Annotated in this window: 402 protein-coding genes, 6 tRNA genes, 1 other RNA gene and 1 pseudogene; 186 read left to right on the forward strand and 224 right to left on the reverse strand. The window is 57.3% G+C overall.

All coding sequences use genetic code 11. The features are described from left to right. Both KF767_02730 and KF767_02735 read right to left on the reverse strand, forming a co-directional pair. Positions 1 to 1,173, reverse strand: a 1,173-nt coding sequence (locus tag KF767_02730; protein ID MBX3016779.1) for a HAMP domain-containing histidine kinase, incomplete at its 3' end; no start/stop codon positions are given. Positions 1,174 to 1,249: 76 nt separating this feature from the next. After that, on the reverse strand, positions 1,250 to 2,158 hold the full coding sequence (locus KF767_02735; protein MBX3016780.1) for a hypothetical protein: 909 nt from the start codon (positions 2,156 to 2,158) through the stop codon (positions 1,250 to 1,252). A 244-nt stretch (positions 2,159 to 2,402) separates the two neighbouring features. Between KF767_02735 and KF767_02740 the strand changes: the two genes are divergently transcribed. Next, positions 2,403 to 3,140: a response regulator transcription factor gene (locus KF767_02740; protein MBX3016781.1), complete on the forward strand. Its 738-nt coding sequence runs from the start codon at positions 2,403 to 2,405 to the stop codon at positions 3,138 to 3,140. Positions 3,141 to 3,147: 7 nt separating this feature from the next. On the opposite strand, the gene KF767_02745 is transcribed toward KF767_02740, so the two are convergent. Then, complete coding sequence (locus tag KF767_02745; GenBank protein MBX3016782.1) at positions 3,148 to 4,176, reverse strand: hypothetical protein; 1,029 nt, start codon at positions 4,174 to 4,176, stop codon at positions 3,148 to 3,150. Positions 4,177 to 4,411: 235 nt separating this feature from the next. On the opposite strand from KF767_02745, the gene KF767_02750 reads away from it, so the two are divergent. Continuing rightward, positions 4,412 to 6,688 (forward strand): hypothetical protein, encoded by a 2,277-nt coding sequence (locus KF767_02750; protein MBX3016783.1) that lies wholly within the window; start codon positions 4,412 to 4,414, stop codon positions 6,686 to 6,688. On the opposite strand, the gene KF767_02755 is transcribed toward KF767_02750, so the two are convergent. The 3 genes from KF767_02755 to KF767_02765 are packed head-to-tail and all read right to left on the reverse strand — an operon-like array spanning position 6,682 to position 8,947. Continuing rightward, a complete protein-coding gene (locus KF767_02755; protein ID MBX3016784.1) occupies positions 6,682 to 7,152 on the reverse strand; it encodes a hypothetical protein in 471 nt (156 codons plus the stop codon). The two genes, KF767_02750 and KF767_02755, sit on opposite strands and share 7 nt — an antisense overlap. Positions 7,153 to 7,164: 12 nt before the next feature. Continuing rightward, positions 7,165 to 8,169 carry a M23 family metallopeptidase gene (locus tag KF767_02760; GenBank protein MBX3016785.1) on the reverse strand — a complete coding sequence of 335 codons (1,005 nt, stop codon included), beginning with the start codon at positions 8,167 to 8,169 and terminating at the stop codon, positions 7,165 to 7,167. A 19-nt stretch (positions 8,170 to 8,188) separates the two neighbouring features. Beyond that, complete coding sequence (locus KF767_02765; protein ID MBX3016786.1) at positions 8,189 to 8,947, reverse strand: Stp1/IreP family PP2C-type Ser/Thr phosphatase; 759 nt, start codon at positions 8,945 to 8,947, stop codon at positions 8,189 to 8,191. 147 nt (positions 8,948 to 9,094) lie between these two features. Here KF767_02765 and KF767_02770 point away from each other — a divergent pair, with 147 nt between their 5' ends. From KF767_02770 to KF767_02780, 3 genes are all read left to right on the forward strand, one after another. Continuing rightward, positions 9,095 to 10,084, forward strand: a complete 990-nt coding sequence (locus tag KF767_02770; protein ID MBX3016787.1) for an energy transducer TonB — start codon at positions 9,095 to 9,097, stop codon at positions 10,082 to 10,084. Positions 10,085 to 10,269: 185 nt separating this feature from the next. Further along, the gene (locus KF767_02775; protein ID MBX3016788.1) at positions 10,270 to 13,002 is read left to right on the forward strand and encodes a pyruvate dehydrogenase; all 2,733 of its coding nucleotides are present in this window, start codon (positions 10,270 to 10,272) and stop codon (positions 13,000 to 13,002) included. Further along, positions 13,002 to 13,742, forward strand: coding sequence for an alpha/beta hydrolase (locus tag KF767_02780; protein ID MBX3016789.1), 741 nt, complete (start codon positions 13,002 to 13,004; stop codon positions 13,740 to 13,742). The genes KF767_02775 and KF767_02780 overlap by 1 nt, the downstream gene beginning before the upstream one ends. 33 nt (positions 13,743 to 13,775) lie before the next feature. Here the strand turns inward: KF767_02780 and KF767_02785 are convergent, their stop codons facing one another. Continuing rightward, positions 13,776 to 14,198, reverse strand: a complete 423-nt coding sequence (locus KF767_02785) for a hypothetical protein (GenBank protein MBX3016790.1) — start codon at positions 14,196 to 14,198, stop codon at positions 13,776 to 13,778. Positions 14,199 to 14,470: 272 nt separating this feature from the next. After that, on the reverse strand, positions 14,471 to 15,160 hold the full coding sequence (locus KF767_02790; protein ID MBX3016791.1) for a class I SAM-dependent methyltransferase: 690 nt from the start codon (positions 15,158 to 15,160) through the stop codon (positions 14,471 to 14,473). Between the two features lie 27 nt (positions 15,161 to 15,187). Here KF767_02790 and KF767_02795 point away from each other — a divergent pair, with 27 nt between their 5' ends. From KF767_02795 to KF767_02825, 7 genes are all read left to right on the forward strand, one after another. Continuing rightward, the gene (locus KF767_02795) at positions 15,188 to 15,841 is read left to right on the forward strand and encodes an HAD-IA family hydrolase (protein ID MBX3016792.1); all 654 of its coding nucleotides are present in this window, start codon (positions 15,188 to 15,190) and stop codon (positions 15,839 to 15,841) included. 114 nt (positions 15,842 to 15,955) lie between these two features. Then, positions 15,956 to 17,686, forward strand: a complete 1,731-nt coding sequence (locus KF767_02800) for an ABC transporter ATP-binding protein (GenBank protein ID MBX3016793.1) — start codon at positions 15,956 to 15,958, stop codon at positions 17,684 to 17,686. 163 nt (positions 17,687 to 17,849) lie between these two features. Next, a complete protein-coding gene (locus KF767_02805) occupies positions 17,850 to 19,064 on the forward strand; it encodes a hypothetical protein (protein ID MBX3016794.1) in 1,215 nt (404 codons plus the stop codon). Between the two features lie 252 nt (positions 19,065 to 19,316). Beyond that, positions 19,317 to 20,111 (forward strand): trypsin-like serine protease, encoded by a 795-nt coding sequence (locus KF767_02810; GenBank protein MBX3016795.1) that lies wholly within the window; start codon positions 19,317 to 19,319, stop codon positions 20,109 to 20,111. Then, entirely contained in the window at positions 20,108 to 20,668 is a 561-nt protein-coding gene (locus tag KF767_02815; protein MBX3016796.1) for an NAD(P)H-dependent oxidoreductase, read from the forward strand. Before KF767_02810 ends, KF767_02815 begins: the two co-directional genes overlap by 4 nt. 27 nt (positions 20,669 to 20,695) lie before the next feature. Then, a complete protein-coding gene (locus tag KF767_02820; protein ID MBX3016797.1) occupies positions 20,696 to 21,268 on the forward strand; it encodes a hypothetical protein in 573 nt (190 codons plus the stop codon). A gap of 166 nt (positions 21,269 to 21,434) precedes the next feature. Continuing rightward, complete coding sequence (locus KF767_02825) at positions 21,435 to 22,109, forward strand: hypothetical protein (GenBank protein MBX3016798.1); 675 nt, start codon at positions 21,435 to 21,437, stop codon at positions 22,107 to 22,109. 67 nt (positions 22,110 to 22,176) lie between these two features. On the opposite strand, the gene KF767_02830 is transcribed toward KF767_02825, so the two are convergent. After that, a complete protein-coding gene (locus tag KF767_02830; GenBank protein MBX3016799.1) occupies positions 22,177 to 22,851 on the reverse strand; it encodes a hypothetical protein in 675 nt (224 codons plus the stop codon). 255 nt (positions 22,852 to 23,106) lie between these two features. Between KF767_02830 and lexA the strand changes: the two genes are divergently transcribed. The 5 genes from lexA (at position 23,107) to KF767_02855 (ending at position 30,389) form a co-directional block, all read left to right on the forward strand. Beyond that, on the forward strand, positions 23,107 to 23,814 hold the full coding sequence (lexA, locus tag KF767_02835) for a transcriptional repressor LexA (protein ID MBX3016800.1): 708 nt from the start codon (positions 23,107 to 23,109) through the stop codon (positions 23,812 to 23,814). Between the two features lie 336 nt (positions 23,815 to 24,150). Continuing rightward, on the forward strand, positions 24,151 to 24,831 hold the full coding sequence (locus KF767_02840) for a recA protein (GenBank protein MBX3016801.1): 681 nt from the start codon (positions 24,151 to 24,153) through the stop codon (positions 24,829 to 24,831). Between the two features lie 152 nt (positions 24,832 to 24,983). After that, entirely contained in the window at positions 24,984 to 26,270 is a 1,287-nt protein-coding gene (locus KF767_02845; GenBank protein ID MBX3016802.1) for a hypothetical protein, read from the forward strand. Next, entirely contained in the window at positions 26,254 to 29,553 is a 3,300-nt protein-coding gene (locus KF767_02850) for an error-prone DNA polymerase (GenBank protein MBX3016803.1), read from the forward strand. The genes KF767_02845 and KF767_02850 overlap by 17 nt, the downstream gene beginning before the upstream one ends. A gap of 359 nt (positions 29,554 to 29,912) precedes the next feature. Next, complete coding sequence (locus KF767_02855; protein MBX3016804.1) at positions 29,913 to 30,389, forward strand: hypothetical protein; 477 nt, start codon at positions 29,913 to 29,915, stop codon at positions 30,387 to 30,389. 67 nt (positions 30,390 to 30,456) lie between these two features. Here the strand turns inward: KF767_02855 and KF767_02860 are convergent, their stop codons facing one another. After that, positions 30,457 to 31,734 (reverse strand): polysaccharide deacetylase family protein, encoded by a 1,278-nt coding sequence (locus KF767_02860; protein MBX3016805.1) that lies wholly within the window; start codon positions 31,732 to 31,734, stop codon positions 30,457 to 30,459. 276 nt (positions 31,735 to 32,010) lie between these two features. Here KF767_02860 and KF767_02865 point away from each other — a divergent pair, with 276 nt between their 5' ends. Beyond that, positions 32,011 to 32,673, forward strand: coding sequence for a hypothetical protein (locus tag KF767_02865; GenBank protein ID MBX3016806.1), 663 nt, complete (start codon positions 32,011 to 32,013; stop codon positions 32,671 to 32,673). 15 nt (positions 32,674 to 32,688) lie between these two features. Here KF767_02865 and KF767_02870 read toward each other — a convergent pair whose 3' ends face one another. From KF767_02870 to KF767_02905, 8 genes are all read right to left on the reverse strand, one after another. Continuing rightward, positions 32,689 to 33,330, reverse strand: a complete 642-nt coding sequence (locus KF767_02870; protein ID MBX3016807.1) for a hypothetical protein — start codon at positions 33,328 to 33,330, stop codon at positions 32,689 to 32,691. Then, positions 33,327 to 34,118, reverse strand: a complete 792-nt coding sequence (locus tag KF767_02875; protein ID MBX3016808.1) for a 1-acyl-sn-glycerol-3-phosphate acyltransferase — start codon at positions 34,116 to 34,118, stop codon at positions 33,327 to 33,329. Before KF767_02875 ends, KF767_02870 begins: the two co-directional genes overlap by 4 nt. A gap of 3 nt (positions 34,119 to 34,121) precedes the next feature. Next, entirely contained in the window at positions 34,122 to 35,135 is a 1,014-nt protein-coding gene (locus KF767_02880; protein ID MBX3016809.1) for a threonylcarbamoyl-AMP synthase, read from the reverse strand. Between the two features lie 7 nt (positions 35,136 to 35,142). Beyond that, on the reverse strand, positions 35,143 to 37,704 hold the full coding sequence (locus KF767_02885; protein ID MBX3016810.1) for a hypothetical protein: 2,562 nt from the start codon (positions 37,702 to 37,704) through the stop codon (positions 35,143 to 35,145). Continuing rightward, positions 37,691 to 38,356 (reverse strand): ABC transporter ATP-binding protein, encoded by a 666-nt coding sequence (locus KF767_02890; GenBank protein ID MBX3016811.1) that lies wholly within the window; start codon positions 38,354 to 38,356, stop codon positions 37,691 to 37,693. The genes KF767_02885 and KF767_02890 overlap by 14 nt, the downstream gene beginning before the upstream one ends. 16 nt (positions 38,357 to 38,372) lie before the next feature. Then, positions 38,373 to 39,008, reverse strand: a complete 636-nt coding sequence (locus KF767_02895; GenBank protein ID MBX3016812.1) for an arylesterase — start codon at positions 39,006 to 39,008, stop codon at positions 38,373 to 38,375. Positions 39,009 to 39,072: 64 nt separating this feature from the next. Further along, entirely contained in the window at positions 39,073 to 39,432 is a 360-nt protein-coding gene (locus KF767_02900; GenBank protein MBX3016813.1) for an RNA-binding protein, read from the reverse strand. A 286-nt stretch (positions 39,433 to 39,718) separates the two neighbouring features. Next, complete coding sequence (locus KF767_02905; GenBank protein MBX3016814.1) at positions 39,719 to 40,201, reverse strand: peptidylprolyl isomerase; 483 nt, start codon at positions 40,199 to 40,201, stop codon at positions 39,719 to 39,721. Positions 40,202 to 40,395: 194 nt separating this feature from the next. On the opposite strand from KF767_02905, the gene KF767_02910 reads away from it, so the two are divergent. From KF767_02910 to KF767_02925, 4 genes are read left to right on the forward strand one after another with little or no spacing between them, the layout of a single operon-like run. After that, a complete protein-coding gene (locus tag KF767_02910) occupies positions 40,396 to 40,875 on the forward strand; it encodes an HNH endonuclease (protein MBX3016815.1) in 480 nt (159 codons plus the stop codon). Positions 40,876 to 40,877: 2 nt separating this feature from the next. Further along, positions 40,878 to 41,357, forward strand: a complete 480-nt coding sequence (locus tag KF767_02915) for a GNAT family N-acetyltransferase (GenBank protein MBX3016816.1) — start codon at positions 40,878 to 40,880, stop codon at positions 41,355 to 41,357. A gap of 30 nt (positions 41,358 to 41,387) precedes the next feature. Continuing rightward, the gene (locus KF767_02920) at positions 41,388 to 43,037 is read left to right on the forward strand and encodes a hypothetical protein (GenBank protein MBX3016817.1); all 1,650 of its coding nucleotides are present in this window, start codon (positions 41,388 to 41,390) and stop codon (positions 43,035 to 43,037) included. 35 nt (positions 43,038 to 43,072) lie between these two features. Beyond that, on the forward strand, positions 43,073 to 44,374 hold the full coding sequence (locus tag KF767_02925) for an MFS transporter (protein ID MBX3016818.1): 1,302 nt from the start codon (positions 43,073 to 43,075) through the stop codon (positions 44,372 to 44,374). Between the two features lie 14 nt (positions 44,375 to 44,388). Here KF767_02925 and KF767_02930 read toward each other — a convergent pair whose 3' ends face one another. Continuing rightward, entirely contained in the window at positions 44,389 to 46,269 is a 1,881-nt protein-coding gene (locus KF767_02930; GenBank protein MBX3016819.1) for a hypothetical protein, read from the reverse strand. A gap of 51 nt (positions 46,270 to 46,320) precedes the next feature. Here KF767_02930 and KF767_02935 point away from each other — a divergent pair, with 51 nt between their 5' ends. After that, a complete protein-coding gene (locus tag KF767_02935) occupies positions 46,321 to 48,201 on the forward strand; it encodes a PAS domain-containing protein (GenBank protein MBX3016820.1) in 1,881 nt (626 codons plus the stop codon). Next, a complete protein-coding gene (locus KF767_02940) occupies positions 48,198 to 49,364 on the forward strand; it encodes an acyl-CoA dehydrogenase family protein (GenBank protein MBX3016821.1) in 1,167 nt (388 codons plus the stop codon). The genes KF767_02935 and KF767_02940 overlap by 4 nt, the downstream gene beginning before the upstream one ends. Before the next feature lies 1 nt (position 49,365). Here KF767_02940 and KF767_02945 read toward each other — a convergent pair whose 3' ends face one another. After that, a complete protein-coding gene (locus KF767_02945; protein ID MBX3016822.1) occupies positions 49,366 to 50,217 on the reverse strand; it encodes an SDR family oxidoreductase in 852 nt (283 codons plus the stop codon). A 156-nt stretch (positions 50,218 to 50,373) separates the two neighbouring features. Between KF767_02945 and KF767_02950 the strand changes: the two genes are divergently transcribed. The 4 genes from KF767_02950 to KF767_02965 all read left to right on the forward strand — a co-directional run bounded on the left by KF767_02950 (position 50,374) and on the right by KF767_02965 (position 55,001). Then, a complete protein-coding gene (locus KF767_02950) occupies positions 50,374 to 52,092 on the forward strand; it encodes a hypothetical protein (GenBank protein ID MBX3016823.1) in 1,719 nt (572 codons plus the stop codon). An 83-nt stretch (positions 52,093 to 52,175) separates the two neighbouring features. Then, positions 52,176 to 53,750 carry a hypothetical protein gene (locus KF767_02955; GenBank protein ID MBX3016824.1) on the forward strand — a complete coding sequence of 525 codons (1,575 nt, stop codon included), beginning with the start codon at positions 52,176 to 52,178 and terminating at the stop codon, positions 53,748 to 53,750. 53 nt (positions 53,751 to 53,803) lie between these two features. Beyond that, positions 53,804 to 54,658, forward strand: coding sequence for a sulfite exporter TauE/SafE family protein (locus KF767_02960; GenBank protein ID MBX3016825.1), 855 nt, complete (start codon positions 53,804 to 53,806; stop codon positions 54,656 to 54,658). Continuing rightward, positions 54,648 to 55,001 carry a DUF1634 domain-containing protein gene (locus KF767_02965; protein MBX3016826.1) on the forward strand — a complete coding sequence of 118 codons (354 nt, stop codon included), beginning with the start codon at positions 54,648 to 54,650 and terminating at the stop codon, positions 54,999 to 55,001. The genes KF767_02960 and KF767_02965 overlap by 11 nt, the downstream gene beginning before the upstream one ends. Here the strand turns inward: KF767_02965 and KF767_02970 are convergent. After that, a complete protein-coding gene (locus KF767_02970; GenBank protein MBX3016827.1) occupies positions 54,998 to 55,330 on the reverse strand; it encodes a hypothetical protein in 333 nt (110 codons plus the stop codon). The genes KF767_02965 and KF767_02970 overlap by 4 nt on opposite strands. Before the next feature lie 68 nt (positions 55,331 to 55,398). On the opposite strand from KF767_02970, the gene KF767_02975 reads away from it, so the two are divergent. Further along, positions 55,399 to 56,262 carry a hypothetical protein gene (locus KF767_02975; protein MBX3016828.1) on the forward strand — a complete coding sequence of 288 codons (864 nt, stop codon included), beginning with the start codon at positions 55,399 to 55,401 and terminating at the stop codon, positions 56,260 to 56,262. On the opposite strand, the gene KF767_02980 is transcribed toward KF767_02975, so the two are convergent. Next, the gene (locus KF767_02980; GenBank protein ID MBX3016829.1) at positions 56,259 to 56,675 is read right to left on the reverse strand and encodes a hypothetical protein; all 417 of its coding nucleotides are present in this window, start codon (positions 56,673 to 56,675) and stop codon (positions 56,259 to 56,261) included. The genes KF767_02975 and KF767_02980 overlap by 4 nt on opposite strands. Continuing rightward, positions 56,672 to 57,160, reverse strand: a complete 489-nt coding sequence (locus KF767_02985; protein ID MBX3016830.1) for a YiiD C-terminal domain-containing protein — start codon at positions 57,158 to 57,160, stop codon at positions 56,672 to 56,674. The genes KF767_02980 and KF767_02985 overlap by 4 nt, the downstream gene beginning before the upstream one ends. Before the next feature lie 64 nt (positions 57,161 to 57,224). Between KF767_02985 and KF767_02990 the strand changes: the two genes are divergently transcribed. The 4 genes from KF767_02990 to KF767_03005 are packed head-to-tail and all read left to right on the forward strand — an operon-like array spanning position 57,225 to position 63,123. Beyond that, complete coding sequence (locus KF767_02990) at positions 57,225 to 59,021, forward strand: DEAD/DEAH box helicase (GenBank protein ID MBX3016831.1); 1,797 nt, start codon at positions 57,225 to 57,227, stop codon at positions 59,019 to 59,021. Positions 59,022 to 59,053: 32 nt separating this feature from the next. Beyond that, a complete protein-coding gene (locus KF767_02995; protein MBX3016832.1) occupies positions 59,054 to 60,322 on the forward strand; it encodes an amino acid permease in 1,269 nt (422 codons plus the stop codon). Positions 60,323 to 60,370: 48 nt separating this feature from the next. Next, on the forward strand, positions 60,371 to 62,425 hold the full coding sequence (locus KF767_03000) for a hypothetical protein (protein ID MBX3016833.1): 2,055 nt from the start codon (positions 60,371 to 60,373) through the stop codon (positions 62,423 to 62,425). Between the two features lie 17 nt (positions 62,426 to 62,442). Beyond that, a complete protein-coding gene (locus KF767_03005; GenBank protein ID MBX3016834.1) occupies positions 62,443 to 63,123 on the forward strand; it encodes a response regulator transcription factor in 681 nt (226 codons plus the stop codon). On the opposite strand, the gene KF767_03010 is transcribed toward KF767_03005, so the two are convergent. Further along, the gene (locus tag KF767_03010) at positions 63,120 to 63,455 is read right to left on the reverse strand and encodes a DUF1904 domain-containing protein (protein ID MBX3016835.1); all 336 of its coding nucleotides are present in this window, start codon (positions 63,453 to 63,455) and stop codon (positions 63,120 to 63,122) included. The two genes, KF767_03005 and KF767_03010, sit on opposite strands and share 4 nt — an antisense overlap. An 80-nt stretch (positions 63,456 to 63,535) precedes the next feature. Between KF767_03010 and KF767_03015 the strand changes: the two genes are divergently transcribed. Beyond that, positions 63,536 to 64,066 carry a hypothetical protein gene (locus tag KF767_03015; GenBank protein MBX3016836.1) on the forward strand — a complete coding sequence of 177 codons (531 nt, stop codon included), beginning with the start codon at positions 63,536 to 63,538 and terminating at the stop codon, positions 64,064 to 64,066. Beyond that, positions 64,063 to 64,488, forward strand: coding sequence for a thioredoxin TrxC (trxC, locus tag KF767_03020; protein ID MBX3016837.1), 426 nt, complete (start codon positions 64,063 to 64,065; stop codon positions 64,486 to 64,488). Before KF767_03015 ends, trxC begins: the two co-directional genes overlap by 4 nt. Here trxC and KF767_03025 read toward each other — a convergent pair. Continuing rightward, entirely contained in the window at positions 64,485 to 64,853 is a 369-nt protein-coding gene (locus KF767_03025; GenBank protein MBX3016838.1) for a hypothetical protein, read from the reverse strand. The genes trxC and KF767_03025 overlap by 4 nt on opposite strands. A gap of 116 nt (positions 64,854 to 64,969) precedes the next feature. Further along, positions 64,970 to 65,275, reverse strand: coding sequence for a hypothetical protein (locus tag KF767_03030; protein MBX3016839.1), 306 nt, complete (start codon positions 65,273 to 65,275; stop codon positions 64,970 to 64,972). 84 nt (positions 65,276 to 65,359) lie between these two features. Between KF767_03030 and KF767_03035 the strand changes: the two genes are divergently transcribed. The 3 genes from KF767_03035 to KF767_03045 are packed head-to-tail and all read left to right on the forward strand — an operon-like array spanning position 65,360 to position 68,153. Then, the gene (locus tag KF767_03035) at positions 65,360 to 66,340 is read left to right on the forward strand and encodes an NAD(P)-dependent alcohol dehydrogenase (protein ID MBX3016840.1); all 981 of its coding nucleotides are present in this window, start codon (positions 65,360 to 65,362) and stop codon (positions 66,338 to 66,340) included. After that, positions 66,337 to 67,773, forward strand: coding sequence for a hypothetical protein (locus tag KF767_03040; protein MBX3016841.1), 1,437 nt, complete (start codon positions 66,337 to 66,339; stop codon positions 67,771 to 67,773). Before KF767_03035 ends, KF767_03040 begins: the two co-directional genes overlap by 4 nt. A 14-nt stretch (positions 67,774 to 67,787) precedes the next feature. Further along, the gene (locus KF767_03045; protein MBX3016842.1) at positions 67,788 to 68,153 is read left to right on the forward strand and encodes a hypothetical protein; all 366 of its coding nucleotides are present in this window, start codon (positions 67,788 to 67,790) and stop codon (positions 68,151 to 68,153) included. Here KF767_03045 and KF767_03050 read toward each other — a convergent pair. Further along, a complete protein-coding gene (locus KF767_03050) occupies positions 68,150 to 69,175 on the reverse strand; it encodes a serine hydrolase (GenBank protein MBX3016843.1) in 1,026 nt (341 codons plus the stop codon). The genes KF767_03045 and KF767_03050 overlap by 4 nt on opposite strands. A 255-nt stretch (positions 69,176 to 69,430) precedes the next feature. Between KF767_03050 and KF767_03055 the strand changes: the two genes are divergently transcribed. The 4 genes and pseudogenes from KF767_03055 to KF767_03070 all read left to right on the forward strand — a co-directional run bounded on the left by KF767_03055 (position 69,431) and on the right by KF767_03070 (position 73,858). Beyond that, on the forward strand, positions 69,431 to 70,459 hold the full coding sequence (locus KF767_03055; protein MBX3016844.1) for a hypothetical protein: 1,029 nt from the start codon (positions 69,431 to 69,433) through the stop codon (positions 70,457 to 70,459). Positions 70,460 to 70,489: 30 nt separating this feature from the next. Continuing rightward, a complete protein-coding gene (locus tag KF767_03060; GenBank protein MBX3016845.1) occupies positions 70,490 to 72,460 on the forward strand; it encodes a hypothetical protein in 1,971 nt (656 codons plus the stop codon). A 130-nt stretch (positions 72,461 to 72,590) separates the two neighbouring features. Continuing rightward, a pseudogene (locus tag KF767_03065) lies at positions 72,591 to 73,092 on the forward strand (ClbS/DfsB family four-helix bundle protein). Between the two features lie 46 nt (positions 73,093 to 73,138). Next, positions 73,139 to 73,858 carry a hypothetical protein gene (locus KF767_03070; protein ID MBX3016846.1) on the forward strand — a complete coding sequence of 240 codons (720 nt, stop codon included), beginning with the start codon at positions 73,139 to 73,141 and terminating at the stop codon, positions 73,856 to 73,858. A 9-nt stretch (positions 73,859 to 73,867) separates the two neighbouring features. Here KF767_03070 and KF767_03075 read toward each other — a convergent pair whose 3' ends face one another. Both KF767_03075 and KF767_03080 read right to left on the reverse strand, forming a co-directional pair. After that, on the reverse strand, positions 73,868 to 74,407 hold the full coding sequence (locus KF767_03075) for a 3'-5' exonuclease domain-containing protein 2 (protein MBX3016847.1): 540 nt from the start codon (positions 74,405 to 74,407) through the stop codon (positions 73,868 to 73,870). 45 nt (positions 74,408 to 74,452) lie between these two features. Next, positions 74,453 to 74,998, reverse strand: a complete 546-nt coding sequence (locus tag KF767_03080; GenBank protein ID MBX3016848.1) for a hypothetical protein — start codon at positions 74,996 to 74,998, stop codon at positions 74,453 to 74,455. Positions 74,999 to 75,176: 178 nt separating this feature from the next. Between KF767_03080 and KF767_03085 the strand changes: the two genes are divergently transcribed. Continuing rightward, positions 75,177 to 75,617: a nuclear transport factor 2 family protein gene (locus tag KF767_03085; protein MBX3016849.1), complete on the forward strand. Its 441-nt coding sequence runs from the start codon at positions 75,177 to 75,179 to the stop codon at positions 75,615 to 75,617. An 89-nt stretch (positions 75,618 to 75,706) separates the two neighbouring features. Here KF767_03085 and KF767_03090 read toward each other — a convergent pair whose 3' ends face one another. Beyond that, positions 75,707 to 76,342 carry a methyltransferase domain-containing protein gene (locus KF767_03090; GenBank protein MBX3016850.1) on the reverse strand — a complete coding sequence of 212 codons (636 nt, stop codon included), beginning with the start codon at positions 76,340 to 76,342 and terminating at the stop codon, positions 75,707 to 75,709. Between the two features lie 425 nt (positions 76,343 to 76,767). Here KF767_03090 and KF767_03095 point away from each other — a divergent pair, with 425 nt between their 5' ends. The 3 genes from KF767_03095 to KF767_03105 all read left to right on the forward strand — a co-directional run bounded on the left by KF767_03095 (position 76,768) and on the right by KF767_03105 (position 78,449). Further along, entirely contained in the window at positions 76,768 to 77,037 is a 270-nt protein-coding gene (locus tag KF767_03095; protein ID MBX3016851.1) for a hypothetical protein, read from the forward strand. A gap of 350 nt (positions 77,038 to 77,387) precedes the next feature. Continuing rightward, entirely contained in the window at positions 77,388 to 77,711 is a 324-nt protein-coding gene (locus KF767_03100) for a hypothetical protein (GenBank protein MBX3016852.1), read from the forward strand. A gap of 75 nt (positions 77,712 to 77,786) precedes the next feature. Further along, a complete protein-coding gene (locus KF767_03105) occupies positions 77,787 to 78,449 on the forward strand; it encodes a zinc ribbon domain-containing protein (protein MBX3016853.1) in 663 nt (220 codons plus the stop codon). Positions 78,450 to 78,606: 157 nt separating this feature from the next. Here KF767_03105 and KF767_03110 read toward each other — a convergent pair whose 3' ends face one another. The 6 genes from KF767_03110 to KF767_03135 form a co-directional block, all read right to left on the reverse strand. Next, positions 78,607 to 79,323: a hypothetical protein gene (locus KF767_03110; protein ID MBX3016854.1), complete on the reverse strand. Its 717-nt coding sequence runs from the start codon at positions 79,321 to 79,323 to the stop codon at positions 78,607 to 78,609. Between the two features lie 3 nt (positions 79,324 to 79,326). Next, complete coding sequence (locus KF767_03115; GenBank protein MBX3016855.1) at positions 79,327 to 81,150, reverse strand: DUF1998 domain-containing protein; 1,824 nt, start codon at positions 81,148 to 81,150, stop codon at positions 79,327 to 79,329. Beyond that, positions 81,140 to 84,307, reverse strand: coding sequence for a hypothetical protein (locus KF767_03120; protein MBX3016856.1), 3,168 nt, complete (start codon positions 84,305 to 84,307; stop codon positions 81,140 to 81,142). Before KF767_03120 ends, KF767_03115 begins: the two co-directional genes overlap by 11 nt. Beyond that, positions 84,304 to 86,217, reverse strand: a complete 1,914-nt coding sequence (locus tag KF767_03125; GenBank protein MBX3016857.1) for an ATP-dependent helicase — start codon at positions 86,215 to 86,217, stop codon at positions 84,304 to 84,306. Before KF767_03125 ends, KF767_03120 begins: the two co-directional genes overlap by 4 nt. Beyond that, positions 86,214 to 87,647 carry a DNA cytosine methyltransferase gene (locus KF767_03130; protein ID MBX3016858.1) on the reverse strand — a complete coding sequence of 478 codons (1,434 nt, stop codon included), beginning with the start codon at positions 87,645 to 87,647 and terminating at the stop codon, positions 86,214 to 86,216. The genes KF767_03125 and KF767_03130 overlap by 4 nt, the downstream gene beginning before the upstream one ends. Positions 87,648 to 87,799: 152 nt before the next feature. Further along, positions 87,800 to 88,216 carry a hypothetical protein gene (locus KF767_03135; GenBank protein MBX3016859.1) on the reverse strand — a complete coding sequence of 139 codons (417 nt, stop codon included), beginning with the start codon at positions 88,214 to 88,216 and terminating at the stop codon, positions 87,800 to 87,802. Positions 88,217 to 88,754: 538 nt separating this feature from the next. On the opposite strand from KF767_03135, the gene KF767_03140 reads away from it, so the two are divergent. The 3 genes from KF767_03140 to KF767_03150 all read left to right on the forward strand — a co-directional run bounded on the left by KF767_03140 (position 88,755) and on the right by KF767_03150 (position 91,731). After that, positions 88,755 to 89,807 (forward strand): hypothetical protein, encoded by a 1,053-nt coding sequence (locus tag KF767_03140; GenBank protein ID MBX3016860.1) that lies wholly within the window; start codon positions 88,755 to 88,757, stop codon positions 89,805 to 89,807. 981 nt (positions 89,808 to 90,788) lie between these two features. Next, positions 90,789 to 91,394, forward strand: coding sequence for a hypothetical protein (locus KF767_03145; GenBank protein MBX3016861.1), 606 nt, complete (start codon positions 90,789 to 90,791; stop codon positions 91,392 to 91,394). Between the two features lie 85 nt (positions 91,395 to 91,479). Beyond that, positions 91,480 to 91,731, forward strand: a complete 252-nt coding sequence (locus tag KF767_03150) for a hypothetical protein (protein MBX3016862.1) — start codon at positions 91,480 to 91,482, stop codon at positions 91,729 to 91,731. A gap of 588 nt (positions 91,732 to 92,319) precedes the next feature. On the opposite strand, the gene KF767_03155 is transcribed toward KF767_03150, so the two are convergent. Further along, positions 92,320 to 92,409 (reverse strand) — tRNA-Ser (locus KF767_03155). Positions 92,410 to 92,597: 188 nt separating this feature from the next. On the opposite strand from KF767_03155, the gene KF767_03160 reads away from it, so the two are divergent. The 5 genes from KF767_03160 (at position 92,598) to KF767_03180 (ending at position 97,937) form a co-directional block, all read left to right on the forward strand. Beyond that, positions 92,598 to 93,461 (forward strand): purine-nucleoside phosphorylase, encoded by an 864-nt coding sequence (locus KF767_03160; GenBank protein MBX3016863.1) that lies wholly within the window; start codon positions 92,598 to 92,600, stop codon positions 93,459 to 93,461. Beyond that, a complete protein-coding gene (locus KF767_03165; protein ID MBX3016864.1) occupies positions 93,458 to 94,804 on the forward strand; it encodes an amidohydrolase in 1,347 nt (448 codons plus the stop codon). Before KF767_03160 ends, KF767_03165 begins: the two co-directional genes overlap by 4 nt. Then, entirely contained in the window at positions 94,786 to 95,439 is a 654-nt protein-coding gene (locus KF767_03170) for a class II aldolase/adducin family protein (protein ID MBX3016865.1), read from the forward strand. The genes KF767_03165 and KF767_03170 overlap by 19 nt, the downstream gene beginning before the upstream one ends. Next, the gene (gene mtnA, locus KF767_03175; protein MBX3016866.1) at positions 95,436 to 96,386 is read left to right on the forward strand and encodes an S-methyl-5-thioribose-1-phosphate isomerase; all 951 of its coding nucleotides are present in this window, start codon (positions 95,436 to 95,438) and stop codon (positions 96,384 to 96,386) included. The genes KF767_03170 and mtnA overlap by 4 nt, the downstream gene beginning before the upstream one ends. 144 nt (positions 96,387 to 96,530) lie before the next feature. Next, positions 96,531 to 97,937: a response regulator gene (locus KF767_03180; protein ID MBX3016867.1), complete on the forward strand. Its 1,407-nt coding sequence runs from the start codon at positions 96,531 to 96,533 to the stop codon at positions 97,935 to 97,937. A 32-nt stretch (positions 97,938 to 97,969) separates the two neighbouring features. Here the strand turns inward: KF767_03180 and KF767_03185 are convergent, their stop codons facing one another. Beyond that, the gene (locus KF767_03185; protein MBX3016868.1) at positions 97,970 to 98,950 is read right to left on the reverse strand and encodes a fumarylacetoacetate hydrolase family protein; all 981 of its coding nucleotides are present in this window, start codon (positions 98,948 to 98,950) and stop codon (positions 97,970 to 97,972) included. Between the two features lie 28 nt (positions 98,951 to 98,978). Beyond that, positions 98,979 to 99,548: an outer membrane beta-barrel protein gene (locus KF767_03190; GenBank protein MBX3016869.1), complete on the reverse strand. Its 570-nt coding sequence runs from the start codon at positions 99,546 to 99,548 to the stop codon at positions 98,979 to 98,981. A gap of 78 nt (positions 99,549 to 99,626) precedes the next feature. Here KF767_03190 and maiA point away from each other — a divergent pair, with 78 nt between their 5' ends. Continuing rightward, positions 99,627 to 100,289 (forward strand): maleylacetoacetate isomerase, encoded by a 663-nt coding sequence (gene maiA, locus KF767_03195; protein MBX3016870.1) that lies wholly within the window; start codon positions 99,627 to 99,629, stop codon positions 100,287 to 100,289. On the opposite strand, the gene KF767_03200 is transcribed toward maiA, so the two are convergent. From KF767_03200 to fabG, 12 genes are all read right to left on the reverse strand, one after another. After that, positions 100,286 to 100,765, reverse strand: a complete 480-nt coding sequence (locus tag KF767_03200) for a hypothetical protein (GenBank protein ID MBX3016871.1) — start codon at positions 100,763 to 100,765, stop codon at positions 100,286 to 100,288. The genes maiA and KF767_03200 overlap by 4 nt on opposite strands. A gap of 131 nt (positions 100,766 to 100,896) precedes the next feature. Further along, the gene (locus KF767_03205; protein ID MBX3016872.1) at positions 100,897 to 102,054 is read right to left on the reverse strand and encodes a trypsin-like peptidase domain-containing protein; all 1,158 of its coding nucleotides are present in this window, start codon (positions 102,052 to 102,054) and stop codon (positions 100,897 to 100,899) included. Next, complete coding sequence (locus KF767_03210) at positions 102,024 to 102,902, reverse strand: protoheme IX farnesyltransferase (GenBank protein ID MBX3016873.1); 879 nt, start codon at positions 102,900 to 102,902, stop codon at positions 102,024 to 102,026. The genes KF767_03205 and KF767_03210 overlap by 31 nt, the downstream gene beginning before the upstream one ends. Before the next feature lie 106 nt (positions 102,903 to 103,008). Beyond that, positions 103,009 to 103,368 carry a cytochrome C oxidase subunit IV family protein gene (locus tag KF767_03215; GenBank protein MBX3016874.1) on the reverse strand — a complete coding sequence of 120 codons (360 nt, stop codon included), beginning with the start codon at positions 103,366 to 103,368 and terminating at the stop codon, positions 103,009 to 103,011. Positions 103,369 to 103,370: 2 nt separating this feature from the next. Then, positions 103,371 to 104,048 (reverse strand): cytochrome c oxidase subunit 3 family protein, encoded by a 678-nt coding sequence (locus KF767_03220; GenBank protein ID MBX3016875.1) that lies wholly within the window; start codon positions 104,046 to 104,048, stop codon positions 103,371 to 103,373. Beyond that, positions 104,038 to 105,621, reverse strand: a complete 1,584-nt coding sequence (gene ctaD, locus KF767_03225) for a cytochrome c oxidase subunit I (protein MBX3016876.1) — start codon at positions 105,619 to 105,621, stop codon at positions 104,038 to 104,040. Before ctaD ends, KF767_03220 begins: the two co-directional genes overlap by 11 nt. A 12-nt stretch (positions 105,622 to 105,633) precedes the next feature. Then, entirely contained in the window at positions 105,634 to 106,590 is a 957-nt protein-coding gene (gene coxB, locus KF767_03230) for a cytochrome c oxidase subunit II (GenBank protein MBX3016877.1), read from the reverse strand. Between the two features lie 19 nt (positions 106,591 to 106,609). Beyond that, complete coding sequence (locus tag KF767_03235) at positions 106,610 to 107,437, reverse strand: SCO family protein (protein MBX3016878.1); 828 nt, start codon at positions 107,435 to 107,437, stop codon at positions 106,610 to 106,612. A gap of 4 nt (positions 107,438 to 107,441) precedes the next feature. Next, positions 107,442 to 107,972, reverse strand: a complete 531-nt coding sequence (locus KF767_03240) for a c-type cytochrome (GenBank protein MBX3016879.1) — start codon at positions 107,970 to 107,972, stop codon at positions 107,442 to 107,444. Between the two features lie 306 nt (positions 107,973 to 108,278). Beyond that, positions 108,279 to 109,094 carry an alpha/beta hydrolase gene (locus KF767_03245; protein MBX3016880.1) on the reverse strand — a complete coding sequence of 272 codons (816 nt, stop codon included), beginning with the start codon at positions 109,092 to 109,094 and terminating at the stop codon, positions 108,279 to 108,281. Between the two features lie 31 nt (positions 109,095 to 109,125). Continuing rightward, positions 109,126 to 110,181, reverse strand: a complete 1,056-nt coding sequence (locus tag KF767_03250; GenBank protein MBX3016881.1) for an alpha/beta fold hydrolase — start codon at positions 110,179 to 110,181, stop codon at positions 109,126 to 109,128. Beyond that, entirely contained in the window at positions 110,181 to 110,921 is a 741-nt protein-coding gene (gene fabG / locus KF767_03255) for a 3-oxoacyl-ACP reductase FabG (GenBank protein ID MBX3016882.1), read from the reverse strand. Before fabG ends, KF767_03250 begins: the two co-directional genes overlap by 1 nt. Before the next feature lie 195 nt (positions 110,922 to 111,116). Between fabG and KF767_03260 the strand changes: the two genes are divergently transcribed. Both KF767_03260 and KF767_03265 read left to right on the forward strand, forming a co-directional pair. After that, positions 111,117 to 112,115, forward strand: coding sequence for a ketoacyl-ACP synthase III (locus tag KF767_03260; protein ID MBX3016883.1), 999 nt, complete (start codon positions 111,117 to 111,119; stop codon positions 112,113 to 112,115). Next, positions 112,115 to 113,602: a long-chain fatty acid--CoA ligase gene (locus KF767_03265; protein MBX3016884.1), complete on the forward strand. Its 1,488-nt coding sequence runs from the start codon at positions 112,115 to 112,117 to the stop codon at positions 113,600 to 113,602. Before KF767_03260 ends, KF767_03265 begins: the two co-directional genes overlap by 1 nt. Positions 113,603 to 113,645: 43 nt before the next feature. Here KF767_03265 and KF767_03270 read toward each other — a convergent pair whose 3' ends face one another. Beyond that, positions 113,646 to 114,158, reverse strand: coding sequence for a DUF1993 domain-containing protein (locus KF767_03270; protein MBX3016885.1), 513 nt, complete (start codon positions 114,156 to 114,158; stop codon positions 113,646 to 113,648). A 133-nt stretch (positions 114,159 to 114,291) separates the two neighbouring features. On the opposite strand from KF767_03270, the gene bamE reads away from it, so the two are divergent. Further along, entirely contained in the window at positions 114,292 to 114,735 is a 444-nt protein-coding gene (gene bamE / locus KF767_03275) for an outer membrane protein assembly factor BamE (GenBank protein MBX3016886.1), read from the forward strand. A 3-nt stretch (positions 114,736 to 114,738) separates the two neighbouring features. Here bamE and KF767_03280 read toward each other — a convergent pair whose 3' ends face one another. The 5 genes from KF767_03280 to KF767_03300 are packed head-to-tail and all read right to left on the reverse strand — an operon-like array spanning position 114,739 to position 120,273. After that, on the reverse strand, positions 114,739 to 115,353 hold the full coding sequence (locus KF767_03280) for a hypothetical protein (GenBank protein MBX3016887.1): 615 nt from the start codon (positions 115,351 to 115,353) through the stop codon (positions 114,739 to 114,741). After that, positions 115,350 to 116,396 (reverse strand): hypothetical protein, encoded by a 1,047-nt coding sequence (locus KF767_03285; GenBank protein ID MBX3016888.1) that lies wholly within the window; start codon positions 116,394 to 116,396, stop codon positions 115,350 to 115,352. Before KF767_03285 ends, KF767_03280 begins: the two co-directional genes overlap by 4 nt. A gap of 20 nt (positions 116,397 to 116,416) precedes the next feature. Continuing rightward, positions 116,417 to 119,116, reverse strand: a complete 2,700-nt coding sequence (secA, locus tag KF767_03290; protein MBX3016889.1) for a preprotein translocase subunit SecA — start codon at positions 119,114 to 119,116, stop codon at positions 116,417 to 116,419. Between the two features lie 49 nt (positions 119,117 to 119,165). Further along, entirely contained in the window at positions 119,166 to 119,699 is a 534-nt protein-coding gene (locus KF767_03295) for a tRNA (cytidine(34)-2'-O)-methyltransferase (protein MBX3016890.1), read from the reverse strand. Continuing rightward, positions 119,671 to 120,273: a gamma-glutamylcyclotransferase gene (locus tag KF767_03300; GenBank protein ID MBX3016891.1), complete on the reverse strand. Its 603-nt coding sequence runs from the start codon at positions 120,271 to 120,273 to the stop codon at positions 119,671 to 119,673. The genes KF767_03295 and KF767_03300 overlap by 29 nt, the downstream gene beginning before the upstream one ends. A 158-nt stretch (positions 120,274 to 120,431) precedes the next feature. Between KF767_03300 and KF767_03305 the strand changes: the two genes are divergently transcribed. The 4 genes from KF767_03305 to KF767_03320 all read left to right on the forward strand — a co-directional run bounded on the left by KF767_03305 (position 120,432) and on the right by KF767_03320 (position 124,128). Further along, positions 120,432 to 120,770 (forward strand): P-II family nitrogen regulator, encoded by a 339-nt coding sequence (locus tag KF767_03305; GenBank protein ID MBX3016892.1) that lies wholly within the window; start codon positions 120,432 to 120,434, stop codon positions 120,768 to 120,770. A 94-nt stretch (positions 120,771 to 120,864) separates the two neighbouring features. Next, positions 120,865 to 122,277 carry a type I glutamate--ammonia ligase gene (gene glnA / locus KF767_03310; protein MBX3016893.1) on the forward strand — a complete coding sequence of 471 codons (1,413 nt, stop codon included), beginning with the start codon at positions 120,865 to 120,867 and terminating at the stop codon, positions 122,275 to 122,277. A gap of 104 nt (positions 122,278 to 122,381) precedes the next feature. Next, entirely contained in the window at positions 122,382 to 122,771 is a 390-nt protein-coding gene (locus KF767_03315; GenBank protein ID MBX3016894.1) for a glycine cleavage system protein H, read from the forward strand. 244 nt (positions 122,772 to 123,015) lie between these two features. Next, the gene (locus tag KF767_03320) at positions 123,016 to 124,128 is read left to right on the forward strand and encodes a glycoside hydrolase family 5 protein (protein MBX3016895.1); all 1,113 of its coding nucleotides are present in this window, start codon (positions 123,016 to 123,018) and stop codon (positions 124,126 to 124,128) included. 11 nt (positions 124,129 to 124,139) lie between these two features. Here KF767_03320 and pstB (KF767_03325) read toward each other — a convergent pair whose 3' ends face one another. From pstB (KF767_03325) to pstS, 5 genes are all read right to left on the reverse strand, one after another. Next, entirely contained in the window at positions 124,140 to 124,916 is a 777-nt protein-coding gene (pstB, locus tag KF767_03325; protein ID MBX3016896.1) for a phosphate ABC transporter ATP-binding protein, read from the reverse strand. Between the two features lies 1 nt (position 124,917). After that, the gene (gene pstB, locus KF767_03330) at positions 124,918 to 125,679 is read right to left on the reverse strand and encodes a phosphate ABC transporter ATP-binding protein (GenBank protein ID MBX3016897.1); all 762 of its coding nucleotides are present in this window, start codon (positions 125,677 to 125,679) and stop codon (positions 124,918 to 124,920) included. After that, positions 125,676 to 126,566, reverse strand: a complete 891-nt coding sequence (gene pstA / locus KF767_03335; protein ID MBX3016898.1) for a phosphate ABC transporter permease PstA — start codon at positions 126,564 to 126,566, stop codon at positions 125,676 to 125,678. The genes pstB (KF767_03330) and pstA overlap by 4 nt, the downstream gene beginning before the upstream one ends. Beyond that, positions 126,539 to 127,402, reverse strand: coding sequence for a phosphate ABC transporter permease subunit PstC (pstC, locus tag KF767_03340; protein ID MBX3016899.1), 864 nt, complete (start codon positions 127,400 to 127,402; stop codon positions 126,539 to 126,541). Before pstC ends, pstA begins: the two co-directional genes overlap by 28 nt. 99 nt (positions 127,403 to 127,501) lie before the next feature. Then, entirely contained in the window at positions 127,502 to 128,581 is a 1,080-nt protein-coding gene (gene pstS, locus KF767_03345) for a phosphate ABC transporter substrate-binding protein PstS (protein MBX3016900.1), read from the reverse strand. A 234-nt stretch (positions 128,582 to 128,815) separates the two neighbouring features. Between pstS and KF767_03350 the strand changes: the two genes are divergently transcribed. Together KF767_03350 and KF767_03355 are read left to right on the forward strand one after the other, a co-directional pair. Continuing rightward, positions 128,816 to 129,247, forward strand: a complete 432-nt coding sequence (locus tag KF767_03350) for an NUDIX domain-containing protein (GenBank protein ID MBX3016901.1) — start codon at positions 128,816 to 128,818, stop codon at positions 129,245 to 129,247. Between the two features lie 10 nt (positions 129,248 to 129,257). After that, entirely contained in the window at positions 129,258 to 130,064 is an 807-nt protein-coding gene (locus KF767_03355; GenBank protein ID MBX3016902.1) for a methyltransferase, read from the forward strand. Positions 130,065 to 130,138: 74 nt separating this feature from the next. Here the strand turns inward: KF767_03355 and KF767_03360 are convergent, their stop codons facing one another. The 5 genes from KF767_03360 to KF767_03380 form a co-directional block, all read right to left on the reverse strand. Further along, positions 130,139 to 131,173, reverse strand: coding sequence for an HTTM domain-containing protein (locus tag KF767_03360; GenBank protein ID MBX3016903.1), 1,035 nt, complete (start codon positions 131,171 to 131,173; stop codon positions 130,139 to 130,141). A gap of 4 nt (positions 131,174 to 131,177) precedes the next feature. Beyond that, positions 131,178 to 131,939: a hypothetical protein gene (locus KF767_03365; protein MBX3016904.1), complete on the reverse strand. Its 762-nt coding sequence runs from the start codon at positions 131,937 to 131,939 to the stop codon at positions 131,178 to 131,180. Positions 131,940 to 132,018: 79 nt separating this feature from the next. Then, entirely contained in the window at positions 132,019 to 132,576 is a 558-nt protein-coding gene (locus KF767_03370) for a hypothetical protein (GenBank protein ID MBX3016905.1), read from the reverse strand. Positions 132,577 to 132,662: 86 nt separating this feature from the next. Next, on the reverse strand, positions 132,663 to 132,983 hold the full coding sequence (locus KF767_03375) for a hypothetical protein (GenBank protein ID MBX3016906.1): 321 nt from the start codon (positions 132,981 to 132,983) through the stop codon (positions 132,663 to 132,665). 34 nt (positions 132,984 to 133,017) lie between these two features. After that, positions 133,018 to 133,263, reverse strand: a complete 246-nt coding sequence (locus KF767_03380) for a hypothetical protein (protein ID MBX3016907.1) — start codon at positions 133,261 to 133,263, stop codon at positions 133,018 to 133,020. Between the two features lie 167 nt (positions 133,264 to 133,430). On the opposite strand from KF767_03380, the gene KF767_03385 reads away from it, so the two are divergent. Further along, a complete protein-coding gene (locus KF767_03385) occupies positions 133,431 to 133,709 on the forward strand; it encodes an Hpt domain-containing protein (protein ID MBX3016908.1) in 279 nt (92 codons plus the stop codon). Positions 133,710 to 133,728: 19 nt separating this feature from the next. Here the strand turns inward: KF767_03385 and KF767_03390 are convergent, their stop codons facing one another. From KF767_03390 to KF767_03405, 4 genes are read right to left on the reverse strand one after another with little or no spacing between them, the layout of a single operon-like run. Further along, a complete protein-coding gene (locus tag KF767_03390; protein ID MBX3016909.1) occupies positions 133,729 to 135,384 on the reverse strand; it encodes a response regulator in 1,656 nt (551 codons plus the stop codon). Positions 135,385 to 135,390: 6 nt separating this feature from the next. Beyond that, complete coding sequence (locus KF767_03395; GenBank protein MBX3016910.1) at positions 135,391 to 135,978, reverse strand: chemotaxis protein CheB; 588 nt, start codon at positions 135,976 to 135,978, stop codon at positions 135,391 to 135,393. A gap of 1 nt (position 135,979) precedes the next feature. After that, positions 135,980 to 136,801 (reverse strand): protein-glutamate O-methyltransferase CheR, encoded by an 822-nt coding sequence (locus KF767_03400; protein ID MBX3016911.1) that lies wholly within the window; start codon positions 136,799 to 136,801, stop codon positions 135,980 to 135,982. Continuing rightward, positions 136,798 to 140,307: a response regulator gene (locus tag KF767_03405; protein ID MBX3016912.1), complete on the reverse strand. Its 3,510-nt coding sequence runs from the start codon at positions 140,305 to 140,307 to the stop codon at positions 136,798 to 136,800. Before KF767_03405 ends, KF767_03400 begins: the two co-directional genes overlap by 4 nt. A 189-nt stretch (positions 140,308 to 140,496) precedes the next feature. On the opposite strand from KF767_03405, the gene KF767_03410 reads away from it, so the two are divergent. Further along, complete coding sequence (locus tag KF767_03410; protein ID MBX3016913.1) at positions 140,497 to 141,108, forward strand: hypothetical protein; 612 nt, start codon at positions 140,497 to 140,499, stop codon at positions 141,106 to 141,108. Between the two features lie 60 nt (positions 141,109 to 141,168). Here the strand turns inward: KF767_03410 and KF767_03415 are convergent, their stop codons facing one another. Together KF767_03415 and KF767_03420 are read right to left on the reverse strand one after the other, a co-directional pair. Continuing rightward, a complete protein-coding gene (locus KF767_03415; GenBank protein MBX3016914.1) occupies positions 141,169 to 141,567 on the reverse strand; it encodes a hypothetical protein in 399 nt (132 codons plus the stop codon). 58 nt (positions 141,568 to 141,625) lie between these two features. Continuing rightward, positions 141,626 to 142,060, reverse strand: coding sequence for a hypothetical protein (locus tag KF767_03420; GenBank protein ID MBX3016915.1), 435 nt, complete (start codon positions 142,058 to 142,060; stop codon positions 141,626 to 141,628). Positions 142,061 to 142,220: 160 nt separating this feature from the next. Between KF767_03420 and KF767_03425 the strand changes: the two genes are divergently transcribed. The 3 genes from KF767_03425 (at position 142,221) to KF767_03435 (ending at position 143,620) form a co-directional block, all read left to right on the forward strand. Beyond that, positions 142,221 to 142,475 carry a GlsB/YeaQ/YmgE family stress response membrane protein gene (locus tag KF767_03425; protein ID MBX3016916.1) on the forward strand — a complete coding sequence of 85 codons (255 nt, stop codon included), beginning with the start codon at positions 142,221 to 142,223 and terminating at the stop codon, positions 142,473 to 142,475. A gap of 2 nt (positions 142,476 to 142,477) precedes the next feature. Then, positions 142,478 to 142,984 carry a DNA starvation/stationary phase protection protein gene (locus KF767_03430; protein ID MBX3016917.1) on the forward strand — a complete coding sequence of 169 codons (507 nt, stop codon included), beginning with the start codon at positions 142,478 to 142,480 and terminating at the stop codon, positions 142,982 to 142,984. 132 nt (positions 142,985 to 143,116) lie between these two features. Further along, positions 143,117 to 143,620: a hypothetical protein gene (locus KF767_03435; protein MBX3016918.1), complete on the forward strand. Its 504-nt coding sequence runs from the start codon at positions 143,117 to 143,119 to the stop codon at positions 143,618 to 143,620. Here the strand turns inward: KF767_03435 and KF767_03440 are convergent. From KF767_03440 to KF767_03450, 3 genes are read right to left on the reverse strand one after another with little or no spacing between them, the layout of a single operon-like run. Next, entirely contained in the window at positions 143,609 to 144,592 is a 984-nt protein-coding gene (locus tag KF767_03440; GenBank protein MBX3016919.1) for an alpha/beta hydrolase, read from the reverse strand. The genes KF767_03435 and KF767_03440 overlap by 12 nt on opposite strands. Before the next feature lie 3 nt (positions 144,593 to 144,595). Next, positions 144,596 to 144,988 (reverse strand): hypothetical protein, encoded by a 393-nt coding sequence (locus KF767_03445; protein MBX3016920.1) that lies wholly within the window; start codon positions 144,986 to 144,988, stop codon positions 144,596 to 144,598. Positions 144,989 to 145,024: 36 nt separating this feature from the next. After that, a complete protein-coding gene (locus tag KF767_03450) occupies positions 145,025 to 145,957 on the reverse strand; it encodes a hypothetical protein (GenBank protein ID MBX3016921.1) in 933 nt (310 codons plus the stop codon). A gap of 237 nt (positions 145,958 to 146,194) precedes the next feature. On the opposite strand from KF767_03450, the gene KF767_03455 reads away from it, so the two are divergent. Both KF767_03455 and KF767_03460 read left to right on the forward strand, forming a co-directional pair. Beyond that, positions 146,195 to 146,443: a DUF899 family protein gene (locus KF767_03455; GenBank protein MBX3016922.1), complete on the forward strand. Its 249-nt coding sequence runs from the start codon at positions 146,195 to 146,197 to the stop codon at positions 146,441 to 146,443. After that, positions 146,440 to 146,805: a nuclear transport factor 2 family protein gene (locus KF767_03460; protein MBX3016923.1), complete on the forward strand. Its 366-nt coding sequence runs from the start codon at positions 146,440 to 146,442 to the stop codon at positions 146,803 to 146,805. Before KF767_03455 ends, KF767_03460 begins: the two co-directional genes overlap by 4 nt. On the opposite strand, the gene KF767_03465 is transcribed toward KF767_03460, so the two are convergent. From KF767_03465 to rpsU, 8 genes are all read right to left on the reverse strand, one after another. Next, positions 146,806 to 147,291 carry a hypothetical protein gene (locus tag KF767_03465; GenBank protein ID MBX3016924.1) on the reverse strand — a complete coding sequence of 162 codons (486 nt, stop codon included), beginning with the start codon at positions 147,289 to 147,291 and terminating at the stop codon, positions 146,806 to 146,808. Between the two features lie 63 nt (positions 147,292 to 147,354). Further along, positions 147,355 to 150,048: a hypothetical protein gene (locus KF767_03470; protein ID MBX3016925.1), complete on the reverse strand. Its 2,694-nt coding sequence runs from the start codon at positions 150,046 to 150,048 to the stop codon at positions 147,355 to 147,357. Positions 150,049 to 150,292: 244 nt separating this feature from the next. Then, entirely contained in the window at positions 150,293 to 151,078 is a 786-nt protein-coding gene (locus KF767_03475; protein ID MBX3016926.1) for a hypothetical protein, read from the reverse strand. A gap of 26 nt (positions 151,079 to 151,104) precedes the next feature. Next, positions 151,105 to 151,181 (reverse strand) — tRNA-Ile (locus KF767_03480). 147 nt (positions 151,182 to 151,328) lie between these two features. Continuing rightward, on the reverse strand, positions 151,329 to 153,158 hold the full coding sequence (gene rpoD / locus KF767_03485) for an RNA polymerase sigma factor RpoD (protein ID MBX3016927.1): 1,830 nt from the start codon (positions 153,156 to 153,158) through the stop codon (positions 151,329 to 151,331). A gap of 7 nt (positions 153,159 to 153,165) precedes the next feature. Beyond that, a complete protein-coding gene (dnaG, locus tag KF767_03490) occupies positions 153,166 to 155,133 on the reverse strand; it encodes a DNA primase (GenBank protein ID MBX3016928.1) in 1,968 nt (655 codons plus the stop codon). A 47-nt stretch (positions 155,134 to 155,180) separates the two neighbouring features. Further along, on the reverse strand, positions 155,181 to 155,627 hold the full coding sequence (locus tag KF767_03495; protein ID MBX3016929.1) for a GatB/YqeY domain-containing protein: 447 nt from the start codon (positions 155,625 to 155,627) through the stop codon (positions 155,181 to 155,183). A 96-nt stretch (positions 155,628 to 155,723) separates the two neighbouring features. Then, entirely contained in the window at positions 155,724 to 155,924 is a 201-nt protein-coding gene (gene rpsU / locus KF767_03500; protein MBX3016930.1) for a 30S ribosomal protein S21, read from the reverse strand. A 96-nt stretch (positions 155,925 to 156,020) separates the two neighbouring features. On the opposite strand from rpsU, the gene tadA (KF767_03505) reads away from it, so the two are divergent. From tadA (KF767_03505) to KF767_03520, 4 genes are all read left to right on the forward strand, one after another. Beyond that, complete coding sequence (gene tadA / locus KF767_03505) at positions 156,021 to 156,503, forward strand: tRNA adenosine(34) deaminase TadA (protein MBX3016931.1); 483 nt, start codon at positions 156,021 to 156,023, stop codon at positions 156,501 to 156,503. Positions 156,504 to 156,627: 124 nt separating this feature from the next. Then, positions 156,628 to 158,445: a response regulator gene (locus KF767_03510; protein ID MBX3016932.1), complete on the forward strand. Its 1,818-nt coding sequence runs from the start codon at positions 156,628 to 156,630 to the stop codon at positions 158,443 to 158,445. A gap of 30 nt (positions 158,446 to 158,475) precedes the next feature. Further along, on the forward strand, positions 158,476 to 159,246 hold the full coding sequence (locus tag KF767_03515; protein MBX3016933.1) for a patatin-like phospholipase family protein: 771 nt from the start codon (positions 158,476 to 158,478) through the stop codon (positions 159,244 to 159,246). A gap of 65 nt (positions 159,247 to 159,311) precedes the next feature. Further along, positions 159,312 to 160,004 (forward strand): hypothetical protein, encoded by a 693-nt coding sequence (locus KF767_03520; GenBank protein ID MBX3016934.1) that lies wholly within the window; start codon positions 159,312 to 159,314, stop codon positions 160,002 to 160,004. Between the two features lie 138 nt (positions 160,005 to 160,142). Here KF767_03520 and KF767_03525 read toward each other — a convergent pair whose 3' ends face one another. The 4 genes from KF767_03525 to KF767_03540 form a co-directional block, all read right to left on the reverse strand. After that, positions 160,143 to 160,400: a hypothetical protein gene (locus tag KF767_03525; GenBank protein MBX3016935.1), complete on the reverse strand. Its 258-nt coding sequence runs from the start codon at positions 160,398 to 160,400 to the stop codon at positions 160,143 to 160,145. A gap of 398 nt (positions 160,401 to 160,798) precedes the next feature. Beyond that, positions 160,799 to 161,779, reverse strand: a complete 981-nt coding sequence (locus KF767_03530; GenBank protein ID MBX3016936.1) for a DUF1566 domain-containing protein — start codon at positions 161,777 to 161,779, stop codon at positions 160,799 to 160,801. Positions 161,780 to 161,805: 26 nt separating this feature from the next. Beyond that, on the reverse strand, positions 161,806 to 168,033 hold the full coding sequence (locus KF767_03535; protein MBX3016937.1) for a tail fiber domain-containing protein: 6,228 nt from the start codon (positions 168,031 to 168,033) through the stop codon (positions 161,806 to 161,808). Further along, the gene (locus KF767_03540; protein ID MBX3016938.1) at positions 168,030 to 168,641 is read right to left on the reverse strand and encodes a hypothetical protein; all 612 of its coding nucleotides are present in this window, start codon (positions 168,639 to 168,641) and stop codon (positions 168,030 to 168,032) included. Before KF767_03540 ends, KF767_03535 begins: the two co-directional genes overlap by 4 nt. Positions 168,642 to 168,862: 221 nt before the next feature. On the opposite strand from KF767_03540, the gene KF767_03545 reads away from it, so the two are divergent. Beyond that, positions 168,863 to 169,513: a M15 family metallopeptidase gene (locus KF767_03545; protein MBX3016939.1), complete on the forward strand. Its 651-nt coding sequence runs from the start codon at positions 168,863 to 168,865 to the stop codon at positions 169,511 to 169,513. Positions 169,514 to 169,517: 4 nt separating this feature from the next. Here the strand turns inward: KF767_03545 and KF767_03550 are convergent, their stop codons facing one another. From KF767_03550 to KF767_03575, 6 genes are all read right to left on the reverse strand, one after another. Continuing rightward, positions 169,518 to 170,285 carry an MBL fold metallo-hydrolase gene (locus KF767_03550; GenBank protein MBX3016940.1) on the reverse strand — a complete coding sequence of 256 codons (768 nt, stop codon included), beginning with the start codon at positions 170,283 to 170,285 and terminating at the stop codon, positions 169,518 to 169,520. Next, positions 170,282 to 171,052 carry a hypothetical protein gene (locus KF767_03555; protein MBX3016941.1) on the reverse strand — a complete coding sequence of 257 codons (771 nt, stop codon included), beginning with the start codon at positions 171,050 to 171,052 and terminating at the stop codon, positions 170,282 to 170,284. The genes KF767_03550 and KF767_03555 overlap by 4 nt, the downstream gene beginning before the upstream one ends. Before the next feature lie 3 nt (positions 171,053 to 171,055). Beyond that, entirely contained in the window at positions 171,056 to 172,579 is a 1,524-nt protein-coding gene (locus KF767_03560; protein MBX3016942.1) for a SpoVR family protein, read from the reverse strand. A 4-nt stretch (positions 172,580 to 172,583) separates the two neighbouring features. After that, positions 172,584 to 173,678, reverse strand: coding sequence for a DUF444 family protein (locus KF767_03565; protein ID MBX3016943.1), 1,095 nt, complete (start codon positions 173,676 to 173,678; stop codon positions 172,584 to 172,586). Between the two features lie 11 nt (positions 173,679 to 173,689). Further along, a complete protein-coding gene (locus KF767_03570; protein ID MBX3016944.1) occupies positions 173,690 to 175,762 on the reverse strand; it encodes a serine protein kinase in 2,073 nt (690 codons plus the stop codon). Positions 175,763 to 175,914: 152 nt separating this feature from the next. Next, positions 175,915 to 176,538 (reverse strand): hypothetical protein, encoded by a 624-nt coding sequence (locus KF767_03575; protein MBX3016945.1) that lies wholly within the window; start codon positions 176,536 to 176,538, stop codon positions 175,915 to 175,917. Positions 176,539 to 176,589: 51 nt separating this feature from the next. Between KF767_03575 and KF767_03580 the strand changes: the two genes are divergently transcribed. Continuing rightward, a complete protein-coding gene (locus KF767_03580) occupies positions 176,590 to 177,411 on the forward strand; it encodes a hypothetical protein (GenBank protein MBX3016946.1) in 822 nt (273 codons plus the stop codon). Here KF767_03580 and KF767_03585 read toward each other — a convergent pair. Further along, the gene (locus KF767_03585) at positions 177,354 to 179,210 is read right to left on the reverse strand and encodes a tetratricopeptide repeat protein (protein ID MBX3016947.1); all 1,857 of its coding nucleotides are present in this window, start codon (positions 179,208 to 179,210) and stop codon (positions 177,354 to 177,356) included. The genes KF767_03580 and KF767_03585 overlap by 58 nt on opposite strands. Positions 179,211 to 179,679: 469 nt before the next feature. Here KF767_03585 and KF767_03590 point away from each other — a divergent pair, with 469 nt between their 5' ends. After that, positions 179,680 to 180,249, forward strand: a complete 570-nt coding sequence (locus KF767_03590; GenBank protein ID MBX3016948.1) for a polyhydroxyalkanoate synthesis regulator DNA-binding domain-containing protein — start codon at positions 179,680 to 179,682, stop codon at positions 180,247 to 180,249. A 103-nt stretch (positions 180,250 to 180,352) separates the two neighbouring features. On the opposite strand, the gene KF767_03595 is transcribed toward KF767_03590, so the two are convergent. Next, positions 180,353 to 181,510, reverse strand: a complete 1,158-nt coding sequence (locus KF767_03595; GenBank protein MBX3016949.1) for a hypothetical protein — start codon at positions 181,508 to 181,510, stop codon at positions 180,353 to 180,355. Between the two features lie 141 nt (positions 181,511 to 181,651). Next, the gene (gene lpoB, locus KF767_03600; protein ID MBX3016950.1) at positions 181,652 to 182,257 is read right to left on the reverse strand and encodes a penicillin-binding protein activator LpoB; all 606 of its coding nucleotides are present in this window, start codon (positions 182,255 to 182,257) and stop codon (positions 181,652 to 181,654) included. Between the two features lie 123 nt (positions 182,258 to 182,380). Between lpoB and KF767_03605 the strand changes: the two genes are divergently transcribed. After that, positions 182,381 to 182,896 carry a JAB domain-containing protein gene (locus tag KF767_03605; protein ID MBX3016951.1) on the forward strand — a complete coding sequence of 172 codons (516 nt, stop codon included), beginning with the start codon at positions 182,381 to 182,383 and terminating at the stop codon, positions 182,894 to 182,896. Positions 182,897 to 182,971: 75 nt separating this feature from the next. Beyond that, entirely contained in the window at positions 182,972 to 184,555 is a 1,584-nt protein-coding gene (locus KF767_03610) for a hypothetical protein (protein MBX3016952.1), read from the forward strand. Here the strand turns inward: KF767_03610 and KF767_03615 are convergent. From KF767_03615 to KF767_03650, 8 genes are all read right to left on the reverse strand, one after another. Further along, positions 184,552 to 185,739, reverse strand: a complete 1,188-nt coding sequence (locus tag KF767_03615) for an alginate export family protein (protein MBX3016953.1) — start codon at positions 185,737 to 185,739, stop codon at positions 184,552 to 184,554. The two genes, KF767_03610 and KF767_03615, sit on opposite strands and share 4 nt — an antisense overlap. Before the next feature lie 255 nt (positions 185,740 to 185,994). Beyond that, positions 185,995 to 186,651, reverse strand: coding sequence for a hypothetical protein (locus tag KF767_03620; GenBank protein MBX3016954.1), 657 nt, complete (start codon positions 186,649 to 186,651; stop codon positions 185,995 to 185,997). An 81-nt stretch (positions 186,652 to 186,732) separates the two neighbouring features. Next, positions 186,733 to 188,703: a HAMP domain-containing histidine kinase gene (locus tag KF767_03625; GenBank protein MBX3016955.1), complete on the reverse strand. Its 1,971-nt coding sequence runs from the start codon at positions 188,701 to 188,703 to the stop codon at positions 186,733 to 186,735. 19 nt (positions 188,704 to 188,722) lie between these two features. Further along, positions 188,723 to 189,877 carry a hypothetical protein gene (locus KF767_03630; GenBank protein ID MBX3016956.1) on the reverse strand — a complete coding sequence of 385 codons (1,155 nt, stop codon included), beginning with the start codon at positions 189,875 to 189,877 and terminating at the stop codon, positions 188,723 to 188,725. Then, complete coding sequence (locus KF767_03635) at positions 189,868 to 190,338, reverse strand: sigma-70 family RNA polymerase sigma factor (GenBank protein ID MBX3016957.1); 471 nt, start codon at positions 190,336 to 190,338, stop codon at positions 189,868 to 189,870. Before KF767_03635 ends, KF767_03630 begins: the two co-directional genes overlap by 10 nt. A 92-nt stretch (positions 190,339 to 190,430) precedes the next feature. Next, positions 190,431 to 191,474 (reverse strand): rod shape-determining protein, encoded by a 1,044-nt coding sequence (locus tag KF767_03640; protein ID MBX3016958.1) that lies wholly within the window; start codon positions 191,472 to 191,474, stop codon positions 190,431 to 190,433. A gap of 161 nt (positions 191,475 to 191,635) precedes the next feature. After that, positions 191,636 to 193,273 (reverse strand): glycerol-3-phosphate dehydrogenase/oxidase, encoded by a 1,638-nt coding sequence (locus KF767_03645; GenBank protein MBX3016959.1) that lies wholly within the window; start codon positions 193,271 to 193,273, stop codon positions 191,636 to 191,638. An 8-nt stretch (positions 193,274 to 193,281) separates the two neighbouring features. Next, positions 193,282 to 193,758 (reverse strand): hypothetical protein, encoded by a 477-nt coding sequence (locus tag KF767_03650; GenBank protein ID MBX3016960.1) that lies wholly within the window; start codon positions 193,756 to 193,758, stop codon positions 193,282 to 193,284. A 68-nt stretch (positions 193,759 to 193,826) separates the two neighbouring features. Here KF767_03650 and KF767_03655 point away from each other — a divergent pair, with 68 nt between their 5' ends. After that, positions 193,827 to 194,546 carry a haloacid dehalogenase-like hydrolase gene (locus KF767_03655; protein MBX3016961.1) on the forward strand — a complete coding sequence of 240 codons (720 nt, stop codon included), beginning with the start codon at positions 193,827 to 193,829 and terminating at the stop codon, positions 194,544 to 194,546. 114 nt (positions 194,547 to 194,660) lie between these two features. Here the strand turns inward: KF767_03655 and KF767_03660 are convergent, their stop codons facing one another. The 6 genes from KF767_03660 to KF767_03685 all read right to left on the reverse strand — a co-directional run bounded on the left by KF767_03660 (position 194,661) and on the right by KF767_03685 (position 200,479). Beyond that, positions 194,661 to 195,983 carry an aminopeptidase P family protein gene (locus KF767_03660; GenBank protein ID MBX3016962.1) on the reverse strand — a complete coding sequence of 441 codons (1,323 nt, stop codon included), beginning with the start codon at positions 195,981 to 195,983 and terminating at the stop codon, positions 194,661 to 194,663. Between the two features lie 48 nt (positions 195,984 to 196,031). Beyond that, on the reverse strand, positions 196,032 to 197,015 hold the full coding sequence (locus KF767_03665; GenBank protein MBX3016963.1) for a patatin-like phospholipase family protein: 984 nt from the start codon (positions 197,013 to 197,015) through the stop codon (positions 196,032 to 196,034). Further along, the gene (locus KF767_03670; GenBank protein ID MBX3016964.1) at positions 197,008 to 197,766 is read right to left on the reverse strand and encodes a TlyA family RNA methyltransferase; all 759 of its coding nucleotides are present in this window, start codon (positions 197,764 to 197,766) and stop codon (positions 197,008 to 197,010) included. Before KF767_03670 ends, KF767_03665 begins: the two co-directional genes overlap by 8 nt. Next, positions 197,742 to 198,593, reverse strand: coding sequence for a polyprenyl synthetase family protein (locus KF767_03675; protein ID MBX3016965.1), 852 nt, complete (start codon positions 198,591 to 198,593; stop codon positions 197,742 to 197,744). The genes KF767_03670 and KF767_03675 overlap by 25 nt, the downstream gene beginning before the upstream one ends. Positions 198,594 to 198,863: 270 nt before the next feature. Beyond that, positions 198,864 to 199,085, reverse strand: a complete 222-nt coding sequence (locus tag KF767_03680) for an exodeoxyribonuclease VII small subunit (GenBank protein ID MBX3016966.1) — start codon at positions 199,083 to 199,085, stop codon at positions 198,864 to 198,866. 11 nt (positions 199,086 to 199,096) lie between these two features. After that, complete coding sequence (locus tag KF767_03685) at positions 199,097 to 200,479, reverse strand: exodeoxyribonuclease VII large subunit (GenBank protein MBX3016967.1); 1,383 nt, start codon at positions 200,477 to 200,479, stop codon at positions 199,097 to 199,099. Between the two features lie 339 nt (positions 200,480 to 200,818). Here KF767_03685 and KF767_03690 point away from each other — a divergent pair, with 339 nt between their 5' ends. The 5 genes from KF767_03690 to KF767_03710 all read left to right on the forward strand — a co-directional run bounded on the left by KF767_03690 (position 200,819) and on the right by KF767_03710 (position 205,176). Continuing rightward, entirely contained in the window at positions 200,819 to 201,217 is a 399-nt protein-coding gene (locus KF767_03690; GenBank protein MBX3016968.1) for a hypothetical protein, read from the forward strand. A gap of 378 nt (positions 201,218 to 201,595) precedes the next feature. Then, positions 201,596 to 201,709: non-coding RNA, 6S RNA (gene ssrS, locus KF767_03695), on the forward strand. A gap of 168 nt (positions 201,710 to 201,877) precedes the next feature. Further along, the gene (locus tag KF767_03700; GenBank protein ID MBX3016969.1) at positions 201,878 to 203,737 is read left to right on the forward strand and encodes a hypothetical protein; all 1,860 of its coding nucleotides are present in this window, start codon (positions 201,878 to 201,880) and stop codon (positions 203,735 to 203,737) included. Next, entirely contained in the window at positions 203,728 to 204,315 is a 588-nt protein-coding gene (locus KF767_03705; GenBank protein ID MBX3016970.1) for a hypothetical protein, read from the forward strand. Before KF767_03700 ends, KF767_03705 begins: the two co-directional genes overlap by 10 nt. Positions 204,316 to 204,372: 57 nt before the next feature. Next, positions 204,373 to 205,176 carry an alpha/beta hydrolase gene (locus tag KF767_03710; GenBank protein MBX3016971.1) on the forward strand — a complete coding sequence of 268 codons (804 nt, stop codon included), beginning with the start codon at positions 204,373 to 204,375 and terminating at the stop codon, positions 205,174 to 205,176. Here the strand turns inward: KF767_03710 and KF767_03715 are convergent. Continuing rightward, positions 205,090 to 205,776 carry a hypothetical protein gene (locus tag KF767_03715; GenBank protein ID MBX3016972.1) on the reverse strand — a complete coding sequence of 229 codons (687 nt, stop codon included), beginning with the start codon at positions 205,774 to 205,776 and terminating at the stop codon, positions 205,090 to 205,092. The two genes, KF767_03710 and KF767_03715, sit on opposite strands and share 87 nt — an antisense overlap. A gap of 155 nt (positions 205,777 to 205,931) precedes the next feature. Between KF767_03715 and KF767_03720 the strand changes: the two genes are divergently transcribed. After that, on the forward strand, positions 205,932 to 209,819 hold the full coding sequence (locus KF767_03720; GenBank protein MBX3016973.1) for a hypothetical protein: 3,888 nt from the start codon (positions 205,932 to 205,934) through the stop codon (positions 209,817 to 209,819). A 38-nt stretch (positions 209,820 to 209,857) separates the two neighbouring features. Here KF767_03720 and KF767_03725 read toward each other — a convergent pair whose 3' ends face one another. The 7 genes from KF767_03725 to KF767_03755 form a co-directional block, all read right to left on the reverse strand. Further along, the gene (locus KF767_03725) at positions 209,858 to 210,307 is read right to left on the reverse strand and encodes a hypothetical protein (protein MBX3016974.1); all 450 of its coding nucleotides are present in this window, start codon (positions 210,305 to 210,307) and stop codon (positions 209,858 to 209,860) included. 459 nt (positions 210,308 to 210,766) lie between these two features. After that, on the reverse strand, positions 210,767 to 211,342 hold the full coding sequence (locus KF767_03730) for a NifU family protein (protein MBX3016975.1): 576 nt from the start codon (positions 211,340 to 211,342) through the stop codon (positions 210,767 to 210,769). Beyond that, positions 211,339 to 212,532, reverse strand: a complete 1,194-nt coding sequence (locus KF767_03735; GenBank protein MBX3016976.1) for a SufS family cysteine desulfurase — start codon at positions 212,530 to 212,532, stop codon at positions 211,339 to 211,341. The genes KF767_03730 and KF767_03735 overlap by 4 nt, the downstream gene beginning before the upstream one ends. Positions 212,533 to 212,572: 40 nt before the next feature. After that, entirely contained in the window at positions 212,573 to 213,808 is a 1,236-nt protein-coding gene (gene sufD, locus KF767_03740) for a Fe-S cluster assembly protein SufD (protein ID MBX3016977.1), read from the reverse strand. After that, positions 213,805 to 214,596, reverse strand: coding sequence for a Fe-S cluster assembly ATPase SufC (gene sufC, locus KF767_03745; protein MBX3016978.1), 792 nt, complete (start codon positions 214,594 to 214,596; stop codon positions 213,805 to 213,807). The genes sufD and sufC overlap by 4 nt, the downstream gene beginning before the upstream one ends. Before the next feature lie 39 nt (positions 214,597 to 214,635). After that, positions 214,636 to 216,105 (reverse strand): Fe-S cluster assembly protein SufB, encoded by a 1,470-nt coding sequence (sufB, locus tag KF767_03750; GenBank protein MBX3016979.1) that lies wholly within the window; start codon positions 216,103 to 216,105, stop codon positions 214,636 to 214,638. Next, positions 216,098 to 216,541 (reverse strand): Rrf2 family transcriptional regulator, encoded by a 444-nt coding sequence (locus tag KF767_03755; protein ID MBX3016980.1) that lies wholly within the window; start codon positions 216,539 to 216,541, stop codon positions 216,098 to 216,100. Before KF767_03755 ends, sufB begins: the two co-directional genes overlap by 8 nt. Positions 216,542 to 216,744: 203 nt before the next feature. On the opposite strand from KF767_03755, the gene KF767_03760 reads away from it, so the two are divergent. Beyond that, on the forward strand, positions 216,745 to 217,158 hold the full coding sequence (locus KF767_03760; GenBank protein MBX3016981.1) for an OsmC family protein: 414 nt from the start codon (positions 216,745 to 216,747) through the stop codon (positions 217,156 to 217,158). Positions 217,159 to 217,223: 65 nt separating this feature from the next. Continuing rightward, complete coding sequence (locus KF767_03765; GenBank protein MBX3016982.1) at positions 217,224 to 217,988, forward strand: hypothetical protein; 765 nt, start codon at positions 217,224 to 217,226, stop codon at positions 217,986 to 217,988. Positions 217,989 to 217,990: 2 nt separating this feature from the next. Here the strand turns inward: KF767_03765 and KF767_03770 are convergent, their stop codons facing one another. Further along, positions 217,991 to 219,535: a hypothetical protein gene (locus KF767_03770; protein MBX3016983.1), complete on the reverse strand. Its 1,545-nt coding sequence runs from the start codon at positions 219,533 to 219,535 to the stop codon at positions 217,991 to 217,993. A gap of 335 nt (positions 219,536 to 219,870) precedes the next feature. On the opposite strand from KF767_03770, the gene KF767_03775 reads away from it, so the two are divergent. The 9 genes from KF767_03775 to KF767_03815 all read left to right on the forward strand — a co-directional run bounded on the left by KF767_03775 (position 219,871) and on the right by KF767_03815 (position 231,264). Continuing rightward, complete coding sequence (locus KF767_03775) at positions 219,871 to 220,647, forward strand: hypothetical protein (GenBank protein MBX3016984.1); 777 nt, start codon at positions 219,871 to 219,873, stop codon at positions 220,645 to 220,647. A 94-nt stretch (positions 220,648 to 220,741) separates the two neighbouring features. Then, positions 220,742 to 221,479, forward strand: coding sequence for a protein TolQ (gene tolQ / locus KF767_03780; protein ID MBX3016985.1), 738 nt, complete (start codon positions 220,742 to 220,744; stop codon positions 221,477 to 221,479). Positions 221,480 to 221,485: 6 nt separating this feature from the next. After that, positions 221,486 to 221,911, forward strand: coding sequence for an ExbD/TolR family protein (locus KF767_03785; GenBank protein MBX3016986.1), 426 nt, complete (start codon positions 221,486 to 221,488; stop codon positions 221,909 to 221,911). A gap of 4 nt (positions 221,912 to 221,915) precedes the next feature. Beyond that, positions 221,916 to 222,707: a TonB family protein gene (locus KF767_03790; GenBank protein ID MBX3016987.1), complete on the forward strand. Its 792-nt coding sequence runs from the start codon at positions 221,916 to 221,918 to the stop codon at positions 222,705 to 222,707. Positions 222,708 to 222,796: 89 nt separating this feature from the next. After that, positions 222,797 to 224,191, forward strand: coding sequence for a Tol-Pal system beta propeller repeat protein TolB (gene tolB, locus KF767_03795; GenBank protein MBX3016988.1), 1,395 nt, complete (start codon positions 222,797 to 222,799; stop codon positions 224,189 to 224,191). Continuing rightward, positions 224,184 to 226,607, forward strand: a complete 2,424-nt coding sequence (locus KF767_03800; GenBank protein ID MBX3016989.1) for a hypothetical protein — start codon at positions 224,184 to 224,186, stop codon at positions 226,605 to 226,607. Before tolB ends, KF767_03800 begins: the two co-directional genes overlap by 8 nt. Positions 226,608 to 226,751: 144 nt before the next feature. Then, positions 226,752 to 227,258, forward strand: a complete 507-nt coding sequence (locus KF767_03805) for a peptidylprolyl isomerase (GenBank protein MBX3016990.1) — start codon at positions 226,752 to 226,754, stop codon at positions 227,256 to 227,258. Between the two features lie 166 nt (positions 227,259 to 227,424). After that, complete coding sequence (locus tag KF767_03810) at positions 227,425 to 230,346, forward strand: hypothetical protein (protein MBX3016991.1); 2,922 nt, start codon at positions 227,425 to 227,427, stop codon at positions 230,344 to 230,346. Positions 230,347 to 230,457: 111 nt separating this feature from the next. Beyond that, complete coding sequence (locus KF767_03815) at positions 230,458 to 231,264, forward strand: hypothetical protein (GenBank protein MBX3016992.1); 807 nt, start codon at positions 230,458 to 230,460, stop codon at positions 231,262 to 231,264. 89 nt (positions 231,265 to 231,353) lie between these two features. Here KF767_03815 and KF767_03820 read toward each other — a convergent pair whose 3' ends face one another. Together KF767_03820 and KF767_03825 are read right to left on the reverse strand one after the other, a co-directional pair. Next, positions 231,354 to 232,133, reverse strand: coding sequence for an OmpA family protein (locus KF767_03820; GenBank protein ID MBX3016993.1), 780 nt, complete (start codon positions 232,131 to 232,133; stop codon positions 231,354 to 231,356). Then, a complete protein-coding gene (locus KF767_03825) occupies positions 232,117 to 232,881 on the reverse strand; it encodes a flagellar motor protein (protein ID MBX3016994.1) in 765 nt (254 codons plus the stop codon). The genes KF767_03820 and KF767_03825 overlap by 17 nt, the downstream gene beginning before the upstream one ends. 74 nt (positions 232,882 to 232,955) lie before the next feature. Here KF767_03825 and KF767_03830 point away from each other — a divergent pair, with 74 nt between their 5' ends. From KF767_03830 to mtgA, 3 genes are read left to right on the forward strand one after another with little or no spacing between them, the layout of a single operon-like run. Further along, positions 232,956 to 233,573: a phosphatase PAP2 family protein gene (locus KF767_03830; GenBank protein ID MBX3016995.1), complete on the forward strand. Its 618-nt coding sequence runs from the start codon at positions 232,956 to 232,958 to the stop codon at positions 233,571 to 233,573. Then, positions 233,555 to 234,571 (forward strand): SDR family oxidoreductase, encoded by a 1,017-nt coding sequence (locus KF767_03835; protein MBX3016996.1) that lies wholly within the window; start codon positions 233,555 to 233,557, stop codon positions 234,569 to 234,571. Before KF767_03830 ends, KF767_03835 begins: the two co-directional genes overlap by 19 nt. Further along, on the forward strand, positions 234,568 to 235,524 hold the full coding sequence (gene mtgA / locus KF767_03840) for a monofunctional biosynthetic peptidoglycan transglycosylase (GenBank protein MBX3016997.1): 957 nt from the start codon (positions 234,568 to 234,570) through the stop codon (positions 235,522 to 235,524). The genes KF767_03835 and mtgA overlap by 4 nt, the downstream gene beginning before the upstream one ends. Positions 235,525 to 235,585: 61 nt before the next feature. Here the strand turns inward: mtgA and KF767_03845 are convergent, their stop codons facing one another. After that, a complete protein-coding gene (locus KF767_03845) occupies positions 235,586 to 236,323 on the reverse strand; it encodes a heme-binding protein (protein ID MBX3016998.1) in 738 nt (245 codons plus the stop codon). A 106-nt stretch (positions 236,324 to 236,429) separates the two neighbouring features. On the opposite strand from KF767_03845, the gene KF767_03850 reads away from it, so the two are divergent. Then, positions 236,430 to 236,867, forward strand: coding sequence for a MarR family transcriptional regulator (locus KF767_03850; GenBank protein ID MBX3016999.1), 438 nt, complete (start codon positions 236,430 to 236,432; stop codon positions 236,865 to 236,867). A 4-nt stretch (positions 236,868 to 236,871) separates the two neighbouring features. Here KF767_03850 and KF767_03855 read toward each other — a convergent pair whose 3' ends face one another. The 8 genes from KF767_03855 to KF767_03890 form a co-directional block, all read right to left on the reverse strand. After that, positions 236,872 to 237,642, reverse strand: coding sequence for an ABC transporter permease (locus tag KF767_03855; GenBank protein MBX3017000.1), 771 nt, complete (start codon positions 237,640 to 237,642; stop codon positions 236,872 to 236,874). Next, positions 237,639 to 238,577, reverse strand: a complete 939-nt coding sequence (locus KF767_03860) for an ABC transporter ATP-binding protein (GenBank protein ID MBX3017001.1) — start codon at positions 238,575 to 238,577, stop codon at positions 237,639 to 237,641. Before KF767_03860 ends, KF767_03855 begins: the two co-directional genes overlap by 4 nt. Beyond that, positions 238,577 to 240,397 (reverse strand): translational GTPase TypA, encoded by a 1,821-nt coding sequence (typA, locus tag KF767_03865; protein MBX3017002.1) that lies wholly within the window; start codon positions 240,395 to 240,397, stop codon positions 238,577 to 238,579. Before typA ends, KF767_03860 begins: the two co-directional genes overlap by 1 nt. 56 nt (positions 240,398 to 240,453) lie before the next feature. Beyond that, complete coding sequence (dusB, locus tag KF767_03870; protein MBX3017003.1) at positions 240,454 to 241,560, reverse strand: tRNA dihydrouridine synthase DusB; 1,107 nt, start codon at positions 241,558 to 241,560, stop codon at positions 240,454 to 240,456. Positions 241,561 to 241,578: 18 nt separating this feature from the next. Beyond that, the gene (locus tag KF767_03875) at positions 241,579 to 244,020 is read right to left on the reverse strand and encodes a tail fiber domain-containing protein (protein MBX3017004.1); all 2,442 of its coding nucleotides are present in this window, start codon (positions 244,018 to 244,020) and stop codon (positions 241,579 to 241,581) included. Next, complete coding sequence (locus KF767_03880; protein ID MBX3017005.1) at positions 244,017 to 244,589, reverse strand: hypothetical protein; 573 nt, start codon at positions 244,587 to 244,589, stop codon at positions 244,017 to 244,019. The genes KF767_03875 and KF767_03880 overlap by 4 nt, the downstream gene beginning before the upstream one ends. A 153-nt stretch (positions 244,590 to 244,742) precedes the next feature. Continuing rightward, positions 244,743 to 245,876: an alpha/beta hydrolase fold domain-containing protein gene (locus KF767_03885; protein MBX3017006.1), complete on the reverse strand. Its 1,134-nt coding sequence runs from the start codon at positions 245,874 to 245,876 to the stop codon at positions 244,743 to 244,745. Next, positions 245,876 to 246,478, reverse strand: coding sequence for a nitroreductase family protein (locus KF767_03890; GenBank protein MBX3017007.1), 603 nt, complete (start codon positions 246,476 to 246,478; stop codon positions 245,876 to 245,878). Before KF767_03890 ends, KF767_03885 begins: the two co-directional genes overlap by 1 nt. A 31-nt stretch (positions 246,479 to 246,509) precedes the next feature. Here KF767_03890 and KF767_03895 point away from each other — a divergent pair, with 31 nt between their 5' ends. After that, complete coding sequence (locus tag KF767_03895) at positions 246,510 to 247,010, forward strand: hypothetical protein (protein MBX3017008.1); 501 nt, start codon at positions 246,510 to 246,512, stop codon at positions 247,008 to 247,010. 3 nt (positions 247,011 to 247,013) lie between these two features. Here KF767_03895 and mltG read toward each other — a convergent pair whose 3' ends face one another. From mltG to KF767_03920, 5 genes are read right to left on the reverse strand one after another with little or no spacing between them, the layout of a single operon-like run. Continuing rightward, on the reverse strand, positions 247,014 to 248,102 hold the full coding sequence (gene mltG, locus KF767_03900; GenBank protein MBX3017009.1) for an endolytic transglycosylase MltG: 1,089 nt from the start codon (positions 248,100 to 248,102) through the stop codon (positions 247,014 to 247,016). After that, positions 248,099 to 249,619, reverse strand: a complete 1,521-nt coding sequence (locus KF767_03905; protein MBX3017010.1) for a succinylglutamate-semialdehyde dehydrogenase — start codon at positions 249,617 to 249,619, stop codon at positions 248,099 to 248,101. Before KF767_03905 ends, mltG begins: the two co-directional genes overlap by 4 nt. Next, positions 249,616 to 250,659 (reverse strand): arginine N-succinyltransferase, encoded by a 1,044-nt coding sequence (locus KF767_03910; GenBank protein MBX3017011.1) that lies wholly within the window; start codon positions 250,657 to 250,659, stop codon positions 249,616 to 249,618. Before KF767_03910 ends, KF767_03905 begins: the two co-directional genes overlap by 4 nt. Beyond that, positions 250,656 to 252,011 carry a M20/M25/M40 family metallo-hydrolase gene (locus KF767_03915; protein ID MBX3017012.1) on the reverse strand — a complete coding sequence of 452 codons (1,356 nt, stop codon included), beginning with the start codon at positions 252,009 to 252,011 and terminating at the stop codon, positions 250,656 to 250,658. The genes KF767_03910 and KF767_03915 overlap by 4 nt, the downstream gene beginning before the upstream one ends. After that, complete coding sequence (locus tag KF767_03920) at positions 252,012 to 253,397, reverse strand: aminotransferase class III-fold pyridoxal phosphate-dependent enzyme (protein MBX3017013.1); 1,386 nt, start codon at positions 253,395 to 253,397, stop codon at positions 252,012 to 252,014. A gap of 98 nt (positions 253,398 to 253,495) precedes the next feature. Here KF767_03920 and KF767_03925 point away from each other — a divergent pair, with 98 nt between their 5' ends. The 4 genes from KF767_03925 to KF767_03940 are packed head-to-tail and all read left to right on the forward strand — an operon-like array spanning position 253,496 to position 256,402. Then, positions 253,496 to 254,299 carry a hypothetical protein gene (locus KF767_03925; GenBank protein MBX3017014.1) on the forward strand — a complete coding sequence of 268 codons (804 nt, stop codon included), beginning with the start codon at positions 253,496 to 253,498 and terminating at the stop codon, positions 254,297 to 254,299. 41 nt (positions 254,300 to 254,340) lie between these two features. Further along, a complete protein-coding gene (gene bamD / locus KF767_03930; GenBank protein ID MBX3017015.1) occupies positions 254,341 to 255,090 on the forward strand; it encodes an outer membrane protein assembly factor BamD in 750 nt (249 codons plus the stop codon). Between the two features lie 18 nt (positions 255,091 to 255,108). Continuing rightward, positions 255,109 to 255,840, forward strand: coding sequence for a tetratricopeptide repeat protein (locus tag KF767_03935; protein MBX3017016.1), 732 nt, complete (start codon positions 255,109 to 255,111; stop codon positions 255,838 to 255,840). Positions 255,841 to 255,883: 43 nt separating this feature from the next. Then, a complete protein-coding gene (locus KF767_03940; protein ID MBX3017017.1) occupies positions 255,884 to 256,402 on the forward strand; it encodes a hypoxanthine phosphoribosyltransferase in 519 nt (172 codons plus the stop codon). Positions 256,403 to 256,494: 92 nt separating this feature from the next. On the opposite strand, the gene KF767_03945 is transcribed toward KF767_03940, so the two are convergent. Together KF767_03945 and KF767_03950 are read right to left on the reverse strand one after the other, a co-directional pair. Then, the gene (locus tag KF767_03945) at positions 256,495 to 257,679 is read right to left on the reverse strand and encodes an HmuY family protein (protein MBX3017018.1); all 1,185 of its coding nucleotides are present in this window, start codon (positions 257,677 to 257,679) and stop codon (positions 256,495 to 256,497) included. A 2-nt stretch (positions 257,680 to 257,681) separates the two neighbouring features. Continuing rightward, positions 257,682 to 259,730 carry a TonB-dependent receptor gene (locus tag KF767_03950; protein MBX3017019.1) on the reverse strand — a complete coding sequence of 683 codons (2,049 nt, stop codon included), beginning with the start codon at positions 259,728 to 259,730 and terminating at the stop codon, positions 257,682 to 257,684. A 71-nt stretch (positions 259,731 to 259,801) separates the two neighbouring features. Here KF767_03950 and KF767_03955 point away from each other — a divergent pair, with 71 nt between their 5' ends. The 16 genes from KF767_03955 (at position 259,802) to KF767_04030 (ending at position 272,027) form a co-directional block, all read left to right on the forward strand. Then, positions 259,802 to 260,215, forward strand: a complete 414-nt coding sequence (locus KF767_03955; GenBank protein ID MBX3017020.1) for a hypothetical protein — start codon at positions 259,802 to 259,804, stop codon at positions 260,213 to 260,215. 38 nt (positions 260,216 to 260,253) lie between these two features. Further along, on the forward strand, positions 260,254 to 260,766 hold the full coding sequence (locus tag KF767_03960; GenBank protein MBX3017021.1) for a transposase: 513 nt from the start codon (positions 260,254 to 260,256) through the stop codon (positions 260,764 to 260,766). After that, on the forward strand, positions 260,763 to 261,032 hold the full coding sequence (locus KF767_03965; protein ID MBX3017022.1) for a hypothetical protein: 270 nt from the start codon (positions 260,763 to 260,765) through the stop codon (positions 261,030 to 261,032). The genes KF767_03960 and KF767_03965 overlap by 4 nt, the downstream gene beginning before the upstream one ends. Positions 261,033 to 261,377: 345 nt before the next feature. Next, positions 261,378 to 261,572 (forward strand): hypothetical protein, encoded by a 195-nt coding sequence (locus tag KF767_03970; GenBank protein ID MBX3017023.1) that lies wholly within the window; start codon positions 261,378 to 261,380, stop codon positions 261,570 to 261,572. A gap of 55 nt (positions 261,573 to 261,627) precedes the next feature. Continuing rightward, a complete protein-coding gene (locus tag KF767_03975) occupies positions 261,628 to 261,819 on the forward strand; it encodes a hypothetical protein (protein ID MBX3017024.1) in 192 nt (63 codons plus the stop codon). A 9-nt stretch (positions 261,820 to 261,828) separates the two neighbouring features. After that, on the forward strand, positions 261,829 to 262,341 hold the full coding sequence (locus tag KF767_03980) for a prepilin peptidase (GenBank protein ID MBX3017025.1): 513 nt from the start codon (positions 261,829 to 261,831) through the stop codon (positions 262,339 to 262,341). Further along, positions 262,338 to 262,631, forward strand: coding sequence for a hypothetical protein (locus tag KF767_03985; GenBank protein ID MBX3017026.1), 294 nt, complete (start codon positions 262,338 to 262,340; stop codon positions 262,629 to 262,631). Before KF767_03980 ends, KF767_03985 begins: the two co-directional genes overlap by 4 nt. Position 262,632: 1 nt before the next feature. Then, positions 262,633 to 263,283 carry a hypothetical protein gene (locus tag KF767_03990; protein MBX3017027.1) on the forward strand — a complete coding sequence of 217 codons (651 nt, stop codon included), beginning with the start codon at positions 262,633 to 262,635 and terminating at the stop codon, positions 263,281 to 263,283. 38 nt (positions 263,284 to 263,321) lie between these two features. After that, complete coding sequence (locus KF767_03995) at positions 263,322 to 263,822, forward strand: hypothetical protein (GenBank protein MBX3017028.1); 501 nt, start codon at positions 263,322 to 263,324, stop codon at positions 263,820 to 263,822. A gap of 12 nt (positions 263,823 to 263,834) precedes the next feature. Beyond that, positions 263,835 to 264,740, forward strand: coding sequence for a Flp pilus assembly protein CpaB (gene cpaB, locus KF767_04000; GenBank protein ID MBX3017029.1), 906 nt, complete (start codon positions 263,835 to 263,837; stop codon positions 264,738 to 264,740). Positions 264,741 to 264,873: 133 nt separating this feature from the next. Continuing rightward, positions 264,874 to 266,394, forward strand: a complete 1,521-nt coding sequence (locus KF767_04005) for a pilus assembly protein (protein MBX3017030.1) — start codon at positions 264,874 to 264,876, stop codon at positions 266,392 to 266,394. After that, the gene (gene tadA / locus KF767_04010; GenBank protein MBX3017031.1) at positions 266,394 to 268,619 is read left to right on the forward strand and encodes a Flp pilus assembly complex ATPase component TadA; all 2,226 of its coding nucleotides are present in this window, start codon (positions 266,394 to 266,396) and stop codon (positions 268,617 to 268,619) included. The genes KF767_04005 and tadA (KF767_04010) overlap by 1 nt, the downstream gene beginning before the upstream one ends. Further along, on the forward strand, positions 268,619 to 269,506 hold the full coding sequence (locus tag KF767_04015) for a type II secretion system F family protein (protein MBX3017032.1): 888 nt from the start codon (positions 268,619 to 268,621) through the stop codon (positions 269,504 to 269,506). Before tadA (KF767_04010) ends, KF767_04015 begins: the two co-directional genes overlap by 1 nt. A gap of 50 nt (positions 269,507 to 269,556) precedes the next feature. Then, positions 269,557 to 271,221 (forward strand): RHS repeat protein, encoded by a 1,665-nt coding sequence (locus tag KF767_04020; GenBank protein MBX3017033.1) that lies wholly within the window; start codon positions 269,557 to 269,559, stop codon positions 271,219 to 271,221. A gap of 18 nt (positions 271,222 to 271,239) precedes the next feature. Continuing rightward, entirely contained in the window at positions 271,240 to 271,641 is a 402-nt protein-coding gene (locus KF767_04025; GenBank protein MBX3017034.1) for a hypothetical protein, read from the forward strand. Positions 271,642 to 271,811: 170 nt separating this feature from the next. Further along, the gene (locus KF767_04030) at positions 271,812 to 272,027 is read left to right on the forward strand and encodes a hypothetical protein (protein ID MBX3017035.1); all 216 of its coding nucleotides are present in this window, start codon (positions 271,812 to 271,814) and stop codon (positions 272,025 to 272,027) included. On the opposite strand, the gene KF767_04035 is transcribed toward KF767_04030, so the two are convergent. From KF767_04035 to KF767_04045, 3 genes are read right to left on the reverse strand one after another with little or no spacing between them, the layout of a single operon-like run. Then, positions 272,024 to 272,311, reverse strand: a complete 288-nt coding sequence (locus tag KF767_04035; protein MBX3017036.1) for a hypothetical protein — start codon at positions 272,309 to 272,311, stop codon at positions 272,024 to 272,026. The two genes, KF767_04030 and KF767_04035, sit on opposite strands and share 4 nt — an antisense overlap. Positions 272,312 to 272,328: 17 nt before the next feature. After that, positions 272,329 to 272,721: a response regulator gene (locus KF767_04040; GenBank protein ID MBX3017037.1), complete on the reverse strand. Its 393-nt coding sequence runs from the start codon at positions 272,719 to 272,721 to the stop codon at positions 272,329 to 272,331. A 14-nt stretch (positions 272,722 to 272,735) separates the two neighbouring features. Further along, entirely contained in the window at positions 272,736 to 273,023 is a 288-nt protein-coding gene (locus tag KF767_04045) for a hypothetical protein (GenBank protein MBX3017038.1), read from the reverse strand. A 96-nt stretch (positions 273,024 to 273,119) separates the two neighbouring features. Here KF767_04045 and KF767_04050 point away from each other — a divergent pair, with 96 nt between their 5' ends. Next, positions 273,120 to 274,700, forward strand: a complete 1,581-nt coding sequence (locus KF767_04050) for a hypothetical protein (GenBank protein ID MBX3017039.1) — start codon at positions 273,120 to 273,122, stop codon at positions 274,698 to 274,700. A 6-nt stretch (positions 274,701 to 274,706) separates the two neighbouring features. Here KF767_04050 and KF767_04055 read toward each other — a convergent pair whose 3' ends face one another. The 5 genes from KF767_04055 to KF767_04075 all read right to left on the reverse strand — a co-directional run bounded on the left by KF767_04055 (position 274,707) and on the right by KF767_04075 (position 279,389). Then, positions 274,707 to 276,134 (reverse strand): hypothetical protein, encoded by a 1,428-nt coding sequence (locus KF767_04055; GenBank protein ID MBX3017040.1) that lies wholly within the window; start codon positions 276,132 to 276,134, stop codon positions 274,707 to 274,709. Further along, positions 276,131 to 276,529 (reverse strand): hypothetical protein, encoded by a 399-nt coding sequence (locus KF767_04060; protein ID MBX3017041.1) that lies wholly within the window; start codon positions 276,527 to 276,529, stop codon positions 276,131 to 276,133. Before KF767_04060 ends, KF767_04055 begins: the two co-directional genes overlap by 4 nt. A 214-nt stretch (positions 276,530 to 276,743) precedes the next feature. After that, on the reverse strand, positions 276,744 to 278,399 hold the full coding sequence (gene groL / locus KF767_04065) for a chaperonin GroEL (protein MBX3017042.1): 1,656 nt from the start codon (positions 278,397 to 278,399) through the stop codon (positions 276,744 to 276,746). A 31-nt stretch (positions 278,400 to 278,430) separates the two neighbouring features. Beyond that, positions 278,431 to 278,736, reverse strand: a complete 306-nt coding sequence (groES, locus tag KF767_04070) for a co-chaperone GroES (protein MBX3017043.1) — start codon at positions 278,734 to 278,736, stop codon at positions 278,431 to 278,433. Positions 278,737 to 278,897: 161 nt separating this feature from the next. Beyond that, entirely contained in the window at positions 278,898 to 279,389 is a 492-nt protein-coding gene (locus tag KF767_04075; protein MBX3017044.1) for a hypothetical protein, read from the reverse strand. 237 nt (positions 279,390 to 279,626) lie between these two features. Here KF767_04075 and KF767_04080 point away from each other — a divergent pair, with 237 nt between their 5' ends. Next, positions 279,627 to 280,880, forward strand: coding sequence for a hypothetical protein (locus tag KF767_04080; protein ID MBX3017045.1), 1,254 nt, complete (start codon positions 279,627 to 279,629; stop codon positions 280,878 to 280,880). Here KF767_04080 and KF767_04085 read toward each other — a convergent pair. Beyond that, positions 280,877 to 281,350, reverse strand: coding sequence for a hypothetical protein (locus KF767_04085; protein ID MBX3017046.1), 474 nt, complete (start codon positions 281,348 to 281,350; stop codon positions 280,877 to 280,879). The genes KF767_04080 and KF767_04085 overlap by 4 nt on opposite strands. 260 nt (positions 281,351 to 281,610) lie before the next feature. Between KF767_04085 and KF767_04090 the strand changes: the two genes are divergently transcribed. Next, entirely contained in the window at positions 281,611 to 282,093 is a 483-nt protein-coding gene (locus KF767_04090) for a PilZ domain-containing protein (GenBank protein MBX3017047.1), read from the forward strand. Here the strand turns inward: KF767_04090 and argR are convergent. From argR to argC, 5 genes are read right to left on the reverse strand one after another with little or no spacing between them, the layout of a single operon-like run. Then, positions 282,079 to 282,546 carry an arginine repressor gene (argR, locus tag KF767_04095; protein ID MBX3017048.1) on the reverse strand — a complete coding sequence of 156 codons (468 nt, stop codon included), beginning with the start codon at positions 282,544 to 282,546 and terminating at the stop codon, positions 282,079 to 282,081. The genes KF767_04090 and argR overlap by 15 nt on opposite strands. A gap of 10 nt (positions 282,547 to 282,556) precedes the next feature. After that, entirely contained in the window at positions 282,557 to 283,507 is a 951-nt protein-coding gene (argF, locus tag KF767_04100) for an ornithine carbamoyltransferase (GenBank protein ID MBX3017049.1), read from the reverse strand. Beyond that, the gene (gene argB, locus KF767_04105) at positions 283,500 to 284,357 is read right to left on the reverse strand and encodes an acetylglutamate kinase (GenBank protein ID MBX3017050.1); all 858 of its coding nucleotides are present in this window, start codon (positions 284,355 to 284,357) and stop codon (positions 283,500 to 283,502) included. Before argB ends, argF begins: the two co-directional genes overlap by 8 nt. Then, positions 284,354 to 285,550, reverse strand: a complete 1,197-nt coding sequence (gene argJ, locus KF767_04110; protein MBX3017051.1) for a bifunctional glutamate N-acetyltransferase/amino-acid acetyltransferase ArgJ — start codon at positions 285,548 to 285,550, stop codon at positions 284,354 to 284,356. Before argJ ends, argB begins: the two co-directional genes overlap by 4 nt. Then, positions 285,547 to 286,641, reverse strand: coding sequence for an N-acetyl-gamma-glutamyl-phosphate reductase (argC, locus tag KF767_04115; protein ID MBX3017052.1), 1,095 nt, complete (start codon positions 286,639 to 286,641; stop codon positions 285,547 to 285,549). The genes argJ and argC overlap by 4 nt, the downstream gene beginning before the upstream one ends. Before the next feature lie 107 nt (positions 286,642 to 286,748). Between argC and KF767_04120 the strand changes: the two genes are divergently transcribed. Further along, positions 286,749 to 287,972 carry an argininosuccinate synthase gene (locus KF767_04120; GenBank protein ID MBX3017053.1) on the forward strand — a complete coding sequence of 408 codons (1,224 nt, stop codon included), beginning with the start codon at positions 286,749 to 286,751 and terminating at the stop codon, positions 287,970 to 287,972. Further along, entirely contained in the window at positions 287,972 to 289,348 is a 1,377-nt protein-coding gene (gene argH, locus KF767_04125) for an argininosuccinate lyase (protein MBX3017054.1), read from the forward strand. Before KF767_04120 ends, argH begins: the two co-directional genes overlap by 1 nt. Here argH and KF767_04130 read toward each other — a convergent pair. Further along, positions 289,302 to 290,462, reverse strand: coding sequence for a hypothetical protein (locus KF767_04130; GenBank protein MBX3017055.1), 1,161 nt, complete (start codon positions 290,460 to 290,462; stop codon positions 289,302 to 289,304). The two genes, argH and KF767_04130, sit on opposite strands and share 47 nt — an antisense overlap. A 47-nt stretch (positions 290,463 to 290,509) precedes the next feature. Then, positions 290,510 to 291,460 carry a GNAT family N-acetyltransferase gene (locus tag KF767_04135; GenBank protein MBX3017056.1) on the reverse strand — a complete coding sequence of 317 codons (951 nt, stop codon included), beginning with the start codon at positions 291,458 to 291,460 and terminating at the stop codon, positions 290,510 to 290,512. A 105-nt stretch (positions 291,461 to 291,565) separates the two neighbouring features. Here KF767_04135 and KF767_04140 point away from each other — a divergent pair, with 105 nt between their 5' ends. Then, the gene (locus KF767_04140) at positions 291,566 to 292,471 is read left to right on the forward strand and encodes a hypothetical protein (protein MBX3017057.1); all 906 of its coding nucleotides are present in this window, start codon (positions 291,566 to 291,568) and stop codon (positions 292,469 to 292,471) included. Here the strand turns inward: KF767_04140 and KF767_04145 are convergent. The 5 genes from KF767_04145 to KF767_04165 all read right to left on the reverse strand — a co-directional run bounded on the left by KF767_04145 (position 292,466) and on the right by KF767_04165 (position 298,225). Next, on the reverse strand, positions 292,466 to 293,614 hold the full coding sequence (locus tag KF767_04145; protein ID MBX3017058.1) for a GNAT family N-acetyltransferase: 1,149 nt from the start codon (positions 293,612 to 293,614) through the stop codon (positions 292,466 to 292,468). The two genes, KF767_04140 and KF767_04145, sit on opposite strands and share 6 nt — an antisense overlap. Positions 293,615 to 293,650: 36 nt before the next feature. Next, positions 293,651 to 294,442 carry a polyphosphate polymerase domain-containing protein gene (locus KF767_04150; GenBank protein MBX3017059.1) on the reverse strand — a complete coding sequence of 264 codons (792 nt, stop codon included), beginning with the start codon at positions 294,440 to 294,442 and terminating at the stop codon, positions 293,651 to 293,653. Next, positions 294,442 to 295,584: a hypothetical protein gene (locus tag KF767_04155; GenBank protein ID MBX3017060.1), complete on the reverse strand. Its 1,143-nt coding sequence runs from the start codon at positions 295,582 to 295,584 to the stop codon at positions 294,442 to 294,444. Before KF767_04155 ends, KF767_04150 begins: the two co-directional genes overlap by 1 nt. A gap of 121 nt (positions 295,585 to 295,705) precedes the next feature. Then, on the reverse strand, positions 295,706 to 297,538 hold the full coding sequence (locus KF767_04160; GenBank protein ID MBX3017061.1) for an HlyD family efflux transporter periplasmic adaptor subunit: 1,833 nt from the start codon (positions 297,536 to 297,538) through the stop codon (positions 295,706 to 295,708). Positions 297,539 to 297,541: 3 nt separating this feature from the next. Then, positions 297,542 to 298,225 carry a DUF4956 domain-containing protein gene (locus tag KF767_04165; protein MBX3017062.1) on the reverse strand — a complete coding sequence of 228 codons (684 nt, stop codon included), beginning with the start codon at positions 298,223 to 298,225 and terminating at the stop codon, positions 297,542 to 297,544. A 260-nt stretch (positions 298,226 to 298,485) separates the two neighbouring features. On the opposite strand from KF767_04165, the gene KF767_04170 reads away from it, so the two are divergent. The 4 genes from KF767_04170 (at position 298,486) to KF767_04185 (ending at position 304,418) form a co-directional block, all read left to right on the forward strand. Continuing rightward, positions 298,486 to 300,267, forward strand: coding sequence for a hypothetical protein (locus KF767_04170; GenBank protein ID MBX3017063.1), 1,782 nt, complete (start codon positions 298,486 to 298,488; stop codon positions 300,265 to 300,267). Position 300,268: 1 nt separating this feature from the next. Next, positions 300,269 to 301,654 (forward strand): hypothetical protein, encoded by a 1,386-nt coding sequence (locus KF767_04175; protein ID MBX3017064.1) that lies wholly within the window; start codon positions 300,269 to 300,271, stop codon positions 301,652 to 301,654. Positions 301,655 to 301,660: 6 nt separating this feature from the next. Then, a complete protein-coding gene (locus tag KF767_04180) occupies positions 301,661 to 303,238 on the forward strand; it encodes a hypothetical protein (GenBank protein ID MBX3017065.1) in 1,578 nt (525 codons plus the stop codon). 190 nt (positions 303,239 to 303,428) lie between these two features. After that, positions 303,429 to 304,418 (forward strand): serine hydrolase, encoded by a 990-nt coding sequence (locus KF767_04185; protein MBX3017066.1) that lies wholly within the window; start codon positions 303,429 to 303,431, stop codon positions 304,416 to 304,418. Here the strand turns inward: KF767_04185 and KF767_04190 are convergent, their stop codons facing one another. After that, on the reverse strand, positions 304,419 to 304,898 hold the full coding sequence (locus tag KF767_04190; protein ID MBX3017067.1) for a GreA/GreB family elongation factor: 480 nt from the start codon (positions 304,896 to 304,898) through the stop codon (positions 304,419 to 304,421). Between the two features lie 91 nt (positions 304,899 to 304,989). Here KF767_04190 and KF767_04195 point away from each other — a divergent pair, with 91 nt between their 5' ends. The 4 genes from KF767_04195 (at position 304,990) to KF767_04210 (ending at position 309,581) form a co-directional block, all read left to right on the forward strand. Further along, positions 304,990 to 305,652, forward strand: coding sequence for a response regulator transcription factor (locus KF767_04195; protein MBX3017068.1), 663 nt, complete (start codon positions 304,990 to 304,992; stop codon positions 305,650 to 305,652). Beyond that, a complete protein-coding gene (locus tag KF767_04200; GenBank protein ID MBX3017069.1) occupies positions 305,633 to 306,790 on the forward strand; it encodes a HAMP domain-containing histidine kinase in 1,158 nt (385 codons plus the stop codon). Before KF767_04195 ends, KF767_04200 begins: the two co-directional genes overlap by 20 nt. A gap of 80 nt (positions 306,791 to 306,870) precedes the next feature. Then, a complete protein-coding gene (locus tag KF767_04205; GenBank protein MBX3017070.1) occupies positions 306,871 to 308,166 on the forward strand; it encodes a putative DNA modification/repair radical SAM protein in 1,296 nt (431 codons plus the stop codon). Continuing rightward, on the forward strand, positions 308,163 to 309,581 hold the full coding sequence (locus tag KF767_04210; GenBank protein ID MBX3017071.1) for a UdgX family uracil-DNA binding protein: 1,419 nt from the start codon (positions 308,163 to 308,165) through the stop codon (positions 309,579 to 309,581). The genes KF767_04205 and KF767_04210 overlap by 4 nt, the downstream gene beginning before the upstream one ends. Before the next feature lie 6 nt (positions 309,582 to 309,587). Here KF767_04210 and KF767_04215 read toward each other — a convergent pair whose 3' ends face one another. The 9 genes from KF767_04215 to KF767_04255 all read right to left on the reverse strand — a co-directional run bounded on the left by KF767_04215 (position 309,588) and on the right by KF767_04255 (position 314,276). After that, a complete protein-coding gene (locus KF767_04215; protein ID MBX3017072.1) occupies positions 309,588 to 309,974 on the reverse strand; it encodes a DUF3037 domain-containing protein in 387 nt (128 codons plus the stop codon). Further along, positions 309,961 to 310,734, reverse strand: a complete 774-nt coding sequence (locus tag KF767_04220) for a hypothetical protein (GenBank protein ID MBX3017073.1) — start codon at positions 310,732 to 310,734, stop codon at positions 309,961 to 309,963. Before KF767_04220 ends, KF767_04215 begins: the two co-directional genes overlap by 14 nt. A 55-nt stretch (positions 310,735 to 310,789) precedes the next feature. Beyond that, positions 310,790 to 311,608, reverse strand: coding sequence for a universal stress protein (locus KF767_04225; protein ID MBX3017074.1), 819 nt, complete (start codon positions 311,606 to 311,608; stop codon positions 310,790 to 310,792). Continuing rightward, the gene (locus KF767_04230; protein ID MBX3017075.1) at positions 311,608 to 312,000 is read right to left on the reverse strand and encodes a hypothetical protein; all 393 of its coding nucleotides are present in this window, start codon (positions 311,998 to 312,000) and stop codon (positions 311,608 to 311,610) included. Before KF767_04230 ends, KF767_04225 begins: the two co-directional genes overlap by 1 nt. Before the next feature lie 10 nt (positions 312,001 to 312,010). After that, positions 312,011 to 312,418, reverse strand: coding sequence for a CBS domain-containing protein (locus KF767_04235; protein ID MBX3017076.1), 408 nt, complete (start codon positions 312,416 to 312,418; stop codon positions 312,011 to 312,013). A 137-nt stretch (positions 312,419 to 312,555) separates the two neighbouring features. Next, complete coding sequence (locus KF767_04240; GenBank protein ID MBX3017077.1) at positions 312,556 to 312,954, reverse strand: hypothetical protein; 399 nt, start codon at positions 312,952 to 312,954, stop codon at positions 312,556 to 312,558. 57 nt (positions 312,955 to 313,011) lie between these two features. Then, the gene (locus tag KF767_04245) at positions 313,012 to 313,518 is read right to left on the reverse strand and encodes a hypothetical protein (GenBank protein MBX3017078.1); all 507 of its coding nucleotides are present in this window, start codon (positions 313,516 to 313,518) and stop codon (positions 313,012 to 313,014) included. 91 nt (positions 313,519 to 313,609) lie between these two features. Beyond that, positions 313,610 to 313,685 (reverse strand) — tRNA-Asn (locus tag KF767_04250). Positions 313,686 to 314,199: 514 nt separating this feature from the next. After that, positions 314,200 to 314,276: transfer RNA gene (locus KF767_04255), tRNA-Arg, on the reverse strand. Positions 314,277 to 314,512: 236 nt separating this feature from the next. Here KF767_04255 and KF767_04260 point away from each other — a divergent pair. Beyond that, positions 314,513 to 314,605 (forward strand) — tRNA-Ser (locus KF767_04260). 7 nt (positions 314,606 to 314,612) lie between these two features. Here the strand turns inward: KF767_04260 and KF767_04265 are convergent. Beyond that, positions 314,613 to 315,152 (reverse strand): hypothetical protein, encoded by a 540-nt coding sequence (locus tag KF767_04265; GenBank protein MBX3017079.1) that lies wholly within the window; start codon positions 315,150 to 315,152, stop codon positions 314,613 to 314,615. A gap of 500 nt (positions 315,153 to 315,652) precedes the next feature. On the opposite strand from KF767_04265, the gene KF767_04270 reads away from it, so the two are divergent. The 6 genes from KF767_04270 to KF767_04295 all read left to right on the forward strand — a co-directional run bounded on the left by KF767_04270 (position 315,653) and on the right by KF767_04295 (position 318,865). Continuing rightward, the gene (locus KF767_04270) at positions 315,653 to 316,159 is read left to right on the forward strand and encodes a hypothetical protein (GenBank protein MBX3017080.1); all 507 of its coding nucleotides are present in this window, start codon (positions 315,653 to 315,655) and stop codon (positions 316,157 to 316,159) included. A gap of 268 nt (positions 316,160 to 316,427) precedes the next feature. Beyond that, the gene (locus KF767_04275) at positions 316,428 to 316,733 is read left to right on the forward strand and encodes a hypothetical protein (protein ID MBX3017081.1); all 306 of its coding nucleotides are present in this window, start codon (positions 316,428 to 316,430) and stop codon (positions 316,731 to 316,733) included. Then, on the forward strand, positions 316,730 to 317,398 hold the full coding sequence (locus KF767_04280) for an SUMF1/EgtB/PvdO family nonheme iron enzyme (GenBank protein MBX3017082.1): 669 nt from the start codon (positions 316,730 to 316,732) through the stop codon (positions 317,396 to 317,398). The genes KF767_04275 and KF767_04280 overlap by 4 nt, the downstream gene beginning before the upstream one ends. A gap of 40 nt (positions 317,399 to 317,438) precedes the next feature. Then, positions 317,439 to 317,747 carry a hypothetical protein gene (locus KF767_04285; protein ID MBX3017083.1) on the forward strand — a complete coding sequence of 103 codons (309 nt, stop codon included), beginning with the start codon at positions 317,439 to 317,441 and terminating at the stop codon, positions 317,745 to 317,747. After that, on the forward strand, positions 317,744 to 318,085 hold the full coding sequence (locus tag KF767_04290) for a hypothetical protein (GenBank protein MBX3017084.1): 342 nt from the start codon (positions 317,744 to 317,746) through the stop codon (positions 318,083 to 318,085). Before KF767_04285 ends, KF767_04290 begins: the two co-directional genes overlap by 4 nt. Before the next feature lie 3 nt (positions 318,086 to 318,088). Then, positions 318,089 to 318,865 (forward strand): DNA alkylation repair protein, encoded by a 777-nt coding sequence (locus KF767_04295; protein ID MBX3017085.1) that lies wholly within the window; start codon positions 318,089 to 318,091, stop codon positions 318,863 to 318,865. Positions 318,866 to 318,871: 6 nt separating this feature from the next. Here KF767_04295 and KF767_04300 read toward each other — a convergent pair whose 3' ends face one another. The 8 genes from KF767_04300 to KF767_04335 form a co-directional block, all read right to left on the reverse strand. After that, the gene (locus KF767_04300) at positions 318,872 to 319,795 is read right to left on the reverse strand and encodes an S-adenosyl-l-methionine hydroxide adenosyltransferase family protein (GenBank protein ID MBX3017086.1); all 924 of its coding nucleotides are present in this window, start codon (positions 319,793 to 319,795) and stop codon (positions 318,872 to 318,874) included. A gap of 103 nt (positions 319,796 to 319,898) precedes the next feature. After that, positions 319,899 to 320,612, reverse strand: coding sequence for a hypothetical protein (locus KF767_04305; protein ID MBX3017087.1), 714 nt, complete (start codon positions 320,610 to 320,612; stop codon positions 319,899 to 319,901). A 347-nt stretch (positions 320,613 to 320,959) separates the two neighbouring features. Further along, a tRNA-Phe gene (locus KF767_04310) sits at positions 320,960 to 321,035 on the reverse strand. Positions 321,036 to 321,090: 55 nt separating this feature from the next. Further along, positions 321,091 to 322,260 carry a cystathionine gamma-synthase gene (locus tag KF767_04315; protein MBX3017088.1) on the reverse strand — a complete coding sequence of 390 codons (1,170 nt, stop codon included), beginning with the start codon at positions 322,258 to 322,260 and terminating at the stop codon, positions 321,091 to 321,093. Beyond that, entirely contained in the window at positions 322,257 to 323,234 is a 978-nt protein-coding gene (locus tag KF767_04320; protein MBX3017089.1) for a cysteine synthase family protein, read from the reverse strand. The genes KF767_04315 and KF767_04320 overlap by 4 nt, the downstream gene beginning before the upstream one ends. Positions 323,235 to 323,236: 2 nt before the next feature. Beyond that, positions 323,237 to 323,473, reverse strand: a complete 237-nt coding sequence (locus KF767_04325) for a hypothetical protein (protein ID MBX3017090.1) — start codon at positions 323,471 to 323,473, stop codon at positions 323,237 to 323,239. A gap of 48 nt (positions 323,474 to 323,521) precedes the next feature. Further along, positions 323,522 to 323,941 carry a hypothetical protein gene (locus KF767_04330; protein ID MBX3017091.1) on the reverse strand — a complete coding sequence of 140 codons (420 nt, stop codon included), beginning with the start codon at positions 323,939 to 323,941 and terminating at the stop codon, positions 323,522 to 323,524. Continuing rightward, the gene (locus KF767_04335; GenBank protein ID MBX3017092.1) at positions 323,929 to 324,663 is read right to left on the reverse strand and encodes a type II secretion system F family protein; all 735 of its coding nucleotides are present in this window, start codon (positions 324,661 to 324,663) and stop codon (positions 323,929 to 323,931) included. Before KF767_04335 ends, KF767_04330 begins: the two co-directional genes overlap by 13 nt. Before the next feature lie 132 nt (positions 324,664 to 324,795). Here KF767_04335 and KF767_04340 point away from each other — a divergent pair, with 132 nt between their 5' ends. Next, complete coding sequence (locus KF767_04340; protein ID MBX3017093.1) at positions 324,796 to 324,984, forward strand: hypothetical protein; 189 nt, start codon at positions 324,796 to 324,798, stop codon at positions 324,982 to 324,984. Positions 324,985 to 325,200: 216 nt separating this feature from the next. Here KF767_04340 and KF767_04345 read toward each other — a convergent pair whose 3' ends face one another. Genes KF767_04345 through KF767_04370 form a run of 6 tightly spaced genes read right to left on the reverse strand, consistent with a single transcriptional unit; the run spans position 325,201 to position 329,824 of the window. Next, positions 325,201 to 326,016, reverse strand: a complete 816-nt coding sequence (locus KF767_04345; protein MBX3017094.1) for a hypothetical protein — start codon at positions 326,014 to 326,016, stop codon at positions 325,201 to 325,203. Then, a complete protein-coding gene (locus KF767_04350; protein MBX3017095.1) occupies positions 326,000 to 326,776 on the reverse strand; it encodes an MCE family protein in 777 nt (258 codons plus the stop codon). Before KF767_04350 ends, KF767_04345 begins: the two co-directional genes overlap by 17 nt. A gap of 9 nt (positions 326,777 to 326,785) precedes the next feature. After that, on the reverse strand, positions 326,786 to 327,517 hold the full coding sequence (locus tag KF767_04355) for an ABC transporter permease (protein MBX3017096.1): 732 nt from the start codon (positions 327,515 to 327,517) through the stop codon (positions 326,786 to 326,788). A gap of 44 nt (positions 327,518 to 327,561) precedes the next feature. Further along, a complete protein-coding gene (locus KF767_04360) occupies positions 327,562 to 328,323 on the reverse strand; it encodes an ABC transporter permease (GenBank protein ID MBX3017097.1) in 762 nt (253 codons plus the stop codon). Then, entirely contained in the window at positions 328,320 to 329,051 is a 732-nt protein-coding gene (locus tag KF767_04365) for an ABC transporter ATP-binding protein (protein ID MBX3017098.1), read from the reverse strand. Before KF767_04365 ends, KF767_04360 begins: the two co-directional genes overlap by 4 nt. Continuing rightward, a complete protein-coding gene (locus KF767_04370; protein ID MBX3017099.1) occupies positions 329,048 to 329,824 on the reverse strand; it encodes an ATP-binding cassette domain-containing protein in 777 nt (258 codons plus the stop codon). Before KF767_04370 ends, KF767_04365 begins: the two co-directional genes overlap by 4 nt. An 87-nt stretch (positions 329,825 to 329,911) precedes the next feature. On the opposite strand from KF767_04370, the gene mdh reads away from it, so the two are divergent. The 9 genes from mdh to KF767_04415 are packed head-to-tail and all read left to right on the forward strand — an operon-like array spanning position 329,912 to position 339,071. Continuing rightward, positions 329,912 to 330,856, forward strand: coding sequence for a malate dehydrogenase (gene mdh, locus KF767_04375; protein MBX3017100.1), 945 nt, complete (start codon positions 329,912 to 329,914; stop codon positions 330,854 to 330,856). Between the two features lie 58 nt (positions 330,857 to 330,914). Then, positions 330,915 to 332,081 carry an ADP-forming succinate--CoA ligase subunit beta gene (gene sucC / locus KF767_04380; protein MBX3017101.1) on the forward strand — a complete coding sequence of 389 codons (1,167 nt, stop codon included), beginning with the start codon at positions 330,915 to 330,917 and terminating at the stop codon, positions 332,079 to 332,081. 2 nt (positions 332,082 to 332,083) lie between these two features. Then, a complete protein-coding gene (gene sucD / locus KF767_04385) occupies positions 332,084 to 332,953 on the forward strand; it encodes a succinate--CoA ligase subunit alpha (GenBank protein MBX3017102.1) in 870 nt (289 codons plus the stop codon). Positions 332,954 to 332,966: 13 nt separating this feature from the next. Continuing rightward, positions 332,967 to 333,392, forward strand: a complete 426-nt coding sequence (ndk, locus tag KF767_04390; protein ID MBX3017103.1) for a nucleoside-diphosphate kinase — start codon at positions 332,967 to 332,969, stop codon at positions 333,390 to 333,392. 11 nt (positions 333,393 to 333,403) lie between these two features. Further along, a complete protein-coding gene (locus KF767_04395; protein ID MBX3017104.1) occupies positions 333,404 to 334,612 on the forward strand; it encodes a class I SAM-dependent RNA methyltransferase in 1,209 nt (402 codons plus the stop codon). Between the two features lie 30 nt (positions 334,613 to 334,642). Beyond that, positions 334,643 to 335,398: a tetratricopeptide repeat protein gene (locus KF767_04400; GenBank protein MBX3017105.1), complete on the forward strand. Its 756-nt coding sequence runs from the start codon at positions 334,643 to 334,645 to the stop codon at positions 335,396 to 335,398. A 3-nt stretch (positions 335,399 to 335,401) separates the two neighbouring features. Next, a complete protein-coding gene (locus tag KF767_04405; protein MBX3017106.1) occupies positions 335,402 to 336,550 on the forward strand; it encodes a helix-turn-helix domain-containing protein in 1,149 nt (382 codons plus the stop codon). Beyond that, on the forward strand, positions 336,547 to 337,857 hold the full coding sequence (locus KF767_04410; GenBank protein ID MBX3017107.1) for a glycosyltransferase family 39 protein: 1,311 nt from the start codon (positions 336,547 to 336,549) through the stop codon (positions 337,855 to 337,857). Before KF767_04405 ends, KF767_04410 begins: the two co-directional genes overlap by 4 nt. Continuing rightward, the gene (locus KF767_04415; GenBank protein MBX3017108.1) at positions 337,854 to 339,071 is read left to right on the forward strand and encodes a hypothetical protein; all 1,218 of its coding nucleotides are present in this window, start codon (positions 337,854 to 337,856) and stop codon (positions 339,069 to 339,071) included. Before KF767_04410 ends, KF767_04415 begins: the two co-directional genes overlap by 4 nt. On the opposite strand, the gene KF767_04420 is transcribed toward KF767_04415, so the two are convergent. Further along, entirely contained in the window at positions 339,038 to 339,307 is a 270-nt protein-coding gene (locus KF767_04420) for a (2Fe-2S)-binding protein (GenBank protein MBX3017109.1), read from the reverse strand. The two genes, KF767_04415 and KF767_04420, sit on opposite strands and share 34 nt — an antisense overlap. Positions 339,308 to 339,404: 97 nt before the next feature. On the opposite strand from KF767_04420, the gene KF767_04425 reads away from it, so the two are divergent. After that, a complete protein-coding gene (locus KF767_04425) occupies positions 339,405 to 340,022 on the forward strand; it encodes a 3'-5' exonuclease (GenBank protein MBX3017110.1) in 618 nt (205 codons plus the stop codon). Between the two features lie 32 nt (positions 340,023 to 340,054). Here KF767_04425 and KF767_04430 read toward each other — a convergent pair whose 3' ends face one another. The 3 genes from KF767_04430 to KF767_04440 form a co-directional block, all read right to left on the reverse strand. Next, positions 340,055 to 341,677, reverse strand: coding sequence for an NAD+ synthase (locus KF767_04430; protein ID MBX3017111.1), 1,623 nt, complete (start codon positions 341,675 to 341,677; stop codon positions 340,055 to 340,057). 32 nt (positions 341,678 to 341,709) lie between these two features. Then, a complete protein-coding gene (locus tag KF767_04435) occupies positions 341,710 to 342,096 on the reverse strand; it encodes a DUF2203 family protein (GenBank protein ID MBX3017112.1) in 387 nt (128 codons plus the stop codon). A gap of 146 nt (positions 342,097 to 342,242) precedes the next feature. After that, on the reverse strand, positions 342,243 to 343,055 hold the full coding sequence (locus KF767_04440) for a hypothetical protein (GenBank protein MBX3017113.1): 813 nt from the start codon (positions 343,053 to 343,055) through the stop codon (positions 342,243 to 342,245). Between the two features lie 91 nt (positions 343,056 to 343,146). Between KF767_04440 and KF767_04445 the strand changes: the two genes are divergently transcribed. Further along, the gene (locus KF767_04445) at positions 343,147 to 344,163 is read left to right on the forward strand and encodes a hypothetical protein (protein ID MBX3017114.1); all 1,017 of its coding nucleotides are present in this window, start codon (positions 343,147 to 343,149) and stop codon (positions 344,161 to 344,163) included. On the opposite strand, the gene KF767_04450 is transcribed toward KF767_04445, so the two are convergent. The 9 genes from KF767_04450 to rplU all read right to left on the reverse strand — a co-directional run bounded on the left by KF767_04450 (position 344,160) and on the right by rplU (position 350,934). Then, positions 344,160 to 344,687 carry a hypothetical protein gene (locus KF767_04450; protein ID MBX3017115.1) on the reverse strand — a complete coding sequence of 176 codons (528 nt, stop codon included), beginning with the start codon at positions 344,685 to 344,687 and terminating at the stop codon, positions 344,160 to 344,162. The genes KF767_04445 and KF767_04450 overlap by 4 nt on opposite strands. Next, positions 344,687 to 346,042 (reverse strand): 30S ribosomal protein S12 methylthiotransferase RimO, encoded by a 1,356-nt coding sequence (gene rimO / locus KF767_04455; GenBank protein MBX3017116.1) that lies wholly within the window; start codon positions 346,040 to 346,042, stop codon positions 344,687 to 344,689. Before rimO ends, KF767_04450 begins: the two co-directional genes overlap by 1 nt. Further along, positions 346,039 to 346,701: an outer-membrane lipoprotein carrier protein LolA gene (locus tag KF767_04460; GenBank protein ID MBX3017117.1), complete on the reverse strand. Its 663-nt coding sequence runs from the start codon at positions 346,699 to 346,701 to the stop codon at positions 346,039 to 346,041. Before KF767_04460 ends, rimO begins: the two co-directional genes overlap by 4 nt. A gap of 25 nt (positions 346,702 to 346,726) precedes the next feature. After that, complete coding sequence (locus KF767_04465; protein MBX3017118.1) at positions 346,727 to 347,245, reverse strand: phosphoribosyltransferase; 519 nt, start codon at positions 347,243 to 347,245, stop codon at positions 346,727 to 346,729. Positions 347,246 to 347,481: 236 nt separating this feature from the next. Beyond that, positions 347,482 to 347,955: a 23S rRNA (pseudouridine(1915)-N(3))-methyltransferase RlmH gene (locus tag KF767_04470; protein MBX3017119.1), complete on the reverse strand. Its 474-nt coding sequence runs from the start codon at positions 347,953 to 347,955 to the stop codon at positions 347,482 to 347,484. Further along, positions 347,956 to 348,972, reverse strand: a complete 1,017-nt coding sequence (gene nadD / locus KF767_04475; protein MBX3017120.1) for a nicotinate (nicotinamide) nucleotide adenylyltransferase — start codon at positions 348,970 to 348,972, stop codon at positions 347,956 to 347,958. After that, the gene (gene obgE, locus KF767_04480; protein MBX3017121.1) at positions 348,973 to 350,007 is read right to left on the reverse strand and encodes a GTPase ObgE; all 1,035 of its coding nucleotides are present in this window, start codon (positions 350,005 to 350,007) and stop codon (positions 348,973 to 348,975) included. It abuts the gene before it with no gap. 66 nt (positions 350,008 to 350,073) lie between these two features. Next, a complete protein-coding gene (gene rpmA, locus KF767_04485) occupies positions 350,074 to 350,346 on the reverse strand; it encodes a 50S ribosomal protein L27 (protein ID MBX3017122.1) in 273 nt (90 codons plus the stop codon). Between the two features lie 12 nt (positions 350,347 to 350,358). Continuing rightward, a complete protein-coding gene (rplU, locus tag KF767_04490) occupies positions 350,359 to 350,934 on the reverse strand; it encodes a 50S ribosomal protein L21 (protein ID MBX3017123.1) in 576 nt (191 codons plus the stop codon). Positions 350,935 to 351,238: 304 nt separating this feature from the next. Between rplU and KF767_04495 the strand changes: the two genes are divergently transcribed. Then, a complete protein-coding gene (locus KF767_04495; GenBank protein MBX3017124.1) occupies positions 351,239 to 352,093 on the forward strand; it encodes a hypothetical protein in 855 nt (284 codons plus the stop codon). 2 nt (positions 352,094 to 352,095) lie between these two features. Beyond that, positions 352,096 to 352,731: an HAD family phosphatase gene (locus tag KF767_04500; protein MBX3017125.1), complete on the forward strand. Its 636-nt coding sequence runs from the start codon at positions 352,096 to 352,098 to the stop codon at positions 352,729 to 352,731. A gap of 2 nt (positions 352,732 to 352,733) precedes the next feature. Here the strand turns inward: KF767_04500 and KF767_04505 are convergent, their stop codons facing one another. Beyond that, positions 352,734 to 353,201 carry a hypothetical protein gene (locus KF767_04505; GenBank protein MBX3017126.1) on the reverse strand — a complete coding sequence of 156 codons (468 nt, stop codon included), beginning with the start codon at positions 353,199 to 353,201 and terminating at the stop codon, positions 352,734 to 352,736. A 114-nt stretch (positions 353,202 to 353,315) separates the two neighbouring features. Between KF767_04505 and KF767_04510 the strand changes: the two genes are divergently transcribed. Further along, a complete protein-coding gene (locus KF767_04510) occupies positions 353,316 to 353,696 on the forward strand; it encodes a TM2 domain-containing protein (protein ID MBX3017127.1) in 381 nt (126 codons plus the stop codon). Here KF767_04510 and KF767_04515 read toward each other — a convergent pair. Together KF767_04515 and KF767_04520 are read right to left on the reverse strand one after the other, a co-directional pair. Beyond that, positions 353,693 to 353,899: a hypothetical protein gene (locus KF767_04515; GenBank protein MBX3017128.1), complete on the reverse strand. Its 207-nt coding sequence runs from the start codon at positions 353,897 to 353,899 to the stop codon at positions 353,693 to 353,695. The two genes, KF767_04510 and KF767_04515, sit on opposite strands and share 4 nt — an antisense overlap. A 147-nt stretch (positions 353,900 to 354,046) precedes the next feature. After that, positions 354,047 to 355,573: an Rne/Rng family ribonuclease gene (locus KF767_04520; GenBank protein MBX3017129.1), complete on the reverse strand. Its 1,527-nt coding sequence runs from the start codon at positions 355,571 to 355,573 to the stop codon at positions 354,047 to 354,049. A gap of 52 nt (positions 355,574 to 355,625) precedes the next feature. Here KF767_04520 and KF767_04525 point away from each other — a divergent pair, with 52 nt between their 5' ends. Beyond that, positions 355,626 to 356,681 carry a type IV pilus twitching motility protein PilT gene (locus KF767_04525; GenBank protein ID MBX3017130.1) on the forward strand — a complete coding sequence of 352 codons (1,056 nt, stop codon included), beginning with the start codon at positions 355,626 to 355,628 and terminating at the stop codon, positions 356,679 to 356,681. Here KF767_04525 and KF767_04530 read toward each other — a convergent pair. Continuing rightward, the gene (locus KF767_04530) at positions 356,678 to 357,076 is read right to left on the reverse strand and encodes a hypothetical protein (protein ID MBX3017131.1); all 399 of its coding nucleotides are present in this window, start codon (positions 357,074 to 357,076) and stop codon (positions 356,678 to 356,680) included. The genes KF767_04525 and KF767_04530 overlap by 4 nt on opposite strands. 47 nt (positions 357,077 to 357,123) lie before the next feature. Between KF767_04530 and deoC the strand changes: the two genes are divergently transcribed. The 6 genes from deoC (at position 357,124) to KF767_04560 (ending at position 363,387) form a co-directional block, all read left to right on the forward strand. After that, the gene (gene deoC / locus KF767_04535; protein ID MBX3017132.1) at positions 357,124 to 357,798 is read left to right on the forward strand and encodes a deoxyribose-phosphate aldolase; all 675 of its coding nucleotides are present in this window, start codon (positions 357,124 to 357,126) and stop codon (positions 357,796 to 357,798) included. Beyond that, entirely contained in the window at positions 357,798 to 359,117 is a 1,320-nt protein-coding gene (locus tag KF767_04540) for a thymidine phosphorylase (GenBank protein MBX3017133.1), read from the forward strand. Before deoC ends, KF767_04540 begins: the two co-directional genes overlap by 1 nt. A 98-nt stretch (positions 359,118 to 359,215) precedes the next feature. Continuing rightward, positions 359,216 to 359,647, forward strand: a complete 432-nt coding sequence (locus KF767_04545) for an NfeD family protein (GenBank protein MBX3017134.1) — start codon at positions 359,216 to 359,218, stop codon at positions 359,645 to 359,647. 13 nt (positions 359,648 to 359,660) lie between these two features. Beyond that, complete coding sequence (locus KF767_04550; protein MBX3017135.1) at positions 359,661 to 360,581, forward strand: SPFH/Band 7/PHB domain protein; 921 nt, start codon at positions 359,661 to 359,663, stop codon at positions 360,579 to 360,581. A 4-nt stretch (positions 360,582 to 360,585) separates the two neighbouring features. Next, positions 360,586 to 361,962, forward strand: coding sequence for an FAD-dependent oxidoreductase (locus KF767_04555; GenBank protein ID MBX3017136.1), 1,377 nt, complete (start codon positions 360,586 to 360,588; stop codon positions 361,960 to 361,962). A gap of 180 nt (positions 361,963 to 362,142) precedes the next feature. After that, the gene (locus KF767_04560; protein ID MBX3017137.1) at positions 362,143 to 363,387 is read left to right on the forward strand and encodes a S8 family serine peptidase; all 1,245 of its coding nucleotides are present in this window, start codon (positions 362,143 to 362,145) and stop codon (positions 363,385 to 363,387) included. 36 nt (positions 363,388 to 363,423) lie between these two features. Here KF767_04560 and KF767_04565 read toward each other — a convergent pair whose 3' ends face one another. Further along, positions 363,424 to 364,173: a hypothetical protein gene (locus KF767_04565; protein ID MBX3017138.1), complete on the reverse strand. Its 750-nt coding sequence runs from the start codon at positions 364,171 to 364,173 to the stop codon at positions 363,424 to 363,426. A gap of 166 nt (positions 364,174 to 364,339) precedes the next feature. On the opposite strand from KF767_04565, the gene KF767_04570 reads away from it, so the two are divergent. From KF767_04570 to KF767_04590, 5 genes are all read left to right on the forward strand, one after another. Then, a complete protein-coding gene (locus KF767_04570) occupies positions 364,340 to 364,831 on the forward strand; it encodes a hypothetical protein (GenBank protein ID MBX3017139.1) in 492 nt (163 codons plus the stop codon). A gap of 122 nt (positions 364,832 to 364,953) precedes the next feature. Beyond that, on the forward strand, positions 364,954 to 366,243 hold the full coding sequence (gene asnS / locus KF767_04575; GenBank protein ID MBX3017140.1) for an asparagine--tRNA ligase: 1,290 nt from the start codon (positions 364,954 to 364,956) through the stop codon (positions 366,241 to 366,243). A 19-nt stretch (positions 366,244 to 366,262) separates the two neighbouring features. Further along, positions 366,263 to 367,822 carry an acyl-CoA carboxylase subunit beta gene (locus tag KF767_04580; protein MBX3017141.1) on the forward strand — a complete coding sequence of 520 codons (1,560 nt, stop codon included), beginning with the start codon at positions 366,263 to 366,265 and terminating at the stop codon, positions 367,820 to 367,822. Positions 367,823 to 367,832: 10 nt separating this feature from the next. Beyond that, positions 367,833 to 369,332 carry an acetyl-CoA carboxylase biotin carboxylase subunit gene (gene accC / locus KF767_04585; protein MBX3017142.1) on the forward strand — a complete coding sequence of 500 codons (1,500 nt, stop codon included), beginning with the start codon at positions 367,833 to 367,835 and terminating at the stop codon, positions 369,330 to 369,332. 9 nt (positions 369,333 to 369,341) lie between these two features. Continuing rightward, positions 369,342 to 369,869, forward strand: coding sequence for an acetyl-CoA carboxylase biotin carboxyl carrier protein subunit (locus KF767_04590; protein ID MBX3017143.1), 528 nt, complete (start codon positions 369,342 to 369,344; stop codon positions 369,867 to 369,869). Between the two features lie 28 nt (positions 369,870 to 369,897). Here KF767_04590 and tatC read toward each other — a convergent pair whose 3' ends face one another. The 4 genes from tatC to KF767_04610 form a co-directional block, all read right to left on the reverse strand. Continuing rightward, positions 369,898 to 370,665, reverse strand: a complete 768-nt coding sequence (gene tatC, locus KF767_04595; GenBank protein ID MBX3017144.1) for a twin-arginine translocase subunit TatC — start codon at positions 370,663 to 370,665, stop codon at positions 369,898 to 369,900. Beyond that, positions 370,662 to 371,066 carry a twin-arginine translocase TatA/TatE family subunit gene (locus KF767_04600; protein ID MBX3017145.1) on the reverse strand — a complete coding sequence of 135 codons (405 nt, stop codon included), beginning with the start codon at positions 371,064 to 371,066 and terminating at the stop codon, positions 370,662 to 370,664. The genes tatC and KF767_04600 overlap by 4 nt, the downstream gene beginning before the upstream one ends. A gap of 54 nt (positions 371,067 to 371,120) precedes the next feature. Beyond that, positions 371,121 to 371,747 (reverse strand): hypothetical protein, encoded by a 627-nt coding sequence (locus KF767_04605; protein ID MBX3017146.1) that lies wholly within the window; start codon positions 371,745 to 371,747, stop codon positions 371,121 to 371,123. A 242-nt stretch (positions 371,748 to 371,989) separates the two neighbouring features. Next, positions 371,990 to 374,605 (reverse strand): insulinase family protein, encoded by a 2,616-nt coding sequence (locus KF767_04610; protein ID MBX3017147.1) that lies wholly within the window; start codon positions 374,603 to 374,605, stop codon positions 371,990 to 371,992. Positions 374,606 to 374,622: 17 nt separating this feature from the next. Between KF767_04610 and hemW the strand changes: the two genes are divergently transcribed. The 4 genes from hemW (at position 374,623) to KF767_04630 (ending at position 379,244) form a co-directional block, all read left to right on the forward strand. Beyond that, the gene (hemW, locus tag KF767_04615) at positions 374,623 to 375,819 is read left to right on the forward strand and encodes a radical SAM family heme chaperone HemW (GenBank protein ID MBX3017148.1); all 1,197 of its coding nucleotides are present in this window, start codon (positions 374,623 to 374,625) and stop codon (positions 375,817 to 375,819) included. A gap of 87 nt (positions 375,820 to 375,906) precedes the next feature. Continuing rightward, positions 375,907 to 376,422: a nucleotide exchange factor GrpE gene (grpE, locus tag KF767_04620; protein MBX3017149.1), complete on the forward strand. Its 516-nt coding sequence runs from the start codon at positions 375,907 to 375,909 to the stop codon at positions 376,420 to 376,422. Beyond that, the gene (locus tag KF767_04625) at positions 376,422 to 377,438 is read left to right on the forward strand and encodes a DnaJ domain-containing protein (GenBank protein MBX3017150.1); all 1,017 of its coding nucleotides are present in this window, start codon (positions 376,422 to 376,424) and stop codon (positions 377,436 to 377,438) included. The genes grpE and KF767_04625 overlap by 1 nt, the downstream gene beginning before the upstream one ends. Before the next feature lie 57 nt (positions 377,439 to 377,495). Next, positions 377,496 to 379,244: a penicillin-binding protein activator gene (locus tag KF767_04630; GenBank protein ID MBX3017151.1), complete on the forward strand. Its 1,749-nt coding sequence runs from the start codon at positions 377,496 to 377,498 to the stop codon at positions 379,242 to 379,244. On the opposite strand, the gene KF767_04635 is transcribed toward KF767_04630, so the two are convergent. Then, positions 379,241 to 380,194, reverse strand: a complete 954-nt coding sequence (locus KF767_04635) for a hypothetical protein (GenBank protein ID MBX3017152.1) — start codon at positions 380,192 to 380,194, stop codon at positions 379,241 to 379,243. The two genes, KF767_04630 and KF767_04635, sit on opposite strands and share 4 nt — an antisense overlap. A gap of 215 nt (positions 380,195 to 380,409) precedes the next feature. Here KF767_04635 and KF767_04640 point away from each other — a divergent pair, with 215 nt between their 5' ends. The 4 genes from KF767_04640 to KF767_04655 all read left to right on the forward strand — a co-directional run bounded on the left by KF767_04640 (position 380,410) and on the right by KF767_04655 (position 384,540). Continuing rightward, positions 380,410 to 380,793: a TraR/DksA family transcriptional regulator gene (locus KF767_04640; protein ID MBX3017153.1), complete on the forward strand. Its 384-nt coding sequence runs from the start codon at positions 380,410 to 380,412 to the stop codon at positions 380,791 to 380,793. A 156-nt stretch (positions 380,794 to 380,949) separates the two neighbouring features. After that, on the forward strand, positions 380,950 to 381,306 hold the full coding sequence (locus KF767_04645) for a TraR/DksA C4-type zinc finger protein (GenBank protein MBX3017154.1): 357 nt from the start codon (positions 380,950 to 380,952) through the stop codon (positions 381,304 to 381,306). A gap of 255 nt (positions 381,307 to 381,561) precedes the next feature. Beyond that, complete coding sequence (gene lon / locus KF767_04650; GenBank protein ID MBX3017155.1) at positions 381,562 to 383,976, forward strand: endopeptidase La; 2,415 nt, start codon at positions 381,562 to 381,564, stop codon at positions 383,974 to 383,976. Positions 383,977 to 384,168: 192 nt separating this feature from the next. Then, positions 384,169 to 384,540 (forward strand): hypothetical protein, encoded by a 372-nt coding sequence (locus KF767_04655; GenBank protein MBX3017156.1) that lies wholly within the window; start codon positions 384,169 to 384,171, stop codon positions 384,538 to 384,540. Between the two features lie 138 nt (positions 384,541 to 384,678). Here the strand turns inward: KF767_04655 and KF767_04660 are convergent, their stop codons facing one another. From KF767_04660 to KF767_04670, 3 genes are read right to left on the reverse strand one after another with little or no spacing between them, the layout of a single operon-like run. Then, the gene (locus KF767_04660; GenBank protein ID MBX3017157.1) at positions 384,679 to 385,170 is read right to left on the reverse strand and encodes a hypothetical protein; all 492 of its coding nucleotides are present in this window, start codon (positions 385,168 to 385,170) and stop codon (positions 384,679 to 384,681) included. Further along, positions 385,170 to 388,370 carry a hypothetical protein gene (locus tag KF767_04665; GenBank protein MBX3017158.1) on the reverse strand — a complete coding sequence of 1,067 codons (3,201 nt, stop codon included), beginning with the start codon at positions 388,368 to 388,370 and terminating at the stop codon, positions 385,170 to 385,172. The genes KF767_04660 and KF767_04665 overlap by 1 nt, the downstream gene beginning before the upstream one ends. A 28-nt stretch (positions 388,371 to 388,398) precedes the next feature. Beyond that, positions 388,399 to 388,602, reverse strand: a complete 204-nt coding sequence (locus KF767_04670) for a hypothetical protein (GenBank protein MBX3017159.1) — start codon at positions 388,600 to 388,602, stop codon at positions 388,399 to 388,401. A 791-nt stretch (positions 388,603 to 389,393) separates the two neighbouring features. On the opposite strand from KF767_04670, the gene KF767_04675 reads away from it, so the two are divergent. The 3 genes from KF767_04675 to KF767_04685 all read left to right on the forward strand — a co-directional run bounded on the left by KF767_04675 (position 389,394) and on the right by KF767_04685 (position 394,572). Beyond that, complete coding sequence (locus KF767_04675; GenBank protein MBX3017160.1) at positions 389,394 to 390,575, forward strand: tail fiber domain-containing protein; 1,182 nt, start codon at positions 389,394 to 389,396, stop codon at positions 390,573 to 390,575. Between the two features lie 186 nt (positions 390,576 to 390,761). Continuing rightward, entirely contained in the window at positions 390,762 to 393,095 is a 2,334-nt protein-coding gene (locus KF767_04680; protein MBX3017161.1) for a DUF1588 domain-containing protein, read from the forward strand. A gap of 7 nt (positions 393,096 to 393,102) precedes the next feature. After that, positions 393,103 to 394,572, forward strand: a complete 1,470-nt coding sequence (locus tag KF767_04685; protein ID MBX3017162.1) for a DUF1552 domain-containing protein — start codon at positions 393,103 to 393,105, stop codon at positions 394,570 to 394,572. A 75-nt stretch (positions 394,573 to 394,647) separates the two neighbouring features. On the opposite strand, the gene KF767_04690 is transcribed toward KF767_04685, so the two are convergent. Further along, the gene (locus tag KF767_04690) at positions 394,648 to 395,139 is read right to left on the reverse strand and encodes a hypothetical protein (GenBank protein MBX3017163.1); all 492 of its coding nucleotides are present in this window, start codon (positions 395,137 to 395,139) and stop codon (positions 394,648 to 394,650) included. A 307-nt stretch (positions 395,140 to 395,446) separates the two neighbouring features. Between KF767_04690 and sugE the strand changes: the two genes are divergently transcribed. Further along, positions 395,447 to 395,770 (forward strand): quaternary ammonium compound efflux SMR transporter SugE, encoded by a 324-nt coding sequence (sugE, locus tag KF767_04695; GenBank protein ID MBX3017164.1) that lies wholly within the window; start codon positions 395,447 to 395,449, stop codon positions 395,768 to 395,770. 31 nt (positions 395,771 to 395,801) lie between these two features. Here sugE and KF767_04700 read toward each other — a convergent pair whose 3' ends face one another. From KF767_04700 to KF767_04710, 3 genes are read right to left on the reverse strand one after another with little or no spacing between them, the layout of a single operon-like run. After that, positions 395,802 to 396,266 (reverse strand): hypothetical protein, encoded by a 465-nt coding sequence (locus KF767_04700; GenBank protein ID MBX3017165.1) that lies wholly within the window; start codon positions 396,264 to 396,266, stop codon positions 395,802 to 395,804. Beyond that, positions 396,263 to 397,240 (reverse strand): endonuclease/exonuclease/phosphatase family protein, encoded by a 978-nt coding sequence (locus KF767_04705; protein ID MBX3017166.1) that lies wholly within the window; start codon positions 397,238 to 397,240, stop codon positions 396,263 to 396,265. The genes KF767_04700 and KF767_04705 overlap by 4 nt, the downstream gene beginning before the upstream one ends. 10 nt (positions 397,241 to 397,250) lie before the next feature. Continuing rightward, positions 397,251 to 397,895 (reverse strand): hypothetical protein, encoded by a 645-nt coding sequence (locus tag KF767_04710; protein ID MBX3017167.1) that lies wholly within the window; start codon positions 397,893 to 397,895, stop codon positions 397,251 to 397,253. Positions 397,896 to 398,069: 174 nt separating this feature from the next. Here KF767_04710 and KF767_04715 point away from each other — a divergent pair, with 174 nt between their 5' ends. After that, positions 398,070 to 399,272, forward strand: coding sequence for a patatin-like phospholipase family protein (locus KF767_04715; GenBank protein MBX3017168.1), 1,203 nt, complete (start codon positions 398,070 to 398,072; stop codon positions 399,270 to 399,272). Between the two features lie 58 nt (positions 399,273 to 399,330). Here the strand turns inward: KF767_04715 and KF767_04720 are convergent, their stop codons facing one another. From KF767_04720 to KF767_04750, 7 genes are read right to left on the reverse strand one after another with little or no spacing between them, the layout of a single operon-like run. Continuing rightward, positions 399,331 to 400,866, reverse strand: a complete 1,536-nt coding sequence (locus KF767_04720; protein ID MBX3017169.1) for an NADH-quinone oxidoreductase subunit N — start codon at positions 400,864 to 400,866, stop codon at positions 399,331 to 399,333. Beyond that, complete coding sequence (locus KF767_04725) at positions 400,866 to 402,461, reverse strand: NADH-quinone oxidoreductase subunit M (protein MBX3017170.1); 1,596 nt, start codon at positions 402,459 to 402,461, stop codon at positions 400,866 to 400,868. The genes KF767_04720 and KF767_04725 overlap by 1 nt, the downstream gene beginning before the upstream one ends. 19 nt (positions 402,462 to 402,480) lie before the next feature. Then, positions 402,481 to 404,415, reverse strand: a complete 1,935-nt coding sequence (nuoL, locus tag KF767_04730; GenBank protein ID MBX3017171.1) for an NADH-quinone oxidoreductase subunit L — start codon at positions 404,413 to 404,415, stop codon at positions 402,481 to 402,483. A 3-nt stretch (positions 404,416 to 404,418) separates the two neighbouring features. After that, on the reverse strand, positions 404,419 to 404,745 hold the full coding sequence (nuoK, locus tag KF767_04735; protein ID MBX3017172.1) for an NADH-quinone oxidoreductase subunit NuoK: 327 nt from the start codon (positions 404,743 to 404,745) through the stop codon (positions 404,419 to 404,421). Continuing rightward, complete coding sequence (locus KF767_04740) at positions 404,732 to 405,253, reverse strand: NADH-quinone oxidoreductase subunit J (protein ID MBX3017173.1); 522 nt, start codon at positions 405,251 to 405,253, stop codon at positions 404,732 to 404,734. Before KF767_04740 ends, nuoK begins: the two co-directional genes overlap by 14 nt. Positions 405,254 to 405,265: 12 nt before the next feature. Then, the gene (locus KF767_04745) at positions 405,266 to 406,420 is read right to left on the reverse strand and encodes an NADH-quinone oxidoreductase subunit H (protein MBX3017174.1); all 1,155 of its coding nucleotides are present in this window, start codon (positions 406,418 to 406,420) and stop codon (positions 405,266 to 405,268) included. A gap of 3 nt (positions 406,421 to 406,423) precedes the next feature. Beyond that, a complete protein-coding gene (locus KF767_04750; protein ID MBX3017175.1) occupies positions 406,424 to 406,753 on the reverse strand; it encodes an NADH-quinone oxidoreductase subunit A in 330 nt (109 codons plus the stop codon). Between the two features lie 137 nt (positions 406,754 to 406,890). Between KF767_04750 and mfd the strand changes: the two genes are divergently transcribed. Next, on the forward strand, positions 406,891 to 410,424 hold the full coding sequence (gene mfd, locus KF767_04755) for a transcription-repair coupling factor (GenBank protein ID MBX3017176.1): 3,534 nt from the start codon (positions 406,891 to 406,893) through the stop codon (positions 410,422 to 410,424). Positions 410,425 to 410,427: 3 nt separating this feature from the next. On the opposite strand, the gene KF767_04760 is transcribed toward mfd, so the two are convergent. After that, the gene (locus KF767_04760) at positions 410,428 to 411,180 is read right to left on the reverse strand and encodes a hypothetical protein (protein ID MBX3017177.1); all 753 of its coding nucleotides are present in this window, start codon (positions 411,178 to 411,180) and stop codon (positions 410,428 to 410,430) included. A 61-nt stretch (positions 411,181 to 411,241) separates the two neighbouring features. On the opposite strand from KF767_04760, the gene KF767_04765 reads away from it, so the two are divergent. Further along, a complete protein-coding gene (locus KF767_04765) occupies positions 411,242 to 413,011 on the forward strand; it encodes a glycoside hydrolase family 3 protein (protein ID MBX3017178.1) in 1,770 nt (589 codons plus the stop codon). Positions 413,012 to 413,332: 321 nt separating this feature from the next. On the opposite strand, the gene atpD is transcribed toward KF767_04765, so the two are convergent. Together atpD and atpG are read right to left on the reverse strand one after the other, a co-directional pair. Beyond that, the gene (gene atpD / locus KF767_04770) at positions 413,333 to 414,736 is read right to left on the reverse strand and encodes a F0F1 ATP synthase subunit beta (GenBank protein ID MBX3017179.1); all 1,404 of its coding nucleotides are present in this window, start codon (positions 414,734 to 414,736) and stop codon (positions 413,333 to 413,335) included. Between the two features lie 34 nt (positions 414,737 to 414,770). Then, positions 414,771 to 415,570 (reverse strand): ATP synthase F1 subunit gamma (gene atpG, locus KF767_04775; GenBank protein ID MBX3017180.1); only part of this gene is annotated, 800 nt, incomplete at its 5' end.

The raw sequence follows: 415,570 nt of genomic DNA on the forward strand, positions 1-415,570 counted from the left end.
AAGGCCGAGACCACTTCCCCGTTCGCCCATCGTGCCAAGCTGGGGCTGGGTCATTGTTTCAAGAAGAGCCTCATCGACCCCGGTCCCGCCGTCCTGAATGCGCCATTCGACACGGTTTCCACGACGCGCTGTCGAGATCACGATACGCCCCCCTCGAGGAGAAAATTTAATCGCGTTCGTGAGTAAATTGAGCAGAATTTGATAGGTCACGCTTTCAAAGTGACCACGCAGGACATGTACGGCCTCGATCCCATCGACGACGAGCACGATCTTCTTCTCTGCGATGCGTGACTCCAGCCACGGTAAGATTTTATCCAAGCAGTCCTGGAGACGAACTTCCGCCATACGCGAATCTAAAACGAGGGCCGACAAGTCCATATTCTCTACATTATTGATGATCTCTTTCGCCGAGGCTTGTGCCGTCTCGATCTGCTGAATCTCCCTTTCCGCGCCCAAACCGCGCATCTTTAAGCTGCGCAAGGCCAGTAAGGAATGCACGATAGGGGCCTTCAGGTCATGGGTCAAAATGCGAACGTAATACTCCTTCTCGGCCTTCTGGCGCTTCACATCTTGCACGCGCGACGTCCAAAAGATCGAGAACAGAAGCGAGTTCAGGACGATAATGATATAAACGGTGCTTTCGACCAAGGGGCGAACACCTTCGATCGCCATGACGTGCACACGATAACTTCCATAAAATTCGCCCATGAAAGGGTAGTAAGGGCTAAAGAAGGCGAAAAGCGACAGACCGATCGAAAGCATCAACCAACCCGGATGCCTGGGGAAGAACATCATCAGCGAAATGATGAAGATCGAAAGTGCAGACAAATTCACGCCCGAGTCCGGTCCGAGAAAGCAAACGATCCAAAGGATGGCGCCATAACTGCAAATCACCGAAGCCGCATCCAGATACAAAAATCTCACTGGGAGTCCGCGGCCCCAATAAGTCAGCCCCATTCCAAAAAACAAAAAGTTCGCCCAAAGGACGGTCCAGTCCCCTCTCAGCTTCAGATAGAAGAAGAACGAGCACCCCAAAGAAATGAGGCTCGTCGACAACATGATCAACTGTAGAAGTTCGCGCTGGATTTTTAGGGATTCGGAGTTCTCCCCACCTAAGTCGTCAACAAGATCACGCAGAGATTCAACGAATTTCCGTGGAGTCAGAGTTTTCATATTTCAATTATGAACCGGAGAAACCCTGGAGTCGAGAGTTCGAGGGCGCCCTCGAACTCTGCAAGTTGAAGGTGAGTTACGGCAGCTGACTCGCCACGGTCGCGAGATCGAAACCGATGATCGCATCGAAGTCCGAGGTCGTCGGCATCGTGGTGTTGTTCGTCACGGTCAATCCAAATCCCGACGGCGCCGTATTGATCGAGCCGCAACCCGACGAAGTCGTATCGATATCGTCGGCCAAGACGCAGCCCGCTCCCGCATCCGCTGTTCCCCCGGGAACGGTGATACCCGTCGAGACACAGGAACCCGAACTATCACGCTCAACATCGAAATACAGCGCGGTGCCATCGGTCCGGCCGAAGAAGTGGCAGAGACCATTCCAGTTGTTCACCTCGGTGGTCCCGAAGTAGTAAGACATTTCAAGTGCCGTCCGATTCGCGATCGCACGGGTCGTCGTGATGTCCGAACCCGAACGCGCGACACTCCACACTTCCGCAATATTGCCCGCGATGTCCGCCTTCGCGATCATCACCATTCCGCTCGTCGCGGAATTCGAGATCGTCCGCATCATATAAAAATGAGTCGCCGTCTTTCCGTAGGCCGCCTTCTGCGTTCCCGCCCCCCCCGAGATATTCTCCCAGCAACTGAAATAGAAATCCTCGGTGTGCCCCCCCAACGAGAACGTCGCTTTATTCGAGGCGGATGCTTCACCGGCGAAGCACTCCGGCACCGTCTCGAAGCGGGCCTCCATCGAATTAATCGTATCATCGAGTTGCTTAACGTTCCTACGGTAGTAGGTCACGCCCGAGCAACCCGCGACCCCGTTCGCTTCGCAGTCGTTAAAAAAGCGCTCCTGAATCCAGCCCTTAAATGAAGCGTAGTCAGAGATCGCCGTCATCAGACGTACCTCGCCGAACGGCATGAACGACGTCGCCGTCAACCCCGCCGGAGTGCTGTCCGCCACGATCTTGTCGATCGAAGGCATGCCACTATCAAACTTCGGCTTACTTGCATTATCGCTTTTCTGCGAACAGGCGGCGATTGCGAACACCCCCACGCACGGGACCATCCATTTCAGCGACTTCTTCAAAACCTCATGCAACATATATTACCCCTTTCGGCAAAAACAGTGTCGGAGAGCCTTACAAGCAAGTGAACTCATCAAATTTTGAGAGTCTGCGGCGAAGACCAAAGTCCAAACTTAACTAACTCTAAAGGAAAATTTTCAGTTGCATTCGACCTCGTGCTTCGGCTGCAATGACTTGATGGACTTGAACTCCCCCCCCGTAAACACAGCACGTATTCTTTGGTTCGAAGACGATGTTCGTTTCGTCGAACAGCTGCAGCCTCATCTGTCGACTCACTTTCAGATCGATCATGTCTGCGAATTCAATGAGGACGCACCTCCGTCGGATGGCTATGACGCGGCCCTGGTGGATCTTTCATTGCTGAAGGAAAATTCAAGCCAGCTCGTCGTTGAAAAATTGCGGGCGAAGGGTTTTTGCGGGGCGATTTTAGTGCTGTCGTCCGACGAAAGTGTCGCTACGAAAGTGAGATTCCTACGCCAAGGGATCAACGACTATCTCTGGAAAACCATGGAGATCCCGGAACTTCAGGCGCGCATCCAGAACGCGATTGAGCTTCAATCGTCATCTAAGCTGAGGACCCACGAAGTTTCGCGTTCGGGATTGACGCTCGATCTCGTCACTCAAAAAGCGCATCTGGGCGGACAAATATACGTCCTGACACGCGTGGAATTTCGTTTTTTGCATCTGCTGCTGACGCACCACGGCGAATTAATCCCCGTGTCCGAGCTGGCTCATAAAGTTTGGGATTTGAATTACGTCGATCGCGGTGCGCAGGATACGTTGGCATGGAAGCTCAATAAGAAACTGAACGATTGGAATCTACGAATTCGCCGCACCGGCGACATCTTCAGACTGGTCCCAAAGGACCAGCCTCACTGAAAAGCCATCAAGAGAAGTAGTAAGCGCCGATATACACGGCTTCGTTCGTCTCGGTGTCGATGATGAGAACCGCGCTGCCGTCGCTGTCGCTCGCCGACCAGTTCAGCAAGTAGACCTTCACGGTCGGGCGCTTGTTATCGAGGTACTGTGCGAGTTGCTCGACGTATTTGAAGAGCGGAGCGTATTCGGCCTCCAGCTGCGCTTTCTCGGCGGGAGTCTCGGCCTCGTTCAGGCGGTCTTTCGCGATGCCGATGACCGTCGCGAGCGCGCGCTCGGCGAACGACTGACCTTTCGAGGCTTTCGTGAACTGCGTGACCTCGATGTCGCTGAAATCGGTGTTCTGGGGCAGGATCAACGAACCGACGACCTCTTGGATCTGCTCTTTCGAGGGAACCTTATTGAAGCGCAGGGTTTCGAACTGCACGGTCGCTTGATCGTAGTCCGCGTCGTTTCCGAGGTTCGGAGCCAGCGCATTGTACTCGGCCGAGATGTCGGCCATCAGCTCGGTCTCGATTTGGTTCGGATCATTTCTCAAAGACTTCAGCGTGCAAGAAGCCGAAGCGTCTTTCGCATGACCGTACAGGCGCTTCGTGACCGACTCGACCTGCATATCGTCGCCCTTCATGATGAAGGTCATCGTGGTGGTATAGCCAAGGTCGGGCCAGCTGCGCGCGCCTTTGCGTTCGTAGGTTTCGGTGAACGTGAGCGTGTCGCCCGCGGTGACGGTCTCCCAAGTCTCGGTTCCGCCCGAGCTCGTCGCATTGTCAACGCCTTGACCTAAACGCACCGACAGATCGTCGCGGGTTTCGTTCGAGTAAGCGACGAAAGAGACGACGTTGCTTTTCGTCCATTCGCTGTAGCCCAGGTTCACGACGACCTTTTCGCCGTTTTTCAGGGAGTAAATATCGCAAGTGCCGACCGCGTAAACGCCAAACATCCGATCCACGACGGGATCGCCGTAACGGGCGTTCGAAGTTTGGGCAAAGGCCGTTAGGGACAGAGACATCACGACAAAACCGAGGGCTTTCAAAGTCATGTTGGGCTCCTAAAAGAGTGGTGTTTGCGGCCTCCGCTTACCAAGCCGATTTCACAGGGTCGTGTGAGCATTCCCTCGCTGGAAAAAATGACAGGGCATCCTCCTTGCTTAGATCCCCAGCGTCACGAACCCGGGAACAAGCCTGGCGGCGGCGGGACGACCTCCCGACGCCCCAAAACGTCCCTCGTCCAAAGCTTTGACGAGGATCTGGGCGCGCGCACGAAAGGACGAGCCGATGAAGTCGAAGCTTTTGAATCTGAGCCTGTCGTTGACCATGGTCCTGACCGCCGCTCTACACGGACCCTCGGCCCATGCGCAAAGCCTGCTCGACGACACCGTCGACCTGGGCGCGGTTTCGGGCAGCGACAACAAAGCGGGCACGATCAAACTGCCGAAGCTTCCCGATCCCCGTCCCACCATCACCGAGCCGATCAAAGAAGAGCCGAAGAAGCCCGTGACGCCCCCGGCGGCGGCCACGGCGATCAGCGCGACCCCCACCAAGCCCGGACAGATGGCCGCGGTCACGACGTCGTTCCCCGGGATCTCATGTTCGCTCGTCGACAATCGCCCGCACCAGGAAATCCTCGCGGCGATCAACAAACTTCAGGCCGCGGTCCGCCCGCCCGAAGAATGTAAGGACAACGCCGACCTCGCCCGCGCGCAACAGGACACGCAGTCGCTCGCGGCTTCGGTCGGCGCGCTGCAAGCGTATTGGGAAAATCCGGATCTGCTCGCCCAGTCGAACCAGATCACGAATTTCCAAGGCCATATGGAGACCGTCATCCGCGGCATCGAACGTCTGGGCAGCAACATCTCGTCCAACGCTTTGCTCGATAGCCAGTGCGGCCAGAAACTCACCAGCGCCGGCGACGTTTTCGTCGCGTTCACGGATCTGATCAGCGCCTTCGCGCCGTTCGCGCTCATCGGCGCGTCCATGAATCCGTCGCTGAAAGTCGCCCTTCCTTATATTTTGGGAATCACGGGCGCGGGCAGCGCCGCGAAGATCGGGAATAAAATCCTGAAAGAGCAGGCCATCGAGATCGGCCGCCCCGAAGTGCGTAACGCCGTTCTGCAAAACGTCTGCGAATACATCAAGATCAGCGAGAAAGTTCGCTTCCTGAAACTCGCGCAAAGCGGACAATTGGAAACCGTCACGCGCGAACTGCAAACGCGCGGACAGGACCGCCTGAAACATCTGTACAGCGCGCAAGGTGCGCGCGTTCGTCTGCTGATGAGCGTTCGCGACCAAGCGGCCGGCAACCTGGACAACGTCCAGAAAGAGCTCACCCGCGACGAGCGCACGATGTCGGGCGTACTCGCGCAATTGAAAGACAGTCCCCCGGCCTCTTACGTCTGTAACCTGACGAAGACCGTACTCGCACGCGCCGCGAGCGAAACCGAGTTCCCCGGTCGCGCGATCGGGAACTTCCGCCGCACGCTGGAGCTGCAAACCCAAACCTCGATGGAGCAAACGATCCTGCTCGAAAGTGAACAGAGCTTGCGCCAGGATTTCGCCGCGCAAGCGAACCTGGGCATGAACGCCGCGACCTGCGCCGAGATGGGGAATTCATACCTGACGGCGATCTCGAAAATCCTGATCCAGAATCGTGAGCTGATCCGCGAGCTGCGTTCATCGTTGAATCAAGAGCTGTCGAAGAACGATCCCGCGTTCCGTCAGTTCCTGTCGAACGAGGCCGCCGCGAAGGGCGAAGTCGAAACCGCGAAAAAGATCTCGCAGATCATGACAATGCTTTCGCAAGAAAACGCCGTCATCGACAAAGTCGAGATGCACAGCCAGATGCTGAGCCTGAAGCGCGCGCTGTTCTCACCGTCGGATTCCATGCGCTCGAGCTGGGTGAATTTCTTCGCCGTGATCGAACCTTTCGGGCTGGTGAACGAAGTCGGATCGCCCGCCTTCGAATGGCTGCGCTTCATCGAGAACCAGCAGGCGCAGATGATGAACGTCTTCAAAACCGAATTCGATCAACTGCAACACGAAGCTTACATGAGCACGCCCGCGGGCCGTGGCGATTTCTACCGCCGGGACGCGAACGGTCAGATCATGAAGGATAAATTCGGCTATCCGGTTCGTCTCGGCCAATACGAGATCAACCAGCGCTTCATCGACGACATCAAAGCGTCCCAGCAGCTGAGCGCGCTGACCGCGATCAAGATGCCGCAAGGTTCAACCGTGCAGAAGCGCGCCTGCCAGCGATTGGAAAACGTGTGGCTCGCGTGGGCGGCCGCGATGGATCATTTGGCGGCGCAAGAGTTCTTCTGCTCGCAGATCTCGAACCTGTTCGACGCGGATACCGATCGCAAACTGATCCAACGCTGCGAAGGCGTCGTGCGCATCACGGGCGAGCAAATGCGTCCTTCGGATCTGGCCGCGCAACGCACCCGCATCGCGCAGAAGGGCCAGCGCGACCAGGCGCTTTTGATCAATCAACGGATGAAGGACTTGAGCTGCGAAATGCCGAACCCGCTGCAAGCGATGTACGGGATTCAGTGAGCGGACAAACCTGACCACTCGGCGATCCGATTCGCCGAGGGGAACAGCAGGAGCTGCCCCAGGATCGTGATCCCGCAAAGGATCGCCACGGCCAAGATGTCGCCCGTATTCATGGTCATGATCAGACCCATGAGTCCCAGCGACTCCAGAACCGCCATACGGATCAAGAACGGAACCATGAACGCCGAAATCGCCTGCCCCGGACGCTTCTCTATAGGGAGCGTCGGGATATAGTGGCGATTGTACGAGATGATCCGTTGGGAGAGCCCGAAGCCCAAAGCGATGATGACGAGCGCGATCAGGATCAACATCCGCGAGCGCGGATCGTGGATGAAAGACTCCGAGATGGACTCATCCTTCACGAGCAGATAACCGACCACGATGTACATGAGCATCGAGTAAACGAGCGCGCCCCAGATGATGAGCGCGCGACGGGCACCGGGATGATTGCGGATCGCTTCCACGGAAAAACTCCCTTATTCGTCGAGGATGTAGAGCATCGGATTGCGGGGCATACCATTCACGCGCACTTCGTAGTGCAAGTGGGGTCCCGTCGAACGACCCGAGCTGCCGACGCTCGCGATGACGTCCCAACGCGAAACGCGCTGACCGACTTGAACGTAGGCTTGCGACAAGTGACCGAAGCGCGTGGTCACGCCGTAACCGTGATCGATGGTCACGAGCTTACCGTAACCGTCGTCGTAACCGGTGTAGGAAACGACGCCGTCACCGGGAGCGAAGACCGGCGAGCCGGGCGCCGCCGCGATATCGATCCCCGCGTGGAAGGCGGGCTTTCCGCTGAAGGGCGAGATGCGGTAACCGTAACGCGAAGTCGACCAACCCCGCGCGGGCCGGATGTTCGGCGTCGCCGACAAAAGGCTCTGACGTTCGGACAGGACTTCCCACAGATCGATCACGCTTTGTTCGCGGAGCGAAGTCTCTTGAATCGCTTTGTCGATACGAATCGCGAGGACCTGGTAGTCGCGACCGGGCTGGGTCGAAAGTTCGCCGCGCAACTCGTTGAGGGGCTTTTTCTGCGCGAACTCGGCGTCCTCTTTTTCCAGCTCGTGCAGCGGCGGGCGATTCGCCATGGGCTGCTCGAAGTCTTCGACCTCTTGATTCGGCGCGGGCTGGGCGCCCATCGACAAATTGAGGTTACGGTCTTCGGAATCGATGTTCGTGATCAGTTTCAGCTTCGTCGTGAAGGACTTCACGCGCTCGAGCGAGTTTTCCAGTGAGCTGACTTTACTTTCGATGACTTGCAGCTGACCGATCATCTGCGCGTTTTCGGCTTTCAAACGTTTGTTCTCGACGGATTGGGCGAGCAGTCCCACGTAGTCGACGACGCCCGCGACGATCACGAGGGCACAGATGCCCGCGACAAGTCCCAGGACCTTGATGCCATTCGCCGAAATGACCCACTTGCGCGTGGGCTCCAGCTCGTTGGTCATGACCCATAGGGTGAGTTTTTTCTTTTCCATTACGGTGTCCCCGAAAATTCTAGAAGAAGGACAACAAAAGTACGGTGACGTTGTCCTCGCCGCCCGCTTCCAACGCTCGGTTGAGAAGTTCGTTAACGGCGGCATCGCGCTCGCGCGAGCCCATGGTTTCGCTCATCAATTCGTCGCTGATCATTCCCGAAAGTCCGTCTGAACACAAAATGAACTGATCGCCTTTTTGCAGAGGACGCTCTAAAACGTCGGGCATGACTTCGCGCTCATAACCGACGCTACGCGTAATCACGTTTCTGCCTACGAATTGTTTCACTTGGTCTTCGCGGATGAGTCCGGCGCGCAGCTGCTCGTTCACCAGCGAGTGATCTTCCGTCACCTGCCACAAGTGCGGTTTGCGGTACAGATAAGCCCGCGAATCGCCGACGTTTCCGATGAACAAAGAATTGCCCTGGTGGTACGCCATGACCATGGTCGTGCCCATTCCCGACAGCTGAGTTTCGCGGGCGGCGCGGTCGAAAATGCGGTGGCTGGACTCTTCGTAAGCTTTTTGGATGAGGTCCCGGGGAGTCATCCCGCGGTTGCGGAACTCCGAGACCACGTACTCCACGCTCTGGACCGCGAGCTGGCTGGCGACCTCGCCGCCGGAGTGCCCGCCCATGCCGTCGGCCACGACAAAGAGGCCGATCTCTTTATTGATCAGAAAGCTATCCTGATTGGATTCACGGCGAAGGCCCTTGTCCGTCCGGCACCAGACGTCGAATTTCAAACTCACAAATCCCAGCGTAGGTGGTTCCGCACCGGACATCAAGCATTTGGGCGACTGGACCAATGTCGGTTCGCTGGGCGCTCACGTCCGACGGTTTGCGTATCGAAAAGTTGTCCCAAAAATTGTCGTCGAAATTTCATCGATTTTGACTCGAAATCCACGCGGGTTCTGCCGATCAAGGAAGTGATGAAGACGTTTTCCCTCTCGCGCACCCAAAAAGCCATCCTTCTGTCGCTGGCTTTGCACTTGCTGTTGGTCCTGACCGTTTACGTGTCGGGCCTGCAAACCGAGCCGGCGCGGGAAGTGATCACGATGGAGATCGTCGAGACGCCCCCGCCCGCCGCCCCGGCGGTCGCGGAACCCACGGAAAAAGTCCAAGCGAAGAAACCGCAGCCGAAAGACGATACCCAAAAAATCGTCGACCAAGCGGACAAAGCTTTGAACGACGAGATCGATCCGAACGCGCGCTTTCTTTCGAAAAACAATCAGCGCGTGGAAAAACAGACCGTGGCGAAAAATCGCGGTGAATTCCAAAACCGCGCCACCCAAGGACCGCAAGGTAAAGAGGGCTCCGACAAACCCGCGAATCCGATGGACCGTTTTCTTCCGCAATTCGACGCCGTGAAAGCGGTCGCCGATCATGCGGAACGTGAAAAGCAATACGAAGAAGACGCGGAAGCGCTGATGGCGCAAGCGCAGAAACAGAAGAAGGCCGAGGTCGCCGAAGCCCAAGCGAAACGCGATGCGGGCACGGGAAACGACTCCACCAAAGGCAGCGACACCAGTCAGACCCTCGATTACATCAAAGATTTGGATCCGGGACTCGAAACGCTTTTGAGCTCGAAGGAATTCAAATTCTATACGTACTTCTCGCGCGTGCGGACGCAGCTGAATCAGCATTGGACGCCCAAAGTCCGCTCGAAAGTCAGCCAGATGTACAAAAAGGGCCGCCGAATCGCCGCCAGCGACGACATGATCACGCGCTGCTTGGTCACGCTGGATCGCTCGGGCAAACTCGTCAAAGTTCAAATCATCGGCAATTCCGGCGTCATCGAGCTGGATGAAGCCGCCGTCGAGGCGTTCCGCTCTGCGGCGCCCTTCCCGAATCCCCCGTCTGGCATGGTCGACGGCGATGGGACGATCAAAATCCGCTGGGATTTCATTCTCGAGGCCTAATCCTCTGCGCCACATAGGGCGATTTGCTTTGGCGCCAGCCTTCCCTTCGAGTAATTATTCGACTTTCGATTCCGCACCTGTGAGGAGTAACGCAAATGGCAAAGACCACCCCGACTTCGAATCTTGAGTCTCAACGCGAGGTTTTGGAAAGCATCGCCCGTCGCGCGCACTACCTGGCGACCCAGATGATTTACCAAGCCAATCACCGCGACGACAAAGAAAAGGGCGACCCCAAAGTCGGTGGTCACGTTTCGGCGAGCGCCTCGGCGCTGCACATCCTGGGCGCGCTTCACCTGGTCACGCGCACCGGTTTCGACCACATCGCGAACAAACCGCACGCCTCGCCCTCGGATCACGCTTACCACTACCTGCTCGATCTGTTCTTGAATCAAGACCTGTCGAAGGTTTCGCTCGAAGACGCGAACACCGCAATGATGGGGCTGCGCAAGTTCTCGCAAAATGGCGAGCCCGTGTTCCAATCCTATCACTCGGCCTATGATTCGGATCACCACAACTTCTTCCCCTCGGGCACCGTCGGCATCCCGCCGGTCAACGCCGGCTACCTGGCGCTCGCTTACCGTTACGCGAAAGATCACGGCTACAACGTGCCCGACGCGCACTTCTGGGCGATCATCGGCGACTCCGAGTTCCGTGAAGGCTCGCTCTTCGAGGCGATCCCCGATTTCGCCGAGCGCGAGCTCGGGAACCTGACCTGGATCGTCGACTACAACCGCCAGTCGCTGGACGGTCACCGCATCTCGAACAAAAAGATCATGGATGGATCGGATGCCGACCGCATCGAGCGCACCATGCGCGCGAACGGCTGGGACGTGATCCAGGTCCGTCACGGCGCCCTTCGCCAAGCCCTGTTCAAGAAACCGGGCGGCGACGCCTACCAGAATTTCCTCGAGAACGAACTCGAGGATTACGAACTGCAAGCGCTGCTGCTCGTCCAGGACATGAAGGCGCTGAAAAAAGGCATCGCGAAAGAGCACGCGAACATGAAGAAGTTCCTCGACTCCGTTTCGGACGAAGAGCTTTACAAATCGCTGCGCGACTTCGGCGCGCACGACATGATCATCATGGCGAACGCGCTCGAAGAATCGAAAAAGAATCCGCGTAAACCCACGCTCATCGTCGCGCACACATTGAAGGGCTGGAACCTGAAGATGGCCGCGGCGCCCGGGAACCACTCGGCGCTCCTGCAAGACGAAGAGATGGAAGAGCTGCGCAAACGCCAGGGCATCACCGGCGACGCTTTGTTCGCGCGTTTCGACGCGAAATCGGCGGAAGGCAAATACCTGAAAGAGCGCGGCGAAAAGCTCTACTCCGAGATCAAAGCGCAGAACCAGCTGCGCGCCGAGAACGAAGAGTTCTTCCGGCAAAAGCTCGGTGAGTTCGGCGAAATTCCGCCGAGCCTCGAGATCTCGACCAAAATGGCGAGCTATCCCCACACGCAGTGGATGCTGGGACAGTTGACCGCGAAGCTGACCCGGATCGCGAATACGCCGCTCAACGAAAAAGAACTGAAGCAAGGCCAGAAGGCCCTGCCCGATTCCGAAAAGCCGTGGAAGACGCCCGGCGAGCTGCTGGTTTCGATGGCGCCCGACGTGGGAACTTCGACGAACCTGAACCCCGCGATGGACGGAAAGATCTTCGGCGCCCCCGTGGTGCAGGACTTCGAGGCAGACCTCGGCGTGAAGGACAACAAACTTCCCGACCTCGTTCCCGGCGAAGACCCTTCGGATCGTTACATCCGTTTCGAGATCGCGGAAGCGAACGTCATGTCCTGCGTGGGCAGCTTCGGTCGCCTGCGTGACACGCTCGGCATCCCGATCATGCCTTTGATGACCGTCTACGACTTCTTCATCAAACGCGCGCTGGATCAGTACTTCTACAACCTGTATTGGAAATCGAGCTTCATCCTGGTGGGAACGCCCTCGGGCGTGACCCTGTCGCCGGAAGGCGCGCAGCACGGCTGGAAGTCGGACATTCAGATCCCGAACCAGATCACGTGGGAACCTTTCTTCTGCCAAGAGCTCGACTGGATTTTGTCGGACGCGGTGAAACGCCACATGACCTACGACAACGTGGGACGTAACGGCGTTCTGATCCGCGGCGTGACCCGCGGCGTGGAGCAGAAGGACATGATGCTGCACTTGAAACGCCAACTGCGTTTCAAACAGGATCAGTCCCAAGCCTTGGGCCGTGCGGAGTTCCTGCTGAACGGCGCCGCGAACGAAGCGGACGTTCCGGCGGTGGACGAAGCGACGATCCTGTCGACCTTGCGTGAAGAAGTGCTCGCGGGCGCCTACTACTTGGTGGATTACCGCGGCTACGCGGGCTACGAGCCCGGCGACAACGTCGTGAACGTCTTCGCCATGGGTTCGATGTGCACCGAAGCGCTGAAGGCGTCCGAGGCGCTCCTCGCCCACGGCATTTACGCGAACGTCATCGTCGTGACCTCGTCGGATCTGCTGTGCGGAATCCAGGCTCACGAAAACGACTACGCTTACCTGAAAAACAATTTGGGCGTGAACGGCGATCTGATCGCGCATCCGACCGAACAGCTGAACGGACACGAGTTCGTGACCGTCGCCGGTCGCCGCGTGCCGATCGTCAGCGTCGCGGATGGCGAAGCGGGTCTGCTCGACAACTTGGGCTCCATCGTCGGCGTGAAACAAGAGTCGCTCGCGGTGCGCAAGCACTCGAAGTGCGGACGCCCGAAAGACGTCTACGCGTATCACCACATCGATGCGGCGGCGGTCGTGGAAGCCTGCGGTAAAGTCCTCAGCGAAACGGCTTTGGAAAACGTGCAGGTCAGCCAGGCTGTGCTCGGCGAAGTTCGCGCGGCGGCGGGACAAAATCCCGGCCAGTGGACCGACCTGTGGCCCCAGCGCGCCGAGAATCAGCACTAATGTTGTCCCTCAGTTTCGGAGCCGAGTTTCATCCGGCTCCGAAAAAGCTCTATCAAGAAACGATCCTGTTCATCCCGTTTTACGGCGGGAAGAAACCGCAGATCCGTCGTCATGTGGAGTTCGCGAATGAGCTTGGCTTCGACGCGGTCGACGTCGAGATGGACACGAGCGTCCTCGGCTTTCCGAACCGCGTGATCTCGTCGCAACGCGGTCTCGGCTACAAACACGTCTGGGCCGATCAGGTCGAGCAGCTCTTGAACGAGATCCCCGGACGTAAAATCGTGTTCGCTTTTTCGAACCCCAGCTCGGGCGCGATCGAAGCCTTAGGGCGTCGCCGCGCGGTCGACGTCGCGGCCCTGATCTGCGACGGCGGTCCCACCGCGCGCTACTGGGATTCCCTCGTGAAATACTACACCAGCGAAACGCCACTCCCGATCTTGCCGGCACGCTGGGCGGCCGCGACGCTGCTCACGCCGCTGTGGTCGTTGAACGCGCGCGGAACCCTGGCCGAGGATTTGGCGAAGCTGCCGCAGGGATTTCCGGTCTTGTCGATTCGCGGCTGGAAGGATCACCTGATCCCGCCGAAACACATCGACGAGGTCTTCGAGCCCCATTTGAATTTGAACTGGCGTAAATTGAGCCTACCCGAAGCGGGTCACCTGAACGGTCTGCGCGACTTTCCCGAGGACTACATCCCGCCCGTCCGCGACTTCCTCATCGAAGTCGCGCGGCCGGTTTAGCGATCTTCATTCGCCTGGTCTACTGGGCGATCTTCATTCGCCTTTAAAAACAAGTTTTCCCGATTTGCCTTTGCAGGAGCCGAAAGGGGTCAGGTCCGTTCCGCTGAGCTCCAAGGTCTCGTCGGTGCGCGCGGCTTCGAAACGGTTCAGCACGTAAGTCGGCATGGCGCCCGAGCACGCGGTCCAGCTACCGCTCGCGAACTCCGCCGACAGGATGTTGCCGTCCATCTGCACGATGCCTTCGATGGTGATCTCGCAACCGTCTTTCACCAGCACCGCGCTGATCAGGTCGCCGCTGATCGAAAGGCCGACGGTCTCGTAACGCTTCTCGCCCATGGTGCCGTCATCGCAAGGCACGGAATCAAGAGTCCAATCGCCGTCGACATCGACGGGCGCATTCGCCCAAGAGATTGCGGGAAGGGTCAGCAGAGCCAAAATCCAGACGCGGAAACGCATGAAAATGTCCTTTCGATTTGCAAACGTACCGATTCGGCAATGACTCGAAAGGATTGGCAACAAAAATCAGAAGCCTCTGCTGCCCCCTGCGACACCAAAATCAAGGAGTGAGCGAAAAGAATAGAAGTTTCCCATTTCTGCGAGGCACGGCCCTCCAGGCCTCGCCGCAGATGAATACGCCATCCTGGCGCTGCGGAGGCCTCCCATAAATGGGAAACTTCTATTCTTTTCGCTCAGCCGAAATCTGGTTTTCGCAGGGGGCAGCAGAAGCTTCAGAACAGCTTGCGCGAGACGGCCATCCCGTCGGAGCTCGGGATCATGAAAGTCTCGTAACGAGCGGGCGTCATGACACGCGCAAGGTAGCCACGCATGACCTGCACTTGCTTCGCCGAAAAGCGATCATCGCCTTCTTGCTGAGCATCGGGCTGAAAGACCGCGCCGCGCAGAAAGACGTTGTCCGCGACGACGAGCGCGCCGGAACGAAGGTTCTTTTCGGCCCAATCCAGATCGTTTTGGTATTCGGCTTTCGCGCCGTCCAGAAAGATTCCGTCGAAAGGACCGAGGGATTCGAGCGTCGCTTTGGCCGCGCGCGAGTCGCCCTCCACCAAGTGCAGACGCCCGCTGAGCTCCGGGGCGGCGAACAGCTCTTTCAAGAAGCGGCAACGATCGGGCGACTTCTCGATCGTCCACACCTCACTGCCCTCCGCGAGCGTAGAGAGAAGGCACAGCGCCGAATAGCCGGTCAGCGCACCGACCTCCACCCATTTCGCGGGTTTCAGATGCGCGCCCGTGAGCTTCAATGCTTGCGCGAACATCGCCATCTCGGCTTCGCCCAGCGACATGAAGCCGACCTCGGTGCGCGCGGCTTCTTCTTTCGCCCGCCGCATGAGGTCCGGAAACCGCCAGGGCTGAGGGAAATCCTGATGAAACTGCGCGATCAAATCGGAAGTGACACGGTCCATGGGCGCACAGTAGCCTCCCTGGCTAGGATGATCAAACACCTCGTCTTCGATTTGGACGGCACTTTGGCCGACACCCTGCCCGAAATCCATGCGACGGCCGACGCCTTGGCGGTCGCACGGGGCTTTCGCCGTCCGACACTTGAGGAAACCCGCCACGGCATCGGTTACGGCGGACGGACTCTGCTCTGCAATCTGTTCGGTTTCCAGAAGAACTCGCCCGAGCTCCAAGCCGCCTATGACGAGTTCCTCGGTTTTTATGACGAAATCTCTGGGACGACCGCGACACTTTATCCGGGTGTCGATCAATTTTTACGAGAATGGCGCGGCGGTCTTTCCATCATCACGAATAAGCCCGGCAAACCCGCCGCGAAAGTCATCCGTTTCACGGGACTCGATGCGCACCCTTGGTCGGTCGTCATCCACGGCGAAAGTTTCCCGAAGAAAAAACCCGACGCGCTTCCTTTCACCGAGTGCTTTCAGCGCGTCGGCGTGGCGCCCGAAGAGGTCCTCGTCATCGGCGACAGCGATGCTGACGTTTTAGGAGCCCAGGCCTGTGGCGCGAAGTCCTTGGCCGTCAGCTTCGGGTATATGAACTTGCCCGAGCTCGAGGCCCTGAGACCTGACGGCATCCTCCATCGTTACGAGGATCTTCCGGGTGAAATTCGGCGCCTCTCGCGGTAAGAATTCTCGGTTTTTATAAGGCTCATAACGCCCCGCCAAGATTCTGCCTAAAATGAGCGCAAACGCCCTCCCTATTCTTTGACTTGGCCCCCGGGAAATTGCAGTCTGCCGCGCATGACTAAAGCCTCGCCGAACCTGATTGATGTTAAAAACCTGTCCATCGATTTTGCGACCGAAAACGGTCTCGTGAAAGCGGTGAGGAACGTCTCGTTCAGCATTCCGCGCGGCAAGACCCTGTCGATCGTCGGCGAGTCGGGTTCGGGAAAGTCCGTCACCTCGCTCGCGCTCATGCGTCTTTTGCCTTCGCCCCCGGCGCTCATCCGCAGCGGCGAAGTTCTGCTCGACGGCGAAAATTTGCTCAACGTCAGCGAGTCGCGCATGTGCGACATCCGCGGCAAAAAAATGTCGATGATCTTCCAAGAGCCGATGACCTCGCTGAACCCGGTTTATTCGATCGGCAATCAGCTCGTCGAAACTTTGATTCAGCACGAAAAGATGACGAAGAAGGAAGCTTGGGCGCGTGGCATCGAGCTGCTCCACAACGTCGGCATTCCGAAGCCGCAAGAACGCATGGAGTGGTATCCCCACCATATGTCCGGTGGACAGCGCCAGCGCGCGATGATCGCGATGGCGATCGCCTGCAATCCCAGCCTGCTGATCGCCGATGAGCCGACGACCGCGCTCGACGTGACGATCCAGAAACAGATCCTGAAGCTGCTGGCGGACCTGCAACAGCAGTACAACATGAGCCTGCTCTTCATCACCCATGACTTGGGTGTCGTCGCGGACATCGCGGATGAAGCGCTCGTCATGTACCGCGGTGAAATTGTCGAGCAAGGCAAAACCGCGAAGCTCTTCAACCAGCCCGAGCATCCCTACACCAAGGGGCTGCTGGCGTGCCGTCCGGCGCTCGACAAAAACCCCGAACGTTTGCCCGTCCTCGCGGACTTCATGAACGACGACGGCAGCGAAAAGACTGCGCGCGAAACTCGTCTGGAAGTGAAATCGAAAGCCGAAAAACCCAAAGACGAGGGCTCCACCCTGCTGCAAGTGCGCGGCGTGAAAACGCTCTTCCCCGCGAAGCACGGCTTCTGGGGCAACGTGAAGTCGTACACTCACGCCGTCGACGGCGTCGATCTCGACATCAAGAAAGGCCGCACACTCGGCCTGGTCGGCGAATCGGGTTGCGGCAAGACCACGCTCGGTCGCTCGATCCTGCGCTTGATCGAACCCACCGAGGGCGAAATCATCTACAACGGCACCGACGTCACGAAGCTCTCGAAGACCGACATGCGCGAAATGCGCCGGAAGATGCAGATCGTCTTCCAAGATCCCTTCGCTTCGCTGAACCCGCGGATGTCGATCGCCTCGATCCTGAAAGAGCCGCTCGAGATCCACAAAATCGGCGACGGCGAAAGCGAGCGCACCGACCGCGTCGCGGAGCTGATGCGTGTCGTGGGTCTCAAACCCGAAATGCTGAGCCGTTATCCGCACGAGTTTTCGGGCGGGCAGAAACAGCGGATCGGCATCGCGCGCGCGCTCGCGGTGAACCCCGAATTCATCATCTGTGACGAGTCCGTGTCGGCGCTCGACGTCTCGATCCAGGCGCAGATCCTGAACTTGTTCCTGGATCTGCAAGAGCAGTTCAACCTGACCTACGTTTTCATTTCCCACGATCTCGCGGTCGTGAAGTTCATCGCCGACGAAGTCGCCGTTATGTACAACGGCAAGATCGTCGAGCGAAACACCGCGCTCGGCATTTATGAAAATCCGCAGGATCCCTACACCAAGAAGCTCCTCGACGCGATTCCGAAGGGGATCCCGAAGGATCTGCTCTCGCACTAATCCCGTCACAGATTTTTCAAGGCGCTGTCTAACTTTCCGCGAGGTGAACTCGCGGTGATTGACAGCGCGGGCGCCAACTCGAAAAGGGCGCGCGACCGTCTCGGCTCAACGTTTGCTCTTAGCTTTCTTCGCTCGGATCTGGGGAGATCTTGAGGGGGCTCAAGTGAAGCAACGTGGGGTCAGCATCCTTGGCTTAGCGGCCTGTTCTTTATTCTTTCAAAACTGCGGTCGGTCGTTCGAGTTCATCGATCCGGTGGCGAAATCCGAACTCCTTACCCAACGCTCGGTCTTTCAGGGGAAAGCGACCTACATCTATCTTCATAAAGCACCCAAGCTTCGCGCGCTCGAAGACCGCAATGATCTCGATACCGAAGGCGAAATCCCCGTCACCGGCCCGAACGGCGAAGGCGTGATCATCATCACCGAGCCCGGCGTTTTCGGACCGGGTTCCGGAGTCATTCCGGTAGGAGCCGGCAGCGCCATGGGTGAGGTCTCGGTGGTGGATGGGGTCGCACGCGGCCCCAACTGGTATGTGCCCCCGCCCGTGGTGACGATCACCACCACTCCCGGCCCAACGAACGGCGGCGGCGAGGCCAACATCGCGGCGCTCTTCGGTGCTTTCATGGGCATGATCGGCGCGATGGGAAATGCACCTTCCGGAAATACCGTCACGAACTATCAATCCTACGCGCCCACGAACAATTCGGGCGGCGGCGGCGTGAACTGCGCGGCGAATGATACCCACTGCCAGGAGTTCGGAATTCCCATGTGCGCGGATCGCAACAACGTTGAATCCGATCCGAACTATTGGGCGGGCAAATGCCACTCGCCGCTTTTGATCGCGTTCAACGAGGATCACGACGAGTTCCGCAGCTTCGAGCTCACGAACCCCGTGACCGATGGTCGCTGGTTCGACATCGCGGGCGCGCGCGCAAAACCCGCGCCGCACACGAAGTTGAAGATCAGCTGGCTCAAGAAAAAATCCTATCTGTTCATCACGCTGCCGAACGCCGCGGGCGAGGTGAAAGGCGTCGACGAACTCTTCGGCAACAATACGCGCGGTCCCGATGGCCGGTTCGCGCCGAACGGCTACGAAGCGCTCCGCAAATTCGACGAAAACGGCGATGGCTACATCTCGGCGAAAGATTCCATCTTCCCTCGATTACGTCTGTGGAACGACGAAAACGCCGACGCCATCGCGACCCCGGACGAGCTCCTACCGCTCGCCGACCGCCAAGTCGAAGTCATCGACCTGCACTACAACGCCCGCTACATCGAAGCCGATCGCTACGGCAATCTGACGGCCCTGAAAAGCGCGATCCGCACCTCGGACGGCCGCCTCCATCTGCTCTTCGACCTCTGGTTCCGGGTCCCGTAGGGTACCACGTACCGCGTGCGGTACGTGGTACCTTCTGGAAGGTACCTGCTACCTTCCGGAAAGTACGTGGTACCCTTCCTGCAGTTCCGGGGCACGGACGTTGAGAGATCGAACGGAGCGCGGGTGGCGCACCGGTATGGGAAATTCTTCCCCGATTGTCGACGTCCGTAACAGGGAGTCGCTATGGGTTGGGGTTCTTGGGGTGCGCTCGGGTTCGGGCTGGTTTTGAGTGGATCCGCACATGGGATCATCATGGGCCAGATCGTGAATCCGCAAGACCGGATCGCGCGTTCGACCGTGATGCTGCTGCATACGGGATTCATGGAGACCGGACGCGGGCTCTGCTCGGGCACGTTGGTCGCGCAGGATCTGGTCATGACCGCCGCTCACTGCGTGGTGAATCTCGAGAACGGCGAGCCCTATCCCGCCTCGCGCTTCCGCATCTACTTCGGAAACTTCCACCGCGCCGAAGACGGTACCCACGACTGGATGGAGTCGCGCGCCCGTGACGTGCGCCAAGTGATCCCGCACGAGGGTTACAAAATTCCCTATGGCGGAGGCGATCTTCACGATATCGCGCTCGTGCGTTTGAAGGACGAGGCCCCCTCGGACTTCGAACCGGCGACACTGCTGACGGACCTGTCGGTCTTGGGCGAAAAGCAACCGGTCACCATCGCGGGCTTCGGCAACATCAAATACTACGGAGATCCCTCCGAGCCGCGCTCACGTTTGCTGCGTTCGTTCAAAACCTTCGTGCACAGCGCGCGCGATGAAAAGACCGGCATGGTGACGTTCGTTCGCCCGACCACGATCCGCACCAATGACGAGTACCGTCTGGCCGTGGGCGGCATGGCCGGCGGAGATTCGGGCGGACCGGGCTTTGTCGAAGTCGGCAACGAGCTTCTCGTCTTCGGGGTGGCTTCGGGCTACCGCGACGATTTCGCCTCGTATGAAAACGTCCCGACGCATCTGGAGTGGCTGCGTGAAACCGCGCGCCGCCTTCAGAGTTGCCTTGCTCCGCAATCGGGCGCACATTGCGCTCCATGAGCAAACCCAAGATTTCGGTCCTCGTCGGTAGCCTTCGCAAAGAATCCATCGCCCGCAAGATCGCGCTCAAAGTCATCGAGCTCAATCGCGACGCGGGCGATTTCGAAATCCTGAACATCGGCGATCTGCCGCTCTACAATGAAGATCTCGAAACCGAAAAGAAAGAGCCCAACTCGTGGCTCGAGTTCCGCGCGGCGCTGAAGAAAAGCGACGGCGTTTTGTTCGTCACCCCCGAGTACAACCGCAGCCTGCCGGGCTGCTTGAAAAACGCGATCGACGTGGGCTCGCGGCCCAAGGGCGACAACGCCTGGGCGAACCTGCCGGTCGCGGCCATCAGCCACAGCCAGGGCTCGATGGGCGGCCTCGCTTCCCACTTGCAGCTGAAAGCGCTGCTCCCTACCCTGAACACCTTCTTGATGCCGCAACCCGAGATGTACCTGGCAAATTCCGGCAAGCTGATGGACGAAAAAGGCGATTTCGCGGACCCGAAAAGCCTCGCGCTCGTCCAGAAGTTCTCGGAGTCGATGCTGAAGTGGTTTGAGCGCTTCCGTAAATAGAGCCCGGAACTTGCACTCCACCGCGCCATGCGGAATCAAATGCGACTGGTCTTGCTGATCGTGCTTTTCTTCGTGAACCCTTTGCGGGCGGCGGAGCCCGTTAAAATCTCGGCGCGAAATCCCGAGGTCCTCGCCAGCTACGCCGAGGCCGCGGAAATGCGTACTCAGCTCAAGTCGCTTTCCCCCAAGCTCCAACGGGTCTGCGGCGATCTGCTCGAAACCCAGCTCCGCATGCACAATGAGACCGACAACTGGAAGATGTACTCGCTGTATGAGGTCTTCGAGCGCGAGGCCCTGATGACCGGCCCCCTTCAGCGCGTCCCCACGATCACCGAGCTCGCGGGCGCCATTCCGAAGTACACCGCCTACCGCCCCATGAAGACCAAACAAGTTCCCATCCCCGCGCTTTTGAAAAACGGCTCGATCCTGATCGCCGACAAAGGCGTCGCCTGCGGACCGGACCCTCTCGCCCTGACGAAGGGCGCCTACTTCATGAAATGCGGCGCCTATTTGATCGGGAGCGGCCTGATGAAGACCCAGGCGCTCGCGGTGAAATCCTGTAAGGGCATTCGTGTCCTTGTGAACGCCGATCTTGAATAAAGGACCTGTCTAAGATTTTGACAGCGACTCCCGCGCCATGTCCCCGGGCGGGCGGATTCCATACTTCCTCCACTTTTTCACCGATAAATCCCGCTGATTGCGTGCATCAACTTGGCACGCCCGCTGCACTAAGAGGTGTTGGACTCAATATTTTTAGGAGGCACCCATGGTGCGGTATTGGAAATCAGAAAACCCCGTGTGGCATTACGTTCAGATCGGACTCGTGATTTCGTTCTTCGCCGTCGTGCTGTCTTCGGGACTCGCGGCCTGCGGTAAGAAATCGAGCGATGGCGATACGAACCTCAACGTGGGATCACTCACGAGCGACGGTTACGCGGTGAGCTCGAACACCACTTTGAGCGGTTATCCCGTGAGCCTGACGATCTCGAACATCCAGCCCACCGGCACCGGTCATATCAATAACCAATGTTACTGGAACGGGTATCAGCAAGTCTGTAATCAACAGGCCAACTGCTATAATCAGTACGGTCAGTACATCTGCGGTGGCAACATCGGCGGATACAGCTCTCTGATCTTCACCGTCCAGATCAACGGTCAGTCGCAGCAACTGAGCGCCGCGATGAATACCAACGGTGGTTACACTCAACGGAGCAGTGCCCAAGTCGGTGGTTTCCAGGTTCTGTACCAAGCCGCTTGCTACACGACGGACTGCGCGGATGTCGCACTGGAAGTCGTCATCGGCGGTACTCACGACTACCGTCAAATCGGAATTCGTCGCAGCAACTCGCAGGGCAAGATCGTGAAACTCGGCGAATGGCAGCTCACTTGGAACACGCTCTCGAGCCGCTCCATCCAACAAATGATGACGGAACTGCAATAAGTCAGGGCTTCATCGCAAAACAAAAAAACCCGAACCGGCTGCGGTTCGGGTTTTTGTTTTTAAGAGCTTAGCTCGGATTGACCTGGAAATTTCCCGGCGTCGAGGGCGCCCCGGCGGGATCGGCGGGGATCATCCCCTTCTGGCGCTCGAGATCGTCGACCATCTCGATCATGATCAGATACGAGATCGGCATCGTGACGAGCAGACCAATCATCAGGCACAGCGCGCCCGCGATGTTCAGCAGCACGATGAAGCTCATCATTCCGCACACGCGCCACCAGTTGCCCGTGACGAGATCGTACGACGCCTTCACCGCCGCCACGCCGTCCAGATCGCGCTTCACCTGCACGACGGTCGTCAGCGACAACATCACCCAGAGCCAGATCCCCGGAATGATCAAAAAGATGAAACCCATGACGATCGCGATCATCACGATCAGCGCCGCCAAAATGACGTGGATCAGGCGATTCATATTCTGGAACGCCCACAGGAAATCCGCGAACTCGAACTGCTGACCGCGACGCAAACGCATCAGGCACGCGATGTAACCGACGCCGATCAAAGCATTGATCGCCCAGCCCAGAAACGGGAGCGAACCCGTGGCCATCACCCCGATGAGCATCACCAGGCTGAGGCCCGCGACAAGCGCGATTTGCCCTTTGATGCTGTTCCAACCCCGATCGAAAAGCTGACCCAACGTGAGTGGAGAAGCGGCCGGACTGACGGCGTTCATGGTCGACATCGAAGAACTCCTTGAGAAGGTGATCCCACGCGTTTAACCGCTTGCGACGCGTGAATCAAGAACCACGGAGATTCACCGCAAGTCTTTGAAATCGGTGAAGACTCGGTAAACCTGAGGTTTCACGCCTCGCCCCACCAAGACCGAAGCCCAAGACTTGCGAAAATGCTTTTGACTTACACAGAATTTACACTGTACGTTCAGTGTAAGTCGCGACGGGCATTTCCCCGCGACCGATGATGGAAAGGACGCGTTGGAATGAAGAAGCCCCTCCCCCCGCTGACGGAAAAAGAAAAAGGCGTCCTGGCCATGATCGAAGCGAGCCTCGCCGACAACGGCATCTCGCCCTCCTACCAAGAGATCCGCGATCATTTCGGATTCGCCTCGTTCAACTCGGTTCAGAATTATCTGAAGCAGCTGACGAACAAAGGCTACATCCAGATTCCGTCGCACCAGAAGCGCGCGATCGTGGTGCTTCACTCAGCGAACGCGGTTCAAGAAAGCATCCGCACGCAGCGCGCACAGTCCGCGCCCGCGCCGCGCGAACGCAATGAACCGCGCTCGGTCGAAGCCTGTGAGCTGCCGCTTCTCGGCAAAGTCGCCGCCGGTCTTCCGATCGAGGCGATGACGGACAACGAATTTATCGATGTGCCGCTCTCGCTTGTACGCAATCCGCAGAAAACCTTCGCCCTGCAGGTCTCCGGTCAGTCGATGATCGAAGACGGCATCTTCGACGGGGACTTGATCCTCGTGCAGAAGCAGACCACCGCCTCCAATGGCGAAATCGTGGTCGCCACCGTCGACGGCGAATCGACGGTCAAACGTTTCTACTTCCAGAACAGTCCCGGCCGCTCGGAAAAGCAGGTTGAACTGCGACCCGCCAACTCCACCATGAAAACGATGTGGTACGCACCTCATCTCGTCAAAATTCAAGGCGTAGTCGTCGGACTCATCCGGAAGTTTTAGAGACTGCCCTCAAAAGCCAGCTGACTGCGTTGCCGCGTCGTCGACGTGCGCGGACGGCGAGTCCTTTCGGTACGCCTTCCTCCTTGCGCCTTGCATCTGGCTTTTGAGGTCAGTCTCTAGCAATGAAAGTCACATAAAAAAATTTGGGTCTCATGAAGAGGCCTCACCCACGCGGGTGTGATGCGGTCGACACGAGTTCTCGGACTCGTGAAGGCCGACTTGCGTTCGCCAAACCCGATCACCAAGGAGGGAGTCATGAATGAAGGTCTTGTGGAAAAACCGGTGGATGTTGTGGACACACTTTCAAAACGATCCGTTCCCGCGAAAGACGCGCGCATGGCGGAACTGCGGGAAGAGCTCGGCGATCTTCTCCGCGGGGTCGATCAGCTGCAGCCTCCGGACGGTCTTTCGACCGGGGTGGAGGTCTTCGACGATTTCCTTCTCTGGCGCGGGATTCCGAAAGGCGATCTCAGTCTTTTTCTGGGGCGACCGGGGACGGGGGCCACCAGCTTGTGGCTCAAGACGGCGCAGAAAATCCACGCGCAAAAGAAGTGGGTCGCGTGGGTGAACTCGGATTGGGATCTTTTGCCGAACTCGCCGCTGGCGCGGGAGCTGCGACTCGACCGACTGCTCGTCGTGAAAAAGCCGAAAGAGAATCAACAATTGTTCTGGATCCTGCAGGAGCTCATTTCGAGCTCGCTCTTTGAAATGGTGGGTTGCCATTTACCCGAAGCGCTTCTGCGCAACCACCAACTGCAAAAACTCAAAAAACTCGCGCGCGTGCATCACGTCGCGCTGGTGCTCGTCTCGCACGCGAAGAACTGGTCCGTGAATCCCATCTTCGGCTTGGTGATCGAGTGCGGCCGCGAGTACTTCACGGTCCGTCGCGCGCTCCACCGTCCGACGCCGTTTACGGTCAGCGGCGGCATGGTTCATTCGGACCTCTTGGGGCAACTGCGCGCCGTACTCGGGGCACCACTAAAATCGGCACCGCCCCGAGCCCTAGCCCCCGTCTAAGTCAACCCCTCCGGCACGGTCGCTGGAGTTCAAAAAGGCGCGTTCCTGAACGCGCTTGAAGCCAAGGATGATTTTATGAACAAGGTGAGAACATGCGAACGCTCTGTCTTGATATATCCCCGGTCGAACAAGCCTGCGCGGCGGAAGCCTTTTTGGTCCTCTCGCCTCGTGTTCAGTTTCGTCTTCCTCATTTTATTTTTGTTGATCTTGAGTCAACCGCTGGGCTCCTGGGTGGAGAAGATCGGGCTCTGAACCGCGCGCTGGAAATCGCCCTTGCTTTGGGAGCGAGGGCCCCGCGAGCGGCGATCGCTGATCACCCCGCCCTCGCGCAAGTGCTCGCGGTGGGTGGACGGGATTCCATTTCCCCTCCCGGCGAAGACGCCGCAACGCTCAAGCGTCTGCCCCTCCCCGTCTTGACCGAGTACGAAGGCCTGAAACCCTGGCCCCAGCGCCGCCGCATCGAACACATCGTCGAGTTCTTCGAGTCCCTGGGACTGCGGCAGATCGACGGGATCTGGGACCTGACTTTATCGTCGTTCCGCGAACGCTGGGGCGAAACCGGCGTCCTCTTGTGGAAGCGCCTGCACGGACAGGACGGCCAGGTGCTGTCGCCGCTCCTGCCGACGGAAGGTTTTCAAGCCTACGCCTATTTCGACGATTCCGTGGGACTGCTGCACTTGCTGCGCACACGCTTAGATGAGCTGCTGAGTTTTCTTTTTCTGCGCCTGGAAGGCCAGGGGCGTTTCGCGCGCCGGCTGGAGCTGATCCTGCACTGCGAGTATTCGAACGCGCGGCACTCGATCGTTATCGAGCCCGTCTCGCCGAATCGCGATCTGAAACTGTTCCAAGATCTGCTCTTCGCGAAGGTTGAAGGGGTCGACCTGCTGAACCCCATCCGGGAATGCGAACTTCTGCTCGAGGACGTTCCCGAAAAAGTCGAACAGATGGATTTCTTCGAACCGCGCGACACCAGCGAAGACCGCTGGCAAAGACTCATCAGCTTCGCGCAGCAGTCGCAGATCGAAGTCGGTTTTCTGGAGCTCGTCCCGCAGCATTTCCCCGAGAACAGCTACCACCTGAAGCCCGATTGGCCGCGCGTGCTCGAAGCCCGCGATCACATCGAACGCGACGAAGCCGCGATCCAGGTGAAATCCGTTTACGCCAAGGCGCTGCTGAATACCCCGCGCCCGACCCTTCTGCTCGATTCGCCGAAAGAACTGACGAAGGGCGAACTGCGCCGCTTTCGTAAGCTGAGCTTTTTCCCGACCGAACGCCTCGAAGCCTCGTGGTGGTCGCGGCTGCGCGACGCCCTGAAGAGCGAGGGGCAAAAGGCCGCCGATCGCGATTACTATTTCGCGGTCTCCGACGCGGGCGAGCTCGTGTGGATTTACCAAGATCACCAATCGAAGAGCTACTTCCTGCATGGCTACTTCGACTGACGGGGCCGTGGCCCCTTTGAGTCCGACCGCCTCCGGCGCGATCGCCCACCGTGAAGGAACACTTGCGCCGGTCGCGCGGCCCGTGCGCTTCATCGAGCTCATGGCCCGTTCGAACTTCTCGTTCCTGCAGGGCGCCTCGCATCCCAATGAAATGGTCGAGCAGGCGATCCGCGAGGATTACGAAGGGATCGCGCTGTGCGACCTGAACGGCCTTTACGGCGTCGTGCGCGGCCACCATACCGCGTCCGAGCCGTCGCTGTTCGTCGCCTCGGTTTCGCCGAAAGAAAGCTTCCGGTATTTGGTCGCTTCGGAGCTCACGCTCGTGGACGGCACCTCGATCGCGTTCATGCCGATGACGTTCGAAGGCTACTCGAATCTGTGCCTGCTTTTGACGATCGGCAAACGCAATGTCGCGAAGTACTTCTCCGAAATCACCCTCGAGCAGGTCGAAGCCCACGCGGCGGGACTGCTCGCCTTTCCGCTGCCCCCCTTCAACGTCGAACGCTTCGAGCATTTGCGCCGCATCTTCGGGGATCGTCTTTATTTGCCGGTGTGGCGGGATCTGACCTGGGAGTCGCTCGAGTTCGGCCGGCAGGCGTTCGAGCTCGAGCGCACGCACGAGGCGCAACTTTTCGTGACCCAACGCCCGTTCATGCATACGCCCGAACGCAAACGCCTTTTCGACGTCCTGACCTGCATCCATCACCACACGACGATCGGAGAGGCCGAGCAGACGCTCATCCAGAACTCCGAGCGTTATCTGCGCCCCCTCGCCGACCTCGCCGTCCTTTGGCGGGATCGTCCGGACCTGCTCGAAGAAAGCGTCGAGATCGCCAAACGCGTCGACTTCAAACTCACGGACATCAAATACCAGTACCCGCACTCGAAAATCCCCGCCGGGATGACCGCGACGACCTATATGCGCCACCTGGTCGAAGAGGGCGCCCGGCGCCGCTTTCCGAAAGGAGTCACGCCCGAAGTGCGGCATCAGATCGATCACGAACTCGAGATCATTCGCGACCTCGCTTACGAGGACTACTTCCTGACCGTGTACGAGATCTGCGAGTTCGCGCGCGAGAAAGGCATTTTATACCAGGGCCGCGGCAGCGCCGCGAACTCGGTCGCCTGCTTCTGCCTGGGTTTGACCGCCGTGCATCCCGAAAAGGTGGGACTGCTTTTCGAGCGCTTCATCTCGCGCGAGCGCCAGGAGCCCCCCGACATCGACATCGACTTCGAGCACGAACGCCGCGAAGAGGTGATCCAGCACATTTACCGCACTTACGGCTCCGAACACGCGGCGATGGTCTGCACCGTCATCCGGTTCAAATCCCGCCTCGCGATCCGCGAGGTCGCGAAGGTCCTCGGCATTCCGCTCTCCACCGTCAACGCCATGGTGAAGTTCATGGGCCGGGACGGCATGCGCCGCCTGGTCGCGGACGAAAGCCTCCACGAGAAATTCAAAATCGAGAAATGGCGCTGGCTCGCGATGCTGCAGCTAACCCAAGAGATCAAAGGTTTCCCCCGCCACCTCGGCATCCACACGGGCGGCTTCTTGATCACGCAAGAGCCGATCACGCGCATCGTGCCCGTCGAGAAAGCGACGATGGACGGTCGTTACGTCATCCAGTGGAACAAGGACGACATCAACGACATGAAGCTCATGAAAATCGACGTTCTGGGGCTCGGTATGCTCTCGGCGCTGCGCCGTTGTCTGGAGCTTTTGCGGACGCACAAAAATTTCCGCGGCGATCTTGCCGAGCTGCCGTCCGAAGATCCCGCGACCTACGACATGATCTGCAAGGCCGACACCGTGGGCGTCTTCCAGATTGAGTCGCGGGCGCAGATGCAGACGCTCCCACGGCTGCAACCCCGCAATTTCTACGACCTCGTGATCGAGATCGCGCTCGTGCGGCCCGGCCCGCTTCAGGGCGGCATGGTGCACCCCTACCTGCGGCGCCGCAAAGGCCTCGAAAAACCGACCTACGCCGTGAAAGAGCTCGAACCCGTGCTCCGGCGCACTCTCGGCGTCCCGATCTTCCAGGAGCAGGTCATGCAGATCGCGGTCGCCGCCGCGGGCTTCACCCCGGGCGAGTCGGACGAACTGCGCCGGATCATGTCGCGGGCCTGGCGCCAGGAAGGAACGATGGAGGGCGTGCGCGGCCGTCTGTTCCGCGGTATGGCCGAAAAAAACATTCCGCAGTCCATGGCCGAGCAAATCTACCAAACCATCGAAGGCTTCGCGAACTACGGCTTTCCCGAAAGCCACTCGGCGAGCTTCGCGCTGCTCGCCTACGCGAGCTGCTACATCAAGTGCCACCATCCGGACGTCTTCACCTGCGCGCTTCTGAACTCGCAGCCGATGGGCTTTTATCCGCCGCGCGTTTTGATCCGCGAAGCGCAAAAAAGCGGCGTGAAGTTCCTGCCCCTCGACATCCAAACGTCGGACGTCGAGTACCGACTGCTGTCGCGACCGCGAGAGGCCGAGGGCTACCGCGCGCCCGAACGCCCCCCGCGCCTTGATCACCTCGACGACATCCGGGTGGGCTTCATCGGCCTGTCCGCTTTTCCCCGCGAGTGGATGGAAAAGATCGTGAGTGAGCGGCACGCACGCGGACACTACCTGTCGCTCGAAGATTTCGTGCGCCGGCTGGAAATGCCGCGCCCCCTACTGGCGAAACTCGCGCGGGCGGGCGCCTTCCAATGCTGGGGGCTCGAACCCCGCCGTCTTTTGTGGCAGATCGAAAGCCTGTCGCTGGATCCGCAGAGTTTTCTGTGGGGCCAGGCGAAGGAAAATCCCGACGACCGCGAAACCGAATTGCCCTTCGAGTCCAATTGGGACCGCATGGCGCGCGAATACGAAAGCTCGGGCTATTCGCTGGACACGCATCCGCTCGGCATCTTGCGCGCCGGAATCAATGCCCGCAGCGAACAGCTGCGCGCCCGTCGGCTCATCCCGTTTTCGGATTCACGCGACCTCGAGCGTGACCGCAGCGGTTTGAAGGTGCGGGTCGCCGGCATGATCGGCGTGACCCAGCGCCCGCCCACCGCGAAGGGGATGTGCTTCATCACGCTCGAAGACGAATTCGGCTTCATGAATATCGTGATCCCGCCCGACGTCTACCAAAGGGACCGGCACACGGTCTACTCGAACGGTTTTCTGGAGGTCCAAGGCCGACTCGAAAAAACCGGCGACGGCCTCGTCAACCTGCGCGCCGAGCGGGTGTTCCTGTTGCGGATCGAGACCACAACCCCCGAGCTCGATCACAGCTCACGACATTGGTAAGGCATGGTGGTGAGCATTGAAAAAGTCACCCTTTCCGTGTTGCAAAAATCTATTTCCGGAGAATGAAGAAGCCCTCTCTTTTCGGTTGGGTGGGACCTCCGCAGCGCCCGGACGGCGTAAGACTCTGCGGTGAGGCCAGGAGGGCCGTGTCCCAGCCAAGCGAAAAGAGAGGGCTTGTTCATTCACGCCGAGATCGAGTTGCAACACGGAAAGGGTGCAGCTCTGAGCTGTCGAACCCACCGACACCCCTGAAAAGAAATCCCGGCCTCCCCGCCCGGCCCCGCGCCGTTTCGTTCCCGCAGCCGTAAAAGCCGGTCCCGTCCTTGCTTTGTTCCGGCGCAGCTATGGGGAGTACAACAATGAAAGCATCGCTTTTCGCGGTCGGATTGCTGTTGGCGTCAGGGGTGGCGCACGGACAAGCACTGACCAAAGAGGAATATGAGGCTTTCCACCTGAAACGCGTCGCCGCGGTGAACTGCGCGACGCAATCGGGTGGACGCATCATCTTGAAATCGTCCGATCAGGGACGCCGCTACAACCTGCTCTTCGCCCGCAAGGCGCACGAGCAGCCGCGGATGATCGTGCGGGGCGCGCGTTGCGAGGACTTCGGTCCCCGCAACTGGGGCCTGCACTGCATGAATGACGAGAAGAAGACGCTCTTCCACTTGTCGGTCACCGGTTACTATCTGCAAAAGCCCGACGGTCGTAGCTACGACCACAACATGGCTTTCAGTATCAACCGGAGTCAGATTCCGAAAAAGGACGGGATGGACAAAAAACATATCTCGTACTTGGAAGTCGCCTACAGCTCGAAATGTTTGGTTCAACGTTACTAGGACGGAAGTCCTTCCGACATCGAGCGAAAGCCGAATGAGAAAAGCGCCGCGAGGCGCTTTTTTTATTTTACGGAGTCGGCAGGAGCGCCGTCGGAATCGAGATCTCTTCCCCCGTCAGCAGCACGTTCTGCGTGCGGGACATCGGATCCTGAGCGCGCAGGACCACGATCGAGTAACCGCCCTTCGCCAACCGGTGCAGCAGCTCCGGTAAGATCTCGGCGGTCCGGCGATGAATATCGTGCAGCAAAATGATCCCGCGCTGATCTTTATCGAGCTGAGCCATCATCCGGTCCAGCACCGCTTCGTTCGAATGCGAGAAGCGCCAGTCTTCGGAATCCACGTTCCAGAAAAACTCGCCCATACCGTGCGCTTTCAGGAAAGCGCCCAGGCCTTTCGTCTTCGCCCCGAAGGGGAACCGCACGAAAGGCTCCACTTGGCCGACGAGATCGAAAAGCAATTGGTGGGTCTTCTGCAGTTCGAACAAGGCTTCGCGCTCGCTGACCCAATTCTTGCGGCAGTCTTCGCCTTTACACTCTTCCAGCGGTCCCATGTAGGGATGCGAATAGCTATGGTTCGCGATCACGTGACCTTCGCGCGCGAGTTCTTGCGTAACCCACGGATTGCGTTTCGCCGCTTGTCCCAAGGTGAAGAAGATTCCTTTGGTCTGCGCCGACTTCAAAGTCGCCGCGATCAGCGAGGTCATCAGCGGGTGCGGACCGTCGTCGAAGGTCAGGATCACCTGCTTCGGCTGGACGTCGCCACGAATCGCGACGTAGCCCTTCGAAACGTCACGCAGCTGCTCTTCGGTCTTCAGCGCGGGCATTTTTCCGCCATCGACTTCGGCGTAAACGTTCTTCATGATTTCAGTCATGCTGTCGGGATTCTGCAGATCCAACGCAAGGACGTCGTTGATCCGCCCGTAATTCAGGACGGCGAAACCCTGCGCCTTCATGCGCGCGCGGTTCGCGGCGTGGATACGCTCCAAACGACGCAAAAGCTGATCGCGACATTGGCCGATCACGGTCTTATTCGAGGCCGAACGGATTTCGTTTTCAAATAAGAAGAGCTTCGCGTCCTCTTCGTACTTTTTCAGGGTCGCGCAAACTTCGTTCGGCGTGATCTGATCATCGGGATTCGTGGTCATCTGTCCGCGCAGGTCGGCGAAGATTTTCGTCGGGTTCGCGGGCGAATTGATCCACTCCGCTTCGTTGAGCGCTTGAGCGTTCGCCTCGGGCGTGAGCTCAATTCGCTCTTTGAAGCTGGGCGCGGGCGAGCAGGCCGCGACCGTCATCAGGAAGGCGGGGGCCAATACGGCGGCGGTAATCCAGGTCGACAAACGTCTCATTCCCGATGGGAAATCCAAACTCCGTGCCTCGGTCCCCTCCCGTCCAAAGGGCTCCGGGAAGAAAAAACCTGTCTAAGAACGAGACAGGGGACGTTTTTGAGGTATGGGAACGAATAAGGAAGAGTTCGCCCCGTCTCAGCTTGAGAAGACCCGCCAAGTCTGATCAGTCAGTTTTCCCCCTAGGCCTAGAGATACTGAATGTGTCGCAAGTCGTATGAATGCCAGCCCGGGAACGATGGACCGGAACCCCGAACTGGCTCAAGGGAGGATGCTCACATGAAACTCAAAATTTTCCAGATCGTGCTTCTGGTTCTGACGCTGATCGCGGGCAACGCCCACGCGAAACGCAACAACAAACTGCCGAAACAACTGGGACAAGAGCGCGTCGACGCCCGTCAAGCCCGCCAGGCGAAACGTATCGACAACGGTTTGAGCGCGGGACGCCTGACGCAAAAAGAGTACGACCGCCTGAAGAAAACCCAAGAGCGCATCGCCAAGAAAGAACAAGCGTTCCTGGAAGACGGCAAACTCTCGAAAAAAGAAGCCAAAAAGCTCGAGAAAATGCAGAAGCGCGCTTCGAAGAAAATCTACGCGCAAAAGCACGATAAACAACGCAATCGCATGAAGCGCCAAGCGGACCGCATCGCCGAAGGCGTCAAGAACGGCGAGCTGACCGAAGCGGAACAAAAGCAACTCGAAGCCTCGCGTAAAGCCATCCAAGAGTTCCGCAAAGAAGCGAAGGCCGACGGCAAACTGACCGCTTTCGAACGCAAGACCCTGCGCTCGATGAAAGACAACGCCTCGTCGGAAATCTACAAGCTGAAGCACAACAACCGCGCCCCCGCATCGCTGCAAGAAGACACGCAAGTAGCGTCGGTCGACACCCAGAACACGGGAACGCCCGTGCAGTCGACGCCCGAAATCGGCGGCGTGCAGTAATTTCGATGGACCGGGTCAGTCGGCCCGGTTCTCTACGAATAGAAAATGATCCCGGTCATTGTACTTGCGCATGAAATAGTAGCGCGCCGACGCATCCTTCAGCTTGCGGGCCACTTCACGGACACCGATGGGGCCCAAGCATTCCAAGTCCAGGCGCGCTTCGCGATCGCAAGTCTCCGAGACCGGCTCACCACGGTGAAAACCAATCCAGCTGACGCTCATGTAGGGCCGGCCCAGCGTCACGATCTTCTCGGCAATGAAAGGGTTCGGTCGCATCTCGTTGGCCCCGTCACGGGGAAGCAAAAGCCAACAAGGGGCCGCGCACGCCGCGAGCTCTTCGCGGGACCGCGCGCCCGCGCTTTCCAGAATCGTCACGGGTTTCCCCAACAACTTCTCGCCCTCCACGCGCATGGCCGACAGTAAGGCGCGCGTTTCGTCGGACTGGGGCTCCAAACCCAAGAGCACATAGTGCGAGCTTGAGAAATCCGGATACAAACGCAGGACCACATCGTGTCCCGCGTTCGCTAAATCCGGCGCAAGCACGCTGGGCTTGATGATGGGCGCGCTCCGCAAAACGACGCCGGACACGACCAGATAGATCATGCAGCCCGTGATGATGACGAGCGCGAGCCCCAGCAGCCAACCGATTTTCTTCATGTGGGCCTCGGAATCGGGACGAAGTGCTTTTCCACGAGTTCACGCGCGGTCGCGGCGACGTGATGGCGATCCTCTTCACTTTGGACGTGGATCTCTTCGTGAAAGCTGATCTCGACATCGATGGTCTTCAGACAGAACAGGCCCCAGATCGCGGGCAAAAAACTCATATCGCCGTACCAGCAGACCGAGTCGCGCCATTTATCCGACATGGGTTCGCCGTTCACCCGGCGGTAGTTGATGACCATGACCTTGATCGGAATGCCCGTGCCGGCGGCGGAGATCAGCAGCGACTTTTTGAAGGGCAGAAGCTTTTCCCCGTCGCCCGACGTTCCTTCCGGATAAAGCACGACGTCGAAGCCCTGCTTGAGCGCATCGCGAATCTCGCCCATTTCACCGACGATCTTCGTGCGGCTGCGGCGCTCGACGAACAAACATCCGCCCATCTCGCACAAAGTTCCCAAGAAAGGCGTCTCGCGCATTTCCACCGACGTGATGAACAGGCAGCGCTTCACCGACGACAGCGCCAGAATATCCATGAAGCCCAAGTGATTGCCGACCAAAAGAAAGTTCTGTCCCTTGGGGGGCAGTCCCTTCGCTTCGACCTTCACGCCCATCATCTGGCACGCACCCCGCGTGTAACGCGAAACCGTGCGCGCGTGAAAACCCCGACGCGCCACCTGTCCGCGAATGAATAAGCGGCCGACGTAGGACTCGATCAGGTAGCTCAGTACGTAGACAATGAAGATGCTGAAGCGGACGGCGCCGCGCAGACGATCAGTCAAACCCATGGCCTACAAAAGCGATAGACTGGCCGCTTTTGTCAAGCGCTCGAGGACGGCGGCCCAATGCTCGCCCGTCTGCCCGTCTTTGCAGCGGAAATAGAGGAGTTCCGTACCCGATTCGGCGAGGGCCCGGAGGTCCGCGTAAAGCCGCCGGGCCGCGAGTTCCGCGTCGTCCGGCAAACGCAGCTCGCGAAGCTCATGATAGGCTCCCGTGGGCCGCTCCAAACGAAGATCCACACCTTCCAGCTGATGGGGGATCTCGTCACGACGGGTATTCACCCGCGCCAAGATCTCGGACTCGGTCATTTCGGCGGGCACGAGCACCAAAGGGATCCGGGGCATGTAGTGATGTTTCATCTGGCCGGGGGCTTCACCGCGAATGGCGGCCTCGCGCCAACGGGCTTTCACGCCGGCTTGCGCGAGCGCGGCGTCGATCTGTCCCCGGGACACCATGCCCGGCCGCAACAGGGTCAGCTCATCCCCGTCCATCTTCAATACGGTGGATTCGATGCCCACGCGTCCCGAATCGGCTTTCAGAATGTAGACCGCTTCGCCGAACTCGTCTTGCACGTGCTGCCAAGTGCTAGGACTCGTGTGACCGAAACGATTGGCGCTCGGTGCCGCCAAGGGAACCTGCGCCAACTGGATCAGCTGACGGGCGACGGGATGATCGGGCGACCGTAAGCCCACGCCATCCAAACCCGAAGTGATAAGGTCGGAAACCAATTCGCTTTTGGGCAGCACGATCGTCAGCGGTCCCGGCCAGAAGGCGGCCGTCAAAGCGTCCGCGGTGGGCGGCCACTCACGGGCGCACGTCCGCGCCATTTTTACCCCGTCGACATGAACGATCAATGGATCGAAGAAGGGCCGTTCTTTGACGGCGAAAATGCGTTTGAGTCCGTCCTCGCGATCAATACGCGCGGCCAAGCCGTACACCGTTTCGGTGGGCATGGCGACCACGTCGCCGCGCTCAAGCAATTGCGCGGCGGCGGATAGGCTTTCCGGGGAAGGGGTCAAAGGCATGCCCAGGCTATAACCGAACGGATTCCAGAACGCGAGCGGGATTCGACCGAGCCAGTTTCAGACTGAAAAAGCTCGTCAAAATCAGGCTCAAAACGCAACTCGCCCCGAGGGTCAGCGCCAGGCTCATGAAGTCGATCCGGAAATTCCCTTCGAAGAACTGGTAGGACAACCCAATGCCGATCGCGATCGCGAGCAGACTTCCGAAGAACGTCGCCGCCAACACCAGAATGCCGAATTCGACTTGGAACAGACGCAAAACCCCCGGCGTGGGCGCCCCCAGAAGACGGAACAAGGTCGCATCCCACTCTTGGACTTGCAATTGCCGGTACAAAATCGAGAGCAGCACGAACAATCCCGAAATCCAAGTGAGCGTCGACATCAGCTGTAGCGCGAAGACCATCTTGTCCAGGACTTCCAGTCCCTTTTCGATCGCGCGCTCGACGTCGATGGCCGACACGTTCGGGAAGGCCCGCGCCACCCGCGTTTGGATCTTGTTCTTCGCGTCCTCGTTCGCGCCCGTCACGTCGGCCAGCCAAATCTTCGGCGCATCGTCCAGCGCGCCCGGTTGCACCAGGATGAAGAAGTTCGGTTGGAAGCTGTTCCACATCACCCGGCGCAGGTTCACGATTTCACCTTCGATTTCGAAGCCCTGGATATCGAACTTGATCACGTCGCCGATCTTGAACCCCATACGGCCGGCATAGCGCCCTTCGACGGACAATTCGATCGGTTTCCCCTCGCGAAGGGTCGGCGAAAATTCGCGACCTTCGGTAATCGCTTCGGCCGCCGTCAAGCGTGGACGGGACGACAAATTCACGCCGCGATTGCGGAAGCGATTTTCCGCTTCCTCTTCACGGGTGACGAAGCCTTCCGCAGCTTCTTTGCGTTCGTAAGGTTTGCCGTTCACTTCCAGAACGCGGGACCGGATCAAGGGCGAAATATTGTTCAGCTCGTGTCCCTCTTCGTTCACGATCTTTTTCACGCCGTCGATTTGCTCATCTTGAATGTCGAAGAGGAAAATCGACGGTCGACTCGCGGACCGGTCGCCGATGAGCTCATCGTACAGGCCCGCGCGAATTTGCGGAATCAACGTCGTAAGCAATGTCCCCAAAGACAGCGCCACGAAGGTCGTCAGCAGGACCGGCTTACGGGCCAAGTACAAAAAGCCTTGCCGCGCCCACCAGGGACCGCGCAGCTTTCCCACCGCACGGAACAACGCCCAGCCCGCGAAGGCCAAGATCAAATACGAGCCGATCAAAGCCCCGAAGAAACTCGAACCCAGGATGTACGAGTTCGCCTCACGAATCGACAGATACCAGAATCCCGCCAGCACCGGCGCCCACAAAAGCGCGTAGATCGGCCGGAAGTCGCCGACCCACGTGGAGGCTTCCGAGAACAAACGCTGCGTCGGCACATCCTGAAGCTGACGGATGAACGGCAACGTCACGCCGATCGAACCCAGCGCGATCAGGAAGAAACCTTTCACGACGGTGCGCAGCTGCAAGGTGACATTGACGTCGACGCTGATGAACTCTTTCAGCAAGGCGCCCAGGACCGGCAATCCCAAACCGACGGCCGCCATCGCGACCGCCGTCGTCGCCACGCTCAGCAGTAGAAGCTGCATCAGGAAAATGCGTCGGATATTGCTCGAACGCAGTCCCAGCGCATTGTAGACCGCATAAGCCTTCACCTTTTGGTTCAGCCAAGAGCGTACGAGCGCCGCCAGACCGAAGCCCGCCAGCGAAACGCCGACCAAGGCCCCGAGGCCCAAGTAGTCGAATAGAAATCCCATCGCGCGGCCGGTGTCCTCGCTGGCTTCAAGGTAGCTGCTCCAGCGCACGGCGGGCTCGTTCACCTCGTCCAGGAATTTCTTTTCGCGCTCTTTCAGCTGCTCGGGCGTGGGCATCGCCGATTCGGGATATTTGATCAGGACCGCGTCCGTCATCGTCGTGCCGAATTGGATCAACGTCGTTTTTTCGATTTGCGATCGGCCCGCGTAAACTTTCGGCGCTAAGCTCGCCAAACGGAAAGTTTGGCTGCTGTCTTCCTCGACGACATCGGCGATTTCGAAGGACGTTCCGCCCAGCTCCAGTTTGTCGCCGACTTTCAGATTCAGCTGCAAAAGCAGCTCGGGATAAACCCAGATCTTCGGTTCGTTCACGATCGTCTTCGCGCTCGCGCCCGTGATGACGCCCCCGTCTTTCAGACGGATCTCTCCGTAAGGCGGATAGCTTTCGTCGATCGCTTTGATCTGCACCAAACGCGAATCCGGCCCCGCCGCCACCATCGAGAAGAACTCGTACAGGCGGCTGGAGGTCGCCCCTTCCGGAACGTGACGCCCCAAGATCTCGAGCTCTTTCGCGGTCAGCTGACGGCGCACGCTGATCGCGACATCACCCGAAAGATTCGCTTTCGCGTTCGCACGCAAAGAATCCTTCAACGCATCCTGAAAGGTCGAAAGGATCAGATATCCCGACAACCCCAAGGCCAAATTCATGATCAGCAAAAAGACGAGCGCGCGCATCGCGCGGAACTCGGTCCACGCCAACCGGGACTCAAGACGGAACACAAAGGCCTCCGCGCAGGCTGTAGCGCTCATCGCACAGACGCGCGAGTTCCGGATTGTGGGTCACGAGGATGGTCGTGATCCCCGCTTTGCGGATTTGATCGAAGAAAACTTGCGTGACCTTTTCACCCGTTTCGAGATCCAAGTTCCCGCTCGGTTCATCGGCCAAGATCAGACTCGGCCGTCCGACCAAGGCGCGCGCGATGGCGACCCGCTGACACTCCCCGCCGCTCATGGTGCCGGGGTGGTGATGCAAGCGGTGCCCCAGCCCCAGGCTTTCCAGCATGGCGCGGGCTCGACTTTCGACGTCGGTTTCACCCTGGATTTCCAAAGGCAGCGCGACGTTTTCGAGCGCGGTCAAATGCGGGACCAAGTGAAACTGCTGGAAGACGATCCCGATTTGTTTACCGCGGAAAAGCGTGCGCGCCTCGGGCGAGAGCGCACTGACGTTTTGTCCGCCGATCTCGACCGATCCCGAATCCGGAACGTCGAGCCCCGACAGCAATCCCAGAAACGTGGACTTGCCGGCGCCGCTTTGACCGAGGATCGCCACGATCTTTCCCGTCGCGACCTCGAGGTTCAGCCCCTTCAGCACTTCGATCCGCGACTCACCTTGGGCGAAGGACTTCTTCAGATTCGTGACTTTCAGGCTCATGCGTTCACTTCCGTCCTTACTTTTTGACCGTGGTGGATTTCAAGATGGGTTCAAGCGTCTTCCAAACGTTGTCGGCGACGATGACGTAGCCCTTTTCATTTGGATGAATGCCGTCTTCGAGATTCAAGTCTTTCGCGCCGCCGACCTTGTCGAGCAGAAACGGGATCAGGTCGATCTTCTGCTCCTTCGCGAGCGCGGGATAGACTTTGCGGAAATCGTCGCGGTACTTGTCGCCGTAGTTCGGCGGCATCTCCATGCCCGCGAGCACCACCCGCGCACCGGATGCTTTCGCTTTCACGATCGCCTCCTCTAAATTTTTGCGGGTGTCGGCGGGTTTGAAACCGCGCAAGCCGTCGTTGGCGCCGAGGGCGATGACGATGATTTCGGGTTTGGATTTCAATTGCCAGTCGAGGCGCGACTTCGCGCTGGCGGACGTCGAGCCGCTGACGCCGGCGTTGATGACTTGCCAATCGAGTTTCGCGGCTTTGATTTTCTGATCGATGAGCGCGGGATACGCTTTCTCTTTAGCGACGCCGTATCCCTCGGTCAGTGAGTCACCCAGGAAAACGATTCGGGGAGTCTTCGCGAACGCGAAGGAGGAGAAATTCAGGAGCGCCAAAAACAAAACGGCCGATGCTGTTCTGACCTTCATAGGGTCCCGAGTTTAGCACCGGCCGTTGAGTTATTAAATCGTTAACAGTTGGAGTCGGGGACGATTAGTAACGTCCGCCGCCGCCGCCACGTCCGCCGCCGCCGAAGCCGCCACGTCCGCCGCCACCGCCGCGTCCACCACCGAAGCCACCACGTCCGCCGCCGCCTTCACGGGGAGCTTGAGGGCGAGCCTCAGAAACGTTCAGCGCGCGTCCGCCGACGTCTTTGCCGTTCGCTTCTTCGACTGCGCGATCTGCATCGGCGTCGTTTTCCATTTCGACAAAGCCGAAGCCTTTCGAACGTCCCGACTCACGGTCAGTGATGACCTTCGCCGAAAGGACGGGTCCGTAAACCGCGAAAGTTTCGTGCAGAGACTGATCGTCTACGCCGTACGGAAGATTGCCGATATAAAGTTTCTTGCCCATGGTACCTCCTTCAAAGTCCCAACCCTGGCGTGGGTAATTCATATGTCGGTACCAAGAACAGACGCACTAAAACAGGCAATCGCTTTCTGGAACACGGACACGAATCAGTGATTACAGGCTAACAAATAAATCGGCAAATCAAAAGAAAGAGTCAGAACTCAAGAGCGGGAAATCCTGTATTTAGACGATCTTAACGGTCTTAGGCAAAGCCAAAGGAAGGGGCTTGAGGGGGGGGGGGGGAGGGGTACGGAGCGTCAGCCCGGTCCCCCTTGAAATCTATGGCGAATCAGTGGTGATGCCCACCGGGACCATGCACGTGACCATGCGAGATCTCTTCCGAGGTCGCAACGCGCGATTCGATCAGCTCCACGTCAAAAACGAGATCCACGCCCGCCAGCGGGTGGTTGCCGTCGAGCTTCACATTCTCTTCGCCGATTTCGGCGATCCGCACGACTTTCATTTGTTGACCGAGGTTCAATTGCAAGAACGCACCGACTTCGATCTTCAAGTGCGCGAGTTCTTTCTTGGGAACTTCCATCACCATTTTGGGGTCGGGCTCGCCGTAAGCATCCGAAGCTTTCAGACTGACGGTCTTCTTTTGGCCGATCAGCATTCCCATCACTTCCTCTTCGAGCTTCGGAATGATTTGTCCGATTCCGGTCAAGAAGGCCAAGGGTCCATCCGAGCTCTCATCCAGCAACTGGCCTTTGGTATCTTTGAGGGTGTAGTTGAAGCTGATGACACGTTGGGGTTGGGCCGACAGGCTCATGGAAAATCTCCTTCTGGAACGGGGCCAAATTGTTGTGAACCATAAACCACGCTTATAGGGACCCGGCAAGAAGAAAGGCGGTTCCTACAATTCGCTTGCGGGACGGGCGTTTCACGACCGACAATTTTCTAATGACGGGTCCGAGTCCTTTCCGACAAGCTCGATCGTTACTTTTGAATTCCAGTTACCAACCTATGAAAATCATCCCGTGGCAAAAGGCTTTGATCCTTTGGTTCCAGGGGAAGGTCGAAGTGCTGGAGTATCACAACGTCTTCGCGCGCAGTGCTTTCAACGCTTTTCAACTTCCGAGCGTCATGCGACTGAAAACCTACGTGCGTCCCCGCAACTTCGGGGTGGTTCGCTTCTGTCGCGAGAACGTCTACATCCGCGATAACTTCACCTGCCAGTACTGCGGCATCCAACACGCGGCGAAGTCGCTGACTCTGGATCACGTCGTCCCGGCCTCGAAGCAAGGACCGAAAAGCTGGACGAATGTCGTGACCGCTTGTCGCGATTGCAATCAGCGTAAGGGCAATCGCACGCCCTCCGTCGCGAAGATGCCGCTTTTAAACGAACCGCGTATCCCCTCGTGGCTGCCCACGACCGATCTTGACTACAATTCCACGCAGATGCCAGGATCCTGGGGTCCCTACCTCAACGATCCGGCAGGCTGACCTTGAGCGAACTGATTCTTAAGAACATTCATTGGCGCGAGACCCTCCCGCTACGGCAGTCCGTGCTGCGCCCGGGACAGCCGCCCGAGCAATGCCACTTCCCCGGGGACGAGGACAAAGGCACCTTCCACATCGGCATGATTGATCCCGCAAACGGACTCGTGGTCGGCATCGGCAGTTTTCGCCGGGACGCCCTGCCCAGTGAACCGCCGCTTCTCGGCGCGGACGACGCCAGGGGCCGGCCGCTTCCCTATCGGCTGCGGGGCATGGCCGTCCATCCCGATTACCGCCGCCGCGGGATCGGTGACCAAATCCTTCGCGACGGCGAACGACAACTCCGAGAGCTGGGATCGGGACTTTTGTGGTTCAACGCCCGCCAAGACGCCTTTCGATTTTACCAAACCAACGGCTACGATTTCGCCAGCGAACTGTTCTCGATCAATGGAGTCGGACCGCATAAGGTCATGCTCAAGAGACTTTGACCTCCGCGCGTTTTCGCGGTGTTATGGTCTATGGCGAAAAAAGTCGACGATATCACTCAGCGAATTCTGCTGAAAAGCTTCATCCGCATCATCTCGGAAACCAACGGCGTCTCGTTGGTCGATACCCTGGATCTGATTACCCACAGCGAACTTTCAACCGAAAGTCCCCGCGCTTTCGAGCTGATTCAAGAGTTCAAAACCCTGGTCGGGCGTTTCCGCGCCAACGAAGTCAAAATCAACGCGCTGCTGGAGCATCCCGCTTCGCAGGCCCTCTTCGACTTCTTCCGTCTGTTCCCGCTGAAATACCGTGAAGAGCACATTCACTTGACGGGCGCGTTGACCGCCGAGTTTCTGTGGCCACGCCTGAAGAAATTGATCGAAGGGCCGCACGCGGAAATCTACAAGAAGAAAATCACCGACGTCTACGGTCCCTCGGCTTGGCCGATCACCTCCGAAGCCGACGTCGACAAGCTTATCCGCCTGCAGGACACCGAAGGCTTCTCGCGCTACTTGCAGATTTTGTATCTTCCCAAATTGGTTTTGGTCGATCGCGACGCTCACGCCGAGTGCGCCTACCACATGGCCGAAGAACTTTACACGAAGTACAACGTGGGGAACTTGCGCCTGAAGTTCACCTTGTCGCGGGCGACCTCGAGTTCCAGCGACCAGATCCCCGGCGCCGACAACGTGACTTCGGAAGACGTCGTGTTGGGACTTTACCAGGGCTTCAAAGAGTTCCAGAAAAAACATCCCGATTTCTTTTTCACGCTGTCGCCGTCCTTCCGTAAGGAAGCGAACTTCTTCGATTCGTCGCGCTTCAAGCTGCGCCGCGAACACTTCGAAGCGCAGGTCGACGAGCTCGTGAACCTGATCGACACCTATCCGTTCTTGGCCGAGCACATGACCGACGTCGATACCGTCGGCAGCGAGACCGAGCTTTACCGCAAAGAGCACTTCAACGAGTTTTCGAAGGGCTTCCGCAAACTGCGTTACCGCGGCTTCAAGATCCGCTCGCACCACGGCGAAACCTTCCACACGCTGAAGAAGGGGATCCAGGCCGTCGACAACGCCATGAACATCTGGCACATCGACACGCTCGAGCACGGTCTTTCGCTCGGGATCAATCCGAACTACTACTTCCACCGTCTGTACCAGTGCGTGATCGACAAAAACCGCAATCGCCAGGCGATCACCGAAAAAGATCCCGAATACAAAGAGCTGATGGAGCTCGACTGGGGCGTGTACAAAAACATCCTCGATCCGCTTTTGCAGGGACGCCCGCTCACCGAAGACGAGAAGGTGCATTTCCTGAAAGCGAAGTTCCACACCGCGCGCGAGGTCGAGCATTACCAACACGACGTCTTGAACCGCATCCTGCAAAAAGAAGTGACGCTCGTTTCCCTGCCGTCGTCGAACAACAAGCTGACCGGACAGTTCGAAGACTACAAAGACCATCCGTTCTCGTGGTGGGAAAAGAAGGGCATGCAACTTGGCGTGGGGACCGACAACTACGTCACGCTGAACACCAATTTCATCCAAGAGATGCTGATCCTGCTGTACACGGATTCGGAAAACCTGAAGATCACCAAACTGCTGATGGTCACGACCGGCGAAGCCCGTCGTCCCTACATCAGCCATCTTCTGTGGAAGATGCGCAAACAACCGGGATTTCTTGAATGAGCCAAACGACCGAGCCCCGACGCCGCCTGACCTGGATGGAAACGATGAAAGCCCTCACCCGTCCGAAAGTGGCGGTGATGTTGGCGCTGGGTTTTTCCTCGGGGCTCCCTTTCCTGCTCGTCGGCAACACCCTGGGTTTCTGGCTGCGCGAAAGCGGAATTGAGCTTGCGACAATCGGCTTTTTGTCTTGGGTGGGACTCGCCTATTCCTTGAAATTCCTGTGGGCCCCGCTGATCGATAAAGTTGACGCGCCTCTTTTCGGACGGCTTCTGGGTCGACGTCGCGGCTGGATGATGGTGTCGCAGCTGTTGATCGCCTTGGGACTCGTCGCGATGGCGGTGGTGCAACCCGGAGAGCTCGAAAGCCTGCGCATGACCGTGTTCATCCTTTCGGCCGTGGTCGCGGCTTTCGCCTCGGCGACCCAGGATATCGTCGTCGACGCGTGGCGGATCGAAGTCTCGGACGCCAGCGAAGAGATGGCGATGCTGTCCTCCGCGTACCAGCTAGGCTACCGGGCCTCGATGCTGACGACGGACGCGCTCATTCTTTTCTTGGCCGCATGGGTCGGCTGGTCGGTGTCGTTCATCACCATGGGCGCTTTGATGGGCGTCGGACTCGCGGCGACTTACTTCGCCCGCGAACCTTCGCGCTCGACGGAGGCGGTCACCGAAGCGACGACGTGGTCCCTGCGCCGACTGTGGGACGCGATCGCGGGTCCGTTCTTCGCGTTCTTCGAGCAACACGGGCAGAAAGCGTTGCTAATCCTGGCGGCGGTCAGTCTTTATCGTCTCTCCGATTTCGTGATGGGACCGATGATCAATCCGTTCTATACCGACCTCGGACTTTCAAAAGAGGTCATCGCGTCGGTCCGCGGCTCGGTGGGTTTGATCGCTTCGGTCGTCGGCGTCGCCGCGGCCGGCGTTTCGGCGATGCGTTTGGGCTTCATCCCCACGCTTCTGCTGGGCGCGATCGTGGGGCCGGCCTCGAACTTGGGATTTTCCGTGATGGCGGTGTTCGGTCCGTCGACGGAAGTGTTTTCAGCCGTGATGTTCGTCGACAACTTCTCGACGGGTTTTGCGGGAACGGCCCTCATCGGCTACATGTCCAGTCTGACCACATTCGGGTATACGGCGACCCAGTACGCGCTTTTGAGTTCGTTCTACGCGCTGCTCGGCAAAGTGCTGAAAGGCTTTTCGGGCGTCGCGGTCGAACAACTGGCCGTGGGCCGCACGCAGATGGACGCCTTCGCGCTGTTCTTCGTGGGGACGGCGGCGATCGGGATCCCCGCGTTCTTACTATGCCTATTGTTGGTACGTAGCTACCGCGCCCGCGCCTAGACTCGGCTTGACGGCTAACCTTTGTCTTCTTTGCCGTGGATGTAGTGGTTCAGGATCCAAAGCCGAATGGCTTTCAACTGTTCGTCGCGCATCCCGAAAAAGGTGAAGCGAATTTTTTGCGGCGATTTCGCGTCGGCGCCCTCGTCCACCTGGTGTACGACTCCGCACAGCTCGGGGGCCGCGATTTCGTAAGGCTGCCATAAGAGGAATTCGCGGAAGCTGTGAATTTCGATCGGACGGTAATAGGCCATGACCAACACGGCTTCGGAAATCTCTTCGATCTGCACCGGATTCGCCGCGCGAATGACGTGCGCCATCTTCTTTTCGTTCACGACCACGGGATCTTCCAGCACCTTCAGGCTCGGAACATGGAATAGGATCTTCTGCAGAAGGTAGATGCGGTCCAGCGGCTGAAAGAAAACGTCGTCGACGAATTGCGCCAAGGTACGCTCTTCGTCATCCGTGAACTCCCGGTTCGCGAGCAGAAAGACCGGCGGCTTACGCCCTTGATCTTTCTCGAGATTGGTCAGGAAATTTTCGAAAGCCGCGGGGTGGGCGATGTCCAAACCTTGGTTCTCGACGAAGACGGCCGCTACGGGGCGCTTCACTAAGCGGAACCCGCGCAGAAAATCGCTCCGTTCGAAGCCCTGCAGTTCACGCACGGTCAGACGATCATTTTCACGTTCAAACTTTAAAGCGCCGTACTTGCCATTGGCCTGCGTGGGCAGCGTGATCGTGGATTTCTTGCCCATAAGCCACAGGCCCAGGTTCTGCCCATTTTCTTTGGTCAGAAAACGTCCCAGCCCCGCCCCCATCAACGGCTCACCCCAAATTGTCGCATCATTGGGCGCACATTGAGTGACCACCAGCCCGCGATCGGCTTCGAAAGTCACCGTGCCCTGCGGAAGGATCTGCGCGGCCGCGCCATCCGCATAACCGAGGTCGGCCTCAAACTCGGCGCGTGACTTGAAAATCACGACTTCGGCGCCGGAAATTTTTCTTTGCAGGGTTCCGGCCAGACTGCGCGCTTCGTCTTCGTTCGAGTCCACGATCACGAAGTTCATCTGCGCGGGAATCGCATCGACGAACGCCTTGCCGCCCTCGACGACGTTTTCCACCCGGGGCGGCTTCACTTCGCGGGGACCGTTGGTTTCTTTCGCGCGTACGCGTTTGCGGATGTGCGTGATCTGCGTCGGATCCAACGCGAAGAGGCGAAAATCCAGCTGGTAAGTGTCGTTCCCGTTCGGACGGCAGTGCACCAGTCGCGCCATCACCGACCGATGTCGGTCACTGATAAACTCCGGCCCGTAGTATTTGTTCACCACGCCCGGCTCGAAAGGGCGATTGGAAACCGACGTGAAGCCCAGCTCGGTCATCGATTCGACGTTCACCTTCTTCAGCATTTCGACGAGCGCACTCGCCTTCTGCATGCTGAGGGCGTCGGCGCCGGACTTCACTTGCGGCATCGCAAGTTGCAAATGCTGCTGCAAGATCAAACGATCGAAGGGCTTGAAGATGACGTTCTGAACGATGTCTTTTTTGAGCGCGTTCAAATCGAGGTCGGGCTCATCGAAGGCGGTAAAGACGAAGCGCATGGGCTCTTCCGGAGTACAGACTCCGCGTCGCATGAAGAAGTCGCGGGTTTTCTCGAGAAGGCTCAGCCGGTCGGCCCCAATGAATTCTAAACGTGTGACCACCAGGACGACGCGGATGGTCTCGGCATCGTCTTTCGCTAACGCCAGGGCGCCGTGAGTCATAACGGATTTCACCAGACGCGAAAACGCGTCCAATGAATCGAAGGTGCGGATCTCGAAGCTGTCCTGAATCTGCTTCAGGGCTTCGACGATCTGTTTTTGGTAGACTGGATCGTCTTCCAGGACGAACACGTAGTCCATAACATGAGTTTAGGATGACCATCCCCCATTTGTCCCGATAAAATACTGCCCGTGAACCTGAGCCAGATGGTCTCTCAATTCAAGCATCCCGCCTTCCTGCTTGGGCCCGATTTGAGCCTGAAGGCGGCGAATACGGCCGCGCGCGAATGGCTGCCATTAGCGGAAGTCGCAGTCGGCAAGGACCATTCTTGGACAGTGAACTGGGACAAAGGTCTGGGACGTTTCATCGAACCTCTCGCCCGTCGCTGTTTGGAAACGAAGGCGCCGCAAGAAGAGATCTTTTCGGGAGACCTCGAAGGCCGCATCCACCCCCGCTTGCTCACGCTTCAATACCTCTTGGACGACGGCGAGATCACGCTGCTCGCGCAGTCTTTCCCGATGACCGAGCGCTCTCTCTCGAAACTGGGGCAAGAAGCCTTGGTCACCTCCGAACGTGTCTCGCTCGCACTGCGATCACGTCGGGTCGGTTTCTTCGACTGGAATATCAAAGAAGACATTTTGGTGTGGGACCGCACCCAGTGGGAAATTTTCGGCCGCGATGCTCATGAGTTCGATCATCCCATGCAGGCGTTCAATGCGTCGCTGGACCAAAAAAACAGCGAAAAAGTGTGGTCGGAAATCAAAGACGCTCTGGATGGAGTCAGACCCTACAATGCGGAGTTCGAAATTCGGACTGCCGATGGAGAGCCCCGCACGATCCGCGGCTCGGGAATTTGTTTTTGGGATGAGAACGGAAAACCCGCACGCCTGATCGGCCTGAACTGGGATGTCACCCACCGGCGTCGCCTGCAGACTCAAGCCAACGAGCAGGCCCGCATGCTGCAAAAGATTACCGAGATGATGCCGGCCTTCATCACGATCGGAAACTTACCGCAAGATCGAATGAAGTTTTTCAATCGCCGGTATATCGAGATCTTCAATTTGGATCCCGAGCAAGTGCGGACCTCGCCTTTTTCGCAGTGGCGCGCGCGCATCCACCCCGAGGAAATTCCGAATCTCGAGGCTTACGGCCGCCAAGTGAACTCTTTGGCGGACAACGAAATCGCCGACATCACGATGAAGGTTTTGGACAACGACGGACGGCCGCGCTGGTTGCGAATCCAAACGCAGGTCTTCGAACGCGATCCCGCCTCGGGCCAAATCATGGAGCTGATTACCGTCGGCGTCGACATCACCGAAGAAAAGCGCCTGGCCGCCGCGGCCGAAACGGATCGCGCGAAGGCCTTCAACTCTTCGAAACACGCGGCGCTCGGACAAATGGCGGGCGGAATCGCCCATGAAGTGAATAACCCGCTGACGATCATCATCGCGAAGGTCGAACAGATTCGCAAAAGCATGAACGCGGCGACGGGAATCGACCCCAAGGTCAACGAGGACATCGACCGGATCGTTCAGATGTGCCAACGGATCGCGAAAATCATCCGGAGCATGCGCACCGTCTCGCGCATCGAAGAAACCGAAGTTTTCCAACGCGCCTCTTTGAATTCGGTCGTCGAAGACGTCATGATCCTGTGCCAATCTCGTTTAGCCAATTTACGAATCGAGATGAGCGTCGGCGAAATCCCAGAGACTCTCATCGATCTACGCCCCGTGCAGGTCTCGCAAATTTTGCTGAATCTACTGAACAACGCCGTGGACGCGGTCAGCGAGCTGCCGGAAAAATGGATCCGACTGGAATTCCGCGAACACCAGACGCAAATCGAAATTTCGGTCACCGATAGCGGACGCGGAATCACCCCGGAAATCGCCGCGCGGATGACCGAGCCCTTCTTCTCGACGAAACCCGTCGGGCAAGGTACGGGCCTAGGCTTGTCCATTTCGCTTTCTCTAGCCGAACTTCATGGTGGAACGTTGACCTACGACGCGCTTTCGCCGCATACCCGTTTCATTTTTCAATTCCCGAAGCATCAGCACACAAGCGAGACCCGATGAAAACATTTGAAGCCCTGGACCTCTTCTCGATCGACGATGAGCTCACTTCCGACGAAAGAATGATTCGCGACTCCGTTCGACAGTTCGTTTCCGACGAAATGCTTCCCCTGCTGCCTGAAGCTTACGACGAAGGACGTTTCCCGCAAGAGCTCGTGCCCGGGCTCGCGCAGCTCGGCGTTTTCGGAGCGAACCTGACCGGGTACGGCTGCGCCGGACTCTCGGCCACGGCCTACGGACTGATCATGCAAGAGATCGAGCGCGGCGACAGCGGTCTGCGCAGTTTCGTCAGCGTGCAGAGCTCACTTTGCATGTTTCCGATCTGGAAATACGGAAGCGAAGAGCTGAAACAGAAGTACCTGCCGAAGATGGCGCGGGGTGAAATGATCGGCTGCTTCGGTTTGACCGAACCGGATTTCGGCTCGAACCCGGCGGGCATGCTCAGCCGCGCGAAACGCGACGGCGATCACTATATCTTGAACGGCACAAAAATGTGGATCACGAACGGTGGAATTTCGCATCTGGCGATCGTGTGGGCACGCAATGATGAGGGCGAGGTCATCGGCCTGGTCGTCGATCGCGACACGCCCGGTTTCACCGTGCGCGATATCGGCAAGAAGTTCTCGCTCCGCGCTTCGGTCACCAGCGAACTGCACTTCGATCAGTGCCGGGTCCCCGTCTCGCAGCAGCTGAACGTCAAAGGCTTGCGCGGTCCGTTCTCGTGCTTGAATCAGGCGCGTTTCGGTATCGCCTTCGGCGCCATCGGCGCCGCCATGGCCTGCCTGGACGAAGCGATCCAATACGCGAAGACCCGCGTCCAATTCGACCGTCCCATCGCGCAGTTTCAGCTCGTGCAAGCGAAGCTCACCAACATGGCCACCGAAGTCACGAAGGCGCAGTGGCTGACGTTGCGTTTGGGCCGACTGAAGGACCAAGAACGCGTCGAGCCCCACCAGATCTCGATGTGCAAGATGAACAATGTGCGCATGGCCCTCGACGTCGCGCGGACGTGCCGGGACGTACTCGGTGCCAGCGGTATCACTTACGAGTATCAGGTGGGACGTCACATGTTGAATCTGGAAAGCGTGAACACCTACGAAGGCACCGAAGACATCCACCGCCTCATCGTGGGTGAAAAACTGACGGGCCTTCCCGCCTACAAATAGCTCAAAGTCCGCGCGCGGACAGGCGGATGAGTCCATCCACCCAGCCGGTCGGCAGACGCGAAACGATGTTACCCGCCTTGCTTTGTCCGCCGACGAAATAGCGGGCGCGCGGTTTCTTCGCGAAAGCCGCGTGCTCGATGGCGCGCACCACGACCTCGACCGGGTCCGCCGACGCGGCGGTTTTCGCGGTGTATTCGACGAATTTGCGCAAACGGGTTTCGTAAATTCCCAAACGCTCGGTCGGAATTTGGGCGAGTAGATCGTCTTTTCCGGACAAGCCCTTCTCCCAGATCGGCGTGCGGATCGGTCCGGGTTCGATCAGGCTGACGGAAATGCCTTGGGGCGCGAGTTCGCGGCGAAGCGAGTCGGTCAGCCCTTCCACGGCGAACTTCGAAGCGCTGTACGGCCCCAGAAACGGCGCCGCCAAACGACCCGAGATCGAGCTGATGTTGACGATACGTCCGCCAGTTTCGCGAATGAGCGGCAAAAACTTTTGCGTCATGTCGATCAGACCGAACACGTTCACTTCGAACTGTTTGCGAAACTCCGCCAGCGGCAGACACTCGATGGGCCCCGCGACCGCGATGCCCGCATTGTTAATGAGAACAAGCGGCGCGCGGGATTCGGTAACCGAGTCCGCGCGTACCCGCGCCACGGCCGCGTCGACGCTTTCGGGAACGGTGACATCCAGAATCAGCGTACGAATTTGAGAATTCGCCTTTTGCAGACGTTCCCCGTCGCTCGCCTTACGGACACCGGCGTAGACCTCGTGGCCTTTTGCCGCCAGCTCGACGGCCGTCGCGAAGCCGATCCCCGTCGATGCCCCACTGATCAAAATGCGCTGCTTGCTCATGTCGCCTCCGTCACGAATCCGTACGACGATGCGATTGCCCCTCCGAGAATGTCAATCTTCTAGACAATTCCCGAATGAATTCGCCGAGTCTTCACACGCTTTATCACCTTGCGACGCCACTCTTTGCTAGACTGAGAACTCGAGGAAGGAGGGGCCTTGAAATCCATTTTCGTCGCGTTCGGCATTTTGCTTTCTGCCCCTTCCGTTTGGGCCTACGCATACGTGCCCCCCATAAAGCTAGCCATCGATCAGGCCGCAGAAGATAAATCCAAGTCCACGCAATTCGGAATCACGGCGCAACAAGCGCAGCAGGAATATCAATGCGCCTTGAACCCCTCGGCGGCCGGATGCGACGCGACTCCGCGGAACGCCGAAAACGCGAACATCCCGGAATGCGGTGAAGGAAAATTCGCCGCCCCCGCACAAAATGGTGGCTACTCCTGCGTCCCGATGCCCACGTTGCAGACCCAGCAGATCGGCACGGGTGACGCGAACGTCGCGAGTGGGGGCGAAGAAAAACCGCGCGGCGAGCCCCGCACTTCGGTTGAAGACAAAGACAAAAGCAAAGGCGAAACGGGCCCCGCCCGCGCGCGCACGGACGACGATCAGGTGACGACGGCGCAACAGAACCAAGCGAATCAATGTCGTTCGACCGCCGCGACCGCCAATACGCGCTGCCAACAATCGCTCCGCTCGATCAATGGTTTGAAAAGTGAAGTCGCCTCATTGAGCGAAACCGGTTCCAACGGCGAGTCGGCCGCCAGCGCATGTAAATTCATGCAGGAGCGGGCCGCCAGCATCGGTTCACAGATGCAAACGTTCCGCGGACAATGCGAATCCGCGGTTTCCGCTTGCGAGACCGCTTGCGCGGCCGCGGTGGACGGTCTGGCGCAGTTGCGCACGAGCGCCGCCTACGTTACCGCGACCAACGGCCGCAGCACCTGCGCGACGGGCCGCTCGAACGTCTCGACCATGAATGTGAATATCCAGCAGGCCCACGACGCCTCGACGCGCGGGCAGCAATGTTATCGTCAAGCGACCGGCGGGGAATCCGGTGACGCGAACGACACGGCCGGAAACTCCAACACTCCCGCCACCAATACCAACAACGCGAACACCAATACCGCCAACAACAATACGCAAGCGCAGAATAATACCGGCAGCGGTTGGCAGATGCCGGACTTCAGCGGACTGATGAACTCGAACACCGCGACGCCGACCACCACCACGCAAATCGCGGATGCCCCGCAGGACTGCAACAATCCGCAGTTCGCCGCCAGCAGTCCCGTTTGCATCTGTCGAATCAATTCGGCCGATCCCCGCTGCGGCGGCGCGATCACCGCCGCGGAAGGCCTAGGCACGGCCGTGAAAGACATCAACCCCAACTTCAAAACGGCGGGAGACTCGTCTCCGCAAGCGCTCCGCCTGGGTGCTGAAGACAAACCCGTCAACGGCCATCAGCCCTCGAAAATGGGACGTTACCAAGGCCAGGGACGCGGGGGCGGAGGCATGCCCTCGGCGGGCGGCAACACGTCCCCTGGTTCGCCGAGCGCGGCCCGAGGATGGAGTTATGGGTCACCCCGCGCGGATTCTTCCGTCGGCAGCGGTGGCGCGATGGGCGGCGGCCGGTCCGCCGGTGGCCAGGCGTGGAGCCCCGAGGAAGGTCATACCGGTCGCGGTGGACGCGGGACGACCGCACGTCCCGCGAACGTACAGCCCCGTGCCCAAGTGGACCTGCGACGTTTCCTCCCGAGCGCCAACGGCAATTCCGAGCGCGGTCCCGCGAACGTCGGCGCGATCGGCCTGAAACACACCGACATCTTCCGCACCGTTCGTGATCGTTACGGGCGCAAAGCGGAAAGCCTGAATCCCTAATTGAGACACTCCATCTTGAAAATCCGCCGACTTTGGCCGTCTTCCTCTAGAATGGAAAAGGGGCATCGTTCGGGAGGGTCGTCTTGATTTGGAATGTCGTGTGGCTTCTTTTCGCCACGATCATGCTGACATCGACAAACGCGCGGGCGGCTTGCCGCTACGGACCCGAAGAGGTCATTCAATGCGATACCCCTCAAGAAGAAATCATGTACCTCCAAAAGAGGGCGGAACAACAAAAGGCCGAAGAAGCCGAGCGAACACGCGCGGGCCAAGAACGCGAACAAGCTTACTGCGCGGCCAACCCCAACTCGACCGATTGCCGTGATACCAACTGGGTTTCCAACGGCGGATTGAACTGTCCCGCCGGGCAAATTTCTTCGGGCGGCCCTCCCACCTCGGCGATGTGTATCCCCGACACCTCAAAAATCCCGATCCCGGAGCCTCGGCCTGCCGGAGCGGGCGCGCCCTCGGGCACGACGACGGTCTCACGCGGCACCACGGCTATCGCGCCCGCGAATCAGGACGCCCAGGTCTCGTCGGCGGCCGACCAACAGGCGACGCGCTGTAAAGAAGCAGCCGAGTCCGCGGTTTCGACGTGCGATTCGGCCATGAACAGTATCCGTTCGCTTGCGGGTCAAGTGTCGCAGCGGTCCGGAGCGATCAGCCAGGGAGGCGCCAGCGGTTGCGCGCAGATGGGCCAAACCGCGAACAACGCCGGAAACCAAATGCAATCGCAACGCAACTCATGTCAGTCCGCCGTCAGCAGCTGCAACTCGACCTGCGATTCCGCGCTCTCGAGTTTGTCCCATGCGCCCTCCAGCGCGGCTTCGGTTCGCGCCAGCCAGGCGCGCGCGCGTTGCCAAAGCGCGAGCGCCTCGATGAGCACGATGGACATGAATATCAATCAAGTCCGTACCGCCGCGAACCAGGCGAATCAGTGCTACCAGCAAGCGACGGGTTCTTCGATTCCGGGAATGGGCAACACCGCTTCCGACACGCCCAGCCTGATGGCGGCGAATACGCCCGTCCTCGACTGCTCGAATCCGCAAGTCGCGCAAAGCAATCCGGTCTGCATCTGTCGCGACAACCCGGGACATTCCATGTGTGGTTCCTCGACCGCCTCTTCGGACTACTTAGGCGGCGCGCGCGCCATCAAGCCCGACACGATCTCGGGAGTGACGCGAGATTCAAACGTGGGGCTCTTGGGTGCCGAGGACGAGGCCGCATTGCCGCCCGGATACGTGCCCAGCCGCACGGGGCGATTCGCGCAACAAACCGGCGGCGCGGGACAGATCGGCTCGGGCCCAAGTGGAGCGCTCCCGGCGCCCGCGAACTTCCGCGGCGGCGCGCGGGACTCACGCTACAATCCCGACGTTCTGAAAGGGGCTCACGGTGCCAATGGTGGCGGACGTCGCGCGAACGGTGGCGGCTACGCCGAAATGGATGGAACGAGTCCCGGGCGCGGCACCGCCCGCGGGGCCACGAAGGGAAAAACCGCCGCCAATGCCGTGGACCTGCGGCGCTTCCTTCCCCAAGACGGACGCACGGCCGGGCGGGGTCCCGCCTCGGCCAATGGCTCGATCGGCCTGCGCCACACGAATATCTGGACGACCGTCAACGGGCGCTATAACCGCGTTTCCGATTCGCTCGATCCGTAAGCGGAACGCGCACCGCCTTGCCTCCAGGGAAGATCGGAACGAGGATCTTCCCCATGGTTCTTTCGATCTCGACTCTTCTCGCACTGACGGCTTCGGGGCTCCTCGCGGGACTGGTGGGCGCACTGGTCGGCGTCGGTGGCGGCATCATCGTCGTCCCCACCCTCGTCATCGGCTTCGGCCTTGATATCAAAATCGCGGTGGCCGCATCGCTGGTCGCCGTCGTCGCATCCTCGACCGCCGCCAGCAGCGTTTACGTCGGCAAGGGCCTGTCGAATATGCGCTTGGGCATGATTCTCGAAGTCGCGACGACCCTGGGGGGAATTTGCGGCGGGCTGCTCGCCGTCTGGATCGCACCGGATTTGATCTCGATGATTTTCGGTGCGTTGCTGGTCTTCATCGCGGGCCTCATGCTACGCGATTCTCTTCGCCCCAAAACCGAAACGCCCGTGCTCGCGGCCTCTTCCCACGCCTCATCACTGGGGGGCGAGTATTACGACGATTTTCAGAAACGCACGATCGCGTACAACGTCCGCCGACTGCCCTTGGGCTTCGCGGTCAGCTATTTCGCCGGAATCCTGTCTGGTCTTTTGGGAGTCGGCGGCGGCTTCATCAAAGTGCCGGCGATGAACATGGGCATGAATGTCCCCATGAAAGTCGCAACGGCCACGTCGAATCTGATGATCGGCGTGACCGCGATTTCGAGTTTGTTCGTTTATTTCGCGCGGGGGTTCGTACAACCCTTGATCGCGGCCCCGGTCGCGGTGGGCGTCGTCGGCGGCGCGCTCCTCGGCACCAAGATCGCGGCGCGGATCTCGCCGAAAATGCTGAAGCGGGTCTTTTCGATTCTTCTGTTTTTCATCGCGATCCAAATGATCTTACGAAGTGCGGGGGTCCTCGGTGGCCACTGAAGTGCAAGTCGCTCCCAAAGAAGATCAGAAAATCGTCCAACGCATTTTGCAAATCGGCTTGGGCTTGGCGGTTTCGTTGATGGCCGGCGGGATCGTGGCCCAACTCGCGCTCGATCCGGATCTGCCGGCGGCGGCGCTCAGTCTTGAGGGTCTCGTGGATCCCGACGCGGGACTTCCCGCGCGGCTTTTGGGCTGGGGGGTTTTCGTGCTCGCCCTCACCCCCGTCGTGCGGGTGGTGAGCCTGATCGTTTTGTGGGTCCGGATGAAAGATTGGCTTTACGCGGCGGTCTCGATCACGGTGTTGCTCACACTCGCTCTCGCGGTCGCCGTCGGACACCGTTAGTTGCGGCGTTCATCCTTTTGCGGATAACGGTCGCGGCGGATCTCCGTATCGTTGTCGACGCCGTCGTTGTCGGAATCCAAGCGCCCCAACTCGTACCAAACCTTGTCCATGTTATCGGCGCCGATTTGCAGCTTCAGGCGCAGGAAATCCTGCCCGTACGAGGTGTACTCTTTCCCGACCGTATGGCAGATGCTGCAGCCCGCGGCCAAGCGGCTTCCGGGATAAAGATTCGTCATGTTGTAGAGGTAAATGGGTTTCGCGTTGAGCCCCGGTACGAGTCCCAAAAAGGTCCCTAAGAGTACGGCGAAGAACTTCAATTTTGGCTTCATGACGCGGTCATAAAACTTTTCGGACGCCGAGCCTAGTTCCCGGGCCGAGTTCTGTTAAAGTTATAGGGATGAAGTTCAATCTCGAAGACATTCGCGTTCCCGAAGGCAAAAAACTCAAACTGCGCGACTGGCCCACCCGGGTGGACCCGCTTTACTCCTCGAAAGACGATGTGCGCGCGCAGATGGGCGACGGGGTCGAGAAACTCGCCCGCTGTCAGGAACGACATTACGCCGCCCGCGCGAACGCGATCCTGTTGATCTTTCAGGGGATGGACGCCGCCGGTAAAGACAGCGCCATCGAGCACGTCATGTCCGGCGTCAACCCGCAAGGCTGCGTGGTCCACTCCTTCAAAGAGCCAAGCACTAAGGAGCGCTCGCACGACTTTCTTTGGCGGGCCGCCACGCATCTCCCCGAGCGGGGCCAGATCGGCATTTTTAACCGCTCTTACTACGAGGACGTACTGATCGTCCGCGTGCACCCGGAGCTTCTGACGGGCGATCACGCCGTGCGCCCCGGTAAGAAAAAGGACGTTTGGAAAGAGCGTTACGAGTCGATCCGCAACTTCGAACAACACCTGCATCGCGAAGGAACGCACGTGTTGAAGTTCTTCCTGCATCTTTCGAAAGAAGAACAACGACTGCGCTTTCTTTCACGCATCGACGACCCCGAAAAGAACTGGAAGATGTCCCCCTCGGACATTCAAGAACGCAAATACTGGGCGGATTATCAAAAGGCCTATGGCGAGGCCATCGGCGCGACCAGCACGAAGGACGCCCCGTGGTTCATCATTCCCGCCGACGACAAAGACAACGCGCGGTTGATGATCTCAAAAATTCTGCTGAAAAAATTCAAGGACTTGAAACTCGAACTGCCGATCACGACGAAAGAGCGCGCTGCGGAACTGAAGAAACTGCGCCGGGAGCTGGACTAATTCCCGGTCAATGCCTCATTGAACTTACGTAAAGCCAAGCGCAGATGGCCGTGGTCGAGCATCAAGTCCGGAATGCCGATCAAACGGTCACGGTACTTCTGCGCGAACTCGGTTTCCTCCGCCTGCACCATCAGCCGATCAACGTCCGCATGAACTTTGCGCGCTTGCGCTTCGGTGATGGGCTCTTTTTGAAAGTAGACTTCGTCGACGGCGGCCATTTCTTGACTGAGGGCGCGCAACCACGACAACTCGGGCGCGGTCAGCAGTAACTGCAAACGTCCCGCGGCGGCGATCGTGACGCCTTCACGACGTTCGAGTTCCTCGATTTCGTTTTCCATGATCAAACGGTGGATTTTCTGAAGCGCCGAAGAGACCCGGCGCAGATGATCGCGATAGATTTGGTCGTTCGTCATGATTGGGTCCCTTCCCGCGCGCCCGGAATCTTGGCGCCCCGATAAACATACATTCCCGTGAATCGCGCCGCCACGACATTTGAGCCTTGCTCGCGAATTTCCGCGTGCAGCTCCAAACGCGCTTTTCCGTGACGGCGCAGAGTCTCGATAAATTGGCCGGCCTGATCCGGTGTCGTCAATCGCGTTTCGACCTCGAAATCGCGCGCGACCGGAGCCAAATACTGGATGCGACCTTCTTGAATGACGAGCTCGTCGCTGAAGCCGCCGGCGGACGCGGCAAGTGCTTGAAAAAGGGCGTAACAAGAAAGTGCCGCCGCCGCGTACAACGAACCGCCGAAGGCCGTTTGCACGTGATTGATGTTCGGCAACAGCGGGGCCTGAAGTTTCGCGTGGCGATCCGAAATCTCCACCACCTGCAGGCCCAAGGCCTGACTGACGGGGATTTTGGCGTGGAAGTGACGGGTCAGATCCGCGGGTTGAAGCATCCCGCCAACCTAAGACGTGTTCGCGGGATTGTCCACCGCCTCGCGAACTGCTAAAACATTCGCCATGTACGAGCTGCGCCCCTACCAGCACGACGCCGTCCAGGCCACCCTCCGGCACTTCCGGCAAGAAAAGACCCCGGCCGTCATCGTTTTGCCGACCGGCGCCGGCAAAAGTTTGGTTATCGCAGAGCTCGCGCGTTTGGCGCGGGGCCGCGTTTTGGTTTTGGCCCATGTCCGTGAGCTGGTCGAACAGAATCACGCGAAATACCTGAGCTTTGGCTTGGACGCGGGCATTTATTCGGCGGGCTTGGGGCGTAAGGATCAAAACCAAAAGGTGATCTTCGGCAGCATTCAATCCATCGCCCGCGCGCAGGACGAGTTCTTCCGCGAGTTTTCGTTGTTGATCATCGACGAATGCCATCGCGTCTCCGACGAAGGCGAAACGCAATACCAGCAGGTCATCACGCAGCTGCAGGCGACCAATCCCGAGCTTTGTGTCTTGGGTCTGACCGCGACGCCCTACCGGCTGGGGCTCGGCTGGATTTACGAGTACAACTCGGCCCGCAAAGAGTTGAAAACCACGCAGCCGCGTTTCTTCAAGAAATGTATTTTCGAACTTTCGATCCAAACGATGATCGACGACGGATTCCTGACTCCCCCCGTCCGGATCGACTCGCCCGTCGCCAGTTACGATTTTTCGGCGCTCGAGCTGAAGGGCGGCCGCTTTGTCATCAGCGAAATCGAAAAAACCTTGAAGGACCAGAAACGCATCACGCCCCTGATCATACGGAACATCGTCGAGATGGCCGAGGATCGTCAAGGCGTCATGATCTTCACGAGCTCCGTGCGCCACGCCACCGAGATCATGGCCAGCCTGCCGCCGTTCGTCTCGGCGCTCGTGGTCGGCGAAACCTCAAGCCAAGACCGCGAAGACACGATCCAAGCGTTCAAAGAGCGCAAACTGAAATTTCTGGTGAACGTTTCGGTTCTGACCACGGGATTCGACGCCCCCCATGTCGACGTGATCGCGATCTTGCGGCCCACGGAATCCGTCAGTCTGTACCAGCAGATCGTGGGCCGCGGACTGCGCTTGTCGCCCGGGAAACAGGACTGTCTGATTCTGGACTACACCGGCCAAACCCACGACGTTTTTTCACCCGAAGTCGGTAACGCTCGTCCGAATTCGCAGGCCGTGATGGTGAAAGTGGATTGCCCCGCTTGCGGACATGAAAATGACTTCTGGGGCCTCAAAGACGACGAGGGCCAAATCGTCGAGCATTACGGTCGCAAATGCCAGGGCGCCTTCGAAGACCCGGTCACGGGCGAAATCGCGGCCTGCGGCTTTCGCTTCCGCTTCAAGGTCTGCGGCGAATGCGGCGCCGAAAACGACATCGCGGCGCGCGTCTGTCACGAATGCGCGCAGACGTTGGTCGATGCCGATCAACGGTTGAAAGAAGTCATGTCGTTGAAAGACGCGCACATCATGCGGGTCGACTCGATGGCCTTCCACGAAATCGTCGATAAGAAAGGACGCCACCGTCTGGAGGTTGATTACTACGACGCCGACGGCGAAGTCCTAAAAGAATTCTTCGACTTGGCCACGCGCGAGGAAATCAAGGCGTTCGAGCTGAACTTCCTGCGCGTGCATCACCGCGTTCCCGGCCTCCGGCCCGACGTGCGCGGCATCCGCGACGTCCTGGGTCTGCGCTCGCGTCTGCGGCAGCCGGCGTTCCTGGTCGCGCGTAAACACCGCCAGGACTGGAAAATCCGCGAGAAAATTTTCGGCGATGTTTCACCGGACGGACGAACGCGGCGCAATCTCGAACTTTACCCCGGCGCGGGCCTCAAGGAGGAACCATGAGTGAATCGGCCGCATCGCAAAACGGCTCCCGCCTGAATCCCACTCTGGGTCTGCCCATGCTGACCTTCTACGGAACGGGAATGATTCTGGGCGCGGGAATCTACTCCATCATCGGGAAAGCCGCGGGCGAAACCGGTGAGGGACTCTGGCTCGGTTTCCTGGTCGCGGCCGTCGCGGCGCTGTTGACCGCCCTGTCCTACGCGGAGCTGTCGACGATGTTTCCCAAAGCGGGCGCGGAGTACGTTTACCTCACGCACGCCTTCCCGAGTACGCCCTGGCTGGGCGCGACGTTGGGAACGCTGATGTCTTTCGCCGGCGCCTCGACCGCGGCGGCGGTCGCCGTGGCTTTCGGCGGTTACCTGCGGGAATTCGCGGACGTTCCCGTGACCTTGATTGCGCTCGCGGTCGTCGCGTCCTTCACGCTGCTCGCCCTCGCCGGCATCCGCCAATCCGGTTGGGTCACGGCCGTCTCGACGCTGATCGAAGCCGGCGGACTCGTTTTGGTGATCGCGCTCGGCTTCATGTCGCCAACCTTCGGTGAAGCCCTGGCGGCGATTCCCCATCAAGGCCTGATGACGGGCGCGGCCTTGATCGTCTTCGCGTTCTTCGGTTTCGAAAATATCGTGAGTCTGGCCGAGGAGGCTAAACATCCCGAACGCGATCTTCCCCGCGCCATTCTATTGAGCCTGGCCATCGCGACCGTGCTTTACTTCTTCGTCGCGTTGGCCGCGGTCAGTCTGATGCCCCCGGCAAAATTGGCCGCCAGCGGCGCGCCCCTGATGGAGGCCACGCGCGCCGGATCGCCCCGCATGGCCACGATTCTCGGCGCGGTCGCGTTGTTCGCGACCGCCAACACCGCACTGATCTCGATCATCGGCGCAAGTCGCGTTTTGTACGGCATGGGTGACGCCGGGGCGATTCCCAAGATGTTCAGCTTCGTCCTCTCAAAAAGAAAAACCCCGTGGCTCGCCACGCTCGTCACCGCCGGCGCGGCGCTCGCGCTTTTGCCTTTGCGCCAACTCGAAACCATCGCGAGCGTCTCATCCTTCGCGACGCTTTCGGCATTCGCGGCGATCAACGTGGCGCTCATCCGGTTACGCTTCACCGATCACGACCGGCGGCGCCCGTTCCGCGTCCCGCTCACGATCGGGCGTTGGCCGATTCTACCGACCGCCGCCGCCGCGATGGCGGCCGCGTTACTCACGCAGCTGGAAGCCCGGGCTTTTTACGTCGGGGTGCCGCTCATGCTCGTGCTCGTGGCCTTCTTCATGCTCTACGCTCGATCAAAAAGAAATTCCTGAAGTTCAAAGGCGGTTGACCCCGCAAGCACGGGCGCGGACGATACGGTCATGAAGTTCACGTCCGCGCATCCCGGTCTGCGTCTCGCCATCATCCTACTCGTGGGCGTTCTGCTCACCTTTATCGCCGCGGACATCGCGCTCCAACCCTTACGTTACGATCGTGTTTTCAACGCCGGCGACTCTTTAACCCTCGCGAGCGGCGAGACGTTCGTGCTCGAGGCCGACGACTTGATTCAAGAGCCCGGGGAAATCGACAAGGTCCCGCGGCTCTGGCGTTTCTACGAACGCCAAGGAAAACTCCACGAAGCGCTCAGCGCGGGACGACTTCAAGTCGCGGGCGAAGATTTAACCGGACGACGCGCCTCGATCGCCGATCTGCCCCCGCTTTTCTGGGTGCACGTCTTCGTCGCGTTCGCGGGAATACTGATCTCGGGTTGGTTATGGTCTTTGAAATCGCGCGATTTAGCCGCGACCTTTTTCGCCGGCAGCGGCGCGGGGCTTTTCATTTCGGCCATCCCGGCGGGTGTTTATACGACGCGCGAACTCGCGCTTCCCGCCACGACGTTTCGGGTGCTCGAAGAACTGAACGCGATCGGCGCATCCATCTTCGGCATCAGCATGATCGGGCTCTTCTTGGTGTTCCCAAGGCGCTTGAAATCGTGGCGGCCACTTTTCATCGGCCTCAGCATCGCCTTCGCACTTTGGACTTTTCTCTTCGCGATGAAGTGGACGCCGGATTGGGCCAACGTCAATTTGATCACCTCGAGTGAAATGTTGGTCATCTGCGCGGTGATCGGCGCGCAGTTCTTCGCGACCCGGCGCGATCCCGTCGCACGCGCCTCGTTGACCTGGTTGGGGGTGTCGGTCCTTCTGGGCGCGGGTGGATTCATCGCGCTGAACTCCGTGCCGCTGGTCTTGAAGAAGACGCCGCTGAATCAAGGCTATGCGTTCATGTTCTTCGTGATCATTTACCTCGGCCTGGCTGCGGGCCTTACACGCTATCGCCTGTTCGACGTCGGACAATGGGCGTTTCGCCTTCTGTACTACGCGATCGGCGCCGCCCTCTTGATCTTGATGGACGCGGCGTTGATCTACGCCTTGGGGATGGAGCGGGTCTCGGCCTTGGGTCTGTCCCTACTGCTGATCGCCTCGTTATATCTGCCGCTACGCGATTTGATCTGGCGACGGATCGCGCGTCGCACGAACGTGGAACCCGACGTGCTTCTTGCGGATGCGATGCACGTCGCGCTGGCCGCCACCGCCGGTGAGCGCACGGACCGCTGGAACGCGGTCCTACGCAAGCTTTTCGACCCTCTCGAGCTGACGGTGAACGCGACTCCCGTCGCCGAAACGCAAGTCACCGACGACGGCCTCACTTTACTGGTGCCGCCGTTGGCCGGTTCTTCATCTTTGAAAATCGCGTACCCGATGGGGGGACGCGCCCTTTTCGATCGTGCCACGTTGAACCTGGCCCGCCAGCTCGTGCGGCTTGTGCAACAAGCCGAACTTGATCGCCAGGCCTACGATCGCGGGGTTTTGGAAGAGCGGCGGCGGGTCGCCCAAGATCTGCATGACGATGTCGGCGCGCGGCTTTTGACCGGCTTGAACACGTCCGACGAAAAGACTCGCTCGACGCTGGAAGGTGCCCTGGCCGATATCCGTTCGATCGTGAGCGGTATGTCGGGCGAAACCGTCACCTGGGAAAGACTGCTGGCGGACACTCGTTACGAATGCACGCAGCGCTTGGATTCCGCCCGATTGGAATTGCGGTGGACGGCCGAGCCGCACGCCTTCGCTTCCCGCGTGGTGCCCGAGGCCCTGCGCAAACTCGTCACCTCGGCTTTACGGGAAAGCGTCTCGAACATCGTTCGCCACGCCCAGGCCCGAAAGGTCCAAGTCACGTTCGAATTCCGTCGGGAATCGCTGCATCTTCAAATCGAAGATGACGGCCGCGGCCCCGAAGCCAAACCGGCGGGCGAGCGGGAAGGCTTCGGTCTGAAAAGTCTGGAGCGGCGGGTCCATGCGATTGGGGGCAGTTGGTCCCTGAACGCCTTGAATCCCGGCACCCGCCTGGAAATTCGCACGCCAATGCCCGTTGAATAATCGGGTCGTTTCGTTCTATGCTGATCGCAATGAACGCCCTGTGCCTGATTGTCGAAGACCAAATCGAATCGCGTAAACTTCTCGTGGATCTGGTTCGCCGGACCTTCCCCGCTCTGACCATCGAGACCGTCGGTTCAGCCCGGGATGCGTTGAGTTGGATCGCGAGTCGTGCGGCACAGCCCCAAGGCCCTTCTTTGAAACTCGCGCTCGTCGATTTGGGCCTTCCGGACGGATCGGGAGTCGATCTGATCCGTGCGCTCAGCGAGAAAGAGCCCCACGCCGTCAGCATCGTCGTCACCATTTACGATGACGACAACTATCTTTTCGATGCGCTCGCCGCCGGGGCTGGCGGTTACTTGTTAAAAGGTGGCGATCCGCAACTTCTCTCAGAAACCCTGCGCCGCCTCGACCAAGGCGAGCCGCCTTTGTCCCCCTCCATCGCGCGCCGTTTGGTCGCGCATTTCCGCACGCCCGTGGAAACTCGCGCCACCGAACCCCACACGGGCGCGGAACTCAGCCCGCGCGAACGCGAAACTTTGACGCTTTTGGGACGCGGATTGACCGTTTCGGAATCGGCGCGGGAAATGGGACTGAGCCCGCAAACCGTCGCGGGCTACGTTAAAGTCATTTACCAAAAACTCCACGTATCGAATCGCGCCGCCGCCATTCGCGTGGGTATCCGACGCGGACTCGTTTAACTTCCGAAGTGGCGGCCGTTTTCATAGTACGCGGTGCGGCCCAAGGGCAGAAAACAAACAACCACATCACCTTCCGGATGAATCGCCCGCAGGTGGCGGGTGATGAGTTCCGCCGCTTGATCTTGCATCGCCGGCCCACGATCAAACCAAAGCACTTCGCAGAAGGGATCCCCCGCGGTAGGTTTCCCCGCGGAGAATAACTTCGAAGAGATCAACTCCAAAGTGTAGTGATCCGCAGGCGTTTGCGTCAGTGACGCGAGCTCGGGGATCATCTTTTCGCTTAGGTGCTGCACTTTTTCTTCGGTCAAAAATCGAACGCGTAAATGAGGCATCGAAACAAGATTCACGATCCGCAATCCCGAGTCAAGGCGACGCAGTTGACACCCTCCCGAGAGCGATTTAACCCGGTAGGGTGATTTTTCTGCTGCGAGTCCTTTTTCTTTTAAGCCTGTCGACTCCCTCATTCGCGCAGGCGACGGACGGTTGTTCGGTTATACCGGGCTGCAAAAAACTTTACGAGGCGAAGCATGAACCTTTCGTCGCTTCGATCACGGTCCTGACCGACTACTCCGGGCAGGTTCGCCACCTGCTCAACGTCAACTACTTCGAGAACGAATCCTCCACGCTGCGTTTTTGCGCTGGCTCGAACGTCCGTGATCTTGATCTCATCATCGTCACCGGTCCGCCGGAAAAGCCCACGACTTTCCGCAGGGCGATGCTGCTCAGTTGCCCGCGCGATTTCGGCGCCCATCCGGTTCTGCGCAACAGCGCACGCTGGACGGTCGAGATGGAAGAGCATCCCGAACTCTGGGATCTGCTGTTCCCGCTGGATGTGGAGGGCGTACGACGCTTGAAACTTCAGGTCGCGGTTGTCAATTCGCGCGGTCAGTGGGACAGTCGATACGGCCTCAACTACCCTTTGGAGTTCGTGGAGCGTCCGTGAAAACTTATGTCATTTGCGACCAGTGTGGACAGACGAATAAAGTTGAAACCGAGCCGATGAAGACACCGGTGTGTGGCGCTTGCCAGACGGCGCTTCCCGTACACGGGGCACTCGTGACGGCGACGGATCGAAGTCTCGCGAAGCTCATCGCGAAATCGCCTTTACCGGTGGTGGTGGATGTCTGGGCGCCTTGGTGCGGACCCTGCCGCGCCTTCGCGCCGACGTTTGAAGAAGCCAGCCGCGAATTCGCGGGCCGCTACGTTTTCGTAAAAATCAACTCCCAGGACAATCCGCAATGGCCGTCCCAGCTGGGCGTCCGCGGAATCCCGACGTTGATCGTTTTCCGCGATGGCCAAGAGGTCACGCGCGTGGCGGGCGCGATGCCCGCCAACGACTTCACGAATTGGCTGAAGGGCGTTTAGAAACCGTCGATCGCTTGACGGACTTGCTCATCAAACTCGCTGCGGACCGCGCCGTAGTTGTAAACCAAGACTTCGACTTTTTCGAATTTCGTCGACGAGAGCTCGGTCGTACTGCCGGATTTTCCGCAAGTGCGCCCCAGAAGTTTCGAGCTGTATCCGCGGTACTCGCCGATTTCCTTGTAGGACTCGGGGCTGTAGTAAACGGTGTAGCCATCGTCCTCGAAACGGGGCGCGCGGCACTTCGCCTCGGCCGACAACTTCACGTATTCCAGTTTGGTTTCGATTTTCGTTTCGCCTTTTTCGATGACGGCAGACAACGCGTTCAACGCGAACAACGAGACGATTGCGGTGACGAGCAGTTTCATGGTCCCTCCCAGGTTTTGGAGCCTTTCTAAAAGGCGTCCGGCAAGGAAGTAAACCGGGGAATTGTCAGGATTCACCGACCCTATACTTAGGCGACCGCGTCGAAAATACCGCAAATTCACGATTTCGTAGAGCGAAGGACCTTCAGGCTGTCTTTGGCGGGGACGTATTCGAATCCCCACGACTTACAGCAGGCTTCGACGTCGCCGGGTTCGTTACGGAATTCACATTCACCGTGCGTGGTTTTGACTTTGCCGAGCGCGGTCCAGCCCTCCCAGCCTTTCGGCAAAACCGAGGGGGTACGCGGTTCTCCGGGCCAGTACATCAAACACCGTTTCGTTTGCGCATGGATCGCGATGGCCGGCGGCGTACGCGCGGCAAAGACGAAAGGCTGGAAAAGAAGAACCGAAAGAAGAAGCTTCATCAGGACCTCCGCTCAGAAGGCTAACCGAATTCGTGGCGATCCGCACGACTTGGTTTCTTCACCGTTCGCTGGCAAACTGAGAGCATGAGAAGCGTCGACCGTTCATCCTATGGACCGCCCGAAGCCCTGCGCGTTTCGGACCTGCCCGTACCGAGTCCCGGCCCCGGGGAAATTTTGGTCCGCGTTCACGTCGCCACCGTCAATCGCACCGACTGCGGAGGTCTGCGCGGCGAGCCCTACATCTTTCGCTTTTTCGCGGGATTCCCGAAACCGCGGCACCGCGCGACGGGCACGGACTTCGCGGGAGTCATCGAAAAAATCGGTGCCGACGTGGGGAACTACGCGGTTGGCGATCGCGTGTGGGGCTTCAACGATCACGGCGCGGGCACGCACGCGGAATACGCGGTGATCCCGGTGCGCTCCTCGAACGGCGCGGTTGCGAAAATTCCCGAGGGCCTCAGCTTCGAAGACGCCGTGGGCAGTATCGAAGGCGCGCATTACGCCATCAACTTCATCAACAAGGTGAAGCTGCGCCCGGGCGATAAGGTTCTGGTCAATGGCGGCACCGGCGCGATCGGCTCGGCCGCCATCCAAATTCTGAAAGCGCGCGACATTCAAGTCACCGCCGTCTGCGCCGGCCCGCACGTCGAGCGCGTCGCGAAACTCGGACCGGACCGCGTGATCGATTACACGAAGCTCGACTACACCCAAGAAGCGCTCCAGTACGATTTCGTATTCGATGCGGTCGGCAAGAACACATTCGGGACAAGCCGCCGCGTTTTGACTCCGCAAGGGATTTACATTTCGTCCGAGCTGGGACCCGGCGCCGAAAACATCTATCTAGCGCTGATCACCCCATGGCGCGCGGGTCAGAAAGTCGTCTTCCCGATCCCCACGAATATCGCGGGCAGCCTGCAGATCATGACCGAACTGCTCGTCGCGGGAAAATTTCGTCCCCTGATTGATCGCGAATATCCCATCGAAAGAATCAGCGAAGCCTTCCGCTATGTCGAAAGCGGACAAAAAATTGGTAACGTCATTTTACGGATGAGCCCCTCTTCATGAGCAAACACGTTTTCTTTTTCATTCTCGTATTCAGTTTCCTGGCGTCGCCCGCGCGCGCCGACATTCTTTTCCTGACCTTCAATCTGGCGCCGGGCGAAATCCGCGCGGTCCAACAGGCCGCGGATAAACGCAAAGAAAAACTCCACGTCCTGCCCGAGCTTTCGACTCCGCAGAAAAACCGCCTGAACGAAATCGCGAAACTCAAAACCGGTTACCTGAAGCAAACCGAAAAAACGGAAGACGACGCCAAGATCGAAGAGCTCGCCAAAAAATTGGTCGAGTTGATGGAAGAGGAAGAGGCGATCTTGAACCTCGTCACGGTGACGCCCGAGTCGCTGACCGCCTTCCTGAAGAAGTTGAACGCCAGCGGCGCGACCTTGTCGACCGTGATTCTTTCCGGTCACGACGGCAACGGAAAATTCTGGGGCGGCATCAGCGAAGCGCTCACCTCGGAGCAGATCAAAAAATCCTTCGCCGAATTCCCGCAACTGGCCGAGTCCGTCCGGTCCGTGATGCTTTTGGGATGTTACACGACGAATATCGGCTCTTTGGATACGTACTGGAAAGGCCTTTTCCCGAACGTGCGCGCGTACGCGGGTTACGAGCAAAAAGGACCGCTCGCGCACGTGGCGATCGGCCACGACTACATCAAAGCGTTTTTGGATCGCGAAAGCCAATTCGCGAAAGCGCGCACGAAGGCGGAGATGCTCGCGCTGTTCAAAAAATTGCCACAGATCAAACATCTTTTCGCGTCCATCGCGACCAGCCAATTTCACGTCAGCCACCAAGGCTCGAAGACGATCGAAGAGCTTTACGCCAGCTGCCGCGATCTTGGCGGCGAATCGCCCTTCCGGCAAAAATTCAACTGCGCCTACCAGGGCGAAAACGAGTGCGCCGAAGTTCCGAAGGACACCAAAGCCGGCCCCTTACGGAAATTCTACGAAGAGCTCCAAGCGAACGCTCACTGCCGCGAGATGTTGACCGTGGACGCGGATCACTCCCTGCCCAAGGCCGAGGTCGTTCTGTCGCTGATTTTCTTCGACAACATCCGCTCGAACTTCCTACGCAACTACCGCGCCGAACTCGAGCAATTGGATCGTTGGCTGACCGCCGCCGGGCAAGCCCCGCTGACCCTCGCGACGAAAGCGCGCACCCGTGCCGAGCTGCTGGCGGACATCCGTCGCGCGCGCGGTGCCCTGCAAACCGAGTTTCCCGCGCAAGAAGGCTTGCGTGAAGTTTTCCTGGCCCGCGTGAAGGCCGGACAACGCCTGGAAGAGATCGACAAGATCTTGCTGACCCTCGTCCCCGCCTGCGTTCCCTCGGAATGGGTGGATCCCGCGATTCCCACGCGCTCCATCTGCCTGAACGTGGACGCCAACGTCGAAAAAAGTGCCGAGAAAGCTTGGGAGAAAGCGAAAGGGGTCACGCCATGAGGATCCTTGCGTTAATGGCAGTTTCATTCGTGTTGACCGCCTGCCAGAGTCCTTCACCGGTGGCCTCGTCCACGCGAAGCCCCGCCGCGGCGCCGGGCGCGGCGTCTTGGCAAGAGCTCGTGGTCGACGACCCCGCGACCTTCCTGAACGTTCGCGAAACGCAAACCCGCATCTCCTTACTGAACTGGAAGATCCAGACGCTGAAGGACTGCGGCGTCAGTGAACGCCCTTGGACGGAGTCGCTGCTGGAGTTGGATTTGTTGTATATCCGGGCGAAAAGTTGGCCCGATGCCCGTTTCGAGAAAGAATACGGGCGGAAGATGTCGCCGCAGCAGATGCGCTGTTTGCAAACTCAAGCTTCCGCTGCCGCGGGCGTTTAGTTCACGCCCGTATATTCGCGCAGCAATCCACCGGCGAGTAACGCCGCGGACTCGTCCGAGCCCGAGTTCGCGTAGACCACGAGGCCGTACTGGCGACCGCCGACGTTGAAAACCAGGATGTGATTGCGGATGGCGACGTTGTAAGTCGCACCCGTCGCGGGATTTTCCGTCGGTCCGTCGTAGGTCCCCGTCTTCCCGCCCACGTAGATGTTCGACGGAATGTACTTCCGACCGCGCGACGAGCCCGTGCGGCAGGTGTGCATGAGCTTCCACAGGGTTTCGGCCCCAGGGAATTTGTTCGTATAGATGTCGTACAGGGTTTCAACGGTCTCGTCGGGGACGAGCTCGTTACCGTGGATTTTCCCCCAGTAGCCTTGATAACCGCGCGTCAGCGGATAGCCCATGCGCTGGGTGAAATTGTGAATACGCTCACGGCCTTTGTCGGCCGAGCCACCGCCGATCTGCGATTGCAAATTCGTCCAAGCCGTATTCGAAGACACCACGAGCATATCGGCCATCAATTGCAGTTGCGAGGCGCTCAGCTGACCGTTCTGCTGATCCAGCAGGGCCGCCGCGACGTAGATCTTCGAGCTCGAAGCGCCGAAGATCTTTTTGTCCGCCGAAAGACTGCGCGCGATCACCCGACGCGCGTCGAGATCCATGAAGGTCCACTGCACTTTGTGCGCGGGATCGGTTTGGGTCAGCCGCTTCAGGTTTTCGTATTCGGCTCTCTTGGCGGAGGTGAACGCGGTGCCCGTCCCCTTCGCGAGCGTCAGCTTCGAACCGCTGACCGAGATGCTGCCCAGGGATTTTCCCCCCGGCAAAGTCGTGAAGTTCCCGTCCATGACGGGATTGTTGCCGTTCGGCCCCGTCGGCTCTTCGACGATGGGTTCTTCGATTCCGGGCTGCTCGAGCGATTCGTTCGGGAGTTCTTCCATCACCGTCTGGATGTCGTGCCCGCAGGCCGCGAGAAAGAAGAACGTAACGATAAGGAGCGCCTTCATGGACGGGGTGGTTTTCATGTCCATGTCTTCGGAGGTCGCCCGCAAAGCCTTGAGCTGTGCGGATCTGCCGAAGACGGAATTCTCAATGACTTCTTAAGTCCTGACTTCGATTTCGACACAAAATCGAAGATTCAATCTCTTTGTGATGTCTCACAGGTTCTTAAGAAAACGCCGCTTCGCGTGGTGCCAGAAGTTTCCAGAATCGCCGGGCAAGGTCCTTGCACAATGTTCCCCGAACCCAAAACCAGAACCACTTTGATCCCAGGGGGAACCATGTTTGTTCGTTTACTAAGCACTTTCATCTTCTTGAGCGCATCCACCGCGATGGCTGCAAATCAATTGAACATTGCCATTGGCACCAGCGTCCCGATGACCGCGGACCTTTTGAGCCTGAAAAGCGGCCCCAGCCGCGCGGGAGGCGGTGAGCGCTTCATCATGAAGTTCGCCGGCACGAAGACCATCACCGGCATCAAGCTATCGGCGTTCTCGACCGCACGTAACGGGAAAGCCTTGATCCACAACGCCGTGGGCGTGAAGGGGACCACCAAAGTCGCTTTGGACGGCCTCTATAAATTCGGCGCGCCTTCGACCGGCAACCCGACCAACCACAACGGCAAAAACATGCTGACGGATTCAAGCTCGGTCGAGATCGCACCCAACGCGGAATTCTCGCAGCTTGAATTCACAATCGAAGGCTACACGAACGACGACGCTTCGGTGCTTCTGCAAGTCACTTCGACCGACGAGCTGAGCCTGGGCGATTTCCTCGTGACCCGCACCGGCCCCAAAAACGCCGAGTCCGTCGGCGGCCTGATCGATGAGTCGCGCTACGCGAAGTTCACCGCGGCGGAACTCCGCTCGATGATGGCTTCGGCGAAAACGGCGGTCGCCGCTTCGCTCGCTGGCAAAAAATTCCTGTGCACCGGTTACTCGAAACTGAACCCGGTCCGTTTGAACTATAAAGAGCGCAGCTTCAGCATGGGCGCGAACGGCCAGCTGCAATCGGAAAGCGATCTCGAAGGCGGCGCTCAGCTGTGGACTTCGACACAAGTGGGACTGGTCCGTAAGATCGAGAACGTCAATGGCTGCGGGAACTTCACCTCGTACCAAATCATCCGCAGCGTCGGTTCGGGCAGCACCATCTCGGAAATCGTCACCGATCACGAAGCTTACGTGAAACTTTGCGTGGGCGCGGGTTACGACGAAAATGCGGTTCGCACCGTTGAGGCCAACTCCACTTATCCGTCGGCGGTCAATTCGAAGTACAGCGTTGGTGCTTACGAATTTTGCCAGGCTCAATAACGGACTGACGTCTACGGAATGGGGAATCACATGAAATTCATTTTCGGACTTTTAGCGGTCCTGATAACGATGTCCGCGCAAGCGAGCGTCAGGGTTTCGGACGGAACCGTCACGATCAACGTCAGCGGCGGCGACGCCAACCAATGGGGCGGCAGCGGTTCGTCGGCGGGCGACGTCGACGTGATGTTGTCCTACGCCGATGCGGCGAAAACTCTCGTGAACATCACGGGCACCACCACGCAATACGGAAAAACCCAGAACATCTCGCAGCAGATCGCGCTCAAAGATCTGAAGGCGATCCAGATCTGGGCCGTCGGCGGAAGCGGCGCGAACGGCTACTCGGGCTCTTCGGGTTCCAGCGGCTGGAGCGGGTCTTCGGGTTCCGACGGCTGGAGCGGATCCGACGGCTGCCCTCCGAGCGATGGACGCGACGGCAGCGACGGAAGCGACGGCACCAATGGCGGTGACGGCGGGAACGGCGGCGATGGCGGAAACGGCGGTCGCGGTGGACGCATCGTCATCAGCACCTCGCCCGAACAAAACGAGCTTATGCTTTTCGTGAAGACGAGCACCGGCGGCGGCTCGGGGGGCGCGGGCGGCTACGGCGGTAGCGGCGGTTCGGGCGGCAGTGGGGGCTCCGGCGGTCGCGGTGGACGCGGCGGTCGCAACACCTGCGTCGACAAAGAAGGTAAACCCGTCTGGGGTCCCGATGGACGCGATGGTCGTGACGGCAATCGCGGACGCGATGGCTCGAACGGCTCGAGCGGTTACGCGGGTCGCGACGGTTACAGCGGCCGTTCGGGTTCACGCACGTTTAACTTGGTTTCCGCTTCGGGAACTCAGTCGTACACGGCGCTCTTCGATCTGGACGTGACCGCGGTCACTTTCCTGGACGACAACGCGAACATGGTTCTGGAACCGGGCGAGCGTCTGTACCTGACCTCGCTGCAGGTCACGAACAAAGGACCGATGCCTTCTCCTGCGGGACAGAAGATCCAATACACGTTCACGCCTTCGTCGACGCTTTTGACGCCGGCCGAGCTGACCGTGGCGCTGGATCCGATCGGTCCCGGCGCAAGCGGCGTCACCCTGATCAAAAAGGGCGCGCTGACGTTGCAAGTTCCCGATCAGGACTCTTTGATCGGCAAAAAAGCGGTGGCTTCGGGAAGCCTGCGTATCAACGGCGTCGCGATCAACGCTTCGCTCGATACCGGCATGGCGATCGGTTGGCCCGTTTCGGTCAGCAATGCGACCGCGAAAGGTTCCACCTCGTTTGAGGCGACGAAGGCTTTGAGCTTCACGCTGAAAAACGTGGGTGAAAAAGCCGTGGGTCCGCAAGGCTTGCCCATGAACGTCGCGATCAGCTGGAGTTCGAAGGCGATTCCGGGTTCGGACGTCTACCTGACCTTGGCGAACGGTCAGAAGGTGTCGCTCGAAAAACCGGTCTACATCTCGAACCTGACCATCCCCGCGAAGGGCACGACGGCACTGGCGATGAATCTATTGATTCGTAACCGGAAGCTTTTGAACAACGGGAACGGCAACCTGCGTGTCAGCTTGCGCCTGCCCGAACGCTATTCGGGAAGCGAGAACGTCGTGCAGACTCTGGATCTGCCGTTGTACGTCGATTCGGATACCAAGGCCCTCGAGTGGAATCAGCTCGTGAAGCTGAACGGCACGCGCGTGCAGTGCCAGTTCCCGTCGCTGGAAGGTCCCACGCAAGAGATCGCGTTCGTGCAGGTCGCGAAGGCGGCGGGCTCGGATAAAGTCGAAGTGCGCCTGGGCGTCCCCGGCTCGACCGAGTCGGCGAACTCGCCGGTGATCACGATCTCGAGCTCGCGGATCCTACCCTACTACATGGCCTTCACCGAGTCGTGGACTCCGGCCACCGTGGTCGACTTCCTGAACAAGCTGGTCGCGCCGAACACGCCCCGCGGTCCGTGGTCCTTCAAGGGCTGCGAAGTGCGGGCGGTCGCACCGACACCGGTTCCGGTTCCGTAAACCTCCGCTTCCCATCGCCCTTGGAGATCCCTCTCCAAGGGCGACACCGCATGTTTCCTGCTGATATCTTGGAGCCTGCGTAGGGTTCTCTCCGGCTTGACAGCGGAACGCGCCGAGGCCAACTTGAAGCATGCCCGTACCGCAAAGCAAAGACGAGCTTCTCCGGGAGATCGACAAAAACTTCTCGCTTCTTTCGCGCAAGCTCGACGACGTCGACGACTCGCGAGCATTCGAAAATCCTTGAGGGTCACGCCCGCGGCACGCGGATGAGCGTCGCCGATCTGGTTTCGTATCTTCTGGGCTGGGGCGAACTTGTACTGCATTGGCACGAGCAGGAAGCGCGCGGGGAAGAGATCACGTTTCCCGCCGCGGGTTTCAAATGGAACGAGCTCGGGCGGCTCGCGCAGAAATTCTACCGTGACTACGAACACGTCAAATCCTTCCCGACACTGAAGGACCGCCTTCATGAGAATAATCTTCAGCTCATGTTTCTGGTCGAAAGCTTCCGCGACGAGGACCTTTACGGCCGCAGCTGGTACGGCAAATGGACCCGCGGCCGCATGATTCAATTCAACACATCTTCGCCTTACCGGAACGCGGGCAACCGTTTGAACAAGCTGCGCCGGTCATAAAGCGATTTGGCTTGCGCCGACCTGCGGGCGCGACGAATCTTCTGGAATGCAAAAAATCGAAAAAGAGCTGCGTTTTCTGAAGATTTACACGCTCGTCGCGACCGGCGTTTGTGCCGTGCTCTTCGGACTTCTTTTCCGAAACGGCGGCGCACGCACCTTCGAAGAGATCAACGTGGAGCGAATCAACGTCATCGAAAAAGACGGCCGACTGCGGATGGTCCTCGCGAACAAGGTCCGTCAACATCCGGGCATCATCGACGGCGTCACTTACGAAGAGCGGCGGGGCCAGCGTCCCCCGGGCCTGATGTTCTTCAATGAACGGGGCGATGAACTCGGCGGACTCGTGTTTGACGGCAACGACGGTATGGGCCAGGGCGGTTCACTCACCTTCGATAAATTCCGCGGCGATCAGACGATCCAAATCGTGCACGAGGAAAGGCCCGACGGGACGTATTTCTCGGGGATTAAAATGAACGACCAGAACATGCCGCTCAACGAGCTGATCGCGAGACAAAAGGACATCGCGAAGCTCGAGACCCAAGAAGCGCAAGATGCGGCTTGGCAGTCATTGCGCGATCAAGGTCTGCTCATGGCGGAACGCGTGCGTATCGGCAAGGACCGGGAAAAATCGGCGCTCATCCAGCTCAAAGACGCCCAAGGGAAAGTGCGTATCGAAGTGAAGGTCGAAGCCGACGGCCACCCCCGGATGGAATTTCTGGATGAAAAAGGCAAGGTCACGCACCGTCTTCCGCCGACGGCGAAGTGAGACGTGAGGTTAAGGGGTCGCGGGCGGAGCCAGCTTTTGATAAAGCTTCAGACCGATCCAAGCATCCGTGGCCGCGTACAGAATCTGCTTCTCGGTCAGTTCTTGCGCTTCCCAGTTGGTGGTTTTTGGACCTTTGGTGATCGTGCCCTGCAAAACTTCTTCGGTCATACCTTTCAGGCCCATATTCTTCAGATTCTTGGCTTTCGCCACGGCTTGTAGCTCAACGAAGCCGTGCTGATCGAACTGAAATCGCTTTTGCAACTGCTTGAGGTCATCGCGAATCGCCGCGCCCACCTTCACGACCGCGGGATTTTCGAAGATCTCTTTGATCACCGCGAAGTTTTTGATGTGTTTCAGTCGAATGATGTAGGCGTCCGTCTCTGTCGCTAATTGCAATAAAGCGACGGGATAGGACTCGCCCTTTCTGAACGCGGGCCGGGTCTCGGTATCGAAGCCCAGCTCCGTGCAGGATTGAAGTTCCGCCGCAACCGCCTGCAGCTCTTGATCCGTGTCGATGAGGTGAATTTTTCCGGGAAAAGATAAAAACATAGTTGTAGGCAATATATAGGAGTTCTTGAAAGGGATGGCCAGTGACTAACGGACACCCTTGCCAATTTTCAACGCCAATGGCCTACGCCCCTGGGCCGCCAGGGTTTTATTGATCTTCTCAAGGACGCCTTTGGCGTTGGCGGCGTGGCTGCACACCGGAAACGGATGCCACTTTCCCTCCGACACTTCCTCTTCGACAAAAAGATGGGTTCCCCGAAAAAGTGGATCGCGGGCCGCGGAGAGTCTTAAGGACCCATCCAAACTGATTTCCGCGTTGGCGGATACGTCGCGATGGGCTCGCCCCGTGAGCGCGATGGAGCTGAGATTTCGAACTGAAAGTTTGTCGACTTGAACGATGACGACAGAGGGAAGCCACGACGCGACGGAAAAATAGAGGCAGACCGCGGAAACGAGAAAGATCAACACCGTCGCCAAGGCAGTCTGAACACTCAATTCAGATGACAGTTTCGAGGCGCTGGAAACCGCCATGATCAGCATTAAAAATCCGACGAGAAGCCCCGGTAAATTCAAAATGAGCAACCGGAGGGGGAGTCGCTTCCAGATCCAAATTCGCTTCGCGGCCGAGTTCATCCCGAAAAGATATGGCAGGAGGTGGGATCGGTCATCAACCTAATGTTTTCGAAAAGAACGTCTTCACTCATTCCGTAATCGGATTTGCGAATCACGAACCCTGAACTCATCTCGGAGAGACGCATTCACGAAGTGACCCGTTCGCGAAATTTTGATATCGCTGGCGACGGAGGACCTCGTGGCGACTGAAGACAGAATTCGCGAGATGGTCGATCGAGAGACCAGAGCGTGGGACGAAAAGAATACGGAAAAGTTAATTTCGGTTTTTCATCCAGACATGGTCTGGCCGTGGCCGCCGACCCAAGCCCAACATGACCCGATCGACTGGGTGCTTGTTCAAGGAAAGTTCAGCGCTTCCCGCTGGGGCAAGACGTGGCAAGAGCTTTTCGATACGTACGATCTTATTCATAACATCCGGACGACCCAAAAGGTCGTCGTCTCCAAAGAAGAAGACGGCGCCTTCGCGGTTGTCGACATCGACACGCTTTGGAAACACAGACAGACCGGCAAAGAAATGAATTGGAAGGGACGAACCTGCAAGACCTACACACGGACCGAAGAGGGATGGAAGATGATCCATCAGGTCGGAGTTCTCGACTACTCCAAAGTCGGTCGATGACTCGACTTCTTCAGGTGAAGAAGAAATTGGCGAAACTTAAAATTTATAACTGGCTGCCTGCAATTATCCGCCTCGTCAGGCGGAATATTTCAGCTTGTTTGTTTCGGAACAGAAATCGTAAGCGCGACAGTTCCTTTAGCTAAATTGCGCTTCTCTACTAACTCGAACTTGTTAGCCTGAAGCTCCTGATCGTAACCGTTTGATATGCAATCGGCCACGGTAGGCGGTTCAAGCTTCATAAGAAGGCTTCGCCATAATCTTGAAAAGCCTTTTTCCTCGGGAACCGCGTGGTCAACAATAAGAACTTTCCCCCCGGGAGCGAGCAGCGGATAAATCTGCGCAAAAACCTTCAGGCGAAGCTCGTAAGGAAGCTCATGTAAAACAAATGCGAAAAGTATAACGTCAAACTGGCCTTCCAAAGATAACCAAGCGAGGTTTTGTTTTAGAAAATTCGCATTGAGCGACCGCTTCCTTGCTCGATTTAGCATGGTCTCTGAGCCATCAATGGCCGTAACCACCGCGCCGCGCTTTTCAAGTAGCTCTGTTATAGCGCCGGTACCGCATCCGAGTTCAAGAACTCGCGCGCCAGGTTTGATGTCAGCTATCTCAAGTGCTTGCGAGCGGATGGATTTAATTCCCCCAAAAGGGAGGAACATCGCTGCAATAACAGTATCGAAGGCATAGGGCATGAAGGCGCGATTATAAGATTGTATCGTATCGCTCACGAGAGCTCCTTTTTTCGGAGTTATGAACTTGTATACAATTGTAAATGGCGAGTAGCGCGCTTCAAATGACACCCCAAAATCCCCTTTCACCGGCGGTTTCGGATGTCTTTTTCCCGTCGAACTTCTCGCCAAGCGGGCGCACGCCGTCACCGTGTTATCACACCGTATGACACCTTATCAGGGTGTGATAACTCAAAAAAGTTTTACTCCAAATCTACTTTAGGCCGCAACGGCCCGACCGTCCGCAGCACGAGCGACCGCTTGCCTGTAAAAGTCATGGGTGAAGGCGCGTCCGAAAAGAAAGCATCAACCGCAGTACCGCCTCCGGGTCGCGAACGACCCGTCGGTCTTGTTTCAACGCGAAGACTTCCTCCGGCTTTGGCAGACGCTCAACGCTGTCCGCGAAGCAAAAAAGGGAGGCGGCGATGAGACCTAAGCTCGCGCCTTATTTCCGCGTCTCCGGCAAGCAGCAAGAAGCCGAAAATACGATCATCCGGCAGACCATCGCCTTTGAATCCAGGTGGCCTCACCTCGCCGAAGAATTCGACCTCTTTACGCGTATCCCCGGCGGGGCCGCACTGGCAGAGCACTACTTCCTCGATGAGGCGTATAACCTCGAGGCCTGGGACGAGCAAGGACTTCCACCGGCTGATGTCGCTGGCGAAGTCCGGCGACATCGACGCCATTTACGTTGACCATCCGGACCGCCTTTTGCGCTCCCGTTCGCGCAAGCTTCGCGGTCGCATTCTCGACGTGCTTTCGGAATTCGATGTCCGAATCATCACGTAGACCGGCGAATTCGACCCCTCCTCGATGATCGCCGAAATCTCATCGGCCCTCGGAACCGAGGATAAACGCGCAATGCTTCGCAAGTGCCATAACGCTAAAATCTCTCGCCTCAAGGACGAGGGACGCCCGCCGATTGGGTGCCGTCCGTTTTGCCTGGAATGGTTCAAACGTGAACAAGTTTGGAAGACGGTGCCGGAAGAGGTGCGTCTTCTTAAATGCGCCGTCGGTCTGTCCATCGGGGATGGTCTTCGAAGAGATGCCCGACGAAATCAAAGGGATCGTGACGCTTCATCCCGAAGGACTGAACGACACCGGGGTCGCGAAAACGCTCGCGGATCACGGCCTCTCTAAAAAATCGTTCTACCACCGTGTCGCGCAGGGGCGAGCGAAAAGCGATGTCCTCAGCCGAGGCGCCGTCGAAAAAATGTTTCGCGAAGACGACTATCGCGGAACTTTGAACTTTTACATGAAGTACACGGACCAAGTGGGAAATCCGCGCTACGCGAGTATCCCCAAGGAGAAAAAAGAAAAGATTTCGGTCTCGGTCCCGAGAATCCTGTCCGATGACGTCTGGGCCTAGCTTTGTGAAGAACGCTCCGGTCGTCGTCGGTGGGCTCAGAGAAACACAGTCCACGAGTACCTTTGCAAAGATCTAATCGTCTGCGAAGAATGCGGCATCAACTTATCGGCTCGGCCCAAGCACGCCTGGAAGTATCTGCGAAAGCAGAAGCGGTTCGTCGAGTACGATCCGATTTTCTACTACACCTGTGCCCGCAAGCCGAAGGTCGGCGGCTTTCGGTGCAACTCGAAGACCCACCATCGCGCGCAGCTCATCGACGAGCTTGTGTGGCAGAAGGTCTCCGCCATCGTTAAAAACCCTCGTCTATTACAGGAGAAACACGCGGAATTCATTTCGGGCGACGCCATCAAACGAAGAACGGCGCAAATCCTCGCGCTCAAGGGATCCCATGAGGAGGAGCTGCTGAAACTCGAACGGCGGGCCTGCGAACTCTCCGCGCTCCTAGGCGAAGCGCGCATGGATGAAGAGGAATTCCGTGCGGCGAAGAACGCGAACCAGAAGCGGCGCGAGGACGTGCTCGCACAAGTTGCTTCGGTTTCAACCGGGATCGCGGCCCTTGAGGCTCAAGCGGACTCATCAGCCCTGCTGGAAGTCGCGAAGGAGTTGGCTGGGGTCGTAGACGACGCAAATTTCGAGCAGCGACGCGAGATCGTCCAGGCCCTCGTCTCCAAAATTTTAGTCTCTTCGTCCGGCGATATTACGGTCACGGTCAAAGGAGGGTTAGCTCTTGAGGTTTGAGCGAAGGTCAGGTTCTTCGCTACCAACACGCGCTTCTGGGCTCTACCTCGCACATTTTTTATTCATCGAGCGTCAGCCTTTCGACCACACCGGCTGGGAAAAGGTCTGCTCTGAATATCACGCTGTCGTGACGCCAAAGAACTAAATGCGGGTTCCTTCAGGAAGGCCACGGAACCTTCTCGAGGAGTCCGTTATTGATCATCTGCCTGATGATGTTTCTCGCTTCTAGAACCTGGCGGCCCTTCATCCTCACACCGAACTCGATGTTGCCGTTCAGACCGTGAAACGTGAAATTAGCCGACGAAACAAGCATCTCATCTGAATCCGAAATCAGGGTTTTCGAGTGCATCTTGGAATAAATCGCCGCGTTTTCCCGTTCACGATCCTGATAGAGGTCAGGGCGCCTGCACCCCGGAGGCCAGCCGGTCATGATCCTCGTCCCTGACCCGACGTTGCGATCACATACGAGGACCAGATCAACATCACGCCCGGCGGTCTCATGGAGCCAACCGATGAAATCACCGTCTGAAATCTCATAACCCAACGCGATGATCTCTCTCCGCGCCGACGCGAGAATCCCCTTCACGACATTCGCAGTCTGACGTACTCCAGGAATGGCGGAACCCGGGATCGTGGCGACGAACTCGGCCTCGGAAAATCCACTCTTCATCTCCCCACGCTGAACCGCGAGCGCCTGAAGAGTCAGAAGAAGAATGTCACCACCTCTTTCCTCGCCGAAGGATCTGTTCAGCTTCCCCAGAACCGATGAGGCCCCCGGGACCGCACAGACACGCTCTTTGCTGCCCGGAGAAAACAGGCTCTCGGCGCTCTCCATCTTTCCCAGCAGTTCGAAAACATCTCTTGGCAGTCCCATCTTCTATTCCTGGTCCTGACGCATGAAATCCGAGAAGAACCCAATGCCGGGGGATGACGGAGTACCGACAAGCATCGCCCTGTCCAGAAGCCTGTTGAACTCCTCGCAGGACGTTTCCGACAGCAACTGACACGAGTGACAGGCCGAAAGGTTCAGCCCTTCAGAAAGCGATTGAACGGAGTCGATGCACAGGGGATCCGAAGAGCACCAAGCCATCGCCTGAAGCGCGTTGCGGACGAGCGAATAAAATCTGCCTGAACGCCCTTGCCTCACGAGACCGCCGAGCGTACCGTCGGAGTCCGGCGTCGCGGTATAAATCAGCAGACCCGCCATCTCGACGGAACCATGACCGACATATAGCCGTTCCCGCAGTGAAGCGCTCGAATACCCGCACTCCAGGGCGAGTTGCCGGATCAGCGCATGGGAAAATGAGTGAATCAGGAGTAGACGCGGTGTGATCGTCCTCGGCGGGGGCGTGCCGTGGCGGTCAAACCAATCCGTCCGATACGCCTCATTGACCTGCGCCGCGCGGGCCTGCACCTCCCGCTGCTGTTCCCAGACCGCGAGAGCGGCCAGATCAAGCTCGACAAAGATGCCTTCACCGCGGACCTCGATCGCGGGCAGCCAGTTCTTCGGTTCCGTCTGAATCTGGCAATATCTCGTGGTGTCGGTGTCCCCGGCCGGCGGCTTGATCCTGGTGAATGCCCTGATCGCCCGGACCTCGCGAAGTCTCGTGGCCCGCACGAGACGGGAAACCCAATGCCTGAGTTCCGCGGGAACTTCTTCTTCGGAAATCTCGAATTCGGAATCATCGTCCAACGACCTGAAGTCCGGCTTGGTGAACTGAACGTACTCGTCAGTCTTCAGATTTTCAGGCGTGGCATTTTCCAATAAGGCCGAGCGGGTCTCGATGATCTCGTTGATCTGCTCAGGCGTCTTTCCCATCTTGTCATGCAGCTCGAGAAACTGAATGCGATCAATCCTGGTCGCTGCATCGGGAATCCGGCACAGACGGGCCCAATGGTCGCCGAATTCGCGCTGCATGCGGTCTGACCACGGGGGAATGTCGAGAGCGGAAAGAACCACCGGAAAATAGAGATTGCTGGCCCCGCGCTGAAGGACTCTGGGCGTGGCCGGACACTGCACCGGTTCCGAGGCGAGCCAAGGCCGTTTGCCCTGGCACCGGAGACCTTTGAGCGCATCCGAGCTGAAACAGCCGTCCATCGAGCGCATGCTACCGCAGGTCTTGCATTTCAGTTTCAGTCCGGAGAGGCCGCTGGAGGTCCCGTCCGAAAAAAGAAGCAGTTCGGGCCCCTTGCAGTCGTCCTTATGCTGAACCCACATGTTCCACGGGAACTCGTCCAGATGTCCGTGTTCGCAGGCGACGATGAAACGGACCGGTACGACGAAAACATTCCTGTTCCCCTCCGCTGCCGAACAAGGACCGCAGTAAAGAACCGGATTGCCAGGATCCTCAGCCCAGTTTCCCGCCGGCTTCAGTCTGTGGCACTTCGGGCACTGAAGCCAGGTCGGATACCTTACGCCGATCAGACTCGGAACATATCTGGACTCTTGCCATTGTTCCCTCTGCGGCTCCACGGGCGGCAGACGGAAACCGTCGACTCCGAGAAGCCTCTGGAGCCTGTACTCGAAAGTTTTCTGCGGATTGTGAAGTCCGGCGGGCTTGGCTCTCTCGTCCCACTGCTCAAGACCCGCAGCGACCACTGACACAGGAGCGTTGTCGACGCGGAAGTCGATGATCGCACCGGGCCCGTAGGTCATCACGGCCTGACTTCTGCGGACTTTACCGAGTTCGTTATTCGCCATCTTTCACCTCCGGCCCTTTCCTTCGCAAAGCGCGCGCGACGACGAACTGAGTGGATGGTTCGACTTCGCGCATGGAGTTCGGCGTCGACCACACGCGACGGAGCCCCCATTCGGCCTCCTTAATAGCCGCGACCTGCTCGGCGGACATGAGCAGACTGTGTCCTCGCGGGCTGTCATCCCAGTACTTCCGCAGATCATCGCGTCCATACCATTCGTCAATAAGCCTTCTCAGATCGGATTCAACCCCCGCGGCTTCCGACGCATCCACCTCGGAGGCGCGCCGGGAAATCCTGGCAGCTAGCTCTTCGCATTTTCTCCGCTGATCGAGCGAAAGCGCCGGCCGCTCGGTCAGGCCATCGACAAGATAGCGCGCCATCGCGACAAGAGCCGCGTGCAGGGCTTTGTCCCGTGCGCGGGAGGCGAACGGCGTGACACTCGTCGCTTCCACTTCCCTGTACAAGGCCGAATGCCAAGTGGGGAAGGTCTCGTAGTGTGAGCGGTCACGGGCCTTGCTGTTGTTGTAAACGGCGATGACAAGTCCGGGGATCGCCGATCGGCCGACGCGGCTTGTGGCCTGGATGTATTCCGCCATTCCCTTCGGCTGACCGTTGACCACCATAAGAGCGAGCCGCGGGATATCCACGCCGACACTGATCATGTTACTGGCGAGAAGAATGTCTACCGCGTCGCCCTGATCATACTTCAGCTTCAGTGACTCAAGCATATCCGGAATCTCAGACTGTCGCTTCGCGCTCGTGAGTTCCTCTGGAGGAGCCAGCATCCGCTCTTTCTCGTTCCTTCGCTTGGAGATCGTTTTGATCGTGCTGGGAACGTCATCAAGCATCATCACTCGCGCGCCGCCCAACTCACGCAGCGAATTGAAGTAGGCGACGAGCGTCCAGTAATCGTCCTTGCGATCATCCGGAACGTGGCTGTCCGTGACGGCCTGAAGCAGGGAGGCGCACACTGCCTGCAGAGTGTATTTGGGAGACCGGCCCGCCGTGGTCACGCCGACATAAAGACGTCCGGGATTAATCCCGTCTGTGACAGCGAACCCGGAATTCCCGGCATCAAGACCGGGCGGCGGGAATTGGAACGCATCGCGATTGAACAGCGACCTGATCTGCTCCTTCGCCCTCCGGATCGTCGCGGTCGAACCGATGAGTTTCGGCCTGAATCCGCCTCTTGAGCAGAGTTCATCCACAGCCACTTCATAGATTCCCGCGATCGTGCCCAAGGGCCCCGAAATCAGGTGGAGTTCGTCCTGAATGATCATTTCCGGCGGGTCGAACTGCGTGCTCACTCCGAAGAGGCGGCCGGTGTCAGGTTTCCGGACAATCTGAGCGAACTTGTCGATCGTTCCGATCACCAGTGACGGGCATTCCCGATAGATGTCGGTGTCGACCGTCCAGACGGGCAGGTTCATCTTGGTCTTTCCGAAAACACACTCATCGTTGAGACAGAACACCGGGAACCGGCTGTTGTCGCCCGTGATCCCCCAGCGGAGTTTATCGGATCTGCAGGCGGGACAGGTCTTGAGCTGCTTCGGTGACGAGCTTGCCTCCGGGCTCTCCGCCGCTTCGTGTGCGTCTGAAACATTGTTCGGGGTCGCCGCCCCTCCCACCCAAAGGCCGATCGAGAACCTCGCCTTCCCGAGTCCGTACCGCTCGCCTTCAGTCGTCCGAAGATGCTCACAGGCACAGATCAGCGCGGCCGCGCGCTGAAACTGCTGAACGGTAAGAAGCCGCAGGGTGTACCGCATGAAAACATTCACTCCCGCTCCGCGATCGGGGTTCTTTCTGGAGCTTATCCTGCGGTAGAACAGTGTGAACGCGATCAACCCGAGATACGCTTCCGTTTTCCCGCCACCGGTGGGGAACCAGAGCAAATCCATGACCGAGCGGTCACGACCATCCCGTATCGCGAGAGACTCCACGACAAGAAGCTGGAACGCCAGCTGGAACGGACGCCAGCGCAGATGCTTGTTTTTTTCGTCCTTCTGCCAGACGACCTGGAGTTCCATCGCCCTGTTCGCGAGCTGGAAAGACTTCCGCACGTTTTCATCGCTCGAGATCAGATCCGCCCCGCGATTCATCCGCTCCAACGCGCCTTTACAGACATCAAGATTCTGAGCCGCCTGCGCTCTTAGATCCGCGCTGACAGCACCGACCTTTTTCTCCTGAGAGAAGATCCAGTCACCGTAACAATCGCAAAGCAGCTTCATAGCCTGGCTCAGGCTTGCGGGATCCGCTCCGCTCAGCCATTCTGCTGACAGGGGGTCCAATCCCGGAGTTCGCGACAGCCTGCCGAACTCAGGAGCCCCGTCAGGACTGACGGCGCTGACCTTGGCATCAGGAATCCATGTCGTGGAAATAGAAACAGGCTCGCCATCATCATCGCATTCCCAGGACGCCGAACTCGTGTGTCCGACGGCGAACTCCCTGGTCCCGCGATAGATCAGGTCATTGCACAGACTGTCTTCATCAACGCCGCCGCTTCTGACCGGTCTCGGCACAAAACGGCTGCCGTTCACCGTCGTGATCTCGATCCCCGCCTGGAAAAACGTCGCCATTTCCGATTCAGGGCGGGACTCTCCCGCATCCCGGTCATTGATGAGAACAGTGGTGCAGGTCACTTTCCGCCCGCTCAAGGCGGTCTTGATATAAAGGCGTCCTCCCGGAAGACCATATTCCTGAAGCTGCTTCTCCCGGAATGAATTCCCGAAGTCGAGCCTCACGGGGCCGACAACGAAGTCGTGTCCCGATCTTCTCCATTTCGTCACGCGCGTCCGGCCCGTGTTCTCGTCCCGCTCCTCGATCCCTTCATAAGTCCCGCATCGCACGCGGATGTTGATCTCCGGCCAATCGCCGCCGTCGTTTCTTTCGACAACGAACGAGAGGCCGGCGCTTGCCGGCTTGAGACCGGCTATCAGAGGAACGCTTTCATCCGCCGTATCGCCGGTCGTGGACTCACTTTCACCGGCACCCGAAAGCTGCTCATCCTCTTCCGGGTTAAGCTGGGTTCTCTGCGGGAACAGGATCCCGCTGAGATATCTGTCCGAGGGACGCTCCGAAATGACTTCATCAGCTTGGTAGGGACCGACGAGATCCATCCTGAGTCTTTCCAGCAGCGTCCTTCTGCTCGAAGCGGTCGTCATTTTTTACCTCCTGGAAAATACTCTTTAAAAAAAACTTTCGTGTAGCCGCGGATTACAGGTGCCACAAACATGCCGGACGCGGCGTAGTTTCCCGACATCTTTTCCAGATGAGCCGAGTCCTCCGCGAAAACCACTGTCCGCAATCCGAAAAACTGAAGATTCTTGATCTCGTTCCAGGGCTTCAACCGGATTTCCTGTCTCAAGCGCCGCCCGATCTGGAAAAGGTCCATATTCAGGCTCTGGTGAAAGCGACCGGCGAAGAACCACGAGTTCTCTCCGTCCGGACGGATCTGCAGTCTGTAATCGTAGTCCCCGCCATCGGCAGGAATTCGCGCCAGAACTTCCGCATATCGCCCCGCTACCTTGACCAGATTTTCCTGCAGGACCTCGATGTCCGCCGGATTCCTGAAGTCACGGGCTCTGACGACGGAAACCGGATCAAGATCATCCGCAAGACCGATCTCCACCTGCGCTGCGGGCGACTCCTCGAAAAAAATACGGTAAATCCGTCCGCTGCCTTCCAACGCTGATGCCGGAGAGGAGTAGCCCACGCCGATCTTTAGCGTCGCCTTGGCGCGCGTGGCCCCGACATAAAGAACCCGGCTTTCCTCATCATCGGTTTCCCCCGATCGCCCGCGAGGCATCATAAGCCCGACTTCCGCAGCTTCCCGCCCTTTGGACGCATGGATCGTTCCGACGATCATTCCCCCCGTTCCCGCTTCGGCCAGACAAAATTCCTGCGGCGGACGTGACCGTGACAGAACCTTCCGCAGGCTCTTCGGCACGAGCACGTCACCGCGAGGGCCCCGACCATATCTTTTAAGCAGTTCCCATGCCTCATCACGATCAGGAGCCCCCAGAGCCGGACCCCTGGAGCCCATGCGACGCTCCCACAAAGCATCAAACCGGTCCTTGCTGATAGCGGGACCGACATATCCTCCCAACAGAGCACCGATCCAGGGAGCGATCACGAGAGGAAGATTGCCGATACGGATCCTGTGGATCAGTTTTTTGTGATAGAGGATCGAGGACATCTGAAGGACCTCGGCTCTCCGTCTGAAAAGCATCAGTGTTTGACGCGCGTTCATTTCCTCGTAGTCAGTGTCCTTCAGATCCTGGGGAAGGTTGTCCGAGTTCTCAGCGATGTGTTCCTTCAAGCTCCGAAGACGTTCCGCAGGGTCAATCGCCGAGGAGAGGAGCGGGCGGGCGCCCTCGAATATCCGGACAAGACCCTGATTCCCAGTCCTGTAGACCTTCTCGAGCGATGTCAGAAAAAACTCGGCCGCGAAAACCTGATCTCCCTTGATAAGATCGAGAAGACAGCCGGACACGCCGTCCTTCTGATCGTTCATCTCATCTGTGAATCCGTAGATCGCCTGCGCGCTGTCGGCGAAAACCGTGACTCCGCATTCTTTCGGAAGAACGCGCATGAACTCGAAGGAAAACCGCGCCCGAACGCTGACAAGATCCTGCGCCTCGTCAATGATGACATGGCGATAACGGGAAAGATGGTCGATCAGGTTCTCCGAACCCTTCTGAAGCATCTCCAGGACGGAACGTATATTTACCTCATAGCTGCCGAACAGGTCTTGCACTCCGGACTCATCGAGGAATCCGTGACAGAGCTGCCAGACTTCCGAATCGAGAGTCGTGATCCTGACGCCGGCCGCCCGATGCTCATCCCCCGAAAGGGTCTTAATACGGCTCCTGAGCTCGGCAACCGCGGTCCGCGTGAAACTGAAGATCAGGATATTTTCGGGCTCGATTCCAGATTTCAGAAGATGCGCGACACGGGCGCATGCGACCTCGGTCTTCCCGGTTCCCGGCCCGGCTTCGACCACGATCCTGAAATCAGAAGTTGCCTCGATGATTTCACGCTGTCGGTCATCCCACTTGAAAGGATGACTCATGGCCGGGCTTCTTCACCGCGTCCCGAATACCGCACCTTTTTCCGGGTCCGTCCGGTCAGAAGCGTGAGAACAGTCTCGCCGATAGCCTTCGAGAACAACGGAGGAACGGCGTTACCGACCTGCACGAAAACATCGCCCATGCAGCCGTGGAACCTGAATCCATCAGGAAACGACTGAAGCCGCGCGGCCTCCCGGGGAGTGATCGACCGGGCCTGCTTCGAGTCGTAATGAATGTGACTGTAAGAGTCCTTGCTGAGATGAGCGGTCAGCGTCCATGACGGCCGCGAGCGGATGAGTTTACGCCACTTTTCCTTGAACGAGTCGACCCGGTAAGGCGGGATGAAATCGTCCCGTCTTACCTTTTGCCCGGCCTCTCTCGCGGAACGGTAAAGACCTTCCGCGATCCCGATCGCATCCGGATATTTGTCGCCCTCTTTCATGCGCCGGAAGATCCGGAAGTCCCTTGGCGTCCAACGACAGAAGTGATCACGAACGATGTCGTCAGCCTCGTATCCCGGCCATCTCCTCATCATCTGCGCGTATTCCGAAATCCTGCCGCGGACATAACAGGGCTCTTCATGGAGTCCCCGCAGGGCTTTATACTTGCGGCCCTTACTCAGCGCCTTCAGATGAGCCGTGAACCCTGGCAGATCACCAAGGGCATCCTGCACGCATCGGAAAGGACGAGTAGCAGCAGCCCTTTTCAGCCGGGAGCAAGGTACAAAAAACTCATCATCCCGCCAAAGCTGCGCGGCACTGTCCCCTCCGGTCATATGACCTTCGGTTTCCGGCCCGTCAAAACGTATCATCGGGAACTCGGGTTCGATCGCCAAGTCGTTTCTGAAAGCCATGATAATGACCCGTTCCCGCAGTTGCGGGACGCCGAACCAGGCCGCGTTCAATACCGTGGCTCTGACGTTGTAGCCGGCTTCCTGAACCTGCCGACACACGATTTCCGCCACGTTTCGGCCTCCGATGGAAAGCATTCCCGGAACATTCTCGAAGAGAAAAACCTTGGGCTTCAACTCCGTAAGAAAATCGATCACTTTTCGGTACAACCTGTTTCTCGGGTCAAGGGAATGGCTGCCTTTCGAGCCCGCCAGCGAATCCAGTTTCGCTCTCCCCACCCGGGAAAAGCCCTGACAGGGCGGACACGCCACGAGCAGATCGAGATTCGATATCCCGCGCGCGGAGAGTTCTGCTTTCAGTTTTTTGAGATCAACTCTGGTGACATCCCCGTCCGCAGCCCTGACCGCCTGCAGAGGGGTTTCCCCGAAATTCTCCTCAAGTGTCCTGCGCGTGACCGGATTTATCTCGACCGATCCCAAAGACGTGAATCCGGCGGATTCAAGCCCGAGAGTGAAACCGCCCGAGCCGGCGAACAAATCGAGAAAGTAATGGTCTCTGTTGCGGTTTCCGCGCTGATTCAACTGTCCACCCCTAGGCTGCCCATGTCGCAAGGCAGACTGCCCGGGGATCACCCGGAGCGAGTCATAGCTAATAACGGCCATGAGGGTATGCTAACAACCGGTTTTATCCGTGAAAACCTCTGAATTCATTAAGGTCGGTTGAGACGACACCGTCAGTCAGCTCGAGCGGTCGACTCGACTTTGCTGAGCGCCGCATCAAGATCTGATTTCACATAGCTTTCCCGTGCGCGAATGACGGTCCAGCCGGCCATCCTGAGTCTGCCGAAATTTCTTTTGTCACTCTGGATGTTAGTTTGGATTTTTGTTCTCCAAAACTTGTTTAACTGATGTTTCCAGGTTCCGAAGCGTCCTCCATGCCAGAAGTCGCCATCGATAAACACGATCCGCGTTCTTGAAACCATGATCGCATCCGGTGTGCTCGGAAGACCGCGCACATGCTTCCGGAACTTGAATCCGCTGCGATGCAGACCGCGCCTGACAAGCGGTTCGGAGCGCGTGTCCTTCCCGCGAGTCGTCTTGCCACTGTCACGGTCGGCAGCGGACGCAAGAAGAGAACGCCGAACCTTCAAACGCGAGTTCTCGAAGAAATTCTAACTTCGTCAGGCATCTGCCCAATAACCGAAATTGCGGCGTTGCTTTCCGCGCTCGAGCCTAAACAACAGGTAAACGTGCATGTAGAGTTAATGACGGATCTCTACCCAAAGCGAAAATCGGTTGAACTGTCTCCGCCACCAAATACACCGATATTCGCTGGCCTAGTGACGCCCGAGTTAATCCTTGATGCTATCAAAGCGGCCCGCATCTCGAAGGAGAAGGGGACGACGACCGAGGAATAAGATGTTGAGGATAAGGCTGCATGAGCGTCCAGGCGTCGTCATGCAGCTAAGTCGACGATTTCCATCAAATAGCTAGTAAAACTCTGACTTCATTTTTCTTAATTAGGTTAATGATTCGATAATACGAATAACGGCGCTTCAGCCGACAAGTCCTCGTCCGAAGAGCTTGTGAGATAGGCCACTGAGCACTCGGTGTACTGAGGCTCGCGTGAGACCTACCATCCCAAGTAGTTTGAAACATGAGGGATAAGCTTAACGCGAGGGTAACTGAATGTCCGAATTCGAAATGCCGCCTCCGCCTCCATCACAAGTGCCGCCGGTTCCATCCAAACGAATATATGAAATCGACAGCGATGATAAGGCATGGGCGCTGATCCAAGAAATGGCATCAAATACAGCCCAGATGGATGATGCTGTTCTAGAGTTCAGGAACTACCCGGTTGTTACCCTCCATTTTGAAGGAGAGAAGTTCCATCAATCTATGCCAGCGCGGACAATGAAGGCGTTAATCGAGCTTCAGAACGATGTCTGCCGAATGTACGCTCTGGCAGTATACGAGGATTCGAATCATCCGCTGTCAGACGAAGAAAAGGCGCGTCTTGAAATCGTGTTCAAGGTTGAGGAAGGTAGTACAGGTATTACGGCCTACATTGGCGACGCACTTAAGGCATTTGGAACCGAGGCAGGAAAGAGAGTGAATATTACAGGACGTCACCTCGTAGTCATCTCTTTGGTCGCGGCTGTCGGTTACGCGGCTCCGGAGATACATGGGAAACTTCGCGATGCGGAGGTGGAGAAAGTAAAAATCCGCGAACAAAATGAGACGGAGCGCGCAAAAATACAGGCTGAGGTCCAAAAGTTCGAAGCAATTAAAGCAGTAGCACTCTCCACTAGTAAAGGAAGAGAAGCGCTTTCTATCGTCGAAGACTCCACGAAAAAGATCGCCCAAAGCGTGACCGGAGCAGAAAAAGTTACGATGAACGACGGAAGCGAAATTACAGAAAAAGTTGCAAAAGAGATTTACCCTCGAAAACCGCGACGGAAATACGATCAAGTTCAGCTTAACGGCATTTACCAGATTAAAACTTTCGCGCTAGAAGGTGGTGGTAAGATCACGATCCAGTCCGCCGAAGGAAAAACCTTCTACGCGGAATTCGATGCATCGAACACAGAGCTTAAGGATACACTCTATAAGGGGCATGCAGGAGTTCTTGAACTCACGATCAACGCCAGGGACTCTGAAGGTAGTTACAAAGACATCGTTGTTATTGGAGCGAAGCCAGTTCAGGCAGTGGCCGAAGCTAACACTTCTAAAACTCTGTAGCCTCATAGGACATAAGCTTTCCCGAACTATAATTTCCTAGCGGAGTAGAATGAGGAGTCTCTGTCGGCTTACTTCGGTAAGCTGGAAGCCGACAAATCTGTTCAACAATCCCATCGAAGGCGAACGTACGCTACAATTTACCACAATGCGGTAAGTACTGAAGTTGATCGGGTTGCTGAATATGATCAAGCCAACATTCAGTCTTTCGCATTCGCTCACGATCCGCCAGTAGAGCTCGTTATCGCTCGAGGAAACTACGTCCTCCATATGAATCACAAGAAAGCTTCTGTGCGCGAAAGCAGAATGCGCAGAAGCTTCGTACACACATACAATGCCGTCCTCTACGCACTTCTTAATTTCGAATGTGGATAGCTCGAGACTCTTACCAGGTATAAAGGGGTAAGCGCAGATCCCAACTACAGCAATGTCGGGCCTAGTCCACACACCACCAGTTTGCCGCCGCCCCTGATGAGCGATAAACTCGACGATTGGATCTCGACGCTCCTCGTTGATTACCCAGTGCGATCGAAGATATTCGGCAACCGGTTGATATAGCAAAGCTTCAAGTCGTCGAGGTGCCTCATCTACAATGACTTCGTCACGCGACTCTCGCTCTGGTTCCTCTCCGAAGAATGAATTTGAGAATTTGGCCGATTGTCCATATGCCGTGGACTAGCAGTTGTCGCGTCCCAGTCAATTTAGTTACGCTTCCTATGCGCGCCTCGACCTATAAAATCACGCATCAATGCTTCGAGCACCACACTGGCGGAATGATCTCCGCACGACTTTTTAAACTCCTCAAAGAGACTAGAGGAGAGATACACAGTGCGAGGACCACGGTCTTTAGATTCGTCAGGTATTGAAGCCAGAACTCTTTTCTTTGTTTTCATGAAGCAAGGATAGAGCATGAACTTTATACATGTATATATACGTACAACTATACGCTCAGCATCATCATGATAAAATGATGCTGGAGGTTGGATGAAATCAAATCTAAACGGGCTTAAAAACTCACTTACTAGGGCCCTAAAAATCATAGATGCTGGAATCGAGAATGAAATCACCTCAAGTATGGCACAAGCGATAAACTGTGAGCTCTCGGCGTCATGCCTATCAATGGTGTCTGTTCGAGATGATATCGTACGCTCTCATCGCATCATCGCAGTGACGAAATCCCGTATGAAAAGCGAGCGACTTGTTTTTGTAGATAACGTCAAAACCAAAGTCGGCCGCTTCGCCACACGCTTTGAAAACGTGTGCTATATGAGAAGTCGAGTTGAACGCATTCCTCCTGAGGATAGAATCGCCAACTTTGAAATCCGTTTCTGCAAGAGCACAAACATTTACATCGTGAAGGTCGAAACGACTAAATTCGGATCTTGCTCAGTACGTATTCCTAAATACGACAAGTATGGCGTTCGCCGGGTTTTCGAACGCCTCAAAATATCTTGGAAGCAAACCCATGAGTCCGCATTTACAGGAGTGGCAGAGTTGTCAGAATTCTTTATCGGAGAGAATTTGCTTCCCACGGCCAAAGTGATTGAGATTTCGTCCGCAAATCCTAAGTCTGGAGAACGTACCAATTAGATCCTGTGCGTTTAGGAAAGATTAATCACATTAATTAGAATGTGAATGTCTTGAGGTCTCATTCTACAAGTCCGATTGAATACACATGAGATTTCTCACATATGCTTTGCTGCTTATTCTTGTGGGATGCAAGACCACTCAATACGGGTTCAGAGTTAAGGCACTTGCGCGCGAACAATCCGTTGGAGAAAAGGCGTTCGTTATCTGTGTGAATGATGACGATTCGGAACTTCAGCGAGACGAATATAAGCGTCAAGCCGAAGTGGCTCTCGCCGATGCAGGCTTTAGAATCGTCAGATCGATCGCCGAATCTGATGTGGTTGTGGCATTCACCTAATCACTCAAATCGAAAGACATTCTTGCATCACGGCCTGTTTACAACTGGGTCGCGCCACAGCAGTATAACGTTACAACAACTTACAACGGTTGGGGCTCACTCAACAATTACACGCGGAACTCCACAGTTCGGGAAGCTGGCGTTGGTAGAATGGAGTATGCAGGCTCCCAAACCTACACAGAAACGTTCTACGGTCGGAGCCTAATGCTCGCGGCGAGAAGGACTGCCCAGCTTGACCCTGAAGGTAAAAAGCCTCTTCCTCCTGTGATATGGGAGACAACAATTACTTCAGTAGGATCCGACGGACAGATGAGGGTCGTGATGCCAGCGCTGTTTGTGGCTGGAGTGAACTACTACGGCCGTAACTCTCAATCTACGCATGAATTCACGTTTAGTGCCGAGGATAAGCGCCTTAAAGCGCTTCAAGAACGCGCTAACGGTATAGTCCGAAACCGAGAGCCTGCGGACCAAGACACGAAACCTAAACCGAGGTCTAACTTTGAGACGTTTTACCCCTGTGGGTAAACTTGTGAGTTGGAAGAATCCTCAACTCGTAACTGCTTGAAATGTCGTTTAATAAAAAAAAATTGGCGGACAGGGTGAGATTCGAACTCACGGTTGCCTTGCGACAACGACAGCGTTCCAGGCTGTTGGATTAAACCACTCTCCCACCTGTCCGCGGCGGTCATGGAACGAAGCTTATTTGGTAACATGGGCGCGCAAATGCGGGCAACTGCTACTTCCGATTCGGAAGTGAACCGGGACGCATGTCCACGGGCCACGAAACGGTGAGCTTTCGGGCAGGCTCGCGCCATGACGCAGGCCAACGTTTTGACCCTCTCACGAAGCTCTGGTTAAACCATTCCATGGTTCAACAAAAGTCGATCGATTTCCTGCTCGGAAAATACTCTTCCTTCTCCGTCAAACTCCCGTCCGCGCACGTTGTCCTCGGCTCTGGCTTCGGTCAGGCGTTGGATGCGCTTCCCGCAAGCGAGTGGGAACTCAAAGGCGAGATTCCTTTCGGCGAAGTGCCCGGTCTGACGGCATCGACCGTTCCCGACCACGCCGGCCGCTACCGGGTTTATCTGCACAAACCCACCGGCAAAGCCGTGCAGTTCCAGATGGGACGCCTGCACGGCTACGAAGGCCACAACCCCCGCGCCATCGTGCAGACCGTGATGATCCCGCGTTGCTGCGGCATCGAGAACTTCCTGCTGACCAACGCCGCCGGCGGCCTCGACACGAAAATGAATCCCGGTGACGTCATGGTCATCAACGACCACGTCAACATGACCGGCTCGAATCCGCTGATCGGAGAAAATCCGAAATGGCCCGACGGCCGCGAACTCGGTCCCCGCTTCCCCGACATGGGGAACACCTACCAGCCCGCTTGGCAAAAAGCGCTGCGCACGCGCCTGGAATCGCAAAAACTGAAAGTCCACGACGGCATCTACATGGGCCTGATGGGTCCCGTTTTCGAAACGCACGCCGAAGTGCGCCTTTACGCTCAATGGGGTATGAAAGCGGTCGGCATGTCCACCGTCTGGGAAGCGATCGTGCTGAAACACTCGGGCGCGAAACTCGCGGGCCTTTCGCTGATCTCGAACCTGGGTGCGGGTCTGACCGATCAGCATCTCGATCACTTCGTGATCCTCGAGACCTGCCGTAAATCCGCCGCGCAGATCATCGCGGGCGTCGGCGAATTCCTGCGCGACGAGGTCTTGAAGTGAAACCCCGGTTCGAGCTCGGACTCCGCGTCGACTGGTGTCTGACGATGAAGAACGGCTCGACCGAACCCGTACGCAACTTCTTCGTCGGCGTGAACGAAGGGCGCATCACCGCGGCCCGCCCGTTCAAACCTGCCGACCGCAAAGCCTGCCGCAAATTCATCGACCGTAAAAACATGGTGCTCATCCCCGGGCTCATCAACGCGCACACGCATCTGCCGATGACGCTGTTCCGCGGACTCGAGGACGACGTTCCCCTCAAGGTGTGGCTGTTCGACTGCATTCTTCCGCTCGAGGCCGCACTCACGTCCAAAGCCTTCGTCAAGGCCGGCACCGAGCTGGCCCTTCGCGAATGCATCCGCTTCGGCACGACCACCGTCAGCGACATGTACTTCTTCACTGCGGCGTCGGCCGACGTCTGGGATAAGGGCGGACTGCGCGGCATCTTCACCCAAGCCTTCGCCGACTTCCCGATCCCCGAGGACAAAGTCTACGGACCCGATCGCGAAAAACGTTTCTTCGACTTGCGGAAAAAATATCGCGCGCATCCCCGCATCGACATCGGCGTGGCCCCCCACGCCCCTTACAGCTGCTCGGACGAAACCTTGCGCCGCATGGGCGAACTTTCGCGCCAGGAAAATTGTCTTCTGCACATCCACGTCTCGGAAGCCGCCCACGAGAAACCCGACAGTCTGGAAAAGTATGGGGAAAAACCCGTGCACCGCCTGAAACGCCTGGGCGTTTTGGGTGAGCGCACGGTCGGCGCGCATTCGGTACACCTCGATGACGACGAAATCGAGCTTTACCGCGAGACCGGCACCTCGCCGATCTACAATCCCGACTCGAATTCGAAACTCGCTTCGGGTGTCGCCCCGCTGCCGAAATATCTGGACGCGAAAATTCCGGTGGCCCTCGGCACCGACGGCAGCGCCAGCGCGAACGATCTGTCGATGTTCGGCGCGATGGACGTCGGACTGAAGATCCAGAAGCTCTTCCACGGCGACGCCATGGCGCTGCGCGGACCCGACGCACTTCGCATGGCGACCATCGACGGCGCCCGCGCGTTGGGACTGGAGGACCGCATCGGCAGCATCGAGGAAGGCAAATGCGCGGATCTTGTCTGCGTGGATCTGAACTTCCCCCATCTGCAGCCCGTGCACGATCTGGTCAGCCAGCTGGTCTACGCGGCGAACGGCCTTGAGGTCGACACCGTCGTCTGCCACGGACAAGTTCTGCTGAAGGACAAACAGTTCGCGAAACCCGCGCACCGGAAGATCCCCCCGGCCGTGGAGAGCTTCCGCAAAAAAATCCAAAAGCATCTGCAAACATTGAAGGCCGAATCGTGAATCAAGCACGGATCGTCGAGATCTGCCGACGTCTGCACCAACGGAATCTGCTTTCCGCCGCCGACGGGAACGTCAGCCTGCGCGTTTCAGATAACGAGATCTGGATCACGCCCAGCGGACTCAACAAAGGCTTCATCGACCCCGAAGATCTCGCCTGCATCGACATCGACAACCGCGTGATTCAAGGCCGTCCCAGCGGCGAACGACTGATGCATCTCGAGGTCTACCGCACCTGCACGGAGGCCAAGGCCATCGTGCACGCGCACCCACCAACCGCGATCGCATGGTCCATCGCGCGTCCCGAACTGACCGAACTTCCCGCCGACACCATGTCCGAAGTGATCTTGGCCGTCGGCCGCGTGCCCATCGCGCCCTACGCGCGGCCCGGAACGCAGGCCATGGGCGATGTTCTGCGCCCCCTCGCGCCCGCGCACCGGGTGATGATCCTGGCCCGTCACGGCGCGCTCTCTTGGGGCGAAAGCCTGGATGAGGCCTACAACGGCATGGAGCGCCTCGAAGCCATCGCGCAAATCCTGAAAGCCGCGCACGAACTCGGCGGTCTGACCTCGCTTCCCAAGGAAGAAATCGCCGCACTGAAAGCGATCCGCGCGCAAATGGGACCGCAAACCTTATGAAACGTGAATCCCTCGCGCTCAAGGTCGACGGGGAACGGCTGCGTGTCCTCGATCAAACGAAGCTTCCCCACGCCGAGGAGTGGATCGAGATCGACTCGGTCGCCACGATGGTCGCCGCGATCCAGAAGCTCGCGGTGCGTGGCGCACCCCTGATCGGCGTCGCGGCCGCACTGACGCTGGCTCGCGAGGCGAAGCTCGGCAAACCCCCGCAAGCGCTTCTCACCTCCTGCGCGGAACTGCGCGCCTCGCGCCCCACCGCCGTGAACCTCATGAACCTGCTCGACGAGATGAGGACAAAGTTCGAGACCGGCGGCCACGATCCGCAAATCCTGATCCAACTCGCGGAGCATTTTTTCGATGAAGACGTCGCCATGTGCGAGCGCATGGCAAACAACGCGCAAAAGTACATCCAAGACGGAGACCGCATCCTGACCCATTGTAATACGGGTGGCCTGGCCACCGTGGGGCTGGGCACGGCACTGGGCGGAATCAAGAAGGCGCACGCCCTCGGCAAAAAGATCCACGTCTACGTCGACGAAACCCGTCCGCTACTTCAGGGCGCGCGGTTGACCACTTGGGAACTCGCGCAGGCGGGCATCCCTTTCACGCTGATCACGGACAATATGGCGGGCGCCGCGTTTCAAGCCGGGATGATCGACAAGGTCTTCGTCGGCGCCGATCGCATCACCGTCAACGGAGACGTCGCCAACAAAATCGGAACATATAGTGTCGCCGTACTCGCCAAACACCACGGGAAAGACTTTTTCGTCGTCGCTCCCCGAACCACCTTCGATCTCGCCATGAAAGAAGGACGCGAAATTCCGATCGAGCAACGTCATGCCCGTGAGGTTTTAGGAAACCTTCCCGCATCGATCCCCGCTTGGAATCCGTCTTTCGATATGACTCCCGCGCACCTGATTCGAGACATCATCACGGATTCGGTTTAAGAGGATTACTTCCCAAATCTCGGAATGACACGCCCAGAACGACGAGGTTCGTTACCGAGCGGTTTCCCTCCCCCTAAGAAGGGATCGTAACTCGTAATCGACTTTCGCCCGGCCGACAATGAACTCAGAACGTTGGAGGATTTCATGTCGGAGATTAAAAAAATTCGGATCCTGATCGTAGACGATGACCAAGAGATCCGGACCACACTGCGCGAACTCATCCGACTGATGGGCCACGAATCCTCGGCGGCCGAAAACGGACGCGAAGCCCTGAACATGGTCGCTCACTGCGACTTCGACATGATCCTGACCGACATCCAAATGCCGGTCATGTCGGGCCTCGAGCTCTTCCATGAAGTGAAATCCCGCAATATCCCCGTCGTTTTGATGACCGGTTTTTCGGCTCTGGTCGATATCGGCAAAGCGACCGCCATGGGTGCCGCCGACTTTCTTTCGAAGCCCTTCGGTGCCGACGAACTGAAAAATTCGATTCGCCTGGCGACTTCGGTTCGCGCGGCCGCCGAACGCACTCCGGAAGAAGTCGATGCCGAGTACGTTCGTATCTACGTCCCCGACTATTTGAATCTGGGCCAGAAATCGATGGATATCTTCGCGCGCACTCCGGAAGGCTCTTTCGCTCGCGTCGCCCGCGCCGACAATCATCAGTCGATTTTCCGTTTGAATGGATTTATCGAAAAAGGTCTGCGCTTCCTTTACGTCCGTAAAGAAGACTACGCCGAGTACATGGCGTTCAATCTGAAACTCGCGAGCACAAGCCCGAGCGCGCGCCGCCCGTCTTCGATCACCGAAAAGATGCAATTCCTACGCGAATCCATCGACAACGATATGGAGCGCACCTATTCGGCCGCCGTTCCCCGCGAACTTTTCGAATACGCGAAGTCCGTCGTCGAGGGATCGCTGCAACTCTGCCTCGAAAACGATGTGCTCTTCCAAATGCTGCAATCACTTCGTCAGCAACACGAACGCTCTTTCGTGCGCGCCCTGGGCGTCGCGGCCTACTCGGTTCTGGGCGCGAAACAAGTCGGTTGGAACGGTCAAAGCGCCGCTTTCAAAATGGCACTGGCGGGAATCCTGCACGACCTGGGAAAAATCGATCTTCCCTCGGAGCTCATGCGCAAACGTCGCGCCGACTGCAATCCGGAAGAACGCGGCGTTTACGAAAGCCACGTCGTGCGCGGTCGCGACCTTCTGCGCGAAATGCCTTTCATCACCGAAGAGATCGTTCAAGCCGTCGCCAGCCACCACGAAAACAACTCGGGCACCGGTTACCCCATGCGCCTAACCCGCATCCGCATCCACCCGCTGGGACGTATGCTGCACGTTGTGGACACCTTCTGTGACGAAATGATGGCTGATCCCGCGGGAAGCCTGTTGAACCCCATGCAGGTCTTCTTGAACATCTATGCCGATCACGAAGAGGACTTCGAAGTGGGATTCATCCGCGCGATTCTGGAGATCTTCCGCATCCCGATTCCGGAAAAGCTCCGCAAAGTGCAGAGCCACCTGGAAGCGAAAGCCAAAACGGAGTAAGAGCGGCGGCGACGCCGGCACGACCCGCTGGTCTAAGCTTGCACGACCCGCTGGTCGATCCGCCCGAAGAGCGGGTTGCCATCCGGAGTTTCCATCCAGATTTCGACGCGGTCGCCGACCTTCATGTAGGGCGTGACCGGTTTTCCGATTTCGATTTGCTCGAGCGTGCGTTTCTCGACGATGCAGCTGGAGCCCGCGCCGTCCTTATCGTTCGACACCGTTCCCGAACCGATCAATGAGCCCGCCGCCAGATTGCGCGTCTGCGCCGCGTGCGCGATCAGCTGACCGAAATGAAAGAACATCTCACCGGCGTTCGCTTGACCGAAAAACTCATCATTCCAGCGGACATTCAAAGGCAGGTGCAGACGTCCGTCTTTCCACGCCACGCCCAGCTCGTCGGGCGTCAACGCGAAGGGCGAAAGCGCCTTCGTCGGCTTCGAAACGAAAAACCCGAAACCCGACGCCAGCTCCGCCGGAATCAATCCGCGCAGCGAAACGTCGTTGATCAGCACGACCAGACGGATTTTCTTCAGCGCCTCTTCGGGCGAAGTTCCCATCGGCACGAAGTCCGTGATCACGCCGACCTCGGCCTCCATATCCGTGCCGTGGTCGAAGCTGCGTTGGGGAATGCCCTCCAACGGAGAAAGGAATTGGCCGCTTTCCGCTTGGTACATGAGGGGAACGGTTTCCAAAGTCTCGGGCAAGGCCGCATTGCGGGCTTTACGCACGAGTTTGATGTGATGAATGAACGCCGAGCCGTCGGCGAACAGCCACGTGCGCGGCAAACAAGCCATCAGCGCTTCGGGCTTCACGTCGAAGGTCCCCGGGGCCGTGCCCGCCTTCAGCTGCGCATCGAGTTCGCGCAGGCGGGGTTCGCACTCCGCCCAGCGCTCGACCGCTTCCCGCAGTGAAGAGGCGATCGAGGTCGCCTTCACCGCGCGTTTGAGATCGGAGGTGGCCAGAATCAACTCGCCGTCGAATTTTCCGGGAACTTTCAAACTTGCGAGCTTCATGGGCCGCCCTTTCTTTGGATCAAATCAATCAGTCAAAAGTGATCATCAGGTTCGCCATCAGCGAACGTCCGGACTTCACGTCTTTCGCGACATCCGAAAGCATGGTTTCGTAATAAACTTCGAAACCCACTTGCGGCGCGACTTTGAAGCTACCGCCGAACTGGAACGACAACGGCGAGCCATTCACTTCCGCGCCCGCGCAGTCACCGCCAGGGCAAGACTTCGACAATCCCAACGACACCGCGGGTCCCGCGAAGACGCCGCCGTAATCGCTGAACTTCCACAGCACGCCGGCCGGAATTTCGAAATAGGTCATACGGAACTCGTCGTTCAGAACCGCGGGCGTCGCGATGCTGTACTCATAAGAACGTTGCGTCGCCAAAAATCCGGTCCGCAGCTGCAAAGCGCCGGTCATGTCGAATTTCGCGATCACGCCCGCCTGGAAGCCGGTTTTGCCCGTGATTTTGACGTTGTTATTGCCATCGGCGTTATCGGCGCGCGCGCCCACGACGATTCCGACGTCTTGCGCGAAGGCCGAAACCGAGAACAGCGCACCCACCAGGCCCATCGCGATCTTTGTCATCATATTCGTTTTCATTTCGACTCCTCTTTCGCGCCGAAGCGCTAGTTGTTTTGGGTCGTCTTCAGTTTACAATGCGAGCACGGGGAGTCCAAGATGTCTGACTTTGCGCTCTACAACTATTTCCGCAGTTCCACGTCTTACCGTGTCCGAATTGCCATGCATCTGAAAAGCCTCAGCTTCCAATACCATCCAGTGCATCTTTTGAACAACGGTGGAGAACAACACACTGCGGAGTATCGGCAACTCAACGCCGCGGGCGAAGTTCCCACCCTGGTTCACGGAAATTTCAAGGTCGCGCAGAGTATGGTTATTTGCGAGTACCTCGATCAAATCCGTAACACCCCCCGCCTTTTCCCCGAAGACGTCCAAAAGGCCGCATCGGTCCGCCAGTTCTGCGAAAACATCAACTGCGCCCACGCCCTCACGAATCTAAAGACCATGCAGTACCTCGAAAAGAACGCGGGTCTCTCCGCCGAGGCGCGTGGCGCCTGGCTTCAGCACTGGGGACATCAGAATTTCGCGGTCATCGAGAAGTGGATCGCCCAGCATGGTGGGACTTACTGTTTCGGCGACGAGGTGACGGCCGCCGACGCCTTTTTGCTGCCGCTCGTCTTCTGGGCGCAGCGATTCCATATCGGACTCGAAAACTATCCCGCCGTTCGCCGCGTGGTCGCGAACTGCGAGAAACTCGAAGCCTTCCGCAAGGCGCATCCCTACCGTCAGGTGGACACGCCCCCGGAACTCAAGATCGATTAACGATCCAGTGGCAGCGTCATCATGATGTCGCCCGCCGCTTCGGTGTAGTCCGCGTCGGCCGCGTCGCCGGTGAACTTGATCCGAATCGTCATCACGATATCCGCGCTGAGGCGGTTATTCGAAAGCGTCTGCACGACGGTCGATGCGTCGTATTCGTCGTTGTAGACCGAACCGACTTCGATCTTCTGACGAGCCGGACCGACCCAGTCCTTGATGTCCGCGTCGACGTAGTAATAACCCGAGTTGTTTCCGCACAAATACATCGACGAAGCTTTGGTGCCGCGCTTGCCTTCGAACACCAGCGCGCCGACCTCTTCCCCGCGCGGATTGCGGATACCGATGCGTTCGTCTTTGGGGATTTCATCGATACGGCCCGCCGTGTAGCGGTCCTTGTAGCAAGGAGCGATGGACCCTTGAACGGCGGCGAAAGCCGGAGCGGTCAGAACCAGGGTCAACAGCGACATCAGAATTTTCATGGAACCTCCATTAGTGAATCGAGTAACACCCTTCGGGCTACCCATCCCCCAACGGAGAGTCAAAAGCCGCGTCCCCCAAGGTTTTGGCGGCTGTAATTTTGTCTTGTGCAGTCCTAAAGCGCCCCAGATTTCTAGAAGAGCGGCAGGCCGACCTGAACAAGTCCTAAGGAGTTCTCGCTGCCCGGAGAGAAGGTCGCCTTCAAACTCAGCGGGAAAACCGAAGACTCCAGCGCCAGGCTCAACCCCACGCGCCGCATTTCCGTCAGCACGCCCCGGGTCTGATCGTCGTGACGGAAACTCATGAACTGCACTCCCGGCGTCAGGTTCCATACGTTCAGATCCGGACGCAGCAACTGGAATTTCCAGCCCAGACCGTAGGCGCTGAACGACGGATTGCCCGAGAAGCCTCCCGCATACGAAAGACGTAAACGATCCCAAAAGTCGATGTCGAGTCGCGCGCCCCAAAGTTCACGCTCATCGCTCAAGCCTTGGCTCTTCACGCCGAGCGAAGCCCAGAACAGACTCAGGCGCGAATTGTGACCGGCCTTCATCCAACGGATCTCTCGATCGCCGGTCTTCGCGTGCTCGGCGCGAAATTCCGCAATGGAGTTCGCATGCGCCGCGAAGCCGATCAAACCCACAGTGGGACCAACACGTTTGCGACTGACGACGCCGATGACTTCCCCCGCCGGATTCAGAAGGGGGCCGCCGGAATTTCCGGGCGTGAGCGAAACGTCCGTCAGCAAATCTTGTTCACCGAGTCCCGAAACGATGCCCGACGAAACCAAATACACTTCTTCTTTTTCGAACAGATACTGGGCGTCCCACGCCGTCGCCCGCCGCGCGGGGTGACCGATGGTCACGATGGGCGATCCGACCTTCGCCGAATCCACGTTCGGGGCGACCTTCAAGGTGGGGATCGTCTTTTTCGTCGTGAGACGCAGCAGCGCCAGATCGCGATCCCGGTCCATGGCGACGACTTTCACCTCTTCGGTCAGAAACTCGGCCGCCGGCGTTTTGTCTTTGTCGTCCTTCTTGCCCGCCTCGATGCGCGGAAGTGCGTCCGACCAGGCGACCCGCACGGGACGCAGGCGATCCACGCAGTGCGCGGCGGTCAGGATCAGATCCGGTTCGATGAGCGCGCCCGCGCAGTAGCCCGAGCTCATGAAAAGCAAAGGCACGGAAGCTTTGGACTTTTCAAAAACCGGCGACCAATCCTGCGCGAACGCGGGTACCGCCAAGAAAAGCGAAATGACGATCAATTGGACGCGATAAAAAGAAAATTCCATTTATCCACCACCGGGACGAAGAGGAAAACGAGCACGCTCGTATTGGTCCACAAAAAGAAACCGAGCCAACCCTTCTCGCCTTCCGAACGTAGAAGCTTGAAGAAGTCCCACACGACTTTCACCGCGAACGGCACGACGAACAAAATGTACATCCAGCTCGCGTTCACGAACCAAGGCGACGCGATCGCGAGCCCCGCGTACAGAAAGGTGTAAAGCCCCATGTGGTAAAGTGTGCGCCGCACGCCGAGCGCCGCGGGAAGCGTCGGCACCATCCCGGCTTGGTAATCGTTCTTAAAACGCAAAGCCAAGCACCAGAAATGCGGCATCTGCCACAGAAACAAAATCGCGAACAGGTAAACGGACTCCGAGTTGAAGATCAGATCGGTGTTCGCCGCGTACCCGATCGTCACGGGAAGCGCTCCCGGAATCGCGCCCGGAACCGCGCCGAAGACCCACTTCGGCTTCCACCAGTAAGTGTAAACGCCGTTGTACAAAACCACCGTGAGCCAACCGAGGCCCAGGCTCAGCAGCGAAATCTCGGCCAGCATCCCCGAGCCGATCAGCAGATACGTCACGGCCAGAATCAGGCCCGCCGCGGGTTTGAGTTTCCCCGAAGCGATCGGACGCTTCTGCGTTCGCGGCATCAGACGGTCGATTTTGTATTCTTGAACTTGATTGAGGGCGAGCGAACCCGAGCTCAGAAAGTAGAGTCCACCGAGCAAGGTCGCCAGATGTTGCCAAACGAAGGGATTTTCAAATTGGAAACTCGTGGCGTAACCGGCAAGCCCCGTCAGCACCACGAAAATCACGATCCCGAACTTCGTCAGATCCGCATAGAGCTTCCACATGCGGGCAACCTAGGCCGAACAAGCGCTTGAGGCAACCCGTACGGTCCAAAAAGAAAAACCGCGTGGGTCGCACGCGGTTTTTCGTTCGAACAAATGAAAGCGACGTCTAGAAAAGCGTGTTGCTTTGCAGAACGCGCGAGAACGTATCCAGAGCGCAAAAGAAGAAGAGCAAAGCCAGACCCATGAAGCCGGTCGCGAAGATGATCCGGTTGCCCTTCGTATCGTATTTCAAACCCATGAAGTAGCCCATGACCATCAGGGCCTTCACCAACGCGATCCCGAACGCCACGGGAACCGCCAGGGCCCCCAGGTGCACGAACTTCGCGGTCACGACGGTCAACACCGTCAACGCCACCAGCGCGAGCAGAATTTTCGTCAGCAGCGCGGCCGGCACGATGTGGTGAGCGTTTGCGTAGTTTTCAACTTGGGGCTGTCCGCCCGCAGAGTGTCCGTGATTCGATGCCATCGTTACCCCACCAAGTAGAGAAGCGGAAAGAGGAAGATCCAGATCAAGTCGACGATGTGCCAGAAGATCCCGACACCTTCGACCGCCGTATAGTAGTGGGGATCGAACTCACCGCGCAGATTGCGGATCAAAACCCACGTGATCAGCGCCATCCCGATCAAAACGTGCGTTCCGTGCAGCCCCGTCATCGAGAAGTAGAAACCGAAATACATCCCCAGATTCGTGATGTGCGCGAGCTCCGGGTGCGCGGCCAGATCGTACGAGAAGAAACGTCCCGGCAGCAGGCCCTCGTGAATCTTGTGGGTATACTCGAAGTACTTCACGACCATGAAGATCGCTCCGCAAATCAGCGTCACGATCAAATGTTTGGTCGCGGCGCTGTTTTTACCGGTCTGAATCGAGTTGATCGCCATCGCCATCGTCCACGAGCTCAGCAGCAGAACGCAGGTGTTGAACGCGCCCATCCGCCAGTCGAGGAAGGTCGCGCCCGCGTGGAACATCTCGGGGTAGACCATCGCGAACATGAAATAGCCGACGAACAGGCCACCGAACATCAGGATCTCGGTGACCATGAACAGCCAGATCCCTTCTTTCGACGACACGAACTCGTGGTCCGCGTTCCGGAAGTGATGGGCGTAATGATGCTTGTGATCGGTGGGTGCGTGCGTATTACTTGCCATATTCGTAAGGTCCTGCGGTGACGACGGGTTCTACATCGAAGTTATGGTGAGTCGGCGGAGAGGGCAACGTCCATTCGAGAGTCTTCGAACCCCAGGGATTCGACGGCGCTTTTTCACCGCGCATCAGACCATCGACCATCACCCACAGAACGACCAAGAAGCCGAGTCCGATCGTCCATGCGCCGATCGACGAAACTTGGTTCAAGGGCTCGTACGCGGGCACGTAGTCCGCGTAACGACGGGGCATCCCCATCGAACCCAGGATGAATTGCGGGAAGAAAGTCACGTTGAAGCCGATGAAGATCAGCACCCACGACAGACGCGCCAGGCTTTCGTTGAACATCTTCCCGAACATTTTCGGGAACCAGTACAGGAAGCCACCAACGAGCGCCATCAGCGTTCCGCCGACCATGACGTAGTGGAAGTGCGCGACGACGAAGTAAGTATCGTGGAAGTGGACGTCCAAACCGACGGTCGCCAGCATGATTCCGGTCACCCCGCCGATCGCGAACAGGAACAGGAAGCCCATCGCGTACAGCATCGGCGAAGCGAAGCTGATCGAGCCGCGGTACATGGTCGCCAGCCAGTTGAACATTTTGATCGCCGTGGGGACCCCGACGAGCATCGTCAGGAACGAGAACACGACGCCCGCCAGTTCCGACTGACCCGAAACGAACATGTGGTGACCCCACACGAAGAACGAGACCGCCGCGATCCCCAGCGAAGAGAACGCGATCGCCGTATAACCAAAGATGGTCTTACGCGAGAAGCAGGTGATGATCTCCGACACGATCCCCATCGCGGGCAGGATCATGATGTAAACCGCCGGGTGGGAATAGAACCAGAAGAAGTGCTGGAACAGGACGGGGTCTCCGCCCAGGGCGGGGTCGAAGATCCCCACACCGAAGATGCGCTCCGCCGCGATCAAGAGCAGCGTGATCGCGAGAACCGGCGTCGCCAGGACCTGCAGGATCGCCGTGGAGTAGACCGCCCACACGAAGAGCGGGATACGACCCATGGTCATGCCGGGAGCGCGCAGCTTGTGCACGGTCACGATCATGTTCAGACCCGTCAGAACCGACGACATCCCCATGATGAAAGCCGCGACGACCATCGAAACGACCGCGGTGCCGGTCGTGATCGAGTAGGGGGTGTAGAACGTCCAACCGGTGTCGATCTTCGAAGTGAAGAAGGTCGAAATCGCAAGCAAGGCCCCCGCCATGAACACGTACCAGCTGGCCAAGTTCAGTCGCGGGAAAGCCACGTCCTTCGCGCCGATGTGAATCGGCAAGAAGAAGTTCCCCAAGATCGCCGGAATCCCCGGGACGATGACCATGAAGACCATGATGGCCCCGTGGTAAGTCATGATCTGGTTATAAGTGGAGGGTTCGAAGTAGTTCCCGGTCCGGAAGAGTTCCAGACGGATCAACATCGCCGCGATACCGCCGACGAGGAAGAAGAACAGAATCGAAACCATGTACAGCAGGCCGATCCGTTTGTGGTCCAAGCTCGTGAACCAGGATTTCAGCCCTTTGAATTCGTTGATGTAGTTCAGTCCGTTTGCGCTTGCCATGGAGATCTCCGCTTACTGCAGCGTTTTAATAAACTCGATAAGTGCCGTTACTTCGTCTTCCTTCAGGGCCCCTTGGAAGGTCGGCATCACGCCCTTCGGGAAGCCGGTCGAGATCTGAGCGTTCGGCTCCATGATCGACTGACGGAGGTAGTTTTCATCGACGTCGACGGTGCCGCCCTCGATCGGGTGACCTTTCGCGCCCCACAGACCTTTCCAGGTCGGGCCCGCGCCTTTTTTACCGTCGATCGAATGGCAGGCCATACACTTGCCGGCCCAGATCTTTTGACCGCGTTCGGTCATCGGAAGATTCGCATCGTTTTCCAGGATCCAAGTTTCGTATTCCGCTTGGGGAACCACGCGGACCTTCGCGAGCATCCGCGAGTGCATGTCACCGCAGTACTCGGTACAGAACACTTGATAGTCGCCGACCTTTTCCGCGTTGAACCAGAGCGCCGTGTACATGCCGGGAACGACGTCTTGTTTGATCCGCATGGACGGAATGAAGAACGAGTGAAGGACGTCGCGCGAACCCATGATGAGTTTCACGGGTTGCCCCACGGGAACGACCATCTCGCCCGAAGTGGTTTTACCCGACTTGTATTCGAAGTCCCACGCCCACTTGTAACCGGTGACGTGAACTTCCAGCGCGTTCTCGGGCATCTGACGCATTTGATGATAGACGTACCAGCCCCAACCGAACATCACCAGGAAGAGAACCAGCGGGATGAACGACCACAGGAACTCCAGCGCCGTGCTGTGGCTGATGTAAGGAGTCTTGTCGTTCGCGGTCTTCCGCTTGTACTTCAGCGCGAAGAAGATCATTCCACCGATCAAAATCACGCAGCCGATAAAGCTGGTGATCAGCAGGAACGAGTACAGATTATCGAACTGACGGGCGATGTCCGTCCCGGCCGGCGGCATGAAGTTGCTGGCCTGAGCCTGGTTCAATGTTGCGAACAACCATTTCATACGATGCTTCTCCCCGAACTCAAACTTTGGTCTGTCTGGATTTCAGCCACTGCGGCACCAGTAACGCCGCCATCACCAGCACGATCAAAGCTCCGCCCAATTGCACGAGGCGGAAAGCCGCCAGCGTGTATTTGCTTTGCTTCGGATCGTACATGAAGCAGTACCAGATCATTTTATCGACGATATTTCCGATTTTACCCTCGGTCGCTTCCGACAGCGCGAGCTTCATGTCCTTGGCGTCGAACATGATTCCGTGCAGGTAACGCGTGATTTTTCCGGCCGGCGAGATCAGGACCGCCGCCGAAGCGTGCGCCCACTCGTTGCTGGCCGCGTCCCAGCGATATTTGAAGCCGATGTCTTTCGTAATTTGATCGATCGTCTCTTGCGAGGCGGTCAGGAAGTGCATTCCTTTTTGTCCGGGCTCTTGGCGCTCGTACAAATTGACGTAGTTCACTTTTTTCGCGGCCGCGAGGGCCGAACCCTCTTTCGGATCGAAGCTCAAAGCCACGACTTCGAATTTGTCGCCGGGATTCCAGTCCACACCCTTCAGCGCTTCGACCACGCCGTTCATATGGAAGTTACAAAGACCGGGACAACTATAATAGATCAGCGAGAAGATCACCGGGCGGCCCGAATGGAAGTACTCGGCGAGCTGCTTCGTCTGGCCGTTTTCGTCGATCACGGGAAGCGAAAGACTCAGCTTCGCGCCCAGGTTTTCGGTGATGCCGATGCCTTCGGTCCCGCGCGCCGCCTGCTCGGCCGGCAACGACGGGGGCTTCGCCTCATAGGCGTGCCCGGCGCTCGCGCCGAAAACCAAGATGGAAAGAAGAGCGGCGGACAAATGCATTCGTTTACTTCGCTGTCTTCGCGAATTCCGCGAGTTTTGCGGGATCGTCGACCTGTTTATCTTGAGTGATCGATTCGATGAATTGCACCAGCGCCCAACGGTCCGCCGGTTTGAAGTGCGCGTACGAAGCCATCGAAGAACCCTCGATGCCTTCGGTGATCGCGTTGAAGTGACCGATGAAACCGCCGCCTTTTTTCCAGCCGCCGGTCACCAGGTTACGAGGCTTCGGATTCAAAGCCGCGCCCGAAGGACCGTCGCCTTTTCCTTCGTTCCCGTGGCAAAGCGCGCAGTTCTGCGCGAAGAGTTTTTTACCGTGCGCGACCATGTCTTCGTTCGCGACCCAAGGCTCCGCGATCTTCGAGATATCCACCACTTTGGCGAGCTCTTCACCCGAAGGAGGGAGTTGAATGTTCTCTCCGAGATCGACGCCTTTGTTCACGACGACGAGGTAGAAGAAGAAGACGCAGACAAAGGCCATCGAAAAGATGAAAGCCAACATTCCGCCGCGATTGAATTGATCCTGATTCTCAGCCATTAAAAACCTTCTCAAAGCGAGGGCATAACTTCAGAGCAATACTTCTAGAGACTGGTGTCGCTCCGCATTCATTAGGTGATCAAATGCAAAGTATATGAAAAGGCACTTGACGGCAAGAAGGCAGAGCCGAGCTTCAAGACCGATTAACAGACCGCATCGAACATGCACGCGAGTTCAGCAGTTCCGAATGAGAGCGATATTCACTACGCATGAAACCGCTGAACTTCTATCAAGAACTGCCCGCTTTCAGGGACCCGAGGGACGCGGCGGACGCCGCGTGATCTTATGCTACGAGTGAGGGGCCGCTCAGCGACCCGCGAACAGAAAGGAATGTGCAACTTCCGCGAACAGACGCGGGTTCTCCAGGTTCGCGCAATGTCCGCAACCTTTGAGTTCTTGAAACCGACCGCCGAGGATCTGCGCCAGCTCTTCCGAGTCCGCGCGCGGGAGCAGCGTATCGAACTCCCCGTGCAAAACGAGCGCGGGAGCCTTCACGGACTTCAGCGCCTCGCGGCTGTCGAAACCGTCCAGCGATTGCAGGACCCAAGCCCCCACGTTGCTCACCGCTTTGTAGGCGTCGTCGGTGATCTCGTTTTTGAAGAAGGGACGATCGGCGTCGTTGTTGTGGATGGTCGAGCCGATCACGACCGCGGTCAGGGCACGGTCCTTCTTCATCGCTTCGAAGGCGGCGGTCATCGACTCTTCGAACTTCACGCCGCGCGCGCCGACGGGGTCGAGCAGCACGATCTTGTTCACCAGCGTGGGATCGATCGCCGCCATGTGCGCCGCGATCAAACCGCCGGTCGAGTGACCGACGACGTTCACCGGACCGACGTTCAGCCCTTTCACGAGCGCCAGGAAGTCGCGCGCGAAAAGCTCCATGTTCACCTCGTCCAAGCTTGCGGGCGCGGTTGAATCCCCGCAGCCCCGGAACTCGGCGACGATCATGGGGGCGGCGAAAGCTTTCGACGGCCCCAATCCCGACCACGCCTCGCGGACCGGAGTCCACCAGCGGTTACTCGCCAAGTTCCCGTGCAGGAACAGCGTCGCCTCGGGCAGTTGATTCGGATAAACCTCGTAATTGAGTTCGCGGCCTTCCGCGTGCGGGATCTGGAATTTCATCTTTCGTTTCTCCCTGTCTAAATAAACTTCGTTAGTTGCGACCGATGGTGCCCCGCCCCTCGCGCTCGCGCGGGAACGTCAGGTTGCCACCTTCATAGCGGACGCTGCCCGCGAAGGGATCGGCGTCGAATTCACGGCCCGAGGACAGGACGGGATTCTTCTTCAAGATCTCGCCCACCCAAGTCGCCGAAAAGAACGGGACCGACTCGGGCATTTTGTGTTCCGAGTTGTTCACGACGATCATGCTGGCGCGACGCTCCTTCGGAACGCTCGCCCAGAAGTCCTCCATCACCTTGCGCTTAATGTACTGGTCGTTGCCCGCGATCATCAGATGCACCGACGCTTTCGGCAGAAGACCCACGGCTTCGTCCGAGGTCCACTTGCGAATGCCTTGCACCATCCGGAAGACGCCTTCGAGCTTGAAGGGGTTCTCCAGAACGACGGGCTCGACGCTGGGATAGGTCGTGTAGATCACCTGGCGCAGATAGAAGTCGTAGAGCTCGTCATCCGACGCGGGGTTGAAGGGCTGCACGCGACGCGTGTACCAGATCTGCGATTTGATCCACTCGTCCTGCTCGGCCAGCGGACGCGTGAAGGGCGCCATCACGATGATGTTCTTCACGTCGTTCGGATAGGCCGCGCCGTACGCCAGCGCGATGCCGCCGCCGTATGACAGTCCCACCAAGTTGAGTCGACCGGTGAGGCCCAGCTTGCGCGTCAGCAGGTTGAGATCACTCACCTGATCGCGATGCGAGATCACGCTCAAGATGGGCGCGTGCTTCAACAGCGTCTCGCCCATGCCGAACATATCGTAGCGCAAAACGCCGAAACCCTGCGCCGCCAGCACCTCGGCGAAGTCTTCCCATTGACGGGTGCTGTAGGTCAGCCCGTTCAACAAGATCGCGGTGGGTTGACCGGCTTGCGCCTTCGTCCACCGCACGTAGACTTCGCGGTCCTTTTTCACCGCGACGAAACCTTCGAAGTATTTTTCGGCGCGGATGGGATCCTGCGCCTCACGCTCGGACGACGAGGTCGCCTGCACGAAAGGCGTCGCCAGCAGCGCGCATGTCAAAAGGATGAATTTCATCATAGAACGATCCCGCCATCGATGCTGAGAGTGGTGCCGTTGATGTAGCCGGCCAAATCGCTCGCCAGGAACAAGCAGCCGTTCGCGATGTCCGAAGTTTCACCCAGACGCGCGACGGGCACTTTCGCCGCCATGCTATCCAAGACCTCTTTCGGCATCGCTTTGGTCATCGCGGTCATGATGAAGCCGGGAGCGATCGCGTTCACGGTGAAACCTTTGCGACCGAGCTCTTTCGCGAGAGTCTTCGTCATCCCGATCACGCCCGCTTTCGCCGCCGCGTAGTTCGTCTGACCGAAGTTGCCGTACAGACCGACGACCGAAGAGATATTGATGATCCGTTTCGCGGTGGACGTCGGATTGAATTTCTCGGACGCCGCTTTAGTCACGTTGAAAAGACCCGTCAGGTTCGTCGCGATGACCGCGTCCCAATCCTCGGGCTGCATCTTGCCGAAGGACTTATCGCGCGTGATGCCCGCGTTGTTGATCAGAACGTCGAGCGTTCCGTTCATCGACGCGAGCGCCGCCGCGATGGACTCACGCTTCGTGACGTCCACTTGCGCCGTTTGCAGCTTCGCGCCGTATTTCGAGAGTTCGCTCGCGCAGGTCTTCAGCGCATCCGCCGAGTAGTCCCACACGACCGCGTTCGCGCCTGCCGCCAAGAACTGACGTGTGATTTCGAAACCGATGCCCTGCGCGCCGCCGGTGACGAGTACGGTCTTATTATTGAAGTCGAAAGTCATGTGTGCCCCCTCTGGCTAAAGATGGGTTGAGTTGCCATAGAGTTTTCACACGAGTCAATCGGCGAACCGTAAACAACAGATAAAATAGCGGTTTAGACGTCGCGGCTAGAGTAACTACGTCAGTGAATTCCAGCTGAATTTGTCTTGCCTTACGACCGGAGCGGAGCCATGGATGGGGTTTTGAGGGAGGGACTCATGCGTCGCGCGACAGTGATCGGAACCGGCTTTTACGCCCCCGAAAAGATCGTCAAAAATCAATTCTTCAACGAGATGTACAATAAAGACATCGACACTTTCCTGCGCCAGCAGCGCAACATCGTCGAACGCCGCTTCATGAGCGAAGAGCAAGCGACGTCGGACCTCGTCGTTCCCGCCGCCGAAGAGGCGCTGAAGAACGCGGGCCTGACCGCGCTCGACATCGACCTCATCGTCGTGTCCACCGATACGCCCGACTACCTTTCGCCTTCGACCGCGGCCGTCGTGCAGCACAAGCTCGGCGCGAAGAACGCGGGCACCTTCGACGTCAACTCGGCGTGCGCGGGCTTCGTCACGGCGCTGGATCTCGGCGCCAAGTACATCGCCGCGGATCCTCAATATAAGAACATCCTCGTCGTCGGCGCCTACGGGATGTCGAAGTACCTGAACTACGACGACTTCCGAATCGCGACGCTGTTCGCGGACGGCGCGGGCGCGGCGGTCATTTCGGCCTCGAAAGACGAGACCGGAATTCTCGCGGCCGAGCTTTACACCGACGGCCAATACCACGACTACATGGGCGTTTACGCCGGTGGGACCCACCAGCCCGTCACGCATCAGGTGATCGAAACCAAAGGCCACCTGCTCAACTTCGCCAAAAAAATCCCGATCGAAACGAATGGGACGCACTGGCCGCGCCTGACGCACAAATTGCTCGATCGCATCCACAAACGTCCCGAGGACGTGAAGATGTTCTTCATGACCCAGATCAACATCAACTCGATCAACGAGGCCTTGGACAATCTGAAGCTGCCCCGCACGCTCTCGCACAACATCATGGACCGCTTCGGTTATACCGGCAGCGCGGCCGTGGGGATGGCGCTCGCGGACGCGGCCCGCCAGCACAAACTCAAAAAGGGCGATCTGATCATCCTGCTGGGTTCGGGCGGTGGACTGTCCATGGCGGCGGTCGCGATGACTTGGAGTTACAACACATAATGGAACTCGATTGGCTGAAGCGCTGGAATTTGTATGCGGGGAAGACCTCGGCGATCACCGACGCCGAGACCGGTCGTTCGTTCACCTACGCCGAGCTCTATGAGCGCACGACGGCGGCGGCCGCCTACCTCGCCGAGAAGTATTCGGTCCGCGCGGGCGATCGCGTGGCGCTGGTCGCGCAGAACGAGCTCGAGTCGATCGTGCTCTTCTTCGCGCTGCAACGCCTGGCCGCGACGATGGTGCCCGTCAATTTCCGGCTCACCCGCCGCGAGATCGATCACATCCTGAACGATTCGGGCGCGCGCCTGGTCGTGTTTCAGAAGGCGTTCTTCGAGCAGGTCGATCATCGCCCGGAGCCGCTCCTCGACATGGACACCTTCGCGGCGGATCTGCCGAGCTATCCGCACGCCGAAACCGGCTTCGCGAGCGAGGAAGAAACGCCCGCGATGATCTTGTACACCTCGGGCACGACGGGCGCTCCGAAAGGCGCGATCCTGAGCCACCGGATGCTGTTCTGGAACTCGATCAACACGACTTTGCGTCTGAACATCGTGCAGTCCGACAAAACCGTCATCTTCCTGCCCTTCTTCCACACCGGCGGCTGGAACGTGCTGACGACGCCGTTCCTCCACCGGGGCGCGCACATTCTGCTGCTGAAGAAGTTCGACGCCGATCGCGTCCTGAAGCTGACCGCCGACGAGAAATGCACCCTGCTCTTCGGTGTCCCCACGACCATGGACATGATGTCGCGTTCACCCGATTTCGCCACGGCGGATCTGTCGAAGCTCCGTTACGCCATCGTCGGCGGCGAACCCATGCCGCTGCCGTTGATCCAGACCTGGCACGAGAAGGGCATCCCCGTCCGTCAAGGTTACGGATTGACCGAATTCGGCCCGAACGTGTTCTCGCTGAATGAAGAGGACGCCCTTCGCAAAATGGGCTCGATCGGCTTCCCGAACTTCTACATCGAGGCGAAAGTCGTCGACGATCTGGGCCGCGAAGTCGCACCGAACCACATCGGCGAGCTCGTGCTGCGCGGACCGATGATGATGACCGGCTACTGGAACAACGCGCGGGCGACCGCGGACACCATCCGCGACGGCTGGTTGCACTCGGGCGATCTGGTCCGCCAAGACGAGGACGGCTTTTTCTTCGTCGTGGGTCGCAAAAAGGAAATGTACATCAGCGGCGGTGAAAACGTTTATCCCTCGGAAGTGGAACAAGTTCTGCGCCAAGATGAACACGTCCGCGAAGTCGCGGTGATCGGCGTTCCCGACGAGAAATGGGGCGAGGTCGGCTGCGCCTACGTCGTACCCGTCGGCCCGACGGACGCCAATGCCCTACGCGCGCACTGTTTAAAAAACCTGGCGAAGTTCAAGATCCCGAAGCACATCCGGATCGTGGATGCCCTCCCGAAGGGCGACTCGGGCAAAATCCTGAAGCGGGCCTTGGTCGAACGGTACAACCAGGAAACCCAGACTCACTGACGACGAATGAACGAAGCCCCGGTCCCCCGGGGCTTTTTTCTTTCTACAGCTTCTGGAACGGGCGCGCGCCCAGGAAGTCCTTCTTGCCGATCTCGACGCCGTTGTGGCGCAAGATCGCGTACATCGTCGTCATGTGGAAAAAGAAGTTCGGCATCGCGTGCGACATCGCGTAGTCGATTCCGGTCATGAACTCGCCCGGGTTGCGGGGCAATTCGACTTTGCGTTTTTCGGCGCCTTCGAACTGCTCGCGCTTCAAGGTCGACAGATACTCTTTCGTTTTCGCCAGACGCGCCTGGAACTCGGCGAAGGTGACCTCGTTGTCCTCGAACTTCGGCGGGGTCGTGCCGGTCAAAAACCCGGCGCTGATCTTGGCCGCATCCGAGGCGATCTGGATCTGCTTTCCGAGCGGCAACATATCCGGCGCCAAGCGGTCGTTCAGCAAAACCTGAACATCGAACTTCTTCATGTCGGCATGGGCTGCGGCCTTCTTCAGGATCGCTTCGGCGGCGGTCAGGGTGCGCAGGTATTGAGGGATCATCACGTCATACAGATTCATGGGTCCTCGTTTTCACGGTTTTTACCCGACCATGAGCGGTTTAAAGGGGTGGTCCAGTTCTATCCCGGACACCGTCTCAAAACAAGGCACCCGACTTGAGCCCCCGCGGCGACTGCTTTAAACTGATTCAAGAATGAGAAAGCTCGCGGTCTTCGTGACATCTGTGCTCGCGCTTCTGCTGAACGCCGGTTGTCAGACATCCATGGGGACCGATTTCACGAAAGTGAAACCCGGCATGGAAAAGGCCGAGGTCCTCGACATCATGGGGACCCCGCAGCGCACCCAGCGCTGGCGCGGAATGGACCGTTGGACCTACATCTACTACGAACGTGAACTGCGCGAAGAACGCGAAGTCCATTTCGACGGTGGCAAAGCCGCTTACGTCGGCGCGAAGTTCGTTCCCCCGGTTTCGGCGGAACAGCAGGACGTTATTAATGAGGCCTCGAACCGCGAAGTCGAAGACCGCATCCGTCGCCAACGCGAGGAAGCGTCACGCCAGCTCGAAAACTACGAAGGCGAATTGCGCGGCACCGAAAGCAATCCCGGCTACGTGCCGACCTTCGATCCCGTTCAGTAATCTTTATTTGCGGACTTTGATCGGCAGGGACTCTCGCAGGGTCGGCGGCTCATCTCCGGACGCGGGTTCTTGCCCCGCATTCTCCGTCGCCGAACTCGGCTGACGCCCTTCCACAGGTGAAGCCGCCCCCGAGGGCGCGCTCACTCCGTACTGCTGACGCGCGCGGGACAACGACTGCGTCAGCCGCGCATCCAGATCCATTTGCTGTTCGAGCTCTTCCAGCGAAGGGACCTCCTCGGTCTTATGAACCTTCAGCGCTTCTTTCGCCAAACGCTCGGGATAACGATACCGCAATTGCACGAGCAGTTTGTTATATTCCTCGGTGTGCTCACGATACTCTTTGTACTTCTTCACGATCTCTTGGCCCTTGGCCTTCATGGCGGCCGTCCCCATCTTCAGATGCTGCTGCTCTTCGCGCAGTTTCGTCATCTCGGACATCAACTGCTGGCGTTGACCTTTGTAGACCAGCATTCGGGATTGCACCTCCGCCCACGGAGGCGCTTCCGTAGCGGTGGCGGTGCCCGCGGCAGGAGCCGCGCCATGGGCGTCCGCCGGGGGCGCCTCGCTGGCGAACGTCGACATCGGCACAAGAATCGCCATGACAACCCAATGGATCATGCGGCCCCGCCTTCGCTTTCGGCATCCGCACCGAAAATCGACTGGCGCCAGCGGAAGTTCACGGCTTCGGCCCGCAGGCGCGAGGCGATGTAACTCGCCTTCACCGGATTCAGATCGCGAAGCTCCAACACGCCTTTTTTCAAGTTCTTCATGACGTCGCTCAAATGAAAGTTCAGGCGCGAATCCGACAGTACGTCTTCGACGCGCGCGCGGATCTCGCCCGAATCGATGCCCTCGATCCAAAGCGTGTACGCCAGCGGACTGTGATCCAGCTGCGCGCTGTTCGCGAACTCCACTACGTCCGAAAAATCCACGGTTTGATCCGCGCTGACGTTCATCTTTTCGGGAGTCGTGAACGATTGATGATCCAAGGGCTGATCGAACCAATCCGCTTCGTTCATCGGGTTGTCCGCGCCTTCCGCTTCCGATGCGGCCACCAGCTCGGGCGGCGGCGGCGGAATATGCGCGGCAAGATCCGGCTCTTCCGCACCGAGCACGACGGTTTCGGCATGGGAGCTTGGTTGATCGAGCCATGTCGGAGCCGACGGAGGCGCCGACGCTTCGGGATCGATCTCGGAATACTCCGCGGCGACCTCAAGGTTCTCGGCGGGAGTCTCCGTCTCGACGGGCTCAAGATCGGCCGCAAAATCGTAGTCCGCCACTTCCTGCGCGATCTCGGCGGGGACCTCGTCCCCCGGATAAGGAACCGCGTGCGGGAACGTTTCTTCTTTCGCCGACGAAGCGCTGTCGTAGTGGGACCGCACATGCATCATGGGCACGGATTCCGCAGTCGGAGTGCCCGGCGGAGGTGCGGCCGGCGGAGGTGCGGCCGGCTGAGGCGCGGCTGGCGCGGGCGCTTCGGGCGCTTCGGGCGCGACATCCGTCGACAGCTGCACGGATCCGTCGAAGTCGACGAACAGCATGGCGCCGCAATCCGCGTTCGCGCAGATTTTAATGCCGAAGTCGGCATCTTCTAATGTCGTTTTACATTTCGGACACTTCGCGGACATTCCCATCCCCATGGAGAAACCGAGGCTCCCCATGGGAATAGTATAGCGAAGATTTACTTCCGTTTCTTCGCCATTTGGCGGCGCTGGGCCCGATTCATCTGCGGTCCGTCCTCAGGTCCAGGACCAGGTCCCAGGGTCATCCGGGCTTTCTGCCGGGTCGGACCCGACGAACCTGCGGAAGGTCCAGCTTCACGAGCCGGTGCCGAGGCTCCGCCCGCGACGCCTTCGTCGCCACCCTGGAAGTTCATGCCATCGAAATCGGGTTGCTCCATCATCGCTTCCATCGCCCGCATTTGCTCGGGCGACACGAGTTGGACTTTCAAGAACTTCTCGAGCGAGTCGGATTTGATCGCGTTGTTCAAAGCTTCGAACGCGGCGAAAGCTTCCTTCTTGTACTCGATGACCGGATCTTTCTGCGCGTAACCGCGCAGGCTGATGCCTTCTTTCAAGCGATCGATACGCAGCAGATGCTCTTTCCACTTCTGGTCGATCGACTGCAGCAGGATCATCTTTTGGATCTGACCGTAGTTCTCTCCCAAGGCGGCTTTCTGACGATCGAAGGTGTCCTTCACGGCTTTCGACACCGCTTCGGTCACCGCCTCGCCGGTCAGTTTGTCGGCGGTGGGGAATTGGATCTGCACGCCGAACTGCTGCGCGAGCGCGGTGTTCAGGCCTTCCAGATTCCAGTCCTCTTTTTTGGCGTCTTCGGGAATGTGGCTGTCCAGCACTTGCGAAACCAGATCGCCCAAGTTGTCGAGGTAAGTGCGCTCGACGCCGTCGCCTTCGAAAACCTTGCGACGCGTGCCGTAGATGATCTGGCGCTGTTGGTTCATGACGTTGTCGTAATCCAACAAGTGCTTACGAATATCGAAGTGGTGACCTTCGACTTTACGTTGCGCGCCTTCAATGGAACGCGTGACCATGCCCGCGACGATGGGCTCATCATCCGGAACGTTCATGCGGTTCATGATCTTTTGGATCATTTCACCGTTGAAAATCCGCATCAGGTTATCTTCGAGCGAGAGATAGAACTTCGACTCACCGGGGTCACCTTGACGACCCGAACGACCGCGCAGCTGGTTGTCGATCCGGCGCGATTCGTGACGTTCGGTTCCGATGATGTAAAGACCACCGGCCGCCAAGACATCTTGCTTCTCGCCGTCGGTCTGGCGCTTGAAGGTCTTCACCTGCTCTTCGAACTCGGGAGTCCCCTCTTCCAAATCGGGGAAGGCTTTCTTCGCGAGCATCTCGGGGTTCCCGCCCAGAACGATATCCGTTCCACGACCCGCCATGTTCGTCGCGATGGTGACCGCGCCCTTACGTCCCGCTTGCGCGACGATTTCAGCCTCGCGCTCGTGGTGTTTCGCGTTCAGGACTTCGTGTTTCACGCCTTCTTTTTTCAAGAACGAAGATAGCGTCTCGGACTTCTCGATCGATACCGTACCGACGAGGATCGGCTGACCCTTTTCGTACCTGCTGGCGATGTCCTGCGCGATCGCGCGGAACTTCGCGACTTCCGTTTTGTAAACGACGTCATTGTGATCGACGCGCTTGATGCCTTTGTTCGTCGGAATCACCGAGACATCCAAGTTGTAGATCTTCTTCAACTCGACCGCTTCGGTGTCCGCGGTTCCGGTCATGCCGGCGAGCTTCGAGTACATCCGGAAATAGTTCTGGAAGGTGATCGTCGCGAGAGTTTGGTTCTCGGACTTCACCTCGACGCCCTCTTTCGCCTCGATCGCTTGGTGCAGACCGTCCGACCAACGACGTCCCGGCATCAGACGACCGGTGAATTCGTCGACGATGACGATTTCGCCGTTGTTCACCATGTACTCCACGTCGCGGCGATACAGAAAGTGCGCCTTCAGCCCTTGGTTGATGTGGTGAAGCAGCTCGATGTTTTCGATATCGTACAGGTTGCCGATCCCCAGAAGCTCTTCGACCTTCGCGTTCCCCTCGTCGGTCAAAGACGCGGTTTTCGTCTTCTCTTCCATGGTGAAGTGCACGTCGCGCTTCAAATGCGGGATCACCTTGTTCACGGTATAATACTTGTCGGTCGAAGATTCCGCGGGTCCCGAGATGATCAGCGGCGTCCGCGCTTCGTCGATCAGGATCGAGTCGCACTCATCGACGATCGCGAAGTTCAGCTCGCGCTGAACCATGTCCGCGCGGTCGAATTTCATGTTGTCGCGCAGATAATCGAAACCGAATTCGTTGTTCGTTCCGTAAGTGATGTCGGAACCGTACGACTTCTGGCGCTGGGCGTCCGTCAGGTCATGCACGATGATCCCGACCGAAAGACCCAACCAGTTGTACAAACGACCCATCCATTCGGCGTCACGTTTCGCGAGGTAGTCGTTGACGGTGACGACGTGGACGCCTTTTCCGCTGAGCGCGTTCAGATAAACCGCGAGCGTCGCGACGAGCGTCTTTCCTTCCCCCGTTCGCATCTCGGCGACTTTTCCCGAGTGGAGCGTCATCCCGCCGATCAGCTGGACATCGTAGTGACGCATCCCCAGAACCCGGCGCGAAGCCTCACGGCAAACCGCGAAAGCTTCGGGGAGGATGTCGTCCAGGGTTTCGCCTTTCGCCAAACGTTCTTTGAACTCGGGCGTCTTTTTCTGAAGCTGCTCGTCCGAGAGCGCTTGCAGGGCGGGCTCAAAACCGTTGATCCGGCTGATAAGGGGTTGGAGCGCCTTCATGTCGCGCTCGTGCTTGGTGCCAAAAACTTTACGAAGTACGGCTTGAATCATAGACTGATCAGCCTAGTCCTCTAAATATCCCCTGGCAAAGATTTCGGGTTTAGCGGACCTGCCGGAAGGCTTCGGTCAGGACCATCGCGACCGAAGTCGCGACGTTGTAGCCACGAACCGGCCCCAGAATCGGAATCTGCAGGCAACGATCAGCATTTCGCTGCAACATGTCGTCGGGCAGCCCCCGCGTCTCACGACCGAAAACGAAGGTGTCACCCTTCTGGTACTCGACGTCGTACATCGAGCGTGTCGCGTAAGCGGAAAAGTAGAACACCCGCGACGGTGTTCTCAGCGTTTGCTCCCAATCCGGGATCTCCGCGAAATGTTTCCAAGTCAGGTGCTGCCAGTAATCCAATCCGGCGCGGCGCAAATTCTTGTCGGTGATGTTGAATCCGAGTTCCCCGACCAGATCGAGGTGGCAGTTCATACCGACGCACGTGCGACCAATATTGCCGGTGTTTTGCGGGATTTCGGGCTCGATCAAAGAGACACGGAAAAGAGGCTCGCCAACCGGTGTACCGTCAGGTGACACAGGCTGGCCTTCCTTCAAGATTTCATCTTCCGAGGTAACGGTAAACTTCATGCCCCAACTTCGACAGTGCGAGACGACGGCCTTTGTCGACGATCATCTCAAGGTTCATCAATTCGCGATACAAAGCGAGGTCGATCGGCACGATTTCCCGTCCCGTCGAAGCGCCCAGTCGCTGGATGTACTGCTTTTGCCGATCGGTCAGCTTCTCTGTCAAGGCCGGCTCGGTGGCCAGTTTCTCGCGCCAGAGGCCGCCTTCGATCACGGTCGCGCCGAGCGAGATTTTGCGCGGATTGGCCATGTAAACCCAGGCCTTTTCGATGCCGTCCGCGCTCTGCACGTTGACCTCGCGCCGAAAAAACAGGCTCTTTTCGGGCTCTTGCGGTTTCACACCGTGAAATTCGTCCAACAGCGTGAGCAGCAAAGTGGAATCCGCCGCGACCGTCAGCAACTGACCCGCGATCAGATCCTCGGCCTCGTCCGTCACGACGGGAAAGCCCACCTTCAGGCGGTAGCAGCGTCCCCGGATCTGGGCCTCTTGGGCGTTTTGCACGAAATCGGCGATTTTCGGGTAATGTACCATGCCCTCAGACATGGACCCGTAAACGAACAGTTTGAACTCCGTCATTGATCCCCCCTCGAATCAATAAAGTCGTTGATTGAGGTGTGCATAACAAACCACACCCCCGCCCTCAAAGCCTTTTCCAGTGCAGGAACTCTATTATTTAAGTTGCGTTACTTGCTTCCCTATGTGCCCCAGCTGAGTTAGATCTGAATGAAACCAAAATGAAAAAAATCGAAGCGATCATTCGCCCTTTTAAAATTGACGACGTTGTCGAGGCGCTCTCGCACATCGGCGTCGAAGGCGTCACCGTATCGGAAGTCCGCGGCTTCGGCCGTCAGAAGGGACGCACCGAGATCTACAAAGGCGCCGAGTACGTCGTGGATTTCATTCCGAAGGTGAAGCTGGAAATCGTTGTTTCGAGTGCGCTTGCGGATTCCGTAGTCGAAACAATTCGCAAGTCCGCTTACACCGGCAAGATCGGCGACGGAAAAATTTTCGTCCTTTCCGTCGAAAATGTGGTGCGCGTGCGCACTGGCGAAAGCGACGAAGCCGCCCTGTAAGCGGTCGTGTCACCTCGGGTGACCGACGCGAACGGGGCTCATGAGTTTTTTAACCCAGAGACCCCGTAAACTTGGGTCTCTTAAAGGAGGATCGATGACACCAAAAGAGGTCGTTGCGTTCGCGAAGGAAAAAGGCGCACGCATGGTCGACTTGAAATTCTGCGACATGCTCGGCATGTGGCAACACTTCAGCGTGACGACAGCCGCGCTGACCGACGAGTTCTTTGAAGAGGGACTCGGCTTCGACGGAAGCTCGATCCGCGGCTGGCGCGGCATCGAAGAGTCGGACATGGTGGTCAAACCCGATCCCAAAACCGCGATGATGGACCCCTTCATGGAAGTCCCCACGCTCTCGTTGATCTGCGACGTGGTTTTGCCCGAGACTCTGCAACCCTACGATCGCGATCCCCGCAACATCCTGAAAAAAGCCGTCGCCTATATGAAGTCGACCGGCCTGGCGGACACCTGTTACTTCGGCCCCGAAGCCGAGTTCTTCATTTTCGACGACATTCGCTACGATCAGTCTTCGAATTCGGGTTTCTACCAAATCGACTCGGACGAGGCGACTTGGAACACGGGACGCGACGAAGGCGGACGCAACCTCGGTTACAAACCCCGTCAAAAGGAAGGCTACTTCCCCGTTTTGCCCACGGATTCGCAACACGATCTGCGCGCGGAAATGTGCCTGGAGCTCGAACGTTGCGGAATGCAAGTCGAGCGTCAGCACCACGAAGTCGCGTCGGCCCAAGCCGAAATCAACATCAAATACGACTCGGCGGTTGAAATGGGCGACAAGATGATGTGGTTCAAATACATCATCCGCAACGTCGCGCGCCGCCACGGCAAGACCGTCACCTTCATGCCGAAGCCCCTTTACGGCGACAACGGCTCGGGTATGCACATCCATATGTCGATGTGGAAAGACGGGAAAAACCTTTTCGCGGGCAACAAATACGCGGGTCTTTCGGAAACGGCGCTCTACTACATCGGCGGGATCTTGAAACACGCCCCGGCCCTGTGCGCGATCATCAACCCCACGACGAACTCGTACAAACGCCTGGTTCCCGGCTTCGAAGCCCCGATCAAACTGGCGTACAGCTTCAAAAACCGCTCGGCGGCGATGCGGATCCCGAACTCGGGTTCCAATCCGAAAGCGAAACGCATCGAGTTCCGTACGCCCGATCCCATGGCGAACATCTACCTCGCGCAAGCGGCGTTGATGATGGCCGGCATCGACGGCATCATGAACAAGATCCACCCCGGCGAGCCCTTGGATAAGGACATCTACGGACTGCCTCCGGAAGAAGCGGCGAAAGTGCCGTCGATCCCGGGGACGCTGGAAGAGTCGCTGAACCACATGAAAACCAACGGTTCTTTCCTGATGAAGGGCGAAGTCTTCTCGCAGGAATTCTTGGACACTTGGTACAACTACAAGATCGACCGCGAGATCCGCCCGATCCAACAACGCCCCGTGCCCTACGAGTTTCACTTGTACTACGACATGTAGTCTGAGATTTAAAAATCTCGGCCGAAGGCAAAGCACGTCGCCGAAACGACGTGCTTTTTTTTGAGTAAAGGATAACGGCAATGGCAGAACAGTACCGCAACTTCATGGGCTATCTTTGGTTCCAGCGCGAAGACAACGTCTACACGATCGGCATCAACGAAGACGCCGTGGACGAGATCGAAAAGATCACCGCCCTCGACTTGCCCGCGGAAGGCGAATCCGTCGAAGCCGAAGTCGTTTGCGGCAGCATCGAAACCGATGACGGACAAATGGACGTTTACGTTCCCGTCACCGGCGTCGTGACCGAAATCAACTCGGCCGTTATGGAAGACCCCTCGCTCATCCAGGAAGATCCCTACGACGGTTGGCTCTTCAAAATCGAGTCGGAAGAAGACTACGAAGAGCCCGACGAGGAAGATGAAGACGACGAAGACGATGAGGATGAGGACGACGAGGAAGAAGAAGACGAAGACTACGAGGACGACGAAGATTAGGCTTCTCGTCCCGAACGAGCGGCGCCCGCAGGGGCGCTGCTGTCTAAGAAAAGCGCCCGCAGGGGCGCTGCTGTCTAAGAAAAGCGCCCGCAGGGGCGCTTTTTTATTCCCCAAAAAGCCTCGCCATTGATCTGGAATGGGACGAAAGACCTCCCCCAAGGGGCGAAATCCGCGATGGTTTTGAGACCGCGCTCGCCTCGGACCCCCTCTCTCCGTTAAGCTGGTAGGGAATCAAGGGGTGAGCATGAGAGTCGCCAGAATTCAGACCGTCTTCGGCGCGACCTTGCTGTTGGCCACCATCGCCTTCGGTTTTCAAAACTGCGGCCAATCCGCCCTCATGATGAATGAACTTCCGGCGCGGGAAGGTCTCGATGCCGCGCCAACCCCCACTCCCGATCCAACCCCCGTCGTGGAAAAGGCGATCTTCTATCCCGGCGTGAACCTGAGCGGCGGCGAATACAACGAAGGCAAACCGAACGCCCAACTGTTCACCGACTACGTCTTCCCGAATCAAAGCCAGATGAAATACTACGCGGACAAGGGCCTGAAAGTGATCCGCCTCCCCTTTGACGGCAATCGCCTGCAACCCACCCGCAACGGAGCTTTGGACACGACGGAACTGGGCCATCTGCGTGACGTGGTGAACGCCGCCCGCAGCGAAGGATTGATCGTCATTCTCGATCCGCACAACTACGGCAAACTCCGCATGGCGAACGGCAACGAGGGACTGATCGGCATCGCCGGCGAAGTCAGTAACGCGGAATTCGCGGACTTTTGGGCCCGTGTCGCCGTCGCTTTCAAAAACGACGCGAACGTCTGGTTTGGCATCATGAATGAGCCCTTCGTGCAGACCGCCTCGTACTGGCAGCAAAGTGCGGCCGCCGCGGTCGCCGCCATTCGCGCGACGGGCGCGAAACACAAGGTTCTGGTTCCGGGCACATCTTGGACCGGTGGTCACTCCTGGATCAGCAGTGGGAACGCCCAAGTCTGGGAGGGCTTCCAGGATTCGAACTTCGCGATCGAAATCCACCAGTATCTCGATTCGGATTCGTCGGGCACCAGCGCCACCTGCATCGCGGACTCACATCAACGCCTGAATGGCGTCACCGCATGGGCGCGCGCCCAAGGCGTGCAACTGTTCTTGGGCGAAATCGGCTGGTCCACCAACGCCCTCTGCATGAGCGAAGGCGACGCCGTGATGGCACTGCTGACTACGAACCGCGACGTGTGGTTGGGCTATTCGTACTGGTCGGGCGGTCCGTGGTTGGGCTCTTATATGTTCACGATCGAGCCCGACAACGGCGTAGACCGCGCCCAGATGGATGTCCTCGTTCGAAACTTTCCCCCGGAAGAATAAAGCGGAAACGCCTAGCCGAAGCGGCCAGTGATGTACTCTTCGGTTTTGGCTTCACGGGGGTTCGTGAAGATCTGCGTGGTCGTACCGAACTCGATCAGCTGCCCCAGATACATGAACGCCGTGAAATCCGAAATCCGCGACGCCTGCTGCATATTGTGCGTGACGGTCAGGATCGTCATCGAGTTCTTCAACTCCAGAATCAGCTCTTCGATGCGGCCGGTGCTGATGGGGTCGAGGGCGCTCGTCGGTTCGTCCAGCAGCAAGAGCTCGGGCTGGGTCGCGAGCGCGCGGGCGATGCACAGACGCTGCTGCTGACCGCCCGAAAGCGCGAGCGCCGAATCGTTCAGGCGATCCTTCACTTCGTCCCAAAGTCCGGCCCGCTTCAGGCTCTCCTCGCATTTGTCCATCAGGAAAGTCTTCTTGCGGATACCTTGAATGCGCAGACCGTAGGTCACGTTCTCGTAAATCGATTTCGGGAAAGGATTGGGTTTCTGAAAGACCATCCCGATCCGCATCCGCACCGTCATGGGGTCCACGCCCCGCCCGAGCAGATTCTGATTCTCGGGCTGGATCAGGATCTCGCCGCTGTAGCGTGATGACGAATACAAGTCATGCATGCGGTTGAAACAACGAAGCAGCGTCGTTTTACCGCAACCCGAAGGGCCGATCAGCGCGGTGACCGAATTCTCGTAGATCGGCATGCGCACGGTTTTCAAAGCGTGGGTCGCGCCGTAGTAGAAATCGAGGTTTTCGACGCGGGCCTTTTCCGCCGGAGGATTCACGATCATCTCAACCGAACCTTCCGGTGACGTAAGCCTCGGTGCGGGCCTCGCGCGGGTTGGTGAAGATGTTCGACGTCGGGGCGAACTCGACCAAATCCCCGTTCAGGAAGAACGCGGTCTTGTCCGAGATCCGGCGCGCCTGCTGCATATTGTGCGTGACCATGATGACCGTGACGTCCTTCTTCATGGTCGCGAGCAGCTCTTCGATCTTCGCGGTCGAGATCGGATCAAGCGCGCTCGTCGGCTCATCCATCAAAAGCACCGTCGGATCGACCGCGAGCGCGCGGGCGATGCACAGACGCTGCTGTTGGCCGCCCGACAGGCTCGCGCCGGGCGATTTGAGTTTGTCCTTCACGTCGTTCCACAAAGCCGCGCGCACGAGCGAACGCTCCACGATTTCGTCGAGCTCCTTGCGTTTCGGCGCGTTGCGGTTGAGGGAAAGCCCCGCGGCCACGTTGTCGTAGATCGACATCGAAGGGAACGGATTCGGCTTTTGGAAGACCATGCCGATGCGACCGCGAATTTCGACGGGATCGACGCCCGAGCTGTAGATATCGCGGCCGTCGACGATGACTTGGCCCTGCACCCATGCGCCGGGATTTTCCTGGTGCATGCGATTCAGGCAACGGATGAACGTCGATTTTCCGCAGCCCGAAGGCCCGATCAATGCGACGACTTCATTTTCAAGAACGTTGAGCGAAATGCCGTGCACGATCTCGGATTTGCCGTACCCGGCTTTCAGATCGCGGATCTCGACGAGCGTCTTCATGTGCGGCTCCCGCCCGATCCGCGGGTCAACAGCACGCGGGCCAGGACGTTGATGATGAAGACGACCATCAAAAGCAGGAAGGCTCCCGCCCACGCCTGACGGTGCCAGTCGCTGAAGGGGCTGATCGCGTAGGTATAGATTTGGACCGGCAGCGACGGCATCGGCTGACTCAGCGACGTCGGCCAGAAGCGGTTTCCGAATGCCGTGAAGAGCAGCGGCGCGGTCTCGCCCGCCACGCGCGCCAGCGCCAAGATCACGCCGGTCGTGACGGCCGAACGACTGCCCTTCAGGACGACGTAGATCGAAACGCGCCAACGGCTCAGACCCAACGCAAGTCCGGCCTCGCGCACCGAATTCGGCACCAAACGTAGGACTTCCTCGGTCGCCTTCACGATCGGCGGGAACATGATGATGGATAAGGCCGAGATCCCCGCCCATCCCGAAAAGCTTTTCATCGGTACGACGACGAGGGCGTACGCGAAAAGACCGATCACGATCGACGGTACGCTGATCAGCAGGTCCACGACGAAGCGTACGACCGAGGGGAATTTGTCTTCGCGGTATTCCGAAAGCAAGACACCCACCAAAACGCCCACGGGCACCGCGATCAAACCCGCGATCGCGACCATGATCAAACTTCCGACGAGCGCGTTGGCCATTCCGCCGCCCGGCTGGCCCACGGGCGCCGGCAACGACGTGAAGAACTCGATGTTCATCGCCGGCAGACCGTTACGGATCACGAAGATAAAGACCAAGAACAGCGGCAGAACGGCCACGCCGGTCAGCACGCCGATCAAGAACGTCATGAAGACGCTCTTGATCTTGCGGATCTTCGCCATCCGTTGGATCGAGGCGGAATTTAGATAGTCTTTCTTCGCACTCGCCAAATGATGATCCTCGAAATGGAGTTGATCGCAACCGACAGAATCAAAAGACAAAGACCCACCCCGAGCAGACTCGAGATGTGCAGGTCGCTGTTCGCCTCGGCGTACTCGTTCGCGATGACCGACGCCATCGTCGCCGAAGGAGAAAAAAGTGAAGGCGAAATGTCGGCGCGGTTTCCGATGACCATCGTGACGGCCATGGTTTCGCCGACCGCGCGGCCGAGCCCCAGGATCGACGCCGCGACGACGCCGCTCATGCCCGGCCCCAACACCGCGGTTTTGATCGTCTCCCACTCCGTCGCGCCAAGGGCCTTCGCGCCCTCACGGTAAAGGTTCGGGATCGAATCGAAAACCTCGGTCGAAATGGAGGTGATCGTCGGGATGATCATGATCGCCAGAATCAAGCCCGCCGTGAAAAGGCCGACACCGTAGGGCGGACCTTCGAAAAGACCGAAATACGGAAACGCGGCGGCCAAGCCGGGTTGGATCGTCGCGCGGACAAAGGGCGCGAGCACGAAGATCCCCCACAGACCGTAAACGACCGATGGGATCGCGGCGAGCATCTCGATCAGAAAACGCAGCGGTCGGCGTAAAAACGAGGGGCACAACTCGGTCAAAAAAATCGCCGAGCCGACCGAAATCGGCAATGCGAACATCAACGCCAAAAGGGAGGAAACGATCGTACCGAAGGCGAACGCGAGAACCGAAAAAACCTCTTCCGAGGGGATCCATTCGCGGCCGAACACGAAACCGCGACCGAAGGCTTCGAACGCGGGACGCGAGTTCGTCAGCAAAAACATGAAAATCAAAATGAACAGGACGATGACGACGATCCCCAACAATCGCAGGCCATTAAAAAAGATGAGGTCCCCCGTCCGGACCTCACGTTTCGCGCCTGCTAAAAATCGTTGAAGAAGGCTCGCCACAAATCTCTTGGATTATTGCAACTGCAGTTTGATGGACTTCATGCGCGCCAGCACTTTCGTGCGGAGCTCTTTCGGCAACGGAGCGTAGTTCATATCGGTTGCCATCTTCTGCGCTTCATCCGACATTGTCCAGTTCAAGAATTGAACGAGCTGCTCGCCCTTTTCTTTGGGCATTTCCTCGTTCACCAGAAGCCACGTCAGGGCCGAAATCGGGTAAACCGCGTCTCCGTCCGCGTTGACGATGGACGATTTGAAGTCCTGTTTCTCGATGTCGCCGACCGCCTTCGCGGGAATCGATGCCGAGATATTCGCCACGTCCGGCGCCACGAACTTGCCCTTTTTGTTCTGAACGTGGGCGAAGGGCAGTTTGTTCTGCAGGGCGTAGACCGACTCGATGTAACCGACCGCGCCTTCCGACTGCTGGATCAGGCCCGCGACGCCCGCGTTGCCTTTCGCGCCCACGCTGCCGCGGAACCAGTTCACGGTTTTGCCCGCTTTGCCGGCCCACGCGGGGCTGACCTGCGCCAAGTACTCCGAGAAAATCGCCGTGGTTCCGCTGCCGTCCGAGCGGGTCGCGACGATGACTTGTTTGTCCGGAAGGGCCACGCCGGGGTTCAGCGCCACGACCTTCGCGTCGTTCCACTTCGTGATGGTGCCGTTGAACATCTCGGCGATCACGGGTCCCGAAAGCTTCAACGGAGCCGAGAGCTTCAAATTGTAGCTGACGACCACCGCACCCATGACGGTGGGGATGTGCAGAACTTTTTTCGAGACTTTCGCGGTTTCCGCGTCGGTCATCGGCGCGTCGCTCGCGCCGAAGTCGACAGTGCCCGCGATCAGCTGGCGGATGCCGCCGCCGCTGCCGATGCCTTGGTAGTTGATCGCGATCGTGGGATTCTTTTTTTGGAACTCGCTGAACCACTTGGTGTAGATCGGCTCAGGGAAGGTGGCGCCGGCGCCGTTGATCATCGGGGCGGCGAGAGCCCGGGCTCCGATCACGAAGGCTAAAAGTGCGATCAGAGAGCTCAGGACCAGGTGCCAATCGATGATTTGACCGAGGTTCTTCGAAGCGGACGCAAAAAGCTTATTCATGAGGAAAATTCCTTGCTTGGCTTGATTTTGCCCGAAGCTACGGGGGGCCTTTGTCAGTGTCATGTCAGGATTCAGGTAGCTTTCCTATTGCAATGCGTCACGTCTGTCAACGGGCTGATTTCGCCCTGAAAATTGCCCAGATTCGGGCCCTCGCGGGCGACCGAAGTCCAAAGATATCGCTCATTTCCACACGGGTTTGAGCGAGTCCCCCCGCGCATGGCAAACTGAGCGTCTATGAAGAGTCGCGTCCGGGCCAGCACGGTCCTCATTCATAACGGTCGAATCCTTTCATTTTTTGCCGTCGATCCCAGCAGCCAGAAGGAGTTTTACTTCCTTCCGGGCGGCGCGATCGAGGCCGAAGAGACCGCCCCCGAAGCCGCCGAACGCGAAACGTGGGAAGAGACCGGGTTCCGGGTCCGCGTCGATGCCGAATCCGCCATCGACCGCGAGTACTTCTTCTACTGGGATGGGGAAGATTACGACTGCTTGACCATTTTCTACTGGGGTCGGCTTCTCTCGCCGCTCCAAGACTCCGTCGAAGATCGCGATTACAATAAGGGCGTCGCGTGGGTCCCGCTGAACGAGATCAAAGAGAAGTTCGGCTACACCCACGAGATTCTTTCGGCGATCGAAGAGCTCATCGAAAAACACCATCGCGCCGAATAAAGGAACTCCCATGTCGGAATATTTGCACGGATTCGACCGCAAGGAACAAAACCGCCTGCTTCACCAAGCCCGCTTCCTGGAACCCTACGTTTACCCGGGGATCGATCTGGAGTTTCAAAAAAATCTTCTCGAGATCGGCTGCGGCGTCGGCGCGCAATCACAGATCCTGCTGCGCCGATTTCCCGATCTGAAAATCCAAGGCGTGGACTTCAATCCACAGCAAATCGCGGTGGCCGAGCAAGAGCTGCGGACCTACATCAAAAACGGCCGAGTGAAACTCAAACAGGCCGACGCGCAGAAGCTGAATCTGCCGAAGAAGGACTACGATGCGGCCTTCATTTGCTGGCTCCTTGAACATGTGCCCGAACCTTTGAAAGTTCTGAAGCGCGCACGCACTCACCTCCGCAAGGGCGCGAAGATCTACTGCACGGAAGTTTTCAACCAAACGCTGTTCATGGAGCCCTACAGCCCCGCGTACCTGAAATTCTGGGCGCAGTTCAACGATTACCAATGGACCATCAAGGGACATCCCTTCATCGGCGGCAATCTCGGCCACTTGCTCAAAGAAGCCGGCTTCGTCGATATCCAAACCGAAGTACGCCCTTGCCATTTCGATTCACGCGAACCCGAACGCCGCGCCGATTTCACCGAGTACTTCTACCAAATCCTCTTGAGCGCCGAAAAGACGCTCCTCAAAGAGGGCCGCATCACTCCCGAAGACCTCCGCGAAATGAAACGCGAAGTCGAACGCGTCAAAAAAGCCAAAGACGCCGTCTTCTTCTACGCTTTCGTCCGCGCCACCGCCCGCGTCCCGTAAGGTAGACGCTACCTTCCAGAAAGTAGCAGGTACTTTCCGGAAGGTACCACGTACCGCACGCGGTACGTGGTACCTTAGGTCGGGGGTACCTTGCCGGATTCCGGATGGGCGGGCGATTCGCGGAGATTGCGTTGGAGGGCGGCGGAGTAGTTTTCGTAGCGCATGGCGATTTCGCGGACATGGAAGAGCGGGTTCGGGATAGCGAGGCGGCGCCAGCGCCAGCCTTCGATGCGTGCGAGTTCGGCGGCGCGAACTTCGATCTGGCGGATCTCGGGCAAAGTGAAGAATGCCACGAAGAGCGACATCAGTGAGAGTGGCTGCCAGCTTAAGCGCATCATTAGCAGCGAGCATAGGATTAGGATCGATGCGAAGTTTGCGACCGGTCGACGGATGATCGGGAAGATCAACAGAATCGGGAATAACACTTCGAAGAACATCCAGAAGCGCGAAACGACCGCGCTGAGCGGAATGAAGAACCAAGAAAACTCCGCCACCCAGACCGGCGGAATCCGCGACACGGTAGGGTTCAGCAGCAGATAGATCAGCGCATCGCCCTCAAGCCAGTACTGACTCTGCAGCTTCGAATATCCCGAAAGCACGAAGAGCGCGATGACCTGAACGCGAATCAGGAATAGCGGAATCGGCGAGGCGGTTTTCTTCTGCATATAGGGATGGAACCACGTATCCAGCGACCACATCCCGCCCGTCGGCACGAAAAGCAGCGGCAGCACCACCAAGCGCAGAATCTCCGAGCCGGGAAAGCCCATCAGCGGATTCTGATTCTCGATCGCGACGAGCCCCACCCAGGTCACGATCCCCGTCCAGCGCGTCCAAATGCCCAACATCCAGAAAAGGGACGCCAGGATGAACACCATGAACAGACCGACCAGCGTCGGCCAATACTGGAACACGACCGGCAGACGGAACAGCGTCGTGAAGCTTTCCGAAAAGACCGCGTCGCTGAGCCAGCCGCCGCTCGACAGGTACAACCACACGAACGGCATGCGCTCGATGAAATACCAGCAGCTCAAGAAGCCGAAGATCGCGCGCAAAGCCGCGTACTGCCGCACGTCCACCGGGCGCTCGTACTTCGCCAGTCCCGCGGACACGCGATCAAAAATCTTTTGCGTAGAGGATCTGCGCGTGGCCACGTTTAGAGAAGTCCTTTGAAAGTTTGAAGGCATGACGATAAACGACGAATTCATAGCGACGGAACACTTCGCTCACCGGGCGCGCGGTTTTTCCGGCCCAATGAAGGCTGAAGGCATCGTAGATATCCGGAGAACGACGCCGCTCCATCTCGCGCAACATCTCGAACTCCAAACGACTGCCGATCGACGGGTGACATTGGCCGCGATCGTCGAGCTCCAGGCAACGACTGAAACTCGAGGCGTAAAGGTCCGAACCCGCTTTCACCTCGCGATAGTAAGACTTCACTTCGTAGCCAAGGACCTCGGGATGCGGCAGCTGGAACAGCCGCCAATTTTGGCGCAAGCCCGCGCCGTCGATCACGGTGAACAGCGCGCGTTTCAGCGACCAGCCGGAGCCCGTCTCGGTCGGAGCCTCCGTCACACCCGTGCCGGCCGTGACTCCCGAAGGCGCGACCAAAACCGCCGTCGCCCCCGCCGCCGGGGAGGGCGCGGGATCGGGTAAACGCCGCAAACGATCAATCATACGTGAGGCGGACTGAAGCGGAGTCGTGTCGAGAACGTGCTTTTCACGACGCGCGAAAGGCGCTTCGAGCTTCGTGGTCAGTTCACCGATCGGCGACAGACCGCGCTCGTTGGGATCGAATTCCGAGCAATGCGCGAAACACACGATCAGCAAATAGCCAAAGGCCCAAGTCCATGGATTTAGACCGGGCCGCCATTTCATGGGGGGTTTCTTGGGTTTAGCGGTGGTGCGCATGCACCTTCATTACATCGTTTTGCCCACGGATGGACAAGCTCGACCGTTAGTGAGCCGACAGGTCCGGACCTTGCGAAGGCCGCGAACGGTAAGCGTTCGGCTGGTCCCGCAGGGCCGCGACGATGCGATCCAGCTCTTCCGGACTGAGGTCCGATTTCCCACGACGGGAAGCCGCTTCGGCTTCCGCATGGCTGGCCTCAGCCGAGGCTTTGAGCTTCTCTAAAACCATGGCCAGCAAAGCTTGCCAGTCCGCGCCCGTCTCGGCGGGTTTTTGTTTTACTTCGTCCATGCGGAAGGGTTCGGGTTTGCGCAGGCCGATGAAGAGACTCACGCCCCCCAACACCACGAGCCCCAGTTTCACTCCCAACGTCGGGGTGAAAGCCACGCCCCACATTTCGGCCGCTTCGAGCGCGCCCAGAATCACTCCCGTCGCGAGGAAGGAACTTCCGATCAACGTCCAAGTCATTTGGCGAAAGATCCGCGCCGAGATGCGGTCCACCGCATTTGCGGTCAACGCTTTCGAAGTTTCGATGGAGCCATTCACGGCTTTCGCCACGAACAACGGGGCCAACGTGCTGATCAAAACCAAGAGAACACGGAACATCGGGCAGTCCTTTCCAACGGAAGTCACAAACGGACGCGCGATCCGGCTCAGGATCGCGCGTCGTCATCTCTAAAAATCGTCAAAACTTATTTGCGCGAGGGGCGCAGGGCCAGCGTCAGCAGCGAACCCGCCACCAATCCAAGAGCTGCGGCACCCAGGATCGTCGTCGCGGGATTTTTCTTCACGTAGCCTTCCGCGACTTCGCGGTAAGCTTGTGCATTGTCTGCGATGTCGGCCCAACGAGCCTTCACCATCGACTGCATGTCCGCGGTGTAGTCTTCGATCTTGCTGACCGCCGACTTCGCTTCGCTTTCGACGTCCGCCGCGAAGTCTTTCGCTTGCTGCGCGCCTTTTTTAGCGGTCGATTTGATGTTTTCCGAATTCACATTTCCGTTCACGTAGTTCATCGATTCCTCCTGATGGGTTTGGTGATTCATTCAATCAGCGAACCGGGGTCGGTTTCGCGTGTTCGCCAGTCTGCTGCGGGTGAGCGTCCGCTTCCGCTTCGAACTCGTTCTCGATCTGCTGCTCCTGTTTGTCGGAATCGGTGTTTGGTCCGCGTTCTTTACGAACCTCTTCCGCTTGCTCCTCGAGGGACTTGTAACCCTCGCGATTCGCGCGATCGGCTTGTTCCGGCGACTGGCCGTACTTCTCGTGCAGTTCAGATTTTTTCGGGTCCTGGTCCATGGGGTCCTCCGGTGTGACAGGGTCCGCAAACTCTGAATCTGACCACAGCAATCATCAGACCAACGGATTTTGGGAAAAAAGGGGCAGATCCCGGGGCCAACGCCCGTCTGGACCAAATTGGTGTTGAGGCCGATTTTGAATTGAACTATTTCTGAATCATGACTGCGATGGAACTGCCCCCCGAACTCTATCAAAATTATCACAAGCGCCGGAAAGCCGACCTGGAACGCCTGCGCCAAGCCGCGCAGAACAACGACGTCGAGCCTTTCAATACGCTGGGACACCAGCTCAAGGGCAACGCGCCCACTTACGGTTACGACGATTTAGCGGAACTCGGAAAGAAGATGGAGGCTCTCTCGGCCGCCGAACTTTCCACGAAAGGCGTCGAGCTTCTCGACGCCATGGAACTCTGGATCAAAACGACCGAAAGCCGCTTGCCCGTCTAAGCGCGAATCAATCCGTTCTTTAGTTTTTGGCGTATTCCGCTTTGGCGGCTTTAGGCGTCGCGATCAGACGCTGGATCGTGCCGACCAATTCGTCCCACTGGATGGGTTTGGAGTGATAGTCGTCGCATCCCGCTTTGATGGCGTTCTCTCGTTCGTGCTTCATCGCATTCGCGGTGAGCGCGACGATCGGGGTCCGCACGCCCAGTTCCCGCAGCTTCCGCGTGGCCTGCAGCCCGTCGCATTGAGGCATCTGGTAGTCCATCAAGATCAAATCGAATTCGCCCGTACGCCCCTTATCGATGCCCTCGAATCCATCGTTGGCGAGTTCGATTCGCGCGCCGTAGCGTTCAAGAACCGTCTTGATCAAAAGTTGGTTGTCTTCGGAGTCGTCCACGACGAGCACGCGACGCGCGCGCAATTCGCCGAGGTCGGTGCCGACCTCGTGCAAGGGGACCGCTTCCTCTTCGACGGTGGATCCCGCCGTCGGCGGCTGATCTTCGACGACAACACGGAAATGACTTCCCTGACCGGGAGTGCTTTCGACGAAGAGGATATCGCCGCCCAGGAGCCGCGCCAACTTCCGCGACAGAGCCAAACCCAACCCCGTGCCGCCGAACTTCTTCGAAACGCTCGAATCACCTTGGAAGAAGGGTTTGAAAAGATTCTGAACCTTCTCTTGCGAAATGCCGATGCCGGTGTCGACGACATCCAAGATCAGATTCGTTTTGCCGTTCTCTTTTTGGCCGCCCACGACCACCCGCACGTTGCCTTTGGGTGAAAACTTGATCGCGTTACTGACGACATTCGTCACCATCTGGCGGAAACGAAGCGCGTCCGTCCGGATTTTTTCGGGCATCGAGTCTTCGGTGACGAGCTCAACTTGAGTTTGGTTCTTCGTCGCCACCGCATTCAGCAAGAGCAGGATTTCATCCAAAGCCTCGTGAACCGCCATGGTCTTGACGTCGACTTCCAAGTGTCCCGATTCCACTTTCGACAAGTCCAAGATCTCGTTGATCAAGGACAGGAGGTTGCGACTATTCTTCAGAATGATTTCCAGATAAGCGCCGCGCTCGTCGTCCCCAAGATCCGGCCCCTGCAACAGCTCCGCGAATCCCATCAGCGCGCCCAAAGGAGTCCGGATTTCATGGGACATATTCGCCAAAAATGACGATTTCAGCTGATCGGCGCGCTCGGCCGCGCGTTTCGCGAGTTCCGCTTCTTTGCGCGCGGTTTCGGCTTCGCGGACTTTCTCTTCGAGGAGATGGGCCCCTTCCGCAAGCTTGATGAAGACCTTCACTTTCGAAATCAAAACGTGCGAGTTAATGGGCTTGAAAAGAAAATCGACCGCGCCCCTCTCGTAACCGCGGAACTCGAAGTTCGTACGATCCGCCGCCGCCGTCAAAAAGATGATCGGCACGTTTTTCGTTCGGTCCACGCCCCGCATGAGTTCGGCCAACTCGAACCCGTCCATCTCGGGCATCTGCACGTCCAAGAGCGCGAGCGCGAAGTCATGCTCCAGCAAAAGACGCAAAGCCTCCGGCCCCGAACGGGCCGGAATGATTTCGACGTGCAAGTCGACCAGCAGGTTCGTCAACGCAAAAATATTCTCTGGCCGATCATCGACCATAAGAAGTTTAGCCTTGGGAATGCCGTTCAGCGGGTTCACGTCGTTCATCCTATATCAGTGCTTCTTTTCGATCAGCCCTTTTTGCTCTAAAGCCGCGGCCATTTCGTTGAGGAAGTAACTTTTCTTAACACGGGTCGCCTCCATGGCCGCCAACGGCATTTGCGGATGCTCGGCCTCATTCGGAGATTGAATCAGGACCTGCCCCCCCAAAGCCATGATCCGCGCGGCCCCCGCGGCGCCGTCGTGATTGGCGCCCGTCAGTACGACTGCCACCACTTTCTCTTTAAAGGCTTCGGCCGCGCTTTCGAACAACACATCGATCGAAGGACGCGAGTAATTCACCGGATCATCCACATTCAGTTCAAAATTTCCCTCGGGCGAAACGAGCAAATGGTATCCCGGTGGCGCGAAGTAAATCCGCCCGCCCAAAATGGGCTCTTGAGACTCGGCCTCGTTCACGGGGCAGTTCGTAATGACGCGCAGGAAATCGAGCAGGATGTCGGGACTCACGGTGCCCACGTGAAGCACCACGATGACCGCCACGTTCTCCGGAACGATTCTTCGCATAAAAAGGTGCCGTAAAGCTTCGGTCCCGCCGGCGGAGCAGCCGATGGCCAAAACGTGTTTCAACGCCCGCGCCATCTCAATGTTTCCTTCGATAGATGGAAGGAGTGTTGGGGACCGCTTCAAAATCCACGCCCGTTTCCGAGAAGCGAAGACTTTCTTTCGTCCCCAATCCGAGGAAACCACGCGGACTCAACGAATCACGGAACAAGCGCAACGCCCGCTCCTGCTGCGCTTTCTCGAAATAAATTAAAACATTCCGGCAAGAGACATATTGGGCCTCGGTGAAAACGTTATCCGTGATCAAACAGTGGTCGGCGAAGACCGCGTTTCTTTTCAGACGCTGATCCATGATGATGCCATCGTAATCGGCGTGATAGAAATCCGACAAAGATGAGGATCCACCCGTCTTGAGGTAATTCTCTGAGTACAATTTCGCCCGTTCCAACGAGTAAATACCGCGCTCGACACGCCGTAAATTTTCTTGATTCAAGTCCGTGGCGTAGATCGTCGCACGATCCAGTAAACCCTCCTCTTCGAGGATGATCGCGTACGAATAGAACTCTTCCCCCGTGCTACAGCCCGCGATCCAAATACGGAAAGAGGGATACGTACGCAGGAACGGAATGACCTCTTTGCGAAAGGCGGCGTAGAACCATGGGTCGCGAAACATTTCGGTCGTCGAAACCGTGAGGTACTGAAAAACGCGCGAAAAAAAAGCCGGATCCTTCGCGACCCGCTCTTGGAAGACGTCGAACTCGAGTTCGCCCAACTGATTCAACGCGGTCTTGATCCGACGCTTGAGGCTCGCTTTCGCGTATCCACGAAAATCGTACGAATAGGTCGCAAGGACCATATCCGCGAAGCTCTTCAGTTGAACGTCTTCCACGCCATCGATCATCTACGGTGTCCGTTTTGCGCCGCCAACCACACACGGATCAGCGAAAGAAGTTTATCCACTTGGACGGGCTTCGGCAGATAGTCGCTCGCCCCCGCTTCGAGACAGCGGTCGCGATCATCTTTCATCGCCTTCGCGGTCAACGCGATGATGGGAAGCTTGCGCAGCTCGGACATCTTGCGAATCTGGCGCATGGCCTCGTAGCCATCCATCACGGGCATCATCACGTCCATCAAGACCAGATCGACCTTTTGATTCGTCTCGACCTGCTTTTTCAGGAAGTCGACGGCCTCTTGACCATTACGGGCGACACTCAATGTGGCGCCTCGTTGCTCCAGCGCGGCCGTCAAAGCGAAGACATTCCGCATATCATCGTCGACCAGCAACAGGTGACGTCCCGCCAAGACCTTCTCACGGCTACGAAGTTCCGAAAGCACCTTCTGTTGATCCGCCGGCAAAGTCGATTCCACCCGGTGCAGGAACAGGGTGACCTCATCCAAGAGCCGTTCGGGTGAACGCGCGCCTTTGACGATGATGGATTGAGAGTAACGCTTCAGCTGCGCCTCTTCCGTCGGAGAGAGATCGCGTCCCGTGTAAACGATCACCGGGGGGTAACGACGTTCGCGATCTTGCGCCATGACCTCGAGCAGCTCGCCGCCGCTCGTGTCCGGCAAAGTCAGATCCAAAACGATGCAATCGAAATCGCGTTCGCGCAAGAGCGCGAGAGCTTCTTTACCGGTCGTTGCGGTCGTGATCTGCACGCGCTCGCCTTCAATCAAGCCACGAATCGCCATGCGTTGGGCTTCGTCATCTTCAATCACCAGAACGTTCTGAGGACGTTCCGAAAGTTTGCGCATTTCGAGCAGGGCCTTGCCGATCTCTTCCCGCTTGACGGGTTTCAGCAGATAACCGGCCGCGCCCATCTCGAGGGCCCGGGTCGAGAAATCCTCGACCGAAATCATATGCACCGGAATATGACGGGTCCGGCGATTCGATTTCAACTGATCAAGGACGTAAAGTCCGCTGTAGTCGGGAAGATTCACATCCAGAACGGCGGCGAAGGGCTGACGCGAAATCGCGAACTCCAAACCGGCTTCCGCCGTCGAGAAAATATGCGGTTTGAAATCGAGTTCTTGAACGAGTTCCTGAACGATCTTCGCGAAGATCGGATCATCCTCGACGATCAACACGTCGCGGTTGCGTTCATTCGGTGAATCCACCGCCTCGCGATTCGATTCCGTCGACGCCGGAGCCGACTTCACAAATTTCGCGATGTTTTCCTTCAGTTGCGGAGTCGCGCGGGGCTCGGTCCGCGCGGGTTCGCTTTGCGCCTCGGGCCGATACTGAACCGGCAACTCAAGATCAAAAGTGGACCCTTCGCCGACTTTGGAAATCACGTTGATTTCACCGCCCAGTAGACGCGCCAGCTCACGCGAAATCGAAAGGCCCAGGCCCGTGCCGCCATATTTGCGGCTGGTGGTGCCGTCCGCCTGACGGAAGGCTTCGAAGATCGAATCCAAATGCTCGGGCTTAATGCCGATTCCCGTGTCGCTGACCGAGAAGAGAAGCTGCCCGGGCGTCCGCGGCGAATCCTTGATGACGACACGGACTTTGCCTTTTTCGGTGAATTTGAGCGCGTTCGAGATCAAGTTCTTCAAAACCTGCTCCATGCGCTGACGATCAGTGAAAATCGACTTCTGCGAGGTTTCGGCTTCGACTTGGAATTCGAGACCTTTGTCCTTCGCCTGCATTTGGAACATGGAGTTCAAATCGCGCACGATTCCTTCGATGTTCACGTTTTCGGCATGAACATCCATCTTGCCGGATTCAACCTTCGAGATATCGAGAACGTCATTGATCAAAACCAAGAGATCCCGACCGCAACGGGTGATTTGATTCGCGTACTCGATTTGCTGCGCGTTCAAATTACCCGCGCGATTCTCGGACAAGAGCTGCGAAAGAATCAGTGAGCTGTTCAAAGGCGTCCGCAACTCATGTGACATATTCGCCAAGAATTCGGATTTGTAGTGGCTCGCCTTGGCCAACTCGCCGGCCTTGTCTTCAATTTCACGCCGGGTCCGCAGCAGTTCGTCGTTACGACGGTCCAACGCGTTTCGCTGCTCTTCGAGTTGCGCCGCCTGCTCCTCCAACTGAGAGTTGGTCTGCTCGAGTTCGACGTTTTGAGCCTCGGCGCGACTTTGCGCCTCGCGCAGCAAGCGGGCCTGCTCTTCGAGCTCTTCGTTCGAAACCCGCAGCTCTTCCTGTTGGGCCTGTAGCTCTTCGGACTGTGATTGAACTTCGGCCAAAAGCTCTTCCAGCTGTTCACGGTATCTCGCCGACTGGACCGAGCTCGCGATACTGGCGTTGTTTTGCTCCAGGAATTCCAGCGAACGCTCATCCGGAGCGGCCTGAAATCCGAGTTCGATCACGGCGTTGATTTCATTCGCGGTGCGTACCGGGAAGATCAAAGAAGATCGGGCCTGCGATTCACCGGTTCCCGAGGACATGCGGAAATGATCCGGCGGCAGTTCATTGAAGACGATCGCCCGCGCCTCTTTCACGGCCTGCCCCACCATCCCCTCGCCGGACTTGAACTCCAACCGCTTTTCGAGTTCTTGCGGTGACATCGCATAGCCCGCGACCCGGCGGAAACGCCCATGCCCGTGACGATCCGCCACGAACAAAGCCCCGATTTGCGCGCCCAGGAAGTCCGCGATCATGGCCAGCCCCTTGTCACCCAGCATGGCGAGGGACGGCTGGCCGATCAGCTTTTCAGCCAGAGCGCTGCGACCCTGCTCGAACCAGCTCTCACGAATAAGACGGTCATTCTGCTGATTCACCCGTTGCAAAATCTCTTCGTACGAACGGGACAAAGAGATGAGGTGGCGGCGACCGATGATGGCGATAAATATCGAGAACACCAAGGAAACGCCCACGACGATGAACAGGACGGCGTTGGCGAAGGTTTCCGTTTCACGGGAACGTGTGACCCGCAGGGATTCTTCCGCGTCGATGATTTCCCGGAAGCTGCGGCGCAGGTCATCCATAAGAGTGCGGTTCGCGCTGATCGTGGACCGGATACGATCGAGGTCGCGGCCGTTCGTTTGACGAATCATCTCGAGCGCGCGTTCGACGGTCGCCTTCCAGACGTTGAATTGCGCGCTGATCCTTTGGAAACGCTGTTGCTGCGCGGGATTGTCCTCGGTCAGCTTCACCAAGGAGTCAAAATCCTGGTCCCAATTCGAAATCGTCTGATCGATGCTCGACATGAAACGCTCATCTTGAGTGATGAGGTAGCCGCGCAGGCCCAATTCGCCGTCGGCGATTCGCCGCTGCACTCTTTGCGTTTCCGAAATCACGAGATCGGCGTGTTCCACCCAGCGCGCCGAATTCAGCAAATAGGTCACCAGGCCGGCGAAAATCATGGCGCTCGCCAGGCCAAGGACAATAGGCAAAGCCACATTTTGCAGCAAAATGCGGTTAAAAACGCTGTTCTGATTCGGCATCATGGACCTCAACTTCGTTTAGGAGATGCAAATTCTTGTTCCGTTTTCGCCGTGGCAAATTGGAACGAAATGTCCCAATGTTCCCGCTTTCCACGAGATTTTGTGGAGTTTTGGACGGCACCGGCCTTGATAACCCTGAAATGTTGTCTGGATCTACTTCATGTCATTTAGCAAACACAGCGAGGTTTTACGATGTCTTTTCAATTTCCTTTAAACTCCCTTCAGCGTTTCGTCGTCGTGACTCTTTTCATTACCGCCGGCTGCGCAAGTGCGAAGACCACGGCCCAACAGCCTTCGGGAAAAATGCGGCCCACCGACGCCGAGCTTGCGGCCTCAAATGCGGTCAACAATCAAGCCGCCCTGGCCGCGGAGGCCAGTTTTTTCACTGAAGTGCAGTTTAAAACGGGCTCAAGTGAGCTGACAGAGGCTTCTCGCCGCGCCATCCAAAACGTCCTCACGGAATCCGCGAAAGTGGGGAAAATCGACGACGTTAAGATTTTGGCATGGTCCGATGAAGAATTGCCCTCAGCCCAGCGCAAAACGCTCCCGCAAGCCGCGCGGAACTTGGCGGACCAACGGGGTGACGCTATCGCTAACTACATCGATACCTTGAGTTTCAAAATGGACGACGTCGACACCTACAACATGGCAAAGCGTTCGAACTTCCTTCAGCGTTGGGCAAAAACCGAGGACGCTCGCTTCAAAACGGCCATGCTCAAAGCCGGCTTGCCGACGGTCACGGACGATCGGCAATATCCAAGCAAGGCTTCGAAGGCCGTGATTCTGGTCACCCTCGAAGACTAAAGCTCATAAAAAAACCGGCCCTTGCGGGGCCGGTTTTTTTCGTTTCTTTTCCCGTTCCGACTAGTCGGCGATTTCCGCGACCGATTTGACGCGGCAATAGGACTGAAAAAGTCCCTGCGGGCCGTCCGAACTTTGAAAATTGAACGAGATGATGGCTTCGGGCCACGCCGTGCCGTACTTCAGTTCGATGGCGATCATGTCCTTGGTCGTTTTGTTCAATCCGAACAGCGAGTAAGGGGTGTGGCTACGTTGAGTGAGAATCGCGGGATTCCCCGGCTGCTGCCAAGGTGTCGTCACGAGCATCTCTAAAGCCCACCATGCTTTTTCTTCACCCTGGAAACCCCACTCGAGAATCGTCATTTCGCAGGGCTCGCCCGCGGTGGTTTGTCCTTGAACCAGGTAAGAAGCTTGGGCCGCAACGCCCGTCAACATCAAGAAGGCGCACAAAAGTTGTTTCATCGATTTCCTCCAATGACAGGGATGTCGTCCTCGGCCGAAAAAACGTCAAATAGAGACTTCAGTGCCTTACCAAATTCCAGTACCCAATTTGATATAGACCGAGCGCCGCCACCCCGATGAGCAACCACGGAAAAGCCGACGCATCACGCACTCCGGGAATCGTCGCAAAAATCAGCACCACGGGATGAAGTAAAAAAAGAAGCGCGTGCAACCATTGCTCTCCGCCCGACGCGAGTTCCGCGTGGTGACGCTCATCTTTCGTGATCATCAAGCACGAAACCACGGTCAAAATCCAATAAAGGACGCCCGCCTCTTGGCTCCACCACAACGTCACGAGCGGAAGTAAAAAACAAAACGTGTCCACTGGATGACCCCAGCGCTCCCAACGCGGCAATCCCCGTCGCCAATGGAAAACCACCTCATCCACGACAAGGATCACCCCCTGAAGAGCCGCGAACGCGAAAAACCAAATGGGCGTGATTCCTTCAAACATGGCTCATGTTCTATGCGGAGCCCGCATTCCTTGGCTATCCCGATTTTCCCAAACGCGGGGGAGATTTGCCCCCAAGGCCCATGGCATATCGGATGCTTGGTTCGTTCGACATCAGGCGTTTCATTGAAGCGCGAAGTCGCACGCACGAAAGGAAAAGAAAATGGGAATTTTGGCAATGATCATTATCGGCTTCATCGTCGGTCTAGTGGCGCGTTTGCTGAAGCCGGGACGCGATAAAATGGGTTTTGTATTCACGACGCTCTTAGGAATCGGCGGCGCGCTCGTCGGCGGTTTCTTGGGACGCCTTCTGGGCCTTTACGAAGTGGGCGAGCCCGCAGGCTTCATCGCTTCGATCATCGGCGCGGTGCTCTTGCTGTTCGTCGTCCAAGGCTTTTTCACTAAAAGGACGGTATAGCCATGCAAACGCAAATTTCGACCAAAGAAAAGAAAATGAATCAGAAGGCAAAGTCGGCGATCAAAGCGAAAACCGGCACAACGTCGACCGAACGCCTGCAGCACTTCTTGGCCGACTCGTTCGTCTTGTACATGAAAACCTACGCGGTTCACTGGAACTATCAGGGGCCTAAGTTCTTCGCCGTTCACAAGTTGACGGAAGAGCAATATACCGAAATGGCGAAAGCCATCGACGAACTCGCCGAGCGTATCCGCGCGAAACGGGATGAAGCTCCGTTCTCGCTCGCGAAAATGCTGCAAACGGCGGATCTCGATGAATTGAATCACGATGGTGGTCGTTCGGATCGCTCGGTGCGAAACCTTGCCGACAGTCACCAAGCTCTGTCGATGGAAGCGACCAAAGCGATCGAAGAGTTGGACGATGAAGATCCCTATACGGTCGACATGCTGACCGCGCGGGTCGGCGCGCACGATAAAGCGGCGTGGATGCTGCGCAGTCTGCTCGCCTAGTCCAGTCTAGGATCACCACGAATGAGACGGTTCCCCACGGGAACCGTCTTTTTTTGTGCCGTAGATATTCAAGTTTCGATCAAGTCCATTGAGCCCCTCCTCCGCCGACCGAAAAGAGGTTTGGAGGTTCACATGTCACTTCGTTCATTCGCGAAAATCACTTTGGCTCTTTTCACGGTCGCGGTTTTGGGCGCCTGCACTCAGGAATCCAAGGTCAAGTCGGCAGTCGAAACTTACGCGATGGATGACATCAATAAGGAGTTCGACAAAGCCTTCGGCGCCAAAGAGTCGAAGATCATGAGCGAACTGAAGACCGCCTTCGTCAAAAAATTGAGAATCGAAGTCACCGACATCAAAATTGAAGGCGAGACCGCGACCGGCAAAGCCAACGTCACCATGTACAACAAAGAGTTCGGTGGACTCGCGTTCCTGGTCGCCCTGAACGCGCCCGAGCACGACAAAAAAGGTCGTAACGTCGCGAGCATCCTCGACGAGGTTCGCAAAGAAAAACCGGAAGTCCCCAATATGGAGGACTTCCCGACCGAGACGCATACCCGCAATTTCAAGGCTGAAAAGAAAGACGGCAAATGGGTCGTCAGCAGCCTCAAAGAAGAAAAAGAAAAATCAAAGCGCTAAGAAATCGGTCAGGGCCTTCGCGTACTCGGGGAAACTTTCGAGCTGCGGGACATGGCCCACGCCCTTCAATTCAACGAGTTTGGCTTTCGGGATGGCCCGCGCGGCCGCTCGACCCAACTTCGGATAGTCGCCTAATGTCGCCGCCACCTTCGGGTCGGCGGCATGACGTCCCGGCGCCGTGCGATCCCGCAAACCAATAATCAAAAGCGTACGCACCTTGATCAGCGGGAACTCTTGAATCACGGGTTGCGTGTAGACCATTTCGGAGGTCAGCGCCGCATTCCAAGCCACTTTCGGGTAATCTTTGTGGCGCGTCCAGCCCGAGGCGGCCCCGATCAGCGCTTCGTATTCCGGTTTCCACTCGCCCGCGTAGTAAGCCTGTTTTTGATACTCGCGAATCGACTCTGCAGTCGTTTTCAACTCTTGCTCGTAGGCCTTCGCAAGACCCGTATAAGGCACGGGACCACGTAGATCTTCCAGACCGATGGGATTGACGAGGACGAGTTTCGTCGTCGCCTCCGGGTACATCCGCGCGAATCGCGCCGCCAGCATTCCGCCCATCGAGTGACCGACGACCGCCACCTTCCCGATCTGCAGATGATCCAGCCAACGCTTCGTGTTCTCGGCCAAGCCGTGAAAGCTGAACTGGTAGCTTGAGGGCTTCGTCGACTTGCCAAAGCCGATTTGGTCCGGGACCACGACACGGTAACCTTTGTCGGTCAGCAGCCGAATCGTCGGCTCCCAATAAAATCCGCTAAAGTTCTTTCCGTGCAAAAGCATGACGGTTTGCCCGTTCGGCTTCGCCGGCGTGACGTCCATGTACGCCATCTTGAGTTTTTGCTGTTGGCCTTCAAACTCGAAAAACTTCACGTCGTACGGATACGCGAAAGTCGTCAGTTCCGCATCGTAGGACGGAAGCTCCGCCCGCGCGCAAAGACCCGCCAGAATCAAAATCCCGAAAATTGTTTTCATGCCTTACCAGCAGTCCGCCATACCCAGCTGGCGCCAACCGGGTACCCGGTAGTCAAACGTCCACCGGCGGATCTCTTGATCGTATTGAAGGACGTAGTAGAAAGGATCCCGCGCATCGAGCTCGGTTTGTTCGCCCTTCTCGCCCATCTGCAAGCGCAAGATTTTTGCGTCCCACTCAGTCGCCGTCAGATCACGCTCGATCCAACGTCCGCGCCCGGTCAGCTCTTTTAAAATCAGCCGCTCGCGATCACGAACGACCGTGACCTGTTGATCGGGACCTTGAATATTGCAGTTGAGCAGCGTCACCGTCGTGCCGGTTTTGCGGCTTTCGGGCGGCCACCACGTGGCGTGAGCTTGAATGGACACGATGAAGATCAGGGGAATTAAGAATTTCATGGAGGCTCCTGTGAGGAGTCCTCCCTAACTCAGAATTTAGGGCGTGCCAAAGTATGCTTTACTTCCGGCCTCAAGAGCCGTGTTCGTCGCGGCGACGCCCGTGGCCATCACGACAAATTCCGAAAATTTTCCAGTGAATGCGTAGGTCGCACCATACAGGGTACCACCCAACTGCAAAGTTCCCTGCGTGACGTCCGTGGCCCAGTTCGTGGCGGTGGTTGTCACATTCACCGCTCCATTCAATCGCACCTGGCGTAAATTGCTGGTGACCGAGTTCAACTGCGACATCATATAACCGGTGTTGTATGACAATCCCCACGTCCCGGTTTGCCGGACATAGGCCGTTGCGGACGAGGCCAGATCAGACATAATGCTCGTTCCCTCGGGGACGTGCATGGCCAAACGTTGCCCCGTATTGCTCCCGTTTAACGAGAACGGCGTCGCGTTGTTGGCTTGCGACGTTCCGATGTAAAGCGCGGCATATTCGTTGATCGAATTCACCACGCGGGCCGAACTAGTCAACGTCATCATCGTCGTGGGATAGTTCACCGCCGGGCGGCCGTTGATCGCCTCCAGGGTGCCGGCGTTCACGAGTCGGGGCTGCGTTCCCGCCGTCGTATTCGCGACATCCCGTCCATTGCCGCTCTGATCGTACCAGGTTTTCACGAAGACGCTCGCTCCGCTATAGAACGTGCTGAGGGCGATCGTCGAACCCACCGTCCATGCCGAAGTTCCTTGCGCCGTGATCGTGACGACACCGTTCGCGCCGATCCGGTTCGCCTCGTCGAACGCGACGTCCCCTTCGGCGTTATTGGTGCCGTTACGGACGCGCATGATCGCGCCGTTATACCCAAGCACCAGGCGGCGCACCGAATAGGCCGCCGAAACGGCGTTCGTGAATATGAGCCATGCCGCGAGGTGCGACGAAAGAAAGCGATAGGTTGTCGATGCAGTTCGTGCTGCTTTCAACCCTTAAAAACCCCTCTGAAATTGTCCCGAGAATCGTTTCAGTCGCGGATTTCCCAGTTGCCCTATTTTTCCATGCCGGCAGTCGAAGACTGACTGTTTAACGCTCCTTCATCGGAATTTTAGCCCTTAGTAGAGGGATCATTTTCAGAGGGAAAACGAGCGTCGGGAGCGAGCCTTTTTCAACACTGTTTCCACACTCAAATATCTCCTGATACACTTCTACGCCAGAGGTGAACGATGGCGAAAAAGGCCCTACCCCGGATCGTGTCCGCCAAGGAGTTCCGCAAAGCACATGATCAATTTTTGATGAAGAAAAAGAAGAATACGCGCGAGACTTCTTTCGTGATGAATTCACACGCCCCGCTGCGCGCGATCAAGCGTCACCAAAAAAGGCTGGGCCGGAATTTGCCTTGGGTTTCTTCTCCTTCACCGGCGGGCGCGGCGTCGAATACCTGGTGGAGATTCCACGATGAGTACGCCAAATGATCGAAAACGAAATCCGTGAACTCGAAAAGCGTTTGAACGAAGCGGATTCCAGTTCCGTGCGGGACACACGCCCTATTCTTGAGGAACTACTCGATGATGAAGCGGTGCTCATCGGTCCCGGGGGTGAACTTCACGACAAAGCCTTCGTCGTCAAGAATCACGGACCCGAGCGCGTACCGTTCGTGCGGGTGATCGTCGAAGAGCTGGACGTGACCGCGATGGGAGAATCCGCACTCGTCCTTTGCCGGACGCGCTACGTGACGACGCAAGGTCAGTTCCAGATCCGCTTCCTGCGGATCTGGAGAAAACGTCAAAACCAATGGCGAGTCGTCGCGGGGACGATCACCATGGTTAAATCATGATTACTTCGCGCAGTTGAACGTCAGGATCTCGGCCATTTTATAGATTTCGGTCCCGTCGGCGTTCGGTAAAATATTGCCCGCGCCGACTTCCACCGTCAGGATCGCGTTCTCGCAAACTTTGATTTTCAATTCGGGTTTTGCGACCGCCTCGAAACCGTTACCCGCGAAATCTTCGGCGAGGGATTTTTTGATGCGTTTATCGCGCTTCAAAACTTCCGCTTCTTCGTCGACGGTGACTTGGAGCATACCGTTCGCGGCGGAGATCTCCAGCACGTCGCCTTGAATTTCGAGGACGGTTTTCTTGGGATCGATGCAGATCGCGTTCATGAACTCGTAGGTTTTTTTGCAGGTTCCCTGAACGAAGTGATGCTGTTGCCCGGTCGGGCACGGCTCCATGATCGTGGCGCGACGGTCGATACACATCTGCCCCGCGAACGCCGAAGAACTCATCAACAGTAGGCCGAAAATCGTAAGCTGCGTCTTCATATGTTGCTCCTGGCCGCCAATCGGTCGGTCCAGAGAGCCATTTAGCCAAAGGAATGCCACGCCCTAGTGGCAGCCGATCCGTACGGTCGCGCAGCAAGCCGGCGCATTGTAGATCAAAAAATCTTTATTCATGCACGCCCAGCGAATCGTCTGCGTCGAGGGCTGATTCGAAGGCAGGATATCCGTTTCGACGCGCTCCACGCGACGTCCGAAATAACTGTCGAGCGCACGCTGGGTCCGCGCCTGCAGTTCGGCTTCGGTCGCGTGCTTTTGCACGATATCACGCGTATAAGTTCCGCTCAGCGTATTGAATTGTTGGCGTCCATCCGCCGTCACTCGCAGCTCACCCGCGCTCACCACTTCGCGGCCGTTCGCCAGATTTTGGTGCTTCACACCAAGTTCGAAATTGTCCTCGACGCGTCCGACGACCATACGTCCGTCGCGCGTCAGCAGATAAGTGTATTCACCGGCGGGAAGCTGGCGCGCGTCCCCCGGAGTCGTGAACTCGCGAATCTGCCCCCGTCGCTCGGCCGCAGTCCTAAATTCCGGTGTCGAACGAACGCTGAACGAGACCCTCTCACCCTCGGGCGTCGTCACCCGACGGCCCGAAACGTACTGCTCGTCGGGAGAAACGGTCTTTCCGCGCTGCTGGCCGAAAAGACTCGCGATTTCGTTGCGTGATGCCGGGGCGCGATCAACCTGCGCCGCCGCGTTCATGTAAGCTTGGCGCGTTTCGGTCCCGGAAAACTTCGCGGTCTCGGCTTCTGCGCGCGAGATGATCCGGCGCTCGCCGTTGTAAAGCTGCACTTCCAAACGGCCATCGGGCTTCACGCCGACGACCTTCACCGCCAGATTTTGTGTCGAGTCCGCGGGGCGATAACTGATGATGGCGCGTTCGCCCTGAAGATTCGCGAGCTCGCCGCTCTGGTACGCGCGTCGGAACTGAATGCCGGGATCCAATTCCACGCGCGCGGTCGAGCTGACCCGCACGTTATCCAAATCGGCGCCCCGCAATGTGACGCGCGTGCCATTCCCCAGCTCGACGACCGCCTCGCCGTTCTCGACTTTGACGAGCTTCGCGGGCAAACGCGCACCCGAAGTTTCTTTCGAGGTGAACGAAACGTACTTTGCATCGTCCGTCACGCGGCCGGCATTGTAGGCTTCGCGAAAGCGATCGTAATTCGCGTCCCCGGTCGGAAAAAGCGTTCGTGCGTTCGGCGTTGCGCGCAGGTCGCCCACGACGCCTTTCTCCATCAGCTGCCGGATGTCGGCATCGCTGAATCCCGCCTCTTTAAGGATGCGTTGCTTTTCACGCAACTGCGCCCAGGTGTAGTTACCGACCCCGGCGGGCGTGCCGTCCTTACCGAGTTGACCACGCCCCACGACGTGCGCGGATTCCACGGCATCGCGCTGGGTGGCGGTCAACTGGCGCCCCAGGACACCTGCCCCTTTATCGGCGGCTTCGAAGCGACGCGCGTTCGCGGCCAGGGTCTCGGCCTTCACGACATCGGCGGCCAGTTGGCGCGCGCCGGTCTCCGCCGCGACCACGCTCGAATCGGCGGTGCGGATCCCCGCGCCCAGGCCGAACTTCAGCCCCATGGCACTCAAGCCCGTTTCCACCAAAAGCCCATTCGCTTCGCGCTGTTTGGCAAGGATGTCCTCGTACTTCGCCGAGTTCCCCAAAAGCCCCGCCTGCAGCGCGCTCGTTTGGGAGGCGACCTGCATGTAACGTTCGGCCGAACCCGCAGTCAGACTCGCCGTCGCGACGAAACACGCGGCCCCCAGCGTTCCCAAAGACGCGTAAGCCGCCCCCAAACAGGTCACGCCACCCGCGATGGCCAGGCCCGCGGTCGCGATCGAACGATAACGGTCGCTCTTTTTGAAGTTCTCGAAAGTCGTCCGGTAGCCCGAGCAAAGGCCCGGGTTCTTCGCAAGAACCGTCTGTACCGAGCCACCCATCAGGAGTAGCGATTCGGCGTCGCTCGAAATGTTGTTGTCGAGCTTGATCGCCTCGATTCTTTCAACGGACTTCTTCGTGTCCGCCAGAACCTCATCTTTCGCTTTCTGAATTTCCGCGGCGGTCGGGTTCGCCGATTTGAGGTAACGTACGAGCGGATTCCTCGAGGCGATCTGCGCCTGGTTGGCCTCGACCCCGTCATTCAGCTTTTTGATATCTTTCTGAAAGCCTTGGCACGCGTTTTCCGACTCTTTGATCTTCCGCGATCCCGCAGGCAAAGCCGAGCCCTTCAGCTTTTCGATCATCGCCTGCATGTCTTTCTTTTCGGCGTCGGTGAAACCACTGTGCGAGATCACGCGGGTCGTGATCGTTTTAGGCATGCGGTTCAAGTGATTTTCGATCGGCTCGTCGAGCGGTCCCATCAACGGATTCACGTCGGGATTCCACCAGCACAGACTTCCGCGAATTCGGTAGATCTGCGAAATGCCCGACCAGAACCGCATCTGTTTCAAGTCCGCATCCAGATTTTTGATCCAGTCCGCGGGGACTTCCTGCGCGTTCTTCTTCAGACGATGCAGAACGTCTTCTTTCACCGCGCGCAAAAATTGAGACTGATCCGCCGCCGAAGCGTTCGGCGTCGCCGATTCGCATAAATCCGCGCCCTTTGCGGGAGTCGCCTGCGCCGCATCCGGAACATCACCGGAATTCGCAAGTTCAGCGAACGCCGGGACCGCCCCGCACAACAGAACAAAGACAAAAAGCATGAACGAGCGCACGACGGCGCTCCCGGCGATTCCCATGTCTTTCTATCGGAAATCGTCCCGCCCATATAAAGTAACACCGCAAATCTATTCACCGTTTAAACGAGCATGTTTCAACTTGAGACGATCACCCGGCGCTTCGACTTTCGAAGGCGGCGTTTTCACCCTGAACCACCGGTTCAATACAAACGTCGACAACACGGATGAGCGCATCCAAAAGTGGACCGAGCTTTTCGAGTCCAAACTGTAATTTGTCATTTCGAGGGCGATCGCGAGGTCGCCCTTAGCCTTCGAGGGATCGCTTCCCCTTGAACACCGCGATGGCCTTCAGAAACTCCGCTTCCGCGCGCGCCACCTTCGCCGGTAAATCCGCCACGTCCGCGACGTAGCTTAATTCCTGGATGAGTTTTTGCTCGGCCTCGGGAAAATCTCGGTGCAAATAGCGCAATCCGAAATCCCAGCGATAAGGGCGATAGTTCATTGCCATCACTTCGACCAAGGGACGCACAAGTCCGTTCTGGTAAAACGAGATCGCGTCGATCGGGTGGCCACGACGCAGCTCTTTCAGCGTCAGTGACTTAAAAATGGGAAAACCTTGGCGCAGCTCCTCGGCACGGACCGTCTGCCGCGCGAAAATTTCGGCGGCGTCGGCGTGACGCTCGTGCAGAATCCCGCCTTTGTCGAACAGGATCCGGGGCGTGCCATGGCGTTCGACTTCAAGAAACATCCCGTAAGCTTGCGGAACCGCGCGATCCATCACCCCTAAATCGACAGAGAAAAATTCCGGCGCGTTTTTCAACACGATCACCCGTTGCGCAATCCCCTCACCCCATCCGGACTTGGCGGTCTGCCAGGTATGGCTGACGCCGAACTTTTCCTCGAGCATCCGCTGCACGCGCTCAATCACGCCCTGGATCGGCGCGTCCGCGACGACGCACAAATCGATATCCGAAAACTCATCCACGAAACCGGTCGCCTGCGATCCCCCCTCCCACGCGGCGTGGATCTCGGGGCGGTCTTTCAGAAGCGAAACGATGTTATTCAGGACAACTTCTTTGTCTATCACCATGTCCACCAAGAGATCGGTTTGGAAAGTGGTAGGGGGTGTAGGACTTGAACCTACGGTCCGCCAGTTATGAGCCGGCTGCTTTAACCAACTAAGCTAACCCCCCACAGGGTGCATGACCGAAGCTAGCAGGGCGCGCGAGGTACGACAAGGTTCGCCGCCAAATGAAAAGCGAGGCCCACCCCGCCTCGCCAAAAAACAAGGGAGGCTCGTCGCCTCCCTTGCCTTAAGAACTTTGAATTTCGAGATCCGCTCAGTTCCCCGAGCCGCCGCCCTCAACGAAGGTCTTCAGCTTGTTCGAGCGCGAGGGGTGACGGAGCTTGCGCAGCGCCTTCGCCTCGATCTGACGGATACGTTCACGAGTGACGTTGAAATCCTGACCGACCTCTTCCAAGGTATGATCCGACTCTTCACCGATCCCGAAACGCATACGCAGGACTTTCTCTTCACGGGGAGTCAGCGTGGACAGAACGCGGCGAGTTTGCTCGGCCAGGTTCAGGTTCACGATGGCTTCCGCCGGGTTGATCACCTTTTTGTCCTCGATGAAATCGCCCAAGTGCGAATCTTCCTCTTCACCCACGGGGGTTTCGAGAGAGATCGGCTCTTTCGCGATCTTCAAGACCTTACGGACCTTATCGACCGGCATGTCCATACGTTCCGCGATCTCTTCCGGAGTCGCCTCGCGGCCGAGCTCCTGGATCAAGTTACGCGACGTGCGCGCCAGCTTGTTGATCGTCTCGATCATGTGGACCGGGATACGGATCGTGCGGGCTTGGTCCGCGATCGCGCGCGTGATGGCCTGACGGATCCACCAAGTCGCGTAAGTCGAGAACTTGTATCCACGACGGTATTCGAACTTATCGACGGCTTTCATCAAACCGATGTTGCCTTCCTGGATCAGATCCAGGAACTGCAGACCGCGGTTCGTATACTTCTTCGCGATCGAGACCACGAGACGCAAGTTCGCTTCGACGAGCTCGGATTTCGCGAGGTCGGCCTCACGCTCACCTTTCCAGATGGCGGTGTAGGTGTCGCTGACCCATTTGTAGTTCATCTCGGTTTCGCTAAACAGACGCACGCGGCGGCGTTCGGCGTTTTCGGCCGTGATCGTGTACGAACGATAACGTTGGTAGCTCAAGCCCGTGTCGCGAGACATGCGCGTGAGTTCTTTTTCGTTCGTCTCGATGATTTTCAGACGCTCAACCATGGTCGCGACGTCTTTCGAGAACGTGCGCTCGGTTCCGTCTTTGATCCGGCGTTTGAATTCATTCAAACGGTTCACCAAGTTACGGAACTTGATGACGATACGGTTGATCGTCTTCCGGTTGAAGTTCACGCTTTCGAAGTTCGCCATCAACGCTTCGTTGTGAACGGCGAGTTCGCGCAACGCTTTTTCACGCGCGGGCGTATTGGTTTCCTCTTTGCGCAGGATTTCGAAGTACGGGGCGGCGATCGCTTGGTACTCTTTCACCTTGCCGATCAGTTCGTGAATCTTATCCACGTACTCTTTTTCGTCGTACTGGGTGTCTTCATCCTCGAGACCGCGGAAGATCGCTTTGACCTTGATGCGGCCTTCGTCGAGGCGTTTACCCAGCTGGATGATTTCCAAAGTACCGATCGGCGACATCAGGATCGCGCGGACGATCTCGCGCTCCCCTTTTTCGATACGACGGGCGATCTCGACTTCCCCTTCACGGGTCAGCAGCGAGACGGAGCCCATCTTACGCAGGTAAAGACGTACGGGGTCATTGCCCTTAACGTCTTCGCTTTCGGCCTTTTCATCTTCATCGGCTTCTTCGTCTTCTTTGTCGGGGTCGCCAAGGAAGGCTTCGCGCTCCTCATCCGACTTTGCCATTTCGGTGTGATCGGGAATGACCACGCCGTTGGCTTCCAACGTGTGCATGAAAATATCGAGCACGGATGCCGCGATAATTTCTGCGGGCAGGCCTTCATTGATCTCTTCGATCGTCAGGCTGCCTTTGTCCTTCGCCATTTTCAGGAAGCGCTGAGCTTCCTCGCGCATGAGCGCTTCTTGTTCGGCGACGGTCAGCTCTTTCAGCTCTACGTTCTTTTCCATCGACATCCTTCGTTTATTCCGCGTCTTTCGAAAGGGATTTCAGCGAATTTTTCATCAGGGCCATGCGCTCACGCTGCAAAGCCATGAGTTGTTCTAATTTTTCAGAAGAAGATTGAATCCTCAGCTCAGCGGTCAGTCGGTCGATTTGTCGTTTCAATCCGTCAGCTCGCACGCGTCTCACACAATCCCTTAGAAGATCGGATTCGAATTCCGAATTATCGGCATCCGATCCGGACTCACCCGCTCCGCTCGGAGCGAGGTACATGCCGATCACTTTTTCCGATTCGAACACGACACCGGCGTCATCAACAAGCTCTGTTAGCAGACCCGCCAATCTATCAAAGCGCTCCGGAGAATGTCTACCGGTCTCCTCGATCCACGCAAAGATTTGCCTCAGCGAATCCGTAGAGAACTCATCGGCCAGTTTGTGCTGTTGCACGAACTCAAAGTTGGCACGATTTTTTAAAACCAAACTCAGCAGCAGACGTTCCCCCTTCGAGGCTCCCTTCAGCGTAAATCGCGGACCTGATTGGCCCTGATTTTGCTGTACCGGCGCGGCCTGCGCGGGAGAGGCCGGGATTTCCGCTCCCCTGGCGGCAACGGGCGAGGTCGCCACTCCCGTGGGGGGCCTTGTCATTCCCGGTTTCAGTGCGGGACCACGCGTGGAACCACCCGGTGCCTGCGTGTGTGACAGCGTCCTCTTCAGATCCGGCAGATTCATCTGCACGCGCTGAGCGAGGTCTTTCAGGTACATTTCCCTGAGCCTTGCATCCTGCATACCATCGAGAATCGGTTGCAACTTCTCAATCAAAGCGAGCTTTTCCGTCGCGGCTCCCCTGAAGTTGAGAGTCCAAAGGTGCAGGCAAAGGTTAAAAAGATCCGGTGCGCCATCCAGGAGTTGGTTCAGCGCCTCAACCCCCTTGGCCTTGATGAACTCGTCGGGATCGAGTTTTTCGGGCAAAGTCAGCCCTCGCGGACGAAGACCCGCCTTCAACAGAATCGGGAGCGACTTTTCAGCGGCATTTTGCCCCGCCGCATCCCCGTCGAAAAGGACGGTGATGTTCGGGGTGATCTTACGGATGGCGTGGGCATGATCCAGGGTCAGCGCGGTCCCGAGCGTCGCCGCCAGGTTACGGATGCCCGCCTGGAACATCGCGATCAGATCCATGTAGCCTTCGACGACGATGACGTGATCTTCGCTGCGAATGTAGCGCGCCGTCTGGTCCAGGCCGTACAAGACCTTTCCCTTGTGAAAGAGCGGCGTATCCGGCGAGTTCAAATACTTCGGCTCGCCTTTTTCCAGAAGACGTCCGCCGAAACCGATGACTTCCCCGGTCACTTTGCGGATCGGGAACATCACCCGCTCGCGAAAAAGATCGTAATGCCCTTGGCTTCCCTTACGCGGACGTACGAGCCCGGCCTGCTCGGCAATTTCCAATTGCACGCCGCGATTTTTCAGAAACGGCGCGAGCCCCTCCCAAGCGGAGGTCGCGTAGCCAAGACCGAAGGTCTCTTGCGTTTCCGGACTGAGGCCACGTTTTTCAAAGTAAAGAACCGCCGCGTGATCTGCGCTCGCGTTTTTCACCTGATCGCGAAAGTAAGTCTGCGCCAGCTCGTTCGCTTTCGCGATCTGGCGCCGACGCTCGGCCTGACGCTCCTCTTCGCTCGAGATCTTACGATCTTCGACGGGCATGGGAATCCGCGCACGTCCCGCCAGGAATTCGATCGCTTCGGGGAAGGTCATCCCGTGGTAGTCCTTCATGAAGCCGATCAGGTTGCCGCTCTTTTTACAGCCGAAGCAGTGATACAGTTGTTTGGTTTGCGAAACGGAAAAGGAGGCCGTCTTCTCCTTGTGGTCAGGAAAAGGACAGCGGCCCATGAAGCCCCCCGAAGAGGACTTCAGCTGAGTCGTTTCAGAGATGATATCCACGAGGTCGGTCGCGTCAGTGACCTGCTGGATAAAGCTCTCGGGAAAGCGCATCGGCTCCTTTTAGTTGAGCGCCGCCCTGAGCGACGCCCGAGGGGGACTTAGGCCAGTTTCGCTTTAATCAGCTCGCTGACGAGCTTGTTGTCGGCGGCACCCGCGGTCTTCGCGGAGACGGCCTTCATGACGGTTCCCATGTCTTTGATCGACTTTGCTCCCGTCTCGGCGATGACTTCCGTGACGATTTTTTCGATCTGCTCTTTGCTCATCTGCGCGGGCAAATAAGTCTCGAGGACTTTGAGCTCCGTCGCTTCTTTGTCCACCAGGTCTTGGCGACCGGCGGTCTGGAATTGTTCGATGGATTCTTTGCGTTGTTTCACGAGTTTTTTGATCACGGCGAGAACGTCGTCTTCGGTGATCGGGTTCGGACGGCTGTCGATCTCGCGATTTTTAATCGCGCTTTGCAGGCCACGGATCGCGTCCAAACGGACTTGGTCCTTTTCGCGCATCGCAGCTTTCATGTCGTTCATGATCTGTTCGCGGATTTGCATAGGGAACCTCGTTTCGCAATATGGGGATGAAATTTGAAAAGGCCATGCAGGAAAACCTGATGGCCTTTTATTTTTGTCCTGGAAAAAATCTAGAACCTATTCGCCGCTGCCACGACGCGATTTTTTAACCGCACGTTTACGAGCCGACAGGGACTTTTTCTTTAGACGAACGCTGGGCTTTTCAAAATGCTCGCGTTTTTTTACTTCGGAAAGAATACCAGCTTTTTCGCAGGCTTTTTTGAAACGGCGAAATGCGCCCTCAAAATTTTCACCTTCTTTAAGACGTACCAATGCCACGGAGAATCACCTGCCTTTCAATCCGGAAGGTTTCGGGTATACAAAGCCCCCCCGAAAAGAGCAAGCTGAGAAGCCCTAAAACCCTGGAGTCCCCACATGAAAACCGACGCTGAGTGGATGGCACTCGCCCTCAAATTAGCCCGGAAAGCCGAATCCCGGGGCGAGGTTCCGATCGGCGCCCTCCTGGTTCGAGATGGCCAGATTTTAGCGACCGGCTATAACGAAAGAGAGACCCTGCCTTCGGCCCTCGGCCATGCCGAGTGCCTGGCCATCCACCGGGCCAACCGGCGCTTGGGGGCCTGGCGCCTCACGGATGCGACGCTCTATGTCACACTTGAGCCCTGCCTGATGTGCGCGGGAGCCATCCTGCAGGCGCGTATTGCCCGGGTCGTTTACGGCGCCCGTGATCCGAAAGCCGGGGCCGTCGAGTCGCTCTACTCCGTCCTTCAGGATTCACGTCTGAATCACTGCACCGAATTCACCTCGGGCGTCCTGGGAGAAGAGTGCGGACGCCTTCTGACCGATTTTTTCCGCGCCAAACGTCGCAAACCCCCGTCCGAGGGCTCCGGTCAGGCTTAGTCTTTTTTTCCCCAAGATATGCGAAGAGGCATGGAAGCCCCGTCTCAGGACTTGCTCCGCCGGGGTTTCAGGCGAGAATGTTTCGTCGAAACAGAATTTTTAATTTGAGTCTTAAAGGGGCTGAATGCTCGGCATCGAAGGTCTTTTTATCGCCGCTCTTTTTCTTTCGCTCGCGGCGAACGGCTTTTTCGTCTGGCGCTCGTGGCGGAATCGCGAACGCTTCGCGCGACGCGAGGACGAGCTGCGCCGTGAATTCGAGGTCGAGCTCGCCGCACGTCAAAGGCTTCTTCTCGAAACTCAAAGCATCGCGAAACTCGGAAGTTGGGAGTGGGACATTCCCACCGACAAAATCACCTGGTCGGAACAGCTGTACAAGATCTTCGAAGTCGACCCCAGCAACTTCGACGCTTCCTATGGCGCTTACCTGGACCGACTGAAACCCGAGTACCGCGAACGCATCACCTCGGCGGTCCAGCGCGCGCGTGAAACGGGCGAATCCTACATCGTCGAGCACGCGGCTCATCACTCTGATGGCAGCGTCCACTACATCCAAAGCCGCGGCATCGCCGTACGTGACGATCAGGGTCGCGTCGTCAAGCTGATGGGCACCTGCCAAGACATCACGAAGCAAAAATCCTTCGAAGAAAGTCTGAAAAACGCCCATGAGGACCTCGAGGCGCGCGTGCGTGAGCGGACGCAACAGCTGTGGGAGGCCTTGGAGCGCGAACGGATGGCGAAGGAAGCGAAGATGACCTTCCTCGCGAATATGTCGCACGAAATTCGCACGCCGATGAACGCGATTTTGGGCTTTTCAAATTTGCTGCTCGACCAGCAAGTTCCCGCCGAGCACCGTGCGCTGCTCGGTCGCATCAAAACAAACGGCGATCACCTTTTGCAATTGATCGACGACATTTTGGATCTTTCGAAATTCGAAGCCGGCCGCATTCCCGTCGAAAAAGAAGATCTGAACCTGCCGCACCTGCTTCAAGAGGTCGTGAATTCGGTTTCCAGCCTGGCGGCGAAAAAAGGTCTTTCGCTCGCGATCGTTTACGAAACCCTACTTCCTGAAAAAGTGCAGACGGACGGTCTGCGCCTACGTCAGATCATCACGAATCTGCTCTCGAACGCGATCAAGTTCAGTGAAGAAGGTCAGGTCACCATCAAAGTCGCCCAACGCGAGAAGCCCTTCGCGCGCGGCACCTCCATGCTTTCGGTCGAAGTGCACGACACGGGCATCGGTATTCATCCGGAAGATCAAGGAAAACTGTTCCAACCCTTCACGCAAGGGGACAATTCGGGGACGCGACGCTTCGGCGGAACGGGTCTGGGACTCGCGCTCTCGCGCCACATCGCCCGCGCCCTGGACGGCGAGTTGATCTTGGTCGCGAGCCTTCTCGGCAAAGGGAGCTGCTTCCGCTTGACGCTCGAGATGGCCGAAATGCCCGCGCCGAGACGGATCGCCCTCATTGGCCCCGGCGAGACTCTCGATTTCGCCATGCCCGCCGAGGCGACCGCCGTCGTGGCGTCTCCCGCATCGCTCTCGCCGACGCTTCCGCCGTGCCGAATCCTGCTTGCGGAAGACTCGCCGGATAACGAAGACCTCATCCGCATGTATTTGCGCGCGGAAGGCGTGGTGATCGAATCCGCCGCCAACGGAGAAATCGCCGTCGAAATGGCGCTGAAGAACCACTACGACATCGTGTTGATGGACGTGCAGATGCCGGTCATGGACGGACTCGAGGCCACGCGCCGTCTGCGCGCCCGCGGCTATTCACGTCCCATCTTGGCGCTCACCGCCCACGCGATGAAGGAAGACCACGACCGCTCGATCAAGGCCGGCTGCTCGGGTCATCTGACCAAACCGATTCAAAAAACCGAACTCATCCTCTCCATTCAGCACGAGCTGATGGGCCATCACCACGATTACCAACCCGAACTGTAAGGTAGCCGCTCACTTGTTGAAATGCACCGCATGACAAAAGGTAGCCGCTTCTCTTCTAACGTCCCTTCCGATTTACGTTCGTGGCTGGAGCGCGGCCCCTTCACGCTCGCCTTGTCCAGCAGCTACTTCGGATTCTACGCGCACGCGGGACTCATGCAGGCCTTCGAGGAGGCGGGCCTTCGTCCCGCGAAGCTTTCGGGCTCAAGCGCCGGGGCCCTGGTCGGCGCCGCTTGGGCTTCGGGCATGGATGCGCGCGAAGTGCGTGAACTTCTTTTCTCCGTCAAACGCGCCGACTTCTGGGACCCGGGACTGGGCGCGGGTTTGTTACGCGGCGGGAAGTTTCGCCGCTTGATCGCGAAACATTTCGTCTCGCGCTTCGAAGACACGCGCATTCCGTTCGAGGTCGCGGTGTTCGACATCTTGCGCGCACGCACGGAGTACGTCGGTCGCGGCGATCTGCCCTCGGCCGTCGTGGCCAGCTGCGCGGTGCCGGGACTGTTCCATCCCGTACGCCGCGAAGGCCGCTGGCTGTGGGACGGCGGAGTCTTCGACAAACCCGGCGTGAATCGGGCGGGCGCGGGCGACGAACGCATCCTGAGCGTGATGTTAGAGTCGGGTTCGAAGGTCGCGAGCTGGTACGAGCGCGGTGTCGCCCGTACCACGCACGCTCGCGACGAAAACTGGCGCGAGCTCCGGATCGAGGGACTCCCCCAGCTGAACTTCACGCGCTTGCAACTGGGACCGTCGGCGCATGAAGCTTGTCTGCGGAAGACCCATGCGGCCCTCGGGGTCCTCATCTAGACTTCACACATTTTAGTGGTGTCACGCGGAAGATTTTCGTTTGAAATCTCGCAGAGGGGGACATCATGAAGATTCACCAAGGTTCGATCGCCGCCATGATCGGCGTTTTTTTGGTGGTTTTGACTTTCGCGTTCCAGAACTGCGCGAAGACCGGCGACACCGACTCCAGTTCCCCTTTTCAGAACGGACAGGCTTTACCCCGCGGCGAGGCGTGCACGGACAGTTACGCCATGAGCGCGGTGACCTCGCCCGTTTGTACGGGCGGCTATACGGTTTCAACCGCGACCGGAACGGTGACGGCGGGACAGCCGCAGCTTTACATCTTCGGCATCTACCAAACGGACGCCAGCGCCTCCCACGCGAACAACCGCGCGGGCGCCATGACGATCAACGTCCCGGTGGGAAGCGATCCCGTTCATCTGGTCTTGGTCTCTTACGAGCCGACGAAGTGGACGATCACGGGCGAAACCCGTCGCGTGGCGCGCGTCCTGGTGGACTCCTACCGCTGCAATCAGGTGGTGGGTGTGAACACGGATTTGATCGAGTATTACTCGCATGACGGAAACGTCGCGGGCACGGTGACACGCGATCTGCGCGCGCAGCTCCTGTCCGAATCGGAACGTCAGTCTTTAAGCGAGGCGAATAAATTTCCCGTGATGAGTCGCATGGCGGGACTCTTGGGAGTGACGGTAGCGAAGGCTCAGTCGGTGTATTTAGGTGCTTGCGCCGCTTCGAGTACTTTCACGGCGGGACCTTAGGCTGCGAGTTCGAGAAGGTTTGCTTGATGAGAAACGTACCGGTTCAAGCAGAGAAGAGAAGTCACCCTGTGCTTTAATCGACGGGAGGGGCTCGCAACCGCCTCCCGCGGATCACAACAAGGGAAAAGGCAGAACGGATTACTTAACCACGCAGGTCACGATGGTCGAGAGCTTGCGACCCGCATCGTGGCGTTGGTACGCGCCGAGGTAACGAGCTTTTTCACCCGATTTTTTACCGGCGTAGAGGCCTTGGAGTGTGGCGACGACGTTACCGTCCGAGGAACCGTCGTCGATCTCGACGAGAATTTCCAGAGGCTGATACTTATACTGCGAAACGAGGTAAGCGGGAAACACCTCATTGTCTGAGGACGAACGCGACTCATTGATGTCAGACATGAGTCTGTTTGATTTATTGTTCGCAATTTCAAAACTCACGATCGGCAGCGTGCTGTTGCTGAAGATGAGGCCTTTATAACATTTCACATTGAGATTAGCGGCGAATGCACTAGTCGAAATCAGGGTTGCTGCGGCGATGAAGGCAAGTTTCGCGAGTTTCATTAAAGGCTCCCTTGTTTGTTGATGCCTTTCCCTATTTCAATTCGCGGGCCATCTGCCACCCCCCAACACGTTCGACATCGGCAAGAAGTGACTACAGACGAGTCACCATAGTCTGACGGGTGTCAGCTTTTTTTCGACAATTCAATGCAATCAATTGTTTTAAATTGGATTTTTCAGATTGAGACGCAAGCGGTTGAAGCTCTAACGCCTGAAGTTGAGACGTCTAGGACTCACGTTCAAGGAGGAGCCAGCGTACGTCGAGTACAACGCACATGAAAATTTGCCGTACTTGTTTTACCCGCACTTGTTTCACTGCCGTTGTTAAACGAAAGCGCCCAGGCATTTGATGCCGTAGCCTGAGTCGAGGACCAATAGTTGTAACTCGAGCTCGCAGTGATGAAACCTGGCAATATGCTCTCTCGACCCCCTACCCCGACACAATTGACCTCAGACTGAGGGTTCGAAGCATTATGACTGCCTCCGGCCGCTTTACAGTACAGGTAGGTCAGCTCTGATTTCGATGGCAAAAACCAGTCTGTATGACCTCCAAATGCCATCTGATAGCAATAACGTAGAGCCGTGAGACCAGAATCCCCCGCCGCGATCGAATCGTATTCTGAACCTGATCTCAGCGACTTGGTGGATATCGAGCTCACCGTTTCAATTCCTACGGGACTGATCGCCGGACTTGACCATACCATTTTTTGAGGAGTTCCGTCAGTTCCGCCGGGACAAGTCGTACTGTCTGTACAGCCCGCGGGCGTAATGAAATAGTCATACCAATCCGTTTCCGACGAATGCTTGAATCGGCCCGCGTAAATCGTGTTATCTGCACAAAGAGTCCCTATCGGGGCATTCGGAACCGTGCATGGATCACTGGCGGCGCCGTTCGCAACAACCATCCATGACGTCCCTCCACAGAACCGGAGCACTCCCGCAGTATCGTCAAAACGAATCATTCCTGCTTCGGCCGCGTTGCAGGCGGCTCCCGCAGTGCCGTCCACCCGCCAATTCGTGCCGCCGGTACAATAAAAGAGTTCATTGCCGACTCGAGAAATTAGGCCTTCAGTCCCGCAGGTTCCTTGAACGGAACTGGCGGTTTCATTGTGCCAATTCGTTCCGTCGCAGAGTTTCAGCTTTCCGCCATACACTTGAAACTGGCCGCGCTTGCCCACGGGGCTCGTGCAGGCCGCCTCAGCGATTCCCGGGATCATCATCAAAACGAATAACCACCGCCACGGAATCATTCCGCAAGACCCGCCGCGCGCTCCAGGCGCAGCAGACGCTCCTCGAGTTGACGATTCTTTTCTTCAAGCGAATGGTTCTTCGACTCAAGATCCGAAATACGGCGCTCCAGCTGTTCGCGCGAGATTTCGCAACGGACGTCGAGTTCTTTCACCGCTTCGATCAAGGGCGCGAGCAGATAGTTGTACTTCACGGCCTTGTAGCCATTTGCATCCGTCCGCACGGCATCCGGGAATACGCGCTCCACTTCCTGCGCGATCACTCCGGCGTCACCGTCGCCGTTTGAGCGCCAGCGGTATTGCTTACCGGCCAACTGGCGAATCGCCGACAAGCCGGGAGCGGGATGGATATCCATCTTCATCCGTTCATCCGAGGTCGAGATGAAGGCGACCGCTTTCACATTGCCCGCGACACTCAATTTTTCACCACTGGGATCGGGAGCGGCCGATCCGATATCAACATTCCCGTTCTTGAAGATCGTCACCGCGTTGCTTCGGGATCCAGCACCGCTCCCATTTCCAATGACAAAAAGCGGATCCGTTGCAACCCAGGTGGTCGCGTTTCCGAGTATGTCGATATTATAACGACCGAAAGTGGACTGAGAAAACGTGCTGGCCTTGGAGGCAAAATTCGCGGCGAAGGAATTATCACCATCCGCAACGTTTCCTTGACCGCCGGCGACGAAGGAATAGCTCCCATTCCCCTGTCCCGCCATCCCGCCGGCCACGATCGAGTATTGCCCCACAGCGGAGTTGCTGTGTCCACCGGCAACCGTGGCCGCGTAACCGGAAGCCGTGTTCTGCAGACCGCCAACGATGGTAGAGTAGTTTCCGCTGGCGACCTGAGCCGCGCTTCCGCGTACAAGTTGAAAGTCGACGGCCTTCATTCCCCGCTTATTCCCACCACTACTCGCATTGTTCGAAGCTTGCGCGAGCAAGGCACCATTGCCTTTCGGTGTGATCGCAACATCGATATTGACGGGTGCCCCGTTCGCGACCAATCCCGCCGCGGGGACCGTGTCATTAGGTACCAAGTCAGAATATGTTTCGCTAAATCGGACTAAGCCGGCGCTCTTCCAAACAGTTCCCGTGTAGAATTTCAGATTGTTTCCATCGGCGGAATCAATCGCGATGTCGCCCGCCACCGGCCCGACGGTTTGCAAAGTCCCCGCCGGAATATGGATGGACAGCGGCTTGATCGCAAAGCGCATGACTCCCTCACTCGAGAAGGCCGTCACGCCCGTGCTTGGGCTATACATTCCCGTCAGGCTATTTCCTTGAAATGTAAAGGCGGGCGTCGCCGGCCCCAAACTCTCCGAGCGAACCATGGGACCAGACATTAGCGGTGAGTAAAGTCCGTTGTGATCGAACAGAAATTTACTCACTCCGTTCGCGCTGAAGCCGAGCGTATGCGACGTACCGGTATGATAAAATCCCGTATTGTTATCCGGCGCGAAACGTATGCTTGGCGCCGTCACGGATCCCGTTGCGGCCGTCAGAACTCCCGTCATCGCTACGCTTCCGTCGCGCCGGAAATCTCCAGCTGCGGCGGTGGTCCAACTCAAAACGCCACTCCCGTTCGTCTGCAAAACCTGGCCGGTCAGACCACTTGTTGCCGGTAACACGAAAGAAACGTTGGTCGCGATGGTGTTGGGCGCTCTTAAAGTCACGTAATTCGATTCATCGGCGTCCATGAAGCGAAGTTGTCCCGTGTTCGACCCATCTGCAGCGATTTGAATTTCGCCCGTTCCCTGGATTCGCAGCCGCTCCTTCTGGTCGGTACCCAGACGTAAAGCCGTCGCGTTATTGTACGTATCCATGAACACTATGTTCCGCGATTTCACGATCGGGACGTTAACATCACCATAGCCAATCGCGCCGACCTCGGTGCCCGACGAATTCAAATAGACGGTTTCCGCCCAATTTGCGTCCGATGCGGACTTCAGCACGATTTGATGATCGACACTGGAAATCGTGAGCCGGTTATTTGTATCGCTCCAGCTCAGCCCGTTGCTCGCCCCCAATGTCCCGTTAGAATTGAACTGCAACTGCCCGTTCGATCCTGCCGGAGTTTGAATGGGATTAGGAGCCCATGACAGATTCCCCGAGGCGTCCGTCGCCAGGAACTGACCGTTCGCGCCCACCGCGCTCGGCAAAGTCAGTGTGTAGTTCGCGGCCATCGCGTCCGACGCTCGAAGCGAAACACCGTTTGTTCCGTTTGTCGCGAGTTCACGCAATTGCAGACGACCTGAGTTCCCCGCTCCCGCCGCGACGGGGCCCGCGACGATTTCGCCTCCCGCTACGTGCAATCTTCCGGAGGGCGCAAAGGTGCCGATACCGACGTTCCCGCTTCCGGTCACGCGCATCCGCTCAACTTCCGAGCGGGTTCCGGCCGGGGTCGTGTACACCGAGAAGAACCCCGGACTCGAGGTCGAGGTCCAATCGTCCTCGGCCATGAACATCACAACTCCCGCCTTACTCCAATCGCCGACCGTGCTGCTCGCGGATCCAAGGAAATCGACAACGCCAAGGAGATCATCCTTTTTCACCGCCGCCGGACTCGAAACGTTGCCGCGCGCGCTACCCAAAATGACGGCCGCACCACCGGTCAAACCGGCGACACTTCCCTTATAATTGTCCACGCGGACGTTCGGATATTTCTCCGAGGTCGAGGAATTGTTACGCAAGTAGATCGACGGACTGTCGTCAGTCGCTTCCAGATGCAGATTACCTTCGGGACTTTGCGTTCCGATCCCGATCTTACCCGATGAACTCAAATGCATCCGCGGTAGATTATTCGTTTTGAAAACCAGATTTCGGTTGTCGTTCGTCCCGAGCGTGCCCGTCGCACCAAAGGAATTTCCGCCTTGCAGCCAACCCAAGGTCCCCATGGTCGTCGAGATATTGATCGAGCCCGCGGTCGACGCAATGGATATGCCCGCGCCCGCCGTCAAAGTCGCTTTCGCAAGTGTTCCGCTACTACCGATGAAGATTTGTCCGTCACCGGGCGCGGTGGACCAACCCGTTCCCCCGCGCGAGATCCCGAATACGCCGCTGACGATATCGTCCGTTTCGAGCGCGCGGAACGTGGGCGCCGTGCTGCCCGTAAGCGGTCCCGCCAGCACGGACCGCGCCGACTGAGCCGCCAAATCGAATCCCAACGTTCCACCCGAAGCGATCGTTCCCGAGCTCACCGCAAAAATACCGGGAGTCCGCAAATGAACGGCGACATCCGCGCCGACGCTTCCCCATGACAAATTGCCCGAACCATCGGTCCGCAGATACGAGCCCGCGGATCCATTCGCGGCAGGCCAAATCATTTGGTAATCCGTGAAAGAATTCGGCGCGCGGAAATGAATGGCGCCGGAACTCGCACCTTTCAAATAGATGTCTTCAACATAAGCCCCCGTTCCGTTGAACGAAGACGCAAAGATATTTCCCGATCCGTCGCGCATGACCAGGGTGTTATTCACATTATTCGTGGCTGCGTTTGTCGAGATCGAGAAAACCCCCGCGCCAAGATCCAACTCAATTCCGTTACTCGACGTGAGTGGCATCGTGCCCAACGTTCCAGAGCCAATCCCCATCATCACCTGGCCAATGCCGATACTCGAAAGATCGAGCCCCGTTCCGCCGAACTGCAGCCCCAGAGTCCCCGAGGTGATTTTCTCCGCGCTGAGATTCGGAATATCCGTTGCGGCCAGCGCACGGAAGGACGGAACGCCGGACGTTCCTTGCGGCGCCGCGAACACATAGTTGTGCGTCTGCGATTTCAGAGTCAAAGAAAGGTCGCCCGAATTCACAATCGGCGAATTGCCAACGTCGAAAATATCCGTCGGAGCGCTCAGACCCACGCTGGTGACCGACCCCCCCGTGCCCCAGCCCGTATTCGGATTTTTACAGTTATTTCCGTTGATGTCGCAAATCTCGGCGGCCGCGATTTTCCCTGCCACGTGCAGAAGGCCCGACGGTGCGCTGGTGCCGATGCCGATTCCCACCGAGCCGCCGTTCAAGTAGGTCGGGCCATTGGAATCGAGGCGTATCAGCGGAGTGCCCGAGGCGGAACTCTCCGAGTGACCATAGATGTTCAGATAATTGCGGTTGGTCTCGCGGCCCATGCGGATGCTAATCTTCTCCGGCGTTCCGGTGTGGGAGAAGTCCCAGCTTCCGATACTTTGGATGTTCAAAAACTTCGTTCGCGTATATCCCGAGTTATCGTTGCCGATAATCAAAGTCGAGCCGGCATGAGTGTCTCCAACCGCGATGGCGCCCCGGACCGTCAATCGCTCCGGGATGTCGTTAGGAGCGGCGCCGATTCCGACGTTTCCATCGGCATTGATCATCATCCGTACTTGGCTGTTCGTTCCGAAGCCGAGGTGGCCCGTGGCGGACATCGTCATGAGCGACGCGGAGTGGGGACCGAGCCCACCCACCGCGTTCGAACTGTTCAGCGAGAGAATCGCGGCGGTCGCGAGGCTGTCGTTCCCCAGAAAGATCGCCGTGGCCGCAGCACTGTTATTCGAACTGTTGCGGACCGTGATGCCCTGACCGTTCGCAACGTTTGCTTGCACGTCGAAAATACTGTTGGGATTGTTCGTGCCGACGCCCACCCAGCCGTCATCATAATAAGTATTGGAGGCATTCAGTTTCCAGGGAGAAGCTCCGGTGGAGCCGGTGGAGCCTGTGGCACCTGTGGCACCTGTGGCACCTGTGGCACCTGTGGCGCCCGTTGCACCTGTGGAACCCGTTGCACCTGTGGAACCCGTTGCACCTGTGGAACCCGTTGCACCTGTGGAACCCGTTGCACCTGTGGAACCCGTTGCACCTGTGGAACCCGTCGCACCTGTGGAACCCGTTGCACCTGTGGCACCTGTTGCACCTGTGGCACCTGTTGCCTGTGGAACCCGTTGCACCTGTGGAACCCGTTGCACCTGTGGAGACCCGTCGCCTGTGGAACCCGTGCCTGGCGATTCCGTTGCACCTGTGGAACCCGTCGCACCTGTGGAACCCGTTGCACCTGTGGAACCCGTCGCACCTGTGGAACCCGTTGCACCTACTGTACCTGTAGCACCGGTCTCACCTGTTGCGCCTGTCGCACCCGTTGCGCCCGTCGCACCCGTTGCACCTGTCGCACCCGTTGCACCTGTCGCACCCGTTGCACCTGTCGCACCCGTTGCACCTGTCGCACCCGTTGCACCTGTCGCACCCGTTGCACCTGTCGCACCCGCTGTACCTGTGGCACCGGTCTCACCTGTTGCACCTGTCGCACCCGCTGTACCTGTGGCACCGGTCTCACCTGTGGCACCCGTAGCACCTGTGGCACCCGTAGCACCTGTGGCACCCGTAGCACCTGTGGCACCCGTAGCACCTGTGGCACCTGTGGCACCCGTAGCACCTGTGGCACCCGTAGCACCGGTCTCACCCGTCGCACCCGTTACACCCGTCGCACCCGTTACACCCGTCGCACCCGTCGCACCCGTTACACCCGTTACACCCGTCGCACCCGTTACACCTGTAGCACCGGTCTCACCCGTTGCACCTGTAGCACCCGTGGCACCCGTCATGCCACCGCCCGCGGGCTGGCACTCCCACTGGGTCGTGCTCTGATTCCATTGCAAAACGTCCCCGTCCGCACCACAGTTGAAAGGCAGCGCCTGCTTCAAGCCAACATCGTAGCCCAACAGCTGCGTGGCGGTCCCCGGCGTACCGTAAGTCAGATAATCCTCCGCCACTCGTCCGCCCAATTTTTCCGAGTCCACGGCTTGGTAATAGGGTTCGACTTCCTGGCGATCGACTTCCACAAACGCGGCGGAGCCGATCTTCACGCTGACCACGATGTCGCGTTTACGCAGAGCCGAAATCGTGTGAGGTCCGCCGGTCGCCGCGCCCGTCACCGGATCACGGCAAGTCGCGACCACATCTTTCGCCGAGCTCAACGCGTCTTGGACGTTCGCGACGGCCATGAACTGATCGGCATTTTGCAAAACGCCACCGTCGATGCGGATCGAAAAGTTGCCGTCGATGTCGGTCGTGACGGATTGCGTGTTGCGATAAAGATAGCAGGTGTTCGCCTTGATCTCGATTCGCGCGCTGATCGGGCCGGCATAGGGTTGACCGCTCGAATCGAACAGACGCCCCGAGTAGACCATCTGCGTATCTTCGGCCGGGGCCGCGAACACCGCGAAGCTCGTGAACATGGACAAAAGCAACGGGATCAGGCGGATCATTGCACGACCCCCTGAACTTGGATTTGCACCGAGGTGGTCCCGTCCGTCAGCGTGGCCGCGCGGATCGGTTGCGATTCAAGCTTTCCGCCTTGCACGCTGAATCCACCCGACAGGGTTTTCACCTTGCCGCCCAAGCGATTCAGACCGATCGAGCCGACCGCGAAGAAGCCGCGCACGACCCGTTTGAGTTTGAAAATCGTCGGCGTCGTCAGCCCGAAGTTCGAACGACCACGAAGCAAGCCCGTCACTTCATCGCCGTGCTGCATCTGCATCAAACGGGACCACCGCTGACCGACGTTGCTGACGTCGTAGGAAAATTGGCAATGCGACGAACACGAAGCGAGATCGATTTTGAAAGAGGATTGCGGCGTGTTCTCGAGTGGAATCCACGAACCGCCGTTGTCCATGCTCACTTCCAGCGAACTCACCAGTTTGGAAACGCGGCCGCTGAACGTCAGGTCGTAGAGCTCGAGCGAACGCGCTTCGAATGTGTCACGATCCAGAATGATGGGGGGTAACTCTTCCGTCGCGGAAATGGTTGGCGAACCTTGGGTGCAACCCAAAGCAAAAAATACCGCCAAGCAGGTTAAAGCCAGCTGCCATTTCATCAGCTAACTTATCGGAATGAGAGGCTGTCCTCTTTATCATCAAAATTTGGAAAATCCCTTTTTAGACTAGAGTCTTAACCTTCGTGAAAGCGCTCAACTCGACCACCGACGCGACGAAAACTCGGACTTTCAGCGTGTCAGCCTGAGCCGGACTTCGTTCCGGGACGGAACAAGATACGGTTCAAATTGACTCAGGACGGGTCGCGCGAAACAGTCAGAGTATGCGTCACTTAGCCCAATGCTTGATCGCCGGAGTTCTTTTGATGTCGACCCTGCCCGCATGGCCCCGAAACCTGCCCGCGGAATTTAGAAACCTTAAGTCGCTACCGAAGGTCGTGGTCGACCTCCGCTACGCCTCGACCAACAATTTCATGAAAAAGAACGTCTACGGCGACTTCAAAGAGACCTTCCTGCACGAAAAAGCGTTCGGCATGTTGAAGGCCGCCAGCGAAGAACTCGACCGACGTCGGCCCGGCTACAAGCTCATCGTCTTCGATGCCCTCCGTCCGCGCAGCGTTCAGCGCGTACTTTATTCGTTCGTCGTCGGCACACCCGAAGAAAAGTACGTCGCCAATCCCGACAAGGGCGGCATGCACAACTACGGATTCGCCGTGGACCTTTCCATCGTCGACGAGCAAGGAAATGAACTCGACATGGGAACGCCGTTCGACGACTTCACCGATCTTTCGCAGCCCCAACTGGAAGAGAAATTTCTGAAGGCAGGGAAGATTTCGGAAAAGCAGGTCGCGAACCGCAAACTCCTTCGCGAAGTCATGGAAAAACAGGGTTACAAAGTGCTGCCGCACGAATGGTGGCACTTCGACGCGCTTCCCGGCGACCAGGTCCGCAAAAACTATAAAATCGTGGAATAGAAAATCAGCCGAACAACGGCCAGCGTTCGCCCGTCCGCATCCGCTCACGGAAAGCGTCCAGCGGCGCGCGCGCGTCCACCAAAGGCTCGCGGTGTCCGGGACACAAAGTGTCCACGGGCAATTCCAGAAGACGTTCGATCGAACGTTGTCCCGCATCCAGATCCTCGGTCACGGGGCGCGACATACGCCGCACCTGACCGCCCACCGTCGCCAGCGCATCGCCGGCGAATAAAGTTCCCGTCTTTTCGTCGAAGACCGCCAGATGACCCGGCGTATGTCCCGGCGTCAGCACGATACGAAACCGATCATGCAAGAGCTCGCCGTTTTGGACTTCGACGAACTTCTCCAGGCGCACGCCCGGACCGCCGTTCAGCAAGCCTTTGAACAGCACGAGCGGCCCCTCCTCGGGAATCCAGCGACTCAAACGACCGCCCAAGCCATTATTCACGGGCCGGATCATCATCGAGCCTTCGGCCGAATGACAGTAGATCGGACAACCCGCTTCGTTCTGCAGAAGAAGTGAGCCCGCGGAATGATCGTTATGCCAATGTGTCAGCACGCAGCCCGCGACGTCGGTCATGTTGCGGCGAAGTTCGCGCAGGGCGCACCAGATGTCGTCGCCGCCGGAGCTCATCCCCGCGTCGATGAAGAACAACCGACGCTCGTCGATCTCCACCACGTAAGAACACGTCAGATACGACGGGCGACGAATGCACCAGATCTTCGGCACCACCGGAAAAAATTCGATGCGTCCCCCGCGTGATCCCTTCATCGCGGCAACCGGCCGATCAGCACCAAACCCTGCGTACTCGGGATGGAAAGGTAAGCGAAAATGTCCTTACCCATGTCGCGAACTTCGATCGAACCGCGTCCATCGTAACGGTAGGCCATGTTTTCACGAAAAACTTCGAACTCCAGATCCGGCGTCGTCTTCAACAGCACTTGTTCCATCGAATTCACGGCGACCATGGAAACGCGGTTCGCCAACTCCGGCGCCACCGTGAAGGTCAGATTGAAATTCGCGCGATCGAAAACGAGCATGATTTTAGACTGATCACGCGAAACCCAGAACAGCGCGAGCAGATCCCCGCCCAGCGAAACCAAACGCGTATTCGCCTCGCGCACCAGGATCGTTTCCATGCCGAAGCGTTGCCCCTCGGTGGCCGCGTCGGTCCACTCTCCGACAAGCCCGGTCAATTTGTAGACCCTGACCGCGCGGATTCCCAGAATCGGCGGCGCCGTCGGATAACGATAGAATTTCGCTTCGCGCGGGCGCTGCACGACCCAGTCGTCGACGTCCTTGATCAAACTTGCGATGTGACGATCCAAAAGAACACCCACGCGGTGGGTTTCTTCCGAGATGACCTCGGCCGTCGCACGATATTTGTAGACCTGGTAGATGCGCACCAAAAAGATGGCCGCCAGAATGAAACCGAACGTCCCTAAGCCCCAAGCCACCGACGATGGCGTATACATGCCGAAACGGCCGATACGCAATCGAGTGGGACTGGGGTTGGGCGTGGTGGTTTCGAGGTTCACGTTCTAGTCTTGTTCGTCCGGTTTCTCTTCGGGGGGACGCTCGGGTCCGATCTTGAAGTTCTTGAACTCTTGACCGTCGTAGCGGAAAAGCTGCCCCTCGTTGTCCATCACCGTCGTCAGATTCACCGGCCGCGACCAGAGCGCGTACAGGTTCTTCATCGTCTCGGTCATGAAGTCGGGTTGCAGATCGATGCCTTCCCACATGTGCGACATCAGAAGTTCACCACGGTTTTCAAAGTTCGCGTCTTCCACGCGGATGATCGGTTGCCCGAAGTTCGTCATGTGGAAAAGCAACTGAGCTTTGATCGCCTTGAAATCCCGGGTGTTCACTTCGAACGCCTGAGTCTTCTTATTGAATTTGTAGACGAAGAGCTTATTGCGGACGCAGAAGTCTTCCGTCAGGAACTCGTCGATGAAGGTGACGTCGTTGTAGATCTTCCGCACCTGGAAGATCTTCTCGCGGCCTTCCATCGTCTTTTTGTCCCAGTGTTTGCGTTCACGCACGTCGTCGCATTGTTCCCACTCGCGACCGAACTGTCCTTTGTTCCAACGCTCTTCGATATCGCGGAAAAGCTCGATACCGACCTTGTAAGGATTGTAACCCTGGGGGCTCATGGCCACGGTACCCGAATGGTGATCGGCGTAGTCGATCACCTCGGCGTCGGTCAAAATCCGCTGGGTCATCAGGGTCGTGTGCCAATAAGACGCCCAACCTTCGTTCATCGTCTTCGTCATCCCTTGGGGCGCGAAGTAGTAGGCCTCGTTACGGATGATCGAAAGCACGTCCTGCTGCCATTCTTCCAAAGGCGCGTACTGCAACAGGAACTTCAGCACGTCGCGCTGGGGCTCGGCCGGGAATTTCTGCTGCTTCATCGACGCTTGCGCGAGCTTCGCCTTCTGCTCCCTCACGAAATCCGGAGGATTGATGTAGTCGCGCATATACTCGCGGTCGTAACGAAGCAGGAAGCTGTCGCGCGGTTTTTCGCTCGCGGCGGACTCTTCGCGCCGGGACGGCGGGTCGGCGTAAACCGAATAGCGGTCGATCAGATTCTCGAGCGAGAGGCACTTGTCGATGAAGTCCTCGACGACCTCGATGCCGTAGCGGTCCATGTAGCGACGGATGCGGGTCGCATGGTTCGCCATGGTGTCCATCATCTTACGATCGGTCTTCGAGAACCAAACGTTGTTCTTGAAGAAGTCGCAGTGACCGTAAACGTGCGCCATGACCAGCTTCTGGTCCATGTGCATATTGCCTTCCATCAGGTAGGCATAGCAGGGATCGGTATTGATCACCATTTCGTAGATCTTCGAAAGCCCGTACTCGTAGGATTTCGAAAGATGCTCGTACTCCATACCGAATTTCCAGTGCGGATAACGCACCGGAAATCCGCCGTAAGCGGCGAACTGGTTGATTTGATCGTAGGTAATCAGCTCGAAAATGGTTTCGAAACAATCCAGGCCCACCTCTTTCGAGATCGCCAGAATCTTTTTTCGTTCCGCTTCGAGTTCCGGAGTCAAATTACCCATACGCTCACTTCCCTTTGCCTAAAAAGTCTTTGATCGAATCGAGGATCTTATCGCGACTCTCGATCTGGCTAAGGATGATGCGATCATCCTCTGGAAACTCTTTCTGCAGATCCTTCAGGAACTGACCGCTGCCGTACTTCGACTCCACTTGTCCGTAACCGAACATATTGCAGTTCGGGATGAAAAATTCGCGCAGCATACGGATGCACAAACGCGTGTCCTCGCCGCTCCAGTTGTCCCCGTCCGAAAAGTGAAACGGATAGATGTTCCACTCGTTCGGCGGATAATCGGTGGCGATGATCTCTTGCGCGAGCTTGTAGGCCGAGCTGATCAAGGTCCCGCCCGATTCGCTCGTGCGGAAGAACGTGTTTTCGTCGACCTCTTTCGCCGCCGCATCGTGGATGATGAAGCGGGTCTCGAGGCCCTTGTAATGGCGACGCAACCACGCGTTGATCCAGAAGCTTTCCAGACGCACGATCTCTTTCTGCTCGTCGCCCATGGAGCCCGAAACGTCCATCATGTAGATGATGACCGCTTTGGTCATGGGCTTCGTGATCGTTTTGAAGCTGCGGTACTGGAAATCCCGCTTGATCGGCACGATCACGGGCTCGTCGGGATTGTAGACGCCCGACGAAATATAGCGCTTCAACGCGTTTTTGTACGAGGACTTGAAGTGACGAAGGCCCGCCGGCCCCACGGGCGCAAGCCCCGAGTACTTGGTCTTCGTCGTTTCGATGTTCTTTTGCCCTTTGGGCTGGATATTCGGAAGTTCGAGCTTCTCGCCCAGAATCTGCGCGAGCTCGTCGATCGTCAGCTCGGTCTCGAGCATGTGCTCGCCGGGATCGCTTCCCGCTTGGCCCTGGCCATCGCCCGGATCGCCGACGCCTTCGCCGGGCTGGCCTTCACCCTGCCCGACGCCGCCTTTTTGCTTCGGCCCGTAACGGAAGTTCGGGATGTCGATCTGCGGAAGCGGAATTTTGACGAACTCGTTCTCGCGCTTACCGATCATCTCGCCTTGCGAGACATACTTGCGGAAGTTCTCTTTGATCTTCCCTTTAACGATGTCGCGAAAACGGTTCTGATCTTCTTTGATCGACATGTAACCCCAACTTATTTGTTCTTCACATCTCCACGCGCGTAGATGCTCGCCACGTAGTGGAGAATGTCGATGGCCGAGATCTCGTCATAACCGAACTCTTTAATGAGGCGGGTTTTAACGATATCGATCTTTTCCTGCGTATCCTTGTCGACGACCGAGCTGACCAGCGAGGTCAGCTTGATGCTGTCCTTCTGATCTTCGAACAGCTTCAGCTCCAAGGCCTTGTGCAGGCGTTCGTTCATCTTGTAGTTGAACTTCTTCCCTTCAAGAGACAGCGCGCCGATGTAGTTCATGATTTCGCGGCGGAAGTCGTCTTTGCGCGATTCGGGAATCTCGATCTTCTCTTCGATCGAGCGCATCAGGCGATCATCGGGTTCCTCGTCCTGACCGGTGAAGGAGTTACGGACGCGCTCCTTCTGCGTATAGGCCTTAACGTTGTCGATGTAGTTCGCGCACAAACGCTGCAACGCCGATTCGTCGGCGCTGATCGCGCGTTGGACTTCGCCTTTGATGATCTCTTCGTATTCTTGGCGAACGACGCCCAAGAGCTCACGGTACTCGGCCTTCAGCTCTTCGTTGGCCAGCAACGAATGGTTCTTCAAACCCGACTCGAGCTCGTTGATGATCATGAACGGGTTCACCGAACCGCGGTTGTTCTGCTGCGCCATCACGATGGCGTTTGAAATCTTGTCCTGGATATAACGGGGAGAGATCCCTTCCAGCCCTTCGCGTTGAGTTTCCTTGCGAAGCTCGCGGACGTTATCTTCCGTGTAACTGGGAAGGGTCTTCCCGTTATAAAGTTTGAGTTTTTGCAGACGCGTGAGGTTCGCCTTCTTCGGCTTTTCCAAACGGGTCATCACGGCCCACATCGCGGCCATCTCGATGGTGTGCGGTGCGATCGAAATGCCGCGAATCCGCTTCGAGTTGAAGTCCTTCTTGTAGATGTTGATCTCGTCCTTCCACTTGGTGATGTAAGGAATGTCGATCTTCACCGTACGGTCGCGCAGGGCTTCCATGAATTCGTTGTCCTGAAGCCGGCGGTACTCGGGTTCGTTCGTGTGACCGATGATGACTTCATCGATATGCGTCTGCGCGAACTTCTTCGGCTTCACGCGATGTTCCTGCGAGGCGCCCAAAAGATCGTAAAGGAACGCGACGTCGAGTTTCAGAACCTCGACGAACTCGATCATTCCGCGGTTGGCGACGTTGAATTCACCGTCGAAGTTAAACGCGCGCGGATCCGAATCCGATCCGTACTCGGCGATCTTGCGGTAATTGATGTCGCCCGTCAGCTCCGTCGAGTCTTGGTTCTTTTCATCTTTCGGCTGGAAGGTGCCGATCCCGATGCGGTCGGCTTCCGACAGCACCATACGTTTCACCTTCACGTGCGAAAGGACTTTCACCAGATCGTTGTTATAACGCTCCATCAATTGTTTGAAGATGAAGCGGCTTGGGGGCGAAAGTTCGCCGTCGATATTCACGCGGAAAGCGCCTTCTTGGCCACGGTTCAGATCGTCGATGACCGTCGCGCGCATCCCTTCCGGGATCAGCAGTAAAGGCTCTTCGTGCATGGGGCTCGGGAAGACTTTCGCTTCCTTACCCAGCAGACCGTTCAGTTCACCTTTGGTATCGATCCATTCGAAGGTGTACATCGCGCCCGCTTCGGACTTCGAGTACTCTTCGATTCCTTTCTTCAGCATACGGCAGACCGTGGACTTCGCCGAACCGACGGGACCGTGTAGAAGGATGACCCGCTTTTCGGTTCCGTAACCGAGCGCCGCCGATTTCAGAACGTTCACGAGTTTCATCAAGGGAACGTCCATCCCGAAGACGGCGTCCTTCCCGTTATTCTTCGCATCGTCGAAGAATTTGTAGCGGATGATCGGCTTTTTGAAGTCGACGTACTCTTCCGTACCCGCTTCCATGATCATGTCGTACATGCGTTGGAACGCATTGCGCGTGATCCGGGGGTTCGCCTTCACGAGGTTGAGGTATTCCTCAAAGCTCCCCGTCCAGTTGGCGTGGTAAGTTCCGCTCTGTTGTGTCCAATTTTGCACTAGAGACTGAAAGTCCACTTTCGCCATGGGTCCCTCCTCGACGATACGGGAACCCCCCGGCGATGACCGGCGTGGGGTTCCGTTTCAGTATGACCGAATTCTGTCTCAGAAGGGAAAAAGAAGATCGATAAATTCTCGATCTTGCTTGTTTTTAAACGCCGCTCAGGAATAAGCGCGGCTTATGGTTTCACGGATTCGTAATTGGGCGGCACATTCAACGTGAAGGCTTTGTTCACGTCCTGGACCTTCGTCGGGACTTCCTTCAAACGAAACTCAAAATCGTAGCGCGGGTCCGAAATCGAGACCTTTTTGAAATCCCCCGAACGGTCGGACCATGTCACTTTTCGAGACTCCGCCGCCTGCGTGCACTCGGCCAGCAAGCCACCGCCATCACGCGTACAGCTCCAACCGTCGCCACGCAGTTCTTGATCGCGTAACAGCGCCGAAATCCACGCCGGGTCCAACGGCATCCGGAGACTCCGCGCCAGCGCCGCCCGGTTAGCCGAGCCCTTATAATATTTTTTGTCCCGCGGAAGGATGGCCGTCATCTCGCCGTCATTCACCACCGCGGCCGCCAGCACCACCGCGAAGTTCGCGTTCACGTCGATGCGCAAGCGCTCACGTCCCATCGCCAAGAAATCCATTTCGATGGTGTGTTTACGATCCTGACGTCGGTCGAAGACTTCCACCTTCGAAGTCCATTGACGCAGATTCTCGTCCGTTTTTTCCTGTTCGCTTAAAGGAGCGCGGCTCGCGCAGCCCATGATTGTCAGCAGCAGAAATGCGGTTGTAATCTTTTTCATTCCTGGGATTCTGGCAGAGCCACGTGGACCGGGCAATATAGAATGGAGAACATGACTTCCCTCTCGAAATTCGCTCTAAAAATCGCACTGATCCCTTTGACGTTGTGCGCGCTCGCGGGGTGTTGGCAAGAGGTCGTCACCGGTCATCCCGAGGACAAAATCCGTCCGCTCAACGATACGGATGTGGAACGTTTGGAAGAGGCGCTCGAAAGTCTGGGCCGCCCCGAAGCCGCGCTCCGCATCGTTCTGCAGAACGCATCGAGCCCCCAAACTCCCGCGAAAACCACGGCCCTCGCGAACACGCTGCTGCCGTCCGTCTGCGATCTGAGTTCGCAATCCACCGACAATAAATGGGGACCCGCCGATCTTCGTCTGAGCGCGGTCGGCGCCGGCTGCCCGGTCACCGCCGAAATCTCGACGGCGACCACGGAAGCGGGACTGCAAACCACGTTGCGCCTGACCTACGCGCGCCGGATTCCCGAGGCGCAGCACCTCGTCGACGCGCGCGAGGTGATTTCCTTCAGCGCGATCGGCAACCGCTTGCGCCGTCAAATCGTGAACGTGCCCGTCCCCTCCGTACAGACCGAGGACTCGATCCGCGGACGCGGACGCCTGCAAAACGGCGACGTGATCGAAGTGAACGTCTCGCAACGGACGCAAGCCGTGTTCGGGAAATCGACGCACGAATATCGCCACCGGCAGCTCACGCTGACGGTGAAAACGCGTTCCTTCTTTTTGGAGTCCGAAGACAAGAGCGAGGGCGGAAACTTCTATCGCCTGAATGGCAAAGACATTCCCGCCGCGGTCTTCGAGGATTACTTCTCGAGGTTGGGCTTCATCGGCAGTCTTTCGCCGTCCACGGACGCCGGCTGACGCCCATCCGCGCGAACCTGATACTGAATTTCCAACGCCGAGATCTTCTGCGTCAGTTCCCGCGCACGCGTCTTTGAATCCGCGTACTCCAGCGCACGCTCGTACATCATGCGGGCCTTCTCGATCATCTGCCCTTTGAAGTAGGCGTCGCCCAAATGCTCCGCGATGATGCTTTCCCGCGGTTGCGCCTGGTGCGCGCGCTCAAGATAAGAGATCGCTTCCGACCAGTTGCCGCGCTTGAACAGAATCCATCCGTAAGTATCCAGGATGAAACCGTCCTTCGGCTCGAGGTCAATGGCGCGCTGAGCGAGGTCTTCCGCCTCTTCGAGGTTATCCCCCAACTCCGCGAAAGTGAACGCCAGGTAATTCAGACCCTGCACGTGCTGGGGATCCATGTTGATCACCTTGCGCATTTGCGTGATCACTTTGTCTTTTTGTCCTTTGCGGTCGTAAACCGTGCCCAAGAAGAAGTTCAGCTGAACGTTCTCGGGAAACTGCGCCAGACCATCGTTCAAAACGCTCTCGGATTTCGCGACGTCGCCCTTCTCGTCGTACAGAGTCGCCGCCAACGAGTAGAACTGGGGAACATCCGACTTCTGCTTCAAAGCCGCGTCGACCAGCGTGATCGCCTCGTCGGTCTTGCGCTTCGTCTTCAGCAAATAGGCGGCATGAATGACCGATTCCGAATAGAATGAAGAGCCCGGGGGGACTTTCTTGAAGTGTTCGATCGCCTTGTCGGCTTCGCCCATCTCTTCAAAGACCGCCGCAAGGTAGAAACGGATCTTGTCCGAATCCGGCACCTGGCGCAGCACTTCGAAAAGCTTGTCCGCCGCCTGGGGATAGCGCTTCAGCTCGATGAGCATCAGCGCGATGCGCACTTTCACCGACAGCGCGTCGTCCGAACGCTTTTCGATGATCTCGAACTGCTCGAGCGCGTTCGCGAAGTCGTCTTGCTCCATGTAGACCTGCGATAGGATCTCGGCGATTTTTTCGCTGGGACCTTGATCGCGTTGGAAGTTCTTGTAAAGCGTCACCGCCTCCATGACCTTCCCTTGTTTGTTCAGAAGCTGTCCCAACGCCAGGACCGAGTCCGCGTGGTCGGGCTTTTTCTCGAGCGCATTGCGATAAGCCTTCGCCGCAAATTTCAGATTCGCGTCGCCGCCCTGATCGGTGCGGATGCGACCCAAGTAATAGTAGGCCATGTGCGGCGTCGCGTAGTCTTCGTTCTTCGCGAGCGACTCGAAGTACTTCACCGCCTTGGGATAGTCCTTCTTCTCGGCGTACACCGCGCCCAAGTACATCGGCGCCTCGGTGTTGTCCGGATTCAGCTCGAGAACTTTTTTGTAGAAATCGACGGCTTTGTCGTAGTCTTTGAGCGTCGAGTACAACCCGCCCAACAAGAGCAACGCGTCCTCGGACTTCGGATCCAAATTCGATGCGGTCTGCGCACTTTCCAAGCTCTCCGACAACATACCCAGTTTCACGTACTCGGCCGCCAAACGCAGATGCACCGCCGCAGCTTGGTTGTCGTAAACGAGCACCGTCTTGAAGGCCTCGATCGCCTTTTGATGCTGGCCATCGAAGCTGAGCGCTTCGCCCATGGCGTAGTGATAGTCGGCGCGCGTGCGCGTCGAAACTTGATCGACGCGATCATCAATCTGCGCCGCGTTTGCGGGAGGTTGCAGCGAGGCCGGAGCCCGGTTGCCATCATCGACCGCCGCCGATTGGTAGTATCCACCACCTTCAGTGCGACTCGTCGTATGCGAACAACCCACGGCGCCAAAGCACACCAACAGCATCAGGATTTCTAAGCGCCGGGACATGAGTCCTCCCTTTCAGGACTCTTCGGCGCAAACCGAGACGGGCTTGATTGATGGGGGGTCCGGAACTCGCCGCAAAGTTTTGATGCGAGGTATTTCGAAAGAAATTCCCTCCTTCGAGGGTCGATCTGACACCGAGAAAAAACGCGAAAATCCCCGTGATTTTGGGCTTTTAACGACCCTCCCGACGGGCAGCAAATGGTCTTTCAAGGATACTTAAACATCGAGAAGGACTCATGAAATTTGAAACCATTTCGGGCTACACCGAACTTGGGACGAGCGAGAAACCCGCCGTTTTCTAGACTCCGCCGTGACGGGTCGAAGGTCGATAACGCAATGTGTTTGGATGAGGGTCTAGGCTCACTTGACATCATGTGCCGCCCTGACTACTTTCCCGCCAGAACGAAAACCCAAAGAGTTATTAGGACTTAATCAGGGGGAGGCCAGTTTGATGAACCAGAACGACGCCGTTGGAACTATGAAGTCGGCGAACGCGAAAGTGAAAATCATTAAGCGTTACCAAAACCGTAAGCTCTACGACACACAGCAGAGCTGTTATGTGACTCTCGACGACATCGCTAAGATGATCCGCACAAACGAAGAAGTCATGGTGATCGACAACAAGTCGAAGAACGATATCACCGCGGCAACTTTGACTCAGATCATCTTCGAAGCTGAGAAGAAAGCTTCGCAGTACGCTCCGCTGTTCACACTTCGTGAAATCATCCAGAACGGCAACGGAAGCATCTCGAACTACCTGGCGAAATTGGGAGCATTCCCGCAAGACTACATGCAGAAACAGGCTGCGAACGCTCTCGCTAACGCTGAGCGCGCTTCGACAGACAGCGTGAAAGAGAATCTCGAGCAACGTGTCGCTTCGGCGGCGGCTCGCGCTTCGGCGGACACGACTGCAAAAGTCGCGGCGGAGAAGGCCACCATCCTTCCGGGAATGCAGGATGAGAACACTCCCATCCTTCCCGGTTCGACCAACAACGGAAACTTCGGCGGTACAAACTAACTTCGGTTAGAGATCGCGAGATTCTTGAAGAACCCGGCGCACAACGCCGGGTTTTTTATGTCACACGCAAGACGGATCCCACTCGGCGAGCATCACGTCGTCCTTAGCGCAGACTGCGCCACGCGTAGAACGTCTTCTGACCGCCACGAATCAAAATTTCGGGCTCTTCTTTGCGGTCGATCGTGGGCTGCCCCGTGACATCGACACCTTGGATCGTCATGCGGTAAGTCCCCGGCGGGACGGGAATGCGCACAATTTGAATGCTCTGCGGAAGAAGCGACCAGTTGCGTAGGTCCGCGCGGTCGCTCACCTGCATCGCGATGTCCGCCAAGAGGCCCAGCGTCTGATCCTTCTGTCGGATTTGATCCGCAACCACCTTCTTCGCGACGAAAGCCCCCACTTTACGCGCCACCATCCATGAATAGTCCGCGTTGAGCGTCGTGATCGCCGCATTTTCAAGATCGTAAACCATCGAAGATTTCCCGCGGTAATCGGGAGTCAGCCTTCCCCCATACAATGCGACCTCGACACCGTAGGTTTCCGAGCGCGAAGGCACCAACATCGGATAGCGAGAGTCTTGATAGCTGAAAGCTTTGCGCGGCCCCCAGCCCTGCTCATAGACCAAGATTAGCTCGCCCCAAGAGCGATCGACGCTTTCACTGGGATCGGTCACTCCCACGAACTGGGCTTTCCAACGATTGAGGGCATCCGTCCGACGGGCTAAACGCGCGCTCCGCAACAAATCACGAGGTAATGCGGGGATCGAGGGATCCAGTTTGTAGGTCCGCTCGTAAGCGATGTAGGCGTCGTCGTACTGCTTGTTCGTTTCATAAATCAGTGCCGAGAGATAGATCGCGAAGGGACTGTATTCGTAGTTTTCCCGGCCATTGTTACGGATGCGATTGATCTTGTCGTTGATGCGCCGGACTTCGACCATCGCGGAATCCCGCTGTCCCATCTGCATGAAATTCAGCGCAAGGTAAGCGTTCACGAGCAAGTTCTCGTAAGACTCGCCCTTGTATTGAAGCATTTCTTCCGAACCCAAGGTCGCCATCACGTTACGCGAAACGGATTGGTAATCGACTTCGTCAGCCAGCTTGTCGGCCTGCATGAACACTTGGTTCGAGTCTTGATAACGGCCCGAAATCCGCAGCGCGGTTCCGTACTCCATCAAGTTCAAAAGTTGATCGCCGTCGGGCTGGGCCGCGAGCCGACCGAGCTCGGCAACCGCTTCGTCGTACTGCTGGCTTTTCAGCATCAAGCGCGGCTTTTCGATGCGCGACTGGTGGGTCGCGCAACCCGCAAGCCCTAGCGCAAGAACCGCGCTAAAAAAAATGGAGGTCCCTCGCGGGAACCTCCATCGAATGAAAAAAGAAAGGGCGATGGCCATCGCCGTGCCTTCTTAGAGTCCGACCGCGCGCTTTTTGAAGGTCTTGCGCAGTTGTTTGTGATTGGTCCAAGAGATGACCGAAGTCTTCAGGTTGGTCAGGTTCAGGGTCAGCTTGTAATAGACCGTTTTGTCTTTGCCGACTTCTTGAACGTTCGAATCCAGACGACCATTGACGATGAAGTCCGCGCCGATCTGTCCGCCGGGACCTTTTTTCGTGGTCTCGTTCACCATGCCCGAATCTTGGTAGTTGTACTCGTCGGCGATATCCTGACGTGCTTCCTTATCGATGAACGCGACTTTGCCCGTTTGCGACAGCTCGACGCGCACCATATCCATGATGTTCTGACCGTCGATGTGTTCGCTGGTTTTATTCTGCAGGCTGGTGACCATGACGATCGGCGGAACTTTGGCGTTCGCGATCGTGGGATTTTTCACCATCGAGGCAACCAGATCCGCGACCGCTTTTTGCATGTCGGTTTCCGACCACTGATCGGTCATGAGGTTTTCACGCTCGGGATCGTCGTATTCACCTTTGACGAAGGCTTTCGGTCCGCAAGCCGACAGTGCGAGCATGGATGTCAGAAAAGTTCCGGCCACCAGTGACTTGAACAGATTCATGGGGTCTCCCTTGTTCCTAAATAGCTTTGGTGCCCTCTGATCTTAAGGAGCCCTCCCGATTCTGGGCAAGGGTAAAGTCCGCCTTGTGGGACGGCGCTCGGACACAGGACCAGACTCCGGAGCGTGGCTTCAGCGACACAGTTCCCCGCCTTCGTCACAAGTTTGCAACGCCAGCACGACATGGAACAAACTCGAGCTGAAATTCCGTCCGTACCGCTCCTTCCCGAACGCGGCGATTATTATGATCGCAGCGTTAAAATCGCCACGCTTTTGAAACAGCTTCTCGTGAACGCGTGGCAGGAAGAGGTCTGGGTGTTTTCGCTCAACTCCCACTTGGAGCTGATCCGTGCGCATCTCGTCTTCCGCGGAACTGCGGACGCCTGTCCGGTGCATCCGCGCGACGTCTTTCGCCACCTCATCGCCGACAATGCCACGCGCTTCATCATCGCGCACAATCATCCCAGTGGAAGATCCATGCCTTCACGCGACGATCTGCGCTTTACCGACCGCCTCGTCAAAGCCGGAGCGATGATGGAAATTCCACTCCTGGACCACGTCATCGTCAGCCGCGAGCAATTTTACAGTTTCGCGGACCACGGCCGGGTCAAAGGTCCTGGCACTTCGATTAAGCGAGTGTGAAGAAATCGCCGTCTTATCAAGAAGTCGCGAAAAACGCCGATGCTTCCTGGGTTACCCCCGCAGTCAGGAGTCGCGATGAGCTTTCGATCACAGATGCTTTCGGTTTTCGCCTTTCTTTGGGTCGGCCTGCTCATTCTCTCTTACCTGGCCTTCAGCTCGATCAACGACGTGACCTTGAGCTTCAGCAGCCTTTCGGACGAAAGCGTTCCGAAACTCGGGGATCTTTCCGGCCTGCGAAATCGCGGACGCCAAACCCATGGCGAAAGCCTGACCTTGGTCCTTTTCGGCGACTCGGCGGAGGTTCGCGCACGCAGCCTGCCGAGCCTCACCAAAGCCCTTGGCCGTTACGATGAAATCGCGGCCGAGTACGCGGGCCGCGGTCTGAATAGCGCCGAAGAAAAGGAACTCTTCCAAACCGCGCAAAAAGCATGGCAAGAGGTTCAAGACTTGGGTCGTAAAATCGAGGCGCAAGCCAAACTGTCCGAAATTTCGACACTGGATACTCCCGAAAACCGTGCGCTCCTGATCAAAATGGACTCGGCCGTAACCGCCCACCAGAAAAATCTGTTGGCGTTAGACGACTACACCGTCGCCGCCGGAGAACAGTGGACGAACTCCGCAACCGCCGCAAGCTCGCGAGCCAAACATTTGGTGCTCATTTTAGCGGGCATCATCATCGGATTCTCGATGGCCATTTCTTATTGGGTGGCGAACCGCATCTCGAAAGCCCTGACCCAGATCGCGTCCTCATTGCATCAAGGAGCGAACGAAGTCGCGAAGCAGTCCGACTCCGTCCGCGTCTCCAGCGTTACCCTGAACACCGCGACGGCGCGCCAAGCTTCGGCCGTGAATCAGACGGTCGCCGCCACCTCGGAAGTTGTCGCGATGATCGAGCGCACCACCGAAAGCTCCGAAAGAAATTTGGGAATCGCTCAAGAGTGCCAACAGCATTCGGCCCGCGGCCGCGCTTCGGTGCAACAAATGGTCAGTGCGATCGAGCAAATCCACGCGATGAACCACGATATGTTCACCCGCATCCGCGAACGCAACCAGGAGTTTTCCGAGATCTCGCGAATCATGGTCGAAATCCAAAGCAAAACGGCCATGATTAACGATATCGTCTTCAAAACGAATCTGCTTTCATTCAACGCCTCGGTCGAAGCGGCCCGCGCGGGAGAATACGGCAAGGGCTTCGCCGTCGTCGCTCAAGAGGTGGCCAAACTGGCGGCCACGAGCGGTGAAGCCGCTAAAGAAATCGAATCGCTACTGCAACTCAGCAGCGACCGTGTTTCCGAAATCGTCACGCAAACGGCGCAGATGATCGAAGAGATGATCGAAACGGGTAATGAAAAACTCGACGTGGGACAGAAAACCGCGACCTCTTGTGCCGAGGCTTTCGCCGATTTGAATGCTCGGATCGACACGATTTCTTTGACGACGGAAGAAGTCACCCGCGCCACGAAAGAACAGCTCGTGGGCATCGCCGAAATCAATCGTGCCATGCAAGACGTCAGCGATGCGACCGAGCTCACCGCCCAAAATGCGGAAGAGTGCTCATCCGCCGCACAAATCACGGCGGATCAGGTCACCCAAACGGAAATCTCGGTTAGCCAGCTCCTCCGCTTGGTCAACGGTCGCTCGCACGAGCCCGCCGCTTAGAACTTAGATTCTAACATGACGTACGCGAACGTGCTGTTCCGTACGTCGCGTCCCGCTTGATCCAACGTATCTTTCAAATACGCTCCCGGCAAAAAGGCCGCCGCGGCGGCGGACCAAGTGTTCGCTTTGTCTTGCTTGTAGCTCACGACCAAATCGATTTCGTTACCGATCTCTTTCGCCGTGCTGGTCGCCGAACCAAAAGCGCTCGTCCCGTTCGTACCGTAGCTACGACGATCCGTCGCGCGACGTTGGAAGTTGTAGGCCCAGAATTCCGTTCCCCACTTCTCGCTCCAACTTGATTTCACGTAAAGTGCTTGCGAGCTCAGATTGCGGCGGCCCAGAACATCGGCCCGGCCCAAGGGTTTGTTCGTCGAGGGGTACAGCTCGCTCCAGTTCTCGCCGGCCGAGGTCGCCTCAAGCCCGACGATATGTCCCGCCATTTCCGGAGTCGACAAATCCAAAACCCACATCTCGGCGTTCGATCCATCGCCGACGAAAGCGGTGCTGCCCGAGCCTTTCGCGAATTCCAAGGCGTAGGCGTAGCCGCCCGGTTTCCCCTCAAGGCGTAAACCGTAGATCTGCAAGCGGCTGGGGCCTCCGGTATCCGTGGTCGCGGTCACCTTCGTATCCAAATCCACACGTTCAAACGCGTAGATATGGAATGAACTGAGGGCTTGCCCACCAGCGTAGTTCAGGTAAGCGCCGTTCAAATCGCGATCGCCCCCGTCCGCTCCGTTACCGAGGTCGGCCACTTTCGCCTGAAACAAATCGAGGTTCAATGAACCAAGTTTTCCGCTGAACATCACGGTGTCGAAAGAACGACCGTAGGTTCCCCAATCCCCCGGCCCCAAAATAAATTGATCGCCGTAACGTAGCCGCATCCGACCGATCTTCGCCCGTACGACGTCACCCAACGGTACGTCGATGTAAGCTTGGAATGCGGTGATCGCGTCGCCAGGATAGGCACTGTTGCCGCTACTTTCCGTCAAGGCCACCGTCGGATTTCCCGTCGCGTCCTGACCGGGCGAATAGACTTCCTGACCGAATCGTTTCGCGAGCTGGGGTTCGATGACGATCTTCGCGCCCGACTCTAAATCCCAAGTGATGTTCGGGCGCAGACGCATCGAAAGATAGCTGCGGCTGGTGGTGAAACTCGAAGTCCGCGCTTGATCTTCGAAGCGCATACGTCCGGCTCCGGAAACTTTGATACCGGACTTTGATTTTTCAGCGGGGGCAACGGCGGGCGCACTGTTTGGGGGTGGCGCGGACGAGGCGCCCTCGAGGACTGCGTTGTTTAGCGGTGCATCTTGTGCGGTGGCGATCGCTACGGTGAAAAAGACTCCCCAAAACACTGCGCTCTTCATTCGAATCCTCCGTGTTACTATGGAGAATTGAACCGCAAAGATCGCGTAATGAAAATCCAATTCGGGGAGCTAGACCTAGCGGTAGGCCTCACCGGAAATTTGTCGCACGCCGATAACTTTCAGATCCGGCGAAAGCGTCACTTCGTAACCGTTACGTCGTGCGTTTTCGATGAATTGACGTGCGTATTCGCGACGATAATCATCGTCGTAGACGGGCTGCTGGGCGCCTTGGCCCCCATGCAAAAGCTCATTTTGAATAACGTCGTTCGCGGACATCGTCAGGGTGCGCGTATCGCGCAGGTCGCGGGCGGCGTTATTTTCAACGTTGTCGACATTCAGATTGAAAGCTTTGTTACTGTCTTTTTGGACGACGAACTGCCCCACCTTCGGAATGCTGAAGGTCGCCTCCATTTTGATCTTCTCTTTTTCAATCTCCATCTGTCGATTGGTCATCTGCACGTGGCGGTTGACCATGGTCTCAAGACGTTGACGATTCACGGGGTCTTGCACATCAATCGAGGCCGTGCGCCGCTGCTCGGAGGGTGGAGTCTTTCCTTCCATCCAGGCAAAAGCACCGACGGCGATCGCGCACGCGATCAAAATGATCGCGAACCGATTACGGTTCTGTTCCGGATGCTGGATCTGCGGATTTGAACGCGAAAGCGAAGGTGGACGCGGCACCATCGGGATGTCATTCAACGTGGGAGGTTTCGCCCGCGGTTTCTGAGACATATCCATATCCTACATCAAATTTGTGAAAGCGCTCCGCCTCACCCCACTTCCCGCCCCAATCCGAGACACCATGAGGGTACCTTACTCGGCTTTGCGGTTAATACTGGCTTTGAGGACGGACTCGTCGGGCTTGACCGGGATCATAACGATAAACTCGGTGCCCGTGCCGGGTTGACTTTTAACTTGAATGTCGCCGCCGTGATTGAGGACGATCCCGTAAGTGATGGAAAGTCCCAGGCCCGTCCCCTGACCGACGCCCTTGGTCGAGAAGAAGGGATCGAAGATCTTTTCCTGAACTTCCGGCGTCATGCCTTTGCCGGAGTCTTGGATCGAGATCACGACCATCTCGCCCTTGCCACGTACGCGCGTGATTTTCGTCGTGATCCAGATCCGGCCACTGCCTTCGATCGCCTGGACGGCATTCGACAGAAGATTCATGAACACTTGGTTGATCTGGCTCGAGAAGCATTTCACCTTCGGGATCGAACCGAAGTTACGCTCGATTTCGATGCGGCCCTTGATCTCGCCCTTGATCAGATTGAGCGTACTTTCCAAGGACTCGTGAATATCGAGTTCTTTGAGCTCGGCCGCCTCTAGCCGCGAGAAATTCCGCAGTCCCAAAACGATGTCGCGGGTACGGCGCGCCCCATCTTCGCAAGAACGGACCAACTTCGGTAAATCTTCTTTGATGAAGTCGATATCCAATTCTTTTTGCAGACGATGGATGTTGTGCGGGTTGCGTTCGGCCTCTTCCGCGTAACGCATAAGCTTTTCCGCGTAGTCGCGCAGATGGGACATATTCGAATAGATGAAACCGATGGGATTGTTCAACTCGTGCGCGACGCCAGCGACAAGTTGACCCAGTGAAATCATTTTCGAGTTGTGTACCAGCTTCGTCTGCGTGTCCTTGATCTGCAGATTCGCCTTTTCCAATTCGATGATTTTGTTTTTGAGCTCGGCGCGCGCGCGCGCGATGTTGCGGCTCATCGTATTGAAAGATTCCGTCAATAGGCCGATTTCGGTTTCGGACGTGACCGGAATTTCGACGGGCGAATCGTTGTTCTGAATGTTCTGAGTCGCGGCGACCAGATCCTGCAGCGGTTTCAACACCGCGTTCGAGCTGACCCAGATCATGATGATCAGAAGCCCCAAAACGGTGGCGACGACGACGTAAAATGCCAAATTCACGTTCCGCAGCACCGCCTTCGCGTCCCGCTTCGACGCCCCCAACGCCAGAAAGAAATCGGAGTTTCCGAAAGACATGGGATAAACCAAGAATCCATGGGGTTCACCGCGCACATCCAGGTCAAAAAAGGAATGTACGAGCGCCTTCGTGTACTCTTCGAAATAGCCCTTTTCGTACATCGAGAAATCCGGCAGCGTCGCCGCCGAGACCGCACCCGTCGGGCGCAAGATCATCAGCTCGAGCTTCATGCGCTCTTTCTGCTTGATCAAGAAACGTGAATCGAGATCGAGGCTTTGCTCCAAATAGCCGACGTGTTTACCGGCCGCGTTCGAAAGCTTCGAAAACAAGATCAGCGAAAAGCGACCGTTTTTCGAGTGTTCGACAAGTGCGTACTCATTCACGTAGCGAAGTTTATCTAAATTTTCCTGCGCGAGGACGAGGGCGCGACGGCCCGAAGGCACAAAGTCCTTCAACCGGCTTTGGTCATCACGGTAGACCGACGCGAGCATTCTTCCCTGACGATTGAAGAAGGTCAGGCTGGTCGAAATGTCGGCCTTTAACCAATCGAGCGCCGTCCGACGGATGCCCGCGACGTCCCCCGTAGAAAGGGTGTAGATGAACGGCGTATCCGCGGCGTAGATGTTCCGACGATCCATCATGGAGCTTTTGAAATCGTCGAGGATCGCGTCGATCTCACGTGCGTTGGCCGCCAGTCGCTGCGCGAGTTCATTGTCGATGGCTTGCTCGTATTTCAATACGGAATAACCCGTGACGAACGCCACAGGGACCACCGAAAACAGAATGAACCAGACGACGAGGATCGATCGAAGCGATCTTCGCGCGGTCCGCGGGGGTTTCTTTTTCACGACGACCCGAGCACTAAGGCTACTTTTTTTCCTCAACTTCGACGATCAGTCGAATGATTCCCTCGGGCATGACTCGCTCGTGACGCTCTTTGCTGATCACGAGTGTTCCATATTCCCGAAAGAACGCTTCCAGTTCTTCATATTTTGCTTCGGGAATTGTGAAATGGAAATAGGACCCCTGACCCTTCTGCCAGCCTAGGTCGACTTGTCCGGCCTTACGTCCACCTGCCGTGTTGACGAATTCAACCAGCTTGGGAGTCACGGCCTCGACGTTGGTCACCTGCAAGCGACCACGGTAAAGGAATCCGCGGAAAGCCACGGGATCTTGGGGTTTGGGCGCCGTCGCGGCCGCGATGGCCGCCGCCTGCGTGGGCGTCGCCACCGGTGCCTTCGCGACGACGGGCGCGGGAACGACCACCGGTGCCGGAGCGACAGCGGGAACCGCCGGTACGGCGGGTGTTTCGGAGCTGGCGCTCCGCTTCGGCGGAGCCTCGGTGGGTTTCGCCGTTCCCGGTGCCGTCGGCGCCTGCGCCGCCGGAGCCGCTGCGGGCGCAACGTTCGCGGCCGCGGGCAACGTTGTATTGGGACCGGCCACTTGCGGAACGCCGGCGATGTCGTCGACGGTTTTTTGCGGCGACGTGAACGCCGATTCGGGCACGCCCTCATCGTCAAAGACAACGTCTTTCACGAGCTCCATCAAAGTTTCGTCGGCGGTTTCGGGCGCGCTCTTACGTTGTTCGCGGCGAACTTCCGCGAGCGTCACGCTGCTGGTTTCATCCTGAATGACCTCGAAAAGCGCGTTCCAAGGAACGGCGATGGCGATCACAAAAATCACCGAAACGACCGCGATGGACTCAAGCCCCAGCTTCAAACCGGCGGGCCAGTCCTCGACGCGAAGTTTTTCGTTCACCTTGTCCATGAAGTTCGTCGAAACGCGAACGCGCTCCAGACTTTCATTCGACGCGCGGAAACTCGAAAGCCCATCCAGATAACCCAGGCCGCGACGGATGCGCTGAAGTTCACGCTGAAGCTCCGTATCGGTTTTCAGATACTCTTCCAACGCGAGCTTGCGATTGTCGTCGAGGGTGCCCTGCGCGTATTCGTAAAGCAGCTCTTCGGCGTGAAAGCGGCTCAAAGGGCGGATTCCGTCTTTCGAGTATGGGGTCAACTCCATGGGCGCCTCACTTGCGGGGTCGGTGCGTTTTCGAGTTTCAGCGAGAGTTTGCGAACCGCGCGGCTGAGGCGGTGCTGCAAAGTTCCGGCGCTCAGATCCAGCGCCTTGGCGATCGCCTCCAGCGGCAACTTCAGGATCAGCGCCCACACGACGACGATCAGTTCGTCGGGCGAAGCGCCTTTGAAATAGTCGCGCCAGGGACTCAGATCGATGTCCCGCGACTGGGCCGTGAGCGCGCTTTGCAAGGTGGCCTGCTTTCCTTTCAGCACCGCCTGATGATGGCGCTCGAACACGAGGTGGGTCACCTGCACAAACATGACGTCGAAGTTATCGTTGGGGCGCGTGCGCGCGAGCTGATCCAGGCGCTGATAAGCTTCTTGCGAGGCCTCTTCCGCGAGGACCTGATTCAAGAACGCGAACTGAAAAAATGTCAGGAGGGCCTGGGCCTGCTGATCGGTCATAACACTCTCATTTCCCCAAACCGGGGCCGTTCAATCAAGTCCAGCCGCCTGTATTACAAGCTTTTCATGCGGCCGAGGGGCTGGAAACGCCCCTATTCGATTGTGAGCTGGCGGAGCAAATCGAGTTCCTCGAGGACGCGGCCCGAACCCAGGACGACGCAAGTGAGCGGGTCTTCGGCGATGGACACCGGCAGTCCCGTGCGCTCGCGCAGAAGGACGTCGAGGTTCGCCAGCAAAGCGCCCCCGCCCGTCAAGACGATGCCGTTGTCGACGATATCGGAAGCCAATTCCGGCGGTGTTTTCTCGAGCGCCGTGCGGACGGCGTCGACGACTTCCGAAAGCGGATCCATCAAGGCGTCGTTCACTTGGCTGCTGGTGATCTCGATCGTTTTGGGCGCGCCCGCCACGAGGTCACGGCCTTTGATTTCCATCACGCGCTCTTCCTCGAAGGGATAAGCGTTACCGATTTGGACTTTGATGTTTTCAGCGGTGCGCTCACCGATCAGCAAGTTGAATTGACGACGAACGTAGTTGACGATCGCTTCGTCAAATTTGTCGCCCGCCACTTTGATCGACTTACAGTACACGATCCCGCCCAGCGAGATGACCGCGACACCCGTCGTACCGCCACCCATATCGACAACCATGTTGCCGCTGGGTTCGGTGATCGGCAGACCCGCGCCGATCGCCGCCGCCATCGGTTCTTCGATCAAGTACACCTCACGCGCGCCCGCCGACTGCGCCGACTCTTTCACGGCGCGTTTTTCGACCTGGGTGATTCCGTAAGGGACGCAGATGATAATGCGGGGACGGATCAGCGAACGTTTGTTCCCCATCGCTTTCTGGATGAAGTACTTGAGCATGGACTGCGTGACTTCGAAGTCCGCGATGACGCCGTCTTTGATTGGGCGGATGGCGACGATGCTCCCGGGAGTCCGGCCCAGCATGTCTTTCGCTTCTTTACCGACCGCGAGGACGCGGTTCTGGTTGCCGCGATAATTCCGTTGAACCGCGACGACCGAGGGTTCATTCAGGATGATACCTTGACCGCGGGCGTAGACCAGAGTGTTCGCCGTGCCGAGGTCGATCGCGATGTCATTGGAGAAGTAGTCGGAAACTTTATCGAAAAAACCCATCGGAGCCTTCTTAATGACCCTAGAAAAATCCCTCGAGAAGTCATGGGCTTTCCGGGTCCGCTGGAGATGCGAAATAGCAACAACGACTTCAGTTTAGACACTCACCAAAACGAGAGTCAATGCACGAGGTTAGAGGTTTTTCCCGGCGCCGACGCTGGGTGTTATTGCCCCCGCTTTTGGGTCCACTCGAGTTCGGATTCAATTCGCGCCCAAAGCGCCTGAACCTGTTCGTCTTTTTGCGCGTCCGTCCAGTTGAGGAACGACTGGAAAACCGCCGCCACCTTGGAAAGTGAGGCGGCGCCATGATCGCGTTCGGCGAGGAAAAGCGGGACACGGCGGAAGTAGAAATCCGCGATCGTCAGGCACATCGTCGTCGAAATCGCGTGGGCCGCTTCGTATTCGATCGCCGATTTCAGGCCCGCGAAGCTTTTGACCATATCGAAAGCCTCAAGCCCGTGGCGCTCCAGCAGCGTGCGGCACTCCTTCGCGGATAGCTTCGACGCCTTTTGCAGTTCGCGCGTATGCACGTCGAGGCGCTGGAAAACGTCCCGTGTCACCTTCGGGTTCAGCGGCGCCTCGGTCTGGCAAACGCCGAATTTCACGCGATCGCCAATGGGGAAATGCTTCAAAATTTCGTTCATCGTCTGTTCGGCGATCAGACGGTAAGTCGTGTACTTCCCGCCCATCACGTAAGTCACGCCGTGCTCATCCGTCGTGATCGTATGTTCGCGCGAGGTTTTACCCTCCGTGGTCGCGTCGTCTTTCACCAAGGGGCGAACGCCCGCGTAGGACGCGACGATGTCTTGCGCGGTGATGTTCAGGCCCGGGAAGTATTTTTCGATCACGCCCAGCAGATACTTCACGTCTTCGGCTTCGGCGCGCACGCCGTTCAAGTCACCTTTGAAATCCGTATCGGTCGTCCCGATGATCACCATCTCGTGGCGCGGGATCGCGAAAACGATCCGCGACTCGGCGGCCATGACGACCGCGCACGGAAGCGGGAAGCGTTCGCGCGTGAACGTCAGGTGAACGCCTTTCGTGGGACGGAGCTTATCCTGCCAGTCCTTGAAAAGCTGGTGTCCCAACTCGTCCGTCCACGGACCCACCGTCGACAGGAAGTGGTGCCCCCGAATCCAGAACTCTTCCCCCGTCCGCTCGTCGCGCGCCTTCAGCGCGACGACTTCGCCCTTTTCGTTTTGCTGCGCGCCGATCGCCTTCACGTAGTTCGCCGCGGTCAGATCCCGTTCGTTCGCCGAACGCAAAGTCTCGAACACCAGACGGTCGTCGTCCATGTAGGCGTCAGAGTAGGTGTAGCCGCCCAGCAGATCTTGGGGCTGAAGACTCGGCACCAAATCCACCGACTCCTTCGCCGACCAACGGTCGTGGCTTTCGGGAGCGTCGAACAGCGCCAGCGCATCGTACGCCCACATGCCCAGCCCCATTTTGGCCATGCCGACCCGTCCGCCTTGGTAAAGCGGAATGAAGAAACGGAGGGGGTGCACCAGGTGCGGCGCCAGATCGAGAAGCTTTTTGCGCTCGCTCAGCGCCTCGAACACCAGATGGAACTCGAAGTTTTCGAGGTAACGGATCCCGCCGTGAATGAGCTTCGATGATTTCGAGCTCGTGCCCGATGCGAAGTCGCGCGCTTCGATCAGCGCGACTTTCATGCCCCGCAAACACGCGTCCCGCGCGACGCCGGCGCCGTTGATCCCCCCGCCCACGATGACCAAGTCGAAAACCTGGCTTTGCAAACGTTGACGGTGAACGGCACGGTCGGCGGGCGAAAATGATTTCTTCATCGCGGTCCCTACGCTTTCGTAGTTTTGGCGGACAGAACTTGCGGATTCCATTCTTCGGCGCGCATGTGCTTCGTCGAGTTCAGCGTCGCCGGGCTTTTCGGGAAATAAACTTTCTGCAGATGCTTTTCGCGGCTCAGGCGATAAGCGAGGTCACTGATCTCATCGCGCACTTGCAGCGACGAGTACTGAAGATGCTCCACCCACAAACTCTGCGTCTGCCCGTCGAGGAAGAGCAGCGGCTGCGCGATGAAGTAACCCATCAACAATCCGTCGTCCGAAAACTCCGACTTCACGGCCGTGTCGCGCGCGAGAAAACTCCATCCCATGGGAATGTAGTGCTCCAGCGCTTCTTTGCGCCAGCGAGCGTTCCACGACAAAAGCGCGCGGTCCTCTTCGTTGAGGATTTGTTCCGCGAGCTTGCGTTGTTCGTAATCCAAAATCTCGGGAATTTCCGAGACCTGAACGATTTTGAAATCCAGTGACATAGCCGCATTATCTACATAGGCTTCGATTTGTGAAGTACAAAAAGAGCTATAAAAGTTGGCCCGATGAGATTTGGCGGACTCTCGAAAAAGCGCTCGCCGACGAGCTTTCCGTCAACCCCCGGCCGGTCGCCGCTTTCGATGCCGACGGCACCTTGTGGGACACCGATCTGGGCGAAAGCTTTTTCAAGTACCAGATTAAAAATAGCAACTTACCGAACATGCCCGCCGATCCCTGGCGCCACTACCGCGACTGGAAAGAATCCGGCGATCCCCGCCCGGCCTATCTTTGGCTCGCGCAGATCAACCAGGGTCAGCGCCTGGAGCAGGTCCAAGCTTGGGCGAAAGCCTCCGTCGACAGCTTCGACCCCCTTCCCGTTTTCGAGGAGCAAAAGCGCTGGATCGAGCTTCTACTCAAAAACCGGGTGGATGTTTACATCGTGACCGCTTCGGTGAAGTGGGCCGTCGAACCCGGCGCCCCCTATCTGGGATTGCGCGCGCAGGACGTTCTGGGCGTGCAAACGAAAGTCGTCGACGGCGTCGTGCAGACGGAGCAATTCGGACCGATGACCTACCGGGAAGGCAAACCCGACGCGCTTCTCGCCGCGACCGGCGGACGTAAACCCTTTTTCTGTTCGGGAAATACCATGGGCGACTACGCCCTGCTGAAATCGGCGACCCGCGTGGGACTCGCCGTCGGCGCAGCCCCGGAGGGCCACGAACTCTGGAAAACCGAGGAAGACCTGCGCGGCAAAGCGGCCGAACACGGCTGGCTCGCCCACAAATTCTAGAAAACGCGGACTAAGCCCGCTCCCGAGTCCAAGCCGGGTCGAGCGCGAGGCGGGAGGAGGAAGGCGTACGCTGGCCGTACGTCGACGACGACCAACGATATCGATCGGCCCGGCTTAGGCTCGGGCCATCACTTTTTCGATGTCGGCGATTTCTTTGGGACAATCCTTGGTGAGGATGTCGATCCCGCCGTTCGTGACGAGGATGTTGTCCTCGATCCGCACGCCGATACCACGGTATTTTTCCGCCGCGCTTTCGTCGTTCCACGGGATGTAAATGCCGGGCTCGACGGTGAAGACCATGCCGGGTTCGATCTCGCGGCGTTTGCCTTTGCGATCCAGGTAAAGTCCCGCGTCGTGAACGTCCATTCCCAGGAAGTGGCCGATCCCGTGGGGATAGTATTTCTTCTGCAGATTCGCGGCGATGATGTCCTCTTTACGACCGGTCAACAGTCCCAGCTCGAGCATCGCTTCGGTCAGCAGCTGCGTTCCCAGATCCTGCAGATCGTTGAACGGAAGTCCCGGACGTACGGCCGCGATGACTTTCTTCTGCACGTCGAGCACCGCTTGGTAAATTTCGGCCTGCGCCTTCGTGAAACGTCCGTTCACCGGGTAAGTACGTGTGATGTCCGAGGTGAAATAGTTATACTCGCCACCCGCATCCACCAACAACAGATCACCGTCTTTCAGCGGTTGATCGTTGAAAACGTAGTGGAGCGTGCACGCGTTCGCGCCGCCGGCCACGATGGAGTTGTAACCCACACGGGCCGCGCCGTTTTTCATGATCTGGTACAGGAAGTAACCTTCCAGTTCGCGCTCGTTCACGCCGGGCTTCGTGTACTTCATGAGCTCCGTGTGCGCGTTCGCGGTCAGCTCGCACGCGGTCCGGTGATTCTGAATGTCGAGGTCGGATTTGATCACGCGGAACTCGCCCAGGAACTCGTCCGCGTCGAACACCGGCAGCAGGCCGTAACCGCTGCGGCCCGTGCTCAGCTTGTGATTCAACAAAGCCGCGTTCATCCAGCGGTCGACTTCGGGATTTTTTTGGAAGCGGAAGTAAAGCGCGTCGGCCTTCGCCATCAGGCCCGCGATACGCTCCTCGAACTGTTCGATCGGATAGACTTCGTCGATCTTGAAATCGGTTTTCGTCTGCTTAGTTCCGAAACGGAAACCGTCCCAAGTCTCGCGTTCGACGTCTTTTTCGCGCAGGAACAAAACCGTTTCCGGAGTCCGCCCGGGCCGGAACACGAAGATGCTTTGCGGTTCTTCGAAACCGGTCAGGTAGTAGAGGTTCGAATCTTGGCGATAGGGATGCTCGACGTTGCCGTTGCGTTTCGCTTCGGGCATCGAAGCGACGACGAGGACTCCGTCTTTGAGTTTTTCCGCCACTTTTTGGCGGCGCTCTTGGAAGAGTCTCATGTTTTCAAGCGGTCGGCGCATATCGGATCCCTTCTGGAAAGCCGCCCGCGCTTGAAACGGAGTGTGAACTCAGTCGAGTCCGTACTTCTTCAAAATGGGCTTCAGGCCCTTGGCGGCGGCTTCTTTCCCCTGCTTTATCATGTCCCGGCGCCGAGAAAAAGACGTGATCTCGTCCGACAGCGGAATCCTCAGCACGTCGTCCACCAGGGTGGCCTGACTCGTCAGATGCGCCTGGGTCAAATTCCAGATGAGCTGAACGTTTTCGTCCCCGCGCGCGGGAAGCAATCGGCCCCGATCACCCAGGACGTCCACGTAAATCAGGTGAGTTGCCCCTTTTTGACGCATATATTTCGCAAGCACCGTCAGCTGGGACGCGGCCGCCATATGTCCTTCGTAACCGCGGAAGATCGGCGGATAGGACAGGCAAAAAGGCATGGCCTGCGCGTAGCCGCCCTTATTCAGGATCAGGATCTGCTGTTTTTCATTCTGGTAGGTTAGGCACGCGAAGGGAATGCGTGCGTCATCGATCCGGGTCGCTCCGAACTGCGCCTGAAAGTAGGGGCGCCAGTCTTTCAGATCCACCGCTTGGCTTCCGCCAATCAAGGTCCGGCGCACGAAGTCCTCGTCTTTCAGCTTCGACATCTGCCACTCGGGTTCGAAAGCCTGGGGTTTCGCCGAGTACAAAGCCGCCGGCAGCGCCCCCATCTCGAGTCCCGCGATGAATTGGATCGGCAACTGGCTGCGATGAATCTCTTGCAGCACTCCCGCGTGGGCCCACGCGCGCATGCCGCCGGGTCCCAAAATCAGGCCGATCTTCGCGGCCCGGGTCTCGGGACGCGGGGGCGTGACGGGCTCGGGCGCAAGCGGCTCTTCCGAGGTCGGCGGAGCGGGCTCATCCACGTCGGCCGTCGGCGCGCTGACCGGCGGCGGGGCGCCCGTCGATGCGGGAGGGGTCGTGGGACGAGTTTCACGACCGGGAGCTTTTTTGACGCTTTGGCAACCCGCCAGCACCGCGAGCGACAGCAGAATAAGGGGGAAGCGAATGCTATTCATTTTCGAAGTGGGCATAAAGAAAATACTCCTGATTGCCGTCCTTGCCCGCGAGTCCCGAAGGAATCCACGCGTGCATTCGGCCGCCGAGCTCATGGACGCGATTTTCAAAACGCGCCTTCAGATCAGAAATCAATTCGGTGTTTTGCACAAGTCCCTTTTTATTCAGCGCTTCGGGACCGAGCTCGAACTGCGGCTTCACGAGAAGAAGAAGACGCGACGACCACGCGCTCAGCTGAGGCAAATGTCCCAGACTCGAAATGAAAGAAAGATCCGCGACGGTCAGATCGAAGCGACGGCCGCGAAATTCGGAATGTTGCGCGAGATCTTTGAAGTGCAAATTCTCGTACGATGTCACTCGCCCGTCGCCCTTCACGCGCGCATCGAGCTGCTGACTGCCGACATCGATACCGGTCACCGCCTTCGCGCCCCGCTGCAGGACGCAGTCGGTGAAGCCGCCCGTGCTTTGCCCGATGTCGAGCACGTGGAAATTCGTGACGTCGAGGCCCAACTCGACGAGCGCGGACTCGAGTTTTCGTCCGCCCCGCGAAACGTAGCGTAGAACTTCGTCCGCGCGCACGTCCACTTCGGTCGTCGCGACGGGCACTTTCAGCGACGATGCCACGACCACCTGGCCGCGAAAACGCACGGCGCCTTCGTCGATCAGCTCTTGAGCCTTCGCGCGGCTGGGCGCCAGGCCCTTCTCGACGAGCCAGACGTCGATACGGATTAAATTTTTCGGATTTGGTTCCATTTGACGATCTCGACGAGCGGCCCCTGACGCACCCCCAGGCGCTCCAGCTGCGCCAAGGCCCGCGCGGTTTCCGCAGCTAGAAGTTCTTGAGTCGCGGCGACGCCGATCAAATCGGGCAAACTTCCCTTTTCCACTTCGTGCGTGGAATCCAGGATATCGTCGGCGAGCTGAAAGCAAAGGCCCAGCGCCGCGCCGAAATCGCGCGCGGCCTCTTGCGCCGGCGCTTCGCTGCCGATGGCGACGGTCACGCCTTCACAAATCACGCGAAAGAGCGCACCGGTCTTGCGGGCGTGCATATCGAGCAGCCCCTCGCGCGTCGGCAGCTCCTTCTGCGCTTCGAGATCCAGCGCCTGACCACCGGCCATGCCGCGGTAGCCGGCCGCTTCGCTGAGCAGTTGCACCAAGCGGATCGCTTTTCCCGGATCGGTATTGTAGCGACGGGCGATGTGGCCGAAGGCTTCGGTCAAAAGCGTGTCGCCCGCGAGCAGCGCGAACGATTCGCCAAAGACCACGTGATTCGTGGGACGACCGCGACGTTCATCGTCGTCATCCATGCAGGGCAGGTCGTCGTGAATCAGCGAGTAGGTGTGGATCAGTTCGACCGCGAGCACCCAGGGCAGCACGCGCTGGGGGCGCACGCCGAACGCCTCGGCCAGCAGAATCCCGAGCACGGGACGCGTGCGTTTGCCTCCGGTCAGCAGCGAGTACGCCATCGACTCGGACAAACGGGTCATCCCCGTTTGTTCGGTGCGGGCTTCGTACTCGGCCACCCATTCGCGCGCGGCGTCCTCGATAAGTTCGAGAGGTCCCGGGAACTGATCCAGCATGTTAGAGCCTAACCCAGGACCAGAGAGGGGTTGAACAGGCCGGAAAGAGCCTTGACCGAGGCGCCTCCGGCGAAGGACTGGCCCAAGCCAATTCGAGCCGGATGCAACGAAGGACAAGGCTCTTTCCGGCCTGCCCTACGGGTCGAATGGAAAAAGTCCATCTGACAGCGTCGCTCCTCCTCGCCATAGGCGAGCTATGACTCGTCGTCGCTCCTTGCATCTGGTCTTTTTCCATTCGATTCAACCCCTCTCTGGTCCTGGGTTAGGCTCTTACTCTTCGCTCTTGAAGTCTTGCGTGACGGGACGGCCGTCGCCGTCGAAGCCGGTCAATTGCTTCACTTTCGCTTCCGCCGCCGTCAACTGGGTTTGGCATTCACGCGACAAGCGCACGCCCTCTTCGAACAGCTTCAGCGAATCTTCCAAGGCGAGTTCGCCCTTTTCCATCTTTTGGACGATCTCTTCCAAACGTCCCAGTTTCTTTTCAAAGTCCATGTCGAACTCCTTTAGTTTTCTTGTTTCTTTTTGCCCGTCACTTGCGCCTGGATGAAGCCATCGCTCACCCGCACCTGAAGGGCGTCGTTCACGGCAACCTGATCCACCGAACGCACGATCGTCTGTCCGTCCTCGCGGTAAGCGAGTGCGTAGCCCCGATCGAGCGTCCGCAAGGGACTGTAAGCATCCAAGCGCCCCATGGCGCCCTTCAATCGCGCATCCGCGCGCAGCAGGCGTTTTTGGTTCGCCCCATCCAGTCGCGTGAACAGCTGTTGCACGGTTTGGCGGGCGGCCGCGAGAGTCTTTTCCGGCGAGTGCAGACGGCTACGCAACAGCTGGCGGCGCGATTCTTTGCGGCGCAGTTGGTTTTCGATCGCGGTCTGCAAACGATCCAGCAGCTCGTCGTTGCGCTGGATGAGGTCTTGCAGTGTCTTGCGCGGATCGATCAGGCGACGTTGCAAATGGCTCAAGTTGTTGCGGGTATTCGTCATGGTCCGCTGAAGCGAAACCCACAACATCCGCTTCAACTTCGTGATGCGGTCATTCAGCTCGGCGACGTTTTGCACGACGAGTTCCGCCGCGGCCGACGGCGTCGGCGCGCGCAAGTCCGCGACGAAGTCCGCGATCGTGAAGTCGATTTCGTGACCGACGGCCGAAATGATCGGCACCGGCGACTCCGCGATCGTGCGCGCGAGCGCTTCGTCGTTGAAGGCCCACAGATCTTCGATCGAGCCGCCGCCGCGACCGACGATGATCACGTCGACGTCCGGCAAGCGGTAGGCTTTCTTCAAGGCCTCGATGATTTTCGGCGCGGCGGCCTCGCCCTGCACGATGGTCGGAATCAGCGTGACGGGAATACCACGATTGCGGCGCGCGAGGATGTTGAGCATGTCGCGGATCGCGGCGCCGGTCGGCGAAGTGACCAGCGCGATGCCGCGCGGGAACGGCGGCAAGGGCCGTTTCCTCGCGCCGTCGAACAAACCTTCGGAGTGAAGTTTATCTTTGAGCTGCTCGTAAGCTTTCTGCAGAGCGCCCGCCCCGACGGGCTCCATCGTTTCGACGGTGATCTGGTAATCGCCACGCGGCTCGTAAACCGTGATGCGTCCGCGCATGATCACTTCGAGTCCGTCATGGGGCTTGAACTTCAAACGTGAATTGAAGCCACGGAACATGACCGCTTTGATTTGCGCTTTCGAATCTTTCAGCGAGAAATAGAAATGCCCCGAGCTGTGCGGCTTGAAATTCGAAAGCTCACCTTGCACCCATACCAGATCGAATTTTTTCTCGAGGGTGCCCCGGATCTCTTTATTGAGTTGTTCCACCGTCAAAACGACGGGTGTGTCGGTCGCCGGAGTTTCCGCCGCGGCCGCCTCGGTCCCCGGGAATTCATTCATCGCGGCATCGAGTTCGAAGCTTTGCTGCTCGGTCGCTTTCGTGCGCGTGGACTTGGCCGCCGTTTTCGTCGGCGCCTTGCCGGCGGCGATCTGCTCGTTCGCGGCGTTCACGATGGCCTTACGGGATTTCCAACTGGGTTCCTGAGGAAACGACATGTTTTGGGTTACCGAAGGCGGCGGCGGAAATCACCCAAAAACCCTTTGGAATGAAGCGGCATTTTGTCTCGAGCTGAGTCGATGCTCCGAGGGCGTGGCGAAGTTGTCGACAATCCGGCTAAGCATGTAAGTCGTGTCCGCCCGACGGACACGGCATTCTAAGAACAGATGAAGGGAGATTCCATGCGCATTCTCTATATCACTTTTCTCCTCTCGGTTCTGGCTCTCTTTCAAAACTGCTCGCCGAACGAATTTCTTAGCGTCGCTGCGGCGGAAGACCTCTCGAGCACCGGCGCGCCCGAAGCTCCCGTGACCGGCGGCGCGCCCAGCGCCCCGACGGCGCCCGTGATACCGCAAACGCCCGTGGCTCCCACCGCGCCGACCTGCTTTGCGCCCGGACAAAAACTCTTCGCGGACCGCGCATTCATTCATTACCGTGTCTGCGAAAATGAGCGCGCCGATTGGCAAGTGATCGCCAATCGTTATTGTTGCAGTGGTGAAGCGACGATCATCGACGTCGAAACTCACGCGGACGCGCATTGTGCCGAGGGACGAATCGCGGGCGTCGCTTACTGTGAGTAGAATCGGTGCTCTTAGCCGAGCAAAATGTTCTGTAACGACCAGAGTCCGCAGACGATCGTCATCGTATAAAGAAAACGGCGGCCTCCTGGGTTATCCCATTGGGAGGGCAAAACGAGGTTTGCGCGAATCCTTTGGAAGGCCGGAAAATCAACAAGAAAAAGGACGAAAACTCCATAAAAAAAGACGATGAAGGGAAAGTAAAAATCGAGTTGAGACGTATCCACTTTCTACCCCCTTCACGACCTTCTTTTCGGCGACCGGGAGTGACAAAAAGAGTCCTGAAGATCCATGAATCTTCGCGTCCAGCACGCGAGTCCCGATTGAACTTTCGCGGAAGTTTGGATAGACTGTCTTTGGGTCTCAGAGAGCAACGAAAAATAACCCGACAAGCATATTATCGGGGGCCGTCCCTAACGATGGTGAGCAAGCCCAGCCCGTACTGGGAAGCCTAAAGTCGTAATCATGGTCACCCACTTTTTTGCAATGGGGTTATTCTTTCTAGCCTTTCTGGGGCTTTTTTTTGCCCGAAATTCGCTCGTCTCAATTCGAGAAAAAACTCCTCCGAAATTGTCGAAGTCCTGAACGTTCAAACTCGTGATTTCCTAACGATCACCGACTTTTGTCGTTCAGGCGGAAGTCGAGTTTTCCGATACCTTAGTCATGGTATCGATCGGTCAACGCGACTTCCGCCTGGGACTTCTATTGGCCTTCATCGGCCTTTTGCTCTCGGCGTGCGCGAAGAATGCGGGACCGAGCGAACCGACCTTCCGGCCCCAGACTCCCGAGAAGCCGTACACCGGCAATCAGCCCATCGCCTACACGGGTCCCCTGACGACGATCACCGGGACCGCTCGTTACAACTATTATGACGATACCGGCGCCACGGGACTGAACAACTTCGGCGCCGCGAAACCGATCCGACATGCCGAAGTGCACATCCTCGATGCCGCGGGTAACGAAATTCAGCGCGGCGAAACGAACGGCTCAGGAGCGATCTCTCTAACGATCCCGCGCGCCGCCGGATCCTATGTCTTGCGCGTGAACTCACGCGCAGAGAACGTTCACTACCGCGTGAGCGTACTGGCTGACCCTTACGATACCCAATACTACTCGCTCGACACTGGATTCAGCCTAACGGGTTCCGAGACCACGCTGGCCGTGACGATCGCGAACGCCCCCGCCACGAATTCATCGAGCGTGCTTGGCGGTGCGTTCAGTATTCTGGATCAAATTCTCGAAGCGAATGAATACTTGCGCACGCAAGTGACGACGGCTTCCTCCTGCACGACCTGCGTGAAGGATTTCGATGTCGCGCCCAAAATTCAGATCTACTGGCAAAAAGGGCTGACCCCCGCCGCCTATTACGGCTCGCCCCAGTCGCCGATCTCCTTCTTCCTTTCAGAATCCGGAGGCGGCCTTTACCGCGGGATCTATATGCTCGGCGGGATCGAAGGCGACGTCTGCACCGATACCGATCATTTCGACCGCTCGGTCATCCTTCATGAGTACGGTCACTTCTTAGAGAACGCTTACGGCAAGTCCTCTTCTCCCGGTGGTTCGCACAACGGAAACGAGCAGCTCGACCCGCGCCTGGCGTGGAGTGAAGGTTGGGCGGATTTCTTCCAAGCCGCGGTTCTGGGACGCTCATACTATCGAGACACAAAAAGAAACGGCGGCTGCCCGGCGATCGGCATGGGCTCCACGGCCCAGCTCAGCTTCCCCGACTTCCGCATGGATAAACAAAATGGCGTCGACGTTCCCGGGCCGGACGAGGGCATCTTCCGCGAAATTTCGGTCGCGCGCACGCTGTACGCTTCGATTCATGCGGATTCCGCCGTCAATGACGGCAGCGGTCCCGGAGCCGAAATGAAATTCGCGCCGATCTGGCAGGCGTTCCGCAACATCGGCAACAATGCGTTGAGCTTCCAGAACATGGGACAAATGAACATGAATCTGCGCACGCTCGCGAACTCGCACTCGTCCGGCATGCTTGCGGATCTCGACGCGATCCTTGCCGCCGAACGCCAGGTTCCGAACCAAACTCAGTACGCAGAGCCCCGTTCGCTGAAAGCCGCCGCCCGCGGTTCCTGCAGCGCGACCTATTTGCAAGGCACAGTCGCCGCCGATACGCGCGACAGCCAAGGCTATATCACCTCGACCAATATGCAGAAGTCGAACGACTATTATCGCTTCGATTACGACGGCAATCCCGCGAACGGCGTGATGGTCATGCGTTACGCGAAGTCCGGCGGCAGCATTTCGACGCCTTACGATTTGGACGTGTATGTTTACACCGAAAAACACGTCCTGCTAAATCCCGACGACATCCGCATCATCAGTGAAGCCGTCTATCCCGAAACCGGTGGCGGCGGCGCTTACCCCGGCTACGAGTACATCAACTTCACGGGACTGCCGGCGGGACGTTATCTGATCAACGTCAAAGCCTACTATCTGACGTCAAAAGCCGACACGACCTATTTCATCGAAACCCCGTCCGGAGATCGCCAGCTATGCCCGTAAATAAAATTGCCCTCGGGGCCATCACCGGAATTTTGCTGGGCGCGAGCATCGGGTATTTCTCGCAACCGAATGAAACGAAACCTGGTTTGATGGATCAACTGCGCCCGCGTCTGGCGGTGCACGCGCAGAAACCCAATCAATCGCTCAGCGCGACGATTCAGAATCTTCAAGATTTACCGGACGATCCCGCGCAAGAGCTGCGGTTGCAAATCACCGTCAGCGCGAATCGCCATCTCGATGGCGACACGGACCTGCAACTGCGCCTGCCCGCGGGCGTGCAACTGGTTTCGGGATTGGATGCGCGCGAACGTTTGCAACTCGAGCCCGGAGCGACTTGGACTCGCGAATTCACCGTGCGCGGCGTCTCGAACCAAGCTCCCGTCGTGATCAAGGCCGAACTCGCCGCGCAGATCGATGGCGTTCCCATCGGGGGCGAAGGCTTTTTTTCGAGCCACCCACTCCAGGCCGACCTAAGCCGTAAACCCTTGCCCAAACGCGAGGATCGCGGTTTCTTCCGCAAGGCGGGCACCGAAGCGCCCGCGGCCGCTCCCCGCCTGCCCGCCGGCATTCAGTTTTGATTTCAACATCCTCACCGGAAGCTTGATGCCTCAGCGTGCCCGCGATAATTTGCGGGCATGAGTCGTCAATGGGTCATGATCCGCGGGATGATGAGCGAGTCCTTCCACTGGTGGGATTTTTTGCCGCGCCTGCGCGAAACCTTTCCTCAAGATGAAATCCATACGCCCGACGTTTTGGGTACGGGACGTACCGGGCATTTGCCGACGCCGCTGCGGCTGGATCGCAACGTGGCCGCCCTTCGTGAGCAAGTTCCTTCAAGCGGTAAGAAGATCATCTTCGGTTTCTCGCTCGGAGGGATCCTGGGCCTGGAATGGGCTTACCAGCACCCCGAAGAGGTCGAGGCCCTTATTCTAATCAACATCAGCCTGGGGAATTCACCGATCTACCGGCGGATGCGGCCCGGCGCCCTTCGTCAGATCGCGCGCTTTTCGATGGTCCCGCCGGGAGTCCGCCGCGACGAACTCAGCCTGGCCATGACGACGGCTTTGGAAAACGAAAAGCTGCGCGAGCTCGCGCCCCACTGGGCGAAGCGGGCCGCGGAGTACCCCGTGCGTCCGATGAATTTCTTCGCGCAAGTCGCACTCGCCGGGCGCGCGAAGTTCCGCGCCGAACCTCCGCCCGTACCGCTCTTGATGCTCGCGTCGGGACAAGACCAAGTCGTGCATCCTGAATGTTCGAACCGTATCGCGAACACGTGGAAGGTGCCGCTCGAGCTGCACCCGACGGCGGGACACGATCTGAGTCTCGAACAACCCGAATGGATTTTGGAGCGACTACGGAACTGGCAGGCCCTGAGCCCAGACGCGCAGAATTTCGTCGACGGCCGGGGCCACGGCCAACGCCACGGTGTGAACCCATAGCGCGGTGACCGCGCCCGCGAAAACGTCCATCGTCCAGTGCGCTCTCAGCAACAACACCGTCATCACTTCGAACGCGATGATCGCGACGCCCAGAAGCAGCCAAGGCCCGCCGCCCGTCGCGGTCGCAAGCTCCAAAGCTCCGTAGACCGCGAGCGCCGTGTGTCCCGAGAAGAACAGATCGTTACTCACGCCATAGGTGACGAACACCGACGGGAAACCGGGATGGCGCCAGATCATGCCCTCGGGCACGGGTAGACTCGTCAGCGCTTGATTGAGTTGGCGTAATCCGAACAGGATAAACAGACCGATCAGCGGGCGTAGCGTCTCGCCGAAGATCGCGCTTCCCAAAAGATAAAAACCCAGAATGTCGATCACGAGGGAGCTCGAGATCAGCAGGGCGTTCGCCGCCGCCGCATGGGCCGCGAGCATGTGGAAGAGGGGCGCGGTCCACTCGTGAACACGGTCACGAATCTCACGCGAGGTATTCATCATGTGGCGGCCGATCCACTTCTGACTCTGCAACCACAACAAAATGCCCACGAGGGCGATGCCGACTTTCAAGGCGATAAGCACGCGATCCATCTCCGTTGAACCGGTCATAGCCGCACTCTGGTGCCTTTGCCAACTTTTAGACGGGCGTGGACCCGGAATGTCCCCCGTCCCGCTTTGAGACGCCGGGAAGCCCTGAATTCGATCTCAGGGGGTGCCAGCATTGCACTTTCGGGGGTGAGGTCCCCTTACGGCCAGGAGTCGCCATGCGTGCACAAGCCATCTTCAGCCTGATCCTCAGCGTGATTTGTATGGGCGCTCATGCCCAAACCGCCGCCCCCGCTGCGGCCCAACGCAAGATCCTGATCGCGGTCGATGGACTCAGCTACGACGCTTTAATTGAAGCCCAACGCCAAGGGATGCTGAAAGAGTTCACGAACAAGTCCGTGCACATCGCGCCCTTCCCCACCATGACCGATATTTCGTGGGCGACCATGACCGACACCGTGGAGCTGTTCGGCGAAGAGGGCCGCATCAAAAACGTCGAAGCCACCTTCTTCGACGAAGCCACCCAATCCGTACAGGGTGACCCGCGCGACTACTATCAACGTTTGGCCTTTCCGAAATATTACCTGGGCGCTTTCCACGCCGTTTTCAATCCTTATATCGAGGCGCTCGTTTACTTCCCCACGAAGGAAGTTCCGCGGATGGAGGCGAAATCCGTCGTCGATCAGATTCTGTCCTCGAAAGAAAAACACATTACCGCCTACATCGGCTCGGTGGATTCAACCGCGCACACGCAGTTGAACCGGCTTTACCCGATGATCCGCGATCTGGATGTCGAACTCAAACGGATGATGACCGCATTCAAATCCCGCGGTGAAGACCCCGAAATCTATCTTGTCTCGGACCACGGAAACCGCGGTCGTTTCACCGAAGGTCAGCCCGAACAAGAATTGCTGCCGGTCGAGATCACCAAAACCATCGAAAAAGCGGGACTGAAAATGGTGCCGCAGCTAAAAGAGAAGACCGACGTCGCCATGCCCTTGCTCGCTTTGGGTTCGTGGGGTCCGGTCTACTTCAAAGACCGCAAAAATATGCCCGCATTACTGCAAGCCCTGCGCGGCGAAAGCTGGTTCGATCTCGCGATGTACGTGAATCGCAACAACGCTCGGCAAACCATCATGACCGTCGTTTCCTCCACGGGCGACGCACGGCTGGAGCTCGATAAACAGAAACGTCAGTACCGCTACTATCCGGGACACGGCAATCCGTTGCAAATTCACGCGGCTTACCACTCCACGGCCGCGAAGGTGACCGATATCCCCTTCGAAAAAGTCGAAGAGATCAGCGCCGCGACGGAATATCCGGACGCGCTTTACCGGTTGCTGGAGTCAGCCTCGAACCGGAACTTCGACTTCCCCGATATGATCGTGACTTTGAAAGACGGTCACTTCATCCAGAACGCCCTGGGCGGCTTCACGAAGATGTACCGCACGCACGGCGCGCTCTCGCGCTCGTCGTCTTCGGGAATGCTCGTCTCGAACCGCAAGTCCTTGCCTGCGCAGGTCCGCACGAAGGACATCTTCCCGCTCTTGGGCTTCGATGCCCGTTCTTTGTTCGGCGACACTTACAAAACGCACTCGGCCACCGGACGCGAAGCGCTGGTGATGGCGGGCAAACAGCGTCAAAAAGGTCTCGAAACTCACGCGCGCGACTTCAGCGATACGCGGGTCTTCCGTCACTTGTCGCGCTTCATCTCGGATACCCGTCCCTACTTCTTAGTTTCCGAAATCGCGGATTTCCAGAAGGCCTTCAAATCAAACCCCATGACCGATCCCAGCGGTCAGGGCCTCACCCCCATGAACTTCGACATTTCAAAGTTCGATATGGCGAAAATCCTGACTCCGGAAGATCTGGGCGGCTTGACCGACGCGGTACTGACCGCGGGTGCGCCCGAGAAATTAATGGATGATCCCCGCGTGCGCGAACTGCGTGAAAAAATCGAAACCGCCGCAAACTGGAAGATGCCCACGGCCGCCGCCGATGCGGGACGGGGCGCGGAAGCCGGATTCCTCGGTTCGATTTCGCAGTTCCTGCTTCCCGGAAAACGTTCGGTCATGAAGCTCTACCAGATTCCGTATCTGTTGCAGAATTCGCTCGTCATCCAAGAGAAGACTTTCCTACCCGAGACGCGCGACCTGAACTTCGCATCGGCTTGGCTGCGCGACCGTGAATCGCTCGTGGTTTCGGACCGTGCGCTGGGTACGACTTACGAAAATCAGAAGCTGCCCACGGCCGAAAAGCTGTTCGCGGAAATTCGTACCGAAGCCGAGCTGCAGGACCGCATGTACCCGACGCCGCTCGGGAAAATCTATAACGACAAGCTCGGCCCGATCACCATCGTTTACGTTCCGGGGATCTACAATGCGATCTTCGACAAAGAGATCTTCTCTTTGGGAATCCAGTCGTTGAAAGACGATTTGGGCCTGCGCGTGATCCAACCGCCCGTGGAAAGCACCTGCTCCTCCGACCACAACGCGAAGATCATCCGCGACTATCTGATCGAGGACTCCCGCTCCCGCGCGGCCCGCAGCCTGCCCCGCGCGCGCTACCTGTTCTTGAGTTACTCGAAAGGGGCCGTGGATACGCTCCACTACTTCCTGTCGATGCCGAACTTCGTTGCGGACTCGGTCGTGGGAATGGTGTCGATCGCGGCGCCCCTGCAAGGCTCTTCGATCTTGGACAAAAGCGACATGCCCTACGAGGTCGTGACCGCTTTGGCCGGAGCGAAAGGTCCCGACATCTGCCGGACCGAGAAGACCGCGGCGAAATCCATCACACCCGCGGCGATGAGCTCCTTCTGGCGCCGCAACACGCGCGCGCTGACGGGACTGACGCGGTACTATTCGCTCAGCTTCGTCTCCACGCCCGAAGATTCGCATCTGTTCATGCGCGCGACCAAATTGATCGCGCAGTTCGATGAAGACAATGATGGTGTCGTGCCGTTGAGCTCTTCGAAATTCCCCGAAAGTTTGCGCGCCGTGGACTTCGGGATCGTCCCCGCCGATCACTTGGCCGGTATCCTGTCGTCGCGTTTCAACCAAAAAGCGTTCCTGCGCTCGATCGTGACCGCCGTGCGCGAGCTGAATGGCGCGGACTGGAACGGCAACTTCGCTTGGAACTCGAAGATCATTCTGGATGAAGCGAACAAAGAGAAATACTTCTGGAACAAGCAGACCTTGAAGGGGCTGGTTTACGCGAACTCCTTCGACCTCAATCGCCAACTGTTACCGTACATTCCCGATCCCGCCGACAGCTACGAGCCCGTCGTGAAGCTCCCCGCGTCGGCGTTCAAATTCGATCCCTACGCGACCCTCGACATCCAGAAGATGCCTTCGGTACTTGAAAAAGTGCGCGTCAATCCCGCGCTGCCTTCAAATCTCGGACTGGGAATCAACATCGATTTCCATCACAAGAACATGGTGCATTTCCGCATGGACCACCAGTTCAACTACGAATCGCGGTCCCCGGTCGGACTCGACGACAATACGAACTTCGGTTATACGCCCGCGACCTTCAACGGTGAAGAGGGCTGGCTCCGTATGCGTTCCGCGAACAACTCGATGCGCATGACGACCATGGCTTACCGCTTCCGTCCCGCCGACTTCCCGCGATTCTCGATGAAACTCGCCGTGACCGAAGAGGTTCCCGGCGCCGATCCCGTCATCGGCAAGACCGGCAAGGACGACTCGGCCTTCCAAGCTTGGTTCTCGATCCGCATCGGTGCGGCGAACGGCGACCGCTCGACCATCGACTCGGGCAAGGACCGCGTCGTGCTCTTCGGCTACTACTGGGGCTCGAAAGTCGCGGGCGAAAACCGCAAGGCCGGCGACATCTACGAAAACTGGTACTCGAACAAAAACATCGTGGTCGCGACCTTGCCCGAAGCGAAGCAGCTGCTGCTCAACAACCCGGAGATGTTAGGCACGGCGCAAATCTACGAACGCAATTTCCGCGACGACCTGGCCCGCGCTTTCCCGAACGACAACGTGGACGACATGGACATCATCTCCATCACGCTCCAACACGACTCCAACGACACAGGCACTTCCTCGAACGCCTACCTCAAGTACCTCCGCTTCCAGCCCTAGACGAAAGGTACCACGTACCGCATGCGGTAGATGGTACCTTATGGCGGGGCTTGGGCGCGGGCTTCGAGCGGAGTGAAGCGCCAGAGCGCGAAGGAATGGTGAGCCGTCGCCGGGGTGATCCGGTGCGCGGACAGGGCGTCCGTCAGAATTCGGAAATAGGATGCGACCGCGCGGATCGACGATGGATCTTTCAGCACGCGTGTGTAGCTTAAGCCATCCCAGAAACGACCGAAGGGGCTTCCCTTCTTGGCGCCCGTGATTTCGCGCGCGATCAGGCAGGTCATCACCCTTAAAAAGTTTTGCAGATCTTCTTTGCGGTGCGCGCGGAGGCGGAACTGCAAGAGTTTTCCCGCATTCACCATCTCGGCGATTTCGATGCCGTAATCTTTTTGCGCGCGTTTTCGGATCTCGTCGACCTTGAGCCAATTCTTCGGCAATCGCAATCCGTAGCGGCCCGTCGCTTTTTCCGAGCGCAGAACCACGTGCATCCAAGTGTGTTTACGAAACGCGCGCGCGTGGCGGGAACTGCCACGGGCTACACCCCCGCCGCATTCCGTTGCGGCGGAGGCTCTCGGAAAAGGCATCGATGAACGAGTCATCGACAACAGCCGATCGAGGAGCTCCCGCTTCGTAAAAGAAGCGGGAGCTCCCATGGAATGATCCGCTGAGAACCGAGCGCGAGGCTTTGCGCACTGGAATCGAACTTCGATTCGAGGCCCGACCTCCGCCGGTTCCGAGCTCGGGAGGAGCGACGGTTCATACACTCATCATCGGCATCGCCCAAACTTTCGTCAACAATTTTCAGCGGTATTATTTCAGGGAGAAATCGGGGCGCGTCATCGGCGATCGAAGATCGCGATTGTGGATATCTCGGTGGACGATGGGGAAACGAAAAAGGCTCCGGTTTTCACCGAAGCCTTTTCAAAGTTCAGACGTTTGCGACGAGCTTAGTTGACGGGAATGACTTCGATCGCGGGATTGAATTCGTCGCGCAGGATGCCTTCGATCGCCATGAGCGTTCCGGTCGTCGAACTCGGACAAGTGCCGCACGCGCCTTGGTAAACGACGTGCAGTTGATTGCTTTCGAATTTCACGACTTCGATGTCGCCGCCATCACTTTGCAAGCCGGGGCGGATCGTGCGATCAAGAATTTCTTCGATCTGTTGCAGCTCGGGCGACAGATGTTCACGCGAAGCCTTCTTCGATTCCTTCACGCCGAACGAAGGATCATGGACGGGCATACGCGTTTGGATGACGGCGCATGCATCACGTTGAATGTCTTCGGGCTCGACGTCGAAACGCGCCGTCAGCGTAATCACGTTCTCGAAGAAGTGGACCTGCTTCACGCCCGGCAGCGACAGCAGATCGAGCGCCAGACGGTTCCCGTAAGCCTCCTCCGGTGTGGAATAAGTCGCCTTCCCCTCCAGAAGCACGGGGCGGTCGACGACGAATTTCCACGCATTGGGATTCGGCGTGTCCTGAATACGAATCAACACTTCGGAATTCGGTGTCGTGGGTGTCATGACAAAAGCTCCTTCGCTTTGATCAGACCTTTGATCAAAGCGTCGACATCGGACATTTGATTGTAAATCGAAAAAGACGCCCGCACCGTCGCGCTGACGCCCAGTCGCTTCATCAACGGCTGCGTGCAGTGGTGGCCCGCCCGAACGGCGATATTCTCTTGATCAAGAATTTGTCCGACATCCGAAGCATGGCCCTGATCGAAAACGAACGAACTGATGGGACCTTTATCTTTCGCGATCCCGATCACGCGGTAACCCGGAATTTCGGCGAGCTTCGCTTCAAAGGCCTCACGCAAATTGCGCTCGTACGTTTCCATCGCCGCAAAATCCTGAGCCCGGATGTAGTCCACGGCGGCCTTCAACCCCAGAACCCCTTCGATATTCGGCGTCCCCGCCTCGAAGCGGTGGGGAATATCGTGGTAAGTCGTGCGCTCGATGGTGACTTCGGAAATCATGCTGCCGCCCCCTTGATACGGCGGCATCGCCGTCAAGAGCTCGCGACGACCGTAAAGGACGCCGACTCCGTAAGGACCGAACATCTTGTGACCCGAAAACGCGTAAAAATCCGCGCCAAGCTCCTGCACGTTCACGGGGGCGTTGCAGACCATCTGCGCGCCATCGACCACAACGATCGCACCGACCTTTTTCGCGGCCGCCGCGATCTGCTTGATCGGGTTGATGGTACCCAACGTATTCGAGCAGTGCACGACCGAGACAACCTTCGTCTTCGGCGTGAGCAGTTCGGGAAGCGTCGAAAGATCGAGCTCGCCCTGATCGGTCACCGGAATCGCGCGGACTTTGGCGCCCACGCGTTCGGCGACGAGCTGCCACGGAACGATGCCGGAGTGGTGCTCCATTTCGGTGATCAGAATTTCATCGCCGGCCTTCAGATTCGCGCCGCCCCAGCTTTGCGCGACCAAGTTCATCGATTCGGTCGTCCCGCGGGTGAAAATGATCTCGGCCGCTTCCTGAGCGCCGATGAAAGACGCGACTCCTTGACGGGCATCTTCAAAGGCCGCGGTCGCCTCGTTCGAAAGGTGATGCGCTCCGCGATGGACGTTCGAGGTCTGGTAGGTCAAGAAGTGACCGACGCGCTCGATGACCCGCCAAGGCTTCAACGAAGTCGCCGCCGTGTCGAGATAGACAAGCTGCTTCCCCCGCACTTTTTGCGTGAGCAGCGGAAAGTCCATACGCCATTTCGATTTATCAAGGTTCAGATTGCCAATCAGTTCACTCATGAATTCTCCGGTAAGCGACGCCGAGGGCCCGGGTCAGGCTCTGCTTCAGCTCATCGCCATCCAATTCGTCAACCAGACCCACCACGGAGCCCAGCGCGATCATCTCTTGCGCTTGCGCGCGCGGAATCCCCCGGCTGCGCAAATAGAAAACTTCGTCATCATTCAGCTGACCGATCGCCGACCCGTGCGTCGCCTTCACGTCGTCCGCGAAGATTTCGAGCTCGGGCTTCGAGTCGATTTCCGACCGATCGCTGAGCAATAAATTTTGATTCAATTGTTCGCTAGATGCCTTCTGCGCGTTCTTCTGGATGACGACCCGGCCGTTGAATACGGCTTGTGCGTCGGAACCCAAGATGCCTTTGTAAAGCTGACGTGTCTGCGACCCACCGACCGCGTGGTCGACCAGCGTGTGGAAGTCGACCGTCTGCCCGGGGCCCACGAGGGAAATCCCGTTCAGCGTGACGTCGGCGCCCTCACCGTTCACGTGATAATCGACGTTCTGACGGGCGAGTGCGCCCCCCGCCGCGATATGCAAAACGCGCACTTGCGCGCGCGCCGCGACCACGAAGCGCGAACGCTGCACCATGAAGTCCGCCGCCGAAAGATTCTGCCACTGCGTCCACTGCAGTCGCGCGCCCGTCGCCACGTTGACCCGCACCTCGGGCTGCGCCCAGCAAGGATTTCGCAATCCCGCATTCACCGGACCACTGACGTGTTGTTCAAACACGTCGACGTCGGCGCCTTCCGCGACCTCGACCAAAGTTTGCGACGGCGCCCAGGTGGCACCGCCCACGGATTGCGAGATGTAAAGAAGCTGCACTTGCCGTTTCGCCCCTTCAGCCACGCGCAGCCGTACGCCCCCGCCCCAGCGGGATTCATTCATGGAGTCGAAGTAGTCGACGACCAGAGTTTTCGCGGTCACGCCTTCAATCGACGAAGCCCATTCGACCGGCGACAGCTCCGCCACGTCCGCAACGAGCGACAGCTCCCGTACGAACTGACCGTTCCAGAAAACGAAAACCTCGCGCCCCGGCAGCGCATGATCGCGCACGAGCACGCGTGCAGCTTGCAGCTGCTCGGCCGTCGCGCCCCCCGCCGGAACCCATGCGGTTTCACGCAGGGCTTTCAAGTTGAGGTAACGGTAAGACTCCGTCCGGCGCTGGGGATATCCCAGGGCCTGGGCGCGGGCGAACGCGGTTTCACGGAGGGCGGCCAGACTCAAGCTCATTGCTCGGCACCCGACGGCGGCGCCGTCTCACGCCCGCTAGGCACGAGCCAATCGTAGCCCTTCTTCTCAAGCTCGAGCGCGAGTTCGGGACCACCGGTTTGAATGATCTGGCCATTCGCCAAAACGTGAACGAACTGGGGTTTGATGTAGTCCAAAAGCCGCTGGTAGTGCGTGATCAGAACGATCGCGTTGTTCTTCGACTTCAGACGGTTCACGCCTTCCGAAACCGTACGGAGAGCGTCGATATCCAATCCCGAATCGGTTTCGTCCAACAGTGCCAAGCGCGGTGACAGGACGGCCATCTGCAAGATTTCGTTCCGCTTCTTTTCTCCACCCGAGAAACCCACGTTCACGGGCCGCTCGATGTACTCCGGTTTCATCTGCACAATTTCCATCTTACGTTTCAGGATTGCGCGGAACTCTTCCTCGTTCAGCTCTTCCGATCCCTGGTGTTTCAAAATCGAGTTCAGCGAACTGTGCAGAAAATTGAAATTCGAAACGCCGGGCACCTCGATCGGGTACTGGAAGGCGAGGAAGATACCCTCTTTCGCACGCTCATCCGGATCCATGTCCACGATGGACTTCATTTTGAAATTCACGTCGAACAAAACGTCGCCCGAGGTGATCTCGTAAGAGGGATGCCCCGCGATGACTTTCGAAAGCGAGCTTTTACCCGACCCGTTCGGCCCCATGATGGCGTGGACCTCGCCAGGATTCACCTTCAGGTTGATCCCGTTCAAGATCTGCTTATCGCCCACTTTCGCTTTCAAATTCCGAATCTCTAACATGACATCTATCCTTTGCGCGGCCCTTCGGGCCGCCCCTGACTAACCGACCGAATTCTCGAGTTTCATTTCGATGAGTTTGACCGCTTCCACGGCGAACTCGAGAGGCAATTCCTTGAAGACTTCCTTACAGAATCCGTTCACCAGCATCGAAATCGAGGCCTCCATATCGAGACCGCGCGATTGCAGGTAGAAGATCTGGTCTTCCGAAATCCGCGACGTCGAGGCTTCGTGCTCGAGAACCGCGGATTTATTTTTGACTTCGATGTACGGATAAGTTTTCGCCGCCGAATTTTCCCCCACCAGCATCGAGTCGCACTGCGAGTAGTTCCGTGCATTGTCCGCCGAGGGCATGATCTTGACCTGACCGCGGTACGCGTTCACCGAATGGCCGGTCGAAATCCCTTTCGAGATGATCGTGGACTTGGTGTTTTTCCCCACGTGGATCATCTTCGTACCGGTGTCGGCTTGCATGTAGTCGTGAGTCAAGGCGACGGAATAAAACGCGCCTTCGCTGTCATCGCCATGCAGAACGACGCTCGGGTACTTCCAAGTGATCGCCGAGCCCGATTCGACTTGCGTCCACGAGATCTTCGAGCGCGCGCCCGAACACTTGCCACGTTTCGTGACGAAGTTGTAGATCCCGCCTTTTCCGTTCTTGTCACCCGTATACCAATTCTGCACCGTGGAGTATTTGATCTCGGCATCGTCCAAAGCGATCAGCTCGACGACCGCCGCATGCAATTGATTCTCGTCCCGCTGGGGCGCCGTGCAGCCCTCGAGGTAGTTCACGAACGCACCTTCGTCGCAAACGATCAACGTGCGCTCGAACTGACCGGTTTCCGACGCATTGATACGGAAGTAAGTCGAAAGGTCGATCGGGCAACGCACGCCTTTCGGCACGTACACGAAAGAGCCGTCCGTGAAGACGGCCGAATTCAAAGCCGCGTAGTAGTTGTCGGCCACGGGCACGACCGATCCCATATATTTCTTCACGAGCTCGGGATACTTGTGGACCGCTTCCGAAATCGAGCAGAACACGACGCCCGCTTTTTCCAGAACTTCGTTATTCGTCTGACCGATCGAAACGGAATCAAAAACGACGTCAACCGCAATCCCCGAGATCCGTTTCTGTTCTTGCAGCGGGATTCCCAGACGCTCGAACGTTTTCAATAACTCGGGATCCAGATCGTCCATGGACTTCGGGTTCTCGGGTTTATGTTTCGGCGCGGAGTAATAGCGCAGATCTTGAAAATCGATGGGGGGATAGCTGAGGTCGGCCCATTCCGGCGTACTCATCTTCTGCCACATGCGGTACGCCTTCAGGCGAAACTCCAAAAGCCACTCGGGTTCGTTCTTTTTCGCCGAGATCCAACGGATGATCTCTTCGTTCAAACCTTTCGGGGCCTGATCGACTTCGATCTCGGTCACGAAACCGTGTTTATACTCCATGCTCGAGTCGAGGGGACTCGACACGGTGGACTCTGCGGAAGCGTTTTTCACTTCAGACATGGGTGACCGCCCCCAACGTCGTTTTCTCAACGCGCTGGAAGAGAACGTCTTGCACGCTCAACGCGCGATAGAACTCGTTCAGTTTTTGATTCAGATTTTGGATCGGCGACATGATGTTGCACGAGCCCTGGATTTCGCAGGCCTCGTTTTTCTGCAGACACTTCGCGATCTCGACCGGTCCCTGGAGCAAAGTGACCAGATCGTGCATCGTCACTTTCGAAAGATCCCGCGTGATTTGGTAACCGCCCTGCGCACCCTGCTCGGCGCGAAGGATGGATTTCTGCGCGAGCAGTTGAAGCACGCGCGCCATCACGTCAAAGGGAGCGTGCACGGAATCGGCGACCTCTTTCGCGGAGGTCAATTCGCCGGGCCGCTTCAGGCTCATCACCTTCAGCGCCATCAACGCGTATTCGATCTTTCGTTGAACCTTAATCATTGGGGCTGGAATTAAATGAAATCCAATTGAAAGTCCACATCCAAATACGACTATTTTTATCGTATATCGACGGACCGAGAGTCCAGTTCGGCCACATAACTCCCTTGAAACACTGGGAAATAATGCCATTTTGACGGGCAACAAAGGCCGGAGTTGCACAGGACCTTTCCTCCAGAGCAGGATAAAACCCATTTGGAGGACCCATGGTGCAAATGAAAGTCGATTACCAAGGCGAGAAGCTCTGTCAGCTGACCCACGGCCCGTCGGGCAGCCAGATTCAGACCGACGCCCCCACCGATAACGGCGGGAAGGGTTCCCGCTTTTCACCCACCGATCTGATGGGCGCGGCCTTGGGCTCATGCATCCTGACGACCATGGATATTCTCGCGCAAAAGGAAGGTCGAAAAATCAATCTGCAGGGCGCCCTCGCGGAGGTCGGTAAAGAGATGTCGGGCCCGCCCCGCCGGATCAGCCGCCTGCAAGTGAAGATCACGATGCCCAAGGGAATCGCCGCGGCCGACCGCGCTTTCCTCAATGAAGTCGTGCACGCCTGTCCCGTCGCCCGCAGCCTGCACCCCGATCTGAAGATCGACGCGCAAGTCGTCTATCCCGACTGAAAATTCCCCCTGTCAGCGGACTGACAGTCGCGCGCGGGACCGTCTTTGAGGGAAACTGGGGCTTCATGCGTGAAGCCCGGATCGTTCTTTTCTTGCTGATGTTCACCCACGCCCTGCACGCGGCGGCGTTCACGCACGCGAGCCCGAGCGCCGAAATTCTGCGACCCGGTCAAGTGGCGTTCCAACCGTATCCGGGTTCAAATCCGATTCAAGACTACGCCTTTCTGACGAACTCGCTCTCTGTGGGCGTCTTCAACGGCTGGGAGATCGGTACCGTGCCGATCATGTGGCAATCGACCGACGAGTATTCGCTGCGCAACTTCAACTGGAAAAGCCGTTTGTGGCGTTCGCCGGAATGGGCCGTCGCGTGGGGCACGCAGCATTTGTTCTACGAATCGAAAGGGAAGACGCGCGAACACTACGACAATTTCCGCGTCGACCAGATCGGCATCGGCGTGGAGTATCGCCCTCTCGGCTCGCGCTTCCAATTCCGCTACAACATCGCGACATCGCAGATGATGATCCAAGGACTCACCCTAATGCGCTTGTCCGACGGCACGAGCCTGAAAATGTCGACTTGGTATGTGCCGGGCGGCGTGGATCACTATCTGGACATCGGTTACGCCGCTTCGGACACCAACTTCTGGATCCTGGGACTGACCCAGAACCACGATTGGCTTTCGGGATTGGGTAGCCGGGACAAAGCCGCCTACGGAGCGGGGCTCTCGCACGCCTGGAAAATCAAAGGCCGCTTCCTCAGCGGCCTTTCTTTGGGTTTCCATCTCCGAGAGCGCTCGGGTCCGAAAGCCCTGATGTCCGTTGTCTTCTAAAACTACTCGATCTTCAAGTAATCGTCGTCGGTGAATTTCGGCAAGATCGGCACTTGTTTGAAGACATCATCAAACTCAAACTTGAACTGGCCCAGCGCCATGATCGCGACTTCCGCGATGATGCTGCCATGGAAGTTACCGTTGTAACGACTTTCGATTCGGGGCGCGTTCAAGAGCAAACGCTCATAGCTCACGGCCCGATTCGAACAAGCGGCGTCGTACTGGGGATAGACCGAGTTGTAGTACTCGTTATAAAGCTCGCTGTTGACCGTCGCGACCGCGCGGGCATCGCGCGTGTTGTGATAGATGTTCGGCCAGAAATGCTTCAACCGATTGATCGCCGTGTCGTTGAGCGCCTTTTCATAGTCCGCACGCGACCCCAAATAGTAGTCGGTATCGATTGTCTGCAACCGCTGCCAGTACCAGTCCTGCCCTGCGGGCTTACCCTCTTCGCAGTGCCGGTTCGATGAATTCCGCAACGAACCCAATCCCATCTGAATCGATGCGGAACTGGTGATCTGCAAATTGTGCAGCGAACCGTTCGTGATGTTCACGTAAGAGATCGGACCATAAATATAAACCGAGCCCGTGACGTACAAACGGCAACCATTGTGCGTGCGGATTTTCGCATTCTTCAAAAGCAGGCGTCCGTTGATCATCAAATCGCCGTCGCACTCCAAGGTGTTGTCGACCTCGAAGTACTTTCCGGCGTCACGCAGTCCGCGCAAGCCCAAGGCTCCCGCCGCCGCATCTTTTTCGTAAATGAAATTGGATTGGCCGGACACCCAATTGAACGCGCCGCGAATGCGACTCGCGGTCGGGGCCCCGATGTAGACTTTCGACTTCTCGGTCACGATGGCGCTCGCGGTTCCGGTCTTGGGCGAGGCCGCGAAACGATGCTCCAAATAGCCCTTCAGCGTCGATACGCCGGTCTTGTCTTTCGCATCCTGCACGGGCAAAACCGCATTCTTCGGGATGAAAACCTGCTGACCCGCCTTCAACTGAAGGTTCGCCCAGTTCCCTATACGAGTTGCACCTTCTTTACTCTTGGTGAAGGCTTCGAAGTCACCGTAGGTACTTCCCAGGTTCCACGAATAACCCGAGGTATTCACGTTGCGCGCGAAGAAAAATCCCGAACCGTATCCCATATCGGTCACGATATTCGAGCGAACGTCCGCGTGACACATCACGCAGCCCGCACCGCGAACCGCGAGCGCCGGCTGGAAGTGGTTCAGCGAGTTGCCGACGTCGATTTTGACCTCGACGGAGCTTTTCAAGACGCCCTTGTCATCCAGAGCGTAAAGCCAAATCACTAAAGTCCCACGGTAGCCAATCTCCGGAACGAAACGAAGCGCGAAAGTTTGGGGATCGAGGATCTCGACGCTTCCCTTATCCGGAATATCGAGCGTGTTCTTGTCCGAGTTGTTGGCGAGGCTGATGTGATAAGGATCTTTCACGCCGTCGTAGGGCGCGCTCCAATCCTTCGGCGTATTCATTTCGGTGCGAATCGTGTGCGTCAGCAGATCGAAAGGTTTTGTGGGATCCACGGGACAATCCGACGGCGGAGCACATTCCTGCGGATCTACGGGGCGCCCCGTCTCGTCCGTTCCCGCGACGAATGATTTCGGCGCACAGTTTTGAAACGAGAATAAAATCACGGGCACGATTGCCATCACGAGCACGAAATGCCCAGCCAGTGTTCGCAAGGTGTTTTTTCTCAAGCTGTCCCCTTCGGACGATCCCGGTCGCCCTACCCCTATGATCGGAATATTCTTGAGTTTTCAAAAGAAAAAGCCCCCGATTTCCCATTCTGAGACGCTGACGCGCTCCCCGTGCGCCCATCTCCTTGACAGTCGCCCATGATCTCTCTGATTTAGAGGGCATGCGATTCTTCATGCTGGTCTTTGGCCTGATTGCGACAATGGCGGTGATTTACTTCGTGGTCCTGTTCTGGGGCCTGGGAAGAACTCTCCAAAAATTCGAACACCCCTTCGCAAAGTTGGAAAAGCCCCAAGCCGCAGTGCCATGGGATTCCGAAATTTGGACGACGGCCACGGAAGCGCAGAAAGCACGCGTGATTTTGTGGGTCGATGTTTACCGCTCTAAAGATGGGCAACTGCGCGCATTGCCTTCCCGCTTGCGTCCCGATGCGCAGGACGTGCTGCCGAAAGAGATCGGCGACGAAGGACGCAACCTGAAAGAGCTGCTGACCGAATTCACCGACCGACCCATCATCTTGAACGTCCTTTCCAGTGTTGATCGCATCGATACCCAGGTGAACGACGAACTCGCGGACCTGAAACTCCCGCGCGTGCTCGTCCAGTCCGAATACGATAACGTGATGCTCTCCATTAAAAGGCTTCAGCCCATGTGGATCTATGGGACATCGGCCAGCGACCGCGTGCGCTGGAATATGTTCGTGTCACTGGGACTCGCGCCCGCCGTGAATTTCACCGGTGATATCTACGTGACCCCTCTTCACGTCCGCAACTTACCCGCGATGAATGCGGGCATCTTAGCCGAAGTGAATCGCCGCGGATTGATGTTGTTGATGGGTCCATTGTCCACCGTTGACGAGGTTCGGCAAGCGCAAGCGTTCCATCCGAACATTTTTTTCGTTACAAGCAGCGAAGCGTTCACTGCCTTGCCCGGTTTTTAGTTCGGTTTTACGAAACCCATATTGGCACTGGGCCACGAGCCAAATTCTCGGGTTTTCATTGCCATCACCAGTGGCAAGTCTTAGGCTTTTGGCTATGAATTTCGCATACGCCGCACCCGTGCAGTCGCAAGCCGCTACTCAAACTCAAGCCGCCGTCGAATGGGGAATCTGGAGCGCCGTTTGGAACGCCAGCCCCATCGTACAGCTGACGCTTCTCGGACTGATCTTCCTGTCAGTTCTGTGCTGGGCCGTCGCCATTTCGAAGTTCCAGCAGATCCGCCGCATGACGGAAGGTAACGAAGCCTTCTTGAAACGTTTCTGGAAAGCGAACTCGCTCGACGAGTTGAATGCGGACGCCGAGGACATGGCGAAGATCAGCACGGTCGCGCGCGTTTTCAAAGCAGGCTTCGGCGAACTGCAAAAACTGGCGAATAACAAAAGCGGCGGCGTCTCGAGCCATCTTTCCGGTTCAGACAATTTGGAACGCGCGCTTCGCAAAGCCAGCGGCCAAGAGATCTCGGCCATGGAGTCGCGCCTGACGATCCTCGCCACCACGGGTTCGACCGGCCCCTTCGTCGGACTGTTCGGGACCGTCTGGGGAATCATGAACTCGTTCCACAAGATCGGCGCCAGCGGATCGGCCAGTCTGGCGGTCGTCGCCCCCGGAATCTCCGAGGCCCTCTTCGCCACCGCCATCGGTCTGATCGCGGCCATTCCCGCCGTCGTGCTTTACAACCACTTCGTCGCGCAGATCCGCCGCGAGGAAGAAGAGCTCGCGAATTTCTCGACCGATTTTCTGAACATCGCCAAACGCAACTTCTTCAAGGACTGATCGCTCATGGGAATGTCCGGCGGAAATCAAGGATCGAAAAAAAGCCGCATGACGATCAGCGAGATCAACGTCACCCCGCTCGTGGACGTGATGTTGGTTCTACTGATCATGTTCATGGTGACCGCGCCGATGATGCAGCAAGGGATCGACGTAGACTTACCGAAGACCGCGGCGTCGGGCGTGGCGGCCTCGCAGGAACCCATGGTTCTGGTGATCTCGGCCGACCGCAAACTCAGCATCGCGAAACGCAATATCCCTTCGGACCAATTGCGGGCGCGTTTGACCGGAATTTTCGAGACCCGCAAAGACAAAGCGCTCTACATCCAGGCCGATCGCCGGGTGGACTACGGCTTCGTCGCCGAAACCATGGCGGAAGTGCGCGCGGCGGGAATCACCAATGTGGGATTGATCACCTTACCTAGGAATCAGTAGGTCGATGACGGAAGCCACGCCGAACGATTCATTCCAAAGATACGTTCTGCTGTCACTGGGACTGCACGTCTCGATCGTTTTGCTTTTCACGGTCCGCATGGTCGTTTTTCCCAGCGAACCCGTCGTTTTCCAATCGGCCTTGCGCGTGGATTTAGTCGCGCTTCCGGATAAGATCCAAACTCCCGCGCCCGCAGCCCCGGTCCCGGCGCCCGCCGCCAGCGAGCCCGCCGCGGCGAAACCCGAGCCGAAGAAATCCACGCCACCGCCGAAGGTGGAAGAGAACACCGTGAACCTGAATCCGCCCAAGCCGGACGCGAAGGCGGCCCCCAAGGTGGACAATAAAAAAATCGAAAAGCAGCAAGACGCCGCCATCAACCGCCTGAAGCAACAGTCCGCCCTTGATCGTCTGGAGCGGGACTTCCGCGAGGCCGAGGCGAACAAAGTGCGCGAGGCCGCGCGGACCTTCAAGGGCAACGCCATTTCCAAAGGCAGCGAACTCACCGGTATCGCGCAGCTCGAGCACGATGAATACGTCGCGGCGGTCGAACGTCACGTGCGCTCGAAGTGGGAGCTTCCGCAATGGCTGGCGAATAAAGATCTGAAAGCCCAAGTCCGCGTGAAGTTTGACGAACGTGGAAATGTCATCGGTAAACAATTGGTGCGATCGAGCGGTAACCCCGCTTTCGACGAAGTCGTGATGGACACCGTCACGAAAGCTTCGCCGGCCCCCGCACCGCCCGAAAAATTCGTTCGCCTTTTGGCGAACGAGGGGATCCTGTTCGGATTCCCGGAATAACACGGAGGTTTCGTATGGTGAAACTGCTCGCCCCCCTTTTCGCGCTGATGCTCGGTGCCGCTCCGGCATGGTCGCAAACCGGCGCCCCCATGGACGACGCCCCCACGGCCCCCACCGGCGGTCCCGCCCCGGTGGACGGCGGAAGCGCGACTTCGGACGCTTCCGGCTCGGGCATCTACATCAAAATCGGCGAAGCGCAGAAGAAGAAAAGTCTGCTCGCCATGCCCGCATTCAACTACGTCGGCAACGCGGCCGCCGCGCCGAACCACCAGGCCCTCGGTTCTGAAATCTTCCGCGTCGTGAACAACGACCTGAGCGTCTCGGGCTATTTCCAGTTCATGAACGAAAGCGCCTTTCTGGAAGATCCCGCGAAGACCGCCATCCGTCCGAAACCGATCGACGCCAACGGTTTCACTTTCGATAGCTGGCGCCAAATCGGCGCGGAGTTTTTGATTCGCGCCTCGTATTCGATTGCGGGCGACACGCTCACGCTCGAGACTTACACGTACCACGTGCCGAAAGGCCAACTGGTCCTGGGCAAACGCTATCGCGGTGGCAAAGACGCCCTTCGCCGGATCGCGCACACCTTCGGCAACGATCTGCTGCAGGCGCTGACCGGAACTCGCGGCATGTTCCTGTCGCGCATCACCTACGGCAGCGATCGCGGCGGCGGCGGATTCAAAGAGATTTACGTTTCCGACTGGGACGGCGCGAACATCGACCGCATCACGAATCACAAATCCATCGCGCTCTCACCAGCGTGGTCACCCGACGGCAAGCGCGTGGCGTACACCGCCTTCGTTCAGCGGGCGAAAACCAAAACCCGCAACGCCGACATGTTCATCTACGAACTCCAGACCGGAAAACGCTGGCTGGTGAGTTACCGCCAAGGGATCAACTCGGGCGCGAACTTCCTGCCCGACAACAAGTCCATGCTTTTGACCCTCTCGCAGTCGGGAACACCGGATATTTACCGGATGAACTTCGACGGTGAGCTCTTGGGTAAAATCACGAACGGCCCGCGCGGCGCGATGAACGTCGAGCCCGCCATCAGCCCCGACGGCTCGAAGATCGCGTTTTCGAGTGATCGCGCGGGCAATCCCATGATCTACATCATGAATGCCGACGGTTCGAACCCGAAACGGGTCACCTTCGCCGGAAAGTACAATGCGACCCCTTCGTGGTCGCCGGATGGAAAACGGATCGCCTTCGCGGGTTGGACCTCGGGGAACTTTGACATCTTCGTCATGAATGCCGACGGCACGAATATGGTTCGCCTGACCTCGGCGAGGAAACCGAACGGGCGCCCCGCGAACAACGAGGATCCTTCGTTCTCACCCGACGGACGCTATGTGATCTACGCCTCGAATCGTACGGGACGTAACCAACTTTACATCTCGAACGTGGAAGGCACTGAAGAGCGCCGGATCACCAACGATCAGTTCAACTACTTCAAACCCAAGTGGTCGAATAACCTTGAATAGCCCAGAAGAGTGGGAAGAGCTGCACCGGTTCTTCCCCGTGACCCGCGTCTATCGCCAACGCCTCGAGTCCGCGAAGAATCGCGCGGATCTGGATTTGGCGGCCCGCCTACGCTTGCAAAAAACCGAAGACTTCCTGCAAGTCGTGACGGACACGCACTTCCAGAAACGTTCGGCCGCCGAAATTCATTTGAACTGGTCGATGACCACCGAAAGCCGTTTGCAAACGGCGCTCATGGCCGTCGCGGACGAAGCGGGTCAGCGCGCCGATCCCCCGTGGGCGGTCTTCGCCTACGGAAAACTCGGCAGCTTCGAGCTCAACCTCAGCTCGGATGTCGATCTGGTCTGGATCCGCGCCCCCGGCCGCGCCGAAGACACCGACGAATCGAACACCATGAAGAACAACGGCGCTCGGCAGCTGCGACATCTGCTGGCCGACGTCACCGAATGGGGTTTCGCCCACCGTTTGGATTTCGATCTGCGGGCGGGTGGACGTCTTGGCCCCCTCGTCTCGGGCCTTGATGAATGGACCGATTACTTTTCGAACTTCGGTGAAGCCTGGGAGCGCCTGGCATTCGTTCGGTTCCGCCCGATCTGGGGATCCGCCGACATCACGACGAACGCCATGGCGGCCTCGGCGAAATTCACCTATCGTCGCTATCTCGATTTCTCGCTGATGGAGTCCTTCAAAGAGCTGCGCCAGAAAATTCACGAGCAAAACTGGACGCGTTCGAAAGAAGGACAAATCGATTTGAAGCTCGGTCTGGGCGGAATCCGCGACCTGGAGCTTTTCGTGCATACCTTGCAAGTCGTCTACGGCGGAAAATCCCAAGCCGTGCGATTGACCTCCACTACGGGAGCCTTGCAAGAGCTGCAAAAGATCGGTGCCCTGACCGCCACGGACGCCGAGTTTTTGGAAACGCACTATTGGCATATGCGCCAACTGGAGAATTTGGTCCAAGCGCGCGAAGACCAGCAGACCCACATCCTGATCGAAAGCGACTGGCGCGACTACGCGCCGACGCTGGATCTGAAGCTTCTGCGCGAAGGCATGCAACACTGCCAAGAGATCGTGACCGGGTTTTTAGGTCCCGTGGATCCGCAGCGCCGCAGCCTTCCCGACTCCGAAACGGATCGCCACCATTGGCTGCAAGGCTTGGGACTACGGGAAGAGCTGATCGAATCGGTGTGGAAACCCCTGCTCGAGCAGGAAGTCTTCAGCCGTCAGAAAGATCGCGACGACCGTTGGCGGAAAGCCTTCCTTTACCAGGCCCTCGAACGCGCCAGCCAACTGGGATTGGATGTGAATGAGCTGCTGCCGCGACTGAGCGAATTCGTGCGCAAGATCCGCGCGAAGGCGACGCTTTTCCATCTGCTCGCTCACCGGCCCGAGCTCATCGGTCATCTGGTCCGGTTGATGAGCCAATCGGATTACCTCGGACAGATCCTGATTCATCGACCCGAGCTGCTGGATAGTTTCATTTACCAGCAGCGCCCGGAGATCGGTGAAAACCTCGACAAAGAACAGATGCACCAGATTCTGCGCGATCAGAAACTCTTGAGCGAGCTGGGCGCGGGTTTGGATTTTTTGGCCAGCGGTGATTTGGAATCCGTCTTGAAACCCCAAACCTCCACGGCGGATTCGATCTGTCAGGAAATTTTGCGCGGCCTGAAACGCGAGTTCCATTCGGATCTCGAAATCCTGGCCCTCGGAAAATGGGGCGCGGGCGAACTGGGGCTCGCCTCGGATCTGGATTTCATTTTCATCAGCTCTCGCGTGCCGGAAGCCGTCGACCACCAGATCGCGCGGCGTTTTCTGACCTTCCTGACCCAATCGCCGACGCTGTATCCGGTCGACCTGCGACTGAAACCGAATTCCGGCGTGCTCGTCACCACCTGGGACGACTTACACGAATTTTTGCTGAACGAAGCACCGGCCTGGCAGCGACAAGTTTACCTGCGTTCGCGGACATTGGATCACGTCGGTCCCGATCCGCGTTGCGCCCGTATCTTTCAGGATCTGGCGGATCGCGGACTCAGCGAAACGGAGCTCGCCGAGCTCGAGGTCATTCGCCAAAACCTTATCGCGCAGAACGCGAAAAAGGATGCGATCAAATTTGGCGCGGGCGGCCTCGTGGAAATCGAACTCGCCGTCCAGACCGCGATCCTTTTCCACCGCGTGCGCATTTCCGAGGCGTCGACAAAAGCCCATTTCCAAGCCCTCGAAGACGCACATCCCGAATGGAAAAAACAGGCTCCCGCGCTGTGGCAAAACTATCGTGACCTGCGTAAATTGGGTCTGCTCAAACGCGTAGCCGCAGGCTCAAACTCATTGAAAATCCAAGATAATTCCAGTGACCTGATGTTCCAGAACACCGCGCTCTTGCAGCTTCTTGACCCTCGTCAGGGCGCCCGCTAGCACAAAGTTATGAAAAACCACATGATGAAAGCTTTCTGGATTTACGTCGTTGCGTTGGCCCTGTTCGCATTTTCGTTTCCGACATTTGCAGCCGAGCCCAAAGCAACCACCAAAAAAGAAGCTCCCGCTAAGAAAGGCAAAGACATGATCGCCGTTTTCGAAACCAACAAAGGCACTTTCAAAATTAAACTCTTCGCGGACAAAGCGCCGAAGACCGTCGAAAACTTCGTGGGCCTGGCGGAAGGCACCAAAGAATACAAAGATCCGAAGTCCGGAAAAATGACCAAGGGCAAATACTACGACGGGCTGGTTTTCCACCGCGTGATCCCGAACTTCATGATCCAAGGTGGCGACATCTTGGGTAACGGAACCGGCGGCCCCGGTTATACTTTCGGCGACGAAATCGTTCCCGAGCTGAAGCACAGCAAACCCGGAATCCTCTCCATGGCGAACGCGGGTCCCGGCACCAACGGTAGCCAGTTCTTCGTGACCGTGGCGGCGACGCCCTGGCTCGACGGCAAACACACCGTTTTCGGTGAAGTCACTGAAGGCATGGATATCGTGAACGCGATTTCGATGGCACGCACTCAACCCGGCGACCGCCCCGTTGAGCCCATCGTGATCAACCACCTGAAAATCGAGCGGAAGTAGTCCGCCTCCAGTGGCCTCGGCCACTGTCCAAAGTCTTTACACCTGGCTGCCGAAGCGCAGGTGACATTCAAAGCCCCAGCTTTCTAAATTGCTGAAAGTTGGGGTTTTTTTTATGCCTTGAGCGGCCTCCGCCTTGCTGTTGTCAGGGCTAAGGAGTCACCCGCCCATGCCCCGTACGTTTGCCCCTTATCGGACCCTGCTCGCCGTATTGACCTGCCTGTTAGGTCTGCTGTTGGCATTTCCGGATCTCGCGAGCGCACAGGCCTTATCGACTCTCGGTCGCGGCAACGCCTATTTCGGTCGCGGTGCCGGCGTCTTCTCTTTGGAAAAGCTGCGCGCCGCGGGCGTGACCGAAGTCAAAACCCTGGCTGGCCAAAAGGAAATGACCCTGGTCTTCATGGGCGCAAATGGCAAAGCCCTTCGTCAATTCGTCTGGCAAAGAACCGCGCCCAAAACTTTAGAGGAGTTCCGTCCCTCCAAAGTTCGCCAATGGCTGAAAACCATGAAGTCGAACTCGGGCTCGATCCTGACCTCAAAAGTGCGCCACTTCCCGTTCGAAGCCGCCGCGTTCTTCACCGCCATCGGCGCGATCAATATGTACGACCTGATTTTCCACTATCAACATAACCCGGTCATCATGAAGCAGTTCGGTGAGAGCCAAATGGATCCCGTCACGCACGTGAGTTTCATGGCTTTCATGGCGGCGAATGGGATGACGTCGGAGCCTCTGCAAGAGGTCATGCGTAACCCGCGTCTACATTACTTTCTGCCCTACTTCGGAATGTCCATGGGGATGATGGCCTCGAACATCGTTCACGATGTGTGGGCCTCGAAGATGCTTCGCGCCTGCGCGAAATCAATGTTCAGCAACAATCCCGACGTCGACATGGCCTGCGATCAGGCCTGGGACGATATGAACAAGCACTGGAACGACAAATGGGGACAGTACGCCACGGGCTGGCTGTCCATGATGGGATCCACCGCCATCGGCGGCGCGGTCGACTGGCTGGCGGGAACCGCCGCCCGGCGCGCACTGCAGTTTGCGGGACTCGAACTCGCCTTCAGCTTCGGCACGGGCGGAATGTCCATGGCCGCGCGTTTCGCTTGGACCGTCGTGAAGAACGTGCAGTTCCTGGCGCTCGATTTCTGGCTACGACAACCGATCGAAACGGTTTGGCTCAACGTCTTCGGTAAGGCCTCCGAACTCAATAGTACCGCGATGTGTTTAGGTACGCTTCACCAGATGCACCGGCTACAGACCCACGCAGGAACGCATCCACGCAAAGCCGCATTCGACCTGATGAAATCGAAGTTCTGCGGCGAGGAACTGATCCCCGCGCTGCAAACCTACTCACGCTTGAGCCAAGAGTGGCGCATGGAAAACATGAAGCAGACTCTGGCCGCGCACCAGAACTGGCAGATGTACCTGGCCAACTTCGCCGGTCACTACCGCAGCACGCGTCTTTTCTATCAGCATTTGACCGACCAGATCTGGAAGAAGAACTACGGTTCGAACGGTCAGCCTTCGCCCCTCGATCAGACGAACAACTTCTTCGGCGTTCTGCCCGACGGCGCCACCGAAGTGGACTGGACGCTTTACCTTCAAGACATCCGTCCCTTGGAAGAGGCCCAGCGGAAGCGCATCCAAAAGGTCGCGGCGAAATGGCTACTCTTCAAAAATACGGAAATCTTCAATCAGCTCGTGATCATGGAACAGCGCCGCTACGAACGTTTCATCGGTCGCCTGGCTTCCTCGGAAGTGAGTGAGATCCGCAAAGCGTTGGAAGAACTCAACCTCAGCATGCCTGACCAAGACCCTTCGGCCGTGCGTCCCCCCATTGGATATCTGACCGACTACGGCCCTTCCAGTGAAGAGTATCGCGCCATCATGGAGACGATTGTCAAAGACCTCGGACGCCCCCGTCCCGTCTCGAGTCCCGGTGAAGGTTTCCTGAAAGCGTGGGCCCAATGGCAAGGACGCGATCGCGAGGCCGAAACGAGCGGTGCGATCCAACCTTTCGCGCGTCAACATGGACCGATCACCACCTTGTCTGCACCGGAGTATATGGCCGCGGCCATGACCGCCGGACCCGATATCGAAAAAGACGGACAACTGATCAACCGCTCTCGCTGGGGAGGGATGGCGCAGTTCAATCCGCCCTCGATCCTTTTCGACGGCGAAATCACCTACAGCAACAACCTACCCTTGCGCTCCGACAATCGCGGTTACGAAACCATCTTCTCGAAGCTGGGCCGTCATTCGAAATTCGAGTGTCAGAAACAATCGCGTCACGAATGTATGGCGCCGACCTGGAAATGGCTGAGCAGTGGCTGGGTTCGCCCCAGCGTGATGGATAAAAGCGGGAACCATATGGCGAAATGGTGGGCCGAAAAAGTCGAGCCGCCCTACCTTGACGCTTGGTACGAGTTCGAAACGGAATACGAAACCGTCGTGAAACAATACGCACAACAGCTGCTGGACATCGGCCAACACTGGTCGAACGGAACGGGCTTCGCCAACGCCGGTGTCGCGAGCCTCGAACAGGAGCGGGCAACTTATCTGACTTTCGTGAACGACTATATGATCGCACGCACCGGCAAAGAGCTGACCATCATTGATGCCCCCTACCGCATGCATAACCGCGCGGCCGAAGAGGTCAAAGATCTGCGCCCCGAACTCGACAAGTACATGAAGTCTTGGGACGAAGTGATTTCGTACCTGCCCCGCATGAAAACGGATCTGAATGAACAAATGGACGCCGCGAAAGGCGTGCTTCTCTCGCGCGTGCCGAACGAAAAGCTCGAAGAGGGCGTGAAGAAGATGGACGAAGCACTGGACGAGGTCTTGAAGGGACTGGGGATCGCCGAAGATACCCAAAACCCCCAAGAGCAAGTCGCCCTCGTCACTCTACGCGCGTTGAAAAACACGCACCAAGAGATCTTGGATTACGGACTCGTTCTGAATACCGCAAGCTACTCGGAAAACCACGCCCTGAACGGAAAACCGCAGAAGCAGCGCTGCCTCAACCTGCCCTCTTCGGGAGGTGCGGCGAACTTCCGCGGCCAGAATACGAAGGGGTGCCCTTAATTTGCGGGGTGTCCAAGACTTAAACGGTGGCCCCCACGCGGGAATGAATATCTCGTCACTGGTGAGGGCATAGGAATTGATATTGAAACCAATTAACAGAGGTCTTTAAACATGAAAACGACAGCTTTGTCCTTGTTGCTCATCCTGCCCGTAACCCTTTCCGCACTGACCGTGCATGCGGCCCCCTCGGCCCGTGAGCGCGCCCGTCAAGAGCAGATCGAACGCGAAACGCGCGAAGCCCAAAAGGTCCGTCAGGGCCAGGTTCGTGACCAACGCGCCAGCGGACAACGTGAAGATGCCGATTACTCGGTGACATCGTATCTGTCGCAGATCTCGGGCGGTAAAGTCGACAGCATGCAGCTGGATATGGCTCGCCGGACTCAATATATGGTTGAAGTTCCCAACCGCAGCGGCACTTCGTCGAAGGCCGTCGAAGTGAAAGTCACCGAGCTCGCGGACCAGCTTTCGAAAAATATCACGGCCTTGGAAAAGGTCCGTCTGGAAGTTCTGACTCCCGAGCAACTTTCGCTGCACAACTCGAAAATCGAGTTGGGTAAAGCGACCGTGCAACTGCTGACCCTGGCTTCGAAACGTTATGAAGGTTCGGACGCCGATATGGTTCTGGCCCGCGACGCTTACGCTCGCCAGGTCGAAACCGCGGTGAAGATCGCTTCGAAAGAGTCCATCGCCACGGCGGAAGAAGTCGCCCAACACATGGAATTCGTGACCGCGATGAACCGCGAAAAAGAACTGAACGCGGGACTGACGGACGCGGAAGCGACCATGCTCGGCGTGCGCAAAGCTTACCGCGAAGGTTTCGAGCGTCGCTGCAAAGACGGTTCGTGCAAAGTCCCCTCGGACGCGGTGCTGGAAGCCGGTGCGAAAACTCGCATGAAAGACATGAAAGAGTGCATCTAATTTCACGTCACCGCTTCGCGGTCGACGCTGAATATCTCTCTGTTTGAAAGGCGGCCCCCGGGTCGCCTTTTTCATTTTTGGAATTCGACCTAAAATTCGTCGAAAGGGCTATCACCCGTGACGAAAAGGATTTCAATCCGCCGGTTCTTCGCACGGCTCTCTTCATCCTTATTCGGGGCCAGCGGACGCTGATCGGCGTAAGAGACCGCCGCCAGGCGCGACTCGGGAATCGAATGAACCTTGGCCAGGTAACGTACAACCTGGGTCGCCCGCGCACTGCCCAGCTCCCAGTTGGAGTCAAACTGTCCGCCCGCGGGAATGGCCTGGTCGTCGGTATGCCCTTCCACGAGCATCTTGAACTGATTCCCCTTCATGAGTTGCGCGATCTTATCCAGAACCGGCAAAGCCTCGCGACGGATCTTCGCGGAACCCGTGGGAAACAGCATCGATGCCGCCAGCGACATGCGCACGCCGAAGAGGTCATGACGTAAACTCGTGACGGTCTGCTTTTCAGCGTCCGTGAATTTTCCGCCGATCTCTTTTTCCAACTTCTCTTGATATTCGGCGTTCGAAGCCAAGCGCTCTTGGCTATCGGCGGATGCCCGCGGCGTTTCCAAACCGGCTTGCTGCGCCAAGGTCGGCGCGCCACCGCCAGGTCCGCCCCCCCCGCCACCGGGAGCGCCGCTCGCCGGAAGCTTCAGATTTTCGCGGATCGACTCTTCGAATTTTTTCTCTTTTTCGACGTTCTGTGAGGAGGTGGCGTAAAGCACGACGAAGAACGCGAACAATAGCGTGATGAAGTCGGCATAGCTCACCAACCAGCGTTCATGATTTTCGTGTTCTTCGTGGGCCTTACTTTTTCTTCTCATATGACGAACCCAGGTACGCGCGTAATTTCATTTCAAGAAGCGCGGGGCTCAGGCCCGCCTGGATTCCGAGCGCGCCGGCGATGATCATCTGGCGGCCCTTCATGTCTTGTTGGATTTTGCGTTTAAGCTTGTTGCCGAGGGGCAAGAATAGAAGATTCGCGAAGCCCACGCCGTAAACGGTCGCGACGAAAGCGACCGCGATCCCGCCGCCGAGCTTACTGGTATCGGTCAAATTTCCCATCACGTGGATCAGTCCTAAGACCGCACCGATGATCCCGATCGTCGGCGCGAAGCCGCCAGCGTCGGTCCAAATCCGCGCGCCCGCCAGCAGATGTTCTTCCTCGACATCGAGCTGCTGATGGAGCGTATCTTCCAAAAGCTTCGGCTCCATCCCATCGAGCACCGAGCGCAGCGCCGTTTGCATGAATTCATTGGAAAGATTTGGAATTTTCGCCTCAAGCGCCAGCAGACTTTCTTTTTTCGCCAGGCGCGCGCACTCCATCAGCGAACGTAAGATACTTTCGTTCTCGCGTTCGGAGTCCTCCTGGAAAGCCTTGCCCACCATACGAAATCCGAGCTTCAGATCGTCGCGTCGCGAAGACACCAGAACCGCGCCCGCGGTTCCCGTCAGCACGATCACGAAGGCCGCGCCCTGAACAAGCGAGCCCATATGCCCGCCCTCGGCCATGTTTCCCAATAAAATCCCGCCGATGCCGACGATGATTCCGAAGACTGTCGTCAAATCCATGCTGAAATGTTGCCATGGAAAATCACGTTTGAGACCTCGACTTTCCTCGTGATTGTGAATAATCTTGGGCCCTTATGCTCGAGACCCTTCTGCAGTGGGATGCCGAATTGTTCTTATGGTTGCACCATAACGTGGTGGCCGGCTGGGCGGATGTGTTCTTTCCGTTCATCACCAATCTGAACAAAACCTGGGGCTTCAAGTTCGTCGCGGTCCCGCTGATCGTCGCGTCCAGTCTGTACTTCTTCCGGCGCTGGGGCATCTTCTTCCTGCTTTGCATGATCATCTCGGTCGCGATGTCGGACATGGTCGGATCGCAAATTATGAAGCCCGCCTTCGATCGCCCCCGGCCCAATGTCGCCGGACTGGACGTCAACCTGAAGTCCCACCACTACGGCGGCAAAAGTTTTCCCTCGAATCATTCGGCGAATATGTTCGCGCTCGCGACCTTTCTCTCTTTGATCTTCAGGTTCGCTCCCCGTGGGGCCTGGGCCTGCGCCGGGTTTTTCACGTTCGCCGGCCTTGTGGCCTACAGTCGTATCTACGTCGGCGTTCACTATCCGCTGGATATCACCGCGGGCGCCGCGCTCGGCATCGCTTGCGGTTTCACGGGCTACTGGTTTTTGAAAACGATCACGCTTCGGTACGGCGAGCGAATGCAATTGAGGGCGCCACTATGGCTCAAATTCTCGTAACGGGCGGAAGCGGTTTCTTGGGTGCGTGGGTGATCCGTCGCCTCCTGAATGATGGGCATCAAGTTCGCGTGCTGGTCCGTCCCACCAGCGACCGCAGTGAACTCGCCGGTTTGGACTGTGAATACGTCTATGGTGACGTCACCGATCTGAACTCGCTGCGCGCCGCCTGCGAAGGGCAGAACGCCGTATTTCACTTGGCGGGATTGATCGCCTACAAACGCAGCCAACGGGCCGCGATGGAAAAAATCAACGTCGACGGCACCGCGAACGTCATCACCGCGGTCGAAGAAAAAGGCGTGCAACGACTGGTGCACCTCAGCTCGGTCGTCGCCGTTGGCGCGGGCTATACACCCGAACAGGTTTTGAATGAAGACTCCCCCTACAATGTCGCGCAACTTGATATGGGTTACTTCGAGACCAAACGTAAAGCCGAAGAACTCGTTCGCGAAGCGGTCAAACGCGGGCGCATCGATGCCGTCATGCTGAATCCCTCGACGATCTATGGTCCCGGCGACGCCCGCAAAGGCAGCCGCAAGAATCAGCTGAAAGTCGCGCAAGGGAAGATGAAGTTCTATACTTCGGGTGGCGTGAACGTGGTCCACGTAGAAAACTGCGTGGACGGAATCGTTCGCGGTTGGCTGAACGGTCGTTCGGGCGAACGCTACATCCTGTGCGGCCAGAATATGACCATCAAACAGCTTTTCGAAATCATCGCCGAGTGTGCGGGCGTCCCTGCGCCGAAGCTGCGCCTTCCCGATTGGTTACTGCATGTCGTGGGTTTCACCGGCGACACCTTGACCGCCATGGGATACCCCATCGGCGTCAGTCGCGAAAATGCATACACCGCGACGATGTACCACTATTTCGACAGCGCGAAAGCGCAGCGCGAGCTCGGCTTCGTGCCGGGCGATTCCCGCCGGGCCATCGAAGACAGCGTGCGCTGGAGTCGCGAACACGGACTCCTGGGCCGAATGCCGAACCTTGGGGCGAAAGCGTGACCGAGTCCAAGCCCCGCCTCTTTTGGCTGCGCCAGATGCTGAAGGGCCTTTTTCTATTCTTGGCCTTTTTGGCGACGTTCTTCCTGTTCCTCGCCGTCATTGTCATGAGCCAAATTCCCTCGCGCGAGGCCATTCGTGGCTGCATGACCACCGTCCTGTTCGAGGTCGAACTCTGTCCCGGCGGCAAAGATTATGTACCACTCAAAAAAATCTCGAAACACCTGCAACAGGCCGTGATCGTCACGGAGGATTCCGCCTTCTACGACCACCGTGGTTTCGACTTCATGGAGATCCAACGCAGCTTCGAAAAGAATCTCGAGCAGGGCCGCTTCGCCCGCGGCGGATCGACGATCTCGCAACAGCTGGCGAAAAATCTTTTTCTGTCCTCCGAAAAATCTCTCCAACGGAAGATGATGGAAGCGGTCATCACCGTGCAGCTCGAGAAGCACCTCTCGAAAAACGAGATTCTGGAGCGCTACCTGAACGTCGTTCAATTCGGACCCAAGATTTACGGCGTAAAAGAGGCCGCGCAGTTTTATTTCAAAAAATCTCCCGCCGATCTCGACCTGATCGAGTCCGCGTGGCTCGCCTTCCTGCTCCCCAGCCCGGATAAGTACTCGGTGTCATTTTTCAAGAAACAACTCACGCCCTTCGCGCGCAAACGCCTGCGCCAGATCGTGACCAATATGTACCGCTTCCACCGTGCGACCGAAGATCAGTACCGTTTGGCACTGGGACGTTTGGATCACTTCTTGGTGGGCGGAGCCGCCGTCGATATTCCCGACGGTCTGGATCTCGACGCGCCCGAGGATGACGGCGGTCTTGACTTCTTACCCGAGGACGAACTGCAGCCCATCCCGGGCGAGATGGCCCCGCCGCCCGAAATCGAAGTCCCTGATCCCCAGGCGACACCGCCCGAAAGCGACTTCGAATCCGAAGATCTCACTCTTTAAAAATGAAAAGGCCGGCGTTCCCACCGGCCACGAAACCGCAAAACGGACCTCGGTCTCTCGATTACTTTTTCAGCGAACGCGAAGCGGGCAATGTCGACGCGAGTTCGACCTCTTTACCGCCGCAAGCGGGATGACCGAAGCCGGCGGCGCTTTTTCCGTCTTTGATGTCATAGATGATGTTGTCGTTCATCTGCGGGCTCACACCGGCCGGAACGTAGTCCAACTCCAGCGTATTGCGCAGGCGCCAAGCAATGGCGTGGTCCGCACACGAGGTGTCACCACTAACGCCCAGGGCACCGACGATTTCACCTTTCGCATTGTAAAGGGCCAAACCCCCGCCGAAGACATTCACGCCGCCGACTTTTTCGCCGACCATGGGGTCTTTATTCGAACCATAGCGAGCCGCATCGCCTTTGTAAGCGACTTGAGTGTTCACGGGATTCGACTCCTGCAGTCCGAAGAGGCTACCGCCGGGCTGAACCGCCGAATACAGATTCGCGGTGGAAAGCGACAGACCCTTCAAGCTGAACGCGTTTGCCGTATTGGCTTTCTGCGCTGAAATCACGCGGCTACCCAGCCATTGCGAGTCGACCTTTTCACCGGTGTAAGCGATCATGCACACGTTCCCTTGGCGGTCCACCAACGTGCCCCACATCTCCAGATTCAAGCCACCGTTGTCCGCTTGGCGGGCCGAGACCAGCGCCTTTTTGAAAGAGTCGTAAGAAGGCAAGCCTTCACATTTCGCGTGGGCCGCGCCCGCCGCTAAAACCGATACCATCAGGGCGACAAGTTGTTTCATTTTAAAATTCTCCTGTTTCATTTCGGCTCCGGAGAGATTTCCGGGTTGCCTTTATTTTTATAAGCATGCTTATATAGTATCAGCATGCTTATAGAAAGAGGGTCCCGTGCGTTTTGAAGAAACAACAGGCCTCAGCGACATTCTGAAGAAAACCGAACTGGCGATGCGCTTTTGCATCGATCTGGGATTGGCGCCGTTGAAGATGACCTTCAGCCAATATCAAGTCCTGTCCTGTCTTGAGGTTTCGAAGAATCTGACCAATGCCGACCTGGCCCGCAAGTCGCAGGTCACCCCCCAGACGATGATCCGCATTCTACAGAACCTGGAACGGGATGGATTCATCCGCAAATGCGCCCCGACCGAAAACAAACTCAAAATCGAAATGGAACTGACCCCGCGCGGTCTGAAAGCCATCTGCGACGCACATATCGTTGTGAACGAAATCGAACTGAAAGCCCTCAAAGGGCTCGGGAAAAAAGAAAGGGCCGCTTTTCAAGCGACCCTCGAACACTGCTTGGGAAATCTGCTCAAAGGTAAGGGCTAAGCCCCTACTGCTGCAGCCGACGGGTCATGCGGCGAATCGACACCCGGGTCAAAACCACGGCCAGGATCACCAAAATTCCGGCATGTGCGACCATCATCACATTCCATTGATCCAGCGCCATGCCCCGCACCAGCGTCGTGACGTGAGTGAGCGGCAGCAAATAGCTGAGCATCCGAAACGCCGGATGAAGTTCATCCACCGGGAAGTAGGTGCCCGCGAACAACGACATGGGCACGATCAGACCCGAAGTCGGGTAGATGATCTGATCGTAGTTCCGCACCAAAGAGGTCACGATCATTCCCACGCACGAAAAAATCCAGGCGTTCAAGAACAGGACCGGCAAAGACGCCACGGCCCCCAACGACTGCCCCAGTCCGAAAAACTGACCGACCAGCAAAATCGCGAGCGCGCTCAGAATCCCTTTCGAAGCCCCCCAGAATAGATCGCCCACGATCAATTCCGGAATCGTGACGGGCGACAACATCTGCGCCGAATAGACTTTCGAGTAGGACAGCTTCGAGAAGTTACCGTAGGTTCCCTCGAAGAACGCGACCATCATGGTGCTCGAACACAGTAGACCCGGAAAAAAGAACTCGGCATACGAAACGCCGCCCATGGTTTTCACGTAAGCGCCCAAACCGAACCCCAAAGCCGCCAGCATGAAAACGGGTTCCAAGATCACCCAGAACACCGATACCAGCCAGGTACGCTTGAAGATGATGTAGTTGCGGTACCAGACCCGCATCGCCTGAATGAAGATCAGCTGATTTTTCACTGATCCCCCTCGGCCGCGTTCGAAAGGTCGTGTCCGGCCAGGCTCAAGAAGACGTCGCTTAAGTTCGTCTTACGAAGCGCGATCCGACGCGATTTGATCTGCCCAATCAACTCACGCGCACCCGACTCGTTGTTGAAAGGAACGTAAACCTGATCCCCGACGACGAAGTAGCGCAGCTTCTTCTCTTTCAGGCGATTCAAGAAATAGCCGATCTCGCTGGAAGCCGCTTCGAATTCCACCATCTCGGTGCCCAGGTGTTTTTCGATCAGTTCGCGCGGCGAGCCCACCGCCAGAATCTGCCCACGGTTCACGAAAGCCAGGCGATCGCAAAGCGATTCGGCCTCTTCCATATAATGCGTGGTCAAGATCAAGGTCTTCTTCTGCTCTTTGATTTTCTGCAGGAAGCTCCACATCCAGATGCGCACCTGCGGATCCAGACCCACGGTGGGCTCATCCAGAATCAAGAGTTCGGGATGGTTCATCAGACTGCGCGCGATGGCGAGACGGCGGCGAAAACCCCCGCTCAGATTTTCGACGCGCTCGTCGAGTTTTTCGTCGAGCCTCATCATCTTCAGCAAATCGAGCGCGCGACCATGTGCGGTCTTCCCGTCGATGCCGAAGTATTTCGAAAAGATCAGAAGGTTTTCAAGGACGGTCAGTTCCGCATCCAGGCCCTCGTCTTGGGGAACGACGCCGATGCGCGAACGGATCTCGCGACCCGCATCGCGAACGTTCATGCCGAGCACGAACAGTTCGCCGCTGGTGGGCTGGATATGCCCATAGATCATCTTGAGGGTTGTCGACTTGCCGGCCCCATTGGGGCCCAGCAATCCGAAACATTCCCCCGGTTGAACTTCAAAGCTGACTCCGTTCAGCGCTTTGAAGTCCCCGAAACTCTTCACGAGGCTTCTTGCCTCCAGAGCCAGACCGCTCATTACTCGGCCGTCGCCTTTTTGCGACGTTTATGCGGATCGAGTTCACGGCAACGAATACGGATGTTGTTCGGCGTGACCTCGATGAGTTCGTCATCCGAAACCCACTCGATCGCCTGCTCCAGCGTCATCGGCTTCACGGGAACCAACGTCAACTTCTCGTCCGCGCCCGAAGCACGAACGTTCGTCAGTTTTTTCTCGCGAACGATGTTCACTTCGAGATCGTTTTCTTTCGCGTGCTCACCGACGACCATACCTTGGTAGGTCTCGACACCGGGAAGGACCAACATCTTACCGCGCTCTTGCAAGTTGAAGATCGCGTAGGTCGTGGTCACACCTTGACGATCCGAGATCATCGAGCCGTTGTTGCGGGCGACGATTTCACCGCGGAAATCATCCCAACCGTGGAACTGGGTATTCAGCAGACCCGTACCGCGAGTGTCGGTCATGAATTCCGAACGGTAACCGATCAAACCGCGCGAAGGGATCAGGAACTCCAGACGCGTACGTCCCGAACCTTTCGACATCATGTTCTGCATAACGCCCTTACGGATACCGAGCTTCTCGGTCACGACGCCGACATAGGCATCCGCCACGTCGATGATCGCCATTTCGAAGGGCTCTTTCTTCACACCATTTTCGGTCTTGAAGATGACCTGGGGTTTCGAAGCGCAAAGCTCGAAACCTTCACGACGCATTTGTTCGATCAAGACACCCAGCTGAAGCTCACCACGGCCGATGACCTTGAAGGCTTCGTTCGAATCCGTGCGCTCCATACGGATCGCGACGTTCGACAGCAGCTCGCGCTCCAGACGGTCCAAGATTTGGCGCGAAGTGACCTTCTTGCCTTCACGACCCGCAAAGGGTCCATCGTTGACCGAGAAGATCATGGCAACGGTGGGCTCTTCGACGCGGATCCGCGGCAAAGGCATGGGCTTTTCGATCGAGGTCAAAGTATCACCGATCTGGAAGTCTTCCATGCCCGCGACGATCGCGATATCCCCGGCACCGATCTCTTGGACCTGCACGGGAGCCGCAACCTTGTACTGGAACAAAGCCGAAACTTTGAATTTCTTGTTTCCATCTTCTTGAGCGCAAATCAGCTCATCGCCGACTTTCACTTTACCGGCGCGAACGCGGCCCACGGCCAGACGGCCGACAAAGCTCGAATACGAAAGGTTCGACACCATGATCTGCAGCGAGTCGATGTCATTGATTTGCGGCGGGGGGACTTCGTTGATGATTTTTTCGTAAAGAACTTCCAGCGAGTTGGTCCGCACGTTCGGATCCAAAGTCGCCATCCCCTCACGCGCGATCGCGTAGACGGGTTGGAAATCCAGTACCGTGTCCGGAGCATCCAGATCGATCATCAGATCGAAGACTTCGTTCAAAACTTCCTGATGGCGGGCATCCGAACGATCGATCTTGTTGATGCAGACGATGACTTTCAGTTTTTGTTCCAAAGCCTTACGCAGCACGAAGCGCGTTTGCGGGAGCGGTCCTTCCGAAGCGTCGCAAAGCAGGATGGCGCCGTCGACCATGTTCAAGACGCGCTCGACCTCACCACCGAAGTCACTGTGCCCGGGGGTGTCGACGATATTGATCTTGTAGTCTTTGTAGATGAAGGAGGCGTTCTTCGCGGCGATGGTGATTCCGCGCTCGCGTTCAAGGTCCATGGAGTCCATCAGGCGTTCTTCGACCTGTTCGTTTTCGCGGAAAGTTCCCGCTTGTTTGATCAGGTGGTCGACGAGGGTCGTTTTACCGTGGTCGACGTGCGCGATAATGGCGATGTTACGAATTTTCTGGGGATCAACAATAGACATACAGTTTCGGACTCACTTTCTGAAAACGGAATTCCAATTTAAAAAACTCAAAATTTTTAACCATGCCCGCCCATCAAGAACCCCTCGTTATCGGGGTTGACCTGATCGTCGATGGTCAATGATGCGAAAAAGGAGAGGGCCATATCAAGAAGCTGCGCCGTCGATGTGGCTTGAAAAACCTGTTTCCGAAATTGAGCGGCCCCAGGATAACCTGTCGCGAACCATGCGGCAAATTTCTTAAGCTGAATCTGAAGGATTCTTTCCGGACAGTGCGCGGCGAAACAGTCGTGGAGCTCCTGGAATAGCTTTGCATAGTTCCGGGGCACCGGAATTCCATGACCACTCCGGGGCATCTTGACACTCTCATGACCTGAAAGCTGCGTCAGGGCGTCCTGAAAGATATAGGGGTTCTTTAAAGCCCCCCGTCCAATCATCACCCCGTCACACCCGCTTTCGGTCAGGCGTTTCACGGCTTGTCCCGAGGTCACGATGTCGCCATTCCCGATGATCGGTAGTTTCGCCCCGGCCTTGACCTCACGGATGAAATCCCAGTCGGCAAAGCCCGTATAGCCTTGGGCACGAGTGCGACCGTGGATCGCCATCCAGGTTATGCCTTCGTTCGCGGCGATGTGGGCGATTTCCAGGGCGTTGCGCATATTTGCGTCCCAGCCGGTGCGAACCTTGATGGTCACCGGAATAGAAACGGCGGCCACGACCTGACGGAGCATTTCCGCCATCAAGAGCGGCTCTTTCATCATCGCCGAGCCGGCTCCCTTTTTGACGACCTTGGGGACGGGACAGCCAAAATTGAGGTCGACGAAGTCCGCCCCCCGCTCTTCAACGATCTTCGCGGCGGCCGCAACCTGTGCGGGCTCTTCGCCGAAAAGCTGAATCCCGATAGGGTGTTGAGTCTCGTCGAAGCTCATCAAATCGAAGGTCTTTTGCGACTCGTACTGAATCCCCGCCGCCGAGACGAGCTCCGTGATCACGACGCTGGAGCCCCGGGCCTTCATGAAGCTGCGAAAGCCGTGGTCCGTAATTCCCGCCATGGGGGCCAAAATGAAGGGGTTCGCACGCAGCGCCGCGAGAATATCCGCACGCGGAGCGCGACCCGAGTTCGCATGTGGAATGGGTTGGGGACTTTGGGATTCCGCGTAGGCCATGAAGGCCCAAGGATTGCCTTAGCGGGCGAGTCTTTTCAAGGTCTCTTTCAGCTCATCCACGTCACGACGGAGCTGTTGATTGTCATCTTCCAAACGACGCACTTTATCCGTCATGGCGTCCAGCTGGGCCCGGTCCGCCCGACGTTCCCCCTCCAGACGTGAGAATTTTTCAGCCCACTCACGCTGCAAACGCTCAGTTTGCGATTTCGCCATCTGACAGAGCCCATAGAGCTCTTTCGTCGACTCTACGAGGGGGGCCACGACGTTCGCATACTTCACGCCTTTGGTGCCATCCTCCGACGTCACAACCAGGTCGGGATCCACCGCCTCCACCTCTTGGGCGATGAATCCGATGTCCTCGCGACCATCGGTCTTCCAGGTGAAACGGTGACCTTGAAGTTTTAGAATCAAAGCCAGGCCTTCAACGCCGCGCACGTTTTTCTTCAAACGGCCGTCCGACGTGGTGACCAACGTCTGGCCGCGGACGCTGCCCGAAGCCAGGATGTTGCCGTCAACTTCAAGCCGTTCGCTGGGCGCCGCCTTGTTGATGCCCACAAATCCCGTACTCAGAACCGAAATTCGCGCATGTCCCGACGTCACCAACGACACATCCTGGGCGTCGTTCGAGCCGATCGTCATCGACGAACCCGTCGAGTTCCCCGTCGCACGCACGACCGCTTGCTCCAAAAGGCCCGAATCAATCCGCGCGGCACCGTTCAGCTCGACCAGATTTCCCGCGGCCACGCCGAAATTTTTCCCCGCGGCCGTTCCGCGATCCAAAATTTGCGCCAAAAGAATGGAGATGTTCGAACACACGAATGCCCCCGAACCCGCGTCCCAAGTCAGAACTTGCGAAGCCGAGCAGCCCCCGGTCGGGATCTGCTGCACGCCACTCGCGGAATTACGGATTTGCGTGTAGTCGAAATACGAAGGAACCCATTCCGTCAGGTTGAATTTCGGGACCATCCCCGTCGAAGGTGCGCCCGCGTTGAACGAGTAGCCGCGGATTTTCGTAACCGTCGGCGCGGGATAGTCGCCCGCCAGATCACCCGTCGCCGTGCCCGTCGGCGCGCGACTGTTCGTCAATCGTGCATCGTTCGACGCCAAGGCGCGGGCCCCGTTCGACTCGTTATTCGCCGCGAGCTGCACCACGCCGACCGAGCTGCTCGTCGCGTTCGCGATAGAAATGCCGACCTCGTGAGAGGCCGTGTTCACCGAAACGGGAAACACTCCCGTCACCGCCACCAAAGAGGAAACGGGACGTATCACGCCGGTGCCTGCTTGATACTTGAGAATATCGTTCGTGTTGTCGAACCACAGCGCGCCGACGTACGCGTTGGTCAAGGTCGATGGGTTCCCCGCGCTGCGACCGACACTGATGAATTTGTCGTTCGCCATCACGATGTGACCAGAGTTCGCGAGTGAAAAATCCGCCATATCGATGGCGCCGCTCATCGTCCCACCGGTTAACGAAAGCTTTTTCGTCGCTTCCGTATCGACGTAGTTTTTCGTCGCGGCGGCCCCCGTCGCGCCGGGTTCGCCCAGATTCGTGATCTGTTGACCACCCATATTCAAAGCTCCGCTGATCGTACCACCGGTCAGCGGTAACGTGGAACCGATCCGGGTATCGACATACAATTTGGTCGCGGCATCCCCCGTCGCCGCCGGCGCTCCCAGGTTCACGATCCGCTGCGCGCCCATTTCGATCGCGCCGGACATCGTGCCACCGCTCCGTAAAAGAGCGGTCGCGATGAGCGAGTCCGCGTAGTTGCGGTTGACGGCGTCGGTTCCGGCGATGGGGTTGGCAACGTTCGTCAGGCCGCCGCCCCCCAGATCCAGGGCGCCGCCGCTCGCATAATTTGAAAGTTTGCCGAAGTTAGTTCCTTGGAAGAAATTCGCGAAGTTCGTTTGGTTCGCGGCGCCGTCCACTTGGATGAAATTGGTGATCGGTTTGCCCGCAAGCTTCTGCGCGTTCACCGCTTCGACGGTGGGACGCATGGTTTGCGCGTCGATTTCGTCCCAGCCATCCGCATTGTCCATTTTGAAATAAACCAGAATTTGAATCACCGGATAACTACCGGCCGCGATGGTCTGTCCCGTCGCCACTCCCGACTCATCGAAACAGGTGCGCGGCTGACTTCCATCAAAGACGCGCTCCAAACCACCCGGCTGATTGAAGCGCGGCTGGGCATCATCCAGCACGACGGAGAAAACGCCGTCCGCATCGGTTTGCGTGTTATTGATATGGGTTTCCGATCCCATACTGCCTTGACGATATTGGTACAGATAACATGCAGCCGGCCCGACGTTCACCGCGGTCTTGATATCGAAACGGACGAAAATGTTTACGTTCGTCGCGGGATCACCGTCGGTTTCCAGCAAACGCCCATTGTACGTCAACTCCAGCGCGTGCGCGGGAAGGACGAAGAGCAGAAGAAGGAAGGTGATGAGCGGTCTCATTCCTCGACTCTTCCTTTGAACTTGAATGTTCCCGCCGCGTTCCCTTTGCGGGGCTCGGCTTCGTATTGCAAGGAGGACACTTTGAAGCCGGTCGTTCCCACCGGATGAAGTGATCGCGCGATTTCGGCTCCGCCGGACCAAGCGCTGAGTGAGCGAAAGCCCGAACCAAGTTTACCGATCGTGATATTCAAAGCCGGCGTACGACCGAAAGGTCCCGAACCACGCAGCTGAAGCGTGCGACGATCCCCCGCGTGCATCGATTGCAGCTCGGTCCAACGGGCCCCCAAATCGGTGACGGCGAAAGTGAACTTGCACTCGGCTTGGCAGTCGTCACTTCGATCGATAGAGTCCGCGGGAAGCAGCAGAGATTTCCAAGTCTGTCCTCCGTCTAAACTCACTTCCAACGTGTCGATCGACCGCGGGAGCGTCCCGCTCAAAGGCATCGCGATGCGCCCGATGTTTTTGGCCTCAAAATGAGTAAGGTCGAGCTGAATGGCCGCAAGGTCTTCGGTCGCTTTGATCGAAAGGTCGCCCGAATCGCAACCCACGACAAAGGAAGCAAACGTCACAATTGTGAGGTTTTTAAAAAGACTTAACGTCATCGCCAGTTATATCGGCATTTTAAGTCCAGCCACTTAAGAGGAATTAAGGGAGCGACTCGCCTTAGGACAGGCTAACCGTATCGGCTCAACTCGCGGGCATTCGGTCGTTCGAAAAACGATCTACTTCAAGACACCGCGGACGAAAGTGATGACGGCATTGCGGCTGATCTGCCCCCCGGGTCCATTGGGGTTGAAATCAAACCCGTGCGTTCCCCACTTCAAGTCGATGAGCGCGACCGGCGTTCCACTTTGAATCAATCGACGCCGCAAACGCTCACCGTGTTTGTGCCAAACGAGGCGATCACCTTCACCGTACAAAAGCAGACTCGGAACGGGGCGAATCGCCGCCGAGGCGATCACCGATGAAGTGCGGTACATCTCGACGGATGAATCCGGATCTCCACTTAGAAGCCGGCGCAAGATGTTGCGCGAATCGATGATGTCGCCCTCGACGGTCACCTCAAAACCGAAATCCAGATCCGTCGGTCCGTAGAAATCGACATAACCTTTGATCGGCAATTCGGTCCGCGTGTAAGCGACGACGCCCGCGATCTGCGCGCCCGCGGAGCGTCCCAAGATCAACAATCGATCCGGATCGAAGCCGAGCTCATCCGCGCGGCCGCGTAGAACATTGATCCCCGCGACGATGTCTTCCATCTGTCCGGGCCAGACCGTCGCCGGCGAAAAACGATAACTCAACGAAGCGACGGCGAATCCCGCGTGGGCCAACTCCCAATTCAGAGCGGGCAATTGTTGGGTGTTGCCCCCCTCCCAACCGCCGCCATGAACGACCACCACGAGCGGAGGTTTCGTCACATCTTTCCGCACGACCGGATAGAAGTCCGCGTGCAGGGCATGCCCGTCCGGTCCGGTGTACTCGATGCGCCGGCAAGAGGTCTCTTTCAACCACGCCATTTCCCACAACGCGGGAATCGAGAAGAGCGAATGACCTTCGACGGCGTAGCCCAACTTCGCCACCTCGGCCGTGTATTCGGCGTCGTAGCGACTGGCCAGATAGACCGGACGAATGAAACTGCATGCGGCGATCGCGGTCAGTATAAAAACCGCGCGACGTTTCGCGCGGGGATAATAAAAACGGCGACGCCAAACGTAGACGGCCACCAAAAGCGCGACGAAGAAAAGCCAGTGCCCGAACTCGCGCGACAAAACCGAAAATTGCCACAATAAAACGATGTCGAAATCGAACCAGTTCAATCCCGACCACAGCGCCAGAAGCAAAGCGAGAAGAACCATTAGCGATCCATCCAGGTCACGCGACCTTCCGTTTGACGAGCGGCTTTCGGGGGTTCGTGATCCGGATACCCCAACGTCACCGCGCACAGCAGCTCCAACTCGCCACGCTGATACTCGGGCCAAGATTTCACTCCCAAAAACTCGTCGACTTCGTCTTTGATTTCAAGCGGCGCGCCCATTGTGCAACAACCCAATCCCTCAACCTGCACGGCCAGATTGATGTTTTCCACCGCCATATACACCGAACCGATGCTCGTGTGATAACGCTCGTCCGGCGTGTTCGAAGAATAACAAAAGATGATCACCGGCGCCTCGCCCAGCGTATAGAAAAATCTTTCGGTGAACTCGTAAAGCGAGGGCTTCAAACGCTGTTTGAGAACCGGCTGAATTCCCAGCCAGCTTTTTTGCGAGTACTTGAGATAAGCGTCGCGCTTTTCCCCGGTGACGACGAAGAAACGCCAGTTCTGCCGGTTTTTCCCGCTGGGCGCATGGGTCGCGGCTTCCAGAATGCGCTCCAGAACCTCTCGCGGCGGCATCTCGGGCTTGTACTTACGGATGGATTTGCGCGATCGGATCAGCGAGTAAAATTCATCTTTGTTCATACCCCTTCGGTAGCTATACTACGTCAGAGTCATGAGCAACGATAACGCGCCCAAGCGCCCCAAACATTTAGCTTCGAACATCGCCTTCGTCGTTCTCGGGCTCGCCGTGCTTGGCGTTTCGGTCGTGGCGAGCGTGCCGTCCTGGCGGGATACGGTGCGCGCGCGTTTCCAAGGCCCCTACCGCCAGGTCCTCGCCAAAGCGCGGGGCGATTTGACCGGTCAAGGCTTCGTCGTCAGTGTCGTTAAGTTGAAAACCCAAGAAGGCATCCTGGTCGAAATCTACGAGCGTGGCCTGGATAGCGACAGCGAAAACCTGCTCGCGCGCCTGAAGTTCGACGAACGCCGGGACGGACACTTCAGCATCCGCGGCCAGGCGACGAATTTGGCGCTGATGGATCTCGACGGCGACGGCGTCCTCGAAGTGATCGTTCCCGTTTACGATGAGAACCTGATCCCCCGCCTGCACGTCTTCCGTTTCGACCCCATGGGCAAGGTGTTTGTCCGCATGGGGCCCGAGAACGTTCAGCTTTAAAATTCAGTCTTTCGATTTTTGCAGATTTTCGCCGGTCCGCTTCTGGCCGAGTTCCCGCCAGCTACGCCCTTCGCGCGCCTTGCGATTGACCTGGAAGTCTTGCACCGCGCGGAAGTGCTCTTGGTACGTCTTCGTGAAAATGTGCGTGCCGTCGTTCTGGCTCACGAAGAAAAGATAGTCCGTCGATTCGGGGCGCAAGGCCGCCAGCAAGGCCGCACGACCGGGATTCGCGATCGGTCCCGGGGGCAAGCCCTTGATCACGTAGGTATTGTATTCGGTCGGTGTCGTCAGATCCTTGCGCGTGATCGAAAGCTCGAAGACTCCCGCCGCGCGGGCTTTTCCGTAAAGCACCGTCGGATCCGTTTGCAGCATCATCCCTTTGCGCAGCCGGTTGTGAAAAACGCTCGAAATCCGGGGGCGTTCTTCCGGCGCGCCCGTTTCCTTTTCGATGATGCTCGCCAAGGTCACGATCTGGTGGCGGGTCATGCCCGAATCCAAAGCGATGGGTTGCACGTCGCGCATGTAGGTGTCCAGAAAGCGCGCGACCATCGCGCGGATCACGCTTTTCGTGTCGGTGTACTTCGTGATCTGGTAGGTCTCCGGAAAAAGGTAACCTTCCAGCGAGGTCACGCGTTCGCCGACGAGCGACGATGCGAAATCCGCGTCGGTGACCCATTTCCAAAACTCCGCTTTCGAGCCGAAGCCCGCCTTGCCGTAAATGTCCGCGATCTCGAAAATGTTCAAACCTTCCGAAACGGTGAAATTGCGACCGAGCGAACGCCCCGACGTGATCACCTCCAAAACCTCGGTGGGCTTCATGTTGAGGGTCAGCAGGTACTCGCCGACCTTCATCGCGTTCTGTTGACCGCGAAAGCGCGCCAAAAGCAGAAACCAGTCCGCGTTCCGCACGATACGTTTGTCTTCGAGATCGTGCGCCACGCGGGTCAGGGTCAGACCGGGCCGGACTTCGTAGACGACTTCGGTGGACAAGCTCGTCGCGGGCGAATTCACGAATCCGTTCCACACGTACCAGCCGCCGCCTCCCAGCGCCGCCATGAACAGCAGCGCCGAGAGCCAAACCGCGGCCTTCATCGCTGGTCTCCGGTGGGGTAGTTCATGCCGGTCAAAGTTTTGGTCGGATCGAACGGCGTCGGATCTTCCAGGCTCGCGACCGGCACCGCGCAATAGTCGATCGCGAAATGCGCCGACGCGCGGTCATTGCCGGATTTCCCCATGCCGCCGAACGGGAGCTTCGAGCTCGCGCCGTTCGTGGTGCGGTTCCAGTTCAGCAGGCCGACTTTGCACTCCAGCAACGCCTTTTCGTAAAGCGCGCGATTCTTCGTGAACAGCGCCGCCACCAGGCCGAAGCCCGTGGAGTTCACCATGTCCAGAGTCTCGTCGAAGTCGTTCACTTTCGTGATCGAAACGTTCGGACCGAAAATTTCGGACTTCTGGTAGATCGAATTCGGATCGTACTTCTGCACCAGGTTGATGCTCGGGGTGACGAAGTGCCCTTTCCATTTCAGATCCAGCGCTTTCCCGCGCATCAGGCTTTCGCAGTTTTCGCGTTTCGCGATCTCTTGAAAACGCAGATACTTTTCGACCGAGGATTCGTTGATGAGCGGGCCCATGAACGGATTTTCGCTCCAGTGACCGATGCTCAGACGTTTCGCCGCCTGGTAGAATCTTTCGGTGAATTCGTCGGCGATTCTTTCGTGCACGAAAACGCGGCTCGTGCAGGCGCAGCGCTGCCCCGAGGTCATGAACGCGCCGACGATCGTTTCGTAAACGGCCTTATCCATGTCCGAATCGTCCCACACCATCGTGGCGTTCTTACCACCCATCTCGAGCGCGAGAATTTTCCAGTAATGGGTCAGGGTCTCTTGCTTGATTTTCAGACCGACTTCGTAACTTCCGGTGAACAGGATCCCGTCGACGTTTTCATGCAGCACCAACTTACGCCCGGTTTCCGCCACGCCTTGAATCATGTTGAAAACGCCCGCCGGGAACTCCGCGAGCTGGAACAGCTTCGCGTAAAGCTGACCCACCGCCGGCGTCTGCTCGGAAGGTTTGTAAACGACCGTGTTCCCCATCAAGAGCGCGGGCACGATGTGACCGTTAGGCAAATGCGCGGGGAAGTTGAACGGACCGATGACCGCCATCACCCCACGCGGCTTGAAGCGCGTCACGCCCTCGACACCGGGAAGGGCGTTCGGCAAATGCTCCGCTTCGACCAGCTTGATCGAGTGGTTGACGGTGATGTCGATTTTACCGATGCAGGCCGTGACCTCCGTTTTGGATTCCCAAAGGGGTTTTCCGGTGTCGCGCGCGATCGCCATCGCCAGTTCGTCTTGATGCGCTTCAAAAACGCCCTTCAGTTTCATCAGGCGGTTTTTACGTTCATCCATCGACAGGCGCGCCCAGGGAAGATACGCCTTCTTCGCCGCCGCCACCGCCGCGTCCACGTGGTCCGCGTTGTAGGGAACCTCGATGACGATATCGTTCAAATCGGCCGGGCTTTTATCGACGATTTTACCTTCGGCCTGTTTGACCGGGTTAAAACTTCCATCAATGAAATCGCCCAGGTAGGTCATGCGTTCCGTGCTCATGTTTGCTCCTTATGCGGTCGCGGATAGTGGAACGGCGAAACGAAAACTTCTTGGCCGGCTTCGGCGCCGACCGTCTTTTGTGATTTCGGAGAAAGGAAAATACTGTCGCCTTCGCGATCGAAGGTGACGAGTCCCGCGCGAAACCCCTCATCCCCGACGTAGCCCAAGAGACCCGTCTCGGGATAGCTATCGGCGATCCCGCCTTCCAGCACGAACCGCTGCCCCAACTTGATCGGCAACGCTTCTTTGAACGACACCCCGAAGTGCGGGCCGCCGTCGAAGGGATCGACTTCCTCCAGATATTTGAAGCCGATCGACTCCAGAAGATGCTGCGCGGGTTTGGTTTGCTCGCCCACACGCCCCAGAACCAAACGCGCTTTCGCGTCCAGCAGGCACATGTAGATGTCTTCTTCCGGAAACAGCGTGCGGATGAACTCTTTGTTTCCCTGACTGATGAGATCGGCCTCTTGGTACGGCAAGCCGGTGAAACGGCGACCGAGGGCTTCCCAGAATTCGCTGCGCCCCTCTTCGGTCAAAGGCGGCGTCAGCTCGCACAAGATTCGATCTTCGAAACGTTCGGGATGCATCCCCATGTACAAGAAACGCGACAACGAGATCTGTTTCCCCAATTTTTCGGGACGTTTGCGGTACATCTTGTCGACCAGCAGACCACCGATTTCCGTCGGCCCATCCGCGTCCCACTGAAAGCGCAACACTTTGTGGATGAACCCGATTCCCAAGTCGCGGCTGGAATGATTGCGTTCCAGCACCTTGAAGTAGCTATGGGGAATCTCTTCGGTTCCGTGTTTCGCCATGATGAGCGAAGATCCGACGACGATTTGTTCCTCGGTGTCTTCCACCACGAACAAGTATTCGGTTTCATGCTTCGGCAGCTCGCCCGCGAAGGATTTCACGCTGCGATCGATTTTCCCCGCGATGACCTTCTTATCGGCCGGCAGATTCAAAAGCGCGAACTGGCGCGCCAGATCGACGAGCTGATTCAGGTCATCATGTCGGACTTCGCGAACCAAAAATGTCATAGACTCATCCTGGCCATGAGGCCGTCGTAAAAATCCACCGCCCGCCGCAGGTCATCGATCCTAACACGTTCCTCGGGAGTATGGATATTGCCTTCTCGGACGCCCGGACCAAACGAAACGCACTCAATGCCCACGCGATGGAAGAGCGACGCTTCATTCGTCGAAGAATGCGTGCCGGTTTCCACCGGTAATCCCTGATCCTTGGCGATCCCCCGCAACGTGCGCGTGAAATTTCCGTTGGCATCGGTGCGATAGGGTCGTTTGTAATCCGACACGCGGAAGTCACCGCCCACGCGTTGGCACTCGGCCCGAAACTTCTGCATCCATGCTTCATATGTTTCATTGGTGATGCCCGGGGGAATGCGCACCGTCCCCATGATCTCGATCCCGTAGTCACGCGTGCGGACCGAACCCAAATTCAGGGTCGGATGCGGCGGCGAGAAATCCAAGTCCCGGTGGAACAGGAATTCACTCTCCAGACGTTGCACGGCCGCGAAAACGTGATTCAACTTCTTCGCCATCGGCAGTCGGAAGCCCGAGAAAGGATCGATCTCGAGGAACGCCTGCGCCGGTACGGTGTTCGCGTTCACGCCCCCGTCGATTTCCATGATCGCCAAATCTTCCGGAAGCTGGCTTAGGTACGAAAGCATCTTGATGACCGCGCTTTCACCGCGCTCGGGGTTCGCGGAGTGCGCGCTTTTCCCCGAAAAGGTCTTCGAAATCGTCGAGGAGTTTTCGCGCAGGTTGTGATCCTCGCGATAGTCCGCTTCGTCCTCCTCGAACGGCAGCTGGATCTCGACGTGCGCGAAACCGTTGCCCGCGGTCAGCAGACGCAGATCCGAGGGCTCGCCGATGACCGCGTATTTCGCGTTCATTTTGTTTTTGCGGATCAACTTCAACGCGCCGGTCATCCCGGTCTCTTCGCCGAAGGTGTAGACCAGCACCGGCGGCAAACTGCCCACCCGGCCGCCGTGCGCGGCCTTGAACCGGGTCAAAGCTTCCAGCTTACAAATGGCGTCCAGCTTACAATCGGCCGCGCCCAAACCCCAGATTTCGCCCTCGATGATGTGCGCGTCGAAGGGATTCTGCCCCGTCTTCGTCCATAGCGCGAAAGGCCCCGGATCCGGCGTATCGAGCCGCGTCTGCAACATGAGTTCATAGTCCGGACGCGGACCGGCCAGACGAATCAGCAGATTCGCCTGGGGCGTCTCTTTCTGCGTCTCTTCCTGAACGTCGACGTCAAAACCGCGCGCGCGCGCCAGCTCCGCCAAGAAGCGGGTCGCTTCGGCGTTACCGTGCGCGGGAGTCGTATCCAAAGAGATGAGCTTTCGGCAAAGCTCGACAAAATCCAATCAAACCCCTTCGAGGATCGTTTGCTCGATGATCTTACCGACCATCTCGATCTCGTGATCCTGGGTCACCGCGGGCACCAGGAAACGAATCCGGACGGGATCCTTTCCGCAAGGGAACGCGATCAGGCCCAGAGTGAACATCTTCTTCAGAAGTTTATCGACGGTCTCTTTTTTGCCGTCGAGAGGAGTGACCGCGATCATCAGGCCCATGCCCTCCGCATCCACGAGCTTGCCCTTGCAGGTCGTCTCGTTCAGACGGTTCAGCATGCCGACGAATTTATTGTGGATCTGCATCACGCGGCCGTTCGGCCCCATGTAGCCCTCTTCCATGATGTTCAAAATCTCGAGACCCGAGGCCAAGGCCGCCGTGCTTCCCGAGAATGTGCCCGCGATCAGGCCGGGCGCGGGATTCATTTCTTCGGTGTAAAGGGTCGCGCCGACCTGCGCGGTCTTCGCGATCGTGCAGAGGTCGATGTATTCGCCGATCCCCAGAGTTTCGAACGCGAAGAACTCGCCGGTGCGGGTGAAGGTCTGAACTTCGTCCGCCCAGACGGGAATCTTCTTTTCGCGGCAGAACTCGAGCAACGGGACGAAGAACTCGCGCGGGGCCGGACGGTAACCGCCCTCGCCCAACATCGGCTCGAACGCGAACACCGAGATGTTGTTCTCGTGCTTCGCGACGAACTCTTTCATCGCGGTCAAAGTTTTCTCGCCCGAGCGCGCGTCGCGTTTATCGTAGAAAGGCAGGCGCAGGACCTCGTTGTATTCGGGAAGACCCACGCGGTAAGCGGGGTTGTCCGTCAATTCCGCCATCATCGTCGAGCGGCCGGCGAAAGCGTTCTGGAAACTCATCATCATCCGCGCCGGGGTTTTCTTTTGGCGCGTAATTTTGAGCGCGCTTTCATTCGCCATCGTTCCGCAGGTCGACAGCCAGCCGTACTTCAGGCGGCTTTTGCGACCCGCGAGCTGCACGAGCTTTTCGAGCATGCGCGTGTACTCTTTGTTCGGCTGCAGGTTTCCTTGGTTCACGATGTCCGCGAGCGCGCCGCGCACTCCCGCCGCCATCACGCGCGGATGCGCGTGCCCGAGCAGGTGGATGCCGATCCCGTTGATCATGTCGATCTTCACGCTGCCGTCTTCAAGCTCCACGAAAACACCGCGGCCCGCGCCGGTGCCCATATAAGAATAATGCAAGGGGCGACCCCGAACGGCGCCCGCGCGATCGAACTCTTTTTTGCCGGCGTCGACGAAGGCGGGCAAGGGCGCGCGCACTTCCTTCAGGGGCTCTTCCAGACGCGTGACTTCTTTCACCAGCGTTTGGATCTGTTGTTCGATTGTCGAAGAGTTCGCGATTTCGTGACCGATCAAAGACGGATTTTGTGCCATGAACGACACCTTTCTTGTGAGGGCTCAATTCTAGCCCCGGCCCAGAATGAAGACAAGAACTGGCAATTCATTGGGAAGTACTGCAGACTGTTCCTCGCATGACCTTCCGCTTCACTCTTCCGACACTCATCGCCGCGGTCTTTCTTCTGAGCGCCCCCGCGATTGCGCAGGACTCCACGGACTCCGCTTCGCTGGACAGTGCCCTTTCGGCATTGCACAGCGGGGCGAATCAAAAGGCCCTGGACGAATTGCGAGTCCTGCTGAGCGAAACGCCGCATGACCCCGCGCTTCTGACCAATGCGGGAATCGCGGCCGCCCGCCTGGAGCAATGGGGACTCGCCGCCGGTCTTTTGCGCGATGCCGTGGAGGTCGCCCCCACGGAAAACGCGCCTCGGCAGGCCCTGGATTTCGTACTCGCCAAACTTCCCGTGAAGGAGATCTCGCACAGCGCCGAATTCTGGGAGACCTACCGCGAGAACGTCCTCAGCGGCGTTTCGCTCTATTGGCTGGCCCTGATTGGCGCCCCTCTCGTCCTTTTAGTGGGACTCCTCGTGCTGCGCTTCATCGCGGACCGCCGTCGCGCACTGGTCGACGAAGAACCTATGCCGCGCGTCGGACCCGCGCACGTGGCCGCCATCCTTCTCTTGGTTTTGCACCTGGGACTGCTGATGACGAAAGTGATGGACCGTGGTCAACCTCGCGGCACGATCATCGAAACGAAAATCGCCGCTCACTCCGCCCCCGATTCCCAGTCGCCCTCGCTGTTTGAACTTTTCGCGGGACTCGAGGTCCTCATTCTGCGTGAAAATGAAGCTTGGGCCCAAGTCCGCTATCCCGGCGGACCGACCGGCTGGATTCCCAAGAGCGCCTTGCATTTCGCCCTCGCCCCCGCCGGCGGTTGACTTCCCAAAAGCCTCCCCAGTAGACTTCCTGCGAGGTAACGATGCTTCGAGTCATTGGTCGGTTGTGCTGCGCGCTCGCGCTGGTTTCGGTGATTTCCTGCGCGTCGGAGGAAAAGAGCTCCGACACGCCCGAAGGCGCTTACGCGATCGCGGAGGAATTCGCGAAAGACGACCGTTACGAAGAGGCGATCCGCCGCTTCAATGACGTGAAGAACAAATACCCCTACAGCAAGTTCGCCACCATGGCCGAACTGGCCGTCGCGGACACCTACTTCAAGCAAGAATCTTACCCCGAAGCGCAAGTGTCCTACCAAACCTTCAAAGAGCTGCACCCGAAGCACGCGCAAATCGATTACGTGACCTACCGCCTGGGCCTTAGCTTCTTCGAACAGTTGCCCGAGACCGAGGATCGCGACCTGAGCTTGGCCCAAAGCTCGATCATCTACTTCGACGAAGTGATGTCGCTCTACCCGAACTCGCCTCACGCCAAAGAGGCGCAAGAAAAGAAAACCGAAGTGCTGAAGAAACTCGGCGCAAAAGAGATGTACATTGCGGACTTCTATTTCAAACGGAAAGTCTACGCGAGCGCGCTCACGCGCTACGAGGGCCTTTTGCGCACGTACCCGAATTTGGGTTTCGATGCGTTGGCGCTTTCGCGCGCCGCCCAGTCGGCCGCGCACGCCGGCGAACTGGATCGCGCCAAACAATTGGTCGCTCGATTGAAGACCCAATTTGCGGGCTCGAGTGAGCTCGCCGACGCCGAAAAAGTTCTGCAATCCGCCACGAAATAGGGAAATAGAGGGGGTTTCATGGCCAACGTACTTCATGATGATGTGCTCGATGAAGCGCGCCGCGAATTCATCAACGGCAACTACAAGGTGGCCGAGCCCCTCCTCAATCAGCTGATCTTACGAAACTCGCGTAATCCCGAGATCTTCCAGATGCTCGCGACCATCGCTTACGACAAAGGCCAGTTCAACAAGGCGATCAAAACCTTCCGTCGCGCCTTGGAAATCGATCCGACCTACACCGACGCAAGCGTGGGCCTCTCGATCATTCTGAACGACCTGGGCCGTTACGACGAAGGCAAACAAGTCTTCGAAGAGGCCAAAGGCCTGCTCGACAAACGCAAAGGCCAGTCCGACCCCTGGCTGGAAGAGAAGCTCGCCTCCAAACACGAAGAGCTCGCGGACCTGTACTTCCAATACCAGCGCTATAACGAAGCCCTCGAGCAACTCCTGAAGGCCTTGAAGCTGTCTTCGCGCAAAACCGAGATCACCATGCGCGTCGCGGAGTGCTTCGTGAAATTGGGCGACGGCGAGCGCGCGATTCGCGAACTCAAGACGCTGATCAAAGACTTCCCGCAGTATCTGCCCGCGCGCGTGAAGCTTGGACTCGTTTACTACAATCAGAACTTCATCGCCGAAGCGACCGAGCAGTGGGAAAACGTGCTCTACCGCGACCCCCAACATGCCGAGGCGAAAAAGTACCTGAAAATGGCGCAGGCCGCAGGCATCACGAAGATGGACCTGTCGCCTTGATTTGAGCTTTGATTTGATGAAAGATATCGTCCGGAGGGAATCGATGTCGAAACTCATGGACGATCTGCTGCCGTTCCTGCCGCATGCGGAGATTCAAAAGCTCGTCAAAAAACTCGCGCGCCAACTGGAATTCGATTACGAAGGCCGCGAAGTCATCTTCATCTGCCCCCTGCGCGGATCGATTCACCTGGTTGCGGATCTGATGCGCGAAGTGCAACTCCCGCAGCAAGTCGATTTCGTCTACGTGCAAACGATCGCCAAAGGTGGCGCGATCAAGATGACGAAAGACATCACCCTGAATATCACGGGCAAACACGTCATCATCGTTGAAGAAATCATCGACAGCGGTCGTTCGCTGATTTTCTTGCGCAACCGTCTGCTGTCTTCGAATCCCGCTTCACTGAAGATCCTCACGCTTCTCGACAAACCCGCGCGTCGCGATTTGCCGATCCAAGCGGATTACATCGGTAAAGTGATCGAAGATCGCTACGTCGTGGGTTACGGTATGGACTCCGAAGAACTCGGTCGTAATTACCCCGACGTTTACTATCTCAAAAACTAAGCCGTCGGGAGTAAGCTCATGGTCCCGAAGCAGCTCGTTTTTATTTTCGTTTTCGCGGTGGTGGTCTTCTTCCTGTTCAACGCGCTCGTTTCCTAGCGTCCGGACGTGATCGCCGCGGCTTCCTGAGCGCTCAGTGGTCCGCGAGCGCCTTCATTGACGAAGATACGCCATTCTCGAGTCAACGCCCCGCTTTTCACCTGGTTCACCACTAAAAGCCGCAAATCCCAGTCCGTGCGTTCCTTCACGCAGGTCCAAGACTCCTGGCGGATGAACGAAACGCAAAACTGCGTCGAACGCGCGTCCGTCGTGAAGTTCAAAGTCAGGGGCGCCGTCGCGCTCGCGAACGCGTCTGCGCCCGCCGCCTGCACCGCCGCTTCGAACGTCAGCGTGGTGCTGAACGCCGCGGCCCCCGTCGTCGACTCGTCGATCTGCGCCACGCGAAGCTTCGCGTAAGCCTCATCCCCGGGGGATTTCAGAACCCACCAACGATCGGCGCGTGCCGCGCGTTTTTGGGTCGCGGGATCCACGCTGAACCACTCGCGTTCGTGCATCACGCGGTCGATCCCGTCGGGAAGATAGAAGTTACGCGCCGTCGCCGCGTCGGCGGCCTCGAAGCCCGCGACCGCGCGCGCTTTGAGTTCGGGGTCGCGCAGCTTCGTGACGGCCAAAGCGCCGTTTTCGTCGAAGAACGCGAACCGCTCAAGCAGCGCGCCGACCACCTCGCCCGGTCCGGATAGGCCGCCGTTCAACTTCACATCGGTGCCGCGAAAAGCGATGTCCCAGTCGCGATCGACGCGGGCTTCTTCGTCCGTCATGCGCCGCTGGGCCAGCGACTGCAGATTCACGTAGGTAAAGACGTTCCAGGTCGGGTCACTCAAGCACCCCGCATGATCGGGATTGGTGAACGGGTTCCCGCAGGCGCGCGCATCGATGTCGATTTCGCGTCCCGCTCCTGAAGAAGTGCCGATCGCCAACTTCACCCAGCCCGGCTCATTGGTTTCCGAGTGGTGATAAGACCGAATCTGCAACTTGTGAATGTTCACGCCGCTCCGGACGACGAAGACATCGAAGCGCGGCCAGATGATGTGCGTGGCCATTTCGTATTCATACCACTTCACGTTCTGGAACAAACCGCCCTTGCCGTCTTTCAGATAGTCGCCCGAGAACGCCTGGGGCTTTTCTTCCCCCGCGGGCGGTCCGGCTTTGGGCCGAAGCTCCACGCGTTCGCAGCCGAGACTCAAACAGATCAGAAACAGCGGAACGAGGTATTTCATCATGATCATCCTTCGAAATTCAGTCCCAGGAAGAGCGTGCGACCCGTCGCCGGTCGCAAATCATAGACCTGCGCGGTGCCGTCGACCATCGTCGCGCGGCGCTCGTCCAGCAGATTGCGCACGCCCAAATACACTTCCAAGTTCCGGTTGATCGGGCGGTTGTAACGCAGATCCAGAACCGAGTAACCCGCATACGCTTCGGTGTTCGCGATGTCGGCGTAAGCGTCGCCGTTGTAGCGCCAAGTGGCGTTCAGGTTTCCGCGTTCACCCGCGAATTCGTAAAACAAGTTCAGCTGCCCTAGATAGAACGGGCGATTCGGTACGTAAAGGCCGGTTCCTTCGTCACGCGCGCGGGTGTAGACGAACGACGGCGACAACCGCCAGGCCGAGGCGAACTTCCAAGCGCCCGCGAGCTCGAAACCTTGAATTTGCACTCGGTCCAAATTCGCGAACCGGAACGCGCGTTCCGAGGTCCCCGTCGCGATTTCGGTCGTGGTGATCAAGCCGCCAACGCGGTTGTAAAACAGATTTCCGTTCGCGCTGTAGTCCTGACCGCGCGCGATTTCGATACCCACCTGCGCGCTGACGGATTCTTCGGGCCGCAAATTCTCATCGCCGTAAACCACGTAACCCGCGAACGAGCGGTGATCCAACAAGTAGTAGCGTTCCTTCAGATTCGGGCGGCGGAAACCCGTCCCCACCGAGGCCCGCACCGAAGTCGTATGGCCGTCGATCCAATCGGCTTGGTGCAGCCAGTTCACCTTGGGATCGATGTGCATTCCGAATGCGGGATCGTGGGTCAATCGCGCGCCCGTGATGATCTCGTGACGATCACGGATCCAATCGTCCTGCGCGAAGATTTCGATGGAGTCTTGCGAACGACCGGCGACTTCGACGCTATCGTAAACCGTGGTCGCGTCGATCGCGGTGCGATTGCGTTGATCGAGGGTCTGCTTCTCCGCGACGGCCCCGACGCTCACGACATGTTCGTCCGTCGGGTTGAAGTCCCACTGCATTTCCACGCGTTGGCGGTCTAAAATCGCACTTTTGCTGGATTCCACGACCGCGGTCGTGGGGTCGTCTTCCATATCCAACTTGTCGTCCACGCGCTCGCCAAGGACGTAAACCGAAAACGTGGACGATTCCGACGGACTGACCTGATAACCGGCGCGCGCGCGCAGGCGTTTGATGTCGCCGCGGTTCTCGACCGGCAGGTAGCTCGCGTTGGGTTGCAGGCGGGCGAAGTAGGTCGTCGCGGACTCGTCCGCATAACCGGCCTCGAAGTTCACTTTGCGACGCTCACCCAGCTCACGCTCGTAGAAAAGACCGACCTGATTCTTTTCAAGATCGGGCGTATCACGCGTCACCGTTCCGGGGTCACGATCGATGCTCGCTTCCGCTTGACGGCTCAGACTGACTTTCCAGGCGTTTTGGCCCCGCCGCGCACTGGCCAAACCCTTCACCTGATTCGGCGCCGAAGGATCCACGCTCCGCCGTGTCCCCGCCCGCGTCTCGTCCGCGGGGAAGAATTCTTTCATCAGATCCAGCTCGTAACTGAAGCCGTCTTTCGGGCGTTTCGTGATGATGTTGATCACGCCGCCCATCGCCTGACCGCCGTAAAGCGCGGACGCCCCACCCTTCACGACCTCGATCCGATGAATGTCGTTCGCCGAAATTTGCGTGAGGTCCACCCCGGCCGAGGAGTTTTGCAAAATGGGCGCGCCGTCGATCAGAACCAAGACATGATCACCGCCCAGACCTTGCAAAACCGCGCTCTGTCCAGTCTTGCCGGTGGCGTTCATCAACGTGACGCCCGGGATCTCCAGCAAGGCCTCGGCCGCATTCCGCAAACGACGCTCACGGATTTCGGACTCACTGACGACCTCGGTTTTCACCGGGCCTTCTTTCAGGCTTTTCGGCGTACGCGTCCCGGTGACGACCATATCGTCGAGTCGCATCGCGCTTTCATTGGCGGTGTCTTGAGCGAAGGATTGGGAAATCGCGGTGACCAGGAATAAACCCACCCACAAACCGCGGCGCATTGACGTTGTCATTACCGCTGTTATAACCAATTCTAGTAAGGGGTCAGGGAGCATTCTGATCCTTCCGAAAGGATGAAAACAAAATGACAAAAGCATCTCTCCTTCTCGCCTTCTCTTTCCTTTTTTTCACGGCCGCGCACGCCGATGAGGGGACCGCCACCCCGTTTACCGACGTCGCGTTCGACGCCGCCCCCTCGGTCAAAGTGACCGTCGATGGCGATGAACTCTACCTCTTGGCTGTCAATGGTGTCGCGCGGGCGAACATCATGCAAGCTTGCGAAGCGGCTTACGGCGCGCAGTGCGGCTGCATGTTCGCGGAACGCTTCAGTGAAATGATGGCCAAAATCGGCCAGCCCGTCGGTGCGACCGCGGACCTGCGCCTTTATAAATTCACGACCCACGAGGTTGTGACAAAAGTCGGACAATCCGTGTCCACGGCCAATTTTGACGAAATCAAAACAAATCGCGAGCTGCGCAACGAACTCTGCTTTCCGTAAGGTTGACCCGGCCGGGCGCTGGGGTAGGATTGAAAACCATGAAAAACACCATTTCGCTTTTCGTGTTGATCCTGACCACCACCTTCCTCGGCGCCTGCTCGCCGAACAATGAGATGGTGGCTTCCCAACGCTCGCCGGAGTTCTTCAATCAGTTCATGAATCCGGCGGCGGATTTCTCGGTGGCCGAATCCAAAATCGGCGAACTCAAAGTGATGGAAGTCGGCGCTGAATACCCGATGCGCTACGTCCTTTTCCAAGATGGACGCTTTTACTACCAGATCGACAAGCTCGGTGACGGCACCGGCTGGTGGAAGTTGGAAGGCGGCGGTCTGGAGTTCACGGCGGTTCGCCCCATCTTCGACATGCACCTGTATTTGTCGGCCGCCGATGCGCAAACCGATGCGACCGTCCTGCGCTTCAACGACCGTCACGGCTTCAACTCGGTCAATATCCAACTGCGCGATCCGAGCGCCAATATGACGTCGTTCGGGATCGTGCCCACACGTTTGCCCGAGCTTCGCCCCTTCACGGCGCATCCCGCAGGGATATGATCGCCCGGCCTTCCCTTTTCCTCGCGGCCGCGCTCCTCAGCTCTTGCGTCACGAGCCGGCCCGACTCGGGTCCCGTCACGCGACGTCCCTCAAGCCTCGATGTTCAACGCGCCCAATGTGAAATGAACTCCTCGCAGCTCGTGCTGGTGATGACCGGAAACGCGGGGCATATCGCGGCCGGACACGAAGCCGACGGTCGCTTCCACCATCCCCAAGAAATCGCCGACTTCGTTCGTTCGAACCCGACCGGCACCAACCCGGCTTGATGGACAAGCTCGCTGGAGCGACTCTCGATTCCGCGCAAGCTTACTCGAAGTTCATGCAGAAAATCGGCGTGATCTCCCTCTGGAAACGCGTCGAACGCGATCTTCCCGAACGCCCACATTAGCTCCGGATTTTTTATTGTTTCAGAGGGAAATCGCCTAGGTTTTTGACGAATCCAGGCCCCTGTCAAAAGCGTCGACATTCGCTTTCAAGATTCCGTCGCACCGTCGTCTCACGACGGGACCGATTTCCAAAAAACCCCGCAATTTTCAGTCACGGCGGCACAATAAAGCTAACAAACCGGAACGATTTTTCCGATGTGGAGCTTGTGAATGAAAGGGGTTTTTATGAATAAACTTAAAACTTTCGCCCGCCGTTTTATCAACGATGAATCGGGTCAGGGTATGGCCGAATACGTCCTGCTGATCGTCGTCGTCGTCGGCGTCGCCTTCATGTTCCGCAAGAACATCATGAGCATGGTCCAAGATAAAATGACCAGCGTCTCGGGCGAATTCCAGAACTTCAACGTCGAAGGAAAGTAGTCCTCGAACTCTCTAAGTTGGGGGGCCGTAGAGCTCCCCAACAAAGAAGGCGTTTATGATTCTTGAGTACATCCTACTTCTCAGCATGATCGTACTCTTCGTCGTGTCCGTGGTCTTCACGGGGCCCAATAAAGCATTCAAAAATGCCGGCCCCAAGCTCGCGGCGCGGGTCGAAAAACAGCTCATTACGGGCGACCGCTTTTCACGCGATGGCGTCACTCCCGCCACCGAGTGGAAGGAGAAATAGATTGGGCCCATGGAATGGAATCTGCTCAACATCGTTGCTATCGGGTGCCTGACCGCCGCGGTCGTCGCTGACCTGCGCACGCGCAAGATTCAGAACATCCTGAGCCTGACCTCCCTGGTCCTGTGTACACTCGCCGTCATTTATGTTTCGTCCACGCAATCCACATCGCATTGGACCGAGCCCCTGAAAGCTTTTGGCCTCGCTTCCGTCATCGCGCTTTCGTTGTTCGCGATGAAAGTCTGGGGCGGCGGGGATGCGAAGATGTTTATCGCCGTTTCTCCACTCCTGCTTTTCGCGGAAACGCCGATCTACCTTCTATGTTGTCTCGTTTGGGGATCGGTTCTGGGATTGACGTCAGCGCTCCTGAACGCCCGCATGGGCGCGATGATCAGCAATTTGTCCGTCCTGCTGATTCACCGCAAGGGCGTCGATCAATCGCACCTCGTGAAGGTGCCGTTCTCGGTCGCACTCCTCCTCGGATACCTCAGCCTGATGACCTTACGCGGACTGGGGGCCTTATGAGCCGCAGCCCCCGCTCACAGCAAGGCCAAGCACGTTCGCGCCATCAGCGCGGCCAAGCCATTGTCGAGTACATTCTCCTCATGGTCGTCCTGATCGGCGTGTTCGGCGCGATCATGAACATCCTCAAAGGCAACGACCTCGCCACGCGCTTCACCAGCGCGCCTTGGGAAAAAATCAACGGCATGATTCAGTGCGGGAACTGGGTCGGTTGCGGCGTCAATCAGACCGCGCCCGGCGTTCACCCGAATACGCAGAACCGGGTCCTCACTCTCGACCCGAAGAGGATGTGAGATGGGCACGCGCGGAACCCCCTCCTACCTTCGAAACAAATCGCGCGATCAACGCGGCGTCATCGTCGCGGATTTCGTTTTCTCGATCGTCCTTGCGGCCGGCCTGGGCATGATCTTATTCGCGATGTCCTATACGCTGGCCGTCGTCGAAGTCACCCAGTACATCAGCTTCTCGGTCGCGCGCGCGGGAATGGCGGGACATAAAACCGCGCTCGAACAAGAGAATAAGGCGCGCGCGAAATACACTCAGCTGACGACCAGCAAAGGCGCAATCGGCAGTCTGTACGCCACGTCATGGTTTCAATTGGGTTCGCGAGATAAACTCGATGTCCGCCAAGGACCGACCGGTAACGGCGAAATGTTCGACCAAGATTTGGCGGGCGGCGCGGATAAACGAAACTGGTTCATCGGCGTCAGCATCCCTCTCACCGTCGGTCTGCTGAAGATGAAATTGCCTTTGATCGGCGACACCGCCCCCGACGAGGACGACGGCCCGCAAACCGCGCTCAACTCGATGCTGATCCGCGACCCCTCCGAAAAAGAGTGTAAAGACTTTTACGAGCAACGTCGTTCCGCGCTCAAAAATCTGCCCGCCGGTCGTCAGTTCTACCAAACCGGATCCTACGTACCGCTGGAGGACAACGGATGTTAAAACCGTCGACCCCGCGGAAAACGCGCGCGCAAAAAGGAATGGCTTCGGTCGAAATCGTGCCGATCCTGCTTCTTTTCGCCATGCTCTTCAACTTCACGCTCGGCTTCTTCGGCGTCATCCACGCCGGAATTCTGAATAGCATCGCCGCGCGCAACTACGCATTCGAGACTTTCCGCAATCGGACCAACCTCACCTACCTGCGTGACGTCGATCTACGAGGCGCGAACGAGGAAGTCGAAGCGCGCTACACGAAAGTGGGCTTCCGTTTTCACGGGATCATTTCCGAAAACAACCGCGGCTCGCAGGATTGGATCGCGACTCAACGTCCGATCCGGTTCACGGATGCCGGCGGTATGGACGAAGCTCTAGGTGACAAGGGCGATCACACGACGTTGGTCCGGTCCATTCAAAGTACGGGAAAAGTGTCCGATACGTTTACTGGAATGTCGGCGGAAGAAGGAAAAAGCGGGGTCAATCCCGTTTGGTTGCAGACGCTTTACGGAATTTGTCTGAACTCGAAATGTGGACCGTCGAACTAGAAGGAAGAGCAGATGGGTAACGAAACCAGGACATTATGGATTTCGGTTGGAGCGGGGCTGTTCGCCATGTTCCTCGTATACTCGTTCCTTCAAGAACAAAAAGCCGAAATCGTGAAGCCCTACGGCGGCAAAATGAACGTCGTCTTCGCGCTGAAAGACATTCGCGAACTCGACACCATTGACGACACGATGATCGAAGTGCGCGAGATGCCCCAAAGCTTCGTCGTGCAAGGCCAAGCGGTCCGCAATCCCGAAGACATCATCGGCTACGTCGCGGCGGCGCCGATCCAAAAGGGCGAACAAATTCTTTCGAACAAATTGCTGCAACCCGGTCCCGACACCGGAATTTCGTTGCAAGTTCAGCCCGGAAAACGTGCCCTGGCCGTTCCGATCAACGAATACACGGGCGTAGCGCGCCTGATCCGTCCCGGTGATCGTATCGACATCGTCGCGGCCGTGGACGTCGGCAAAGGACAGAATCAACGTCGCGAAGTCGCGACCATCATGACCGACATCACCGTTCTCGCCACGGGCGTGAACGTCGTGAACAACATTCCCCGCTCGGTGGAACTCGATCCCGATACGGGCAAGATCATGCAGACGGTGCTGACGGGCGACACCCGGTACACCTCCGTGACCTTGGAGCTCTCGCCGAAGGAAGCGCAGGACATCGTGTTCTTGCAGACCGCCGGCGCGGGAAACATCTACTTCACTTTGAAAAATCCGAATGACCGCAATTCGACACAACGTCTGCCGAGTTCGGTGGCCGAAACAATCCTCGGACGTCCTTCGTTCGAGCCTTCGGCACCCGCCCCGGCACCGCCGGTCATTCAAATTCCGCAGCAACCGGTGCCGGTGGCACCCGCGCCGGCCGCAAGGCCGACGCAACGGCCGCGGAAAGGTTTCCGTCCGCTATAGTTGATTATCGTTCACTGGGTTTGGGTTGGGTTCTGGTTCGGGGGCGTAAGGGGAGATCATGAAGACGAGAACGCAAAATTTCAAAGTCGCTGCGGGACGGGTTTCGACCTGGTCCCGTCTGTGCTTTGTGGCGATGCTTTCGCTCGGGATCTTGATGCATGTCGCACCCGCGAGCGCGCAAGAACTGCCCGGCCCCGCGGAAGAAACCGCGAAAGAGCCGACGAAAAAGCCGAAACGCTCACGCCGCTTCCTGACGCTCACCGTGGGTGTCGATCAGGATGAAAAGCTGCCCGTGAAGATGAAGAACCTGGGGCGTGAAAACCTCAAAGGGACTTGGCGACGTATCGTCAGCGTGACCTTCTCGGAAGAAATCAACACCCTGCGGTTCACGCCGAACCGCGAAGGGGTCGCGACCCTCGTGGTCATCGATGCCAAACAACGGGTCGTCGCCGAGTACCGTATCGAAGTGCGCAAAAGCCGTTTGGACGGTATCGCGCGTGAACTCAAAGGTCTACTGGGCGATATCGAAGGTATCTCGATCAAAATCGTGAACAACAAGGTCATCGTCGACGGGCAAATCGTCATCCCGAAAGACATGTACCGCATTCACACCGTCGTGAAACAATACGGAGATCAAGTTTCGTCGATCGTGACCCTGTCACCGATCGCGCAGAAACGGATCGCCGAGTTCATCGAAAAAGACATTCAGAACCCCGAAGTGCGCGTGCGCGCTTTGAACGACAAATTCATCCTTGAAGGCACGGTCAACAGCGACGATGAACGCAACAAGGCGGAAATCATCGCGAAGGCCTACGTTCAGCCGACCTTCCTGGAATCGGCGATTCAAGACGGTATCGTCCGCGCGCCCCGTCCGGCGAACGACGGGATCATCAATTTGATTTCGGTGCGCCCGTCCGCACCGCCGCCGCCTTCGAAGACGGTTCAATTGGTCATTCACTACGTCGAGCTGAAGAAGGACTACCAACGTGGATTCCGCTTCCAGTTCATGCCGAACCTGCAAGATCAGTCGACCCTGTCGTTCCGTGCGGGACAACAGCAGGACGCCGACAGCGGATGGAGCATCACGGGGATCATCGATCAATTGCTGCCCAAGCTGAACTGGTCGAAGCAGCACGGCTACGCGCGCGTTCTGGAGTCCACAAGTTTGATCGTCCAAGACGGCAAGCGGGGCGTCCTCAACTCGATCCGCGAAATCCCCTATACCACCGCCGCCGGCGGCGATACGGGCGGCCTGGTCACGGCGTTCAAAGATGTCGGTATCGCCACGGCGATCACCCCGGTCATCTTGGGTGAACGCTCGGATTCACTCAGCCTCTCGATGGAATTCGACATCAGCTCGCTGGTCGGTTTGACCGACGCGGGTCCCCTGACCTCGCGGAACAAGATCACGAGCGACATTGTCGTACGCAGCGGACAAAGCGCCGCGGTCGGCGGCTTGATCTCGAACCGCGCGACGACGAACTACAATAAACTGCCCAAGGACGTTTCGGACAATCCGATCATCTCGCTCTACGCGTCCAAGGATTTCCAACGCGATCAAAGTCAATTCGTGGTCTTCGTCACGCCGATCATCAAAAGCTCGGCTTCCAGCGGGTCCGAAAAGATCAAACGTAAGTTCCGTCTGAGGGATTAATGCTTTTAAGTCCTGGTTGTAACGTCATTGCGGTCGGTGGTGGTAAAGGCGGCGTCGGTAAGTCCGTCTTTTCGGCCAATTTCGCCCTCGCACTGATGATGGAACTGAAAACCCAAGTGCTGCTGATCGATGCCGACGCACGTTCGTGCGGTGACCAGAACGTCATCCTGGGCGTGCGTCCGAACAAAACGATCGCCGAACTCGCGGCCTTCCAAGGATCGCTGACCCCCGCCTCGATTCCGCAAATGGTCACGCAGCTGCCCTCGGGCCTGTCGTACATCGGCGCCGTGCGCGGACCGGATGAAACGCTGAAAGTAAATCCCGAGGCTTTCATGAAGCCCCTGGAATTCCTTTCGCGCCACTTCAAATACATCATCATCGACGTCGGTACGGACTACGGCCCGTTGCAAACGACGCTGATTCAAGAATCGACCGCCCTGATGATCTTGACCGTGCCCGAAGTGCTGGTCGTGAACCAGACTTTGCGCATGATTCAAGAACTCCTCGTCGCGACCATGCCGCAAGAGATGTTCCAGCTGGTGATCAACAAAGTCGGACCCGGCGCGCTGTCCCCGCAGGCGATTTCGCAGACTTTGCGGATGCCCGCCTTGGGTCTGATTCCGCAAGACGATGCGACCACCGCCATGAGCCTGAGTAAGTCGACCCCTTTCGTGATCGGCGCCCGTCAGGCTCCGATCACTGCGGCTTATCACGACCTCGTTCGCAAGCTGACCGGCGGTACGCTGCAAAAGCTGAAGTCGGTGCAAAAACCGCAAGGCCAAGTCCAAATTGGCCAAGGCCGCAACGAAACGGTGGCCGCGCAGAAAGAGTCCGCGGCGCTGATTCACGCGGGCCAAGAAGAACTCGATCCCCGTAACGTGCTGAAGTTGCGCGTCCACGGCGAACTCATCCGCGCCATGGACTTGAAAAAGGGCGTCGCCGACACGAATGGCGATCCGCAAAAAGAAGAAGCCCTTCGCCAAAAGACGCTCGCGATGATCACGACCCTCGTCGACAAAGAATCGCCGAACACCGCGCGTGACGAACGCTCGCGGATCATCAAGGAAGTCCTTGAAGAATCCCTTGGGCTGGGGCCTTTGGAAGATTTGCTGGCCGATCCCGCCGTCACCGAGATCATGGTGAACGGATACAAAAGAATTTTCATCGAGAAATCGGGAAAAATTCAGCTTTCCCCCACGACCTTCACATCGAACCATCATTTGCGCAACGTCATCGAACGTATCGTGACGCCGCTCGGTCGCCGTATCGACGAAAAGACTCCGTACGTCGACGCCCGTTTGCGCGACGGTTCCCGGGTGAACGCCATCATCGAGCCCCTGTCGATCGATGGCCCCGCACTGACCATTCGTAAGTTTAAAAAGGGCGGAATCACCCCCGAAAAATATATGGAATTCGGTTCGGTCTCGAAGCCGATGCTGGATTTCCTAAAAATCTGCGTCGAGAACGGATTGAACGTCGTCATCTCTGGCGGTACCGGATCTGGTAAAACCTCGCTTCTGAATATGATCTCGGGCTACATCCCGGCGACGGAACGTATCGTCACCGTCGAGGACGCGGCCGAGCTACAAATGAAACAGGAACACGTCGTCCGTTTGGAAACCCGTCCCGCCAATATGGAAGGAACGGGAGCCGTAACGATCCGTGACCTCGTCAAAAACTCCCTGCGTATGCGCCCCGACCGGATCGTCGTCGGGGAAACGCGTGACGGCGCCGCCTTGGACATGCTCCAGGCGATGAATACCGGTCACGACGGTTCGATGACCACGACGCACGCGAACAGCCCGCGCGAGTGCACCGCACGTTTGGAAACGCTTTGCTTGATGGCCGGAATGGATCTTCCGGTCGCCGCGATTCGCGAGCAGATCGCCAGCGCCGTCCACATCATCGTGCAGATCTCGCGTCTGTCCGACGGAAGCCGTAAAGTCATCAGCATCACCGAGGTCTGCGGACTGCAAGGCGGAACGATCACGATGCAAGAGATCTTCCGCTTCAAAGAAACCGGCTTCGACAAAAACCGTAAGATCGTCGGCGTTTTCCAGGCGATGGGTTTGATCCCCTCCTTCATCGAAAAACTCGAGCAGAAGGGCGTCATCATTCCGCGCGATATGTTCTCGAATGAACCGCCGAAACCCGCCGCCCAGGCCGCGCCCAAAACTTCGCTCATGCCGACCATGCCCGGCATGAAGAAAATCGGAGGCAAGTGATGGATATCATCAACAAGCTCCTGGGAAGTCATTGGATCGCACTGCCGCTGATCGGACTTTGCGTCGCGACCATCGTGTACATGTGGTTCGACAAGATCCTGAATAAAGTCATGGGAAGCGCCGCGAGCAACCGTTCCGAAATCCTGCGCTACCTGAACCTCATGCACGTGGAAGTGAATCCCCGTCACGTCGATTACCTGCTGTTCTTTTGCAGCTTCGGACTCGGCTTGGCGTTCTTCCTGCTGCTATGGCCGCGCGCGACGATCGGATTGATCATCGGTGGGACCGTCGGTGGCTTCATGTGGCGCGTCCCCTTGCTGCTGATCCGCTCGCAGTGGGAAAAGCGAAATCAGAAGCTCGTCGATCAGATGGTCGACGGCCTCACCATCATGGCGAACGGGATCAAAGCCGGTCTGTCCGTGCCCCAATCCATGGAACGCGTCGTGGAAAATTTGCCGAATCCGATCAGCCAGGAATTCCGCCTGGTCCTCAGTCAGATCCGCATGGGACGCAGCGTGGAAGAGGCGCTCCTGGACCTGGGGGAGCGTATTCCCAAGGCCGACGTCCAGATGTTCGTGACGGCGATCAACATCCTGAAAGAAACCGGCGGTAACTTGGCCGAAACTTTCACGACCATCGTCGTGACGATCCGCGAACGTCAGAAAATCGAACGTAAAATCGAAGCGATGACCGCGCAGGGAATCATGCAGGGGTTCATCGTATCGATGGTCCCGATCGGTTTGATCGCGCTTTTCTACTTCATCGACCCCGGATACATCATGCCCATGTTCACCTCGACCTTGGGCATTATCCTTCTGATGATCATGTTCGCATTCATCATTATCGGTGGTGTCGCCATTCGAAAAGTGGTTACAATCAAAGTGTAATCACATCGCGGCCGTAGGCCGTACGGACCCTTTTCGATGGAGTTTCAAGGATGAAACGAACCTCGCGGCTTTTGGCCCTGGTCACCGCTTTTCTCGGATCTGCTACCGCTCACGCCATCGTGGATATGAAGACCGCGAACTACAGCCAAACGTGGACGGATATCGACGTTCCTTCGGCGGCAAATCAGTTCAAACTTAAAGTCGACCGCACTTACAACAGCCGTTCGCTTTTCGACGGCATGTTCGGTTTCGGTTGGTGTTCGGATTTCGAAACCCGCTTGGACATCACTCCCGAGGGCAACATCCGCCTGATCGAATGCGGTTCGGGTCAAGAGACCGTTTACATGCCTTTGGAGTTCAATCGTAAAGACATCGACAAAACCATCGCCGCCATCTTGCCCAAGCTCCGCCAACAGCAGGGCATGGATGAAAAAGCGCTCAAGGCGCTTCAAGAAGAAATGGTGTCGAACGCCAAGCTGCGCGCCAAGTACGCCGCCGACTTCAAAATCAAAGTCGAACCCAAAGAAGGCATGCAGTACTTCGCGAACGGTCGCGAAGTGGAAAAATTCGTTTTTTCCAAAAACGTTTACACCCGCACGCTGGTCAGCGGAACGCAAATGCGTTTCAACACTCAGGGTCGCATGACCCATATGTACGATGCCGCCGGTAACTTCTTGCGCTTCGAGTACGACAAAGACCAAGTCCGCGAAGTCGTCGATAACAACGGCCGTAAGCTCAGCTTCAAGTACTTTAACAACAAGAAGGTAAAAGCCATCTCGGGTCCCAACGGCACGACCGCCGAATATAAATTCGAGGGCCTTGACGATCTGAACTGGGTGAAGAACCAATGGGGCAACATCTACACCTACGCATATGACGATCGCCATAACTTGGTGAAGGTCAATTACCCCGATAAAACCTCGATCCAAATCGGCTACAACCAAGAGCGCGACTGGGTCACAAAGTTCGTGGATCGCGATAAGTGTACCGAGGACTACGGCTACGAACTTTCGAAGTCGGATCCCAAGATGCACTACTGGTCGACGGTGAAAAAAGTCTGCCGCAAAGAGATCGTCAACGAATCAAAACACGAGTTCATTCACAAAAAACGTGATGACGGCCAAGTTTACTTGCAGCGTGTGATCTCGACGATCAACGGTTCGGTGACCGATATCACCTACCACGAAGTCTTCAATCGCCCCCTTACGATTCGCCGCAATGCCGAGACCTCGAATTTCGAGTACTACGCGAATGGCCAGATCCGTACGAAAAGTACGCGCCTGACACGTATGACTTACCAGTACGACAAGAAAAGCCAGAAGGTCTCGGAGGTGCAAACGACGGTGTTGAACGACAAAGGCAAAGCCGTCACCAGTCGCAAAACCGCGTTCCAATACGACGCCAAAGGGAATCTGACCTTCGCTTCGAACTCCGAAGGACAACGCGTACGCATGACCTATGACGGTCGCGGCCGCATCAAGACGATCACGGACCAAGCCCGTAAGGTCGTACGCATCGACTACGAAGAACGCTTCGGCAAACCCGCCGTGGTCAGTCGCCCCGGCCTCGGAACGATCCGCGTCAGCTACAAGGCCAACGGCGACATCGACAAGGTGAATTCCGCGGAAGGACCCACCGTAGCCATGCAGGTTGCCAGTACTTTCAATAACTTACTCGACATACTTTCCCCGGCGTCCCCGGAAGTCTACAATTAAGGATAGAGGGGTAAAAACATGAGCAAGCTGCTTGTTGTTACGATCATGATGATGTTCGCTCCGATATCGGCCTTCACCCAGGCGAACGATGCTCCCGCGTCTTCGGACATGGACCGCGCCGTTCCCGAGGGCTGCAAGGACTTCACCTCTGAGCAAATGAAGGACCCCAACAGTCCTTGCTACGCGGAAGTCAGCAAAGACCTCGATCCTCGTCGCACCGAAGGCGAATACTTCGATGCGAACCTGACCAACACGCCGCTCAAAGATGAGTGCAACGGCTGCCATGTCATGACCGGCATCGATCTGCCCGGAAACACGAACGAGAACGTCTATAACGTGAAATTCCTGAAGAACGCGGTTCCCCAGTACGGCTCGCCAGTCGAGGCCGCAGGCAGCGACGAGAAGTCCGGAACGGATTGATCAGACACGCGTCGAACAATTTGACGGTGGAAAGAACGTGTCTCGGAATGAGACACGTTTTTTTTGGTCCAAAGTTTATATATTGAATCTGAGTGCCTCAAACCAGGATCGAGTGGCACCGATCTCGCAATACTCTCCTTACGAGACACAATGCTCTACCAGGAGGGCCTATGAAAAAAGCCACGATGTTGTTCGCAGCCATTCTGCTGTCGGCGGGCACAGGATTCGCCCAGTCGAAGTCGACGCGCGCACAAGACCGCAATATCGCACGGGACAATAAAACCGATTGCGGACGCCTGCAACAGACCGATCTGTTCGCGAATACTAATCCTCCCGCGTCGACGTCGGCAGCGAAAAAAGGATCGGCGAAGTCCGGTCGCGATTAATCCGCTTCGGTTTCCGCGCCGGTTTTCCGGTGGCGGAACTCGACCGACCACGGCTTCTGCCCGACGCTTGCGCCGGAATCCAGGCCGGCCCAGCGATGGCCTTTCTTCCAAAGATCACTCGTGATCTTGATGGCTCCGCCCGCGACCTGACGAAGTTGCTCCGTCACCATGCTGGTGGTCAGCCAGCGTTCCGCGCGCGATTCCAACGTACGTCCACCAAATTCGATTTGCATCAACATGACGATCACGACGGTTGCGACGATCGATTTAACGACGAACATCATGTTCCACGTCCTTCCAATTAGCCGACGCTTTCGCGCGAAGGCGCGCGGTAGCCGTCCAGTGTTTCCAGTAAAGATTGAACGTCTTGAACTCGAAAAGGCTTTTCCAAAAAGCGGATGCAGCCCGCTTGATTTGCGCGCGCGCGAACGATTTCCTCTGTCGCGGTCGACATGGCGATGATGCGACACTGCGGTCGAGCCTCCAGAATTTCGATCGCGGCTTCGGCACCATTTTTTTCCGGTAAAACCATATCCATGAAGATGAGATCCGGCTTGGCGAGCTTCGCGCGTTCGATGGCTTCGGTTCCCGTACGGGCTTCCGCGACCACTTCGCAGCCAAGATCCATGAGCATCGAAACCAGTATTTGCCGGACGAAACCGGCGTCATCCACGACGAGAACCTTCAGCGCCATGAATAAATGTTAGATTAAAATGGAGTGTTCGCCGAGGCCGGTTTTTTCTCGGAAGACGGCTCACGATCGGATTTAGAGTCTTGGTCGCGCTCCCACTTTTCCACGTCCTCTTTCGAGATCTCACGATAGCGACCCGACTCAAGTCCGGCTTCCGCCGGCGAACGATCCGGCGCCGCGGTCGTCCCCGCCGCCGGAAGCAGCGAACGACTCTCGGGGGAAACCGCAAACGCCACCGACGCGACCAAGAAGGACCAACAAACGACAAACGCGATGTAGTGCGAAGGACGCGATGGAAATGCCATAACTCCGTTTCGGATTCCCCGAGTTCCTCCTGAAGACCGGCAAGCCCATCGACGGGTCCGATTGACTTGATCCCACCCCCACCCGATCATGAAAAGATGAAATATCTTAGGTATTTTCACGCTCTTTCGCTGCTACTAACCTGCCTTTCGTCGGGCCCGGTTTTCGCGCAAATCAAAACCTACCAAAGCGCCATCGACCAAACGCTGAACCTTCGGAAAATCGCGGTCGTACCGATGGAAGACAACGTTAAACACATCTACGCAAGCCCTCTGACCGAAAGCTTGCTGAACGAATTGAAGCAAGATCGCAGATTCGAAGTTTTGGCAGGCCCCGCACCTCGTTTCGCCCCCGAGGAATTCGAAGGCAACCCCAAGTCCGTCGCCACTTACCTCTCGTCGGTCAAAGCCGACGCGCTCATCACCTCGCGATTGATCAAAGGCGCGCGCGGACTCTCCTTGCGTCTGACATTGATCGCGGGTTCGGAAAATTTACCGATGGCGCAAGAGATCCTCGAAGACTACCCCGGTTTCGAAACCGAAGACGTCAAACGCCAGCTCAGCCAGCTCTTGGCGAAATTGTTGTCGCGTTTGCCTTACCAAGCCTTAGTGACCAGTCGGCAGGGACAGGTCGTGACGTTGAACGCCGGTTCACGACACGGGTTACGACTGAACGACGAAATTTTCGTCGTCTTGATCACCGGCATCGAACGTCATCCGAAATTCAAGTTCATCACCAAAGTCGACCGCGAAATCATGGGCAAAGTTCGCCTGGAGAAAGTCGACGACTCGGTGTCGTTCGGCAGCTTGGTGTCGGAACGCTCGGCCAATCTCGTGCAGGCCGGTTTCAAAGCCACGTGGTCCGAGCCCGTCAGTTATCCGCGGGCGGGCATTACCGAGGGCGGTGGTCTGGTGCCGGGCATCGGCGATCGCCCCGACGCTCCCCTGGCCTACGGCAACGCCCCCCGCGAATGGACGACGGGTCAGGATGCAAGCTTCGGCAAAGTCGCCCTGCTGGCCGGCATCGCGCAAACCAATTTATCCACGACGTTATCCACCGGCGACAGCGCCAGCGGCGCCAACAACTTCAGTCCTTTGGTGCGCATCGATGCCCAGATGTGGCTGGATCCACGATGGCAATTCGATCTCATCATCGAACAGATGGCGACGAAGATTCCCAACGAGCTCGCGAATTCGTCACCTTCGAATTTGAATCTGCAGATGCAAGAGCTGTCGCTGCTGCTGGGCTACAACTTCCTCGTTGAACCCGAGGATTTTTGGGGACCGAAGTTCGAATTGATGGGCGGCTTTTCGAAAACCACGCTGTTCGTTGACGATTCCACTCCCCGTGCGCACACCAGTAAAGAATACGGCGGCTTCGCCTTCGGTCTCGGCGGGTCTTTCCCTTTGGTCGCCGAAAACAACTCGCGTTGGCTGTTGGGCGGAAAGTTCCTGTACTACTGGCAACCCACCATCAGCGAAACTCCCGTTTCCAGCGGCAGCGCCTCGAACCAAATCACGCATTTCAATTTGTTCGCGGAATACGGGATTTCCACCAAGATGGCGTTCCGCACGGACGTGAACTTCAAACAGGTTTCGAGTTCCTTTTCCGGTGGTCCGGCGAACTCCGCCAGTGCCAACATGGTCAATTTGATGGCCGGCGCCGCGTTCTATTTCTAAATGTATCTAATCGACGCCCTGGGTACGTTCCCCCGGGGCACTTTGCATGGGAAGCGCGGCGGGAGTATCCGCACGGGGGGCCACGGGATAGGGGCACCCCTTCCCGCTCGGCTCGCAGTTCAGCCCCTGGGTCAGCGCGGGTTGGCGCAACATGATGTTGTCCACGCGTCCGGCCCACGAAGGATGCGATCCGGTCGAGTCGTAGCGTGATTCGGCCTTCACGCCGCAAGCATAGTCCATTTGCATGAGGTGCGCCTTCAGGGCGTTCGGCAGCTTCACGGTCTTTCCCGTCTTGGGCGACACCCGCTTCGGCATGGGACCGTTAACGACGCGATCGCGCAGGGGTAGTTCCGTCGCCATCGTTTCCGCCGCAAACCAGTCGCAGAAAGCCTCGTTGTGATGATTCGAGTAACACGCGTCTTTCAGATCGGGGGAGCTCGACTTCTCTTTAGGCGAACGGAATTTTCCACCCGCGTCCGAACGTAGGCAGCGGTAGGTCTCGTAGAAAGGGGTATGAACAAGATCGCCCGTGGCGCGCGGGATTTTTTTTGCCGCGGAATCGCCATCCAATCCACCGCCCAAACGGCACAAGTCGAAAGCGTGGGAAATCTCGTGGGTCATCGCGCGCAGAACTGATTCGTCGGGTTGAAACATGGCGCTGGGGGGAATGGAAATGTCCTGAGCTCCGTAGTCGAAACTCGCGTGGTAGGGTATCCCGCACCCATTGATAGAATAAGGGTACTTGTTGTTCGTGACCGCGCGGACACGTTCCAGAATTTCCTTTTCATTCGCGTTCAGTGCGGACTCCGCACGCCCCGCCAGAATTTTTCGCTCAACCGCCGCCTTCGCCTCCTTGAACAAGCGTTCGGCGCGCGCATCCTGTTGCGAAAAATCGAACTGCATCGTGTCCTTTTGACCTTTGCGGGCGGCGTACTTTTTAGAGATTTGATCCAGCGAAAACGTCGCGTCGACCAGATTCATATAACCGTCTTGACCGAGTTTTTGCTCCCAGTAGGCGCGGACTTCCGCCGGCGTCTTCGACTGCCGCGTGGGGTTTGCCGAATCCGGCGGCCAGTTGACGATCTCCGTTTCGCTCGGAAGAACCTGTCGCAACTGCAAATCGCCGTTCATCCAACGGTTCAACGTTGCCGAGGGAACCTCCCCCGGCTTGAGCGCCGAGAAAGCCACCGCGAGCTTCGCCAATTCGGGCTTCGTTTCGGCTTCATTGCGATTGCTTTCCGATTGCGAGATGGATTGCAGCGCACACGCGGGAACACTCGTCCCGTCCTCGAACTCCAGAGAATCCTCTGGATTCAAATCTTCGAAGAGCTTGCAGTCTTGGGTCAGCGTTTTCAGATCGCACGTCCGAGCCTGGACCGGTACCGCGAGCGCCCAGGCCGCCAACAAAGTGAGGACCGCGCCCGGGGGAATCATCTTCCCTTCCCTTTAAGCCCATCGAATTGCCGTAGATGACTCAACATCTCGGTCGTGCTTTTACCGAGATTGCGCACCTGGGGATCGGCTGCGGGGCCGGGACAGAAGCGATTCACATAACGGATTCCATCCACGAACGCACGGGCCTCGAAAGGGTGCGCGCACGCGGGTTGCCGCGAAGTCTTCACCGCCATGATATCACGGCTCCAACGCTCGAAATCTTGCTTCGTGATCACCGACAAAGCGACCGTACGGTGGCCACGGCGGAACTTCAGAAAGTGAGTGGGTTGGGCGCCGAGTTTGAGCTGCTCGAGGATGAGCCACTCCATCTGGGTATTCACCCGCACTTCGTAGCTTTTCAGAGGTTTATCGGAGAATGTCGCGGGCGATTTCACTCGTGCAGCCGGAGCTTTGCCAATCGGCTTAGGAGGAGCGGCGATCGCGCCTATCCCCAGGGCGAGAAATCCACCCACCAATATGCCTTTCCCGAAGCTTAGACCCATCCTTCAACGCTAACATTCGGGCATAAAAAAACCCAGGTCCGTGGGGACCTGGGTCTTGGATTTTCACCTGTGTTTCACAGGACGAAGATCGGGAAGCGGGACGACATTACATCATGTCGCCCATGCCACCCATTCCGCCCATACCACCCATGCCGCCACCACCGTGGCCGCCGCCTTTGTCATCCTTCTTGGGAGCTTCGGCGATCATGGTTTCGGTCGTCAGCATCAGCGATGAAACCGAAGCCGCGTTTTCGAGAGCGCAACGGACCACTTTCACGGGATCGATCACGCCGTCCTTCAGCAGGTCGGTGTATTCGTCGCTGTAAGCGTTGTAACCGTATGTCGTCGCTTTGTTCTGCAGAACGCGATCCAGAACGATCGCACCGTCAAGACCGGCGTTCGCCGAGATCTGACGGATGGGCTCTTCGCACGCGCGCTTGATGATCACGGCGCCGAAAGCTTCTTCTTCCGAGAACTTCGTTTTGTCGACTTTTTGAGCCGCACGCAGCAGAGCGGTACCGCCACCAGCGATGATACCTTCTTCGACCGCCGCGCGAGTTGCGTTCAACGCATCTTCCACACGAGCTTTCTTTTCTTTCATTTCGACTTCCGACGGCGCACCGACGTGGATCACCGCAACACCGCCCGACAGTTTTGCCAGACGCTCTTTCAGTTTTTCTTTGTCGTAGTCCGAAGTGGTCTCTTCAACTTGCGCTTTGATTTGCGCCACGCGAGCCGCGATGTCGGCTTTTTTGCCGGTGCCATCGATGATCGTGCAGTTGTCTTTGTCGACAACGACGCGTTTTGCGGTACCGAGGTCCGCCACGGTCGCTTGCTCAAGTTTACGGCCCATGTCTTCCGACACGAGTTTCGCGTTCGTCAGAACCGCGATGTCTTCCAGCATCGACTTACGGCGATCGCCGAAGCCCGGTGCTTTCACCGCGCAGACGTGCAGAGTGCCGCGCAGCTTGTTCACGACCAGAGTCGCGAGTGCTTCGCCTTCAACGTCTTCCGCGATCAACAGAAGCGGACGGCCCGACTTCGCGACGCCTTCCAGGATCGTGATCATGTCTTTCATCGACGAAACTTTTTTGTCGTAGACGAGAACGAAGGCGTTCTCGAGAACCGCTTCCATACGCTCAGCGTTGGTCACGAAGTAGGGCGACAGGTAACCACGGTCGAATTGCATACCTTCGACAACGGTCACTTCGGTCTTAGCGGTCTTCGATTCTTCAATCGTGATCACGCCTTCTTTACCGACTTTTTCCATGGCATCCGCCAACATCTGGCCGATTTCTTTATCGTTGTTCGCCGAGATCGTGCCGACTTGCGCGACTTCGTTCGAACCTTTCACGGGCTTCGACATCGACTTCAGTTCGTTGACGACGATTTCGACCGCTTTGTCGATACCGCGCTTCACCGCTGTGGGGTTGTTCCCCGCCGAAACGATTTTCACGCCTTCGCGGTAGATCGCTTGCGCCAGAACGGTTGCCGTTGTGGTTCCGTCACCGGCTTGGTCGTTGGTCTTCGAAGCGACTTCTTTGACCATCTGTGCGCCCATGTTTTCGAACTTGTTTTCGAGTTCGATTTCTTTCGCGACGGTCACACCGTCTTTCGTGATCAGGGGCGAACCGAAAGATTTTTCGATGACGACGTTACGGCCTTTCGGGCCAAGGGTCACGCGAACCGCGTTCGCGAGGGTGTTCACGCCTTTGAGGATCGAGGCGCGTGCATTTTCAGAAAACAGCAATTCTTTAGACATTTCGTACTCCGTGGATATTGAGCTTAAAAAATTATTGGATGATTCCGAGGATGTCTTCTTCGCGCATCATCAGGAATTCTTCGCCGTCGAGTTTCAGTTCCGTGCCCGAATATTTTCCGAACAGAACTTTGTCTCCGGCTTTCACTTCGAGGGGAAGGACTTTACCGTCTTCGGTCACGCGACCTTTTCCGGTAGCAACGATTTCGCCACGTTGGGGCTTCTCTTTCGCCGTATCGGGGATGAACAGGCCACCCGCCGTTTTTTCTTCTTCCGCCATACGACGGACCAAGATGCGATCATGTAAGGGACGCACGCCAACTTCTGCAGTTTTCGCCATTCGAATCCTCCTGTCCTGACTCTCGGACAACATAGATAGGGGGTTTTCCCCTTAAACTTGAGATCGGGCCCAATATGGACGGCCTCAAATCACAGTCAAGGTGAGTCGCGGAATTTTTCCGATCGGAGGATGGCGCGATGAGTTATCGGGCTTTCAAAGCCTTATTGAGTCTGGATTCCAAGGCGATTGCGCTTCACGGGAGTGGGCTGCGAACGCTCGATCAATTGGAAGTAGGACTCCAGGAAAAGACCCACTTCTTCGGGACTCAAGCGAGCGGCGATCTCGCCGATCCGCGGACGGACTTCTTGGCCCTTCACGTAGAGGTAAAGGTAATCACGGGTCGTCAGATCCTGCGCCACTTCCAGATTCCAGTGCTCCTGAGCGAGCTCCTGCTGGAGCAGGGGCAAACGGGGCGAACGGGCATTCACGTTGCGCTGCTCGAGGTATTGAGTCCGCAGGGCCTTCAGTCGTTTTTGAGAGTGGAAAATCTTGGCGGCCTTCCATTCCTTGAAGGTCAGCGGAGCCGGAGTCGGCGATACGGCAACGGCAGGAGCGGCGGCAGGGGTATTCGCCTGGGCCGACGAGAAGCCGACAAGGACGAAAAGCCCCATCAGTGCCGAAACACGAACCGACTTACAAAGAACAACGAACATCACGACTCCAAAGTTATGAGCCCGCCGACACGGACCTGCCCCCGCCCATTCCAAGATCCGCGCCACCCGACGGGCCCCTCAGATCCAAAGAAACAGGGGGGCAGGTCCGACCCCAAGCCCCTCACTGACAAAAAGGGTGCGACGGGCCGCTTTCGGGCGCGCTGTCAGGATTGTTAACAGCTCGAATTTACATGGAATTCCCTTGCCCCCTCGATTTGGGCCACGGAAGATCGGGGCGTGAAAACCCTCCTTTTCTCCTTTCTTCTGACGTCGGCGGCGTGGGCCTCGCCCCCGCTTCAATCCCCCGAGACGACTCCACGGGTCTCTGACTACGGTTATCCCTGGGCCCGCGCGAACGAAAATCTGTGTGTGGAGCTGGAAAACCAGGGCGACCGTAAAGTCCCCCGCACGGATTGGTTTTGTGCGGCCGGCGACGGAGATATCTATCTACGGACGCTCGGCGCGGAAGAGTTCTATCACGGCGTCGGTCACTGGGTGCAGTTGCGCGCCGAAGCCCGCCCCTCCGATCACGTCGCGATCAATCTGCGCAGCCTTCTGTATTCCGGCAGTATCAGCTACGGCTACACCCGTCCGCTGGGCTTCTACAATCTGCTCGGTTTCACCGCCGAATGGCCGGAAGAGGTTTTTGGGGGCCGCGCCGTCGGGCGCGTGATGGATTTGGGTCGGCAGACCATCGGTACGGGCTTGCTGCTTCAGGAGCACGAAACTGCGGGGCTTCTGCTCGATTGGCGCAACGGCGATTGGCAACTGAAGCTTCTAGGTGACGGTACAGGCGGCCTCTTGCTTGCGGACGATCTAAAAAACTACGAGCTCAATTGGCGTGACGGCGCGATCGGCATCGGTTTTACCGAGTGGACGGAAGGGAATCGCGGCAATCCCCCCTTCCGTCATCCCGCGAAGTATCTGTACTCGAACGTCGCGTGGTCCGACATCTGGTCGACAGGTCTCGAAGTGAATGCGCGCAACAACGCGCTGGCGGCGCTCGCGCGCGTGAGCGCCTTCTGGGATTTCGAAAGTTGGAAGCTCTTCGTGCGCATCGAGGGCCGATCGATTCAAGAGGCTTGGGGCGATCAATTCATCCAAAGAATCGAGCATATGTACACCGCCTACGATCAGTACGACAAACGTGTGATGAACACGAAGAACATCCTGACCGTCGACGACGACGTGACGGCGGGTTCACTCGATCTCAATCTCAGTTTCCGTATCGGAGAACGCTACGAAGTCCAAATGCTGAACGAAGCCGTGACCTTCCGTTACAACCAGGCGGATCACAAAAATCTGTTCTTCTACCGCTGGGGTGTCGCCTACATCCCCCGCACGGAGCAAACTGAAGCGCTTGTTTTCTTCGTTTCCAACAAGGTGCTGACCGATAGCCTGGCGCTACCGCCGTTTTTGGACTCAAGCCAAAACGTCGTCATGTTCAAAGCGGTTCCGTTCTTCGGCGCGGAAGCGCGCTTCCGCTTCTAGAAATAGAATCGACCGCCCAGGCCCGCACCAATCGAAGCCGCCGTCGAAGGCGTCAGATCCAGCGTGAGCGCGAGCTCTCCGAAAAATTCGACGGGCGCTTTCGGAAGCGTATAGGACGTGCCGACCGAGGTGCGCACACCAAGGTAAGTACGGCCCGTGTCGGGTTTGTTCGTTTCGCGCGTCGTGCTGTACAAACGCCCTCCGACTCCGGCGTAGAAAAGCATCGGAAACTCTTCCACCCGATAGTAATCGGGAAAACGCCAAAGATAAGTCGAGTGCAGATAGGTTTCGGTACCGGGATAAAAACGCCACGCGAGCGCCAGATCGATCGAATGACCTTCATCCAATTTGTAGTTCCCGGTCACGCCGACCGGAGTTCCTAGAATCAAACCCACACCGATGGGACCCGCCGCTTGCGCCGCGGTCGCCGTCACCAGACTCAACATCAATCCCGCCATCAACTTCATCATGGATTCACAGCTAACTTGCTTCGACGGCCTCGTCACCGTCTCGTTTTGGCGCGTTCAGAGTGTCAGCGGAATGACGACTGTTGGGGCTCCGATTGTTTCGAAAATCAAAAGTCATAACGCAGACTTGGGCAAGAGGACGTCGCAAAAATCACGCTTCCCTGGCGATGACCTGGTGCCGACCGCAAACTATTGCGAGAAGAGCGGGCCCGCCCCTTGCTCTAACTCCCTCTGGGTTCATTGGGTCATTCGAAGGAGGCGCCATGATTTTCAAACCGAAATCGAAACAGACTCCCGCAAAACAGTCGCGTTCCAAAGATTCGGACTTTCAAGGCATCACCGATCTTTCACAGACCGAAGTCTCTTTACGTCCTGATTCCCATGGCAGCCTCGAAGAAGAGTATACCGCAACCGGACACCGTTTAGAGATCGTCGATTCGATGGGACGGCGTCAGCACGTGCGTTTCAGCGGACACGTCACGGTCGTCATTTCAAACGAGCGCTCGACCTTCCGTACATCGACCGTCAACGTGTCTTCCGGTGGCGCGTTTCTGCGCGACCTGATCCCGCACGAATTCCTGGCAAAGCCTTTCGATTGCCTTTTCATCGCGGAGAAAAGCGATAACTCACGAGAGTTCTTAATGGTGCGCGGGAAAGCGCTCGAGTTCCCTTTGCGCTCGCACCGGGTGCAATTCCTTTCGGCGCCCCAGCATATGCAAGAGACCCTGCACTCAATTTTCGGATAAAGCGAAGACGTCCTGGATGCGGGCCATGATCGCATCGATCTTCTTGACCGATTCGGGCGCCAAAAAAATCGTGTCGTCGCCCGCAATCGTTCCCAAAATTCCTTCAGATCTCATCGCATCCAAGTGACGGGCAACCAACGACGCCGAGCCCGGCGTCGTATGCAAAACGATCATGGCGCCGTTGTGGGCCATATCCAACACTAAGCCATCAAGATTCGACGAAGGAACCGGCGTCGCCGTCAGATCTTCGGTCAGCCGATACACGGTGCGGCCGCTCACGTCCTGTGCCTTCACCGCGCCAATCCGGCGCAGGTCACGCGAAATCGTGGACTGGGTGACGTGGTAGTCGCGACTTTTCAGCTCGGCCGCCAGTTCCTCTTGAGTCGACAGAGCCCCGCTCTCGAGGAGCTCCGTCAAAACCTTCAATCGTTCCTGAGTGTCGCCCGTCTTCATCGCCACTGTCCTAAAAGCCTTTCACGTTGCCGCTCTGGATGCCGTGATAAATCCCGAACATCAGCGCTTTCTGCGCGTGCAGGCGATTCTCGGCCTGGCGGAAAAGCGCGCTGCGCTCGTGTTCCACGACATCCGCCGTGATTTCCTTTCCCTTCACCATGGGAAGGCAGTGCAGAACAATGGCACGCGGCGAGGCCGCATTCAAGAGGTCCATATTGACTTGATACCCCGCGAACGCCGCTTCTTTGGCTTTCGCTTCGGCCTCTTGCCCCATGCTGGTCCACACATCGGTGTAGATCGCATCGACGCCCTTCACGGCTTCCGCCGGAGTCGCGAACGCGCGGATCTTCGCGCCCATTTTTTCGGCGCGTTTCTCGGCCCGCTTCACGATTTCCGCGTCGGGCTCAAAACCTTTGGGGCACGCGTAGTGAACGTCAACGCCCGCCCAGGGCGCCAACAACAGGAGCGAGTTCAGGACGTTGTTCCCGTCGCCCACGTAGGCAAGCTTCAGTCCTTTCAAATTTCCGAAGGACTGCTTCAGCGTTTGCAAATCCGCGAGCGCCTGACAGGGGTGATGTTGATCCGAAAGTCCGTTGATGATCGGCATTTTCGCGAACTTCGTCATCTTCGCAAAAATCGAATGATCGAAGGTCCGCAGCATCATCCCGTGCACCATGCCCTGCATGACCCGTACGGAATCCTCGGGCTCTTCCGATTTCTTCTGCGCGGAATCCAAGACCAGCGCGGTACCGCCCAGCTCTTGCACGCCCACGGTGAAACTCACGCGCGTCCGCAACGACGGCTTCTCGAAGACGAGGGCAAAGGTCTTCCCTTGCAGCGGTCCATCGACGAGCACGCGACGCTCTTTACGGAAAAGCTCCGCGGTCTCGAGAAGCGCGTTCAACTGCTCCGGCGAGAGCTCCTCGCCGGTCAGGAAATGGGGGAAGTCGAGCTTAAGCATATTGGAAATCCTCCGAAGGAAGCTCCTCGAACCGAGGAGGGTACTTCAGCCATGCCGGCGCGTGCCCGTTGTCGTAACAGGTGGTGCCGACCCAGTCGCTCCACAGACCTTTCACCGCATCGATCGCGTTCAAGACGCGCACGCTGCCGATTCCGTTCAGCGCCGCGAACTGAATCGCGCGCACCTTCGTCAGCATGCCACCGGTGACGATGTCCTTTTCGATCAAGTCTTGCAGATCGTCCACGCTCTGTTCGCGCAGCAGACAGCCGTCGCCGTTCAAGATGCCGGGCATATCGGTCATGAACAGCAGTTGTTCCACCTTCAGCGCGGCCGCCAGGCGAGTCGCCGCCCAGTCCGCATTGATGTTGTAGGTCTCGCCGTTCGCGCCGACGCCCAAAGGAGCGATAACGGGAACGGGCGAACCCTTGATCTGCGCCAAGCCGTCGATGAAAAGCGTATTCACGCTTTGGATTTGTCCCACCTGGCCCAAAGCTTCCGAGGCCCGCGTGCAGGACAAGATGCCCCCGTCAGTGCCCGAGAGCCCCATGGCGGGAACGCCCGCGACGTTCAGCGCGCGGACGATCCGGCTGTTCATGGAGCCGCTCAGCACCATCTCGATGGTGTCCATCATTTCGTTCGTGGTCACGCGCTGGCCGTCTTTGAACGACCAGGTGATGCCCTTCTTGGTCAGCTCCGCATTGATCGCGGGACCGCCGCCGTGAACGATGACGACCTGGTAACCGAATTGGCGGAACTCTTTCACGGCCTGCACGATCCCTTGCAGGATCGAGTCTTTTTGCAGCGAAGCGCCACCCAACTTGATCAGAATTTTTTTTGATTGGTTCATCATGAGTACTCCGTATTGATATCGACGTATTTCTTCGACAGATCGCAGCCCCAAGCGGTGGCTCTGTGCCCACCGGTGCCGAAATCCACTTCGATGCGCACCTTCGACAGACGCAGCTCCTTGCGGACCTCGTCCCGATCGAACGCCAGCGGCGCGCCGTTTTTGAAAATCTCTTTGCCTTGAATGCTCAGGTTCATCTCGCGAAACGCGTTCGCGGGGATCCCGGCCGTTCCCAACTTCGCCAAGATGCGACCCCAGTTCGGGTCTTCACCGTGGATCGCCGTCTTGACCAGCGGGGATGTCGTCACCGCGCGCGCCGCGACCCGTGCCAATTCGACATCGGGAAGCCCACGCACTTCGACTTCGACGAGTTTCGTCGCGCCTTCACCGTCCGCCGCGATCGACTGCGCCAGAAACTGCGCGACTTCCAGGAGCGCCTTACGGAACGTCTGGATATCCTTCTGTTGCGCAAGCGAAATCCCCGAAGCGCCGTTCGCCATCATAAACACGCAGTCGTTGGTCGACGTGTCGCCGTCCACGCTGATCATGTTGAAGCTCTCGTCGACCACTTCCTTCAGCATCAAGTGGCACATGCCCGGTTCGATTTGCGCGTCCGTCAGCAGATAACCCAGCATCGTCGCCATGTTCGGGTGAATCATCCCCGAACCCTTCGCGATGCCCGTCAGCCGCACCACGCCTGTCGACAGCGCCACCATGGTGGTCATCGACTTGGGCACAAGGTCCGTCGTCAGGATCGCGAGCGCGAAATTTTCGGTCACGTCGGTCAAACGCGCCGCGAGCTCGGGCATCCCGGGAATGATCTTATCCATCTCGAGCGGCTTGCCGATCACGCCCGTCGACGCGACGAGGACTTCATTGGGTTGCACCTGCAAAGCGGCCGCGCAGGCCTCGACCATGGCGAGGTTGTCCTTCACGCCCTGCTCACCGGTCGCCGCATTGGCTTGACCGCTGTTCGTCAGAATTGCGCGGATCCCCTTCCCGGGCAGCAGCGCTTTCGAGTAGTGCACGGGCGCCGCCGCGCACGCGTTCGTCGTGAAGACGCCCGCGGCCGTTGCGGGAACATCCGAAAAAATGAGTCCCATATCCGGGCGGTAACGTCGGACGCCACAGTTCACACCGCTCGCGAAAAAGCCTTTCGGCAGAAGAGTCCGTTGCAATCCAGGGCCAGGGGTCATGACCGACCTCCATTTTGAGAACCGGTCGCCTTTGCGGGTGCCGGGTGAAAGTAAAGACCCGCCGTCGCCGGCAAATCCAACCACACATTCATATTCTCGATCGCCTGGGTGGCCGCCCCTTTCAGTCGATTGTCGATACAGCTGAACACATACAATTTGCCGTCACGGATCTCGTAAGAAATGCGCGTTTCGGCGGTTCCGACCACTTTGGTCAGATTCGCGAGCTGCGGCTTCTTCTCCAAGGAGCCGAACTTCGCCAGCGGATAGTCCGCGAAGGCCTCGGCGTAGGCCGCCTCGACCTGCTCCAACCGCGCACTCGTCTTCGCGTAGATCGCCGCTTGAATTCCGTGACGGATCGGCAGCAAGTGAGTCGAAAAGAAAAGCTCCGGTTGCGTCCCCGAATATTGCGACAAGCCCTCTTCGATTTCGGGCAGATGCTGGTGACGGCCGACCCGGTAAGGGCGCAAGTCTTCCGCAACTTCGGTGAAGAGCTGGGATTCGTTGGCCTTGCGACCCGCGCCCGAGGTTCCCGACTTCGCATCCACCACGATCATCGCGGGATCAATCAGACCCTTCTTCAAAAGGGGAACCAGCGCCATCTGGATCGCCGTCGCGTAACAACCGGGATTCGAAACGATCTTCACGTCTTTCGCGAAGGGGCCTGCGAACGGAACCAAGCTGTAGCGCGCCATCGCGAGGAGCTCCGGCTTCACGTCGAAACCGTACCACTCTTTGATCGCATGGGTATGCAGACGGAATGCTCCGCTCAGGTCGATGACTTTCTTACCCAGGGCGACCAGTTGCGGAGCCAGCTCCAGCGAAACTTCCGCCGGAGTGGCCAGAAAAACAAGGTCCGCCTGGGTTTTCAGAATTTCGGACTCGCCCGCGACTTGGATTTGTTCGACGCCGGGAAGTTCAACTTCCGCCGCGAGATCAAAGGCTTTCGACGCATAGACCTCGGTCAGCGCGATATCGCGACGCGGAAGCAACCCCCGAACGAGTTCGAGGCCGCTGTACCCGCGCGCACCCACCACGGCCACGCGTGCGAGGGTCTTGGAGGGGCTGAATGAGGCATCATATTTATGCGTCATGGGTGCATAATATGCTCATGAGACGCAATGTCAATATTTTATTGCAAATAAATGCGACCTGTGTGCATAAATATTCCGAAACGAGAATTTCCATGCAGGAGGTCCACATGGCCCAACAGAAAAAAGAGAACGGCAAAGACAAAGTGCTGCTCGTTTACAGCGGCGGACTCGACACATCCATCTGCATTCCCCTCATGAAGGAAGAGCAGTACGGCTACAAAGAGGTCATCACCGTGACCGTCGACGTCGGCCAAGACCCGAAGGACATCGTCCAAGCGCAAGAGAAGGCGAAGATCATGGGCACCACCCACTTCACCGTCGACGCGAAAGACGAATTCGTGAAGGACTACTGTTGGAAGGCCCTGCAGGCGAATGGCGACTACCAAGGTTATCCCATGTCGACCTCCATCGCGCGCCCCCTGATCGCGGCGAAAGCCGCGGAAGTCGCCCAGAAGCTCGGCGTGACCGCGTTCGCCCACGGCTGCACCGGCAAAGGCAACGATCAGTACCGGATCGAATTCGGTCTGCGCACCCTGATCCCCGACGCCACCATCCACGCACCCATCCGTGAACACAATATGACGCGCGTTTGGGAAATCGAGTACGCGAAGAAAAACAATGTCCCGATCCAGCAGTCGCTCGAAAAGATTTGGTCGATCGACGAAAACCTGTGGGGACGTTCCATCGAAGGCGGACGCCTGGAAGAGCCCGACTACGCTCCCCCGGAAGAGATCTTCCAGTGGACGAAATCACCCGAGGCCGCGAACGCCGAAGCCACGACCATCACCGTGAAATTCGAGAACGGCGTTCCCGTCGCGATCAACGGCGAAACCGGAACCCCTTCGCAACTCGTGATCCGCATGAACTCCATCGCGGGCGATAACGGCGTCGGCCGCATCGACATCATGGAAGACCGGATGATGGGACTGAAGGTCCGCGAGAACTACGAGTGCCCCGCGGCGACCGTGTTCTTGAAAGCGCACAAAGCCCTCGAAAACTTGGTGCTCACGCGCGAAGAGATCCGCTTCAAAGCGACCGTCGACCTGGAATGGTCGAAGCTCGCCTACGAAGGTCTGTGGTGGGATCCTTTGAAAGAAAACCTCGAAGCCTTCATCCAATCGACGCAAAAACGTGTCGCGGGCGAAGTAAAAATGAAGCTCTTCAAAGGCGGCATCACCGTCGTCGGCCGGACTTCGCCCTGGGCGTTGTACTCGGCGGATCTGGCTTCGTTCGATACGACGACCTTCGATCAGCGTGAGTCCACCGGCGCGGTGAAAAACTTCGGTATGCAGTCGCGCATGTACCACCACCTGAAGCGGACCCAAAAGTAATGAAGCTTTGGGGCGGACGTTTCGAGAAAGACCTCGACCGTGACGTGCTGGAGTTCACCACGAGCTTCGGCATCGATCAGCGCCTGTGGCCCGTCGACATCGACGGGTCCATCGCGCACGCGCGGATGCTGGGCGCTCAGGGCATCCTGAGCGCCGCGGACAGCGCGGGTCTGGTGAAAGCGCTGACGGAACTCAAGCAGGACATCGCCGAAGGCAAAGTCGTACTTGATCCCAATGCCGAAGACGTCCACTCCGCCATCGAAGTCGCCCTGAACCAAAAGATCGGCGCGCTATCGGGTCGGCTGCACACCGCCCGTAGCCGCAACGACCAGGTCGCCACCGACGTCCGCCTTTATCTACGCGGCCAGATCGACGAACTGCGCGCCGAGCTGAAAGAGCTGCAAACCACGCTCTTCGAAACCGCCGAAAAGCATACGACAACGGTGCTTTCGGGCATGACCCACTTCCAGCACGCGCAGCCCGTGTCGCTCGCGCACCACCTGCTGACCTATTTCTGGATGCTCGATCGGGACATCGGTCGTTTGGCCGACTGCCGCGAGCGCATGAACTTGAATCCCCTCGGTGCGGCGGCGCTGGCCGGCACCGGTTTCCCGCTGGACCGCAAGGCCACCGCGCAAGAGCTCGGCTTTGCCGGCCCCATCCCGAACTCGCTGGATGCCGTCAGCGATCGGGACTTCATCGTGGAGTTCCTCTCGGCGGGATCGCTGATCATGATGCACTACTCGCGTCTATGCGAAGAACTCATCATCTGGTCGACTCCCGAGTTCGGTTTCGTCGAGCTGGGTGATGAAGTGACCACGGGTTCCTCCATCATGCCGCAAAAGAAAAATCCCGACGTCGCGGAGCTGATCCGCGGTCGCGTAGGCCAGCTTTACGGCAACCTGATGGGCGCCCTCACGATGATGAAGGGCCTTCCCCTCGCCTACAACCGCGACATGCAGGAAGACAAAGTCTACCTTTTCGAAGGACTTGATCTGGTCCGCGTTTCGACCCGCATGATGAACCTCATGTTGCAAAAAGCGTCCTGGAAACCCGAACGGATGGCGGCCTCGCTGGCCGGGGACTTCTCGAACGCGACCGATCTTGCCGACGATCTCGTCCGCAAAGGCCTGCCTTTCCGCGAAGCGCACGAAGTGATCGGCCGCCTGGTGCGCCAGTCGCTCGAAACCGGCGTGGCCCTCGAAAAAATGAAACTCGAAGACCTGAAAAAGTGCTCGTCGCTGTTCGACGAAGCCAGCCTGAAAGTCATTCCGCATTTGACCGTGATGAACGCCCGGATTTCCGAAGGCGGCGCCGGCGTGGACGCGGTTAAAGCCCAGCTTCAGGTGGCGAAGACGCGTCTGGCGACGAAATAAGATTCGACGCCGGTTTCTCGACCGGCGCGGACTCCAAAGAAGCGCCCGAATTCCGGTAGTCATCCAGGGCCATCTTCAGCTCAGGCAGGAAATCCTTGGCGGTTTTGGTCATCGTTTTCGCCGCTTTTTCCAAACTCATCCAGAACAACATCGACTCTTGCGGGACGCCGTTCGCATCGGTCAGGCGCGCGTTCAAACGCTCGGGGGCCCCATGAATGTGGGCCCAATAGGCATGGTGAAAACGAAACTCGGGACGCAGCCGCGGGCTGGCGCCGATGGCGCGCAGTGATTTCATCGTGCGGTCCGAGCCTTCCGCGACCGCAAGCTCCGCCGGCGGACGCGGGACGCGCACGACCGCCGAACGAGTCGCGAAACGCCGCGGATGTCCTTCACTCAAGGTCCATCCGTCCAAGCGGAACTCCCGCTGCGCGACATTGCGTGGGTCTTCGTCCTCGGTGCGCATCTCGCTCATGACTTCGACCAGTCCGGTCTTCGCGTTGCGGAAAACCAGAATTTCGGCTTCGCCGTTTTTCCCGAATCGTACCGGATAAACGAGCACCCGCTCGGGCACCGTGTGACCGGGCGTCCGCGCGATCGTCTCCAGAAAGACACGCGCTTGATCGCGTCCTTTCAAGGTCAGATGGCGCGGCGATTCCTCCCGCAAAGCCATTTCCCGGAAGGCCTTACGGTAACGCTCCTCATAGGGTCGGTGCGTAGTCCAAACCCAACGGATGATCGAGTCTTTCGTGAGCTGCATCAGGAAAGACTCGCGATTGTCGGCCCAAAGTTTTTCCCGGGTGAAAAGACGCAAACCCGTGCGACGGATGACGGACCACAGATTTTGCCAGAAGGGAATATGCAACCAGATGATGGTGTCCGCGCGACGCCAAACGTCCGCACGGACCGCGGAATAATTTCCGTCGACGATCCAAGACGGGCCTTCCAATTGGGGAAGCGTGAGCGCGCGGAATTCTTCAGGCGTGCGCGGCTGCCAGCCCGCTTGCCAGTGGATCGCGTCGAGCTCGACGACCGGGGCTTGATTCAATTTCGCGATTTCGCGCGCCAGCGTGGACTTTCCGCTCGCACTGACACCGACGATACTGACTCTGCGCATCTTCCCCTTCCCGCTTTTCCCCGAAAAGTGGCGGAAAAACCCCCAAATTAAACGTTCCGGGGCGCGCCTTGTCCAGAAAAAGATCCCGGAATCGTGAATCGCAAGTATTGCACCTGTTCCGTGCATTCGAAGCCCCAGCGTTCGTGCGCGGTGATCGATTCACGATTTTCGATTTCCGCATCCGAGCCGAGCTCACGAAAACCTTTCGTCGCCGCCCACTTCACCGCCGCTTCGATCAACTTTCGTCCGATCCCGGCGCGCCGAAATGAAGCCTCGATAAAAATTCCTTCAAGAAACGCCACCGGCGCGGTGTCGCACCCGTTCACGTAAGGCCGAATCGAGATTTCGCAAAATCCACGCGCTTTTCCACCGTCGTCTGCCGCACGCGCGATGAAGACGGCCACGTCGGGCCGATGAAGCATCGCTTCGGCATCATGAAGATGCGCGGCCACCCCCGCGCCGGGCCACAGCTCCTCGCGCATCCGCGCCCAGTCTTCTAGATCCGTGCTCCGGGCGCGCTCCACCGTGAGGTCGGCGGTCGAGACCATCGGTCCCGTGATCGGCAAAGCTGCACGCAACGCCAAGGCGACGCGATCCAGGTTCGCGCGCGATCCCGCATCCGGATCCGCACCGGCGAACCCCATACGGTGACCGTCCCCGCGAAAGCGGGGCGCGATGTGGAGATGGGCGTGGAAAACCTCCTGACCCGCGACCTCCCCCTCGGACAAAAACACGTTCGCCCCCTGATACCTGACTTCACTCTGACGTTCGAAAGCGCCCAGCAGGGACTGCGCGACCTGAAACAGCCGACCCGCCGACAAAGGCGGCACTCCGGTCAAACTTTTCGAATGATGTAGAGGCACGATCAAGAGGTGACCAGGATTGATGGGATTGATATCCATGAAGGCCGCAACGGACTCATCCCGATAAACGAAACTCGCGGGCAACTCTCCACAGAGAATTCGGCAAAAAACGCAGTCCTCACTTTGGTGAAACATCCTCACCTCCGGCGACCAGGATTCTCGAGGCTGTCTAAAAGATCAACACGCGGGGCGGGGCCAGAAACCCCTGAATCGGGGATGGGCTTTGCATTGAAAGGAAGTATGTCGCCGACCCGCCAAGTCCTCACGATCACGCTGTCTTTCGCCGGTTTCGCGGCGCTGTTCTTTCTGACCTTTTCGGCGCACGCCGAGGTCCGTCGTCTGGAAATTCCGCCCTCTTTAACGAACCCGGCGATCTTTCAAGCGACCAGTCCCCACCTCGCGCTCCGTGACGACGCGGTCGCCGCTTCGGGATTTCTGGTCATTACCCTTGGGGGAACGAACAGCCGCACTTCGGACTTTCATCATGTCCATCAAGTCGCCTTAAGCGAAGGCCACGCGGTCCTCGGTATCGACTATCCGAACAACGTGATTTCGACCACCTGCCGGAATGCCGCCCCGAATTGCTTTGACCAGTTCCGCGCCGAAGTCGCCACGGGCGTCGCGGGCAGCGAGATCGTTCAAGTTGATGCCGTGAATTCGATCCTCAACCGCATTCAGTCGTTGGTTCACCTGCTCGCGAACCGCGACGAGCGCTGGGGCGGCTTCATGAAAAACCGAAGCGTCGACTGGAACAAAGTGATTCTGATGGGACACTCCCAGGGCGCGGGACACGCCGCGTATCTAGCGAAGTTCGTCGCGGTAAAACGCCTGGTTCTCTTCGCGGGACCGCAAGACGCGCATGCCGATGAAGTCGCCTCATGGACCCATCTTCCCGGAAAAACTCCGCCTGATCACATCTTCGCGTTTCTGCATGCCAAAGATTTTTTCGACGCGAAACTTCAGCTGAAAGTGAACGAAGCCCTGCACGAGGGGCGAAAGCTCGAGGTCTCGAAAGTCGACGCGACGACATCCGCTAAACTGAGCCACGTCATCGTTTCGGAACGTCCCGCCCAGGACGGACATCACGCCGTTCTTTATCCCCCGAACGAGGACGTTTTCCGCGAACTTCTTGGCGCGGACTTATAAGCCCAAACGTTTTTTCATCGCGGCATCGGGACGCAAGCTTCCGGAACGGAAATCCAAAATCCGACGTCGCTCCGGGTTCGTAAAATAACTCAGATGCACTAAGGTCCCAAAAGTATCGGTCAGCTCCGTACCGGTGATCACGAAGCCCTTTTTCATCTTCGGAATCAGAATCGCATTGTTCGTCATGTTGTGACGACTCCAGATCTTTTGAAATCCCTTATCCACAAGCTTGGACAAAGCCACATCCAGAAGACGTGAATACAGACCCCGACCGCGATGCTCTTTCAGAACGGCGGAGTTCACCATATAGAAACTGTCGCGGTTGTCTTGATATCCCCAACTCCATCCCGCAAGCTCCCCGTCTTTCAAGAGCAACAGGTATTGGGCATAAAAGCGGCGATAGTCTTGATTCAATTCACGCAACCGGGATTTTTCGGCATCACTCAATAGATCCTGTGGGCGTACGATGATTTCATTCTCGTCGAAAACGGCCTCCATGGTCTTTTCCACTCGCGGCCAAAAATCGGTTTCCGAAACCCAGACGATGGTAAAACCTTCGGGAAGGTTTTCGTTGAACGCGTCCGCGACCGGCGGATTCAACAGCTTCACGAAGTAAAGCGTGTCGCGGGTCCGCCCCCGATCCACGCAATCATCCAACTGCCGAGCTTCGAATGAATATTGATTGCGACGCGCGACCGCCGCGGATTTTTCGTTACGCCCGTCACAAGTCAAAACCACACGGTGGAAGCCCAACTCTCGCGCCAATTCTTCGCCGCGCCGGAGCGCCTCGCTGACGAAGCCTTTCCCCGCGAATCTCGCGCCCATCCAGAAGCCCACATGACAGCTGCGATTCGCCCAGTCGATCGTGTGTAAACCGAACGAACCGATCATCTCGCCGGATTTCTTCTCGTAAACCGAGAAGTCGAAGTTGCGCCCCGTCTCCCACCAGTTGGTCGCGAGGGCCAGATAGTCCTTCGAATCGTCCACGGACTTCGTTTGTTCTTCCCACGGCATCCAAGGCCGCAAGTGCTCGCGGCTCGACTGAATCAAGGCGAACATCTCGCGCGCTTGGTTCACGTCGCGGGCGCGCAGGAGCAAACGTTCGGTTTCGATTTCACGGGGAGGTTTCGGAAAGATGACCATGCATCATTCAACACTAAGGGGGCGTGGGTCGTCAAATCAGCTGGGGACGCGGCCGCGAGCGAAATCCTCGACTCCGGCGAGCGAATAGCACTCTAGCATACTGCCTTCGAATTTCGAGAAACCCATGCGCATCAAGTTGAACCGGCGGATCAAGTCGACGATCCAAACGGGTATTTTACGCTCGCACTTGAGTTCCAAGATCACGTTAACGCCCGGATACCCGAAGGTGTCCGGGTGATCGTAATTTAGCATCGTGCCATCATTCGGATCGACGTTATAACGAGTTTCTTCGCGGTAACAAAGCTGACGATCGAAGGTCACGCGGGCGTAGTCGTCCAACGTTGAAAGGTAGGCGCGACGACGGTACTGGGTCAGGATCATCGGGTGCGCATTGTAAGTCCGGATCAGGTTGACGAAATAGTCCGTATGTTTGTCCGCGCGCGGGTCGAAAGATCCCAACGCCTCCGGATTCAGGAAAACGTCGCTCCAATTCTCGAGGGGGACTTTTCCCCGACGTTTTTTGGAGAAATCGGCGATCTTTTCTTTCGTCTCGAAGTAATAGGGCGCTTTCGGTTTGTCCCCATAAGAACGCACGCGCAGACTGAAGCGCCCCGTGTCGTTCGCCTTGTTGCGCATGAAGAAAAAGTTCGGAGTTTCGAAATAAAGGCTGTTGATCGTGTAGAAACCGTCGTGCGAAATCTGCGAGTAGTAGTCCATCTCGCAGAACATTTCGACGTAACGCGAGATCGGCTCGACCATCGAGAACGGAATCAGGTACTTCAATTCGTACCGCTCCAAAACTGAGGGTGAAACCGGCCCGATCGCCATTACAAGATCTTCCTTTGCGATTTCGAAAGATGGTTCGTCTCGGGCGCGCCGGCGATCACCGACATCTCATGCAGGTAAACGACGAATAACGAGCGGATACGGTACTCCAAATCCAAAAGCTGTTCACGGGCCTCGAACCAGCCTTTTTGCAGTTCGACCGCAAGCATGGGGTCTTGCCCCGCGATGCCCTGGCTCGCCCGGCGCATCTGCTCCGGGTTCATACGCTGCTGGCTCTCGGTCATGGTCTTGTGCAGATCCAAAAGGGTTTGCAGTTCGACCGAAGCGTTTTTCACTAAACGGTCCGCCTCGGAAGCCGTATCCCGGGCCTTCGCCTTTTCGCGCAGTTCTCGCGACAGCTTACTGACCTGCGACAGATCGGTGGCCTGCGTGAAGGGCAGGTTGATCGCAACCTCTAGGCCGTAAACCTTCTCGCGTTTATCCTGCTTCATCGAGATTTCGACGTGTTCCAGCCACTTTTCGTCTTTCGCCTTTTCGTACTCGATCTCGGCTCGGGTCACGGCCAGATCCAAGGTGGCCACTTGACCGCTCAACGTCTCGCCGTTCGCCGTGATGGCCGTCACGCGCCCACGAATGTCGTTCATATCCATGAGATCCGAAAGATTGAACGCCTCCGGCGTCCCCAAGGACAATTCGCGTAGCTCCGCCTGCAGATTGCGGTAATCCCTTTCGACGTCGGCCAATTTGATATCCAGCTTTTCGATGTCGTTTTTATTCTTCAGGTAAGATTTCAGCTCGGCGCGATCACGCCCGGCGGAATACGCCAGCGCCTGACTGGCTTTGCGCACCACCGCGGTCAGCTCCACCGCGTTTTTTCTTTTCTCGCGCAATAAGGCGATCCGCGAAATGAGGTCGTACTTCGAGGACAATAAGCGCGAAAGCATTTCGCCCTGGGCCGCGCGTTCATTGCGCTCCAACACGCGCTGAAGCTCCCGCGTGGTCACGTGCTCGCTGTAACCTTTTGGATACAACCGCAGTCCGAATTTGATGTCGTCCTGGGTCAGCTCTCCGCGATCGACGCGCAGATCCGCCTTCTGCAAGGGGTTCAGCGTATTGGCGTCGGTGACCAGCTTCACCGCTTCTTCGTGGGCGGTGACGCGCGGGTCTTTCCACACGGTTTTCAACACGTCTTCCGAAGTCGCCGCCCCCGCGCCCGAGGAGAGCAGCGATGCTGCGACGAAAAATTTGGACGAAGCGGTCGCTAAGAACCCGGAAAATTTCCGGATTCCCGCCGCTTTTTGCGGCTTATTTGCGGTCATTGGAGTTCACACCGCTTTCCACGAGAGGAATACGCAAGAACTTGGCGGGCTGGTCCTTCAGATCGAAAGTCACGAAGAAGCTCGAATCTTCGGGATCAAAGGCGATCCCCTCGGGTTTCAGATCTTCGAAGGACTTCAGCTGTTCGGCCGTGATTTTACCCTCGGATTCCGACAGCCGCCAGATCGCTCCGCAGCCTTCGTGGTGACAGACCGTCGTCGCGTACATACGCCCTTTGACCCGGATCAAATCGCTCATGTGGTGGGGAGCGCCCGCCACCTGGCCGAAATCCACCCACTTCACGGAAGAAAGCTGCGCGATCTCGAGGTTCTTCGTTTTGAACATCCGGTCCACATCTTGGATGACGAGCATCAAAGTCTCTTTGGCAGAGCTCAGCGGCGTCTTGAACCCGATGTACAAGAAGTTGTCCTCGACAAAGTGACTTTCGATTTCGAAGTCCGTCGCGCGCGCGCCCTTGAAGGTCGCTTTCAACTTCGCGTCCGACGAAGCGGCGATCATCTTCATCAGCATCGGCTTGAAGTTCAGCACTTCGGTTTCGGTCATTTCCAAACCCGCGCGCTTCGCCCGAACGAAAAGATTCCGCTCCGGTTTATCCTTGCCCTTTTTATTCAGCCCCTGCGACGTCATCATGTAAACGTAATCGCCGCTTTGGCTGATGGACTCCAGATCCGAGATTTCGCCGACGCCCGGGATGAAAAGCGTTTGATCTTCGATGCGACCGTCACGGTCGACCATAAACAAACTTGCCGATTTTTGTTTATCGGTGTCGTCGCTCACGACCAAAAACTTCTTCACGTCCGGAAGATAGATCACTCCCGAGGGCTCGAAATCGAAACGACGTTCCAGCTGCGCCGGCATACGCATCTCTTGCGGTTTGCCGTCAGCCTTCGCGGTCGAAGCGGGAGCCGCCGTCGCCGCGGTATTCGCCTTCGCCATTTCGGTCGCCGCGATCACGAGCGGTAGTTTGAACATTTCGAAGTCCGGCTTGATCTGGACCTTCTCGTTCATCAGCAATCCGCTGTGCTCGGGGATCTCGACGACGACTTCGCGTCCCCAGACTTGCTGGTTCGGATAAAGCGTTAGGCGCAGCGGCATCATGATGATGCGCGAGCCGACGCTGATGATACGTCCTTGGACGGGCTGGGTCGAAGACGTGACGGGCTTCACCGTGACCGTCCGACCGACCTCCAGTCGCGTATGCAAACTTTCATGGACGAAGCCTTCGACGAAAGTGGGACTCTCCGGCGACAGCGTCAACAGCGGCATGAAATTCGGAACTTTTTCGCCTTTTTTGTAATTCACCGCGCCGACGACCCCGTCGACTTCCGCGAAGACGTACAGATTCCGCTTCGCGCGCTCGAGCAAAGCCAGCTCTTCACGCAAATCCGCCGCGTCGACCATCAGCGGGTCGGCATCGCCGTCCTCGGAGGTCCCGTTGCTGACGAGGATATTCAAATGCTTGCGAACTTTCATCTCGGCTTCGATCTTTCCGAGCATCGAGCGCGTCAGACGGATCTTACCGTTGAGTTCGCTTTGATCGAGTTCGGCCAGCAGATCCCCACGACGGACCACTTGTCCCGGCATGACGTGCAAACGTTTGATCTCGACGGGGTATTCGAAGGTGACTTGAAACTCACGCGAGCCCGAAACTCCCATGAAGCTCATGGACTCCGAGCTGAGGTAAAATCCAAAAACGATCACGCCGGTGAGCGCGACCAACCAGGACATCGCGATGATGCGATTGCCGGTACCGATGATGTCTTCTTGAACGATCGTGATGAGTTTTTTGATGGCGTTCATGGCTTAGACCTCGATGATCGATTCTTGCATCATTAAATTCACACCCTTGGCGCCCGGGATCTTCTGAATCGACTGCATCACCGAGTGATTCGTGGCCTGACCTTTAAATTTCAATTGGTAGGCGTAGTCCAGCAAATCCCCTTGTCCCATTTCGCGGCACGAGATCATTGCAAAGTGTTTGCAGTTCTCGTTGAGGACTTTTTCCAGTGCGCGCGCGCTTTCCTCATCACGCTTGAGGTTGATTCTTAACAAAGCGTCGAATTGCGGTCCGTGCGCGAACGGCGTCTTCGACAGCACCAGCGTCGCCGCCACGAAACAGAACGCGCCGATCGCCGCGATCGCGTAGGCGTGAACGCCGGCCGCAAGGCCGATCGCGAGCGACGCGAAGATGAAGAACATATCGCGCGGGTCTTTAATATTCGTGCGGAAGCGCAGAATCGAGATCGCGCCGATCATGCCGATCCCGCGAGCCACGTTATCGCCGATTGCCTGCATCGCCGTCGCGGTCAGGATCGGACACAGCACCAAGCAGTGCAGGAAGTTTCGTGAGTACGAAAGTCCCTGGAAGGTTTTGATGTAGAGAACCGCAATCACGGTTCCCAGCACGAAGGAAAGAAGGAAGGCGTAGAAGACCGACAGCAGGGTCGGATTCGCCATCGAAGTGCTCAGGACATTGAAATCGAGCATCGCTAAACCTCGTCGCGCAGACGTTGGAATTGTGCTTGTAAACGCGGCGCAACATAACCGAACCCTGACAAAGAGGCGACCAATTACGCGAGATCAGGAAGTTATTGCAATGCGTTAACAGACATGAAGGAATTACACGGGGCTGTGACACTTTGCGAAATAAGCTGGGTTTATAGGCCAATCTCGGCTAATTCGCTGCCCGATATTTAAACACATCCACAAACAGCCCGGATCCCCTCCCGGCAGCAGAAGGAAACCGAATGAAACTGAAAGCGTTCAACTTGGCCCTTGTGTTACTCATCGGCGGAAGTTTCTCCGTCGCGCAAAACCAGAGTGTCACCACCATCGAAGAGTACAACAAATTGGTTCCGCACTGGGGAATCAGCTGGTCGCCCGGCAGTGGCGCGGTCAACGGATACTATCCGACCTTCTATACCGGCTTCGTCATGCGCCAGCAGTCGCCCGAAAAAATTCACGTGCGCGTGGCCCGCGGGAACAACACTCGCGTCTCGGTCATCCTCGATGAGACGACCGTTTCGGACTACCTTTACGATCTCGCCGCACGTTACGCCTTCTACAATAAAGTGACCTCGGGTTCGGGCGCGATGCTCAACATCAACCCGAAAGGCGCGAAGTTCCTGCCCCAACTTTCTTACTTCAACCAAGTTCTCGAATCCCGTGAATACGGCATTCTCGATTTCGTGAAGTCGGGCGGCCAGTCAGACGAAGCCATCTATCAAAAAGGCCTCGAAACTCTTTCGAAGCTGAATCCCGGCCGCGTGTTCCAGATCCAACTGGATCTGAAGAACGAATTCGCGAAATGGAAAGCGGACATCCAGCGCCGTTCGGGTGGCGACGCCGCGAAAATCACGAACGACGCGAAGGCCGTCGTCACCGCGATCAACACCCTGGTGTGGGGCCGCGTGAACTACAACGCGAAACCTTCGGACGACGTCATGGCGAAGCTGAAAACGGCCGTCAGCCTGGCGATCGCTAACGCCGCGGACGACCAGTTCGTTCCCGCCGCGCTGGAGTTGTTCAAAGCGACGACCGGCACCAAATATCAAATCAAGGTGATGGGCGCGGACGGCAAGTTCACTTCGCCGATCCAGTGCTCGGCCGCTTCTTGCGTCTTGAGCTATCCCGAATTCTCGGCGGTTTACCCGACCGGATCGATGGAAGCGAAGACTTCGGACGAATTCGGTAACCGCATCAACCTGTTCGCGACGCCCGGTCTGTGGCAGTTCCTGAACTACGCGGGTAAAGAAGTCGACAACATCCGCAACGAGCCGCACTACGGCTTCATCCCGAAGATGGACTACGAAGGCATCGGCAACGGTTTCCACAATCCCGCCGTTCGTTTCTGGAATCCCGCCTCGGGCCTGAAACAAGCCCTGGGCATCAACTCGGCTCACAATACTTTGTGGGCGGTGAAACGCGGTGGCGTTTCGCACGGCTGCTTGCGTCTGCCCGCCGGCCACGTCTGGGAACTTCGTCAGATCTTCCCCGTTGAAAATTCGAAGATGACCCAAGTTTCCTTCTACGGAAACAATTCGGGCGACTTCGACGTCTATGACATCGACGGTGACGGCACCGCGGAAGTTATGGGCGTTCAGTACCTGATTTCGTACGGCCTGCAAGGCTCGAACGGATTGGCCCGTCGCGAAGGTCAAGGCTTCGAAGTCAACGCGGACAAAAAACTCGAATTCTACCAAGACCTCTACGGTGCGCGTAACGTCTTCCGCACCACCGGAGACGGCAAATACATCTTCGCGAATCCGAAAGTCTCGGTTCAGTCTTACCTGGACTTCAAAAAGAAGAGCGTCGGGACCCGCATGGTCATGAACGGCGAGTACGAACTGTACGAGCAAGTTTACGAGAAAGAAAAAGTCCAATTGTATTCGGTCGGCAGCTCGATGGGCACCACTGAAAAACTGAAAGTCCGTTTGATGGGTCGCGTGCGCGGTTGCGCTCCGAAGACCGACAAACAGGCGTGCGGACAAGCGGCTTTCGAACAAGAAGCTCGCGGATTGGTGCGCTAATATGAAATCCCTCTCGAAGATCCTCACACTGGCAACCGCGCTGACTTTGGTCGGCGCGCACGCCTTCGCAAATCCCGACTTAGTTAAGACCTTCAAGAGCCTCGAAACAAAAAGCAAAGGCCCCTTCGGCCTGAACATGCTGCAGGGCTCGCGCTCAAAGATCGGCGTCCTCAACGGGTCGCCGAGCGGCAGCTTCCAGTTCCAAGCCGCTTACCGCAATGAAATCGCGCAAAAGCTGGCGGACACTCACAAGTTCTACGTCGGCAACCTGTTCACCACCAACTATTACGAGCTGATGGGCGAATACGTTTACGGCAACCGCGATTCGAGCCATGACCTGAATCACCAAGGTATGGCCAACATCGCTTCGCAAATCATGCCCAAGGCCGAGATCATCGTTCAGCACTGGGTACTCGAAAAGCACTACGTGCACGCAAATCAGAACTCGCCCCTCGCTCGCGGCTTCCGCGTTCGCGGAATCAGCGGATCGGAATTCGAAGTCGAGTACGCACGTTACTTCCTGAATTTCTTCCTGACCGGCGTGCAAACCGATCAACAGTACCTGACCGCTTCGCTCCTCGCGAAAGGCAGCCCGGTCGCCGCTTCGAATTCGCTCGAGCGCGCGCGCAATCTGATCGCCCAACAGTACGATCAGTCCGTGCTTTCGCGCGGCGAGAAAGACCCGCTCACGCGTCGTCTTTACGCGCTTCGTAACGCGATCCATAATCAACTTTCGCAGTCGGTGATCGGACAGATCGACGCTTTCGTGCGCGACTACCCCCAGTACCGCAATGATTCGACCATCACCGAAATCCGCTCGATTCTGGTGGCCTACTACGCCGTCAGCGCGAAGCGCGTGGCGGAAGCCGCTCAGAAAATCGGCGCGGCGAATATCGTGGCCGTCGCGAATCAGCTGCAAGCCGGTGGCAACATGGCGGGCTTCGTTCAGCTGAGCCAACTGGTCGCGGATCTGCGGACCCAACTGACGACTCCCGGCGCGATCGCTTGGGAAAAGAAAACCGAAACTCTGTTGGTTCTGAACGCGGCATCGCAGTACTTGAACAAAGAGCTGAACGTCTTGAAGTCGGTTTCCGGCAAAGAGGCCTTCCAGGTCGTCGTCAACTTGATCTACTCGGAAGGGTTTTTGATCAAAGACAACTGGGAGTACTTCGCCGGTGAAATCGCAAACTCGGCGGACGCTTCGGCGGCCGGCGCGCAAATGCCCGACATCATCGGTATTGCGAGCGATACGCTGACGCAGGCGTTTTCGCCCGCGTTGGATCAGTGGCTGATCGTTGAACCGAAAATGCAATACTTTATCGATAACACCATCAAGTCGTCGTCTTTGAACACGGCTTCACTCTTGACTGAAAAGATCAAAAGGTAGGACGCAATGAAACTCGTTCTGAAAAAACTCTCTCTTATCGTGTCGGTGGCGACCCTCGCGACTCTGGCAATGACCGGTACCGCTTACGCGGCCGCGAAAGTCATGAATCCCGGCGAAGCCACGGGACAACTGGTTTACTTGTCGGCGGACGACGTCTTGAAAGAGTCGCCCAAATATAAGTCCCTGAACCCCCTCTCGATCCCCGTTTTCGGTGAGATGCCGCTGGATATGTCGGTCGTCGCGGGCGCGATCACGCTGAAACAACAGAACCTGCTTTCGCACGTTCAGTTGAAGTCACGCGCACGCCACACGCCGAATTTGGACATATCGGGCCTCGAGGGCGGAATCGAAAACGCCATGTTCAAAAACTTCCCCGACGGTTCGTGGATCCGCATGGTTCTGGGCGCCGACGGTTCGATCAAAATCGAAGCTTCGAACGAAGCGGCGGCGACCGCGGCTTACAATAAGAAAAAGACCGCGAAGGTGAATCTGGAAGCGGACGTGCAGACCAGCACGATCTTCCGCACGGAAGAGTTGGGTTCGCCCGATTTCGTCCGCGTTGGTTCCAAAGCGGCGAACTACGCCGAACTCGCGAAAGTCTTGAACACGGCTTCGCGCACCGTCGTGCGTCCCGGTTTCGGTATTCCGTTCTACTACTATGAAGAGTTCGTGAACGCGAACCCCAAGATCAAAGCGGCCATCGAAGCTTTGCTGCGTGATCCGCTCATGAAACGCGTCGCTAAGGTCGAGTATCGCGAAGCGAAGCTGAAAGCGATCCGCGATATGATGACTGCGACCGACGCGGTCATGAACGAAAAACTCGTCGACGAGTTGATCTCGCGCTTCGAACAAGTTCGCTCGAACAATCAACCCCGCAAAATGAAACTGCGCAGCTCGACCAACTCGGAAGATCTGCCCAACTTCAACGGCGCGGGTCTGTACACTTCCGAGTCGTACAAACCGGTCAACAAAGAGGGTAAAGAGAAAAAAGACGCGAAAAAACGCGAAAGCCTCAAAGAAGCCCTGCAAGTCGTTTGGGCGTCGGTGTGGAACCTTCGCGCTTATGACGAACGCGAGTTCTTCTCGATCCCCCACGCGCAGGTCCGTATGGGCATGCAGGTGAACCCCTCGTTCGCGAACGAAGGCGCAGATGGCGTCGTCGTCACCAAGAACATGGCGGCAGATCCCCGTTACCCCGGCTACGGCGTTTACATCGAAGCTCAACGCGGTGACGACCACAGCGTCGCGAATCCCGAACCCGGCGTGAAGCCCATGCGCGTCTTGGTGCTGGTCGACCAGAACGACAAACTGAACGTCGCGAAATACGACGTCAAAGTTCTGCAAACTTCGAACATCGGTGACGACAACAAAACGATCTTGCCCAACGACAATCCGATTCCCGTGATGACGACCGAGGAACTGAAGGACCTCGTGTACCAATCGCTGAAGGCGGAAGCACACTTCGGCCCGACCCTGGATCCGCAGAACAAAAACTTCTCGCTCGATCTGGAATTCAAAGTGGACGCGGAAGACACCGGCAAACGTCAGGTCTACTTGAAACAAGCACGTCCCTACATCGACTAAGAAAACGTCTTCTAAAACCAGACGAACGTGAAAGGCACCCTTCGGGGTGCCTTTTGTTTTTGCGGTCCATCGGCTAGTCGATAAGACCTTTTCCGGCACAACGCCCGGGCCAGGATTCCCTTGCCCATCTTGTGAGAGCGGACCCCGCTGATAAAATTGTAAGCACAACATTAAGCTCATGGAGGAGCCCGTGAACTCACCGTTCGCAGTCCAGGATGGACTGAAGTGCCTCTTATTGTCCGCGATCGCCGTCGGCGCGATCTCGGCCCTGCCCATGGTCGCCACGGCGGCCATGCCCACCAACCCCGTTTCTGATCCGCAGTTCACCCGCCTGCCGAACGGTCGCGATCTGACCTCGATTTCAGTTAAAGGGTCGCGCCTGTATCTCGCCAAGGGCACCGGCACCGCGTTCGGCGCGAGCGCGAAAGCGGCGTACGCGAAGCTGAAAGCCGACTCGCAGTCGAATCCCGATCACCGCGTGCAATGGGTGCTGATGGATCTCGATGCCCATCAGGTGGTGGACATGAGCCTCGCGCACAACCGCAAAATCTTCGGCGCTTCCTCATCGAAGCCGTTCGTGGGCGCCGCGCTTCTGGATAAGCAAGGGGGTGACCTGAGCTCCTCGCAACTTCAGCTGATGTCCGACATGATCGTCGTCTCTTCCAATACCGCTTGGACCAATTTGCAAACTCAAGCCGGTGGCGGAAATTCGACCAAGGGTCGCGAAGTTGTCCATACCTTCACCCAACGCATGGGTTACGAAAGAACGCGCGGCTTCCAAGGTTACTGGGGAACGCTGCACGGCAATGAATTGACGGCTCACGAGTCCGCGGAGTTCCTGCACGATACCTACAAAGGAAATTATCCCGGCGCCGAAACGCTGTGGAAGATCATGCACGCGTGCCGCACCGGTTCCAGCCGCGGCCGGAAATACATCCCTTCGAATATCTACGTCGGCGGCAAAACCGGCACCTACGACGGACCGACCGAGAACCCCGAAACCGGCAAGACGAAAAACCCCGACGGGTCCTCCTACCGCGTGGCCGTGCGCAATCATCTTCTGGTGTTCAACATTGGTGGACGGCAGTATGCGCTAACGATCCTCGCTGACACGGGTTCGGACGAGTCGGCCGCAGTGTTAGCGGGTGGATTGATCCGCGAATACCTCGGCGTGAAGTAGTCAGCGGACCTTGAGGACTTCGTATTCGAGCGTTCGATTGGCTTGATCGACGATGGCGAAGTCCCCGGTTTTTAGACCCACGAGGGCCTCTCCCAAGGGGCTTTTCGGGGTGAGAACCTGAATCGCCTGGCCTTCAAATTTAAGCACCATGCCCCCGCTCGCGGGCGTGATGAAGGCCAAGCTCTTTTTCCCATCCAGATCCAAATCCACGAGTGCGGTCGGCCCGATCGGCTTCTGGTCATCAAAATCTCGGACTTCCAAAAGTTTATAGGTCATCAGCGACTCTTCGACTTCGGCGACTCGTTTTCCTTGGGCCCCCGCTAGGTAAGAGGCTTCGAGCGCACGGGTATCGTATTCGTTCTCGGGTTGGCTTTCTTCACCCGTCGCCGCGGCATAGGTTTCGAGAGCCGCCGCCTTCAACGCGGCGATATCCTTTTCGAGTTGGGCGATGATCGCTTGTACGAGCTTTTTCTTGTCCATTTTCTCTCCGGGCCGACACTCAAGGAATACTCAAGGTCATGGTGGTGGCCATCCTTGCGATGATTTCCGAAAAAATATACGCTTTCCGTAAATGACTCACAAGCCCTCGATCCTCTGCCTGGATGACGACTCTCAATTTCAAGGAACGCTTCAGCGGACCTTGAACTCCCGTTTCGTCGTTCACTCGGCGACCCGAGTCGAAGAGGCGGAGTCTTGCCTGCGTGAGTCCAATATCGACGCCATTATTTTGGACTATTCTTTAGGCGCTCGCGACGGCCACGCGGTTTTGGATGACTTGCGTCGCCAGAACTGGCGGCAACCGGTCATCGTTGTTTCGGGGGTCATCAACCTCGAAATGACCTTGGGATTTCTGAAACGCCGGGTTTTTGGCTTCCTGGAAAAGCCTTTCGCACTTGCCGAGCTGGAATCGCTTCTTCTCGAAGCGACCGGCACATCGAGTTCCACAGCCGACGAGGATTTCGAAATTCATGTCCCGACCCGCAAGGTGACCTGCCAAGGGCAACAGGTGTCGCTCACGCCCACCGAGTTCGAGATTCTGGATTTTTTCTTAAAACACCAAGGCGAACAGATTTCCCGCGACGATATCCGCCGACACCTTTGGGGTGAGAGTAAGGTCAGCCGTCATACCTTCGATACCCACCTCCTGAACTTGAAACGCAAGCTTCCGCTGTTTGCGCGCCGGTTGGTTTCGGTCTACGGTACCGGCTACTTCTATGACCGATCGGAAAACTGACTGGTTCCCGCTGCTTTGCTCGGGGATCTTCGCCACGCTCTGCATCTACTACGCCGCGACGGACACCCAGCGCGCCCTTCCCGCCATGCAGGAAACCTATTTCTATCTGAAGTGGGCCTGCGCGATTCTCGGCTTCGGTTTCTGCGGATATTTCTATTTTTTTGAAAGCAACGACTTCGCACTGGGTCTGCTCATGGTGATGTTCGCGGTCTACACGGTTTCGCATATGTGGCTGATGCCGCTTTACGAAAACGCTTTTCTGCAAACCGCCATTGCCAGCAGCTTCTTCAACATGCGAAGGCGTTGGATCTTTCCCGTGGTCTTCGGCGCGTGTTTGGCCGCGATGATTTATACATATCACCTGCAGGACCTTTGGGGTTGGCGGATTCCTGAAGCCACGCGGAAAGATTGGATCGCCTCGATCGTCATTTTCTTCCTGGCGGCTTGGTTCATTCAGCTTTTCGCTTTAGGCACCTACCGTCGTGAACAGGAGCGCCTCTCGCGTTTCAGCATCATCGGAGCCGAGGCCACGCGCCTGATTCACGACATCAAAGGCTTATTGTCATCGCCGCTCCTGATCGTCGACTCGTTACGCAGCGGCCGCAAGATCAGCAACGAAGAGTTCGAATCGCAAATGGTCTATCTCGCACGGGACATGGAAAATGTGCGCGAAATGATCAAATCCATTCATCGCTTGGTTCGTATTGAAGAGGTCGAAAGCGAGGTCGACATTGCGGAGGCCGCGCGCAGCTCGGCGAGGCTTTTAGAGCGACGGATGCAACATGTGCGCATCCAAATGCCCGAAGCACGCAAGATCGTCACCAGCGGAGACCGACTGCACTCGGTGTTCTTCAACCTGTTCCTCAACTCTCTCGAGGCTTTTGAAGACTCCAAAGTGAAAGACGCCCGAATCGATATGCATTGGGAAGGCAACATCCTTTACTTCGTCGATAATGCCGGCGGCTTGGACAACCGCCGAGCCCAAAAAGCACATGGTTCGGGCCTTGGCCTCGCCCTCGCCAAAGCGGATTTGGCGAAAATGGGAGCCCGTCTCTCGCTCGCCTCGTCCGCGACGTCGACCACGATCCGCATCCGCTTTTCAAAGCTGCGGACGAACAAAGAAAAACCTGTAGTTTAGCAGAGTTATGGGAATTCTGCCCCCTGACCTCGGGGTCCAGACCCGTTGTAATTTACATATGTAAATGCTAACTTGCAAGCATGCAAAAGCCCCCCGCATCCGCGACGTCCCCCATCTCCGCTACCGCCGTCCAAGCGAAGTTGAAAATCCTCGCGGACGCCGCGAAGTACGACGCCTCTTGCTCGAGCTCCGGCACTCAACGCGCTCGCGATCCCCAAGGGATGGGGAACGTGGAGGGCATGGGGATTTGCCACAGCTACACACCCGACGGACGCTGCGTTTCGCTTCTCAAAATCTTGCTTACGAACTTTTGTATCTACGACTGCAAGTTCTGTATCAATCGTGTCTCGAGCGATACGCCGCGCGCGAAATTCACGCCCGCCGAAGTCGTTTGGCTCACCTTGGAATTTTACCGACGGAACTACATCGAAGGTCTATTTCTAAGCTCTGGAATCATCGATAGTCCCGATTCCACGATGGAGTTATTGATCGAAGTCGCGCGTCGACTACGCGAAGATCACAAATTCGGCGGCTATATTCATTTGAAGGTCGTGGCGGGCGCGTCGCAAGAGCTCGCGCAAAAGGCCGGTCGATGGGCCGACCGCCTTAGCGCGAATATCGAAATGCCCGTGCAGGCTGACTTGAATGTTCTCGCGCCGGCGAAAACGATCGCCGCCGCCGAAAAAACAATGGACCAAATTCAAGATCGCCTGGATGAAGCGAAAGAGGATCTACGCAAATTTAAATCCGCCGAGAAGTTCGCTCCCGCCGGACAAACCACCCAAATGATCGTGGGCGCCACCGAAAGCACGGACGCCACGATCCTCAACACCTCGGCCAAGCTTTATGACGAATACAAGCTGAAGCGGGTTTATTACTCCGCTTACAGTCCCATCCCCCATGCGGACGCGCTTCTTCCCGTCGAGCGGCCGTCTTTAATTCGGGAAAACCGTCTTTACCAAGCGGACTGGCTCGTGCGTTTTTATGAATTCAAATCCGATGAGCTGACGACGAACGAACAACCGAATCTCGCTTTGGACATCGATCCCAAAAGCAATTGGGCCTTGCGCAACCGTCCTTTCTTTCCCGTCGACGTGAACCAAGCATCGCGCGAAGAACTTCTACGCGTTCCCGGCTTCGGAGTTAAAAACGTCGAGCGCATCCTCCTGGCTCGCAAATACCGACGCTTACGCACGGAAGACCTCCGTAAACTGCGCATCGCGTGGAATCGGGCGCGTTTCTTCGTCAAAACCGCCGACCACAATCCTGATGCGCTGTTGATCGATACGCAGCACCTTGAGTCCCGCCTTAAGCCGCAAGCGGAACAACTGGCGCTCTTCGACCTACGCGAGGTCCCTTTAAAGGATGGCGCTTGATCCTCGCGAATTTCGATCCGCATTTTGAGAGTTGGCGCGAAGAAGCGCGGCGACTTTTGCGCGAGGGCATATCCCCCGAGCGAATCATCTGGTCCTCGGCAGACCAAGCCTTAAGCCTTTTCACCATGGAGCAAAATCGAGGATCGGTCGCGGTTGCGCTCACGCCCCGGGTGTCCGCGGATTTTTTGGCGAATGCGCGTCTCGTTTCGATGGCTCGTGACGACGAGCGCTGGTCCCTTCTTTACCGCTTGCTGTACCGCATGGCTTGCGGACATCCGGAGCTCATGAATGACGTCGTGGACGACGACGTCATCGCATTCCATCACCTTCTCAAGTCCGTGAAACGTGACCTTCATAAAATGCACGCTTTCGTTCGCTTCAAAGAAGTCCACTGGGAAGGGATCACCCGCTACGTCGCCTGGCATCGGTCCGAGCACCCCTGCTTGCGGGAAGGCGCGGAATTTTTCAAACGTCGCTTCGGTGACAAGCCTTGGTCTATTTTCACTCCGGACGAGTCCGCCCACTGGGACTTACGCGAACTCACGTTCGCATCCGGAATCCCCCAGCACGAATTCCAAGTCACCGATGACTTCGACGAGCTCTGGAAATCTTATTACGCTTCGATTTTCAACCCCGCCCGCATCAAAATCAAAGCCATGAAAGCCGAAATGGCGCCGAAGTACTGGGGCACTTTGCCCGAGGTCGATCTCATTCGAGAGCTGGTACGGGAAGCGCCGGCACGTTTGCATCGCATGGCCGAACGTCAAAATGTGCGCGCCGAACCTCCGCCCGCAAGCAGCCTGACGGAATTGCGTCAATCCGCCCTGTCTTGCAAGGCTTGCCCCATCGCCGCCCACGCCACGCAAACCGTTTTCGGTGAAGGACCCTCTCCCGCGCGATTGATGATTGTGGGTGAACAACCTGGCGATCAGGAAGATCGTCAAGGCCGTGTTTTCACCGGACCTGCCGGCGAGATCTTGAACGAAGCGCTGCGAGCTGCGGGTGTTGATCGCACGGAAGTTTACGTGACGAATGCCGTGAAACATTTCAAGTGGCGCCCGGGAACGACCGCCCGGGAAGGGGGCGGAAAAGCGCGCGTTCACCAAAAGCCTTCCGGAACCGAAATGCACGCGTGCCGCCCTTGGCTCGAAGCCGAGATCGCGCTCGTTAAACCCGACGTTATTCTCGCCTTGGGCGCAACCGCGGCCACAAGCGTGTTGGGAAGGCTACCGAAGCTCGGCTCCGAGCGGGGACGGGTGATTCAGGAAAATACGCTCGCGCCACGGATCGTCCTCTCGTGGCATCCCGCCGCGATTCTACGAAGCTCCTCGCCCGAAGAAGAACACCGACGAAAAGCGGAACTTGCGGCGGATCTCGCGTTGGCTTCCCGTATTTCCCAAACTGAGTTCAATTAACACGGCTTAGCCTGCGACCATCTTCTTGAAAATCTGCTCGAGGGCAGAGTCGATATCCTGGGCGCGCCCCATGTGTACCGGCGACATTTGCACGCTCGAACTGCGGGGCGCGACCAGCCAGTGGAAACGCTCCCCGCGCGAAAGCTTGCCCAGATCACCCGCGGCCGCGCCGCCCGCGCAGATTTTCGGAATCGCCTCCAGAATCGCGCGGATCGGTTCGAGGTCCACGTCCGCCGCCAACGCGCGGACTTTGTCCTCACTCATTTCGATGCGGCATTTCAAAACACCCAACTTGGCCGACGAAATCAATACGCCCACATTGACGAATTCGCCACGGTCCACACGGGGAACCACCCGAATCACGGCGTAGTCGTAGGTATTAAGAACCTGCACGTTCCGCCTCCTGCACAAAAACCGAAGAGTTCGCCAACCGATCCACGAAGTATTTGCGATAAGCCTCGCGGTGGGCCGCCGCATTGGTGAAAGGCGCCTCGGTCCCAAGCCAGTCATCTGGAATCAAATTCACCACCCGTTCCACGACGGCCGGGGTAATTTTATTCTTCATTTCGATGTCGGCTTCCTTCAGAGACTTCGCGAAGGAAAGAAGAACGTGGTCTTTGATCAGCGGAAAAGCGCTATCGCTCTTTGGTTGGCCACTACCCCATGAGTAATGGAAATACAGGGCTGCACCATGATCGATCAGACGCAATTTTTTGTGCCAGACCAGCATGTTCGCATTGCGCGCGGTCCGATCGACATTTGTGATGAACGCGTCGAACCACACGATCTTCGACGCAAGAAGAGAATCCACCGGCTGCGAGATCGGATCGAATGTGACCGAGCCCGGCAGGTAATCCAACGCCAGATTCAGACCGCCACTGGCGCGGATCAAAGTCTGAATTTCCGGATCGGGCTCGCTACGCGCAAGTTCGGGATCCAGTTCGGCGAAAACGATTTCAGGAATATCGAAACCCGCCGCACGCGCGAGTTCTCCCGCAATCAGCTCGGCGATAAGAACTTTCGTTCCCTGACCCGCACCCCGAAACTTCAAAACGTACAGGCCTTGATCGTCGCCTTCGACAATCGCCGGCAAAGATCCACCTTCACGAAGTGGCGTGATGTAACGATCAACATGAATCGTGCGTAATCCCATGACGGCCATCTTAACGACTTCCGCGCCGGACGCACAGGTTTTTAATCAAGCTCGCTTAAGGGACGACCAAAACCGGCTTTGTTCCCGAGCGCACCAGTTTTCCGGTCACCCGTCCAAAACTGGATTTCGGCTTCCTTCGAGGAGCGATGGCGATCAAATCACTGCGTTGTGCTTGTCGACGGATTCCCGCCGCCACCCCGCCCCGCGACAGCCCAACCCGCAGCTGCGGGTGCCGACGACCGAAGGCCGTCATTTTGCGTTCCGCCTCGCCCGCCATTTTTTCTTCAAGCCGCTTCCAGGTCGGATAATCCAAAATCGGGAAGGGCTCGCCCACGATGTGGTGAGCTTCGACATGAGACTTGAAGTCCCGACGGAAATTTTCGACCAGCGAAAGGGCCCGATCGGTGCGGCGATCAAAATCCGTCGGCACCAGAATGCGACGGGGGCGCACGGCCTTTTCTCCCCGATGAATCCATACGGGGTACGGTGAAAGCGAAGCTAGCTTGTCGGCCACACTACCCAAGAAAAAGCTCGCCACGGGGCCCAAGCTCCGGTGACCAACCATAATGAGCGGCTTCTTCTGACTCCGCGCAACTTTAAGAATTTCGTCTTCCGCACGACCAAAGCGGATTTCGATTCGTGCGCCTATGCCGAGTCCGTAGGACTTACGTGCTTTTTCCCGCAACTTCGACGAGATTTTCGCGGTTTCCGTCTTGAGATCGTCGAAATGCTGGATGTCTTCATAAACAAGAACGTAAATCACCGGCACCTTCATGCCCGTGGCCAGTATCTTCGCCTGACGCACGACTGTCTTTGAATAAGGAGACAGGTCAACGCCCACCACGATGGAATGAGGTTTCGAAGTCGCACTCATTATTTGCCTCCCGAAGCGGGCTCATCCGCCTTCAACCGAATATGAAAGGTCTCTTCCTCGCCTTTAAGAATCGCTTTGATCTCGAGTTCTTCGATCTCGCCCAACGAGCGCTCCCCGCCACCCATTTCGAAATGAGTTCCCTTGCGGTCCACCACGATCATTTCGCCGGGATAGGGTTTCAACCGGCGAACCGTGAGTTTCAGTGTGGCGGGGTCGATTTTTGCCTCTTCTCGCCCCACCACAAAAATCCGCCAAGGTTTTCCCCGCGAAAGGCGTACGCTCAGCATTTCGCCGTCCGCGCGCCAGGTCGCCGTTTCTTTCCAAGTTCGCTCCAGTTCGGAAGCTCCGGAATTCAAGCTCCCGCAGAGTAAGAACAAGACCAAAAATTTCACTCACGACTCCTTAATGCTTCAGACGTGTTTCCAGAAGCTCCGCCAAGGCCTTATAAGCGTCCGTCTCGGTGAAGATGCCGACGACCTTTCCGTTATCCACGATGATCGCACAGCCATATTTCTTTTCCGCCATGTGGGCGACCACTTCACTCAAAGGGGTTGTCGGCGCGGTGAAATACGGATCGGGTGTGTAGGCTTCTTCGACCTTCAAAGTTTTCGGATCGACGTCATTGAACTGCAGAACCAAATTAACGTCACGGTCCGAAAGAAGTCCGACGAGTTTACCTCCATCCAGAACGGGAAGATGACGCGCGCGCAGCGTCTTCATCATCTCTTGCGCCTGGGCGATCGTCTGGTCGAAGCCAATCGATTTGGGAACGTAAGTCATATATTTCTGCACCGCGGGAATGGCCTTCATGGATATCTCCTTTTGTCGTCAGTGCCATCGCAAGAACGACGCCACTCCCAAGACGCACAGGTTTCAGAACACGCGAAACGTGTGACAAAATGTCTCGACTCTTCGATTCACGGCGATCCGAATTGTCCCACGACCGATCAGCGTTTTTTACGCACGACTTTCTTCTTTTTTCGTTTCTTTTTTTTTGCGGTCTTCTTCCTCGAGGACAGCGGAACTTTACCGAATCTTGCGTCGCGCGCGATCACGTAGTCCACGATGGTCAACGCATCGGACTCGAAGGTCGGGGCCTCTTCGGGCAAACAAAGCCAAGAGGGCGTTCCTTCTTTTCCCGAGTCGAACATCTCGATCGGCCTCAGGGCGGGGAATTCGGCCCGGATCTCGGAGTTGGCTTCGGAACTCACGATCACCCATAAGCCGTTGTCACGCGGGGACTTTTCACGTTGACGAGTGATCAGGACGATCTTTTCACCGACGTAAATCGCGTGACAGCCGAACATCGGGTTCACGCGAATCTCGCGCGCAATCTTGGAATCCAACAATGTTTCCAGAACAAAGGAATGGGCGACGGGAACTTTAGCCATGGAATCCTCGGATCAACGAAATGTCAGGCGCATGCCGTAGCTATCGACATCCGCATTCGGGCCACGACCGCCGCTGACGCTATCAAGATGGACCGGCTGAGTTTTCAAGTCATAGGAAATCACGCGCACGAAAGTATCATGAAAGGCTTCGGGATCTCGCGAGGGCACCATGAAAATATGAGCGTGCGTGTCGCGCACCGCGCTTCCTTGGAAATTGCGAACTACGACGGCTGGTCGAACCAGAATCTTCGCGGGTTTGCCTTGATAGGTCGCCGCACATTCCAGATTCGGCCGCGGCTGACGATAAAAGCAGTAGAACCATTCTTCTTCGCGACCTCGAATATCGAAGACTCCGATCTCGAGTGGCACCGTAGTCGCGCAAACGGATTCAGTTTCGTCCTGGCGCAAATGATCGACCTGAATCGACACCTTTTGCGTGTCCATCGCCACGAACTCTTTTACGTGCGTGCAATCATAGCCGTAGGCTTTCACCACGAAGGAGAAAAGAAGGATCCACATGCGGTTAGCATCGACGGGGATTGCCAGAATTCCAATCCCAGAAACGAAAAAACCACCTTGCGGTGGTTTAATTCTCCATCTTGAAAAAAGATGGCTCAGGAGGAGGGACTCGAACCCCCGACCAAGCGGTTAACAGCCGCTTGCTCTACCGACTGAGCTACTCCTGAACGTGAGGCTGAAATTAGTGAGATGCCGGGTTCTTGTCAACCGGCTGCGTCTCGCCTGCGCTCTTCTCAGGCACAGATGCCGTATCCCGTATCACCTTCGCGGTGATACCCGTTTCGGTCTTCGTGGTCGCGTGAGCCCCGGTCAATGGCTCGAAAGTGATTCGAGTGTGGTTCAAATGCTCGATCGCCAGCAGAACCCCCGCCAGCGAAGCGCACATCAGAAATAAGCGTAGAAACCAGAAACCGCGATGAACTTTAGACGAATAAGACATAGTGCTATTGGACGTTGAGGACACTCATCCGGCAAGTCCTAGCCCAGCGATTCAAGTTGCTGAAAACTATAAGCAGTGGTGAATATCTTGAAATTTCAATATCTTGATGCGTGAAGTCTAGTTCTCGCCGCACGAAGAATTAATCTGCTGAACGCGAAGAATTGAGCCTTGAAAAAGACGTGCGCGAACCCAGCTGGCTGTTCACGCGTTCCTTCGGTTTTCAGATTTTTCAGAGGAAAAATTGGCGCACCCGGATGGATTCGAACCACCGACCACTTGATTCGTAGTCAAGTACTCTATCCAGCTGAGCTACGGGTGCGCACGAGGAAGGGCGACCATATTGAGGATTCAGATGGAAATCAACATTTTGCCTTGAGCTGCCTTTTCGAAACGCAAAATGAACACAATTCGCGGGGGGATGCGGCAGGCGGCGACACCCAGGAGTGATGCGTGGATGGGCAAATTCTTGAGGAAGACCGCGACGATGGCTCCTTGCCAGGGCTAGAGGAACCGTGGCAAGTTCCAAGGAGCTGTTGTCTTTCAGATGACTCCCGCGGACAGGTGGGTGAGTGGCTGAAACCAAGCGTTTGCTAAACGCTCATACGCTCAAAAGGCGTATCGCGGGTTCAAATCCCGCTCTGTCCGCCAATTTTTCCTATTGAATCGAATCGCAGTTCGAAGTGTTGAGGTTCGTCGACACCTGGTACAGCACCACTGACGAGAGCTCTTGAGTCCCATCGACATAGTTTTTTTGAACTTGATAGTACGGTGCCGCCTTCAGGTAGCGGACTTCCCCCACCGCGCCATTGTACACATGGATGTCTTGGACGGACCCGATCGCGGTCAGCGTATTGTCCGAATTTTTCATCGCCGGCTTCAAAGTGAAAATGCGCAGAACATCTTCCGCCGGTTCGGGAAAGCGACACTTGCCTAAATCGACTCGCTGAGTGTTTTTAATGTCGCTCAAGAAGTTTCGATTCAGATTCTCGCAGTCCAAAGTCACCTCGACAGCTTTCGATTTCTGAACGTCTTGAATGACCCTCTTCGTGCCGACGATTTTTTCCTCGGTTTCATACCAGTAATCTTTCACGGAGACGACGTACCGGACGTCCTTCGCGAAAAGGAGGTTTTCCATCACGTACTCATGGAGTGGATTCGTATCGGTCACTTGCAAACAGTGACGGCGAATCTTCATGTTTACGGAAACGATTTTTCCCTCAGTTTTAGGGAGCGGAGAGCCGGTCTCGTCGACTACGGCACTAATGAGAGGCTGCGGAACCTCGTCCGCATCGACATTCGTGCCGCATGAAGTATTGAGCAGAGCGAAGACGATCAGAGCCGCCATGAGCAGTCGACGTTGCGTAATCAAGATGAACTCCCGGTTGAGCTTGATGGAATTGCAAAAACAAGCCCGAGGTTCACCAAAGAAACCATTGGGTTTTTCCGAATTGTGAAAGTCCAAAGAAAAGACCCTTAGGGAAAACTTCCCGCGCCCAATAGATCCGCAAACCCCCGCCAGGCCTCGGTTTTAAGTCACTTCTGTCGAAGGATCGGCCGACCGCGCAAGTTCGACGTCTCAAATCGACAAGCCGCGGAGTTCTAAAACTCAATCCTCATTTGCGTCCGCCACCGGGCTGCACTAATCGCCAAGTCAAATCGCGAACTCGCGATTCCACACAACGCAGAGAGGGATATATGAAACACCTGATACTGATGAGCGCGATCATTCTGTCGTCTTTCGCCGGCTTCGCGAATGACGGTGGCGTCGTCGCCATCAAAGTAAACGACATTCGTATGCGCGAGTACAAATACGAGGACGGAATTGAGAAAGAAGTCCGCCGCATCGTGAAACCCCAATTCAAAATCACGTTCAGCGGCGGCGAGGCCGCGAAGCTGCAAAAGATCCTGCCCTCTCAAGTTTCAGTCATCACATCCATGCAGCCCGAGATCGCCGATGCCTTCGCGAAGAGCTTCAAGACGTTGGGGATCTACTCGGACAAAACGCCGCAGGTGTCTTCGAAGATCGTAACCATCAATTGCGTGGACGCGGACCTCGAAAGCATTGGCGAAACCGGCAAAGTGAAATTGGTGAAGAAAGGCCAAAGCGAATGTTCGATCGAAATCGTCGGCGTCGATAACGGAACCGATGCGACCGACTACCTGGGCGACGTGCAACACTACGCCCCTTCTTGCCAACCTTAAGGTTTTGTACGGGACCAGCCGACCCTGGTCCCGGTTTCTGAATTCCTCTCGACGTCTCACATTTCCTTGGTTTAGCCTGACAGACAAGGCGCCCCATGAAACTGACCTGCGCTTATCGCGCCGACTCTCTTCCATTTCACGGACTTTGTTCTTCACGGGACTCGCCGTCCTTTGCCCTCTTCTTTTCTTCATTGATGCCACTTCCGCCGCCTGCTCCACGCCCAATGCGAATGCGGGGGCGCGCGAATATTTCACTTCGGAAAACCGCATGAAATACTGTGACGGCACGAACTGGGTGGACATGATGAGCGCCGGAACGCTCGGCGCCTGCTCGAACGCGGGACGCCTGGAATGGGATGCCGGTACTTCGTCTTACAAGTACTGCGCGGGCACGACGTGGATCCAGCTCGGCGGATCGACCGCCGATTTCGGCACTTGCTCCGGCAGTCCCGTCATTGAACACAACGATGTCCAGAAAGCGCTTGGTTTCTGCAACGGCGCGAACTGGCGGGCTCTGGCTCACAGCACGACCATCACTTGCCCCATCAATTCTGCGTCGCCAAGTACGAGATGAAGAATGTCAGCGGTGTCGCGACCTCTCAACCCGCCTTGGCGCCGTGGGTGAACATCAATCGGAACGACGCGCGGGCGCGCTGCGCGGCTCTGGGCGCGAATTACCGGCTGATTTCAAATGCCGAGTGGCAGGCCGTCGTACGCAATATCGCGTCAGTGGGGTGGAACTGGTCGAGCGGTTTCGTGGGGGTCGGCGCCCTCAATCGCGGTCATTCCGACGGAACTCCGGCGGCTGGCCTGGCCGCCAACGCGAGCGATAACAACGCCTGCAGCGGCACGGGCCAAACTTGTAGTTCGACCGTTTGGCACGCCCAGCGCCGCACGAACAAACTTTCGAACGGCCAAATCGTTTGGGACTTCGGCGCGAACGTTTCCGAATGGGTGTACGACGACTACGCTTCACTTGGCGTCAGCCCCGCCATCAGCGCGGCCTGGCGCGAGGCCTCCACACTGGGCGCCAATAACCGCATCCTTTTCGGCCCCATCAACACAAGCTGGGATTCGGACGAGGGGGTCGGCCAAAATTACGGAGGCAGCGGCGGAGGAGTCCAACGCGGCGGCGACTTCAACTACGAAATCGCCCGCGGAGTATTCGCGATGTGGCTCGATCTCACCATCTTTCTAGCGGACGAGTTCAGCGGCTTTCGTTGCATCCACAACCCGTAAGTTTCTTGCCTGTCCGCCCCCGCCGCGCTAATCACCGCTCATGCGCGCAACGCTCAAGCTCCGAATCGTTTATCAAGTTTGTCTGCTCGCTTTGATCGCGGCCGCTTCGGGCCTCGTAAGTCCGGACTTCACGCAGTCGAGCTGGGACATCGTTCTTTTCCTGACCCCCGTCGGTCTGCTCAAAAATTTCCTCGCGGCGAGTCCTGTCCTACGTTCATTCTACTTTGATCTGTCGCCCGGTCAGACCCCTCTCACGCTAGCGCAAACCGTCTTTCTGTCCGTACTTTACCCCCTGCTCGCCCTGAATGGGCTTTCGATTTTACGCGAAATCGGCCAGAGGAAGAATTGATTTATCTTTTCTTTTTCCTGCAATCGAATCTCCTGGAACTTCCCGTCTACCTCGCGCGCAAGCCCGCAGGCTGGAACTGGAAACGCTCTTTGCTTTTCATCACGGTACTGAACTCGGTCACCCACCCGTTGGTCTTCTTCGGTTTCATGAACTTGCCCCTTCCCTATCTCGCGAACATTTTGCTCGCCGAGGCCTTCGCGATCGTCGCGGAGGCGTTGGCCCTTCGTCGCTTCGCGGATCGCCGCTGGCGGGACGCACTTTGCACCAGCGCGTTCGCGAACCTCATTTCTTGGCAGCTTGCGCCCATGCTGACGTATTCATTCTTCCAACCGAGGTGACCCGTGACCGGCCCCGCCCTTCGTGAAATCCGTAACCATTTGAAGAAAGAAAAACCGTTGAAAGACGCGAAATTCCTGTCGCGTTATGTCGGTTCGGTCGGTCACGAAGACCGATCCTACGATGAGCAAAGCCGCTTAAAGTTCTTGGGCTACTCCATGCCGCAAGTGAACGCTTTCGCGAAATACGACTACAGCTTCACCAGCCTCGATCCGCAGGATCAACTGCGGATTTGGCTCGACCTCTATCACGGGTCGGATACTCACGATGAACTCAGCATCGCCCTGTCATGGATGTCGCGTCCGAAAAATATGCCGCTCCTCCTGAAGAATCCAAGAGAGCTTTTCCGGTTGCAAAATCGCGTCGACAACTGGGCGACCTCCGACAGCGTTTCGGATCTGGTCGCGGCGTATAGCGAGGTGAACCCGGCCGCGCACCTGAAGCAGCTACAGAAGTGGAATCGTTCGAAGAATCCGTGGGAGCGCAGACAGTCGCTCGTGGGTGCCTACTGCTACGCTCGCAAACGAAAGAAGCCGATCGCGGCATCGAAGGTCTTTCCGTTGATTGAAAATTTGATCGGTGATTCGCATTTCTTCGTACAGAAAGCGGTCGGCTGGGCCCTGCGCGAAGTCGAGCAGGTCGACCCCCAAGGTCAGCGGAAGTTTCTACGCCAACACCTGTACGATCTCAGCTCGGCGGCCTACACCACCGCGACCGAAAAATTTCCGGTCGCGGAAAAAAGCAAACTCAAAGCCCTACGGAAAGAAAAGCGACGGCGCTAATCGGAGTCAAGGGTTCTGAACTTCAATCGTCCAGCCGAGACCCGAACCGATTTTGTGTTGGGCCGCAAAGCTGCCTTGGTTCAGGGCCACCGACAAATCCAAAAGGCTGTTAATGTAGAGGAGCGGCTGCCCTTTCGGAACGGCCGCGAAAGTCGTCACGTAAGGCAGAGTGCCTTGGTACACGACCTTCTTCTTGTTCAGAATGCGCACTTTCAGTTTTTGCGGATTGGGAAAACGCGTGAGGAACTCTTTTTTCGAAATATTCGTCCACACGTTTCCGTAATTCACGTCGAGGATCGGAACTTGACCCTTCAGGACACCGCCCTCGAACGCGGTCTTCTGGTAATCCAAACGGACGATGTCACGGCCCAAAGGTTGACCGACGTCTTCGAACTTCGTGGTGCCCGCCGCCAGTTGCGCGCCAACGTACACATAGAGGTCACGACCGTGAAAGGTATAGGACTCTTCTGAGCCTTTGAGACGGCTTTTCGACTCGTCGATCACGCGCACTTCGGCAAACGGATCCATTTCCGAAATCAAAGTCAGATGTCCATTATCAGGCCCGACGTAGTATTTGCCCGACTTCGATTTAGCGACGATCGACTTACGCTCCGAACCCACGCCCGGATCCACAACGGTCACAAAGACCGTACCGTCCGCCCAATAAGGCGCGGTTTGTTTCATGCGGTAAGCGGCTTGCCAGATATCGAACGGCGGCACTTCATGGGTGATATCCGAAATCAAAAGGTCGGGCGCGACCTGATAAGCGACCCCACGCATTTCACTGACGGCTCCGTCTTTCAAACCGAAGTCGGTCATCAGGACGAGAGCCTGGCGCGTGGGGCGACCGGCGGTCTCGGGCAAGTGCGAACACGCGGTCCCGAAGACCAAGGCCCACAGGGCCAACGCGGAAATGGCGAACTTTCTCATAGGGATCTCCTCACGGTTGAGCTGTTCCGTGATTATGACCGTCGCCCTTTTTGAGGGCAAAAGATTGCGTGAACTAAGTGTTAAATTCACGCGTCTGCTTAATCTACCAGCGGTACCCGAAGCCCAGTGACGACGCGAAGACGTCACCGCTTGGTGCGTTTTTCCAGTCGATCGAAGAACCGCCGATCTCGGCGTTGAAGTACCACGGCTGACCGAACTGTAGACCGAACACCAGGGTCGTTAGACTAAAGTCATCTTCGAACTGATGAATGGCATTCGGCTGCTTGATTTCCGTCGCGCCTTGTCCCTGACGTCGCGCCAGCGTCGAGTAGAAAAGAAGGCTTTCGTTGCGCTGATAGCCCACCGAGGCGCCGTACTCCGTCCCCGTGACACGCGTTGAAGCTTTATGCTCGACGGTTCCCGACTGAGAACCCGATTCCGAAGTTCGGCTTCCCATGTTCCCGACAAAAACCGTCGCCTTCCACGGCTGCTGATCTTCGATTCCCAGAAATTGCCAGCGAATTCCCAGACCGTGCGTCAGGTAAATGTCCACGGGCTCGAAAATTCCGAGCGCGGCCACGATCGAGCTTCCCGCACCGCCGACGGCACCGACCTCGCCTTGCGCACGTACGGGCGGGTTCGAAATCGTATCCGTGAAAAGCGGAACGGAGGCCGCCGAGGAAAGATCCATACCGATCTGGCCGCCCCAACGTTTTTTGGCGACAACGGGAACTTGGTGCGGAGTATTCGGAATATAAACCGAATGCGCACACCCAAAACCGAAAAGACAAACCCAGATCATTCCAAAAATCTTCATCCCTGACTCCTAAGGCGTCTGCGGTTTCTGTTTCCGATAGTTTTCGGTCCCCGGATAGGAAACACAAGTGCAGGTCCGGCATCCATAAGCGTTGATCGTGCACTCCTGTTTGGCCCCGACCCACTCACAAGCAGGCACATAGTCCGAACACGACTGCCCGTCTTTCCGTTCTGAAAACCCCGAACATCCCGCCAAAAGAATCAAGGAACCCAAAACTAAGCCACGCATCGACAGCCCCCACCCCAAAAATGATCGCAACAACCCGATCCTTCAGACAAATAAAAGCGAAGCGAAATGCTACACGAACGTAACAGGTGTGGATGGCTATTCTGAATTGTATTTGAAGATGGTGGCCAGAGACGGAATCGAACCGCCGACACGCGGATTTTCAATCCGCTGCTCTACCGACTGAGCTACCTGGCCTCTCGGAAACGAGGATCATCGATTACCGGGCCCGCGTGGGCCCTGTCAATCGAACTTAACGTTGAACGGATTGAAAAGCTTGTTCCAGATCCCACAAGAGGTCGTCGATATGCTCGATCCCCACGCTCAAGCGGATCAGCGAGTCGTCGATGCTCAACTGCTTGCGGGTTTCCGCAGGCACGCTAGCATGCGTCATAATCGCGGGATGTTCGATCAGAGACTCCACACCGCCCAAAGATTCAGCGAGCGCGAAGACTTTCACATTTTCAAGAAACGCGCGGGCCGCGGGCATTCCACCCTTGATCCAGAACGTGATCATCCCACCGAAACCCGACATCTGCTGCTTCGCGAGCGCGTGCTGCGGATGCGACTCGAGACCGGGATAAACGACACGCTCGACGAGGGCATGTTTCTCGAGGAAACGAGCGACCTGCATCGCGTTCTTGCCGTGGGCTTCCATCCGCAAAGGCAAGGTCTTCAGCGAACGCATGCACATGAATGAATCCATCGGCGAAGCGATACCGCCGATCGAGTTCGTCAGGAACTGAATCCGCTCCGCGAGATCCGCACGATTCGTCGCCAGAACGCCACCGACCACATCACTGTGCCCACCGATGTACTTCGTCGCCGAGTGCACGGTGATATCCGCCCCCAACAAGAGCGGTTTCTGGAAGTAAGGACTCATGAAGGTGTTGTCGACCGCGACCAGAATCCCTTTCGCTTTCGCGATTTTCGCGATCGCCGCGATATCGACGAGCTTCAAGGTCGGATTCGTCGGCGTCTCGAGCCAAACCATCTTCGTTTGCGGGGTGATCAACTTCTCGAATTCACTGACCTTCGTCAGATCTCCGTAGGAAAACCGCAGACCATGATGGCGCAGGACTTTGTCGAACAAACGGAAGGTTCCGCCGTACATATCGTCCATCGCGATGACGTGATCGCCCTCGGTCAGCAAGTGCATGATCGTCGTGGTCGCCGCGCAACCCGAGCTGAACGCGAATCCGTGAGTCCCGCCCTCCAGGCTCGCAACACAGGCTTCGTATGCGCGACGCGTGGGATTGTGCGTGCGGCTGTATTCGTAACCGCGATGCTCTCCGGGCGAGCTTTGCACGTAGGTCGACGTCATATAAACGGGCGTCATGATCGCGCCGGTCGTGGGGTCGGGTTCTTGTCCCGCATGAATCGCGCGGGTGGAAAAATGCATTTCGCGGTTCGACTTCTTCATAGCAGGCCGTTTTCTTTCATCCACTGGTCGTTGAAGGTCTTGCTGAGGTACGCGCGCCCGTTATCGGGGAACAGCACCAGCAAGTTCGAAGGTTTTTTCAAAGTTTTCGAGTATTCCACCGCGCAAGCGAGCGCCATCCCCGACGAAGGGCCAACGCAGATTCCTTCCTCCGCAATCAGACGACGGGTCATCGCGAAAGCGCGCTTATCATCCATCGAAATGACCGCATCCAGATACTGCAGATGCACATTCGCCGGAAGCATATCCTCGCCGACGCCTTCGACCTTGTAGGGTTTCGCGCCGGTGATGACTTTGCCGTGATAATACAGATCGTAAAGGATCGAGCCGATCGGATCCGCAAGGACGATTTTGACGTTCGGATTTTTCTCTTTCAAGAAACGACCGACACCCGAAACGGTGCCGCCCGTACCCATTCCGCCGAAGAACGCGTCGACTTCCGTCCCCATCTGTTCCCAGATCTCGGGACCCGTGGTTTTGTAGTGTGCGAGCGGATTTGCGCCGTTGTTGAACTGATTCGCGTGGAACGAGTTCGGAGTCTCTTTCAAGATTCGTTGCGCGGTCATCACGTAGCTGCGGGGATCGGTCGGCTCCACCGACGACGGCGTGATCACGACCTCCGCGCCGTACGCGCGCAGAATCGCGCGTTTTTCTTCCGAAACTTTGTCGGGCATCACGAAGATACATTTGTATCCCTTGACGGCCGCGACCATCGCGATTCCCAGACCGGTATTACCCGAAGTCGCTTCGACGATCGTGCCCCCGGGTTTCAACGCCCCACTTTTTTCGGCTTCTTCAATGATCGCGGCGCCGATGCGGTCTTTGACCGACCCACCCGGATTCATGAATTCCAATTTCGCCCAGAACGTGTGTCCGGTGTCCTTCGAAATACGGGGCAGACGCACGATCGGAGTCCATCCGATGGCATCAACGACGTTCTGGTAGACCTTTTTCATGTTCAGAGGCTCGTTTCTTGCGGTTTCCGCTTCATTCCGCGGTAACCGGTACAGACAGTATTCATACGTTTGAGCACCGTCGACATCAGTTCAATGGGATCCTCTGAATAGTCGATACCGGTCTTCGCGCTCAAGCTCTGAATTTCTTTGCGGTCAGGGTTTGTTTTCATCAATTCGGTAACCAAACGACGAAGATGTTGCGTCATTTCCTCGACGCTGGCCTGGGTGCGTTTTCCCATGGTGTTTCCCCCTCCCTGAAACCCCAAATTTAGGCGCCAGAAAGGTCGTCATTCAAGAGAAATGAGCAGGCGCTCCAGCGTCGGACCGAGCAAGAGGACCAAATAGCCGGGAAAAACGAAGATCAGGAGTGGGATGAGGCAGCGAAACGTCAGTTTTTGCGTGAAATCCTCGATTTCTGAGTCCGAACGCTCGACGAGGTCCGCTTCGAGCTCTTTCAGCACCGGCAAAATGGACTCGCCGTCCAAACCGCGACGCAAAACACTGAGCGCGCTTTTCTCAGTTTCTTTCAACTCGCGCGGAAGTTTCCGGCTGTCTTCCGCCTCCAGCGCGCGATTCAGCAGGAACAGTTTCAAATCCGATTTGTCGGATTCGATGAATTCCGCGATACCAACACGAATTGAGTCCCCGCGCTCGAGCGCTTCGCGCGCGCACAAAATCAAATGCAATGTTGGACTCAGATCGACCATTTGAAGCTCCGTTGCTGACGAAAGATGACGTACAAACCGAAAAAGACGAGCGTCGCCGATCCCAAAAGCCATGCCGAGGTCATCACTTCGGGATCTTGCGATGTTTGATAGGCCAGCAGACCTATATATAAGGACAGGATCACACCGATCTGCGCGCGCACCGGTTGCGTCGCATTTCTGGACTTTCGTTGAAATCGCTCGCGCATCCGCGCGCTTCGCCGCAAAGACTGCAATCGATCCGCCGTGCGCTGACCCGCGCTCAGAATTCGCCGCAAATCCTCCGCGCGTTGGCGAAATTCGGCGTCGCGAGTCTCGAAAAGAGCCGCATCCTCCCGAAGACTCGCGTCCGCGAGGTCGCGCGTGTGGAATCCGAAGCCCGCATCTTGCGAAATTCGGCGCAAGACTTCGCGCGCGGCCACGCCACTGCGGACTCCGAGCAACATTCGGTCGTAGAATCGGCTCGTCTCGTTGTGAAACTGGCGCCGACGGCGGCGTTGCACGACACTCAAAACGATCTTCGGCGACAAAAACAGGGCCAAAGCGAACGTCCAAAGTACGAATTGTGGTGCTCGCGACATCCAGCTCGCGAGAATTGTCACCGCGAGCGCCGCAATCATCACGATTCGACCGTTCATTGGCGACATGTAACCCAGAATTCGGAGGATCTTGTTTGTTCGAACCACGAAAAGTGATCCGACCAACAGACAAAACATCAAACTCATCGTTGAACTCCGATCATCGAAACCAGAAAAAGCAAAATTCGAATCCGCAATATTTTTCCTGTTGACGAATGTTGTCAGCTTAGGAACACTAACTCTAACGACACTTCGAAGAAGCGATCTCACAACCAGTGAGTGACCTTCGGAAGAAGGGTCAAACAACAACAACAAGGATTCTTGTTAAGTCTGAAGACGCAATTCCTGCGGAAGAAGATGAGGCAGGGCTCTCGAGGAGGAAAAATGGCTAAGAAGAAAGCAACTAAGAAAGCAGCTAAAAAAGCTACTAAGAAAAAAGCGACTAAAAAAGCCGCTAAGAAGCGCTAGTTTCTTACTAGCTCACTGAAGTAATTCAGTGGCTTCAAAACCCTCGAGGCAACTCGGGGGTTTTTTCGTTTCAGGGGTTGCACACTCCCGCAAACTCTCTGCCCGCAACACTCTCCCGTCATTCAAGCAATCCAAACACTCGTCAACAAATCCAAATGCGCAGCCGTCACGACACCACCGACGTGAGGCCCAGGAACACAATTTGTGGGAAGACGGTTAGAAGAAGTACTTCGCGCCGACGGACCCCAGCGGCTGTACCGCGAAGGTCGAAGTCTCGGTGAAGAGCAGTGCTTCGGCGAAGATCATGCCGCCGACTCCCGGTCCGCGGATCTGCAAACTTTGGATCCCGATGGCCGGAATCAAGTAGATCGCCCGCAATCGGGGGTCGGAGGTTTGTCCGGATTTGGGACGAAAAAAGGACGGCAGGGTCGCGCCGTCGCGAAAATTTTCGGATTCGGACACCCAACTGGACATCGCCATGCTGAAAGAGGGGTGCCAGCGCGAGGTAAAAGGGGTCCATTTATAGCCGACACTCACGCCCGTATAGCCCGGTCCGCCACCCAAAGAGGCCAAGAACGAATGGTCCGGGAGCAAATTCAGTTCCGCATCTAGACCAATGAAGCCCGCACGCCCCAAAAAACTGGCGCCGACGCCCACCCGGCGGGTCCGGCGAAGCTCGGCCACGTCGGAATAGGGGTTTTCCATGCGGTTATCCCCACGTCCGATCTGCGGACTGTTCTGACGGCGGATCTTCCGGCGTGTTTCGCGCGGGGTGGATTCCGTGGGCTCGGACATCTCTGGACGCGCGTTGGGAGTGATCTCTTGCATCGGAGCCTCGGCGGGAACACGCGAGGGGGCCTCGCCGCCAGAACCGGGTCGATTCCACTCGGCCACACCTTGATCATCACTTTCGATGCGCTGATTGTCGTGAACCGGGGGGCCTTCTTCGATCAGCACGGCCGCGTGGGCCGAAACTCCGGAAAAGACGAGGACCAGCGCCAAAACGAATCCCGATTTAGAACATCCGCGCACGAATTCCCTCCTCCTGAAGAAATTTTTTGATCGCTTCCTTATCCAGGTTTTCCATCCGGAAGAGAAGTTTGTGCATCAAAGCGAAGCTTTCCTCGGCCTTCTTGGTGCGAAGTTGGCCGGTCAAATAGGACAGGTCATCGGAAATCTTCACCGCGTTGTCCACCAAACGCGAGACCTCGGGGTTTTTGGACGTCTTATCCATCAAAGCCAACGTCTTATTGAAGTTCGTGACCAATTTGTCGAGCTGGCCGATCAGATTCGAGGCGCTGCCCTCGTTCTTTTCGACGATTTCGATGAGCTTTCCGGCCAGACCATAGCTTTGCGAGATCAGCTGATCGACCCGCGGCGGATCTTCACCCCGCACGAAAGCGTCGGGGGTCAACTCGCCCGCGCTGGAACTGCCGGGCGAGATCTCCAGAAACTTTTCGCCGATGACGCCGGCCAGATTGATGAAGAATTTCGAATCCTGGCGGACGGTGGACCAGGCCGCCTTGTCGATTTGGATACGAAGTTTGAGCTTCACCTCTTCGCCCGAAGGCGAGCGGTAAGAGGGGTCGAACTCGATTTTCGAGACTTTCCCGACCTTGATCCCCATCACGCGAACGGGCGAACCTTCCTCGATGCCCCCGGCGAAGTTGTACATGACGTTCAGCTCATGGGTGTTCGAGAACGGATTCAGCGCCCCGATGAAATAGCCGAACCCGATCAGCACCACGATGGTTGTCAGGAACAGCAATCCGACTTTCGTTTCGGCACGCATGCACTCACCCTACGCCTTCAAAATTGAAAACAGATACGCCAACAAAAAGTCGACCACAAGAATCGCCACAGAGGAAGCGACGACACTCTTTGTTGTCGCCCGCCCGACACCTTCCGCGCCTTTTTCACAGTTGAACCCGAAATAGCAGCTCACCAAGGGGATGATGAAGCCGAAACACGCGGCCTTCACCAGCGCGCCGAGGAAGTCGGACATGCCAACGAAACGATTCATCGAGGTGATGAACGTCCCGGGCGCGAAACCAAGGTAAAAGTCACTGACCCACATCGCGGCGACCAGGCAGGTGATATTCGCGATGATCCCCAACATGACCATACCGATGACGCACGCGAGCAGTCGCGGGACGACCAAGTACTGCACCGGGCGGATGCCCAGCATTTTGAGCGCGTCGATCTGTTCGGTGATCGCCATCGTGCCGACCTCGGCGGCCAGCCCGGCCCCCACCCGTGATGTCATCAAGAGGGCGGTCACCACGACGGCGAGCTCGCGCAAAATCAGCATCGCCGCGAAACCCGGAACCATGGAATCGTTCTGGATCACGATTTTCATATGAAAACTGCTTTCCAGAATCGTCACCATCGCCGCGAAACACACGCAAAAGATGACCATCGGCACGCTTTGATTCGCGACGAAGTGAAGTTGCTTGAAGAACTCCGAAGGACGGTAAGGGCGGCGCGGGATTTCACGCAAGGTTTCCGCGACCAACGCCAGAAACGCCGTCATCTGCTGCGTAAAGGAAATCAAGTTCGCACCCAGCGCGGTGACCATCAGTAAACCCCCGCCGCGCGTAAGACCGACTCACCGATAAATGACGTCAGCCAGTCGGCAACGACGATCCCCACCATGGTCGTGACCGCAGTGCCGACCACCGCGAGCCCGACCCCTTTCGCACCGCCGGTTGCGGAGTAGCCCTTATAAGTGCAGACCGTCGCCAAAAGCAGTGCGAAAACGAAGCATTTGATCAACCCGCTGACGACGGACACCGAGGTGACGATGGTGGGAATATGCCGGACGTATTCTTCCGCATTCACGCCGGCGAAGAGGGCCCCCATCAACATTCCGCCGCCAATGGACATCATCAAACCCAGTCCCAGCAAGAAAAAGCTGGCGACGATGATCCCCAAAAAGCGCGGTAAAATGATCTCTTGGATGGGATCCGCGCCGAGACAGCGGATGGCGTCGATCTGTTCGGTCACCCGCATGGTGCCGAGTTCGGCCGAAGTGTAGGCTCCGACTTTGCCCGCCAGCATAAACGCGATCAACAGCGGACCGACCTCACGGATCGTCCCCGAAGTCGCGAGCCCACCCAAAAAGCCCAGCGCGCCGAACTCTTTCATCTGCAAAGTGAACTGGACGGTCATGATCGCGCCGACGAAAAAACCCGCCATTCCGGTCGTCAAAAAGCTCTGTTCCGTGACCTTCCAGATCTGCACGAACACTTCCCGTCGCGCGCAGGGGCGTCGGATCATGGTTTCCATGATCAAAAAGAAAAACTGAAGCGTGCGACCGATCTCGTTGACGATTTTCATTCCGCAATGACCTCGCGCAGGAAGTCTTGCACAAGGGGAACCTGACTTTGGCGAAGTTCTTCGGGAGTCCCCTGATCGACGATGTGTCCTTGGTCCAGGACGATGATCCGATCGGCGATCGCGAGCGCGCACTGCATGTCATGCGAAACCACGAGACTCGTCGTGCGGTATTCACGCGAAAGCTCCGCGATCAGTTCATTCACCGCCGTCGTCGTCACCGGATCAAGACCCGTGGTGGGCTCGTCGAAAAGCAAAATCCGCGGCTTCAAGGCAAGCGTCCGCGCAAGGCTCGCGCGCTTCTGCATTCCGTACGAAATCTCTTGCGGAAAACGGTCTTCGACATTCGGTAAGTGCACGGCCCGCAAAGCCTCGCGTACGCGCACGGCGACCTGCTCTTCGGGCAGACGCTCGAGTTTGCGCAGGCCGAAAGCGATGTTGTCGAAGATCGTCATCGAATCGAAAAGCGCGGGCTGCTGGAAGACCATGCCGCAGAATTTGCGAATCTCGAGGTATTCGACCTCGCTGATCCGGCTGGTTTCGCGACCATCGATCCAAATTTCCCCTTCGTCCGGACGTAAAAGTCCGACCAAGTTCTTGAGCAGCACGGATTTTCCGGTGCCCGACGTTCCCAGAATGAACAAAATCTCACCGGCTTCGACCTTAAGACTCAGTCCTTTCAAAATCGTACGATCGCCAAAACGTTTGACGACATTTTTGAATTCGATCACATCGCCCCCGTAAGCGGACCGTGAGCGAGTCCCGAAATGAATTGGTGGACGCGCGGATCCGGGTGTTGACGCATTTCGTCTGGGTGCCCGAGGTCGAGCACCTCCGTCTCAACCACCATCAGAACCCGCTCTCCCAGCTGGCGCGCACGGTTCATGTCGTTCGTGACGGCCACGATCGTGGACTCACGCTGGCGCTGAAGTTCGTTAATCAAATCCACGATTTTCCGGCTGGTGATCGGATCCAAGCCCGCCGTGGGGTCATCGTAAAAGACGATTTCGGGATCCAAGACCAGCGCCCGCGCGATGCCCAGCCGCTTTTGCATCCCGCCGCTGATCTCGTCCGGAAAAAGTTCGGTCGCGTGACCCAGCCCCACCGCTTCGAGATAAGATTTTGCCTTGGAATTAAGCGAATCTTCTTCCCGCAAACCCGCTTCCCGCAGTGGAAAGCAGACATTCTCGAGGTTGCGCATGGAATCGAAGAGCGCGTTTTTCTGAAAGAGCATCCCCATACGGAGTCGCAGTTCCTGCTGCTCGCGCGGGGATAAGGCATGGAAATCGCGACCTTCGATGAAAACCTGCCCGGACGTGGGCGCGATCAGACCCGCCAACAGCTTCAAAATCGAGCTTTTACCCTGCCCACTCGGACCGATCACCGCTACGCGTTCGCCCTTTTGGATCTCCAGGTTGATGTTTTTCAGAACCACCTGACGACCGAAGCGCAAGGCGACGTTCCGAAGCTCTAAAACCGGGTTCCCGATGCTGTCCCTCGCCATGAAAAGAGGAAGTCGTGAAATGATCGAAGCGGCTTGTCTAACCTCTTGATTTAAGTTTGAATGGCCCCGCTTAAGCAAGGAGAAATCATGGCACACAAGCGTAAAAAGATCGCCGTTATCGGCGGTGGTTTCGTTGGGTCGACCTGCGCTCATTGGGCGGCAGCGAAAGAGCTCGGCGATGTTGTTTTGTTGGATATCAATGAAGGCGCAGCCAAAGGGAAAGCTTTGGATCTGTACGAAGCGGCTCCGGTCGAGCAATTCGACTCGCGCGTCGTCGGAACCGCCGACTACAAAGACATTGCGGATTCCGATGTCGTCATCATCACCGCGGGTCTTCCCCGTAAGCCCGGTATGAGCCGTGACGATCTTCTGGCGACGAACGCGAAGATCATGAAAGAAGTCTGCGAAGGCGTGAAGAAGTACGCGCCGAACTCGGTGCTGATCATCGTTTCGAATCCGCTGGACGCGATGGCGTTCGTGGCGAAACAAGTCACCGGCTTCCCCCGCGAACGCGTCATCGGCATGGCCGGCGTTCTGGATACCGCACGCTTCCGCACTTTCATTTCGGAAGAACTGCAAGTCAGCGTGAAAGACATCCAGGCGATTGTCCTGGGCGGTCACGGTGACACCATGGTTCCCATGCCCCGTCACTGCTCGGTCGGCGGCGTTCCGCTCACCGAAATGATGCCCGCGGATAAACTCGACGCCCTCATCCAGCGCACCCGCACCGGCGGCGCCGAGATCGTCAACCTGCTGAAAACCGGTTCGGCTTACTACGCTCCCGCCGCTTCGGCCGTCCAAATGGCCGAAGCGATCCTCAAGGATCAGAAGCGCATCCTTCCTTGCGCGGTCGAGCTGCAAGGCGAGTACGGCGTGAAGAACCTCTTCGTCGGCGTTCTCTGCAAACTGGGCGGCAAAGGGATGGAGAACGTCATCGAACTGAAGATGAACGATTCGGAAAAAGCCATGCTGGGCAACTCGATCAAAGCCGTCGAGGAACTCGTCGGTGCTTTGGGCAAACTGCAATACTAAGTTTTTCGCACAAAGGGATCCACACGGATCCCTTTCTTTCTTCTCACAAGGACATTGAATGAATATCCATGAGTATCAGGGCAAAGAAGTCCTTCGCCGTTACGGAGTGCAAACTCTGAAGGGTAAAGTTGCATTCACTCCCGATGAAGCGGTCAAAGCCGCGCAAGACATCGGTGGCAGCGTTTGGGTGGTGAAAGCCCAAATCCACGCCGGCGGCCGCGGTAAAGGCGGCGGCGTGAAGGTCGCAAAATCCCTCGACGAGGTGAAGTCGCTCTCGCAACAAATCATCGGCATGCAACTGGTCACGCACCAGACCGGCCCCGAGGGCCGTAAAGTGCAAAAGGTTTTGATCGAGCAAGGTTGCAACATCGCGAAGGAATACTACGTCGCGGTTCTGGTCGATCGCGCCACCGGTCGCGTCGCGATGATGGCCTCGGCGGAAGGCGGCATGGATATCGAAGAAGTCGCAGCTCACCGCCCGGAAGCGATCCTCAAAGTCGACATCGATCCCGCGACGGGACTGTCGCCCTACCAGTGCCGCGAACTCGCGTTCGGCATCGGCATCCCTTCCGCTTCGGTCAACAAGGCCGTGAGCTTCATGCAGGGACTCTACAAAGCCTTCATCGAAATCGACTGCTCGATCGCGGAAATCAACCCGCTCGTGCTGACGAAAGAAGGCGACATCTTGGCGCTCGACGCGAAGATGAACTTCGATTCGAACGCCCTTTACCGTCACAAAGACATCGTCGAATACCGCGACCTGGCGGAAGAAGAGCCCACCGAAATCGAAGCCAGCAAATACGACCTGGCGTTCATCAAGCTGGACGGCAAGATCGGTTGCTTGGTCAACGGTGCGGGCCTCGCGATGGCGACTTTGGACATCATCAAGCTCAACGGCGAATCGCCCGCGAACTTCCTGGATGTCGGCGGCGGCGCGAACAAAGAAAAAGTCACCGCGGCCTTCAAAATCATCCTGCAAGACCCGGCCGTGAAAGGCATCCTCGTGAACATCTTCGGTGGAATCATGAAGTGCGACATCATCGCCGAAGGCGTGGTGGCGGCTTCGCGGGAACTGGGCCTGAAGGTCCCGCTCGTCGTTCGCCTCGAAGGGACGAACGTGGAAATGGGTAAGAAAATCCTCCGCGACAGCGGTTTGGATATCACTCCGGCCGACGACTTGGCCGACGCCGCTCGCAAAATCGTTGCGGCCGTGAAAGGAAAATAATCATGGCAATTCTGATTAACAAAGACACCCGCGTGATCTGCCAGGGCCTGACCGGCTCGCAGGGCTCGTTCCACTCGGAGCAGTGTTTGGCTTACGGCACGAAAATGGTCGGCGGCGTGACGCCCGGTAAAGGCGGCACCACGCACATCGGTCTGCCCGTTTTCGACACCGTGAAACAAGCGAAGGAAAAAACCGGCGCCAATGTTTCGATGATCTTCGTTCCCCCGCCTTTCGCGGCGGATTCGATCATGGAAGCCGTCGACGCGGACCTCGATTTGGTGATCTGCATCACCGAAGGTATTCCGGTTCTGGACATGGTGAAAGTGAAGCGCTTCATGGAAGGCCGCCGCACCCGCCTGATCGGTCCGAACTGCCCCGGCGTCATCACGCCCGGTGAGTGCAAGATCGGAATCATGCCCGGCGCGATCCACAAGCCCGGTCGCATCGGCGTTCTGTCGCGTTCGGGAACCCTGACCTACGAAGCGGTTCACCAACTGACTCAATTGGGCCTCGGTCAATCGACTTGCGTCGGTATCGGTGGTGACCCCGTCAACGGAACGAACTTCATCGACGTGTTGAAACTCTTCAACGCGGATAAAGACACCGACGGCGTCATCATGATCGGTGAAATCGGCGGATCGGCTGAGGAAGAAGCGGCCGAGTACATCAAAAAGGAATTCAAAAAACCCGTCACCGCGTTCATCGCCGGCGCTTCGGCTCCTGCAGGAAAACGTATGGGGCACGCGGGCGCGATCATCAGCGGTGGCAAAGGTACCGCCGAAGCAAAATTTGCAGCGCTCGAGGCCGCGGGTTGCCGTATCGCACGTTCTCCGGCAGACCTGGGAACGACAATGAAATCGATGTTGAAATAACTGGAGGAAAATCATGGCAATGGAAAAAACGTTCTCGATCATTAAGCCGAACGCGGTGAAGAAAAACGCTCTGGGCGACATCATTTCGATGTTCGAAGCGAACGGTCTGACCGTCGCGGCAGCGAAACTGACCGTCATCCCCAAAGCGAAGTGCGAAGAGTTCTACGCTGAACACAAAGCACGTCCCTTCTTCGGTGAACTGGTCACTTTCATGACTTCGGGTCCCGTTCTGCTGATGTGCCTGTCGGGCGAAAACGCAGTTCTGAAAAACCGCGAAATCATGGGCGCGACGGATCCCAAAAAAGCGACCGTCGGTACCGTCCGCGCGAAATTCGGCGACAGCATGGGCGAAAATGCCGTTCACGGTTCGGACAGCCCCGCTTCGGCAGAGCGCGAACTGGCGATCTTCTTCAACAAAGAAGAAATCTGTAACGGTTAAGGTCTCGAGCTTTGAATCGAACCTTTCGCAAAGAGCGGGCCCGCAAGCCCGCTCTTTCATTTCAGGAACCCAACTCCCGTTTCCGCGATGGTGAAGAACTTGAAGTCACGATCGAGAAACTGGTATGGGGAGGCGCGGGTCTCGCCCGCACTGATCGCGGAGTCATCTTCGTGGATTTCGCCGCGCCCGGCGACGTTCTGCGCGTGAAGATCGACGACGTCGCGAAAGACTATGCTCGTGCGCGCATCCAAGACATCCTGAAGCCTTCCGTGGATCGTATCGATCCCAAGTGCCCCGTCTTCGGGCGCTGCGGCGGTTGCGACTGGCAGCACCTCACGACGGAAAAACAGCTCGCGACCAAAATCGAACTTCTACGGGAGTCACTCGAACGGCACGCCGATTACCGCGGCCCCATCGAAGCGATACCGAGCCCGAAGGCTTGGAACTACCGCAACCGGATCCAGGTCCACTTGGACGCGAAGGGTCCCTATTACCACGCGAAGCGCAGTCACCAGCCCGTACATATGCGCGATTGTCCGATCGCCGAAGACGAAATCAATCGTCAGCTGCGCGAGCTGAAGCCGCTGTCCGCCACCGCAGGGTCGACGCGGGTCACGGCCGAACGCCTCCAATTGTCGAGTGGTCAGCCCCCGCAACCCGGCATCGATGCGCCTCTCTCCTTCGAGTTTGCGCAGGTGAATACCGCCCAGAACGTGCAAATGGTCGAGCGGGTTTTACATTGGGCTGCGCACGTGGAATTCGAACGCTTTTTCGACCTTTATTCCGGCTCGGGGAATTTCTCTTTCCCGATGTCCGAGAAGTTTCCGAAAGCGCGTGGCACGGCCGTGGAACTCAACCCCCTGTCCGTTCGCTCCGCACAAGAAGAAGCCCAGCGCCGCAAGTGGGGCCGCAACCGCGTGGAGTTTTTCGCCGGTTCGGTCGATGCCTTGATGCCGCGACTTCCCGTCGATGAAAACGCGCTCGTCATCCTGGATCCTCCCCGCGCGGGCCTTGGAAAAGGCGTCGCGGATTTACTTTCCAAAACACCGGCCGCTTCCATTTTGTACATCAGCTGCGATCCCCCCGGCCTCGTGCGCGATCTCAAGCGCCTTATGCAGAACGGAAAGTGGAAAATCCACCGCCTGACCGCCTTCGACATGTTTCCGCAAACCGCGCACCTTGAGGTGCTGACGGAGTTGCGACCAATCGCGCCGAATTGACACGAAGACTTGCGGTGTTATTCTTCCGGAATGCGTATTCGGCACGCCATTTTAGCTATTTGCGTCGTACTTCTCTCGGGCTGCAGCCACTTGACCCGAGAGGACGAAGAGCGTTCGCGCCTTCTTCTGCGCATGGGCGTTTCGCAAATGGAAGCCGGAGACTATCCGAATGCTCTACGCACGATGCTCGAAGCCGAGAAACTGAATCCGAAAGACGCGGTCATTCAAAATAATCTGGGACTGGCCTTCTTCTATCGTGATCGGCTGGACATGTCCGAAAAGCATCTTCGTCTGGCGGTCGCCGCGCGGCCCGATTACACCGAAGCGATCAACAACTTGGGACGGATCCTCAGTGAGCGCGGAAAAAATGCCGAGGCGATCGCGATTTTGTCGAAAGCCCAAGGCGATCTGACGTATCCGAAACCCGCGAAGATTTCGTTGAATCTGGGCATCGCGCAATTCCGCCATCGCCAGTTTGACGAAGCCCGCGAACAGTTCCGAAAAACGCTCGAATATGGACGCGACAACTGCCTGGCGCAGAACTATCTGGGCCGCACGTTCTACGAAACTCGCGACTACAAAAGCGCCTCCGAAACTCTCGATCGCGCCGTGGGCTTCTGCAAAGCCAGCCAGTTCGATGAGCCCCACTACTACAGCGCGCTCGCGTACTACCAGCTAGGCCAAAAAGAACAGGCCGAGTCGCGACTGGAAGAAGTAACGAAGATTTATTCCCAAGGAAAATACACCGAGCAGGCCAAGACGCTGCTCGAAACGATTCGGCGGTAAGTAATGAGTGAAGTCGGACAGAAGTTCAAAGCCGAGCGCGAAAAACGCGGAATCTCGATACAAGAAGTAGGTCTTAGCCTGAAGATCAATCCGCGCGTGATCGCGGCGATCGAAAACGGCGAGCGTGAATCCTTGCCCGCCCGGACATTTCTGCGCGGTTTCGTGAAGTCCTACGCGCAATTCTTGCGGATGGACGTCAAAGACATCATGGACGAGTTCGCACGCGAATACGGAATGGAAAACTCGGGCCTGCCGAGAGTCGGCGCGACCACCGGCATTTCGAACGACGTGCCCGCACCGACACCGGCCTCGGAAGCGAATGCCGCCGCCACCGAGGCCGCGGCGACGACCGCGCCCGCAACGTCCGCCCTGCCCCCGCAACGTTCCCTTTCGGACTCGGCGAGCATCGCCAAAGAAAACATCGCCACCGAATCGGGCTTCCCCGTCGGCAAGGTCATCTTGGGCGTCATCCTTTTCGCCGCGGTCGTTTTCTTGGCAAAAACCGTCGACAAATATCAGCGTGAACGCGTGCTTCCCGAGGACGCGACGGTCGTCGCCGATCCCACGGCCGATGCGCCCATGACCGACGTCGACGAGACGAACCTGATGGTGACTTCGGGCACGACGGCGAACGCGGGAACCGGCGCCCTCGAGGCGCTCACGTCCGTCACGGGGGCTTTGACCGCGGCCACCGCGTCGACATCTTCAACTCCGCTGGCGACACCCACGCCGGCCCCTTCGCCGACCGCGACACCGACTCCTTCACCGTCGCCGTCGCCCAGCCCCACGGCAACGCCGACACCCACACCGACTCCGACCCCCACGCCTACGCCCAAACCTTCCCCCAGTCCGTCGCCCACGGCGACGCCGAAGCCCTCACCGAGCCCCGCCACCGCGGGGGGCGAGACCTTGCCCCGCCCCGTGGAAGTCATCATCGAAGCGAATAAGTCCGTGCGCGTTCGTTACGATCTCGGAAACGGCCAATGGACCACCTTGGATCTGAACGAAGGCGGCATCCACACTTTCCGCAGCAAGAGCCCCGTCTCTTTGGATATCGCGGACGGTGCGGCGGTGAATCTCATCGTGAACGGTCGCGATCGCGGCAAGCCGGGTCCGGCTGGCCAATCCGTGCAGCTGAGACTGCGTGAGTGATTTGGTTCGCCGCTTTCTGGACGATTACGCTCGGACTTAAAATCGGGTTGTCGCTGCTTCTGCCGCTGGCGCCCGACGAAGCCTACTATTGGGTTTGGTCGCAAAATCCGCAGCTTTCGTATTTCGATCATCCCGGCATGGTCGCTTGGCTTTTGAATTTGGGATCGGTTTTCAGCGCGCTCCCCCAAGGCGAACGTATTCCCGCCATCGTCTTGAATCACTCGCTCCTCATTGTCTGGTTTGCGATCCTGCGCCGTCTTTGGACACCCGATCTGACGAAGAAGTGGATGTGGCTCGTGGTCGCATCGCCATTCCTCGGCGTGGGATCCATTCTGGTGACCCCCGATTCGCCGGTTCTTTTTTTCGTCTCGCTGGCCGTTCTTTTCTTCGTCGAACAACAGCGCTCGGGCCGGGCGTACTGGTCCCTGCTTTTGGGTTTGTCGCTCGGGCTCGGATTCTGTTCGAAGTATCACATCGTTCTGCTGGCCCTTTCGATGCTGATCTACGTCGCCCTCGCCCGAAAATGGAAAACGATCCGCGCGCAGGATTGGGCGCTCTTGATCGTCGGCGGCTTGATCGGCTGCGCGCCGGTTCTGATCTGGAACGCGCAGAATGAATTCATGTCCTTCCGCTTTCAATTGAATCATGGCCTCGGAAAAAGCGAATGGCGACCGCATTGGACGGGTGACTACATCGTCGGACAAATTTTGATTTTCTTCCCGACGCTACTTTACCTCTTCGCGAAGGGCTTCCGTTTCCAACGCTTGCGATTGTTCTTTTGGATCGCGATGGTTCCTTGGGTCTTTTTCTTCTTCTCTTCTTTTCGTGGGGCCGTTCAAGGGAACTGGCCCATCGTGGCCTACCACGCGGCGCTGGTCCTGGTCGTCGCCAGCCACCAATCTTGGCGTCATCTGAAGTATCTGATGGGCTTCTGGTTCGTGGCGGAACTTCTCGTCGTCAGTCAATGGATCTATCCCTGGTGGAAGTCGGCGCCCGACAAGCTCCAAGAAGTGCATCAGATTCGCTCCCACATCGAAGAAACGCGCGCCTACCGACCACTTTTCGGCGGCAGCTACCAGATCGCCTCGATCTTGCGTTACTACAGCGGCGAGCCCATCTACAAACTGCGTGGGATGAGCCGCTTTGACTACTACGATCAATTGGAAGGCTCCAAACCCTCTTCGGGTGCGTTCTACGTTCTGCGAACGACTGGCGAGCGCATCCCGGAATGGCTGGAGGAACAAAAACCCCAGGTGCGCGTGCTGCACGCGTATCCGGGCTACGAACTCATCGAGGTGACTCCATGATTCGGTTTTTGACGGTGATCACCGCCTTTATCATCCTTTACTTCTGCTACGGAATTTACGTGGCGCAAGTCGATCTCGAAATCATCCCCCCCGAGATCGAACGCGAACATCCCGTCGGGTACTATGACTACCGTGGCGCAATGAACGTGCAAACGGACCTGTCTTTGGGTTTGGCGAGTCCGACCGAAGTCATCGACGAGGGCCGGCTCGCGGGACTCGACTTCATGATCCTCACCGACATCAACCAATTCGAAACCGCCGAACTGTACAACGGGTACTACGGTAGCCTGATGGTGATGTCCGAGGCCGAGTATTCGTTCCTCGATTCGCGGATTCTGTACATCGGCGAGCAGCCGGGAAAGAGCTTCCTCAGCGCCGCGGACGCGAACCTTACGTTAACCGATTTACTTTCGCAAAGCTCGCAGGACAGCCGCGACGGGCTCGCGATTTTGGCGCATCCTTTCTCGAACGGAAAATCCAATTGGACCGGCGCCTATCCGACGGGTCTGCACGGCTTGGAAGTTTTGAATCCGAAAGCCATCAGCGCCAACGCCTGGCGCGAATCGAAGCTCGAAATTTTCTGGAGTCTCGTCACCTACCCGTTCAATCCGCGCCACGCCTTCTTACGTTTGTTCCGCGAGCCCACGGAAGAAACCGCGCTTTGGGATAGCCTCAACCGCGAACAGGTCGTGTACGGTTTCGCCGGAGCCGACGCGAATGCGCGTGCGCTGCCGCTGGCCAACTACCTGGTTCGCTTTCCGACGTACCAGCGCTCGCTGGAGCTCGCGAACAACCACATTCTGCTGAACTCCGAACTGACGGGGAATTTCGCGAAGGATCGTCAGAAAGTTCTGCAGGCGCTTCGCAACGGGAACTTCTACATCTCGATGGATGTCTTGGCCGATCCGAAAGGCTTCAACGCGCTTTTGATCGATCGAGACAAAAGCCATTTGATGGGAACACGTTTGGGTTTCCGCAAAGGTCAGCGCATCGAAGCCCGTTTGGGACATACGCCGGATGAATTTTACGAAATCATTCTATGGAAAGATGGACAGCGCGAAATGACCGTCAACACGCCAGAGCTCATCTACGAGGTGAATGAACCCGGAGTTTACCGCATCCAGGTTCGCGTCAGCCCCATGCTCCCCGTCCCCGACGGCAAACGCTGGATCACTTGGATTTACTCCAATCCCTTTTTCATCTTGAAGAAATGAGGCCGGCTGACCTGAAGCCCTTCGCGGCAAGGCAGTTGGCAGGACAAGCGCTCTTCGGGCCGGAAGCCTCTTTCCTCGGCAAAGAGCGCCTCGGGCTCGTCACGCGGCGGTAGCTTCTCCACATCCTTTTCCACAACGACTTGGCAGGTGCCGCAGGTCGCAAAGCCTCCGCAGCTATGGTCAATACGGATCTTGTGGTCCAAGAGCGTTTGCAGGAGCGAATCTGGCCGGGTCACGGACAGGGCTTGATCCTCGAAATAGAAAAGCGCGGCGGCCTTCTTGTTTTTCATCTTTCCGTTTGAAACTCCGGGGTCCGTATGACATCCAAGATCTATGGACTTTATCGCATTTGACTTGGAAACGACAGGAACTGTCGCTGGCGTGGACCAGATTGTGGAAATCGGAGCGGTTCGCTTTCAAAACGGCGAACCCGTGGCCCTCTTTTCGACGCTGGTCGATCCCGGAATTCCGATCCCTCCGGGCGCCTCGGCCGTCAACGGCATCAAAGACGAAATGGTTCGTGGGCAACCCAAAGTTGAAACCCTCTTGGAGTCGCTGTGCGCCTTCTGCGAGGACACCCCGCTGGTCGCCCACAACGCGAACTTCGATGCCCAATTCCTGATTGCGGACTTCAAGAAGCACGAATTCCCCACTCCGCGTGGCGTGATCCTCGATACCCTGCCGATGGCCCGTAAGGTCTTCCCGGGGCTTCCGAACTATCGCCTGGGAACCTTGGTCCAACACTTGAAAATTCCTGCCGGAACCTTTCACCGTGCGGAAGATGATGCGACCGCCTGCGGACGCCTTTTCATGGAAATGTTCCGCCGTATCAGCGTGAACGGCCAACCGGCGCAGCTGACGAACCTGATCGCCCTGACCGGCAAACCCGCCGCGTACTTCCCCTTGGTGGAACGCAAACCCAAGCAACTCGACCTTCTGGGTCTGCTGTAAAAGAAAAGGTCCCGCGAGGGACCTTTTTCATTTCAGGCCAGTGGTGAACGATGGGCGACCGGGAATCGACGGCCACGCCCAAAGGCATGTTTCGATAACTTCAGAATCGGTGGCGCCTGCCAGCGCTTGAACTCCGAACGGAAAAGCGCCTTTAAAAGCCAAGCATCGGTGTCGTTACGGATTTTTCCGGAGTTCTGAACCAAATGCTCAACCGAATTGTCCAATTGCTCATAAGGCGGCAGCGAATCCTGATCTTTTTGATTCGGCCGTAGCTCCGCGGAAGGCGGACGATCAATGATGAAACGCGGGATCAGCTCGTATTCGCGATTGTAATGTTCCGCCAGCGCGAAGACCTGACCTTTCGTCAAATCCCCTAAGGGTAAAAAGCCCGCGCAGAGGTCCCCGTAAAGCGTGGAATATCCCGTCGCCAGTTCACTTTTATTGCTCGTCCCCAGCAGCATCGACGAAGAGGAGTTCGAATAGAACATCAGGGCCATGCCCCGCAGTCGGGATTGCAGGTTCTCGTGCGGCAAACCGAACTTGTCGATCCCCAATGCGCGGTCGAGTTCGCCGCGCACCTTCTCGAACATGCCTTGAATCGAAATTTCCTGCAGCTCGATTCCCAAATTCTTAGCGAGTTGGCGCGAAGCCTCGCCGGACTCAGCCGCACTGAATTCCGTCGGCAGGTAGAAACAACGAACATTCGCCGGTCCCAAGGCGTCGACCGCCACCGCGGCGACCACCGCCGAATCGATCCCGCCGCTCAAACCCAGATGAACTTTCGAGAACCCGGACTTCCGGCAGAAATCCCTCAGTCCCAGAACCATCGCTTGGCGAATCTGCTCGATCCCGGTGGGTCCATCGTAGCGGATGCTTCCCTCTTTCGACTCGAGGTCGTAGAAACCGAAATCTTCTTGGAAGCTTTGGCAACGCAGAAGCGACTTTCCCTTCGGATCCAGAATGAAGCTGCCACCATCGAAAACGATTTCGTCCTGCGCACCGACCAGATTGCAATAAAGCATGGGCGCATTGAGATGTTTCGCGGTTTGCCGCACGAGTTGACGACGAACCTTGTCCTTGCCCGGATAAAAAGGCGACGCGCTGAGGTTGATGATGAAATCGACCTTCTTCTCTTTCACTTTCGCGAGTGGATTTTCACGATAATCGCTGCGGCCTTTACCGTCCGGCCAAGCCCAAATGTCCTCGCAAATCGTCAGGAAGAATTTTTTGCCGCGGAACCGGAAGACGTTCTTGGAGAGATCCCCGGTCTCGATGAAGCGGGCTTCGTCAAAGACATCGCCCGTCGGCAAAAGCTGTTTGTGGAAGATGATCGGCTTGCGCCCCTTTTCGATCACCGCAGCGGCGTTGAAGAAGGGTCGCCCCTTTTTCGCGGGGTTGCGTACGATCAGCCCCAGCACCACGCCGATATCTTTCGGCAGCGAGCGGTGAAGTTTCGCGAAGGCTTTCTCTTGTCGCGCGACCAGCTCGGGCCGCTCTAACAGATCGAATGGGTGGTAACCGAAAATCGCGGATTCCGGAAAGACCACCAGATCACAGCGCCGCTCGCGCGCACGGTGGACCTCTTTGAGGATCTTATCCGCGTTGAACTCGAAATCGCCTAGAACTGGATTGATTTGTGAAACGCCGATGCGCATGCGGGCATTCTATGCCCGACTCCGCATCCCGTTCAAGGACGCGGTTCTTCCATCATCGGCGGGAGCTCGCGGCGGGACGGATAGCCGTCGTTATAACCGTGCTCACAACGAATCTCGGGCTCGGGATATTTCCAGCAGAAATAGCCATGGCCGTTGTCGAAATCGACGATCCAGACGCCCTTGGGCTTGCCGCCCAAACGTGTGACCTGGTCGCGCCAGACGTTCATGACGTCGTCGATTTGATTTTCGATTTGGTTGGCTTGTTCTTCGTCGACCTGCCGGACGAGTTCCAGTTTCTGCACGAGAATCTGGACTTCTTTTTTGGTCCGTTCAGTCAGTTTGATGATCACCGGAATCAGTCGTTGGGCTTCCACCCGACTCATGATTCTGGGCCCCTTCAGCTCAAAAAGCTTCTCCATCAACAGTCCCCCCCTCAGAAAACCTGTCGAACAACTTGGTTTTGAGTCGACGGGGCAGAGAGTTTCAACAAAATCCGGGGACGTGCCTGAATTCAAACCCCGCGCGGAAAAAAATTCCACTGGCGGTCCGCATCAGCAGGACCGCATCATTCGCCTTTTTCCATGGATTTCGAAATCTGCATGACTTGGCTTCCCACAAAGAGGACCAGGGCGATGATAATGACGATGATCAGGAGCATCCGGAACATCTCCCCGAAGGACCAATCGACTTCGCCAATCTCGGGGGCCTTGTCCGGAGGAGGCTTCAGCTCGCTCGTGACGTTCCGGCCTTTGCCGCGGGCGAAACCCGAAGCGGTTTCGCTGGCGCGACCGACCGATCGTACTTTCTCTTCCCGGCGTTTGATCTTCTCTTGTTCCTGCGCCAAGTAACCCGTGATCCCGATGTAGGCCGCGCCCCGAGGGGTCACCTCGTAACGATAAGACCGACCGAAACTCGTTCGATTGTTCGACCGACTGCTTGCATACTGTCCGGTCACGTCGACCGGTGACCCGCGACCGGAGCCGGCCCCGTTATCAAATCCGGCCCCCAAGTTCATCGCCGAGCGACGGTTCCGTCCCATCCGTCCGGCCGCTCCGTCGGCGTTGTCGCCGCCCGTGTTCCGCGATCGACGAAGCCGGTCGCGACTCCCTTGATCCGAGGAACCTCCACTGTCGCTATCGGAGTCCGAACCGCCCGAGCGCGGCGGCCGTCCTTCGCCGAAGGTGTAATTGTCGAAGTTGGCGTTGCATTCTGAGACGGTGCTTTCGCCGCCTAAACTCGGAAGTTCCCCCTCATCCAGAAGGCAGAAAATGTACTCACCGATGTAGTTCCGCGCCCATTTATCGAAGGGTTTAAAGAGCGCCGCCGAGACGGCAAGTGCGACCGACAAGATAATGACGAGCAATAAAATGTATTCCACGAACCCTTGGCCGGACGACGAAGACAAAGTTCGTCGCGCAAAGGTCCGGGGGCCTAGCCATCTCGATCTCATTCCCCTATAATTTTAGCACATGGGCGTCTTGAAACGAGAGCGGCTGGTCTTTCTACTGATCATGACCGTCTTAATTTTAGACTTTGGCAGGGCAGACGCGCAGGGCCTGGACCTGAAGCCAGCCCGTGCCGCCGCCAAAGCGAAAGAACACGCCAAGGTCATCGAGATTATTTCACCTAAACTGGACGTCGCCCCCCGGGAGGGCTTTTTGCTCCTGGCCGCCGCGTACTCGGGAACCGAAAACCATACGATGGCGCTCAAAACCCTGAATGCGGCCGCCGCCAAGTTCCGCGGCGATCGCGAAATCTCGACCGAAATCGGCAAAACCTATATCGCTTTGAACAAAGAAAAAGAGGCGAAGGCCACCCTGAAAGACGTGATCGAAATCCACCCGAAGTACGAACCGGCGTACATGGTCATGGCCGATATCTATGAAAAGCGGAAAAATCGCTACGAGCTGCGCCTGTTGTATCAGGATCTTGTGGATAACGTCGGGGAAAAGCCCCAATACATCACGAAACTCTGCGATCTTGCGACCAAAGAGGGACACTATGAAATGTCCTTCCGCTTCTGCGAGCGCGCCGTTTTAAAAGCGCCCAAGGAACCGCTCAATCTCATCAATATCGCGAACGCCGCGAAGGAAACCGGTAGCTCCGAGAAAGCGCACCAGTACTACAAACGCGCCGCGGACTTGTTCCCGAAATCCGAGCTGGCGCAGGCTTCGTACGCCCTTTATTTGGACGAAATCAAAAATTCGGTCGAAAGCTACAGCTACTGGAAGCGCGCGACGGCCGCGGATGAAAAATCCAGCCGTGCTTGGGCTGGCCTTGCCTTCTCGGCATTGGAAATTCAGAAATTCGCGGAAACCATGAGCGCTTTTGAAAAGCTCTGCACTCTGGATAAAGCTGCCGAACGCCAACTGCGCCGGGGTGCTGGCCAGCTCAAAACGATGAAGCAAGAGCAGTGGTTGGAAAAGCTCACCGCGTTGATCAACACGTGCGACGATCTTGGTCAGAAGACCGGTAGTTTTCTTTAACCGACGGTCGGGAAGAAGCGCGCGAATCCCGGAGCCCGATCACGGATCACGGTCAAATTGCGGCCCGGTCCATCAAACTTGGGCAAACTCCGAATGGCCTCGCCGTCTTCCGTGGTGAGGCTGAGCAGCCCCCGTTTTTGACCACCACGGGCCGCGCGAAAATCCAGAACCTCAAATCCCATTCCGACGGCCGCCTCGGCCATCATGAACAGCTCGCCGATCGTTTCCGATTCGAAAAGAATCAAGTGCGCGCCGACCGGCTTGGATTCCAAGGCGTAGAAGGCCTTCAGTAAAGCATCCACATGCTTTTCGACGTAGACCGGCGTCACGCCTTCGTTCACACGCAGGCCCTGGCCAAACTCACGGAGTGAATGGATCTCGCCCATGAGGATCACGGTGGCCGAATCGCCACCGGGAAGGATCTCGATCAACTTCAGGTGCGCGTGGGTCGTAAAAACCTGCTGGGCCACCTGGTAGGCATGCCCCAACGCGCCGAAAGTGATGATCGCGAGTCCCGCCTCCATCAGTTTTCCATCACCACGCGACCGATCAGGTCGTATTCCATGCTGTCGGTGATTTCGACTTTCACGATGGTTCCGATTTCCGCTTGGCCGTCGTTGATCAAAACGACGCCATCGATTTCCGGCGCCTGCTGCGAAGTCCGACCCTGCAGAAGAAGCTCGGTCTCTTCCGAGTAGCCCTCGACGATGACGTCCAGGACACGGCCGATCATATCGCGATGACGTTCACGCGAAATGTTCTGCTGCACTTCCATGACGGCTTCGTAACGCTCCTGTTTGGTCTCTTCGTCGAGCTGGTTCGGCATTTTACCGCCGGGAGTGCTCTCTTCCGGAGAGTACTGGAAGCAACCCACGCGATCGAATTGTTGATCGACGAGGAACTCCAGGATCTCTTCGAACTGCTCTTGCGTCTCGCCGGGGAAACCGACGATGAACTGCGTGCGGATAACCGCGTCCGGAAGCTCCGTGCGGATCATCTTCAGCACATCTTCGATTTCCGCGCGGGTCATCTTGCGGTTCATCGACTTCAATACCTGGTCGTTGATGTGTTGCAAGGGCATATCGAAGTAACGAACGAGCTTCGGTTGCTCTTTCATCAATTGGATCAGCTCCGGCGTCACGCCGTCCGGATAGAGATACAGCATGCGGATCCACTCGATGCCTTCGACCTTGCACAGCTCACGCAAAAGCTCGACCGGAGTTTCGATGGCTTCTTTGTTTTTACGACGGAGATCCCAACCGTAGTCCGTGAAATCATGGCTGATGATGATCAGCTCTTTCACGCCGCCCGCCGCCAGGAGCTTCGCTTCGTTCACGACGTTTTGCATATTCCGCGACTGCAGATTTCCGCGGATCAGCGGAATCGCGCAGAAAGCGCAACGCTTCAAGCAGCCTTCCGAAATCTTCAGGTAGGCGCGGTGACGGGGCTGCGAGTTCACGCGGGGCGTGCTCTCTTCCTGCAGGTAGGTCGGCAGATTGAAGAACGTCTTCTGCGTGTTGCCACCTTTGTGGCTTTTCAGAATCTTCGAAATATTCTGGAACTCACCCGAACCGACGAACAAGTCCGCTTCGGGAAGACCTTCGACAAGATCGTTCTTGTAACGTTGCGTGAGGCAACCGGCGACGACGATACGTCCGACTTGGCCGCCTTCTTTCAGCTTCGCCATATCGAGAATGCGCGAGATCGATTCTTTTTTCGAATCTTCGATGAAGCCGCAGGTATTGATGACGACGGTATCCGCACCTTCGGCATCGCCGACGACTTGAAAACCATCTTTCATCAGGGTGCCGGCCATGATTTCGCTATCGACGAGATTTTTGGGGCAACCCAGTGAGATAAAGTGGACTTTTTCGCTCATAATTCGGTGACCTGCGCGCCCTTCTCAGGGGTGTATTGAAAGATCTTGGCGTTTTTCTTCTTCTGAAAAACGGTTCCCGAGAACTTCATCGTAGTTTTGTTGCCGAGTTCGTCCGAGTACTCGACTTCGTTGAAGACTTTGTCTTTGGTATTGATGCGGAACTTCAGATCGCTGACTTGGATCTGCGTGCTCTTCGGCTTCGCCGTGATTTCCAAGGTCGTGCCGTCCTGTTTCGCATCCAGCATGTCGAACTTCGCCATCAGGCCCTGTTCCACCAACAGGTCCCCCAGCAGGATCTGATTCTGATTTTTCTTATCCAGCTTCGCTTTCGCGACCTGCACTTTGCCGCCGCTGCCTTCGGGAGGATACTGCGCGTTCCACAACGTGCCGCCGTCGTAAACGATCAGCGACTTGTCGGGCTCGTTGAGCTCCAGGCGAAAACGTTTCGACGCAAGGAAGGCTTTGCCTTTGTTGGTCTTTTCGCGCCCCAGGATTTCGGAAACGACGGTCTTCTCAAGATCAATTTCCACATACGCCGCCTTTTGGTAGCGGATGATCGTCGATCGCAGATCGCCCAACTGCTTTTTCGAAACCTCGGCAGAGGCTTGTACGGCCGAAAACAGAAAGGCCATCGACAGAAGCGCGGTTGTCAGTTTCATGGGCAAGGATGTACCAGAGAAGCCCCTATGGCGCAAGGCGGCTTCGGCGGGCCAGACTCCAAATTTCGTAGGAATTTCCAGCACCCTCGCTCTTCTCCTGGAGGCTGCGCAACGCCATCAAGCTGGTCGCTCCGGTCGTTACAATATCATCGACCAGAACCCATAGGACGGTCCTGGCGGGGTCTTCGGGAGTCCCCCTCGCCCGGAGTCCGCCTCTCGCTTCCGGCGCCATGGAGACGCGGCGGACGTCCGAGAGCCGCTGTCGGCGCGTCTTCCGCTTCTGCGGCAGGCCCCAAGTGGCCGCCTGTGCCAGCTCTTCCCCTTCGACCCCCAGGATCTCGGCGAAACCCTTGGCAAAGTCTGCCGCGTGGGTGCGGTACGGGTTCGAGTTCGGCAGGGCGAACAATCGGATCTCGGACTTTTGAAAGACCTCCACGGCGTGCTGGTTTATGAAAAGTTGCGCCAGCTCGGCCCAGGTCTTTTCCCGCCCCCTTCCCTTCAAACCCAGAATCGCGGACGAAAGGGCATCACTCTCTTGCGGCACCCAGTCCCAGAGCGACCGGCAACGGGTTCGCGGATCAAGTGGATGTGGAAAAACCAAAGCCTCGCTAAATACGCGATCCAGTTCGCGCAGACAGTGACGGCACAAAGAACGTCCCGACCACAAAAAAAGGCCGCAACCGTCGCAGTTTCCGGGCGACGGACCGAAGGGAATTGTCAGAAGGTGTTTCAACTCACGTAAGGCTTCCATGTGCCGAAGAACTGCGAAGACCGTACCGCTCAAACATTATGGTAAGGCAGGCCCTTCAGGATCGCGAAGCCGCGATAAATTTGCTCGAGCGCGACGATCTGGGCCACCCAGTGGTTCATCACGAGTTTCGAAAAGCTGATCGTCGTTTGCGCACGGGATTTCACATCATCGTTCACGCCGTAGGCTCCGCCGATGATGAAGACGATTCGTTTCTTTCCGCTCATTTGGAATTGATTGATCTTCTTCGCGAAGCCTTCCGAATCCAGGCTTTGCCCCCGCTCATCGAACAGCACGACGTAATCGTCGTCCTTCAGCGCCGCGAGCAGCGACTTGGAGTCTTCTTTCTTTTTCACTTCGGAGTTTTCGCGAGAAGCCCCGGTTGAGCCCGTGACTTCCAACATCTCGATCTTCTGGAGGGGATCGATTTTGCGCAGATAGTCCTCGAGACCTTCCTTCACCCAAGCGGGTTTCGCGGATTTCAGGGTCAAGAGGACGAACTTCATCTATTTCAGCGTGGGATCTTGGAGCTTCAGGTCTTTACCCTGCGCCCACAGGTTCTCGAGGCTGTATTCCTGACGGATGTAATCGTAGAAAACGTGAACGATCAGCGAGCCGTAATCGACCAGCACCCAACGACCTTCATCGGCGCCCTCAAGTGACTGCGGATAGACGTTGAATTCGGTTTTCACCGCATCGGCCACGGCTTCGGCCAGCGCCGTCGCGTGACGGGTCGATGTCGCCGAGCAGATCACCGCGAATTCGGACGGCGCCGTCATCGGACGCAGGTCGAATCCGCGTACGCCGATGGCTTTGCGCTCAAACAGCACATTCGCGACAAATTTCGCGAACTCCTCGTAGTCGCCGATTTTCTCTTTGAGCGGAGCGTAGAGACCCGAATTTTTAATCTTCAGTTCCACACCAAGCGGCAAATATTTTTCGACCGAGCGGCCGCTACGCAGCCACTTACGCAGATCCGTCGCCGAAACTTCGACGTCCTTCAGCTGCAGAAACTGAAGTTCCTTACCCGATTTCAAAGTGAAGAAGTTGAAATCCTGGTCGGTGATCAAGGGTTGCAGGAACTCCGGAAGGTCCTCTTGGGTCCGCGGCAGTTCAAAGCCGGGACGCGAGCAAACGACCAGGTTCGCGATGTCGAGGATCTTCTTCCAGTCTTTCCACTCTTCCAGTTCGTTCAGAAGATCCATCCCGATCACCAACGACAGCTCGTCGTTGGGATGTTCCGCTTTGAGCTCTTCCAAAGTTTGGATCGTGTAGCTGGTCTTGCCGCGCTTCACTTCACGGTCGTCGACGACGTAACCGGCGCCCAGATCCGAAAACGCGATGCGGGTCAGATCCAAACGCTCTTCCGCCGAAGGGCCGTCGATTTTTTTCTTCAGCGGATTTTTCGCACTGGGGATCACGCGCAGTTCATTCAAACCCGCCTTTTCCTTTACCGTGCGCGCCACATTCAAATGACCAAAGTGAGGCGGGTTAAAACTTCCACCCAGAATACCGATCTTCATTTACGTCCCCTTTTCCGAGGGAAAAACGTGCTCACGCAAACGGTACAGCAGTTGATCCACGTTTTTACCCGCGACCGCCGAGATCGCGAGGGGCTCTTCGCCCGTTTCTTTTTTGAACGCGGCCTTCATCGCCGTGAGTTTCGCTTCCGTCAAAGTGTCGATCTTGTTCAGAACGACCAACTGAGTCCGCGTCGTCAACGGGAAGAATCCATCACGCTCTTTGTTCATGCGATCGTACTGCACCAGTTCTTCGTTGATATCGCGATAAGCTTGCAGCGCGATATCAACTTCACCCGAAGAGGTGTCGATCATATGCACGAACACCCGCGTGCGCTCGATGTGTTTCAAAAATTGAATGCCCAAACCCACGCCCTGGTGCGCACCCCGGATCAAACCCGGGATATCCGCAACGACGAACGAGGTGAACTCACCCGCTTTGACGACACCGAGGTTCGGCGTCAACGTGGTGAAAGGATAGTCCGCAATCTTGGGCCGTGCGGCCGAGATGCGCGAAATCAGCGTCGACTTTCCCGCGTTCGGAAGCCCGATGATACCGACGTCGGCGATCAGCTTGAGCTCTAAAGTCACGGTCATTTCTTGTTCGTCTTCGCCCGGTTGGGCCTTTTCGGGAGCCTGGTTCACACTGTTTTTAAAGAACCAGTTCCCTTTGCCGCCGCGACCGCCCTTCAAAAGGACAACCTCTTGAACGTCGGTCAAATCCGCCAAAACTTGGCCGTCTTCACCGCGCACCACCGTCCCCGGAGGGACGAGCAGAACGAGGTCTTCCCCGTCCGCGCCCGCGCAATTCGAGGACTCGCCGGGATTTCCATTCGGAGCGGCGTATCTTTTCATCGGTCGAAAATCGACGAGAGAGTTGGAGTTAGGGAATGCACGGAAAATCAGATCGCCGCCCTTACCGCCATCACCACCATCGGGTCCACCCCGCGGTGTCATGGCCTCACGCCGGAAACTGACTTTACCAGGCCCCCCATGCCCAGAAGCGATTCGAATCTTGATCTCGTCGATAAACTTCATGCGTAAATAAAAAGGAGCCACGAGGGCTCCCTTTTTCTCCTATGCCGTTAGGTTCTTTGCCGAAACCTATGCGGTTTTGGCTTCAGCCTTCGGATAGACGCTGATCCGGAAACGTGTTTTCGAATCGCGCTCGAATTTCACCAGGCCCTCGATGATCGAGTAGATGGTGTGGTCACGGCCCATTTTCACGTTCGTGCCCATGTGGAATTTAGTTCCGCGTTGACGGACGATAATGGTGCCCGGCTGCACCAACTGACCACCGAAGCGTTTCACGCCAAGGCGTTTACTTTGTGAGTCGCGTCCGTTCTTTGTACTACCGCCGGCCTTCTTACTTGCCATGCTTCACCCCGATTATTTCTTGCTAACTTTTTTCTTAGCGGTTTTCTTTTTCGCGCCCGAAGCTTTCTTCGCGACTTTCTTTTTCGCGGGTGCAGCTTTTTTCGCTACTTTTTTCTTCGCAGCGGTTTTCTTGGGAGCGGCTTCTGTTGCCGTGTCGTCGCCTTTGATGCGTGCTTCGGCACGAGCAATGCGAGCGTCGACTTTCGACTGGATGCGCTCCAGGCGAGACTTATCGACGTCAACGACGTTCGCCGAACCTTCCGCCTTCGCGGTGTTGCCACCGAAAGCGATCGACTTCACGAACAGCTCTGTGAAAGGCTGACGGTGAGTCTTGAAGCGGCGATAGCCTTGACGGCGTTTCTTTTTGAAGACGATGACTTTGCGATCTTTGGTTTGTTTCGTCACAACCAGAGTCACGCTCGCGTCTTTGACGAGAGGCGCGCCCACGCTGGGATTGTCCCCACCGATCATAAGCACTTCAGTCAGGTTAAACTCAGAACCCAGAGCATTATCGAGCTTTTCAACACGAATCACATCACCCGGTTCAACACGATATTGCTTACCGCCGGTGCGAATAATGGCGTACATTTTCAGGACCTCACTTCTACGAAGACAAGACTTTTACAATGAATTGCGTCTTAAAGTCATGGGTTCTTGCCTGTTGGTTGGCGCCTTGTCAATGCCTTGTCGTGACGGTGGAGAGAGGACCCGGGTCGGCGGTGCGAGGCTCCCCTGGCGGGAATCCGCCGAAATCAGGGACCCCCGCCGCAGGGGCATGAAAGAACTTCAGAAATCGCAGATTTATGAGGCGCGTCACTTCTCCCGTGGAGGCCCAATCCCGCTAAACTGAATCTTGGAGCGACGCCGCTCCCTCGTTTCAAGGAGTGAATCGATGACGATCTTGCGCGCCCTGTTGGCGCTTCTCCTCTTCAGCTCGACGCCCGTTTTTGCGGCGAACGAAACCTCGATCTTCCGGTGTATGGAAGGCCTTCAAGGACTGCTCGTTCCCGAGGATATGAACTTCCGCCGGATCGAAACCCCCTCGGGACCGCAGTACCTGGTGCAAAGCCCTCCCCGCTACGTTCTGTTCGATGGCCGCGGTCATCGTTTCGTCGACACCACGAAGCTCGACCCCGCCTTCCGCACCGAGGTGAAAGGCATCGATGGCGTCACCATTCCCGAAATCCGCCTGGCGTTCCCCGGGGTTCGCGGCGAGCGTCCGCTGGACGACAAGGCCTACCAGCCCCTGATCGTCCGCGAGGGAACCATCGTCGAGAACGGCAAGATCATGAGCTGGCTGTCGGGCGACTACGGCGTCGACGGCAAGAAATGGTCTTTGCGGATGCCGAAGTCCGAACCGCTTTACAAGAACGTATGGATGGGCAAGCCCGCCGTGGGCTTTCGCGACCAAAAGCATATCGTCATGGACAGCGTCGACCCGGACGTCTTCGACAAATCGGTGAAGAAATCCTTCTACATCGGAATTTTGGATCGAATGTACAACCTGGCCGTCGAGGCTTTGGATGCCCCCGCCCCCCGTGCGCGCGAACTCAGCCAAAAAATGCAAAAGGCGAAGGCGGAATGCGCGGCCTATTTCGAAGAGTCGGTTCGTGAGGGTCGCACCTCGAGTCGGGAGATGGAAGAGCTGCACTTCGCCATGGACAAAATCGTCTACTCGCCGAATTCCGGCGTGAAGCCGGTCGAAGCGAAGAAACCCGCCACGAAAGAAAGCGACGGAGTGCAATAGTCATGGCCAGCGATCACCGCCACGAGGAGCTGCGCCGGACCCTTAAACTGGACCGCTACAAGGCCTTACTTTTCGACTGCGACGGCACGATCGCGGACTCGATGGACGCCCATCTGCAGGCCTGGAATATCGCCCTGAAAAAACAGGGTGGCTACATCACGGCCGAAGAGAACCAAAAGTTCGCGGGCCAGCCCACGCAAAAGATCGTCGATCAGTTGAACAAACTGCGCGGCACGCAGATCGACGGCGACCGCGTCGCGCACGAAAAGGAAGAGGCCTTCTTAACGCTCATCGACCAAATCGAAGCCATCGCGGACGTGGCGGAAATCGTCGCGGCTTTTCATGGGATGGTCCCGATGGCCGTCGTTTCCGGCGGGGGACGTCGGGCCGTTCTGCGCACGCTCGAGCAGTTAAAGATGAAAGAGATCTTACCGGTCGTCATCGGCGCCGAGGACTACGAACACGGAAAGCCGGCGCCCGACTGCTTTTTGATGGCCGCGAAAGCCTTGGGCGTTCAAGCCGCCGACTGCTTGGTCTTCGAAGACGCCGAACTCGGCATCCAAGGCGCGAAGGCCGCCGGGATGGGCTACATCCTCGTGACCCGCGCGGGCCTCGACCTGACGAAGTCGGCGTATTAGCATTAGTAGAATTTATTGTAATCGAGGGGCTCACCAAAACCTTTGATCTCGGAAGGGAGCGGGCCTTCGTACTCGATCACGAAATGCATATCGTGCTTTTCGTAATATTCAGCGATCTCTTTGCGAAACTCTTCACCATCCGCATCGCCACTCTCTTCCGCCCACGAGTCGCGAAACAGGAATGCGATATAGGTCGAGCGGACCGAAGGCTCAACTTCGAAATAGGGATCCTGATCGAACTGTGCTTTCAGGATGCGCCCGCTTTGCGGAATCGTGAAACCCAACGCATAACTGCAGCCCACGAACGGCAGACCCGTAACACTGGGCCCGGCTTCACATTTCGAAACGTCCATTTTTAGGCGCAGGGTCACGCGCTCGATGCGCACTTCACCGCCACGAACAACTTCCGTGACCGCGTGCGCGGCCAACACCATCAACGACATCACCAACAAAACTGCGTATTTCATCATGTCCCCGAGGAACTATGCCCCAACGGTGGAGTCAATATCGTCGCCGCCTCCCCGAAAATTTTAGTGAGTTGCGCAGTTCCGCGGCGAAGGCTAGGTTTCCGCGCGGAGGCATTCATGAGCACGCACAGCACCTTCGTCGGCTACATCCTTTGGATCTTCGGCTTCACCGGAGCCCACCGGTTCTACTTTGGAAAACCGATCAGCGGGACGATTTACTTCTTCACGTTCGGGCTGCTGCTCGTCGGCTGGATCATCGATCTGTTCCTGATTCCGTCCATGGGGCGCGAAGCAGACCGCCGTTACCGCACGGGGCCCAAAGACTATACGCTCGCGTGGATCTTCCTGACCTTCTTGGGGATGTTCGGCGTCCACCGGTTTTATCTCGGGAAATGGATCACCGGCCTGATTTGGCTTTTGACCGGTGGTTTGTTTTTGGTGGGATACCTCTACGACTATTGGACGTTGAACGGCCAAGTCGACGAGGCAAATCGCTAACGCGTGCCCGCGCCATGGCGGACCGCCGCGCCCCCACCCGTACTCTCGGGGGCGTACTTATCGGCGACGTGGTAAAAACCGCGATCGAGTTCATTCTGTGACCAGCCCGGAAAACCGCGCGCGTTCATCGCGTTTTGCAGCTTCGTCATCCGCTCCTTCAACTTCAGGAACTGCGCCTCGGTTTTGATGTACTTGGCTTTCATGCAGCCTTTTTCCGAGTTGAACTTCCCCTGCGCGTCTTCCCCACCGCATGAACGAGGATGACGCGCATGTCTCATTATCGACGAAATCGGACACGGGCACGCAACTGAAATGTTCGCGAACCCGTCGCCCGTCCCGACCTGAGACACTTAGATGATGAAGATCTCGTACTGCTCGACGTGGTAGTTCGGCTCGATCTTGAAGGTCACCGAGCGGCCGACTTTGGCTTCGATGAAATTCAAGGTCTCCCCTTCGACTTCGTAGATCCAGTCGACGATCGAGCTGTGGCAGTGGACCATGATGTTCGCTTTCTTCTGCTGCTCGATCTTCGGCAAATCGCGTTCGAGTTCGCGGAAAATCTCGTTCGCGACCGTCGACTTGCGTTTCAGGTAGCCCTTCCCTTCGCAATAAGAGCAGGGTTCGCATAACGTTTTGATCAGACTCGGGCGGATGCGCTTACGGGTCATCTCGACCAGACCCAACGGCGACATCGAAATGATGTTCGTACGCGCGCGGTCGCTGTGGAGCTCTTCTTCCAGCGCGGTCAGGATCTTTTCGCGATGGGAGTCTTTTTCCATGTCGATGAAGTCGATGATGATGATTCCGCCGCAGTTACGGATGCGCAGCTGATGCGCGATCTCGCGTACGGCTTCGAGGTTCGTCTTCAGGATCGTGTCCTCAAGATCTTTTTTACCGACGAAACGGCCCGTGTTCACGTCGATCACGACGAGGGCTTCGGCTTCATCGACGACGATGTAACCGCCGGACTTCAGCCAGATCTTGCGATCCATCGAACGCGAAATCTCGAGGTCGACGTCGTACATATCGAACAGCGGTTTACGCTCTTCGTAGTGCACGATGTTCTGTTTGTATTTCGGCATCAGCTGGGACACGAATTTGACGACTTTTTTGTGAACTTCGGCGTCGTCAACCCAAACGACCGACACATCTTCGTTCATCAGATCGCGGAGCGCGCGCAGCTCGACGTCCAACTCTTGATGGACGGGACCGATGCCCTTTTTCTTTTCGTAGCTCTTCAAAATCTCTTTCGCCAAGCGATCGAGATATTCGACGTCGTTACGCAAGGATTCGTCGGGAGCGGCTTCGCCCGCCGTACGCACGATCACGCCGCCGGACGGGTTGATCTTTTGCACGATGGAACGCAGACGTTCGCGTTCGGCTTCACTTTCGATCCGGCGCGAGATCCCCAAGTGGCGAACCGTGGGCAAATAGACGACGTAACGACCGGGCAACGAGATGTGCGTGGTCAGACGCGCGCCCTTCGTGCCGATCGGATCTTTCGCGACCTGCACGAGGATGTGTTGTCCCTCTTTCAAAAGCTCCTGAATGGGAGTTTTCGGAGGCTCGGGCAGATGGTGATCTTCGTCGTCATGCAGACTTTGGCCGCGCTCGTGACCGCCCTCGCCGTCGCCAAAACCTTCGTCCAGGTCACCGCGAATATCGCCGACGTAAAGGAAAGCGGCCTTTTCCAGACCGATATCCACAAAGGCCGCCTGCATGCCCGGCAGGACCCGAATGACCTTTCCACGGTGGATCGTCCCGACCAAGGTCGGGGAGGTTTTGCGCTCAATTTTGAAGTCGGTCAGCGTCCCGCCCTCTACGTAGGCCACGCGGGTTTCGTTAGGACGGCAATTGATGAGGATTTCTGCGGACATAGCTTAAGCCTTCTGTGATTTCGACCGATGAGTGTCTTGAAGGAAGTGATCTATGGCAAGTGTCGATGAGCTGCTTAAAATCATGCGTGAACAGGATGCGTCCGACCTTCATGTGACCAGTGGCGCGCCCCCGTTTCTGCGACTTCACGGAAGCATGGTTCCGTTGAGCAACTTTCGGGATCTTTCCAACCAAGACGTACAGGGTCTTCTATTCGAAATCCTGAGTGAAAAGCAAAAGAAACAGTTCATTGAAAAATGGGAACTCGATTTCGCGTATCAGATCCCAGGCATCGGGCGTTTCCGGGTGAATATGTTCATGCAACGCCGTGGACTTGGCGCCGTATTCCGGATCATTCCCGAAAAAATCAAAACGGCGGAAGAGCTCGGTCTGTCCAAAGGCATCATGGATCTGATCGATTGCGACAAGGGACTCGTGCTCGTCACGGGCCCCACCGGTTCCGGTAAGTCGACGACGCTCGCCGCGCTGATTCACCACATCAACGCGAGCCAAGATCTACATATCATCACGGTGGAAGATCCCATCGAATTCGTGCACCAGAACGTCAAATCATTGGTGAACCAACGTGAGGTCGGGACGCATACGAAGTCTTTCGCGAACGCGCTTCGCTCGGCTTTGCGTGAAGATCCCGATGTCATGCTCGTCGGAGAGATGCGTGACCTCGAGACGATTTCGCTCGCCTTGACGGCGGCGGAAACCGGTCACTTGGTCTTCGCAACTCTGCACACCAACTCGGCCGCCAAAACCATCGACCGTATCATCGACGTCTTCCCTGAAGGACAACAGCAACAGGTTCGCACCATGTTGGCCGAGTCGCTCCGTGGCGTCGTCGCGCAAACGCTCTTCCGCCGCGCAGACGGTCAGGGACGGGTCGCGGCCCACGAAGTCATGCGCTGCAATCGCGCGATCTCGAACTTGATTCGCGAAAACAAGATTCACCAAATCCCTTCGGCCATTCAAACCGGTGCTTCGCAGGGCATGGTGCTTTTCGAAAAATCCGTGGATGAGTTGGTCCGCAAAGGAAAGATCTCGCGCGAAGACGCGCTGACGTTCATCGGTAAGACCGACGACGTGCCCAAAGCGAGCTAGAACGACCAGGTATAAGCTGCCAAAGGGACCGCCGCCGGCGGTCCTTTGCTTTTGGGCGCTTCGGCGAAGAGCGAAAGCTCCGGCCGGGGGGGCAAAGCCATGGCCATATCCGAAGGCTCCATCATGACGTAGCCCACGCCCGCGATCAGCCCCGCGCCCAAACCCGCGTAAATGTTTCCCGTATGGTCTTGGGGACGACCGTAAAAGCTGAGTGTTGAAAGTCCCAGCACCGCCCCGCCCAGTCCGCAGAAAATGACCGTCGCCACACTCCGACGCACGCCCTGCAGCTCGCTGCTGCCTTGCGCGTTCGCGGTGTTCAGGTGGGCCAGCAACAAAGCCATGACGAGGACCAGCTTGTACGGAATTTTGTTGAGGCGCGTGTGACGTGCTGACATATGATTCAAATCCCAGCATACAGCGCCGGGGGAGGCAAGCCTTGACCATCACGAACGCGAAAGAATTGGCCCGGTTTATCGATCACACCCTGCTGAAGCCGGACGCCAGCGAAAATGACCTCCGCAAGATGTGCACCGAAGCGCGCGAACATGGCTTCTTCGGCGTTTGCGTGAACTCGATGCACGTTCCCTTCGTCGTCCAAGAGCTCAAAGGTTCGAGCGTGCAGATCGTTTCGGTCATCGGCTTTCCATTAGGCGCCATGGATACCCGCGCGAAAGCCTTCGAGGCCGAGCTCGCGTTGAAAAATGGCGCGCGCGAAATCGACATGGTCATCGACATCGGCGCGATGAAAGAAAAGAACTTCAACCGCGCCGAAAAAGACATCGCCGCGATCGCCGCCGTTTGCAAAGACCACACACTGAAAGTGATTTTGGAAACCGTCTTTTTGACGGACGAGGAAAAACGGATCGCGTGTACTTTGACCCGCAATGCGGGCGCGCATTTCGTGAAAACCTGCACCGGTTTCGCCGGCGGGGGCGCCACGATTTCGGATATCGCCCTCATGCGGGAAGTGGTTGGAGCCGATTTCGGAGTGAAGGCCAGTGGCGGCATCAAAACCACCGCCGCCGCCATCGCACTGATCGACGCGGGCGCGACCCGCTTGGGCACAAGCTCGGGCGTCGCGCTGATTCAAGGCCAAGCCGCGGGTCCGGGTTACTGATGGAACCCCTTCTTCCCGCAAAATTCATTCGCCGCAAACGCGACGGTCAAGAGCTCGGCGACGCCGAGATTCAGGAATGGATCAAGGCGTACACCGATGGCACCGTGACGGACTATCAAATGTCGGCCTTCCTGATGGCGGTCTACTTTCGCGGAATGACGAATACCGAAACTCTCGCGATGGTGAAGGCGATGATGGCCTCGGGCGAAGTTCTGACTTGGCCGGGTCATGATCTGTTCAAGGTCGACAAACATTCGACCGGCGGTATCGGCGACAAGACGAGTTTGATCTTGGCCCCCATCGTCGCGGCGGCCGGGCTGGCCGTGCCGATGATGTCCGGCCGCGGCCTGGGACATACCGGCGGCACCCTCGATAAACTGGAATCGGTCCCCGGCTTCAATACCCAAACCACATTGCCGGAGTTTGATCGGCTGGTTCGTGAAAATCGCATGGGTATGATCGGTCAGACGACCGCGATTTGTCCCGCCGATCGGAAGATGTACGCCCTTCGCGACGTCACCGGAACGGTGGAAAGTCTGCCGCTCGTCTGCGCGAGCATCATGTCGAAGAAACTCGCCGAAGGAATCGACGGCTTGGTTCTCGATGTGAAGTACGGCAATGGCGCCTTCTTCAAAGATCAAGAAAAGGCGCGGGAACTTGGCAAGGCCCTCAAGGCGATCGGCACCCAGTACGGCAAAAAAGTCGTCGTGCTTTTGACCGATATGAACCAACCTCTCGGCGCTTTCGCCGGCAATGCCTTGGAAATTTTCGAATGCCACGAGATTCTCAAAGGCGCGACCCGACCCGGCGCGCGCGGCCAAGACCTGTACGCCGACACCCGCGCATTGAGCCTCGAGCTCGCCGCGCAGATGCTGCAGTTGGGTCGCCCCGAGATGAAAATCGAAGCCTGCCGCGCGGAATGTGATCGTATCCTGAAATCCGGCGAAGCGCTGAAAGCATTCGAGCTCATGTTGTCCGCCCAAGGCGGGCGCCTCGCCGAGCTTCCCCATGCGGAACATCGCCACGTGGTCAAAGCGCCGCGCGCGGGATATATTCACGCCTTCGAAACGGAAAAGATCGGGTACCTGAACGTCGCGCTCGGCGCGGGACGCTTGAAAGTCACCGATACGATCGATCCCGTTTCGGGTATGGAATTCCACGCCAAAGTGGGCGACCGTATTGAAGCGGGCGAGGCCCTCGTGACCGTTTACGGTCGCGACGCCGAAAAACTCCGCGCCATCGAGAATGACGTGACCGCCGCGATTCACATCGGTGAAGCGGCTCCCTCCGCGAAGCCCTTGATCCTGGCCACGCTTTAAGTTCGTTTCGATTGAACGATCTCTTCACCAAGAGCGATCACGTCGCAGGTCGCTTCGGCTTGCGTGGACCGGCGGTTCGTGTTGATCTAACGATCACTATGGAACAATTTTGGATCTGGTTGATTCTAGGACTGGCGCTTATCGGTGCCGAACTGCTGTCGGGCGCTTTCGTGATTTTGTTTTTCGGAGTCGGCGCGCTCATCACGGCCGTCACGGTCATCGTCACGATCATTCCGCTCGCCTTGCAGATTTTGATCTTCGGGGTCAGCTCGCTGGCCCTGTTGATGATTTTCCGCAAACGCTTCATCAAAACCGTCTCGGAAGAAGAGAAGAAGCGCTCGCTGTCAGCCGACGTCGACACGCAACTCATTCTTTCGGAAAGCCTCGCCCCCGGCGCCGAGGCGATGGTCGCGTATCAAGGCACGCATTGGACCGCCGTGAATTTGGAAAATGAAGAGCTGAAACAAGGTACACGCGTGCGTATCGAGCGCACCGAAGGCATCAAGATTTTCGTGCGCCGCGCGCACTAAAAGGAGCACCCCTATGGAGATTTCTTTCGCACTGGTATTTTTGATCGTGGCGGTGATCTTCGCGGTGAGCGCGATCCGCATCGTTCCCCAGCAGAGCGCGTTCGTGGTCGAACGACTGGGTCGTTACTCGCGCACCATGGAGCCCGGACCGCACTTCATCGTGCCGTTCGTCGACCAAATTCGTTACAAACACTCCCTGAAGGAGTTCGTTCTCGATATCCCCGAACAGATCTGCATCACGAAGGATAACGTCTCCGTCGCGATCGACGGGGTCGTGTTCTTCCGTATCGTGGATCCGTTCAAAGCCACCTACGGGATCAACAACTACGCGCAGGGTCTGGTGCAACTGGCGCAAACGACCTTGCGTTCCGAAATCGGTAAATTGGATCTGGATCGCAGCTTCGAAGAGCGTGAACATATCAACCGCGCCGTCGTCATGGCCGTCGAAAACGCGACCGAGCCGTGGGGCGTGAAGATCCTGCGTTACGAGATCAAGTCGATCACTCCCCCGCGCGACGTCCTGGAAGCCATGGAAAAACAAATGCGCGCCGAGCGTGAAAAACGCGCGAAAATTTTGGAATCCGAAGCGGATCGCGATTCGAAGATCAATCGTGCCGAGGGTTTCAAACAAGAAACCATCAAAACTTCGGAAGCCGAAAAAATCCGTCAGATCAACACCGCAGAGGGTGAAGCTTCGGCGATCTTCTCGGTCGCGAAAGCCACGGCCGACGGTTTGCGCGAAATCTCGCTGGCCCTCACCCAGCCCGGCGGCGACCAAGCGGCACGTCTGCGCATGGTCGAAGAGTACATTAAGCAATTCTCGGCCGTCGCCTCGGACGCACGCGCCGTGATCGTTCCCGCCAACGTCAGCGACCCGACCTCGCTCCTCGCGACGATCACGACGGCTTACGATCACTTGAAAGTAAAAGGCTAAGCAGGTGGTCTCCCGGCGCGCCCTCCTTGGGTATGGTTTGGGCGCCGCCGGCTCGCTTCTTCTTCCCGGCTGCGCGACCCGCGCCGTTCGCGGTCCCGCCGGGAAACCTCGCTCTGAATCCATCGCCATCGTCGGTGCCGGTGCCGCGGGACTCGCGGCCGCGCAAGAGCTTCGTCGTCGCGGATTTATGAACCTCTCCATTTTCGAAGCCCGAAATCGCATTGGCGGCCGCGTCCACACCCTCGCCGCCGATGACGGTACACCCTACGAACTCGGCGCCGGTTGGGTGCACGGACACACCGACAACAGCATCTACAGCCTGATGAAAGAGCGGAACTTTCCTTTGCGGCTTTCCGGAAGCAATTCCGATACGCAGCTTTGGAACGCACGCGGCCTTCCCGTCACCCGCAACGAATCACGCAAGCGCCACGCGAAATTCGTCAGGTATCTCGAAAGAATCCGTGAAAACGCAAAGGCCGAAGAATCCCTCGCGGAAGCGATCCACCGCCTGGGACCCCTACCCGATCCGTGGACGGAACACTTTTTACGCTCGAACGTCGTCGAAACCGAAGGCGCCGAACTCAATGAGCTCGCCGCTCGTGAACCCAACGCCCCCGGAGGAGCGGACGGATTCGACTTCATTCCCGGCCCGGGCTACGCCGCTTTTTTCGAAGGCGAGGCCCGCCAACTCTCCGTTCATCTGAACGTCCGTGTGGAAGCCATCGGTCTGGAGCGCGACGACGTTCGGCTTTCCATCAGTGAGAATGGCCAACCGCGCACCGAAAACTTCTCTGCCGTCATTTTGACCCTTCCCCTCGGAGTCCTCAAAGCGCGCCCGGAGATTTTTGAATTCAACCTTCCCGATTGGAAACAAGCCGCCATCAACAACATCGGCTATGGCCATTTCGCGAAAATCATTTTGCGGTTTCCCGAAGCCTTTTGGCCACCCGATGCGCGCTGGATGGAACGCATGGGCGCCGCCGACCGCATCACCCAGTTCTTCCCTTTAAGCCCCTTCACCGGCTCGAAGACTTTGATCGGAATCGCGGGCGGACGCCAGGCCATGGAATGGCAAAACGCGACCGACGAACGACTGCGCAAACACGCCACGAAACAACTTCGTCAGCAGTTCGGAAAACGCGTCCCCGACCCCGTCCAGATGATCCGCACGGACTGGAGCTACGATCCCTTCGCGCGTGGCGCGTATTCTTTTTTCGCGAAGACAACTTCCGTCACCGACTATGAAAAACTCGCCGCACCCCTGAACGATCGTCTGTATTTCGCGGGCGAGGCGACCAACGCCGCCGACTACGGCACCGTTCATGGCGCCTGGGATTCCGGCCGTCGCGCGGCCGCGGAGCTCGCGCAAAAATTCACCTAGCCTGTTGATTGGCGCCTAGCCGCTGGTCCAGTCTTTCACGCCAGCGCAATCCTAGACTGAGACGATTCCCTACCCTGACCGAAAAGCTAACCGGGCACTCGCAAACCCGCGTCCATCAAGTATTCCCGGCCGTTCATGACGAGCGCTTCGGGGGACGCGGCAGGATGCCCGGAAGGTCACATGGAAGTTCGACACTCATTGTACGCGGTGGCGTTGGCGCTCTCACTTTCCGCTTGCGGTCAAAAGTCTTCGAATACGGTATTCCCCGAATCCGTCAACCGCGCGCAATCCTGCTCGGGCGATATGATCGCCGATCAATTCATCGTGCAGTGGGAGGACGGACGCCGCAGTCTGGAGTCCGCCGCGAACGCCGAGGAATTCAAAAAGAACTTCGTCGAATCGCGCCTACCGCAAATCCGTCACGTCGAGTTCAACAAACGAATCAAACTGCATCCGGCGGTCATGCGCGCCTCGGGTGAGCTGCAAACTCAGGCTTCGAGCATGGTCAATTGGGGACAAGAGAACATCGAGGCCGCCAACGTCTGGGCGGCGGGTTACAAAGGGGCCGGAGTTCTGGTCGGTATCGTCGATACCGCCGTCGACGTTCATCACGCACAGCTGTCCGCGCAAATCGCGATCAATACCTCGGAAAAAAACGGCCGCACCGGCGTCGATGACGACGGCAATGGACTGGTCGACGATGTCCTCGGATGGGATTTTCTGGATGAAGTCCCCATGGGACAACGAAGCGTCGTGGACGCGCACGGCACGCACGTCGCGGGCATCGTGGCGGCGGATCACGCGCAAGGCCCCATTCAGGGGGTCGCTCCCGAGTCGAAAATCGTTCCCGCTTCTTTCCTGAGTGAAAATGGTGATGGCGATCTTTACGGCGCGCTGAAGGCATTAGATTACGCCGCCGCCCGTGGCGTGAAGGTCATCAATGCCAGCTGGGGTGGACCGAGTTGTTCGAAAAGCCTGCAAGAGTCGCTCAAGAAATTAAGCGATCAAGATATCGTGATCGTCGTTGCGGCGGGAAACTCGGGACTGGATTTGGATTCTTATCCCGATTATCCGGCGGCCTTCGAGACGCCCTCGCAAATCACGGTCGCGGCGCTGAAGCCCTCGGGTTATTTGGCCGGTTTTTCGAATACGAGCTTCCGCTTCGTTCATCTCGCGGCGCCGGGCGAAAGCATCTACAGCACCGTTCCCGACGATCAGTTTTATTCGATGAACGGCACCAGTATGGCGGCGCCTTTCGTAGCGGGTGCGGCCGCCGTCCTGCGTGGCGCACGACCGAACGCGACGGCCCTGCAAGTACGTCAAGCCTTGCTCGAGTCCGTCGACCGCGGCAACTACCGCGTCTCGACCCAAGGTCGCCTCAACCTCCGCAAAGCTCTGACACGTTTGTTTCAAATCGCGCCGTAAGGCACGTAAAGCAATTGCGCCGTAAGGCGCGCGTCCTCACTCGATCGAGGTGAGGTCCGGCGCTTCGGTATAGATCTTCACGCGCGAGTCATTCATGAGCGCGCTCTTCCCGCCGTCGATCCGCAATTCATTTTTCGAAAGATGGAATTCCAGTTCGGAGCGATGCTGCTCGTTCGAGATCGTGATCTTCAGCACACGATCTTCACCGCCGGCACCAAAAACCATCTCTCCTTTCAGCTTCAGAAGACCCGCGCGCAGATGTTTCGCGACGGCGCTGACTTCCAACTTGCGCGGCGTCGCCTGACCGTCCGCGAACTCCAGGTGGAAAGCGAAGTGGGAATGAATCTCTAGTCCCTCGCGCTCACGCGCGGCCGTCCGTTCGCGCACGTACATCACGTTTTCGCGAAAGCGCACGATCCCATTTTCCATGTCGACGTTCTGGTCGAAGTTGTCGACTTCGATACGAACCGGACAACCTTCACCACCGAGGGCCTCTTGGCGAAGACCGTCGAAGTTTTCGTTCATTTCAAAACGACAGACGTCGCCCAAACGCTGGCTCAGGAAACTTTGATCTTCCTGCTTTTTGAGCGCGTCGCGCGCGGGGCTCATGTGCACACCGGGCAGCGCGCTCAATGCCGTTTGCACCAGGTCGACATAGGTTTCGTTCGACCACGGAAAGGGCGTGACCGCTTTGGACGACGGCGTTTCGGGCATGCGGAAACAGCCCGAAATCAGGCTTACGCAGATCAGTCCCAGAAGGCTTCGGCCCCAAAGTTGGTTTCCCACGAGCGGTGAGATCTCCAATTTCGAGGCCACCGCCATCGTCGATACACCGCGAAATCAGGTTGTTTTCGGGGCAGTGCGCTGTCAAATCCGAGAACGCTCCCGGCAAATCCTTCATGGCCCTCATTTGCGCCTACCCCCTTGAAAGTCCCTTCGCTAAGGCCGGGGGATGCCTCATTTCATCGCGTTTCTTACGACTCTGACGTTGTCCTGCGCCGCCCTTGCGGGATTTCCCACCCAAAACCTCTCGCCGGAAAATGTGCACCGCTTCGGGCGCGGCTCGGAGTTGAATCAATTCGCGAGCTCGCTTTTGAAGCTTTCTGAAACCACCCGCGTGGACGGACGGCTGCTGATCGTCGACCTCCAAGGAGCGCGTTATCCCCTGCAGCGCCTGAAGAATTTCGAGACTCGCGCACGGATCACGGATCTCGACAATCTACGGAAAATCCGCAGCGAAGCCGGAGTTATCGTGGATGTGCTCTTCCCCTGGTTGAGTTGGACACGCTACCAATCGATCCTGGGGGACATCGCGGATTGGTCGACAAAGGACGTTAAGAACCGCCGCGTTTGGCGGATTGAGCCCCTCGAAGCCGGAACACCCCATGCGCTTTGGCTCGTGGACCTCCGGAGTGGCTGGGCACTGGTGCTGCGCCTTCCCTAAAAGCTTTAGAAAAACCGCGACTTGGCGCGGCAGAAGCGCCGCACATTCCAGTGCTTTCCCCATGCTTTCCTCGGATCGCTCGGCTAAAAATCGAGTCTTCTTTCAATTCGAGGAACCTACCCATGCGTTACTATATCGACGAGATTTCGAAATACGTCGGCCAAGAAGTTGAGCTCAAAGGATGGGCTTACAACACCCGCTCTTCCGGAAAAGTGAAGTTCCTGGAAATCCGCGACGGCACGGGCATCATCCCCGTCATTTTCTTCCGCGGTGAGTGCGACGATTCCGCGTTCGAAGTTTTCGAGAAAATCACTCAAGAGACCTCGGTGAAGGTGACCGGCATCGTCCGCAAGCACCCCAAACACGAAAACGTCTACGAGCTCGGCGGTAAAACGGTCGAGATCATCGGCGCCTCGCCCGATTACCCGATCACCCCCAAAGAACACGGCACCGACTTCCTGATGGACAACCGCCACTTGTGGCTGCGCTCGAAGCGTCAACACGCGATCTTGCGCATCCGTTCCGAACTCGTTTCGGCGATCCGCGATTTCTTTGACGGTCGCGGCTTCACGCTGACGGACTCGCCGATCTTCACGCCCGCCGCGTGCGAGGGAACCTCGAACCTGTTCGAAACCAAATACTTCGACGAAAAAATGTATCTCTCTCAGTCGGGACAGCTCTACGCCGAGGCGACCGCCGCCGCCCTGGGAAAGGTCTACTGCTTCGGCCCCACCTTCCGCGCCGAAAAGTCGAAGACCCGCCGCCACCTGATCGAATTCTGGATGGTGGAACCCGAGGTCGCGTTCAACGATATGTACGACAACATGGAGCTCGCCGAGCAGTTCGTCGAGTACATCGTTCAGCGGACCCTGAAGAATCGTCCCGAAGAGTTCAAAGTCCTGGAGCGCGACACTTCGAAACTGGAAGTGATCAAAGGCTCGTTCCCCCGCCTGCACTACAAAGAAGCGGCGGAGCTCGTGGCGAAGCACAACCCCGAATTCAAAATCGGCGACGACTTCGGTGCTCCGGACGAAACGATCATCTCTTCGCAATTCGATAAACCCGTTTTCGTTCACCACTACCCGGCGGCGATCAAAGCCTTCTACATGAAGGAAGATCCCAAAGAGCCCGGCTACGCGATGGGCTGCGATCTGCTGGCGACCGAAGGTTACGGCGAAATGATCGGCGGCGGTCAGCGCGAAGATAATCTCGAGATTTTGACTCGCAAAATTAAAGAGCACGATCTGCGCGAAGAGGACTTCCGCTGGTACATGGATCTGCGCCGCTACGGCACCTTCCCGCACTCGGGCTTCGGCTTGGGCCTGGAAAGAACCGTCGCGTGGATCTGCGGACTTCCGCACATTCGCGAAACACTCCCTTTCCCCCGTCTGTACGGACGCAGCTACCCCTGATATCTAAGGAGAATTTTCCATGGAAGAAATGACGACCGAATCACGCATTCGGGACCTCGATCAGCGCAACGAAGGCGCCATGCAGGGCGGCGGCAGCGCACGCCTCGCGAAGCAAAAGCAAGGCGGACGCCTGACGGCGCGCGAGCGCTTGGATATCCTGCTCGATCCCGGCTCTTTCGTTGAGATGGACCGTTTCGTCACCCACCGCTCGTCCAACTTCGGTATGGATAAGAACCGCGTTCCCGGCGATGGCGTCATCACCGGTTACGGACGCGCGAACGGCAAGCTCGTGTACGTTTACTCGCAAGACTTCACCGTCATCGGCGGATCGATGTCGCGCACGCAGGCGAACAAGATCTGCAAAATCATGGATCTGGCCGCGAAGAACGGCGCACCCATCGTCGGCTTGAACGACTCGGGCGGCGCGCGGATCCAAGAGGGCATCGAGTCCCTTGGCGGCTACGCGGACATCTTCACCCGCAACGTGATCAACTCGGGCGTCGTCCCGCAGATCACCGGCATCATGGGCCCGTGCGCGGGCGGCGCGGTCTACTCTCCCTCGATCACGGATTTCGTGTTCATGGTGCAGAAGACCTCTTACATGTTCGTCACCGGCCCCGACGTCATCAAGACCGTCACCCATGAAGAGGTGACGAAAGAAGACCTCGGCGGCGCCGAAACCCATTCGCAAAAATCGGGCGTCGCGCACTTCGCCTGCGAGGACGACAAGCACTGCTTGCTGATGATCCGCGAGCTTCTCAACTTCCTGCCTTCGAACAATGTCGACGATCCGCCGGTGCTTCCCGTGCAAGACCGCCCCGATCGTTTGTGCGAGTCTTTGAACAAGCTGATTCCCGATAATCCGAAGAAGCCTTACGACATGCTGGCGCTGATCACGGAAGTTGTGGACGAGCACTACTTCCTCGAGATTCACAAACATTGGGCGACGAACATCATCGTCGGCTTCGCGCGCCTGAACGGCCGCCCCGTCGGCGTCGTCGCGAACCAACCGCAGATTCTGGCGGGTTGCTTGAACATCGAAGCCAGCCGCAAGGCCGCGCGCTTCATCCGCTTCTGCGACGCTTACAACATCCCGATCGTCTCTTTCGTCGACGTCCCCGGATTCCTGCCGGGAACCGATCAAGAGTGGAACGGCATCATCACTCACGGCGCGAAGCTGCTTTACGCTTACGCCGAAGCGACGATTCCGAAAGTCACCTTGATCACGCGCAAGGCCTACGGCGGCGCCTACATCGTCATGGGATCGAAGCTTTTGCGCTCCGACATCAATTTGGCTTACCCGACGGCGGAAATCGCGGTCATGGGTGCCGAAGGGGCCGTGAACATCATCTTCCGCGAAGAGATCGCGAAAGCGAAAGACCCCGCCGCCGAACGCGCGCGGCTGATCAAGGAATACGAACAGAAGTTTTCGAACCCTTACGTTTCCGCCGAGCTGGGTTATACCGATGAAGTCATTGAACCCGCTTTGACCCGTAAACGTCTGATCGAATCGCTCGAGATGCTGAAGAATAAACGCGATGTGAACCCGGCGAAAAAGCACGGGAACATCCCCCTCTAAGGAGCACGGTATGTTCAAAAAGATTTTGATCGCAAACCGTGGCGAAATCGCGATCCGGGTCACCCGCGCTTGCCGCGAACTGGGGATCAAGTCGGTCGCGGTGTTTTCGGACGCGGATCGCGAAAGCTTGCACGTCTTTCTGGCGGATGAGGCCTATAACATCGGTCCCGCGCCCAGCCGCGAATCCTACCTGAACGTTTCGAAGATTATCGACGTCGCGAAGAAGTCGGGTTGCGACGCCATTCACCCGGGTTACGGTTTCCTTTCGGAGAACGCGTTTTTCCTGCGCGCTTGCCGGGATGCCGGAATCACGTTCATCGGACCGACTCCGGAAAACATCGAAGCGATGGGCGACAAGCTGTCGGCCAAAGCTCTGATGAAAAAAGCGGGCGTACCGACCGTACCCGGAAGCGACGGCGCCGTCGACACCGTCGAGCAGGCGGCCGCGATCGCCTCGAAGATCGGCTTCCCGGTCATCATCAAGGCGTCCGCCGGCGGTGGTGGTAAAGGAATGCGCGTGGTGCGCGCCGCGGATGAAGTCGACAGCGCCTTCCGCGCCTGCCAATCGGAAGGCCAGAACTACTTCGCCGACAAACGCGTCTATATCGAAAAGTTCGTCAACGATCCGAAACACATCGAGATCCAAGTTTTCGGCGATAAGCACGGCAACGTCGTGCATCTGTTCGAGCGCGAGTGCTCCGTCCAGCGTCGTCACCAAAAGGTCATCGAAGAAGCGCCCAGCCCTTCGGTTCCCCCCGCGGTGCGGATCAAGATGGGCGAAGCCGCCGTGCGCGCGGCGAAACAGATCGACTATATCGGCGCGGGAACCATCGAATTCATTTTCGATAACTCCACGAAGGATTTTTACTTCATGGAGATGAACACCCGCTTGCAAGTCGAGCACCCCATCACGGAACTGACGACCAACGTGGATCTCGTGAAAGAGCAAATCCATGTCGCTTGGGGCGACCCCTTGAGCTTCAGCCAGTCGGATCTGGTGCAGTCGGGACACGCGATCGAAGTCCGCGTCTGCGCGGAGGACCCGATCACGTATAAACCCAGCCCGGGCCTGATTCGCGCCTGCCGTCACCCGCAAGGTCCCTTCGTGCGCGTGGATAGCTATGCCTATCCCGGTTACGAAGTGCCGATCTACTACGATCCCATGATCGCGAAAGTCATCACCTGGGGTGAAACGCGCGAAGAGGCCATCGAGCGTATGGATCGTTCGCTGAGCGAGTTCATCTTGTCGGGGATCAAGTCGAACATCATGCTTTTGAAGACCATTCTGAGGCACGAAAAGTTCCGTGATGGCTCGTACACCACGCAGTTCTTGGAAAAGAATTTCGAGGTCATCGAACCCACGATCTTTACCGAAGTGAACGACGACGTGTTCCTGATTGCCGCGGCCATCACCGCGTACAACGACCGGAAGTCGAAGGACGTGCGCCAACTCAACACTCTGTCGAAGTGGCGTAACATCGGCCGCAAGATGCAACTGCGGTTGCCGTAAAGGATTGCCATGTATTTTGAAGCCGAGCTGAAAGGCCAAAAATTCAAAGTCGACGTCACCGAAAACCGGAATTCGTGGAAGATCTCGATCCAGCGCGAGCAAGATCCGTGGGTCGCCTACGATATCTCGAAGAAGGACTACCAAAAATCGGAGTCCTACTTCAGCTTCCTGTTCAAAGGCGTCAGCTACATGATGGACGTCATCGGTCAGGATACCGAATATACCGTCTTCACGCGGAATTCGTTCCGCACCGTGAAGATATTTAACGACGAAATGCTTCTGCATGAATCTTTGAAACGTGGCGGAGGTTTCGGCGGTGCCGCCGACCTGCGCGCGGGTATGCCCGGCAAGATCATCGAGATCTTCGTCAAACCTGGCGACATCGTGAAAGAGAACAAACCGCTCCTCATCATGGAAGCCATGAAGATGGAGAACGAAATGCGCGCCACTCGCGACGTCGTGATCAAAGAGGTCAAGGTGAAGCAAGGGGATAGCGTCGAATCCGGCGCGGTTCTCATCAAATTCGAACAGGCTTGAATGAAAAACCCGGGGCTTCCCGGGTTTTTTATGTCCGGGGACGCTCGTCCGCAGGCTCTTCCGCTTTTTTCTCGAAAAAGCCGACGAAGAAGATCGAGATCTCAAACAAAATGTACAGCGGGATCAGTAGCGTGAACATACTGATCGCATCCGGCGTCGGCGTCAGGATCGCCGATGCGATCGCCAGGATCACGACCATGTAGCGACGATTCTTGCGCAGGAAATCCTGGCTGACGAAGCCCAACATCCCCAGGATGACGATGATGAGCGGCAGCTCGAACGCGAGTCCGAACACCAAAAGCATCGTCGTGAAGAAACTCAGATAATGATCGATCGTGATCATGGGCTTGTCGGTTCCATCGCCGAACATCATCAAAAAGTCGAACGCCGCCGGCAACGCCAGGAAGTACCCAAAGACGACACCCGCAATGTACAGAACCGAGCCCGAGAAGATGAACGCGAGCGAGTACTTCTTCTCTTTTGCGTAGAGCCCGGGGGCCACGAATTTCCAAGCTTGGTAAAGCCACCACGGTGTCGCCACAATGAAGCCGCAAAAAACCGCGACCTTCAAATACGCGATGAATTTATCCGCCGGCGCGGTGAAGACCAGGCCGCCCCCCTGGAGGTGGCGCTCGATCGGCGCGCGAATGTAGAGCATGATCTGCTCGACGTAGTTGTAGCAGATGATCGCGCCGATCAGGATTCCGTAGAGCGCTTTGATGATACGAGTGCGCAACTCTCGCAGGTGTTCCGTCAGGCTTTGCTGGCTTTCCGCGAGATCCTCTTGGCGACTCATGATTTTTTCGGATCTTTCTCGTCGTCGTCGAGATTCATCGAGGTCTGACCCTCTTCATCCGTCGGCGGATGACCAAGACCGTTGGAACCGGTGACTTGGACGGGCTCGTGGTTGTCCTCCAGAAGCCCCGCGTAGGGATCGTGCTCTTCGTGTTCGGGTTTTGCGTTGGCCAGATGGGCCGGCGGTGCGATTTGGTTCGGCGCGGGCTGATCGCGACGCGACTCCAGCCACTCGTCGAAGTTTTGCGGAAGACCGGATTGCTGTTGGAAATCTTTCTTCAGGTCGTCGGTGCTGCGCTTGAGATCGTTCATGAACTTGCCCACGTTGCGCGCAACCGCGGGAATCTGATCCGGTCCGATGAAGATGAGGGCGATCACCGCGATGATTAACATCTCGGACATTCCGATACCAAACATAGGATTTAGCCTATACCCGGGGGACGGGGCTGTCCAGGTTCAGTCCTGCTTTGAAGCTTTCAGCTGATCGCGGGTCAGGGGCACGACCCCATGTTCGGCGAGCTGCTCGCGCGCGAGCTCGGAGCCCGTTTTTAGGTAGCGGTCGTACAGGCGCAAGAGGCTCTGGTCCGACTGCACCATGGAGCGTTGGCTGATGTAGGCCAGGACGTCCACGAACTCATGAAAGCGTTTCGAGTAGATGCGGTAGACTTCGGCAACCTCGGCTTCGTTCACGCTGTCGGCCAGCCAGCCATAGGCCGCGCCGCCCATCTCCGCATAATAATCGACGTCGACGAGGCTGCGCTCGAGCGAATCCCCGAAGAAGCCGCTGATGTACAACGAACGATCGCCGAGTTTCTTGAGCAGATCGAATTTTTCGGGCGATTTGCGCTGGCCGGCCTCCAAAAACATCTCGGCCAAGGTCGGCGAGCGGCCCCCTCCTTCGGTGGCGAACAAATTCGTCGCATGCAAGTAGTGCTCGAGCAAATCCACAAGGTAACGTTCACCGAGCGGCGAAACGCGCACCTGACGTTTCTGCAAACTCTCACTCACGATCTCAACGAAGTAATCGCGCGAGCTGACCAGCAATGTGGATTCCTGCGGGGATTTCCCGGCTTTCAGTCCCATCTTGCTTCTATTTTATCCTGGCCACGGTCCGGGGTGCGGAAAAAAGTCCGATTTCCAGACCTCGATCTCAATCTGAGATAACCCCACCTACTACAACCGATAAGGTAGCCTCTACTTTCCAGAAGGTAGCTGCTACCTTCCGGAAAGTACCACGTACCGCGTGCGGTACCACGTACCGCGTGCGGTACCACGTACCGCGTGCGGTACCATCTACCCTGCGCGGCAGGGTAGATGGTACCCTACTAGCCGGCGGCCTGTTCCAGGGCGCGGGGGCCGACGACCGAGACGACCGTGGGTTGGCGGAAGATTTGGCGGGCGAGGTCGCGGATCTCTTGGGCCGTGACGGCTTGGTATTTGGCGGCGCTGGTGAAGGTTTCGTTGTAGTCCATGCCGTAGAGGTCGTTGAAGAGGATCGCTGCCGAGATGGAGCTTGCGCGCTGCAGGTCGATGTCGTGGCGACCGATGATGTAGCGCTTCGCGCGTTCGAGTTCGTCCGCCGGGACGATTTCTTCGCACAGGCGATCGAACTGCTCGTGCATCATGCGAAGCGCGGTTTCGGTTTTGCCCGGAGCGCAGCCGATGTACGCGCCGAAGTAACCGCCGTCCAGACCTTCCATCCGCAAAGGCGACACGCTGTATGCCAGCGAGTTTTTATCGCGCAATTCGAGGAAAAGGCGTCCGCCCTGCCCCGCCAGGATCGACTGAATGATCTGTAGAGCGTAGCGGCGATCGTCGAACATCGTCAGACCCGGAAACCCGCACACCAGGTGGGTTTGCTCTTTTTCGACCTTCTCGAAAACCGAAACCGCCGAGGTCGGATACACGATCGCCTTCGAATCCGGCACCAACGCAATCGGCGCTTTTTTGCCAACCGCGGCTTCGTAGGCTTGCACCCAGGAGTCGACATCGGTCGCCCCGCAAATCGCGATGGTTTTCCTGCGCTTCAGGAAATTCGCGCTCCACCAGTCGCGCAGATTCTCGCGCGTCAGCGATTGCAGGCTGGCCATCGTGCCCAGTCCGTCACGGCTATACGCATGCGCGCCGAACATCCCTTGCGCGAAAAGCTGCATGCAGATCTGCGCGGGGTTGTCCTTCTTCGCCTGGATCTGGTGCTGCTGAATCTGACGTTCGCGGTCGATCACTTCCTGCGGGAACGTGGGCTGAGTCAACATTTGCGCCCACAGCTCGGTCATCGGCTGAATCGCCGAAGACAGAACGTCCACACCCATCGAGAGCGAATTTTTACCGCCCATGGGACTCATGCCCGCCGCGAGGCCTTCAATCTTGGTCGAAATGTCGAGCTCGGTCAGCTCGGGCGTTCCGCCCATCCACGCGCGCGTGACGAGTTCACACAAGCCGCCTTGGTTGGCGGGCTCGGCGCGCATTCCGCTCATCGCCGCAACCCGTACGGAGACGACCGGAGTATCGAAAGAGGGACGGTAAAGGACGCGGTCCCCGTTCGCGAGTTCGATCAGCTCGACCTCGGGCGTCCGGTTCTGCGCCTTGAAGCGCGGAACCGCCGCATGTTTCACCTTCACGACCTTCGCTTTTTTCTTCGCCGCGGGATCTTTCAGATCTTTCTTCAAATCCGCGATGAACGTCTTCAAAGCGACCGCAAGATCCTTCGCCTTCTGTCCCTGCAGACCCGTCGCGATCGTCGCGTCGGGAAGTAGGTACTTGCGCGCGACCTTTTGCAAATCCGCCGAGGTCAGACCCCGCATGATTTTCAGATAGCGCTCGGACATCTTCACGTCGCGGAAGTGAAATTCAAGATTCCCGTACTTGCGCGCAAGGCCGTCGACGGACTCCAACGAGTAGAATTCATCACTTTGCAGATTCGTGACCGCGCGCTGAATTTCCGCGGCGTCGACACCGTCGCGGATCACGCGCATGAGCTCTTCACGGATGGCGGCGAAGATTTTTTTCGGATCCGAATCCGCGAAGCTGGTCGAGATCAGAAAGAGTCCCGCATCGGAAGGCGTGAACGTGCTGGCGCCCACGCTCTGCACGAGCGGCTCCTGCATCCGCAGCCGGTGCACCAGACGTGAAGTTTCCCCCGCGCCCAACACGAACGCGAGCAGATCGAGCGCCGGAATGTCGGCGTGCGAGATTTTCGGCACGGGCCAGCCCACGTAGGCGATGGACTGCTCGAACTTCGAAGTGTCGACCTTGATTTTCGCCTTGGTGATCTTCGGCACCTTCGGGCGCTTCACTTTGCGCACGGGATGCGTCTGCAGATCGCCGAAGAACTCCTGGATCATTTTCTTCGTTTCGGGAACTTCGAAATCGCCCGAAATGACCAGGAACATATTTTTCGGGTTATAACGTCCCTCGAAATAAGAGCGGATCGTCTTCGGCGTCACTTTACGAATGATGTTTTCGAAACCGATGACGGGCCGACCGTAGGGATGTTTACCGTAGGCGGTCGTGAACAGAAGTTGCGAGGCGTTCCGCCCCAACGAGTCCATCCCCCGACGCATCTCCTCAACGACGACTTCCCGTTCCGCGTCGATTTCGGCGGGATCGAATTCGGGATAACCCATCATTTCCGAAAGCGCCTCGAGCCCCGTACGCATGTAGGTCTTCGACAGAGTCATGTAAAAGACCGTCTGGTCGAAGGAGGTGTAGGCGTTCAGCTCGCCGCCCGAGCCTTCGATGATCTGCGCGATTTCTCCGACTTTGAATTTGCGGGTACCTTTGAACAGCAAGTGCTCGATGAAATGCGAGATCCCGGCCTCTTTCGGAATCTCGTCGGCGCTGCCCGTACGGACCCAAGCCTGTAAAGAGACCACGGGGGATTTGTGGCTTTCGATGAGCAGGACTTGAAGGCCATTTTTCAATTGATATTGCTTCGTCATGGTTTACTTTCCCCCGAATGTCGTTCGGCGTTTACTTTCATATTCCCTACTGCCTGCAACGCTGCACGTACTGCGACTTTGCGACGTATGAGCGCTCGAAGATCATGCCGACCGACGACTACGTCGAGCTGGTCAAGCAAGAGATCCGCACCCGCCGCCCGGGATTGCCTTATACGACCACCGATACGATTTATTTCGGCGGCGGCACTCCAAGTCTGCTGCGTCCCGACCAAATCATATCCCTCATTCAGGCGCTTGAAAACGAAGGACTCCGCCGTAGTCCGGGTTGCGAAATCACCATGGAGATCAATCCCGCGACGCTGAGCCCCCAGAATCTGAAAGAGCTGATGGCCTTCGGCGTGAATCGTTTCAGCGTGGGTGCGCAAACCTTCGATGACGGACTGCTCAAGTCCGTCCACCGCGAACACGACGCCCGCCAGACGCGCGAGACCTTGGGCATGCTCTCCGAATGGGGCGTGAATTATTCGGCCGACCTTCTTTTCGCGCTGCCGGGCCAGGACTTCGCGACTCTCGAAAAAGATGTCGCGGCCATGCTGGACTTTCGTCCGCCCCACATCAGTCCCTACTGCCTGACCGTCCCCGAAGGCCATGTCTTATCCAAGGGACGCCCCCTGGACGACGTGCAGCTCGCGATGTTTCGTCACATTGACGAAAAGCTGCGCGCCGCGGGCTATGAACGTTACGAAATCTCGAACTACGCACTCCCCGGTTTCCACTCGCGCCACAACTCGCTGTACTGGCAAGATCAGCCCTACTGGGGCATCGGCCTCAGCGCGCACTCGTACCTTCCCGACCTGGAGTGGGGCACCCGTTTCTGGAATGCCGCCAACATCAAAGTCTACGAAGCGCAGATCCGCGCCGCCGCCGAGGAGCGCTGGTCCACGCCCTACGCGGGCCTTCCCCCTGAGCAGCGCGAGACCCTCGCCGCCCACGAAGCCCTGACCGACTTCTGCCATACCTCGCTGCGGACCGATCAGGGCCTGGAGCTCGCCGCCTTGGAGGCGAAGTTCGGGCCCCCCGGATGTCGCCTCGTGGCGGGCCCCCTGGCGCGCCTGGTGAGCGAAGATCTGCTCCGTCGGGAGGGCTCGACCTACCGCCTTTCCCCCGAGGGCGTTTTCGTCAGCAACGCGGTCTTCCGCGAGCTCACTTTTCTGCCCGAAGAATGGTCGAAAGCCGCCCTCCCCGCGCCTTGACAGGCCCCGCCGTCAAACCCATGTTGTCCAGAGTGATTTTCAGAGGGAAACTCGAAAGAATTTCCCGTTTTATTTTGAGGAGGATACGTGTCGCAGAACAATTCGAATTCCGACGAGGCTCAAACCCAGTCCGATTCCCAAGCCTTGATCGAGGATCTGCGCGCGCAAGTCGAGAAGTTCAAGAACGACTATCTGTATCTGCGCGCCGAATTCGATACCTACCGCCGGAACGCGATCAAAGAACGTGCGGAGCAAACCAAGTACGGCGCCGAGCGCCTGGTCGGCGATCTTTTGAGCGTCATGGATAACTTTGAACGCGCGCTCGAAACGCGTCTGTCCGCAGAAAATTTCGCGAACTACGCGAAGGGCGTCGAGATGACCGCCCATGAGTTCCGTCAAACCTTGCAACGCCATGGCGTCACGGAGATTCCGGCCTTGGGACAACCCTTCGACCCCAATCACCACGAAGCACTGACCTCGGAGACCACGACGGCGACTCCGGCGGGCAACGTGCTGCGTGTCTTACGCAAGCCTTATAAACTTCATGACAAAGTCATTCGGCCCGGTCAGGTCGTCGTGGCCCGGGCCCCGGAAGAGAACTGATGGCAACCAAGCGTGATTACTATTCCGTCCTGAACGTGGCCCGTAACGCCACCGCGGACGACATTAAAAAGGCCTACCGTAAGCTCGCGATGAAATATCACCCGGACAAAAACCCGGGTGACAAGAAGGCCGAAGAGACCTTCAAAGAAGTCAGCGAAGCTTACGAAGTTCTGAGCGACACCAAGAAACGCGAAATGTACGACCAGTTCGGCTTCGCGGGCGCGAACGCGGGCTTCGCCGGGGCCGGTGCGGGCGGCGGCGCTGGCGGAGGCTTCGGCGGATTCCAACAGGGCGGTTTTCAAGGTGGCTTCGGTGCCGACAACGAAAACTTCCAGGATATCTTCGGCGATATTTTCGGCGACGTCTTCAGCAATACCCGCGCGGGCGGTGGCTTCCGTGGCGGCGGCCAGCGACGCGCACGCGGCGCGGATTTACGTTACACGTTGAATATCAGTTTTGAGGAGTCCGCAACCGGCACCGAGAAAACGATCCACTTCATCCGTCAGCGCACCGGTCGTGACGAAACGGCGAAACTCGCCGTGAAAGTCCCCGCGGGCGTGAAGCAGGGCCAGCGCTTGCGCCTCGCGGGCGAAGGCGACTCGGGTTTGAACGGCGGCGCGGCGGGCGATCTTTTCGTGATCATCAATGTGCAAGAGCACGCGCTCTTCACCCGCGACGAAGACGACGTGAGCCTCGAGCTTCCCGTCAGCTATCTGGACGCGATTCTGGGAACTTCGGCCGAAGTGCCGACACTCACCGGCAAAGTCCAGCTGAAGATCCCCTCGGGCACGCACAGCGGCCAGACCTTCCGCCTGAAAGGAAAAGGCTTTCCCAAAGCGGGCGGCTTCGGCAGCGGCGATATGCTGGTGAAAATCATGGTTGATACGCCGAGTCCGAGCGAAATCACCGCAAAGCATAAAGAACTTCTCGAAGAACTGGCCAAAATGTCCTCGACCACTCCCCAAGTGAAGGCTTTCCAGGATAAAGTTCAACAGATCGCAAAGACGCGGAAGTAAACGCGTCCTTGAAAAGCCGCGCAAATAAGCGCGTCCCCCTGACTGCGAGGAGCGAGCATGAGGCCTGTGACGTTGACCAAGACTTTGATTTCCACCGGCCTCGTCCTGCTTCTCAGCTCGTGCGTCAGCACCGCTCCCCGGGGCTCGACATCGAAAAGCACCCGCACCACGGAACGGACGGCGCCCCCCGGTGTCGGTGTTCGTCCGCAGAAAACCCCGCCCGGCGGGACGGTCACCGAAGATTTCAATCCCGTGAAAACCGCGCAGCTGCTGTACGACGCGAAGGACTACGCCAAACTGCAAAGCTTCACGAAGCAGACGCTGGAAAATCCGAACCTCAGTCCAAAAGAACGCGAGTCGCTGTGGACCTATCGTCTGCGCGCCTGGGAAGCCACCAACGACGTGAACACGTTGATGGTCACCCCCATGGGAGATACCGAGCTGTCGCTGCTCTCGCGCGAAGCGAGCGCCCCCGCCTTCCGCGCGGCGCTGGCGTTGAAACTCGGTGAATCGAAACTCGATGAGCGCAAACAGGAAGAGGCCCGCGAGTACTTCCAACAGGTCGTCCAAGAGAACGCGACGCCCGAGCTGACCCAACGTGCGCAGGAATACCTGAAGAATCTGGACACGCTTCGTAAAGTCGAACCGAAAACAATCGGCGTGGTCCTGCCGCTTTCGGGCCGCACCGCCTCGATCGCGCAGCGCACGTTGCGCGGAATTCAACTCGGCTTGGGCCTGGACGGCTCACCGAACTCGAGCTTCCGGTTGGCCGTCATGGACTCACAGGGTAACCCCGAGGTCGCCCGTCGCGCGGTCGAGCGTCTCGTCACCGAAGACAACGTCATCGCGGTCATCGGCGGTTTGCAGTCGAAAACGGCCTCGGCCGAGGCGGCCCAAGCGGCCGAACTTGGCGTACCGACGTTGAGCCTGTCGCTCAAGTCCGGAGTGACCGAGCTGAGCCCGCTGGTTTTCCGTAATTCCCTCACGACCGAGATGCAGGTGCGCCGCTTGGTCCGCACCGCGATGGAAGGCAACGGCTTCAAACGTTTCGCGATCCTGTATCCGAACGACGCCTACGGGGTCGAAGCCGCGAATCTTTTCTGGGACGAGGTCCTCGCCCGCGGCGGACAGATCGCGGCCGCGCAAACCTACTCGGCGAAAGAAACCGACTTCCGCGACGTCGTTTCGCGTTTGGTGGGCACCTTCCACGTCGAGGCCCGCAACGAAGAGTTCCGTGCCCGCTCGAAAGAGATGACCGACGCGGCCGCCGGCAAGTCGCGTTCCGCACGTTTGAACACCAAAGAAAACGTCCTGCCTCCGCAACTCGACTTCGACGCGATCTTCATCCCCGACAGCTTGAAAGCCTTCGGCCAGATCGCCGCGACTTTGTCATACAGCGAGGTTCGCAACGTGAAACTTCTGGGGACGAACTTGTGGAACGTCGACGGCTTGGCGAAACGTTCGGGGAATTTCGCTTCGAATCTGATTTTCGTGGATAGCTACTCGGCGAAAGATTCGCGCTTCCAGAACTCTTCGTTCGTGCGCACCTACCGCAAAGAGTTCAACGCCGATCCTGGACTGTTCGAAGTGCAGGGCTACGATTCGGCGCTGATGCTGCGTCAGTTGATTTCACAGGGCGCAAGCTCGCGCACGAGCCTGGCGAAGGCACTGACCGATCTGCGGAATCTTCCCGGACTTCTGGGACCGCTCTCCGTCGGCGAAGACCGCGAGGTCCTACGCCCCGTGGTCGCGCTCACCGTGGAAAAAGGCGAAATCCTGCCCTGGAAGGCGACCCGCACTCCTTAAAAGGCCAAGCACTCCGCTTGGTCTTTCGAAAGCGCCTGGTTGAAGACGACGATCTTCGCGACGGCGCCCGAGCACTCCTCGTTCGCGACCTGCGTATCGTCTTTGAAGAAAATCATTTCTTTCGATGAATTCAAAGTCGACCAAGATCCGGAGTCGCCGTAACTCCATTGCAGTTGGCGATTCACGAAACCCGTAATTTCGCCGCCATTCTTACTGTAAGTCACCCATGCGTACTGGTTACTCGACACCCGCGCGGTGCCGCTGTTGAAATTGTAGAACTGCAAATTCCGCGAAGTCCCCGACCCGTACATGTATAGACCCGTATCCACCGAGTTCTGTTTCAAGTCGAGGATGCGCGCCCAAGTTCCCGAACAATTCGCGGCGTCTTGATAGTTGAAACGGAATAGCACGGCGACGCTGTAGTTCTGCGCGACCAAACCCGCGATGAACTTCAAACCCGCACCCCGGCCGAACTGCAAAACCTTGCGATTCGTACCGCAAACGGACTCTTGAACCAGACTTTGACTGCCCGACAAACGCGTCAGTCGCGATGCGGTCGACGAAAAGCTGACCTCACTAGAGGACAGCGACGCCGAATTGAAGTCGAAAACATAGCCGGTGGCAGGCTGCCCGACCGAGCCACAGCGTGCGGGACGGGGCGCGCAAAGATCTTGGATCGCACTCGCCTTTTCGCAAAGCCCCGAAGCGTTCTCGTAGTACCCGTTATTGAAATCGCAGATGCACGCCCCATTGGGGGAGCGAACTTTATTTGCGCCGCAGGCAGTGATCGGTAGGGAGGAGGTCGGAGGAGCAGGGGGTGTCGGCGTTTCGCCCTGGGCCTCCGGGTCAGTGGAAGCGGACTCTGTGAAATTCGCGCCCGGCGCGCAGTTTTGGAAACCCCAAACGGTCACCAAAACCAGAATAACGGTGATGAACCACGACTTTCTCACGGCTTCCCCCCGAAAAATCAGTGTAACCGCAAGCGGCGCCCAATCGAAATGGGGCGTTCGTGGTGGCTCAAAGCGAGACAGGATCGAATACAGCCGGTGCCCAAAATCGCCATGACTGAGATATCAAAACAATTGATGACCGCACCTTAACCCGACGGAGGCGTTCATACGTCTGAATGCCCAAGAAGCGGCGATGCTTCGGAGGGGGGATTCAGATGACGACGGAGACTGTTTCAAAAGACCTGATGATGGAGTGCCGGACGAAACTTTTGCGCATGAAGGACGAGATTATGAATCGCTCCCGCATGCACCGCCAAGAGTTCGACTCGTTCGAAAAAGGGAGTGGTGATGAGATCGACGTCGCCGTTGCGCAAATCGCGGAAGATCATTTTCTGCTGACGCAAGATCGGATGCGCCGACAGTTGATGGAGATCGAATTCGCACTGGCCCGTATCGCAAATGGTGAATTCGGAATGTGCGAAGAAACGCAAGAACCGATCGAAATGGAACGTCTGCTCGCGATCCCTTACACGCGTCTGAGCATCGAAGGTGCAGAGATTCGTGAAGCGATGAAACGCCGGACGGCCACGTCGCTCTAGGCGTTCCGGCCGTCTGTGGATAACTCTAAAACGCGGCGTTAAATTAGAGCCCGAATTCAATGCACCTGTAATTTTTTAGTGACACCGTTATCGGTTTTTTGAAATATCCCCCTCGCTGAAGCTCTTGGGCAGTGCCATTCATCGTAAGGGGGAAAGATGATGAACGGAACCGACCTGAACGATCTTCGTGGATTTCTGCTTTTGCAGAAAAGCCGGATCCTCAACAAGAGTGTTGAGTTTCGGGCGGAACAGATGAAGGACCACGAGGACACAAGCGACGAGGCCGATAAGGTTTCGATCGATTTGTCTCTCAGTTTGTCCATTCATTTGCACGAACGGGATCGCTCGTCGTTACTGATGATCGAAAAAGCATTGGGTAAAATCTCGGATGGCACCTACGGCCTCTGCGAGGCCTGCGGCGAAGACATCCACGTCAAGCGTCTGCAAGCTCGACCTTTCACTGCTCTGTGCATCTCGTGCATGGAAGAGCAGGAAGAGAACCAACTTTCTTAATCCGAATTTTCTAGACTCGCGAGGGCCGGTTGCACCGGCTCTCAATACGACCAGTGGCGAGTTTCTCTGGACCAACGACTTTAAAAAACGCCCTTTTCTCAACGGATGAGCTCGTCTGACATGGATGTCAGGCCTTCGCAGATCCTTCATTTCCGGACGTTTTCCAGCCGTCTGGCTCCTTTAGGGATTCCACTTCGGCACCGATCAATCTCATACGTTGGAGACTATTTTCCCGCACCCTGCGGAGGAGCAAGTATGAGCTTTGATGACAAGGTCCTCGAAATTCCCGCGACACTACCCATGTTACCTGTCCGGGACATCGTGGTCTTCCCCTACATGATTCTGCCTTTGTTCGTCGGCCGCGAGGGTTCAATCCGCTCGGTTGAAGAAGCATTGGCGAAGAATCGTCTGATCTTCCTGGCCTCACAAAAAGAGATCACGGAAGAAAACCCCACCGCCGACACGATTTATCAGACCGGCACCATCGCGATGATCATGCGCATGCGCAAACTCAGCGACGGTCGCGTGAAGATCCTGATTCAAGGTGTGGCAAAAGGACGTATTAAATCTTACGTTCGCACCAACCCCAGCTTCGAAGTCGCGATCGAGAAGATCGAAGAAAACGCGGCGGGAAATGCTCCCGTTGAAGCGGAAGCAATGATGCGCACGGCGAAAGAACAGATCGAAAAGATCATCGGCCTGGGCCGCGTTCTTCCTCCGGACATCCTGTTGGTTCTTGATGATGTCACCGATCCCGGTCGTCTTGCCGATTTGATCGCAAGCAACCTGGGCGTTAAAGTCAGTGAAGCTCAACGCGTCCTGGAAACTTCGGATGCGAAAGAGCGCCTGAAACTGGTCAACGAAATCCTGGCGTCGGAGCTCGAAGTTCTGCAAATGCAGGCGAAGATCCGCACGACCGCGAAGGATGAGATGTCCAAGTCGCAGCGTGAATATTTCCTCCGCGAGCAAATGCGCGCTATAAAGAGCGAACTCGGCGAGAACGACTCGAAGTCCGAGGAAATGGAAGAACTGCGCGACAAAGTGATCAACTCCGGCATGCCCGCCGCGGTTGAAATCGAAGCCCTCAAACAACTGGGTCGTCTGGAGCGCATGCATCCCGACGCTTCGGAAGCTTCGATGGTTCGCACCTATCTCGATTGGATGACCGATCTTCCTTGGAATAAAAAGACCGAGGACAATCTGGACGTGCACCGCGCGAAAACGATCCTCGATGAAGATCACTACGACCTCCAAAAGTCGAAAGACCGTATCCTGGAGTTCCTGGCGGTCCGCAAACTGAAATCGACAATCCGTGGACCCATCCTGTGCTTCGTTGGCCCTCCCGGCGTTGGTAAAACTTCGCTCGGTAAGTCGATCGCACGCGCCATGGGCCGTGAGTACTTCCGTATCGCTCTGGGCGGCGTGAAGGACGAAGCGGAAATCCGCGGTCACCGCCGCACTTATGTCGGCGCGATGCCCGGTAAAGTGATCCAGGCGATGCGCCAGGTGAAGACTTCGAATCCCGTGATCGTTCTCGATGAGATCGACAAGCTGGGTTCGGACTTCCGTGGTGATCCCTCGGCCGCGATGCTCGAGGTCCTCGATCCCGAACAAAACTCGACGTTCCGTGATAACTATCTGAACGTGGATTTCGATATGAGCAACGTGCTCTTCATCGCGACCGCGAACGTTCTGGAGAACATCCCGCCGGCACTCCGTGACCGTATGGAAGTCATCCACATCCCCGGTTACACCGAGAACGACAAGCTCTTCATCACGAAGAAGCACTTGATCGATCGTCAGATCGAGGCGAACGGGATCACGGACCAGAACATCAAGTTCACCGACGAAGGCATCCAGTATCTGATCGCGCACTATACGCGTGAGTCGGGTCTGCGTAACCTCGAACGTGAAGTCGGTTCGGTCTGCCGTAAAGTGGCGAAACAAGTGGTGATGGGTGAAGCGAGCTTCGTCGAAGTTAACGCCGCAACCGTCCCCGAACTTCTGGGCCCCCCGCGCTTCTTGCGCGACGAAGCGATGCAAGAGCCGCACGTCGGTGTGGTGACAGGCTTGGCTTGGACCAGCGCCGGTGGCGAAGTCCTTTACGTCGAAGCCCTGAAGTATCGCGGCAAAGGCGGATTGGTACTGACTGGACAGCTTGGCGATGTGATGAAGGAATCGGCCCATGCGGCAATGGCTTACGCCCGCGCCCATACCGAAGAGCTCAACATCCCCGATGATTACTTCGACCGTTGGGATACACATATCCACTTGCCCGCAGGCGCCATCCCCAAAGATGGTCCCTCGGCCGGTGTGACCATGTCGACCGCGCTCGTCAGCTTGATGACCGACACCCCCGTTCGCCACGACCTGGCGATGACCGGTGAAGTCACTCTGCAAGGCCGTGTCCTTCCCGTCGGTGGAATTCGTGAGAAGTGCCTGGCGGCCCTCTCGCAAGGAATCAAAGACATCGTGATTCCGTTCGCGAACCAGAAGGACCTCGCGGATATTCCGAAAGAGTTCAAAGACAAGATGAACTTCATCTGCGTCGAGAACTTGGACGAAGTCTTCGCGGTGGCATTCGACAAGAATGCCAAGACCACGAAGAAGACCGGTAATGCTAAGGGCGCGCGCAAGGGCAAAGGCTCGGCGGCGGCTTCGGCAGCGTAGTCTAAAACCTATTGTTAGTTGTTGTTGTTTGTTCCTTGTTCCAACGTATGACCCATCGACTGTGCTCCAGTCGGTGGGTTTTTTAGTTTCGCGGTCCCATCAACGGTTGCAGAAACTTAATGATCACCTGGACTCGTGTGGAACTCAGAAGAACCCGTAACAAGGGGTACAACAATTCCTTATGGAGGATCGATGACCCCGAAAACAAAACCCTACTACTTCGGTGATTTGAAATTTGAAGCTTACTGCCGTCCCGCTGGTCTTGGCTGGGAATGCGGTCTGAAGTTCAAGGGTGAGCCCGTTTTCGTCGGTAACTTCGTTCACAAGCCCGAAGCCACAATGTGGTGGAAGGAAATGAACAAGTACATGACCCAGTTCTGCAACAAGTACGACTACATGGAAAATGCTCCCACCACTTGGTACCCCAAGTTCGTGAGCCACTACATGTACAAACACTACTACACTTTCCTCGACAAAGTGTTCACCGCGCACAACCGCACTTACGCAAAACACTTCACGACCGACGTGAAGAAGTACAAAAACTACGTCCGCAAATCCGCTTAATCCGCGGTTTTAAAGATGTGTTTGGAGAGGGGAGCTGTGAGGCTCCCCTTTTTTATTTTTTGGAATGGCTGGCTTACGCTACAACGAAATTTTCTTCGGACTAAGGCTGCAATCACTACAACTGTGTACGAACGAAAACTACTCAACGATTCTTACTGTCTCGACTTCCGTAGGAATACCATCAACCACGCGAATAAGTGAATATCTCACCTCTTCTAACGGAATAACAACCTCGCCAGAGAAGATATTCAGGTCTTGAACGTTTCTTGCGATCACATGGTCAAACTTGTAGTTCCCGTTCTTCGATGTGAATTCCGTGAATGCTAGCATTGAACTTGATATTTCGTTCTCACGTCTTACCCGTATAAAAGAAAATTCCTCTCGTTCTTCGTAGCGAAAAGCATATTTAAGGAGTTTAAACTCTTCGTGCTCCGATTCTTTAAGACTCCAACGAATCGACTCGGCCACAACCTCTTCAAAAATCGAATCAGCAATTCTATCCCATCCGTCGTAACCAGAAAATCGGTCATCGACTAAGCCTACTTGCCCCATAGGCTTCGCAACACTCTCCAAGCAATCACATGCAACTTCCATCAGCGCATGAACACTAGTTTCAAAATTTTTCCGCATCAGTCACCCTTCATGCACTTGAGAAGATCGAGCTCTTCCCTCGTTGGAGGACGTTTCGGACCAAAGCCTCCACTTGGTGTTACAGGTTTTACGCGGCCCCCCGTAATGTCTAAAACAATTCTCCCGCTACCATCTGTAATGTAAATTCTTCCACCACTTCCTTGAACCACGCTGTTGGGGGGCCCTTGAAAATTTTTAACATTGCCTCCGCTTCTTCCTCCCGCAACTTTAATATCAGGTCTAATATCCAGGACACCCCCGCCAACTCCACCCGTAGTACGAATTGAATCGCTGGCTCCGCCGAGTTCCGGGGACTTCCTACTCAACCCAGACTCATCAACCCAATTAACGGGGTCCCCCTCAACGTATCCATAAAAATTCGTATCCCCGCCTGCCAGAAGAATGGGATCCATCGTGGTCCATGTCTCTGTCTTCGCGTCGTAGTTTCGTACCCCAAACCGTGTGAAGCCCGTCTCCGGATCCCAAATCCCGCCTGCAAATCCGTATGGCTGGAAACAGCTGTTCGTATCCCGAACAATGCGACCTCCAGCGATGTAGTCGATCCTTTGAGCGACCGCCCCGTTCAAGGTATTCACTACCAGACGAGGTGATCCTAAGTGATCAGTCAAAATGCGGAACTTCTGTCCCTCCGTTATCATATAGGCGGGCGCGTTCGTTCCAAAGGCATGCACGTACGTTTTGGTGATGTGTCCATTTCCGTTGTATTCGGCAGCAATACGTCCTTCACTTTGATAAAGATATCCGCGCTGAAAACTTCCATTCATCTTCGTGACAGTTAGACGAGCAAATCCATCATCCTGATAAGTTTTTGTGACTCCTCCAGTTTGGGCGGTGCGGAGACTAGACGTGACGTCATATTCATAGATGCTTGATCCACCGACTAACGGACTCATTGATACCCGATCACCTAACGGGTTGTATGTGTAGAGGATACTACCCAAAGCGGTGATCCTGTCGCGTGAGTCATAGCTCGCTGTAAAAGTTGTGCCCCAATTCGAGCCGAACGCCCTGTTCCCGTTCGTGTCAAATACTCGGCTGTTGACCGTAATCCCGTCCTTTTTCACTTCAACGAGTCGGCCGTTGTCATCATATGCATAGGCGTAAACAGCCGTCTCGCCCAGAATGTTTTCGGTCAGCGTAACAATCCGACCGATTGAATCCCGACCAAGAATATAGGAATAAAGCAACGTCGGTGGCGCACTCCCAGCAGAGGAAAGATGAGCCGAGTATCCCGACACACGTCCATAGGAATCAAAAATCGATTCGTCTTGAACGTTATCTATCTTACTACCGGTTATTCGACCAGAGCCATGGTCAGTTGTTAACTCTAGGTCACCAACTTGTGTGACCCGCCCGCCTGCATTCCGCACGTAAGCGATTTGAGTTGAAATATTCGGGTCATTTCCGAAGATCCTGCGGACACTAATGCGATGAAGATTATCGTACTCCCATTCAAGTTTCGCATATCGGAAGTCCGTATTCACATCTCTCAGCTCCTCAGAACGAATCATCTCTCCATAGTAACTGAAGACGCTTTTTACTCCCTCACCGTTAAACGTATTCTCAAGTGACAACACCAAATCTGAGTTCATCATGTAGGTCGTGGTTATAGATTGGCTCCCACCACTCATTTTCCACGGAAGACCTGAATTAAAATATGTATAGGAGACTTGGCTTCCTGTCGGAAGGTGAACGGAATTCAGTTGTCCGTCTGCATCGTAAACAATATGGGTTGTATCGAATACACCTAGGCTTAGCGGAGCCCTATAGCTTTTCAAAGAACCCATTACGTCGTAACTAAACAAGTGCTTGAGCTTACCCGCAACCTCAAAACTCGTAACACGTCCTTTCGGATCGTATTCGTAATTCGTCATTGTACCGTCAGCAGAGAGCACCGAAGTTGCGTTTCCGTTCGCATTGTACAGGAACTGTGTAACTTGGTTCAGCGAATTAGTAATTGACTCCACGAAACCTTGGTTATTGAAAGACAGGTTCTGCAACAGACCGTCGGCACCCTGGATCTGCGTCACCCTACCGTGCGCGTCGCGGCTCAAAGTCATCGGAACATCATTTCCGACCTGATATGCGGTCATCTCCTCATTTTCATTTAGGCTTTGCTTTCGAATCCCGGAAACGGATGAATTTGTGGTTATCTCTCTTTGAATGCGATCCCAAGTCGAGATGACACTTTCTCCTCCGCGCGAAGAATTTGTCGTTAGCGTAGAGTATGAGAAAAAATCTGTATTTGACGTTGGGGAGGGCTGTACCTGCCTAACATGGTTTGTTACTGCCGTGGTAGAGCCATATGTCAGTTCGGATGTAGATGGGCGACGCAATAAACTTCCGAAGCGAGGGTCATATACTGTACTGGTCCTCTCGGAACGAAATACGCTATTAAACTCCGTACTCCCATCCTGATCTTCCTCATAGCTTGACTGTTCTCCTGTTGGTAAACTCATATGACGCGCATAAGTCGTTCCGTCGTTGGAGAAATTTTGGATTGTCGTCCGTCCCATGCCGGTTTTAAAACTTACGGACTTTACGGTCCCGGATAGGCTGCTTGTGATCTGCCAAGACTTTCCTCCAACATGATTCTCTGCAGTTAGCTCCCCGTTTTCGTTGTAGCTATACTCTGCAGTCGCCGAGTCCTTGTGTACGATCTTCGTGACTAAATCATCAGCTCCATATTGGAACTGAACGCGGTGGCCCAATGGATCGATCAGCTCTGATATCCTACCCTCGGGGTCCCTCATCAAATTGTTCACTTGACCAAACGGAGAGGAAACTGACTGAAGACGCCCTTGATTGTCTCGACCCATTTGGAAGTTGTTACCGTAATGATCTTGAACGACGGAGAGATGACCTGCCACATAGTAAAACGTAAACCTTGTCGTTCCCAAGAGAGCATTAAGTGTTCTAAGGTGCCTTCCTGAATTCGAAAACACAAAAACTTCTTCTCCCGATCCTCCAACGACATATCTCTCATTTAAACCAACGACTGAGTTTTTCGCGAAATGAGTTCTTCCATTTCCAAGATAGATCTTCTCATTTACTGCATCGTAAAAATGATGGACAGCAAAGGTAAAACCTCGATCCACGAAATCCGTCTGCACCGATATCTGGTTATTCGCCCCATAGCCCGCCGCAAAGTCTGAGCTATAGACCAAATCAAAAGGCACTCCTACTAGTTCGAATCTTTCACTGAAACTAAGATTCTCCGCTTTGATTTCCGAGCCCGGCATCAAGCACTGTTGATTCGGACTCAACGTGGGCGTAGGCGTGGGCGTAGGCGTAGGCGTAGGCGTGGGCGTAGGCGTAGGCGTAGGCGTGGGCGTGGGCGTAGGCGTAGGCGTAGGCGTGGGCGTGGGCGTAGGCGTGGGCGTGGGCGTAGGTGTAACCCAACTGTTGCATTCGGGTGTCTCGTTCGCCCAATAACAAGGATTAACACTATCGTTCATTATCAGACGAATGTCGTAGTACTCGACACCTGTAGGTAAAGAGCATTCGATCTCAACATCATAATGAGGAAAATCGGGAGTAAATTCACCCTTTACCCACATTTCATCTCGCACACGCCATGCCACCACTCTGCTATCCGATGTCGCGCATCGATACTGAAAAACCATGTAGGAAAAACCTTGAAATACCGTAAATTCGTTTTGCTCACGATAGACATTAATCGTATTCGAGTCCACCGGGCGTAAAATTGCGTTGATGTTTACATCAGGACTGAACCAGGGAGCGATTCCATCACCTGCAATTGCACCAATCGGAACAAGCACAAGAACCAAAAACCGATTTAGTAGCGTCGTCACTCAAACCCCCTCATTACTTCAGCTCAAAGAACATTAGAAAGAATCTAGCTCTCAAAATTCTGACAACCTTTGGATGAAAATCATTACGCTCTTGAATTCACACAATTTGCCGTCTTGATATGCGATCTTCGATCGAATCCAACAACATCCAAATCGACCAATCTTCAGAATTAAAATTAGGAACAATAGAGATTCAAATGGCAAACTTTTTTCCATTCTATGTTTTCTCAGTTAGTAATTCTTAATCAGATCACCGTGAAATTAGCATTTTTTAAGTTCGTATTATCTTAAATAGGTCGAACGAAAAATAGTTGGAAAGTTCTGGACGACCGAAAAACTATCCCGAAAGATTTATTCTCGTATCGAAAACAAAAATGGAGGCGCATCTTGTTCCGCAAAATTAAACTACAGCTGACTTCGACAATAGTTTTCGCTTTGGTCGGTGTTCTCACTCACTCAAACTCCGCTTTTGCACAATGTGCGAATCTGTTATGTGCGACACATGACATCTATTTACCTACTAACATTATCAATAGCAGCGCGCTCCCTTCTCTTACGGTCATTGGTGGAAATGTAGGGATCGGCACAAATACACCGACTGCAATTCTCGACATCCAAGCAACCGGTGCAAACTCGGCCATCATCGTTCCGCGAGACTCCACCCTGAACCGACCTGTTGGCGAAGCGGGTATGATCCGCTACAACACCGATCTGAGCCAATTCGAAGGATTCACCAGCAGCGGCTGGGGAGCCATTGGCGGTAGTGCGGGAGGAGGATCCTCCCAATGGGCTGATACCGTATCAGGAATCTCCTACGGCTCCGGAAATGTCGGGATTGGTACAGCATCACCGGAAGGAGCCCTAGACGTGCGCGGCTCCCTGATCGTCGGAGTGCCGAATACTCAGATCAGCAATCCATATGCTGTCGTCGTCGCTAAAGCGAGCAATAACCCGCACATCATCCTCGAGCAAGCAGGCGTAAATACCGGAGGTCTCGCCCTCACCGCCGACGACCTCGTTTTCGGCAGCGAGCTTGGAGGGTTCATCTTCCGCACGGGAGTGGACTATAACGGAAACTTCACCGCGACCGGAAACGAGGTCATGCGTATCAGCACTTCCGGCAATGTGGGAATCGGTACTAATTCACCGTCACAGAAACTGCACCTCGTCGGTAATCTGCGCGTACAAGGCAGCACCGACTGCACCTTAGGAAATGGGTCCGGCGGAACCAGTTGCTCCTCAGATCTGCGACTTAAAGAAAAAGTCACCCCCATACAGGGAGCTCTAAAGAAAATCAGCACACTGAACGGCGTCTCCTTTCAGTGGAACGATTTGTCCCTAAGCCCCGGGCGGCGGGATATCGGTGTTATCGCGCAAGATGTAGAGCAGGTATTTCCCTCGGCCGTTTCTACGGATGAGGGCGAACCCTATTACAAGCGCGTTGACTATGCTGTGTTGATCGCTCCGATGATCGAAGCCATCAAGGAACTCAAATCGCAAAACGAAGTGCAGAGCCTCCTCATTCAGAAGCTTCAAGCGCGCGTCTCGCAACTCGAAACCCAACGCTAATCTCCAGACTTCAAAAACCTGATTCACAGAAAAAGGGAGAGTCTCGCTCTCCCTTTTTCATTTCGAGACACGTCACGTGCGAAGCTCGCCCCCTGTTGAGACTGTCGAAGAATTGTGGGGTTGGCGGTTCCTTGGACAGTCTATACTGGCGGAACATCGTCCAACCGCCTGCGTAGGGGTTTCGTTTTGAAACGTTCCGTGATTTACAAGCTGGTTTCGGTTTTCGCGCTGATTAGCGTGAGCCTCAGCTTTCAAAACTGCGGTCGCTTCACCGAGCCCGGATCGTTTTCGGCGTCGATGCCTTCGAACGCGAACCTCATCGAACAAGTCGCTCAAGGTAAAGCGCTTTACGCGAATCACTGCGCCTCTTGCCATGGTGAAGTCGATACGTCCGGCAAACGGGATCGCACGCTCACGCAGATCCAATCCGCGACCGCCACCGTTCCGCAGATGATGTTTCTGACCCAGAGCCTGACCGGCGCCGATATTAAGCTCATCGCCCTGGCGTTGGGTCACAAACCGGGCGACGGGATCGCGAATCCCTATCTGTGCGACGCGAACACCGATCCGCGTCCCTCGGATCTGCGTCGTCTGAGCCGCCGCGAGTATCTGGCGACGCTGAATCTACTGACCGGCGGCTTCGTGACCCTCGACAATGCGAGCTTCGAGATCGACGCCCTGCCTTCGGACGCCGTGACCGAGATTTTCGACGTTCAGGATTCTTCCGTTTCGGCGGCACACGCCACGGCCTTCTTCCGCGTCGCCGATAAAGTCGGCCAGATCTTTTCGACCTCCAGCACTTGGGTCAACAACCACGCCTGCTCGGGGACGGGCATGAATGACGCCTGCTGGTCGAACTTCATGCGTCGCTTCGGCAAAGTCGCTTTCCGCCGCGCCCTGAACGCCGAAGAGCTCACTGCCTACCGCGCGATTTACAATACCGAAGCCTCGGGCGGTAAAGCCGCGGGGATTCACGCGGTGGTCTCGACCATGCTTCAGTCCCCGCACTTCCTTTACAAAATCGAACTCGCGGGCTCGGCCGTGAACGGCCGCGAGGATCTTTTGTCGCTCACACCCTATGAACTCGCCAGCCGCCTGGCTTTCACGGCGACGGGCCGCGGTCCGGACCTCGCCTTGATCGAAAAGGCCGAGGCCGGTCAGCTCGCCAACGCCACCCAGTACGCCGAGATCGCGCAAGGGCTTTTCACCAGCGCTTCGGGCCGCAATCAGGTCCGCGAATTCTATACGCAGTGGCTGGGCGTCAACCGCTTGCCGGTGTCCAACCACTCGGATTGGTTCTTGAACGGCGTCGCGCCGAACGAACTCCGTTCCGAAGCCGCGCAAGAGATCCAAGACTTCACCTCGTATTACACTTACGACGTTCCCGGAACTTACTTCGACCTGATGACGTCGGACCGCAACTTCGTGAAAGGAAACGCGCTCGCGCAAGTTTACGGAGTCGCCGGCCCGGGCGGCTCAGGCCTGAGCGTCCAGATCGAGGCCGAGGCCATGACGCCCTCGACGGGTGGCGGAACCGGCGACGGCTGGAACTTGTGGTCGGACGGAACACTCACCAAAACCGCGAACCTACGCGCGGGTCGCACTTTCCGCGTGAACGCGCGGATGCGGGCGGACCTCGCCGGCGGCGTGGGCGCGAACTTCCGACTGCTCTTCGGAAGCCAAGTCATCGGAACCGGAACCGTCACCTCGCCCACGGATTACGCGGATCACATCTTCACCTTCACCGCGAATCGCGAGAACGCGGTCGTTTCCATCGCCTTCACGAACAATGCGGAAGTGAACGGGATGGACCGCAACCTCTACGTGGATTTCATCCGCTTCGACGAACAGCTCGGCCCCGGTGAGGATCGCTCGAAGTTCCCCTTGGGCCAACGCCCGGGCGTCATGAGCCGGGTGGGCTTCATGATGGGCGCGACGAACCAATCGAGCCTCGTTCACCGCGGCTTGATCCTGCGCAGGAACATCCTTTGCGACGTCATCGGGCATCCGCAGATGACCGCCGAGACCGCGGAGCTCTTCAAACCGCCGACCCCGGATCCGACGCAAAGTTTACGGAATCAAATTGAGTCGCGCACGAACTCGGCCAGCTGCGTGGGCTGCCACTCGAAGATCAACCCGGCGGGTTTCGTCCTGGAAAACTACGACAGCCTGGGCCGCTACCAGAGCGTCGAAAAGGTTTACGATTCAAACGGAAATCTGCTCGCCCAGCACCCCGTGGACGCCTCGGCGGACCCGAACGTCGATTCGCAACAGGATCCGCGGGTCACGGGATTGCTCGCGATGACCGATACCATAAGCAGAAGCACGCGTGGCCCGAGCTGCCTGGTGCAGCAGTGGTCGACGTACACGAAAGGACGCAAACCGAGCGCGCAGGACAACTGCGAGCTTAACCGGTCGCTCTCGCAGCTTCAGACTTCGGGGGGCGGTCTGCTCTCGATGATGAAGGCGACCGTGATGGATTCGAACTTCCGCCTGCGCTTGCGCGGGCCGGTTCAGTGAGGTGGGCATGAAAATCGATCCGAAAACACGACGCGCCTTTCTGGTCGGTAGCGGACGCACGCTCATGGCTTTGCCGTTCCTGCCTTCGATCATGCCCCGCGCGATGGCGCAGTCGGGCCCCGTCATCAAAAAACGTTTCGTCATGATCCATAGCGGTCACTGCCAGGCCGTCGAGCAATGGTTGCCCGATCCCGCGCGCTTCACGTTCACCGAACGCACGAACGGACGCGAGGTCGCCTTGAGCTCGATTCCCGGCACGATGTCGCCCGTCTTGGGGACGCATTTCGACGCCCTTCGCTCGAAGCTGATCATCCTTTCGCGGATGGACCCGACGACCACGATGCCGAACCACAATCCCGAGTTCCTGTTGACGGGGGGAGTTCTCTCCGAGTCGGCCGACTCCCTCGATCACGTGCTCGCGGCGAAGCTCTACGCGACGGCGCCGCTCAATCTGCATGTGCGCTCGGTGTTTGACCAGTACAACTCGGGCTCTTTTCACGTCAGTGTCCGCAATAAGTCCTATGTGCCCGGTCAATTCAACCCCCGCGCGGTTTTCGAAAGCATCTTCGGGAACGGCACGCCCGCCGCGACGCCACGGCGTCAGCTGCTCGCGGTCGATCGGGTCCTTGAAGAGATGCGGGCGCTCAAAGCGAACCGCAATTTGTCCTCGGCGGACCGGCAACGCCTGGATCAACACACCGAACTCGTTTTCGACGTCGAAAGAAAGTTGAATACGCCGGCGGTCATCCTGCCGGGTTGTTCGAACCTGACGGGGCCGGCGAGTTCGCCGGTCGGCTCGACGAATTCCGCGTCCTACCAGGTCGTCCTCGATCAGATGTTCGACGTGCTCGAGCTTTCGATGAAGTGCGGGCATACGCACGTCGCGACTTTGATGATGCACATCTACGACTACTTCGCGGGGAACGTCGGCTTCATTCCGGGCATCCCGAACACCGTGCGCGTGCACGAAGACATCGGACACGCCTCGGAAGATCCCTCGCACCGTCCGCTGAAGCTTCTTTGGAGCCAGTTCCTGTCCCAACGGGTCGCGCGCTTCCTGACGAATTTGAACAGCGTCGAAGACACCAATACGGGCGCCACCTTCCTGGATAACTCCATCGTCGTCTGGGGGAACGATCAAGGCGCGCTCGAAAATACGGTCGCCCACAACTCGCAAAATATCCCTCTGCTGATCGCGGGCAGCGCCGGCGGCTTCCTGAAAACCGGCAAATACGTCGACTACGGCCCGGCTTACGCCGCCAATCTGCGACGCCCCGTGGGCGGCGACGAAGGCCCCTACCGCCGCGGCCGTCCCTACAATCAGCTGCTCGTCACCATCGCCCGCGCGATGGGCCTTCAGCCCGCCGACTACGAAACCAACGGCGTGCAGGGCTTCGGCTTCTACGGCCCCCGCACCTTCAGCCACGACTATCTGGGCGGCAACCACCGCCGGGATTTGCTGCCGCTGATTACTTGATGGGTCGGATATGGGTGGGCCTATCGTGCCTGCTCATCAATGGAGCAGAAGACGCCAACAGGTCGTCGGCGTCTTCTACTCCATAATTCTAATTTTTTCGATTTCCTTCGAATCACTACCAACCACATGAATCACTGAATATCTCACTTCGCCTAAAGGGATCAGAATTTCATCTAACGTCATTATCGCGCCTTGCATTTTTCTCGCAATCACATGATCAAACCTATAGCTCCCGCCCCTTGACGCAAATTCCACGAAAACCGAAGTTGAATCCGATTCTTCACCTGCTCTTTTTACTTTTATAAAGGAAAAACCATTCAGATCTTCGTAACGGAATGCATATCTAGGGAATTGAAAGACCTCTCGCTCCAAGTCGGTGAGGCTCCAACGAATAGACTCCGCAACAACCTCTTCGAATATAGACTCGGCAATTCGATCCCATCCATCGTAACCTGCAAACCGATCGTCGACCAAACCGACACGGCCCAGTGGACCGGCAACTTTCTCCATGCCCTCACGCGCGACGTCCATCAATATATGAATGCTTGTCTCAAGACTCTTGGTCATCAGTCACCTTTCACGCATTTGAGATTGATATCAAGTCTAACGTCTATCATCGAGGCGATCAAAGAACTCAAAGCTCAGAATGAAACCCAAAGCCTCTTGATCAAGACGCTTCAAGCCCGCGTCGCGGAACTTGAAGCCCAACGCCAGGTCACGCTCGCTCTACCGGAGCGTTAGGTCCCATCCTCTCTGCCCTCCGCTTGCGTTCCTCGTCGGTTGCCGGTATGAAACCTTTGCGGTCATTCCGGCCGCCCGGACGAGATGCGCCGTACCCGGTTAGGACAAGACGACGCTCCAAAAAGGAGTGTCTATGTCCACGGCTTGGATTCTTTTGATTTTTGCCGGTCTGTTTGAAATTTGTTGGGCCATCGGTTTGAAGTACACCGAAGGTTTCACGAAGCTTTGGCCGAGCGTCTTTACGCTCACCACGCTCGCGATCAGCATGTTTCTGCTCGCGAAGGCCAGCGCCACCCTGCCTATCGGGACCGCGTACGCGGTGTGGGTCGGGATCGGGGCTCTGGGTGCCGCGATCCTGGGGATCTTTCTGTTTCACGAACCCGCGAGTCTGCCGCGTTTGGGATTTCTGGCGCTGCTTGTGGTTTCGATCATCGGCTTGAAGCTGACCGCGGCTTAACCGCAAGGAACACGGGACATCCCGTGTTCCGCTACTCTTTCCGGAAATCCAAAGCGCCCGTCCACGAAATGACTTGGTCCCCACGGCCCAGATCGGCCGGGCGCGCATGATCCGGCGAGCGGAAGTCCATCCCCTCGTCGTGGATCACCAACACCAGCTCGTCGCGCATCAAACGATCCGCCGACGCCAGCAAGGACGAGATCTTCTCGGACAGCGGAATCGGATCGGCTTCGCACCGGGCGCAGGCCGCCTCCGTTCCCGTCATATGCCAGCGGCTGAAGATCATCATCGGTCCGAGCGAACGATCCCAGAACAGCTCAAGGTAATTCCCCTCGGGATTTTCCTCGGAGTCCAAACGCACCGAGAACTGATCTCCCGGAGCGCGGATCTTGAAATACGCCATCGCGTCCGGGCGCCAAGCCGCGAGCGCCCGCACGAACTCACCCGCTTCGGGATGCGCGGAACAGAAGGCGAGAACCTCGGCATCCCACTTCATCGCACGAACTCCGCTTCGATCGGCAAGTGATCGCTCGCCAGATCCGGCCCCAAACGCGCCGACTTCAAAACGAAACTTCCACGGTACAGGACGTGATCGATCGGTACGCGCATCCAACTCGGAAAAGTCGTCGGCCACGACGGCAGCAAACCGGACTGGGGACGGATGTTGCGCAAGCCCCCGGTTTCGATCGCCCGATAGTGCGTCGACCACGGAGCCGTATTCAAATCCCCCGCGACGATCAGGTCTTCGGTAACGCCGCGACTCCAAGCGCCCAGACGTTGCAAATGCCGATTGCGATCCGCGCCCCAAGCCGCACTGATGGGCGGAAGGGCATGGGTCGCGAGCACGCGCGCGGGTCCACCGGGCGCGTTCACCAGAATTTCGAGGCTGTTGATGCCTTCGTCACTGAAGGTGGTCGTCGTTTTCGAAAGCAGGGGATAGCGGGAGTAAACCGCGATCCCGAAATTGTGGTCGTGCGGATCTTTCAGGCTCTGCGAAAGTTCGCCTTCAATCGCGGCGACCCCCGTCAGCCAGCGTTCGTCGACTTCGATCAAGATCAGAATATCCGGTTTGAAGTCGGCGACCCATTTCACAACTCGTTCGTAGTCGCGATTGTCCGTCTGCACATTCGCCATCCCGACCTTCAGCGCATAGGGATAACTGGTTGAATTGTCGGGCTTTGCCGAAAACTGATTCTCAAACAGCCAAGGCGACATCAGATAGAGGTTCGAAACGAAAGCCGCCGAGGCGATCAGGAAAATGCTTCGCTTTGATCGCACCGAACACAAAATCGCGACGACCAATGAGCCCCAAAGGCTCGGCCACAGAAAGGCCGCCAGATTATCGAGGGCCAGATGCGATCCGCGCAGCCAAAAAAGACCCGCGAGAATCGCGCTGAACATCGCGAGCACGGGGGACCATTGATCCAAACGCGCGCCCAACCATTTTTGCAGTGAGGAAAAGGGGTTCACACCCCGGACTTTAACGCCTTTTGCGTTCGTTGTCAGACTCAAGAACGCGGATCAGGGTCTTCAGATCCGTCATCTCTTCTTTCAGATGAAGGATCTGCTCTTCCTTCTCTTGAAGCACCTGCGTGTAGGCCTTCTTGAGCTCGGTCAAAAGACGGTTCGCCGCGGTCAGAATCGGCTCGTGATTCTCTTTGTTGCTGAGGTTCTGAATCTCGGCATGCCACTGCGAAGAGACCGCCGGCGAAATGGTCGCCTCCGCCGGTGTCGTCGACAAGGACACAGAGGCCACCTTCGTGGCCGACGGGGACAGGTGAGGAGAGGGGGCCTGCGCCCCCGATAGGTTAGAGGCTGCCGATGACTTCGGCGGCAGACCCGTCACCATTTTCGGTGCGGGCGTCCGCTTCTCTTGCGTGAACGTGCTCGCGGGGGTCTCCGCCAGAAAAGTCTGTTCGCTGCTTAGGGAGGGGCGATGGACTTTCTGGTGGGTCCCGACAGGCTCGTCCATGATCAAGTACTTCCCATCTTCAAAGATGTACTTGATGTCATCGGCTTTGATCCTTCTCCGCAATGTACTGATGCTCACCTTATATTTCGATGAGTACTCAGTGAGGGGAAGGTAGCTGCTGTCCATGGTCAAAAGGATCTCCTGATTACTCATCCTTGTGACTCTGTCCAAATCTGTCAAATGCTGGATGGTCAAAATAATCACGGCTATCCAAAATCTGATCCTTGGTCTGGATAGTCGGATGGATATCCTGGTCAAAGGGCCGTGATCAGCCCTGGTCTTTTGTTTGCGGTTGGTAAATAAACGGTGAATAATCAGCCCATGGGCCTGCGGATGCGCGATAAAAAGAAGATCGGCCTCGTTCTCTCCGGTGGGGGCATCAAAGCGGCTGCCTTCCATATAGGCGTTTGTTTGGCGCTCCGCGAAAAGGGTTTTCGGTTCGCCGGGGGCTCCAAGGACCTGGTCAAGAAGAACCACCCCGACGAATCGGACAAGACGATCCGTCTTTATGTCGGGTCCAGTGCCGGGGCCTTCATGAGTTCCATGCTCGCGGCTGGTTACTCACTGGAAGCCCTGGTCAACGCCTTCGAAGTCGGGACCGGAAACTCCCCCCACTTCAAAGATCAAAACAGCCTCGATGCCCTTCGCCCGATCGGTTACCGCGACATCTTTTCCGTGAACGGGAAAGGCCTGCTGAAAACCATCCCCCTCGGCCTCCTGCGTAAATCCCTGATCAGCGGCGGCCTCGAAGCCCTGGTGAAGGACAAGTTCAAAGTGAACGGCTTCTTCACGACCAAGGGACTGGAAAAGTACCTGCGCGAGTACGCTTTGTCGCACAACGAGTTCAGCCAACTGGGCGTTGAGCTCTTCATCATCGGCACACAGCTCAATCATACAAGGAAGGCTATCTTCGGAGCTTTCCCCGAGAAATCCAAAACCACGAACGTCAAATACGTGAATTACGCGAAGATCTCGGAAGCAGTCGCCGCGTCGACCTCGCTACCTCCCGTCTTCGCCCCCTACGGGCTGAAAAACGACGACGGCAAAGAGATGTTCTACTTCGATGGCGAGATTCGCGACACGCTTTCAACCCACGTCGCCGCCGATCACGGCGCCGATCTGGTCATCGCGAGTTATTCTGTGCAGCCGTATCACTATACTCAAGAGGTCGGATCTCTTCACAATTTCGGAATCCCGGTCATCTTGAACCAGGCTTTGTACCAGGTGATCCAGCAGAAGATCGATCGCCACATCCGCAACCAACAGGACATTCGCGTCATCTACGAGTCCATCGACGGATACCTACAGAACACGAATCTGCCCGACGAACACCGGCAGAAGATCCTCGAGATGATCCGCGAACGCGCCGGTTTCAAGCCCAACGTCGACTACGTTTATATCCATCCCCGTCCGCACGACACCGAGATGTTCTTCGCGGACCACTTCAGCCTGAATCCGACGACGCTCGAGAAGATCGTGAAGATCGGTTTTAAGTCAGCGATCTCGGCCCTGCGCGCCGCCGATTTGTAATAAAAAAGCCCGCGGAAAGCGGGCTCTTAGGAAGCATGAATCGAGAGTCGAGTTCGGTTTAAAGGCTCGCCGAGGGCGGCGCCGTCACGGCCGCCGGACCCGAGTTCAGCGCGCTTTCCACCAACATATAGAGCTGGCCCGAGAAGGCGCCCAGAACCACGATCAACAGCGCGCAGAAAATCAGGGCCGCGCGGGTCGCGTTCAAAGCTTTCGGAGCTTCAACGGCTTCCCCATCACGCATGTACATGACCACGATCGGGCGCAGGTAGTAAGCCACCGCGATGACCGAGTTCAACATCCCCCACAGCGCCAACCACACCAGACCTTGGTCCATCGCCGTCGTGAACAGATAGAACTTACCGAAGAAACCCAGGGTCGGCGGAATGCCCGCCATCGACAGCAAACAAACCGTCAAGCTCAAGGCCATCACGGGACGTTTGCGCGCATAACCCGCCAGATCGTCGATCGAGATCGAGGCATCCTCATCACGCTCGAACAACGTGATGATCGCGAAAGCACCCAAACTCATGATCGAATAGCCGATCAGGTAGAAGATGACCGCGGCCGGAGCGCCCAAACCCAGGGTCAAAGCGCCGTTCACGGGCTCGAGGCCCACGGTGATCAGACCCACCAGCAGATAACCCGAGTGCGCGATGCTCGAGTAAGCGAGCATCCGTTTGAAGTTGTTCTGCATGATGGCGCCGACGTTGCCGACGATCATGGTGAAGACCGCCATCCATTGCAGGACGTTCAGCAAAGCCGCCGAACCTTCCAGCGCTTTCGATTCCATCAAGCGCATGAACGCGATGAACGAAACCGCTTTGACCGCGGTCGCCATGAACGCCGCATGCGGCGTCGGCGAACCTTGGTAAACGTCGGGTGTCCATGCGTGGAACGGGAAGATCGAGACTTTGAAGCAAAAGCCCAGAATCGCGAGAGAAATCCCGAACAGGTACAGCTTCGAGTTCACGATCAATTCCGGAGTCCGCTCCAGAATCACCGCCAGCGACGTGCTTTCCGCCGAGCCGAAGATGAACGAGATCCCGTACAGCAGGATCGCCGACGCCAGGCCGCCCAAGATGAAGTACTTTAGCGCCGCTTCCTTCGAGAGCTTCTGCTCATGGGAAATCGCGATCATGATGTAGAGCGAAAGCGACATCATCTCGAGTCCCACGAACAGGATGATCAGATCGTTAGCGGCCAGAAGCACCAACATCCCGAAGATCGAGTTCAAGGTCAGGAAGACGAGCTCCGAGAACTGCTCCCCACGCGTCGACGGATTGTCGTACATCAGGAACAAGGACACGCAACCCACCAGCAGGGTCAAAATCCCGACCGCGACGGTTTTTCCGTCCATGATCAAGGCCCCGCCGAAAGCGGTCTTCATCTCTTGGTCGTAAACCAAGATGTAAACGGTCATCAGCAGGATCGCCGCGGCCAAAAGACCGCCGATACCTTGCCATAGGGTGCCCGCGGGATTCTGCTCTTCGTTCCCGTTCAGCACCTTCACGGTGATCGGGATCAAGCTGGCCAGAAACAACGCGATCAAAGGGGATACGCTAAACAGGTCACGCATCGTGATGACGATATTCATTACTGACCTCCGGTCTGCGCGGTCGCGGACGCATTTGCCGAGGCACCCACTTCAGAAGCGTTTTGGACCGTCAATTCGTAGTTCGATTTATTCGTGATCAGGTGGTCGATCGAAGTCTTCGTGTAGGACAGGAAGTGCCCCGGGAAGAGCCCCATCCAGAAAACCAGCACGCCCAAGGGGGCAAGTACCGCGATCTCACGCGCGTTCAGATCGTGCAGGGGATGCTTCTCATCCGAAGCGAGCTCACCCTTTTCGCCGAAGAACACCCGTTTGAACATCCACAGCATGTACGCCGCGCCGAGGATCACCCCGAGCACCGCGATTCCGCCCATCCACACGTTGTATTTGAACGCGCCCATCAGGATCAGGAATTCACCGATGAAACCGTTCGTCATCGGGACCGCGATCGAGGACAGCGTGATGATGAAGAAAGAAATGGTGAAGATCGGCACGACCGCCGCCAAACCGCCATACTTCTTGATCTCACGCGAGTGCGTGCGCTCATAGATCATACCGACCAACAAGAAAAGCGCGCCGGTCGAAACCCCGTGGTTCAGCATCTGGTACAGGCCACCGGTCACGCCCTGCTCGTTCATCGCGAACAGACCCATGACGATGTAACCCATGTGCGAAACTGAAGAGTAGGCCACGAGTTTTTTGATGTCCGGCTGAACCATCGCGACCAAGGCGCCGTAGATGATGCCGAGCAGGCCCAAGACCATGAAGACATCCGCGTAGTAGGAAGCCGCCTCGGGAAAGAGCGGAATCACCCAGCGCATGAATCCGTAAGTTCCCATCTTCAGCATGACACCGGCCAGGATCACCGAGCCGGGAGTCGGCGCCTCAACGTGGGCGTCAGGCAGCCACGTGTGAACGGGGAACATGGGAACCTTGATCGCGAAGGCCAAAGCGAACGCCCAGAACAGAAGCGATTGCGGGCTGAGGAAGTCGCCCTCCACGAAGGGAATGCGCAACTTGTACAGATCGAGCAGCGAGGCGCTCATCGCACGGTAATCGGCGCCACCAACTTGGAACACCAACTGATCTTTCGTCAGCAGGATCAAGTAGATGATTCCGAGAAGCATGAGGACCGAACCCGCCATCGTGAAGATGAAGAACTTCACGGTTGCGTAAATGCGGCGAGGTCCGCCCCAGATCCCGATCATGAAGTACATCGGAACCAGCGAAAGTTCCCAGAACAGGTAGAAGAAGATCGCGTCCATCGCCAGGAAGGTTCCCAGCATCGCGGTTTGCAAAACGAAGAGCGCGGCGTGGAAACCTTTTACGCGGTCTTCGATCGCCGTCCACGAGCCCAGAATCACGATCGGGGTCAGGAACGTGGTCAGCATCACCAGCCACAGCGAAATCCCGTCGATTCCCAGGAAGTAGCTGACGTCGATCCGGTGGAGCCAAGGATACTGCTCAACGAACTGAAGCGCCGTGGTCGAAGGGTCGAACTGCGCGAACATCACCAAGCTCACCAAGAACTCGAGCAGGGCCAAACCGAAGGCCGCCGGACGAACCAGGTTCTTCGGTAGCGCCAGTACGATCAGCGCGAACAGGAGGGGTAGAAAAACGATTGTCGACAACATGATGTTAAATCCTTCCCGTCGCTCAGCCGGCCATCAAGAAGCCCAGTGCGACGATCACACCGAGGCTCAAGTACATGGCGTACTGTTGAATGTTTCCGTTCTGCAGCGAACGCACCAATCCGCCGGCGCCCTTCGTCAGGTCGGCCAAGAGATAGGTGGCTTTATCGATGATTTTAACGTCCACGCGGTACCACAGGACTTCCGAGCCCTTGATCGTCGGATTGATGATCGAAGCGTCGTAGATCTCGTCGACGTAGTACTTGTTGTAGATCACCTTATGCAGCTTCGACATGCTGTTCGCCAGACGCACGGGCGTCTCGGGCGAGCGGACGTAGAAGTGATAAGCGACGAAAGAAGAAACCGCCGCCAAGAACACGCTGATTCCCATCAACGTGAACTCTAAGGTCGCATCCACTGGAGCCATGTTCGGGATCGGTTTCACGACGCCCGCCAGCCAGTGTTCCAACCAGTGGTGCGGGTGACCGGGAAGGATCTCGCCCAGGACGTGGGGAATTCCCATGAATCCACCGACGGCCGACAGAATCGCCAGCGCGATCAGCGGGATCGTCATGACGGCCGGGCTTTCGTGGGGATGAATGTCCTTGGGAACGCGGCTCTTGCCCCAGAAGGTCAAAGCCATCAAGCGGGTCATGTAGAACGCCGTCAGGGTCGCGCCGATCGCGCCGAACACCCATAAAGCGGGATGTCCCAGCGGACTGTGGAACGACATCAAGAGCAGTTCATCCTTCGAGAAGAATCCGGCAAACGGCGGAAGTCCGATGATCGCGATCCAGCCGATGACGAAAGTCCAATGGGTGATGGGCAGATACTTCTTCAAACCACCCATTTTACGGATGTCTTGTTCTTCGTGCATGGCGTGGATCACGCTACCCGAACCCAAGAACATCAGCGCCTTGAAGAAGGCGTGGGTCATCAAGTGGAACATCCCTGCCCCGAAGGCGCCGACCCCGCACGCCAGGAACATATAACCCAGCTGCGAAACCGTTGAATAAGCGAGGACCTTTTTGATGTCGTTTTGCAGAAGACCGATCGTCGCCGCGAAGACCGCGGTCGCCGCACCGATGATCGCCACGATGAACAAGGTCTGCGGAGCCGTCAGGAACACGGCATTCAAACGCACGATCATATAGACGCCCGCGGTGACCATCGTCGCCGCGTGGATCAACGCCGAAACGGGCGTCGGACCCGCCATCGCGTCCGGCAGCCAGACGTAGAGCGGAATCTGCGCCGACTTACCGGTCGCGCCGATGAAAAGGAACAGCGTTCCCAGCGTGATCGGGTTGATCCAGCTGGTCATCGGATCGGCGGGCATCGCCGCGTTCAGTTCGTAGAAGTTCAGCGTACCGAACTCCATGAACAGGATGAACATCCCGATCAGGAAGGCCGCATCACCGACACGGTTGGCGATGAAGGCTTTCATTCCCGCCGCGGCTTTTTTGTCGTCCGTGAACCAGTAACCGATCAGCAGGTACGAGCAAAGCCCGACCCCTTCCCAGCCGACGAACATCACCGGCAGGCTCGTTCCCAGAACTAGGATCAACATATTGAACAAGAAAAGGTTCAAATACGCGAAGTATTTGGTCACGCCCGCGTCGTGGCTCATGTAGCCGACCGAGAACAAATGGATCAAAGAGCCCACGCCCGTGATGACCAGAATCATCAGCGCGCTGACCTGATCGACCATAAACTCGGCTTTGATATTCAGGGTGCCGACATGAATCCAATCGAACAGATTCAGTACGATCTGGCGCGCGCCCTCTTCGCGGCCCTGCAGCTCGACGAACAGCAGGATCGCGGCGATAAAGGGGATCGCGGCCGCGGCCGTCGCGATGGAGCCCGAAAGGATCGCGGTGGGTTTGCGGTAACGAAGTCCGTTGATCAGGAATCCGACCAGCGGCGTGAACAACAAGATGGACATCAAGACGTCGGTGTTCATGCCTTAACCTTTCAAGTGCTCGAAGTAGCGGATGTTAACTTCTTTGAAACGTTTGAAGATCGCGACCGCGAGGGCCAATCCGACCGCCGCTTCCGCCGCGGCGATGGTCATCACGAAGAAGACCATCACTTGCGCTTCCAAAAGTCCCAAATAGCGGCTGAACGCGATGAAGCTGATATTCACGGCGTTCAACATCAATTCGATCGACATCAACAGAACCAGAACGTTCCGGCGCAGGAGGACACCCGCCAAACCGCACGAGAACAGCAGCGCGGACAAAACCAAGTAGTGGCCCAGTCCGATATCAAGGAAGAGATTACTTGCGGACATGCGTGCCTCCTTTGCTGCGCGCGAGCGCGACCGCGCCGACCGCGATCACCAGCAGCAAGACGCCCAGGGCTTCGAAACCGAAGATGTACTGCGTGAACAACAGCTGCCCCAGATCGCGAGTGGAATCGGCCAGCACCGGCAATTCACGCGGTGCTTGCGACTGCATGGTCAATGCGACCGCGCCCACCACAAGACCCGCAAAAGCGCCGACCGAGACCAGCTTCATCGCGCCGGTGAAGGCGCCACGGGTGAAAGCTCTCAGCTCTTGTTTCAAGTCGAAGAGCATCAGGACCATGACGAACAAAACCATCACGGCGCCCGCGTAGACGATCAGCTGAACCCCGGCCACGAAGTAAGCGCCCAGGGTTACGAAGATCGCCGCGATGCCGACCATCGACATGACCAGCGAAAGGGCCGAATAGATCGGATTCGAAAGCAGAATCACGCCCAGAGCCGCGCCCAGCGTGATCAAGGAAAGAAACCAAAAAATAAATACGTCGGGTGTCACTTCAAATCTCCCTTACCAGCCACGCGCGATCAGGATCACGACCGCCGTCAACATCGTGTTGAACAGCGCCCAGGGCAGCATTGTTTTCCAACCGAGATCCATCAGTTGGTCGTAGCGGAAACGCGGCAACGTCCAGCGCACGTGGATAAAGATCCACAAGAAGACGGCCACTTTCGCGAAGAAAACTCCGACGTGCACGAGCGCCGTCACGACACTCGCCGCGCCCGCGGTCCCCATCACTCCCAGGAAGAAGTTGTAGACCTCATCCGGGCTCACGTAGGGAATCTGGTAACCGCCGAAGAAGAACGTCGCCATCAGGCCCGAAGCGACCAGCATGTGCCCGTACTCGCCGATGAAGAACATCAGCATCTTGAAACCGCCGTATTCCGTATGGAATCCGGCGACCAGCTCGGCCTCGCCCTCGGGCAAGTCGAAGGGAATCCGGTTCGACTCGGCGAAGGTCGCCGAGAAAAACAGAATCGCCGCGAGCGGTTGATAGAAAATCCCCCAGTTCGGCAGCAGATTCGATTCAATCGTATGACCGAAAGCCACGAAGGACAGCGGCCCGATCTGTTGGTTCACCATGTCGGTCAAGTTGAAGGAGCCGTAGGTCAGGATCATGCCGACGATCGACAAGCCCAACGCGAGTTCGTACGAGATGATCTGCGATGACCCGCGAAGCGCGCCGAGCATCGCGTATTTGTTGGCCGAGCCCCAGCCCGCCATCAGGATCGTGTACGCCGCGAGCGACGAAACACCCAGGATGTAGACGATGCCGACATTCACGTCGAAACCTTGCATCGCGATCGTGTAGGGTCCCCAAGTCGATCCGAACGCCTCGAAAGCTTCGAACTGCATGGGCGTTCCCAGCGGCAGCGCGCAGAACGCGAGCGTCGCGGGAATCAAAGCCGAAACGGGGGCCGCGTAGTAAAGCAGCGCGACGCCTTTTTTCGGAACGAAGTTTTCTTTGAAAAGGAACTTCACGGCATCCGCCAGAAGCTGCACCAGCCCCAAAGGTCCGACACGGTTCGGGCCTAGACGGTTTTGAATGAACGCCGAACCCCGGCGCTCCAGCCAGACGAGAATCGGCACCGCCTGAACCATGATCAGGAAGATGACGATCAGTTTGACCGCATTAATGACGATTTCGACGATGTCCTGACCCATGGATTATTCCCACTCCAGCGCTTTGGATTTGATCTCCCAGAACAGACCGAAGACGAAAATGGCCACGAAGATCGCCATCGCCACGAAGCTGTAAAGGCCCAACGAGCTTCCGATGAAATCACGGAAGGTCAGAGCCCAGGGGTACATGAAGATGATTTCAATATCGAAAATGATGAAAAGGATCGCGGTCAGATAGAACTTCACCGAAAGCTTCGAGTCCTTCTTTTCTTGGACCGGAATTCCGCACTCGTAAGATTCGAACTTCACCGGGTCGGCCGACGCGGGTCCGCCAAGTTTAGCTGCAAGCCAAAGGAGAAAGACACCGAAAATCATGATGAAGATCGCAAGAAAGATGACACCGCCCAAAGGCACGGTAACCCCCCAAGTTGGATTGACGACGCGGACTGCGAAACGCCACAAGCATAGCCAGAAGACTTGGGTTTTCCAAGAGATTACGGCAGAATAAGCGGATGCCTTTTTCGACCCTGCAGCCCCACTTCGAACGAATTTTGGAGCGTGAGTGGAGCCGGGGAAAAACCCAACTCCAAATTTCAGGCACGACTTCGGCGACCTTGATGGGAATGCTTCTTTCGCAAGCAGACTCGCCCGATTTTCAGGCGGCGCCACACCTGGTCATCGTCCCTTCCGACAGCGAAGCGACGCAATTGGCGCAAGGAATCAAGTTCTTCTCGCCCGCACGCGAAGCCTACATCTTGGGCTCGTTCGACGTCTCACCCTACTCCGGGTTGTATCCGAAACGTGAAACTCTTGCGAATCGGTCCCGGTTTTTATTCAAGGCTCAACACGCCAAACCCGGCGAGATCTTCATCGCAACGCTGGAAGGTCTGTTGCAGAAGACCGTGCCCGCGCAAATTTTTAAACGTCACTGCTTCCGCTTTCGTAAAGGCGACTCGATTCCCGAAGGCTTCACGCAGATTCTGCACAAGCTCGGTTATCTGCCGTCACCGATGGTGGAAGACATCGGGAATTTTTCCGCACGCGGCGGAATCATGGATCTGTATTCACCCGCGCACGAATTGCCCGTACGTATGGAGCTCTTCGGTGACGAGATCGAATCCTTGCGCTTTTTCGATCCCGAAGGGCAACGCTCTAGCCAAGACATCAACGCCTTCGATCTGATCCCCGCGCGCGAGATCATGTGGGACGACTCGCGAATGGATGCCTTGGTCCAAGGATTCCGCGAAAGCGTCCAGGGCCGCGAGATCGATCAAATCGAGTACGAGGAAAATCTGCGCGCGCTTTCGCGTGAAGCGGACTTCAACGGCATCGATTTTTTGGTTCCCCTCTTCCACGGAAAATTGGAATCTCCGCTGGAGCACTTCGCCGGCGGCATGAACGTCTGGCTTCTGGATCAGCTCGAGATCGCGCGACGCGCGGATCTTCTATGGGAAGACATCAAGAACGACTATGCGACCTCAGAGAAGAATCTGATTCGCCTGGCGCCCGAACTTTATTGGAGTAAATGGGACGAACTCGAATGGCTCGAGGCTCACCGGATGTCGATGAACGGCATCCAAACGCAGGATCTGACCTCAACCGGGCCGAAAGCCGATCAAGCCCATATCGAATACCCGACGATGGGTATTGGCGAGCTGGCTCAGCCGCTTTCAGCGCAGAAAGCCGGAAGCCAAGCCAGGAGCGACATTCTACAACGAAAGTTCACGCAGTGGCGCGCCGACGGCTACGTCATTTTCGTTTCGGTCCGCAATCAAGCACAGGCGGAGCGACTGCGCGTGATGCTGAATACGGACGTTTGGAAATCCGAGATCGTCGCCGAAAATGCCGCCGACTGGGGCGCTTGGCACGAACAACAGCAAAACGATCCGAAACTTCTGCATTTCATTCCGCGACTTGCGCCGGAATCGCAGCGTATTCCCGACGACAAAGTCATCGTCATTCGCGACGAAGATCTGCTCGGTAAAAAAACGCGGATGCGCTCCACCAGCGCCCAGCAGGATTTCACCGACGCCGCAAAACGCCTCAACTTCGGGGACCTCAAACCCGGCGACGCGATCGTGCACATTCAGCATGGCATCGGGATCTATGACGGCCTGAAGGTGATGTCGATCGGCGGTGCCGACAGCGAGTTCATCCAGATCTCGTACAAAGACAAAGATAAGCTCTACCTGCCGGTTTACCGCGTGGGTCAGCTGCAGAAGTTCTCGGGCCATGCCGCAAACGTCGCGCTGGATCGTTTGGGCACCGGCACGTTCGAAAAGACCAAAGGGAAAGTTAAAAACGCGCTTCGCGATTTGGCGCTGGATCTTTTGAAGCTCTATGCCGAACGCAACCAAACGCAACGGCCGCCTTTCCCGCTGAACAATCAGGACTTCCAGGCGTTCGAAACCGCATTCCCCTACGAAGAGACGAACGATCAGCTGCGCGCCATTGGCGACATCGTCGACGACTTCGAGGGCACGAAGCCGATGGATCGTTTGATCTGCGGTGACGTCGGCTTCGGAAAAACCGAAGTCGCCATGCGTGCGGCGTTCATCGCGGCGAACGCGGGACTTCAGGTCGCGGTGCTCGCGCCCACCACCGTTTTGACTTTCCAGCACTTTGAAACCTTCAAGAAACGTTTCAAGGATTGGCCCCTGCAGATCCGCGCGCTGAACCGCTTCGTACCCACCAGCGAAGCCAAAAAGACCCTGACCGACTTAAAAGAAGGTCGCGTCGACATTTTGATCGGCACGCACCGGCTGCTTTCAAAAGACGTGGAATTCAAACGTTTGGGTCTACTTGTCGTCGACGAAGAACAAAAATTCGGCGTCGCCCACAAAGAAAAGATCCGCAAAATGAAACTCAACGTCGACACCATCGCGATGTCGGCGACCCCTATCCCGCGCACCCTCAATATGAGCCTGGCGGGCATTCGCGATCTCAGCCTGATCAACACCGCGCCCGTCGACCGGCTGCCCACGCGGACCTTCATCACGAAGTGGGACCGCGAAACGATACGTAAGGCCATCTATTCGGAAGTGCAGCGCGGAGGCCAGGTTTACTTCATCCACAACCGCGTGCAGTCGATTTACCAAGTGGTCGACGAACTGCGCGAGCTGATTCCCGATCTGCGCATCAAGGTCGGCCACGGACAAATGGAAGAGCACGAGCTGGAAAAAACCATGGTCGCGTTCTTCAATCACGAGATCGACGTACTCGTCTGCACCACGATCGTGGAGTCGGGAATGGACGTTCCCCGCGCGAACACGATGTTCATCGATCAAGCGCATACGCTGGGCCTGAGTCAGCTGTATCAGCTACGGGGACGGGTGGGCCGTTCCAAACAACGCGCCTACTGTTATCTGCTGCTGCCGAAAAGCCGCGTGCTGGACAAAACCGCGCAAGAGCGCTTGAAGGTCATCCAGGAAAACTCCGCGCTCGGTAGCGGAATCCGGATCGCGCAGTACGATCTCGAGCTACGTGGCGCCGGGAATATCTTGGGCGAAGAGCAGTCCGGCCACATCGATTCCGTGGGCTACGAGCTTTACATGGATCTGTTGAACGAAGCCGTCAGCGAGGCGCGAGGCGAGAAAATCGACCGGGACAACATCGATCCCGAAATCAATCTGCGGATCCCCGCGATGATCCCGGAATCTTACATCGGCGATATCCGTATCCGCCTTTCGTATTATAAAGCGCTGTCTGAAATCAAAAACGCGGACGAGCTCGACGCCATCGAAGCCGAGTTGAAAGATCAGTTCGGCGCGCTGCCCGAACCCACGGTGAATTTGATGGGCTTGATGCTGATTCGCGCGAAATGCCGCGAGTTGGGAATCCGCGATCTCTCGGCCGGACCGAAAAATCTGTCGCTGCTTTTCTCGGAGCGCACGCTGGTGAAGCCCGAAGTCGTCATCAAACTCGCGATGAAAGAAAACAAGAAGTACGCCGTGACGCCGGATAATCGTCTGAACATCCGGATGAATGAAATCACTTGGCCCAGAGCTTACGAAGAACTCGTGCAGCTCGAGAAGCTCGCGACTTGACGGTCAGTATTCCAGGCGCAGGCCGACGCCCCAATTGAAGTCGCTCGCGAAGACGGGATCCGCGCTATCCGCCGTATCCCCGTATTGTTGAACAAAAACATCGATGTAGGTGTTATTCAAACCGCTGACGTTCAGCGATTCCAGAGCGGCGGCCGGATCCAACCAATTCAGCTGGATCAACATTCCCGCCCCGAAACCAAAAGCGAAAGCCGTCGTGCGGTTGAAGCTCAAAGTCGCGCCCGTTTCGTGGATGCCCCACATCTGCATCTGGGTCGCCACGTAAGGAACGATGTAGGGCTCTTTGAAAAGCGTCTCGAGATAGGCCGCGAATCTCACACCGTACTTTTCCACATCGAGATTGATGTTCTCGCCGGTGCGATTGCTTTTCAGTCCGCCCTTTCCGTAGAAGGGCGCAATTTCCAATCCCAGGAACGGCATATTGAATTTGTAGCCCAACGAAATTCCGACAAGCGGAATATCCTCTTGGTTGTAGACGCCTTTGTAAGACGCATCCACGGTCGTCGGATCCGCCACGACGGGTGAGAAGTATCCCGTCGGCGCGAAGTTTTCATATTGGACGTTGGCGGTGAACTGATGCCGGGGCCGGCGATCGCGATAAGGCACCGACACTTCAATCGGATAATCGATTTGGATCTTCCCATCCGAAGGTGCGTTCGGATCGGCCGCGTTCGTGGCGGCATTCCCCCACATCGGCGCGCAAATCAAGATGGCGAGCAGTATCCCTCGAAGGTCCATTTTCAGTCTTGGTTTCCTTTTCCTGGAAGCAGTTTCCAGGGAAGTCGTTAAGCTTATCCTTATGACCGATGATACACGCTCATGCCGACGCCGACTCGCTCGCGCGTTAATTCTGGTCCTCGCGCTGGTCGCGGGCGGCAGCGGCATGTCTTCGGTCCAGGCCCAAACGCCGGAGGCCCCGGCGAAAGACGAGCCACAGGCGAGCCAACGAGCCGCTGAGTCCTCCCTCGAGGACCTCAAACCCAAGCTCGGCCAATTCTTCATCTTCGGCCTACCGGGCCCGGATCTAAGCGAAGCCACACGCAAACACATTCTGGAAACCCGCGCGACCGCATTCATTCTGTTCCGCCGCAATCTGAAATCGAACAAACAGGTCACCGAACTCACGCGCGGTTTGCACAAACTCAGCGAGGAGATCAACGGCCAACCGGCCTTGATCGGCCTTGATCAAGAGGGCGGGCGCGTGATCCGCATCCCCTTCGAGCCGCCGCTTCCCAGCGCGTACGCGTTGGGGCAAACACGCGATCCCGAAACGATCGAAACCATCAGCTTCCAAGTCGGCCGGGCCCTCCGTCAGCTCGGCTTCAACGTGAATTTCGCACCCGTCTTAGATCTCGGCACCGACACGCAGTACTCGTTCTTAGGTCAGCGCGCGTTTTCCAACGACCCTGTGTGGGCTTCGGATTTCGGCGTCGCCTACGCTCGCGGGCACGTTCGCGCGCGCGTTCTGCCCGTCGCCAAACACTTCCCCGGCATCGGTCCCATTCCCAACGATCCCCATTTGAGCCTGGTGCGCCGGCCGGTTTCGATGGAAGAGCTCCGTACGCGCGACCTCGTCCCCTTCGAAAACTTCGCGCGGATCGCCGACAGCGGCATCATGATCTCGCACTTGATCTACCCGAAGATCGATCCGCATTTACCCGGAACATTTTCGAAAGCGATCGTCGAAGATCTGCTGCAAACTCAGCTGGAGTATAAAGGCCTCGTCGTCACCGACGATCTGATGATGGAAGGCGCGAAGGCCTCAAAGGATTTCGAGAACGATATCGTCAAAGCCTTCCAAGCCGGTGCGGACCTCTTGATGATCACATGGTCCGGCGCACGCCAGAAGCAGGCCGTAAACGCACTGGCGAAAGCGCTCCAGGACGGACGTATCAAGCGCGAGACGGTCATCGCGCGACTCGCGAAAATGGAAAGAATCCGCGCCAAAGTGAAGATGGATCGTGAGCCCTTCGCTTTGGATGACCGCCAGCTCCTCGTCTACAACTTCAAACCTTACGAAAAAGTGATCGACCAGGCCTTCCGTAAGTCACTCAGCGAGGCCGGCCGCGCTCTCATCTTCGCGCCGGCGGAAAAAATGCTCGTCCTGCGTGATCAAGCGCGGATTCTCGAAAGCTTGGCCCAACTGCGCGGACCCGCCACCGTTCGTCCGCCTGCGCAGATCCAGCAAGGAAACCTCGCGCAGATTCGAGCCCACCTGGAAGCCGCACCGGACGAATCAACTTGGGTTCTTTTCGTGCGTCACCGCGCGGAAGCCGAAATCGCGAATGCGATTCCCGTCAAACTCCGCAAACAGATTTTACTAGTGAATTTATGGCGCCCCGACGCGAAGGTCGGAGCGTTTCCGAATCAGGTGGGGCTTTTTATGTCCCATCCGAAGGCCAACCAGCTGTTGGCCGCATGGATTAACGAGCGGGTGCTGCAATCTCGAGTTCAGCCTTCAGACGGCCGATCTCGTTTTGGACAACTTCCCAGTCGCCTTCTTCGAGAGTTTCCGTCATCAGACGTGTCTCGAGCTGTTTCAATTGATCCTGGTCCGCTTTCACGTTGACCTGGTCAGACGTCACCGCGTTTTCCGCGAGGACGCTCACGCCACGATCCGAAATCTGGCAGTAACCCCAGCTGATCGCGTAGCGACCGGTGTCCCCGTTCGCCAGACGATACGTCAGAGTTCCCGGCTTCAGCGTCGTCATCAGGGGCGAGTGACCCGGCAAGATATTCAGTTCGCCACGCTCTGCGGGCAAAGTGATCTCGGCCAAGTCTTGATCGACCACGATCTTCGCTTCGGGTGTCACGAAATCGAGTTTAAACATTCAAATCACCTTTACTTGATGCACTTCAAACCGGGCCCGCCACGCGCGAGCCCGTTCGATTACATCAGTTTCTTCGCCTTTTCGACTGCTTCTTCGATGGTACCGACCATGTAGAAAGCCTGTTCGGGCAAAGCATCATGTTTACCGTCGAGGATTTCCTGGAAGCCCTTCACGGTGTCTTTGATGTCGACGTAGCGACCTTCCAGACCGGTGAACTGTTGAGCGACGAAGAAAGGCTGCGACAGGAAGCGCTGGATTTTACGAGCGCGCGAAACGACCTTTTTATCTTCTTCCGACAATTCATCCATACCGAGGATCGCGATGATGTCTTGCAATTCACGGTTACGCTGAAGAACGTTCTGAACCGCGCGAGCGCACGAGTAGTGAGCCTCACCGACGATCGCCGCGTCCAAGATCCGCGAAGTCGAAGTCAGGGGGTGAACGGCCGGGAAGATCGCCATCGCGGCGATATCACGATCCAAGTTCGTCGTTGCATCCAAGTGCGTGAACGTCGTTGCCGGAGCGGGATCCGTATAGTCATCCGCGGGAACGTAAACGGCCTGAACCGAAGTCACCGAACCTTTTTTAGTCGACGTGATACGCTCTTGCATCGCGCCCATCTCGGTCGCGAGAGTCGGCTGGTAACCGACGGCCGAGGGAATACGACCCAGCAGGGCCGAAACTTCCGCGCCCGCTTGAGTAAAGCGGAAGATGTTGTCGACGAAGAACAGAACGTCTTGGTTCTTCACGTCACGGAAGTATTCCGCAACGGTCAGACCGGTCAGAGCGACGCGCGCACGTGCACCGGGCGGCTCGTTCATCTGTCCGAACACCAGCGCGGTTTTCGCGATGACGCCCGATTCTTTCATCTCTACCCAGAGATCGTTTCCTTCACGAGTACGCTCGCCGACGCCGGCGAAGACCGAGTAACCACCGTGCTCAGTCGCGATGTTACGGATCAGCTCCTGAATGAGAACCGTCTTACCGACACCCGCACCACCAAAGAGACCGATCTTTCCACCCTTCATGTAAGGCGCGAGAAGATCGACGACCTTGATACCAGTCATCAGCATTTCTGCTTTTGTCGACTGATCTTCGAATTTTGGTGCCGTACGGTGAATTTCCCAGTGAGTTTTTGCGTTCACCGGACCAGCTTCATCGATAGGATCGCCGATAACGTTGACGATACGGCCGAGAACTTCGTTTCCAACTGGAGTTTGGATCATCTTTCCAGTGTTCGTAACTTTTTGTCCGCGAACGAGACCGTCTGTCGAGTCCATCGCGATCGTACGACAAGCGCGGTCACCCAAGTGCTGAGCGACTTCTAGTACGAGGTTACCTTCTTTGTCGTCGATGGCCTTGTTTGTAAGGCGCAAAGCTGTGTTGATCGCGGGAAGTTCTCCCGTTGGGAACTCAACGTCGACAACTGGGCCCATGACCTGGCTGACAATACCTGTTTCCATGCTCTCTCCAATTCCTTAACCTTGGGTTTTACCCTTAGGCCTTCAAAGCTTCCGCACCGCTCGTGATCTCGATCAGTTCTGTCGTGATCGCTGCCTGGCGGGCCTTGTTATAAGTCAAAGTTAATGTACGAATCATTTCGCCGGCGTTTTTCGTCGCGTTTTCCATCGACGTCATACGGGCACCGTGTTCCGCGGCAACAGATTCCGACAAACAGCGATAAACTTGAATGTCGAAATGTTTGAGAATCAACTGCTCGATCATGTCGGCCGGAGCCGGTTCAAAGATCAATTCCGCTGGGAATCCGCCCGTGCCTTTGTTCAGCGTCGCAGATTTTTCGATATCCACCGGAAGCAGTGTTTCGCAAACAACAGTTTGTTGAATAGCTGACTTGAATTCATTGTAGACGAAACGAACTTCGTCGTACTCGCCAGACTTGTACATATCGACAACACGCTTCGAAATTCCAGCGGCCATCGAATACGAAATGTCTTTTGCGAGGTTCAGGATCGAATCCACAGGCTGGTATCCACGGCGACGGATATAATCCGAGCCCTTGCGGCCGATCATGATGACGTCGATTTTTTCGTACTTCGACGAATTGTCTTTCAAATAGCGCTCTGTGAACTTCGACACGTTCGTGTTGAAAGCTCCGCAAAGACCGCGATCGCTAGTGACAACGACCAAGAGAACTTTGCGTGGGTTTTCTTTGCGCTCGAGCAAAGGATGAGAAACAGCCTGAGTCGTCGCGACGTCGGCAATTACGGTCATCAAAGACTGAGCGTAAGGGCGCATATTGACGATGCTGAGCTGGGCGCGGCGAAGTTTCGCCGCGG

This window comes from Pseudobdellovibrionaceae bacterium (genome assembly GCA_019637875.1).
Lineage (GTDB): Bacteria > Bdellovibrionota > Bdellovibrionia > Bdellovibrionales > Bdellovibrionaceae > JAHBUW01.

Coding starts and splice junctions, on each gene's coding strand:
- KF767_04235 (MBX3017076.1), bottom strand. CDS start 312,418: ATGAAGGCCATTCCCGCGGTGCAGAAATATATGACTTACGTTCCCAAA.
- KF767_03935 (MBX3017016.1), top strand. CDS start 255,109: ATGGCCAACGTACTTCATGATGATGTGCTCGATGAAGCGCGCCGCGAA.
- KF767_02900 (MBX3016813.1), bottom strand. CDS start 39,432: ATGGGCAAGAAACTTTATATCGGCAATCTTCCGTACGGCGTAGACGAT.
- KF767_03920 (MBX3017013.1), bottom strand. CDS start 253,397: ATGGCACAAAATCCGTCTTTGATCGGTCACGAAATCGCGAACTCTTCG.
- KF767_03420 (MBX3016915.1), bottom strand. CDS start 142,060: ATGTTTGAAGGAATCACGCCCATTTGGTTTTTCGCGTTCGCGGCTCTT.
- sucC (MBX3017101.1), top strand. CDS start 330,915: ATGAATATCCATGAGTATCAGGGCAAAGAAGTCCTTCGCCGTTACGGA.
- KF767_04500 (MBX3017125.1), top strand. CDS start 352,096: ATGGCCAGCGATCACCGCCACGAGGAGCTGCGCCGGACCCTTAAACTG.
- KF767_04515 (MBX3017128.1), bottom strand. CDS start 353,899: ATGAAAGCCAAGTACATCAAAACCGAGGCGCAGTTCCTGAAGTTGAAG.
- KF767_03955 (MBX3017020.1), top strand. CDS start 259,802: ATGACAAAAGCATCTCTCCTTCTCGCCTTCTCTTTCCTTTTTTTCACG.
- KF767_04450 (MBX3017115.1), bottom strand. CDS start 344,687: ATGGAGGCGGGACTCGCGATCATCACTTTCGGCGCGTTGGGGCATGCC.
- KF767_03100 (MBX3016852.1), top strand. CDS start 77,388: ATGCCCGACGAAATCAAAGGGATCGTGACGCTTCATCCCGAAGGACTG.
- KF767_03725 (MBX3016974.1), bottom strand. CDS start 210,307: ATGCACGTGGTTCTGCGCTCGGAAAAAGCGACGGGCCGCTACGGATTG.
- KF767_03660 (MBX3016962.1), bottom strand. CDS start 195,983: ATGCGCCGACCGCTTGAAAACATGAGACTCTTCCAAGAGCGCCGCCAA.
- KF767_03830 (MBX3016995.1), top strand. CDS start 232,956: ATGCTCGAGACCCTTCTGCAGTGGGATGCCGAATTGTTCTTATGGTTG.
- KF767_02850 (MBX3016803.1), top strand. CDS start 26,254: ATGGCTACTTCGACTGACGGGGCCGTGGCCCCTTTGAGTCCGACCGCC.
- KF767_02930 (MBX3016819.1), bottom strand. CDS start 46,269: ATGGACTACGTGTTCGTCCTGGAAGACGATCCAGTCTACCAAAAACAG.
- KF767_02780 (MBX3016789.1), top strand. CDS start 13,002: ATGTTGTCCCTCAGTTTCGGAGCCGAGTTTCATCCGGCTCCGAAAAAG.
- rpoD (MBX3016927.1), bottom strand. CDS start 153,158: ATGTCGATGGAAAAGAACGTAGAGCTGAAAGAGCTGACCGTCGCCGAA.
- KF767_03810 (MBX3016991.1), top strand. CDS start 227,425: ATGCCCCGTACGTTTGCCCCTTATCGGACCCTGCTCGCCGTATTGACC.
- KF767_03240 (MBX3016879.1), bottom strand. CDS start 107,972: ATGGCTGAGAATCAGGATCAATTCAATCGCGGCGGAATGTTGGCTTTC.
- KF767_02905 (MBX3016814.1), bottom strand. CDS start 40,201: ATGAGCCTGTCGGCCCAACCCCAACGTGTCATCAGCTTCAACTACACC.
- KF767_04765 (MBX3017178.1), top strand. CDS start 411,242: ATGACCGATGATACACGCTCATGCCGACGCCGACTCGCTCGCGCGTTA.
- KF767_04180 (MBX3017065.1), top strand. CDS start 301,661: ATGAAACTCGTTCTGAAAAAACTCTCTCTTATCGTGTCGGTGGCGACC.
- KF767_04645 (MBX3017154.1), top strand. CDS start 380,950: ATGATGAACGGAACCGACCTGAACGATCTTCGTGGATTTCTGCTTTTG.
- argH (MBX3017054.1), top strand. CDS start 287,972: ATGAAGCTTTGGGGCGGACGTTTCGAGAAAGACCTCGACCGTGACGTG.
- KF767_03475 (MBX3016926.1), bottom strand. CDS start 151,078: ATGGTGATAGACAAAGAAGTTGTCCTGAATAACATCGTTTCGCTTCTG.
- KF767_02960 (MBX3016825.1), top strand. CDS start 53,804: ATGGTTCTTTCGATCTCGACTCTTCTCGCACTGACGGCTTCGGGGCTC.
- KF767_03265 (MBX3016884.1), top strand. CDS start 112,115: ATGGAACTCGATTGGCTGAAGCGCTGGAATTTGTATGCGGGGAAGACC.
- KF767_04545 (MBX3017134.1), top strand. CDS start 359,216: ATGGAACAATTTTGGATCTGGTTGATTCTAGGACTGGCGCTTATCGGT.
- KF767_04150 (MBX3017059.1), bottom strand. CDS start 294,442: ATGGCGATCGGGCCGGTTTCACCCTCAGTTTTGGAGCGGTACGAATTG.
- KF767_04460 (MBX3017117.1), bottom strand. CDS start 346,701: ATGAAACTGACAACCGCGCTTCTGTCGATGGCCTTTCTGTTTTCGGCC.
- KF767_03435 (MBX3016918.1), top strand. CDS start 143,117: ATGTCACTTCGTTCATTCGCGAAAATCACTTTGGCTCTTTTCACGGTC.
- KF767_02970 (MBX3016827.1), bottom strand. CDS start 55,330: ATGAAGCCAAAATTGAAGTTCTTCGCCGTACTCTTAGGGACCTTTTTG.
- KF767_03470 (MBX3016925.1), bottom strand. CDS start 150,048: ATGGGAATCGCCGGGAGCGCCGTCGTGCGCTCGTTCATGCTTTTTGTC.
- KF767_04510 (MBX3017127.1), top strand. CDS start 353,316: ATGAGCACGCACAGCACCTTCGTCGGCTACATCCTTTGGATCTTCGGC.
- KF767_04320 (MBX3017089.1), bottom strand. CDS start 323,234: ATGAAAAAGGTCTACCAGAACGTCGTTGATGCCATCGGATGGACTCCG.
- nadD (MBX3017120.1), bottom strand. CDS start 348,972: ATGAAGATCGGTATTCTGGGTGGAAGTTTTAACCCGCCTCACTTTGGT.
- asnS (MBX3017140.1), top strand. CDS start 364,954: ATGCGTTACTATATCGACGAGATTTCGAAATACGTCGGCCAAGAAGTT.
- coxB (MBX3016877.1), bottom strand. CDS start 106,590: ATGAAATGGTTGTTCGCAACATTGAACCAGGCTCAGGCCAGCAACTTC.
- KF767_03825 (MBX3016994.1), bottom strand. CDS start 232,881: ATGGATTTGACGACAGTCTTCGGAATCATCGTCGGCATCGGCGGGATT.
- dusB (MBX3017003.1), bottom strand. CDS start 241,560: ATGGCCTACGCGGAATCCCAAAGTCCCCAACCCATTCCACATGCGAAC.
- KF767_03985 (MBX3017026.1), top strand. CDS start 262,338: ATGAGCCGCAGCCCCCGCTCACAGCAAGGCCAAGCACGTTCGCGCCAT.
- tolQ (MBX3016985.1), top strand. CDS start 220,742: ATGAATTTCGCATACGCCGCACCCGTGCAGTCGCAAGCCGCTACTCAA.
- KF767_03150 (MBX3016862.1), top strand. CDS start 91,480: ATGAGATTTCTCACATATGCTTTGCTGCTTATTCTTGTGGGATGCAAG.
- KF767_03380 (MBX3016907.1), bottom strand. CDS start 133,263: ATGGACCAGGACCCGAAAAAATCTGAACTGCACGAGAAGTACGGCCAG.
- KF767_04690 (MBX3017163.1), bottom strand. CDS start 395,139: ATGACCAAGAGTCTTGAGACAAGCATTCATATATTGATGGACGTCGCG.
- KF767_03320 (MBX3016895.1), top strand. CDS start 123,016: ATGAGAGTCGCCAGAATTCAGACCGTCTTCGGCGCGACCTTGCTGTTG.
- KF767_02765 (MBX3016786.1), bottom strand. CDS start 8,947: ATGTCCGGTGCGGAACCACCTACGCTGGGATTTGTGAGTTTGAAATTC.
- KF767_04435 (MBX3017112.1), bottom strand. CDS start 342,096: ATGGAGAAGCTTTTTGAGCTGAAGGGGCCCAGAATCATGAGTCGGGTG.
- KF767_03250 (MBX3016881.1), bottom strand. CDS start 110,181: ATGAAATTCATCCTTTTGACATGCGCGCTGCTGGCGACGCCTTTCGTG.
- KF767_04195 (MBX3017068.1), top strand. CDS start 304,990: ATGACTCACAAGCCCTCGATCCTCTGCCTGGATGACGACTCTCAATTT.
- KF767_04135 (MBX3017056.1), bottom strand. CDS start 291,460: ATGTTTCACCAAAGTGAGGACTGCGTTTTTTGCCGAATTCTCTGTGGA.
- KF767_04520 (MBX3017129.1), bottom strand. CDS start 355,573: ATGTCCGCAGAAATCCTCATCAATTGCCGTCCTAACGAAACCCGCGTG.
- bamD (MBX3017015.1), top strand. CDS start 254,341: ATGCTTCGAGTCATTGGTCGGTTGTGCTGCGCGCTCGCGCTGGTTTCG.
- KF767_03525 (MBX3016935.1), bottom strand. CDS start 160,400: ATGTCTGACATCAATGAGTCGCGTTCGTCCTCAGACAATGAGGTGTTT.
- KF767_03945 (MBX3017018.1), bottom strand. CDS start 257,679: ATGATGAAATACCTCGTTCCGCTGTTTCTGATCTGTTTGAGTCTCGGC.
- KF767_02840 (MBX3016801.1), top strand. CDS start 24,151: ATGGCGGAACTGCGGGAAGAGCTCGGCGATCTTCTCCGCGGGGTCGAT.
- KF767_04175 (MBX3017064.1), top strand. CDS start 300,269: ATGAAATCCCTCTCGAAGATCCTCACACTGGCAACCGCGCTGACTTTG.
- KF767_04550 (MBX3017135.1), top strand. CDS start 359,661: ATGGAGATTTCTTTCGCACTGGTATTTTTGATCGTGGCGGTGATCTTC.
- KF767_04200 (MBX3017069.1), top strand. CDS start 305,633: ATGACCGATCGGAAAACTGACTGGTTCCCGCTGCTTTGCTCGGGGATC.
- KF767_03300 (MBX3016891.1), bottom strand. CDS start 120,273: ATGACGGAGTTCAAACTGTTCGTTTACGGGTCCATGTCTGAGGGCATG.
- KF767_04045 (MBX3017038.1), bottom strand. CDS start 273,023: ATGGCATTTCCATCGCGTCCTTCGCACTACATCGCGTTTGTCGTTTGT.
- KF767_04020 (MBX3017033.1), top strand. CDS start 269,557: ATGAAACGAACCTCGCGGCTTTTGGCCCTGGTCACCGCTTTTCTCGGA.
- KF767_03535 (MBX3016937.1), bottom strand. CDS start 168,033: ATGATCCGCCTGATCCCGTTGCTTTTGTCCATGTTCACGAGCTTCGCG.
- KF767_02810 (MBX3016795.1), top strand. CDS start 19,317: ATGGGCCAGATCGTGAATCCGCAAGACCGGATCGCGCGTTCGACCGTG.
- KF767_03820 (MBX3016993.1), bottom strand. CDS start 232,133: ATGAGAAGAAAAAGTAAGGCCCACGAAGAACACGAAAATCATGAACGC.
- KF767_03615 (MBX3016953.1), bottom strand. CDS start 185,739: ATGCGCTTCGAAGATCAAGCGCGGACTTCGAGTTTCACCACCAGCCGC.
- KF767_03580 (MBX3016946.1), top strand. CDS start 176,590: ATGACTTCCCTCTCGAAATTCGCTCTAAAAATCGCACTGATCCCTTTG.
- groL (MBX3017042.1), bottom strand. CDS start 278,399: ATGTCTAAAGAATTGCTGTTTTCTGAAAATGCACGCGCCTCGATCCTC.
- pstB (MBX3016896.1), bottom strand. CDS start 124,916: ATGATCGTGAATCCTCCGGCGGAAAAGGCCCGCGTCGAAAACCTCGAT.
- KF767_04270 (MBX3017080.1), top strand. CDS start 315,653: ATGAAACACCTGATACTGATGAGCGCGATCATTCTGTCGTCTTTCGCC.
- KF767_04670 (MBX3017159.1), bottom strand. CDS start 388,602: ATGCAACAGTTGGGTTACACCTACGCCCACGCCCACGCCTACGCCCAC.
- KF767_04015 (MBX3017032.1), top strand. CDS start 268,619: ATGGATATCATCAACAAGCTCCTGGGAAGTCATTGGATCGCACTGCCG.
- tatC (MBX3017144.1), bottom strand. CDS start 370,665: ATGAGTCGCCAAGAGGATCTCGCGGAAAGCCAGCAAAGCCTGACGGAA.
- KF767_02760 (MBX3016785.1), bottom strand. CDS start 8,169: ATGGAAAAGAAAAAACTCACCCTATGGGTCATGACCAACGAGCTGGAG.
- lpoB (MBX3016950.1), bottom strand. CDS start 182,257: ATGAATCTGTTCAAGTCACTGGTGGCCGGAACTTTTCTGACATCCATG.
- KF767_03700 (MBX3016969.1), top strand. CDS start 201,878: ATGGTATCGATCGGTCAACGCGACTTCCGCCTGGGACTTCTATTGGCC.
- KF767_04525 (MBX3017130.1), top strand. CDS start 355,626: ATGGCAAGTGTCGATGAGCTGCTTAAAATCATGCGTGAACAGGATGCG.
- KF767_04170 (MBX3017063.1), top strand. CDS start 298,486: ATGAAACTGAAAGCGTTCAACTTGGCCCTTGTGTTACTCATCGGCGGA.
- KF767_04055 (MBX3017040.1), bottom strand. CDS start 276,134: ATGATTCCCCCGGGCGCGGTCCTCACTTTGTTGGCGGCCTGGGCGCTC.
- KF767_04610 (MBX3017147.1), bottom strand. CDS start 374,605: ATGACGAAGCAATATCAATTGAAAAATGGCCTTCAAGTCCTGCTCATC.
- KF767_02775 (MBX3016788.1), top strand. CDS start 10,270: ATGATTTACCAAGCCAATCACCGCGACGACAAAGAAAAGGGCGACCCC.
- KF767_02990 (MBX3016831.1), top strand. CDS start 57,225: ATGTACGAGCTGCGCCCCTACCAGCACGACGCCGTCCAGGCCACCCTC.
- KF767_03925 (MBX3017014.1), top strand. CDS start 253,496: ATGACCTTCCGCTTCACTCTTCCGACACTCATCGCCGCGGTCTTTCTT.
- KF767_04750 (MBX3017175.1), bottom strand. CDS start 406,753: ATGATTTTCGGTGTCTTTCTCCTTTGGCTTGCAGCTAAACTTGGCGGA.
- pstB (MBX3016897.1), bottom strand. CDS start 125,679: ATGAAGACGCTCGTCGAGATCCGCGATCTGAAAGCCGGGTACGGCAAA.
- KF767_02830 (MBX3016799.1), bottom strand. CDS start 22,851: ATGTCGACCATGAACGCCGTCAGTCCGGCCGCTTCTCCACTCACGTTG.
- KF767_03070 (MBX3016846.1), top strand. CDS start 73,139: ATGCAAAAAATCGAAAAAGAGCTGCGTTTTCTGAAGATTTACACGCTC.
- KF767_03540 (MBX3016938.1), bottom strand. CDS start 168,641: ATGAAATGGCAGCTGGCTTTAACCTGCTTGGCGGTATTTTTTGCTTTG.
- KF767_04275 (MBX3017081.1), top strand. CDS start 316,428: ATGAAATACTGTGACGGCACGAACTGGGTGGACATGATGAGCGCCGGA.
- KF767_04075 (MBX3017044.1), bottom strand. CDS start 279,389: ATGTTCGTTGTTCTTTGTAAGTCGGTTCGTGTTTCGGCACTGATGGGG.
- sugE (MBX3017164.1), top strand. CDS start 395,447: ATGTCCACGGCTTGGATTCTTTTGATTTTTGCCGGTCTGTTTGAAATT.
- tolB (MBX3016988.1), top strand. CDS start 222,797: ATGGACGACGCCCCCACGGCCCCCACCGGCGGTCCCGCCCCGGTGGAC.
- KF767_04400 (MBX3017105.1), top strand. CDS start 334,643: ATGCGTATTCGGCACGCCATTTTAGCTATTTGCGTCGTACTTCTCTCG.
- KF767_02790 (MBX3016791.1), bottom strand. CDS start 15,160: ATGGACCGTGTCACTTCCGATTTGATCGCGCAGTTTCATCAGGATTTC.
- KF767_03235 (MBX3016878.1), bottom strand. CDS start 107,437: ATGCATTTGTCCGCCGCTCTTCTTTCCATCTTGGTTTTCGGCGCGAGC.
- KF767_02865 (MBX3016806.1), top strand. CDS start 32,011: ATGAAACTCAAAATTTTCCAGATCGTGCTTCTGGTTCTGACGCTGATC.
- KF767_03315 (MBX3016894.1), top strand. CDS start 122,382: ATGGGCTATCTTTGGTTCCAGCGCGAAGACAACGTCTACACGATCGGC.
- KF767_03755 (MBX3016980.1), bottom strand. CDS start 216,541: ATGATTAAGGTTCAACGAAAGATCGAATACGCGTTGATGGCGCTGAAG.
- KF767_03905 (MBX3017010.1), bottom strand. CDS start 249,619: ATGAGCACGGAACGCATGACCTACCTGGGCGATTTCATTGATGGAAGT.
- argF (MBX3017049.1), bottom strand. CDS start 283,507: ATGCTTAAGCTCGACTTCCCCCATTTCCTGACCGGCGAGGAGCTCTCG.
- KF767_03690 (MBX3016968.1), top strand. CDS start 200,819: ATGCGCATTCTCTATATCACTTTTCTCCTCTCGGTTCTGGCTCTCTTT.
- KF767_02785 (MBX3016790.1), bottom strand. CDS start 14,198: ATGCGTTTCCGCGTCTGGATTTTGGCTCTGCTGACCCTTCCCGCAATC.
- KF767_02920 (MBX3016817.1), top strand. CDS start 41,388: ATGGCGAAAAAAGTCGACGATATCACTCAGCGAATTCTGCTGAAAAGC.
- KF767_03895 (MBX3017008.1), top strand. CDS start 246,510: ATGAGCAACGATAACGCGCCCAAGCGCCCCAAACATTTAGCTTCGAAC.
- mltG (MBX3017009.1), bottom strand. CDS start 248,102: ATGAAGGCCGCGGTTTGGCTCTCGGCGCTGCTGTTCATGGCGGCGCTG.
- argR (MBX3017048.1), bottom strand. CDS start 282,546: ATGAAGACGGGCGACACTCAGGAACGATTGAAGGTTTTGACGGAGCTC.
- KF767_02870 (MBX3016807.1), bottom strand. CDS start 33,330: ATGAAGAAAATCGGTTGGCTGCTGGGGCTCGCGCTCGTCATCATCACG.
- KF767_02735 (MBX3016780.1), bottom strand. CDS start 2,158: ATGCCTTCGATCGACAAGATCGTGGCGGACAGCACTCCGGCGGGGTTG.
- KF767_03845 (MBX3016998.1), bottom strand. CDS start 236,323: ATGAAACAACTTGTCGCCCTGATGGTATCGGTTTTAGCGGCGGGCGCG.
- KF767_03245 (MBX3016880.1), bottom strand. CDS start 109,094: ATGAAATTCCAGATCCCGCACGCGGAAGGCCGCGAACTCAATTACGAG.
- KF767_03995 (MBX3017028.1), top strand. CDS start 263,322: ATGGCTTCGGTCGAAATCGTGCCGATCCTGCTTCTTTTCGCCATGCTC.
- KF767_04560 (MBX3017137.1), top strand. CDS start 362,143: ATGGAAGTTCGACACTCATTGTACGCGGTGGCGTTGGCGCTCTCACTT.
- groES (MBX3017043.1), bottom strand. CDS start 278,736: ATGGCGAAAACTGCAGAAGTTGGCGTGCGTCCCTTACATGATCGCATC.
- KF767_03295 (MBX3016890.1), bottom strand. CDS start 119,699: ATGAAGTTTACCGTTACCTCGGAAGATGAAATCTTGAAGGAAGGCCAG.
- KF767_04050 (MBX3017039.1), top strand. CDS start 273,120: ATGAAATATCTTAGGTATTTTCACGCTCTTTCGCTGCTACTAACCTGC.
- KF767_03875 (MBX3017004.1), bottom strand. CDS start 244,020: ATGAGACCGCTCATCACCTTCCTTCTTCTGCTCTTCGTCCTTCCCGCG.
- KF767_03000 (MBX3016833.1), top strand. CDS start 60,371: ATGAAGTTCACGTCCGCGCATCCCGGTCTGCGTCTCGCCATCATCCTA.
- KF767_02750 (MBX3016783.1), top strand. CDS start 4,412: ATGAAGTCGAAGCTTTTGAATCTGAGCCTGTCGTTGACCATGGTCCTG.
- KF767_03765 (MBX3016982.1), top strand. CDS start 217,224: ATGCGTGAAGCCCGGATCGTTCTTTTCTTGCTGATGTTCACCCACGCC.
- KF767_03080 (MBX3016848.1), bottom strand. CDS start 74,998: ATGAACTCGGCCGCGAAGCGAATTTGGATCTGGAAGCGACTCCCCCTC.
- tadA (MBX3017031.1), top strand. CDS start 266,394: ATGCTTTTAAGTCCTGGTTGTAACGTCATTGCGGTCGGTGGTGGTAAA.
- obgE (MBX3017121.1), bottom strand. CDS start 350,007: ATGAAGTTTATCGACGAGATCAAGATTCGAATCGCTTCTGGGCATGGG.
- KF767_03805 (MBX3016990.1), top strand. CDS start 226,752: ATGATCGCCGTTTTCGAAACCAACAAAGGCACTTTCAAAATTAAACTC.
- KF767_03280 (MBX3016887.1), bottom strand. CDS start 115,353: ATGATCCATTGGGTTGTCATGGCGATTCTTGTGCCGATGTCGACGTTC.
- cpaB (MBX3017029.1), top strand. CDS start 263,835: ATGGGTAACGAAACCAGGACATTATGGATTTCGGTTGGAGCGGGGCTG.
- KF767_03515 (MBX3016933.1), top strand. CDS start 158,476: ATGACAAAAGGTAGCCGCTTCTCTTCTAACGTCCCTTCCGATTTACGT.
- KF767_04720 (MBX3017169.1), bottom strand. CDS start 400,866: ATGAATATCGTCATCACGATGCGTGACCTGTTTAGCGTATCCCCTTTG.
- KF767_03355 (MBX3016902.1), top strand. CDS start 129,258: ATGTCGGAATATTTGCACGGATTCGACCGCAAGGAACAAAACCGCCTG.
- KF767_04035 (MBX3017036.1), bottom strand. CDS start 272,311: ATGATGTTCGTCGTTAAATCGATCGTCGCAACCGTCGTGATCGTCATG.
- KF767_02945 (MBX3016822.1), bottom strand. CDS start 50,217: ATGAGCAAGCAGCGCATTTTGATCAGTGGGGCATCGACGGGGATCGGC.
- KF767_03005 (MBX3016834.1), top strand. CDS start 62,443: ATGCTGATCGCAATGAACGCCCTGTGCCTGATTGTCGAAGACCAAATC.
- KF767_04025 (MBX3017034.1), top strand. CDS start 271,240: ATGAGCAAGCTGCTTGTTGTTACGATCATGATGATGTTCGCTCCGATA.
- KF767_03430 (MBX3016917.1), top strand. CDS start 142,478: ATGCAAACGCAAATTTCGACCAAAGAAAAGAAAATGAATCAGAAGGCA.
- KF767_02875 (MBX3016808.1), bottom strand. CDS start 34,118: ATGGGTTTGACTGATCGTCTGCGCGGCGCCGTCCGCTTCAGCATCTTC.
- KF767_04090 (MBX3017047.1), top strand. CDS start 281,611: ATGATTTTCAAACCGAAATCGAAACAGACTCCCGCAAAACAGTCGCGT.
- KF767_03185 (MBX3016868.1), bottom strand. CDS start 98,950: ATGAAGCTCGCAAGTTTGAAAGTTCCCGGAAAATTCGACGGCGAGTTG.
- KF767_03965 (MBX3017022.1), top strand. CDS start 260,763: ATGATCGCCCGGCCTTCCCTTTTCCTCGCGGCCGCGCTCCTCAGCTCT.
- KF767_03620 (MBX3016954.1), bottom strand. CDS start 186,651: ATGTCTCAGAAACCGCGGGCGAAACCTCCCACGTTGAATGACATCCCG.
- KF767_03790 (MBX3016987.1), top strand. CDS start 221,916: ATGACGGAAGCCACGCCGAACGATTCATTCCAAAGATACGTTCTGCTG.
- KF767_03775 (MBX3016984.1), top strand. CDS start 219,871: ATGCGATTCTTCATGCTGGTCTTTGGCCTGATTGCGACAATGGCGGTG.
- KF767_04145 (MBX3017058.1), bottom strand. CDS start 293,614: ATGGTCATCTTTCCGAAACCTCCCCGTGAAATCGAAACCGAACGTTTG.
- KF767_03205 (MBX3016872.1), bottom strand. CDS start 102,054: ATGGAATTTTCTTTTTATCGCGTCCAATTGATCGTCATTTCGCTTTTC.
- KF767_04335 (MBX3017092.1), bottom strand. CDS start 324,663: ATGAGTTTGATGTTTTGTCTGTTGGTCGGATCACTTTTCGTGGTTCGA.
- KF767_04190 (MBX3017067.1), bottom strand. CDS start 304,898: ATGGACAAGAAAAAGCTCGTACAAGCGATCATCGCCCAACTCGAAAAG.
- KF767_04600 (MBX3017145.1), bottom strand. CDS start 371,066: ATGTCCGAGATGTTAATCATCGCGGTGATCGCCCTCATCTTCATCGGA.
- mdh (MBX3017100.1), top strand. CDS start 329,912: ATGGCACACAAGCGTAAAAAGATCGCCGTTATCGGCGGTGGTTTCGTT.
- KF767_04360 (MBX3017097.1), bottom strand. CDS start 328,323: ATGAAAATCGTCAACGAGATCGGTCGCACGCTTCAGTTTTTCTTTTTG.
- sufC (MBX3016978.1), bottom strand. CDS start 214,596: ATGTTAGAGATTCGGAATTTGAAAGCGAAAGTGGGCGATAAGCAGATC.
- KF767_03990 (MBX3017027.1), top strand. CDS start 262,633: ATGGGCACGCGCGGAACCCCCTCCTACCTTCGAAACAAATCGCGCGAT.
- KF767_04630 (MBX3017151.1), top strand. CDS start 377,496: ATGAGGCCTGTGACGTTGACCAAGACTTTGATTTCCACCGGCCTCGTC.
- KF767_04040 (MBX3017037.1), bottom strand. CDS start 272,721: ATGGCGCTGAAGGTTCTCGTCGTGGATGACGCCGGTTTCGTCCGGCAA.
- KF767_03650 (MBX3016960.1), bottom strand. CDS start 193,758: ATGTCACTGGATTTCAAAATCGTTCAGGTCTCGGAAATTCCCGAGATT.
- KF767_04205 (MBX3017070.1), top strand. CDS start 306,871: ATGCAAAAGCCCCCCGCATCCGCGACGTCCCCCATCTCCGCTACCGCC.
- KF767_03385 (MBX3016908.1), top strand. CDS start 133,431: ATGGAACTGCCCCCCGAACTCTATCAAAATTATCACAAGCGCCGGAAA.
- KF767_04655 (MBX3017156.1), top strand. CDS start 384,169: ATGACCCCGAAAACAAAACCCTACTACTTCGGTGATTTGAAATTTGAA.
- KF767_03200 (MBX3016871.1), bottom strand. CDS start 100,765: ATGAAAATTCTGATGTCGCTGTTGACCCTGGTTCTGACCGCTCCGGCT.
- KF767_03060 (MBX3016845.1), top strand. CDS start 70,490: ATGAAATTCATTTTCGGACTTTTAGCGGTCCTGATAACGATGTCCGCG.
- argB (MBX3017050.1), bottom strand. CDS start 284,357: ATGATGAACCAATCAAAAAAAATTCTGATCAAGTTGGGTGGCGCTTCG.
- KF767_04505 (MBX3017126.1), bottom strand. CDS start 353,201: ATGATGAAATACGCAGTTTTGTTGGTGATGTCGTTGATGGTGTTGGCC.
- KF767_04305 (MBX3017087.1), bottom strand. CDS start 320,612: ATGAAGATTTTTGGAATGATCTGGGTTTGTCTTTTCGGTTTTGGGTGT.
- KF767_03710 (MBX3016971.1), top strand. CDS start 204,373: ATGAGTCGTCAATGGGTCATGATCCGCGGGATGATGAGCGAGTCCTTC.
- KF767_02770 (MBX3016787.1), top strand. CDS start 9,095: ATGAAGACGTTTTCCCTCTCGCGCACCCAAAAAGCCATCCTTCTGTCG.
- KF767_02980 (MBX3016829.1), bottom strand. CDS start 56,675: ATGACGAACGACCAAATCTATCGCGATCATCTGCGCCGGGTCTCTTCG.
- KF767_04530 (MBX3017131.1), bottom strand. CDS start 357,076: ATGTCAGCACGTCACACGCGCCTCAACAAAATTCCGTACAAGCTGGTC.
- KF767_03110 (MBX3016854.1), bottom strand. CDS start 79,323: ATGGGACTGCCAAGAGATGTTTTCGAACTGCTGGGAAAGATGGAGAGC.
- KF767_04130 (MBX3017055.1), bottom strand. CDS start 290,462: ATGCGCAGAGTCAGTATCGTCGGTGTCAGTGCGAGCGGAAAGTCCACG.
- KF767_03685 (MBX3016967.1), bottom strand. CDS start 200,479: ATGAATGAATTCCCGGGGACCGAGGCGGCCGCGGCGGAAACTCCGGCG.
- KF767_03495 (MBX3016929.1), bottom strand. CDS start 155,627: ATGCAAATCCGCGAACAGATCATGAACGACATGAAAGCTGCGATGCGC.
- KF767_03045 (MBX3016842.1), top strand. CDS start 67,788: ATGGCAGTTTCATTCGTGTTGACCGCCTGCCAGAGTCCTTCACCGGTG.
- KF767_02910 (MBX3016815.1), top strand. CDS start 40,396: ATGAAAATCATCCCGTGGCAAAAGGCTTTGATCCTTTGGTTCCAGGGG.
- KF767_03425 (MBX3016916.1), top strand. CDS start 142,221: ATGGGAATTTTGGCAATGATCATTATCGGCTTCATCGTCGGTCTAGTG.
- KF767_03665 (MBX3016963.1), bottom strand. CDS start 197,015: ATGAATAGCATTCGCTTCCCCCTTATTCTGCTGTCGCTCGCGGTGCTG.
- KF767_02925 (MBX3016818.1), top strand. CDS start 43,073: ATGGAAACGATGAAAGCCCTCACCCGTCCGAAAGTGGCGGTGATGTTG.
- KF767_03645 (MBX3016959.1), bottom strand. CDS start 193,273: ATGAAGAAATCATTTTCGCCCGCCGACCGTGCCGTTCACCGTCAACGT.
- KF767_04325 (MBX3017090.1), bottom strand. CDS start 323,473: ATGGGAAAACGCACCCAGGCCAGCGTCGAGGAAATGACGCAACATCTT.
- KF767_03120 (MBX3016856.1), bottom strand. CDS start 84,307: ATGACGACCGCTTCGAGCAGAAGGACGCTGCTGGAAAGACTCAGGATG.
- KF767_03010 (MBX3016835.1), bottom strand. CDS start 63,455: ATGCCTCATTTACGCGTTCGATTTTTGACCGAAGAAAAAGTGCAGCAC.
- KF767_04160 (MBX3017061.1), bottom strand. CDS start 297,538: ATGAACGCCATCAAAAAACTCATCACGATCGTTCAAGAAGACATCATC.
- KF767_02880 (MBX3016809.1), bottom strand. CDS start 35,135: ATGCCTTTGACCCCTTCCCCGGAAAGCCTATCCGCCGCCGCGCAATTG.
- sucD (MBX3017102.1), top strand. CDS start 332,084: ATGGCAATTCTGATTAACAAAGACACCCGCGTGATCTGCCAGGGCCTG.
- KF767_03560 (MBX3016942.1), bottom strand. CDS start 172,579: ATGGGTAATTTGACTCCGGAACTCGAAGCGGAACGAAAAAAGATTCTG.
- KF767_03510 (MBX3016932.1), top strand. CDS start 156,628: ATGCTCGGCATCGAAGGTCTTTTTATCGCCGCTCTTTTTCTTTCGCTC.
- maiA (MBX3016870.1), top strand. CDS start 99,627: ATGTCTGACTTTGCGCTCTACAACTATTTCCGCAGTTCCACGTCTTAC.
- KF767_03055 (MBX3016844.1), top strand. CDS start 69,431: ATGTTTGTTCGTTTACTAAGCACTTTCATCTTCTTGAGCGCATCCACC.
- KF767_04355 (MBX3017096.1), bottom strand. CDS start 327,517: ATGACGGCGTTTCTGGCGTTGGTCGCGGAAACCTTGCGTGAAATCCCG.
- KF767_04225 (MBX3017074.1), bottom strand. CDS start 311,608: ATGAGTGCGACTTCGAAACCTCATTCCATCGTGGTGGGCGTTGACCTG.
- tadA (MBX3016931.1), top strand. CDS start 156,021: ATGAAAACCGACGCTGAGTGGATGGCACTCGCCCTCAAATTAGCCCGG.
- KF767_04625 (MBX3017150.1), top strand. CDS start 376,422: ATGGCAACCAAGCGTGATTACTATTCCGTCCTGAACGTGGCCCGTAAC.
- KF767_03405 (MBX3016912.1), bottom strand. CDS start 140,307: ATGATGCCGAATCAGAACAGCGTTTTTAACCGCATTTTGCTGCAAAAT.
- KF767_04005 (MBX3017030.1), top strand. CDS start 264,874: ATGCTTTCGCTCGGGATCTTGATGCATGTCGCACCCGCGAGCGCGCAA.
- KF767_04330 (MBX3017091.1), bottom strand. CDS start 323,941: ATGGTCGATCTGAGTCCAACATTGCATTTGATTTTGTGCGCGCGCGAA.
- KF767_02795 (MBX3016792.1), top strand. CDS start 15,188: ATGATCAAACACCTCGTCTTCGATTTGGACGGCACTTTGGCCGACACC.
- bamE (MBX3016886.1), top strand. CDS start 114,292: ATGAGAAAGCTCGCGGTCTTCGTGACATCTGTGCTCGCGCTTCTGCTG.
- KF767_02800 (MBX3016793.1), top strand. CDS start 15,956: ATGACTAAAGCCTCGCCGAACCTGATTGATGTTAAAAACCTGTCCATC.
- lexA (MBX3016800.1), top strand. CDS start 23,107: ATGAAGAAGCCCCTCCCCCCGCTGACGGAAAAAGAAAAAGGCGTCCTG.
- KF767_02825 (MBX3016798.1), top strand. CDS start 21,435: ATGGTGCGGTATTGGAAATCAGAAAACCCCGTGTGGCATTACGTTCAG.
- KF767_03890 (MBX3017007.1), bottom strand. CDS start 246,478: ATGAACAAAGATGAATTTTACTCGCTGATCCGATCGCGCAAATCCATC.
- KF767_03025 (MBX3016838.1), bottom strand. CDS start 64,853: ATGAAACTGCTCGTCACCGCAATCGTCTCGTTGTTCGCGTTGAACGCG.
- KF767_03980 (MBX3017025.1), top strand. CDS start 261,829: ATGGAATGGAATCTGCTCAACATCGTTGCTATCGGGTGCCTGACCGCC.
- KF767_03465 (MBX3016924.1), bottom strand. CDS start 147,291: ATGAAGACGCAGCTTACGATTTTCGGCCTACTGTTGATGAGTTCTTCG.
- KF767_04425 (MBX3017110.1), top strand. CDS start 339,405: ATGGACTTTATCGCATTTGACTTGGAAACGACAGGAACTGTCGCTGGC.
- KF767_03910 (MBX3017011.1), bottom strand. CDS start 250,659: ATGACATTTTTGGTTCGCGAAGTCCGACATGATGACCTGAATCAGCTC.
- dnaG (MBX3016928.1), bottom strand. CDS start 155,133: ATGCGCTTTCCCGAGAGCTTTATCCAGCAGGTCACTGACGCGACCGAC.
- KF767_04030 (MBX3017035.1), top strand. CDS start 271,812: ATGAAAAAAGCCACGATGTTGTTCGCAGCCATTCTGCTGTCGGCGGGC.
- KF767_04590 (MBX3017143.1), top strand. CDS start 369,342: ATGTATTTTGAAGCCGAGCTGAAAGGCCAAAAATTCAAAGTCGACGTC.
- KF767_03570 (MBX3016944.1), bottom strand. CDS start 175,762: ATGGCGAAAGTGGACTTTCAGTCTCTAGTGCAAAATTGGACACAACAG.
- KF767_03675 (MBX3016965.1), bottom strand. CDS start 198,593: ATGCTGGATCAGTTCCCGGGACCTCTCGAACTTATCGAGGACGCCGCG.
- KF767_02975 (MBX3016828.1), top strand. CDS start 55,399: ATGAAGTTCAATCTCGAAGACATTCGCGTTCCCGAAGGCAAAAAACTC.
- fabG (MBX3016882.1), bottom strand. CDS start 110,921: ATGACTTTCGACTTCAATAATAAGACCGTACTCGTCACCGGCGGCGCG.
- KF767_03815 (MBX3016992.1), top strand. CDS start 230,458: ATGAAAACGACAGCTTTGTCCTTGTTGCTCATCCTGCCCGTAACCCTT.
- mtnA (MBX3016866.1), top strand. CDS start 95,436: ATGAAACGTGAATCCCTCGCGCTCAAGGTCGACGGGGAACGGCTGCGT.
- KF767_04760 (MBX3017177.1), bottom strand. CDS start 411,180: ATGGACCTTCGAGGGATACTGCTCGCCATCTTGATTTGCGCGCCGATG.
- rimO (MBX3017116.1), bottom strand. CDS start 346,042: ATGAGCGAAAAAGTCCACTTTATCTCACTGGGTTGCCCCAAAAATCTC.
- hemW (MBX3017148.1), top strand. CDS start 374,623: ATGTCGTTCGGCGTTTACTTTCATATTCCCTACTGCCTGCAACGCTGC.
- KF767_02820 (MBX3016797.1), top strand. CDS start 20,696: ATGCGGAATCAAATGCGACTGGTCTTGCTGATCGTGCTTTTCTTCGTG.
- KF767_03180 (MBX3016867.1), top strand. CDS start 96,531: ATGTCGGAGATTAAAAAAATTCGGATCCTGATCGTAGACGATGACCAA.
- KF767_03095 (MBX3016851.1), top strand. CDS start 76,768: ATGAGACCTAAGCTCGCGCCTTATTTCCGCGTCTCCGGCAAGCAGCAA.
- KF767_03545 (MBX3016939.1), top strand. CDS start 168,863: ATGCGTCACTTAGCCCAATGCTTGATCGCCGGAGTTCTTTTGATGTCG.
- ndk (MBX3017103.1), top strand. CDS start 332,967: ATGGCAATGGAAAAAACGTTCTCGATCATTAAGCCGAACGCGGTGAAG.
- KF767_03785 (MBX3016986.1), top strand. CDS start 221,486: ATGGGAATGTCCGGCGGAAATCAAGGATCGAAAAAAAGCCGCATGACG.
- KF767_03460 (MBX3016923.1), top strand. CDS start 146,440: ATGATCGAAAACGAAATCCGTGAACTCGAAAAGCGTTTGAACGAAGCG.
- glnA (MBX3016893.1), top strand. CDS start 120,865: ATGACACCAAAAGAGGTCGTTGCGTTCGCGAAGGAAAAAGGCGCACGC.
- KF767_03035 (MBX3016840.1), top strand. CDS start 65,360: ATGAGAAGCGTCGACCGTTCATCCTATGGACCGCCCGAAGCCCTGCGC.
- KF767_03415 (MBX3016914.1), bottom strand. CDS start 141,567: ATGAAACAACTTTTGTGCGCCTTCTTGATGTTGACGGGCGTTGCGGCC.
- KF767_04710 (MBX3017167.1), bottom strand. CDS start 397,895: ATGAGTAATCAGGAGATCCTTTTGACCATGGACAGCAGCTACCTTCCC.
- accC (MBX3017142.1), top strand. CDS start 367,833: ATGTTCAAAAAGATTTTGATCGCAAACCGTGGCGAAATCGCGATCCGG.
- KF767_03735 (MBX3016976.1), bottom strand. CDS start 212,532: ATGGACTTTCCGCTGCTCACGCAAAAAGTGCGGGGGAAGCAGCTTGTC.
- KF767_02940 (MBX3016821.1), top strand. CDS start 48,198: ATGAAAACATTTGAAGCCCTGGACCTCTTCTCGATCGACGATGAGCTC.
- atpD (MBX3017179.1), bottom strand. CDS start 414,736: ATGGAAACAGGTATTGTCAGCCAGGTCATGGGCCCAGTTGTCGACGTT.
- KF767_04640 (MBX3017153.1), top strand. CDS start 380,410: ATGACGACGGAGACTGTTTCAAAAGACCTGATGATGGAGTGCCGGACG.
- KF767_03885 (MBX3017006.1), bottom strand. CDS start 245,876: ATGGTTCTTCTCGCTTTGCTTCTGGCGCTGTGGTCGGGATTGAACTGG.
- nuoK (MBX3017172.1), bottom strand. CDS start 404,745: ATGTCCGCAAGTAATCTCTTCCTTGATATCGGACTGGGCCACTACTTG.
- KF767_04540 (MBX3017133.1), top strand. CDS start 357,798: ATGGAACCCCTTCTTCCCGCAAAATTCATTCGCCGCAAACGCGACGGT.
- KF767_03030 (MBX3016839.1), bottom strand. CDS start 65,275: ATGAAGCTTCTTCTTTCGGTTCTTCTTTTCCAGCCTTTCGTCTTTGCC.
- KF767_03190 (MBX3016869.1), bottom strand. CDS start 99,548: ATGAAAACGAATATGATGACAAAGATCGCGATGGGCCTGGTGGGTGCG.
- KF767_02855 (MBX3016804.1), top strand. CDS start 29,913: ATGAAAGCATCGCTTTTCGCGGTCGGATTGCTGTTGGCGTCAGGGGTG.
- KF767_04570 (MBX3017139.1), top strand. CDS start 364,340: ATGCCTCATTTCATCGCGTTTCTTACGACTCTGACGTTGTCCTGCGCC.
- KF767_03220 (MBX3016875.1), bottom strand. CDS start 104,048: ATGGCAAGTAATACGCACGCACCCACCGATCACAAGCATCATTACGCC.
- KF767_02895 (MBX3016812.1), bottom strand. CDS start 39,008: ATGAAGGTCAGAACAGCATCGGCCGTTTTGTTTTTGGCGCTCCTGAAT.
- sufD (MBX3016977.1), bottom strand. CDS start 213,808: ATGAGCTTGAGTCTGGCCGCCCTCCGTGAAACCGCGTTCGCCCGCGCC.
- KF767_03565 (MBX3016943.1), bottom strand. CDS start 173,678: ATGTCGATCAAAGAAGATCAGAACCGTTTTCGCGACATCGTTAAAGGG.
- KF767_03040 (MBX3016841.1), top strand. CDS start 66,337: ATGAGCAAACACGTTTTCTTTTTCATTCTCGTATTCAGTTTCCTGGCG.
- KF767_03705 (MBX3016970.1), top strand. CDS start 203,728: ATGCCCGTAAATAAAATTGCCCTCGGGGCCATCACCGGAATTTTGCTG.
- KF767_03635 (MBX3016957.1), bottom strand. CDS start 190,338: ATGACCGATCAGCAGGCCCAGGCCCTCCTGACATTTTTTCAGTTCGCG.
- KF767_03680 (MBX3016966.1), bottom strand. CDS start 199,085: ATGGACTTTGAAAAGAAACTGGGACGTTTGGAAGAGATCGTCCAAAAG.
- ctaD (MBX3016876.1), bottom strand. CDS start 105,621: ATGGCAAGCGCAAACGGACTGAACTACATCAACGAATTCAAAGGGCTG.
- KF767_03940 (MBX3017017.1), top strand. CDS start 255,884: ATGTCGAAACTCATGGACGATCTGCTGCCGTTCCTGCCGCATGCGGAG.
- KF767_04685 (MBX3017162.1), top strand. CDS start 393,103: ATGAAAATCGATCCGAAAACACGACGCGCCTTTCTGGTCGGTAGCGGA.
- KF767_02745 (MBX3016782.1), bottom strand. CDS start 4,176: ATGACTTTGAAAGCCCTCGGTTTTGTCGTGATGTCTCTGTCCCTAACG.
- KF767_04245 (MBX3017078.1), bottom strand. CDS start 313,518: ATGTGGATCCTTCTTTTCTCCTTCGTGGTGAAAGCCTACGGCTATGAT.
- KF767_04745 (MBX3017174.1), bottom strand. CDS start 406,420: ATGGGTCAGGACATCGTCGAAATCGTCATTAATGCGGTCAAACTGATC.
- KF767_03160 (MBX3016863.1), top strand. CDS start 92,598: ATGGTTCAACAAAAGTCGATCGATTTCCTGCTCGGAAAATACTCTTCC.
- KF767_04220 (MBX3017073.1), bottom strand. CDS start 310,734: ATGGGATTACGCACGATTCATGTTGATCGTTACATCACGCCACTTCGT.
- KF767_03375 (MBX3016906.1), bottom strand. CDS start 132,983: ATGAACTACGTGAACGGAAATGTGAATTCGGAAAACATCAAATCGACC.
- KF767_03390 (MBX3016909.1), bottom strand. CDS start 135,384: ATGAACGACGTGAACCCGCTGAACGGCATTCCCAAGGCTAAACTTCTT.
- KF767_04300 (MBX3017086.1), bottom strand. CDS start 319,795: ATGAGAAAGTTCGCCATTTCCGCGTTGGCCCTGTGGGCCTTGGTCTTC.
- KF767_03720 (MBX3016973.1), top strand. CDS start 205,932: ATGCGTGCACAAGCCATCTTCAGCCTGATCCTCAGCGTGATTTGTATG.
- argC (MBX3017052.1), bottom strand. CDS start 286,641: ATGACGCATAAATATGATGCCTCATTCAGCCCCTCCAAGACCCTCGCA.
- KF767_03445 (MBX3016920.1), bottom strand. CDS start 144,988: ATGAAATTCTTAATTCCCCTGATCTTCATCGTGTCCATTCAAGCTCAC.
- KF767_04415 (MBX3017108.1), top strand. CDS start 337,854: ATGATTCGGTTTTTGACGGTGATCACCGCCTTTATCATCCTTTACTTC.
- KF767_03975 (MBX3017024.1), top strand. CDS start 261,628: ATGATTCTTGAGTACATCCTACTTCTCAGCATGATCGTACTCTTCGTC.
- KF767_03610 (MBX3016952.1), top strand. CDS start 182,972: ATGAGCTTTCGATCACAGATGCTTTCGGTTTTCGCCTTTCTTTGGGTC.
- KF767_02815 (MBX3016796.1), top strand. CDS start 20,108: ATGAGCAAACCCAAGATTTCGGTCCTCGTCGGTAGCCTTCGCAAAGAA.
- sufB (MBX3016979.1), bottom strand. CDS start 216,105: ATGTCTGAAGTGAAAAACGCTTCCGCAGAGTCCACCGTGTCGAGTCCC.
- KF767_03075 (MBX3016847.1), bottom strand. CDS start 74,407: ATGTTTTTATCTTTTCCCGGAAAAATTCACCTCATCGACACGGATCAA.
- KF767_03835 (MBX3016996.1), top strand. CDS start 233,555: ATGGCTCAAATTCTCGTAACGGGCGGAAGCGGTTTCTTGGGTGCGTGG.
- KF767_03670 (MBX3016964.1), bottom strand. CDS start 197,766: ATGGAACCAAATCCGAAAAATTTAATCCGTATCGACGTCTGGCTCGTC.
- KF767_03395 (MBX3016910.1), bottom strand. CDS start 135,978: ATGGCGCGGGCGTTGAAACACGTTTTGGCCATCGGCTGCTCCGCCGGC.
- typA (MBX3017002.1), bottom strand. CDS start 240,397: ATGTCTATTGTTGATCCCCAGAAAATTCGTAACATCGCCATTATCGCG.
- KF767_03970 (MBX3017023.1), top strand. CDS start 261,378: ATGAATAAACTTAAAACTTTCGCCCGCCGTTTTATCAACGATGAATCG.
- KF767_04285 (MBX3017083.1), top strand. CDS start 317,439: ATGCGCGCAACGCTCAAGCTCCGAATCGTTTATCAAGTTTGTCTGCTC.
- KF767_04315 (MBX3017088.1), bottom strand. CDS start 322,260: ATGAAGAAGTCGAACCGCGAAATGCATTTTTCCACCCGCGCGATTCAT.
- KF767_03715 (MBX3016972.1), bottom strand. CDS start 205,776: ATGACCGGTTCAACGGAGATGGATCGCGTGCTTATCGCCTTGAAAGTC.
- KF767_04495 (MBX3017124.1), top strand. CDS start 351,239: ATGACGATCTTGCGCGCCCTGTTGGCGCTTCTCCTCTTCAGCTCGACG.
- KF767_04430 (MBX3017111.1), bottom strand. CDS start 341,677: ATGCGCATCGGCGTTTCACAAATCAATCCAGTTCTAGGCGATTTCGAG.
- KF767_02890 (MBX3016811.1), bottom strand. CDS start 38,356: ATGAGCCTGAAAGTCACGAATCTGAAGAAGTCCTTCGCCCAAGGTGAG.
- KF767_03125 (MBX3016857.1), bottom strand. CDS start 86,217: ATGAGTCATCCTTTCAAGTGGGATGACCGACAGCGTGAAATCATCGAG.
- KF767_04370 (MBX3017099.1), bottom strand. CDS start 329,824: ATGGCGAGGGACAGCATCGGGAACCCGGTTTTAGAGCTTCGGAACGTC.
- KF767_03285 (MBX3016888.1), bottom strand. CDS start 116,396: ATGGGGAGCCTCGGTTTCTCCATGGGGATGGGAATGTCCGCGAAGTGT.
- KF767_03410 (MBX3016913.1), top strand. CDS start 140,497: ATGTCTTTTCAATTTCCTTTAAACTCCCTTCAGCGTTTCGTCGTCGTG.
- KF767_03305 (MBX3016892.1), top strand. CDS start 120,432: ATGAAAAAAATCGAAGCGATCATTCGCCCTTTTAAAATTGACGACGTT.
- KF767_03115 (MBX3016855.1), bottom strand. CDS start 81,150: ATGGCGAATAACGAACTCGGTAAAGTCCGCAGAAGTCAGGCCGTGATG.
- KF767_03575 (MBX3016945.1), bottom strand. CDS start 176,538: ATGAAAAAGATTACAACCGCATTTCTGCTGCTGACAATCATGGGCTGC.
- KF767_04700 (MBX3017165.1), bottom strand. CDS start 396,266: ATGAAGTGGGATGCCGAGGTTCTCGCCTTCTGTTCCGCGCATCCCGAA.
- KF767_04660 (MBX3017157.1), bottom strand. CDS start 385,170: ATGCGGAAAAATTTTGAAACTAGTGTTCATGCGCTGATGGAAGTTGCA.
- KF767_03215 (MBX3016874.1), bottom strand. CDS start 103,368: ATGGCATCGAATCACGGACACTCTGCGGGCGGACAGCCCCAAGTTGAA.
- KF767_03050 (MBX3016843.1), bottom strand. CDS start 69,175: ATGAAAACCACCCCGTCCATGAAGGCGCTCCTTATCGTTACGTTCTTC.
- KF767_03730 (MBX3016975.1), bottom strand. CDS start 211,342: ATGACACCCACGACACCGAATTCCGAAGTGTTGATTCGTATTCAGGAC.
- KF767_02985 (MBX3016830.1), bottom strand. CDS start 57,160: ATGCTTCAACCCGCGGATCTGACCCGTCACTTCCACGCCAAAATCCCC.
- KF767_03860 (MBX3017001.1), bottom strand. CDS start 238,577: ATGAGCGGTCTGGCTCTGGAGGCAAGAAGCCTCGTGAAGAGTTTCGGG.
- rplU (MBX3017123.1), bottom strand. CDS start 350,934: ATGTACGCCATTATTCGCACCGGCGGTAAGCAATATCGTGTTGAACCG.
- KF767_04605 (MBX3017146.1), bottom strand. CDS start 371,747: ATGGGACTGAAAGCCGGGAAATCCCCGCAGGAATCCACATTGCTGGTC.
- KF767_04165 (MBX3017062.1), bottom strand. CDS start 298,225: ATGCTCGATTTCAATGTCCTGAGCACTTCGATGGCGAATCCGACCCTG.
- KF767_04445 (MBX3017114.1), top strand. CDS start 343,147: ATGGGCGTCTTGAAACGAGAGCGGCTGGTCTTTCTACTGATCATGACC.
- nuoL (MBX3017171.1), bottom strand. CDS start 404,415: ATGAACACCGACGTCTTGATGTCCATCTTGTTGTTCACGCCGCTGGTC.
- KF767_03960 (MBX3017021.1), top strand. CDS start 260,254: ATGAAAAACACCATTTCGCTTTTCGTGTTGATCCTGACCACCACCTTC.
- KF767_04470 (MBX3017119.1), bottom strand. CDS start 347,955: ATGAAGTTCGTCCTCTTGACCCTGAAATCCGCGAAACCCGCTTGGGTG.
- KF767_03210 (MBX3016873.1), bottom strand. CDS start 102,902: ATGTGGAAGCTCTATGCGGATCTGACGAAGTTCGGGATCGTGATTTTC.
- pstS (MBX3016900.1), bottom strand. CDS start 128,581: ATGAATAAGCTTTTTGCGTCCGCTTCGAAGAACCTCGGTCAAATCATC.
- KF767_04120 (MBX3017053.1), top strand. CDS start 286,749: ATGGCCCAACAGAAAAAAGAGAACGGCAAAGACAAAGTGCTGCTCGTT.
- rpmA (MBX3017122.1), bottom strand. CDS start 350,346: ATGGCAAGTAAGAAGGCCGGCGGTAGTACAAAGAACGGACGCGACTCA.
- argJ (MBX3017051.1), bottom strand. CDS start 285,550: ATGACCCCTGGCCCTGGATTGCAACGGACTCTTCTGCCGAAAGGCTTT.
- secA (MBX3016889.1), bottom strand. CDS start 119,116: ATGATTCAAGCCGTACTTCGTAAAGTTTTTGGCACCAAGCACGAGCGC.
- KF767_02860 (MBX3016805.1), bottom strand. CDS start 31,734: ATGAGACGTTTGTCGACCTGGATTACCGCCGCCGTATTGGCCCCCGCC.
- lon (MBX3017155.1), top strand. CDS start 381,562: ATGAGCTTTGATGACAAGGTCCTCGAAATTCCCGCGACACTACCCATG.
- KF767_03550 (MBX3016940.1), bottom strand. CDS start 170,285: ATGAAGGGATCACGCGGGGGACGCATCGAATTTTTTCCGGTGGTGCCG.
- KF767_03585 (MBX3016947.1), bottom strand. CDS start 179,210: ATGCTGTTGGTGTGCTTTGGCGCCGTGGGTTGTTCGCATACGACGAGT.
- KF767_03365 (MBX3016904.1), bottom strand. CDS start 131,939: ATGAAATGGCGGCCCGGTCTAAATCCATGGACTTGGGCCTTTGGCTAT.
- KF767_03140 (MBX3016860.1), top strand. CDS start 88,755: ATGTCCGAATTCGAAATGCCGCCTCCGCCTCCATCACAAGTGCCGCCG.
- KF767_03630 (MBX3016956.1), bottom strand. CDS start 189,877: ATGGAGTTGACCCCATACTCGAAAGACGGAATCCGCCCTTTGAGCCGC.
- KF767_03530 (MBX3016936.1), bottom strand. CDS start 161,779: ATGATGATCCCGGGAATCGCTGAGGCGGCCTGCACGAGCCCCGTGGGC.
- KF767_03370 (MBX3016905.1), bottom strand. CDS start 132,576: ATGTTCCGTGTTCTCTTGGTTTTGATCAGCACGTTGGCCCCGTTGTTC.
- KF767_04580 (MBX3017141.1), top strand. CDS start 366,263: ATGGAAGAAATGACGACCGAATCACGCATTCGGGACCTCGATCAGCGC.
- KF767_04085 (MBX3017046.1), bottom strand. CDS start 281,350: ATGATGAAGTTGATGGCGGGATTGATGTTGAGTCTGGTGACGGCGACC.
- KF767_04280 (MBX3017082.1), top strand. CDS start 316,730: ATGAAGAATGTCAGCGGTGTCGCGACCTCTCAACCCGCCTTGGCGCCG.
- KF767_04265 (MBX3017079.1), bottom strand. CDS start 315,152: ATGAAGATTCGCCGTCACTGTTTGCAAGTGACCGATACGAATCCACTC.
- KF767_03440 (MBX3016919.1), bottom strand. CDS start 144,592: ATGAAAACAATTTTCGGGATTTTGATTCTGGCGGGTCTTTGCGCGCGG.
- KF767_03270 (MBX3016885.1), bottom strand. CDS start 114,158: ATGAATCTGTATGACGTGATGATCCCTCAATACCTGCGCACCCTGACC.
- mfd (MBX3017176.1), top strand. CDS start 406,891: ATGCCTTTTTCGACCCTGCAGCCCCACTTCGAACGAATTTTGGAGCGT.
- KF767_04405 (MBX3017106.1), top strand. CDS start 335,402: ATGAGTGAAGTCGGACAGAAGTTCAAAGCCGAGCGCGAAAAACGCGGA.
- KF767_04140 (MBX3017057.1), top strand. CDS start 291,566: ATGTCGCCGACCCGCCAAGTCCTCACGATCACGCTGTCTTTCGCCGGT.
- KF767_03520 (MBX3016934.1), top strand. CDS start 159,312: ATGAAGATTCACCAAGGTTCGATCGCCGCCATGATCGGCGTTTTTTTG.
- KF767_03400 (MBX3016911.1), bottom strand. CDS start 136,801: ATGATCGATGGCGTGGAAGACGTTCAACTGAAGAGCTTCGCGGATATG.
- KF767_03260 (MBX3016883.1), top strand. CDS start 111,117: ATGCGTCGCGCGACAGTGATCGGAACCGGCTTTTACGCCCCCGAAAAG.
- KF767_03640 (MBX3016958.1), bottom strand. CDS start 191,474: ATGGGTTTTTTCGATAAAGTTTCCGACTACTTCTCCAATGACATCGCG.
- KF767_03145 (MBX3016861.1), top strand. CDS start 90,789: ATGAAATCAAATCTAAACGGGCTTAAAAACTCACTTACTAGGGCCCTA.
- KF767_03350 (MBX3016901.1), top strand. CDS start 128,816: ATGAAGAGTCGCGTCCGGGCCAGCACGGTCCTCATTCATAACGGTCGA.
- KF767_03760 (MBX3016981.1), top strand. CDS start 216,745: ATGGTGCAAATGAAAGTCGATTACCAAGGCGAGAAGCTCTGTCAGCTG.
- KF767_03950 (MBX3017019.1), bottom strand. CDS start 259,730: ATGACAACGTCAATGCGCCGCGGTTTGTGGGTGGGTTTATTCCTGGTC.
- KF767_04350 (MBX3017095.1), bottom strand. CDS start 326,776: ATGCGTGCCGAAACGAAAGTCGGATTGCTGTTCCTGACAACCATCGTG.
- KF767_03455 (MBX3016922.1), top strand. CDS start 146,195: ATGGCGAAAAAGGCCCTACCCCGGATCGTGTCCGCCAAGGAGTTCCGC.